390 protein-coding genes, 3 tRNA genes and 1 pseudogene (1 of these 394 only partly in view) are annotated in these 461,373 nt (G+C 49.3%); 199 read left to right on the top strand and 195 right to left on the bottom strand.

What is annotated here, in order from left to right; translation table 11 throughout:
* The 5 genes in view from AC5FX6_RS15250 to AC5FX6_RS15230 are tightly spaced (at most 29 nt apart) and all read left to right on the top strand, a layout consistent with a single transcriptional unit that may run on beyond the window.
* Positions 1–1,813: the final stretch of a CusA/CzcA family heavy metal efflux RND transporter gene (locus AC5FX6_RS15250; RefSeq protein ID WP_188501724.1), read on the top strand. 2,576 nt of this gene lie to the left of the window's left edge; 1,813 of the gene's 4,389 nt are visible here — the last part of the coding sequence; its start codon lies off the left edge, out of view; its stop codon occupies positions 1,811–1,813.
* 25 nt (positions 1,814–1,838) lie between these two features.
* Positions 1,839–3,023, top strand: coding sequence for an efflux RND transporter periplasmic adaptor subunit (locus AC5FX6_RS15245; protein WP_116541359.1), 1,185 nt, complete (start codon positions 1,839–1,841; stop codon positions 3,021–3,023).
* Positions 3,024–3,033: 10 nt separating this feature from the next.
* The gene (locus tag AC5FX6_RS15240) at positions 3,034–3,480 is read left to right on the top strand and encodes a Fur family transcriptional regulator (RefSeq protein ID WP_116541358.1); all 447 of its coding nucleotides are present in this window, start codon (positions 3,034–3,036) and stop codon (positions 3,478–3,480) included.
* Positions 3,481–3,509: 29 nt separating this feature from the next.
* A complete protein-coding gene (locus AC5FX6_RS15235) occupies positions 3,510–3,881 on the top strand; it encodes a DUF3703 domain-containing protein (RefSeq protein WP_116541357.1) in 372 nt (123 codons plus the stop codon).
* Between the two features lie 11 nt (positions 3,882–3,892).
* On the top strand, positions 3,893–5,905 hold the full coding sequence (locus AC5FX6_RS15230) for a heavy metal translocating P-type ATPase (RefSeq protein WP_116541356.1): 2,013 nt from the start codon (positions 3,893–3,895) through the stop codon (positions 5,903–5,905).
* 190 nt (positions 5,906–6,095) lie between these two features.
* Here AC5FX6_RS15230 and AC5FX6_RS15225 read toward each other — a convergent pair whose 3' ends face one another.
* The 6 genes from AC5FX6_RS15225 to AC5FX6_RS15200 all read right to left on the bottom strand — a co-directional run bounded on the left by AC5FX6_RS15225 (position 6,096) and on the right by AC5FX6_RS15200 (position 10,424).
* Positions 6,096–6,581 (bottom strand): hypothetical protein, encoded by a 486-nt coding sequence (locus AC5FX6_RS15225; RefSeq protein WP_116541355.1) that lies wholly within the window; start codon positions 6,579–6,581, stop codon positions 6,096–6,098.
* Positions 6,578–7,510 carry a relaxase/mobilization nuclease domain-containing protein gene (locus AC5FX6_RS15220; protein ID WP_230391942.1) on the bottom strand — a complete coding sequence of 311 codons (933 nt, stop codon included), beginning with the start codon at positions 7,508–7,510 and terminating at the stop codon, positions 6,578–6,580. The genes AC5FX6_RS15225 and AC5FX6_RS15220 overlap by 4 nt, the downstream gene beginning before the upstream one ends.
* Positions 7,500–7,895 carry a plasmid mobilization protein gene (locus tag AC5FX6_RS15215; RefSeq protein ID WP_116541353.1) on the bottom strand — a complete coding sequence of 132 codons (396 nt, stop codon included), beginning with the start codon at positions 7,893–7,895 and terminating at the stop codon, positions 7,500–7,502. Before AC5FX6_RS15215 ends, AC5FX6_RS15220 begins: the two co-directional genes overlap by 11 nt.
* 107 nt (positions 7,896–8,002) lie before the next feature.
* Positions 8,003–8,959, bottom strand: coding sequence for a DUF8464 domain-containing protein (locus AC5FX6_RS15210; RefSeq protein WP_196114293.1), 957 nt, complete (start codon positions 8,957–8,959; stop codon positions 8,003–8,005).
* A gap of 86 nt (positions 8,960–9,045) precedes the next feature.
* Positions 9,046–9,378: a helix-turn-helix domain-containing protein gene (locus AC5FX6_RS15205; protein WP_116541351.1), complete on the bottom strand. Its 333-nt coding sequence runs from the start codon at positions 9,376–9,378 to the stop codon at positions 9,046–9,048.
* 92 nt (positions 9,379–9,470) lie between these two features.
* Positions 9,471–10,424 (bottom strand): hypothetical protein, encoded by a 954-nt coding sequence (locus AC5FX6_RS15200; protein ID WP_116541350.1) that lies wholly within the window; start codon positions 10,422–10,424, stop codon positions 9,471–9,473.
* A gap of 633 nt (positions 10,425–11,057) precedes the next feature.
* Here AC5FX6_RS15200 and AC5FX6_RS15195 point away from each other — a divergent pair.
* Positions 11,058–12,665, top strand: coding sequence for a PDDEXK nuclease domain-containing protein (locus tag AC5FX6_RS15195; RefSeq protein WP_116541349.1), 1,608 nt, complete (start codon positions 11,058–11,060; stop codon positions 12,663–12,665).
* Positions 12,666–12,687: 22 nt separating this feature from the next.
* On the opposite strand, the gene AC5FX6_RS15190 is transcribed toward AC5FX6_RS15195, so the two are convergent.
* From AC5FX6_RS15190 to AC5FX6_RS15180, 3 genes are read right to left on the bottom strand one after another with little or no spacing between them, the layout of a single operon-like run.
* Entirely contained in the window at positions 12,688–13,173 is a 486-nt protein-coding gene (locus AC5FX6_RS15190; RefSeq protein WP_116541348.1) for a Mov34/MPN/PAD-1 family protein, read from the bottom strand.
* Positions 13,170–14,981, bottom strand: a complete 1,812-nt coding sequence (locus tag AC5FX6_RS15185; RefSeq protein ID WP_116541347.1) for a ThiF family adenylyltransferase — start codon at positions 14,979–14,981, stop codon at positions 13,170–13,172. Before AC5FX6_RS15185 ends, AC5FX6_RS15190 begins: the two co-directional genes overlap by 4 nt.
* Before the next feature lie 11 nt (positions 14,982–14,992).
* Positions 14,993–15,436 (bottom strand): YegP family protein, encoded by a 444-nt coding sequence (locus AC5FX6_RS15180; RefSeq protein ID WP_116541346.1) that lies wholly within the window; start codon positions 15,434–15,436, stop codon positions 14,993–14,995.
* 185 nt (positions 15,437–15,621) lie between these two features.
* Here AC5FX6_RS15180 and AC5FX6_RS15175 point away from each other — a divergent pair, with 185 nt between their 5' ends.
* Positions 15,622–16,629 carry a helix-turn-helix transcriptional regulator gene (locus tag AC5FX6_RS15175; protein ID WP_116541345.1) on the top strand — a complete coding sequence of 336 codons (1,008 nt, stop codon included), beginning with the start codon at positions 15,622–15,624 and terminating at the stop codon, positions 16,627–16,629.
* A 116-nt stretch (positions 16,630–16,745) separates the two neighbouring features.
* On the opposite strand, the gene AC5FX6_RS15170 is transcribed toward AC5FX6_RS15175, so the two are convergent.
* On the bottom strand, positions 16,746–17,216 hold the full coding sequence (locus tag AC5FX6_RS15170) for a JAB domain-containing protein (RefSeq protein WP_116541344.1): 471 nt from the start codon (positions 17,214–17,216) through the stop codon (positions 16,746–16,748).
* A gap of 641 nt (positions 17,217–17,857) precedes the next feature.
* Between AC5FX6_RS15170 and AC5FX6_RS15165 the strand changes: the two genes are divergently transcribed.
* Both AC5FX6_RS15165 and AC5FX6_RS15160 read left to right on the top strand, forming a co-directional pair.
* Positions 17,858–18,337 carry a MauE/DoxX family redox-associated membrane protein gene (locus AC5FX6_RS15165; RefSeq protein WP_196114294.1) on the top strand — a complete coding sequence of 160 codons (480 nt, stop codon included), beginning with the start codon at positions 17,858–17,860 and terminating at the stop codon, positions 18,335–18,337.
* A 143-nt stretch (positions 18,338–18,480) separates the two neighbouring features.
* Positions 18,481–18,777, top strand: a complete 297-nt coding sequence (locus AC5FX6_RS15160) for a hypothetical protein (protein WP_493597887.1) — start codon at positions 18,481–18,483, stop codon at positions 18,775–18,777.
* A 68-nt stretch (positions 18,778–18,845) separates the two neighbouring features.
* Here the strand turns inward: AC5FX6_RS15160 and AC5FX6_RS15155 are convergent, their stop codons facing one another.
* The 5 genes from AC5FX6_RS15155 to AC5FX6_RS15135 form a co-directional block, all read right to left on the bottom strand.
* Positions 18,846–20,201 (bottom strand): RagB/SusD family nutrient uptake outer membrane protein, encoded by a 1,356-nt coding sequence (locus AC5FX6_RS15155; protein ID WP_196114296.1) that lies wholly within the window; start codon positions 20,199–20,201, stop codon positions 18,846–18,848.
* 18 nt (positions 20,202–20,219) lie between these two features.
* Positions 20,220–23,411: a SusC/RagA family TonB-linked outer membrane protein gene (locus AC5FX6_RS15150; RefSeq protein ID WP_196114297.1), complete on the bottom strand. Its 3,192-nt coding sequence runs from the start codon at positions 23,409–23,411 to the stop codon at positions 20,220–20,222.
* Between the two features lie 29 nt (positions 23,412–23,440).
* Positions 23,441–24,751: a redoxin domain-containing protein gene (locus AC5FX6_RS15145; protein WP_196114298.1), complete on the bottom strand. Its 1,311-nt coding sequence runs from the start codon at positions 24,749–24,751 to the stop codon at positions 23,441–23,443.
* A gap of 249 nt (positions 24,752–25,000) precedes the next feature.
* Positions 25,001–25,177: a hypothetical protein gene (locus tag AC5FX6_RS15140; protein WP_493597886.1), complete on the bottom strand. Its 177-nt coding sequence runs from the start codon at positions 25,175–25,177 to the stop codon at positions 25,001–25,003.
* A 65-nt stretch (positions 25,178–25,242) separates the two neighbouring features.
* On the bottom strand, positions 25,243–25,611 hold the full coding sequence (locus tag AC5FX6_RS15135; RefSeq protein WP_196114299.1) for a hypothetical protein: 369 nt from the start codon (positions 25,609–25,611) through the stop codon (positions 25,243–25,245).
* Positions 25,612–26,192: 581 nt separating this feature from the next.
* On the opposite strand from AC5FX6_RS15135, the gene AC5FX6_RS15130 reads away from it, so the two are divergent.
* From AC5FX6_RS15130 to AC5FX6_RS15105, 6 genes are all read left to right on the top strand, one after another.
* Complete coding sequence (locus AC5FX6_RS15130) at positions 26,193–26,699, top strand: hypothetical protein (protein ID WP_196114300.1); 507 nt, start codon at positions 26,193–26,195, stop codon at positions 26,697–26,699.
* A gap of 51 nt (positions 26,700–26,750) precedes the next feature.
* Positions 26,751–27,395 (top strand): hypothetical protein, encoded by a 645-nt coding sequence (locus AC5FX6_RS15125; RefSeq protein WP_196114301.1) that lies wholly within the window; start codon positions 26,751–26,753, stop codon positions 27,393–27,395.
* 494 nt (positions 27,396–27,889) lie between these two features.
* Positions 27,890–28,300, top strand: a complete 411-nt coding sequence (locus AC5FX6_RS15120) for a hypothetical protein (RefSeq protein ID WP_196114302.1) — start codon at positions 27,890–27,892, stop codon at positions 28,298–28,300.
* 11 nt (positions 28,301–28,311) lie between these two features.
* Positions 28,312–28,836, top strand: a complete 525-nt coding sequence (locus AC5FX6_RS15115; protein WP_196114303.1) for a Riean_0653 family protein — start codon at positions 28,312–28,314, stop codon at positions 28,834–28,836.
* A 25-nt stretch (positions 28,837–28,861) separates the two neighbouring features.
* Positions 28,862–32,479 (top strand): DNRLRE domain-containing protein, encoded by a 3,618-nt coding sequence (locus AC5FX6_RS15110; RefSeq protein WP_196114304.1) that lies wholly within the window; start codon positions 28,862–28,864, stop codon positions 32,477–32,479.
* A gap of 1,035 nt (positions 32,480–33,514) precedes the next feature.
* On the top strand, positions 33,515–37,150 hold the full coding sequence (locus AC5FX6_RS15105; RefSeq protein WP_196114305.1) for an RHS repeat domain-containing protein: 3,636 nt from the start codon (positions 33,515–33,517) through the stop codon (positions 37,148–37,150).
* Positions 37,151–37,316: 166 nt separating this feature from the next.
* Here AC5FX6_RS15105 and AC5FX6_RS15100 read toward each other — a convergent pair whose 3' ends face one another.
* Positions 37,317–37,511, bottom strand: a complete 195-nt coding sequence (locus tag AC5FX6_RS15100; protein WP_196114306.1) for a hypothetical protein — start codon at positions 37,509–37,511, stop codon at positions 37,317–37,319.
* Positions 37,512–37,729: 218 nt separating this feature from the next.
* Between AC5FX6_RS15100 and AC5FX6_RS15095 the strand changes: the two genes are divergently transcribed.
* Both AC5FX6_RS15095 and AC5FX6_RS15090 read left to right on the top strand, forming a co-directional pair.
* A complete protein-coding gene (locus AC5FX6_RS15095; protein ID WP_196114307.1) occupies positions 37,730–43,861 on the top strand; it encodes a DUF6443 domain-containing protein in 6,132 nt (2,043 codons plus the stop codon).
* Between the two features lie 28 nt (positions 43,862–43,889).
* Positions 43,890–44,330 carry a hypothetical protein gene (locus AC5FX6_RS15090; protein WP_196114308.1) on the top strand — a complete coding sequence of 147 codons (441 nt, stop codon included), beginning with the start codon at positions 43,890–43,892 and terminating at the stop codon, positions 44,328–44,330.
* 684 nt (positions 44,331–45,014) lie between these two features.
* Here AC5FX6_RS15090 and AC5FX6_RS15085 read toward each other — a convergent pair.
* Positions 45,015–45,425: a helix-turn-helix domain-containing protein gene (locus AC5FX6_RS15085; protein WP_196114309.1), complete on the bottom strand. Its 411-nt coding sequence runs from the start codon at positions 45,423–45,425 to the stop codon at positions 45,015–45,017.
* Positions 45,426–45,980: 555 nt separating this feature from the next.
* Between AC5FX6_RS15085 and AC5FX6_RS15080 the strand changes: the two are divergent.
* A pseudogene (locus AC5FX6_RS15080) lies at positions 45,981–46,802 on the top strand (RHS repeat-associated core domain-containing protein); the annotation flags it as partial.
* Positions 46,803–47,314: 512 nt separating this feature from the next.
* Here AC5FX6_RS15080 and AC5FX6_RS15075 read toward each other — a convergent pair.
* Complete coding sequence (locus AC5FX6_RS15075) at positions 47,315–47,455, bottom strand: hypothetical protein (RefSeq protein WP_196114310.1); 141 nt, start codon at positions 47,453–47,455, stop codon at positions 47,315–47,317.
* A 76-nt stretch (positions 47,456–47,531) separates the two neighbouring features.
* Positions 47,532–47,744 (bottom strand): hypothetical protein, encoded by a 213-nt coding sequence (locus AC5FX6_RS15070; RefSeq protein ID WP_196114311.1) that lies wholly within the window; start codon positions 47,742–47,744, stop codon positions 47,532–47,534.
* 227 nt (positions 47,745–47,971) lie between these two features.
* On the opposite strand from AC5FX6_RS15070, the gene AC5FX6_RS15065 reads away from it, so the two are divergent.
* On the top strand, positions 47,972–49,141 hold the full coding sequence (locus AC5FX6_RS15065) for a hypothetical protein (RefSeq protein WP_196114312.1): 1,170 nt from the start codon (positions 47,972–47,974) through the stop codon (positions 49,139–49,141).
* Between the two features lie 259 nt (positions 49,142–49,400).
* Here the strand turns inward: AC5FX6_RS15065 and AC5FX6_RS15060 are convergent.
* Together AC5FX6_RS15060 and AC5FX6_RS15055 are read right to left on the bottom strand one after the other, a co-directional pair.
* Positions 49,401–49,474: transfer RNA gene (locus AC5FX6_RS15060), tRNA-Arg, on the bottom strand.
* Between the two features lie 67 nt (positions 49,475–49,541).
* A complete protein-coding gene (locus AC5FX6_RS15055) occupies positions 49,542–50,261 on the bottom strand; it encodes a TVP38/TMEM64 family protein (protein ID WP_493597885.1) in 720 nt (239 codons plus the stop codon).
* 186 nt (positions 50,262–50,447) lie between these two features.
* Here AC5FX6_RS15055 and AC5FX6_RS15050 point away from each other — a divergent pair, with 186 nt between their 5' ends.
* Together AC5FX6_RS15050 and AC5FX6_RS15045 are read left to right on the top strand one after the other, a co-directional pair.
* Entirely contained in the window at positions 50,448–51,587 is a 1,140-nt protein-coding gene (locus AC5FX6_RS15050; protein ID WP_493597884.1) for a cystathionine gamma-synthase, read from the top strand.
* A 73-nt stretch (positions 51,588–51,660) separates the two neighbouring features.
* Entirely contained in the window at positions 51,661–52,185 is a 525-nt protein-coding gene (locus AC5FX6_RS15045) for a DUF6141 family protein (RefSeq protein ID WP_493597883.1), read from the top strand.
* Between the two features lie 69 nt (positions 52,186–52,254).
* Here the strand turns inward: AC5FX6_RS15045 and AC5FX6_RS15040 are convergent, their stop codons facing one another.
* The 3 genes from AC5FX6_RS15040 to AC5FX6_RS15030 all read right to left on the bottom strand — a co-directional run bounded on the left by AC5FX6_RS15040 (position 52,255) and on the right by AC5FX6_RS15030 (position 54,171).
* On the bottom strand, positions 52,255–52,971 hold the full coding sequence (locus tag AC5FX6_RS15040; protein WP_493597882.1) for an OmpA family protein: 717 nt from the start codon (positions 52,969–52,971) through the stop codon (positions 52,255–52,257).
* Between the two features lie 338 nt (positions 52,972–53,309).
* A complete protein-coding gene (locus AC5FX6_RS15035) occupies positions 53,310–53,675 on the bottom strand; it encodes a SpoIIAA family protein (RefSeq protein WP_493597881.1) in 366 nt (121 codons plus the stop codon).
* A 103-nt stretch (positions 53,676–53,778) separates the two neighbouring features.
* The gene (locus AC5FX6_RS15030) at positions 53,779–54,171 is read right to left on the bottom strand and encodes a DUF5329 family protein (protein WP_493597880.1); all 393 of its coding nucleotides are present in this window, start codon (positions 54,169–54,171) and stop codon (positions 53,779–53,781) included.
* Positions 54,172–54,317: 146 nt separating this feature from the next.
* On the opposite strand from AC5FX6_RS15030, the gene AC5FX6_RS15025 reads away from it, so the two are divergent.
* Together AC5FX6_RS15025 and AC5FX6_RS15020 are read left to right on the top strand one after the other, a co-directional pair.
* A complete protein-coding gene (locus AC5FX6_RS15025) occupies positions 54,318–56,246 on the top strand; it encodes a hypothetical protein (protein WP_493597879.1) in 1,929 nt (642 codons plus the stop codon).
* Between the two features lie 41 nt (positions 56,247–56,287).
* A complete protein-coding gene (locus AC5FX6_RS15020; RefSeq protein ID WP_493597878.1) occupies positions 56,288–56,785 on the top strand; it encodes a DUF421 domain-containing protein in 498 nt (165 codons plus the stop codon).
* 59 nt (positions 56,786–56,844) lie between these two features.
* On the opposite strand, the gene trxA is transcribed toward AC5FX6_RS15020, so the two are convergent.
* Positions 56,845–57,171 (bottom strand): thioredoxin, encoded by a 327-nt coding sequence (trxA, locus tag AC5FX6_RS15015; protein ID WP_191184504.1) that lies wholly within the window; start codon positions 57,169–57,171, stop codon positions 56,845–56,847.
* A gap of 516 nt (positions 57,172–57,687) precedes the next feature.
* On the opposite strand from trxA, the gene AC5FX6_RS15010 reads away from it, so the two are divergent.
* Positions 57,688–58,692, top strand: coding sequence for a hypothetical protein (locus AC5FX6_RS15010; protein ID WP_493597877.1), 1,005 nt, complete (start codon positions 57,688–57,690; stop codon positions 58,690–58,692).
* Positions 58,693–58,764: 72 nt separating this feature from the next.
* Here the strand turns inward: AC5FX6_RS15010 and dnaE are convergent, their stop codons facing one another.
* The gene (gene dnaE / locus AC5FX6_RS15005; RefSeq protein ID WP_493597876.1) at positions 58,765–62,388 is read right to left on the bottom strand and encodes a DNA polymerase III subunit alpha; all 3,624 of its coding nucleotides are present in this window, start codon (positions 62,386–62,388) and stop codon (positions 58,765–58,767) included.
* 458 nt (positions 62,389–62,846) lie between these two features.
* Positions 62,847–63,932 carry a mechanosensitive ion channel family protein gene (locus AC5FX6_RS15000; protein ID WP_493597875.1) on the bottom strand — a complete coding sequence of 362 codons (1,086 nt, stop codon included), beginning with the start codon at positions 63,930–63,932 and terminating at the stop codon, positions 62,847–62,849.
* 230 nt (positions 63,933–64,162) lie between these two features.
* On the opposite strand from AC5FX6_RS15000, the gene AC5FX6_RS14995 reads away from it, so the two are divergent.
* Entirely contained in the window at positions 64,163–65,491 is a 1,329-nt protein-coding gene (locus AC5FX6_RS14995; RefSeq protein ID WP_493597874.1) for an MFS transporter, read from the top strand.
* Positions 65,492–65,566: 75 nt separating this feature from the next.
* Here the strand turns inward: AC5FX6_RS14995 and AC5FX6_RS14990 are convergent, their stop codons facing one another.
* The 4 genes from AC5FX6_RS14990 to AC5FX6_RS14975 form a co-directional block, all read right to left on the bottom strand.
* Entirely contained in the window at positions 65,567–68,134 is a 2,568-nt protein-coding gene (locus AC5FX6_RS14990; RefSeq protein ID WP_493597873.1) for a LysM peptidoglycan-binding domain-containing protein, read from the bottom strand.
* Positions 68,135–68,466: 332 nt separating this feature from the next.
* A complete protein-coding gene (locus AC5FX6_RS14985) occupies positions 68,467–69,111 on the bottom strand; it encodes an O-methyltransferase (RefSeq protein WP_493597872.1) in 645 nt (214 codons plus the stop codon).
* A gap of 119 nt (positions 69,112–69,230) precedes the next feature.
* Positions 69,231–70,469: a M16 family metallopeptidase gene (locus tag AC5FX6_RS14980; protein ID WP_493597871.1), complete on the bottom strand. Its 1,239-nt coding sequence runs from the start codon at positions 70,467–70,469 to the stop codon at positions 69,231–69,233.
* Positions 70,470–70,535: 66 nt separating this feature from the next.
* Entirely contained in the window at positions 70,536–71,288 is a 753-nt protein-coding gene (locus AC5FX6_RS14975; RefSeq protein ID WP_493597870.1) for a hypothetical protein, read from the bottom strand.
* A gap of 162 nt (positions 71,289–71,450) precedes the next feature.
* Here AC5FX6_RS14975 and AC5FX6_RS14970 point away from each other — a divergent pair, with 162 nt between their 5' ends.
* The 3 genes from AC5FX6_RS14970 to AC5FX6_RS14960 all read left to right on the top strand — a co-directional run bounded on the left by AC5FX6_RS14970 (position 71,451) and on the right by AC5FX6_RS14960 (position 75,767).
* Positions 71,451–72,449: a glycosyltransferase family 9 protein gene (locus tag AC5FX6_RS14970; protein ID WP_493597869.1), complete on the top strand. Its 999-nt coding sequence runs from the start codon at positions 71,451–71,453 to the stop codon at positions 72,447–72,449.
* Positions 72,450–72,637: 188 nt separating this feature from the next.
* Complete coding sequence (locus AC5FX6_RS14965) at positions 72,638–73,930, top strand: aminopeptidase P N-terminal domain-containing protein (protein WP_493597868.1); 1,293 nt, start codon at positions 72,638–72,640, stop codon at positions 73,928–73,930.
* Between the two features lie 382 nt (positions 73,931–74,312).
* Positions 74,313–75,767, top strand: a complete 1,455-nt coding sequence (locus AC5FX6_RS14960; RefSeq protein WP_493597867.1) for an OmpA family protein — start codon at positions 74,313–74,315, stop codon at positions 75,765–75,767.
* Positions 75,768–76,470: 703 nt separating this feature from the next.
* On the opposite strand, the gene AC5FX6_RS14955 is transcribed toward AC5FX6_RS14960, so the two are convergent.
* The 7 genes from AC5FX6_RS14955 to AC5FX6_RS14925 form a co-directional block, all read right to left on the bottom strand.
* Positions 76,471–77,394: an aspartate carbamoyltransferase catalytic subunit gene (locus AC5FX6_RS14955; RefSeq protein WP_493597866.1), complete on the bottom strand. Its 924-nt coding sequence runs from the start codon at positions 77,392–77,394 to the stop codon at positions 76,471–76,473.
* Positions 77,395–77,401: 7 nt separating this feature from the next.
* Positions 77,402–77,950: a bifunctional pyr operon transcriptional regulator/uracil phosphoribosyltransferase PyrR gene (gene pyrR, locus AC5FX6_RS14950; protein WP_493597865.1), complete on the bottom strand. Its 549-nt coding sequence runs from the start codon at positions 77,948–77,950 to the stop codon at positions 77,402–77,404.
* 141 nt (positions 77,951–78,091) lie between these two features.
* On the bottom strand, positions 78,092–79,570 hold the full coding sequence (locus AC5FX6_RS14945) for a hypothetical protein (protein WP_493597864.1): 1,479 nt from the start codon (positions 79,568–79,570) through the stop codon (positions 78,092–78,094).
* Positions 79,571–79,669: 99 nt separating this feature from the next.
* A complete protein-coding gene (locus AC5FX6_RS14940; protein ID WP_493597863.1) occupies positions 79,670–80,074 on the bottom strand; it encodes an EVE domain-containing protein in 405 nt (134 codons plus the stop codon).
* Between the two features lie 36 nt (positions 80,075–80,110).
* The gene (locus tag AC5FX6_RS14935) at positions 80,111–80,317 is read right to left on the bottom strand and encodes a hypothetical protein (protein WP_493597862.1); all 207 of its coding nucleotides are present in this window, start codon (positions 80,315–80,317) and stop codon (positions 80,111–80,113) included.
* Entirely contained in the window at positions 80,314–80,550 is a 237-nt protein-coding gene (locus tag AC5FX6_RS14930) for a hypothetical protein (protein WP_493597861.1), read from the bottom strand. Before AC5FX6_RS14930 ends, AC5FX6_RS14935 begins: the two co-directional genes overlap by 4 nt.
* 20 nt (positions 80,551–80,570) lie before the next feature.
* A complete protein-coding gene (locus AC5FX6_RS14925; RefSeq protein ID WP_493597860.1) occupies positions 80,571–80,969 on the bottom strand; it encodes a hypothetical protein in 399 nt (132 codons plus the stop codon).
* A 118-nt stretch (positions 80,970–81,087) separates the two neighbouring features.
* On the opposite strand from AC5FX6_RS14925, the gene polX reads away from it, so the two are divergent.
* A complete protein-coding gene (gene polX / locus AC5FX6_RS14920) occupies positions 81,088–82,833 on the top strand; it encodes a DNA polymerase/3'-5' exonuclease PolX (protein WP_493597859.1) in 1,746 nt (581 codons plus the stop codon).
* 3 nt (positions 82,834–82,836) lie between these two features.
* Entirely contained in the window at positions 82,837–83,823 is a 987-nt protein-coding gene (locus tag AC5FX6_RS14915; protein WP_493597858.1) for a glycosyltransferase family 9 protein, read from the top strand.
* A gap of 105 nt (positions 83,824–83,928) precedes the next feature.
* Here the strand turns inward: AC5FX6_RS14915 and AC5FX6_RS14910 are convergent, their stop codons facing one another.
* The 3 genes from AC5FX6_RS14910 to AC5FX6_RS14900 are packed head-to-tail and all read right to left on the bottom strand — an operon-like array spanning position 83,929 to position 87,744.
* Complete coding sequence (locus AC5FX6_RS14910) at positions 83,929–84,876, bottom strand: TraB/GumN family protein (RefSeq protein WP_493597857.1); 948 nt, start codon at positions 84,874–84,876, stop codon at positions 83,929–83,931.
* A 46-nt stretch (positions 84,877–84,922) separates the two neighbouring features.
* A complete protein-coding gene (locus tag AC5FX6_RS14905; protein ID WP_493597856.1) occupies positions 84,923–86,635 on the bottom strand; it encodes an IPT/TIG domain-containing protein in 1,713 nt (570 codons plus the stop codon).
* Complete coding sequence (locus AC5FX6_RS14900) at positions 86,632–87,744, bottom strand: hypothetical protein (protein ID WP_493597855.1); 1,113 nt, start codon at positions 87,742–87,744, stop codon at positions 86,632–86,634. Before AC5FX6_RS14900 ends, AC5FX6_RS14905 begins: the two co-directional genes overlap by 4 nt.
* A 106-nt stretch (positions 87,745–87,850) precedes the next feature.
* On the opposite strand from AC5FX6_RS14900, the gene AC5FX6_RS14895 reads away from it, so the two are divergent.
* The gene (locus AC5FX6_RS14895) at positions 87,851–88,267 is read left to right on the top strand and encodes a hypothetical protein (RefSeq protein ID WP_493597854.1); all 417 of its coding nucleotides are present in this window, start codon (positions 87,851–87,853) and stop codon (positions 88,265–88,267) included.
* A 126-nt stretch (positions 88,268–88,393) separates the two neighbouring features.
* Here the strand turns inward: AC5FX6_RS14895 and serS are convergent, their stop codons facing one another.
* Positions 88,394–89,668 carry a serine--tRNA ligase gene (gene serS / locus AC5FX6_RS14890; protein ID WP_493597853.1) on the bottom strand — a complete coding sequence of 425 codons (1,275 nt, stop codon included), beginning with the start codon at positions 89,666–89,668 and terminating at the stop codon, positions 88,394–88,396.
* A gap of 282 nt (positions 89,669–89,950) precedes the next feature.
* Here serS and rho point away from each other — a divergent pair, with 282 nt between their 5' ends.
* A complete protein-coding gene (rho, locus tag AC5FX6_RS14885) occupies positions 89,951–91,759 on the top strand; it encodes a transcription termination factor Rho (protein WP_493597852.1) in 1,809 nt (602 codons plus the stop codon).
* Positions 91,760–92,032: 273 nt separating this feature from the next.
* Here rho and AC5FX6_RS14880 read toward each other — a convergent pair whose 3' ends face one another.
* From AC5FX6_RS14880 to AC5FX6_RS14860, 5 genes are all read right to left on the bottom strand, one after another.
* A complete protein-coding gene (locus tag AC5FX6_RS14880) occupies positions 92,033–92,506 on the bottom strand; it encodes a hypothetical protein (protein ID WP_493597851.1) in 474 nt (157 codons plus the stop codon).
* A 67-nt stretch (positions 92,507–92,573) separates the two neighbouring features.
* Positions 92,574–93,479 carry a UbiA family prenyltransferase gene (locus AC5FX6_RS14875; protein WP_493597850.1) on the bottom strand — a complete coding sequence of 302 codons (906 nt, stop codon included), beginning with the start codon at positions 93,477–93,479 and terminating at the stop codon, positions 92,574–92,576.
* Between the two features lie 7 nt (positions 93,480–93,486).
* Positions 93,487–94,275 (bottom strand): class I SAM-dependent methyltransferase, encoded by a 789-nt coding sequence (locus AC5FX6_RS14870; protein WP_493597849.1) that lies wholly within the window; start codon positions 94,273–94,275, stop codon positions 93,487–93,489.
* A gap of 52 nt (positions 94,276–94,327) precedes the next feature.
* The gene (locus AC5FX6_RS14865) at positions 94,328–94,786 is read right to left on the bottom strand and encodes a YciI family protein (RefSeq protein WP_493597848.1); all 459 of its coding nucleotides are present in this window, start codon (positions 94,784–94,786) and stop codon (positions 94,328–94,330) included.
* A 24-nt stretch (positions 94,787–94,810) separates the two neighbouring features.
* The gene (locus AC5FX6_RS14860; protein WP_493597847.1) at positions 94,811–95,320 is read right to left on the bottom strand and encodes a hypothetical protein; all 510 of its coding nucleotides are present in this window, start codon (positions 95,318–95,320) and stop codon (positions 94,811–94,813) included.
* 184 nt (positions 95,321–95,504) lie between these two features.
* Between AC5FX6_RS14860 and AC5FX6_RS14855 the strand changes: the two genes are divergently transcribed.
* A complete protein-coding gene (locus AC5FX6_RS14855; RefSeq protein WP_493597846.1) occupies positions 95,505–97,847 on the top strand; it encodes a penicillin-binding protein 1A in 2,343 nt (780 codons plus the stop codon).
* A gap of 76 nt (positions 97,848–97,923) precedes the next feature.
* Here the strand turns inward: AC5FX6_RS14855 and AC5FX6_RS14850 are convergent, their stop codons facing one another.
* The 3 genes from AC5FX6_RS14850 to AC5FX6_RS14840 all read right to left on the bottom strand — a co-directional run bounded on the left by AC5FX6_RS14850 (position 97,924) and on the right by AC5FX6_RS14840 (position 100,027).
* Positions 97,924–98,841: a TIGR01777 family oxidoreductase gene (locus tag AC5FX6_RS14850; protein ID WP_493597845.1), complete on the bottom strand. Its 918-nt coding sequence runs from the start codon at positions 98,839–98,841 to the stop codon at positions 97,924–97,926.
* A gap of 120 nt (positions 98,842–98,961) precedes the next feature.
* The gene (folE, locus tag AC5FX6_RS14845) at positions 98,962–99,627 is read right to left on the bottom strand and encodes a GTP cyclohydrolase I FolE (protein ID WP_493597844.1); all 666 of its coding nucleotides are present in this window, start codon (positions 99,625–99,627) and stop codon (positions 98,962–98,964) included.
* Positions 99,620–100,027, bottom strand: coding sequence for a 6-pyruvoyl trahydropterin synthase family protein (locus tag AC5FX6_RS14840; protein WP_493597843.1), 408 nt, complete (start codon positions 100,025–100,027; stop codon positions 99,620–99,622). Before AC5FX6_RS14840 ends, folE begins: the two co-directional genes overlap by 8 nt.
* Positions 100,028–100,249: 222 nt before the next feature.
* Here AC5FX6_RS14840 and AC5FX6_RS14835 point away from each other — a divergent pair, with 222 nt between their 5' ends.
* Both AC5FX6_RS14835 and AC5FX6_RS14830 read left to right on the top strand, forming a co-directional pair.
* Positions 100,250–100,954, top strand: a complete 705-nt coding sequence (locus AC5FX6_RS14835; protein WP_493597842.1) for a DNA repair ATPase — start codon at positions 100,250–100,252, stop codon at positions 100,952–100,954.
* Positions 100,955–100,968: 14 nt separating this feature from the next.
* Entirely contained in the window at positions 100,969–102,423 is a 1,455-nt protein-coding gene (locus AC5FX6_RS14830; protein ID WP_493597841.1) for a hypothetical protein, read from the top strand.
* A 67-nt stretch (positions 102,424–102,490) separates the two neighbouring features.
* Here AC5FX6_RS14830 and AC5FX6_RS14825 read toward each other — a convergent pair whose 3' ends face one another.
* The 9 genes from AC5FX6_RS14825 to AC5FX6_RS14785 all read right to left on the bottom strand — a co-directional run bounded on the left by AC5FX6_RS14825 (position 102,491) and on the right by AC5FX6_RS14785 (position 111,324).
* Positions 102,491–103,123 carry an inorganic diphosphatase gene (locus tag AC5FX6_RS14825; protein WP_493597840.1) on the bottom strand — a complete coding sequence of 211 codons (633 nt, stop codon included), beginning with the start codon at positions 103,121–103,123 and terminating at the stop codon, positions 102,491–102,493.
* A gap of 111 nt (positions 103,124–103,234) precedes the next feature.
* Positions 103,235–103,588, bottom strand: coding sequence for a 50S ribosomal protein L19 (rplS, locus tag AC5FX6_RS14820; RefSeq protein WP_493597839.1), 354 nt, complete (start codon positions 103,586–103,588; stop codon positions 103,235–103,237).
* Positions 103,589–103,752: 164 nt separating this feature from the next.
* On the bottom strand, positions 103,753–104,430 hold the full coding sequence (gene trmD, locus AC5FX6_RS14815) for a tRNA (guanosine(37)-N1)-methyltransferase TrmD (RefSeq protein ID WP_493597838.1): 678 nt from the start codon (positions 104,428–104,430) through the stop codon (positions 103,753–103,755).
* A gap of 12 nt (positions 104,431–104,442) precedes the next feature.
* Positions 104,443–105,006, bottom strand: a complete 564-nt coding sequence (rimM, locus tag AC5FX6_RS14810) for a ribosome maturation factor RimM (RefSeq protein ID WP_493597837.1) — start codon at positions 105,004–105,006, stop codon at positions 104,443–104,445.
* A 12-nt stretch (positions 105,007–105,018) separates the two neighbouring features.
* On the bottom strand, positions 105,019–105,567 hold the full coding sequence (locus AC5FX6_RS14805; protein WP_493597836.1) for a 30S ribosomal protein S16: 549 nt from the start codon (positions 105,565–105,567) through the stop codon (positions 105,019–105,021).
* Between the two features lie 286 nt (positions 105,568–105,853).
* Positions 105,854–106,615 carry an acyl-CoA desaturase gene (locus tag AC5FX6_RS14800; protein ID WP_493597835.1) on the bottom strand — a complete coding sequence of 254 codons (762 nt, stop codon included), beginning with the start codon at positions 106,613–106,615 and terminating at the stop codon, positions 105,854–105,856.
* Between the two features lie 279 nt (positions 106,616–106,894).
* A complete protein-coding gene (locus tag AC5FX6_RS14795; RefSeq protein WP_493597834.1) occupies positions 106,895–107,578 on the bottom strand; it encodes an RluA family pseudouridine synthase in 684 nt (227 codons plus the stop codon).
* A gap of 143 nt (positions 107,579–107,721) precedes the next feature.
* Positions 107,722–108,540, bottom strand: coding sequence for a 3-methyl-2-oxobutanoate hydroxymethyltransferase (panB, locus tag AC5FX6_RS14790; protein ID WP_493597833.1), 819 nt, complete (start codon positions 108,538–108,540; stop codon positions 107,722–107,724).
* 84 nt (positions 108,541–108,624) lie between these two features.
* Positions 108,625–111,324, bottom strand: coding sequence for a putative LPS assembly protein LptD (locus AC5FX6_RS14785; RefSeq protein ID WP_493597832.1), 2,700 nt, complete (start codon positions 111,322–111,324; stop codon positions 108,625–108,627).
* Positions 111,325–111,410: 86 nt separating this feature from the next.
* On the opposite strand from AC5FX6_RS14785, the gene AC5FX6_RS14780 reads away from it, so the two are divergent.
* The 4 genes from AC5FX6_RS14780 (at position 111,411) to AC5FX6_RS14765 (ending at position 116,154) form a co-directional block, all read left to right on the top strand.
* Positions 111,411–112,193, top strand: coding sequence for an N-acetylmuramoyl-L-alanine amidase family protein (locus AC5FX6_RS14780; RefSeq protein ID WP_493597831.1), 783 nt, complete (start codon positions 111,411–111,413; stop codon positions 112,191–112,193).
* 22 nt (positions 112,194–112,215) lie between these two features.
* Positions 112,216–113,271 (top strand): MlaD family protein, encoded by a 1,056-nt coding sequence (locus AC5FX6_RS14775; RefSeq protein ID WP_493597830.1) that lies wholly within the window; start codon positions 112,216–112,218, stop codon positions 113,269–113,271.
* Between the two features lie 90 nt (positions 113,272–113,361).
* Complete coding sequence (locus tag AC5FX6_RS14770) at positions 113,362–114,990, top strand: acyl-CoA carboxylase subunit beta (protein WP_493597829.1); 1,629 nt, start codon at positions 113,362–113,364, stop codon at positions 114,988–114,990.
* Positions 114,991–115,305: 315 nt separating this feature from the next.
* Positions 115,306–116,154, top strand: coding sequence for a transglutaminase-like domain-containing protein (locus AC5FX6_RS14765; protein ID WP_493597828.1), 849 nt, complete (start codon positions 115,306–115,308; stop codon positions 116,152–116,154).
* A gap of 95 nt (positions 116,155–116,249) precedes the next feature.
* Here AC5FX6_RS14765 and AC5FX6_RS14760 read toward each other — a convergent pair whose 3' ends face one another.
* Both AC5FX6_RS14760 and AC5FX6_RS14755 read right to left on the bottom strand, forming a co-directional pair.
* A complete protein-coding gene (locus AC5FX6_RS14760; RefSeq protein ID WP_493597827.1) occupies positions 116,250–116,837 on the bottom strand; it encodes a thioredoxin family protein in 588 nt (195 codons plus the stop codon).
* Between the two features lie 28 nt (positions 116,838–116,865).
* Positions 116,866–117,507: a 4'-phosphopantetheinyl transferase superfamily protein gene (locus AC5FX6_RS14755; protein WP_493597826.1), complete on the bottom strand. Its 642-nt coding sequence runs from the start codon at positions 117,505–117,507 to the stop codon at positions 116,866–116,868.
* A gap of 85 nt (positions 117,508–117,592) precedes the next feature.
* Between AC5FX6_RS14755 and AC5FX6_RS14750 the strand changes: the two genes are divergently transcribed.
* Genes AC5FX6_RS14750 through folB form a run of 3 tightly spaced genes read left to right on the top strand, consistent with a single transcriptional unit; the run spans position 117,593 to position 119,869 of the window.
* The gene (locus AC5FX6_RS14750; RefSeq protein ID WP_493597825.1) at positions 117,593–118,561 is read left to right on the top strand and encodes a WD40 repeat domain-containing protein; all 969 of its coding nucleotides are present in this window, start codon (positions 117,593–117,595) and stop codon (positions 118,559–118,561) included.
* Entirely contained in the window at positions 118,521–119,507 is a 987-nt protein-coding gene (locus AC5FX6_RS14745) for a DivIVA domain-containing protein (protein ID WP_493597824.1), read from the top strand. Before AC5FX6_RS14750 ends, AC5FX6_RS14745 begins: the two co-directional genes overlap by 41 nt.
* A 5-nt stretch (positions 119,508–119,512) precedes the next feature.
* Positions 119,513–119,869, top strand: coding sequence for a dihydroneopterin aldolase (gene folB / locus AC5FX6_RS14740; RefSeq protein WP_493597823.1), 357 nt, complete (start codon positions 119,513–119,515; stop codon positions 119,867–119,869).
* Between the two features lie 87 nt (positions 119,870–119,956).
* On the opposite strand, the gene meaB is transcribed toward folB, so the two are convergent.
* From meaB to AC5FX6_RS14690, 10 genes are all read right to left on the bottom strand, one after another.
* The gene (meaB, locus tag AC5FX6_RS14735; protein WP_493597822.1) at positions 119,957–120,937 is read right to left on the bottom strand and encodes a methylmalonyl Co-A mutase-associated GTPase MeaB; all 981 of its coding nucleotides are present in this window, start codon (positions 120,935–120,937) and stop codon (positions 119,957–119,959) included.
* Positions 120,938–121,178: 241 nt separating this feature from the next.
* A complete protein-coding gene (locus tag AC5FX6_RS14730; RefSeq protein WP_493597821.1) occupies positions 121,179–122,330 on the bottom strand; it encodes a TolB-like translocation protein in 1,152 nt (383 codons plus the stop codon).
* Positions 122,331–122,407: 77 nt separating this feature from the next.
* Complete coding sequence (gene treF, locus AC5FX6_RS14725; protein ID WP_493597820.1) at positions 122,408–124,039, bottom strand: alpha,alpha-trehalase TreF; 1,632 nt, start codon at positions 124,037–124,039, stop codon at positions 122,408–122,410.
* Between the two features lie 260 nt (positions 124,040–124,299).
* On the bottom strand, positions 124,300–124,551 hold the full coding sequence (locus AC5FX6_RS14720) for a hypothetical protein (protein ID WP_493597819.1): 252 nt from the start codon (positions 124,549–124,551) through the stop codon (positions 124,300–124,302).
* 81 nt (positions 124,552–124,632) lie between these two features.
* Complete coding sequence (locus AC5FX6_RS14715; RefSeq protein ID WP_493597818.1) at positions 124,633–125,007, bottom strand: hypothetical protein; 375 nt, start codon at positions 125,005–125,007, stop codon at positions 124,633–124,635.
* A 139-nt stretch (positions 125,008–125,146) separates the two neighbouring features.
* Positions 125,147–125,554, bottom strand: a complete 408-nt coding sequence (locus AC5FX6_RS14710) for a hypothetical protein (protein WP_493597817.1) — start codon at positions 125,552–125,554, stop codon at positions 125,147–125,149.
* A 173-nt stretch (positions 125,555–125,727) separates the two neighbouring features.
* Complete coding sequence (gene scpA, locus AC5FX6_RS14705; RefSeq protein WP_493597816.1) at positions 125,728–127,872, bottom strand: methylmalonyl-CoA mutase; 2,145 nt, start codon at positions 127,870–127,872, stop codon at positions 125,728–125,730.
* A gap of 169 nt (positions 127,873–128,041) precedes the next feature.
* Positions 128,042–128,488: a YybH family protein gene (locus AC5FX6_RS14700; protein WP_493597815.1), complete on the bottom strand. Its 447-nt coding sequence runs from the start codon at positions 128,486–128,488 to the stop codon at positions 128,042–128,044.
* Positions 128,489–128,495: 7 nt separating this feature from the next.
* Positions 128,496–130,334 (bottom strand): methylmalonyl-CoA mutase family protein, encoded by a 1,839-nt coding sequence (locus AC5FX6_RS14695; protein WP_493597814.1) that lies wholly within the window; start codon positions 130,332–130,334, stop codon positions 128,496–128,498.
* A 46-nt stretch (positions 130,335–130,380) separates the two neighbouring features.
* Positions 130,381–130,803: a YkvA family protein gene (locus tag AC5FX6_RS14690; protein ID WP_493597813.1), complete on the bottom strand. Its 423-nt coding sequence runs from the start codon at positions 130,801–130,803 to the stop codon at positions 130,381–130,383.
* A 65-nt stretch (positions 130,804–130,868) separates the two neighbouring features.
* Here AC5FX6_RS14690 and AC5FX6_RS14685 point away from each other — a divergent pair, with 65 nt between their 5' ends.
* Positions 130,869–132,200 carry an amidohydrolase gene (locus AC5FX6_RS14685; RefSeq protein WP_493597812.1) on the top strand — a complete coding sequence of 444 codons (1,332 nt, stop codon included), beginning with the start codon at positions 130,869–130,871 and terminating at the stop codon, positions 132,198–132,200.
* Positions 132,201–132,265: 65 nt separating this feature from the next.
* Here the strand turns inward: AC5FX6_RS14685 and AC5FX6_RS14680 are convergent, their stop codons facing one another.
* Positions 132,266–133,672 (bottom strand): T9SS type A sorting domain-containing protein, encoded by a 1,407-nt coding sequence (locus AC5FX6_RS14680; RefSeq protein WP_493597811.1) that lies wholly within the window; start codon positions 133,670–133,672, stop codon positions 132,266–132,268.
* A 313-nt stretch (positions 133,673–133,985) separates the two neighbouring features.
* Between AC5FX6_RS14680 and AC5FX6_RS14675 the strand changes: the two genes are divergently transcribed.
* The 3 genes from AC5FX6_RS14675 to dnaA all read left to right on the top strand — a co-directional run bounded on the left by AC5FX6_RS14675 (position 133,986) and on the right by dnaA (position 137,222).
* Positions 133,986–134,741: a 5'-nucleotidase C-terminal domain-containing protein gene (locus AC5FX6_RS14675; RefSeq protein ID WP_493597810.1), complete on the top strand. Its 756-nt coding sequence runs from the start codon at positions 133,986–133,988 to the stop codon at positions 134,739–134,741.
* 13 nt (positions 134,742–134,754) lie between these two features.
* Positions 134,755–135,690: a bifunctional metallophosphatase/5'-nucleotidase gene (locus AC5FX6_RS14670; RefSeq protein ID WP_493597809.1), complete on the top strand. Its 936-nt coding sequence runs from the start codon at positions 134,755–134,757 to the stop codon at positions 135,688–135,690.
* A gap of 107 nt (positions 135,691–135,797) precedes the next feature.
* Positions 135,798–137,222, top strand: a complete 1,425-nt coding sequence (gene dnaA / locus AC5FX6_RS14665; protein WP_493597808.1) for a chromosomal replication initiator protein DnaA — start codon at positions 135,798–135,800, stop codon at positions 137,220–137,222.
* A 259-nt stretch (positions 137,223–137,481) separates the two neighbouring features.
* Here the strand turns inward: dnaA and AC5FX6_RS14660 are convergent, their stop codons facing one another.
* Together AC5FX6_RS14660 and AC5FX6_RS14655 are read right to left on the bottom strand one after the other, a co-directional pair.
* Positions 137,482–137,988 carry a hypothetical protein gene (locus AC5FX6_RS14660; protein WP_493597807.1) on the bottom strand — a complete coding sequence of 169 codons (507 nt, stop codon included), beginning with the start codon at positions 137,986–137,988 and terminating at the stop codon, positions 137,482–137,484.
* A 61-nt stretch (positions 137,989–138,049) separates the two neighbouring features.
* Positions 138,050–138,484: an OsmC family peroxiredoxin gene (locus AC5FX6_RS14655; RefSeq protein ID WP_493597806.1), complete on the bottom strand. Its 435-nt coding sequence runs from the start codon at positions 138,482–138,484 to the stop codon at positions 138,050–138,052.
* Between the two features lie 166 nt (positions 138,485–138,650).
* Here AC5FX6_RS14655 and AC5FX6_RS14650 point away from each other — a divergent pair, with 166 nt between their 5' ends.
* The 5 genes from AC5FX6_RS14650 (at position 138,651) to AC5FX6_RS14630 (ending at position 144,448) form a co-directional block, all read left to right on the top strand.
* A complete protein-coding gene (locus AC5FX6_RS14650) occupies positions 138,651–140,171 on the top strand; it encodes a GH3 auxin-responsive promoter family protein (protein WP_493597805.1) in 1,521 nt (506 codons plus the stop codon).
* Positions 140,168–141,328, top strand: coding sequence for a 1-deoxy-D-xylulose-5-phosphate reductoisomerase (locus tag AC5FX6_RS14645; protein ID WP_493597804.1), 1,161 nt, complete (start codon positions 140,168–140,170; stop codon positions 141,326–141,328). The genes AC5FX6_RS14650 and AC5FX6_RS14645 overlap by 4 nt, the downstream gene beginning before the upstream one ends.
* 62 nt (positions 141,329–141,390) lie before the next feature.
* A complete protein-coding gene (rseP, locus tag AC5FX6_RS14640; protein WP_493597803.1) occupies positions 141,391–142,704 on the top strand; it encodes an RIP metalloprotease RseP in 1,314 nt (437 codons plus the stop codon).
* 14 nt (positions 142,705–142,718) lie between these two features.
* Positions 142,719–143,951 (top strand): LysM peptidoglycan-binding domain-containing protein, encoded by a 1,233-nt coding sequence (locus AC5FX6_RS14635; RefSeq protein WP_493597802.1) that lies wholly within the window; start codon positions 142,719–142,721, stop codon positions 143,949–143,951.
* Positions 143,952–143,953: 2 nt separating this feature from the next.
* A complete protein-coding gene (locus AC5FX6_RS14630; protein WP_493597801.1) occupies positions 143,954–144,448 on the top strand; it encodes a DUF6702 family protein in 495 nt (164 codons plus the stop codon).
* On the opposite strand, the gene AC5FX6_RS14625 is transcribed toward AC5FX6_RS14630, so the two are convergent.
* On the bottom strand, positions 144,445–145,191 hold the full coding sequence (locus AC5FX6_RS14625; protein ID WP_493597800.1) for a DUF4184 family protein: 747 nt from the start codon (positions 145,189–145,191) through the stop codon (positions 144,445–144,447). The genes AC5FX6_RS14630 and AC5FX6_RS14625 overlap by 4 nt on opposite strands.
* A 22-nt stretch (positions 145,192–145,213) precedes the next feature.
* Positions 145,214–147,199 (bottom strand): OmpA family protein, encoded by a 1,986-nt coding sequence (locus tag AC5FX6_RS14620; protein ID WP_493597799.1) that lies wholly within the window; start codon positions 147,197–147,199, stop codon positions 145,214–145,216.
* Between the two features lie 226 nt (positions 147,200–147,425).
* Between AC5FX6_RS14620 and lon the strand changes: the two genes are divergently transcribed.
* The 26 genes from lon to prfB all read left to right on the top strand — a co-directional run bounded on the left by lon (position 147,426) and on the right by prfB (position 179,100).
* Positions 147,426–149,912, top strand: a complete 2,487-nt coding sequence (gene lon, locus AC5FX6_RS14615) for an endopeptidase La (protein ID WP_493597798.1) — start codon at positions 147,426–147,428, stop codon at positions 149,910–149,912.
* Between the two features lie 662 nt (positions 149,913–150,574).
* Entirely contained in the window at positions 150,575–151,624 is a 1,050-nt protein-coding gene (gene porQ, locus AC5FX6_RS14610) for a type IX secretion system protein PorQ (RefSeq protein WP_493597797.1), read from the top strand.
* A 55-nt stretch (positions 151,625–151,679) separates the two neighbouring features.
* The gene (gene hslU, locus AC5FX6_RS14605; RefSeq protein WP_493597796.1) at positions 151,680–153,074 is read left to right on the top strand and encodes an ATP-dependent protease ATPase subunit HslU; all 1,395 of its coding nucleotides are present in this window, start codon (positions 151,680–151,682) and stop codon (positions 153,072–153,074) included.
* A gap of 221 nt (positions 153,075–153,295) precedes the next feature.
* A complete protein-coding gene (locus AC5FX6_RS14600; protein WP_493597795.1) occupies positions 153,296–153,724 on the top strand; it encodes a hypothetical protein in 429 nt (142 codons plus the stop codon).
* A gap of 76 nt (positions 153,725–153,800) precedes the next feature.
* Positions 153,801–154,529: an SDR family NAD(P)-dependent oxidoreductase gene (locus AC5FX6_RS14595; RefSeq protein WP_493597794.1), complete on the top strand. Its 729-nt coding sequence runs from the start codon at positions 153,801–153,803 to the stop codon at positions 154,527–154,529.
* 290 nt (positions 154,530–154,819) lie between these two features.
* The gene (locus AC5FX6_RS14590; protein ID WP_493597793.1) at positions 154,820–155,239 is read left to right on the top strand and encodes an IS1/IS1595 family N-terminal zinc-binding domain-containing protein; all 420 of its coding nucleotides are present in this window, start codon (positions 154,820–154,822) and stop codon (positions 155,237–155,239) included.
* 120 nt (positions 155,240–155,359) lie between these two features.
* Positions 155,360–156,703, top strand: coding sequence for a hypothetical protein (locus tag AC5FX6_RS14585; protein ID WP_493597792.1), 1,344 nt, complete (start codon positions 155,360–155,362; stop codon positions 156,701–156,703).
* Between the two features lie 30 nt (positions 156,704–156,733).
* A complete protein-coding gene (locus AC5FX6_RS14580) occupies positions 156,734–156,997 on the top strand; it encodes a DUF4212 domain-containing protein (protein WP_188501824.1) in 264 nt (87 codons plus the stop codon).
* Between the two features lie 26 nt (positions 156,998–157,023).
* A complete protein-coding gene (locus AC5FX6_RS14575; protein WP_493597791.1) occupies positions 157,024–158,715 on the top strand; it encodes a sodium:solute symporter family protein in 1,692 nt (563 codons plus the stop codon).
* A 424-nt stretch (positions 158,716–159,139) separates the two neighbouring features.
* Complete coding sequence (locus AC5FX6_RS14570; protein ID WP_493597790.1) at positions 159,140–159,352, top strand: hypothetical protein; 213 nt, start codon at positions 159,140–159,142, stop codon at positions 159,350–159,352.
* 3 nt (positions 159,353–159,355) lie between these two features.
* Positions 159,356–162,082 (top strand): ATP-binding protein, encoded by a 2,727-nt coding sequence (locus tag AC5FX6_RS14565; RefSeq protein ID WP_493597789.1) that lies wholly within the window; start codon positions 159,356–159,358, stop codon positions 162,080–162,082.
* A gap of 4 nt (positions 162,083–162,086) precedes the next feature.
* On the top strand, positions 162,087–162,467 hold the full coding sequence (locus AC5FX6_RS14560) for a response regulator transcription factor (protein ID WP_493597788.1): 381 nt from the start codon (positions 162,087–162,089) through the stop codon (positions 162,465–162,467).
* A 22-nt stretch (positions 162,468–162,489) separates the two neighbouring features.
* Positions 162,490–164,415 carry a propionyl-CoA synthetase gene (locus AC5FX6_RS14555; RefSeq protein WP_493597787.1) on the top strand — a complete coding sequence of 642 codons (1,926 nt, stop codon included), beginning with the start codon at positions 162,490–162,492 and terminating at the stop codon, positions 164,413–164,415.
* A 337-nt stretch (positions 164,416–164,752) separates the two neighbouring features.
* Positions 164,753–166,651 (top strand): acetate--CoA ligase, encoded by a 1,899-nt coding sequence (gene acs / locus AC5FX6_RS14550; protein ID WP_493597786.1) that lies wholly within the window; start codon positions 164,753–164,755, stop codon positions 166,649–166,651.
* Between the two features lie 126 nt (positions 166,652–166,777).
* On the top strand, positions 166,778–168,715 hold the full coding sequence (locus AC5FX6_RS14545) for a DUF294 nucleotidyltransferase-like domain-containing protein (RefSeq protein ID WP_493597785.1): 1,938 nt from the start codon (positions 166,778–166,780) through the stop codon (positions 168,713–168,715).
* Positions 168,715–169,413, top strand: a complete 699-nt coding sequence (locus AC5FX6_RS14540) for a 3'-5' exonuclease (protein ID WP_493597784.1) — start codon at positions 168,715–168,717, stop codon at positions 169,411–169,413. Before AC5FX6_RS14545 ends, AC5FX6_RS14540 begins: the two co-directional genes overlap by 1 nt.
* A 123-nt stretch (positions 169,414–169,536) precedes the next feature.
* The gene (locus AC5FX6_RS14535; protein WP_493597783.1) at positions 169,537–170,358 is read left to right on the top strand and encodes a retropepsin-like aspartic protease; all 822 of its coding nucleotides are present in this window, start codon (positions 169,537–169,539) and stop codon (positions 170,356–170,358) included.
* A gap of 100 nt (positions 170,359–170,458) precedes the next feature.
* The gene (locus tag AC5FX6_RS14530; RefSeq protein ID WP_493597782.1) at positions 170,459–170,638 is read left to right on the top strand and encodes a hypothetical protein; all 180 of its coding nucleotides are present in this window, start codon (positions 170,459–170,461) and stop codon (positions 170,636–170,638) included.
* A 180-nt stretch (positions 170,639–170,818) separates the two neighbouring features.
* Positions 170,819–171,379 carry an NUDIX domain-containing protein gene (locus AC5FX6_RS14525; protein WP_493597781.1) on the top strand — a complete coding sequence of 187 codons (561 nt, stop codon included), beginning with the start codon at positions 170,819–170,821 and terminating at the stop codon, positions 171,377–171,379.
* A 69-nt stretch (positions 171,380–171,448) separates the two neighbouring features.
* Positions 171,449–172,222, top strand: coding sequence for a lysophospholipid acyltransferase family protein (locus AC5FX6_RS14520; protein WP_493597780.1), 774 nt, complete (start codon positions 171,449–171,451; stop codon positions 172,220–172,222).
* Positions 172,197–172,484: an Asp-tRNA(Asn)/Glu-tRNA(Gln) amidotransferase subunit GatC gene (gatC, locus tag AC5FX6_RS14515; RefSeq protein WP_493597779.1), complete on the top strand. Its 288-nt coding sequence runs from the start codon at positions 172,197–172,199 to the stop codon at positions 172,482–172,484. Before AC5FX6_RS14520 ends, gatC begins: the two co-directional genes overlap by 26 nt.
* Before the next feature lie 15 nt (positions 172,485–172,499).
* Positions 172,500–175,544 (top strand): tetratricopeptide repeat protein, encoded by a 3,045-nt coding sequence (locus AC5FX6_RS14510; RefSeq protein ID WP_493597778.1) that lies wholly within the window; start codon positions 172,500–172,502, stop codon positions 175,542–175,544.
* A gap of 10 nt (positions 175,545–175,554) precedes the next feature.
* The gene (locus tag AC5FX6_RS14505) at positions 175,555–176,277 is read left to right on the top strand and encodes an ABC transporter ATP-binding protein (protein ID WP_493597777.1); all 723 of its coding nucleotides are present in this window, start codon (positions 175,555–175,557) and stop codon (positions 176,275–176,277) included.
* A gap of 3 nt (positions 176,278–176,280) precedes the next feature.
* Entirely contained in the window at positions 176,281–176,832 is a 552-nt protein-coding gene (locus AC5FX6_RS14500; RefSeq protein WP_493597776.1) for a cob(I)yrinic acid a,c-diamide adenosyltransferase, read from the top strand.
* 32 nt (positions 176,833–176,864) lie between these two features.
* Positions 176,865–177,938, top strand: a complete 1,074-nt coding sequence (locus tag AC5FX6_RS14495; RefSeq protein WP_493597775.1) for a branched-chain amino acid aminotransferase — start codon at positions 176,865–176,867, stop codon at positions 177,936–177,938.
* Between the two features lie 84 nt (positions 177,939–178,022).
* A protein-coding gene (prfB, locus tag AC5FX6_RS14490) for a peptide chain release factor 2 (protein ID WP_493597774.1) occupies positions 178,023–179,100 on the top strand; the annotation gives its coding sequence in 2 pieces (ribosomal slippage) (positions 178,023–178,082 and positions 178,084–179,100; 1,077 coding nt in all).
* 80 nt (positions 179,101–179,180) lie between these two features.
* Here the strand turns inward: prfB and AC5FX6_RS14485 are convergent.
* Entirely contained in the window at positions 179,181–180,644 is a 1,464-nt protein-coding gene (locus AC5FX6_RS14485; RefSeq protein WP_493597773.1) for a SusD/RagB family nutrient-binding outer membrane lipoprotein, read from the bottom strand.
* 20 nt (positions 180,645–180,664) lie between these two features.
* Positions 180,665–183,859, bottom strand: a complete 3,195-nt coding sequence (locus AC5FX6_RS14480; RefSeq protein WP_493597772.1) for a SusC/RagA family TonB-linked outer membrane protein — start codon at positions 183,857–183,859, stop codon at positions 180,665–180,667.
* A gap of 1,035 nt (positions 183,860–184,894) precedes the next feature.
* Here AC5FX6_RS14480 and AC5FX6_RS14475 point away from each other — a divergent pair.
* The 3 genes from AC5FX6_RS14475 (at position 184,895) to rnhB (ending at position 190,331) form a co-directional block, all read left to right on the top strand.
* On the top strand, positions 184,895–188,020 hold the full coding sequence (locus tag AC5FX6_RS14475; protein ID WP_493597771.1) for a SusC/RagA family TonB-linked outer membrane protein: 3,126 nt from the start codon (positions 184,895–184,897) through the stop codon (positions 188,018–188,020).
* A gap of 18 nt (positions 188,021–188,038) precedes the next feature.
* Positions 188,039–189,619 (top strand): RagB/SusD family nutrient uptake outer membrane protein, encoded by a 1,581-nt coding sequence (locus AC5FX6_RS14470; protein WP_493597770.1) that lies wholly within the window; start codon positions 188,039–188,041, stop codon positions 189,617–189,619.
* Positions 189,620–189,713: 94 nt separating this feature from the next.
* Entirely contained in the window at positions 189,714–190,331 is a 618-nt protein-coding gene (gene rnhB, locus AC5FX6_RS14465) for a ribonuclease HII (protein ID WP_493597769.1), read from the top strand.
* Positions 190,332–190,334: 3 nt separating this feature from the next.
* On the opposite strand, the gene AC5FX6_RS14460 is transcribed toward rnhB, so the two are convergent.
* Together AC5FX6_RS14460 and AC5FX6_RS14455 are read right to left on the bottom strand one after the other, a co-directional pair.
* Positions 190,335–190,769 (bottom strand): response regulator, encoded by a 435-nt coding sequence (locus AC5FX6_RS14460; protein WP_493597768.1) that lies wholly within the window; start codon positions 190,767–190,769, stop codon positions 190,335–190,337.
* A 46-nt stretch (positions 190,770–190,815) separates the two neighbouring features.
* A complete protein-coding gene (locus AC5FX6_RS14455) occupies positions 190,816–192,285 on the bottom strand; it encodes a sensor histidine kinase (protein WP_493597767.1) in 1,470 nt (489 codons plus the stop codon).
* Positions 192,286–192,690: 405 nt separating this feature from the next.
* Between AC5FX6_RS14455 and gcvT the strand changes: the two genes are divergently transcribed.
* Together gcvT and AC5FX6_RS14445 are read left to right on the top strand one after the other, a co-directional pair.
* A complete protein-coding gene (gene gcvT, locus AC5FX6_RS14450; RefSeq protein ID WP_493597766.1) occupies positions 192,691–193,779 on the top strand; it encodes a glycine cleavage system aminomethyltransferase GcvT in 1,089 nt (362 codons plus the stop codon).
* A 10-nt stretch (positions 193,780–193,789) separates the two neighbouring features.
* Positions 193,790–194,518: a 2-phosphosulfolactate phosphatase gene (locus tag AC5FX6_RS14445; RefSeq protein WP_493597765.1), complete on the top strand. Its 729-nt coding sequence runs from the start codon at positions 193,790–193,792 to the stop codon at positions 194,516–194,518.
* Between the two features lie 161 nt (positions 194,519–194,679).
* Here AC5FX6_RS14445 and AC5FX6_RS14440 read toward each other — a convergent pair whose 3' ends face one another.
* From AC5FX6_RS14440 to AC5FX6_RS14425, 4 genes are all read right to left on the bottom strand, one after another.
* Positions 194,680–195,006, bottom strand: a complete 327-nt coding sequence (locus tag AC5FX6_RS14440) for a nucleotide pyrophosphohydrolase (protein ID WP_493597764.1) — start codon at positions 195,004–195,006, stop codon at positions 194,680–194,682.
* A 16-nt stretch (positions 195,007–195,022) separates the two neighbouring features.
* Positions 195,023–195,952: a hypothetical protein gene (locus AC5FX6_RS14435; RefSeq protein ID WP_493597763.1), complete on the bottom strand. Its 930-nt coding sequence runs from the start codon at positions 195,950–195,952 to the stop codon at positions 195,023–195,025.
* Between the two features lie 94 nt (positions 195,953–196,046).
* The gene (gene dtd / locus AC5FX6_RS14430) at positions 196,047–196,499 is read right to left on the bottom strand and encodes a D-aminoacyl-tRNA deacylase (RefSeq protein ID WP_493597762.1); all 453 of its coding nucleotides are present in this window, start codon (positions 196,497–196,499) and stop codon (positions 196,047–196,049) included.
* Positions 196,500–196,567: 68 nt separating this feature from the next.
* On the bottom strand, positions 196,568–197,218 hold the full coding sequence (locus AC5FX6_RS14425; protein WP_493597761.1) for a hypothetical protein: 651 nt from the start codon (positions 197,216–197,218) through the stop codon (positions 196,568–196,570).
* A 137-nt stretch (positions 197,219–197,355) separates the two neighbouring features.
* Here AC5FX6_RS14425 and AC5FX6_RS14420 point away from each other — a divergent pair, with 137 nt between their 5' ends.
* The gene (locus tag AC5FX6_RS14420; RefSeq protein WP_493597760.1) at positions 197,356–198,255 is read left to right on the top strand and encodes an ATP-grasp domain-containing protein; all 900 of its coding nucleotides are present in this window, start codon (positions 197,356–197,358) and stop codon (positions 198,253–198,255) included.
* A 7-nt stretch (positions 198,256–198,262) separates the two neighbouring features.
* Here the strand turns inward: AC5FX6_RS14420 and AC5FX6_RS14415 are convergent, their stop codons facing one another.
* A complete protein-coding gene (locus AC5FX6_RS14415; RefSeq protein WP_493597759.1) occupies positions 198,263–199,132 on the bottom strand; it encodes a universal stress protein in 870 nt (289 codons plus the stop codon).
* A gap of 173 nt (positions 199,133–199,305) precedes the next feature.
* On the opposite strand from AC5FX6_RS14415, the gene AC5FX6_RS14410 reads away from it, so the two are divergent.
* Positions 199,306–202,020: a hypothetical protein gene (locus AC5FX6_RS14410; RefSeq protein WP_493597758.1), complete on the top strand. Its 2,715-nt coding sequence runs from the start codon at positions 199,306–199,308 to the stop codon at positions 202,018–202,020.
* 557 nt (positions 202,021–202,577) lie between these two features.
* Here AC5FX6_RS14410 and corA read toward each other — a convergent pair.
* From corA to AC5FX6_RS14395, 3 genes are read right to left on the bottom strand one after another with little or no spacing between them, the layout of a single operon-like run.
* The gene (gene corA, locus AC5FX6_RS14405; protein ID WP_493597757.1) at positions 202,578–203,705 is read right to left on the bottom strand and encodes a magnesium/cobalt transporter CorA; all 1,128 of its coding nucleotides are present in this window, start codon (positions 203,703–203,705) and stop codon (positions 202,578–202,580) included.
* A gap of 41 nt (positions 203,706–203,746) precedes the next feature.
* Entirely contained in the window at positions 203,747–204,352 is a 606-nt protein-coding gene (locus tag AC5FX6_RS14400; protein ID WP_493597756.1) for an IMPACT family protein, read from the bottom strand.
* 4 nt (positions 204,353–204,356) lie between these two features.
* Positions 204,357–205,334, bottom strand: a complete 978-nt coding sequence (locus tag AC5FX6_RS14395; RefSeq protein WP_493597755.1) for a hypothetical protein — start codon at positions 205,332–205,334, stop codon at positions 204,357–204,359.
* Between the two features lie 68 nt (positions 205,335–205,402).
* Between AC5FX6_RS14395 and AC5FX6_RS14390 the strand changes: the two genes are divergently transcribed.
* From AC5FX6_RS14390 to AC5FX6_RS14375, 4 genes are all read left to right on the top strand, one after another.
* The gene (locus AC5FX6_RS14390; RefSeq protein WP_493597754.1) at positions 205,403–205,816 is read left to right on the top strand and encodes a sugar 3,4-ketoisomerase; all 414 of its coding nucleotides are present in this window, start codon (positions 205,403–205,405) and stop codon (positions 205,814–205,816) included.
* Between the two features lie 13 nt (positions 205,817–205,829).
* Entirely contained in the window at positions 205,830–206,951 is a 1,122-nt protein-coding gene (locus tag AC5FX6_RS14385) for a DegT/DnrJ/EryC1/StrS family aminotransferase (RefSeq protein ID WP_493597753.1), read from the top strand.
* Positions 206,944–207,912 (top strand): glycosyltransferase, encoded by a 969-nt coding sequence (locus tag AC5FX6_RS14380; protein WP_493597752.1) that lies wholly within the window; start codon positions 206,944–206,946, stop codon positions 207,910–207,912. Before AC5FX6_RS14385 ends, AC5FX6_RS14380 begins: the two co-directional genes overlap by 8 nt.
* Before the next feature lie 250 nt (positions 207,913–208,162).
* Positions 208,163–209,140 carry an acyl-ACP desaturase gene (locus AC5FX6_RS14375; RefSeq protein ID WP_493597751.1) on the top strand — a complete coding sequence of 326 codons (978 nt, stop codon included), beginning with the start codon at positions 208,163–208,165 and terminating at the stop codon, positions 209,138–209,140.
* A 76-nt stretch (positions 209,141–209,216) separates the two neighbouring features.
* Here AC5FX6_RS14375 and AC5FX6_RS14370 read toward each other — a convergent pair whose 3' ends face one another.
* On the bottom strand, positions 209,217–209,498 hold the full coding sequence (locus AC5FX6_RS14370) for a DUF427 domain-containing protein (RefSeq protein ID WP_493597750.1): 282 nt from the start codon (positions 209,496–209,498) through the stop codon (positions 209,217–209,219).
* A gap of 156 nt (positions 209,499–209,654) precedes the next feature.
* Between AC5FX6_RS14370 and AC5FX6_RS14365 the strand changes: the two genes are divergently transcribed.
* Positions 209,655–210,755, top strand: coding sequence for a vWA domain-containing protein (locus AC5FX6_RS14365; RefSeq protein ID WP_493597749.1), 1,101 nt, complete (start codon positions 209,655–209,657; stop codon positions 210,753–210,755).
* A 326-nt stretch (positions 210,756–211,081) separates the two neighbouring features.
* A complete protein-coding gene (locus AC5FX6_RS14360) occupies positions 211,082–212,602 on the top strand; it encodes a magnesium chelatase (protein ID WP_493597748.1) in 1,521 nt (506 codons plus the stop codon).
* Between the two features lie 124 nt (positions 212,603–212,726).
* On the opposite strand, the gene AC5FX6_RS14355 is transcribed toward AC5FX6_RS14360, so the two are convergent.
* From AC5FX6_RS14355 to AC5FX6_RS14310, 10 genes are all read right to left on the bottom strand, one after another.
* Complete coding sequence (locus AC5FX6_RS14355) at positions 212,727–213,017, bottom strand: hypothetical protein (protein ID WP_493597747.1); 291 nt, start codon at positions 213,015–213,017, stop codon at positions 212,727–212,729.
* Positions 213,018–213,050: 33 nt separating this feature from the next.
* Positions 213,051–213,566, bottom strand: a complete 516-nt coding sequence (locus AC5FX6_RS14350) for a hypothetical protein (RefSeq protein WP_493597746.1) — start codon at positions 213,564–213,566, stop codon at positions 213,051–213,053.
* A gap of 140 nt (positions 213,567–213,706) precedes the next feature.
* Positions 213,707–214,264 carry a GNAT family N-acetyltransferase gene (locus AC5FX6_RS14345; protein ID WP_493597745.1) on the bottom strand — a complete coding sequence of 186 codons (558 nt, stop codon included), beginning with the start codon at positions 214,262–214,264 and terminating at the stop codon, positions 213,707–213,709.
* A 47-nt stretch (positions 214,265–214,311) separates the two neighbouring features.
* Entirely contained in the window at positions 214,312–215,142 is an 831-nt protein-coding gene (locus AC5FX6_RS14340) for a CPBP family glutamic-type intramembrane protease (RefSeq protein ID WP_493597744.1), read from the bottom strand.
* Positions 215,143–215,236: 94 nt separating this feature from the next.
* Positions 215,237–216,427, bottom strand: a complete 1,191-nt coding sequence (locus AC5FX6_RS14335; RefSeq protein WP_493597743.1) for an NRAMP family divalent metal transporter — start codon at positions 216,425–216,427, stop codon at positions 215,237–215,239.
* Entirely contained in the window at positions 216,424–217,203 is a 780-nt protein-coding gene (gene pxpA / locus AC5FX6_RS14330; protein ID WP_493597742.1) for a 5-oxoprolinase subunit PxpA, read from the bottom strand. The genes AC5FX6_RS14335 and pxpA overlap by 4 nt, the downstream gene beginning before the upstream one ends.
* Entirely contained in the window at positions 217,200–218,207 is a 1,008-nt protein-coding gene (locus tag AC5FX6_RS14325; RefSeq protein ID WP_493597741.1) for a 5-oxoprolinase subunit C family protein, read from the bottom strand. Before AC5FX6_RS14325 ends, pxpA begins: the two co-directional genes overlap by 4 nt.
* A complete protein-coding gene (pxpB, locus tag AC5FX6_RS14320; protein WP_493597740.1) occupies positions 218,197–218,931 on the bottom strand; it encodes a 5-oxoprolinase subunit PxpB in 735 nt (244 codons plus the stop codon). The genes AC5FX6_RS14325 and pxpB overlap by 11 nt, the downstream gene beginning before the upstream one ends.
* A gap of 123 nt (positions 218,932–219,054) precedes the next feature.
* Entirely contained in the window at positions 219,055–220,368 is a 1,314-nt protein-coding gene (locus AC5FX6_RS14315; protein ID WP_493597739.1) for a dicarboxylate/amino acid:cation symporter, read from the bottom strand.
* A 270-nt stretch (positions 220,369–220,638) separates the two neighbouring features.
* The gene (locus AC5FX6_RS14310; protein ID WP_493597738.1) at positions 220,639–221,100 is read right to left on the bottom strand and encodes a peptidylprolyl isomerase; all 462 of its coding nucleotides are present in this window, start codon (positions 221,098–221,100) and stop codon (positions 220,639–220,641) included.
* A gap of 193 nt (positions 221,101–221,293) precedes the next feature.
* On the opposite strand from AC5FX6_RS14310, the gene AC5FX6_RS14305 reads away from it, so the two are divergent.
* Positions 221,294–221,923, top strand: a complete 630-nt coding sequence (locus AC5FX6_RS14305; RefSeq protein ID WP_493597737.1) for a fasciclin domain-containing protein — start codon at positions 221,294–221,296, stop codon at positions 221,921–221,923.
* Between the two features lies 1 nt (position 221,924).
* Here the strand turns inward: AC5FX6_RS14305 and AC5FX6_RS14300 are convergent, their stop codons facing one another.
* From AC5FX6_RS14300 to AC5FX6_RS14290, 3 genes are all read right to left on the bottom strand, one after another.
* Positions 221,925–222,626, bottom strand: a complete 702-nt coding sequence (locus AC5FX6_RS14300; protein ID WP_493597736.1) for an SDR family oxidoreductase — start codon at positions 222,624–222,626, stop codon at positions 221,925–221,927.
* Positions 222,627–222,696: 70 nt separating this feature from the next.
* Positions 222,697–223,620, bottom strand: coding sequence for a ribosome small subunit-dependent GTPase A (rsgA, locus tag AC5FX6_RS14295; protein WP_493597735.1), 924 nt, complete (start codon positions 223,618–223,620; stop codon positions 222,697–222,699).
* A gap of 5 nt (positions 223,621–223,625) precedes the next feature.
* The gene (locus AC5FX6_RS14290; RefSeq protein WP_493597734.1) at positions 223,626–224,867 is read right to left on the bottom strand and encodes a 3-deoxy-D-manno-octulosonic acid transferase; all 1,242 of its coding nucleotides are present in this window, start codon (positions 224,865–224,867) and stop codon (positions 223,626–223,628) included.
* A 280-nt stretch (positions 224,868–225,147) separates the two neighbouring features.
* On the opposite strand from AC5FX6_RS14290, the gene AC5FX6_RS14285 reads away from it, so the two are divergent.
* The 5 genes from AC5FX6_RS14285 to AC5FX6_RS14265 all read left to right on the top strand — a co-directional run bounded on the left by AC5FX6_RS14285 (position 225,148) and on the right by AC5FX6_RS14265 (position 228,693).
* Positions 225,148–226,026, top strand: coding sequence for a GIY-YIG nuclease family protein (locus tag AC5FX6_RS14285; protein ID WP_493597733.1), 879 nt, complete (start codon positions 225,148–225,150; stop codon positions 226,024–226,026).
* Positions 226,027–226,056: 30 nt separating this feature from the next.
* On the top strand, positions 226,057–226,539 hold the full coding sequence (locus tag AC5FX6_RS14280; RefSeq protein WP_493597732.1) for a GNAT family N-acetyltransferase: 483 nt from the start codon (positions 226,057–226,059) through the stop codon (positions 226,537–226,539).
* Positions 226,536–227,162 carry a class I SAM-dependent DNA methyltransferase gene (locus AC5FX6_RS14275; RefSeq protein WP_493597731.1) on the top strand — a complete coding sequence of 209 codons (627 nt, stop codon included), beginning with the start codon at positions 226,536–226,538 and terminating at the stop codon, positions 227,160–227,162. Before AC5FX6_RS14280 ends, AC5FX6_RS14275 begins: the two co-directional genes overlap by 4 nt.
* 116 nt (positions 227,163–227,278) lie before the next feature.
* Positions 227,279–227,905: an HAD family hydrolase gene (locus tag AC5FX6_RS14270; RefSeq protein WP_493597730.1), complete on the top strand. Its 627-nt coding sequence runs from the start codon at positions 227,279–227,281 to the stop codon at positions 227,903–227,905.
* A 173-nt stretch (positions 227,906–228,078) separates the two neighbouring features.
* Positions 228,079–228,693, top strand: coding sequence for a hypothetical protein (locus tag AC5FX6_RS14265; RefSeq protein ID WP_493597729.1), 615 nt, complete (start codon positions 228,079–228,081; stop codon positions 228,691–228,693).
* Between the two features lie 105 nt (positions 228,694–228,798).
* Here AC5FX6_RS14265 and AC5FX6_RS14260 read toward each other — a convergent pair whose 3' ends face one another.
* The 4 genes from AC5FX6_RS14260 to AC5FX6_RS14245 form a co-directional block, all read right to left on the bottom strand.
* On the bottom strand, positions 228,799–229,428 hold the full coding sequence (locus tag AC5FX6_RS14260) for a peroxiredoxin (protein WP_493597728.1): 630 nt from the start codon (positions 229,426–229,428) through the stop codon (positions 228,799–228,801).
* A gap of 31 nt (positions 229,429–229,459) precedes the next feature.
* Positions 229,460–229,924, bottom strand: a complete 465-nt coding sequence (locus AC5FX6_RS14255) for a Fur family transcriptional regulator (RefSeq protein WP_493597727.1) — start codon at positions 229,922–229,924, stop codon at positions 229,460–229,462.
* A 517-nt stretch (positions 229,925–230,441) separates the two neighbouring features.
* On the bottom strand, positions 230,442–231,215 hold the full coding sequence (locus tag AC5FX6_RS14250) for an enoyl-CoA hydratase-related protein (RefSeq protein ID WP_493597726.1): 774 nt from the start codon (positions 231,213–231,215) through the stop codon (positions 230,442–230,444).
* A gap of 112 nt (positions 231,216–231,327) precedes the next feature.
* A complete protein-coding gene (locus AC5FX6_RS14245; RefSeq protein WP_493597725.1) occupies positions 231,328–232,593 on the bottom strand; it encodes an aspartate kinase in 1,266 nt (421 codons plus the stop codon).
* Positions 232,594–232,685: 92 nt separating this feature from the next.
* On the opposite strand from AC5FX6_RS14245, the gene fbp reads away from it, so the two are divergent.
* Positions 232,686–233,711, top strand: a complete 1,026-nt coding sequence (gene fbp, locus AC5FX6_RS14240) for a class 1 fructose-bisphosphatase (RefSeq protein ID WP_493597724.1) — start codon at positions 232,686–232,688, stop codon at positions 233,709–233,711.
* Here fbp and AC5FX6_RS14235 read toward each other — a convergent pair.
* From AC5FX6_RS14235 to yihA, 4 genes are all read right to left on the bottom strand, one after another.
* Positions 233,708–234,016, bottom strand: coding sequence for a hypothetical protein (locus AC5FX6_RS14235; protein ID WP_493597723.1), 309 nt, complete (start codon positions 234,014–234,016; stop codon positions 233,708–233,710). The two genes, fbp and AC5FX6_RS14235, sit on opposite strands and share 4 nt — an antisense overlap.
* Positions 234,017–234,087: 71 nt before the next feature.
* The gene (locus tag AC5FX6_RS14230; RefSeq protein WP_493597722.1) at positions 234,088–234,567 is read right to left on the bottom strand and encodes a DUF5606 family protein; all 480 of its coding nucleotides are present in this window, start codon (positions 234,565–234,567) and stop codon (positions 234,088–234,090) included.
* A 21-nt stretch (positions 234,568–234,588) separates the two neighbouring features.
* Complete coding sequence (locus tag AC5FX6_RS14225) at positions 234,589–234,987, bottom strand: energy transducer TonB (protein WP_493597721.1); 399 nt, start codon at positions 234,985–234,987, stop codon at positions 234,589–234,591.
* A 72-nt stretch (positions 234,988–235,059) separates the two neighbouring features.
* Complete coding sequence (gene yihA / locus AC5FX6_RS14220; protein WP_493597720.1) at positions 235,060–235,662, bottom strand: ribosome biogenesis GTP-binding protein YihA/YsxC; 603 nt, start codon at positions 235,660–235,662, stop codon at positions 235,060–235,062.
* 516 nt (positions 235,663–236,178) lie between these two features.
* On the opposite strand from yihA, the gene AC5FX6_RS14215 reads away from it, so the two are divergent.
* The 5 genes from AC5FX6_RS14215 (at position 236,179) to AC5FX6_RS14195 (ending at position 240,821) form a co-directional block, all read left to right on the top strand.
* On the top strand, positions 236,179–238,185 hold the full coding sequence (locus AC5FX6_RS14215; RefSeq protein ID WP_493597719.1) for an OmpA family protein: 2,007 nt from the start codon (positions 236,179–236,181) through the stop codon (positions 238,183–238,185).
* Positions 238,186–238,323: 138 nt separating this feature from the next.
* The gene (gene ubiE / locus AC5FX6_RS14210) at positions 238,324–239,046 is read left to right on the top strand and encodes a bifunctional demethylmenaquinone methyltransferase/2-methoxy-6-polyprenyl-1,4-benzoquinol methylase UbiE (RefSeq protein ID WP_493597718.1); all 723 of its coding nucleotides are present in this window, start codon (positions 238,324–238,326) and stop codon (positions 239,044–239,046) included.
* Positions 239,047–239,063: 17 nt separating this feature from the next.
* A complete protein-coding gene (gene porT, locus AC5FX6_RS14205; protein WP_493597717.1) occupies positions 239,064–239,750 on the top strand; it encodes a type IX secretion/gliding motility protein PorT/SprT in 687 nt (228 codons plus the stop codon).
* A gap of 1 nt (position 239,751) precedes the next feature.
* On the top strand, positions 239,752–240,504 hold the full coding sequence (locus AC5FX6_RS14200) for an SDR family NAD(P)-dependent oxidoreductase (protein ID WP_493597716.1): 753 nt from the start codon (positions 239,752–239,754) through the stop codon (positions 240,502–240,504).
* A 98-nt stretch (positions 240,505–240,602) separates the two neighbouring features.
* Positions 240,603–240,821 (top strand): hypothetical protein, encoded by a 219-nt coding sequence (locus AC5FX6_RS14195; RefSeq protein ID WP_493597715.1) that lies wholly within the window; start codon positions 240,603–240,605, stop codon positions 240,819–240,821.
* 72 nt (positions 240,822–240,893) lie between these two features.
* On the opposite strand, the gene AC5FX6_RS14190 is transcribed toward AC5FX6_RS14195, so the two are convergent.
* The 4 genes from AC5FX6_RS14190 to typA all read right to left on the bottom strand — a co-directional run bounded on the left by AC5FX6_RS14190 (position 240,894) and on the right by typA (position 247,257).
* Positions 240,894–242,522: a hypothetical protein gene (locus tag AC5FX6_RS14190; RefSeq protein WP_493597714.1), complete on the bottom strand. Its 1,629-nt coding sequence runs from the start codon at positions 242,520–242,522 to the stop codon at positions 240,894–240,896.
* 39 nt (positions 242,523–242,561) lie between these two features.
* On the bottom strand, positions 242,562–244,160 hold the full coding sequence (locus AC5FX6_RS14185; RefSeq protein WP_493597713.1) for a hypothetical protein: 1,599 nt from the start codon (positions 244,158–244,160) through the stop codon (positions 242,562–242,564).
* A 563-nt stretch (positions 244,161–244,723) separates the two neighbouring features.
* Positions 244,724–245,257, bottom strand: a complete 534-nt coding sequence (locus AC5FX6_RS14180) for a hypothetical protein (protein WP_493597712.1) — start codon at positions 245,255–245,257, stop codon at positions 244,724–244,726.
* A gap of 188 nt (positions 245,258–245,445) precedes the next feature.
* Positions 245,446–247,257, bottom strand: a complete 1,812-nt coding sequence (typA, locus tag AC5FX6_RS14175) for a translational GTPase TypA (protein ID WP_493597711.1) — start codon at positions 247,255–247,257, stop codon at positions 245,446–245,448.
* 213 nt (positions 247,258–247,470) lie between these two features.
* Here typA and msrB point away from each other — a divergent pair, with 213 nt between their 5' ends.
* The 4 genes from msrB (at position 247,471) to AC5FX6_RS14155 (ending at position 249,769) form a co-directional block, all read left to right on the top strand.
* Positions 247,471–248,019: a peptide-methionine (R)-S-oxide reductase MsrB gene (gene msrB / locus AC5FX6_RS14170; protein ID WP_493597710.1), complete on the top strand. Its 549-nt coding sequence runs from the start codon at positions 247,471–247,473 to the stop codon at positions 248,017–248,019.
* 158 nt (positions 248,020–248,177) lie between these two features.
* Complete coding sequence (locus tag AC5FX6_RS14165) at positions 248,178–248,957, top strand: DUF3050 domain-containing protein (protein WP_493597709.1); 780 nt, start codon at positions 248,178–248,180, stop codon at positions 248,955–248,957.
* A 124-nt stretch (positions 248,958–249,081) separates the two neighbouring features.
* On the top strand, positions 249,082–249,345 hold the full coding sequence (locus AC5FX6_RS14160; protein ID WP_493597708.1) for a hypothetical protein: 264 nt from the start codon (positions 249,082–249,084) through the stop codon (positions 249,343–249,345).
* Positions 249,346–249,436: 91 nt separating this feature from the next.
* A complete protein-coding gene (locus AC5FX6_RS14155) occupies positions 249,437–249,769 on the top strand; it encodes a hypothetical protein (protein WP_493597707.1) in 333 nt (110 codons plus the stop codon).
* A gap of 43 nt (positions 249,770–249,812) precedes the next feature.
* Here the strand turns inward: AC5FX6_RS14155 and AC5FX6_RS14150 are convergent, their stop codons facing one another.
* Entirely contained in the window at positions 249,813–250,073 is a 261-nt protein-coding gene (locus AC5FX6_RS14150; RefSeq protein WP_493597706.1) for a hypothetical protein, read from the bottom strand.
* Positions 250,074–250,225: 152 nt separating this feature from the next.
* Here AC5FX6_RS14150 and metG point away from each other — a divergent pair, with 152 nt between their 5' ends.
* Positions 250,226–252,265 (top strand): methionine--tRNA ligase, encoded by a 2,040-nt coding sequence (gene metG, locus AC5FX6_RS14145; RefSeq protein ID WP_493597705.1) that lies wholly within the window; start codon positions 250,226–250,228, stop codon positions 252,263–252,265.
* A 94-nt stretch (positions 252,266–252,359) separates the two neighbouring features.
* On the opposite strand, the gene AC5FX6_RS14140 is transcribed toward metG, so the two are convergent.
* The 7 genes from AC5FX6_RS14140 to AC5FX6_RS14110 all read right to left on the bottom strand — a co-directional run bounded on the left by AC5FX6_RS14140 (position 252,360) and on the right by AC5FX6_RS14110 (position 257,988).
* Positions 252,360–252,803, bottom strand: a complete 444-nt coding sequence (locus tag AC5FX6_RS14140; protein WP_493597704.1) for an STAS/SEC14 domain-containing protein — start codon at positions 252,801–252,803, stop codon at positions 252,360–252,362.
* Between the two features lie 97 nt (positions 252,804–252,900).
* Positions 252,901–254,175, bottom strand: a complete 1,275-nt coding sequence (locus AC5FX6_RS14135; protein WP_493597703.1) for an MFS transporter — start codon at positions 254,173–254,175, stop codon at positions 252,901–252,903.
* Positions 254,176–254,219: 44 nt separating this feature from the next.
* Positions 254,220–254,519, bottom strand: coding sequence for a hypothetical protein (locus AC5FX6_RS14130; RefSeq protein WP_493597702.1), 300 nt, complete (start codon positions 254,517–254,519; stop codon positions 254,220–254,222).
* Between the two features lie 9 nt (positions 254,520–254,528).
* On the bottom strand, positions 254,529–255,092 hold the full coding sequence (pth, locus tag AC5FX6_RS14125) for an aminoacyl-tRNA hydrolase (RefSeq protein ID WP_493598329.1): 564 nt from the start codon (positions 255,090–255,092) through the stop codon (positions 254,529–254,531).
* Between the two features lie 255 nt (positions 255,093–255,347).
* Positions 255,348–255,935 (bottom strand): 50S ribosomal protein L25/general stress protein Ctc, encoded by a 588-nt coding sequence (locus AC5FX6_RS14120; protein WP_493597701.1) that lies wholly within the window; start codon positions 255,933–255,935, stop codon positions 255,348–255,350.
* A 139-nt stretch (positions 255,936–256,074) separates the two neighbouring features.
* Complete coding sequence (locus AC5FX6_RS14115) at positions 256,075–257,004, bottom strand: ribose-phosphate pyrophosphokinase (RefSeq protein ID WP_493597700.1); 930 nt, start codon at positions 257,002–257,004, stop codon at positions 256,075–256,077.
* Between the two features lie 414 nt (positions 257,005–257,418).
* Positions 257,419–257,988, bottom strand: coding sequence for a heme NO-binding domain-containing protein (locus AC5FX6_RS14110; RefSeq protein ID WP_493597699.1), 570 nt, complete (start codon positions 257,986–257,988; stop codon positions 257,419–257,421).
* A 267-nt stretch (positions 257,989–258,255) separates the two neighbouring features.
* On the opposite strand from AC5FX6_RS14110, the gene AC5FX6_RS14105 reads away from it, so the two are divergent.
* On the top strand, positions 258,256–259,353 hold the full coding sequence (locus AC5FX6_RS14105; RefSeq protein WP_493597698.1) for a sensor histidine kinase: 1,098 nt from the start codon (positions 258,256–258,258) through the stop codon (positions 259,351–259,353).
* Between the two features lie 102 nt (positions 259,354–259,455).
* Here the strand turns inward: AC5FX6_RS14105 and AC5FX6_RS14100 are convergent, their stop codons facing one another.
* Both AC5FX6_RS14100 and AC5FX6_RS14095 read right to left on the bottom strand, forming a co-directional pair.
* Complete coding sequence (locus tag AC5FX6_RS14100) at positions 259,456–260,547, bottom strand: PAS domain-containing sensor histidine kinase (protein WP_493597697.1); 1,092 nt, start codon at positions 260,545–260,547, stop codon at positions 259,456–259,458.
* Positions 260,548–260,982: 435 nt separating this feature from the next.
* Positions 260,983–261,055: transfer RNA gene (locus tag AC5FX6_RS14095), tRNA-Gln, on the bottom strand.
* Positions 261,056–261,639: 584 nt separating this feature from the next.
* Here AC5FX6_RS14095 and AC5FX6_RS14090 point away from each other — a divergent pair.
* Both AC5FX6_RS14090 and AC5FX6_RS14085 read left to right on the top strand, forming a co-directional pair.
* On the top strand, positions 261,640–261,876 hold the full coding sequence (locus AC5FX6_RS14090) for a hypothetical protein (protein ID WP_493597696.1): 237 nt from the start codon (positions 261,640–261,642) through the stop codon (positions 261,874–261,876).
* Between the two features lie 318 nt (positions 261,877–262,194).
* Entirely contained in the window at positions 262,195–262,734 is a 540-nt protein-coding gene (locus tag AC5FX6_RS14085; protein WP_493597695.1) for a hypothetical protein, read from the top strand.
* 161 nt (positions 262,735–262,895) lie between these two features.
* Here AC5FX6_RS14085 and AC5FX6_RS14080 read toward each other — a convergent pair whose 3' ends face one another.
* Entirely contained in the window at positions 262,896–265,406 is a 2,511-nt protein-coding gene (locus AC5FX6_RS14080) for a S9 family peptidase (RefSeq protein WP_493597694.1), read from the bottom strand.
* 231 nt (positions 265,407–265,637) lie between these two features.
* Here AC5FX6_RS14080 and AC5FX6_RS14075 point away from each other — a divergent pair, with 231 nt between their 5' ends.
* The 3 genes from AC5FX6_RS14075 (at position 265,638) to atpC (ending at position 268,200) form a co-directional block, all read left to right on the top strand.
* Positions 265,638–266,090, top strand: coding sequence for a hypothetical protein (locus AC5FX6_RS14075; protein ID WP_493597693.1), 453 nt, complete (start codon positions 265,638–265,640; stop codon positions 266,088–266,090).
* A 266-nt stretch (positions 266,091–266,356) separates the two neighbouring features.
* The gene (gene atpD / locus AC5FX6_RS14070) at positions 266,357–267,862 is read left to right on the top strand and encodes a F0F1 ATP synthase subunit beta (RefSeq protein WP_493597692.1); all 1,506 of its coding nucleotides are present in this window, start codon (positions 266,357–266,359) and stop codon (positions 267,860–267,862) included.
* 92 nt (positions 267,863–267,954) lie between these two features.
* Positions 267,955–268,200 (top strand): ATP synthase F1 subunit epsilon, encoded by a 246-nt coding sequence (gene atpC / locus AC5FX6_RS14065; RefSeq protein ID WP_493597691.1) that lies wholly within the window; start codon positions 267,955–267,957, stop codon positions 268,198–268,200.
* Positions 268,201–268,531: 331 nt separating this feature from the next.
* Here atpC and AC5FX6_RS14060 read toward each other — a convergent pair whose 3' ends face one another.
* Both AC5FX6_RS14060 and AC5FX6_RS14055 read right to left on the bottom strand, forming a co-directional pair.
* Positions 268,532–268,840 carry a hypothetical protein gene (locus AC5FX6_RS14060; protein ID WP_493597690.1) on the bottom strand — a complete coding sequence of 103 codons (309 nt, stop codon included), beginning with the start codon at positions 268,838–268,840 and terminating at the stop codon, positions 268,532–268,534.
* 92 nt (positions 268,841–268,932) lie between these two features.
* Positions 268,933–269,475 carry a hypothetical protein gene (locus AC5FX6_RS14055; protein ID WP_493597689.1) on the bottom strand — a complete coding sequence of 181 codons (543 nt, stop codon included), beginning with the start codon at positions 269,473–269,475 and terminating at the stop codon, positions 268,933–268,935.
* A 35-nt stretch (positions 269,476–269,510) separates the two neighbouring features.
* Here AC5FX6_RS14055 and AC5FX6_RS14050 point away from each other — a divergent pair, with 35 nt between their 5' ends.
* Positions 269,511–269,729: a hypothetical protein gene (locus AC5FX6_RS14050; protein WP_493597688.1), complete on the top strand. Its 219-nt coding sequence runs from the start codon at positions 269,511–269,513 to the stop codon at positions 269,727–269,729.
* Positions 269,730–270,046: 317 nt separating this feature from the next.
* Here the strand turns inward: AC5FX6_RS14050 and AC5FX6_RS14045 are convergent, their stop codons facing one another.
* Complete coding sequence (locus tag AC5FX6_RS14045; protein ID WP_493597687.1) at positions 270,047–271,114, bottom strand: 2Fe-2S iron-sulfur cluster-binding protein; 1,068 nt, start codon at positions 271,112–271,114, stop codon at positions 270,047–270,049.
* A gap of 146 nt (positions 271,115–271,260) precedes the next feature.
* On the opposite strand from AC5FX6_RS14045, the gene AC5FX6_RS14040 reads away from it, so the two are divergent.
* Together AC5FX6_RS14040 and ispE are read left to right on the top strand one after the other, a co-directional pair.
* Positions 271,261–272,394 (top strand): trans-sulfuration enzyme family protein, encoded by a 1,134-nt coding sequence (locus tag AC5FX6_RS14040; RefSeq protein ID WP_493597686.1) that lies wholly within the window; start codon positions 271,261–271,263, stop codon positions 272,392–272,394.
* A 105-nt stretch (positions 272,395–272,499) separates the two neighbouring features.
* Positions 272,500–273,306, top strand: a complete 807-nt coding sequence (ispE, locus tag AC5FX6_RS14035; protein WP_493597685.1) for a 4-(cytidine 5'-diphospho)-2-C-methyl-D-erythritol kinase — start codon at positions 272,500–272,502, stop codon at positions 273,304–273,306.
* Here ispE and AC5FX6_RS14030 read toward each other — a convergent pair.
* From AC5FX6_RS14030 to tgt, 3 genes are all read right to left on the bottom strand, one after another.
* A complete protein-coding gene (locus AC5FX6_RS14030) occupies positions 273,262–274,203 on the bottom strand; it encodes a DMT family transporter (RefSeq protein WP_493597684.1) in 942 nt (313 codons plus the stop codon). The genes ispE and AC5FX6_RS14030 overlap by 45 nt on opposite strands.
* Positions 274,203–275,279, bottom strand: coding sequence for an LptF/LptG family permease (locus AC5FX6_RS14025; RefSeq protein ID WP_493597683.1), 1,077 nt, complete (start codon positions 275,277–275,279; stop codon positions 274,203–274,205). The genes AC5FX6_RS14030 and AC5FX6_RS14025 overlap by 1 nt, the downstream gene beginning before the upstream one ends.
* 125 nt (positions 275,280–275,404) lie before the next feature.
* The gene (gene tgt / locus AC5FX6_RS14020) at positions 275,405–276,535 is read right to left on the bottom strand and encodes a tRNA guanosine(34) transglycosylase Tgt (RefSeq protein WP_493597682.1); all 1,131 of its coding nucleotides are present in this window, start codon (positions 276,533–276,535) and stop codon (positions 275,405–275,407) included.
* Between the two features lie 275 nt (positions 276,536–276,810).
* Between tgt and AC5FX6_RS14015 the strand changes: the two genes are divergently transcribed.
* The 4 genes from AC5FX6_RS14015 (at position 276,811) to rsmG (ending at position 279,661) form a co-directional block, all read left to right on the top strand.
* Positions 276,811–277,914, top strand: coding sequence for a glycosyltransferase (locus tag AC5FX6_RS14015; RefSeq protein WP_493597681.1), 1,104 nt, complete (start codon positions 276,811–276,813; stop codon positions 277,912–277,914).
* Positions 277,905–278,513 (top strand): RNA polymerase sigma factor, encoded by a 609-nt coding sequence (locus AC5FX6_RS14010; protein ID WP_007659731.1) that lies wholly within the window; start codon positions 277,905–277,907, stop codon positions 278,511–278,513. Before AC5FX6_RS14015 ends, AC5FX6_RS14010 begins: the two co-directional genes overlap by 10 nt.
* A 224-nt stretch (positions 278,514–278,737) precedes the next feature.
* Positions 278,738–278,950, top strand: coding sequence for a hypothetical protein (locus tag AC5FX6_RS14005; RefSeq protein ID WP_493597680.1), 213 nt, complete (start codon positions 278,738–278,740; stop codon positions 278,948–278,950).
* A 78-nt stretch (positions 278,951–279,028) separates the two neighbouring features.
* The gene (gene rsmG, locus AC5FX6_RS14000) at positions 279,029–279,661 is read left to right on the top strand and encodes a 16S rRNA (guanine(527)-N(7))-methyltransferase RsmG (protein ID WP_493597679.1); all 633 of its coding nucleotides are present in this window, start codon (positions 279,029–279,031) and stop codon (positions 279,659–279,661) included.
* 2 nt (positions 279,662–279,663) lie between these two features.
* Here rsmG and AC5FX6_RS13995 read toward each other — a convergent pair whose 3' ends face one another.
* The gene (locus tag AC5FX6_RS13995) at positions 279,664–280,617 is read right to left on the bottom strand and encodes a YheT family hydrolase (protein WP_493597678.1); all 954 of its coding nucleotides are present in this window, start codon (positions 280,615–280,617) and stop codon (positions 279,664–279,666) included.
* Between the two features lie 121 nt (positions 280,618–280,738).
* On the opposite strand from AC5FX6_RS13995, the gene AC5FX6_RS13990 reads away from it, so the two are divergent.
* Together AC5FX6_RS13990 and AC5FX6_RS13985 are read left to right on the top strand one after the other, a co-directional pair.
* Complete coding sequence (locus AC5FX6_RS13990) at positions 280,739–281,110, top strand: hypothetical protein (protein WP_493597677.1); 372 nt, start codon at positions 280,739–280,741, stop codon at positions 281,108–281,110.
* Positions 281,111–281,217: 107 nt separating this feature from the next.
* Positions 281,218–281,628 (top strand): hypothetical protein, encoded by a 411-nt coding sequence (locus AC5FX6_RS13985; protein ID WP_493597676.1) that lies wholly within the window; start codon positions 281,218–281,220, stop codon positions 281,626–281,628.
* A gap of 66 nt (positions 281,629–281,694) precedes the next feature.
* On the opposite strand, the gene AC5FX6_RS13980 is transcribed toward AC5FX6_RS13985, so the two are convergent.
* Genes AC5FX6_RS13980 through AC5FX6_RS13970 form a run of 3 tightly spaced genes read right to left on the bottom strand, consistent with a single transcriptional unit; the run spans position 281,695 to position 284,627 of the window.
* A complete protein-coding gene (locus AC5FX6_RS13980; RefSeq protein WP_493597675.1) occupies positions 281,695–282,771 on the bottom strand; it encodes a cytochrome-c peroxidase in 1,077 nt (358 codons plus the stop codon).
* Positions 282,772–283,518, bottom strand: a complete 747-nt coding sequence (locus AC5FX6_RS13975) for an MbnP family protein (protein WP_493597674.1) — start codon at positions 283,516–283,518, stop codon at positions 282,772–282,774.
* 5 nt (positions 283,519–283,523) lie between these two features.
* Positions 283,524–284,627: a cytochrome-c peroxidase gene (locus tag AC5FX6_RS13970; RefSeq protein WP_493597673.1), complete on the bottom strand. Its 1,104-nt coding sequence runs from the start codon at positions 284,625–284,627 to the stop codon at positions 283,524–283,526.
* A 194-nt stretch (positions 284,628–284,821) separates the two neighbouring features.
* Here AC5FX6_RS13970 and rpsT point away from each other — a divergent pair, with 194 nt between their 5' ends.
* On the top strand, positions 284,822–285,082 hold the full coding sequence (gene rpsT, locus AC5FX6_RS13965) for a 30S ribosomal protein S20 (RefSeq protein WP_007659742.1): 261 nt from the start codon (positions 284,822–284,824) through the stop codon (positions 285,080–285,082).
* A gap of 880 nt (positions 285,083–285,962) precedes the next feature.
* On the opposite strand, the gene pyk is transcribed toward rpsT, so the two are convergent.
* On the bottom strand, positions 285,963–287,390 hold the full coding sequence (pyk, locus tag AC5FX6_RS13960) for a pyruvate kinase (RefSeq protein WP_493597672.1): 1,428 nt from the start codon (positions 287,388–287,390) through the stop codon (positions 285,963–285,965).
* A gap of 3 nt (positions 287,391–287,393) precedes the next feature.
* Positions 287,394–287,825, bottom strand: coding sequence for an IPExxxVDY family protein (locus AC5FX6_RS13955; protein ID WP_493597671.1), 432 nt, complete (start codon positions 287,823–287,825; stop codon positions 287,394–287,396).
* Positions 287,826–287,984: 159 nt separating this feature from the next.
* On the opposite strand from AC5FX6_RS13955, the gene AC5FX6_RS13950 reads away from it, so the two are divergent.
* From AC5FX6_RS13950 to lgt, 5 genes are all read left to right on the top strand, one after another.
* Positions 287,985–288,221: an acyl carrier protein gene (locus tag AC5FX6_RS13950; protein WP_007659745.1), complete on the top strand. Its 237-nt coding sequence runs from the start codon at positions 287,985–287,987 to the stop codon at positions 288,219–288,221.
* A gap of 60 nt (positions 288,222–288,281) precedes the next feature.
* Positions 288,282–289,535, top strand: coding sequence for a beta-ketoacyl-ACP synthase II (gene fabF, locus AC5FX6_RS13945; RefSeq protein ID WP_493597670.1), 1,254 nt, complete (start codon positions 288,282–288,284; stop codon positions 289,533–289,535).
* A 66-nt stretch (positions 289,536–289,601) separates the two neighbouring features.
* The gene (rnc, locus tag AC5FX6_RS13940) at positions 289,602–290,279 is read left to right on the top strand and encodes a ribonuclease III (protein WP_493597669.1); all 678 of its coding nucleotides are present in this window, start codon (positions 289,602–289,604) and stop codon (positions 290,277–290,279) included.
* Between the two features lie 150 nt (positions 290,280–290,429).
* Entirely contained in the window at positions 290,430–292,310 is a 1,881-nt protein-coding gene (gene nadE, locus AC5FX6_RS13935) for an NAD(+) synthase (protein ID WP_493597668.1), read from the top strand.
* Positions 292,311–292,481: 171 nt separating this feature from the next.
* The gene (lgt, locus tag AC5FX6_RS13930) at positions 292,482–293,324 is read left to right on the top strand and encodes a prolipoprotein diacylglyceryl transferase (protein WP_493597667.1); all 843 of its coding nucleotides are present in this window, start codon (positions 292,482–292,484) and stop codon (positions 293,322–293,324) included.
* Positions 293,325–293,393: 69 nt separating this feature from the next.
* Here the strand turns inward: lgt and AC5FX6_RS13925 are convergent, their stop codons facing one another.
* Positions 293,394–294,248 (bottom strand): hypothetical protein, encoded by an 855-nt coding sequence (locus tag AC5FX6_RS13925; RefSeq protein ID WP_493597666.1) that lies wholly within the window; start codon positions 294,246–294,248, stop codon positions 293,394–293,396.
* 115 nt (positions 294,249–294,363) lie between these two features.
* On the opposite strand from AC5FX6_RS13925, the gene AC5FX6_RS13920 reads away from it, so the two are divergent.
* Positions 294,364–294,759: a VOC family protein gene (locus AC5FX6_RS13920; RefSeq protein WP_493597665.1), complete on the top strand. Its 396-nt coding sequence runs from the start codon at positions 294,364–294,366 to the stop codon at positions 294,757–294,759.
* Between the two features lie 55 nt (positions 294,760–294,814).
* Here the strand turns inward: AC5FX6_RS13920 and AC5FX6_RS13915 are convergent, their stop codons facing one another.
* The 5 genes from AC5FX6_RS13915 to cdd form a co-directional block, all read right to left on the bottom strand.
* A complete protein-coding gene (locus tag AC5FX6_RS13915) occupies positions 294,815–296,002 on the bottom strand; it encodes an acyltransferase family protein (RefSeq protein WP_493597664.1) in 1,188 nt (395 codons plus the stop codon).
* Between the two features lie 90 nt (positions 296,003–296,092).
* A complete protein-coding gene (locus AC5FX6_RS13910) occupies positions 296,093–297,241 on the bottom strand; it encodes a helix-turn-helix transcriptional regulator (RefSeq protein WP_493597663.1) in 1,149 nt (382 codons plus the stop codon).
* A gap of 167 nt (positions 297,242–297,408) precedes the next feature.
* On the bottom strand, positions 297,409–298,749 hold the full coding sequence (locus AC5FX6_RS13905; RefSeq protein WP_493597662.1) for a hypothetical protein: 1,341 nt from the start codon (positions 298,747–298,749) through the stop codon (positions 297,409–297,411).
* Positions 298,750–298,994: 245 nt separating this feature from the next.
* Positions 298,995–299,636, bottom strand: a complete 642-nt coding sequence (locus AC5FX6_RS13900) for an alpha/beta hydrolase (protein ID WP_493597661.1) — start codon at positions 299,634–299,636, stop codon at positions 298,995–298,997.
* Between the two features lie 3 nt (positions 299,637–299,639).
* A complete protein-coding gene (cdd, locus tag AC5FX6_RS13895; RefSeq protein WP_493597660.1) occupies positions 299,640–300,125 on the bottom strand; it encodes a cytidine deaminase in 486 nt (161 codons plus the stop codon).
* Positions 300,126–300,252: 127 nt separating this feature from the next.
* Between cdd and AC5FX6_RS13890 the strand changes: the two genes are divergently transcribed.
* Entirely contained in the window at positions 300,253–301,602 is a 1,350-nt protein-coding gene (locus tag AC5FX6_RS13890; RefSeq protein ID WP_493597659.1) for a saccharopine dehydrogenase family protein, read from the top strand.
* A gap of 21 nt (positions 301,603–301,623) precedes the next feature.
* On the opposite strand, the gene AC5FX6_RS13885 is transcribed toward AC5FX6_RS13890, so the two are convergent.
* The 5 genes from AC5FX6_RS13885 to aroQ form a co-directional block, all read right to left on the bottom strand.
* Positions 301,624–302,340, bottom strand: coding sequence for a tRNA1(Val) (adenine(37)-N6)-methyltransferase (locus AC5FX6_RS13885; protein WP_493597658.1), 717 nt, complete (start codon positions 302,338–302,340; stop codon positions 301,624–301,626).
* A gap of 431 nt (positions 302,341–302,771) precedes the next feature.
* On the bottom strand, positions 302,772–303,236 hold the full coding sequence (gene rnhA / locus AC5FX6_RS13880) for a ribonuclease HI (RefSeq protein ID WP_493597657.1): 465 nt from the start codon (positions 303,234–303,236) through the stop codon (positions 302,772–302,774).
* An 87-nt stretch (positions 303,237–303,323) separates the two neighbouring features.
* Positions 303,324–303,890: a MarC family protein gene (locus AC5FX6_RS13875; RefSeq protein ID WP_040574344.1), complete on the bottom strand. Its 567-nt coding sequence runs from the start codon at positions 303,888–303,890 to the stop codon at positions 303,324–303,326.
* A gap of 113 nt (positions 303,891–304,003) precedes the next feature.
* Complete coding sequence (locus AC5FX6_RS13870) at positions 304,004–305,065, bottom strand: aminotransferase class V-fold PLP-dependent enzyme (RefSeq protein WP_493597656.1); 1,062 nt, start codon at positions 305,063–305,065, stop codon at positions 304,004–304,006.
* Positions 305,066–305,146: 81 nt separating this feature from the next.
* Positions 305,147–305,599, bottom strand: coding sequence for a type II 3-dehydroquinate dehydratase (gene aroQ, locus AC5FX6_RS13865; RefSeq protein ID WP_493597655.1), 453 nt, complete (start codon positions 305,597–305,599; stop codon positions 305,147–305,149).
* Positions 305,600–305,726: 127 nt separating this feature from the next.
* On the opposite strand from aroQ, the gene xerD reads away from it, so the two are divergent.
* From xerD to lolA1, 7 genes are all read left to right on the top strand, one after another.
* A complete protein-coding gene (gene xerD, locus AC5FX6_RS13860; RefSeq protein ID WP_493597654.1) occupies positions 305,727–306,626 on the top strand; it encodes a site-specific tyrosine recombinase XerD in 900 nt (299 codons plus the stop codon).
* Positions 306,627–306,906: 280 nt separating this feature from the next.
* Complete coding sequence (locus AC5FX6_RS13855; RefSeq protein WP_493597653.1) at positions 306,907–308,556, top strand: beta-N-acetylhexosaminidase; 1,650 nt, start codon at positions 306,907–306,909, stop codon at positions 308,554–308,556.
* 137 nt (positions 308,557–308,693) lie between these two features.
* Entirely contained in the window at positions 308,694–309,668 is a 975-nt protein-coding gene (locus AC5FX6_RS13850; protein WP_493597652.1) for a YjgN family protein, read from the top strand.
* Between the two features lie 46 nt (positions 309,669–309,714).
* Positions 309,715–310,743 carry a M48 family metallopeptidase gene (locus tag AC5FX6_RS13845; RefSeq protein WP_493597651.1) on the top strand — a complete coding sequence of 343 codons (1,029 nt, stop codon included), beginning with the start codon at positions 309,715–309,717 and terminating at the stop codon, positions 310,741–310,743.
* A gap of 63 nt (positions 310,744–310,806) precedes the next feature.
* The gene (locus AC5FX6_RS13840; RefSeq protein WP_493597650.1) at positions 310,807–311,838 is read left to right on the top strand and encodes a quinone-dependent dihydroorotate dehydrogenase; all 1,032 of its coding nucleotides are present in this window, start codon (positions 310,807–310,809) and stop codon (positions 311,836–311,838) included.
* Positions 311,839–312,738: 900 nt separating this feature from the next.
* Positions 312,739–315,360, top strand: a complete 2,622-nt coding sequence (locus AC5FX6_RS13835; RefSeq protein ID WP_493597649.1) for an FtsK/SpoIIIE family DNA translocase — start codon at positions 312,739–312,741, stop codon at positions 315,358–315,360.
* Between the two features lie 32 nt (positions 315,361–315,392).
* Positions 315,393–316,037: an outer membrane lipoprotein periplasmic chaperone LolA1 gene (gene lolA1, locus AC5FX6_RS13830; protein ID WP_493597648.1), complete on the top strand. Its 645-nt coding sequence runs from the start codon at positions 315,393–315,395 to the stop codon at positions 316,035–316,037.
* Positions 316,038–316,103: 66 nt separating this feature from the next.
* Here the strand turns inward: lolA1 and AC5FX6_RS13825 are convergent, their stop codons facing one another.
* Entirely contained in the window at positions 316,104–316,502 is a 399-nt protein-coding gene (locus tag AC5FX6_RS13825; RefSeq protein WP_493597647.1) for a hypothetical protein, read from the bottom strand.
* A 179-nt stretch (positions 316,503–316,681) separates the two neighbouring features.
* On the opposite strand from AC5FX6_RS13825, the gene pyrF reads away from it, so the two are divergent.
* Positions 316,682–317,512, top strand: a complete 831-nt coding sequence (gene pyrF, locus AC5FX6_RS13820) for an orotidine-5'-phosphate decarboxylase (RefSeq protein ID WP_493597646.1) — start codon at positions 316,682–316,684, stop codon at positions 317,510–317,512.
* Between the two features lie 107 nt (positions 317,513–317,619).
* Complete coding sequence (locus tag AC5FX6_RS13815) at positions 317,620–318,252, top strand: pyridoxamine 5'-phosphate oxidase family protein (RefSeq protein ID WP_493597645.1); 633 nt, start codon at positions 317,620–317,622, stop codon at positions 318,250–318,252.
* 116 nt (positions 318,253–318,368) lie between these two features.
* On the opposite strand, the gene AC5FX6_RS13810 is transcribed toward AC5FX6_RS13815, so the two are convergent.
* Positions 318,369–320,012 (bottom strand): ABC-F family ATP-binding cassette domain-containing protein, encoded by a 1,644-nt coding sequence (locus tag AC5FX6_RS13810; protein WP_493597644.1) that lies wholly within the window; start codon positions 320,010–320,012, stop codon positions 318,369–318,371.
* Positions 320,013–320,072: 60 nt separating this feature from the next.
* On the bottom strand, positions 320,073–320,462 hold the full coding sequence (locus AC5FX6_RS13805; RefSeq protein ID WP_493597643.1) for a four helix bundle protein: 390 nt from the start codon (positions 320,460–320,462) through the stop codon (positions 320,073–320,075).
* 77 nt (positions 320,463–320,539) lie between these two features.
* On the opposite strand from AC5FX6_RS13805, the gene AC5FX6_RS13800 reads away from it, so the two are divergent.
* From AC5FX6_RS13800 to AC5FX6_RS13780, 5 genes are all read left to right on the top strand, one after another.
* Entirely contained in the window at positions 320,540–321,829 is a 1,290-nt protein-coding gene (locus AC5FX6_RS13800; RefSeq protein ID WP_493597642.1) for a DUF2851 family protein, read from the top strand.
* Positions 321,826–323,169, top strand: coding sequence for a hypothetical protein (locus AC5FX6_RS13795; protein WP_493597641.1), 1,344 nt, complete (start codon positions 321,826–321,828; stop codon positions 323,167–323,169). Before AC5FX6_RS13800 ends, AC5FX6_RS13795 begins: the two co-directional genes overlap by 4 nt.
* 40 nt (positions 323,170–323,209) lie before the next feature.
* Positions 323,210–323,845 (top strand): NeuD/PglB/VioB family sugar acetyltransferase, encoded by a 636-nt coding sequence (locus AC5FX6_RS13790; protein ID WP_493597640.1) that lies wholly within the window; start codon positions 323,210–323,212, stop codon positions 323,843–323,845.
* Between the two features lie 207 nt (positions 323,846–324,052).
* Positions 324,053–325,018, top strand: coding sequence for an oxygen-dependent tRNA uridine(34) hydroxylase TrhO (gene trhO / locus AC5FX6_RS13785; RefSeq protein ID WP_493597639.1), 966 nt, complete (start codon positions 324,053–324,055; stop codon positions 325,016–325,018).
* 75 nt (positions 325,019–325,093) lie between these two features.
* Entirely contained in the window at positions 325,094–325,948 is an 855-nt protein-coding gene (locus AC5FX6_RS13780) for a nucleoside phosphorylase (RefSeq protein ID WP_493597638.1), read from the top strand.
* Positions 325,949–326,079: 131 nt separating this feature from the next.
* Here AC5FX6_RS13780 and AC5FX6_RS13775 read toward each other — a convergent pair whose 3' ends face one another.
* Together AC5FX6_RS13775 and AC5FX6_RS13770 are read right to left on the bottom strand one after the other, a co-directional pair.
* Positions 326,080–326,379 (bottom strand): hypothetical protein, encoded by a 300-nt coding sequence (locus AC5FX6_RS13775; RefSeq protein ID WP_493597637.1) that lies wholly within the window; start codon positions 326,377–326,379, stop codon positions 326,080–326,082.
* Between the two features lie 99 nt (positions 326,380–326,478).
* The gene (locus AC5FX6_RS13770) at positions 326,479–327,489 is read right to left on the bottom strand and encodes an acyl-CoA reductase (protein WP_493597636.1); all 1,011 of its coding nucleotides are present in this window, start codon (positions 327,487–327,489) and stop codon (positions 326,479–326,481) included.
* A gap of 108 nt (positions 327,490–327,597) precedes the next feature.
* Here AC5FX6_RS13770 and AC5FX6_RS13765 point away from each other — a divergent pair, with 108 nt between their 5' ends.
* Positions 327,598–327,948 carry a 4Fe-4S dicluster domain-containing protein gene (locus AC5FX6_RS13765; protein WP_493597635.1) on the top strand — a complete coding sequence of 117 codons (351 nt, stop codon included), beginning with the start codon at positions 327,598–327,600 and terminating at the stop codon, positions 327,946–327,948.
* A gap of 77 nt (positions 327,949–328,025) precedes the next feature.
* A complete protein-coding gene (locus AC5FX6_RS13760; protein WP_493597634.1) occupies positions 328,026–328,598 on the top strand; it encodes a pentapeptide repeat-containing protein in 573 nt (190 codons plus the stop codon).
* Between the two features lie 12 nt (positions 328,599–328,610).
* Here AC5FX6_RS13760 and AC5FX6_RS13755 read toward each other — a convergent pair whose 3' ends face one another.
* Entirely contained in the window at positions 328,611–329,222 is a 612-nt protein-coding gene (locus AC5FX6_RS13755) for a hypothetical protein (protein WP_493597633.1), read from the bottom strand.
* Between the two features lie 289 nt (positions 329,223–329,511).
* On the opposite strand from AC5FX6_RS13755, the gene AC5FX6_RS13750 reads away from it, so the two are divergent.
* Complete coding sequence (locus AC5FX6_RS13750; protein WP_493597632.1) at positions 329,512–332,139, top strand: valine--tRNA ligase; 2,628 nt, start codon at positions 329,512–329,514, stop codon at positions 332,137–332,139.
* Between the two features lie 58 nt (positions 332,140–332,197).
* Here AC5FX6_RS13750 and AC5FX6_RS13745 read toward each other — a convergent pair whose 3' ends face one another.
* Both AC5FX6_RS13745 and AC5FX6_RS13740 read right to left on the bottom strand, forming a co-directional pair.
* On the bottom strand, positions 332,198–332,794 hold the full coding sequence (locus AC5FX6_RS13745) for a hypothetical protein (RefSeq protein ID WP_493597631.1): 597 nt from the start codon (positions 332,792–332,794) through the stop codon (positions 332,198–332,200).
* Between the two features lie 51 nt (positions 332,795–332,845).
* On the bottom strand, positions 332,846–333,361 hold the full coding sequence (locus AC5FX6_RS13740; RefSeq protein ID WP_493597630.1) for a hypothetical protein: 516 nt from the start codon (positions 333,359–333,361) through the stop codon (positions 332,846–332,848).
* Between the two features lie 255 nt (positions 333,362–333,616).
* Between AC5FX6_RS13740 and AC5FX6_RS13735 the strand changes: the two genes are divergently transcribed.
* Genes AC5FX6_RS13735 through AC5FX6_RS13725 form a run of 3 tightly spaced genes read left to right on the top strand, consistent with a single transcriptional unit; the run spans position 333,617 to position 335,803 of the window.
* Positions 333,617–334,954 carry a hypothetical protein gene (locus AC5FX6_RS13735; protein WP_493597629.1) on the top strand — a complete coding sequence of 446 codons (1,338 nt, stop codon included), beginning with the start codon at positions 333,617–333,619 and terminating at the stop codon, positions 334,952–334,954.
* Positions 334,955–334,962: 8 nt separating this feature from the next.
* Positions 334,963–335,256, top strand: a complete 294-nt coding sequence (locus AC5FX6_RS13730) for a hypothetical protein (protein WP_493597628.1) — start codon at positions 334,963–334,965, stop codon at positions 335,254–335,256.
* 22 nt (positions 335,257–335,278) lie between these two features.
* Entirely contained in the window at positions 335,279–335,803 is a 525-nt protein-coding gene (locus AC5FX6_RS13725) for a hypothetical protein (RefSeq protein ID WP_493597627.1), read from the top strand.
* A gap of 107 nt (positions 335,804–335,910) precedes the next feature.
* Here AC5FX6_RS13725 and AC5FX6_RS13720 read toward each other — a convergent pair whose 3' ends face one another.
* Positions 335,911–337,281 (bottom strand): dihydrolipoamide acetyltransferase family protein, encoded by a 1,371-nt coding sequence (locus AC5FX6_RS13720; RefSeq protein ID WP_493597626.1) that lies wholly within the window; start codon positions 337,279–337,281, stop codon positions 335,911–335,913.
* A 116-nt stretch (positions 337,282–337,397) separates the two neighbouring features.
* A complete protein-coding gene (locus AC5FX6_RS13715; RefSeq protein ID WP_493597625.1) occupies positions 337,398–338,657 on the bottom strand; it encodes a competence/damage-inducible protein A in 1,260 nt (419 codons plus the stop codon).
* A 146-nt stretch (positions 338,658–338,803) separates the two neighbouring features.
* On the opposite strand from AC5FX6_RS13715, the gene AC5FX6_RS13710 reads away from it, so the two are divergent.
* The 4 genes from AC5FX6_RS13710 (at position 338,804) to AC5FX6_RS13695 (ending at position 345,224) form a co-directional block, all read left to right on the top strand.
* Positions 338,804–339,532 (top strand): DUF4197 domain-containing protein, encoded by a 729-nt coding sequence (locus AC5FX6_RS13710; protein ID WP_493597624.1) that lies wholly within the window; start codon positions 338,804–338,806, stop codon positions 339,530–339,532.
* A 148-nt stretch (positions 339,533–339,680) separates the two neighbouring features.
* A complete protein-coding gene (locus AC5FX6_RS13705; protein ID WP_493597623.1) occupies positions 339,681–340,961 on the top strand; it encodes an erythromycin esterase family protein in 1,281 nt (426 codons plus the stop codon).
* A gap of 284 nt (positions 340,962–341,245) precedes the next feature.
* Positions 341,246–344,038, top strand: coding sequence for a triple tyrosine motif-containing protein (locus tag AC5FX6_RS13700; protein ID WP_493597622.1), 2,793 nt, complete (start codon positions 341,246–341,248; stop codon positions 344,036–344,038).
* A gap of 61 nt (positions 344,039–344,099) precedes the next feature.
* Positions 344,100–345,224, top strand: coding sequence for a redoxin domain-containing protein (locus AC5FX6_RS13695; RefSeq protein WP_493597621.1), 1,125 nt, complete (start codon positions 344,100–344,102; stop codon positions 345,222–345,224).
* A 153-nt stretch (positions 345,225–345,377) separates the two neighbouring features.
* On the opposite strand, the gene AC5FX6_RS13690 is transcribed toward AC5FX6_RS13695, so the two are convergent.
* From AC5FX6_RS13690 to AC5FX6_RS13630, 13 genes are all read right to left on the bottom strand, one after another.
* Positions 345,378–347,759, bottom strand: a complete 2,382-nt coding sequence (locus AC5FX6_RS13690) for a glycoside hydrolase family 3 N-terminal domain-containing protein (RefSeq protein WP_493597620.1) — start codon at positions 347,757–347,759, stop codon at positions 345,378–345,380.
* 216 nt (positions 347,760–347,975) lie between these two features.
* Positions 347,976–349,430 carry a glycoside hydrolase family 30 protein gene (locus AC5FX6_RS13685; RefSeq protein WP_493597619.1) on the bottom strand — a complete coding sequence of 485 codons (1,455 nt, stop codon included), beginning with the start codon at positions 349,428–349,430 and terminating at the stop codon, positions 347,976–347,978.
* A gap of 78 nt (positions 349,431–349,508) precedes the next feature.
* Positions 349,509–350,390: a glycoside hydrolase family 16 protein gene (locus AC5FX6_RS13680; RefSeq protein WP_493597618.1), complete on the bottom strand. Its 882-nt coding sequence runs from the start codon at positions 350,388–350,390 to the stop codon at positions 349,509–349,511.
* A 129-nt stretch (positions 350,391–350,519) separates the two neighbouring features.
* Positions 350,520–351,953 carry a PKD domain-containing protein gene (locus AC5FX6_RS13675; RefSeq protein WP_493597617.1) on the bottom strand — a complete coding sequence of 478 codons (1,434 nt, stop codon included), beginning with the start codon at positions 351,951–351,953 and terminating at the stop codon, positions 350,520–350,522.
* 28 nt (positions 351,954–351,981) lie between these two features.
* A complete protein-coding gene (locus tag AC5FX6_RS13670; protein WP_493597616.1) occupies positions 351,982–353,481 on the bottom strand; it encodes a RagB/SusD family nutrient uptake outer membrane protein in 1,500 nt (499 codons plus the stop codon).
* Between the two features lie 28 nt (positions 353,482–353,509).
* On the bottom strand, positions 353,510–356,683 hold the full coding sequence (locus AC5FX6_RS13665) for a SusC/RagA family TonB-linked outer membrane protein (protein ID WP_493597615.1): 3,174 nt from the start codon (positions 356,681–356,683) through the stop codon (positions 353,510–353,512).
* Between the two features lie 584 nt (positions 356,684–357,267).
* Positions 357,268–358,230, bottom strand: coding sequence for a calcium/sodium antiporter (locus tag AC5FX6_RS13660; RefSeq protein WP_493597614.1), 963 nt, complete (start codon positions 358,228–358,230; stop codon positions 357,268–357,270).
* Positions 358,231–358,316: 86 nt separating this feature from the next.
* Positions 358,317–359,024: a YebC/PmpR family DNA-binding transcriptional regulator gene (locus tag AC5FX6_RS13655; RefSeq protein WP_007655898.1), complete on the bottom strand. Its 708-nt coding sequence runs from the start codon at positions 359,022–359,024 to the stop codon at positions 358,317–358,319.
* Positions 359,025–359,141: 117 nt separating this feature from the next.
* On the bottom strand, positions 359,142–359,792 hold the full coding sequence (locus AC5FX6_RS13650; protein ID WP_493597613.1) for an ABC transporter ATP-binding protein: 651 nt from the start codon (positions 359,790–359,792) through the stop codon (positions 359,142–359,144).
* Entirely contained in the window at positions 359,782–360,573 is a 792-nt protein-coding gene (gene lpxA / locus AC5FX6_RS13645) for an acyl-ACP--UDP-N-acetylglucosamine O-acyltransferase (RefSeq protein WP_493597612.1), read from the bottom strand. The genes AC5FX6_RS13650 and lpxA overlap by 11 nt, the downstream gene beginning before the upstream one ends.
* Positions 360,570–361,964: a bifunctional UDP-3-O-[3-hydroxymyristoyl] N-acetylglucosamine deacetylase/3-hydroxyacyl-ACP dehydratase gene (locus tag AC5FX6_RS13640; protein ID WP_493597611.1), complete on the bottom strand. Its 1,395-nt coding sequence runs from the start codon at positions 361,962–361,964 to the stop codon at positions 360,570–360,572. Before AC5FX6_RS13640 ends, lpxA begins: the two co-directional genes overlap by 4 nt.
* A gap of 159 nt (positions 361,965–362,123) precedes the next feature.
* Entirely contained in the window at positions 362,124–363,146 is a 1,023-nt protein-coding gene (lpxD, locus tag AC5FX6_RS13635; protein WP_493597610.1) for a UDP-3-O-(3-hydroxymyristoyl)glucosamine N-acyltransferase, read from the bottom strand.
* Between the two features lie 140 nt (positions 363,147–363,286).
* Positions 363,287–364,519: an HD domain-containing protein gene (locus tag AC5FX6_RS13630; RefSeq protein WP_493597609.1), complete on the bottom strand. Its 1,233-nt coding sequence runs from the start codon at positions 364,517–364,519 to the stop codon at positions 363,287–363,289.
* 168 nt (positions 364,520–364,687) lie between these two features.
* Here AC5FX6_RS13630 and porX point away from each other — a divergent pair, with 168 nt between their 5' ends.
* The 3 genes from porX to AC5FX6_RS13615 are packed head-to-tail and all read left to right on the top strand — an operon-like array spanning position 364,688 to position 367,918.
* Positions 364,688–366,250 (top strand): T9SS response regulator signal transducer PorX, encoded by a 1,563-nt coding sequence (porX, locus tag AC5FX6_RS13625; protein WP_493597608.1) that lies wholly within the window; start codon positions 364,688–364,690, stop codon positions 366,248–366,250.
* Positions 366,243–366,689, top strand: a complete 447-nt coding sequence (tsaE, locus tag AC5FX6_RS13620) for a tRNA (adenosine(37)-N6)-threonylcarbamoyltransferase complex ATPase subunit type 1 TsaE (protein WP_493597607.1) — start codon at positions 366,243–366,245, stop codon at positions 366,687–366,689. The genes porX and tsaE overlap by 8 nt, the downstream gene beginning before the upstream one ends.
* Before the next feature lie 2 nt (positions 366,690–366,691).
* Positions 366,692–367,918, top strand: a complete 1,227-nt coding sequence (locus tag AC5FX6_RS13615; RefSeq protein ID WP_493597606.1) for an alanine dehydrogenase — start codon at positions 366,692–366,694, stop codon at positions 367,916–367,918.
* Positions 367,919–367,999: 81 nt separating this feature from the next.
* On the opposite strand, the gene AC5FX6_RS13610 is transcribed toward AC5FX6_RS13615, so the two are convergent.
* Positions 368,000–369,316: a M20/M25/M40 family metallo-hydrolase gene (locus tag AC5FX6_RS13610; protein WP_493597605.1), complete on the bottom strand. Its 1,317-nt coding sequence runs from the start codon at positions 369,314–369,316 to the stop codon at positions 368,000–368,002.
* A gap of 110 nt (positions 369,317–369,426) precedes the next feature.
* Between AC5FX6_RS13610 and AC5FX6_RS13605 the strand changes: the two genes are divergently transcribed.
* The gene (locus tag AC5FX6_RS13605; protein WP_493597604.1) at positions 369,427–370,530 is read left to right on the top strand and encodes an AI-2E family transporter; all 1,104 of its coding nucleotides are present in this window, start codon (positions 369,427–369,429) and stop codon (positions 370,528–370,530) included.
* Here AC5FX6_RS13605 and AC5FX6_RS13600 read toward each other — a convergent pair.
* A complete protein-coding gene (locus tag AC5FX6_RS13600) occupies positions 370,496–371,092 on the bottom strand; it encodes a GNAT family N-acetyltransferase (protein ID WP_493597603.1) in 597 nt (198 codons plus the stop codon). The genes AC5FX6_RS13605 and AC5FX6_RS13600 overlap by 35 nt on opposite strands.
* 133 nt (positions 371,093–371,225) lie before the next feature.
* On the opposite strand from AC5FX6_RS13600, the gene AC5FX6_RS13595 reads away from it, so the two are divergent.
* Positions 371,226–371,828, top strand: coding sequence for a porin family protein (locus tag AC5FX6_RS13595; RefSeq protein WP_493597602.1), 603 nt, complete (start codon positions 371,226–371,228; stop codon positions 371,826–371,828).
* Positions 371,829–371,985: 157 nt separating this feature from the next.
* Positions 371,986–372,423 carry a DUF3997 domain-containing protein gene (locus tag AC5FX6_RS13590; RefSeq protein ID WP_493597601.1) on the top strand — a complete coding sequence of 146 codons (438 nt, stop codon included), beginning with the start codon at positions 371,986–371,988 and terminating at the stop codon, positions 372,421–372,423.
* A gap of 137 nt (positions 372,424–372,560) precedes the next feature.
* Here the strand turns inward: AC5FX6_RS13590 and AC5FX6_RS13585 are convergent, their stop codons facing one another.
* On the bottom strand, positions 372,561–373,385 hold the full coding sequence (locus tag AC5FX6_RS13585; protein WP_493597600.1) for an NYN domain-containing protein: 825 nt from the start codon (positions 373,383–373,385) through the stop codon (positions 372,561–372,563).
* A 254-nt stretch (positions 373,386–373,639) separates the two neighbouring features.
* Between AC5FX6_RS13585 and AC5FX6_RS13580 the strand changes: the two genes are divergently transcribed.
* The 4 genes from AC5FX6_RS13580 (at position 373,640) to AC5FX6_RS13565 (ending at position 377,779) form a co-directional block, all read left to right on the top strand.
* Entirely contained in the window at positions 373,640–374,161 is a 522-nt protein-coding gene (locus AC5FX6_RS13580) for a GNAT family N-acetyltransferase (protein ID WP_493597599.1), read from the top strand.
* A gap of 95 nt (positions 374,162–374,256) precedes the next feature.
* Positions 374,257–375,204: a hypothetical protein gene (locus tag AC5FX6_RS13575; RefSeq protein WP_493597598.1), complete on the top strand. Its 948-nt coding sequence runs from the start codon at positions 374,257–374,259 to the stop codon at positions 375,202–375,204.
* A 46-nt stretch (positions 375,205–375,250) separates the two neighbouring features.
* Entirely contained in the window at positions 375,251–376,246 is a 996-nt protein-coding gene (locus AC5FX6_RS13570) for a DUF1028 domain-containing protein (RefSeq protein ID WP_493597597.1), read from the top strand.
* A 105-nt stretch (positions 376,247–376,351) separates the two neighbouring features.
* Positions 376,352–377,779 (top strand): M20/M25/M40 family metallo-hydrolase, encoded by a 1,428-nt coding sequence (locus AC5FX6_RS13565; RefSeq protein WP_493598328.1) that lies wholly within the window; start codon positions 376,352–376,354, stop codon positions 377,777–377,779.
* A gap of 221 nt (positions 377,780–378,000) precedes the next feature.
* Here AC5FX6_RS13565 and AC5FX6_RS13560 read toward each other — a convergent pair whose 3' ends face one another.
* The 3 genes from AC5FX6_RS13560 to AC5FX6_RS13550 form a co-directional block, all read right to left on the bottom strand.
* Positions 378,001–379,215 carry an S-adenosylmethionine:tRNA ribosyltransferase-isomerase gene (locus AC5FX6_RS13560; protein ID WP_493597596.1) on the bottom strand — a complete coding sequence of 405 codons (1,215 nt, stop codon included), beginning with the start codon at positions 379,213–379,215 and terminating at the stop codon, positions 378,001–378,003.
* Between the two features lie 235 nt (positions 379,216–379,450).
* Positions 379,451–379,843: a DUF2721 domain-containing protein gene (locus AC5FX6_RS13555; RefSeq protein ID WP_493597595.1), complete on the bottom strand. Its 393-nt coding sequence runs from the start codon at positions 379,841–379,843 to the stop codon at positions 379,451–379,453.
* A gap of 21 nt (positions 379,844–379,864) precedes the next feature.
* Positions 379,865–380,404: a hypothetical protein gene (locus tag AC5FX6_RS13550; protein WP_493597594.1), complete on the bottom strand. Its 540-nt coding sequence runs from the start codon at positions 380,402–380,404 to the stop codon at positions 379,865–379,867.
* Between the two features lie 1,033 nt (positions 380,405–381,437).
* On the opposite strand from AC5FX6_RS13550, the gene AC5FX6_RS13545 reads away from it, so the two are divergent.
* Both AC5FX6_RS13545 and AC5FX6_RS13540 read left to right on the top strand, forming a co-directional pair.
* A complete protein-coding gene (locus AC5FX6_RS13545) occupies positions 381,438–391,292 on the top strand; it encodes a T9SS type B sorting domain-containing protein (protein WP_493597593.1) in 9,855 nt (3,284 codons plus the stop codon).
* Positions 391,293–391,319: 27 nt separating this feature from the next.
* On the top strand, positions 391,320–392,273 hold the full coding sequence (locus AC5FX6_RS13540) for a PorP/SprF family type IX secretion system membrane protein (protein WP_493597592.1): 954 nt from the start codon (positions 391,320–391,322) through the stop codon (positions 392,271–392,273).
* Between the two features lie 75 nt (positions 392,274–392,348).
* Here AC5FX6_RS13540 and AC5FX6_RS13535 read toward each other — a convergent pair whose 3' ends face one another.
* Both AC5FX6_RS13535 and AC5FX6_RS13530 read right to left on the bottom strand, forming a co-directional pair.
* A complete protein-coding gene (locus AC5FX6_RS13535; RefSeq protein WP_493597591.1) occupies positions 392,349–394,934 on the bottom strand; it encodes a M14 family metallopeptidase in 2,586 nt (861 codons plus the stop codon).
* Positions 394,935–395,069: 135 nt separating this feature from the next.
* Positions 395,070–395,870: a PepSY domain-containing protein gene (locus AC5FX6_RS13530; RefSeq protein ID WP_493597590.1), complete on the bottom strand. Its 801-nt coding sequence runs from the start codon at positions 395,868–395,870 to the stop codon at positions 395,070–395,072.
* Between the two features lie 713 nt (positions 395,871–396,583).
* Between AC5FX6_RS13530 and AC5FX6_RS13525 the strand changes: the two genes are divergently transcribed.
* Positions 396,584–404,068, top strand: coding sequence for an Ig-like domain-containing protein (locus AC5FX6_RS13525; RefSeq protein WP_493597589.1), 7,485 nt, complete (start codon positions 396,584–396,586; stop codon positions 404,066–404,068).
* Between the two features lie 85 nt (positions 404,069–404,153).
* On the opposite strand, the gene AC5FX6_RS13520 is transcribed toward AC5FX6_RS13525, so the two are convergent.
* Positions 404,154–406,043 (bottom strand): CocE/NonD family hydrolase, encoded by a 1,890-nt coding sequence (locus AC5FX6_RS13520; protein ID WP_493597588.1) that lies wholly within the window; start codon positions 406,041–406,043, stop codon positions 404,154–404,156.
* 143 nt (positions 406,044–406,186) lie between these two features.
* Here AC5FX6_RS13520 and AC5FX6_RS13515 point away from each other — a divergent pair, with 143 nt between their 5' ends.
* On the top strand, positions 406,187–406,804 hold the full coding sequence (locus tag AC5FX6_RS13515; protein WP_493597587.1) for a hypothetical protein: 618 nt from the start codon (positions 406,187–406,189) through the stop codon (positions 406,802–406,804).
* A 5-nt stretch (positions 406,805–406,809) separates the two neighbouring features.
* Here the strand turns inward: AC5FX6_RS13515 and AC5FX6_RS13510 are convergent, their stop codons facing one another.
* Complete coding sequence (locus AC5FX6_RS13510) at positions 406,810–407,502, bottom strand: TIGR02117 family protein (RefSeq protein WP_493597586.1); 693 nt, start codon at positions 407,500–407,502, stop codon at positions 406,810–406,812.
* A gap of 222 nt (positions 407,503–407,724) precedes the next feature.
* Here AC5FX6_RS13510 and AC5FX6_RS13505 point away from each other — a divergent pair, with 222 nt between their 5' ends.
* The 4 genes from AC5FX6_RS13505 (at position 407,725) to AC5FX6_RS13490 (ending at position 412,735) form a co-directional block, all read left to right on the top strand.
* On the top strand, positions 407,725–410,271 hold the full coding sequence (locus tag AC5FX6_RS13505; protein WP_493597585.1) for a M14 metallopeptidase family protein: 2,547 nt from the start codon (positions 407,725–407,727) through the stop codon (positions 410,269–410,271).
* Between the two features lie 170 nt (positions 410,272–410,441).
* Positions 410,442–410,966, top strand: coding sequence for a DinB family protein (locus AC5FX6_RS13500; RefSeq protein ID WP_493597584.1), 525 nt, complete (start codon positions 410,442–410,444; stop codon positions 410,964–410,966).
* A 112-nt stretch (positions 410,967–411,078) separates the two neighbouring features.
* Positions 411,079–412,518: an SLC13 family permease gene (locus tag AC5FX6_RS13495; RefSeq protein WP_493597583.1), complete on the top strand. Its 1,440-nt coding sequence runs from the start codon at positions 411,079–411,081 to the stop codon at positions 412,516–412,518.
* A gap of 34 nt (positions 412,519–412,552) precedes the next feature.
* Positions 412,553–412,735 carry a hypothetical protein gene (locus AC5FX6_RS13490; RefSeq protein WP_493597582.1) on the top strand — a complete coding sequence of 61 codons (183 nt, stop codon included), beginning with the start codon at positions 412,553–412,555 and terminating at the stop codon, positions 412,733–412,735.
* A gap of 204 nt (positions 412,736–412,939) precedes the next feature.
* On the opposite strand, the gene priA is transcribed toward AC5FX6_RS13490, so the two are convergent.
* The 7 genes from priA to rpsF all read right to left on the bottom strand — a co-directional run bounded on the left by priA (position 412,940) and on the right by rpsF (position 419,998).
* The gene (gene priA / locus AC5FX6_RS13485; RefSeq protein ID WP_493597581.1) at positions 412,940–415,471 is read right to left on the bottom strand and encodes a replication restart helicase PriA; all 2,532 of its coding nucleotides are present in this window, start codon (positions 415,469–415,471) and stop codon (positions 412,940–412,942) included.
* A 117-nt stretch (positions 415,472–415,588) separates the two neighbouring features.
* Positions 415,589–417,655 (bottom strand): thioredoxin domain-containing protein, encoded by a 2,067-nt coding sequence (locus AC5FX6_RS13480; protein WP_493597580.1) that lies wholly within the window; start codon positions 417,653–417,655, stop codon positions 415,589–415,591.
* Positions 417,656–417,774: 119 nt separating this feature from the next.
* Entirely contained in the window at positions 417,775–418,755 is a 981-nt protein-coding gene (locus AC5FX6_RS13475; protein ID WP_493597579.1) for a GSCFA domain-containing protein, read from the bottom strand.
* Positions 418,742–418,903, bottom strand: a complete 162-nt coding sequence (locus AC5FX6_RS13470; RefSeq protein WP_493597578.1) for a hypothetical protein — start codon at positions 418,901–418,903, stop codon at positions 418,742–418,744. The genes AC5FX6_RS13475 and AC5FX6_RS13470 overlap by 14 nt, the downstream gene beginning before the upstream one ends.
* A 19-nt stretch (positions 418,904–418,922) precedes the next feature.
* Positions 418,923–419,366, bottom strand: coding sequence for a 50S ribosomal protein L9 (rplI, locus tag AC5FX6_RS13465; protein WP_493597577.1), 444 nt, complete (start codon positions 419,364–419,366; stop codon positions 418,923–418,925).
* Positions 419,367–419,378: 12 nt separating this feature from the next.
* The gene (rpsR, locus tag AC5FX6_RS13460) at positions 419,379–419,630 is read right to left on the bottom strand and encodes a 30S ribosomal protein S18 (protein ID WP_007652662.1); all 252 of its coding nucleotides are present in this window, start codon (positions 419,628–419,630) and stop codon (positions 419,379–419,381) included.
* On the bottom strand, positions 419,630–419,998 hold the full coding sequence (rpsF, locus tag AC5FX6_RS13455) for a 30S ribosomal protein S6 (protein WP_493597576.1): 369 nt from the start codon (positions 419,996–419,998) through the stop codon (positions 419,630–419,632). Before rpsF ends, rpsR begins: the two co-directional genes overlap by 1 nt.
* A 613-nt stretch (positions 419,999–420,611) precedes the next feature.
* On the opposite strand from rpsF, the gene AC5FX6_RS13450 reads away from it, so the two are divergent.
* The 18 genes from AC5FX6_RS13450 (at position 420,612) to AC5FX6_RS13365 (ending at position 444,462) form a co-directional block, all read left to right on the top strand.
* Positions 420,612–421,844 carry a c-type cytochrome gene (locus tag AC5FX6_RS13450; protein WP_493597575.1) on the top strand — a complete coding sequence of 411 codons (1,233 nt, stop codon included), beginning with the start codon at positions 420,612–420,614 and terminating at the stop codon, positions 421,842–421,844.
* Between the two features lie 38 nt (positions 421,845–421,882).
* Positions 421,883–424,885, top strand: a complete 3,003-nt coding sequence (locus AC5FX6_RS13445; protein ID WP_493597574.1) for a TAT-variant-translocated molybdopterin oxidoreductase — start codon at positions 421,883–421,885, stop codon at positions 424,883–424,885.
* Positions 424,886–424,905: 20 nt separating this feature from the next.
* Positions 424,906–426,333: an NrfD/PsrC family molybdoenzyme membrane anchor subunit gene (nrfD, locus tag AC5FX6_RS13440; RefSeq protein WP_493597573.1), complete on the top strand. Its 1,428-nt coding sequence runs from the start codon at positions 424,906–424,908 to the stop codon at positions 426,331–426,333.
* On the top strand, positions 426,326–426,850 hold the full coding sequence (locus AC5FX6_RS13435) for a DUF3341 domain-containing protein (RefSeq protein ID WP_493597572.1): 525 nt from the start codon (positions 426,326–426,328) through the stop codon (positions 426,848–426,850). Before nrfD ends, AC5FX6_RS13435 begins: the two co-directional genes overlap by 8 nt.
* On the top strand, positions 426,850–427,482 hold the full coding sequence (locus AC5FX6_RS13430) for a c-type cytochrome (protein ID WP_493597571.1): 633 nt from the start codon (positions 426,850–426,852) through the stop codon (positions 427,480–427,482). The genes AC5FX6_RS13435 and AC5FX6_RS13430 overlap by 1 nt, the downstream gene beginning before the upstream one ends.
* A 26-nt stretch (positions 427,483–427,508) precedes the next feature.
* A complete protein-coding gene (locus tag AC5FX6_RS13425) occupies positions 427,509–428,798 on the top strand; it encodes a quinol:cytochrome C oxidoreductase (protein WP_493597570.1) in 1,290 nt (429 codons plus the stop codon).
* 24 nt (positions 428,799–428,822) lie between these two features.
* Positions 428,823–429,887, top strand: coding sequence for a cytochrome c oxidase subunit II (locus tag AC5FX6_RS13420; RefSeq protein WP_493597569.1), 1,065 nt, complete (start codon positions 428,823–428,825; stop codon positions 429,885–429,887).
* An 18-nt stretch (positions 429,888–429,905) separates the two neighbouring features.
* The gene (locus tag AC5FX6_RS13415) at positions 429,906–431,732 is read left to right on the top strand and encodes a cytochrome c oxidase subunit I (protein WP_493597568.1); all 1,827 of its coding nucleotides are present in this window, start codon (positions 429,906–429,908) and stop codon (positions 431,730–431,732) included.
* Between the two features lie 5 nt (positions 431,733–431,737).
* Positions 431,738–432,814: a COX15/CtaA family protein gene (locus AC5FX6_RS13410; protein ID WP_493597567.1), complete on the top strand. Its 1,077-nt coding sequence runs from the start codon at positions 431,738–431,740 to the stop codon at positions 432,812–432,814.
* Entirely contained in the window at positions 432,814–433,710 is an 897-nt protein-coding gene (cyoE, locus tag AC5FX6_RS13405; protein ID WP_493597566.1) for a heme o synthase, read from the top strand. The genes AC5FX6_RS13410 and cyoE overlap by 1 nt, the downstream gene beginning before the upstream one ends.
* 3 nt (positions 433,711–433,713) lie before the next feature.
* Positions 433,714–434,304 carry a cytochrome c oxidase subunit 3 gene (locus AC5FX6_RS13400; protein WP_493597565.1) on the top strand — a complete coding sequence of 197 codons (591 nt, stop codon included), beginning with the start codon at positions 433,714–433,716 and terminating at the stop codon, positions 434,302–434,304.
* 24 nt (positions 434,305–434,328) lie between these two features.
* Positions 434,329–435,075, top strand: a complete 747-nt coding sequence (locus tag AC5FX6_RS13395) for a cytochrome c oxidase subunit 3 (RefSeq protein ID WP_493597564.1) — start codon at positions 434,329–434,331, stop codon at positions 435,073–435,075.
* A gap of 74 nt (positions 435,076–435,149) precedes the next feature.
* Entirely contained in the window at positions 435,150–435,497 is a 348-nt protein-coding gene (locus tag AC5FX6_RS13390; RefSeq protein WP_493597563.1) for a cytochrome C oxidase subunit IV family protein, read from the top strand.
* An 11-nt stretch (positions 435,498–435,508) separates the two neighbouring features.
* Positions 435,509–436,177 carry an SCO family protein gene (locus AC5FX6_RS13385; protein WP_493597562.1) on the top strand — a complete coding sequence of 223 codons (669 nt, stop codon included), beginning with the start codon at positions 435,509–435,511 and terminating at the stop codon, positions 436,175–436,177.
* Entirely contained in the window at positions 436,155–436,709 is a 555-nt protein-coding gene (locus AC5FX6_RS13380) for a DUF420 domain-containing protein (RefSeq protein WP_493597561.1), read from the top strand. The genes AC5FX6_RS13385 and AC5FX6_RS13380 overlap by 23 nt, the downstream gene beginning before the upstream one ends.
* A gap of 32 nt (positions 436,710–436,741) precedes the next feature.
* On the top strand, positions 436,742–437,011 hold the full coding sequence (locus tag AC5FX6_RS13375; RefSeq protein WP_493597560.1) for a hypothetical protein: 270 nt from the start codon (positions 436,742–436,744) through the stop codon (positions 437,009–437,011).
* A 318-nt stretch (positions 437,012–437,329) separates the two neighbouring features.
* Positions 437,330–440,983: a sensor histidine kinase gene (locus AC5FX6_RS13370; RefSeq protein ID WP_493597559.1), complete on the top strand. Its 3,654-nt coding sequence runs from the start codon at positions 437,330–437,332 to the stop codon at positions 440,981–440,983.
* Positions 440,980–444,462: a DUF8818 domain-containing protein gene (locus AC5FX6_RS13365; protein WP_493597558.1), complete on the top strand. Its 3,483-nt coding sequence runs from the start codon at positions 440,980–440,982 to the stop codon at positions 444,460–444,462. Before AC5FX6_RS13370 ends, AC5FX6_RS13365 begins: the two co-directional genes overlap by 4 nt.
* Here AC5FX6_RS13365 and AC5FX6_RS13360 read toward each other — a convergent pair.
* Both AC5FX6_RS13360 and AC5FX6_RS13355 read right to left on the bottom strand, forming a co-directional pair.
* On the bottom strand, positions 444,459–445,196 hold the full coding sequence (locus AC5FX6_RS13360; RefSeq protein ID WP_493597557.1) for a LytR/AlgR family response regulator transcription factor: 738 nt from the start codon (positions 445,194–445,196) through the stop codon (positions 444,459–444,461). The genes AC5FX6_RS13365 and AC5FX6_RS13360 overlap by 4 nt on opposite strands.
* A complete protein-coding gene (locus AC5FX6_RS13355) occupies positions 445,193–445,996 on the bottom strand; it encodes a sensor histidine kinase (protein ID WP_493597556.1) in 804 nt (267 codons plus the stop codon). Before AC5FX6_RS13355 ends, AC5FX6_RS13360 begins: the two co-directional genes overlap by 4 nt.
* 475 nt (positions 445,997–446,471) lie before the next feature.
* Between AC5FX6_RS13355 and AC5FX6_RS13350 the strand changes: the two genes are divergently transcribed.
* Positions 446,472–447,578 (top strand): hypothetical protein, encoded by a 1,107-nt coding sequence (locus tag AC5FX6_RS13350; protein ID WP_493597555.1) that lies wholly within the window; start codon positions 446,472–446,474, stop codon positions 447,576–447,578.
* An 84-nt stretch (positions 447,579–447,662) separates the two neighbouring features.
* Here AC5FX6_RS13350 and rfaD read toward each other — a convergent pair whose 3' ends face one another.
* On the bottom strand, positions 447,663–448,628 hold the full coding sequence (gene rfaD / locus AC5FX6_RS13345; RefSeq protein ID WP_493597554.1) for an ADP-glyceromanno-heptose 6-epimerase: 966 nt from the start codon (positions 448,626–448,628) through the stop codon (positions 447,663–447,665).
* 133 nt (positions 448,629–448,761) lie between these two features.
* Here rfaD and AC5FX6_RS13340 point away from each other — a divergent pair, with 133 nt between their 5' ends.
* From AC5FX6_RS13340 to lpxB, 4 genes are all read left to right on the top strand, one after another.
* Positions 448,762–449,634: an ABC transporter substrate-binding protein gene (locus AC5FX6_RS13340; RefSeq protein ID WP_493597553.1), complete on the top strand. Its 873-nt coding sequence runs from the start codon at positions 448,762–448,764 to the stop codon at positions 449,632–449,634.
* Positions 449,631–450,638, top strand: a complete 1,008-nt coding sequence (locus AC5FX6_RS13335; RefSeq protein WP_493597552.1) for a FecCD family ABC transporter permease — start codon at positions 449,631–449,633, stop codon at positions 450,636–450,638. Before AC5FX6_RS13340 ends, AC5FX6_RS13335 begins: the two co-directional genes overlap by 4 nt.
* Entirely contained in the window at positions 450,639–451,055 is a 417-nt protein-coding gene (locus AC5FX6_RS13330; protein WP_196114592.1) for a 6-pyruvoyl trahydropterin synthase family protein, read from the top strand.
* 84 nt (positions 451,056–451,139) lie between these two features.
* Positions 451,140–452,258, top strand: a complete 1,119-nt coding sequence (lpxB, locus tag AC5FX6_RS13325) for a lipid-A-disaccharide synthase (RefSeq protein ID WP_493597551.1) — start codon at positions 451,140–451,142, stop codon at positions 452,256–452,258.
* A 92-nt stretch (positions 452,259–452,350) separates the two neighbouring features.
* On the opposite strand, the gene clpX is transcribed toward lpxB, so the two are convergent.
* From clpX to AC5FX6_RS13305, 4 genes are all read right to left on the bottom strand, one after another.
* Positions 452,351–453,574, bottom strand: a complete 1,224-nt coding sequence (gene clpX / locus AC5FX6_RS13320; protein ID WP_493597550.1) for an ATP-dependent Clp protease ATP-binding subunit ClpX — start codon at positions 453,572–453,574, stop codon at positions 452,351–452,353.
* A 362-nt stretch (positions 453,575–453,936) separates the two neighbouring features.
* The gene (locus tag AC5FX6_RS13315; protein WP_493598327.1) at positions 453,937–454,635 is read right to left on the bottom strand and encodes a ClpP family protease; all 699 of its coding nucleotides are present in this window, start codon (positions 454,633–454,635) and stop codon (positions 453,937–453,939) included.
* 90 nt (positions 454,636–454,725) lie between these two features.
* Positions 454,726–456,045: a trigger factor gene (gene tig / locus AC5FX6_RS13310; RefSeq protein WP_493597549.1), complete on the bottom strand. Its 1,320-nt coding sequence runs from the start codon at positions 456,043–456,045 to the stop codon at positions 454,726–454,728.
* Between the two features lie 77 nt (positions 456,046–456,122).
* Positions 456,123–456,204, bottom strand: a tRNA-Leu gene (locus tag AC5FX6_RS13305).
* A gap of 297 nt (positions 456,205–456,501) precedes the next feature.
* Here AC5FX6_RS13305 and AC5FX6_RS13300 point away from each other — a divergent pair.
* The 4 genes from AC5FX6_RS13300 to AC5FX6_RS13285 are packed head-to-tail and all read left to right on the top strand — an operon-like array spanning position 456,502 to position 460,849.
* A complete protein-coding gene (locus AC5FX6_RS13300) occupies positions 456,502–458,697 on the top strand; it encodes a RelA/SpoT family protein (RefSeq protein ID WP_493597548.1) in 2,196 nt (731 codons plus the stop codon).
* 38 nt (positions 458,698–458,735) lie between these two features.
* On the top strand, positions 458,736–459,236 hold the full coding sequence (locus AC5FX6_RS13295; RefSeq protein ID WP_493597547.1) for a Fur family transcriptional regulator: 501 nt from the start codon (positions 458,736–458,738) through the stop codon (positions 459,234–459,236).
* On the top strand, positions 459,208–459,558 hold the full coding sequence (locus AC5FX6_RS13290; protein WP_493597546.1) for an STAS domain-containing protein: 351 nt from the start codon (positions 459,208–459,210) through the stop codon (positions 459,556–459,558). The genes AC5FX6_RS13295 and AC5FX6_RS13290 overlap by 29 nt, the downstream gene beginning before the upstream one ends.
* Positions 459,559–459,565: 7 nt before the next feature.
* Complete coding sequence (locus AC5FX6_RS13285; protein WP_493597545.1) at positions 459,566–460,849, top strand: adenylosuccinate synthase; 1,284 nt, start codon at positions 459,566–459,568, stop codon at positions 460,847–460,849.
* Positions 460,850–461,373 lie beyond the last annotated feature (524 nt).

The raw sequence follows: 461,373 nt of genomic DNA, 5'->3' as shown, positions 1-461,373 counted from the left end.
CGGGGGGCAGTTTGAGAATCTCCAGGAGGCAAACCGGCGTCTCTCTGTGGCTGTTCCGGCCGCATTGGCGCTGATATTCCTGCTGCTGTACTTCACCTTCGGCTCCGTGCGCCACTCGTTGCTCATCTTCACGGCCATTCCGCTGTCGGCCATCGGGGGCGTACTGGCCCTGTGGTTGCGGGGTATGCCCTTTAGCATATCGGCCGGTGTAGGCTTCATCGCCCTGTTCGGTGTTGCGGTGCTCAACGGCATTGTACTCATTGCCGAGTTCAACAGGCAGCGTAGGGAAGAAGGCGTACAAAGCCTGCGAGAGGTGGTGCTCAACGGCACCTCCGTACGTCTTCGGCCCGTGCTGATGACGGCTTCTGTGGCCTCTCTGGGCTTTCTGCCGATGGCGCTCTCCAACACAGCCGGGGCGGAGGTGCAGAAACCACTGGCTACCGTGGTGATAGGCGGACTAATCACCTCCACGATGCTGACGCTGGTGGTGCTGCCCGTGCTCTACATACTTATCGAAGGGTATGTCTCCAACAGAAAGAAGCGCAACGCGCGCGGCACCGGATTACCGGCAACCACTATAGTAACCATTGTTGCCTCGGTTGCCCTGCTTATGGGCATGGCGCAGCAGGCACAGGCGCAGCAGCATCCGGTAGAAGTGTACACGCTGGAAAAGGCCGTTGCCAAGGCAATCAGCCAGAACCCTTCTGTAGAGGCCGCCAGGATTGGCATAAAAAGGAGCCAGTCGCTTGAAGGGGCGGCCTGGGACATCAATAAGACGCAGCTGCAGTACTCCACCGGTAAGCTACAGTCTGGAGAGTATGACACGGAGGTTTCTGTGTTGCAGACGTTTGCCTTTCCGACTCTTTATGCCAGACAGGCAAAGCTTGCCGGGGAACTCACCCAGGCAAGCAGCATCGGACTGACGCAGCGGCAGCGGGAAATCGTCCGCGAGGTGAGGCTCAACTACTACGGAATAGTCTACGCACGCTCCCGCCTCAGCTTGCTCACCTATCAGGATAGTCTGTACACGGCTTTCCTCAGGGCCGCCCAGGTGAGGCTCCGGACCGGGGAAACCAACCTGCTGGAGCAGGTGACGGCCGAGACGCAGCTGTCTGAGGTGCGCAACAGCGGCTTTCAGGCAGAGGCTGACAGAGAGGTCTTTCAGCAGCGCCTGCAGGCATTGCTGGCAACCGACACGCTGATAGCCACCGCAGACACAACACTCAACCGCTTGCCTCTGCCAAGCATAACCGAGGAAATGCTGGAACAGAATCCGAGGCTCCTCCTGGCCCGGCAGCAGGTCGAGGTGCGGCAGGCGGAGACCAGGCTTGAGCGGGCCAGGCTACTGCCGGACCTGCAGTTAGGCTACACGAACCGAACCATTGCCGGGGGCCATGGGAAAAGGGGGATAGCGGAGTTCGAGCCGCCGCAGGAGGTGTCTTTCGGCGTGGCCATCCCACTGTGGGCAAAGCCACAGAGGAGCCGTATGGAGGCGGCTAAGTTACAGGCGGACGTAGCTCAGAAGGACCTAGAGGGTACTCGCAACGAGCTGCGGGCTGATGCAGCGGCCGCGCTTCAGCAGGCGCTCAAGCTGCAGGGCAGCCTGGATTACTATGAACGCACGGCACTGCCGCAGGCGCGGCTCATCATAGACCACGCCACCAAAGCCTACCGGGTAGGGGAAATCAACTACCAGGACTATATCCTGAGCCTAAGCAGGGCATTGAGCATCCAGGCGAACTATCTGGAAACACTCTACGCCTATGACAGGGCTGTCATAGAACTCCACTACATGACAGAAAACCAACAGTAACCAACAAAAGCAGAATCTATCCCATATGAAAAGGATTATCCATATATTTTACCTAACAGGTGCATTGCTCTTTTTATCCTGCGGCAGTGAGTCTGAACCGACGAAAGTGGCTACGGAGGAGCATGGCGAAGAGAACCCCAACGAGGCAGAGCTGACCGAGCAGCAGTACCAGGTGGCGGGCATAGCCTTGGGCAAGCCTGAGATGCGCAACCTGAGCAATACCCTGACGCTGACAGGCAAGCTGGACCTGCCGCCCCAGAACATGGCCGCTGTGAGCGCTCCCCTGGGCGGCTATGTGAAGAGCACGGTGTTGTTGGAAGGTATGCGTGTAAAGAGAGGGCAGTTGATTGCAAAGATTGAGAACCCAGAGTTTGTGACACTGCAGCAGGATTACCTGGATGCCAGAAGCCGCCTTGGGTTTTTGGAGCTGGAGTATGAAAGGCAGAAAGAGCTGTCCGCTGAGCAGGTCACCTCTGCCAAGACGTATCAGCGGACTGCTTCCGAGTACAAGTCTGTAAGGGCACAGGTCGAGGGGCTGGGGGAGCGGCTGCGCATCATTGGCGTCAACCCCGCTTCTTTGCGGGAAGGCAACATCAGCCGCATCCTCCCCATCCATGCCCCGATTGAGGGCTTCGTGACTTACATCAACGCCAGCGTTGGGCAGTTTGTGAACCCGACGGACGTACTGTTCCGCATCGCTGATACCGACCACCTGCACGTGGAGCTGACGGTGTTTGAGAAGGACGTGCCGACACTGAAAAAGGGGCAAAAGGTATTGTACTCCCTGCCCAATGAGACGGAGGCAAGGCACGAGGCCACCGTCTACCTGATTGGAAAAGAGATAAGCCCGGAGCGGACGGTGCAGGTGCACGCCCACATGGAGGAGGAAGACAAAGACCTCGTGCCGGGCATGTACGTGCAGGCGCGGGTGGCACTGAACGGCCAGGAAGTACTGGCTCTGCCCCAGGCGGCTGTGGTGCATGAGAATGGCAACAACTATATCTTCCTTTACACAGGCGATGAAAAAGAGGGCGAGACGGTGCTGAAGCGTTTCCGCATGGTGCCCGTGGAGCGAGGGACCGAGGAAGGAGGCTACGTGCAGGTGGCGCTTCCTGCCGGGATTGATACCGCTGCCGCCAATTTTGTAACCAAAGGTGCTTACTCTTTGCTTTCCAAGATGCGAAATGCGGAAGAAGAAGGCCATCATTAAACAATTCCCTATGCTGCAAAACTTAGAACGTATCCTGCAAGAGAAGGGCGTCCGCCCGACGGCCATGCGTCTGTTGGTGCTTGACTTCCTGCAAGGCCAGTCTTCGGCAGTGAGCCTGAATGACCTGGAGGCCCATTTCCTTCGCTCGGACCGGATTACCTTGTATCGTACTCTTAAAACTTTTGAGGATAAGGGGATTGTACATAGTATAGAGGACGGAACAGGTTCTACGAAGTATGCGCTTTGCGAAGAAGGCTGTGCATGTGCACCTGAGGACCTGCATGTTCATTTTTCCTGCAGCAAATGCCAGGAAACGTTTTGCCTCCCGATGTCCCGCATCCCGAAGATTCCGCTGCCTGACAACTTTACCATGGAGGAGGCTAGCCTGGTGGTGAAGGGCCTCTGCGGCAGTTGCGCCGCCAAAAATGCAATGCGATTGCAGGGGGATGAGGCGTAGCTTTACATAAATGAACAAAGGAGCACAATATGAAACTCAACTGGAACATGCCCGCCAAGCTCAGGCCCTTTTACCAACAGGAACTGACCGCTTACCATACCTGCTGGAGAGAGGGCAACCGTCTCGCTGCCTGGAGGCATTTAGAGAGAGCGCATATCCTGGGGCAGCCATACCCGCTGGAGCATACGGCCGTACACTGGAAGATGCTCAGATTCGGGTTCAAAACGAAGAATACGAAAGAGGTGATTGGACAGCTTCCCCGCCTGTTGGTAGGTGGGGTTAAGTCCTGGGCCGGAAAGATACCAGTGGGCAACACAGGCGGGTCCAATGTTCCGCCGCTCCGGCCAATGCCAATCCCGGATGACTTAAAGCGAATCATAGCACCTGCTGAAAACCATTAAGACATAAGAGAATGAATAAGAGCAAGACTACACCCAAAAACATAGAAGAGGATTTCAAACCACTGGAGATTACCTCGCCTAGAACTGCGGAGGCTCCCGGTCCAAATATCGGTGCGGACGGTAAGGCCAGGCAAGCTGGTGCTATGGAGCACGAGCACGCTGAAGAGGAGGCAAAGTCCTCCTACGTTCCTACGGCCATCAGCCTTGTGCTGCTGCTGGGAGGCATTCTGCTGGATAATCTCGACACATCCTGGTTCTCCGGGTATGTGCGGCTTATAACCTATGGCATAGCCTACGTGTTGGTTGGCTGGCGCGTGGTATGGCATGCGGTTAGGAGCCTTAGGAGCAGTTTCTTCAACGAGTTCTTCCTGATGAGCATGGCCACGCTGGGGGCCTTCTACATCGGGGAGTATGCCGAGGGCGTTGCCGTGATGCTGTTCTATGTGGTTGGGGAGCATTTTCAGGAGGCGGCCGTGCTGCGCTCCCGCCGTTCCATCAAGGCGCTCATCGACAACAGGCCCGACGAAGTGGGGCTGGTAACCGAGAGCGGCATCGTCACCGTGAGGGCGAAAGAGGTGCGGATGGGCGATGTGGTGCAGGTGAAGGCGGGTGAGAAAGTGGCGCTGGACGGAGAGCTGCTCACCGAGAAGTCCTCCTTCAATACAGCAGCACTGACAGGCGAGTCAAAACCTGACACGAAAAAGAAGGGAGAGACGGTACTGGCAGGCATGATTAACCTGGACCGCGTCATTGAACTGAGGGTAACCTCTGCGTATGAGAACAGCGCCCTTTCCAAAATACTCCAGCTGGTAGAGGAAGCAGGCAGCCGCAAGGCCAAGACGCAGCAGTTCATCACGAAGTTTGCCAAAGTATATACGCCGATTGTCTTCTTCCTCGCCATTGGCCTTGTCTTTATTCCCTACTTCTTTGTAGAGAGCTATGACTTCAACCAGTGGCTCTACCGGGCGCTGATTTTTCTGGTAATCTCCTGTCCCTGCGCCCTGGTTATCTCCATCCCGCTCGGCTACTTCGGCGGCATCGGGGCTGCCTCGCGCAACGGGCTCCTGTTCAAGGGGGCTAATTTCCTGGACCTGATGACACAGGTAGACACGGTGGTGATGGATAAGACGGGCACGTTGACCGAGGGTGTGTTCCAGGTGCAGCGCGTGGAGACGGTGCTACCTGACAATGAGTGGTTCCTGTCGGCTGTGGCTGCGCTGGAGAGCAAGTCCACACATCCTATCGCACAGGCCATCGTCTCGGAGGCGGGGCAGGCGCACCAGCAGCACGTGGTCAGTGAGGTGGAGGAAATCTCAGGCCACGGGCTAAAAGGGAGTGTCGACGGCAGGCTTCTACTGGTTGGTAATGCCAGGCTGCTGGATAAGTACAATGTGCAGTATGACTCTAGCCTCAAGGAAATCGTGGAAACGATTGTCATAGTGGCCGTGGACGGAACCTACGCAGGCTACATCACCATCGCTGACAAGACGAAGGAGGATGCTCCGCTTGCCGTAAGGAAAATGCGGGAGCTGGGGGTGAAACAGCTGGTGATGCTCTCCGGCGACAAAGACTCCATCGTTCAGAAAGTGGCAGCTGAACTGAAGTTGGACGCGGCCTACGGTGGACTGCTCCCGCAGGACAAGGTGACCCATGTGGAGAAACTGAAGGCTGAGGGCAGGACCGTTGCATTCGTGGGCGACGGTATCAACGATGCGCCCGTGATTACGCTGGCCGACGTGGGCATGGCCATGGGTGGCCTGGGTTCAGACGCGGCCATAGAGACGGCGGACGTGGTGATTCAGACAGACCACCCCTCCAAAATCGCCACCGCCATCAACATCGGCGAGAAGACCAAGCAGATTGTGTGGCAGAACATCGCGCTGGCTTTCGGGGTCAAAGCCATCGTGCTGATTCTCGGTGCCGGAGGGTTGGCGACCATGTGGGAGGCGGTCTTTGCCGATGTGGGGGTGGCGTTGCTAGCTATTCTGAATGCCGTGCGCATTCAGCGGATGCATTTTGACTGAACCGGGGATCCCGCTTGAGGCTGTAAAATAAATGTGTCAAAGGAAATTGAGTATTACCTTTAGCGCAGCAAAATGGAAGCAAAAGACAGTTTCGATCTTCTTCAGATCGAAACTGTCTCTGAATAAATTGGAGGATCGGCAAACACCCCTTCGGCAAAACGGCACCCTTGGCTATTGCCTTTGCGCAAGCTCATAACTGTAAATTCGGATCATGCAAATAAGTTGAATCTGCCCAGTGCGCCGCATCGGGGTAAGCCTGCCGGATTATCCTGTACTTCATGTTATTCTCCTGCAGTCTGCCGTTCTCCTGGTACAGGCTGAAGCACAGCCCTACGAAGATGGCAGTTGTCAACAAACACACCATGCCCCCGATCAAAAAGCCCCTGGACCTGTCCTCGAAATGGTGGTAATGCCGCACAGGCAACAACTTGGGCAGCTTGGTGATCTTTTCCTGAAGTGAAGCGATCAGGGCATAGATCTGCAGGGCCTGCACGCTCAGGTCATGCCGCTTGAGGAGCGCCTTCAGCTCCTCAAACTGGCTGCTGCAGTCAGGTGCCTGGGCATCCTGCGGGGGATGCGGCGCAGTCCCTTCCTCGAGCTTCTCCAGCCGCTTGTCCTGCAGGGCCAGCACGCGCTCCACGTCCAGGAGGCGCTCCTCCAGTTCTTCTGTTTTCATAAGCGGATTCTCTTTTTCTTTTTGCGTTTCCTTTTCCTGAAGGAATAGTCATTCGTGTCCGCTGCCTGCCCGGTGGTGGGAGCCAGCAGGCCCTCAATCGGGGTAGTAGCAGGATGGGGTGCCGCATCCCTGCCCGTGGTAATGCCAGGGAAGGATGCCCCTGTATGACCAAGTGCGCTGTGTTGCCCGGAGACCTGTGGCGTCAGCTGCGCCAGTCTACTGTGCTGTTCCAGCTGTTTGTTGATGGCCCGGTAGCTCAGGCTTCTGTCGATGCTGGAACCCTTGAAACTGAGCTCCCCCATACGGAAGCTGATTCCCTGCACCTGTTCCGTTCCCCTCTTGTATTTATAGTCGATCAAGATGCCCTTGCCCAGGAGCAAGTGTTCCAGCTCCTGCCAGGTCCTGGCCTTTGGCAGCGCCTGTCGGACCGCGTCATGCAGCTCGTATTTGGCCTTGTCGGCCCCTTTCAATCGCTGGCGGTTCACCTGCCCCTTGTCCGGGGCCAGGTAGTAGCCGTGCCTTTGGGTGATTTCCCGGCACACCCTGGCGTTGCGCCGGTGCTGGAACCTGTCCGAAATCGTTTTCCCTTCATAGTTGACCCGGTTGTAGACGATGTGCAGGTGGGGGTGCTCCCGGTCCCGGTGCAGGACAATGAGGTACTGCGTGTTCTGGATCTGCATCTGGGCCATGTACTCTTTTGCCCGCTCTGCCATCACCTGAGGACTCAGTTTTGACCTGTCATGCACGCTCCAGTTCAGGGCGATGTGCCCCACGGCCTTCTCCAGCCCGGGGTTGAGCTTGCGCTGCAGGTTGAAGTCGGCCGCCATCGAGGCGACAGTGTCCGTGCGGACGCCCTCCCAGTCCAGCACCTCCGCTCCTGCTTTCTGGACCACGTAGCGCACGCAGCCCGAGAAGCTCTTACCGGTCATCACCTTTCCGATCATCTCTGCCTATTTGCTGAAGTTTGTTATGAATGTCATTAAGGAGCTGGCGGCACCTGCCCTGCAGGGTCAGCAGCCCCTGGCGGTGGGCCAGCCGGACCAGCTGGTTGAGGTTGTTGGCCATACCCGAGAGCATGCGCAGCGAGGCCGCCTCCTCGGGCCGGAGGCGCGCCACGACTATTGCCTTCTTGGCCGCCGCCCGAAACCAGGCCGAGACGCTCAGGCCCGCCTCCCGCGCCTTACCTGAGATCAGGAGCCGCTCCGTGTCGGTCACCCGCACCACCAGGGTATGGCTGCGCTTCACCCGCTTGAGCGGGCGGCCGCCCTTCTTTCCCTCGTGGCTCTGCTGCCGCTGTGCTGTCTCTTTTTCCATGCTCTTGTTGCTTCACGTTGTAAGAAGAATCCCCTGCTGCGACCACCGGGAGCAGCGGTGCCGGCAGGAGTTTTTGTATGACAAAAACACAAACTTGCTCCCCACTTTCAGAGGCTCCTTCCCCTGGCCCCCTTCCGGTGTCCGAAGCCTGGCCGAAGCTTCTTGGGCTTCCCCCGCCTGGCCACCAGCAGCTCGTTCACATCCTTGTAGTTCTGGTAAAGGGAGGAGCGGTCCCGGCAGTTCAGCCCCGACCTGAGGAGCCGCTCCGTCACCTTCCTGCCCGCCTGATCATGATCCAGGAAAAGCAGCACTTGCCGGTGCCGGCCAAGCACGTCCAGACTTCTATTAACCAGTGCAAGGGAGTTGAGGACCAGAAAGCTGGAGCTGGTTGTGAGGCGGGGGCGAAGCTCGAGGAGGGAGAGGAAATCCATGAAGCCCTCCACCAGGCAGACGGTGCCCGCGCCGTTGTCCACGAATGTGATGTCCTTGGGGGAGGAGGAGCCCTTGAACCAGGCGTTGCGCAGCTCGTAGCCGCCCGAGCGATTTTGAAAGCCGATGGCTTCATAGCGCCTGGAGCCGATAGAGAAGCTGACCTCTTGGCAAAAGGGGCCTGCCGTATGAAGGCTGATGCCCCGCTGTAGCAGGTAGTTTGCCAGCGGACTGTTCTCCTCCAGCGGCTTTGCCGCCAGCACTTTGATACTATTGAAGGGCGCTGGCGAGAGAGGGGGAACTTCTCCCTCTGCTTGTTTCCCGGTTGATTGTATACCGTGGCTAGATGTTGCTGCTGAAGCAATAGTCTGCCCGGAGAGGAGCCGGATGACCTCCCGGATCGAGGCGGTGCGGTGGAGGCGCAGCGCCAGGTCGATGACCTTGCCGCCCTCCCCTGTGCCGTGGTCGTACCAGCGGTTCAGGCGCGTGTTGACCTTGAAGGAGGGCGTGCGCTCGGCCATCCGCACCGGGGAGATGTACCACCAGTCACAGCCCCTCCTGTAGGCAGGCTGGATGCCCTGGCTGGCCAGGTAATCCGTGATGGAGATTTCGCTGTTGATCTGCTGGATGTTCATCGGTTTTCCCTTCAGAGGCGAGAGTGGAAATGATCGGGGCGGGAAGCGCTTTTTCCCGTGGCAGGCATTCTTTTTCCTGGAAGGCGCTATTTTCTTTTTCTGCCGGCTGCAAGCTGGACCGCCTCCTCGCGGATCTCGGAGACAGTCTTCCTGCGGCCCTGTCGGACCCATTCCTCCAGCTCACTTCGGTGAAAATACAGGCGCTTGCCCCGCTTGCTGAAGGGCACCTCCCGGCAGCTGACCTTAGTGTAGAGCGTGGCCACGGAGAGGTGGAGGAGGGTGGCGGCCTCCTGGACGTTGAGGATGGCCGCTGCCTCCTGGTGGGGGCGTTGTTCGAGTAGCAGCCGCTCGATGCGGCCCATCTTCTCGTGCAGCAGGCTGACGGCGCGGGGGAGTTGGTCGAAGGTGAGGTTTTCCATGGCAGCGTTCTGTTTGGTTTGTGCTACAATGGTAATGACTATGTTTGCAAGGCTGCAAGTGGGTAGTCCTGCATCCTGCCTGTTTCCTACCGTTAGTTATAGTTTTTCTGTGTGCGGAGCACCGGGTAAACAGCATAAGTTCCGTCCGGTTGTTTCCGCACGTCTAGGATAGGGGACTGGCAGGGCTTGGCGTTGGAGGAGATGATGGCGGCTAGGTAGTTGGGCGGCAGGGTTCTTTGCTGTTTGCGGTAGACATAGGCAAAGTGGGCCGCTATCCACGACTCCAGTTCGCCTTTCAGGCAGCCCACGATCAGGTTGGCCTCATAGAGCTGCTTGAAGGCGTCGGCCAGCTGGTTGCCATTCCCGTGGAAGAGCAGGGGAGAGGCCGGGGAATGGTTTCCCTCGAGGAGGGCCAGCAGCTGCTGCTGATCCCCCGGGGTGAAGTAGCCCTTTAGGACTTCAAAGAGCCTCTCCCGCACCCCGTCCACAAACCGGGGATGGCCTGTGACAGGCCTGGCAGGAACGGTATTTTCCGTGGCTGCCTCCTGCGGGGTGGGAAGCAGCGCCTGCACGTGCCGGATGAGATGGGCCAGCAAAGATTCCCGCAGCTTGACCGACTCGCCCAGGTCATCCACCAGCTCCTCCCGGACCGCGATGCCGGCCTCGATGGGCTGCAGGTTGCGCAGGACAAACAGCTCCGGCAGGCTGAGCTGGTGGAGGTGGCCGGCCGGGTAGGCTCGCCCGTAGTCCGGGGCATGGTTGTGGAAGCTGACCCAGAAGGCCCTGAAGCGGTCTTCTATCCCGGTGATCTGCTCCAGGACGAGCTGCAGCTGCGGGTGGCGAAGGGGGAGCAGATCCAATGCCGCCATCTGGGCAAGGAGCCTGAGCTCGCTCTCGAAAACGGCCGCCTCGTCGTAGGGCGTCTCGTGCCTGATGTCGTAGGTGCTCACCTCTCGGAGGCCCAGAGGGCCTACAGCCTCTTTCCTATGGATAAGCCTAAGCTCAAAGGTCTGCAGGCGGGTCAGGAATTGCTTCAGGTGCTTCATGACGTGAGTTTTTTAGGTAATTTGGTACGGCATTATTCAGCCTCCTAAGAGGACTGCTGTTTCAACAATTAACTTATGGGAGACTCAGCTTAACCTCATTCTTACAAGTAAAGGCTCTCCCTGCAAGTATCGAATAATAAGAAATGGGCACCACGAATTTTGAAATTTAATATAAGCATTTAGAAATATATACACAAGGTATTGCCGCCTCTGGCTCCCTCCCTTTCTGGAGGCTAGCTTAGTCGACAGCGACCAGGCTAACGACCAAGCTGAAGAAGAACTTGCGAAGGGACTGGCACCAGAGCATATAAAGTTCCTACAGTATGCTTTGAAACCAGCTAAACGGAAAGACATTTTAGAGAGGACGTATTAGGCTTGGCAACTCATACGGACAACGTACGGCGCTATATCGACCCTTTGATAGCCGAGGGTTTGTTGGAACGAACTATTAAGAATCGACCCAGCGGTCCTTTACAGCAATATATTATAACAGAGAGGTGAAAGATGCTGAAGCATCAACAAAGGCAGTAGATTCCTTCTACTCCTAAAGAAACTGGAGCCGGGCCCTCTGTAGCTGCAAGAAATTTTGATAATATTTCTTGCAGCTATCTATGCATCGGTGTAATATTAAGCATGAAGGACATTGAACTTAGCGGTACTTACCGATCCTGGTTTGCTGAGCTGAAGAGTAAGATACAGACTGCGCAGCTTAAGGCGGCGGTAAGAGTTAACACGGAGCTTATTCTAGTATACTGGCAGCTTGGAGAGGCTATTGTGCAGAAGCAGCAGGAGGCCAGCTGGGGAGACACCCTGATTGAGCAGCTATCCAGCGATCTTAGCAGTGCGTTTCCAGAGATGAAAGGATTTTCCCGAACCAATCTCTTCTACATCAAGAAGTGGTACCTGTTCTACAGCCGTGAGCGAGGCTTAGTGTCCCAACTTGTCGGCCAATTTCGCGACATTCCTCATCTAGACGCTACACAGGAATTAGTCCCACAACTTGTGGGACTAATTCCTTGGGGGCATAATCGTGAAATCGTCACTAAGTGCTCTAGCGTCAAGGAAGCGCTCTTTTACGTCAGCGAGACAATCCGCCATGGCTGGTCACGCGCGATGTTGCTGCACCAGTTGGCGAGCAGGCTGTATCAGAGGCAGGGCCAGACCCTGAACAATTTCGCATTAACGCTTCCCAAGCCACAAGCCGATTTAGCCATCGAAACGCTCAAGAACCCCTATAACTTCGATTTCCTAACCCTGGGGCCGGAAGCACGTGAAAGGGATTTGGAGAATGCGCTGGCCAACCAGATAACCAAGTTTCTGCTGGAGCTAGGGCAAGGGTTTGCCTACATGGGCAGGCAATACCGCTTAAACATCGATGGAGATGATTTCTATCTGGACATACTGCTCTACCACACTAAGCTGCGCTGCCACGTTGTAGTGGAACTGAAGGTGACGGAGTTCCAGCCGGAGTTTGCAGGAAAGCTGAACTTCTACCTCAATGCGGTAGATGCGCAACTGCGGCAGCCGGCCGACAACCCAAGCATCGGCATCTTGCTTTGCAAAACCCCCAACAAGGTGGTGGTAGAATACTCTCTTAAGAATATGTCTGCCCCCCTAGGAGTGGCCGAATACCAGGTGCTGCAAGCAGTTCCGGAGGGCCTGAAGGGAGAGCTGCCAACCATAGAGGCCCTAGAGCAGGAGCTGGAGAAGGAGATACAAACTCCTGAAAGGCCATTGGATCAAAAGCTCAAGAAGCTAAAGGATTTGCTCAAATCAGTAGATAGAGAGGAGGTAAAGAAAGGCAAGGACAGGGAGTCTGTCGTTTCGCTGTTTGAAAAGGTGCTGCCGGAATTAGCTACCAGAATAACTAAAGGACTGAAAGAAGTAACGCCTCTGTTCAGTGACTTTTGGTTGATGAAGTCTATAAATCATACCTCCAAAGTCAACTATACCAAAGAGGAGCTGGAAGAGATCCTACAGCGTGAAAACGTTCATCAAATCGGGTTAGCAATACGCCTAGAGGGCTTCAAAAAGGCTGGTACAAAAGTATTCGGATTATCAAAAGACTTGGTATTCACACTAGAGGCTTATAAGTATGAGGTAGGGGCCGACAGGCATCATGCATGGCTGGAAAAGCTATATCATCAGGATTGGACGGACGAAGATCTTCAGAATCTGTCAGACAGATGGTGCGAGGAAGTGGTAGAACACATTACGCAGCGGCTTGAAAGCATACAGTAACGACAGCATTACCCTGCAAATTCTAGAATGCCGACAGAACAGTATGAGCTTTTTTTGCACGATGAAGATATACTTCTCCATGTAAACCTTCTAAAGGAGAACCACCAATAATCAGAAGCAAAGGCGTACAAGCACCATGTAGGCGTCCTAAAGCAAAATCCTGCATTTGCTTTAAATCGACAGCACTCGCCTGAGGAGAGGATGCAGGGTGACTGTGCCACTCGCCTACATAGTGCAATAGAGGGTCTTTCTTTTTGGCGGCTGCCAAGGCTTTGAATATACCCTCGGTTCCTCTCAAAAAAGAGGTGCGACCGTGCTTTGAGTCGACTGGAGCAGCGGTCGCGATGGAAATTGTTGCCATGCGAAGGTTACCATCGTAACGACCTATCAGGATACCACCCGTTTCTAAGGGATGATATCGGGAAATATCATCCTTGATAACAGCGAGTGCCTCATCTAGGAAGTGGGCACAGTATTTCCCGTCGGAGGAGCAGAATAAAGGGTTCATGCCAAAGATCCCCTGATCACTCTTTCAAGCTTTGGAACTTGCCATGAGTGACAATGTCCGACAGGCAATGAGACTTGTCTTTCATACACCTGCTCGATAAGTTCCACAGCTATACCAGCAAGTCCAGTAATTCTATTAAGGCGGGCAGGAGTCAATGGATGCCAGCACCCTACACCACGGGGCATATCTTCTTTTAAAGCAGCCAAGTGCTCTTCAACCCTGAAAGGTTCAAACCACTCATGAAAAGCATCGGCGTCGAAACTGGAAGCAGAATCCGAATAGAAAAACAAGCGCTGCGCATGAAGACCCAGCGAGAGGCTGATAATCGGCACCTGGCCCGCAATGCCAAGAAACGGCAGCTCCCGCAACACCGTGTCTGAGGCTGTAGCATCAATGACAAGTGTGGCAGCATTCACTGCTTCTTCCAAGGCCTTATCTTTTGAAGTAGCTGAAACCGCAAGCCCCACCACGCTGGCCGAGGGGTTAGCATGGTTCAAACCGTAGGCGACGGAAATAGCCTTGTTCCTGTTTAGCTGTGGCAGGTTCAACGGGTGCCGGACCAGATTGCCAGCCTCCAGTAAGTCTGGATCCACTATGGTCATGTCAGTAACCCCCATACGGACCAACTGCTCAGCCAAATGAGCGCCCAGAGCCCCTGCCCCTATCAAAAGCACATTCGCCTTACGTAAAGGGAGTGAAATCCTACCTCTGCTTTGCAAATCATTTGGATGCCAGTTTTCTGCTCTGCTCACCCATCGGACAGGCGAGGAGCTTCGAAGCGTATTTTCTACCAAAGAAATGCGAGCCTTGGCAGAAGCATTGGTTTTTGGCGACAAAACAAGGGCTTGCCAGTGATACCTGTAGGGTTCTTCTTTTACTTTGCTTGGAATCGGCATGCCTACAAAAAGAAGAAGCTCGTTGTGGGTCCTGAGCTTAGCCAAGGAAGGTCTAAGTAAATCGATAAGCGATTTTCCTTGACTGGCCACAGCGTCAGTAAGTTCCTTCATGGTCGCAGGCACTTGCCAGCGGTTAATTACTGGGACCTCATCCAGGCGAACCCACAAAGCATCTTGATGGCTAGGCAATTGATCAATAGCTGTTCCCCAAGAAGGTTCATATACTGTTTTGTCACCTCTATGGTCCTTGAACTCCTGCACTATGGCAACATGGTTCAAATAGGATACAGCCGCAGTGCCAGCGTAAAAAGGACTCTGCTTCCAGTGAGAAAAAGAAACCTCATCTTCATAATAAGCCAATGTAAATACCTTGTTCTTAGACTCAGTTGCTGTATACCTAAAGCCTGTGTCAAAGTCAGGTAGCTCAAAGTGATCCCCCGCGACTGCTAAGGTGTCTGTAGCAGCGCATTGCAGCCATTCCAGCGCCCTCGCCGCATGCCAAACCACACGGTGCACGGTTGAGGTGGGCTCAGTCTCCATCGCATTACGTGAAGCGGCAAACCCATGGGTTTCGCTTAGGCTACAGATATGTCCGTTGCGTACCGGCCACAGAGGGTGTACTCCTCCATTGTACTGCTGATGCTCAAAAGTCGCGGTTACTCCTTCCTGCCCGTTGGAAGGATGCACTTGTACTTTTCCCCAGGGGTCAACGCTGAAGTCAACGATGATTCCCCACTCTGTGAAACGGTAAACGTCCTTCGTCGGCTTTGTACCGAGCATCTCTAAGCGGATACGCAGTATCCAAGCATTGCTTGAGGGGATTGGCTCCCAGTCTCCCAGGAGCTCAATACCTCTCATTCCTGACATCAAGACACTGCTTTGGCCCAAAGCCAATTGGTCAAGCTCATTCATAAGGCAGAAGATTATGCGAATCGCCCTCCACCGGTAGACCCGCCTTGGCTTGGAGGAATATAACCGCCTCCACTGTTGCCGCTGCTGTTCTGTTTACCGATCTCGCGAAGCAAGGCCTTAACGTTTTGAATAGCCCGCGTTACATTGTACTCACTGGCATAGCCTTCCGAGCCGTCGGCCAGAACTTTGTTGTTCTTAGCCTGGAAGCGCCAGCGCCACTCACCTGCTTTGTCTTCGAAATACTCCCATTCCGGCCCGTGACCGGACTCTTCATCTCGGGACACTTTTCGCTCTGGGGCATTTGGCCCCAATGTTGTGAACAGGGCCGCTCCTTTCTCGCAGTCCTTACGGTCGTTGTAACCTTCTCCTGAGTCAGCCACAATTGCGCCGTTGTCATCCTTTAGGCGCCAGCGCCATTCAAGACTTTTGTCTTGATAAAAATTGAATCCTTTCATGTGTTGAGTTAAATGTTATAAAATATGGAATGTTAAAAGCTGATGATAGACTCTTTTTATCATTAATTTTCAGACGCCTATTTAATTTACTTTATTCTCTTTTGTTCTATACAAAGCTATAGCTCTTGAACGCAACCTATTTGCGTTCAAGTAAAAAAATGTAAATTGTTGAAAAATAATTTGGTATGCCGCAGAATAAGCAAGCATATGTGCGAATGAGGGTAATTGATGATTGCTTGAGAAGCAAGATCAGGAAGTATTGGTCAAAGACTGACTTAATTGAAAAAATTAGTAACACAAAAGACATTAAGATAAGCGAAAGAACCCTCGATTATGATATCTACTTGATGCGTAACTGTTCTCAGCTCAACTACAATGCTCCAATAGGGTACTCGAAGAAAGAAAACGGCTACTTTTACTCAGATTCTAACTTCTCCATAGCCAATCTGCCCTTAAACGAAATTGAGTTTAACGCACTTGCAACGGCTGCTGCAACACTAAACCAGTTTAAGCACATATCTGTCTTTCGGGAATTTGCCTCAACAGTAGATAAGGTAATCAACCTTGTACAGCACATAGAATATCAAAGGTCGGAAACCGGTTTGAAGTTCATGGACTTTGAGGAAGCTCCGTATTCTGTAGGCAATGAGCATTTAGACATACTTATTGATGCAACCAGGCATAAATACCCAGTTAGACTGATATATAAGAAATTTGATGCTGCCAGACCCAAACCACGTACAGTTAGTCCATATTTGCTCAAGGAGTACCGCAACAGGTGGTATTTAGTAGGATTACAACATGAGACAGGCAGCCTGAGAAAATTTGCATTAGACAGAATCTGTAGTCTTGAGCCTACTCGGGATACTGTGTTTATGGATAACTATGGGTTCAACCCTCAACTTCATTTTAAAAATGCCATTGGTATTTCTTTGGAAGAAGAAACAGTAGAGGACGTAACTCTATCTTTTACTCCACATGACGGGAATTACATAAAGACACAGTATCTTCATAGCTCTCAGGAAATTCTAATTGATGACAAAACAGAGCTAAGAGTAAGGCTAAAGGTGGTGATTAACTATGAGCTTATTTCTACTATTCTAAGTTTTGGAATGGCTGTTAAGGTTATTGAACCTGCAGTTTTGAAGCAAAAAGTAATCGATAACTTAAAGAGTTGTCTTCAACTTTATTAGAGACTACTCATTTTAGGATTTAGTAGTATTAATTATAACCACCCTTAATCACATAATCTAGGTATCAACTAATGCTTGTCTGAAGTGATGAATTTTCTTAATGTGATAAATGGACCCTACAAGAGCCCTTCATCTGCCATGGAATAATAGGTCTCGCTGGTGAGGATAATGTGATCCAGTACAACAATGTCGAGCAGTTCTCCGCCTTGCTTCATTTTCTTTGTCAATTGTAAGTCTGCCGCACTCGGCTTGGTGTTGCCGGAGGGGTGGTTGTGGCAGAGGATGATGGAGCTGGCGCAAGCTTTAAGCGCTGCAGCGAAGATAAGCTTCGGGTCAGCCACCGTGCCTGCCACGCCTCCGGTTGAAAGCTCGTAAATGCCCAGCACCCTGTTGGCCCTGTTGAGAAGCATTACCTTGAACTGCTCCACAAACTCTATCTTTCCTGTATCCCAGCTTTGGCGGAGCACCGCTGCGCTGTCAGTGGAACTGGTTACCTGTGGACGCTCGGATGGTTTTACTTTGGAGCGGTAAGTCAGCTTGATTTCTGCTACTCTGTTTAATCCGGATTTTTTAGTCAGCTTTTCCATAATCTTGTTCTTTTAAGTATGAGGAATTGATTATGGTGCCCTCACTGCCTCCGGGATCGGACTGAGGGCATAGGTGGAGCCTGTAAAAATGCGGAGGGCTCCTTTCAGGGATACCCATTTTTTCAGGACTACCTTGTCCCGTGTCCGGGCCGCAAGGCTACCTTTGCGCCGAAATGAATGACAGTGGACTTTTGCTTTGAAGTGTCCTAAGTAGTGTTCTTACAGGATTGTCTTTTATTTGGACTTCCTACTAAGGCAATTGCTTCTATTTGCAGGTTCTGAAAACTCATGTCTTGTTTTAAAAACAAATTAGTGAACTTGTTGAGTGTTTAAGTCGCTCAACAACTCCTAACTGTAGTTTGCCAAGTTTCTCCTTGACCTCCATAGCAAGGTAAATACTGATCAGCCCTCCTCTAACTCCAATCCAGATAGTTATGGGCGGGTGCTGGCACCAAGAAAGAGCCGCCATGCGAATCCGTCATCATTAACTCTCTTATCTACTCTACCTTCTCCTTTCAGGCCACCCAGTTACGAATGTAAGCGCATTTGGTTTCCTGAAAATAGCCTATTCTTCTGTTCTGGAACAGAATTTTCCAAGAAGTCTTCCTTTACCTTTATACTACACCAAAAGGGAAAGGGACATGAATAAAAAGCTGGCCATAGAGGGGATTACAGCACTGCTGATCCTGCTATTTCTTTATACTGCGCTGAGCAAACTGCTGAATCTGCATGCTTTCCGGGGGCAGCTGATGCTGCAGCCCTTCCCTGCAGGATGGGACACCTTGCTGCTGTGGGCACTGCCCTTGACAGAGCTACTGGTTTGTGTTTTGCTTTTCTTTCAGCGGACACGACTGCAGGGCCTCTACCTGGCAACGCTTCTGATGTTGGTTTTCACTCTGTACGTTGCCCTGGTTCTTACTCGCGCTTTCGGCTACATTCCCTGCAGCTGCGGGGGTGTGCTGGAGCGGATGGACTGGGAGACACACCTGGTCTTTAATATAGTTTTTCTGGCTTTGGCGATCACAGCGACAATACTTCATAAACGATCAGAACGGCAGGAGCCTGCTGTGCGGGCTGCGGCTGGGCTATCTAACGGAAAGGAGGGAAGCGGTAAAGAGTAAGCATGGAAACAGCGCAGCAGGGGAGCCCCGCTGCATGGGAAACGACAGTATAAATTTTCCGACTGGGCAAGGGCTCGGGAGCCAGTTGGAGCAGGTGATCGCCTGAACCTGCCAATCTCAGGCAACTTTAAATTTTTAATACCATGAAAAAGATGAATTTGAGTATGCTCGCCATTTTGCTGGGGACAGCGTTGGCGGTTGCGGGAGTCGAGGGGAACTCGCAGCCGGAAGCGCAACAGGAGCAGTGGTTCCTGCTGCAGATGGGAGGTGATCCCTCTGATCCGAATGACTACACTATAACAGGTGGATCACCGTCCAACTGCGTGGTGGGCGACCACCGCTGCGCTATTCTAGCGGAGGAGGATGCAACCAATCCAGGTAAGCCGACGCAGGATGGTGTAGATGACCCTGCAAGGGAAGTGTTCCGCAGCCAACAGTAGGCAAGGAAGCGCTTTTCTGATTTAAAAAAAGCCTGATGCGAATACGCACCAGGCTTTTTGGTGTGTGCTCAGTTCTGCTGAATGCCGCTTATTTCGATTACCCTCTGGGGAAGCGGAAAAACGTAGCGAGTATCCCCCGGGGGGAGCGTGTGTGTGCCTTCTGGCAGTTCTCGGGTCAGCGAAACGGCGTAGCGGCTATCCTTGTTGAGGCGGCGCAGGTCAGCCCAGCGCATGCTTCGGAAGGCCAGCTCTTTTCTGCGTTCCTCCAAGATGATGTCCAATGCCTGGGTGCCGTCAGTAGCTTCCAGGGGCGTGAAGGTACCGGCCTTCCAGCGTTTTTCCAGCAGGACATTAAGCGTGGCCATGGCTGGCCCCGCCTGACCCAGCCGGGCATGGCACTCGGCGCGGATCAGGTACAGCTCGTCGGTGGCGAGCCCGGTGAAGAGGAGAATGGACCCGGCGTAACTTCCCCGGAAACCGATGTTGCCGGGTTCATACTCGTGGTAGAAGACTTCCCGGCGCAGGTCATTCTCCCCATAGAGCGCGTACAGGTCCGGGTTCACTTTCCCCGCCGGGTAGTAAGTGCCGGAGAGCATAAACATGGTGCTGTGGAAAATCACCTCCTCGTTCATACCTGGGATCGGGTTCGCTGCGTTCAGGTCCAGCAGGTTGTAGTCCAGCAGTTTGTCATGCAAACTGAGGGCTCTGTCCGCATAGGAGAGGGCCTCGGGGTAACGCTCCATCTGCAAAAGGGTGCGGGCGAGCAGCGCGAAGGCGGACGGCTTGGAGGGCCGTGTCTTGTAAGCTGGCACTTTCGGCAGCAGTTCTGCGGCTGTTTGCAGGTCTGCCAGCACCTGGTCGTAACTTTCCTGCACGGATGCCCTACCAGCACGCTCGTTGATGTCAGGGGTCAGTTTGAGCACAATGCCCGGGTCTTGAGCTGCCGTAGCCTCATTGTAGGGCTTCGCATAGACCTGCAGCAGGTTGTAGAAGGCATTTGCCCGGTAGAAAAGCGCGCTCCCCCTGATCATGTTCCACTCGCTTTTTTGGTGAGGGGCGGGCTCCAGTTTTTCCGTGCCCTCCAGCACCAGGTTGGCGTACAGTACCGCGTTGTAAGACAGAGACCAGTCATTGCGGTCACTGTCATTGTAGACATCCCGCTCCCAGGCGTAGACGTTCTTGACCGTCAGACTGGAGAGGGCGTTCCAGTCCGCAGGCCTGATATATAAGTTGTCGGCGGCGACTTCGCCTGTAAAAGGAGTCTCCTGGTTCAGTACGTAGTTGTTGTCGAGCAGGCGCAGGAGGTTCTCAAGCCTATCAGTCGGGATCGCCAGCGACTTGTCAGGCTTTACGTCCAGGAAATGCTCGCAGGACGAAAGCGAAATCGCCAAGAGTAGGGTGAAAATGCATTTTATCTTTTTCATGGTATCGATCTTTTAGGATTAGAAGCCAACCCGGAAGCCCATGGATAGGGTCGGTGGCGGTGTCATGTAGTGGGCATGGTCTGGGTCAAGGCCGTGCTTGTTGGCGCGCCACAGGATTCCCAGGTCCCGCGCTACGGCGTAGAGCTGGACGTGCTGCACCATGCGCCAAGAATCAGACGGCTGCAGCACGTCTACCGTGAGGTTGATGTCCTGCAGCCGTATATGGTCCCCTTTCTCCACCAGGGCGGCGGAGTTGGCGTAAAAGGTGTCGCGGTTCACATTATTAGGGTAGACCATGGATGGAACCGAAGTGCGCTGCTCGTCTCCCGGCTGCTGCCAGCGGTGGGCAAAGTCCGGGTGGCTTACCCAGCCCTGGAATAGGTTGTTGTAGTGGATGGAGGGGCGCCTGAAGTAATACCCGAAGCGGTAGCTGATATTTCCGGACAGCGTGACGCCCTTGTAGCGGAAGGTGTTCAGGAAGGAGCCGAAAACAGGAGGCAGGGCTGGGCCATGGTAGACCAGTTCCTCCAGCTGCGTATGCCGGGTGATGGCCGTGTAGTCTTTGCTTAGTTCCCCCTCAACGAGGCCCTGCGGATCTCCTGTCTGCGGGTCCAGCCCCTGCCAGGCGTAGCTGTAGATGCTGTGCGGGGGGCGCCCCTCAACCGGCGTGACGGAGAGGCCGGAATTGATGAAAGTGCTGCCGCTAGCCGTGGTGTGCTCATAGCGGGTGACCTCGCTTCTGTTGTAGTTGAAGAGCAGGGTACTGCTCCAATTCAGGCCCCTATCCAGCACTTTTCCGGTCAGTGAGAGGTCCACGCCGTTGCCTTTCATGGAGGCGACGTTGCGGCGGATCCTGCTGCTTATCACACCGGCCGTCGGGTCCACGAGAGCATCACCGATCAGGTCCGTACCCTTCTTGATGTAATAGTCAAGCGTGCCGTGCAGGCGCTCGTTTTTCAGGCGGAAATCCAGGCCCATGTTCCAGGTGGCTGCTTTCTCCCAACGCAGGTCCGGGTTCGGGTAGGTGCGCACAACCGCGTAAGGGCCGCCGTTCAGGTTGCCCGAAACGGAGCTGATGGTGGCCAGGGCGGTCAGGTTGTTGTCCAGGTTGCCGTTGTAGCCAAAGGAAGTTCTGGCCTTTAGGTATTCTAGCCAGGGAAGGGAAAAGAAGTCCTCCCGGTGTGCGTTCCAGGCCAGTCCGGCTGACCAGAGGGGAACGCCGCGTTGGTTGCTGTTCACCCCAAAGAGGTTAGAGGCGTCCTTGCGGGCACTCGCGGTTGCGACATAGCGGCTGTCATAGGTGTACGTGGCATTGGCGTAGTAGGAGGTAAACCGCTGGTTTCGCTCTGAAAAACCGGTGTTGTTTTGAATGCGGCCCCTGGCGGCCGGGTTGAAAGAGAGGGGAAACTGTGTCATATTGTCAACAGGCACGGAGGTGCCCACGCGCTCATCATAGCCATAGGCCCGGAACTGCTGACCGGTGCTGCGCTGTGTCTGCCCTTCGGCACCGGCCATTGCCGACAATTCATGCTTGCCGGCTGATAGGTCGTACCGGAGCTGTCCCCGGCCGTTGTGGGACCGGAACTGGCCGTGCCAGGTGTCAATAATGCTGCCCCGGGGAACAGGGAAGCTCAGCGTTCCGTCCGGGTTCACCTGGGTGAAGCGGTTGATCAGGTTGCGCGTCCCGTATGCCTCGGATGTCTGCAGGTTGGTGTTCAGGTCCTGGTTATGGGCATACTGGTACTTCCCGATAAAAGTCAGGCCTTTGAACAGATCCACGTCCACCCCAACCGTCACGATGGCCTGCTGCTGCTCGATCGTGTGGTCAATTCCGTCAGCATCCCGCAGCGGCACATATTCCCAATTGAGCAGACCGCTGGATGCGGCAGAGGCGGCATAGTCCTGCCGGTAGTCCCTGGGCAGGACCACCGGGTTGCCCTGTTCGTCCGCCAGGCGGGCATAGGGGTAGAGCCTTTTGGACTGGTCCAGGCTGATGTCACTGAAGGCGGGACGCCCGAAGCGCCTGGTCCCCTGCGCCAGGTTGATGCCTGTGTGCAGCGTCAGTCGTTTGGTGGGGGTGTAGCTGTTGTCGGCGCGCAGGCTGATGCGGTGGTTGGGATCACCCAGTTGGCCGGTGGCGGCATCGTAACCGCCTGCCAGGTAATAGGACATGCGCTCACCGCCGCCGCTCAGGTTAAGGGCGTACTGCTGGTTTACCCCGGTATCGTAGAGATGGCGCTGGAAATCGTCCCGTACGTCGTGGGTGGCCAGGCCCTGCAGGGCTTCCTCCAACTGAGCGTCTGTGAGCTGGCCCTTTCGGTGCAGGATCATCAGCTCTACGGCAGGCGAGAGCAAAGTGCGGGCGGGACTGTTCTCCTGGCTGTTGTAGAAGCCTCTGCCGAAAAGAAAGCGTTCCACCCCGATGAAGTCAGCCGGGGCCATCATGGGCACCTGGCTGAAGTCCGGCTTCTGCAATACGCTGACGTTAGCATTGACGTTCACACGCATGGGCTGCTGGAGCCGTCCTTTTTTGGTGGTGATTACGATCACGCCGTTGCCGGCGCGGGCGCCCCAGATGGAAGCAGCTGCCGCGTCCTTGAGCACCGTAATACTCTCCACGTCGTTGGGATTGATGGCGATCAGGCTGCCTTCGTAGGGGAAGTTGTCCAGGATAATGAGCGGTTCGGCATTGCCGTAGATTGTGCTAATGCCCCGGATGTTGACTTTGGGGTTGTTGCGAACGCGCTCGTCGAAGTTAAGCCCGGAGGTGACGCCCTTGAGCCGGTCCAGGATGCCTGGGCTGACGGAGCGGTCGAGCAGCTCCCGCTCCACCTGCGTAAAGGAGCCCGTCACCCGCTCGGGAGCCAGGCGCTCATAGCCCGTGGAGACGAGCACTTCCCCGAGGGACTGGGAGTTTTCACGCAGGGCAATGGTCATTTCCCCATGTATAGGCGGTTTTAGCGGCACCTGCTGTGTGATATAACCCAGAAACGAAATCTCCAGGGTGTCGGCAGCCGGGGGAGGGGCTAGTGTAAAGTGCCCCTCGGGGTCAGTGGCGGTGGCGGTGTTAGTGCCCAGCAGGCGCACCGTGGCACCGGGGAGCGGGTGGTTGCCGGGAGAGGCGACCACACGCCCCTGCAGCCGCTCCTGCCCCAGAGCGGGGAGCGTAATGCAAAACAGCAGGAAAGCGATTAGTAGTTTTGGTTGCATACAGGATTGATTTTTAGGTTTGGAAATACTTATTGGATGATGAGCACCTGGAACGGACGCTTTTTCTTCTGCAGCTGGAGGCCATAAGCCGCCAGCCGGGTGTTCAGCCGGCTGATGTCCTGCAGGTCCCCTTCCGACAGCTGGAGATCGATAGGGTAGGTGATGCCTGTTCTGTCGAGCACCGGAAGGTCCGGAATATGCTTGTTGAGAAAAACCACCAGCCTGTTGACCGACTCGTTGCGCATGTACTTGTCCGGGTCGCTGACGTCGGTGAAGTTGTGGCCGGACTCACCCCCCGAAGACCGCGGCACTGCCGCTCGGCCCAGTAGGGTCAGCTCCCAGCAGTCGATGCGCTTTTTGCGGACGCTGGCCTGTAGGCCGAAGAGCCGCTCCAGGTCCTGCTGCATAAAGGTGTAGAGCTTGTCGGAGAGGGCGGCGGGCAGCAACATTTCGTAGCAGTAGTTCTTGTGCTGGCGCTCTTCCACCAGATTGTGCACCTGGTGGGCGCGGGCCTTGTCGCTGGCCAGGAAAATCTGCTTCTCCGAGAAGTAGGAGGGCAGGCCACAGGAAGCCCGGAGGAGTTGCGCTACGGAGGCATTCACGATCTGCAGGCGTAGGGTGGAGTCTGTCTTCACCTTGCCGGAGCCGCCGCCTAGCCCGGGCACATATGGAGTGAGAATGGAGCGGTAGCGGGGGAAAGGGGAGCCACCATTTCCCTCGTGGAAGAGCGGTTTGCTGTGGTCATGATCCATGACATCTTTCTTATGGTCCTTGAAGTGGCCTTCCTGCCCGCGCAGGAGGCGGCGTACCGTTGCGGGTGTTGCGTCGTACGGACCGGTCTGGGCAAGCAGCCTGCCCTCCGGGCTGATCCACACGAGATGGGGCACAGCATTGTAAGGGAAGAGCTCCTCCAGTTGCTGGTTGTTTAGCACGATCGGCAGCTTCATGCGCCGCCCGATAGGGTTGTTGGCGAGGAAGGCCTCCACCTCTTCCCGTTTCTGGGAGGTGACGGTGATCACCTGCAGGCTATCGCCAAAGGTCTGTTGCAGAGCCTCCAGCCTGGGGAGCGCCAGCAGGCTGGAACCGCATGTGGTGGCCCAGAACTGCAGCAGCACGACCCTGCCGCGGAAGTCGGAAAGGCTGGCTGTGCCGGATGGGTTGTGAAGCAGGGTGCTGAGGGTCACGTCGGGTACCTGCTCCCCTGTCTCCAGTTCGGCGGCAGCGTGCTCCTGTGCCTGTCCCCGAACGGTTTGGGAAAGCAGCAGCGCCATCAGGGCGAAAGCCAGGCAACACGCATGATGGATAGTTATTCTATTTAAAAACTGTTTTATTAACGGCATGTATTAGTGTTTAAAGGTTTAATTGATGTGTAAGGCCACAGGTGGCCACTGGGCTTTTCTCCGCCTAGTGGCCTGAGAGAAGGTAGCTGACAGGGAGCAGGAAGAGGAGAGGCGGGGGCGACCGGCGCGAGCGAGGGACGGTAGACTTCGCTCACGGGCGACTGCGGTTACTCACCTTAAAACTATTCTATAACCTATAGAGCAGCCGCCCCCTGCACAGCCGGACAGTGCCGGGCGCCCCGGCCTCCCCTAGTGTAGCATTGGATCGCGGCGGCAGCGGCAGAGTATGACCGCTGCCGAGGCAACAATTGATTCTGTAAGCTGGTCCGGGCGGTGTGTCTGCGGACCGCCAGCAACTGATCGGAGGGCAGCCTGCAGGAAAAGTATAGGCATAGGAAGCCCCGGAAGCCATTTTTGTGGTTTCATATAAGTGTAAATCAGGATGTAACAATTATTTAGCCGCTAGTGCGGGTGGATCTGTAGGAAACTTTCTAATCAGGCGGACAGACAAGCAGCATCCAGTTGGCAGACACGTTGGTGTGCAGGGATTCCAGAGCCTCGGCCAACGAGGCTTTTTCTGGACAGGTCGTTTTGTTGCTTAACTGCGGCGTGGAGCCGGTTTTCTCGGGCATGTCATGCAGTTGATATAGAGCTGAAACAAGCGTTTTAAGATCTTCATAAAAGGTAATCAGTTCGGTGTTATGAATACAGGAGGACTTGCTGTCCTTCAGGGCCAGGATAAACCACTTCCAGAGGCGTTGCTGCGCTTCGTGCTGCGGGTAGCGGGCGCAGAAGTCCAGCAGGGCCTGGTCGGGCTCGGAGAGTTTGAATTCAGGTAAGGTGTAGGGTATAGAGTTCATGATGGGAATGGGAAAAATTGGAAAATAGAGTTCCTGCCAGCCGCTTAGCAGCGCTGGTCATGCCGGGGAGGGAAAGGGAAGGTCTGCCTACAACACGTGCTAGCTGGTGTTAGAGAGGCAGCAACGGGAAGGAATCAGCTCACTCAGGTGGTGAAATGAGGAGCACCCAGCCGGAGGAAGGACTCCGGTGTGCACATACGCGCTGTATGGTGCTGTTGACTTTCTGATTCATTACTCTGGCTATAAAGTGCAGTTGAATAATGAATCCTGGAAGAGGGGAATCGCTAACAGAAATAAGCGATAGCAATGGAACCCACTCCGTATGATGCGGAAACCTGTAGGAGGGTTGTTGGCACATACAAGAGCGGGCCCATCACTATCGCAAAGATAGTAAATGGGCAACTACTCCTGCATCTTGCACCAACAGAAAGTTTCCTACATTTTCCGCGCAAGACTCAGAACCCAATTGCCTGGATTTCTAATCCTAGATGTTGTTCTAAAAGCTAAGATAGTATATAGATTTCATATATCAAAATATTTTGGAACCATAGTATAAAAATACCATCCTCTTTATTGTCTGGATGGGAAAAGAAATCAAAATCACTCCTACTGACCAGTATATTATTGATAAGGTTAGAGTACTTCGACTTGAGAAAGAAGTATCTCAAAAAAAGCTTTCAGAAATTATAAGTCCATCTGGTGACAATTCAGCTATTGGGAAAATTGAAAGTGTCTCTACAACCCATAAATATACCGATCATCAGCTCAATATAATCGCTAACTACTTTGGCTGTACAGTCTATGACTTCTACCCGGCTGAGATACTGGATGACACGCCCCAGGTGAAGACCAGAGTGCCAATCCCTAAAGGGCTGGGGCCAACGGGTATTATTAATGCTTTGCTTGAGGAGGGAAAGTTTTTCAGTGTGCCGCAGACAATCAGGAAGACTACCGATTACTGTAATGAATACTTCAAAGAAAGCAGGCCTGTGACGGACTACACTGCTATCTTAGAGAGAGCAGTTGAAAAAGGAAGCTTGAAGAAGGTGGAGCTCGAAAGTGGTAACGTGCGGTATCAGCAGGTATAACTATTTAAATTTGCCTTTTCAAAAACATCTTGAAATGTCGTAATTAGAGATGTGAAAAAAGAAAAGCCGACAGGAATCCTAACAATGCCTGTATCATCGATTGAGTTCGATAAAACCTACCGCGTGAGGCAGAAGCGGCTTGAAATGGGCTACACCGCCCGGGAGCTTTCGTTTCTGTTGGGCTATCACCCCCTATATGTTAGGAACGTGGAAGACCCAACTTCCACAAAAAAGTATAACGCCGCTGAGACCAACTACCTGCGGCAGATTTTTGAGTGCCCGCTGTCTGACCTGATGCCGGGTAAAATCGAGGAGCCGTTCTTCCATATCCAGGTAGAGCATGACCTTAATCCCGAGTCAAATAACAAGAGCTATACTATATCTTTTCTGAAAGAAGGAGGCAAGGAACATTTTCTAACCTTTGAGGAGGAACCTGCCAATTTTGAATTGCCGTTGAAAAGTGCGGCCACACAAGAGGAAGTGCAGCAGTTTGTAAATGCACTGTTTGCTAATAACTATTTTGATAAGCCCCGAACAAGGCTGGAGGTTTTCAAGCTGTGTCAGGAAAAATTCGGAGCTCCTTTGAGGCCTGCATTTGTTGCAGATGCATTAGGGTTTTATACTGGGAAACGGAAAGCGCCCAGATTGGTAAAGGGGAAGAATGAGAGTTCGAGGGATGTGTTTGTAAAAGAGTGACTTGGTAAGATCGCCTTCACAGCTCTTAAAATTATGAATACTTCCACCAGGTAATCAGTAGGGTTAACTTCTAAAAGAATGCGCTGTATTGGTTTGAATTCCAGAAAGCCTTCAATTGAGAGTTAATTACATGAGTTCTTGCGCTATCCTAAGTGCTGATATTCAAAGGGAGCAGAAAGCTAGTAATTTTAGGTTTTGGTCAAGTCAAAAGCATTGTTGGTGTAATATTTTCGCAGTCATAACAACGTTTTGCTACTTTAATGTGCAGAAGAGGGAACACTTATTATTTTGTTGAATTTATACTGAAGCAGTGGAAATAGACTAACGCTTTGAACGATTGTGGAGTAACTGTTAATCTCTTAACTGAAAAGAAACATACTTCCATTAATTGCTTATTCCATCAACACGAAGCAATGACTTGAATAAACAATAGAGATATGCATTGTTTTTAATGATTAACCCCTATTCGTATCTACTTAAACAAACTTTGTCTTATGAAAAGAATTCTTTTAGCATTTGGCCTTATATGTAGCTTGTCTTGTATCAAGGCTGTGGCGCAGGATACGCTTACTGTTGCCGTGCCCAAGAATATTGCACAAACCATTTTAGCGAAACTGGACCATGAAGTTGATTTGAACGAAGCACAGGAGAAAAAAGTATATGCCATTCTGCTGGAGCGTTCAGAGAAGTTCAGTCAAATCAAGCAAAGCAGCAAGTCAAATAAATACTCCAAATCTAACTTTCGACAAGTAAACGAGCAAGCTCATAGCAAGTTTAAGCAGGTGCTGACATCTGATCAACTTGAGAAGCTTAAGCGGTTACGAGATGAGACGCAGCTGCAAAGAAAAGCTCTCCGGGAGGAAGACATATATAAGTCTGTACAAGACATTGAGTTGGATTTTTAAACAGCAATAATATGAAGACATTAATTATAAAATTGTCCTTACTAGTGCTGTGCATCTCGCTTCTTGCCTGCAAAAAAGATAAAGAAGAAGTAATGCCAGACTATAGTATGACTGGTTCTAATACCTTTGCTGCATTTGTGAATGGTCAGCTATGGGTGCCGAAGGGACGACCGAGTACATTTCAGCCCAATCTACAACTGATTTATGATCCTAACTATAATGGAGGATCTTTTGATATTAGAGCTTACCGAGTTAATGAGAACTCAAATACCCACGAACTAATAGCAATGAATATTTCTCAGGTGGATCGTACAGGCCTCTACAATCTTGGAAACCGGCAGGAAGGGAGGGTTCTTTATGAATCAAATAAGTGCATTTATGAAGGAGATGAAGGGGAAGTAGAAGGTGTGCTGGAAATAACTAAGCTCGATCTGCAGAACGGCATTATTGCAGGTAAGTTTGAGTTCACGCTTATAAAAACAGATTGTGATACCGTCAGAGTTACTGAGGGCCGGTTCGATAAAAAAATCTTCTAAAACCAGGTACTAAATCCTTGATTTCATGAAAACACAACTACCCTTCTTTAGAGGGCTGGCATCGCTTTGCCTTTTGCTGACCCTTATGTCCCATAGTCTGCAGGCACAAAACACTGTAACTATAGGGGCAGGTACCGACTGGACTGATGTGATGCTCTACCGGAATGATCAGAACACAAGCATTGCAAACACCAACTACCATAACCAGGCCAGGAACCTAGCCAGTGCTTGGACCAGCAATGGCTTCCCAACCTATTGGCGCACGCTTTTTAGGTTCAACTTGAATAGTATTCCTCCGGGAGCAGTAATTCAGAATGCGACGCTTTATTTGTACAGTGATCCCACGGCAACCGGCAGTTCTGGAACAACTAATAACCAGTTGAGCGGCTCAAATGCAGTGTATTTTGAAAAGGTCAATTCTAACTGGGGCGAGACCAGTGTTACTTGGAATAATCAGCCTGCCACCACTACAAGCGGGCGTATCTGGCAGCAGCCTTCCACCTTCACAACCGAGAATATACAGGTAAACCTTACCTCTTTTGTGCAGGACTGGGTTAGTAGCCCCTCTACAAACTACGGCATGAGGATGGCTCTGGAGCATGAGCAGTACTTCCGTGGCAGGGCCTATGCAAGTGAAGACCACACCAATACAGCTATCCGACCTAAGCTGATTATCACCTATTCAACCTCTTCCAGTGATCCGGTTGCCGATGAAATAAATAATATTTTTGCCCTTCTGGATAAGACACAGGTGCCCACAGGCTTCTTGTCGGACTATGGCAGAGAGTTTCTTCCTCTGGATGTATTCAATGGTATACTGACAGATAGCAACAGGGTTAATATAGATGCCTGGAGGTGGAGTTATGCATCGTTGTATAGCTCCCGAATCTACGGTGCCAATTCACTTCCTACGCTTGCCACTGTAAATAACGCCATTAAGAATGTGCAAAGTAGCTCTGGGGCTATACCTGTCGTAATGGCGCATGCCAACTATGCATATATCAAACCAGATGCCTTTAGCAACAACCTGCTTAAAGTGGAAAATAATCAGCTCAGGGACGTGATGGGAAGAACGCAGAGCCCATATGCGGAAAGATCCTATTTCGCAGCTAGTCCCGTCCGCAACTCTGTTAGCAGTGGGACTGTTTCTCTGGTGTTCAAGCCGGAGATTTTCTACAATACCACGGGAAAAACCCCACAAACATTCTATATTGATTTCGCCGATGGGAGGGGATACGTAAATACGGCCTGGAATACACCTGTATCCGCAACCTATACCTCAGATGGTACGAGGCTAATTAAGATTAAAGTCTTATTCACCGATAATACTTTCTATGAGTGCTATTCGCAGATTGCAGTTTCAAACACCGGTGCATTGGCTTTCCGCTACCCAGGTGAGCCGCAACTCCCACCCCACACTATAAACGCACGACCTGGCATCCACGACGGCGGGCAGCTCTTCATATCATTAGGGCAAAATCATACTACCATCTCTAAACCTCTAATAGTTGTGGAAGGCTATGATGCTTCTGACATAGCACCAGATTTGATACCTACTAAAGAATACAATGATTTTATTTCTTCAATTAACACACCAATCTTTAGAGTTAACAATCAGCTTTATCATGAAAGTTTTAATAACCAACTTGACTTGGCGGGTTATGATTTAATTTTCCTGAACTTCAATAACAGCCTAGATGATATTACTCGAAATGCCGCGCTGTTCGAAGAGGTTGTTAATTGGGTTAATATGCAAAAAGGCAGTGGAGGAGAAGATAATGTTGTTTTAGGCATAAGCATGGGAGGCCTCGTTGCACGCTACGGCCTGGCTAAAATGACGAAGCAAGGAGGAGCTACCCGCACCAGATTACTGATAACGCATGATAGTCCGCACAGAGGAGCCAATGTGCCCCTAGGTTTCCAGCACTTGATTACTTCCATCCCTGATTTAAAAGTCTTGGCCGATGCAAATATTCAAGATCTTTCCCCAGCCGTAAAAGCAGGTTTTGACCTGCTATCAGCTCCCGCGTCCCAGCAGATGTTGATCCTTAGATCTGAAAATGGCAATACAATAGCTAATACATTCTTAGATAACATATATAGACCAATGGTTACTTTCAGTTCAGCAGATCTACAGCCATCTTATCGCTTCTTAGCGACAAGCCAGGGATCGGAGTGTGGCCAGCAACTCTTTACTCCCTATACAGAGTTAGGGAGGCTTGATTCTGAATTTTTCCTGTCACCACTACCGTGGCTTAGTAGGAAGGCCTTAAAGGCAGAGGCCGTGATCAATGCTTTGCCAGAGCAAGGAACTTCCAAAAGGATTACCTATCTAAAAATTGGGTATGAGTATCGACGATTTTGGTTCATAAAGTGGGAAAAGAACCTATTAAATATTAGTAAAAACGCACCATCCTATGCCCTGCCTTGGGATGGCGCACCGGGCGGTACGTTTACCTTGGACGATGAGGATGATAATCCTTACAGTGTATCAGGCCCAAACATAAAATTTGGCATTTTCTTTAAACTAAAGGTAAACGGCAACATAGCAGGCGAATTTACCTTTGTCCCTACTGCAAGCGCACTGGATGTAGAGCCGACTTCTCCGGCTGTACTTACGGCCAAATACAGCGGCGGGATTAGTGTAACGGCACAGTCGGCAGCTGATGATTTTATTGCACAAGATAGGCCTTTTGCTTCCGCTCCTTATAATATTTACCATACAACATTCACCAACAGGAATGCCGAGTGGATTTTTAACGAAATGCAAAGCAGTACGAACAACACCCTGAACTGTTCGAATGAATGCGGGCCGACCGTGACTATAAGCTCAAGCAGTAATTCTGTATGTGGGGGTACTGCTTACTTTTCCGTCCCAGATTATGGCAATGGTGTGGCCTATAGCTGGTCAGTGGGGCCAGGCCTGTCCATAGTCTCTGGCAACGGAACCCGTCAGATAGGAGTTACTTCAGCTGCAGGCAATTATAGCTCTGCCACGGTGTCAGTTAATGTCAATACCAAATGCGGCACCCTTTCCGCTTCAACAAACATAACTATAGGTTCAGGGTCAGCCTTTATTAGCAACCCATATGATTTAAGTTGTTACTGCCAAATATACGGGCCTCAGACAGGTAAGACATATCAATTCTTTGTGGATACAAACCAATATGGCGTTGATCCTAGTAATTATCGATGGACCATTACACCTCCTTTTGACTCTCCGGAGCCGTATCCGATGGAGTTTTCGGGCAGTTCAATTTACTTCGACGCCTATTATCCCGGCGAATACACTTTTGAATTGCAGCAATATACACCAGGTTGCGGATGGAGTGTTAAAGACACAAGATACTTCTACTTTAGTCAGGGGTATGGCATGTATGCTTACGCCTATCCTAACCCTACCTCGGATGAATTGAATGTGTCGCTGAGCAGCGCTTTCCCGGAAGAAGAGGATAATACAGATAGCACTTATGAAGTTCGCCTTTTGAATGCGCAGCAAAAGGAAGTGTATAATAAAAAGACGAAGGACAAACAATTAGTTATCCCTGTTCAGAAGCTCAAGAGTGGAACATACTACCTGCAGCTTAACTCTGGTACGAGGACTGTGGTAAACAGAATTGTCATAGGGCAAAATGTAAGGTAATGAGCCAAGGTGTTACCTTCTGGCATGAGGTTATGTCACAGGGTGGCTTACAGCACTAAATTATAAGCAAACATAACTTACATACGAGTATTGGTCTAACATGAATCATCCCGAACTTTGATTGAGGGATAGATAGAGCAGACTTCAGAGGTTGGCCAAAGCCAGGCGGATGCGGTAAAGCAGTGTGGGAGTTTCCTGCACCGCTTTCCTGTTCTGTGGCAGCCCAGGCGCTGCTCCTTTTGCTTTTCGAGCTCTTTGTCAAGCAGCGAGAGCAGCAGGCCCGAGGGGCGGCTGCGGTGTCGTACCAGCGCCTGGCACAGCCCCAGGAAAGTGGCCACCAGCCGGCGGTCCAGCAGCCGGCCGAGCAACAGAAGGAAAGGGTAAAGGAATTGCTCCAGGCGATGGCGAAAAACGGGCCAGCGGGAGAACTTCGGCCGCCGGTCCGGCGTTTTTAGAAGTAGAGCACATAAAAACCTCCTGTCTTTAGGTGATACATTATCTATATCCCTAAAACAGGAGGTTTTCCTTTTTCATCTCATCTCTAAACTCTGGGATGATTCATATTTAAATAAGGGCTATAATTATATGTGCCATTCTCTTTTTCGATGATCAAGAATCATTCCTACTCCATCTGTAGAGATTGGAGCACGTCAGTTAAATACTAGCACAAGCCTGCTATTGAGTAAAAGAAATTTAACCCAAAATATAGGATATTCAAAGAAGTTCTTTGGCTAAAAAAATTATAACATCTCTATTTGGTATAATATGTTGGGTTCTTTCTGCAATAGCTAGTTTTTTAAACATTTTCTTACTGTGCAGCTGTTTAGCAATACTATTACACAGCTAAAATTTCACTTTCTGTGCGCACGAATTGTATTGAATTACACTGTATAGTTAAAGGTAAATATAACTATATATAATACTACTCGTAAGCCCGCTGTATAAAAAGAAGATGAGTTTGACTTTGCTCCCCTATGCAATTATAGTTAGGGACTCTGCAAGTCAATTTGACGCCTAAAAAGAACGTTCAAGCCTATGAAATCTATTGTCGCCCTTTTAATAGTATCCTTCTGTTTACTTTTGTTTTCTAAGCCTGCAAATAGCCAGCATAGCTTTGAGCTGCCAATTCCTCCTACTCCAGAGGCGGCATCATTGGCTAAATTCTCCCAAGTACCTGTTTCGCACAGCACGGGCCTACCCCATATTTCTATACCGCTCTATGAAATTCAATTAAGAGGTTTTTCCTTGCCAATCTCGCTTAACTATCATGCCGGTGGTATCCGAGTCGACGAGATTGCTAGCAGTGCAGGTTTAGGCTGGGCACTGTCTGCAGGTGGCACTATCTCTAGTTCCGTGTTGGGTAAACCAGACTTTGGTTATAGAGGGTATGTGACGGGTGCCACTGAGTTTCCTGTAGATCGGGAACTACAACCTTATGAGGAGTTTGAGAACGGGGAGCAAGATTATAATCTCTGTAAGGAGCTTCTAGGAATGGCTACGCTATCACAAAACCCAAATCTGGCACATGATACACAGCCGGATTTGTTTTTCTACAGTATGGGTGGAAGGAGTGGAAAGTTCTTTTTCAGTCGTGATGGTAACGCACATACTGTACCATTCGAGCCCCTCAAAATAGAGGGAGGGGATCAAATATTCCGTATTACGGATGAGAATGGCAACATATTTACGTTTGCTGCAAAGGAAGTTGCTCAGACAACTTTCATTGCTTTTGGAGGTGTGCCAGGTACATCCACAGCGGGAGATTACACGCCGACAACCGTGACTTTTTTACTAAGCTCTGTAGTTACCCCGCAAGGAGACTCTCTGAAGCTTGAGTATGAAGGCTATGGCTACGAATATCGTAATATAGGTTCGCGTACCCGCCACCTCAGAAACCCAAGTAGTACCTGCCCTGAGATTCCAGAGTCCGGTACAGAGAGTTTGACTAATGTGTTTGGCGGACAGCGTATCAAGCGTATTACTAGCAGCATAGGGCATGTTGTGGAGTTTAGCTATGATTCATGCGGACGCGCGGATTTGGCCGGTCTGGCATCTCTTGCGAAACCAGGTGCGCTGACAGAAGTTTCGATCCGTGTGATGGGAGCTAAAGGTGTGAAAAAGTTTCGATTAGGTTATGAGTATTTCTATTCCGATCCGGGTATTGCTCTGATTACCAACAACTGCAATAAAGGGGAGGTAGATCCAGATGATCTTAGGCTCAAGCTGGTCTCGGTTGTTGAGGAAGGCAAACCAGCATACCGGGTGACATACAATGAGAGTGTGCGTCTCCCCAACCGGCTTTCTCCTGCACAGGATCATTGGGGATTTTATAACGGTTCGCAACATCTCCTGCCTAAAAATGAACAGGCTGGATTTATGGACGGAGGAACGAAGGAGCCTGATAAAGAGCTGATGGGTGCATTTCTGATCAAGGATCTCACTAATCCGACGGGAGGTAGAACAGAATTTACTTTTGAGCCTCACGACTACTTTGAGGTGGCGGGAATTGAGCGCCGGGACACTCTGTTAGGAGTGAGTTTTGAAAACGGATCACGTAGAGGGCCTGGGCAGGATAGTGCTTTTTATAAGGAAATCAGCTTTGAGGTGGGGTTATTGGGCAGCGTGGTTCATGACAGTGTTAATGTGCGCTTTCAGGAGATCAATTCTCTAACCGGAATCAACTACTATTTCAGGGCAACAATTACCGGGGTAGACAACGGGTTCAGCCAGCCCCTGTTGGGCGATGAGAATGGGATCGGGGAAAAGCAGTTCATGCTTGCACCAGGAGCATATAAGCTCATAATTGAGGCAATGGGGCTTGACGAGGAGGGGGCAGGACATGTAATGATTTTCTGGAAGGAACTGACTTATATTAACAAGCCTGCAGTCAACAGAATAGCAGGTGGACTTCGGATACGTAAAATAAAATACCTAAGTCCGGAAAGCACACCCCTTGAAAGGATGTTCCATTACAGGGAGCTGTCAGATACCACTAGGTCGAGTGGTAAAACCTTGCTTGCTCCTAGTTACCTCTATCAGTATTTCGTCAGCGACAGCTCGCCGATTGGTTCTGACGGGTACAAGCAAGATTGCATGTATCTGGCCCAGACGTCTAAGAGTATCCATCCCCTTTCGACGATGGCGGGAAGCAGTGTAGCCTACACAAGTGCTAGGGTGGAAAGCAGAAACGAAGATGAAATCTCCCTATCGAGCTATAAATACTCTTTTGCTTCGGACCATAACCCCCATGGGGGAGCCCCCCCATTCACGCCCGGCACCAGCATGGAATGGATGCGGGGTCTGCTTCTGGAAGAGACAGACTACATCCATAAGAAAGATTTAAATGCATTCTGGCCGGTGAAAAAAATCAAGCATCGATATCAGCGATATTACACGCCACCAAGTGCTTTAGGAGGTGAGAGTGGTAACTACACCCTGCCGGAAGGAGTGAACGAGTCGCATGCGTTGGGCCTGCAAATAATGGTAGTGCGCCCTGAGCGTGAGGATGTACGGGAGCATGGGCTTACGGTGCGCGGTGCAGTTTTTACCATTGAGAGCTTCAAGCATGTTTCTGTTTGGCAGTACAAATCTGAAACAGAGGAGATTTTTTACGATGCGGCTGATTCGACGCAGCAGATATCAGTTCTTACCCGTTATTACTATGATAGGCCGGGGCACAGCCAGCTCACGCGTATTAAGCGTAATGACAGCAGAGGTCGTCAAATATCCACTTCTCTGTCCTATCCGAGTGATTTCGAAATCGCTGTTCCATCCAGCGAGGCAGTTGAGGGGTTAAAGGCCATGATAGACAAACATATCCTGAATAAGTTTGTTGAGGAGCAGCAGTGGCTTGTTCAGGGGGAGGATTCCCTGTTGCTATCATCAAATTTGGCATTCTATAAGTTAAAATCTCAGGGCGTGGTCCAGGAACAGATAAAAACTTTGGTGACAGATAAACCGCTTTCTATTGCTGAATTCACTAGTGTGAAGGTAGATGGAGATGGTAATCTGGCTTATGATCAGAAGTATGACCAAGAGTGGTTCATTCGCTCCTATTCAGAAAATCTGAACCCTCTTGAAATTATCAGGAGGGAGATGCCTACTGCTTTGCTCTGGGATGAGGGGTATAACAAAGTGATGGCAAATGTGCAGCACGCTAAATTCTCTGATATCGCCTATACTAGTTTTGAGACCTCTAGTCAGGGGAATTGGGATTACGAAGGAACAATAGTAAATGATTCCTCCAGTCTGATAGGGGAGAAACACTACGTGCTCAATGACCGTCCCTTAACTAAAGGCTCCCTTAATCCAAACCTTACATATCAGCTCTCTTACTGGGTGAAAGGTACATCTCCGGCAAATGTTGCGGGTGGAACTGCACCAGTTGCAGGAAAGACTGTCAATGGATGGACTTATTTTGAGCATCATATTTCTGGGGTGCAGGAGGTGAGTGTAAGCGGAGTTGGCTACATTGACGAGTTGCGTCTGTATCCTTCAGGCTCGCAGATGATTTCCTACACTTATGACCTATTATTTGGCATATCCAGTATGACAGATCCCAATGGGCGAACAACCTTCTACGAGTACGACGGGATGGGCCGGCTCCGGGCGGTGAAAGACCATGAAGGGAACGTACTCAGAAGCCACGAGTACCACTATGTTGGACAGTAGGCCCATTCTGCCTTTGGTGAGGAGTTAGAAGACATCCTTTTCAATAAGGAAGATCTGACGATACGCTTTGAAGACAGCCTGGCGCCACCGTGTGTGGTCCGCGGCCGCCATTCCAACACAAAAAGTAGTTCAATCATTTTATTAAATAAAGGCAGCTCTTCAATCCCTACAGTATGGCGACTAGAGTCCAGGCCACACTTCTTAAATGACCAGATGAAAACATCTCTACAGAAAATATTTCATACTGCATCTTCATTTCAGTTTCAGCTGACAACCCCTCTGAGCCAGCACCTGTCAGCTGAGGGCAAACGACCACAATTGCCCGGGCGGCTGATAATTGCCATGCTGATACTTCTGCCATTTTTCAAATTTACAGGGGAGGCCTTGGCCCAGAACGGAGAGAGTCCCGGGACAAGACTGCAGTCGGAGCTAAAACAGCTGCGGAAGCGACACCTGGTGCCGGTAGAATCACGGAATTTCGGTGCGTATGCGCAGACGACCACCCTTGCCTGGGAGCAGGCGCTTAGGGCCTACGGGCAGGGGCGGGACTCGCTCCATCACCAGGCTGTTAACCGGCATGTGGCACGCCTGACGGCCGAGCGCCAGGACCTGGCCCAGCAGGCCGAACCCCTGGCGCTGCAGACGATGAACGTTGCCTCAACGGGCGAGGGGGCGGTGCCGGACGCGGTGGAGCGTCAGGCGCTGGAGGACCTTTTCAATAGCACCAACGGAGCGAACTGGAACGCCAACGCCAACTGGCTGGCTGGCGCGACGAGCGCCGACATGGCCACCTGGCACGGGGTGATGGTGCAGGGCGGGGACGTGGTGGGCCTGATGCTCAACGGCAACGGGCTGAGCGGTGCGCTGCCCGTCTCGCTGGGCAACCTGGCGGGGCTGCAGTACGTGTACCTGCACGACAATTCCCTGTCCGGAACGATTCCGGCGTCTGTTGGCAACCTGGCTACGCTCTACCACCTCTACCTGAGCAACAACAGCCTGACGGGCCCTATACCGTCCGAGCTGGGGGGGCTTCCCAACCTGACGGACCTGGGGCTCAACGGCAACTTGCTGGGCGGGAACATTCCTGCCTCGCTGAGCGGTCTTGCAAACCTGCAGTTCCTCTTCCTTAACAGCAATGCCCTGAGCGGGAGCATTCCCGCATCGCTGGGAGGGCTTTCCTCCCTGCGGCAGCTCTTCATGGGCGGCAATCCCCTGACAGGCGTTATCCCGGCCGAGCTGGGGAACCTAGGCCTGCTCCAGCAGCTGGGGCTTGAAGGCTGTGCCCTGAGTGGGGGCATTCCCGCCTCTCTGGGGGACCTGACCTCTCTGCAATACCTTTACCTAAATGACAACAGCCTTTCCGGGGCTATCCCTTCTGCACTGGGTAACCTCTCCGCACTTCGCCAACTCTACCTGCACAACAATGCTTTGAGCGGTGCTGTACCCCAGGAATTGGGGAACCTGGGATCTCTCTGGGAGCTGGGGCTGGACAACAACCAACTGGCCGGGGAGCTGCCGGCCTCGCTGGCATCGATGCCGAACCTTTATTTCCTGAGCCTGACGGGCAACGCGCTGACCGGGGTCCCCAATTTCAGTAACGGCCCGAACGCCCCCTCGCTCTATGTGGATGCCTACGGCAACCGGCTGGACTTCGGCTCGGTTGAGCCCAACCTGTCGGGGGTGAACACGAGCCCGCTGGCTTTCTTCGGATACAGTGCGCAGGCGCCGCTGGGGCAGCATGAGACCCGCGAACTGACAGCGGGGCAGCCCCTGGAGCTATTGGTGGAAACCGGCGGCACGCGCAACTTCTACCAGTGGCAGCGATTGGAGGGGGAGGCCTGGCAGGATATTGCCGGTGCGACGGCAAGCACCTACTCGGTTCCGGCATCCTCTGCTTCGGACGGCGGCGTGTACCGCTGCCGCGTCACCAATGCCTGGGCCACGGCCCTCACCCTCCACACCGCCGATATGACGGTGACGGTGGCTGCCGCCGGGGAGCCGCTTGCCTCCGCCCCAAGCGAGAACATGAACTACGTGCTCACCAACTCGGCCCAGGTCGGGGGGATGCTGACGCCGGAGGCGCTGGCGCAGGGCACCGTGCGCGAGGTGAGCCAGCAGATCGTCTACTTCGACGGGTTGGGGCGGGAGCTGCAGACAGTGCTCACCAGGGCCAGCCCGACCGGGCAGGACATCATCACACCGGTCCGCTATGACGCGCTGGGGAGGGTGGAGAAGACGTTCCTGCCCTACGCGACGGGCGGTGCGGCGGGCTCCTACCGCCCTGCGGCGGCCGATGAGCAGGCGGCCTTCTACGACCCCTCCAACTCCATGTACCCGGACGTGGCCAAAGACGCTGCGCCATTTGCCGTGCCCGTGTACGAGGCCTCGCCCCTGAACCGGGTGACCGAGCAGGGGGCGCCGGGGGCGGCCTGGCAGCCGGGCACGGGCCATACCATGAAACAGGCGCAGCGCGCCAACCTGGCGGGGGAGGTGCGCCGCTGGGACTACATCCCGGCGACGGGCAGTTTCGCAAGCCCGGGATTCTATCATGCCGGTACTCTCTACGTGACCGAGACCCGGGACGAGGAGGACGCCCTGGCGGTGGAGTACAGGGACCTGCAGGGGCGCGTGGTGCTCAAGCGCATGGAGACGGAGGTGGCGGCTGCCGGTGCGGACCTGGACTCGGTGGTCTGCGGGGAGGGCCCGGGGCGCCACTGGTCCTTTGACCAGGGCTCGCTGGCGGAGACGCAGACGGGACATTTGGCCACGGGCTCCGGCAGCGCGGCGGTGCCGGGCAGGCTGGCCGGGGGGCTGGGCTTTGACGGCACGGGCGGCCTGTCGGCTGACGGCTTTGCCTACGACTGGGCAGCCGACGCGAGCTTTACGGTTGAGCTGTGGGTGCGCCGGCAGGGGGCGCCCACAGACAACGAGGTGGTGCTGGGGCGCGACGATATGGAGTCGGGCGGCACGCTGCACTGGTGGATCGGGCTGGACCCGGCAGGCCGGGCGCGGCTGCAGCTGCGCGACAACCTCGGGGCGGGCGCCTTCCTAGGGGAGGCGGCCCAGAACCCGGTCATCACTGACGGGGCCTGGCACCACGTGGTGGCCGTGCGCGACGCCCTCTGGCTCAGGACAAAGCTCTATGTGGACGGGGTGCTGGTAGAGGAGGAAACCGTCTCCTCGCCCGAGGGCTTCGCCAGCCAGGCGGCGCTTAACATCGGCTGGCTCAATAGAAGCCACGGGTACCGCTTCCAGGGCGGGCTGGACGAGCTCTCCTTCTACGGCCGCGCCCTCAGCGCCCGGGAGGTGGCCGCCCGCCACGCCTCGGGCAGCTCGGAGCCCGCCTGCCTTTCGGTCGAGCCGGAACCGGGGCTGGCCGACACGCACTACGTCTATGACGCGCTGGGCAACCTGCGGCTGGTGATCCAGCCCGAGGGGATGCGCAGCCACCTGCCCCAGCCGGAAGGCGATGGTACCATTGCCCTTAATGAAAACTTTATAAAAGACTGGTGCTTCCGCTACGCCTATGACGGGCGCAGGAGAATGATCGAAAAGCAGGTGCCGGGTGCCGGGCCGGTGGAGCTGGTCTACAACAAGCGCGACGAGGCGGTCTTCTCCCGGGACTCCGTGCAGGCGGCGGCCGGAAAGTGGTCTTTCACCAAGTACGACGCGCTGGGTCGCCCGGTCTTGACGGGCGTGCTGGAAAAGCAGATCAACCGGCAGGCGCTGCAGGATGCGGTAGACAACGTAGGGCAGCAGTTTGAGACGCGGGGCAGCTCTATCGAGGGATACTCGCTCAACGAATCCTCCCCGTCTGGTGTGCTTGTCACGGCAGACGACCTGCTGACGGTCACCTATTACGACGACTATGCCCATGCGGCCTTTACCCAGGACTATTCATTCGATGATGCCGCCCTGTCTGACGTGACGGCGCATAACAAGCGGGTACTGGGGCAGGTGACGGGCACCCGCACCCGCGTGCTGGGCACGCCGCTCTGGCTCACGAGCGTGAACTACTATGATGACAAGTACCGGCTGGTGCAGGCGGTCTCGGACGGCTTTCTGGGCGGGACGAGGCAGCAGGCCTCCGAGCGCGTGACCACCCGCTACGACTTCGCGGGCAGGCCCCTGGTGACGCTGGCCTCCCACCAGTCGGGTACCCACATGGTGCGGGACACCATGGCCTACGACCACGCGGGGCGCCTGGCAGGCCAGTGGCAGTCGATCGACGGCCGGGACCCGGTGCTGCTGGCCGAGCGGGCCTACAACGAGCTGGGCCAGGAGACGGCGAAAAGGCTGCACCAAAACGCCGACGCTTCCTTTTTGCAGGAGGTGGACACGCGCTACAGCATCCGCGGCTGGCTTACTTCTATCAATGACCCGGGGCAGGTGAGCCAGCAGGGGGACCTGTTCGGCTTTGCGCTCAGCTACAACACGGGCATGGAGCTGGGGGCGCAGGGGCAGCACAACGGCAACATCGCCGAGATGCGCTGGGCCACGGCATCGGACGGGAAGCTGCGGGGATACGCCTACGCCTACGACCGCGCCGGGCGGTTAACAGCCGGGGCCTTCCGTGCCCGGGGGACGACAGGCTGGGATGAAGAGCAGGATCACTACTCGGTCGACGAGCTTTCCTATGACGCCAACGGCAACATCCAGCGCTTGGTGCGCCGCGGACTGACGGCGGGGAACCCTTACGAGCGGGAGGACCCTGCAAGGGCCTGGGGGGAGGTGGACCGGCTGCGCTACCACTACGCGGGCAACCGCTTGGTGGGTGTGGACGATGAGGCCACGGCCACGGGCCCTGCCGGGGACTTCCGCGACAACGGCAGCCTCTACGCTACCGCGGCCCCTGAGTACGTCTACGACGTTAATGGCAATATGACGCGCGACGGGAACAAGGGCATCACGGCCGTACGCTACAATCACCTCAACCTGCCCGACAGCGTGGCGCTCGGCACGAAGGGCTACATCCGCTACATCTATTCTGCCGCGGGGCAGAAGCTGCGCAAGGAGGTGCACGCGGCGGGCAAGGCCGTGGTGGCGACCGACTACTCAGGATTGTTCGTCCACCAGGGCGACACGCTCTTCGCCCACACTTCGGAGGGGCGGGCGCTGTACGAGCCGGCCACCGACCAGGTGTGGCGCTACGAGTACCATTTGAAGGACCATCTGGGCAACCTGCGCGTGAGCTTCGCCGAGGAGACCACGACCACCTCGCAGGCCACCATGGAGATGATGGCCGCCCCGCAGGAGGAGGAGCAGTTCGGGCACATCGCCGAGACGCGGCACCTGGACCGGGGCCGCTCGCGCTCGGGCTCGCACGCGGCGCTCCTGGGTGCTGGGCGCAACAGGCCGCTGGGCCCGAGCAGGCGCCTGAGCGTTAGGGCGGGCGACAAGGTGAAGGCCGAGGCCTTCGGTATGTACGAGGAGGAGGTAAAGGGCAACAAGGGCCTGAGCCTGGCCTCCTGGCTGCTGGGGGCGGCCACGGCCGGCGTGGGTACGGTGAGCGAGCTGGGCACAGGCCCAGGCAAGGCGCTGCCCTACATCGGGGCAGGCATCGCGTTGGCACCCCTTGTGCTACAGAAGGAGAAGGGAGCGCCAGTGGCCTATCTTCGCTATATTGCTTATGCCAAAGACTCTTCTTACGTAGACTCGGGCTACCAGCTGCTCACGCGGCAGGCCAACGGGGGCTGGGAGAGGCTGGAGCTGGAATACACAGCCCAGCAGGACGGCTTCGTGGAGGTGTTCCTGGCCAACGAGAGCTACGAGGCCACTTGGTTCGACGATATGTCCGTGAGCCAGACGAGTCCGATGCTCGTGCAGGAGAACCACTACGACCCCTGGGGACTCAACTTGGTGGGGATAGAGAAGCAGGGAAGTCCTGACCATCTCTTCCAGTACAACGGCAAGGAGAGGCAAACGGAGCTGGGGCTGAACTGGATGGACTACGGGGCCCGGATGTATGACGCCCAGATCGGCAGGTGGCATGTGGTAGATCCGCTGGCAGACCAGATGCGCAGGCACTCGCCTTATAACTTCGCTTTCAACAACCCAATTCGCTTTATCGACCCAGATGGGATGGCGCCAATATCAACTATTGTAAAGAAAAATGAAGATGGTAAATATACTGTGGTTGGTGGAGACGCAAATGATAATGATAGAGGAATTTATCTAGATGACGGTAATGGAGGTAAGGGCGAAAGAATAGGACAATCGAAAACTACACATTCTTTCTTCGATGAAAAAGATAGGCCCGTGGTTGGTGCTGTCCTTGATCCTAACTCTACAGCTGGTCAAGAATTCTTGAATAAACTTGAAGAAGATGATCCTTCATTGTTGAGTTATATGTTCAATGCTACTAATGGAGAAAAATATGATTTCAAAGATGAAGGTATAAAAGACAAAGGAGAGCAGACTGATTTACAATATAGATATCGAGGTAGTGTTGATAGTAATGGCGATTTTGGATCGGCTAGGGACTTTGGTAATATGGGAGCAGGACTAGTTGCAGCAAGAAGCGGTCTTTCTTGGAGGAATGCTAGAGGAGGCTTTGATTTATATCAAGGTTATAAATCTAATGGTATCTCAGTTATGAAGTTAAACTTTGGTGTACCAATTATTTATATCAAACCAGAGAGAGAAGCGACAACAACAATCAAGGCAGAACTGCTTGGATACCTATATGGTTGGCAAAAATACAGAAGATAGTTTACTTGTTTAAAAAATGATGATTAATATGATTCTTAGATTATCAATCTTATTCCTATCCCTTATGGTTGTGAGTTGTAAGAGTAAAACTTATAATGTTTACTCGCCAGATAAAGCTCAGTGTATTACTATAATAACTGAAAAACACGTGAGGTATATCATCAATGGATGTCATACAGCAGTACCTGATCAAAATTATGTTAAAATTGACCTTAAGGGCATTGATATGGAGGTTGGAGATGAAATCGTTGGGCGATGGAAAGAAGAAGGCTTTGATTGGTATGTAATGAACGATAATGCAGTTTTAATAGAAAATACGTTAGATACAACTAAATACAAGTTCCGGACCAAGTTTCCAGTAACTAGTGATGGTATTCCAACCCTGAAAGGATATACAGATAACAACAGTTTTGACCTTGGATTTAGAAGTGGTAAAATCGTTCATAGTAGGGGAGCTATAGTAGAATAACTATTTTGTATGTTTTTTTACTTTCCCATTATTCATCAAAAGGGTGAATTAATCTGCCACTTGACAGGCCTATGCTTGGAGAAGCGGGGTTCGTCCGTGTCCTCACTCGCGCTCCCTTCGGCACGCCATGGTCTACTCGCTGCGCTGCGTTCCACCATGGCTTTGCCTCTCGGTCGGCTCGCTGCGGTACTCCTCACGGCTGTTCCCTTTTTGTTGTTAGAGTTGTTTAGATCCCTGCGGGGCTAAGGCCAAAAACAAAACCCACAGCCCACGTTTTGCTCGCCTGCGGGTCAGCCGCCGCACAGCCAGCCGCCCTCGTTCCTCGGGCTCTTACTGGCTGGCTGAGGCTTCCGCTCGCAGCGGCTTCGCGCCTGGAATCTTACCCCCAACCCCCGGCATCAACCGGGGGCTTTTTGCTTATAGCCGATGCTATACCTTATGGGTAAAGTTATACCTATACCTTATAGTTGGTGCTATACCTGAGGGTGACCGACTGACCAGCCGCACAAAGGCCAAGGGGCTTTTCCGGCCCCTTCGACCCTAGGAGCCTTGCCACGTCCAGCCGTGCCGCTGGCCCGACTGAACGCGGCAAGGTTATACCTATACCTTCCCGTTCAGCTAAGGTATAAACACAAAGAAGCCCGACCTTTTGGGCCGGGCTCTATACCTTATACTTTGGTGCTATTACTCTTTGATCATCTTTTTCAGAAGCTCCACTTTTTCACGCTCGCTTTCCAACAGGCGCTCATACAGCTTTTTGTTTTCATCCATCACCTCCATAAATTTCTCTATGGGATTAAATGTGAATACAGGGTTGTAATTCACTAGACCGCTTGTGTTATGCAGCGTGCTTGAGATAATGTTGATAACAGCTTCATCGCTGAAGTTTTTGATAGCTTCAGCAGGAACGCCCAGTATCTTCGCCACTTTCTGAAGTATATCCTCCTCTACAGATTCGCTAGATTCTATTCTAGACACGGTTTGCTGGCTTACGCCCAATTCATGGGCTAAAGCTTCCTGTTTAATGCCGCGCAGTTCGCGAATGCGGCTGATCTTGCGGCCGATGTGATTGCTGGGTCTGGTAGTTGCTTCCATAGTACCAAATATAGCGTTTTCAGCGGAGTAAGAAAAACAGCGGGCAAGTAAAATACCACTACTTTGGGTACGGTACGCGCGGGTAAAACACCATCTTAGGACAAAGCAGCCAAGTATACCTGTAGCAGGCAGGTATAATTAGGTATAGCATTGTGAAAAATCACCTGTATACCTGAGCAAAAACCAGAAACGGCAGGTATAGCTACGACCCGAAAAGGAAAGTACGGAACGCCAGGGAACACCAGTTGGAACGCCAGAACGGGGGTGAAAGTGCGAATGAAGCCAGTTAGGCAGGTTTTTGCCGCTGGTGTTCCGTGTTCCCAATAATCATGATACCCCCCTTCTATACCTTGTCATAGAGCTAAATGTAAACTGGTGTTCGGAATACCAGTCAAGGTATAGGGCATAGGTATACCTTGTTCAGTAGGTATAGGAATGGATACAGAATTCACTATATTTATAGTATGGCTATAAGGGCCTGATGTTCTTTTACAAAAGTGTGCCATAAGGGAAATTGCACCATAGGGAAAAACTGGCGCAGGTGCACAGTTCTTCCAGTACAACGGAAAGGAGCGTCAGACCGAGCTGGGGCTCAACTGGATGGACTACGGGGCCAGGATGTACGATGCCCAGATCGGCAGGTGGCACGTGGTGGACCCGCTGGCGGAGCAGGGAAGAAGGTGGAGCCCATATAACTATACCTTCAATAACCCAATACGCTTTATCGACCCGGATGGAATGTGGCCAGGTCCAGGGGGCGAACTATTAGGGAGGCTTGTAAGCGCAACCAAAAGCTATGTATATAATAAGGCGACAGAAGTTGCGACTTCAATAGCCACAGCAACGGTTGAAAATACGAGAGAGTTCATCAGTGGCTTGGAAGTTTCTCCATATGTAGAAGCAGAAGGAAAGGTTACTTACGGTGCTAGAGTAGCAGGAGAAGTAAAGGGTTACGGAGCTGATATAAATGTAAAAAGTAGAGATCACTCGTCATTGACTCTCGAATTCGATAAAAATGGTGCAAGTGTAGAAAGCTTTCATAAAGAGGAAACCCCTACTTCAAGAACTACCTCTGGTGGCAAATTGGGTGTCCCGATTTCTGGCTTAGGAGTTGAGGGATCATACAAAAACGAACAAATTACAGATAATAAATCTGGACAAGTGAAAAGTAACGCCAACGAGTTTGGAGCTGCAGTAGCTCCAATACCAGGGGTTGCTGTTGAAGCAAAGATTTCAAGAGAGACTACTTCTTCAACACAAAAAAATACTCTAAAGGTAGGTGTTGGTCATGGTGCAACTGCTGCGTTTGGAGCAGGGTTAGAATATAATATAGGGTTTGGTGTAAAAATTACAAGAACAAAAAATATCGATGATTAGAATGTACATCCTAAGTAAAAATAATAGAGGTAAACAAATGTTTTTTTTAGCAATATCTATCCTCTTCATAGTAGTGCTTTTACTCTTATATATTTTAACAATGAATGTATATTACTTATACATGTGTCTTATATCTGGTTTGATTGCTATTGTAATCAATTGGATACTGTCAAGAGTGAATGATGTTCATGTCAGAAATAATAGATTATATATTGGTAACTTATATCATAGTACGAAAATAGTTGAGGCTTCCGATTTTGAGGCAGTAATAAATATAAAGCTTTTTATACCAGTAATCTACCCATTCTTTTCACCACCATACTATCAGATTAGGCTTAAAAATGGAGAAACATATATATTTTATGACTTGTCATACAAAGCTTTATCTTCTGTTTTTGCTAAAAACAATAAGCACAGCGAATTTTTGACAAGCTCAATACTTAAGCATTTAACAGCGTATGAGTGACTAGCAGAGACTTATAAAATTAAATTACGAGTTATTTACATTGATTTTAGATCACAAAGACATTTGCAGGGGAGCGGTGTTCGTCCGTGTCCTCTCTCACGCTTCCTTCGGCACGCCATGGTCTACTCGCTACGCTGCGTTCCACCATGGCTTTGCCTTTCGGTTGGCTCGTTGCGGTACTCCTCACGGCTGTTCCTTTTTTGTTGTTAGAGTTGATTAGATCCCTGCGGGGCTAAGGCCAAAAACAAAACCCACAGCCCACGTTATGCTCGCCTGCGGGTCAGCCGCCGCGCAGCCAGCCGCCCACCCTCACGGGTGTTCTCCTCCTGGATGGCTTTGGCTTCCGCTCGCAGCGGCTTCGCGCTTAGAATCTTACCCCCAACCCCCGGCATCAGCCGGGGGCTTTTTGCTTTATGGCTATACCTATACCTATACCTTATAGCTTGTGCTATACCTGAGGGCCAGCAGATAGCCATCCGCACAAAAGGCCCAGGAGCTTTTCCCGTCCCTTCGACTCTAGAAGCCTTGCCGTGTGAAAGACAACAGCATCTGCAGCCCTCTCTCGCTGTTGCAACTTGTAGTGTAGCATGATTTATTGATAAAATTAGACGTAATATCCTATCTTGTGGGTGCTTTATCTTTACAGTCTTAAGAGATCAGCACTTACTTACAGGCATTTTATTAAAGAAAACAAAGCCATTCTATGCACAACCTCCTTTCGCCCTTTTCCAGAGCCTGTCTTTTCTTACTGCCCTTCCTGTTGCTCACTTTCGCTTCGTTTGCCCAGCAAACCAAGCAGAGCCTACCGACTGGTGTGCCGGATGCTGGGGAGCTGCTGCGCGAGATGATTGCCTGGCAGGACAGCCTGCAGGCAATCGACTACGCACTGCAGGACTCCTCTCGCCTGCATGCTTCGCTTGACAGCCTGCGGCAGCTGGGTGAGGAGGGGGAGGCGCTGGCACGAAGAGTTGACAGCCTTTCGCAGGCCGTGACAGGGCAACCGGTACTGCCTGAAGAGCTGAAGGAGGTGCGTGCGAGACTGGAGCGCCAGCTGCAGGAGGGAAAAGAGGCACTGGCCGCCCAGCTTATGCCGGAGGAGCTCAAACAGGCCCTGCGCCAGCTTGAAGAGGCCGGGCAGAAGAGCGCCGCCGCCCGGTTGCCACAGCTTACCGCAATGGGGCAACTGCCCACCTCAGCAGACGAGCTGAAAGCAAAAGCCAGTCAGGCGGCGCTGAAGGCGGCGGGGGAGCCCTTTACCGAGTCCTTCGATAAGCTGGGGCAGGCTAAAGCAGACTTTGATAGGTACAAGGGACGGGTAAGCAAGGTGGAGAGCATGAAGGACATGCCAAAAGGAGTTCTAGGAACCAACCCGCTTAAAGGAAAGCCTTGGACGGAGCGGCTGGTGCTGGGCAGCCTCTGGCAGGCGGGCAAGCAGGAGCGCTTCTTCCTAGACCTGGGACCGACGGTGGCCTGGCGCTTCTCGGAGAGGCTCTCGGCGGGTGCGGGCGGACAGTACCGCCTGCACCTGAGCGTGCAGGAGAAGCCCTATGTGGGCGGCGCGGATCGGGTGGGGGGCTACAGCCTCTTTTCGGACTTCCAGATCAAAGGCGGCTTTTTTGCCCGGCTGCAGTACGAAAGCTTAAATGCGCCGGTGACGCACACGGATCCCTTCACGCAGGAGGAGACGCTTGGCAGGGAATGGGTGCCTGGGCTGTCGGCGGGGCTGGGCAAGGACTACACACTCTACAGAAAGCTCAGGGGCTACGCCCTCCTGCAGTACAACCTTCTGCACGAGCAGGGCCGCACGCCTTATCTGCACCCGCTGCAGGCACGGGTCGGCTTTTTCCTTTATGGTAGTGATATCTTCAGGTGATGTCACCCAATAGCAAGCACTTATAACTACATGGGCATTTTATCATGTGTAAGGCAACATGCTTGCTTAGTGTTGGTAAATCAAATCACATTTTATGTTAATGAAGTTTGTGAGGAATAATTTCTAATTTTTTTAAGCTAAATAGGAAGAGATATAAAGGGTGGAATAATTAGCTCTCAAACAGGAGATTTGTGTGCAAATTGTGTGCAAATAAAAAAAGCCACTTAACGATTTTATTCGTAAGTGGCTGATTTTCAAGTGGTCGCGAAGGGAGTCGAACCCCTAACCTTCTGATTCGTAGTCAGATGCTCTATCCAGTTGAGCTACGTGACCATTCCGTTATTGTGATGCAAAGTAAAGGCCTTTTTTCTTGCAATGCAAGCCCTAAAGCGAATTTTTCTCAACTTTTTGCCGTCGCTTTACGCAGCGCCCGCTTCAAGGCGTGATCGAAAATGAAGTAGAGTCCACCTATCGAAATGATAATCAGGGATATCATGAGCAGTTGGCTGCCTTTGTTGCTGCCGGGGTCCTGCAATAATTTTATAACATCGCTGGCTTGTGTACCTACCCAAAAGAAAAAAAGTGTGCGTGGCAGCATGCCGATCATACTAGCCAGGAAGAATTTTAGCTTGTCAACCTGCAGCAATGAGAGTACAAAGTTCATGAGCGCAAAGGGTAGCACCGGCGATATACGGGTCAGGAAGATCAGGCTCCAGCTTTGGTCGCGCAATTCCTGCATCAGGTACATCGTCTTCTCAAAGCGATTCAGAAAGGACATCATTTTGCCATGATCGATGAGACGGGCCAAGGTATAGCCGATGAGCGAAGCAATACCATACGACACGACCACGCCAGCAAAGCCAGGCCAACCCAGATAGAAGCCGCTCACCAGCGCCACAAAAGTAGTCGGAGTGAGGGCCAGCGACATGGTAATGGAGATCACGACAAAGTAAAGCAGCATCTGCGGCCAACTCAGGTCCTGCAACAGCGTCTCGTTCTGGTACAGGTATACTGCAGCCGATGAGCTTACAACCAAGGGTACAATTACCAGCAATAGCATGGAAATAAACGAAGGCGCGTTTTCCCGTATAAAAGTCCGCAACATGGACAGTTTCATCATAACAGGGGTTTTAGTCAAAGATAGAGCCTTATAGGCAAGAATTTGCTGAAGGTATACGCAGATTGTGGAATAGCCAATTAATTTTTATTGTACCGGAGCAGAAGCACGTAGCTGTTCGGGGCATTCAACTCTTGATGGGTAATCTTATTATCTTGCATCCAGTCATTTATTATTAAAATTGAATCTATGAAATTCGGAACAAAAGCTATACATGCCGGTGTGGAGCCGGACCCCACGACAGGCGCTATCATGACGCCCATCTACCAGACCTCTACCTATGTGCAGAAGTCACCGGGCGACCACAAGGGCTATGAATACGCACGCACGCACAACCCAACGCGCACTGCCCTGCAAAATGCTCTGGCAGAGTTGGAGAACGGTAAGCACGGCCTTTGCTTCGCTTCAGGTATGGCAGCGATCGATGCTATTATCAAAATGCTGAAGCCGGGTGACGAGGTGATCTCTACCAATGACCTGTACGGCGGCAGCTACCGGATCTTCACGAAGATTTTCGCAAACTACGGCATCAGGTTCCACTTCACTGACATGAGTGATCTGGGTAAGGTAGAGGCGCTGGTGAACGAGAATACCCGCATGATCTGGATAGAGACGCCCACCAATCCGCTGCTTAACATCATCGATATCACAGGCTGCGCTGCCATTGCCAAAAAGCACAACCTGCTGCTGGTAGCTGATAACACATTCGCTACGCCGTTTCTTCAGACGCCCCTTGACTTGGGGGCTGACATAGTCATGCACTCGCTTACCAAGTATATGGCGGGTCACTCTGACGTCGTAATGGGTGCCGTGATCGTGAAAGATGATGAGCTGCGCGAAAAGCTAGCCTTTATTCAGAATGCCTGCGGAGGCATACCTGGCCCGCAGGACTGTTTCCTGGTATTGCGTGGTCTCAAAACACTGCATGTGCGCATGGAGCGTCATTGCGAAAACGGCCGTGCCGTAGCACAGTACCTGAAAAATCATCCGAAGGTAGAAAAAGTCTTGTGGCCAGGCCTGCCGGATCATCCGGGTCATCATGTCGCCAAAGAGCAAATGAGATCCTACGGCGGTATGGTTTCATTTGCGCTGAAAGGTGACCGAATGGAAGATGCGATCGCAACCATGGAGCGATTTAAGTACTTCTCGCTAGCCGAATCACTGGGTGGTGTAGAGTCACTTTGCGGTCACCCGGCCTCTATGACGCACGCCAGTATACCTGCCGCCGAACGGTTGAAAGTTGGTCTGAGCGATTCATTGATTCGCCTGAGTGTAGGTATAGAAGACATCGAAGACCTGCTGGCTGATCTGGAGCAGGCCATCGGGTAACGATCTAACAATTGATAGGTATAGCCGGTCCGCTCATAAGTGGGGCGGCTATACCTATAAAGCATAGGTATAGATGGAAGAGCATAACATCTTGTTCCGTGAGAAACAGCGGTTTAAGCAGTTCTGGCTATGGTCACTCATCTTAGGTATAGCCGCCGTGTTTTGGGCTGGTTTTATTTACCAGGTAGTGCTGGGCGGCGCTTTCGGTAACAGACCGGTTACGGATATTCAATTAAGTTTGATGCTGGCACTCATCGGCTTCGGCCTTCCTTTCTTTTTCTATTGGATGAGCTTGACTACGGAGGTAAAGCCAGGAATGCTGCAGGTGCGCTTTCGGCCTTTTCACCTCAAACCAGTGCTTATACCTTTGCATACCGTGCGTGATTTCGAGAAGGTAATATATAATCCAATCAGTGAGTACGGTGGTTGGGGAATACGCTGGGGAGTTAAAGGAAAGGCCTACAGCACATCAGGCAGGGAAGGAGTGCTACTGCGTTTCTATAATAAGCAGCCGCTTCTGATCGGCTCTCAGCGGGCCAAAGAGTTGTTCCATGCCATAGAGCAAGCCAAAGCACTGGGCAAAGGTATAGCGGACTAAATCAGCAGGTAAAGAAAAGGCCGCTGTTCGATAGGAGCAGCGGCCTTTTCTATTTATGAGTTATAGTGATTACTTCATCGACTGGATGCCCAGTATCTTGTATATCTCAGTGAAGTCAGGTGTCAGAATGATCTCTGTACGACGATTCTTTGCTTTGGCAGTAGCGGAACGGCCTGTGTCAACTGGCTGGAAGTAAGCACGTCCGGCTGGTGTGATGCGGTCTGGTGACAAGCCACGCTGAGCCATTAAACGGGTGATCTCGGTGGCACGCAGTACGCTCAAGTCCCAGTTGTCAGCGATGTCCTTTGTACCTGGTCGTACCTCCACGTCATCGGTGTGGCCTTCTACCATCACACCTACACTCTGGTTTTTCTTCAGCACATCTACCAATTGATCGAGGGCCTGCTTACCGGTGTTGTTCACTTTAGTGCTGCCTGTCGCAAAAAGCAGTTTGTCAGACATAGACACGTATACCTTGCCGTCGCGGATGTTTACGCTCAGGTCACCCTGGTTGAAACCAGAAAGTGCACCGTTCACTTCATTGCGCAAATCATCCAGCACTTTCTTCTGGTCGTTCATGGCACGCTCCAGTTCAGCCAGTTTCTGCTCACGCTCTCGCAGGGTGCTGCTCAACTCTTTTTCCTTGTCGCGGCTAGCGGCTTGTTCGCGCTCGAGTGCCTCTTTGCTGGCTTTCAGCTCATCATACTTTTTAGAGGAAACGCAGGAAGACATCAGGGCGCCGCATAGCAGCAGTGATAAAGTTGCTTTTGTGAAATTAGATTTCATGTGTGTGTGATTGTTAATTGATTGTGTTGTTTGTGATTGGTTTTTACTGGCAACTATGGAACAAAACGAACAATGATGCTTCTAAGTATAATTCGATTTCATTTCCGTGCTCGACAGCTTCAATTCCAGAGCAAATATTATGCTAAAACTATATATTGTATGCCGTTTGAGTAAAAAAAATATTTTAGAGGGTAGAATACTATGGATCATATAAGGGACTGTGGTCGGTCTCAAAAATGGGATGAGTCGGTGAGTTGGTTGATGTATTGAAAGAGAATGATACAAAAAGAGAGGCAGTTAGAATTCTAACTGCCTCTCTTTTTTATAGATTGAATTTCTTATTCTTCGTCTCTTCTTACCCATTCCAGTGCTTTGTCGCGGTCAGTGGGTTCGAAGTATTTTACTTTGGCCGTAGTGAAGGGATTAGCCATCACGGTGAGCCAATCCAACCACTTTCGATTTCCGATCAGCGCCACTTTTTTGAAATCGGCTGCATGCCGGAAGTCAAACTTCAGGTCCTCCCACAACGCCTGCAACGAAATATCCTCAGCATCCTGAAGCTCTGCATACACCCGTATCTTGCCGTATTGCTTGATCTTCTCCTCCAATATGGGGAGCATCACCTCGTAGTCATAGCGGTCTATGCTTCCTGCCAGGCGGATCGCAACTAACTCATCTCGCGACTCTTCAAGTAACTGTAGCATTGGAATCAGGTTTGTCGTCATAAATACGTAACGACAGTGCCGGCGTTCCAGTATAGCATTCACTTTTTGCTATACTTATACCTGTTATTGTACTGTATCTGACCTACTGAACAGCCAGTGTACGGAGCTGTCGGAGCAATACATCGCGGGTTGTGCTTGTGCTGCCGTCAGCAAAACGGATGCTATATGGTGTGCCCGATGATGATTGCGAAGCCAGTTCCGTTATAAATCCTTCGGCCGTTTTCACTCTCGCGGCGTGTTTCTTCCACTTTGAGGAAAGATGCCCAGCGGCCTTTTCAGGTGAAAATTCACTGTTGTCGCGTATAAAAGTGGCCCCCTCGAGGGTTCGGATGTAGTCGATTAACTTCTGGACTTTCTGGTCCTCTGACATGGCGTCTGAGGCCTTGCTATATTCGTATGCATCTTGCGCTGCAGCTGGTTGCAACGCACTTTGAGATAATGTGATGGCAACTGCCATGAATAGTATTCTGAGCATGGTTTTTGTACTCCTTTATTTTAAAAAAAAATCGGAAATGATGCGGATATTTGCTCTCCGATAATGCACTTAATTTCAAGACTTAACGTTAGGTTCAGAAGCAAAAGTTATACCGCATCTGCCGCTGTAACGGCTATACGTATTTTATGAAGAAAATTTTCTCACTCTTTGCGCTGGCTCTTTTAATTGGTCAGCAAGCGTTCGCCCAACAAAATATCGAAACCAGGCTGGGCTATAGTTACAACGATAAATTTGAATTTTCGGACGAGTGGCAATACCTCTCAACCGATATTTACCTGTACAATGGCGGTCAATTTAACCGTGTGCTCAACGAGCTGGAGTCAGGTGTGAAGAAAAAGAGCAAGAAGAACTATGCTTATGAGTTGGAGTACCTTTTCATTACAGCACAGCTCAAAAACCTGAAGCTCTTCGGGAATGACCAGATCATATACCCGCTCTTCAATTTTCATATTAACACCGATAAGAAAGATTACCATACCCAGGTAAGCGACCACCTGGAGGTAGTGCGCATCATTGATAAAATGCCACTCACCTCGACTCAAAACAGCATTGACGCTGCTATTAACGCCAAAGCGGTAACGAATCAGGATGGTGATCAGGTGTTTAACCTGGTAGCCAGCCAACTGGTGAGCCTCTCGAACCTGACCAACCCATCCATGGCGGTGATGTCCCTGGTAGGCGAGTTCGGTAACCTGCTGAACGCTCGCGCCAAGAAGAAAGAGTATAAATTCAGCTCTACGATACGCCTGTATGAAGGGCAGGACTTTGATACACGCCTGCACTCGGTAAAGGTATATGTGTTCGTGCCTGGCAGTGTGAAAACAGTGACCTTGAAGCCGGCCAAACTCGGCGATTACCTCAGCAAAAACTCCACGAAGCTTGATCGCAAGCAGCTCGAAGACGCCATTGGGTATAAGGAGTATCCCTACATTGTGGTAGCCAACTACAAGTCGCTCTACAAAGTGGATGTGCTAACAGGAGATGAAGTGACCATGGATCTGATCGAGAAGCGCAAGCAGAAGATTCAGACGGCCTACGATACCAAGCTGATGAATGACGAGACCTATCGTCAGGAGAAGCTGTATGTAGAGTTTCTACGCATTTTCGCGGAGATGAAGCAGAACCTGAATGCCTATCGTCTTAACTACCGCAATAACTCTCCGGAGATCAATGCCAAAAACCTGTTCGGCATCATGCAGGAGTATAAGCGCATGAAAACTGCTTTTGAGGCACGTGAAAAGGAGTTTGACAAGAATTCTACCTATAAAAACATCTTTCGTTCGGAATACGAGTCTATTCTGGCCAACGCTGACTTATACCTGGATGCCGACCACAATCTGAAAAATGCGAAAGTGTTGGTGAACACGCTACAGGAACTGGAGAACAGCCCGAAGGCATGGGATACACCAGCCAAGCGGGAAGCCGCATTGGCCAGACTATCGTCTGTGGAGCTGCCGCGTGCCGATTACCTGTCAGCTTCAGTGGAAGGGGAGGCCATCGTGCGTCTGACCAAGAGGCTGGAGGACATGCAGTACCGCGAGGTATTTGAGAAGGAAGTGAAGAAGCTGGCTGAAGCGCAAGCATCTGACGAGACGCTCACGATACGGAACACGCTGCAGGACAAAGCTAACACGAGCAATTGCCTGAGCTGCCGTGATAAAGTGCGCGAAGCAGTGAACGACTATAACAAACGCTACGAAAACTCCAGGCTGAAAGAAGAGACCAAAGAGATGGGTAAGTTGCAGAGCGCCGCCGAGCAGCAGGTACTGCGTCACCTGCGCTGGCAGTTGTGCTTCGACAATAACCTGGAAGCTGTAGCCGTAGCGAGCTCTGACAAAGGCTTGGATCAGTATTACAATAAGCTGAGCGAAAAGAGCGGTTCATTTGCCGCTACGATCAAAGAATTGGACACCCTCGCCAAGAACGAACCTGCAAATCCTCGTCTGCAGCAGGTACAGGCTTATAACAAGCAACTAACCACCCTGATGAAGGAGGTGGAGCAGCACTATGCTATGCTCTGTGAGTTAGACAAAAAGCTCTGCGAGTGTCAGTAACCAACTGATAACATTCCCGCGATATTACGCGTTGGGAGTGTATGGTTGATTTTCTGGATACGCTTCTGGGTACAGATCCTGACTCACTCACATGGTGGCAGATGTCCATTCGGGCAGTTGTGGTTTTCATAGCCGCTCTGCTGATCATGCGAATTGGCAATAAACGCATTTTTGGTAAGCATACAGCGTTCGATATAGTGCTGGGTATCATCTATGGCTCTGTTCTGAGTCGTGCCATTACAGGGAACTCTCCCTTTTGGCCTACATTGGTCGCTGCCCTTACGCTTGTTCTGCTACACCGGTTTTTCGCGTTTCTAGCTTTTAACACTTCTGGTTTCTTTGGCCCCTTGATAAAAGGGAGTCCAGTGTGTTTGATCAAAGATGGGCAAGTAAAGGAAGACGAACTTAAGAAGCATAACCTGACCGAAAACGACTTGGAGGAAGCCTTGCGGGTAGGAGGTGTAACAGATGCAAAGGATGTGGCATACGGCTGCTTGGAGCGAAGTGGAGATATCAGCATAGTTAAAAAAGACTCATAAACACGAAAGCCTTTCCAGTCGTGGAAAGGCTTTCGTGTTTACATAATGTAAGTTGATGCTTAGGCCATCTGTGCGTCTAGCTTCTGAGCCAGTGCGCCCTTTGGAACAGCACCTACTTGCTTGTCAACTACCTGACCATTCTTGAAGATCAAGAGTGTAGGGATGCTGCGGATACCAAACTTAGCAGAAGTCTGTGGGTTGGCGTCTACGTCTACTTTACCGATCACGGCTTTGCCTTCGTACTCACCAGCCAGCTCTTCTACAATCGGGCCTACCATGCGGCACGGACCGCACCACTCTGCCCAAAAGTCTACCAATACTGGTTTATCTGAATTGATGATCTCATCAAAATTAGCGTCAGTAATTTCTAATGCTTTGTTAGCCATAACTTTAACGTTTTGTTGGTTAAATTCTGTGTTTTAAATATAGTAACATTTACTAGCTTCTCAAATTTGAGCCCAAACTTGGCTGGTCTGACAAGCTGTCCTGTTTCCGGGTTATCCCCGCTGCAAATTTAGAACTTATACATACGTCTTTTGCAAGTCGAGGGTATATTTATTTGTATAAACAAATGTTTCAGGATTTAGTTTCAGCAGGGTTGGGGCAGCTGATAGCAGTAGGGTTATTACAATCTAAACAGTAAGTCACTAAGCGAAAGATTACTTAGGACTATATCGTTGATTTTTTGAAAAAGGAATTAAGTGCCGTAAAATTTTTTAGCTAGTCGGCAGGCTGCTGCATCATGCGAAAAATGGATGTTACAACCTTCAGAATGGTATATCCAAGTATTAAGCAGCAATCTATAGCATGAAAATAGGATTAAAAATGTGGGTATAGGCAATCTGAAGGTATTCTGGATTTCGTAAGTGTGCTGAATTTCATGTACTTAAATATTTATCGCTATGAAGAAGATTTTTTCACTAAGCCTTTTGGCTGCGGCATTCCTAACCTTGACATCCTGTGACGACGACGATGATGTAACTATTGATGATCCCACCATGGCCCAGGCTTTTGTATCGAGTAATACAAGTGGTCTGGTCACGATGATGGATATCTCAGATATGGCAGGTATAACTGTGACTGAATTGCCTGTTAACTCTGCTGATGCTGATGGCATTTATTATTCAGGAGACCGGGATGAGCTTATGCAGGCTTCCAGAACGAATAATAGAATTGAAGCCTATAATAATGTTATGGGGGAGGGACAATCCATGAACCTATGGGCGAGCAGCTCGTCTGACTTTATGAATGCCCGCGGCCTTACCGTGAGCGGCAATCGAGTTGTAGTAGCGCAGGATGCCATGGATAATGACCCTATGAGCAAGAACCGCCTGCTGGTATACGAGCGCACAAGTTCAGGCTTTAATTTGATGAATACCTATGATGTGGATTTTAACCTTTGGGGTATCCGTGCCGATGGTGAAAACCTGTGGGCTATTGTAGATAACTCCAGCGATCTGGTTGTATTCAACAATTTCTTCTCCAATGCCGATGGTATGATCATGCCAACTAAACGCGTAACTGTAGAAGGTATAGTTAGAACACACGGCTTATGGTATTCCATGCGCGATAATGTGATGGTGCTGACCGATGTGGCTGATGCAGCCTCTGATACAGATGGAGCTATACACGTGATCAATAACTTCAGTTCGGTTTTCAACAGCACCAGCGATGGCGGCACTATTCCATTATCTAACCAGGTGCGCATTGCCGGGTCAAGCACGCTTTTGGGTAATCCTGTGGATGTAGCTTATGACGAAACCTCTAAAAGGATCTTTGTCGCGGAACGTGCGAACGGAGGTGGACAGGTATTGGTATACAACATGCCAACATCTAATGGAAACCCTGCCCCGGTTTATAGAGCCAATGTGGCAGGAGCTTCCTCTATATACATTCATGCTGAGTAAGCTATTGATTTATTTTAAAACAGAACGGGCTACCTGATTGGGTAGCCCGTTCTGTTTTAAGGTATATTTACTTTACAACAATTTACACTCACCCAATCCCAAGTCTTTCACCTGACCCAGAAACACCTTCGGGTCAATACGATACTTACGGGAGTAAGTCGGCAGCACCAGCTTTTCGTCCGGTACGTGCAGCGTGATCTCCAGTCGCTTCTGGCCCGGGCTGGTCGCGATGGCTTCTTCCAAAGCCTCGGCCAGATTCGGAGTCAGGAGTTGCAGGTTCACATTCACTTGCACGCCCTGCGCCATCTTATCCATCACGTCGCCCAAGAGTTGAATGTTGGTCGGCTTGAGCTCCCACTGATCCTCGGTGCGGTAGCGCAATTGTACCTTGCCCCGGATGAACAGGTATAGTCCCGTCTTCAGATATGGGGAGAACTTCACGTAGTCTTCCCCGAACAGCGCCATTTGCAGCGTGGTGTCGTAGTCTTCGATCGAGAACAAGGCAAAAGGATTACCGTTCTTGGCTGTCCTGATCACCACTTCCGACACCATACCGGCCACGTTGATATCTTTGTTTTTGTAGTTGGCAATGTCAGCCAGCGAAGAGGTGCAGTAGGAGTCAATTTCCATTTTGAACTGGTCGAGTGGGTGGCCCGAAATGTAGAAACCTACCACTTCTTTCTCGCGGCGCAGCATTTCGGCCTGCGTCCATACCTGTACCTCTGGGATCTTCGGTAGCGGCGAAGCCACGGCGGCACTGCCCCCAAATAGTGACTGTTGCGCTGCCTGTTGCTCTGCCTGGTAGTTGTTGCCGTAGCGAACCGCCTTCTCCAGCAAGCTGATGTTCTCGCCTTCCGGCACTTCCATCAGCTGGGCGCGGTGGTAGAGTCCCCACGAGTCGAACGCTCCCGCCAAGGCCATACTTTCAAAGGTCTTCTTGTTCACGGCACGCAGGTTAATGCGCTTTGCAAAGTCAAAAATATCCTGATACGGACCGTTCTTCTCTCTTTCAGAAATGATGGCGTCAACCGCAGCTTCACCGGTGCCTTTGATGGCAGCCAGACCGAAACGGATCTGCCCCTGTTCGTTCACGTTGAACTTGAGCAAAGATTCGTTCACGTCCGGACCCAACACGGCTACACCTTGCTTGCGGGCCTCCTCGATAAAGAACGTCACCTTCTTGATGTCGTTCATGTTGTTGGTGAGCACCGCCGCCATGTACTCGGCAGGGTAGTGGGCCTTGAGGTAACCAGTCTGGTAAGCTACCACTGAGTAAGCGGCAGAGTGAGAGCGGTTGAAGCCGTACTGGGCGAACTTCTCCATCACGTCGAACACCTCTGAAGCTTTCTTCGCCGGAATCTTGTGCATTTCCATAGCACCGGCAATAAACTTCTCACGCTCCTCAGCCATCTTCTTCATGTCCTTCTTACCCATCGCGCGGCGCAGCAAGTCGGCTCCACCGAGTGAGTAACCGGCCAGAATCTGGGCCGTCTGCATGATCTGCTCCTGGTATACCATGATCCCGTAAGAGTAATTCAGGATCGGCTCGAGCAGCTCGTGCGGGTATTCCACTTCCTCTTTGCCGTGCTTGCGGTTAATGAAGTTCGGGATGAACTGCATTGGGCCCGGACGGTAAAGGGCGTTCATGGCAATCAAATCTTCAATGTTGGTCGGCTGCAAGTCCTTGAGGTACATACGCATACCTTCCGACTCGAACTGGAACGTACCGATTGTGTCGCCGCGCTGGTACAGTTCGTAGGTCTTCTCGTCGTCTATCGGAATGTTGTCGATGTCGATTTCTACACCATGGTTCTTCTTGATCAGCTCCATGGCGTCTTTGATGATGGTCAGGGTTTTCAGACCCAGGAAGTCCATCTTCAGCATACCCGCACTCTCGATCACCTTACCATCGAACTGCGTCACGAGCAGGTCGGAGTCTTTGGAGGTCGAAACCGGTATGTAATTGGTAATGTCGTCCGGGGCGATGATCACACCCGCGGCGTGTATACCAGTGTTGCGCACCGAGCCTTCCAGCTTTTCAGCCAGCCTTAGCACGGCAGCACGTGCATCGTCGCCTTCGCGGATGGCGGCTAGCTCTAGGTTCTCCATAAAAGCCTTGGCCAATGTCGTGCCCGGAGTGTCGGGCACCATCTTGGCCAGTTCGTTTGCCTCGGCTAGCGGCAGGGAGGTCGAGCGGGCCACGTCTTTGATGGACGACTTAGCGGCCATCGTACCGAAGGTGATGATCTGGGCTACCTGCGTTTTGCCGTACTTGTCCACCACGTAGTCGATCACGCGCTGGCGGTTCACGTCATCAAAGTCAATATCAATATCGGGCATGGACACACGCTCCGGATTCAGGAATCGTTCGAAGAGGAGGTTATACTTGATCGGGTCGATGTTGGTGATACCAATACAGTAGGCCACCGCCGAACCGGCAGCCGATCCACGACCTGGCCCCACGAATACGCCCATGTCACGGCCACGGTTGATGAAGTCCTGCACGATGAGGAAGTAACCGGCAAAACCCATTGTCTTGATCACGTGCAGCTCGAAGTCGAGGCGCTCGGTCACTTCCGTCGTGATCTCAGAATAGCGTTTGGCAGCCCCCTCGTAAGTCAGGTGGCGCAGGAAATCGTCGGCGTCGGCGTGCTGCGGCGGTATAGGGAAGTTCGGCAACAGGATGTCACGCTTCAGAACGGGCGGCGTAATCTTGTCAACGATCTCGTTGGTATTGTCTACAGCCTCCGGTACATCCTGGAAGAGCTGGTTCATTTCAGCCTGCGTCTTAAAGTAGAACTGATCGTTCGGGAAACCAAAACGGGTCTTTGGACCGGCCTCGTCAATGCGCTGCAACATCTGGCGCACGCTCATTTGGTTACTATACTTGTTGCGCACATTCTCCACAGTATCATAAATCACCTTCTGATCGTCGCTCAGAAAACGATAATACTTGGTGGTAAAGTCGCCCACCGGCGTACTCTGATCTTCGCCTGTGTTCACACAAAGCAGGATGTCGTGCGCATTCCAGTCCTCCTGATCCACGTAGTGGGAGTCGTTGGTGCAAATCACTTTGCAATTATACTTCTTTGCCCACTTCAGTAGCACCTGGTTGATGTCCTCCTGACTCTTACCCGTGCCGTCGATGTTCATCAGGCCATGGCGCTGTATTTCGATGTAGTAGTCTTCACCGAACACATCGAGCCACCATTTGAATATCTCTTCTGCCTCTTCTTCGCTTTTCCACAAAATAGCCTGCGGCACCTCGGCACCAATGCAACAGCTGGTTGCGATCAGGCCTTTGCTATACTTGAGCAACAGTTCCTTGTCAATGCGCGGCCACTTGCTGTATACCCCCTCTATGTAGGAAAGCGAGCAAAGCTTTGCCAGATTCTGGTAGCCCTCCTGATCCTTGGCGAGCAAGAGCTGGTGATGGCGCACGTCTTTCTGTTCCTTGGTGAAGGTCTTCAGGTGACGATCGTTTACCAGGTAAAACTCGCAGCCCACGATCGGCTTCACATTATACTTGTTCGCCTCGTTCACAAAGTTGAAGGCGGCAAACATGTTTCCGTGATCCGTCATGGCAACGGCGGGCATGCCATCGGCCTGCGCCTTTTTCATGAGCGCGCTGATGCTGGCCTGACCGTCGAGCAGGGAGTATTGGGTATGGGTGTGTAAGTGCGAAAAAACAGGCAAGACTCTGGGAATTAAGAATTAGTAATTAAGAATAAGGAATGAATCTGTGCAAGGTTTAGCCTGTGCCGTGATCCATTTTCGGGATGTTAAAATTACGGAAAATTGGTCGGCTGCCCAAACCAAAAACAGCTCTGCAGCAAAACAAAAACGCGGCAGAAAAAGTCCCGCCGCGCTCTATTATATTCCCATTGTCTGTACCTCAAAATGTTAGCATAGTGCTTTTCCAAATTAGGCTTTGGAGGAAACTCACTGCTTGAGAGTAAGACTGTTTCATTCTCTCTTTTTGTCATGCTGTAAGGATCTTGGTAGCAAGTAGCATAGGCTTAACTCCATTCAACCAAGTTTCTTAACAGAATGACAGTAGATTTTGAGCTTGTTTTCCGAAAATGAAACGGTCCTACCCTCAAGGTGACAGTCTGCTAACAACTGTTATTTCTGAAAATCGAATTGTTCAAGTACTAAAACATCCGCTGCGCTTCGTTTTCAACCGTTTGCTTCTCGTTCACGACATACAGTTTCTGAGTAGGGTAGGCGAACTCAATACCGCGCTTTTCAAATTCCCTGAACAGCTGCATGTTGATGGCCTGTTGCGTGTCCATGTATTTGTTGAAATCGGAAGAGAGCACGTGGTAGACGATCACAAAATCAAGAGATGAGTCGCCGTAGGAGGAAAAATGCGCCCGATCAAATTCGGCCAGTTCCTGTGATGAGATGATCTCTTTGATGATCTCAGGTATAGCCTCCACTTTATCGGCGGGCGTTTCGTAGGTCACGCCAATGCCAAACTGGATGCGGCGGCGCTCCATGCGCTTGTAATTGTGAATGCGCGAACTGGTCAGGTCGGAGTTGGCGATGATCAACTGCTCTCCGGTCAGGCTTTTGATGCGTGTAGTCTTCACGCCGATATGCTCAATGGTGCCGCTCTTATCGCCGAGCGCAACAAAATCACCCACTTCGAAGGGCCTGTCCAGAAAGATCACGAAGTAGTTGAAAAGGTCACCCAGGATGTTCTGTGCCGCCAGAGCCACAGCGATACCGCCTATACCCAGGCCGGCGATAATGGCCGTGAGGTCATAGCCCATGTTGTCGAACAGGAAGCCAATACCGATGAACCACACCACCATGTTGATGATCAGACTGATGGCCCCGATCTCGTTGGCATTGCTGCGGTCATGGTGCTTTCTGTTGAAGTAAGACCTGACTAAGAGCACGAGTGTGGTGGTAATGAAACGGATCACCATAAAAGTTACGGCCACCGTGATCGCAATCTGGAGAATACCGGCTATTCTCGGAGTCAGGTTCAGTGAGGTTATACCTAAATAGACAACAATGAAATGCACGATCGGGACGCCGAAACGGGCGAAGCTCTGCACGGCATAATCATCGAAGTTGTTGTTGGTGTTCTCGGTCCACTTTCTGATGCGGATCAAAACGGAGCGCCTGAAGATGGTGATAAGCAGCGAGCCCAGCAGGATGATGGCAAAGGCTATCAGGTAAGCTTGGACGGTGTTGTGGAAATAGACTCTCTCTAAAAGGTCATTCATGTACTCGGGTAATTTTTGATGAAGCTTAAAGTTACAAAATATAAATAAAACATGTCGGCTGCGTTAGGGTTCGAACAGCCTGAACAGATGGTTGTGAATAAACAGATAACGAAAGTTTTAGACTTTATTGGGTATATAACCTGCCATTGACAGAATATGTTAAACTTTGGGCACGGGGCTAGCCGTAAGCAGGTAGGAATGCACGAACAGGTAAATGCGTAAAAACAGGTATGGCGGAGGCGATAGATTCAGGTAGACTAGGAGGCATGTTTCGGGCGCTGCGCTCACGCAACTACCGACTGTTCTTTACGGGGCAGGGCATTTCGCTGATCGGTACCTGGATGCAGCAGATTGCCATCAGCTGGCTGGTTTACCGCCTCACCGACTCGGTTTTCCTCCTGGGCGCTGTCACCTTTGCCAACCAGATACCCGCCTTTTTGCTCGGGCCCTTTGCCGGTGTGCTGGCCGACAAGTTCAACCGTCACCATGTGTTGCTGGTCACCCAGTTCCTTTCGATGCTACAGGCCGGTACCTTGGCCACTTTGGTGCTAACCGATACGGTGCAGGTATGGCATGTGCTGGTTTTGATGGCGATGCTCGGCACGATCAACGCCTTTGACATTGCCACACGGCAGGCTTTTGTGATACAGCTAGTCGAAAAACGTGAAGACATCAGCAACGCCATTGCGCTCAATTCCTCTATGTTCAACATGGCCCGCTTGGTTGGCCCGTCGATAGCCGGTTTGCTGATTGCCTGGGTGGGAGAGGGGATTTGTATCCTGATCAATGCGGTGAGTTATATTGCCGTGCTGGCCTCTTTGCTGATGCTGCGGCTGGAGCCTTTTGTGAAAGAAGTGCGGCAGGGCAATGTATGGGAGTCGCTGCGGGATGGCTTTTCTTATGCCTTCGGCTTCCCGCCTATACGTGCCCTGATCCTGATTGTGGGGTTGATCAGCTTGTTTGGGATGCCATTCAGTGTGATGCTGCCGGTTTTTGCCCGTGATATCCTGCAAGGCGGGGCCAATACATTGGGTTATCTGATGGGAGCTTCCGGTTTAGGGGCTCTGTGTGGGGCGCTTTTTCTGGCGCAGCGCAAGTCAGTGCTGGGCTTAGGTAAGGTGATCGTGTTTACCATGACCCTTTTTGGAACGGCACTGATGGCTTTTTCTTTCTCCACGATCCTCTGGCTCTCGCTTATATTAATGTTGTTCTCGGGTTTTGGTATGATCGTTACCATGGCCTCCTGTAATACTCTCTTGCAAACCTTGGTCGATGATGACAAGCGGGGACGTGTGATGAGCCTTTACGCGACAGCCTTTATGGGTATGGCTCCTTTGGGAAGTATGTTGGCCGGTTCAGTAGCAGAGCAGATTGGGGTGGCCTATACCTTGCTGGGTTGCGGCTTTCTGTGCGCCATCAGTGTTATACCTTTCGCATGGAACCTGAAACGCCTTCGCCTGATGGTGCAGCCCATCTACGAACGTCTAGGTATAGCGCCCGAAATTGCGACAGGCCTGCGCACCGCCTCGAAGCTCACCGCACCTCCGGGGAAGCGATAGCTATACCTATACCTTATAACCAAAAGAGCCAGCTATTGCAGCTGGCTCTTTTGGTTGAATGTTCTCTTCTGAATATTACTTTTTTCTGATTGTCAGCTTATCGCCGGGCTTCACGTTAAAGTCTGATTTGCCATTCCACTCCATGATGTCTTTGATGGTGACGCCATACTTGCGTGAGATCTGGTAAAGGCTCTCGCCCGACACCACCGTGTGCTGGGTAGTTTGTCCGCTAAAGGTAGCAGCAGGTTCTTCCTCCAGGTCTTCGTTCGTTACTTCCTGACCCGCAGGTGCTGTCACGCGTAGCTCCTGTCCAATGGAAAGGGCCGTGCTACGCAGATTGTTCCAGGCTTTCAGTTCATTGATAGTCACGTTGTATTTGCGGGAGAGCACATACAGTGACTCGCCGGCAGCAACAGTGTGAATCTCATTAGTAGCAGCAGCTTCAGCTGTTGAGCTTGGTTCAGTTGTCGCTTCAGCAGGCACTGTCAGTGGCTCTGCGATGACCAATTCCTGCCCAATCTTGATCGGTGTATCGCCCAGGCTGTTCCAGGTTGTAATATCGTTTACGGTAACCGCGTAAAGTCTTGAGATGCCATATAGCGTTTCGCCTTGTTTAACCACATGGCGAGCTGGCTTTGCATGCGGTGTAGGGTTTTGTTTGGCCACAGCATTGGCTGGAGCAGCTTGAGCGGACTCAGACTGAGCAGGTGCTGGTTTTGTTTTAACCGGCTGCGTTTTAGTAACGACAGTTTCAGTTACTGCTTGCTCTGTGGTGGCAGCTTCAACTGTTTTCACAACTTCCTCAGCTGTTACCTCTTCTTCAGCTCCAGAGAAACCAACAAATACCTCTTCGCTAAGGCCTGCAGCCCATTCGTTATTTTCTTCCTCCGTTTCTACAGCTTGCTCTTCCTGCACAATCACTTCCTGCTCCTTCGTTTCCTGCGTTTTTTTGCCAGGGTATAGGGCCGCATTGCCTGACATCTGCACAGGTGCTGGTGTTGTTGCCTTTTGCTCTGATTTTGGCCCAGCAGCTTTTGCTTCCTGCACAGGCGCTTTCATGACAGGTACAGGCACCGACTCACTGTTAGTGGTAGCTGCTACCTCAGTTGTCTCTTCTTCTTTGGCTATACCTTGATTTACTTCTTTAGCAGGTATAGCAGCCGTTTTTTCTTCTGCCTGTTTGGTAGTAGCAGTAGTTTGAGCTTCTTTTTGCTCAGGTTGTTCTATGGCCTGGCCTTTCAACTTGTTCCAGCTTCTTTTGAAGCGTGTCAGAAAATCATCTTGCTGAGCCGCTGGTTCAGAAGTGCTTGTCTTTGTTGATGCCGTCACTGTTTGTGGTGCTTTTTCCTGAACAGTCATCTTTTGCTTCTCAGCTCCCGAAACAGGTTTCACGTCATGCACCTCAATGGCTACTTTGGCCGGGCGACGCTTCTGTAACCAAAGCACACGCCCTGGTACTGGCACCTCGGCGCGTTTCATGCGGTTTTTGAACTGCAGGTAATCCATGCGGATGCCGTAAAGCTGGGCAATCTCCTGCATGGTCTCACCGTGCTGCACCACATGGTACTCTTTTTCCGCGTTCAGGCGTTTCGGCTCAATATAATACGTTTCGCCTTCTTCAAACTTGTCGAAGTCGCGCATGTCATTAAAGCGCAAGAGCTTACGGGTTGTAATACCGGCCTTCAGGGCCAGCTTGTCTTTTGTGTCTCCTTTGCCGGCTACAATGGCGCTCAGGTTGTTTCGCTTGATGATGCTACCGGCAACAGGTACGGCAGCTGTCTGGCGGATAGGTGCCGTACGAACTGGCTCTGTTGACGCCACTATACCTGGTTCGGTAGTATGGCGAACCGGAAGCATCACGTAATAGTCCTTGTCGGCAGGTATAGTGCCACCCAGCAGCCACTTGTTATACCTCTCCAGTTCAGATGGGTCCGTCTTATAGGCAAGCGCAATATCGGCCAGGCTCTGTCCGGGGGTGGCACGCAGCTCGCGCAGCGAGATCACCGGGGGTGCACTCTTGCCCACAAAACTGTCATAGGCAACTTTGTGCGCCAGAAAAGTAAGCAGGTAGGGATCGGACTTCTCTGTTATGTCCATCTTCTTGCTTCCCTTATCCGACTCCTTGGTATAGGCTTTGGCGCCAGAGTAACCATGGTAGTAAGAGAGCAGGGCGTTGAACCAGTTGTTGTAATAGTTGTTGCTGCGCTTAAAATAGCGGGCGGCGCCGCGACTGGCTTCCACTATGTGGCGACGTTCGTCTATCAGGTTGTCCATGCGCAGGTTGAAGTCCAGCGCAGCTTCCTTTTTGAACTGCCAGTAGCCTACTGCATTTGAGGTAGACACGGCATCGCCACGTAACCCGCTTTCCTGCAGGGCCAGGTATTTGAAGTCATCCGGAACGCCCTCTTCCTGAAAAGTGCGCTCAATCAGCGGGAAGTAGGCGTCCGCCAACTCCACCTTCATCTGAAAGTACTTAGGGCTGCTGTGCAGGGCATTCACTTTTTTCTGAATCTCCTCCTGCGCTTTGGGCGAAATGCGCAGGTGTATGTCACCAAAATATAAATTGTGAGGCACGGTGACAGTTTGTGCCATAGTCAGCAATGGCACAAGCAGCATCAGAAGCAAGGGTAGTAATCTTCTCATAAGCGTAATAGGGTAAAAAAAAGCGAAGCTATCCACAAAATAGCTACAGTATATGTTGAAACAGGTGTTGATAACTCGTTAAGGTATAGCGTGTTCGCTATATAGAGATACACTCGCAAAATTAACGCATTTTACCTCGCATTCTAAAGCTTAGAACGAAGTTATTTTGGAGAAATTTTTTATTGTGGATAAGTAGTCAGGCTTTACAAATAGAAGAGAACCGGGAAGGGATGGAAGCTGGCAGGTCTGGTAATCTTTTCTGTGCTATACCTCATGCGGGATGCTATACCCGAGGGCAAATAAAAAAGGTGATATTGCTACCACCTTCTCTATTATTTTTTGCGGGCAACCATAAGCCCATCCCGCACAGGCAGGAGTATATTCTCAACACGAGGATCGTCCTGCACCATTTTGTTGAAATCTAGCAGTGCTGCTGTGTCCTCATCCAGCTTTTTGCGATGCTTGGCCAGCACTTTGCCGCTCCAGAGCACATTGTCGGCGATGATGTAGCCGCCCGAGCGCACACGGTCAATCACCAGATCATAATAAGTGGCATAGTTATACTTGTCTGCATCTATAAAAACCAGGTCATAAGTCGCATTAATGGTCGGAATGATCTCCAGCGCATTGCCGATGTAGTATTTCACGCTCTCGCTCAGACCAGCTTCTTTGATATATCCACGCACCATGTCTTCAAGCTCTTCGTTGATGTCGATGGTATGCAATGTGCCGTCCTCCTGCAACCCTTCAGCGAGGCAAAGGGCAGAATAGCCGGTATAGGTGCCCACTTCCAGGATTTGCTTAGGCCGAATCATGTGGGAAAACATTGAAAGAAGACGCCCTTGCAGGTGACCAGACAGCATGCGGGGTTTCATCACATTCAGGTGCGTCTGGCGGTTTATCTTGCGCAGCAGCTCCGACTCAGGTGAGGTATGCTCTTCTGCGTATTGTTGCAACTCTTCGTCCAGGAATTCCATCTGTTTAATTGTTAAATGGTTGATGGTTAAATTGTTGTTTTCTCAATTAGTGAATTGATGACAGTCAGCCTCTGTGGAAGTCGCTTTTTTAACAATGTAGCCCTATAGCAATTTAGCCTTTAGTCTTTGCTAGGCACATAATTCAGGAAACTCAGCTTCTCTTCGCGGAGCACATCGTTGGCAATATCGATCAGGTCCTGGGCGGTGGTGTTTTTGATCTGGTCGAAGATCTCATTCAAAGTGTCGATATGCCCCTGATCGAGTATGCTCTTGCCCATCATCATCATCAAGCCCATATTGCTTTCTTCAGCCATGGCCAACTGCCCCATTAGCTGCTCTTTTGCGGTGTGCAACTGCAGCGAGCCCAGCTGTTTTTCGCGCAGCTTCTTAAGCTCTTTCAAAACAAGGGAAGTTGTGCGCTTCAGCTGTTTCTTTTCCGTTCCGAAGTAGATCGACAGCAGGCCCGTGTCGATGTAAGTAGCGTAGTTGGCGTCGATGGTATACACCAGCCCGTGCTTTTCGCGCACGGCCAGGTTCAGGCGCGAGTTCATGCCCGGACCACCCAGCAGGTTCACCAGCATAAAGAAAGGGATACGGCGCTCGTCGTTAAGGGCATAAGCCGGACAGCCGATCACGCAATGTGCCTGCGAGATCGGTTTCTCGTAAGTCACGGTCTTAGGTATGTACTGCCCAAAAGTTACCCGCTGGCGTGGCCTGCTGATACTCGGTATATCGGCCAGGTACTTCTCAGCCAGCTTCAGCACTTTCTCAAACGGCAGGTTGCTCACCGAGCAGAATACAAGGGCCTCGGTGCTTAGGTTGTCCTTGATGAAGCGCTGGAAATCGTCTTTCTTAAAACCAGCCACACTTTCTTTGGTGCCCAGTATGTTGTTGCCGAGCGGATGGCGGTCAAACACCACATTGTCAAACTCGTCGACAATGGCTTCTTCCGGTGTGTCCAGGTACATGGCCATCTCCTCGAGTATCACGCCGCGTTCTTTTTCGATTTCCTTTTCCGGAAATACAGAATGAAAAGTGATATCGGTGAGCAGTTCAAAAGACTTTTCGAAGTGCTTATCGAGCACGGAGCTGTAAAAGCAGAGCTTCTCTTTGGTGGTATAGGCGTTGAGTTCGCCGCCTACTGACTCCAGCCTGTTCAGGATATGAAAAGACTTGCGCTTGGCAGTGCCTTTGAAGGCCATATGCTCCCAGAAGTGGGCCAGGCCCAACTGGTCGTCCTGCTCATCGCGGCTGCCTATGTCCAGTATAAAGCCGCTGTGCGCAATTTTGGTGTGTAGTACTTGTTTGTGAACGATACGAATACCGTTCGGCAATGTATGAATATGATAATCAAGCATTCAGTTCGCAATTAGCCTGCAAAGATACGTAAAAAGTACCAAAATCGGCCGATTGACCTGCGAATGTTAGCGGTCGAGGCTGCGGCCGCCTACGTTGATCACGAAGCCCAGCGAAAATACAGAATAGCCAGCCGTAAGCGCCTTGCGGTTGCGCACACCAAAGTTACTGCCGCTGGTGTACTGAAGCTGCACATTGGGATTCAAGGTCATGCGGGTATAAAAGATGGGTTCCAAAAAGATGTTGTCTTCGTTAGGCTGTTCCACACCGTTGAGCAGGTGTTTGTTCATGTTGACATAACTCACACGCAGGGCTGTACCGTAGTTGAGTGGATATTCGTTCCCCAGAATGCGGAGTGACTTCTTCTTTTTAGAGGTAAAGTTTACCTGTGTGAAATACTTGCTGAAACCGGCTTCGCGACGGGTATACGTCATCACACCTTCTTTCTCCTCTTTCTCCGTACGGTCACTGCTGCCGCCTCCGATGCCGCCGTATACCTCCAGTATTCTGTTCTGGTTCGGTCCGAATGTGGTAAAATAGCCGGCACCCGCCTCTACCAGGTTGTGGCGGAAGTCACGTTTTTTGCGCTCCTGGTTCAGCATAGAGCCATTTAGCATGACCCCGATGTTGTCCGTGACAGCGTAAGCCGTGTTGAACGTGATATTGCCCTTCGGTGTGATGTGTCCTGCGGCACTCAGTTCGCCTTTCTCCGTGAACATGGGCACGTTGGGCACGTTGGGCATGTAAGTGGACACACAGCTTGTGGTCAGGATAAGGAGGGCAGATGCTAAAAGTGTAGTAGGTTGTAATAGTGCTTTCATACAGGTAAGCGTGGCTAAAAGAACTGCTAAACTAACGTTCCTGCGGCTAAGAAGAAAAATATTTTTGTTCTTTTCCGTGAAAGAGGACGTGAACCTATACCTGCTGCTTTGAAGCTTTCAAGTCTAGCCGCATTGCCGTAGCTTTGCGGCAGCTTAAACCTGATGAAAAAGATCCTGATCATACAGACTGCCTTTCTGGGCGATGTGGTGCTGGCAACCGGACTGGTTGAGAAGCTGCATGCCCACTATCCGGAAGCGCAGCTCGATTTTTTGCTGCGTAAAGGCAATGAGTCTTTGCTGAAAGGGCACCCGCTGCTGCGACAAGTCCTGATCTGGAACAAACAGGAAGGCAAGTATAAGAGCCTGCTGCAACTGCTCAAACAGATCCGGCAGGAGCGCTACGACCTGGTCGTGAACCTGCAGCGCTTCGGTGCCACAGGTATACTCACCGCGCTCTCTGGTGCTGGCGAGACAGTAGGCTTTGATAAGAATCCTTTCTCACGCTTTTTCTCGCGTCGCTATACCCACGACGTGAATTCCGGTACGCACGAGGTAGAGCGTAACCACCTGCTCATAGCCAGCCTCACCGACGGGCAGCCAGCCAAACCCAGGCTATACCCATCTCCTGATGATTTTGCCAAGGTACAGCCGCTCAAGCAAGAGCCCTTTATTTGTATGGCGCCCACCTCAGTCTGGTTTACGAAGCAGTACCCGCAGGAGCAGTGGGTAGAACTAATCGACCAGTTGGGTGACAGGTATAAGGTATACCTGCTCGGAGCGCCGGCTGACAAAATGCATTGTGAGGAGATCATCAGCAAGACAAGTAACCGGCGGGTAGAAAATCTGTGCGGGCAGCTCAACCTGTTGCAGTCGGCGGCGCTCATGCGCGATGCCGTGCTTAACTATGTGAATGACTCCGGGCCCATGCACCTGGCTTCAGCGCTGGATGCGCCCACCTGTGCCATCTTCTGCTCCACAGTGCCAAGCTTCGGCTTTGGACCGTTAGCCAGTTTCTCTGCCGTTGTAGAGAAAGAGGAGCCGCTTTACTGTCGCCCCTGTGGTTTGCATGGGTATAAATCCTGCCCGGAGGGACATTTTAAATGTGCAAAAGATATCCGAACAGGGCAGCTGCTGGAAGTGCTTGCATCATGCACCGCATAAAGGTGTTAGAACAGCGATTTCAGTATGATTATCGAAACAATGAGCCGGGTCCTACGACACCTGTTATATTAGGTTTTTTCTATAAAGGTGTTTGGACTTGCGATAAAAGTGCTACATTTGCAGTGCAAGTTCAGTCGGACCTATAAACCCGGCGAACAACAGTGCCAAGCTACTATACCTACAAAACTATGAAATACCAGCCCATCGACAAGGAGCTGTTCTGCCACAACAGGCGCAATTTTGTGCGGCAGCTCAAGCCTTCTTCTCTTGCTGTTTTTCATGCTAATGATGTGATGCCGACCAATGCGGATGGCACCATGGCGTTCCGCCAAAACAGCGACCTCTTCTATCTTTCGGGAGTAGACCAGGAGGAAAGCATCCTTTTGCTTTTTCCGGACGCTCGTGACGAGCGCATGAAGGAAGTGCTGTTTGTGCGTGAGTCAAACGAACACATCATGGTTTGGGAAGGGTATAAGCTTACCAAAGAGCAGGCCCGCGCAACCTCAGGTATAGCCACTGTGCTGTGGCTGAAGGATTTTAAGCAGATTTTCAACAGTCTGATGACTGAAGCCGAGCACGTATACCTGAACACCAACGAGCACCTGCGTGCCGTAGTGGAGGTGGAAACGCGCGATGCCCGCTTCATCAAGTGGTGCCAGCAGGTATACCCGTTGCACCGCTACGAGCGCAGCGCGCCGATCATGCACCAGCTGCGTGCGATCAAATCTGAGACAGAAGTAGCGCTCCTCCGCAAAGCATGCGATATCACGGAACTGGGTTTCCGTAGACTACTGGAGTTTGTTAAGCCGGGCGTGATGGAATACGAAGTGGAGGCAGAGATCTACCACGAGTTCCTGCGTAACCGCTCACGTGGTCCGGCCTATAGCCCCATCATCGCATCGGGTGAGAATGCCTGCATCCTGCATTACACCGACAATAGCCGGGAGTGCAAAGACGGTGATCTGCTGCTGATGGATTTTGGGGCGGAATATGGCAACTACGCTGCTGATATGACGCGTACCGTGCCTGTCAACGGCAAGTTTACTGAGCGTCAGCGTGAGGTATACGAGGCGGTACTGCGTGTGATGAAAGCCGCTACGCAGATGTTGGTGCCTGGCAACTCGCTTGATCAGTATCATGCCTTTGTAGGTACTGTCATGGAAAACGAACTGATTGGACTCGGTTTGCTCAAAGAAAGCGATGTGCGTAACCAGGACCCAGCTAATCCGCTATACAAGAAATATTTCATGCACGGCACTTCGCACCATTTAGGACTCGACGTGCACGATGTGGGCAGCAAGTACCGGCCTTTTGAGGAAGGAATGGTGTTCACTTGCGAACCAGGTATTTATATAAGAGAAGAAGGTATAGGCGTGAGGCTGGAGAACGATATTCTGGTAACCCGAAGCGGGCCAGTGGACCTGATGAAGAACATACCGCTGGAAGCTGATGATATTGAAAGGCTGATGCAAAAGCGCTAAGCGCATGGTAGGGGTCTACATATAACTACTTGCAGCCTTTTTTATTGTATTTACGTTAAAAAACAGATGCTTTGCATTTATTAATGTTGAGCACACAACCCTTAACTTATAAAGTGGGTTGAATTACAGAGATGTGTAGTTACAAAATACTGCGAAAGCAGTGCAAACAGCGCATCTGAGTAGATTTAGGATTTAAGCTGTTAAGGCCATTTTTTTATACATTAACAAAATGCTTTTGCTTATGGATAAAAACTACATCAATGCAACGACTACCCGCCTGACGTATCATAATATACGTTCTGTCTGTTTTTTTATAGAAATATAAAAAAACTTACCTGAAAATATGTACGTATTGTCATATCAAAATATACTTTTTAAAATTATGCGAAAAACTCTAACGAAACTATTTACAACTGCATTTGCGCTTGTATTCCTGCTGTCTGCCAACACAGCTGTGCTTGCGCAAAACGCTGATCAACGGACAAACCTCCAGCTTTACGGAAGTGCGCTCCAATATAAAGGTGATTTAGGAAACAACTGGTGGAAAAGTAAAATGGGCTGGGGAGGCGGCGTATCGCTGAACCAATACCTGAGCCCTTCTTTTGACGCCGGTCTGCACCTGAGCTACGGTAACACTGAGTTCAGCAGATTCGGATCCACCATGGATACCAAAATCGGCATGGCGATGCTCGGCCTGAGACTGAAAATGTATGGCAACATCCTGAAAGAGGATGCTTTCATCGGTCCATACTTGTCAGTTGGTGGTGGTGCTCACTTCGTAAGACCAGAAGGTGTTTCTCCAACTGGCAACTATGACAGTAACTTCACTGCAGCTGCTGCTTTTGGTGGTGCAGGTCTTCGTTTCAGATTCTCTGAAAACATCAGCCTGTTCCTGGAAACAAGAGCTCACTTCACTAGCAACGACGGCTACGACAATATCGAGTCAAACATCAACGACCGCTTCCTGCAGCATAATATCGGCCTAGGTATTAACCTAGGTAAAGCGAAAGATACTGACGGCGACGGTGTGCCTGACAGAAGAGACAAGTGCCCAGATACTCCAACTGGCGTACAGGTTGACAAAGACGGTTGCCCTATCGATACTGATGGCGACGGTGTTCCGGATTACCAGGATGAGTGTCCTACTGAAGCTGGTGTAGCTAACCTTGGTGGTTGCCCTGACCGTGATGGTGATGGTGTAGCTGACAAAAATGACCGTTGCCCAGATGAGCCAGGTACTGCTGCAACGCAAGGTTGCCCAGACAGCGATGGTGATGGTGTTCCGGATATCGATGACAAATGCCCAGATACGCCACGTGGTGTACAGGTAGGTGCCGATGGTTGCCCAGTTGACTCTGATGGTGACGGTGTTCCGGATAACGAAGACCTTTGCCCTAACTCTCCAGGTACTGCTGAAACGAAAGGTTGCCCTGAGCTGGATGCCCGTACTAAGAAGCTGATCGAAGAGAAAGTTCGCTTTGAGTTTGACCAGGCTCGCGTACAGGACGGTTACCGTCAGCTGCTTGACAGCATCGTAGTAGCACTTGAGAAATACCCTGACCACGTACTGCTGATCAAAGGTCACGCTGACCACATCGGTTCAGAAGAGTACAACCAGGCTCTGTCAGAGCAAAGAGCACAAGCTGTGAAGGATTACCTGATCCAGCGTGGTGTTCAAAACCCTGACCGTTTGGTAACAAGAGGTTACGGTGAAACACAGCCACTCGTGAAAGTAAATACCAGACTTTCTAAAGCCAGAACTGCTGCTGCCCGTGCTCAGAACCGACGTGTCGGTTTCGAGATGAACACGCCGGATATGCAACTGAATCTGGAGTAACATAACTAACCGTTAAGGTTAAACATTAAAAGGCCCCGCAGAGCAATCTGCGGGGCCTTTTTCGTTTGTCTGGATCAGGATTTAGATGATTATAAAGGATGAACAGGATTTTCGTGAATGATTATCATCCTCTTGCCCCCTTCGGAGGGGAACTTAGAGCTTCTGCTTTTCATTCTGTCATCCTGAAAGGATCTTGGTTGAAGCGAGATGAGGCATCTGCTATATTCTAGCCCCTCCTTATCCTTTTAGAGGGCTCCTACCCCCAGAAGGGGAGCTGGCTATTACCAGTTTTAATATATTAGCTTCGTCGTTTCTGCCACACACCGCTGGCGCGCATTGAAAGACTAACTTGCACGCAAGCTATAAAACAGACACTAGTGCCAGGTGCACTTTGTGACGCTCCACTGTTGGGGGTGAAGGGGTCCCCCTGTCGAGAGCGGTAAGCGAGTGGGGGTAGGAGTCCTCTATTTTTCATCAAGGAAAAAAGTGAGTGCCGGCCGCACAGGCGAAGCTATGGAACAGTTTAGTTAGTTAAACTAACACAGCAATTAAGCTAGGTATGGGTACATTGGGCCAGAGGCCCCACGATAGTAGACACGAGCAAGGACGCTCGCGCCATGATAGTTAGGAGGAAAAGAAAGTTATGCATTAGCCGAGCCCTCTCTACTTGTAGAGCACTTGCTAAAACCGACAACGAGAAAGTTTACTTCTTCGAAGCCAACAGGTATAGCACCGCCATACGAATAGCAACACCATTCTCTACCTGGTTGAGAATGATGGAATGATGCGAGTCAGCAGCATCGGAGCTTAGTTCGACACCACGGTTGATGGGACCAGGGTGCATGAGCACGATCTCTTTGTCGAGGCTGTCGAGCATCTTCTTATCGATGCCATAGTACAAGGTATACTCGCGCAGGGATGGGAAGTACTTCATCTGCTGGCGCTCTAGCTGGATGCGTAGCACATTCGCTACATCGCACCAGGCGAGGGCTTTGCGCACATCCAGTTCTACCAGCACACCGAGCTCTTTGATATACTTAGGCAGCAGCGTAACAGGGCCGCACACCATCACTTCAGCACCCAGTTTTTGCAGCGCAAAGATGTTGGAGAGGGCTACACGCGAGTGGAGAATATCGCCAATGATCACTACTTTTTTGCCCGCTACATCACCCAGCTTTTCACGAATGGAAAAAGAGTCGAGCAGGGCTTGGGTAGGGTGCTCGTGGGTACCGTCGCCTGCATTTACGATGTTGGCATCAATGTGACGGCTTAGGAAATGCGGTGCTCCCGGGCTGGAGTGGCGCATCACGATCATGTCCACTTTCATGGCCAAGATGTTGTTCACTGTGTCCAGCAAGGTTTCGCCTTTCTTTACAGAGCTTCCGCTTGACGAGAAGTTGATTACATCAGCAGAGAGCCTTTTTTCGGCCAGTTCAAAGGAAAGTCGGGTGCGGGTGGAGTTCTCGAAGAATACGTTGGCAATAGTGATGTCACGCAGCGAGGGCACTTTCTTGATGGGGCGGTTCAAAACATCTTTAAAGTTGTCAGCAGTCTCGAAAATGAGTTGAATGTCTTCTGCTGTGATGTCTTTGATGCCGAGTAGATGCCGGACGCTGAGCTCTTGCATGGGTGCTTTATTCTTCGTTTTTGGTCACTAACCAGATATTGTCTTCTTGGGTATCGGCCCCTTGCCACTCCACCAGTACACGCTGCGATTGTAGGGAGTTGACGCGTCGGCCCACATAGGTTGACTCAATGGGCAGATGCCGACTGTAAAGGCGGTCGATCAGCACCAGTAGCTCTACATTAGCCGGACGCCCGAAAGAGATCATGGCATCCATGGCGGCTCTCACAGAACGACCGGTATAAAGAACGTCATCTACTAAAATCACTTTCTTGCCTTCGATCAGGAAGTCAATGTGCGTGGCATTGGCAGCCAGGGGCGTTTCTCTTCTTCTGAAGTCGTCGCGATGGAAAGTAGTGTCGAGGTAACCAGTTGGAACAGTAGTGCCAAGTATAGCCTTTAGCGTGCTTTGAATGCGCTGCGCTACCTGGCGTCCGCGGGGCTGCAAACCGATGATCACAGAATCAGAAAAGTCGCCGTGGTTCTCTATGAGTTGGTGGCAAAGGCGCATCACCATAATCTCGAGCAATTGGTGGTTTACGATGAGTCTTTTCTGCATGGCTGGAGGTCTTGGTTGCAAATATAGGATGTTCGGTTGAATTGTTAAATTGGTAAGGGGTTAAATGGTTAAATTGTTGAATAGTTAGATAACTGAACTGTTCAGTAATTTAGGCATCTGACAATTTAGCCCTCAATAACATCAAAAACTGATCTTGTTGATATAAAACACGGTGCGGTTGGGGCCATTCGGAACACGTATGCGCTGAAAGCCAAATGCGGCAAAATGTGACCCATACCAGCGGATCAGCCCTGGCATATCTGTGCTGACGATCTTTTCTTCTTTTTCGTAAGGCAGGAGTTCAATAGAGGTTTCCTTGTCTGTATACTTGTTCTGCCTCATCTGGCGATAGATAATCTTATCCCGATCAGGATAGGCCATCACAACACTGCCATCCGGCAGGCTGGTGACCTCTACAGCATGTGTCAGATCGGGGGTAAGCACGTCGCGCAGCGGAAAGGCGTTGTCCCATAGCAGCACACCGTCCCGATCAAAACCAAGCGCAATAGCGTGCGTGCGCTTGTAGGCCTGGGCTACCCGCTCCAATCCTCTGATACGATTTTCAAAATAACCTCCACTATTGCGATACTGTGGAAAATAAATCTCTGCAGCCAGTACATACCCGTTTGAGGTTTTGATCAGATCATGCAATAGCATACGGTAGCGCTGCTGCGGTTCTTTGCCTTCGGCGATGCGGGCAAACTCACGCTTTCGGGTGCGCTCTTCGCGGCGGGGTTTCATATACTTGAAGAAGTTCTGAAGCTCAGGCAAAGCGTAAAACTCACCTTCAGCAATTTTGGAAACAACGGGAGAAGTGAAGAAGCCCTGTACAAAGCGCAGATCGCGTGTGCCGTACGTGCCAATGAGCATGCGGGAGAGCGTGTCGCCAGGGGTGACTTCAGCATTGAGCAGGCTTTTGTCCTGTGGCTGTAAAATAAAATAATTCTGCTGCAGCTTACCGCTGTGGTCAAAGCTCTTTACCTGTAAGCGAGACACCCGCCGGTTGGTTTCAGCCAGCACCACATCCACTCGCCCGTAGACATGGTCAGTGTGCAGGTCGGAGAAGGAAGACTCATCACCATACAAGGCCGGTAGCATCACAGGCTGTGGTTTCTCGGGGTTCAGGAATAGGAGGTTAGGCTTTGTGTCGTAACTGTTGCCCGTGATCAGGAAGTGATTGCCGCGCAGTACGTTGAGTTCGTAGATATACTCAGCTTTTTCGAGTTCTAGCTCGCTTTGGGTAACGGCACCACTCTCCAAGTGGAGGCGAACGAAGGTATAGAGCGTGGGCTTTGCGGCCTGAAAGATCAGGTAGGTATAGGGAGCTTCGGTATAGTGGCGTACAAACTCAAACTCAGGCTTCAGGTCCAGCTTGCTTTTCCAGACGGGCTCCAGTTGAGCGTTGTATTTTTCAAGCGCAAAGTCAGGCTCCTTCGCCCAGGAATCGGATTTGCGGCTATACACCAGCAGGCTACTGTCTGGGAGGGCCAGCACCTCTACGCGGCTCGTCTCAAGCTGGTAGGGCAGCTCGAGACGTACGGTTTGCTGAGGCTCCTGAGCCCAAAGCAGCACAGGTGCCAGCATAGCAAAGCAGAACAGCAAAGGGCGTAGGTATGGCATGTTACAATCTTGTGCTACCGGCTGGTAGTAGGTATAAGGCAGTTAATTGCTTTGTACTCAGTTTTGTAAAGTAACGTTGTGCCTGTGAACTGCTCCTGCCTAATTGCCCAGGGCGAGCAGCACGTCAAACTCCTCTGCTTTGAGCGGCATCACCGACAGGCGCGATTGACGCAGCAGGGCAATGTTCTCGAGTCGAGGGTCTTTTTTGATCTGATCCAGTGTTACCGCATCTTTGAAATCACGCACTGGCACCAGGTCAACCGCCATCCACTTCGGGTCGTCAGCAGAAGGATCAGGATAAGCGGGTTTATCCACTTTGGCCATGCCCACAATCGCTTTTTCAGACACACTGTGGTAAAACAGTACCAGGTCGCCGGGCTGCATCTGCTGTAGGTTATTGCGTGCCTGGTAATTGCGAACGCCATCCCAGCAGGCACGGCCTTCTTTTACAAATCTGGCCCAGGAGTAGGCCTCAGGTTCTGATTTTACTAACCAGTATTGCATGTGTTAAGGTATAGGTATGCTAAATTGATAATCAGTTTAAACAGCTTGCTGTCCCTTTCGGTCAGTGCGCTTCAGGTAGATAGTCAGTTCACCGATAAGCAGTCCGATCAGAAAGCCACCAGTGAAGCTGGCAAAAATGCGGGGTACATAATCGGTATAGACGATAACCGGTATAATGACCAGTAGAAATACCATGATCATTATTCTTGTTCTGGCGGGCAGGCTGGCTAAGGTATATTTCATGAGTTAACTTGAGCTTGGTTCTTACGATAATTGCGTCTTCTGAAGTATAGAGTCACTTCCCCTAATACGACAGCAAGCAGGAGCCCTCCCGCAAAACCTTTAGAAAAGTTTGCCAGCCCTTTTGGGTATCCTGCAAAAGTATCAGAATAGCTCATTGAAGCGGCTAGCAGCAGTAACAAGGTATAAGCGATCAGGCGAGCTTTAAGCGAAAGTTTTTCTATAGGTTTTCCCATGGTACGTTACTGTTCGAGTGCTAGTCCTGCACGTCAGGTGTTACTCTCACTTTCAGTATATTGTCCTTCAACGAGACTACTTCCATCGTATAGCGCTGCTCCGGGTGGCCGTTGCCTTGTATGTGCACGAGTACCGTGTTCTTGTCTTTGTATTCCCAGATACCGATATGCTCCTCAAGTCCATCGGCAGGGGCTATTACATACTGCTTGGCTACACCTTCACGCTCCAGAGCAAAACCAGTTCGGCCTCTGGACGGGGGAAAGTCATAAGTATTGGGGCGGTACACGAGCACATCGTCCTGATCTTCTTCGTAAGAGTGCAACCAGGTTTGGCCCAAAAGTTCGGCCTCTGCCTTTTTACGGCAGGTATTGGCCAGCAGCATAAGGCACAAAACGCATAACAGCGAAGCGTATTTCATATTTTTTGTTTTATGTGCTTCTATCAGAAACAGCTAAATATATAGCTAAGATAGGGATTTCCTGCTTTATATAGAAGCCCTGTAATATAAAAGGGGCCGGGATGGGGGTGGCAAAGGTATGGCGGCTTTTTCTATCTTTGTACTTATACACAACATTGCCTTGGAAAATAAGAAAATCATAAAGCTGTTTAAGCTGGCCGCCGAGCTCATGGAGCTGCACGACGAAAATCCCTTTAAGGTACGCTCGTATGTGAACGGTGTGGCCGCGCTGGAATTGGTGGAAGAGCCGCTGGCGCTCAAAAGCCAGGCCGAGCTGGAAGGTATAACAGGGGTGGGCAAAAGCATTGCCGCCCGCGTAATCGAGATAGCCGAAACCGGTTCTTTCACCGAGCTGGATCAGCTGCTATCCGTAACGCCTCCGGGTGTGGTGGAAATGCTGCGCATCAAAGGCATCGGCCCGAAAAAGGTGCGTAACCTCTGGAAAGAACTGGGAGCAGAGACCGTAGAGGAATTGCTGGATGCCTGCGAGCAGGATAAAGTGAGCAAACTCAAAGGCTTCGGCGCCAAGACGCAGGAAAACATCAAGCAGGCACTGCTGTTTACGCAGCAGAACCGGGGCAAATTACTGTATGCAGAGGCTGAGCCGGCTGCTCAGACTTTGCTGGAGCAGGTACAACAAGCTTTGCCAGATGCTGAGGTAGCCCTAGCTGGCGACGTACGCCGCTGCCTGGAGATTGTGGAGAAGCTGGAGCTCATCATAGGGACAGATAACCCAACGGAAGCAGAGGCGGTTCTCAACAGACTGGATGTACTGCAGCAGGATGAACTGATATCCGGTCCGCTGGTATGGCGCGGCAAGCACAGTGTAAGCGGATTGAATACAGAGATTCGACTTGCCAATCCGGCCAATTTCCAGGGTGAGCTTTTCATTCGCTCTGCTTCTCAGGAGCACTTGACCCAGGTGTTTGCCGCCAACAAAAACATGCTGACCGTAGCCCGCGAAAGCAACCACAGTTCAGAGGAGGATATTTATGCCTCTGCAGGTATGGCCTACATTGTGCCGGAGCTCCGCGAAGGTACCAATGAGCTACAACTGGCGATGGAAAACAAGTTGCCTGCGTTGCTGGAGTTAGGCGACCTGAAAGGTATCCTGCATAACCATAGTACCTACTCCGACGGCGCCCATACCCTGGAGCAAATGGCCACCTACTGCCGCGACATGGGTTACCAGTATTTAGGTATATCTGACCACAGCAAGACAGCCGCCTACGCCGGTGGCTTGCGCGAAGGCGATGTACTGCGCCAGCAAAAGGAAATTGACGAGCTGAACAAGAAACTGGCTCCTTTCAAGATATTCAAAGGTATAGAGTCGGATATTCTGGGCGATGGCTCCCTGGACTACGAAGAAGACATTCTGAAGTCATTTGACTTCATCGTGGCCAGCATTCACAGCAACCTCAACATGGACGAGCAGAAGGCGACCTCCCGTCTGATCACAGCCATCGAGAACCCTTATACCACCATGCTCGGTCACCCAACCGGCCGTCTGCTGCTGCGTCGCGAAGGTTACCCGATCAATCACAAAATGGTGATCGACGCCTGCGCCGCCAACAACGTGATCATCGAGATCAACTCCAACCCATGGCGCCTCGACATAGACTGGCGGTGGGTACAATATGCCCTGGAGAAGGGCGTGATGCTAAGCATTAACCCGGATGCGCACCACACCAGTGGCTATGACGACATGCGTTACGGTGTGCTGGTAGGCCGCAAAGGCGGACTGACTAAGGAAATGACCTTCAATGCGAAGTCAGCGGAGGAAGTAGAAGCTTATTTTAAAGCCCGGAAGGAGAAGATAAAGTAGCGAATGCCAAAGATCCTTATCCTCCGTTTTTCCTCTATTGGTGATATCGTGCTGACAACGCCGGTAGTGCGCTGCATTAAGCAGCAAGTGCCGGATGCAGAAGTGCACTATTGCACCAAACCAGCCTTTAGAGGTATACTGGAGCCTAACCCTTACATTGACAAGGTACATACGCTGGGCGGTAGCCTGAACGAATTGGTGCAGCAACTCAAAGCAGAGAACTTCGACTTTGTGGTGGACTTGCACAACAACCTGCGCACACGCATCATCAAAACCCGACTGGGCAGGCCCTCCAAAAGCTTCAATAAACTCAATTATGAGAAGTGGCTGATGGTGAACCTGAAAGTAAACCGCCTGCCTGACGTGCATATTGTAAACCGCTACCTGGCCGCCGCCGCGCCACTCGGTATACAGGATGACGGCAAGGGGCTCGACTACTTTATACCTGCTGCCGATGAAGTAGATGTCAATACTTTACCAGTTGGTTTCCAGAACGGGTATGTAGCCTTTGCCATTGGGGCGCAGCACAATACCAAGCGTTTGCCAGTGAAGCGCATCATCGAGCTTTGCCAGCTTATTGAGCAGCCGATTATACTTTTGGGCGGTAAGGAAGATAGTCCTGATGGTGAAGTAATTGAGGCTTATTTTAGGATACACAGCATTCCCAAGAGCATTTACAACGCCTGCGGGAAGTATAGTCTGGCGGGTTCGGCCTCACTTGTGCGACAGGCAAAGCAGGTGGTCAGTCACGACACAGGCCTGATGCACATTGCGGCAGCTTTTAAGAAGGATATCATCAGCGTGTGGGGCAACACCATACCTGAGTTTGGCATGTACCCTTTCCGGACCAGGTATAAGGTGCTTGAGGTAAACGGACTGCCCTGCCGGCCCTGCTCCAAAATAGGGTATAGCAAGTGCCCCAAAGGTCATTTCAAGTGTATGTACGATATTGATTTCAGCGCCATTGAGCGGCAGCCTTATAAAATGTAGCTTCTCAAGTATAAGTCAATAAGGTATAAAACGGCATCGCCCGCGCAGGTATAAACTTGCGCGGGCGATGCCGTTTTTCAGGTATAGCTATACCTGCCGGAGAGCTTACTGCAGTGGTTTTACAGTATAGCCAGCTCTCTGCAGCAACTGAAGCAAACCGTTTTCTCCCGGAAGGTGCAAGGCGCCCACTGCTATAAAAGTGGATTGCTCTTTCATGATAGCGGGCAGTTTGGTCATCCATGCCTTGTTTCGGTCATCTGTCATGTAGGCCATGTCGCCGCCACCAGTCAGTTCGTTGTATTCATGCGAAAGTGCCCACATACCTGCCAGGTCTTTGTTGAAGTACAGCTGCACAAGTTTATCAGACATCTCCATGGCTGTTTCTTTGTTTTTTACATAAGCCACAAGTTGCTCTGCCTGCTTATCTAACGGATGGTGGTTGTAAAGCAGGTCAAACTGCTGCTCCATGGTCTCGAGCGTGCTCACCTTCTTTTTGCTTTTCTTGTTGTAGCTGGCAAAGTACATATCCAGCGGTTGGCCTGTGTATTCTTTTAGCACTTCCATGCGCTGGTAGTCTTTCAAAGAAAGCATCAGAAGCAGAGTCATCGGCTTCATCTGGTCGGCCATACTCAACTCAAACCCGAACTGGGCCTTAATTTCCTCGTTAACCAATGCGTAATCCTCTTTGCTCAATAGGTTCGAGAGTTTGTTGTCCGGCATCACCATTTTGGCGCCAAGCTGCATCATCTTAGCTGAGTCCACCTCTGTTTCCACCACTGCACCCCGGCTTTCCATGAAGCGCTCCAATACTTCCGGCACTGTGTTCAGGTAGCTGGCGTTTAGCAGGTGGTAAGTGCCATACAGGTATGAGGGCTGCTTCAACCCATTGCCGCTGATCTCCCAAAGCAGTGATTTGGCAGAGGTTATAGGTTGTGCCTGCGTAGTTGCTTTGGCTGGTTTTGATTTTACTTTTTGGGCCTCGCTGAGTGCGGGAAAAAGAAGTAGGGCAATCAGCACCAGGTATAGACTGGCAATTTTGTTTTTACGGTTCATTCTTATTGATTTAATATAAAAGTAGTATCAGTTACAGAGGTATAATCTACCTGTTTTCATAGGAATATAAAGTAGAAGAGCAGCTGCCAAATGACCCCAAATATAACTTATCACCATAGGAAAAACCGGAGTACTGCTCGTTGCTCACGCAGCCAGGGTATACGGCTACTTTTTCCCATTTTTTCTGTTCCTCACTAAAGCGAAGCAAAGCTTTATCACCCTTCGCGCTGATTGCAAAGCCAGTTCCCTGGTGAGTGAAAACTCTAAAAGGTCCGTTTAAAGTGCTTTCCTCTGGCATAATTGCTACCTGTGACCAGCTATCCTGCTGTGCATTGTATAACCAGGTGGCGTTACCTACTACTGTATAGGCTTTACCGTTGATTACAAAGCCGGAGCCATTATTGTTATTCCGGAAAGGGCTGAGTGCCTTTACCTCTTCTGTTGCCGGATCATACCGCCAGAGTGTTGTGTTACTGTTGGTGTTGCGGCCTCCGAAGAAGTAGATATAGCCATCGTGAGTAAAGCTGCTGGCGTCGGAAACGCCGAAGGTCAGGCCTTTCTTTTGCAACCAGCTCTTGCTGCTGATGTTATACTCCCATACCGACATGAATAAGGTATAATACTGATGATTTCCCCCGATAAGGTACACTTTGTCACCAACCTTATGCATCGCAGAGCCATTACGAGCCTGTCCAGGAAAAGCGCCTTCATTGCGCCATACAGCGGTTCCTTCTTCGTAACTTATCAGGCGATCATAGGCAAAGAAGTAAGCTTTTCCTCCCGAAATGAAAGAAGGCATGTGAAATATGGTAGCTGGAACCGAAGAGGGCTTAACTGAAGCTTCCCTGAACCCTGACTCCAGCGTGTATGAGTGTGGCAAAACAGCAGTCTTATTGCCCCGGTTAACAGATACAGTCAGTGCTTGGCCATATAGGCTAGATGTGCCTATTGGTGCTTTCACTTTGATCTCTGTGTCAGCTACTGAGACTATAGTCGCAGATTTACCTCCGATATATACATAAGGTCCCCAGCCAGAGTAACTTAAGTTTTTGCCATAAATACTCAACTCATCGCCAGGCATTCCCTTATCAGGCGAGATATGGGTGATTTGAGGGCCTATAATCTCAAACTCCTCTGCAGCTGTCGTGTGCTCACCATGCGCGGTCACAGTGATTGGAAAATTACCTGAATAAGTCACCTTTGGGGTGATGATCGTAATGCTGTCGGGGTGAGCAGAGACGACATATGCCTGTGTATCCCCGATACTCACTTTCACTAAACTTCTATTATTGCTAAAGTTTTGACCATAAATAGTGACAGTACTGTTATCCTCCGCTGCTTTTGGGCTGAAGCTATGGATAACTGGTGCAGCGGTGTTCAGACTTTTGAATGCTAAGGCAGTTCCATAAGTCGTGTTCAGGCCATGTTTGGCATAGGCTTGTATCCTGTAGTTATACCCCTTTACAAGTCCATGCGTCAGTTTAGCCTCATACTCGCCTGTGACAGCAGTAGTACCCACTACATTCTTTATTACGCTCTTGTCATTGTTTATAGCAGTATACTCAAACCCATACTCGGTCACCGGCTCATTGCCAAGGCTTACGATTTCGCCCTTCACAAATACCCCGGTGCTATCAGGTGTAGCCTCGAGTGTCCTCAAAATAGGATAACTTTTTACCTCCGGAAACTCCTTTTCTTTGGCGCAACCATGCAGCAGCGCCAGCAGGAGTATAAAAGACAATAATTTCAGCTGCCTCATAGGTTAAGTCGGATTGTGGTAGAGAGATTGTTGATTGAGTAGTTTTCGGCAAATATATGGCCGGTACTTAGTCCAAAACTGACATAGTTTTTGGGTAAATAGAAGTACTGCAATCCCACACCGGCCATTACGCCAAAGTTTGCTTTTTGCAACCGGAATATATCTTCGAATTCATGCAGGCTGGTTGTATTGCTTTTGTGCTTTGCCTCCAAAAGTCTGTTGGACTGCTCTGCCGCATATAACAGTTCAGCTCCCGCCTCAGCATATAAAGAAACTTTGTTGCCATTTAAGTAATAGCGCGGTACAATGGATAGCTTTAAGAAGTCTAGAGTCAGTTTCATGTGCTGGTCCATAGAGGCATTGGTCAGTGTTGCCGCAAAATCCATTTTGCCGTAGCTCAGATTACTGATAACACTGAGATTTTTAACATCCCAAATAGGCGTCTCAACAAATGCCCCTGCTTCTGCATTTTCTGACGTCATGCTATACTCACCAAAACCATTTTCAGGAAAGGCATCCGTTTTAATCTGTATGGTAGAGCGGTTGAAACTGGCTATGCCACCATAACTGAACATAGACATTCTCGCGTCCCGGCCTCTGTTGATATTGCGGGTATAGTAGCGAAGCGACTGTTCAGATAGCCTAACACGTGGCAATTGCCTCTGCCAAAAAGGTGAATTGGCGGCATGCTCCTTCAAATTAGGCTGCAGGTTCTCCTTTGTGAGCTGGGTAAGGCTGTTCTTCTCAAAGTAGTACTGCTTCCCGTTCTCCCCGCGTATCGTGTATAGATTTAGGCCACCATCTGCGACGGTCTTCAGGAATACATGACGCGTCTCTCCAAAGTAGGTCACCTTTCGGGCTACAAACTTCGTGCTGTCATTATACCCGAATTCTGTCAAAGTCCCTGCATCATAAGTCTGGAGCGGGTTCTTTTTTGATTTTTGATACTCAACCTGAAAGGGCTTTCTCGAATCAAACCGTATGTAACCATCTGTATAAACAGAGTCACCCTGTACGATATAGCCTCGTGACTGCGCTTTGGAAGAGGACCAGCCCAGAAGAAGCGTAAAAAGCAGGGAGAAGGTAAAGCAACTAATTTTGCCGTTCATGAAATATGAAATAGGAAATCGAGGCGATTTTGAGATAAATTTGCGAGACTAAAAATAGGTATAATATTATATAGTTTTTTAGTTGAACAGATCAATTAATTGAGAGATGGCGAAATATAATTTAACATGGCAGGCATCTGATGCGCAGTTACTAGAGGCTTTGTTACTGGCAACAGGAGGTGAGGGAGGTGCTACGCTACAGGATGTTCTGCTGATGGGAGACGCTGTCGATGGCACTGTTTACTCATTAGTAGAAGTGACGGAGGGATTGGAAAAACTGACTGCTGTTGGTTGTATTGCGGTGCAAAAAAACAAGCTATACCTGTCCCCTGAGTTTCTGGAAGAGTACGAACAGGCAACACTGGACGATGGGCTGGAGGAGGAGTCTGCCAGGCCTCTGGAAAAGTTACTTCATCAGAAAGAGATTACAACTGAGGCAATAGAGCAGGTGCGAGCTAATGTGCTGAAGAAATATAAGATCAAAAACTACTATCAGCAGTACCTGGAGCAGTATGGGGGTTAATGTGCAAAGCCGAAAAGATTTGCCGTGTTGTCAATGGTGCAAAGGCTTATGTAAGCTTTAGCATAAACAGAAAAGCCGCTGAGTTTTCAGCGGCTTTTCTGTTTATGTTATCATTTCACCAGCCCTTTAGCTGATTTTCTCAAATCCCAGGTATGGGTGCAATACCTTCGGCATGTTGATGCCATCAGGTGTCTGGTTGTTTTCCAGAATGGCGGCTACGATGCGTGGCAGGGCCAGGGCACTACCGTTGAGCGTGTGCAGTAGCTGTGTTTTGCCCGACTCGGTTTTAGAGCGCAGCTTCAGACGGTTGGACTGATACGTTTCAAAGTTAGAGGCAGAGCTTACTTCGAGCCAGCGGTTCTGGGCAGTGGAGTATACTTCCATGTCGTAAGTGAGGGCAGAGGTAAAGCCCATGTCACCGCCACACAGACGCAGCACACGGTATGGAAGCTCTAGTTTCTGTAACAAACCCTGGATGTAGCTACTCATTTCCTCCAGCGCTTCATACGAATTTTCAGGGAGCGTAATCTGTACAATTTCCACCTTGTCAAACTGGTGCAGTCGGTTCAGGCCGCGCACATCAGCGCCCCACGATCCGGCCTCTCTTCTGAAGCACGGCGTATGGCCTGCATTCTTGATCGGCAACTGCTCAACTGGTACAATTACATCGCGGTACAGGTTCGTGATCGGCACTTCAGCCGTCGGGATCAGGTATAGGTTATCTTCCGTGGCATGGTACATCTGGCCGTCTTTGTCAGGCAACTGACCAGTACCGTAACCAGAAGCTTCATTTACCAAAATCGGTGGCTGCACTTCCATGTAGCCGGCATTCATAGCCTCGTCCAAAAAGAAGTTGATGAGTGCACGCTGTAAGCGGGCACCTTGCTTTTTGTACACCGGAAAACCAGCGCCTGAAATCTTGTTGCCAAGCTCGAAGTCGATGATGTCGTATTGCTGAATAAGCTCCCAATGAGGCAGGGCGCCTTCGTGTAATTTTGGAATTTCGCCGTGCTGCAGAACTACTTCGTTGTCTTCTGCTGTTCTACCTTCAGGAACACTTTCGTGCGGAAGGTTCGGCAGCTTGTATAGTGCTTGCTGTATTTGCTCTTCGATGGCAGATAGCTGCTCAGCCAGTGATTTGGTCTGCTGCTTTAATTCTGATGTCTCTGTTTTAAGGGCTTCTGCTTTTTCGCGGTCGCCGCTTTTCATTAGTATACCGATCTCTTTAGAGATCGTATTGGCACGGGCCTGCAGTTCATCGTGCTGGCTTTGTACCTGTCGGCGCTGCTGGTCCAGGGCTACAATAGCTTCCACTTCCTGAGCGGCATTTTTGTAGTTTTTCTTGGTCAGTCCAGCTATCACCAGCTCTGTCTGCTCTCTTAAAACGTTTAGCTGTAGCATAGTTTGGGTCTTTGTATAGCTGCAAAAATATACTTTTTTAGGTTGTAAGCGGCATTTACGAAATCTTTTAAGGAAAAACTGAAACATTTTCAACAAAAACTCCGCTAATATTTGTTAATTAATAAGCATTGCAATAACATTGCAGTGCAATTTATAGCAGGCCCTTTCCTGAGCCGCACAAAACTCTATCGCATTCATCCATTTTCCGAATTAATAAGTAAAGCTCTCGCTGCGTTCGCCCAGGCGTGCCAAGCAGGTTAATTTAACTACCATACCACATTTATGTACAAAATTGAAGAATTGAAAGATAGGCTTCTTTCAGAACTCAAGGAAATTGCAGAAGACCTGGGTGTCAAGAATTTCAAGAAACTCAGCAAGCAGGATCTGGTCTACAAAATCCTTGATCAGCAAGCCATAACCCCTCCCGACAAATTGCCGAAAAAAGTAAAATCCTCTCCTAGCACAGCCGCCGCCGGCGAACCCGAAGCTACTGAAAACACAATTACTATCAGTGAAGAGCAGCAGGCACCTGCAGCCGAAGCGACAACCGAAGCAAGACCTGCCCGCGAAGCAGCCCGCCGCGAACAAACCAGTCCGACTTTAGTACAACAGCCGGCACCCGCCAAAGACCATGGTCCGCAGCGTGAGCGCGTGACAACCCGCCGCGACAACCGTAACGAAGGTGGCAACCCGCGTGAGCAGCGCCAGGAGCAGCGTGTAGAACGCACAGATGCCCGCCCAGAGCGTCAGGAAAGAACCGAGCGTGCCGAGCGAACAGAGCAGCGTCCTGAGAGAGCCGAACGTTCTGATCGCAATGATAACCGGAATGAAAGAAATGATAACCGCTCTGAGCAGCGTGAGCAGCGTCCTGAAGTAGGAAATCGCAGCGATACGCGCAATGACCAGAACCGCGGCGGTGATAACTTCCCGCGCCGCCAGCAGAATGCGGCCGCCAGCAGCAATAACTTCCGTGAGTTTGACGGAATAATCCTAAATGAAGGTGTGCTGGAATTGATGCAGGATGGCTACGGCTTCCTTCGCTCCACACACTACAACTACCTGGCCTCGCCAGATGATATTTATGTATCACCTTCTCAGATCAAATTGTTCGGTCTGAAAACAGGAGATACTGTAAAAGGTCAGATCCGTCCGCCGAAAGAAGGAGAGAAGTACTTTGCCCTGCTGAAGGTAGACTCTGTAAACGGACGTACGACAGAGGAAATCCGTGACCGTATACCTTTCCAGCACCTGACGCCACTCTTCCCGGAGGAGCGTTTAAAACTGACTACCAAGCCAAGCCAGCTTTCTACCCGTATCCTCGATCTGTTTGCACCGATCGGTAAAGGCCAGCGTGGTATGATCGTGGCCCAGCCTAAAACCGGTAAGACTGTACTTTTGCAGGAAATTGCCAACGCCATCTCTGAAAATCACCCGGAAGTGTATCTGATGATCCTGTTGATCGACGAACGTCCGGAAGAAGTAACTGATATGGCCCGCAATGTAAAAGCGGAGGTTATTGCCTCTACTTTTGACGAAACAGCTGAGCGCCATGTAAAGGTGTCGAGCATTGTATTGGACAAGGCCAAGCGTATGGTAGAGTGCGGCCACGATGTGGTGATCCTGCTTGATTCTATTACGCGTCTTGCCCGAGCTTATAACACAGTCGTGCCTTCATCAGGTAAGATCTTGTCAGGTGGTGTGGATGCAAACGCACTGCACAAGCCGAAGCGTTTCTTCGGTGCTGCCCGTAACGTGGAAAACGGCGGTTCCCTGACCATCATCGCTACTGCCTTGATTGACACGGGTTCTAAGATGGACGAAGTGATCTTCGAAGAATTTAAAGGCACCGGTAACATGGAACTGCAGCTGGACCGCAAACTGGCCAACCGCAGAATTTACCCTGCTATCGACGTGCCAGCTTCAGGTACACGCCGCGAAGACCTGCTTATGGACCGCGACGAACTGAACCGTATCTGGATCCTGCGCAAGTTTATGTCCGATATGAATTCCGTAGAAGCCATGGAGTTCCTGAAAGACAGAATGGTAGGCACGAAGAGCAACGAAGAGTTCCTGATCTCAATGAACGGTTAAGGTATACCTTCCCAATAAAAATAAACCGGCCCCACCGCTTTGCAGCGGTGGGGCCGGTTTATTTTTGGTGAGTTAGCAATTGGGCGAATGTTTTATTTTTTTAATGGGTCCACGTGCCTTGGCCATAATGGAAGAAACCTTAATAAATTCCTTTTTCAGATCTCCGCACAGTGGCTGCTGAAGAGATGGCAGCTTGTTCTATTAGTTTAAGCCAGGAGAAAAACAGACGCTATAATTTGCATAGAATTAATCATCACCAATTCCTTTCTGCCCTTAACTCCAGAAAGGATAATCTGGTCTGGCGAATAGATATACAGTGTAGGTAAGCACCACACCATAGACGATGTGTGCAAAAATGAGTGTGATCAGGTAGGTACGGAGTGAGATAAGAGGAGGTCGGGGATGCACCAGAAAAAACAGATACCACATGAACATCGCCATCAGGCCATGAGCTAATCCAAAGAGTAATCCCCAGGAAACATTGATAAGTCCTACTTCGGAGTGCCACAACGCAATGTAGAACAGCGCAAAAATAATCCCAACCAGGTAATGAGCTACCGTGCCGTATACCTTGGTATTGGTAGCATCCGAGAGCGAACCATCAGGTTGCGTGCGATTCATAAGCATGGTGCCTAGTATCCGGATGACCTTCATAACACGGTGCGTCACGTAGGAGAGCAGGTATAGGAAGGCAGTCATGGCGGCGGTGGCGGCGATTCCACCTATTACAGCGTAAAGTAGTTTCATGGAGAGACGGTTTTTGCTCTTATACGAAATCAGGCTAGCTAGTTATAAGACGGCGGCCTGCATAGACTTATAAGATATAAACTGAACGCAACAGGAGTATCAGAAAGAAAGCCAGGCTGATGCATAGGGAGGAGATCTTATTCATGCGCATCGTATTTTCAAAGTTCACCTCTTCTGGGTTTCGCCAGGACCTGCGCACCCAGCTCAGGAAAAAGTAGGTAATAGGAGCAGTGCATAGCAGAAACGCCAACACGCTGAGCAGTTGACCTATAGACAGGTATAGCCCGACCAGAAGTGCAGCTCCCAGGCCCAGCGCTATACCTGCAAATACGAAGGTGCCCCGTATACCTAGCAGTAAACTCAAGGTTTTGTCACCTCGCTCACTGTCTTCCTGGTGCTGGTAAATCTGAGTAAGCGGATAGGAGCCGCAGAGAAAGAGCGTGCTGACCAGGGCAAACAGAATGTTCTGCTTTTGTAAAATTTGCTGGGTATCCAGATCAGCTCCCACCTGCACCATCAAAAAAGTAAATGCGCCCTGAAAGACCGTAACAACCAACGTGCTGATGATCGGGTATTTCTTCAGTCGGATGTCACGGTCGCTGTAAGCTTTAGAGACGAGCAGGTATAAGGCAACCAGCAAGGCAAAAAAGGGTGATACGATAAAGCTGAGCAACAAGGCCAGTACATCAAAAAGAACAACAAGGTGAAATAGCTCTTGGGTGACTTTGGGCGGTTGCCGGAGTCCGCCAATACTGCCTTCATCCCGATCGTGGTAGGAGTTATAGCCGTTGCTGGCCGGGTATACCAATACATGCAAAATGAAGAACACAGCAGCCGCCCGCCACAAGGTATAGCCATCCATTACGCTAAGCGCAAACCAGTACACCGGCATCAGGTATACCGAAAACGGAATCCGCATGAGGGTCAGGGCACTACTGTATTTTCCGATGACAGGTATAGCGATAGGTTTCATAGTTTAATTAATTCTCTGGATAGCCTAACAGGTATATAACCTGCTTGCCGGGTCCGGTTCCTACTATGCCCCTGCGCCAGGTATAGCCCGGCGGGGTATTAACACGGGCCAGTAATTTATCCAGCATCCGTGGGTTATAAAGTCTGAAGAGCGATACCAAGCCATCCCAGAGTATACCCAGCGGAATAATTGGTATGAGGTACGTGAATAGTAGTCTACTAAGTTTAAAAGGCCTGATAAAAGGTGTTACCACCAGGATGATGATCGGGAAGGTCAGTAGAAAAATAATGAGCTCGGCCCATGTCTTACTGCCCCCTTCAAAGATGCCAATGGGAGCCTGCTGATCTGCCGCGTTCTGCAAAATAGCCACTGCCTGCTGTGGTTTAAAGTGATGAAAAGAAGAGAAGATAGTGCGTACGCCTTTTATCTGTGGTGGTACCTGTGTGGCATCTATCGGAGAAGCGATAAAGTCGATAAGGCCGTCCGATTGACGGTGTAGGTACTCGTAAGCACCCAGGTTGGGGTACAGGTCAGATAAGGTGACGCGTACAGGCTCACCCATGCGTTGGCTTAAGGCTTCGCGTATACCTTCTATGCCGCCCCCGGCACCGGAGCAAATATCAGTGAAGTGTGTTTGGCCGCTGCGACGGAGCAGGTCCTCCAGCAAGGGTATAGCCGGGCCGTAAGCGCCGAGCTTTGAGATCATGAAGCGAAGGAAGTCGAGCATGCCCTGGCGGAAGATGTGCGGAAACCAGGGCTGGTCTTCTAGCTCAAATAGTTGCAGACGGAAGTTCAAGGGCAGCAGCGATTATTTAAGTCCGCATACTGCCCGATGCCTATAAAAGTTGCTATGGGAGCGTCGTGCCGCGCTGACTCATCCAGGGGTGGAGTTCCATGATCAGCTTTCCGGCTTTTACCGCAGGGTCTGCTTCAGTCAATGCCTTTGCCTCTTCCAGGGTAGCCACATCAAAAATGAAAATGCCACGCAGCTCCCCATTGTCCAGAAACGGGCCAGCCATCACCAGTTTGCCATCAGCAGCCATCTTACGGATATGCGCCATGTGCCCTCGTTGAATGCTGTTCACCTCGGCCGTATCGGTCGGCTGGTAAGGACCTTTTTTGAGCAGCGCCATGTAGTAGGTCTTCATCTGGCTCATATCCATCTCACCGGACTTTTTAGGGGCCTCCTGGGTTGTCGCAGCAGCTTTTTTTGGAGCAGGCTTCGCTTTTGATTGTGCCTGAGTAGCCAGTGTGCAGCCAAGGCAAAGCGCCAGGGCTATACCTGTGGTTTGTAGCAGTTTCTTCATAGAAGTAAAGGTATGCAAACTCAATTACTTTTTTGTTATTCCCGCTGCGCCGGCCCCGATACTGAAATTGTCTCCAGCATTGCCGAATAACTGCCAGTATTCTTCCTGCGGTTTGTCCAGGTCAGGAGTAAGTACCAGGCGGTCACCGTTCACAAAGGTCAGGGCTACACCGTATGCGTTTCTTATTTCTATACTCTCTACTGCCAATGCCTGACTGCTGATGACAAGTCCCTGCAGGCGCTGGTCGCGCAGGTTGGCGCCGGGCACTTTCCAGTCGAACTTGGGTGAGGGCAGGCCGGGTTCACGCTTGCGCATGAACACTTCGTTGTGCTTGATCGTTTCGCCGTTGGACAGCTCGAAAGTCCAGGGGCAGTTCACGGCCAAGGTATAGAGGCCAACATCCAGAATCAATCCCTGTGGTGTGGTATAGCTGGTTTTGCCGAAGTGAAAGTACTGTACCAGTTCGTTGCGGGTGGTCTTGGTTAGCGGCAGGCCCTTGATTCTGTCGAAGGCTTCCTGTAAGTGCTCTTGCATGGGTGGATAGGTAATGCTATGTGGCAAAGATAAGTAGGGCCAGCCAAAGTTGTAACAGCTTCTCTATATCGCTGACTAAGTTTTATGCGTTTCTAAGAAAGTATTTGTACACAAAAGGTATATTTGCAGTAGATTAGAAAGAAGCGTTCCGGAAAATACAGGCGATCTGCCCTGATGATATAACATGCTGCAAGAGCAAGAAAGAGAACAAGAAAAACGACCGGTCAAGAAGAGAGGATCCGTGTATGGCAGTGTGATTGGCTATACCTGGAAAGTGTTTCTGCTGGGGTTGATGGTGGTGGTTGGATACCTGGTGAGTGTGGAGTATAACTTCTTCTACCTCTTTGGCTCGTCCCCAAGTCTGGACAGGCTGGAAAACCCACGCAGCGACCAGGCCTCCGAACTCTATACCGCCGACGGCAACCTGATCGGGAAGTATTTCCGTGAAAACCGCAGCCCGGTGAGTTACAAACAGATGTCGCCAACGCTCATCAATGCGCTCATCGCCACAGAAGATGTCCGCTTCTATGAGCATGCGGGTATAGACCCGACTGCGATCTTTGGTGCGGTATACGACAACCTGCGTGGCGAAAGCCGTGGTGGCAGTACCATTACGCAACAGCTGGCCAAAAACCTGTACAAGACCCGTACCGACGACTCCAAAGGGGTGCTGGGGCATATTCCTGGCCTTAACATTGTCATCTCAAAAACGAAGGAGTGGCTCACAGCCATTAAGCTCGAGCAGCGCTATACTAAGGAAGAGATTCTGGCGATGTACCTGAATACGGTGGACTTCGGCAGCAATTCATTTGGTATACAGGTAGCCTCTAAAACCTTCTTCAACGCCTCACCGGACAGTCTGAAAACAGAGCAGGCGGCCGTGCTGGTAGGTTTGCTCAAAGCACCAACCTACTATAGTCCGCGCTTCAACCCTGAAAACGCTACCCGCCGCCGCAACACGGTGCTGGGCCAGATGGCCAAGTATAATTACCTGACAACTGCTGAGGCCGACTCGCTGAGTCAACTGCCGCTTGTGCTGGAGTATAAAGTAGAGAACCACTACGACGGGCCGGCAACTTACTTCCGCGGTGCAGTGGCTGATTTTATGAAGGAGTGGTGCAAGCAGAATGGCTACGACCTGTACCGGGACGGCCTGAAAGTATACACCACCATTGATTCGCGAATACAACAGCACGCCGAAGCAGCCATGGAGCAGCAGATGCGTACCCTGCAGCGTCGCTTTGATAATCACTGGAAGGGCCAGAACCCGTGGGTGGATGAGAAAAACCGCGAGATACCGAACTTTATTGAAGAAACGATCAAGCGCACCGATTACTACCGCCGCCTCAAGAAGAAACACGGCGACAATCAGGCAGCGATCAACAAAGAGCTGAACACGCCACGCGAGATGATGGTGTTTACGTGGGATAATGATGCGCGCGAAAAGAAAATGACCATGTCACCGCTTGACTCGCTGCGTTACTACAAGCGTTTCCTGCATGGCGGTATGATGACCATGGACCCTTTCTCCGGTGAGATCAAGGCTTGGGTAGGGGGTATCAACTTTAAGTATTTTAAGTACGACCACGTAAAGCAGGCGCGGCGTCAGCCGGGCTCTACCTTTAAGCCGTTCGTGTACGTGGCTGCTATCGATAATGGTTATTCGCCCTGCGATAAGATCGTGGATACGCGTGTCACCATCAATTATGTAGAAAAAGGAGAGAAGAAGAGCTGGTCGCCTACCAATGCAGACTGGGCCTATACCGGTGCTCCGATGACCTTACGCCGCGCCATGGGCAAATCGGTTAACTCGGTAACGGCGCAACTCACCGAACTGGTAGGCTGGGAAACAGTGGTAGACTATGCGCACAAGCTAGGAATCAGCAGTCCGCTTGACAAGGTGCCTTCCATCGGCTTAGGCCCAAGTGATGTGTCCATATACGATATGGTGGGAGCTTACAGCACTTTCCCGAATCATGGCTTCCATACCGCACCACGCTTCATTACCCGCATCGAAGACCGCGAAGGCAACCTGATCGAGCAGTTTGTACCGGAGCAGAAAAAAGTGCTGAGCGAGGAAACAGCCTTCCTGATGATGCACATGCTTAAGGGAGGTATAGAGGAGCCCGGCGGTACCTCACAGGCACTGTGGGAATACGACCTCTGGAAAGGGAATGAAATTGGAGGCAAAACCGGAACGACTTCCAACCACTCCGACGGTTGGTTTATGGGTGTAACCAAAGACCTGGTAACCGGTGTGTGGGTAGGTGGCGAAGACCGCAGTATTCACTTCCGTACTTCTAACCTGGGTGAAGGGTCTAAAACCGCTTTGCCAGTATATGGTCTCTTCATGGAGCGTCTCTACAAAGACAAAGACCTGGGCTTTACCATGGGACGCTTCCCGGGGCCGACCGTCAAGATCAGCAAAAAGTATAACTGTACCACCGTGCTGCCAAGAGCTGAGCCGGATTCTACGCAGCTTGATCTTGATCTGGATATTCTGGATTTGTCAGAATTCCTGCAGTAGCGTGTTGTTAAAAGCAGAAGCGCCCGCTAATCCGATTAGCGGGCGCTTCTGCTTTAGAACATAGTGCTTTTTATAATTAACTCTGATGCTTCTTATAAAACGAATCCAGTGCTTCGTCCAGGTAATTGTACTCGAAAGTAAAGCCGGTCTGGAGCACTTTGTTGGCGCTCACACGCTGACCACTCAGCACTACATCGCTCATCTCACCAAGCATTAAATTAAGCGCGAAAGAAGGCACCTTGGGCAATACCAATGGTTTGTGCATAGCCTCTGCCAGCGCTTCAGTAAACTCCTGATTAGTGACCGGATGAGGAGCCACAGCATTGTACACGCCAGTAAACTGCGTGTCTTCAATTGCCCGGATGTACAAGCGGCACAAGTCATCCATGTGGATCCAGGACATGTACTGCTTGCCGCTGCCGAGCGGTGCGCCTGCCATCAGCTTTATTGGGCGGGCCATTTGGGGAAGAGCACCGCCCTTTTCGCTTAACGCTATACCTGTACGGAAGATGACTGTGCGGATGCCTATATCTTTGATCTGCCAAACGGCTGCTTCCCAGGCTTTGCACACTTCAGCCATAAAATCCTCGCCATAGCTGCTTTCCTCTGACATCAGTTGATCACCTGAGTTTCCGTATATGCCGATAGCGGAAGCTGAAATAAAACCTTTGACATGATGCTCGTATTGGCGCAGGCCATCAAGCAGCAGCTGTGTGCTATCTACCCGGCTACGCAGGATTTCACGCTTGCGCTCCTTTGTCCATTTCTCATCAGCCAAACCAGCACCAGCCAGGTGGATGATATAGTCGGCATAGGTAATGGCATTCTCATCAATAGAGGAGCTCTTAATGTCCCAGCGGAAAGTCTTATAGTGAGAGAACTTGTCGGGATCTCGGGAAAGGTGCGCTACTTCATAACCCTGATCGATCAGCATCTCGGAAAGACGCGACCCGATTAGCCCTGAACCACCTGAAATGAGTATTTTCCCCGCCATACGTTATGATCGTCGTTATAAATTATATAGAAATATATCTATACGTGTAAGGACTAATTGAAAGTTGCTTTCACCGATCAAAACCGGTTGGTGGCGAAAAGGCCGACTAGGTGCTAAACCTTATTTCTTGCGGATGTGACTCAGGAACTCATTGCGATACTGGTCCTGCTCAAACAAACCAGAGTACTCCGCTGTGATCGTACTGCTGCTCACATCGTTTACGCCGCGGCTCATCACACAAAGGTGGTCTGCCTCGATCAGCACCGCTACGTTTTCGGTCTGCAGTGCCTGCTTCAGTTCGTCAGCGATCTGCATGGTCATACGCTCCTGTACCTGCGGACGACGGGCATAGTACTGCACGATACGGTTCAGCTTAGAAAGTCCGATCACGTGCTCGTTGGGCATGTATGCTACGTGGGCTCTTCCAATGATCGGCACAAAGTGATGCTCGCAGGAAGAGTAGACAGTAATATCGCGCTCCACCAGCATCTGGTTGTACTTGTACTTGTTCTCAAATCGGCGGATAACCGGTTTGTTCTCAGGGTGTAGGCCACTGAAAATTTCCTGCACATACATTTTGGCAACACGCAGTGGCGTGCCTTTCAGGCTATCGTCTGTCAGGTCGAGGCCCATGGTATGCATAATTTCACGGAAGTGCCTTTCAATGATCACGATCTTTTCGGCGTCAGAAAGGTCAAATGCGTCAGGGCGCAACGGCGTTTCCAGAGAGCTCATCATGTGATCATCCATCTCTTCCGCATCGTGGCCCAGGTCCTGGTTATCCATTATATTCAACAAAGTTTCGTTCAGTTTCATAAAGCGTTACCGCCAATTCATATTCCCGGCTTATTTTTTCCCGCAATCGCTCCCATATGACCATGGCAATGTTCTCGGCGGTTGGGTTCAGCTGTCTGAACTCCTCTGTGTCGAGATTGAGATTCTTATGGTCAAACTTGTCGATCACTTCCTCCTTCACCAGCGTACTAAGCTTTTTCATATCGTACACATAGCCCGTTTCTTCGTTTACTGAGCCCGTCAGCTTAACAATAAGTTCGTAGTTGTGACCGTGGAAGTTGGGGTTATTGCACAGCCCAAAAACCTCCGCGTTCTGCTCGGCGCTCCAGGCTGGGTTATGCAGGCGGTGAGCGGCATTAAAATGTTCTTTTCTGCAGATCGTTATTTTCATTGCGGTTCCAACAGGTGGGCCTATGTTATTGTTCGCGTACGTGAATAATTCATATGGGAGCTACCCGGGCTGTAAACTTACAAAGGTAAGCTTCGTGGCTCCTAAACCCAAACAGAACAGCGTCTAAATTAATCCGGCTTCTTATATCTGAAATATGCTATGGATTAGCTATTTTCGTAGGTATACGATTGTTCCTGTCAAATCATTATTTCTAAGTAGAGTATGCGAGTAAAAGGATTGTTGGTAGCAGCCATGCTGCTGGTATCATGTATGGCAAGTGCGCAGGTGTTGCGTGTAGAGGAAAACGAACAGGTAGTAAGCGGTATCAAGCGCAGCGGCCAGCAACTGAGTGTGCAGTTGGATCCTAAGTTTGTGGAGAAGGTGTGGAAAGACCACCTGTCACAGGAAGCCGGAAAGGTAAAGCACTCTAAGGGTGTCTATACGGTAGAAGAGGCGAAGCTAATGAGTGTTACAAAGGAGCCTGTACGCGTGATCTCCACAGTTGGCACACATGCCACTGGCAGCTACGTGTGGTGGTCACTCGATATGGGCACAACCCATCTAGACAAAGCCGCTACCCCTGAGGTTTACGCCGCTGCGGAGCAGTTCATGGAAAACTTCGGCAAAAAGCTCTATCAGGAAGATGTGCTACTGCAAATCAACGAAGCCGAAAATGTACTGCGCAGCACTAAGAAAGAACAGGATCGTGTGGTGAAACAGGCCAATGACCTGCAATTGAGTATAGAGAAAAACAAGAAACGCAAGCAAGACCTGGAGGCTGAACTGGTACGCAATGCCGACGAACTGCGTCAGCTAGAGCAGAACGTAGAACTGAACGTGAAACAGCAGGAAGCCAGCCGCCAGCAGGTGCAGGCTATGGAAAAAGCTGTAGAAGAAGTGAGAGCCAAATTGAGAGATATCAAGTAATAATTGAGCCTCTGATGAAATTCTTCCTGACAATTTTATTTTCACTTATCTGGACTCTTTCTTATTCCCAGGATTTAGCAGGATTTGTACAGGTAATAGCTAGAGATAGTTTAAAACTACACTTTAGCTCGACTGGTATCTTAACTAACATCCAATGTGCTGCGTTTTATCGTGTTGCTAAAATGCATCCAACATATTATGTTTTCCATGGGCCTTTTAAAGATTACTATGCATCTGGTGAACTAGCGGTTGACGGTACTTATAGTGCCAACGCTTTTCATGGAGTATACAGTGAGTATTATCAAAACGGACAGCTAAAAGAACGTGGAAACTTTGTGCACGGCGTAAAGACAGGTATATGGGAATATTGGTACGTGGATGGTCAGCTAAAGAAAGTGCTGGAGTTTCAGGGTACCACTCCGCTTGTCTTAAAAATGTATACCGCAAAAGGCAAAGCATTAATAGTTGACGGCAATGGGAAGTATGAGGAAGATAACCCTATAATCAGAGCAACAGTTAAGGGCAATATTGTTAATGGTAAACAAGATGGTAAGTGGAAGGTATTAAGCAATTATGGTAAAACTCTGGTTGGAGAAGAAGTTTTTGATAATGGACGTTTTATCGGAGGGGAAAGCATCGCAAAGATAGCGTCCTTTAGTAGGAAATATTATGATGCACCAAAGGTCACTGTCGATTATACAAAAGACAAAATGACAAGCTATAGTCGTTACACCAATTGCAGAAATTATGGCAAGGACTATACATACCATCTTAAAAGATATAATAGCAAGTATACCGATCTTCCTTTCCTCAATCACATCTATGAAAACTTCGATCCTGTAAGTGGAGTTGAGGGCTATATACTAGTTAGCTTCAAAATAGACAAAGGAGGGGATGTTGCAGATATAAAACTGCATTCAACCATCAATAATTCTGATGTTGAAGAAAAGTTGGTAAGGGTTCTGTCATCCGGTAAGCAGTGGCTTCCTGCGATGGTAAATGGGAGACCAATTGAAACAAGTGATATTTATGCTTTCTCTTTTTCGGGCAATGCCTACAGGATCCTAAATGATACCAGAAACGATTACTATCCTGTAGAAACCGGTGCAGTATTGCTAACGGAAGAGCAGACAGATGTCTCAGATCTAGTTCTTAAGCTAGTCAAAAGCGATATAAAAACTACTGAGAACTACAATGATGTAGCTGTCACAGTATCTTTCTCTATAGATGAGACTGGCAATATTGACTTTGATGATAGTACATTTGAAGGCATGCTACAGTCATCAGAAGCAGAAAAAAGCTTATATGGTATCTTGAAACATTCGCTTCAGTATGCCGGACTCTGGCAGCCCGCGACAGCCAATGGCATAAAAGTTAAACAGCATTTTTTGGGAGTGCTGAGAATAAATGGTAGTACGTCAATGTTCAGGATCTTTAGTAACAATTGGGTGCTAAACGACAATATGTAAGCATCTATGTCCCTAAAACAGAAAAGCCTCCTATTGCGGAGGCTTTTCTGTTTTTATAAGTAGTGTATTACAATTTCATCCACCGCTGGATTTCCTGTTCTGCAAACTGCTCGTTGCGCCAGCCCACAAACTTGCTTTTGGCGGTTGGGTTGTGGTATACAAACCATTGCTGCAGGATGGCCTTGACGGCAGGATAGTCAGCCGTGAGGCCATTGTAGTCAGATGTGTTGATCGTGCGTTCGCTTGGCCTCGCGGGTACCGCGATGATCTTATGGTCTAGCTCTCCGGCTGTTTCCAATTGCAGTACACCCACCGGTATTACTTCCATCACAGTGCCTGTTGCAACGCTGCCTGTCAGTACAACCACTTCCAGGGGCTTTTTCTGTGCGTTGATCTCGGTGGAAGGTATAAAGCCGAAATTAGCAGGATAGGGTAGGAAAGGAATGATACGATCCTGGCCGGCTTGCTGCTCTGCTTCAAAAGCTTTTGTCTGTCGATTGTAATGCAGTTTGGTGGCGCTTCCGGCTGGCACCTCGATCACGGCCTGCAGTTGTTTTTTTCCATTGTATGTGGGGAGTGCGATGTAGTCTGTCTGACAGGAAGCCAGCATCACCAGTGATAGCAGTAGGAAGGTATAGCGAAGGAGTGTTTGCATGGGCGTAGAAGACAGCAAAGGTATAGCTGCAAATATAGTAAGCATGAGTAAAGTAGGTATGGCCCAGCTTACATCAGGTATAAAAAAAAGGAGCCGTTTGCTTAGAAACGGCTCCTTTTACTAAAACTATGGAAAACTTATGAAAACAGGTTCTTATTATCTTCTTTCCTTGATTCTTGCAGCCTTACCCTGCAGACCTCTCAGGTAGTACAGTCTAGCTCTTCTAACACGGCCTTTTCTTACAAGCTCGATCTTCTCGATAGCAGGTGACAACAGAGGGAAAATACGCTCCAGGCCAATCTGGTTAGATACTTTTCTTACTGTGAAAGTCTCACCGTTTGTGTTCACGTTTTTGCGCTGAATCACAACGCCCTGGAACTGCTGAATACGCTCCTTGTTACCCTCACGGATTTTCACGTGGATGTTGATGGTATCGCCAGACTGGAAAGTCGGGAAAGAGGCGCGCTTGTCTGTAGATTCCTGCTCGATAAATTTTAGTAATTCGCTCATGGCTATGTTGTTAAAGCTAAATATCTTCTTCAAAATTCGGACTGCAAAGATATGTAATTATTTATTACATAAGAATTTTTGCAGAAAAAAAATGTAAGTTTTTGAAACTTACCACTCAAAAGCCTAATTGAAGCGCTTTTTGCGCCTTTTTAACCTCTGTTACTCTAGTCGTTCAGCAGGTCTGGCCTACGCTGACGGGTACGCTCAATTGCCTGCTCAAAACGCCACTGCTCTATTTTTGGTCCATCGCCTGAAAGCAGAATGTCCGGCACTGTCAGGCCTTTGTAATCTGCCGGGCGGGTATAGACCGGCGGCGCCAGCAATCCGTCCTGAAACGAATCAGTGAGGGCAGAGGACTCGTCGTTGAGTACACCCGGTATAATGCGGATAATAGCATCAGCCAGTACAGCCGCTCCTAACTCTCCACCTGACAGCACATAGTCACCAATACTGATCTCATGTGTCACGTAATGCTGCCGTACTCGCTCATCCACGCCTTTGTAGTGTCCGCACAGGATGATCAAATTACGCAAAAGCGAAAACTGATTTACTACTTGCTGGTTGAGCGTTTGTCCATCAGGGGTCATGTAGATGACAGCGTCATACTCCCGCTCTGCTTTTAAGTCTGACAGGATTTTATCAATCGGCTCAATCATCATCACCATGCCTGCTCCACCACCAAAGGCATAGTCGTCTATCTGACCATGTTTGTTGATGGCGTACTTACGGAGGTCATGGATGTGGATTTCTACCAGACCTTTTTGCTGAGCTCTTTTAACAATAGAATGGCTAAAAGGACTGTCCAGCAGGTCGGGCTGGCAACTGATGATGTCAAATCGCATGATAACAGGGGGTTACTCGTCGCGGTCGTCGGCGTCGTCAGGGGTGCCGGGCTGGGTGTATACCTCCAGCAGGCCTTCAGGCAGATTTACGTGCAGGACCTTAGCTTCGTGATCAGCGCGTACAAACACGTCATCCAGCACAGGTACAAGCATTTCCTGCCCGTTGTACTCCATGGCCATCAGCTGTTGCTGCGGCATGTCGTAGAAGTCTTTCACGGTGCCAAGCGGACCGTGGTTCTGGTCCACCACCTGGTAGCCGATCACTTCATGGAAATAGAACTGTCCCTCTTCCAACTCCGGGAGCTCGTCGAGTGGCAGGTATAGGCTGACATTGCGAAGCTTCTCGGCCTGTTCGATCGTTTTGATATCCTCAAAAGTGATAATAAAACGGCCTTTCTGCACGGGCTCCATCTTGTCAATAAAAAAAGGAATCAGCCTTCCTTGTTGTTCAAGAAAGACTGATTCCAATTCATCATAATCCTCGGGGTAGTCCACGTCAAAAAACGCAACGACTTGTCCCTTGATGCCATGGGTCTTGACGATGTGACCTAACAGGAAGCAGTCATCAATATGCATGGCGGCTATAATTTATGCTTGCTCTTCAGTAGACTCGCCTTCAGCAGCTGGTGCCTCAGGAGCTTCTTCAGTTTCAGCAGCAGGAGCATCAGCAGCAAGTTTAGCAGCTTCACGCTGACGGATAGCCTCTGCACGAGCCTCTTTCACTTTCGTTTCAGCATCAAGAGCAGCCTTACGCTTCGCATCTTTCTCAGATCCAAGGGTAGTACGCTTGCTTTCGATTTTAGCATCTTTCTCTTTCTTCCACTCTTCGAAACGAGCATCAGCTGTTTCTTGCGTGATAGCGCCTTTTACAACACCGATCTGCAGGTGCTTCTTGTACAGAATACCTCTGTAAGAAAGCATCGCCTTTACAGTGTCAGTTGGCTGAGCACCATTCATTAACCACTGGAATGCTTTCTCCTCGCTAAAGTCGATAGATGCAGGGTTAGTGTTTGGGTTGTAAGTACCCAGTTTCTCGATGAACTTACCATCACGTGGTGAGCGAGCATCAGCTACTACGATATCGTAGATAGCGGCTTTTTTGCGGCCTCTGCGGGCCAGTCTGATTTTAACAGCCATTTTTTATATAAAATTTAAAGTCGGCGAAACCCGTCCGCCAGTTTTTAGAACCGCAAAGGTAATGATTTTGTGCCGATTAATGCAAGATATTTAGGAATTGATTTCCAGTCATTAAATGCTTGACTATAGGTATGACATTCGTGACTACCTTCAGGTATAGCCCAAGCGTGCGTTTACACCGATCGCTAATTGTATATGTCAGGTTGCTCCGTGTCTCTATACCTGAATTGCCAGCAAAACAAAAAGCCCTCCGATTCGGGAGGGCTTCTCTAGTTATGTTGAAGTTTTAGGCGCCTACTTTCGTGCGGGCCGCCTTTACTTTTACCGGTTTCAGTTTGATGATGCTCAGCTTATCCAGCGTCCAGATCACAGGCCAGGTTGGGTCAACCTCCCACCACTTCACACCGAAGTTCACGCGATTAGGCAATTTGTGGTGATTGTTCTGGAACAGTTCGCCGCCTGTCAGGAAGTCGAAGAAAAGCGAGTTGCGTGATTTGTCGTTGTTATCGAAGTTCTGGTAGCCATACTTGTGACCGCTCCAGTTTACGATGGCGCCGTGCACCGGACCCATCAGGAAGTGGATCGGCAATAGCAGAAACATCCACCACTGCGTAGCGAAGGCAATGTAGAACATCACATAAAACACACCCCAGCCAATTCGTGAGAAATAGCTATCGCCTAGTTTCTCTAATGCTGGCCACAGCGGATAGTCGCCATCAAAACGACGCTCCGGCTCCACACGGTGGTTAAGCACGTCGTTGTAAATATTTTTGGTCTTCCACATCATCGTGAAAGCATTGTTAGAATAATGCGGTGAATGCGGGTCACGCTCCGTGTCAGAGAAGGCGTGGTGCATGCGGTGCAAAATAGCGTAGGCACGTGGCGACAGGAAAGAAGAGCCCTGTGCGATGTAAGTCAGAAGGTAAAAGGCCTTCTCCCAGAAGGGGTTCATGGTGAACATCTTATGTGCTGCATAGCGGTGCAAGAAGAATGTTTGCACAAACAGAGAGAGGTACCAGTGCAATACGAAGAAAATAAGTATGGCCATTAAGCAATTAGTATGTTAAAGTGATTATTAACTGGTTCAGGTATAGCGGAGACTGAAACAGCCACCAAGCCTTCGCAAAATTACGATGTGATTCTATAGAAATAATAAAAACCGGTATAAAAGTTCAGAAAGATGATAAATATCAGCTTTTCTGAACTAGAAAGGCCGAATGATAGAGGTGAGTTTGTGAGTACAGCAAATCAACATTCCTACAAAGTGATGAAAGGTATAAAGTGCCCGGTTACTGAATGTCCAAAGTGCGCTCAGATGGCTCATCATTTATTCTTCCGGTCTAAATGGTGCCCATACAGTAGCAGGGGGGAGAGGAGCTGTGACGCTAACCATGGTTTTGAGCGTAGGATGCTCAAATTGGAGACTGCGGGCGTGCAGCGCGATGCTTTTGTCCGGCAATGGTTTGCTGGCGCCATACCTCAGGTCACCGACAATAGGGCAGTTCATGGAAGCTAACTGCACCCTGATCTGGTGCGGCCGACCGGTAACAGGTTTTACTTCCAGGAGATAGTTCTTGTCGTGTTGCCCCACCAGCCGGTAGCTAAGTTCAGAGCGTAGGCCACTTTTGTTTTCGCGGGCGTAGGCTTTGGTTACGTTGCGGCTGCTATCCTTAATGAGCCAATGCACGAGGGTCTGCTCAAGTATAACAGGCCGGTTGAGGACCACGGCCCAGTAGGTTTTTACGGTTTTTTTGCTCCGGAAAAGTTCGTTCAGGCGGGTAAGGGCTTTAGAGGTTTTGGCAAGCAGCACCACACCACTCACTGGTCGGTCAAGGCGGTGCACCACGCCAATGTAGACGTTGCCCGGCTTGTTGTACTTCTCTTTGATATAAGCCTTCGCCAGGTCAGCGAGACATTCATCGCCGGTCTCATCGCCGTGTACCAGCAAGCCTGCCGGCTTGTTGACCACCAACACATGGTTATCCTCAAAAAGAACGTCTAAAGAAGCCATGGGCTTTAGTTAAAAGTTGGGAGTTGAAAGTTAAGAGTTGTAGCCGACTAAAGAAGCGAGTGAATCGGGCCGAAGACCATAAGCCAAGCTCAGCAAGGTGCATTAGCTCACTTTTTACTCTTAACTTTCAACGCTTACCTATATTAATAAGCTTCTTTCTCGTTAGGGAAATCTTTGCTCTTCACGTCTTTCACGTAGTTCTGCACAGCGTCGGTCATGATCGTGTGCAGGTCGGCATAGCGACGCAGGAAACGTGGCTTGAACTCTTTGTTGATGCCGAGCATGTCGTGCACTACCAGTACCTGACCGTCCACATGCGGGCCGGCGCCTATACCTATAATTGGAATCTCCAGTTTCTCTGCCACACGTTTGGCCAGCTCCGATGGAATTTTCTCCAGAACTATTGAGAAGCAGCCCAATTCCTGCAGCAGCAGTGCGTCATCAATGAGTTTTTGAGCTTCTGCCTCTTCCTTGGCCCGCACGGTGTAGGTGCCAAACTTATAGATAGACTGTGGTGTGAGGCCCAAATGCCCCATTACCGGTACGCCAGCGCTCAGAATGCGAATAATTGATTCTTTTATCTCAGCGCCGCCTTCCAGCTTGATGCCGTGTGCACCCGACTCCTTCATAATGCGGATAGTAGATCGCAGTGCCTCCGATGAGTTGCCCTGGTAAGAGCCGAACGGGAGGTCTACTACCACAAAAGCGCGATTCACACCCCGGATTACCGAAGAGGCATGGTAGATCATCTGGTCCAGCGTGATCGGGAGCGTTGTCTCGTGCCCTGCCATAACATTAGAGGCGGAGTCGCCAACCAGTAGCACATCCACACCGGCAGCGTCCAGGATGGTGGCCATCGAGTAATCGTAGGCTGTGAGCATGGAGATTTTCTCGCCGCGCTCTTTCATATTCTGCAGCTGGTGGGTGGTAACTTTTTTTACGTCGCTTTTATGAACAGACATAGGATGCTGATTTGAGTTTGATTCAAAATTATAAAAATCAAAACAAAAACAGCCACCCAATTTTCTGGAGTGGCTGTTCGAGGTTTATCTGAAGTTCATGCCTGATCTGTTTCTGGTCAGGCGCAGGTCACGCAGCAAGGCAGATCGGGCATTGATGGTCACGTTATAGCCGCGCATCAGGCCGAACGGCCGCCAACCGATGCTCATCTCCCAGCAATGCAGGTCGCGGTATATGTCGACACTGGCATTGGAGATGTTCTTGTTCGTAAAGTCATACCCTGCCATGTAGCCAAACTTCCACTTGTCGGTCAGGTTCAGGGTACCTTGCATACCGATGTTTTGCGTAAAGGTGCCTGGCGTCAGTGGTGTGCCTCCGGTATAGAAGATTGTGTAGTCCAGGTTCAATGTCCAAGGAATGTTGAAGTCCACATAGTCCGGCAAGAACTGATCATTCGGATTCAGCATGCCGGGCAGGTTGGTTGGTGGCGGCGTGTTTGTAGACCGTGCAGCAGGGTTGAAGTTGGCCCGCACACTCAGGTTGGCATTGGTCAGTCTGGCAAGTTTGAAACCAGGTCCCTCCAACATATAACGGTTTATAGAGCGGTTACCATCCGGACTGGCCTGATAAGGATTCAGGGTAGAGGTAAAGTTGACATCAAATACCTGGAACAGGCGTGTGTTCATGCTTATGTTAATGTTGGACAAGCGTAATGAGTCGGCAGCCAGGTTATAGGAACCGCCTATGTTCAGGTTGTCGATCAAACTCACTTTCTCTGTCTTCGTCGCCGTAGAATCGTTACGGGAGCGTACTTTCATCTCCACCCGGTTATTGATCTGCATACTCAGGCTGCTGGCAAGTCCTCCGGAAGGAACGTTGCCGTTAAAGCGAGGAAGCGTCTGGAAGATCGGCTGATTCGTCAAAGAGTCTACGCCTACCTGTGTAGTCTGCGAGAAACCAAAGCGTCTCTCGTCGCCAAAGTTAGGACGATAGCCATAGCTGATGCTCGGGATCATGGTATGGCGGATGGCCTCTACACGCTTGCTCTTCGGGAACTGCACAGTACCATATACAGTCGTGTTAAGGGAAGCACCGGCGCCATACTCATACACTCTGCCGAAGCTTGCCGTGTCGATGCGCACTGCCTGCCGCTCTTCGTCATAGGTATAAGTTAGTTTATTGTCGAACCATGATTCACGGTAACTTACATTAGGCGTCAGGTTGAAAAAGCGAAATACCTTGTAGTTACCTAAGCCAATGTTGAAGTTGTGATCGGCGCTCTTACGGCCGTTCTGCCACAGACGATCCAGGTTTTCGAAGTTGAGCGCAAAGGTAGTGTCTCTGGCTGTACCATCTACTACAGGCAACGTACCCAGTCTGCGGGCAGCCACCTGGTTAGACACCTCGTTACGGGCTCGTAAGTTGTAGCCGAAGGTAAAGTTTTCATACCACTTGCCAGTTGGCACATTATTCGAGAAAAGTTCATACAAACTCGTCTGGGTCATCGCAAAGTTAAGGTCAGGCAACGTAAAGCGCATGATAGTAGGCGCTGGTCTCCGGTTTTCGCCTTCTCCTATAAAGCCCCCGTTATTCTGTCCTTGGCTCAGCGTAGCCGTGTAGCTGAAAGGTGTATTCTGGATGTTTTTCTGATAGGTGACCGTTGAGTTAAAGGTCGGCGCCAGGTACTGGTTCGGACTATTGAAGTTTACCCGGTTGTGCTGGCTGCTACCAGCCCGTACGTTGGCCGTAAAGCGACCGCGGCCTGGCTTCTGCACCGGGCTGTGTGACCAGGTAACGAAAGCTGTACGCTGGCTGGGTGGCAGACCGGCCAGACTGTTGGTAGAGCGGTTAGCATCAGCTACATCAGCCTCGTCATTTTTAAAATAATCATAGCTGATATTGAAGTTGCCGCGATAAGAGTAACGCTTAATATAAGTGTTATCGACTGTCACCTTATAACCACCGAGCGAGTAGATGTCGCCGGTGATGCGGGTACCAATGTAATCATTCAGGGCCAGGTAGTAGCCACCGTTGCTCAAATAAAAGCCACGGGCCCGCGACTCACCGAAAGTTGGCATGATCACACCCGAAGAGCGTTTGTTCTTTGGCGTCGGGAAAAGGCCGAACAGAAAGCCGAGCGGTGTAGGTATGTCAGCAATTACGAGGTTAAACGGCCCCGACATGATCTTGTCGTTAGGGATAGCCTTAATCTTGCCGGCGCTGATGTAGAAGTGAGGGTGCTCCAGGTTACAGGTGGTATACTTGTTGTGCAAACCGAAAATCTCGTTTGCTTCATTTTTTTTCACGACCTCGGAATGTATATACCCTTCGCCTTGTTGCGTTACTACTTCAGAGATCCGGCCTCGTCGGGTTTTGTAGTTGTAAGCGATGCGCTTGGCCGCGTAACTCTCGGCTCCATCCTTAAACACCGGAGTACCAGTTTCCTGACCTGTTGAGTCAACGAGTGTAGTTGCCGTGAGGGTGTTCAGGTCGTAGTCGATCTGGATGTAAGCCGCCGAAAGCTCCATAGTGCCGTAGTCAATTTTGGCATCGCCATACAGGTGCACCACCTTTCGGTCTACCTCAAAGAGGATGGAATCTCTGGCAGAGTAATTGATTGTGGTCTCGATGTCGCCCTGTGGTGCGGGAACCACAAGCGAATCCTGAGGCGGCGAAATATTGACAGTGTCTTTTGGCGTAGCTGTACTGGTAGGCCGGCGCACCCGCTGACCCAACACAGGCTGGGCAGAAAGCACGGCGAGCTGCACCAGCAGTAAAAAAATCAAAATGTAGCGCAACTTCTTCAGACTTCCCTAAAGTTTTATTTATTTTGTACAAAGTTATTGTTTTTAACTTTTAACTAACGAGCGTTGTGAGAAATATTGTTACTATTTCAATTCTGGCCCTAAGTTTACTTCTATTATCTTCCAGCAAGCTCGAATACCGTAAGGCGTATAAGCTGCGTACGGTGGTAATCGATGCGGGTCATGGCGGCAAAGACATAGGCTGTAACGGCAAAGTTTCGCACGAGGCTGATGTAGCCTTGAAATTGGCGCTGCAAGTCGGTGCGCTAATTGAGAAGAACGTGCCTGATGTGAAAGTTGTTTACACCCGCAAGGACGATACGTTTGTAGAGTTGATCGACCGGGCCGGTATCGCCAACAAGAACAATGCGGACCTGTTTATCTCCATCCACCTGAATGCAGGGCCTCCTGCTGCTTTCGGTACGGAGACCTATACAATGGGGCTTCACACAACAAGCGGTAACCTGGCGGTGGCCAAGCGGGAGAACGCCGTAATTCTGCAAGAAGATGACTATAAAGAGAAGTACGGCGGCTTTGATCCGAACTCACCGCAAAGCCACATCATGTTTGCCCTGCACCAAAGCGCCTACATCGATAACAGTCTGCGATTTGCCCAAAAGATCGAAAATGAATTCAAACACCGGGTTGGTCGTAGCAGCCGCGGAGTGAAACAAGCGGGCTTTCTGGTGCTCTGGAAATCCTACATGCCAAGCGTGCTGATCGAGGCAGGCTTCCTCACCAACCCAGCCGAAGAAAAATTTCTTAACGATAAAACAGGCCAGACGTATATGGCATCAGGCATATACCGAGCCTTCAAAGAATACAAGCAAGAGCTGGAGGCCATGAACTAATGCATAAAGCAAACTCACCTGCGTGAAACTGTCGAAAGAAATTAAAGTTGCCCTGCTAGGTATAGCGGCAATCGTGATACTGTACTTCGGGTATGACTTCCTGAAAGGATCCACTATCTTCTCTAAATCCAACATCTACCATGTCGTATATGACAGCGTGGACGGCCTGACCACCTCCAATCCTGTATTCCTGAATGGTATACAGGTAGGACATGTAAAGGAAATGACCCTGCTGACTGATCAAGCTAACATGGTGCGCGTGGACATTGAGGTGCGGAAAGATCTTCAGATCGGAGACTCCACTGTTGCCAGCCTGGGAAATTCGGACTTACTGGGAAGCAAGGCCATAACCTTGTATCTGCGCAATAATAACAAAGCTTATAAAGGAGGAGAGCAGCTCATCGCATTCAAAGAAACCAGTATCACTGATATGCTTTCTTCTAAATCGGTGCCGGTCATCGATAAGGTAGATACCACACTAGCCCGTGTAAACAGGCTTCTTGATAGCGAGGCGAAAGGCAACCTGCAGTCCATACTGGCTAATTCCAATAAAACAACGGAGATGGTGAACGAGATATTGCGCGAAAATCAGCGTAATATCAACCAGATAACCGGTAATCTGAGCCAACTGACTTCTGCCCTGAAGCAGACACAGCAAAATATTGACCGCCTTACCCTGAACATGGCTGAGATTACAGATACGCTCAAGCGGGTGGAAATCAATAGACTGGTGCGTGATGCCAACTCAACTGTGAACGAGCTGGAAGCGACAATTGCCAAGCTCAACTCCAATGAGGGCTCACTGGGCCGCCTGATGAACGACGAAGAGCTGTACCGTAATATGAACCGCTCAACGGAGGCGCTCAATCTGCTGCTGCGCGACATTCAGGCATACCCGAAGCGCTATGTGCAGTTCTCGCTCATAGGCCGCAAAGACAGGTATAAAGTCGATGCGACTGGTCGTGTGATTACATTGGAAGAGGTAAAAGAGCTGCAGGATGAGAATCCGGACGAGTTCCGTCGCCCTGCGCCTGACTCTGTAAAAGTAGCGCCTGCCGATACCACAAAAAGGCAATAATGCATCTTATAAAAATTGTATATTTGTAAAATCCGCCCCTAAAGCGGATTTTTCATTGTAAGTAGTCCCCTTATTTATAATAACCCCTTCATGGATATCGAATTCAATAAGAACGAAGACTCTCTCAAACAGCTGAGTTTCCAGCTGAAAAGTAAACTGAAAAAAGTACACCTGGGCGGCGGCGAAAAGCGCATCGCAAAAGAGCATGCCAAAGGTAAAATGACAGCCCGTGAGCGTATCGAGTACCTGCTCGACGAAGGCACCGAGTTTCTGGAAGTAGCCGCTTTTGCAGGCGAAGGTATGTACCAGGAGGTAGGCGGTTGCCCGAGCGGTGGCGTAGTGACAGGTATAGGCTACATCAAAGGGCGCCAATGTGTGGTAGTAGCCAATGACGCGACCGTGAAAGCCGGAGCCTGGTTCCCGATCACAGCCAAGAAGAACCTGCGTGCGCAGGAGATCTCTATTGAGAACAAACTCCCGATCGTATACCTGGTAGATAGTGCCGGTGTGTTTCTGCCGATGCAAGACGAGATCTTCCCGGATAAAGAGCACTTTGGCCGCATGTTCCGTAACAACGCCGTGATGAGCTCTATGGGCATCGTGCAGATTGCCGCGATCATGGGCAGTTGTGTGGCCGGTGGTGCTTACCTGCCGATCATGAGCGACGAAGCCCTGATCGTGGAGGGCACCGGTTCTGTATTCCTGGCAGGCTCTTACCTGGTGAAATCTGCCATCGGTGAGGCCATCGACAACGAGACGCTGGGTGGTGCTACTACGCATAGCGAAATATCCGGCGTGACGGACTATAAGTGCAAGGACGACAAAGAGGCGCTGGACCATATCCGCACCATATTTGATAAATTGGGCGAGAACCCGAAAGCTGGCTTCAGCCGTGTAGAACCAGCTGCTCCAAAGCTGGACCAGAACGAGATTTACGGTCAGTTGCCAGCCGACCGCACTAAGCCTTACGACATGATGGACATCATCAACCGTTTGGTCGATAATTCTGAGTTTGAACCTTACAAAGACCTATACGGCCAGACGCTGATCTGCGGACTGGGCCGGATCGATGGCTGGGCAGTGGGCATTGTAGCCAACCAGCGCAAGATCGTGAAGAGCAAGAAAGGCGAAATGCAGATGGGCGGCGTGATCTACTCCGACTCAGCTGACAAAGCAGCTCGTTTTATCATGAATTGCAACCAGAAAAAAATTCCTTTAGTGTTCCTACACGATGTATCCGGTTTTATGGTGGGTAGCAAGTCGGAGCATGGTGGCATTATAAAAGACGGTGCCAAAATGGTCAGCGCTATGGCCAACTCGGTTGTACCGAAGTTTACGATCATACTGGGCAACAGCTACGGTGCCGGCAACTATGCCATGTGTGGCAAAGCCTACGACCCGCGCCTGATCTATGCCTGGCCATCTGCTCAACTTGCCGTAATGAGTGGCGCAGCGGCTGCCAATACCCTGCTGCAGATTCAAGTATCAGCTTTGAAAGCAAAAGGAGAGGAGATAACTCCAGAGGCAGAGAAGGAGCTACTAGAGCGCATCACAGCCAAGTATAACGAGGAACTTTCGCCATACTATGCGGCGGCCCGGCTGTGGATAGACGGTATCATTGACCCACTGGAGACCCGCAAAGTGATCTCGATGGGTATAGAAGCCGCGAACCACGCTCCGATCGAAAAGCCATACAATGTAGGTGTAATCCAGACCTGATTTGAACGCTGGCGGAAAGGTAAAACATTCCGCTAGCGGACTCTACCGTTTGAGGTTCTTTCATATTTAATTGGAAGCCCCAAACAGCTTTTGACGCCGGTTTCTCTTTGCTGTTAGTCTTTTTGAGTAAAAAAGCATCGACGGTGTACTGCAGGCTTACGTAGAAATAAGTTAACCATAACGTTTCGGACCGAGGCTTTTCCAAAAATCAGAGTGTGATTTTGACGAAAAACAAAGGTGTAAGTGCCCTTAAGCCATGTTTAAGAGTGGCCCCGGCACTGTTCAATTATTGATCATTATTCATTACGCATTATTTTGACGAAGAAGGAGATAAAGGCGCTGATCTCGCTGTTGGATGATATTGATTATGAGGTCGCGTCGCATGTAGAGCAGAAGATCGTGTCGCTGGGGGAGAGTATCATTCCGTTTTTGGAGGAGGAATGGGAGGAGACTCTTAATTCGGATCTGCAAAAAAGGATTGAAGATCTGATCCACAGTTTGCAGTTTGATGGCCTTTTGGAGCGAATCAAGGTTTGGAAGGAACACGGAGGACTCGACCTGATTGAGGGAATGTGGTTGGTGAATACTTACCTATACCCGGATGTGGAACTCGCTACTTTATCCAAAGCGCTGGACCAGTTATACTTCGATGCCTGGACAAACATGAAGGAGAACATGCATCCTTATGACCAGGTGAAGTCACTGAACAATTCGCTTTTCCGGGATAAGAAGTTCTCGGCTAACACCAAGAATTTTCATTCCCCATCGAACTCCATGATGCACCTGGCATTGGAGACAAGACGGGGAAATCCGCTGACGCTTTGTGTGATCTATATGACCATTGCGCAGCGCCTGGGTATGCCGGTATATGGCGTGAACCTGCCAAATCTGTTTATTCTGACTTACAAGCAGGGTGATGTACAGTTCTATATCAACGTGTATAACAAGGGCCTGATGCTCTCTAAGGCGGACATCGACAATTACATTGTGCAGCTCAACCTGAATCCGGTAGACATTTTCTATGAGCCGTGCTCCAACATTGAGATCGTGAAGAGAGCACTTCGCAACCTGGCATTTTCATTTGAGAAGACCAACGATCTGGAGAAAGCGACCGAAGTCACGAAACTGTTGACCGCTATTACTGACGACGATCCAGCGATATAAAGTTACTTTCAGGTATAATATAAAAGGCCGGCTCCTGTAAGAAGCCGGCCTTTGCCTTTTATCGAAATCAGGTATAGCTTCTGCTAGCTATCCAATTAGTAGCGTTTGATCATACAACCTGTCGCACGTTTATCGGCTGTGCTCACGCTTTTGTTAGCCAGCACATCATCAATAACGGATTTGAGGTAATGGTTGCGAGCGCCGCTCTCCACCTGCGGGCTGTCATCTATGGCGCCTTTGTACTTAAGCACAAATTCAACGCCCGTGTTATGCAGTACAAACACCTCTGGCGTTTTGGTGGCTCCAAACTTCTGACTGATACGCTGACCTTCATCGGCCAGGTATGGGAAGCTGTAATTCTTAGCGCTCAGGTCTTGCATGGTATCGCTGCCCTCGCCTACACCTACGCCTGGGTTAATGAATATGAACTGCACGCCACGAGCTGCATAAGCACTTGAGAGCGTTACTAAACGGTTTTCGTAAAGCTTGGCGTAAGGGCACTGGTTATCAGTAAACACAACGACCACGGTTTTGCTATTGGTAAAATCGTTGAGTGAAACAGCATTACCCTGCCCGTCTTTAAGCGAGAAGTTGGCTACTTTACTGCCTAACTGGTAGCTACCCTGCGCAAATACACTGGCTGTGACCAGGAAAGCTACCACAAAAGAAGCTAGATATTTCATGATTGTTTGTTTAAGGTGAGTATGGCTGTTATGAACGGTCAATACTGTAAGTTAATACGTGATCGTGCAGCACTTCGTGATGGATCTGATACAATTTAGAAAAATTATCGGTAATAACATGACCCTGCAATAAGTTGTTTTCATGGCCTTGGGCTGGTTCCACTAATAAGTTTTCTTTGAAAATAAGCTGCTTCTGACTGTACATCTTGTACAAGGTTTCCTTGGCGCTCCAGTACAAACAAGTCTGCTGCTCATCAGCTGCTGTAAAGACCTTTTCCTGCTCGGTCAAAAACTTGTCGGCTACACGCAACGCCTTTGCACTTACTAGTTCAATATCTATGCCAACATCATACCTTTCGGAAAGTATAACAGCGGCAAGTCGGGGGGAGTGCGTGATGGATAGGTGATAATTGGTACTTTCAAACATCGGCTTGCCCGTCGCATCGCGCAGTAGGGGCAGGGGTTCATCAGTAAAGCGCTGCAAAAGTTGGTATGCCAAAGTGCGGCTGGCCAGCCACTCCCGCAGGCGGCGTGGATGCGCCTGAACCAGACCCTCTTCCGGACTCAGGTGGGCTGGTAAGGTATGCAGGAGCTCTTCCGGGCGCTCTTCCAGAGACCATACACCCAACAGGGTATGGGGGTCAAGTTTGCGGGTTTGAAGCAGGGGCATAACGGTAATTTTTAGTCGGCAGGGAAGGTGTTCGCTGCAATTGTTGTAAATTTAGCTAAAATTAAGATTAACAAACCAAGTATAGATGGCCAGCAAAATACAAGTTGAAAAAGTTGCCACCCTGACCGGCCACCGGGACTGCGTGTATACCTTGGAAAGCGGAACTAACCCGGCTACGGTATACTCAGCGGGAAGCGACGGTATGGTGGCTTCCTGGGATCTCAACCAGCCCGAAAACGGCGAACTGGTAGCAAAGGTCACCACCTCGGTATATGCACTGCGCCTTATACCTGAGCGTGACCTACTGCTGATCGGGCAGAATATGGAGGGGCTGCAAGTGATCGATTTGAAAAGTAAAGCCATTCATAAATCGGTGGCCTTGCCCAAGGTACCCATCTTTGATATAGCTTATGTGCCGGAAACAGGGCAGGTATACGTGGCGCTTGGCAATGGAGGTATAGCCATTGTGGGAGCCGAAGACTTTGAACTGCGTAGTATGGTGCGCAAGTCGGACCAGAGTGTGCGCAGCCTTGCTTACAACAAAGCTACCAATGAACTGGCAGCTGGCTACAGTGACAACATGGTACGAATATTCGATGCAGCCAGCATGGAACTGAAGCACGAATTGGCCTCGCATACCAACTCTGTGTTTACGGTCGTTTACTCACCAGACGGCAAGCTGCTGCTCACGGCCGGGCGTGATGCGCACCTGCGGGTATGGCAAGTGCAGGAAAAATACAAGGAGCGTGGCTACGTGATCGCGCACATGTATACCGTCAATCATATAACCTACAGTCCCGACGGACGCTATTTTGCGACCTGCAGCATGGATAAATCCATAAAAGTGTGGGACGCCCAAACCTTTAAACTACTCAAGGTTATTGATAAAGTCCGGAATGCCAGCCACGGCACATCGGTCAACAAATTATTTTGGTCGGCTCATCAGAATCAGTTAGTTTCGTGTAGTGATGACCGCACCATTTCGGTATGGGATATAAAATTCAGTTTGGATCATGAAGATTACACCGTTAGAAATCAGACAAAAAACATTTGAGAAGGCATTCAGAGGGCTTGACAAGGACGAAGTAAATGCTTTTTTGCTGACCTTATCGCAGCAGTGGGAAAAACTGCTGGATGAGAACAAAGATCTGCGCAATAAGCTGGAGGCGGCTCACCGTGAGACGCAGAAGCTGCGTGAGGTAGAGTCTTCTTTGTACAAAACACTGAAAACCGCTGAAGATACGGGCAACTCCATCCTGGAGCAGGCCAACAAGTCTTCGGAGCTCAAGATCCGTGAGGCGCAGCTACAGGCTGATCAGCTCATGAACACAGCCCGTAACCAAGCCCGCATGGTGCTGGAGGAGAGCAAAAAGCAGGCGGAGCAGATGGTGAGCGAAATGCAGCAGGAGGTAAAAGCCCTAGAGCAGGACTACCAGCGCATGGAGAGCTACCTAGATACGATGGTGCGTGACCTGCGCAATCTGGCCAACGAAGCATTGGAGAAAGCCGAGAAGACAAAGGCTAAACCTAAAACCAATACTAACAGTATTCTTTCAAGAGCAGCCGAACTGCGGGTAGAACAGCCCGAGCTGCTGCAAAACTTGAAAGATATGGAAACTACGACAAACCGAACAATACAACTGCCAGAGGCTACGGCCACCGCAGTAACCGCTTCGCCAGTACTGGCAAGCAGCAACAATTATGACCCGCTGGGTGATCCCGCTCCGGACGTGACACAGCCGCACCCGGAAATTCCAAACCCGGTAACACCAGTGCCAGACGTGCCTGCTCCAGAGATCGAGCAGCCAAAGCCTGACTACCCTGGTACCGTGCCTGCGCCAGAGATCGAGCGTCCTATACCTGAAATTCAGCCAGTAAAACCTGACCAGCCAGAGATTCAGCCACCGATGACCGAGCCGTCACGTAATAGCCTGGCTGACTGGGCACAAACCCGTCAGCAGAAAACAGCTGGTTCTTTCTTCGACGAGATAGGCAAATAGATCGAATGGGACAGATTGCACTGGAAGGCATGGAGTTTTTTGCTTTCCACGGGTACTACGACGAAGAGCAGAAGATCGGCAACAAGTACGGCATAGACCTGATCATTGAGACAGACCTGCGCCGTGCTGCCGAAAGCGACGATCTGCATGAAACGGTAAATTACGAGGTGCTGTACGCACTGGCGCTGGAGGAAATGAAAGTTCCCGCCCGCCTGCTGGAGCACTTAGGCCACCGCATCATCGACAAGATATACGAGCGCTTCCCGTTTGTGCAGTCCGTCAAAGTGAACGTCTACAAGTTTAACCCCCCGCTGGGTGGTATATGCAAATGGGCGAAAGTCACTTTGGAAGAAGCGCGCTAAAGAGTTTACTTATTGATAGAAGAGCAGCCGGTGCAGTCATGTGCCGGCTGTTTTCGTTTATAATTTGTCAGTTTTTTTGCAGACGATTTACACCAGTCTCAACAACTCAGACGCCGCAGCGAAAGCAGACTTCTTGCCTTCCTTGACTTGCTCAGCTATACCTGGCAATTGATCTTTTACCTGTTGGTGCGCGTAGAAATTGTCTTCGAGCCCTTGTCGGATAGCCTCGTACATCCACTGCAGGTTCTGGTCGTGGCGCTTTCTTTCGAAGAAGCCATTCCTGACGGTTAGCGCTATATACTCGGTAATGGTTTGGTAAATAGTATCGAGACCGGTTTGCTCCATGGCGGAACATACCGATACTTTTGGCAGCCAACCAGAAGCAGCCATCGGGTAGAGGTGCAATGCATTCTGATACTCGGCACGGGCAGCCTTGGCTTTCATGGCGTTTTCGCCGTCAGCTTTTGTAATGGCAATGGCATCGGCCATTTCCATAATACCACGCTTTATACCTTGCAGTTCGTCGCCGGCGCCGGCCAGCATCAGCAGCAGGAAGAAGTCGACCATGGCATGCACGGCTGTCTCAGATTGACCTACACCTACGGTTTCCACAATGATGGCGTCAAAACCAGCGGCTTCACAGAGAATAATCGATTCGCGGGTGCTGCGGGTAACACCTCCCAGTGACTTACCGGCAGGAGAAGGACGGATGTAAGCCTGCGGATTGATGGAGAGCGATTCCATGCGTGTTTTGTCACCCAGTATACTGCCGCCTGTGCGCTGGCTGGTTGGGTCGATGGCCAGCACCGCCAGCTTTTTGCCTTGCTCCTGGATCAGGTAGTTTCCAAACGACTCAATGAAGGTGCTTTTGCCCACACCTGGTACGCCTGTTATGCCTATGCGTACCGATTGGCCGGCATGCGGCAGCACCTGGTTAATCACGTCCTGTGCCAACTCCAGGTCCGAGGCCAGCCGACTTTCCACCAGCGTGATGGCACGGCTCAACATCACCCTGTCACCGGCCAAAATGCCTGCTACATACTTATCAGCACTGAAACGTTTTGCCAAGGCGCTTAAGCTTTAGGTCTAAAATCGATTGTACTACAAATTTAGAATTTATGCGTTACCGAGCCAGTTTAATTATCGGAAACAACAAAGCCGGACATTGCTGCCCGGCTTTGTTTATGCACTAGCTATACCTGATGAAGCATAGCCCGGAAACTTTAACCATCGTTATAAAACACGCTGTCCGACATCAAACAGCCTTTCGGTAAGCTAAAGACTTTCTCGTGCAGATAAGTGCTCGCTTTTACCTCACGTTAGCAGACCTGCCAGTGCCAGACCGTATACCTTGTGGGAAATTCGGAAGGCCGAGGTCGCTCTTGCGTCCCCCTAAGTGGAGACCCATGTCCACGTAGCCGCTTTCTTTGCCGGGAGCATTGGGTTTGTTGATAACTCCTAAGTGAATGTTGTCCTGACGCGCTACGTACATCTTACCATCTGGGCCGAGTTGTATAGCGCCAATGCGCGGACTGCCAGAGCTACCTATCACCAAAGCTGATTTAGCGATGGCTGCTTCGTCACCCGCCTGCAAGTCGAATTGGATGATCTGCGCCTTACCGCCACCTTTGCCATTTGCGGTACCATACAGCTTGGTGCCATCCGGAGAGAAACACACGCCATAGGCTTCTTCATAGCCCTTTAGCAAAACAGGGTCGGATACTTCACCGGTACTGCGGTCAAAGCGGAGTACTTCGAAGTTGCTGTCGCTGTCCCACAGGGCTGCAGCCAGGCGGGTGCCATCGGGTGAAGGAACCAGGTAACCGATTGCTTTTCGGTGAGCACCACCATGCACAGTGCCGACATTTGTCATCACGGGTTCCATATTCACGCCATCAGCAGTCACTAAGTAGGCCATGTAAGCGTTGCTGTTCCAGCGGTGCGCGATCACCCACCAGTCGCGGTTGTTGCTGTGGCGTATGGCGGTAAGCTTCTCGGTAGCTGGGGCGATCATAAATACATTGCGGGCGGTAATGGCACCATTGCCCTCGTCTTTGTTCATGTTCACGACGCTGTAGCGCAAGCCATTGGACTGCGCCTGTATATCGGTCGTGAAAATGTAAAAGAGACTGTCGCTAGCGGGCTTTGGTATGATCAAAGCAGATTGTGTAGAGGACTTCATACCCATCAGGCCGTTGCCGTTTGGCATCACGCGGTGGTGCTTGTTCCAGACCGTAATGCCGTTGGTGTAAAATAGCAGGTTGCCCTCCTTATCGGAGATGGTGGCGCTGCCTTCTTCGGTATGCAGTCTGCTGTTAGCGACAGCCGTTACGCTGTCACCTCTAAACACCAGTCCGGCCCCTTTGCCAAAGTACCAGTTAGAAGTTTCGCCCTGCGCAAAAGCCGTGAAGGTGCTCAGCAACAGAGTGGTGGCTACAAGGATATGTCTAAACTGCATCATAAGCGATTTTATAGATATAACGCTCCTGTTGCAAACTGAGTGCCAGTTTCAGATTCTATTTATAGAGCAGGTATAGCTTAGCGGCTTTTCATCAAAGCAGGCTCGTGTTCCGCAATAGGACGCAGCTCAGGGTATAGCGATAACAGTTTAAGGAACACGCCGTTCGTCCATCCAAAGCCATCCTGATTAGGGTACTCGCCACCACCTGCTTCCAGGTCCAGGTTCTCGACGTTATACTTCTCTACCATCTTGCCAGTATTTTCGTGTACTTCGGTGCCGAGAGTAATCCAACGGGTAGCAATGGTGCGGGCTAAGTCTTCGTGGTTATAGTTGCGCAGCGCCTGTATACTCATCCATTGCAGCGGTGCCCAACCGTTTGGCGCATCCCACTGCTGATCCGTGTGAACGAGTGTGGTGGCCAGTCCACCAGGTTTCAGAAAGTCGCTTTGCAGACGCTCAGCCACGGCAGCTGCCTGACGGCGCTTGGCCATACAGAAGTATAACGGGAACACAGCGGCCAATGTCGGAACGTTGGTAGTAGTGCCCTGCACAAAATCATAATCATAGAAGAAACCGTCTGCCTCGTGCCACATGTGCTGCAGCACCGCTTTGCGGCGGGCCTTAGCTTTCTGACGGTATAGGCGGGCGCCGGCAGGGTCTCGCTCCAGTTCGGCCATCTCAGCCAGTGTCAGTTCCATGTGGAAGAGCAACGAGTTAAGATCTACGGGCAGAATGTCGGTGGTATGAATGGTGCTGAGGTTTCGGGCATCAGCGAACCAGCGGCTGCTAAAGTCCCAGCCTGACTCGGCGGCAGCTCTTATATGGCGGTATACCTCTTCGTGGTTTCGGCCAGACGCCTGGGCAATGTGCAGGTCTTCTTTGTAAGCCTCCGGACGTGGGGCGGGCTGATCGTCCCAGTAGCGGTTGAGCATGCTGCCATCCGGCAACAGCACGACCCTGCGATGTGCTGGGTTGGCAGGAGTCAGCTGCTCTGCACCGTCCATCCAAAATGCATATTCCTTGCGAAGTGCTGAGGCATACTTCACCAATACATCGCGGCCCAACTCCTGTGTGAGCAAATGAAGCATGAGCGCATAAAAGGGAGGCTGGGAGCGGCTGAGATAGTAACTTCGATTGCCGTTCGGTATGTGACCGGTCGTCTCGATCAGGTGTGTGAAGTTATCGACCATATGCTGGATCAATGCTTTTTCGCCGCTTACCTGCAGCCCCAGCATGGTGAAGAAACTATCCCAGTAGTAGATTTCCTGAAAGCGACCGCCTGGCACCACATAAGCGTGAGGGAGTGGCAATAGGGATCCTCCACCTTCGTCGGGCATGCGGGTAAGTACAGGCCAAAGCTGCCGTATATGCGCTGTTACAGAGAGACTGGTGTCTGTCGTAAAATTCGAGGAAGGCTGTGTAGGCAAGAGAAAATGCTCCAGCACAAACTCCTTCAGATTGAAGCCGGACTGCTTACGCTGCTCCCGATATGCCTGCAAAATATGCGCTGGCTCCTGCAGAGGCACACAATCAGCAAAGGTTTTGGAGTCCGGAAAAACAGGCTGTAACTGCACGTCACGGAAAAGCTCTTGCAAGTCGGTTTCCGGTCGGTACTGGGCCTGTACTGATAAAGGGGCGAAAATATAGGATAAAAGCAAAAGAATCAGGTTAAGTAATAGGTATGATTTTTTTGATTTGCCTTGCTTCATGGTCAGCGCGTTTTGTATGAATGTGTATTCATACGAATTAAGGAAGCGAGGGATCAAGTATACTATTATGCAATCTATTACACAAGCGATAAACACGTAAGATTTTTTATTTCCTGAATACCTGCATGAAAATCTTGAAATTGTTTGAGGATTCTGATCAGGTTGAAAGTATTACTATTATAATATAAAAAAACCGGGAGACTGCCTGAACAGCCTCCCGGTTTTTGTAGGATTATTATACTTGATTGAAATACAATTATTTACATGGTGGTGCCCCCTGTCGTGCTGCCACTCGTCGTTCCGGTGGTAGTAGTGCCAGCGGCATCCGTACCTGTGCCCCCGCTCGCGTTCTCCACTCGGTTATCTTCTAGCGAGTCGCTGTCGATATCCCGGGTCTCTATGGACTGGTTATCGGGGACAGACTGCTGGTTCTCGCTTCCGCAGGAAGTAAACAGTAAGGAAGCTCCGCAGAAACAAATGGTAGCGGTAATCGATTTCCAACACTTTTTCATAATCTATAATAAGGTATGGTATGTAAGAAAGGTACTACTAGCAAACTGTAATAAATGCCGCAAGAAGTACCGCCCTCAAAGTTAATAGCCAGTAGTTGAACCTGCAGTAGTACCGGCAGTAGTACCAGTGGTCGTACCTGTAGTTGTTCCAGTAGTTGTACCTGTGGTGGTTCCGGCTGTCGTACCAGCTGTAGTACCTGTGGTTGTGCCGGTAGTTGTCCCGGTTGTTGTAGTGCCAGTGGTGGTGCCAGTAGTCGTCCCGGTTGTGGTGGCCATGCCGGCAGTATCTTCAGGCATGACGTATCCGTTGCCCTGTATACCTGTTTCCTGTGTGTTGCCTTCCATGGTTTCAGGTGGCATTTCAGAGTTTTCCCCAGATTCTCCTCCACAAGAGGTAAGCATCAGGGCTGAGCACACAAAAAAAGAGGCAGCGGTCGTTTTCCAAATTGATTTCATAGCCTATTCTATTTTAAGTTACACATCCTATCTTCTACGGCTAAATCAAAAATGTGCTGTGTAACGAAAGCAGAATCACGATGCAATTTTTATTGCATGCACTGAATGGAATGGCAGGAAAATGTTGTCAGGGAATAATTTATCTTCGGAAAGGGTGGCGCACGAAGGAAACCTGGCCCATTGCGTCCTTTTCATAGCGGGCCAAGGTATAGGACTCAAATTGGGTGTCGAAGTTCTGCTGCCCGGGCTGCATCTGATTCGGTGCTGGCTGGTTGTTCAGGAAAAAGTATACCCGCGTGGTACCATACTTGGTATGCGGCATGTAATTACCGTATTGCTCCATCTCCTGCCATAGCGTGTCGGCTACTGTAACTGCATAGATCCTGACAATCGGCCCGGTATTGTTCTCGTTGCGGTAAAAAGCTACTTCTTTAAAATCTCCTTGCAAGTCATCAACGCTGGGCTGAGAAAAGGAGTCGTAGATGAAGTAAATGACCAGAACAGCGGTAATAGCGATTAAAAGGTATTTGGTTGATTTTGAAGACATGGTGGGATCAATTGAGTGATACAAAGGTACGGCTTAATATGGGCTATGGCAAAGTGCCAGTGTGCCGTATACCTATCAGAACAGGGAGTGTGTCTGACAGAACCTGATCTCAGAAATGAAAAAGCTGCAGCCAACCGAAGTCAACTGCAGCTTTCAACTCTTCATTAAATTCCCTATTCCACTACTCTTCTGATCAGCTGCTCCAGAATGTTTTGAGCGGCTACCGAGATGATGGTGCCAGGGCCAAACACACCGGCAGCGCCGGCTTTGAATAGGAAGTCGTAGTCCTGGGCAGGTATAACACCTCCCACGATCACCATGATGTCTTCACGGTCGAGTTTGCGAAGCTCCTCGATCAGTTGCGGTACCAGCGTTTTGTGACCAGCGGCCAGCGAGGATACGCCTACCACATGCACGTCGTTTTCGGCGGCCTGCATGGCTACTTCCGCCGGGGTCTGGAACAGTGGACCGATGTCCACGTCGAAGCCGAGGTCAGCGAAGGAAGTGGCGATTACCTTGGAGCCGCGGTCGTGACCGTCCTGTCCCATTTTAGCGACCATGATGCGCGGTCGGCGACCTTCCATTTCTTCGAACTGATCGGCTAGTACCTTAGCTCGCTCAAAGTTCTCGTCGTCGGAAAGTTCAGCGGAGTATATGCCTGAAATGGATCGTATCACTGCTTTGTGTCTTCCGTAAATTTTTTCGAGTGCGTCAGATATCTCACCCAGTGTAGCGCGGTGGCGGGCAGCGTTCACAGCTAGCTCCAGCAAGTTACCTTCACCGGACTCAGCAGCCAAAGTTAGGGCTTGAAGGGCTTCTTCCACAGCCTGATTGTCGCGGCTCTCTTTCACCTGTGCCAATCGACGAAGCTGGGATTCACGCACAGCCGTGTTGTCGATGTCCAGGATATCTATTTCCTGAATCTGGTCCGGGCGAAACTTGTTCACACCCACGATCACATCCTTTCCGGAGTCAATGCGGGCCTGCTTGCGGGCAGCGGCTTCCTCAATGCGCATTTTCGGCAAGCCGGTTTCAATGGCTTTTGCCATACCGCCGAGCTCTTCCACTTCCTGAATCAGTTCCCATGCTTTGTGCGCGATCTCGTGTGTGAGTGCTTCAACGTAATAAGAACCTCCCCACGGATCCACCACTTTCGTGATGTTGGTTTCCTGCTGCAAGTAGATCTGGGTGTTGCGGGCGATGCGGGCCGAGAAGTCAGTTGGCAGCGCGATGGCCTCGTCGAGTGCGTTGGTGTGCAAACTCTGGGTGCCACCCAAGGCAGCGGCCAGCGCTTCCACGCAGGTACGGGTCACGTTGTTGAAAGGGTCCTGCTCGGTTAAGCTCCAGCCAGAAGTCTGGCAGTGCGTGCGCAGCGCCAGTGATTTCGGGTTTTTCGGATTGAACTGCTGGATCAGCTTGGCCCACAGCATGCGGGCAGCGCGCATTTTGGCGATCTCCATGAAGTGGTTCATGCCAATGGCCCAAAAGAAGGAGAGGCGTGGTGCAAACACATCGATGTCCATACCTGCCTTCAGACCAGTTCGCACATACTCCAGGCCGTCGGCCAGGGTATAGGCCAGTTCAATGTCAGCGGTGGCGCCGGCTTCCTGCATGTGGTAACCCGAAATGGAGATCGAGTTGAAGCGCGGCATGTTCTGCGAGGTATACTCGAAGATGTCCGCGATGATCTTCATACTCGGCTCCGGCGGGTAGATGTAGGTGTTGCGCACCATGAACTCCTTCAGAATATCGTTTTGGATCGTGCCGCTCAGCTGTTCCGGCGTTACACCCTGCTCTTCGGCCGCCACAATGTAAAAGGCCATGATCGGTAGCACGGCCCCGTTCATGGTCATCGATACCGACATCTGGTCCAGTGGAATCTGGTCGAAAAGGATCTTCATATCCTCCACAGAGTCGATGGCCACACCGGCCTTACCCACATCGCCTACCACTCTAGGATGGTCGGAGTCATAGCCACGGTGCGTGGCCAGGTCAAAGGCTACAGAAAGGCCTTTTTGCCCACCTGCCAGGTTGCGGCGGTAAAAGGCGTTGGATTCTTCAGCGGTGGAAAAACCAGCGTACTGGCGGATCGTCCACGGTTTCTGTACATACATGGTGCTGTAGGGTCCGCGCAGGTATGGCGGCAGGCCGGCGGCAAAATCCAGGTGCTCGAATCGTTGCACGTCCTCGGCGGTATAGTAACTCTTGAGTGGAATCTGCTCCGCTGTTTTCCAGTCCTTCGGCTGCAACGGGTCCTTCGGACCATGCTCCGCCTTGGCGACCTTGTTGATATCTATGTTCGAAAAGTCAGGTTTCATTTTTTAGAATGAGTGATTTAGTGATTTTGCAAATGAGTGAATAGGTTTTCCGTCAATTCATTCGCTCATCAAAATCCATTTTTTAATTTATAGTCCAGAATGAGATCGTTAGTGAGGTATTTTCAAAATGAATTCACTCAATCACTCATTCACTAATGCGGTCCAGCTCCTAACTCGCGTGCTCGGAGGTGATAACCCAGCGGCCGTTGAGTTTCTTCCAGAGCTGTGACGAGACACCGCCCATCAGCTTTTTGCCCTGCAGGTCGATTTTCCAACGATACACATAATAAACGGCATCCGGGCCAACCTGCTCGATGTGCAAAGGTTCGTAGGTATACTCGCCCATTTTGCTGCGGTCGGTGAAGTCATTCTGAAACATCTCCAGCACTTCCTTCCAGCCTTTCTCGGTGCCGTTGCGGCTTATCCAAAGCATGTCCGGCGACTCCCAGTAAAAGTCCATGGCCTTTTCCAGTTCGCCCTTGTTCCAGGCGGCTACTTGTCCGTCAAGGGCCTTTTTTACTTCAGTGGTCGCGTCGTTCATGGTTGCTGTTTTGTTGTTATTGTGTGTGAATGCTGTTGTCATCAGTATCAGGATACCCGTTATCAGGTATAGCATGCTGCTTCTACTGCTTGCCGCCATTGTGCTCTTCTCTTTCCAGACGCTTCTGCACCAGTTCCAGGATGGTGGACATGTCACAATCTTCAAAGATGAACTCTTCATAACCATTGGCTACCAGCTCGTCTTTCATGTGCTGCGGATCGTCGGCCATGATGATGGTCGGCTTGGCTGCATGCTGGCTAATCTTGGGGCCAAACTCACGTGCATAAGTCGCCTCTGAGGTGGAAACGACTACAACCTCAGCGGCTGCGTGTAACAGTCGGTTTGCGGCAGTTTCCACGTCGTCGTACTGTTGAATATCCGTTTCAAAGCCAGCGCAGCTGAAGAACTCCTGCGCAAATGAGGCGTTGATATGGCGCTTGGCGGTCTGACCGATCACAGCAATTACAGCTTTCGGGCGACGCTTGCGCTTGCGCATGTGAAGCTCCGTGGCCATACGCATGACCTCAGTTGGGTAAGCGGCGCGAGTCGTGTCAAAATCAGCATGCTGGATCAGCTCCTCCGGATCAAAGTCGATCTTTTCTTTCGGGTTCGGATATTTGTTGGTGCCTACCAGCACCATGCGGCCCGTAGCAATATCGCGGAACTTCCGGCGATTTACTTCCGTGATGGAGCCCAGGATGAAACCGTTCTTATAAGCAGCCTCAAAACCACCCTGTGCTTCTACTTCTTTAAAAAGCTCCCATGCTTTGGTAGCCAGTTCGTTGGTCAGTGACTCAAGGTAGTAAGAGCCGGCAGCGGGGTCTACAGCCTTGTCCAGGTAGGACTCCTCTTTCAGGATGATCGATACGTTGCGGGCAATGCGCTCCGAGAATTCATCTGAATCCTTGAATGTGCTGTCGAAAGGCAGTACTGTGAGAGAATCAGCGCCCGAAAGCACTGCTGACATGGCCTCCGTAGTCACACGGAGCATGTTTACGTAAGGGTCGAGCGTGGTTTGGTACCAGCTTGAAGTCGTACTGTGCACCCGTAGCTTGGCTGCCAGTGCCGGCTCTGCCTGATAGGCTTCTACTACAGTTGCCCATAACAGACGCAGGGCACGCAGCTTGGCTATCTCGAAAAAGTAATTGGTACCGGCTCCCATGCAGAACTGCATGTTGCGCAACACTGACTCAAGCGACTCACCGGCTGTGGTGAGACGGTCGGTATAGGCAACTGCTGCGCTCAGGGTATAAGCGACCTCTTGTATAAGCGAAGCGCCAATGCCACTGAAATTGGTGCCGCAGACTGTCACGCCATAGAAGTCACTGCTGTCTTTGGTCAGCTCAAGCACCTGGGTGATGGCCTTGCTTTCCGCTTCAGTCAGTGCTCCCTTCCCTGTCATCGGGTCGTAGTTCAGGAAGCCCTTCAGGTTGCGGTGCGAGATATTTTGTGCTGCAAGCAAGGTATAGAGTTCTTTCAGGAAAGCTGCCGGATCGCCGCTCAGGGTATAGCTGACAGACTGTGTGGTCAGGTCGATGCATTCGGCCAGGTACGCGATGTCAAAAGCATGGGGATCATTAATGATAAAGTGAACGCCATCGGCACCTCTGCCCAGGGCGTCAGCCGCTTTGTCTATAGCAGCTTTGCCATTGCCTGATGCCTTTATTTTCTGGATGTTTTGCCAGTTGTTGTCGCTGCCGGCATTGCCACGCAGAAAAGGGAAATCGCCTGGTTTCTGCTGTGCAAAAGGCACATCCTTGATGTCTTCGTGGGTATAGTAGGGCTTAATGGTGATGCCTTCATAGGTCTGCCAGGTGAGGCTTTCGAGGGGTGTTTCGCGCAGGTCTTTCTGTGCGCGTTCCGCCCAATCGGTTGCCGTGACCGGCTTGAATTCTGAGAATAGCTTCTGCTCGTCAGTCATCGTGTAGGGGTGTTATTTCCTGTAAATATATACTTTCTCTATCAGCTTATGAAAAAGGGACAGTAGTATGGGTGTTAATTCCTATGACTTTAAGTACGTATGGCGCCAGCCACCGGTATAGCCAAATGCTCAAAAGCAACCAGACCGCTACGATAAAGGCGGCAATCAGGTAGTTGGGTTTACGCTCCAGCAGCTGGTCTTTTGCCTTTTGGCGATACTCCTGTACCACCTCGGCCGGTATCAGTTTAATGGAAAGCCAAATGCCAAGCGGGAGCAGCAGCAAGTCATCGAGGTAGCCGAGTACAGGTATAAAGTCCGGTATCAGGTCGATGGGGCTGAAGGCATAAGCCACTGTGATGATCAGCACTACCTTAGCATACAGAGAAACTCGCGGGTCGCGGTAGGCCAGGTATAAGGTATAGATATCCTCTTTGAGTTTTCGGACTGTAGATTTCCAGCGCTTCAGCATGGAATGTTGTACGGCTATTCCAAAAAATCAGTAGCTTTATAGGAAGCAAACCTTTGATCTTAAAAATGATACATCCTTATACCTTCATTCAAAAAATGCTGCCCCTCTGCCTGGGGCTGCTGGTAACTGTACCTACTCTTGCGCAGGACACCAAACTGCTGGCAAAAGCCAACACAATGGCTGATAAAATCGAACCTAAAGTAATTGAGTGGCGACGCGACTTCCATCAGTATCCGGAGTTGGGCAACCGAGAAACCAAAACTGCTGAGAAAATTGCCGCGCACCTGCGCAAACTAGGTATGGAAGTGCAGACAGGTGTGGCCCATACCGGTGTGGTGGGCATCCTGAAAGGCGGCAAACCCGGTCCGGTAGTGGCCTTGCGAGCCGACATCGACGGCCTACCGGTAACCGAACGGGTAGATCTGCCCTTTGCCTCTAAAGAACGCAGCACCTACAATGGCCAGGAAGTAGGCGTGATGCACGCCTGCGGGCACGACACGCACATCGCGATGCTGATGGGAGCCGCCGAGATACTGGCAGGTATGAAGAACGACCTGAAAGGCACGGTGAAGTTTATCTTTCAGCCAGCGGAGGAAGGATCTCCAATCGGCGAGGAGGGTGGCGCTGCGCTGATGGTCAAAGAAGGAGTGCTCGACAAAGGGCCGAAACCTGAAGTAATCTTTGGCCTGCATATCAACTCCCAGACCGAGGTGGGTACCATCAAGTATACCCCGGGAGGTACCATGGCGAGCGCCGACATCTTCCGCATCAAGGTAAAGGGCAAGCAATCGCATGGGGCTTACCCTTGGTCAGGTATAGACCCGATCGTAGTGTCCGCTCAAATCATCAACGGATTGCAGACTATCATCAGCCGCCAGACGCAATTGCCGGAAGGGGCAGCTGTGATCACGGTGGGAAGTATACATGGTGGTGTGCGTAACAACATTATACCGGAGGAAGTGTTGATGGAAGGCACTATCCGGGCGCTGGATGTGGAAATGCAAAAGAAGCTGCACGAGAAACTGAAGCTCACTGCCACCAAAATTGCCGAAAGCAGCGGCGCTACTGCCGAGGTAGAGATCATCCCACAAACCCCCGTTACCTATAACGACCTGGCTTTAACGGAACGCATGCTGCCCACGCTGCATACTGTGGCCGGCCGTGACAAAGTGGTGCTGGCCAAAGCCGTGACTGGCGCTGAGGATTTTGCTTTCTATCAGGAGAAGATTCCGGGTCTGTTTTTGTTCGTAGGCGGAATGTCAAGAGGCAAGAAGCCAGAGGAAGTAGCACCGCACCACACACCTGATTTCTTTATTGATGAAAGCGGCATGAAGCTAGGCGTAAAGATCCTGACCAGCCTGACCTTGAACTATATGGAAGGAAAGGGCAAGAAGTAAGTTTTGACAGGTATAAAAAAGCCTCCCTTATCAACTGATGAGGGAGGCTTTTTTTATACCTATACCTATTGCAGCACCAGCTTACCTGTTTCAATAGGGGAGAGCTGGCTGGTTAAGGTATAGGTATAGAGTCCTGAAGCTAATTTGGCTGGTCGGCTAAAGTCGTTTCTGCCTGGCCTCAAGCTATAGCTGGCAACCACCTTACCCGTCACGTCACGCACCAACAAGTGGAGGCCTGGCAAGTCCGGTGCCTCGAAAGTAAACTCGCCCCGTGCCGGGTTCGGGTATAGCTTCGGCCTTTCGGGAGGGAATTTGTCGCCGGAAGAGAGGGGACGCCGCTGCTCGCCCACGTAGAGGTAGGCAAAGGCCCAGGCAAATTCTATATTTCTTCCGTAATGGTATCCTGGTAATTTGAGTTCTGTTGAGCCTCGCAAGCCAATCAAGTATGGCTCTGTTCGCTCTAGTTCAGCAGTTGGGGTAAAAGTATAAGTAACCGCATAGCCATTTGTTGTGTCTCTGAATTGTAAGGCTGTATCTACTAGCTTGAGGGTGTCAATTTCTCCGACCCGTCTCGCCAGTAACAGAGGGCTACCACTGTCTGTAAGGTTTTGTAGATAAAACTCCAACTTGACTGGCTGTCCGGGCCACGCCTGTATAGACCCGTCTTCATTCACTGTTAAGCGATCCTTATTAATCAGACTAAGTTGAGGTTGATCTTGTCTTTCCCATACGAACAGCGTTAGCTCTACGATCGTAGACCCCATTTGTGCCCCGTCTCTGAACTCTGTAACACGGACATTAAGGACGTATTGTCCTTTTGATTCTGGATTCGGCCAATGTAGTTCCCCAAATTCGTTTATTGTTAAGCCTTCAGGTTGCTGGTAACCGGGTGCAGCGGCTACACCATTTGTAAGCAGCCTATATTTAGGAATCACCAAGTCGTACATCAGGTAATCGCCATCGGCATCATATGCCAGGAGGTTGTGTGTCCAAGGCTCTCCCGGGAATGCCTGTGCCACGCCCGTTCCGGCCAGTTTTACGCTGTTTAGGTTCGTCAGAGGCCTGCCTGCTTTCACATTGGTATAGATGTAAAAAGTAAGCTGATCAGTTGGAGGAGCCAGGTTGAGGATGCCTCCATTTCTGTTTTCTCCAACCCAGCTAACAGTATAATCTCCTGCTGCATCAAAGGTATGTGTCCAGCTAAAAACAGCTGTATAAAAGATTTTGCCATACATTTTGTATTCCGTCCTTTCAACTCTTACAGTCTTTCCATCCCCCATGTTCATCATTACATAGGGGTCATCAGCCGGTGACGCTCTATAATTAGTAGTCGTCATCTCAAAATTAAATTTGAGTGGATTTTGCGGATCAGCTTTATAGCTGATATAACCGCTATAATTATGGGTCGCTTGAGCCAGCTTAGGCACACAAAGTAGCAAGGTAAAGCAAAGGAGTACATGTATTTTCTTCATAGCCAAGTGATTAGAGGTGGAGGTTTATTATAATACGAATTACTGTCTTGATTTAGTATTATTCTTTTAATTATTTGACTATTTATCTTTTGCTCTATTCATATACCATTTTTCAGAAGATAAATAGATAAATGCCGGTCATTACGCTGGTATAGCTAAGAAAATTAGGCAACAAAAATATAGCCAAAAATTTATATAACTGGGTGACAGCGTGTAAGTTTTTAGTAAACACAAAAGAAGAAATATTCTAGTCCGGCATTTTGCCGGAGCACCGCAATGTTGATAACTTTGGGGATAATTACAGCAGTACCCCATGAAGCGCCCCTATTTAAATTACATCTCTGGATTGGCTCTGGCCCTGAGTTTGGTTGCCTGCCAGCGGCCCTTACAGCCTTCAGCCAATCTGGACGAGACAGACCTAGCCGTTGACAAGACCATCGCAGTTGATCCGGCTGTAGAGGCGCTGGTTGCCCCGTACCGCGAAGAAGTGACCGTGAAGATGTCAGAGGTGGTGGGGACGGCGCCCGTAGCTTTGGGCAAAGGCGACTACGAATCGCCGCTCGGCAACTTCGTGGTGGACCTGCAACTAAACCAAAGCGAACCGATCTATGGCAAGCCGATCGATCTGTCCATCACGACAGAGGGTGGCCTGCGAGTGCCGCTGCCACAAGGTAACATCACCACCGGCCATATTTTTGAGCTGATGCCTTTCGAGAATGAGATGGTCGTGCTCACACTAAGCGGCGAAGCCGTACAGCAGCTATTCAACGATGCCGCTGCCCGCAAGATCATTTACATTGGCAATGCGACCTATACCGTAGCCAACGGCAAAGCGCAAGACATCAAAATCAAAGGACAGCCCTTCGATCCGAACAAGAGTTATACTTTGCTTACATCGGACTACCTGGCTGGCGGCGGTGATAAACTTGATATGCTCAAGAACCCGATCAAGTACGAAAGGCTGGGACTCTTGCTGCGCGACGCAATCCATCAGCAAATACAGCAGCTCACGGCTGCGGGCAAGCAGGTAACGGCCCCAGCCGAAAAACGCGTGACCGTTATCCCATAAGCTATACCTGACCATGAAGAGAAGAGACTTTTTGAAGCACACGGCCCTTGGCGCGGCAGGTATAGGCATGCTAGGATTACCGTTTTCAGCAGAAGCGGCCCGCGATGGCATCAGGCTGACCATCCTGCATACCAACGACCAGCACTCCCGCATCGACCCTTTTCCGGACGATGGACGCAAGTATGGCGGCATGGGCGGTATGGCTCGCCGTGCCACCCTGATCGAGCGTATCCGTCAGCAGGAGTCGAATGTGCTGTTGCTTGACTCGGGCGACATCTGGCAAGGCACGCCTTACTTCAATTTTTTTGAGGGAGAGCTGGAGTATAAGCTGATGACTAAGATGGGCTACGATGCGGCCACCCTCGGCAATCACGACTTCGACCTTGGGCTGGAAGGACTGCAGAAACAACTGCCGCTGGCTGGTTTCCCTTTTCTAACGGCCAACTACGACTTCTCTAATACTATCCTGAAAGGCCGTTTTCAGCCTTACAAGGTGTTCGAAAAGCAAGGTATACGGGTAGGTATCTTTGGGCTGGGTATAGAGCTCGATGGTTTGGTGAGCAAGAACATGTACGGTGAGACCGTATACCTGGACCCCGTGGAGATAGCCCGCGAAATGGTGCAGGCCCTGCGCGAAAGAGAAAAGTGCGATTTGGTGATCTGTCTTTCACACCTCGGCTACAGCTATGACACCGACATGATAGACGACCGCAAGCTGGCCACGCAGGTCAGCGGCATCGACCTCATATTGGGTGGGCATACCCATACCTTCATGGAAAAACCAGAGGTGCTGCGCCACGAAAACGGCCATGAAACGATGATAAACCAAGTGGGCTGGTCCGGACTGTTTTTGGGCCGGATAGACTTCACATTCAGCAGAAAATCAAAGAGAAAAAAACTTATTAACACGGCTGTTCTGGCTGTGGATAACCCTGTATTAACTTCGTGAATAAATAATTTTTTGTTTAGAATAATTTAGTCAAATTTGTAACCCCCCCCGCCGTAAAGGAGAGGTTTGTTTCACCAAACGAATCTTAGTGTGTTTTGGAAAATTGGATGATAAAAGACTGTTCAACAGTATGGAGTAACTGTCTACAGGTAATTAAGGAAAATATTGGCGAGCAAAGCTTTAAAACTTGGTTCGAACCGATCAAGCCTTTGTCCCTGCGCGACAATGTACTGACCATACAAGTGCCTAGCCAATTCTTTTATGAGTGGCTGGAGGAGCACTATGTGGGGCTTCTTAAGAAAGTTATCTACCAAGAACTGGGTAGCGAGGGGCGCCTGGAGTATTCTATAATAGTGGACCGTGGCAACGAGTCTAACAAACCTCAGACGGTCAACATCCCAACCAAGAAAATTCCGCAGGCTGTCGTTAACTCTTACCGGCCGGAGCAGAACTTCATCAAGAGCCCGTTCGAGTCGAAGACGATCGACCGCAACTTCCTGAACTCGCAGCTGAACTCAGCTTATACCTTTGAGAATTACATTGAGGGTGACTGTAACCGCCTGGCGCGTTCGGCTGGTTATGCGGTGGCCAACAAGCCGGGTACGACATCGTTCAACCCGCTAATGGTATACGGTGGTGTGGGACTTGGCAAAACGCACTTGGTACAGGCCATCGGCAACCACATCAAAAACAGCAACCCGGATAAGTTTGTGCTATATGTGTCTTCCGAGAAATTCGTGAACCAGTTCATCGAGTCGCTCAAGACCAACAACGTGCAGGACTTCGCCAACTTCTACCTGCTGGTGGATATCCTGATCATTGACGACGTGCAGTTCCTGAGCGGCAAGGAGAAGACGCAGGAAATGTTCTTCCACATCTTCAACCACCTGCACCAGTCCGGCAAGCAAATCGTGATGACCTCTGACTGTCCGCCGCGCGACCTCAAAGGGCTTGAAGAGCGTCTGTTGTCCCGCTTCAAGTGGGGCCTCACCGCCGACCTGCAGAGCCCGGACTTCGAAACGCGTATGGCCATCATCCAGAAAAAGATGCAGGGCGACGGAATTGACATTCCAGATAACGTGGTAGAGTACCTGGCTTACAGCGTAGATACCAACGTGCGTGAACTCGAAGGCGTGTTGATCTCGTTGATCGCGCAGTCGTCGCTGAATAGAAAAGAAATTGACCTGGAGCTTGCCAAGCAGGCCCTGAAGCATATCATTGAGGATGTAGAGACCGAGGTAAACCTCGACTTCATCCAGAAAACAGTGGCGGAGTACTTCCAGGTAAGTCTGGACTCCCTGAAGGCCAAGACCCGTAAAAAAGAGATTGTGACGGCGCGTCAGGTGGCCATGTACTTCGCCAAGGAGTTCACCAGCCATTCACTCAAGTCAATTGGGTACCACTTCGGTGGCCGTGACCACAGTACGGTTATCCACTCAGTACAGACCGTTTCAGACTTGATCGATACCGACAAGAAATTCAAGGTGAGCATTCAGGAGCTTCAGAAGAAATTCAAATCGAAGGCAGGCTAAGCTATACCTGCAGCATAAAACAAAGAAGGCTATACCTGCAGGTATGGCCTTCTTTGTTTTAGTTTTAAATGACTTGATTAACCCTTATTGGTTTTACCGCTCATCCAAATTTTATAACCAGCACCAAGTACCGGCACAATCCCAAGCAGCTAAATCTACCTGCCTTGTAAGCACCAGGCAGAAAGCTCCAACAAACAGCAACGCTATGTTGCGATGAAACCGAGTTGCTGTCGATCTGTTTCTCGTAGGCATCTGAAACTTAGTTGTTAGATATAGCCGCTTCGCTTACTTCGAAGTTATGCACTGCTGCCAATTCGCGAATCCGGGATTTTATTTTCTCGATGTCACGTCTTTTGCGGATCTGCTTCAGGTCCAGGTATACCTTGTTACCGTCGCGCTGCGTAATACGCAGGGCCATTGGTGACATGTGTACCGCTTCAATATCAGGTATAGCCGTAATCATCTTGGTACGAAACACACCATTTTTCTGTACGATGTACTCCGGGGTAACCTCAATGTAGGACTGGATGCCAAATACAGAAGTATTCTGCAGGATCACGTAGCCCAGAAAAATTACTGCCAACCCAAAAAAGATGTAGTACAGGTAGTTCTGGTCGTTGGTAGGGTTTTCGCTTAAAAGCAGCATAGTGGCCCAGGCCAACCAGAAAAGGGTGAGCACGAGTTGCACCGTGAACGAAAGCTTAGCATTGCGCGAAGGGCTTAACTGTACTAAAAGCGACGATCTTGCATTACCGGCAGTAGGCATATAAGGATGTTATAGTGAAACAAACGAGCACAGTTCATGTGCAAGCTGCAATATAGTAATTTTATTTTTTTAGTCTGGCAGTCATTATCATCTCCGGTACGGCTCCCAATGCTTTCGATATCGGGCATTTTTCTTTGGCTTCCTGCGCCAGTTTCTGGAACTCGTCTTCCTCTATACCTGCGACACTCACCTCCGTGTCCAGCTCGATTTTCATGATCTGTGGTCCACCGTCTTTCTCGCCGAGGTGCACCGTAGCGGTCGTCTGCACTGACTCTGGTTCGTGGTTGGCCTTCTCGAGCAGTGAGCTCAGGAACATGGAGAAGCATCCCGCATGGGCAGCGCCAATCAATTCCTCCGGGTTAGTAGCCGAGGTGTCGTCACCAAAGCGGGAGGCGAAGGTATAGCTTGCTTTAAAATGTCCTCTGCCAGATGATACTTCTCCGCTGCCGTTTTTAAGGCCTTTGTTCCATTGGGCTTTTGCTGTGCTCTTTTTCATAAGTCTTACTGTTAGTGTTGTTTTTAGATAAATACAATACCTATAAACTACAGGATGGCGTTTTTTGTTGACCCTAAAAAAACGGATGTCACTAAAACATGGTGAACGGCTATGGCAAAGCCCGTTTATCTGGCTATATTTACCCCTTCCAAAAAAAGAAAACCATATGGGTGTGAAAGCATGGCTCAGTAAGCCGCTGGCGGCATACGTGCACAAAAAACACCAGTCCTGGATACAGAATCCGGTCGAAGCGCAGCAAGCTGTTTTTGAGAAGATCATCAAGAGCGCACAGCATACCGCTTTCGGCCGCGAGCACCATTTCTCAGAGATAAAGACTCACGCTGACTTTGTAGAGGCCGTACCTGTGCGCGACTACGAAGGACTTGCATCCTATTTCAACCGCGTAAAGGAAGGGGAGCGCGACATTCTGTGGCCCGGCAAGCCGATCTACCTGGCCAAAACTTCCGGCACTACCTCGGGTACCAAGTATATCCCGATCACCAAAGACTCTATACCTAACCACATCAACGGAGCGAAAGACGCGCTGCTGTCTTACATCCATGAAACAGGTAACTCGAAATTTTTGGACGGGAAGATGATCTTTCTTTCAGGGAGCCCGGTGCTGGACGAAGTAGGCGGGATCCATACCGGCCGTTTGTCGGGCATAGTGAATCATCACATACCCGGCTACCTGCGCACTAACCAACTGCCGAGCTACGAAACCAACTGCATTGAAGATTGGGAAACCAAGCTCGACCAGGTGATAGAGGAAACGATCGATCAGGATATGACCCTCATCTCAGGTATACCGCCCTGGGTACAGATGTATTTTGACAAACTGATACGGCAGACCGGGAAACCGATCAAGGATATTTTCCCGAATTTCTCACTATTTGTATACGGTGGCGTGAATTTTGAGCCTTACCGCAAGAAGCTGTTTGAATCGATTGGGCGCGAAGTAGATTCCGTCGAAACATTTCCGGCATCAGAGGGGTTTTTCGCTTACCAGAACGAGCAGCACGACAAAGGCCTTCTGTTGTTGCTCAATGCCGGTATCTTCTTTGAGTTTATACCTACAGAGGAGTACTTCAACGAAAAGCCAACCCGCCTGACAATAGGAGAAGTAGAACCGGGCGTGAACTATGCCCTGGTGATCAGCAGCAATGCGGGCCTTTGGGCGTATTCCATTGGTGATACGGTGAAGTTCACTTCTGTGAAGCCTTACAAACTGATTGTGAGTGGTCGCATCAAGCACTACATTTCGGCTTTTGGTGAGCACGTGATAGGCGAGGAGGTGGAGAAGGCCATGCAGCGCACCATGCAGAACTACCCAATGGTAGAGTTGGTGGAGTTTACGGTGGCCCCTTACGTGAGCCAGGATAAAGGACAGTCTTACCACGAGTGGCTGGTGGAGTTCTCTATCGCTCCTGCCAACCAGGAGGCGTTCGAGAAAGAGCTGAATGCGCAACTGCAGCAGCTGAACTCCTATTACGATGATCTGATCACAGGTCACATTCTGGCTGATTTGAAAATTAAAGCGCTTCCGCAAGGCACTTTCCGCCACTACATGAAGTCGCAGGGCAAGCTGGGAGGACAGAACAAAGTGCCGCGTCTGAGCAACGACCGTAAATTGGCTGAAGGCCTGATCGAGTCGGCAGACGCGCTTACTATTAACAAAAGCGAATGAAACGAATTGCCATCCTTGGCTCCACAGGTTCCATCGGCACACAGGCCCTGGAGGTGATCGGAGCCAATCCTGATAGTTTTGAATTGGAGGTTATTACCGCCAACAACAACGCCGATTTACTGATTGCCCAGGCGCTGGCCTTTAAGCCTAATGCCGTTGTGATCGCCAATGAAGCACTTTACGAACAAGTGCGTGATGCCCTGCAACACGAGGACATTAAGGTATACGCCGGAGCCAATGCCCTTTGCTCGGTAGTGGAAATGGGCACCGTGGATATGGTGCTGACTGCTATGGTAGGGTATGCCGGCCTGCAACCAACTATCCGTGCCATCAAGGCCGGCAAAGAGATCGCCCTTGCTAACAAAGAAACCCTGGTAGTGGCCGGACAATTGGTTACCGACCTCGCCCGTCAGCAAGGCGTGAACATTTACCCGGTAGACTCTGAGCACAGTGCCATTTTCCAGTGCCTGGCCGGCGAGTTTCATAATCCGATCGAGAAGATCATCCTGACCGCTTCGGGAGGGCCGTTCCGTGGACGCAAAGCTGACGAACTGCGCCAGGTGACCCGGGCACAGGCACTCAAGCACCCAAACTGGGAGATGGGTGCCAAAATCACCATCGACTCGGCTTCGCTGATGAATAAAGGTTTAGAGGTGATCGAGGCCAAATGGCTGTTTGGACTGAAGAATGACCAGATCGAGGTAGTAGTACATCCGCAGTCCATCATTCACTCCCTGGTACAGTTTGAGGACGGCTCTATCAAGGCGCAGCTCGGCCTGCCCGACATGAAACTGCCTATACAGTATGCGCTGGGCTATCCGAACCGACTTAAGAACGACTTTCCACGCTTCAACTTTATGGACTACCCACAACTGACTTTTGAGAAGCCGGACCTGGAGACATTCCGCAACCTGCAGCTGGCTTTTGATGCCATGGAGCGCGGCGGTAATATGCCTTGCATTCTCAATGCAGCCAACGAAATCGCCGTGGAAGCCTTCCTGCGTGAGGAGGTGGGCTTCCTCGAGATGTCCGATATCATCGAGAGTAGTATGGCAAAAGTTGCGTATATTGCGAATCCTTCTTACGAGGACTATGTTACAACAGACAGAGAGACACGTGCTTACGCGGCTGAATTGGTTGGCAAGCTAAGCCTTTAGGAGTCGCTATTAGGCGTGAATCTTTTTGTCATGATCATCGATTCTAAATTTATTTCTATTAAATGGATATTTTAATAATGGTGGGCCAGCTCATTTTGGGCCTGACAATACTAGTTGGATTGCACGAGCTGGGACACATGTTGGCTGCCAAATGGTTTGGCATGCGTGTAGAGAAGTATGCAATCGGATTTCCCCCTAAGATATTTAGTAAGAAGGTAGGTGAGACAGAGTACATGCTGGGTCTGATCCCGCTGGGTGGTTTCGTGAAGATATCAGGCATGGTAGACGAGTCACTCGATACGGAGGCGCTTCAAAAAGATCCTGAGCCCTGGGAGTTTCGTGCTAAGCCAGCCTGGCAGCGCCTGATCGTGATGATGGGTGGTATTATCGTGAACGTGATCACGGGTATCGTCATCTTCATCGCTTTGACTTTCTACTATGGCGAAACATACCTGCCAGCCAGCGAAGTGAAGTACGGTGTGCAGCCAAATCAGCTGGGACAGGAACTTGGATTCGAACCTGGCGATAAGATTGTGGCGTTGAATGGCCGTCCGTTGGAGAATTTCAATGATGTGTACTCCATGGATATGCTGCTGGACCGTGGCTCTTACTATACCGTAGAGCGCAATGGCAACCAGGTGGATATTCCTATCCCTTCCGATTTTATGGACCGCATGGCTGACAACAAGGAGCGCATGGTGTTCATTCAGCCGCGAGAGCCTTTTATGGTAGGGCAGGTAGAGCCGAACAGCAACGCTGACAAGGCTGGCCTGAAAGCAGGAGACTATATCAAATCTGTGAACGGCGAGAGCACGCTATTCTTTAGCGATTTCCAGGCGGCAATGCAGAAGTACGCAGGCAAGCCTGTGAGTATCAACGTAGAGCGCGGCAACGAGATCGTGACCCTAAAAGCCACAGTAAACGAAGACGGCACACTGGGCTTTTACCAGAAGCCACTGCTCGAGTATGCAACCCGCGACTTCAGCCTCGGTGAATCCATCCCACGCGGTACTAATCAGGCTTTCGGTGTGATCACGGCGAACCTGAAGGGTTTCGGTAAAATATTCAGAGGAGAAGTATCGGCTTCCAAGTCATTAAGCGGTCCGATTGGCATCGCTCAGATCTTTGGCGATACGTTCAACTGGTACAAGTTCTGGTCAATCACAGGTATGCTGTCGATGGTACTGGCCTTTATGAACTTCCTGCCGATTCCGGCGCTGGACGGCGGCCATGTTGTATTTTTAACATACGAAATGGTGAGCGGTCGCAAGCCGTCTGATAATTTTTTAGAGAACGCTCAAAAAGTGGGCATGGTAATTTTGTTGGGCTTAATGGCTTTTGCTATATTTAACGATGTATTCAAGATAATCTTCTAACCAAAGATTCCTTTATGAAAGCCATCGTGAAGTACGCCCTACTTGTAGCCATTCTTTTTGTTTTATTTGCATTTAATCAAGCCGGTGCTACACCAGTAGCATCGGCTTTTTCTATACCTCAACAGGCCACTGCCGCTGACACCGTATACCTGGTGCAGCAAGGCGATACCTATTACAGCCTTTCTCGTCGGTTCAGCATCCCGCTTGACTCTTTACAGAAGTGGAACGGTACGCAGCTGAACATGGGGCAGACGCTATACCTAACGCGTCGGGATGCCAAAGGCAGAGCAGTGGCTGGTAAACCGGCTGCTGCCGCGAGCCAACCAAACAGCACAGCCAAAGCATCAACAGCCGTAGCTAAGCAGCCAAGTGCTACACCGGCCAAACAACCTGCTTCTACAGCACAGACTTCTAAGCCAGCTACCAGCGCACCTGCACAGTCAGCAAGACCAACAAATACAGCTAATGCAACAGGCCCAGCCCGTACGCAGGCGAGTACTTCAGCTTCTGCTTCCAAGCTGCCTACACTGGAGAGCAAGGAGAAGCAGCGCATCCTGGTAGTGCCATTCGATCCATACCTGTACTTCTCTGATGCTGACGACGAGATCGCCCGACACTCCAAAATACCACGCCAGAACGTGCGCCATGTATTCAGAGGCAGACTCAATGCTATGCTTGCGCCGGAAGGTTATGAAACCATCAACTTGCTGGGCGGTGTGTACCGCGACAGTGTGAGCGAACTGAGCACACTGTATAAGTCACTGAGCTATGGCTACCAGGACAACAAGCAATCGCGCTATAACCACCAGCCTGCTGTAAAGGCCAAGGAGCGTGAAAATGCACTGGATTGGGTGAAGCGTCAGAAAGAGAAAGTAAACATCAAAGGAGGACAGCCAGCTACCGTACCAGTGGCGCAAGACGAGAGCAAACACTTCGGTGTAAAAGTGAAGGATCCGAAATTCTTCTCCCATTTTAATGGTCAGTATGGCATCGACTATTATGTGTTCATCAACCAGTTTGAAGTGAAAACCAATTACGAGAACTGCCTGGACCGCGCCAGTTGGAACTACGAGCGTGATTTCCTGGTTCATTACTCAATCTATGACAGCAAGGGAGAGCTCGTATCAGGCAACAAGGTGAAAGTGCCTTATCAGTCTAACATGAACGACGTGCAGCGCATTGTGAGCGACAACATGCCGAACATGGCCAAGCGTGTGCTAGCCGACCTTCCGCAAGCCCAGAAATAAGTATGTTCCGAATCATCCTGGTGGCACTCGTGCTCAGCTTTACGAGCCTCACTGCCCACGCTCATGACTACCATGCCAGCATCACCGATGCCCGGTACAATCCGCGTACGCAAAGTCTGGAGGTGGCCGTGAAGGTGTTTATGGATGACCTGGAAAATGCACTCTCCCGTAGAAACAAATCAACTATAACCTATAGTCAGGCCCCGCAGGTGCAGCAACTGGTGCAGGAGTACATTGGCGCAATGCTCTCTTTCGAACTGGAGAAAGGAAAACCGCTGCGCCATACCTTTGTAGGTGCAGAGCAGGAGGCAGATGTGGTATGGGTATACCTGGAAGTGCCCGTGAAGACGCAAAACCTGACCCACCTCTATGTACGCAACGTCGTGCTGCAGGAACTTTTCAACGACCAGATGAACATTGTGAACCTGGACTACAAAGGAAAGGTGAATAGCACACTTTTTCAGAAGAACGACGGCACCCGCAAGATGTCGTTCTAAGACCGCTGCCGGCGCCAGCTCAGATGCGCCATCATACTCATGACGATTGTTGCCATCATGCAGCCAGTCAAGAAAGAGACCACCACACCCATCATCGAACGCATAAACGTGCTGGCATAAAGTGCATAGCCCATAAAAGCGAAGCCTGCCACGGCTATACCTGTCCAGAACCAAAACTTTTGCTGCAGACTTACTCTGTCAGGTATAGCCACCGTCGGTTGGCGCCAGGTATACAGCAGGATCAGCAGGGAGCCTACCAAAGTGCTACTATGCTGTATGATGCGGCAAAGCATAATCTCAAAGCCCATCACATCCACCATACTTGTCAGCACAGGCCACTTGCCGGCAAAATACCCTGTCTCGTGTGTAAAGCTGTCCCAGAAAATATGCGTAGCTGCGCCGATGATAACTGATAGCGCAAAAATAAACCAACGTTTCTGCAGGTAAGAGAGCCAGTCGAGTGTTGGCACTGCAAGCGCACGGCTCTTTAACCAGTCGGGGAGATGCGCTACTGCAGGCTGGCGCACGATTAAATGAAAGAGAGTAGCAATAATCAGCGCAACTGGCAGGTTAAAATACAGCAAGCTTTCCAGGGTATGGCCACCGTGCTTGAAAAGCGGGAGTAGCAGGAAGTACTCAAAGTCCGGCGCTATACTGCCTGTGATCAGGCCAGTGGCTGAGAACCAGCGGCTATGTTTGAGAAGAGGCAATACGGCAGCGGGATGCGCGGCGGTGAATGGCATAAGGTATAAGAAACAAGGTAAACTACTTTCCTATACCTCGCCCTTGCAGTACTGGTTTTATCAAACGAAATTCTACACGGCGGTTGATGCGGCGGTCTTCTTCATTCTTTTCTTCGCGCAGGGGTTTGCTGCTGCCATAACCATAGGACTCAATACGGCCTTCCTCAATGCGTACCTTCTGCTGTATGTACTGCAGGATAGCATCTGCACGGTCTTTCGACAGGATCTGGTTAAACTCAGGATCACCGGCGCCGTCTGTGTGGCCAGCAATCTCCAGACGGAAACCTGGGTTCTCCACCAGAAAGTAAGCGACTTCGTCCAGAATGGGGTGCATCTCCGTCGTAATTATCGCTTCATTCGGCTCAAACTCGATGTTCTTGAACACGATCGGAATATTATGGTCGATCACCTTGGTCATGATCTGTAAGGATGTATCCTGCTGCAGGGCCAGTTCACGCTCAATCGTGAAGAAATCCGGACTCTGGATGATCATCATGTAGCGCGAGTTGTCAATCAGGTTAAAGGCGAAGCTTCCATCCGGACGGATGTACTTCGAGGAGATCTCAATGCCGTTGTCCAGGTCGATAATGGAGATGATGCCTGAAAGCGGTTTATTAGAAACTGAATCACGCAGGACGCCTTCCACTTTAGTCACAGCCAGTGGGTGTGCTTCCATGGGCAGCGGAAAGGAGTAGAGGTCCAGGTTCTTAATATCGCTCTCTTCGGAGCGGGCATAGTACAGGTTCTGCGACTGCGAATCGATGGTAAAGTAGTACTCACTGCCACGCCCATTCACGAGTGGGCCAATGTTGCGCGGCTCCTGCCACTTGCCGCCCACCAGGTACGTTTTGTAAATATCGAAATCACCGAAGTTGAATAGCTGCCCGCGCGAGCTGAAGTAGAGCACCTTGTACTTCGGATGATAGAAGGGACTCACCTCACTCTGGCGGGTGTTGATGATAGGGCCCATATTCTGAGCAGGTGCCCACTGTCCGTTCTTGAGTTTGTGTGTGAAGTAGATGTCAGATAGTCCAAAGCCACCCAGGCGGTCAGAGGCGAAGTAAAGCGTATCCTCGTTAGGCGACAGGGTAGGCTGTGAGTCCCAGGCAGGGCTGTTTACGTTAGGCCCAAGGTTCTCAATTTCGTGCCAGCTGCCATCGGGCTGAAGTTTAGCCATGTACAGGTCACAGTTGCCGTAGCCGTCCGGCGATTCGCAACGGGCAAAATACAGCGTCTTGCCATCCCGACTCAGCGTAGCAGAGCCTTCATTGTAAATGCTGTTGATGGGCTTCCCGAAAGACTGCGCCTCGGTCCAGAAGCCGTTGCTGTTATCGGCATAGTACAGGTCTTCGTTCGGCTTACTCACTATACCCTGAAAGGTACGCTTTGAGGTGAAGATGAGCTTGTTGTTATCAGCACTAAGAGTAGGACCGTAGTCTTCGTAAGGCGAATTGATGCTATTGCCCATGTTCAGGTATACCCCGCGTGGCGGCTGGTAGGTTGAGATGGACTTGCGGTACTCTACAAGCTCATAGTAGTAGCTCAATGGCACATAATAGTCCTTGGTGTTCTGTTCCAGCGAGTCGTAGTAGGATTGTACCTGGCGTATGTCACTGCGGTGGTGCTTGAGTACGAGACGGTATACCTCCATGGCCTGGGCCGCCATACCCTGTCGCTCATACAGCTGGCCGAGCCTCCAGAGCAGGTTTGTGTCTTTGTAAAAGTTCTGTATGCCAAAGCTGCGCACGTAGCGCTCAAGCAGTGGAAGGGCCTGCCCATACTGCTTGCGTCTCTCCAGTCGCTGTATCTCTGATAGCTTCTTGGAGTCTTTATAATAGGCGATTCTATTCAGGTTGGGGAAGTCCAGGTGCATTTCCTGGTTCGGGGCCTTCTTCTTGACCTTTACATCAGGCCCGTCCTGCAATGGGGTATGCTTTAACTGGCCCAGGCTGAGGAGCGGGGTCAGAAGCAGCAACAGAAAAAAAGCAGGGGCAATAAGTCGTTTCATCGGCACAGAGCGTGATACCTGAAACCAAAGATATTATTTTTTGTCCTATGTTCTGAAACGAATTATTAATATTCCCTTATATTTTGAGAAGAAGTGCCAGCACCGCCGCCAATGCGACAATTTGAACAACCAGGCGCACTTGGCACAGCTCTTGACAAATATACTCTCCACAGGCATAAAGCGGAATTTCCACTATCTTTATGTCAATATGGCACTGATACAACCTATGAATTATACACTGAAGAACTTTCTCAACCATCTTTTAATTGGAAACATGTCGATAGATGATAGCGACGATCTGATTCCGGTAATCACCACTGACCCTGACGAAGAAATGCTGCCGGAAGATATGCCGGGTGAACTGCCTTTGCTGGCCGTGCGCAACACAGTATTGTTTCCGGGTGTGGTATTGCCTATTACCGTTAGCCGCAAGAAATCAGTACGATTAGTGCGTAAGGCCCACAAAGGCGACAAGATCATCGGGGTGGTAGCGCAGCGCAACACCAACAGCGACGATCCCTCTGCAGAAGACCTGTACGACATCGGTACCATGGCCAAGATCCTGAAAATGCTGGTGTTGCCCGATGGCAATACTACGATTATCATACAGGGTCAGAGCCGTTTTAAAATAGAAGAGGTTACGCAAGAAGATCCTTACCTGTCGGCTAAGGTGAGCTACTGCAAAGACACCTTCCCGAACAAAAAGAGCAAAGAGGTAAAAGCCCTGGTGCACTCGCTGAAAGATGCGGCCGCCAAGATGCTTAAACTCAATCCAGAGATTCCGCAGGAGGCGCAAGTAGCTCTTGATAACATTGACAGCCCGAGTTTTCTGACGCACTTCCTATCAAGCAACCTGAACGTGGATGTGGCTCAGAAACAGAAACTTCTGGAGGTGAACGACGGCGTGGAGCGCGGTACGCAACTCCTCGAGATCATGCTGCGCGAAATCCAGTTGCTGGAGCTGAAGCAAGAGATCCACACCAAAGTACACACCGACATTGACCAACAGCAACGCGATTACTTTTTGCGTCAGCAGATCAAAGTGTTGCAGGATGAACTGGGTCAGGAGGGACCTGATCAAGAAATCGAGCGATTCAGGGAGCGCGCTACTAAAAAGAAATGGCCAGAGCCGGTTGCCAAGCATTTCCAGAAGGAGATGGAGCGCCTTGCCCGCCTCAACCCCCAGGCAGCGGAGTATCCGGTAGCGGTTAACTACCTGGAGTTCCTGTTGGATCTGCCTTGGGACGAAACCACCAAAGATAACTTCAACCTGAAGCGTACCAAGAAAATACTCGATGCCGACCATTACGGTCTGGAGAAAGTAAAGGAGCGCATCATTGAGTACCTCGCTGTGCTCAAACTGAAGAAAGACATGAAAGCTCCTATTCTGTGCTTGTACGGACCTCCGGGCGTGGGTAAAACCTCGTTGGGCCGTTCGATTGCCACAGCCTTGGGTCGTAAATATGTCAGAATGTCACTGGGAGGCGTACGTGACGAAGCAGAGATCCGCGGGCACCGCCGTACCTACGTGGGCGCTATGCCGGGCAAAATTATCAGCCAGATCAAAAAAGTAGGTTCTTCCAACCCGGTGATCATCCTCGACGAGATCGACAAGTTGGCCTCTGACTTCCGTGGTGACCCCTCTTCGGCTTTGCTGGAGGTGCTGGATCCAGAGCAGAACCATACCTTCATGGACAACTACCTGGACGTAGAATATGACCTGTCCAAGGTGCTGTTTATTGCCACGGCCAACTCACTGGATACCATTCAGCCTGCCCTGCGCGACCGTATGGAGATCATTGAGCTGACGGGCTATACCATGGAAGAGAAGACCGAGATCGCGAAGCGCCACCTGGTGCCGAAGCAGGTAAAAGATCACGGTCTGGAGGAAGTAGACGTGAAAATGTCGAAAGCTACGATCCAGAAGGTGATCGAAGACTATACCCGTGAATCGGGAGTAAGAAGCCTAGAGCGCAAAATCGGGCAGGTGATCCGTAATACGGCCAAGCAGAAGGCGATGGAAGAGGAGTTTGTACCGTCTATCAAGCCGGAAGACGTGGTGAAAATTCTGGGTCCGGAAACTTTTGATAAAGAAATTTACCAGGACATCGACACAGCGGGTGTAGTAACAGGTCTGGCCTGGACTTCAGTGGGTGGTGATATTCTGTTCATTGAAAGTATCCTGAGCAAAGGTAAGGGCAAGCTCACGCTATCGGGTCAGCTGGGTGATGTGATGAAGGAGTCAGCGATGACGGCGATCTCTTACCTGAAAGCCCATGCCGAGTTGCTGGACATCGACTACCGCCTGTTCGACCAATACGACCTGCACATTCACTTCCCGGAAGGTGCTGTGCCGAAAGACGGTCCGTCAGCAGGTATAGCCATCTTCACTTCTATTGCCTCCGTGTTTACGCAGCGCAAAGTGAAGTCACGTCTAGCCATGACGGGGGAGATCACGCTCCGTGGCAAGGTGCTACCGGTAGGAGGTATCAAAGAGAAGATATTGGCTGCCAAGCGTGCAGGTATAACGGATATTATCCTTTGCCAGAAAAACCGCAAAGACATCACAGAGATACCGGATCAGTATATCAAGGGATTGCATATCCACTATGTGGACCGTGTAGATGAGGTCGTGCAGATTGCTTTGCTGAAGCAGAAGGTGAAGCATCCATTGAAATTGGTGGTGACGGAGAATGGGAAGAGTGAGGAGTAAGTTTGGCGCGAGCGCACTCATTAAGCCATTTTGTAACTGGCGTAGCTGCAGCTGTTGCAGATATAGCAAATGATACTGTTTTATAGCTTGCCCTGGCCGGGCGGGCCCTACTTTTTGTCTTGACACAAAAATCGAGGGCCCCTACCCCCAGTAGGCAAAAAAGTCAAGACGCTCCAAACTCGCTGAACGCTCGAACAGTGGAGCGCCGCAAAGTGCACCTGGCTCAAGTGATCTACTTCGTAGCTAATGTGCAAGTTAGTCTTGCTATACCTGCCAGTGGTAAGTAGTTTAATTACAAGGCTTAAACTTGTGAATTGACAATGGCATAAGAGTCCCCCTTCGAAGGGGGCAGGGGGATGACAAGCGTGCACATAAACAACGCAGCTACACCTGTCAATTGGTAGTATCATGATCCCCTCTTGGGAGGGGCAGGGGTGGGTTAATCGTGCACATAACACTATAACTCCAACGCATACACCTTAGACTAGCAACTCCTGGCCCCCTCCTCGGACAAGTGAAAACGGGAGTACGAAGGTTGCATGGGCAGCTCTAAGGGCAAGGGGTGGTTGGAGCCTGTGCCTGCGAAAATCTTGCTAAACACTGGAAGTAGTGCCCCATTTTGAGATTCAGACGAACCACTCTACAAAACAGTCAATAACTAAGTGAAATTAAGCACCGTCATCTTCCTAACCCTCTTTCTGAGCATGCCGCTGATGGGGTGGGCGCAGGTGGGTGGGCAGCGCGGGTTTCTTTTTTTGCAGCTGCCAGGCAATGCCCGGGTGGCGGCATTAGGAGGCGTGAATGTGAGTGCGCCGGGGCATGATGTGAACATGGTAGCTTCCAACCCCGCTTTGCTGAACGAGGCGATGGACCGACAACTTTCCCTGACCTATGTTGGTTACTTAGCTGATATCAGGCAGAGCAACCTGGCTTATGCTTTCAACACTGAAAAGTATGGGCGTTGGGCTGCGAGTTTAAATTACCTGAACTATGGTGACTTCGTGCAGCGCGACCCGACAGGTATGGAAGAGGGTAGTTTCTCTGTGAACGATTATACCTTGAGCCTAAGCCATGCGCGGCAGGCGGAGGCTTTCACAGTAGGTGCTACTGCAAAGCTGGCTGTTTCCAGTATGTCGGGTGATAAAGCGGTGGGTTTGCTGGCTGATATTGGAGGTGCTTTTCAGCATCCTGAACACGACTTGAGTATTGGCATGGCTTTTAAGAACATTGGCTACCAGGTACGCACCTTTACTGGGGCAGACCGCCAATCGATGCCTTTTGATGCACAACTGGGTGCGAGTTACAAACCAGAGCACATGCCGGTGCGTTTGTCGCTGACCGCACACCACCTGTACAAGTTTGACGTTGTATACCTGGACCCCAACACTTCAACGCGGCTTGATGCCAATGGCAATGAAGTGGAAGAAGATAAAAAGCTAGGTGACCAGATAGCCAGGCATTTTGTGGTAGGCACGGAGTTTATCTTCAGCAACAACTTTCAGGTGCGGGCCGGGTATAACCATTTGCGGCGCAAAGAGCTTCGGCTCGACAGCAGCGCCGGTGGCGCTGGGTTCTCGGTGGGAGCCATGCTGCGGGTACGGGCTTTTGAACTGAATTATGGGAGTGCCTTTTTTCATCCGTCGGGCGGCACGCATTATGTCACGCTCAGCACCGACACAGGCACGTTCCTGAAACGGAAACGAAAAGAATAAGGCAGTCTATACTTTTTGTGTAGCTGTCGGGTTTATAAATTTTTAAGAATAAGAAATGTTAGATTCAATTGAGCATTTGACACCAGCCCAGATTGTAGAGGAGCTGGATAAATATATCATCGGGCAGAAAGACGCCAAACGCAACGTAGCCATCGCGCTGCGCAACCGCTGGCGCCGCATGAACGCCGACGAGAGCATTCGCCGCGAGATTGTGCCCAACAACATCCTGATGATTGGCGCGACAGGCGTGGGTAAAACCGAAATTGCCCGCCGCCTGGCCAAGATCGCCGATGCGCCCTTTACAAAAGTGGAGGCTTCTAAATTCACGGAAGTTGGCTACGTAGGCCGCGACGTGGAGAGCATGGTGCGTGACCTCGTGGAGCAGTCCGTGAACATGGTGAAGACCAAGAAGAAGGAAGAAGTGAAGCAGAAAGCTGCCGAGGCAGTAGAAGATATCATTCTGGACGCCCTGATTCCGCCGATTCAAGGAGGCCGTGCTACACCAAGTTTTTCTAGCACAACCGAGCCGAATGCCATGCCTGAGAACGACTACGAACTGAACGAGCGCACCCGCGAGAAATTCAGAGAGAAGATCCGCAATGGTGAGCTAGAAGACCGCAAGATCGAGATCCGCATTCAGCAGAGCGCCATGCCAGGTATAGGTGGAATGGCACCCGGTATGGATGAAGCATCAATGATGAACATCCAGGAGATGATCAGCGGCATGATGCCAAAGAAGACAAAAAAGCGCAAAGTAACGATCGCCGAAGCCCGCAAGATTTTGCTGGAAGAAGAAGCTTCTAAACTCATCGATATGGATGAGGTGAAAGAAGAGGCTATTTTTAAAGCGGAAAACGCCGGGGTCATCTTCATCGATGAAATTGACAAAGTGGCCAGCTCGAGCAGCAAAGGCAGTGGACCGGATGTGAGCCGCGAAGGCGTGCAGCGCGACCTCCTGCCGATAGTAGAAGGTTCGTCGGTGAGTACGAAGTACGGCATCATCAACACTGACCACATCCTGTTCATTGCAGCAGGTGCTTTCCATGTAGCCAAGCCATCTGACCTTATACCTGAGTTGCAAGGCCGCTTCCCGATCAGAGTGGAGCTGCAGAGCCTTACCAAGGATGACTTCTATCAGATACTGAAATTCCCGAAGAATGCCCTGACCAAGCAGTACGAAGCGCTTCTGAAAGCAGAAGACGTAGAACTAAGCTTTGCAGACGAAGCCTTGGATGAAATCGCCAACATTGCTTTTGAGGTAAACTCTGAAGTGGAAAATATAGGTGCCCGTCGTCTGCACACGGTGATGAGCCGCCTGCTCAACGACATCCTCTTCGATGTGCCAGATAAGATTGGCCCGAACGCCCACATCATGATCAACCGGGAGATGGTGCTGGAAAGACTGTCTGATATGGTGAAAAACCGTGACTTGAGTCAGTATATACTTTAAGTTAGAAAGGTATAAAGTCAGAAAAGTAAGAAGTTAGCAGGGTTTGTTATGTAGGGATAGGTCGCGACCTGTCCGAATCGTGCACAAGAGCTTTTCCTTTGACTCTTAAATTAAAGCTGGCTTAACGCTCGTGTAAATAAAAGCTGGTGTTTCTGTGAAGGCAGAGGCACCAGCTTTTTAGTTTAAAGTGAATTTGCTATTTTCAATAAAGCACTTTTTATATGAATAGAGCGCAGCTTTCTCAGTTAATGGCTGCATTGACACTATTTTTGGTGTTAGGGGCCGTATTGTCATATTTTCTCTTGTTAGACATGTCCACTCCGAAGCATGAAAAGGAGTCAAGGCAATTTAGAGGAACTGTGCAAAGCTGTGAATCGGCTGCTTTAAAAGCAGAAGTAGATCATAAGAGGGGAGAATTCATGATGTATTTTAATAGTGGACTCGAAACACAAACAGATAAATTTCCTTACACATTTTATAAGCGGCTTGAGGAGGACTACAACATTGAGGTGATCTATACAGGTGATTTGGGATACCCTTATTTTAAGTGTTACAATCTCAAAATGGACAGCCTGTTATCCGAGAAAATCGGCCAAAAGACAATAGAAAACCTTTACAGGAAAATGCACAGGGAGCAGTATCCGAATTAAAGTATCCCCATCCACACCCTTTCCGTAATTTGAAGAGTCACTCTTAACTCCTAAATTCTCAAACTCCTAAACTCCCATGAACTACTACTTCATCACCGGAACGAGCAAAGGTATAGGCAAGGCCATTGCTGAGGAATTGTTAAAGGACGAAAACAACTTTGTGGTTGGCGTTTGTCGCAACAGCACGATACAGCATAAGAACTACCGCCATCAGCCGCTGGATTTCTCAGATATACCTGCCGTAGAGCATAACCTGCACAAGGTATTTATACCTTATAAAGATGCGGAGCGACTTGTGCTGATCAATAATGCGGGTGTGCTGGGTGATATAGGATATGTGGGGGAAGGGATGCCGAATGAGCGTTTTGAGTTCGTGTTTGATATTAACGTGATCGTGCCTGCCATGCTCATGAACAGTTTTCTGCAGGTATACCAACCGGTGCGGGTGCCCAAAGTGATCGTGAATGTGAGCTCAGGTGCTGGGAAGTATCCAATAGATGGATGGGCCAGTTACTGCGCTTCCAAAGCGGCAATTGATATGCTCTCACAAACGATACAGCAGGAGCAAAACGTGCGGGCTTCTGACGTGCGCGTATATTCCCTTTCGCCAGGTGTCGTAGATACCGCCATGCAGGAGCACATACGAGAAAGCAATGTAGAGAAATTCAGCAATGTGCAGCGGTTTAGAGATTACAAAGAGCAAGGTGAGCTGGCCTCGCCGGAAGAAGTGGGCCGCAAGATTGTTTGGTTCCTGAATAATACCGATCAGTTTAAAGATGTACTGGTATCAGTGCGAGATATGTAAGTATACCATCTCCAATATTTGATAAGCAAGTGAAGTAATAGACTGGAAAAATAAAATCAAGAAGAGCTCTACCTCCAAGGTAGAGCTCTTCTTTTAAGGTTATAGATAGGTATAGCTTCCTATACTTAGAAAGAAACAGGTATAGCTAGGTATAATGATAAGTCAGAGATTCCGTAGCGGGTAACATGCTGATAATTAAAAATATATACTTTATGTTGAATTTTGCTAATTTGATATAGTTATGCTAAATTAGTATACTTGATTGACGAGTCACTATACCTGAGTCTGTTATGAAGAATCCCATCTGTCCGCGCTGCAGTTCTTTGGAAGTTGTAAAGAGTGGTATTGTCAACGAAAGGCAGCGTTATCGTTGCAAAAAGTGCGGGTACTACTTCACGGTAAACAAGCTAGGCAATGGGATTGACAACTATTATGTGACCAAAGCGCTCCAGCTTTACATCGAAGGCATCAGCTACCGCGAGATCGAGCGCATCTTAGGTATAAGCCACGTTTCCATCATGAACTGGGTGCGTAAGTATAAGGTCAAAGCCCCGGAGCAAACCGAATACCATCCCACCTATAAGATACTGAACCACGCCGAACTGGTGGAGCACATGAAGAACAGCGCCAACATAAAAGGCGCAGGCATGATGATCACCGAGCTTGGAGACAAGTACATGATGATCAAATGGAAGCGATTTAAGGATTGATGTATAGCAACTTACCAAAAATATACATCCCTTTACCCTTTTTCATAAATCTTACTTAAAATAGATGAAAGAATTCGGGGAAACAGCTGACCTCTCTTCACCTTAACATTTAGTATTCCAATGAAAAAACTGTTACTATATGTAGCGGCAGGGCTAGTGCTTTGCTGCGCCGGGAGGAGTGCGTCTGCACAAGGCTCCACAGAGTATGGCGCGGGTATCAAACTGCCGATCAATGAAGACGGCACCAAGTATATCCGCTTTATTACGTGGCACCAGGTATGGGTGCGCTACAACGAGCACAACTCCGGTACCATCCGCAATGGCGAGCCAGTGGATAATACGTTGGACTTCGGCTTGCGCCGTTCCCGTTTCCTGACCTACTCTCAAATCTCGCCGCGCTTCCTGGTACTCCTACACTTTGGTATTAACAACCAAAATGCTGTAAGTGGCGGTGTCAACCCGGTGCTGGACGGTAAAAAACCACAGATATTCATTCACGACGCCTGGACGGAATATAAAGTGTTTGGCAATCAACTCTCCATCGGAGCGGGCCTGCACTACTGGAATGGCGTATCACGCAGCTCGAACGCAAGTACGCTCAACTTCATGGCTATTGATGCGCCTATTTTCAACTGGGCTACCATCGACGCAGCTGATCAGTTTGCCCGTATGCTCGGCGTTTACGCCAAAGGTAAGCTGGGTAAACTTGATTACCGTATGGCTGTAAACGATCCCTTCCTGACCAATACAGCAGAGGCGATCGGACCGAATGCCAATTACAATCCGCAGAACAACAACAAGGTATACCAGGGCTATTTCAATTGGCAGTTTCTGGACCAGGAGTCTAACCTATTGCCGTTCATGGTAGGCACTTACCTGGGCACTAAGCGTGTGTTCAACATCGGTGCCGGCTTCATGCATAACAAAGACGGTATGTGGCGAGAAGAGACTACTCCTCTGGGCACCGCTAATGTCGTGAAAGAAGACATCAGCCTGTTTGGTGTGGATGCCTTCCTGGATCTGCCGCTCAACACGGAGCAGAACACGGCGCTTACTGCTTATGGGGTGTATTACAACTACGACTTCGGCCGGAACAACGTGCGCAGTATCGGCATCATGAACCCGGCTCAGGGTGGTGGTGCCCTGCGTGGCAATGCCTTCCCGACCATCGGAACGGGCGACATCCTGTACGGCCAGGTAGGCTACCTCTTGCCAAAGGACCTGATCACCGAGAAAGTAAGGCTGCAACCTTATACTGCTTATAGCTATGGTAGCCTGGATGGTGTGGTTGATGCTGGAAACAGCAAAGTGCCAGTGAAAGTGCTTGACCTGGGCACTAACCTATTGCTCGAAGGGCATCACTCCAAACTGACACTCAACTACCGCAGACGCCCGGATTTCACGAACCCAAGCAACCTGCGTTACCGCCCCGAAATCACGCTGCAGGCTATGATCTATTTGTAACAGAACCTTAAAAAACTAATCGCTATACCCATGGAAAATAACAAGAACAGAATGCAGGAGTACTGGCAGCGCAACGTGCGCATCCTCCTGACACTATTGGGCCTTTGGTTTACTGTGTCCTATGTCTTCGGCATTTTGCTCGTCGATGAGCTCAACCAGTTCCGACTGGGCGGCTTTAAGCTGGGCTTCTGGTTTGCGCAACAGGGCTCCATTTATGTGTTTGTGATCATCATCTTCATCTATGTGTGGCTGATGAACAAGCTCGACCGCGAATTTGATGTGCACGAAGATTAATCTCCCAACTAAAACACCTTAAGACAATGGATATCTTAACCTGGACATACATTATAGTGGGCCTGACCTTCGCCCTGTACATTGGTATCGCGATTTGGTCACGAGCCGGTTCTACCAAAGAATTTTACGTGGCGGGCGGTGGCGTTTCGCCTTTGGCTAACGGCATGGCGACCGCTGCTGACTGGATGTCGGCTGCCTCGTTCATCTCCATGGCCGGCCTTATCTCGTTCATGGGCTACGATGGCTCGGTATACCTGATGGGCTGGACCGGCGGCTACGTGTTGCTGGCACTCTTGCTGGCTCCCTACCTGCGCAAGTTCGGCAAGTTCACGGTGCCTGACTTTGTGGGCGACCGCTACTACTCCAAAACGGCCCGCCTGGTGGCCGTAGTTTGTGCTATTTTCGTGTCGTTTACCTACGTGGCCGGCCAGATGCGCGGCGTGGGTATCGTGTTTTCCCGCTTCCTGGAAGTGCAGATTGAAACTGGCGTTATCATCGGTATGATTATCGTGTTGTTCTACGCTGTGTTGGGCGGCATGAAAGGTATTACCTATACCCAGGTGGCCCAGTACTGCGTGCTGATTTTCGCATACATGGTACCGGCTATTTTCATCTCGATGATGCTGACCGGTAATCCAATTCCGCAGCTTGGTTTGGGCGGTACGCTGGCCGATGGTACTTACCTGCTGGATAAACTCGATGGGTTGCTTCCGGAACTTGGTTTCACAGCTTATACCGACGGCAGCAAAGCGACGATTGACGTGTTCTTTATCACAGCGGCCCTGATGGTGGGTACAGCTGGTCTGCCACACGTGATTGTGCGTTTCTTCACGGTGCCTAAAGTAAAAGATGCCCGTAAGTCAGCGGGTTATGCGCTGGTGTTCATTGCTATCCTTTACACAGCTGCTCCTGCAGTAGGCGCATTCGGTATGTACAACATGCTGCAAACGACCAGCAACCAGCCAATTGCGAGCATGCCACAGTGGGTGAACAACTGGGAGAAAACAGGCCTGATTGGTGTGGACGATAAGAATGGCGACGGTCGCATCCAGTATGTGAAAGACCCAGCCGTAAACGAACTCAAAATAGACAAAGACATTATGGTACTCGCCAACCCGGAGATTGCTCAGCTTCCGAACTGGGTGATTGCGCTGGTAGCAGCGGGTGGTCTGGCAGCGGCGCTTTCCACAGCAGCCGGTCTGTTGCTCGTGATTTCTACATCCATCGCCCACGACTTGCTTAAGAAGTCCGTAATGACAGGTATATCTGAGAAGCAGGAGCTGATTGCAGCCCGTATCGCGGCAACATTTGCAGTTGTAATCGCAGGTTATTTCGGTATCAACCCGCCGGGCTTTGTGGCCGAGGTAGTGGCCTTTGCCTTCGGTCTGGCAGCAGCGTCGTTCTTCCCGGTCATCATCATGGGTATCTTCTCGAAACGCATGAACAAGCAAGGCGCCATCTGGGGTATGATTTCCGGTCTGTTGTTTACCATCAGCTACATCTCCTACTTCAAGTTTATCAACCCGGCTGCAAACCTGCCAGAAAACTGGTTTATGGAAATCTCTCCGGAAGGCATCGGCACGGTAGGTATGATGATTAACTTCCTTGTTTCGTTCATCGTGTCCCGCTTCACGCCAGCCCCACCAGCCCACATTCAGGAACTGATTGAGGATATCCGCATCCCACGCGGTGCCGGCGAGGCGGTGGCCGGGCATTAAGGTTGAATTGTTGATTGTAGAATGTTAAATTGTTGAATGGTTGATTAGGTGAATTTCGCCAATCAGCCATTCGGCAGTTTGCAAGCGAGGTGGGGAATTGGTTCGCAGCGAGTGGTCATCCCCCTACCCCGTCAAAGGGGGACTTTCTCCTCAAGCATAATTCCCCTCTTGAGAGGGGTAGGGATATATTATAGCAAAAGCTTAACCTCCTTGTTACCAAGATCCTTTCAGGATGACAGAAAGAAAAGTAGTAGCTTAATAGTCCCCCTTTGAAGGGGGCAGGGGGATGACAATCGTGCACAAGCGGCCAGAGTCCGCCAAATAACGCACACTCGCCAGAGGCGAGCGAAGGCATTAGCAACTTTCTAACCTTTTAACTTTCTAACTTAAAACAACTCTCAAACTCCTAAACTCCCAAACTCCCATGCGTGACCGCTCTAAAGGCAGACGACTCTTTTTCATCAGTGCCCTGTTCATGGTGCTGTTGAATTTTCCGTTGCTTTCCATTTTCAATTCGGGAGCGACGGTAAGCGGTGTGCCGGTGCTATACCTATACCTGACGGTGGTGTGGTTGCTATGCATAGTTGCGATTGCGTTTTTCATTAATCGCCAGAATCCCAGAAAGGAGCGAAAATAACCCATGAACTACTGGCTCGTCATCGGTGTGTCGTTTTGCTACCTGGCTTTGCTCTTCGGGCTGGCTTCGTGGGCGGAAAGGCGTTCGGCTGCGGGCAGGAGTTTCGTGGGCAATCCCTACATCTATGCGCTCTCCATGGCCGTGTACTGCACCGCCTGGACCTATTATGGTTCGGTGGGAAGAGCCGCCACAACGGGCTTGGGCTACTTGGCCATTTACATCGGTCCGACGCTGATGGCGCCGCTCTGGTGGGTGGTGCTGCGCAAGATTATCCGCATCTGCAAGGTGCAGCGCATCACAACCATCGCCGATTTTATTTCATCGCGCTACGGCAAGAATATCACGCTGGGTAGCATTGTGACCATCATCTGTGTGCTTGGTATTATCCCGTACATTTCCATTCAGCTTAAAGCCATTGCCAGTAGTTTGGATATGCTCACCGGAGCCAATGAAGTGGGTCGCAGTCCGCTGTTTGGCGACACATCTTTCTTCATTGCGCTGGGCTTGGGTTTGTTTACTATCGTGTATGGCACACGGCATGTGGAAGCTACGGAGCGCCACGAAGGGATGGTGACGGCCATTGCCTTTGAGTCGCTGTTCAAGCTAGTCATTTTTATCGTGGCGGGTGTTTTCGTGACCTACGGGGTGTTCAATGGCTTCGGCGATATTCTGCAACAGGCTGCACAACTTCCCGACTTCGGGCGACTGATGACCTTTGATAACGAGACTGGTTTTTCGCAGTGGTTCTGGATGGTGGTGCTGTCGATGCTCGCAATTCTGTTTTTGCCACGCCAGTTTCAGGTGGCCGTGGTGGAGAACGTGAACGAACAGCACCTGAACAAGGCGATGTGGCTCTTCCCGCTATACCTGTTCGCCATTAACATCTTCGTGCTGCCCATTGCTTTTGGCGGCGACCTGCTATTCAACGGTGCCAAAGTAGATGCCGATATGTTTGTGCTGGCTATCCCTTTGAGCGAAGGCAAATCGCTACTCGCCTTGTTTGTATACCTGGGCGGCTTTTCAGCGGCGACGAGTATGGTCATTGTAGCCACTATTGCCTTGAGCGTGATGGTAAGCAATAACCTGGTCATGCCGCTATTGGTCGGTATACCTGCCATCAAAAACAACTACCAGAACCAGCTCACGAAAATCTTGCTTTTTAGTCGGCGGTTGGGCATTCTGGTGATTCTCTTGCTGGCCTACCTGTACTATAAGGGTGTGGCTGAATACTACTCTTTAGTGGAAGTAGGGCTAGTTTCCTTTGCAGCAGTGGCCCAGTTTGCGCCGGCTATCATTGGCGGTATTTTCTGGAAGGAGGGCACCAAAAACGGAGCGCTGGCAGGTATAGTGGTCGGGTCGGTGCTCTGGTTCTATACCTTGGTAGTGCCTTCGATGATAGGTGCAGGTATACTGCCAACTTCTATCCTGACGGAAGGGCCGCTAGGTATAGCGTGGCTCAAACCGTTCGAGCTGTTTGGCCTGCAGGGAATGGACTACATTTCGCACGCCATGTTCTGGAGCATGTTCCTGAATGTAGGCTTGTACATCGGCGTGTCGCTTTTAAGCAAACAAACGTCGCAGGAGCGCAACCAGGCCGAAGTGTTCTTGGACATCTTCAAATACTCCACCGTGTTTGAAAGCTCCATTGTCTGGAAAGGCACGGCCTACATTCCGGATATCAAATCTTTGCTGGTAAACTTCTTGGGACAGAAAAAAGCGGAAGTCGCCATGAAAGCCTACAAGCGAAAATACCCCGAGCCCGAAGACGAGTCCGGCAAGGCCGACCCCAAACTGGTGACCTATGCCGAGAAACTCTTATCGGGTGTCATCGGGTCTTCTTCGGCCCGCATTATGGTGTCGTCGGTGGTGAAGGAAGAGGAAATCAGCATTGACGAAGTACTCAACATTCTAAAAGAGTCGCAGCAACTGATTTCCATTAACAACGAACTCCGCCGCAAGTCGATGGAGCTGCGCCGGGCCACCGAGCAACTTCGCAGCGCCAATGAACGACTGAAGCAACTGGATGAACTCAAAGACGAATTCCTGTCGACTGTCACGCACGAGCTGCGCACGCCGCTGACTTCCATTCGGGCGCTCTCCGAAATACTGTACGACAACCCCGAAATGGACCGCGACGACCAGGAGCATTTCCTGCAGACCATTGTGAAGGAATCGGAAAGACTGACAAGGCTGATTACGCAGGTGCTGGATTTGGAGCGCTTCGAGTCGGGCAAGCAAAAGCTCAACCTGGGGTCTGTGCAGGTAGAGGAAGTTGTGCGCGAATCTGTGGACGCGCTTGGGCAACTGGTGCAGGAAAGGCACATCGACCTGGTGGTGGATGTGCAGCACAACCTGCCGGCTATCAGCGGCGACAAAGACCGCCTGATACAGGTGCTGGTCAACCTGATTTCCAATGCCATCAAGTTTTGCAATCCGGAGAACGGCCGCATTATCGTGTCGGGCTATTACATCGACGGCGACATTAAAGTAAATGTGGTGGACAACGGCAAGGGTATTGACCCTGAGTTTCACAAACAGATATTTGACAAATTCTACCAGGCACAGAACCAGAACATCCGCAAGCCAGAAGGAAGCGGTCTGGGACTGGCCATCAGCAAAAAGATAATTGAATCGCACCAGGGGCGCATTTGGGTAGAAAGTGAATTAGGGAAAGGAGCCAAATTTTCGTTTGTGCTACCGGTGAAAGTAAATGTGCCTGCAAACGTATAAAACTATGAGTACCAAAGTGAAATTGAAGGTGTTGGTCGTGGATGATGAGCCGAGCATCCTGATGCCGCTGGAGTTCCTGATGCGCAAGAGCGGCTATCAGGTATACATTGCCCGCAACGGTACCGAGGCCATGGAAAGCGTGGACAAAGAGCAGCCCGACGTGATACTGCTCGACATCATGATGCCCGATGTGGACGGCTACGAGGTATGCCGGCACATTCGCGGTCAGGAAAATATGAGCGGGGCCAAGGTGATTTTTATGAGCGCCAAGACCAAGGATGCTGACATTAAAAAAGGCTATGACGTAGGGGCGGACCTGTACATTCCAAAGCCCTTTTCGACGCGCTTCCTGATGGAAAAAATCAAGGAGCTGACGCAAGGTTAATTGCAACAAAAGAATTGGAGATATGGAAACAGCAACCCAAACTTACCACTCGTACGCCGAGGCCTACGAAAAAAGCATACAGGACCCGGAAAGTTTCTGGGGTGAGCAGGCGCGTCAGATTGCGTGGTTCGAAGAACCCAAGCAAATCCTGACTACTGACGAGAACGGTTTCTACCGCTGGTTCGCGGGCGGCAAGCTCAACACGGCTTATCTCGCGCTGGACTACCACGTAGAGCATGGTCGCGCCGACCAGACTGCCCTGATTTACGACTCGCCCGTGACCAATACCATCCGCAAATATACCTACCGCGAGTTCCGTGACCTGGTGGCCCGATTTGCCGGAGCGCTGCGTAGTTTGGGGGTGAGTAAAGGCGATACTGTGGTCATTTACATGCCCGTTATACCGGAGGCCGTGGTCGCCATGCTGGCCTGCGCCCGACTGGGAGCCATCCATTCGGTGGTGTTCGGGGGCTTTGCGCCGCACGAGCTCACGGTGCGCATCGACGATGCCCGTCCGAAGGTGGTCATTTCCGCTTCCTGCGGTATTGAGTTCGACAAGCACATCCCGTACAAGCCGCTACTCGACAAAGCCCTGAACGACAGCAAGCACAAGCCCGAGCATACCATTATTTTGCAGCGCCCCTATGTGGAGGCCGACATGCAGCCGGGCCGCGACCTAGATTATATGGATGTGCTACAAAAAGCCCAGCCAGCCGATTGCGTGCCCGTTGACGCCCACGACCCGCTCTACATTCTCTATACCTCCGGCACCACCGGCAAACCCAAAGGCATTGTGCGTGACAACGGTGGCCATGCCGTAGCGCTCAAGTTTAGCATGAAAGCAGTTTATGGCGTGGACCCGGGCGATGTGTTCTGGGCCGCTTCCGACGTGGGTTGGGCTGTGGGGCACTCGTATCTGGTATATGCTCCGCTGATTCATGGCTGCACCACGGTGCTCTTCGAAGGCAAACCAGTTCGCACCCCGGATGCCGGAACATTCTGGCGCATCATCATGCAACACGACGTGAAGGTGCTTTTCACAGCCCCGACCGCCATCCGTGCTATCAAAAAAGAAGACCCTGACGGGATAGAGAAAATCAAGTACGACCTACCGTCGCTCAAATATTTGTTCCTTGCCGGTGAACGCTGCGACCCTGCCACCTACTACTGGGCCAAGGATTTACTGCGCGTGCCGGTGATTGACCACTGGTGGCAAACGGAGTCCGGTTGGCCGATGGTCGCCAACATGGTGGGCTATGGCATTAAGCCAGCCAAACCGGGCTCTGCGGGTTTGCCGGTTTGCGGGTATAAAGTAGAAATTCTGGGCGAAGAAGGGCAGGAGCTTATACCTGCACAGGAGGGCTACGTGGCCGTAAAGCTGCCTTTGCCGCCGGGCTGTCTGCCAACGCTTTGGGAAGACAACGAGCGCTTCTATAAGTCCTATCTTGAACGATTCCCGGGCTATTACATGACCGGCGATGGGGGCTATATGGATGAAGAAGGCTATATTTATATCATGGGCCGCATTGACGATGTGATTAACGTGTCGGGTCACCGTCTCTCAACCGGAGAGATGGAAGAGATGGTCGCTTCGCACCCCGCCGTGGCTGAATGCGCCGTGGTAGGTATAGCCGACGACCTGCGCGGCCAACGCCCCATCGGTTTGGTCGTGCTGAAAGATGGACAGACGATAAATGAACAGCAAATCGAGCAAGAGCTAATCGCCCTGATTCGGGAGAAAATCGGAGCCGTAGCTTACTTCCGAAACGCCTTGATTGTGAAACGCCTTCCCAAGACTCGCTCAGGCAAGATTCTTCGCAAAATTCTGCGCAACATCGCCGACGGCGTACACTACGCTATACCTTCCACCATCGACGACCCGGCAATACTGACCGAGATTCACGAGGATTTGAAGGAGCGGAAAATTGGGAATGCTTTTTTGGAGTGAGTTTTAAAATATGGGGTGAACATCGTTACCAAGTTCTCCCAAAACAGGAAGGGGATTAGTTAGCAGACAGTGGTCATCCCCCTGCCCCCTTCAAAGGGGGACTTTCGTGCAAGAGTAACTAAATTCAAGAAATTGATGGATAGAGAATTGGATAACAATGTAAAGTGCGACAAAGCCTATACCTGCCAAATAGCACTATCCAAAAGTCCCCCTTTGAAGGGGGCAGGGGGATGACGATCATTCCCAATTTATACCAGTAGGGACAGGTCGCGACCTGTCCGAATCGTGCACGAGTAACAACCGAAATAAACCGTAAACACCATAACAAACCGATATCATGCCTAACATTCAAATCAAAACTTATCAGGAATACGAAGAGGCCTATAAGCGCAGTGTGGAAGACCCGGAAGGGTTCTGGTCCGATATAGCAAGCACGTTTACGTGGCGCAAAAAGTGGAACACCACACTGGAGTGGAACTTTGATGAACCCGATGTAAAGTGGTTCAAGGGCGGCAGGCTGAACATCACCGAAAACTGTCTCGACCGTCACCTGAAAACGCGCGGCAACAAGCTCGCCCTGATTTGGGAGCCGAACGACCCGAAGGAAAGATACATCCGCTATACCTACCGCGAACTCCACGAGAAGGTATGCCAGTTTGCCAACGTGCTCAAAAAGAATGGAGCCAAAAAAGGCGACCGCATCTGTATCTACATGCCGATGATTCCGGAGTTGGCCTTTGCCGTGCTGGCCTGTGCCCGTATTGGTGCAGTGCACTCGGTCGTGTTTGCTGGATTCTCCGCTGTGGCTATGGCCGACCGCATCAACGATGCGCAATGTAGCATGGTGCTCACCTCTGACGGTCTGAACCGCGGTGCCAAACAGATTCCGGTGAAACGTGTGGTAGACGAGGCTTTGGAGCGTTGCGACTCGGTGCAGAAAGTGATTGTGGTCGAGCGACTGGGTTGGGCCGTGAACATGGTCGAAGGCCGCGATGTGTGGTTCCACGACGAAGTGAAAGGCGTGAGCAAAGATTGCCCTGCCGAAGAAATGGACGCGGAAGATATGCTTTTCATCCTGTATACTTCCGGCTCAACGGGCAAACCCAAAGGCGTGGTGCATACCTGCGGCGGCTACATGGTGTATGCCCAGTACAGTTTCAGTAACGTGTTCCAGGTACAGGAAAACGACATTTACTGGTGTACGGCCGACATCGGCTGGATTACAGGCCATACCTATTTGCTTTATGGTCCGCTTCTGTCGGGCTCCACTTCATTGATGTTCGAAGGCGTACCGACCTACCCGGACATGGGCCGTTTCTGGCAGGTAGTCGATAAGTTTGGTGTGAACATTTTCTACACGGCCCCTACTGCCATTCGTTCCCTGATGGGCGGCGATATTGACGATGTGCTGTCCTACAGCCTTGACTCGCTCAAAGTATTGGGCTCGGTAGGCGAACCGATTAACGAAGAGGCCTGGCACTGGTACCACACACACGTGGGTAAGGAACGCTGTCCGCTGGTGGATACGTGGTGGCAAACCGAAACAGGCGGTATCATGATTTCGACCATCGCCAACATTACCCCAATGAAGCCAAGCCATGCAGGCTTGCCGCTGCCAGGTATACAGCCCATACTGGTCGATGCCGAAGGCAAGGAGATTACTGACAACGAAGTGGAAGGCTACCTGTGCATGAAGTTCCCGTGGCCAAGCATCATTCGTACCACCTACGGCGACCACGAGCGTGCCCGTCTGAGCTACTTCTCCACTTACAAAGGCCTGTACTTTACAGGCGATGGTGCCAAGCGCGACAAAGACGGCCTGTACCGTATCATCGGTCGCGTGGATGACGTGATAAACGTATCCGGTCACCGTTTCGGAACCGCCGAAATCGAAGAAGCCATCAACCACAATTCGCATGTGGTGGAATCAGCCGTAGTAGGTTATCCGCACGATGTGAAAGGGCAGGGCATCTATGCTTTCGTTATCTGCAAAGACGTGCCGGAGCGTGAGGATTACCTGCGTGCCGAAATCATTGAGACAGTGGTGGAGAAGATTGGTAAAATCGCCAAGCCGGACAAGATTCAGATTGTGAGTGGTCTTCCAAAGACCCGTTCTGGGAAGATCATGCGCCGCATCCTGCGCAAGGTCGCTGAAGGCGACACGTCCAACCTAGGCGATACTTCAACCCTGCTCGATCCGGATGTAGTGGAGGAAATTAAGGCAGGTGCCTTATAAGATTTTAGATTGATAAGTTTAGTTGATTGCGTAAAGTCCTGCGGCATTTGCTGCAGGACTTTTGCGTTATGAAGTATTGCAATCCACTTCCCAAAACCGTACCTTCAAGAGGTATAACCCGAAGCTATGAAGCCCTCCAACGTCATACAGGAACGCGTCCACGAGTTTCTGAATACTTACCCACCCTTCAACCTGATTGAGCCGGAAAAACTACGGCAACTAGCCAGGCAGGTGCGGGTGCTATACCTGGAGCCGGAACAGGTTTTGTTCACACAGGACGATCCCGCGCACGAGCATTTTTATGTTGTGCGGCAAGGTTCTGTCAGGCTGGAGCAAAAAACGGAGGGTGGCAACCCGAAGCTGCTAGATGTGTGCGACGAAGGGGATGTATTTGGGGTACGGGCACTGATCGCGAAGAAGAATTATTCCTCTACCGCTACCTCTGCCGAAGAATCATTGGTATACGCTATACCTATCATGGCTTTCGAGCCCATCCTCACCGAAAACCCGCAGGTGGCGCTCTATTTTGCGGCGGGCTTCGCGGCGGGGCAACCTGTGCGGAACCCCACCTTGCGCGATGCCCAGAAAGCACGACTTGGCTTGAGCATTATCGCCCCTTCCTCGTTGCCGTTGCACCTGGAGGACGCACTCAAAATTGACACCAGCAAAAACATTGTGGCTTGTCCGCCTGACACCTCTATTCGGTTAGCTGCCCAGATGATGAGTGATAAGGACTCCAGCTTTATGATGGTAATCGACGCCGAATCCCGTCCTTTGGGTATCTTAACAGACACCGACCTGCGCCGTCAGGTAGTAGCCGGGCACGTGGCCATTGATGATCCGGTGGAGGTCATCATGTCAGCCCCCGTGATCACCACCGTACCTAATCCGCCCATGGCGGATGCGCTGATCAACATGATTCGCAACAAGGTAAAGCACCTCTGTGTGACCACCGATGGTACCGTGCATTCCAAAGCCTTGGGAGTGCTCACCGAGCATGATTTGTTGCTGGCGCAGGGAAATAATCCGGCAGTGCTGATATCTGAGATTCGCCAGACCCACGACATTGCTTCTCTGCCTGGCATCCGCGACAGGGCCGAAGAACTGCTGTTGAAGTATCTGGAACAGGAGGTGAGCATTTCCTTCATCGCCAACATCATCACCGAAATAAACGACGCCATTATTGTGCGGGCGCTGCAACATGCCGAGAAAGAATTGGGCGAGCCGCCGCTGCATTATTGCTGGCTTTCGCTGGGTAGCGAAGGCCGTGAAGAGCAACTCCTGCGCACTGATCAGGACAATGCCCTGGTGTTTGAAGACAAAAATGCGGCACTTGAGAAGGAGCACCAGGCTTACTTCCTGAAATTGGGTGCTATCGTGCGGGATATTCTGGAGGAGTGCGGTTTCGAGAAGTGTCCTGCTGACATGATGGCCAGCAATCCGAAGTGGTGCCAACCGCTGCATACCTGGAAGCAGTATTTCTACAACTGGATACACGAGCCAACCGAGGAGGCGCTGATGCATACCTCTATTTTCTACGATTACCGCCCCGTGTACGGTGACTTCAGTTTAAGTCATCAACTGACAGATTACATCTACGACAACATACAGCAGGAGCGGATTTTTCTGCCTTTTCTGGCCAAGCACGCTTTGCAGAGTCCGCCGCCGTTAAGCTTTTTCCGCAACTTTATAGTGGAGCGGGGAGGGGAGCACAAAGACCAGTTCGATATCAAACTGCGGGCCATGACACCACTTGTGGATGCTGCCCGGGTACTCACTTTAGACAATCGCATTGCTGGGGAAAATAACACGTTTAAGCGTTTCGAAAAACTGGCCGAACTGGAACCCCAAAATGCAGAGCTGTACCGGGAGGCGGCTATGGCTTATGAGATCATGATGCGGTTTCGGGCACTCAACGGACTGCGCAACAAAAACACCGGACGCTACCTCAACCCCAACCAACTCAACAAACTGGAGCGTCAGACGTTGCGCAGCACCTTCAAACCGATCAGCGACATACAGGAACTTCTGCAGGTACGCTTCCAATTAAACTACCTCGGCTAATGGAGTGGCTGAAAGAGCTTATACACCAACTTCAACCAGTCGATAAGAACGCCCCGGCTTTCTGGCACAGGTATAGCGCTGCCCTAAAAGAGCAAGCACCGGGGGGCACCCCGCTTACCGAAGCCGAGTTTGTGGTGTTCGATACCGAAACAACCGGGCTTGACCGCCGCACCGACAAAGTACTTTCCATTGGGGCTATAAAGGTGCGTGGTTTGCAGGTGCTCGTGTCAGATACCTTTGAGTGTTTGGTGCAGCAGGAGGGAGCGCCGTCTACCAAAAGCGCTGAAGTGCATGGGTTGCTTTCCAAAGAGCTCGACACAGGTATAACGGAGCAGGAAGCCGTAGAGGGCTTTGTCGACTTTATCGGAAACGCCATCCTCGTTGGGCAGCATGTGGCCTTTGACATCGGCATGGTCAACCAGATGCTGAAACGGCAGGGTATAAAAGGCAAGCTCCGTAACCGCTCCGTCGATACGGCTCATCTGGCTATCCGGCTGGAGCGCGGCCATGCCGACAGCCATACCTTAAAAAACGCCGAATACAGTCTCGACGCCCTCTGCGAAAGGTATAACCTGCCCACTGACGACCGCCACACCGCCTCCGGCGACGCTTTTGCTACGGCTCTGCTGCTACTCAAACTGCTCTCAATGGCTAAAAAGCGGGGTATAGCGACTTTGGGAGAGCTAGTAAAGAGCTAGAGGAAATAATTGGGATGTGATTTTTCTGGTATCGCAGAGCTATTCCTTTCATACTGTTCCTTGTTTGTTCAGCTAAAATCCATTACTGACGTACATGCTTAGATGGTCAATCATACTTTCAAAATGAAAACACTTTTCCTGACTTTGGCCCTGTGCGCAGCCTTTGTCGGTGAGTCTTTAGCACAGAACACCATTCAGCTGAAAGACTATTTCAGAGATCTGAAACAGGTAGAGGTTACCATAGCGGGACAACCTTATAATTTTTTGTTTGATACAGGAGGTGGCCAGACTTTTATATCCCCTGAAGTGGCTGAGAAAATCGGAAAGAAGCCTTACGGTAGTGCAACTGCCTTCCGCATGAATGGGGAGATGTTTCGGTACCAGAACCTTGATTCTATTGAGATCAGAATTGATAATGTTCCTCTTTTTCATGCGACCGTTGGCGTGTGGGATCTGATGAGCATCCTGCCAGAAGGTCTTCCGAAAGTAGACGGAGTTATCTCATTAAAATCATTTCAGGATAAGATAGTAACCTTAGACCTGAGGGCCAACAGGCTCCTTGTTGAGACGCCGGCAGCTCTTAGAAAGCAACAAGGCAGACTAACGCTGTTGCCGAGCCGTTTCGCCAATGGGTTAGACGGCGGCGAACTGAATGTATTTCTGGGTATACCCCACCAAGGGCGCTCCTACTGGTTTCTTCTAGATACCGGCAATATTAGTGAGGTACTGCTTTCGCACCCGACTGCCTCCGGATGGGGTCTCCAAAGCGATACAACTGTCCAGCGCACAGCCCTGAATCCGATTGCAATCCAGTTGGGTAGGCGAAAGCTGGTGAGCAAGGCGGCCGCCGAGAACATCATTTACGATGGGGCGCTGAACTACGACGTGATTCGTCAAACCAAAATGACCATCAACTTCCCGGCCAGGCAGGTATGGATGCACTAAAGCGGCGGCGTTCCCCAATGTCAGTGCGTCGGTAGCGTTTATTGTTTGACCGGAGCAACATGGATATCGATTTAACCAATACTAAAATAACCCTGATACTATGAAAAGATACCTTTTAACCTTTGCATTGGGCTTTTTCCTGTTAGCCAGCTGCAACACCACACCTGATACCGAGGAAACCACTATAACCAAACCTGAACCAGACACGGCACCCGCTGATACAGCTGGCGTGGAAAAGGACAATACCAGGGTAGATGAAGTAGAGGGTTATCGCCCCTAAGAGGAATGCATTCTATACCTTATCTTTGCCCGGAATTCGAATGTAGACAACCTTAACATATTTCTAGAAAAGCTCTTAATGCCGAGGGGGCAGTGGCTGAAAGCCGCACCACGATCGGAGTGGGGCCGCTCCTGTTGGGAGCATAAGTAGGAATAGGAATGATCGCCAAAAGAAAATAACATGTTGGTAGACGAACAACACAATCCCTGGACCACCCTGTCCAGCAAAGATATTTACCAGAACCCCTGGATAAAAGTGCGTGAGGACCAGGTGCTCAACCCCAAAGGTGGTCAGGGCATTTACGGTGTGGTTAGCTTCAAGAACAAAGCAATCGGCATCATACCCGTTGACGACGAAGGCTATACCTACCTGGTGGGTCAGTACCGCTATGCGCTCAACGAGTACAGTTGGGAAATTCCGATGGGAGGCGGCTTGATCGAAAACGACATACTCGAGTCTGCCAAGCGCGAACTGCAGGAGGAAACCGGCTTCACGGCTGAGAAATGGACGAACATTGCCCGCCTGCATACCTCCAATTCTGTAACGGACGAAGAGGGCTTTGTTTTCCTGGCGCAGGAACTAAAGGCCGGCGAAACTTCTTTTGAAGAGACGGAGGAGCTTCATATCCGGAAGGTGGCTTTCGAGGAGGCCGTACGCATGGTCATGGACAACGAAATTACTGATGCCATCAGTGTGGCAGGTATACTCAAAGCAGCTATACTTCTGCAGCAGGAGAAGTAGGCATTTTTGTGGCTAACTAGGTGAAGCGCTCCGATTGTTAACTGGTGGAATATTCTTACATTTGAAGGCATGAAAGCGCTTAAATACCTGTCCCATCGCCTCTATACAACCTGGTGTGTCACCTGGTTTGTGATGCCTTTTGTGGTCACGTATCCGTTTCAGGCTGTGCTGATTCGCAAGCAGCGCTGGTATCCGCACGTGCATGGCATTAACCGCTTTTGGTCCTCATCGGCACTGCGCATGTTTCTGGCACCGTTGCGGGTAGAGTGGCGAATGCGCTTTGAGCGCAACAAACAGTATATTTTTACGCCGAACCACAGTTCATACCTCGATATTCCGCTTTTACTGCATGCCATTCCGGGTTTTATTAACTTTGTGGGGAAGAGCTCGCTTACCAAGGTGCCGCTTTGGGGAAAGGTATACGAAAAGCTATATATTGCCGTAGACCGCAAGAGTGCGATCAGTAGTGCCAAAAGCTATATACAGTCGGTGCGCACGCTGGAGCAGGGCCGCAATCTGGTGATCTTTCCGGAGGGCACCATACCACCTACGGCAGGAGAGGAGTTGCTGGCATTCAAAGACGGTCCTTTTCGCCTGGCCATTGAGAAGCAATTGCCTGTTGTGCCGGTTACCATGCCTTACAACCACAAGTTTCTGCCTGACCTGGACGGAAAGCTGAAAGTGCGTTGGCACCCGCTCAAGATCGTGATCCATGAGCCGATTGAAACCAAAGGTATGACCTTGCAGGACCTGCCTGCCCTGAAGGAGCAAGCATTTAATATCATTCAAGAAGAACTTAAGAAACATAACAAGATAGATGTCAACCGATATACAAACCATTAGAAAGATCGCGCACCTGGCCCGACTGGAGTTCAATGAAGAGAAGGAGCAGGAAATGCTGCAGGACCTGAACAAGATCCTGAACTGGGTGGATCAGCTTCGCGAACTTGACACGGACAGTGTGGAGCCGCTCATTCACATGTCAGAAGAAGTAAATGTGATGCGCGAAGACCTGGCCGAGAATACTGTGTCGCATGATCAAGCATTGAAAAACGCTCCTAAGAAAGACTCCGATTATTTCAGAGTGCCGAAAGTGCTCGAATAGTCTGACGGTTTGTCTATGAATAAAATCAAGTTTTGGAACAGCTGGGACGCCGACACAAGGTTTCCCTACCTGTTTTTGCTGATTGTAGCTGTGCTGGCGCTCATGCTGGGGGTATACCATTACTTCACTGGCGAGAGCAACATCATGGCCTGGGATAAGCTGCCCGAGTTGCAGGTGGTCAAGGTGCCGGTGCACGAGTTTTCGCGTCTGCTGGAGCCTTTCACGCTGTATGTCGATGGCTACCTGCTCACCGAGCAGTACGATGTGGGAATGCCTGTCATCAATACGTTTGCTGCGGTAGCCCTCGTACTACTACTAGCCCTCTGCCTGGCTTTCTATACAGCGGCTATCACCACCATGAAGCGCATCCCTTACTTTGCAGGTATGCTGTTGCTCATGATGTTGCTGGCCTCGTTCAACTTAGACCTGTTGGGTGTGATTGGCAGCAATACCGGTCAGGGCACGTTGCTGATCTCTATCGTACTTTTTGCCTTGGCAAGCTATGCCTTTCAGGCTTTTTACCAACAGGTATCTTTCACCGTTAGGGTCATGGTAATGATCGCACTGGTGAGTGTTCTGGGCTCTTTTATCTACATGGAGTCCGATTTCCCACCCCTGCTGACCACACTGCACCTTGCTAACTATAGCTCTTTGGCGCTCATGGTGGCCTCCCTGATTTTTATGATCTGGGTCGGTTACGAGAACATCAATGCCCTGCTCTGGATCAATACACAGGCCGATAAGCCTGAGCGTCGTTTCAGCATCTGGCAGTTTGCGCTGGTCAGCGTGCTATACCTGGTGAATCTGGTTCTGCTATACCTGCGCCATGTTGGTTATGTAAAAGGTGACTTCTTTTATATCAATGCATTCGTTATCCTGCTTTTCTCGGCGATAGCCGGTTTTTGGGGCATGCGTCAGCGCGAAGCACTCTATGGCAGGCTATTCCCCTTCAAACCAACAGGTGCCATTATTTACCTGGTGTTTGCGATCATTACCTTCCTGAGCATCGGTTATGCACATGCCACTGCCAACGACTCCGCCGTATTGGTTTTTCATAACCTGATCGTTTACACACACCTGGCTTTCGGTGCATTCTTCTTCCTGTATGTGATGGTAAACTTCGGGGGACTAATCAAACAGCGACTGGCCGTTTACAAGGTAGTATACCAGCCTAAGAGGCTGCCTATCTATACTATCTATACTATGGGAGCTATTCTGCTGGCCATACTGGTGATGCGAACCCAGTTCAGAGTGTATTTCAATGCCTATGCCGGTTACTATAGTTACCTAGGCGATTTGTACCAGAGTTCTGACAACACCATTCTGGCGGAGCGCTTTTACAAGGAGAGTGATCTGTTCGATGTGAATAACGTGAAGGCTAACTTCAGCTTGTCAGCCATGTACCGCGTCCAGAACGAGCGCAACAAGGAAATTCTGAGCCTGCAGGAGGCACTGGAACGACGCCCTAACCCGAAGCTCTACATCCGACTGGCCAACCTGTATGACCGCAAGCAGTATTTCTTCGAAAAACTGTATGTGCTGCAGCAGGGAGCTGTGGCTTTTCCAAAGAGTGGAGAGATCTATAATAACCTGGCCCTGCTTTACGCTCAGACCAGTGTGCATGACAGTGTGACCTACTACTTCGATCTGGCCCAGAAATATGCTTCAAACGGAGACCTGGTACGCAGCAACCGTCTTGCTTACTATACCCGTCAAGCAATGCCCGAGGAGGCAAAGGAACTGGTAGCCGAGATCCGTTCTACCAAGTACAAGCCACTGCGGAGCAATATGGCCGCCCTCAACCAATTGCTGGGCAATACTTCTGACATCAAGGACGATGATTTTGTGCCAGACTCGCTGGAACGAGTAGAAGACCTGACACTTTTCTATAACAAAACCATCACCAGCGTTAACAAAGGTGATACTTCCCTGTTGAAGCCTATCAACCGCTACCTGGCCTCACAGGAGAACAGGCTCTTCATGGAAGACCTGCTATACCTGAAAGGCCTGGTGCACCACTATGATGGCAGGCCAAAAGAGGCTCGCAGCGTGGTAGAGAACCTGGCACTGGCTGCAGGAGAGCGGAGCGGGTATTATTACAATGCCCTGGGGTATTGGATGATGGAAGAAGAGAACTATGGCGCCGCCGCTTACTATTTTAAAGAAGCAAAGGACAGGGGTTTTGCGCAGGCGTTTCTGTCACATGCGTATGCCCTGGCTCTCAACCATCAGACCGAACAGGCTGTAGAGGCGCTTCGTGAAGTAGGGTTTACAGAAATTGAGTCGGCGGTTGCAGTAGCACAGTCGCTGGAAGAGACGCTTGAACAGTCGCCATCTACGATCATTTCCCAGGCGCCGGACCATGACAAGGTACAGTACCTAATCGCTTACCTGCCTGATCTGTTGCCTGAGGATGTAGAGCGTATCGTGAAGAGTGTGCAGGAAAAAGACCTGCGCCGCGAGGCCCTGGTAGCCAAGGTGGATTACTACATGGAGAGAAGAGCTTGGAAACTGGCCAATGAAGCTATAAAAGAGGCCGCCTCCGAACTTCGGCCAGAAGGGGAGCTCCGCTCCAAGCTCAACCTGCAGCAAATGCAGGTATGGCTCAACACCAAAAATCACGATGTGCTGGTAAAGCGGATGGATAACCTATACCTGACTCCGAAAGACAAACGACACAAACTGTATTTCCGGGCTAAAATAGCAGAGATCAAGGGACGCGATCGCGAAGCGGCCGAGCGATACAGCCAGGCGATCAAGATGCTGCTTTTCGATGAGCAGGTAGTAGAAGATGCCGCCGTGTTCTTTGCCAGGTATAGCCCGACCGAAATGCAGGCCTATGACATCCTGCTGGACGGTATCACCTACAATCCATACTCGGCCAGGCTCTACAAAGCCTATGCGCTGGAGAGTGTAAACAGGGGGCTTGTCAGCTATGCAGACCAGGCGCTTGTTTCGTTACGCAGCTTGCTTCCTGCTTCAGAATATAGTACTTTTAAAGAGAAATTTGATAAACAGCGCCAAGCTAAAGCAGCAGAGGCAGATCAGTGGCAACTCTAAAACAGGTTCTATGAGCACCATCATCGAGACTCACGATATTTCGAAGGTATACCGCATGGGTAGTGAGACCATTCATGCACTCAAGTCTGTGTCTATCAAGATAGAGCGAGGAGAATATGTGGCGTTTATGGGGCCGTCCGGTTCCGGAAAGTCCACGCTCATGAACATCATCGGCTGTCTGGATACCCCTACCGGAGGGCAGTATGTGCTGAACGGGAATGATGTGAGTAACATGACCGATAATGAGTTAGCGGAAGTGCGTAACAAGGAGATCGGTTTCGTATTCCAGACCTTCAACCTGCTGCCACGACAGAGTTCTCTTGAAAACGTAGCCCTGCCGCTGATTTACGCTGGGTATAACAAGACATCACGCGAGGAAAAAGCGCAGAAAGCGCTGGAGAGTGTAGGCCTTGGCAACCGTGGTAAACACAAACCTAACGAACTGTCAGGTGGTCAGCGCCAACGTGTGGCCATTGCCCGAGCACTCATCAACGACCCGAGTATCATCCTGGCTGACGAACCGACCGGTAACCTCGATACCAAGACCTCTTACGAGATCATGGAGCTGTTCGAGAACCTGCATGCCAAAGGCAACACCATCATCATGGTGACACACGAAGAGGATATTGCCAAATATGCTCACCGGATAGTGCGCCTTCGCGACGGACTTATCGAATCAGACGAGATCAACCACGATGTGACGACGCATGCAGATTTAAACGCAGCGCAATAGCTCATGAAAATATACACAAAGACAGGCGACAAAGGTACCACTTCCCTTATAGGAGGAACCCGCGTAGCTAAGTCGCACCTACGCATAGAAGCGTACGGCACCGTAGACGAACTTAACTCCTATATCGGTCTGGTGCGCGACCAGGAGGTAAACAAAGGCAGGGCTGACATCCTGAAAGAAATACAGGACCGCCTCTTCACGATTGGCTCCACGCTGGCCACCGATCCTGACAAGAACACCAAAATGGTGACCCCCGACCTTCATGCCGAAGACGTAACCCTACTGGAACAGCAAATCGACGAGATGACAGCTGAAGTGCCACCGCTGCGTGCCTTTGTGCTGCCGGGCGGTCATCAGTCCGTTTCATTTGGCCACCTGGCCCGATGCGTATGCCGCCGCGCCGAGCGTCTGGCCATCCGCCTGCAGGAAGAGTCGCCGGTAGACGATTTGGTGATCATGTACCTGAACCGTTTGTCCGATTATCTGTTCGCTCTTTGCCGAAAAATGACGTATGAGTTACAGGCTGAGGAAATCGCCTGGAAGCCACGCGTCTGATTCATTGTTCAACTAATAATCCCCCTTTATTTATGTCAGTTGATACCCTAACTATAGCCACTCAGTGCGTCCCGCAGAGCCGCATTGCTGAGCTGGACTTCAATAATATTGAATTCGGGAAGATATTTGCCGACCATATGCTGGTAGCCGACTACAAAGACGGTGCCTGGCAAACCCCTGAAATCAAGCCTTACGGCAATATGGCGCTCAGCCCGGCAACCTCAGCACTCCACTACGGACAGGCGATCTTTGAAGGGATGAAGGCCTATAAGAACGCTGACGGTGATATCCTGCTGTTCAGACCGCTCGATAACTTCAAGCGACTGAACATTTCCGGAGACCGCATGTGCATACCTGAGCTGCCTGAGGAGATCTTCATGCAGGGGCTGGAGCAGTTGCTTCGCCTGGATGCTGCCTGGGTGCCGCCAACTGCTGGTTGCGCGCTTTACATCCGTCCGTTCATCTTCGCCACCGACGAGTTCATTGGCGTGCGTCCATCTTCAAGTTACCGCTTTATGGTGTTCAGCTGCCCGGTGGGCGCCTACTATGGTCAGCCGCTACGCGTTGCCATTGAACCAAACTATGTGCGCTCAGCAGAAGGTGGTGCGGGTTATGCCAAAGCTGCCGGTAACTACGGCGCTGCTCTGTACCCGGCCCGCAAAATGCAGGAGCAAGGCTATCACCAGCTCATCTGGACTGACTCACGCGAACACAAGTATATCGAGGAGTCCGGCACCATGAACGTGATGTTTGTGATTGACGGCAAGATCGTAACCCCAGCTGTCAGCACGACCATCCTGTCAGGCATCACCCGCGACAGCGTACTGCAGATCGCACGCGACAAAGGTATACCTATAGAGGAGCGCAAAGTGGCTGTCAGCGAGATTGTAGAAGCCCACAAAGCCGGCAAGCTACAGGAAGCATTCGGTACGGGAACAGCCGCTACGATTGCCCAGATCGCCACTATACATTACAACGGGGAGGACATGGACCTGCCTGCAATCGAAGGTCGCGAGATATCCAATGGCATTGCGGCAGAGCTGGATCGCATCAAAACCGGCCAGGCTCCTGACACGCATAACTGGATCTACAAGATTAGCTTATAATCATCAGACAAAAGTAAATGCTGGACTGGAAGCTGCATCGGCTTTTGGTCCAGCATTTTAGCGTTTTAAATAAAAATAGGAAACATGACTTCAGAACAATTGAAGGAATTAAAGGCTCGTGTCGAAGCCTTGAGGAGGTATCTTTGACTACGATAACAAGAAACAACAGATAGCCGAGACAGAAAGGCAAACACTGGCACCTGACTTTTGGGATGACCCGAAAGCAGCCGAAAAAGTACTCAAAGAAGTTAAATCGCTGAAGGTATGGACGGACCACTACGAGGAAGTGGAGAAGTCAGTCTCCGACCTGGAAGTACTCTTCGATTTCTACAAAGAAGGCGATGTATCCGACGAAGATATAAAAGCGGAGGCAAAGAAGACAGAAGGCGATATCGAAGGGCTGGAGTTCAAGCGAATGCTCAGTGGCGAGGAAGACCAGCTAAGCGCCATCTTGGAGATCAACCCGGGCGCAGGCGGTACGGAGAGCCAGGACTGGGCCGAGATGTTGATGCGCATGTACATCATGTGGGCCGAGTCGCACAACTTTAGCGTGAAGCAGGTCAACTATAACCCGGGAGAAGGGGCAGGTATAAAATCAGCCACGCTGGAGATTACCGGAGACTTCGCCTATGGATACCTCAAATCCGAGATCGGCGTGCACCGCCTGGTACGCATTTCCCCATTTGATTCGGGTGGTCGTCGCCATACCTCATTTGCTTCCATATTTGCTTATCCGGTAGTGGATGACACCATCAACATCGAAGTGAATCCGAGTGATATTGAGTGGGATACTTTCCGCTCAGGTGGGGCTGGAGGCCAGAATGTGAACAAGGTGGAGACGGCAGTGCGTTTGAAGCACAAGCCAACTGGCATTGTGATCGAGTGCCAGATTGAGCGTTCGCAATTGATGAACAAAGAGCATGCCCTGCGTATGCTCCGCTCTAGGCTCTACCAGATCGAGATCGAGAAGCGCAACGAAGAGCGTGACAGGATTGAGAGTACCAAAAAGCGCATTGACTTTGGTTCCCAGATACGTAACTACGTACTGCATCCGTACAAACTCGTGAAGGACATCCGCACGGGTGTAGAGCGGTCAGATGTGCAGAATGTACTGGACGGTGACTTGGACGAGTACATCAAGGCGTACTTGATGCAAGCTTAAGATTAGATTATACCTGATAGTATACAAAAGAGGCTCCTATGTTGGAGCCTCTTTTGTTAATACTGAAATAGTGCTTTATGTTAATCCTCTGTTCCATCATCCCACCACACACCTTCGTTGAATATCTGAGAGCCCCTTACGTTTGGTACGTTAGCCTCGTTCGTGTCCAGTTCGTTCTGTGCATAAGGGAAGCGCAATGGCGGAGGTGAGATCGGGTGCTGGGCTATAAAGGCAGGCAAGTCCGTTCTTCTCCAGTCGTTGTAAGCCTCGATGGATTGGAAGTAGAAAAAAGCGATCCATTTCTGGCGGATGATGCTTTCCAGTGAAACAGTCGAAGCATTTGCCGCGATGTAAGCCTCTATAGCAGGGGCCGGGGCATTAATCTGCCTAACCATAGCGGCACGGATTCCCTCCTGGAAAGCTACCAGTGCCTCTGCCGTATTTCCCAATCTTAAGTGTGCCTCTGCCTCAATAAACTTCAGCTCATCATAAGTCATGATAGGCATTGTGGAAGTCGCACTCAACACGTAAGGGCCGGGAGAAGGAGTGTTATTCGGGTTTTTTACATCCGAGAAGTTGCGGTTTGCCTGATCGTTTGTCTGCGTGCCGTTTGGCGCGCCTGTGATCTCACCCGTATTAGGAGCAGGAGCGACCATGGCTTGCAAGCGAGGGTCATTCAAACTCATCAACGTTTGCACAAATGATTCGCTCACGGCGTGGTGACTTCTGTCATTGGCCTCCTGCCACCACGGGTGTTCCCCAATAGCCGCAGCTGTATACCTGCTGAAAGTGAAATTCTGGCTAGCGTTTTCGAAACCCTGAGCCGCAGCCGCAAGCGCGGCTTGCGCAGAACCAGTTGGATCGATGTTACTCAATCTGTTATGGAACCTTGCTTTCAAGGAGTAGGCCGCCCGAGTCCAGTTGGTCACGTTACCAGAGTAGATCAGGTCCTGTCCTGCTGGGGTGGGAGCCCCGCTTGCCAGATCAACAATCGCTTCATCAAGCAGGTTCTGAATCTCGGTGTAGATTTGCTGCTGCGAATCATAAGTGGGAGTGCGGTTCTCCACACCCTGGCCTGCTTCAGAATAAGGTACGCTGCCCCATATGTCTGTGGCTACGGACATGGTGTATGCCTTGAGTACTTTGGCTATACCTACGTGCACCAGGTTGCCCTCCTCTGCACCACCCGGTGAGCCTCGCTCAATAATAATGTTCAGGTCTGGTAGCACCCCGGCGTAAATGTTATTCCACATGTTGTTGACCAGCGTGTTGTTCTCCAGGCCGGAGCGGCGATCAGCCTCTTGCAGCTGAGCGTGCACGCCCGCAGTGTGCTGCACAAAGACAGAGGAGTACCAAGCCAAGTCAGCGCCTGTCACCGCTGTTGGGACGTTTACTGTAACCTGTGGCATGAGTAGGTTTACCGAAACCTCCTCTGGGCTGTTGGGGTTCGTGTCGATCTCATCCAGTGTGTCATCACTGCAAGAGCCGCCTACAAGGACTAACCCGACAGCGATAAGATAACTTATATATCTATGCTTTTTCATGATCGTATGATTTCTGTCTGTTAAAATGTTAGTCTCAAACCGGCGCCAAAACTTCTAGCCTGCGGTAGCGTCACATACTCCAATCCCTGGAAGTTGCTGCCCCCGCCCACACTCGTCTCAGGGTCAAAGTTAGGGTAGTCGGTAATCAGGAAGAGGTTACGACCGGTCAGTACTACAGAAGCGTTTTTAATGAAGGTCCGTTCGGTAAGCGTTTCAGGGAGTGAGAAACTCAGCGCTACCTCCCGCAGCCTGACAAATGAGGTGGAGTATACGTTGGACTCGTCAATGGCATCCAGTGTGCTCTGCCAGTAAGTTTGACCCCGGACGATGTTAATGTCATTCGGCCCCTCTACAACCAGGTTGCCGTTTTCATCCTGGAAGCCTTTTACGCCAGGGTATACGAAGTCACTTTCGCGGTCTTCAGTCAGTTCAGCCATGCCGTACAGCTTCAGGAGTCTGGTGTTACCGGCGTACATGTTGCCGCCTTTTCGCCAGTCTACCTGCGCCGTCAGGCTGATGCCTCTGAACGTGAAACCGTTGGTGAACGACATCTCGAAGTCAGGCTGTACGTTGCCGATATTCTTGGCCTCGCCTCCAAGCAGTGGCATGCCATACCTAGGGTTAGGATTGCCAGCTATGGTTTGGCGGCTGTCCACCACCACATTGCCGTTATCATCCCTTATAAAAGAGGATCCGAATATAATGGGGTATAGTGCTCCGGCCTCAGCCCGAACGTTTGGTGTCACAAAGCCCCCAAGGAAGATACTCTCCACACCCTCTGCCAATTCAACCACCCGGTTTCTGTAGCGGGTATAGTTGGTAGTGAAGGTCCATTCAAAGTTGTCGGTTCGGAAAGGGATTACCGTGGCAATCAATTCATGGCCTTTCGTTTCCAAGCGACCGGCATTCCTGAACTCAGATGTAAAGCCCGAAGAGGCCGCAACCGGCACACTGAAAATCTGGTCTTCTGTTGTTTGCACATAATAGGTATAGTCCAGTGTGAAGCGGTTGTCAAATAACCTGAAGTCACCGCCAAACTCAATTGTTCTGGTGTTTTGAGGTCTCAAGTCTTCTGTTCTGAACACGGCGCTACGGGTATAGCCGATGGTGTTGTTGAAAGGGAACTGAATACCTTCGTTCAGGAAGCCACCAACGTTTAGCGCACCACCCGGAATGAAAATGTTTCGGGTGATATATGCTTGGTCTGGCGCCTGGCCAGCCTCTGCATAGGATGCTCTCAGTTTACCGAAATTCAGGATGTTATTGTCTATACCGAAGGCATCTGTAAAGGCAAAGCCTACACCCACCGATGGGTAGAAGAACGTACGGTTGCCTCGGGCCAGGTTAGAAACGTAGTCCTGTCGGGCAGAGGCGTTCAGGAAGAGGTAATCCCGGAAGCCCACCTCCGCATTGGCGTAAAAGCCGGCCACTCTTCGTCGGGTGATGGTCTCTGCAGCGTTCTGTACCACTGTGTTGCTTATGTTGCGGAAACCACCCTGGGCGATACCCCGGCCTACTGTGGAGATAAGTCGGTTACGGATATCGTAGATTTCATTTCCCAATAGCAAATTGGCGGTTAGATCTTCTCCGAACTCTCTATTAAGGATCACTGACAGGTTGGAGTTGATCTGGTTCTGGTTGAAGGCATAGTCGTTGATCTGCCCCCCTGATGGTGTGGCGCCTCTACCGCCTGTAAAACCTGAGCCAAGCTCATATACCTCTTTCCCGTCAGTGATGAAGAAGTCGCCGCCCAGTCTGTAGTTTACTTGCAGCCATTCGAGTGCCTGGTAATTAATATTGGCCGTGCTGATAACCCGGCGAGTATCTTCGTAGAACTGGTTGTTGGCAAGAGACCAGCGGGGATTATCTATCTGTCCGCGATAGTTAATTTGTCTGTAGGGGTTGAGTGGGTCTGCAAAAGGCAGTCCCCACAGGTCGAAGTTCCGAGGTGCGGCGTACAGTGTGAAAAGCGGGTTGGACAAGTTGGAGCCGCCTGGCACCTTGTCGATATGCACGTCAGAATAGTTAGCAGATGCGCCAAGTGTCACTTTGGGGTGCACCTTGAACTCGCCGGCTATTTTGCCAGTGAAGCGCTCCATGCCCGTGGTCGGGATAATGCCTTCCTGGTCGGTATAGCCCAAGGTCACGGCATAGTTACCGATCTGCCCGCTGTTGGCCAATGAAATGCTGTTAGTGGCCGTATGACCTGTCTGGAAGAACGGATCCATGTTGTCAAATACTCTATTGCCCGATACGGTCTCACCTCTGGCGTCAACCACATCGCCCAGTGTGCTAATTCTCGGTCCCCACGAGAGGGAGGTTGTGCGATCATACGCACCACCTGAGCCTTGGGAGTAAGTGCTTTGCAGGTCAGGTAGTCGAGACACCCGGTCGATCTGGTAATCAGTTGAGAAAGTGATTGTGGCTCTATCTTGTGCATCAAGGCCCCTTCCTTTTTTGGTAGTGATGAGTACAACCCCGTTCGCGGCGCGAACACCATAGAGTGCTGCGGCGGCACCCCCTTTAAGCACAGAGATCGACTCGATGTCGTTCGGGTTAATGTCAAGTGCACGTGCCGATGCGTCTGTTCCGCTTACACCCCCAACACCTATACCTGTGCCCCCGGCCTGTTGTATGGCATCGCTTTCAATTGGCATACCGTCCACCACATACAGGGGCTGGTTGTTGCCTACAAGAGAGCGGGCTCCCCGGATGGTGATTTGTGAAGACGAGCCTGGCATACCACTGGATTGGCGCACCACTACGCCAGCTACTTTACCCTGCAGTGCGTTCGTGACATTGGGGTGGTTAGCGCGCGTGACGGCTTCCCCATCTACCTGTTGCACGGAGTAGCTGAGTGCTCTTTCCTCTCTTTCTATACCGAATGCTGTGACCACAACCTCACCCAATTGGCGGGTATCCACGCTCAAGGCTACATTGATTGTACTTTGATTATCGATATTGCGTGTAACGGTGGCGTAACCAATGAAGCGGAATGCGAGTGTGTTTGAGCCCTCAGGCACGTTGATGGTGTATTCGCCGTTGGCTCCGGTAGCGGTGCCGACGCTGGTACCTTGTACCAGCACAGCGACACCGGGCAGTCCTTGCCCTGTTTCCTGGTCTGTCACGGTACCCGTGACCGTTCTAGTCTGTGCCATGGCTTGTTGAAAAAGCGTGAGCACCAGAATAAAACTTACTAGTAGTAGTTTGTTCATGTCCCAAAGAGTTTTGGTTTCACTTAGATGTGTAGCATCAGGTTGGCAAAAGTGCCACGAGTTTGGGCACTTACTAGAGAGGTAGTCTTAGAAGAGTCTTATATAATTTGACCCTAAATGATTACACTAAAAGTTTGAACATTAAATATAATGATGTATCTATTATTTAATGTTATAGTTCAATTTAGTGATCTTAACATTATACGTGTCAAATCTTAATTAGCACTTGATTTATAGTATTTTAACTAAAATTGATTTTAAAGAATAATATTTATGATATGTATATATTTATATAAATAAGTTTGCTGACTTTAGATATAAGCACTACTGATAGGGATATAAAAATGGGAAAAGGTGATCGATCGGGTCAAACCCGTTAAGCGTGAGAGTCCTCAATTTTGCAGTACCGGACCAGTTATTTCATCAATCAATTTATTGGTACTGCAGTGGATCAAATGGAGTACTGTGCGATTTGGATTGGAGCGTGATTAAGCCTTCATGTTTGAGACTAGCTGGTAATGGCGTATTTCAACTCGATTCTTAGGTAAATGGCTTTTATAAGGGTATGTGTTATAACATTGAATAAGAATAACTTACGAGAATGGTTGGTGGCTATATATAAATTGGTTTGGTGTTATGTCAAGGTGGTAATTACAGGTGTAAGAGAGTAGTATTCTGAAATACAGTATATTGAGTGATGTTTATATAGCGCTTATCTCTGTGCGATTTTGTAATAACACAAGATGAAGGGTTAAAGCGCTGAAAAAGACGAAGATAAGTGCGCAGATTTTTGAATAGCAGTTTTGTATATATTGGAAAATTATTCTTAGTTTGGAGCAATCAAATAGTGTAAAAATTTTGCTTGAGTGATAAACAAGCTTGTTTAATTTCTGTTTAGCTGCTGGGCATTAATACCATTATTCAGCTATTTTAACCACTTAAGTGAAGCACTTATGTACACTAGCATTTTGGTTATGCTTCTTTTAATTCTTAAACCTTAACTACTATTTATCTTTCACCTCAATTAACAGACCAATGAAAAAACTACTACTATTGAGTTTTGCGCTGGTATTCGTCGTGCTTCAACAGGCACTGGCGCAGGGCAGAACTGTTACGGGTACTGTGACAGACCAGGCGACAGGCGAAGGCCTTCCCGGTGTTGCAGTGCTTGTTAAGGGCACTAGCTCCGGTACGGCTACCGGTGCTGACGGTACTTATTCTATTAATGTGCCGGCTGACGGCAACACGCTTGTATTCCGATTCCTCGGTTACAGAACTGTAGAGCGTCCAATCGGAACATCCGCATCTATTAACGTAACACTTGAAATTGACCAGAGACAACTGGATGAAGTTGTAGTTGTTGGTTATGGTACACAGCAGAAAAAAGACGTAACCAGCTCTATTGCGCAGGTTAAAGGTGAGACGATTGCCAACCTGGCAACGCCATCTTTTGACCAGCAGCTGGCCGGTCGTGCTTCTGGTGTACAGATCACGCAGCCATCTGGTATCCTGGGTGCTCCTCCAAAGATCAACATCCGTGGTGTAAACTCTATCTCTTCCAACACACAGCCACTTATCGTAATTGACGGTGTGCCTGCTACGTCTGGTAACCTGGGTGGATTTACACCATCTAACGCACTTGCTGACATCAACCCGAACGATATCGAGTCATTCGAAATCCTGAAGGATGGTGCTGCGACAGCGGTTTACGGTTCGCGTGCCTCTAACGGTGTAATCCTTATTACTACTAAGCGTGGTAAGTCTGGTCAGGCCAAGTTCTCTTATGATGGCTGGGCAGGTTCTGCTAAGGCAATCGAACTGCACGACCTGCTGAACGCACGTGAGTTCGTTGAAATCACAAACGAAAAATATGCAAACCTAGGTCAGACTTCCCCAGCTGCATTAGGTGATGCTGATACTGACTGGAATGACGAAGTATTCCGTACTGCTTTCCAGCACAGCCATGCATTCTCTGCCAGCGGCGGTACTGACAAAACAACTTACTATTTCTCTTTGGGTTACTCTAACCAGGAAGGTATTGGCGTTGCTAACAGCCTGGAGCGTTATTCAATCCGTACTAACTTGCAGACTAAAGTAACTAGTTTCCTTGACTTCGGTTTGCAGGCTGGTTTGACCAATCAGATCAACTCTGGTCCATTAACAGGTTCTAACAGCTTGTCTGGTAACATCTTCAGTGTGATCCGTATGCACCCTAACGTGCCAGTGTTTAACCCTGCTCACCCAACTGGATACAATATCGACTTCCAGGAGCCTAGAGCCCTTGGTCGTGGACCGAACGCTGGTATCATTGCGAACGGTATTCCAAACATCCGTTTCGTACTGGATAACAATAAGCGTAGAGCAACTACTTACCGTGGTCTGGGTAACGTATTCCTGGATTTTAAACTAATTGACAACCTGCGTTTCAGAACGCAATTGGGTGCTGACTTGACCCTGGTTGACGACTTCCTGTACAATGACCCACGTCATGGTGATGGTATCGGTTCTAGCGGTCTGGTTTCTCAGGCTTACTCTCCGATCAAAGCATGGAACTGGCAGAACATCCTGAGCTACAATAAGTCGTTCAACGAAGTTCACAACTTGGATATTACTGCAGTTCAGGAATACAACAAGACAAGAACTAGCTTCTTCCAGGCTCAGGGTACTGGCCTTTCTGACCGTTTCTTCAGCGAGAACCTTGTAAGTGGTGCGTTTGCTAACCAGTTTGCCTTTGGTGGTATCGGCGAAAACGGTCTTGCTTCTTACTTAGGTCGTTTCAACTACAACTATGCGAGCAAGTACTATATTGGTGCTTCTATGCGTGCTGACGGTCTTTCTAAGTTATCAGAAGACAACCGTTGGGGTTACTTCCCTGGCGTATCTGCTGCATGGAGAATCTCTGAAGAAGATTTCTTCAAGAACTCTTCAGCACTTAGCGTAATCTCTGACCTGAGACTGCGTGGTAGCTTTGCAGAAGTTGGTAACATCGGTATCCCAGGTAACTACCCTTACCTAGGTTCATTCGGAGCTGCTCAGTACGGTACTTTCAACGGTATCTCTTTCAGCAACACGGGTAACCCTGACTTGCGTTGGGAAGCACAGAAAATCACTGACTTCGGCATTGATCTGGGCTTATTCGATGGCCGTCTGAACCTGGAACTGGCTTACTGGATGAAAAATAACTCCGATATTGTTCTTCAGGCTCCAACACCTCCATCACTGGGTGTGCCTAACAACTATATCACCCGTAACATCGGTCGCGTTGACAACAATGGTATCGAATTCTCGATCTCTGGTACAGTGATTGACAAATCTAACTTCAGCTGGAACTCTAACTTCAACTTCTCTACTCAGAACAACGAAGTGAAAGGATTGGTTGACGGTCAGGATATCGTGTATGAGTACACCATCCACCGTGAAGGCGAGTCTATCAACTCTATCTATGGCTACCAGTACGAAGGTGTGAACAGTGCGAACGGTAACCCAATCTACCGCAAAGGCGATGGCTCACTGGTACAAGGTAACATTGGTGGCAACGGTGGTTCTGCCGGTGTGTATTACGGATACGACCCAGCTAACCCAAGCACACTAGGAGCACAATCTTCGCTTTCTAATGCTGACAAAGTAATTTTGGGCAACACGCTTCCTAAGTGGTTCGGTGGTTTTGATAACAACTTCAAACTTGGAAACTTCGATGCAAACGTATTTGTTCGTTTCTCAGGTGGTAACAAGATCATGAACCGTACACGTCAGGACCTTTTGACAATGGCGTTTGAGAACAACGGTCGTGAGATCCTTGGCAGATGGCAGTCTCCAGAGAACCCAGGTGATGGACAGACTCCAAAACTGGCTGCTGGTGCAAACTATGGTAACTTTATCAACACAAACGGTGAGTCTTCTTCTCGTTTTGTTGAGAGCGGCGACTTCCTGAAAGTAAGCAACCTGTCACTTGGCTACACACTGCCTAAGACTTTGTCTGATCGTATCAGCGTGGATCGTCTGAGAGTTTATGCTCAGGTACAAAACGCTTTCGTGATCACTGACTACTCAGGTCTTGACCCAGAAACTTATACTAACCTGAACAACAACAACCTTGGTGTTGACTGGAACGGTCAGCCACAGCAGCGTGTGTTCACAGTTGGCTTAAACCTTGGCTTCTAATTTTTTAATTCCCTTAAAATGAAAAATAGATCATTTATCAAAAATAAACTGAAGTTAGCGTTGCTTGCCCCTGCGGTGTGCTTCTCCCTGATGCTGACTTCATGCGAAAAGGATGTTGTTGACCTCGAACCTTTCGACAGACTTACCGAAGCAAGTGCATTTACAACTCCTGAGCGTGTAGAACTTGCTGTAAATGGTGTATATGACGCCGCTCAAAGTGGTTTCTATGCTGGTGGTGCTGTGCGTGGTTATCCGTTTGGTGCTGCGCACGTAGAGCAAGGCGATAACCGTGGTGAGGACATGCTGAACCTGGAGGCGTTTTACGCCATCACGTATGGCTCTACTTACAATGCAGCTTCTGCGAATAACGTGTACCACTTCGAGACCCTGTATGCTGTTATTAACAAGGCTAATATTGTAATCGAAGGTGTTGAGAAAGCAGTAGCAGATGGTTTGATCACAGCGGAAGTAGGTAATGCTTACATCGGTGAGGCCCGTTACCTGCGTGCACTTTCAAACCACGAGTTATTAGTACACTTCGCTCGTCCTTACAATCATACGGCTGATGCTTCTCACCCAGGTGTTCCGATCAGAACAATTCCGGTGAATACGCCAGCCCGTGTAGAGGAAGCAAGACAGCAAGGTCGTGACTCTGTAAGAGATGGTTATGCTGCTATACTGGCTGACCTCGACTATGCTGAGACCAGCCTGCCTGAAACACGTGCAGCCGGTGCTAAAATCTCAAGAGCTACAAAAGGTGCTGCTATCGCGATGAAAACTCGTGTTAAACTGCACATGCGCGATTGGCAAGGCGTAGTAACAGAAGGCAACAAGTTGATTACTGGTACTACGACTTTCACAAGTCCTATCGGTGGTTATGCTTTGACAGCTTCTCCTGACGCTCCTTGGGCTAACAACTCAAGCAACACTGAGTCAATTTTCTCATTCATGAACACGGCAAATGACAACGCCAGTGTGAACGGTTCATTGGGTCAGATGTACAACGCCCTTCCTGGCGCCCGTGCACTTGTTGCGATCAGCCCACTTATCTGGAACGCTTCTTTCTGGCCAGCAAATGATGCCCGTCGCGCTATTACCACTACTACCACGCGTGCTATCTTCACCAGAAAGTATAGAGATGCCGCTACACAGTCTGACTGGTCACCAATCATTCGCTATGCTGAGGTACTGTTAAACGTAGCTGAAGCGGAGTCAAGATTAGGTAACAACGACAGAGCACTTGCGCTTCTGAATGCCGTTCGTGGTCGTTCTACTGATCAGACTTACTCTGGTCTGACTGGCAATGCCCTGACACAGGCGATCGTGAACGAGCGTCGTATAGAGTTCCTGGCAGAAGGCATGCGTTGGAAAGACATCCACCGTCTGGCAAAAGAAGGTGTATTCGGTCCTGCTGGTATACCTGCGAAGGTGGCTTCTTCATCTAACCACACAGCACAATATAGTGCAGGAAGCGGTACATTCCCAGCAACCACTATACCGTTCATCCCTTACGATGACTTCCGTTTTATCTGGCCTTTCCCAGTGTCTGAAGTTGCATCTAACCCTGTGTTAGCTGCTCAGCAAAACCCTGGATACTAAGCCTTACGGATAGTATAGATTTAAAAAGCCCTGTCAGCGTAAGCTGGCAGGGCTTTTTGTTTTATTTTTGTTTCTCAAAACCATTCCTTAATCCATGACACTTCTACCCAACTACAGTGGCCATACCCTGGAAGCAGGTATAGACGAAGCCGGCCGTGGCTGCCTGGCGGGACCTGTGGTGGCAGCTGCCGTTATTTTACCTCCGGACTATAGCCATGCCTTGCTGAATGACTCAAAGCAACTCAGTCATAAACAGCGGGTGCAGTTACGGGTTGATATCGTGCGTGATGCGGTAGCATGGGCCATAGGAGAGGCAAGCCCTGAGGAGATAGACCGGGTCAACATACTGCAAGCTACCTACCTGGCCATGCACCGGGCTGTAGCAGGACTGAATGTAGAGCCTGCGTATCTTATAGTAGATGGCAACAGATTTAAGGTATACGGCACAGTGCCTCATACCTCCGTAGTGAAGGGAGACGGTAAATATTTGTCTATTGCGGCGGCCTCTGTGCTAGCCAAAACACATCGAGACGAACTTATGTGCGAGCTGGCAAGGGAATACAATACTTATGGCTGGGAGCGTAATGCAGGCTATCCCACGAAAGAGCACCGAAGCAGCATTGCGCAGTTTGGAGCCACGCAGCACCATCGGCAGTCTTTCAGGTTACTTTCGGAAGAACAGCTGCTGCTATTCCCCCCAACAGATAAGTGATGCCTATTTCAGCTTAATGAGGTCGAGGAAGAGGGTGAAGTTGTCGAGTGAAGACGGGCTGGCCTCAAAGTTCTCGAAGCTCATAGGTTTCACGATATAGCCTGAAACATTCAGCTTCTGGGCTGCCATACGATCCGTTTCTTCGTTTGATGTGGTCATGATGAAAACCGGAATGTGACTGAACTCCGGTTCGCGACGCAACTCGGCCAAAAACTCTAAGCCATTCATGCGCGGCATATTAATGTCAAGTAGAATGACGCTGGGAGCAGGTGAAATCTTAGGTACACCGCTTCCGCGTAGCATATCAAGCGCCTCTCGGCCATTGCGGGCTACATGGATCGGGTAAGTAATGCCAATTTTCTTAAGTTCGCGTTCCACATTCATAATATCCAGGTAGTCATCTTCAACTAAAAGGATATTAACGTCTTTATTTATCATAGGGCTTGTCAAAATTCAATGATCAAAATTAGTATAATTATTTCAATTATGCCTGATTTTTAGGCCAGGTAAAATTGAAGGTTGCCCCTTGTCCGGGGCTGGAAGCGACCCAAATGTTGCCTCCATGGCGCTCTACGATCTTTTTTACAATAGCCAGGCCAACACCTGTACTTTCTACTGCATCGCGCTCCTGCAGGGTCTGGAAAATCACAAATATGCGCTCATGATACTCGGGATCTATACCTGGCCCGTCATCAGAAACTGAGAAGGTATAAAAGTTCTCCGACTCCTGGCAAGAGATGTCTATACGGCCGTCTTCGCGGTTATGGTACTTAATGGCATTGGATATCAGGTTAAGGAAAACCTGGTGCAAATGCACCCGCTCCGCATAAACCTGTGGCATCTGAGAACCTATGTTGATCGTGAAGCCTTTAGGCGGTGAGGCCATATCGGTTACCTCGACCAGTAGCTGCTCCACGTCCACCATTTCCTGCACGTAGCTGTTTCGGTCAACGCGGGCAAGGGCCAGTATACCATTGATCAGGTTTTCCATACGATGCACGCGTACACGCATCATCAGCAGGTACTCTTTGATGTTATCGGGCAGGTTCTGCCCCATGTCTTCTTCCACCCACCGCGATGCTACTTCTATTCCTCTCAGTGGGGCTTTTAAGTCGTGTGACACCACATAGGCAAACTGGTCCAGCTCTTTGTTCTTCCGATCCAGCTCTGTGAACGTTTCGTCAATCGTGGCTGACATCCTATTGAGGGAGTGTGACAGCTGGCTGAGTTCATCCTTTGAATCGTCTACGATCTGGGTCTGGTATTCCCCTTTCGATATTTTCTCGGCCAGTGTCACCATTTTCATGATGCGGTTGGAGATGATGCGGGTAATGTACCACGCCCAGCCAAGGCCTAAGAGCACAGAGAGTATCGTTAGAACGGTGGATACTTGCCTTGTAGTATTGATACTTGTGTTCAGTCGGTTATTTCTTTCTCCCCGAAGCGTATACTCGTGGGAGTTGAATATGCGGAAGTCACTTCGGATGGTATCCATTAGTACCTTTTCGCCTAGTACCAGGGTATCCAGTTTCTTATCGAAGGCCCGCGAGGACATTTCCAGTGTGTCACTTCTTTTCATTTCAATCAGCGGTTCCGCGTAATCACTGATCCAGCTATCATGGGTGCTGATGATCTTGTCTAGTTTTTGCTGCTGGCTCTCAGAGGCAGTATAGTTCCTTACGTCTTCCCGCAACCTGGGGAGAATGCTTTTAGCCTCGTGGTATGGCTCCAGGAACACTTCGTTTCCATTGAGCAGATAGCCGCGCAAACCTGCCTCCATGTCAATGATGTTACGCTGCAATGAAGCAGAGTTACGAACCACTATCTGGGAGCGTGTTACCCAGCGCATGTTATCGATCACATCCTCTGATAGTCTGAAGTTTACGATGGCAACAGTCGTGAAAAGCAGGGATATCAGGACAAACCCGATAAACAGCTTGATGGATAGCTTCATGTAGTATTATCTGATTAGCGCCGGGCTGAGCTTTAGGTTGGACAAATGGTGTCCTGCTAAATTAGTAAAAATGGGACTAAGCAAAATAAGGTGCCTGACAAAACGCAGACTGAACAGCGAATTGGGCAGATGACAGCCGGGCGCACTTATCCTGTGTGCTAAGCTGAAATGAATAGTAAATGGCATGATCCTTTTGGCTAAAAAAGTGACGAATTGATTTACGTGCTGACCTGGCCAAGGTTATCAACAAAAGGCGTCAAGTTATGCACAGGGACAGATACAGAGGCTCCTGATTGATCAAAAATAGTGTTTAGGCTATATAAACCCAGTTCCTATATAAAATTTCGGAAGCGGTTTTATTTTACTTAATTTTGAGCATCCACTTTATTAGCAATCAAATCTGATATGGAACTGAAGAAAATAGCTTTGAATGATGTGCACGAGTCGCTAGGTGCGAAAATGGTGCCTTTTGCAGGGTATAACATGCCGGTGCGCTACTCGTCTGATCTGGATGAGCACAACACAGTGCGCAATGCGGTAGGTATATTCGATGTGTCGCACATGGGCGAATTTATGGTGAAAGGCCCAGAGGCGCTCGACCTGATACAGCGTGTTACCTCAAACGATGCTTCTAAACTGACGCCAGGTAAAATCCAGTATTCCTGCTTCCCGAACGAGGACGGCGGCATTGTGGACGACCTGCTGGTATACTGCCTGGCCGAAAACGAATACATGCTGGTGGTGAACGCCTCTAACATTGAGAAGGACTGGGCCTGGGTAAATAAATACAACACCAAGGGTGCTGAACTGCAGAACATTTCCGATGAAATGTCACTGTTCGCTGTGCAGGGGCCAAAGACGGTAGAGGCCTTACAGTCGCTTACTTCAGTGGACCTGGGTAGCATGGTATACTATACCTTCGAGAAAGGTGAATTCGCCGGTGTGCCTGATGTTATACTCTCTGCTACAGGCTATACCGGTTCTGGTGGATTTGAGATTTATGTAAAGAATGAGGATGCCGAGAAGGTGTTCCATGCAATCATGGAAGCCGGCAAAGACCAAGGTATAAAGCCGATCGGTTTGGGTGCCCGTGACACGCTGCGCCTGGAGATGGGCTTCTGCCTTTACGGCAATGATATCAACGACAGCACTTCGCCATTAGAGGCTGGTCTGGGCTGGATCACCAAGTTCGACAAGGAGTTCACAAACTCCGAGAATCTGAAAGAGCAGAAAGCAGCCGGCGTAAGCAAAAAGCTGGTTGGTTTTGAGATGCTGGAGAAAGCTATACCTAGAGCACACTACGAAATAGTGAATGCCGAAGGCGAGCAGATCGGTGAAGTAACTTCAGGTACGATGTCGCCATCATTGGGCAAAGGCATCGGCATGGGCTATGTTCAGACCGAGTTTAGCAAGCCAGGCACAGAAGTATTTGTGCGTGTACGCAACAAGGACATGAAAGGTCAGGTAGTAAAGCTGCCGTTTGTAAAGAAATAACAACTCAACAATGCCGAGTATAGATGTGTGTTACAGCCCGGAGCTGTTGCACTTGTATGAACTGGAAGGGAAGACAGTGGTGGCTGTGGATATTCTGCGTGCTACCTCTACGATGGTGACGGCCTTTGCGCATGGTGCCACCGATATTATACCTGTGATGCAACTCGAAGAGTGCCGTGAATATGCCAAGCAGGGTTGCCTGACGGCTGCAGAGCGGAACGGCATTAAAGCCGAGGGCTTTGATTTGGGTAATTCACCTTTTGCCTACATGAACGGTCAGGTAAAGGACCGCACGGTGGCCATTACAACTACGAATGGTACCCGCGCTATTCGCATGTCCGAAGCGGCACAGGAGATTATAGTAGGGGCTTTCCTGAACCTGGAGGCTGTGGCGCAGCACTTGCGCGAACTGCAACTGGATGTGATCGTGGTGTGCGCCGGCTGGAAAGGTAAGTTTAACCTGGAAGACACATTGTACGCCGGAGCACTGGCTGAGCGCCTGCAGGGGGAGTTTGAGTTTGAGAATGACGCTACTCTGGCCTCGCTATACCTGTACCATGCCGCTAAGGACGATATGGTTACCTTTCTGCGTCAGTCCTCCCATGTGCGCCGCCTCGAAAATCTCGAGATCCACAAAGACATTGAGTTCTGCCTCCAGCACGACACCTACAACGTGCTGCCGGTATGGAAAGGGGATAGGCTGGTAAACCTGAAGGAGTTTAAGAGTTTGGGAGTTTAGGAGTTAGAGATTTAGAGAATTGGGGGAATCAGAGGGCTTATTCTTTCGCTTTTAAAGCAATAGCAACGATAACCACTGAATAGAACAGGGCCAGTCTTTAAAGACTGGCCCTGTTCTATTTTAAACATCACTCTTAATTCTTCCTTCTTAAACTCCTAAACTTACTTCAGTTTCTCGTTCTGCTTATGCCGGTCGCCGTCGCGTGAGGTTTTCTTCTCGAGGTTTTTGCGGAGGGCTTCGGTTAAGTCTATACCTGTTTGGTTGGCGATGCAGATGAGCACAAAGAGCACGTCGGCCAGTTCATCGGAGAGTTGCTTGCCTTCGTCACTTTTCTTAAACGACTGCTCACCATACTGCCGGGACATGATGCGGGCTACTTCGCCTACCTCCTCTGTCAGGATAGCCATATTGGTCAGTTCATTGAAATAGCGAACACCGTTTTCTTTGATCCAGTTATCAACGATGGTCTGTGCTTCGGCAATGGTCATGGGTATGTAGCTTTGGTTATTTGCCAAATTTAATCACAAAATCCACATAAGGCACACCAATGGGGATAGCACTGGCAATGTCGCTGTTGTTAAGGAAGGCTAGGTCTACGGTAAGGCGCTCACCCATAAACCTGAGACCATAGGAAAGCACGCCGTAATACCCATTGGTTGGCACTAACCAGTTTTCGGTCACTAAGCCTATGCGTCGGCTCAACCGTTTCATGCCACTGAGTGTGATAACTGGTTTACTGGAAAGTTCTCCGTCCACAAATCCATAGCCCAAACCCAGTGTAGCGTTGTCGTCGGTATTGCCATAGGTTACGATGCCGTAGCCTATACCCAAGCCTGAGAAATCTTCTTCTACACCGATCACATTGGCATAAAGCAAGCCGCCCCCAGCCCGCCATTTACTGTTGATCTCAAAAGTGGCCTTAGGCGTGAGATAGAAAGCCGGTGTGCCCGAGAAAGTAGAGATCAGCTCAAAGCCACCACCCATGGTAATGTTATCGGTGATGCCGACATTGAACGAGTTAAGGACCAGGTAAGTGTTTTGATAGTAGGCTTCGCCTTTTTTAAGGCTAAAGGCAGATGGGGAGAACAGGTAGCGGGTCGCATTGGGGTTTTCGAACCAGTACTCGCCGTTACGCATACGGCTGTCGTCTATGATCTTGGTGCTTTTGATCTGAGTGTGCGGGATCACTACCTCGCCGGCGCTATCAGTTTGCAAGCGTATACCTCCTTCCGTCTGCCCCAGAAAGATACCCTGAATGACAGAGCCGTCGCGGGTTTCCACTATCCAGCGCTTACCTATCGGACTTTGAGTGAGTGTCGTCGTATCGGTCTGGGCCTGTGTGCTGATTGCGGATCCTGTGATCAGGAAGGTGCACAGCAGAAGCCGGCCAATGAGTTGGGGCAGCCAGGCTGCCGGTTGAAGTGTGGCTTTCATATGAACCGTCCGGTAAGGTATAGCTGATTTAGGTAGAAATATATCGATTATTCCTTTTGCTTTATCAGCTTAGCTCACAATTCTTTGGAGCGGTCTATTCCCGGTTTTTGGAGTCGATGGTTATAGTAACCGGGCCATCGTTGAGCAGGGCAACCTTCATGTCGGCCCCAAACTCACCGGTCTGTACTTTTTTACCCAGCGTTTCTTCCAGAAGCGTGACAAAACGCTCATACAGAGGTATAGCGACGGCAGGAGGGGCTGCATTGATGTAGGAAGGGCGATTGCCTTTTTTGGTGAGGGCGAAGAGTGTAAATTGGCTGATCACGAGCAGGTCGCCCTGTACATCCTGTACGCTCAGGTTCATCTTATCATCAGCATCACTGAAAATGCGGAGCTGCGCCACCTTATTGGCGGTCCATTTCAGGTCTTCCTCTGTATCGTCGCCGGTAAAGCCTGCCAACAGCAACAGGCCGAGACCGATCTCGCCTTTTACCTGATGGTCGATGGTGACAGAAGCTTGGGTGACGCGTTGGATGACGATGCGCATGGGCTATACCTTTGGTTCAACTGCAAAGGTAGGATTTCTGGTTTACTTATACCTTGGGAGGTTTCTGCTTAATCAACGTAGCCTTCATACCTGATCCGGTTGACTTTACCGTTTTTCAGGAAAAAGCGCAGCGAGATGGGAGCACCCTCCACAGAAGTTGCCACGATCTCAGAATTGGTTTGCAGAATGCGCACGTCAAAGTTCTTGAGCTTGGTCATCAGCTCCGGTTGGCCCATCCCCACCTTCATATTATTGCGCAGGGCAATACCCGCATTGCGGATATCGGCCACTTGCAGCAGCAGCTCACCGGTTTGGGTAGGGGCATAGAGCTCTATTACCGATTCACCGAAGCGAATGGTGTAGATCGTGTCCGTGATGGCCGGGCGGTGGATATTCTCTATTGGGTCAGCATCGAGTGTGAAGTCAGTGCTGATGCGGGCAAAGTAGGCGTCCAGCTTTTTGCTCTGGCGGTAATCAGCCAGAAAAGGGTTGCCCAGGAAATCAATGGTAGACGGCGGACCGCTTGGCTGACGGTGGGCCAGCATGGTATCAGGCTCTATGTGCTGCCGGTTACGCTCCTGCGGTTCTTCGGCATGCTCTTCCTGCGTACCCTCCGGGTTGCAGGCAGCGGCTGTGGTACTGATCAGCAACAGCAGGACCATCAGGCGTACAGAGAAACTGTACCTGTGTTGTAGGCTGAAGCTGAAAAGATGTAACATGGTGTCGATTAAAAAGCGGGCAAGAAAATTATACTTTACATACGAGAACTTACGTTCTTAAAGTTTTCACTAAAATGAAATTTATTCTGTAGCTTCTGCAGGCTAGAAAGTATAATTTTGCGCAAATATCACTATTTATGTCATTACTACAAATAGCTTTGGTCACTTGCCGGAGCCTAGGTAGCTATACTACCAATGCCGATAGCGAAGATGAGCGTGTAAGCCGTTTTTTAGCCGAAAAAGGCCATAAAATTTCTTTTCAGGTATGGGATGATGAGCAGGTAGACTGGACCGCTTTTGACGCCATTATCATCAAATCGCCCTGGGACTACTTCGATAAAATAAGCGCCTTCTATACCTGGCTTGACAAGCTGGAAGCGCTGGGTTGTCGCGTGCTCAATCCTGTAAAAACGCTGCGGTGGAACGCTGACAAACAGTACTTTAAAGAAATGCAGGCACACGGTGTTAAGATTGTGCCTACTGTGTGGCTGGAGCAGGGCAGTCGCTTTGACGCCGAGGCAGTGTTTCAGGTGATCGGACGCGACAAGATCATTGTGAAGCCGCGGGTAAGCGGGGCTGCCAAGAATACCATGGCCATCAGCAGGGCAGAGGCAGGCGAGTATACAGCCCGCATCAACGACCTGCTGCAGGAGGAGCCGTTCCTGGCACAGCCTTTCCTGGAGGAGATCAAGACACAGGGGGAGTGGTCCTTTCTTTTCTTCAACGGCAGGTGTAGCCATACTGTGCTCAAGACAGCCAAGTCGGGCGACTTCCGGGTGCAGCACTTCTTCGGAGGAAGCGTGCATACCCCAACGCCTCCTGCTACTATGCTGCAAACCGCCACAGACATTGTGGAACAGTTCGCACAGGACTGCTTATACGCCCGCGTTGATGGTGTGGAGCTTGATGGTGAACTGGTACTGATGGAGCTGGAGCTGATTGAGCCTTTCCTGTTCCTAAGCACAAGTGAAGGAGCCATGGAGCGCTACTACCAGTCTTTTATGACTTTGATGGAGCAGACCACTACTAGGGTATAGCCTATACCTAGCTGTGGAAAACCAATACAGGGAGCGGCGCGTGCAAGACCATCTTCTTCGCCAGGCTAGGGTTAAAGAGCGAGTCGAATGTGCCGCGTTCGCGGGTGGTCAGGGCCAATAGGTCTACATTTTCGCTGCGGGCAAAGTCCTGCAGGGCCTGCGCCACATCTTCGCCTTCGAGCAAGGCATAACGGATGTTGTGTTCGGAGGCGCCCTGCTGAAGTTTTAGCTGAAGCTCCAGCAACTTTTCACGGTCCTCTTCGGGATCATCCGAAATGTGCACGCAGTAGATCATGGGATTTAAGTGACCAAACAACTGCCGGATGCGATCCATATCGGCTGCATCCGTTTTGCCAAAATCAGTAGCGTACAGAATACGGCTAGGTATAGCACCGTCAAATTGGTTTGGTACTGTCAGTACAGGTACACGGGTTTCCTCAATCACCTTCGTCGATACGGTACCAAACACAGCCCGCCCGATGCTTGATTCCCCTTTGGTGCTCATGATGACCAGGGCAGGGCGAAAACGCTCCGTATGCTCCGGTATTTCCTCTTCAGGGAGACCATGAACCAGACTCCGTTCGATATGCAGGCTGCTACCCATGTGGCTGGCCTTCTGCTTTAGCTCTTCATACAGTTCTTCAAGCTGCTCCAGTGCGTCAGTCTCGTTACGGTGCAGTACACGCTCGGCTATTTGCTCCGAGGGAGTCAGTTTGGCCGCACTGGCAGGTATAGGATCAGCATCAGCCAGGTAGTCCTGAAAGCAGTGGAGTAGCAGGAGCTTGGCTCCGGGTATGCCGGCTGCAAGCTGTAGCGCATAGTGGCTGGCCTTGGCCGAACCTTCCGAAAAATCAACAGGGGTGAGTATCCGAAACATGTTTTGGAGGTATGGGTTGGCCCATATATACGAGCAATGCTCTGACAAGTATAGACAGCAGGGGCAAATAGCCGGTAAACCAGGATATTTTGGGTATGAAATGGGACAGGAGCAGAGAGGGTCGGGTGTTTTCTAATTTTTTCGGTTAATTTGTAACCTCATACACCTTCACTATGCCGCAACGCATTGTCTTATACTTCATCGCATTTGTAGTGCTGGCCTCTCTGGTCTATTATGGCTTTAGCAGGTGGCAAGACTCCCGACTGAAGGTGGACCTTTGGACACTGGTGCCTGAAACAGCTGCTTTTGTAGTAGAGACCAACAACCACAGCGACCTGAAAGCGCATCTGGAGGAGACCGCTCTCTGGGAAACTTTCTCCATGCTTCCGGTGGCACAGCGCTTCCACGAGAACATGGCCATGCTCGACAGTGTGGCCCCTGGCAACCAACGCCTCGACCGCTTTCTGGACAAGAAGAGCATAATCACCTCGATCCATGTACTGGGCAAAACCGATGTGGAGTTTGTGTATTACATACCGGTGGTGTCAGTGGGGGAGCACCGCTTTCTGCGTACCCTCACCGAGAACATTGTCAAAAGCCCGACCTTTACAGAGCAGAGTCGCGAATACCAGGGCATGCTCATCACCGATGTTACGAACACGCAACTGGGAACCGGTTTTACCTATTTCTCTTATCACAACAACATCATCCTGAGTGCCTCGCCGGTATTGGTTGAGGAGATCGTACGGCGCATCAATCGTGGAAAGCTGACTTCCATAGCAGCTGACTACAAAAAGGTGAACTACCTGAGCCAGGACGATGTGTATGCCAATGTATTTGTAAACTACCGCGCCCTGCCTGACCTGTTGGGGCTTTTTGTGCAGGAAGACCTGATGCCGCAGGTACGCTACCTGAGTAGTTTTTGCCGGAATGCCATGCTTGAGCTCAAGCTTGACCGGAACAAGCTTTTCCTGAACGGCTTCTCTAACCCAGAAACACTCAAAGGCTCTTTTCAAGCGCAACTGCACCCATCCAAACCCCGCCCACTCGATATTAAATTGCTGTTGCCGACCCGCACGGCTATGCTGATGCACTTCGGTGTAGGAGAGGTGGCGCGTCTGCGGGATAGTAAAGCGCCTCAGGACGCGTACAGTCCCGCCATTGATAGCCTGGCCCGCTCATACAGCCAGGAAGTAGCACTCGCTTACATGGAGTCCTACAACATGAACACAAGTCCCGATAAAATGGTATTTGCCCGCATGGAAAGCAGTGGCAAAACCGGGGCTCGGCTACAGGCCCTGGCAGAACAGCTAAGCAAAACGCAAAACGAGAGAATCTACACGGAAAAGTACGGCAACTATACCTTGCAGCTGCTCGATCTGGAAGAGTTGCCGGCTCGTCTGTTTGGCAGTTTGTTCACCGGATTTGAGCAGAGCTACATACTGCAGCTTGACAATTACATGATCTTCTCGCCGGATATTGCCAGCCTGCGTGCTCTCATCGACGACATCAATGCAGGAGAGGTATGGGGACGCTCGGTGGCCCAAAAGTCCTTTCTGGAGGAAACGCTGCAAGAGGGAAACTTCAGCCTATACCTGAACACTGTGAATGCCTGGTATATTCTGAATCGCTATGTGCAGGAAGAAAACCGGGAGGACCTGTTGCAGAACTCGAGTCTGATCAGGCGCTTTAACCAGGTGAGCGTACAGTTTGCCCGCGCCGAAAATCAGTACTATACCAGTGTCCTTTTCAGGAGACAGGAGCGCAGCAATGATGGTGGCCAGGAAGGCTTTGAAGAAGAGCTGACCATTCCTTTCGCCAGCAGAATCATATCGCCGCCTTACCCGATTCAGAACGCCATAGACCGCAGCCGTGAAGTGGTCGTGCAGGACTCCATGCAGGTGCTGCACAATATTACCGCCACAGGAGCCCGTGGCTGGACCGACTCCCTGCAAACTCCGGTGCGGGGCACTTTGCAGCAAGTGGAGCTCGGCAACGACAAACGACTGCGCTACGTGTTCGCAACGGCTACCCGCATACAGGCCATCGACAACCTGGGTCGCGATCTGGAGCATTTTCCGTTCAACGTAAGCGACACCATGCGCCTGCAGCGTCTGGCTGTGTTTGACTTCGAGAAAAACCGTGACTATCGCTTTTTGGTGGATGATGCCCTGGGCAACCTCTATATGTTCGACACACGCGGCAACATGATACCAGGCTGGCAACCACGCCGCATGGACTACCGCCTGGCCGCTACCCCTCAGCATGTACGGGTCGGCGGACGCGATGTCATACTGGTGCTGCTCGAAAACGGCTACGTATACGCGCTCAATACCAAAGGCGAAACTTATCCAGGTTTCCCATTCAGCTTGCGGGTGCCCATTACTTCGGAAGGTGTGATACGGGCGGGCGCCGACTTACGTCGCTCAGTTGTTACCGTCGTGACCCGCTATGGCGAGGTAGTGGAGTTTAACCTGCAGGGGCAGATCGTGAAGCGGGAACAGCTGCCACGCCCGAGCAAAAGTGCCATGTTTGACTTGGTGCCCGATGTGAGCGGTCGTTCCTTCATTATTGTGCGCCAGGACCAGGGCAAAGTAGCCGCTTTCGACCAGGACCTGAAGGAACTGTTTGAGAAGCGCTACGTGACCTCAGCTCCCAAGATCGTGCAGTACTTCAACTTTGGAGGTGGCAACCAGGTATACGCCATCACCGAAACCGGCCCGCAGAAGACTTACCTGTATGGTCCGGATGCCGGGCTGATCGGGGGCAGATCATTAGAGAGCAATCAAGCCGTGAGCATTCATTACAATGAGGTAGGTAACAACTATACTGTGTATAAGGTGCATCGCAACGAATTGCAAAAGCTGAAATTCAAACTGCCTAATTAGAACTGCTCAATCCTCCCTACTGTTCTACTAAGTAGTTTCATTCTACTTTTTTCTGTCATCCTGTAAGGGTCTTGGTAGCCAAGGGGATAGGGCTGTTACTCAAGGATCAGCTTTTAGAAATCGCATGTATGGATTCTCACTTTTGATAAGTTCTATCTTCTTTTCGCGACTCCAGCTCTTCAACTCCTATTGCATGTTGTACATAGGTATAGCGTTCATAGTAGAGTAACTTGTAACAGAAGTAGCGGCCAGCAAAAGCCTCAGCCTTGCCTCTGTTTTCCTATGCAGTTCAAGGCGATACACCAGATCATTTGTCCAGATCATTTGTCATACTCACATAAAGCACCGTTTTGCTCAGGTTGGTTGTGATGTAGACAAAGTAATTGTGGCTTTTCATAACTAAGGCTTAACCTCCCAGGGGTAGGTCCCTTTTTTTCTACCAAGTTTCTTTCAGAATGACAAAATACTTTGGGTTCATTTTAAAAATGTGTCTCTCCTGCCTAAGGTATAAATAACGCAGAACGTAACTAGTTTAAGAACATGATGTAACAAAAACTCTAGAAACTCTTAAACCAGCCTTTCTTATAAAACATGTATAGCTGCACCAAGACCAGTGTCGTCATCAGTATCATCAGGATCGGGTAGCTATAGGGCTGGTAGAGTTCCGGCATACTCAGTCGGAATACCTCACCTGTGTCGGGGTCTTCACGCGAGAAGTTCATACCGTACACCCCGGCAATAAAGCTCAGCGGGATAAAGATACTCGAGATGATAGTGAGCACTTTCATGATCTCGTTCATGCGGTTGCTCACAGTAGACATATAGAGCTCCACTAAACTGGTCGACATCTCCTTGTGGCTGTCAATCAGGTCGATCAACTGGATGGTGTGGTCGTAGGCATCGCGGAAGTATACCTTCAGGTTATCAGGTATAATATCCTCGTCCATGCGCAGCAGTTCGTTCATCTTGTCACGCTCCGGCCAGGCAATGCGACGCAGCTTGATCAGTTCATTCTTGAGGTCCAGAATCTCGCGCAAGGTCTGCTTCGATGGCTTGTCGAGAATCTTTTGCTCCAGTTCTTCAATGTAAGTGCCGATGGCCCCCATTACCGGGAAGTAGTAATCGAGTACCACGTCCAGGATGGCATACACCACATACATGGGTGGGCGCTGCCGGATGATGCCTTTGCCTACCCGGATGCGCTCACGGAGCGGGTCCAGGCAGTCCTCGTAGTCACTCTGCAGGGTGAGGACATAGTTGGGACCCGAGAAGACAGACAGCTGCACATCGTCCAGGGTATGGTGCTCTTCCTTCCAGCGAAGCATGCGGGTGATGATAAAAAGACGGTCATCCAGTTCATCTACTTTGGGGCGCTGGTAATCGTTGATCACGTCCTCCATCTGTAGCGAGTGTATACTGAAGTCCTGCTTGAGTAGCTCCAGCATGGTCAGGTCAGCGTAGCCCCGTATGTCAATCCAGTGGGTCGCCTCGGGCTGCGACTTTACCTGCTGCACCAGTTCGGCATAAGAGAAGAATTCCTGTTCTTTGAATAGTTGTTCGTTGAATGACATCAGGAAGTAGCGTGGGGCATGCGCCTCAGCAGATATAAAGAGGGAACCCGGGCTGATGCCGAGTTTGCGATCAAGGATTTTATGTCGCGAGCGGTGTCGTTTCTTTTTAGCCATGGTGTGCCAGGGTGTAATGCAACTGTACAAGTTAGTAAAAATTAGAGCAATTCTGCCTCGACCGTAACTCCCTCAATCCCCTCAAATTTTCCTTTCACTTCTTCCTCCAGTTTCTTTCGGACTTCCAAAGTCATGCGGCAGTCGAGTTCGAATTGCTGGTCTTTGACGCCAAGTTCGTATTCTTTTACCAGGCTCATCACGTCGTTCATCTGTGGGTAGGCGAAGTGCACTTGCAGGAAAGCAGTTTCATGTTTTTCGATGATCGTAGCGTTAGTGAGGGCTTCGGCAGTGGCGGTCTTGTAAGCGGTGATCAGGCCGCTGACGCCGAGTTTGGTGCCGCCGAAGTAACGTACCACTACTACCAGCACATTGCTCAGGTCGAAGGAGCGGATCTGGCCCAGGATGGGGTCGCCGGCGGAATGGTTGGGCTCGCCGTCATCGTTGGCACGGTAGCGACTCTTATCGGCGCCCAGGCTGTAAGCGTAGCAGTGATGGCGGGCATCGTAGTACTGCTTGCGCAGATCAGCGAGCACTTCTTTTACCTCTTCCTCAGTATAGACCGGGTAGGCCAGGGCGATGAACTTACTCCCTTTTTCTTTGTAAAGGCCTTCAGAAGGGGCTTCGATGGTGCGGTAGGTGTCTTCCATATACTTAAAACAAATTCGAGGCGATTTCCTGATACGAAAGCAGTACGAGGGCCAACACAGCCAGCCCGAGGCCAGCAAGATTTATTTTGCTTAGCTTCTCACGAAACAAGACCACTGCGCCCAGAGCACCCGCCATGATAATGCCTATGTTATTGACCGGATAGAGAAAGGCTCCGTCGTTGCCAAAAGCGGATAGCGCTTTGATCAGGAAAAAGATAGAGAAATAATTGGGAATGCCCAGCACTATACCTGCCCAGATGCTTTTCAACCGAAAAAAAGTGCGGCCACTCATGAGCATGTACAGCAGTACCACAAAACCGAGCACTGCGGATGCGGTAAAGGTCAGCATCGTAAACTGACTAGCTTCATGGGCCTGAAGGTGATACTCGTTCACGTAATTGATAAGCGAGTCGGCAAAACCACCGCACAGGAAAATAATGAACGGGAGCACAAAGGTGAGCGAACGAGCCCCGGGTTTGTCGCCCTCGGAGCCAGGGCGTACCGAGGAAAGCACAATGGCGACTAAGGCCAGCGCCATACCCAGGTAATTCACGGCTGTATATTCTTTCAGGCTGGTCTGCAATACCAGCAGACTAAATAGCACAGGTATAACCAGCGAGATCTTGGTGGCCACGGAGGCTGCCGTCACGCCTACTTTATGGGTGGTAAGTGCGATCAGGTAGAAAGCGATTATAAAGACAGCGCCCAGCACCAGAGCATGCGGCGCCCAAGACTTCTGAAACACGCCCGTCTGCAGCACATCGGCCCCTCCCGGAAAGGCCAGCCCTACCACGATGCAGACTATGTAATTGACCACAATAGCCTGAAACGTATGCACATTGAAGCGTTGGTAAAGCTTGAAGATAAACACGAGCGAAACGCCCGACAGCACACTCAGGATCAGGTATAGCATAGGTATAGCAGCAAGGTCCTGTAACAGGACCTGATTTGCAAAAGTAACAGAAGCGTGAGCAAGCGCCAAGCCATGCCCCTTTTATAGGCACATTAACCGAAATTGTTTTAATTTGTGGCAGCACTAAATTTTTCCTTTTGTCTGCCACGCCATACCTGATCCACTTTACCGAAACCGGTAGTCAAGCCATTGGCTTTATCGCCTCTACACAGCTGACCCAAAACATCCCCTTTGCGATCAAGCGGGTGTTTTGGACATACGGTACTCCAGCGGGTGTGCTGCGCGGACAGCATGCCAACAAAGCCACCGAGGAAGTGCTGGTTGCCGCTAATGGAAGCATCACTGTGGAAACAGACAATGGGAAAAGCAAGCAAACTTTCGTACTGGACAATCCTGCCGTGGGGCTATACATACCAGCCATGTGTTGGACCGATCTGCACTTTGCGCCAAGCACCATTGCTGTCTGCATGACCTCTACTGATTTCGAAGAGTCTGACTATATTCGTGACTATGCCACTTTTCAGCGCCTGGTAGCACACCTGGCCCTGTAACAAGTCTATGCCCATGCCCACCATCCAGATCCCGTATTTTGCTTTCCGTGATTTCCCTGCAGGTATAAACCGGCTGGTGGAAGAAGCGCTGCTTGGTGCTGTCCGTGGTCAACAGTATATCTTGGGAGAGGAAGTGAGTGCTTTCGAATGCGAATTTGCCGATTATGTGCAGGCTGGGATGGCCATTGGGCTGGGCAATGGCTACGATGCGCTGGTAGTAGCTTTGAAAGCCACAGGTATAGGAGCAGGCGACGAAGTGATCGTGCCGGCCAATACGTTTATCGCGACCGTGAATGCCGTGGTACAGGTAGGTGCTATACCTGTGCTAGCCGAGCCGGACCGCTATACCTACAACCTGACTGCTACAGAGGCAGCTGCGCACATGACTCCCCGTACTAAAGCCATTATACCTGTGCACCTGTATGGGCAGGCTTGCGAGATGGCAGGTTTCCTGGAACTGGCGGAGCAGCATAACCTGAGTATCATAGAAGACTTTGCCCAGGCACAAGGAGCCAGCTACAAAGGCCGTTCGGTAGGTAGTTTTGGCCATATCAGCGCCACCAGTTTTTACCCGACCAAAAACCTGGGTGCGTTGGGTGATGGGGGCGCTGTCGTTACCTCAGATTCTAAATTGGCGAACTACGCCCGCATGTACCGCAACTATGGACAGCAGCAGAAATACCATAACCAGATCGTCGGCATCAATTCCCGCCTTGATACACTGCAGGCAGCGGCGCTCCGCATCAAGCTGCAGCACCTCGATGCGCTGAACAGCGAGCGTCAGCGACTGGCGCAGGTGTACCTGACCAGGCTGCAAGGTATGGGCGACCTGGTGTTGCCTGTCACAGCACCGGACTGCACCCACGTATACCACATCTTCAACATCCGCACAAAGCACCGCGACGCCTTGCAGCTATACCTGTTAGCGCAAGGTATACAGACCGCTATCCACTATCCGGTGCCCGTTCATTTGCAGGAAGCCTATACCTATTTAGGATATCAAGAGGGAAGCTTTCCGGTAGCAGAAGAGTTGGCCGAAACAAGTCTGAGTCTGCCGCTTTTTCCGGGGATGACAGCGGCTGAACAGGAAGCAGTGATCTCTTGGATACACACTTTTTTTGAGCGCCATGGCTGATCCTGCTTCACTTCCGCTGGTGTCGGTTATCTGCCTTTGCTACAACCACGAGCATTTTCTTGCTGAGGCGCTGGACTCGGTACTGGCACAGACTTATCCGAATCTGGAGATCATCATCATGGATGACTGCAGCACGGATAATAGTGTGAGCATCATTCAGAAGTACATCCGGCAATACCCGCAGCTCACCTTCATGAGTACGGGCACTAACCAAGGCAATACCAGGGCCTTCAACTTGGCCTGGCAGGCTTCTAAAGGTGCTTATATCATTGACTTCGCTACTGATGACGTGCTCCTGCCTGATCGGGTGGCACAGCAAGTCGAGGCGTTCGAAAAACTGGATCATACTTATGGTGTCATCTACTCGGATGCAGCATACATCGATGATAATGGCCAGCATGTTCGGTATCACTGCCAGCGTAACCAGGCGGGGGAGGTTGTTTCCTTTGCACCTTCCGGCGACATCTTTCACCATCTGCTGGGTCGCTACTTCGTTTGTCCGCCTACTATGATGATGAAACGTCAAGTTTTTGAGGACCTGCAGGGCTACGACGAGTCACTGGCTTATGAGGACTTTGACTTCTGGGTGCGCTCCTCCCGCAGGTATAAATACTTCTTTCTCGATGCCGTTACGACCAGGCGCCGTCTGCATGCCAACTCCCTTTCGCAGCAGTGGTACAAACCGGGCGACAGACAGCTGGCCTCCACCGTGATCGTTTGCCAGAAAGCCATGAAACTGGTGCAAAGTCCTGAAGACAGCAGCGCCCTGACCCGCCGCCTGCAATATGAAGCCCGACATGCCTTCCTGACCGGCCACTACCAGCAGGCCGAGGAGTTCCTGAGCCTGCTCCGACAGCACGCTGGCCTCGGGCCGGTATACCATACCTTGCACTTCCTGAATAAACTTAAAGTAGATCTACGCTTCCTTAGAGTGCTGTACCAGAAGATTTTAAATCGCTGAAATTGCACTCTGTCAGGGACTTACTACACATTGAAGGTAAACATGTAAACTGTTTTCTATTTCTGCGTAAGTATTAGTTATCCCAGGCGTGTTTGATGAGTTGCGCATTTGAGAAATGACAGGATGAAGTTTAAACACGCTTCTAAATCCGAACTCCTTTTTTAGCAGTGAGTTAACTTAATATTAACCTGCGGATGACTATTTTAGCATAAATGCCTATATTTGAAATTCAATCGCCTAAAACAACACCATGATTACAGCCATTGCCTCCCGTGTAGAAGTCATGAAATGGATGGAAAGCTTTGTCCAGGAAAAGATGACAGAGTTTCTCAAATCTGTTGAAGACAGTTGGCAGCCTGCTGACTTGCTGCCTGACGCCCGTATGGAGAATTTCTTTGAAGAGATTAAAAACCTACAGGAGCGTGCCCGTGACCTGAGTTATGACCTGCTTGCTGTTCTGGTAGGTGATACGATCACAGAAGAAGCACTCCCGACTTACGAAAGTTGGTTGATGTCGATTAAGGATGTGCCAAGCAACGAGGACAGCCCATGGATGAAGTGGAACCGTGCCTGGACAGCCGAGGAGAACCGTCACGGTGATCTGCTGAACAAATACCTATACCTGACCGGTCGTATCAACATGCGTGAAATGGAGGCTTCTACGCAGTACCTGATTGCCGATGGCTTCGACCTGCAGACTGACAATGACCCGTATCGCGCCTTCGTGTATACCTCATTCCAGGAAACAGCTACCAACCTGTCGCACCGCCGCGTGGCCCAGATCGCCAAGAAGCAGGGCGACGGTATGTTGGCAAAACTTTGCGGTTATGTGGCTTCTGACGAAGCACGTCACGCCAAAGCATATAAGGCTTTTGTAGGCAAAATATTTGAGGCCGATCCGAATGAAATGATGCTGGCTTTTGAAGATATGATGCGCAAAAAGATCGTAATGCCAGCCCACTACATGCGTGAGCTTGGTGTGGACATGGGCAAGACATTCGGTCACTTTACCGATGCTGCGCAGCGCATTAACGTATACACGGCCCTCGACTACACAGACATTCTGAAAGACCTTGTGAAAGAGTGGAAACTGGAATCAGTGACTGGCTTGAATGATGCCGGCGAACGTGCCCGCGATTATTTGACAGCTCTGCCAGACCGCCTCAGAAGAGTAGCGGAGCGCATGCGAGCACCACAACTAGACTATAAATTCCGCTGGATCGACTAATCCGGTGTTATCAACCCATAAAAAGAGCGGGGCCTGTCATTAATCTGACAGGCCCCGCTCTTTTTATGAGTAATCGTTAATCTTTAAGTTCAATAGCATCTGTAAAGGCAATGTAGCTTCGGATCTCTTCCGCCTTTTTATCGGGATCCGGGTAGTACCAGGCTGCATCCAGCTCGACTTCCCCGTTTACTTTTACATGATAGAAAGAAGCCTCGCCCATACCTTCCTGTGTGGTGTGCGTCCTGCTTTCTTCCAGGTATTGGGGGTTTACTTTGTTTGGTGGAAAATAATGCTTGCCGCCCACCTTGACGGTACGGTCGCTATCTGCTATTACGATATTGTTGAATATTGCTTTCATAGTAATTTGGTTTGGTTAGTATCTGTATATATGGTACTCCCGCATGCGGCTTATTGTTACCATACCTGTGCTTGTGCGATATTGTACGTATAAGAACCGGTGCGCAAGAACATTCGCCTGTGCAGCGTTGTTAGGTTATAAATCAGGAGAGAGCATATGAGTATAGGATATAGATTTGCAGAGTACATTCCGCCGCAGGACGATAAGCAGGGTTTCGAGTCGCTGCTGAAGATCTTTCTGCAGCTGGTGATGATTACCTCCGGCGATGTGGCCGAAGCGCTGTCATGGCTTAGCTCGCTGGACAAGCAGTATGGCCTCACCGGCGATGAGTATGGTATAGGCGATTTCATTGAAGACCTGAAGAAGAACGGGTACATCGACGAGAATCCGCAGGAAGAGGGGGTGCTGAAACTGACCGCCAAGAGCGAACAAAACATCCGGAAAAGTGCGCTGGAGGAAATCTTTGGGAAACTAAAGAAAGGCGGCAAAGGCAGCCATGCGACTCCGCAGACAGGTATAGGCGATGAGGCCAGCACGGACCGCCGCGAGTACCGGTTCGGGGATGCGATCGAGCAGATCTCCATGACTGACTCGATCCGCAATGCCCAGATCAACCACGGCCTCTCAGACTTCCGGCTCACAGAGCAGGACCTCGAGATAATGGAGACAGAGCACAAAACGCAATCGGCCACGGTGCTGATGATTGACATCTCGCACTCCATGATCCTGTACGGTGAAGACCGCATCACACCAGCCAAAAAAGTAGCTATGGCACTTGCTGAACTGGTAAAGCAGAAGTACCCGAAAGACACCCTGGATGTGATCGTGTTTGGCAACGACGCCTGGCAGATCGAAATAAAAGACCTGCCATATCTGGAAGTGGGTCCCTACCACACCAACACGGTGGCGGGGCTTGAACTGGCGATGGATATCCTGCGGAAGCGCAAGACGCCCAATAAGCAGATCTTTATGATTACGGACGGTAAACCGACCTGCTTGAAAGAGGGGGTGCACTATTACAAAAACAGCTTTGGGCTGGACCGCAAGGTGGTCAATAAAACCTTGAACCTGGCAGCGGCTTGCCGACGCATCAAGATTCCGATCACCACTTTTATGATCGCTTCGGACCCATACCTGCAACAATTCGTAGACGAGTTTACCAAAGTGAACAACGGCCAGGCCTACTACAGCTCGCTGAAAGGTTTAGGACACCTGGTGTTCCGTGACTACGGGCGTAACCGCAAGAAGAGCTTTTAAGATTTGATACAGACCTCACAGCGTCTTCCAGACCTGTGAGTGTCTATTAGCTACGAAGCGACTTCAGCTACAAGACTGTTACGATTGCTTTTTCTTCAGTGAATAGGCATACAAAAACAGAAGAATCAAGGCACCCAATACAGTGTAATAAACAGCAGTGCTTAACTCAAAATACAGTCTGGATATGATGGCGATTAGAACAAGCAAAAGCCCAATCATTTCCAGCATTTTATAAAGAGGAATCTTTCTCATAAAAACAAGATACGATTTATCGGGTTAGAGTCCTTAAAAAGTAAACATTTCAACAGTCATTCAACCAAAAAAGAATGCAATACAAAGACATACCAGCAGAGAACTTACTTAAGATCAAAACCCTAGGCCAGCTTCGTGGTGCAGGGTACGAGCCACAGACTGTAAAGCAGGAGCTGCGTCGTAACCTGATCAGCAAGCTGCAGCGCAAAGAAGAAGTGTTCCCGGGCATTTGGGGCTATGAAGAAACCGTGGTGCCGGACCTGCAGCGGGCTATCCTGTCGATGCACCACATCAACTTACTCGGTTTACGCGGACAGGCCAAAACACGCATTGCCCGCCTGATGGTGGATTTGCTAGACGAGTACATACCTGTTGTGCAGGGCTCCGAGCTGAATGACGACCCCTTGCAGCCGCTTTCGCGCTTTGCCAAAGACCTGGTGCACGAGCATGGCGATGATACGCCCATCAGCTGGCTGCACCGCTCCGACAGGTATACCGAGAAGCTGGCAACCCCTGACGTGTCAGTAGCTGACCTGATCGGCGATGCGGACCCCATCAAAGCGGCTACGTTGAAACTGCCTTACTCTGATGAACGGGTGATCCATTTCGGCCTGATTCCGCGTTCGCACCGGTGCATTTTCGTGATCAATGAGTTACCCGATTTGCAGGCCCGTATTCAGGTATCCCTGTTCAATATTTTGCAGGAAGGCGACATCCAGATCCGGGGTTTTAAGGTGCGCCTGCCGCTCGATATCCAGTTTGTGTTCACAGCCAACCCCGAGGACTATACTAACCGAGGCTCGATTGTAACCCCACTGAAAGACCGTATTGACTCGCAGATCATCACGCATTATCCGAAATCCATCGAGATCGGCAAGAAGATCACAAAGCAGGAAGCGCATATTAAAGATGAGCAAGAGCAACTGGTGACTACCAACGACATCATCAGTGACCTGATAGAGCAGGTAGCCTTTGAAGCCCGTGAGAGTGAGTATGTCGATGCCAAGAGCGGCGTGTCGGCACGTCTGACTATCTCAGCTTTTGAGAGCTTACTGAGTGCTGCCGAGCGACGGGCTTTATTGAACGGCGAAAGCAAAACCTATGTGCGCTTGTCGGATTTTCTGAACACCATACCTGCCGTGACGGGTAAAGTGGAGCTCGTGTACGAAGGAGAGCAGGAAGGCGCAGGACATGTGGCGCAGGTGCTGATGGGTAAAGCCATCCGTACGCAATTCCTCCATTACTTCCCTGACCCTGACAAGGCCAAAAAATCAAAAGAAGGAAATCCGTACAAGAAAATTACTGATTGGTTTGGCGACGGCAATACGGTTGATATACTGAATGACGCGCCTGCCACGGAATACAAGAAAGCCCTTCAAGCTATACCTGGCCTAAGCGAACTGGTAGAAAAGCACCGCTCAGAAGCAAAAGGCGAAGAGAAGCTGTTCATGATGGAATTTGCCTTGCACGGCCTGGCAGAGCACAGCCAGCTCAGCAAAAACCGACTCAGCACCGGCCTGCAGTTTAAGGACCTGCTCAGCGGTATGTTCACCATGCCGAGCTTTGGTGAAGAAGAAGACGAGGATGACTTTTAAGAGTTAGATAGGTATACAGTTCGGAAGTTAATAAAGTGAAAGCCAGAAGCGGTGCAAGTGCTGCTTCTGGCTTTTTCATTGCTGGTATTGAAGGCAATAATCTAAACTTTCAGAGGAGAAGGACCTATACCTGAAGTAAGGCAGTGACGATGCTGTCCCATTCTTGCTGAAGCGAGGTATCAGGGCGTTTTCTGCCAGCGCGACTGTACCAGTAATCCGCATTCCAGGTGTCGCCTTCTTTGCGGTGCAGGTAAGCGTGAATCCAGGCAGCAGTTTTATCAGGCAGGTCTTGGATCAGGATGTGCGCTTTGTCCCAGTCACCCTTTGCCTCATGCCACATCGCCTGCAGGTATACCGAGGCCTCCGGGGGAGGCGTGGGAACAGAGAGGCTGTCTTTGAAGGCGGCGAGGTTCATATGATAGTTTCGCTGTATGAAGAGCCAACAACTTTAGAAATGTAAGCTAGATGCAATCTGGTCAAATAGCGGTTTGAATGCTTCAAAATTAGGAGAAATGGTCACCATCGTTAAAATCAGTATCATGCCATCCTTATTTGTAAGGAGTACATAGTTGTGCATATCCTCTCTGCTGTATTTATTCTGATGTGTTTCTATCAGGAATTTATACTTTCTTTCATTAATCACTGTATCACCTTGCTCAAGAATCCTAAATCCTTCGACAGTCCCGATGCTTTTTAGGAATTCAGTGTAGGTATTATCCAGGCCCGTTTCATTGCGGTGTAAGATATTGATGTTGAAATTCTCCCTTGGCACATCTTCTTCGCTCTGTTTCTGCCTGAATGCCATTAAGGCCAGGGATTGGTCAGCGGGTACACCGTACTTCCAGCCAATCGGAATTCCAATCCGATAATTTTGAACGGTATCCTGAATAATGGTGAGTTCCTGACCGAAACTGATAGTCTTTACAGATACTAGAATAAAAAAGGTGAGTAAAAAGTGTTTCATATTTAGGGTATTGGTTCTAGGTGACGGTTTATCCGTATGATAAGCTGAGGATGGGGGTGGTTTCTTTCTGGAATCACTAAGCTGATAAGGTATAAACAGCATTAAAGCCCACTTAATTATTGAAGCTGTTAATAGTTAGATTACTTTCTAAATTGAAGGTGCTCCATTTCATTTCCAGCAAGAATTTTTTCAGCAACGATTTCAAATCCTAATTTCAAGTACAGTTGTCTGGCCTTCAGATTCTTTTTGTCTACAAGCAATCCCAGTGTTTCTTCTCTTTGGTTGACATATTCATCGATCAAAAACTGGAACACTTTAGAGCCGATCCCTTTTCCTTGTTGATTTGGATCGACGCCTACACAATCGATATAATATTCACCAGCCTGTGTTTCTTCTTCAAGATGATAATCCCTGTTAAACATTTCTTTTAATGTAAGTGCTACAGGTTTTCTGAGCTCCGGTAATCTTGCGCCATCATAAACAATAGCGGCGGCGACAATTTCGCTTTCAGATTCCACTACCCAGCAGTTTTCATAAGAGTATTGGTTGCCTTTTTCCTGAATTAAGTAATTCAAAAATTGCAGAGCTTTTGCAGAGGAGTTTTCTCCTATGAGAACATAAACAATGTCGTTCATTGCTAACATAATGTAAGAAGCAATGGCATTGTAATCTTCAGGTTTAGCTTTTCTGATTAACATAGTAGGTCCTGGTATCAAAATGTTAGTATCTATTATTGGGCTTACTCCTATACTACTATCAACTCCTTTCCAGCCACATCCTTTCGCTTCCAAGCCATTACAATTACCAACACGATCAACAGCCTTATTAAAGTAAAGATCAATTCCCCGGTCATATCCAGGTTAGTTGGATACGCCATATTCGCCATCAGATGGAGCAAAATAGCCCCAAGTATACTGCGGTTGGTGTGGTTATATACCCAGGTGAATACAAAAGAAAGCATGATTAGCTGGAAAGACCAGGACCAGAACTGATAGCCAAAGCCTTTGGCGTGCTGTGAAGTGCCTTCGATGAAAAATAACGGCAAGTGCCAGAGTATCCAAAAGATACCTAATATCAGACTGCCTACTATAGCGCCATACTTTTCCTGCAGCGGGTCCAGTACGTAGCCGCGCCAGCCCAGTTCTTCTGAAACAGGACCGGCAAATACGATGATCAGCATGAAAGTGAGTATAGCAGATGGTGTATCAAGGCCGCTGAATAAACTCACTAACGGCGGCTGTACACCACCAAAAAAGGAATAAATATAGTAGCCCAAGAGATAGATAGCCGGAAAAATTAGCAGGATGATGAAGTACCAGGCCCATCCAATCCGCTTAAAATTGAAGACGCGGTTCCAGAAATCTTGTTTCTCTGCTGCATTACCGTAGCGCTGCACCAGGTAAATCGCTGCAAAAGAGGGTCCGAAGGCACCGAGGATGATGATAGGCAGCAGCAGATTGCCAGGAACCGGTAATGCCAGGATAGAACCCCAGATTAACCAGGAAAAGATAAAACTCAAAGCAAAAAAGCCCCAGATACCGGCAATGGCAGGTTTTGGTGAGGAAAGACTATCCATGGTAGAAGTTTAAGGTGAGAAAACTTACTACAATATAGCGAATTGTAAATACTTTTTGATGGCTCAAGTGTTCGTTCTTATCGAACTATAGTCCTTAGCCAAACAAAGCCGGCAGCTGCTTCACCAAGGTATAGCCACCCATCCAGGCCATCACCAGCACCACCAAAATACCAAAAATGGTCAGCCACAGTGGGTGCTTATACCTGCCGATGATTTTGGTTTTATGGGCGGCAATCAAAATGGTGCCGAGGGTGATGGGGAGGATCAGTCCATTGAGAGCGCCGGCCAGAATGAGCAGGTGCACCGGGCGACCAATAGTGACAAATATAGCAGTGGAGACAACGATAAAGCCGATGATGAACCAGTTCTCGTAACGCTCAATGCTCTTGTGAAAGGACTTGATAAAGGAAACGGAGGTATAGGCCGATCCGATAACGGAGGTGATCGCCGCTGACACCATCACAATACCAAAAAGCTTATACCCAACGTTACCGGCAGCCAATTGAAACACAGAGGCTGGTGGATTGCTTTCGTCCAGCGTCAGCCCTTTGCTCACCACACCGAGCGCTGCCAGGAACAGAAAAATGCGGATAATGGAAGCGACTGTTATACCTGACACGGCACTGGTATTTACTTCTGAAAGGGCAGCCTCTCCCTTCACGCCGGCATCGAGCAAGCGATGGCCGCCCGCAAAGGTAATGTAGCCACCGACCGTACCGCCTACCAACGTGATGATCGCGATCAAGTCGATCTCGTCAGGTATAAAGGTTTTGACAGCAGCCTCAGCAAGGGGAGGAGAGGAAGTGATGGCCACGTATACGATCAGCAGAATCATAAGCAGGCCCATGATCTGGGCAAAGCGGTCCATCACCTTTTTGGCTTCTCGTACCAGGAAGATGCCGATGGCAATTGCTGCGGCAATAATGGCTCCCAGTTCCGGAGAAATTCCGAAGAGCACGTTGAAGCCCAGCCCGGCACCGCCCACATTGCCGATGTTGAAAGCGAAGCCACCAAGCACAATGAGCACCGCTATAAACAGACCAAGGCCCGGTAACAGCATATTGGCAATATCCTGCGCCCGCTTTTCCGACACGGCTATTACACGCCACACATTGAGCTGCACTCCGATATCGAGGATGATGGAGGCCAGAATCACAAAGCCAAAACTTGCTGCTAGCGACTGCGTGAAAACGGTGGTCTGGGTGAGGAATCCGGGGCCGACGGCGGAAGTCGCCATCAGGAAGGCAGCACCGAGCAGGACGCTCCAGTTACGTTTCTGCTTCATGGGCGCTGCACGGTTGGACTAGCAAGCGCTATACCTTCGCGCTGCAAGGCTTCGTGTATATGGCGGGCAAACTCCAGCGCATGTGGACCGTCGCCGTGTATGCAAACTGAATCAGCCTGTATACCTATATCAGCCCCTTGCTGCGACTGTACTTTTCCTTCCCGAACCATGCGCAGCACCTGGCTGATAGCTTTGTCTGAGTCAGTGATCAGCGCGTCCGGCTGGCGGCGGGAGGTGAGGGTGCCATCCTGCTGGTAGGTGCGGTCAGCAAATACCTCGTTGGCAGCGCCCAGGTGCAGCCAGTTGGCAGCTCTGATCAATTCACTTCCGGCCAGGCCGTAAAGCAACGCCTCGGGTTTCACTTTGTACACGGCTTCAGCAATGGCCTCAGCCAGTTGGGTGTCGGTAGCAGCCATGTTATAAAGGGCACCGTGCGGTTTCACGTGGTGCAGGGTACCGCCTTCAGCCTGCACAAAAGCCTGGAGCGCTCCTATCTGATAGATCACCATGTCGTATACCTCCTCTGCTGAAACGGCCAGGTTGCGCCTTCCAAAGCCCACCAGGTCGGGTAGGCCGGGGTGAGCGCCGATGGCTACATTGTGCTGCAGGCATAGCTGCACCGTCTTGCGCATCACGCCAGGGTCACCGGCATGGAAACCACAGGCAATGTTAGCGGACGTGACATACGGGAGGATCTGTTCGTCGTTGCCCATCTGGTAGGCGCCAAAGCTTTCGCCCAGGTCGCAGTTCAGGTCAACGGTAAGGGGTGTGTTCATTTGTTGTGCTTAAGGTGGATGGCGTGTGCCAACTGTACCAGGTTCTGTTCCTGCCGCATGTAAAGCTGCTGGGCTTCTTCCAGCGATACTTCCTCAAACGAGATGGTCTGACCCGGCATGACCTGTGCTAATATAGGCAAATCAACGCTAACCACCTGCAGGATGCGCGGGTAACCTCCTGTGGTCTGATGATCTGCCATCAGCACGATCGGCTTGCCGTCCGGAGGCACCTGCACAGTGCCAAAAGTAACGGCGCTGGAGATGAGCTCCGTCGCTTCGTTCAGGTATAGCGATACACCCTGCAATCGGTAGCCCATCCGATCCGATTGACTTGAGACCTGGAAACGCTCCACCCAGATCTGCTCCTGGCTGGTATCAGAAAAGAGCTCAAATTCAGGACCCTTGATGGCACGGATGGTCGGGTTCGGTTTGTAAGCAGGATAGAACTGAGGATCGGGTGTCCAGCTGGCGGCTGTGTAATCGTGGCCGCCCGTAGTGCCGGTTGCTTGCGAGAACAGAGCTATACCTGCTGAAGTGGGAGGGTGGCAAGGGATAAAGTCTCCTGCCTGCAGCGCACGGCCCTGGTAGCCGCCTATACCTGCCTGCAGGTAAGTGGCATAGCTACGCATCACCTGCGGCATATCAAACCCGCCTGACACGGCCAGGTAAGCCCTGCAGCCAGCCAAGGGTGCTCCGAAAGATAGTATGCTGCCGCTCTTCACAAAAAATGGACGCCACATGCGCACCGTCTCTCCATTGAGCTGAGCAGATAGGTCAGCACCGGTCAGGGCGATCAGTTGATCTTCTGTGAAAAGGATCGTGGGTCCGGTTAGGGTTATTTCCAGCACAGCCTCTTCCGCGGAGTTTCCTGCCAGCATGTTCGCTACCCGGTAGGCAAAGGTATCCATGGCGCCACTTGTGATGATGCCTTCTTTCTGATGCCCATACCTGCCTTTGTCCTGCAAGGTGGTGAGCATACCTGGTTTCATGATCTCAAGACCCATGCGCCTGTTCGTTTCGCTGCCAGTAATCTTCTTCTGAAATAGCCACAAACCTCACCTGGTCGCCAGCTTGCAGCAAGCTCGGCTGCTCCCGGTTTGGGTCAAAAAGGCGTAGTGGTGTGCGGCCGATCAGTTGCCAGCCGCCTGGTGTCTCGATGGGGTAGATGCCCGTCTGACCACCTGCTATACCTACCGATCCGGCAGGGATGCGGGGTCTGGGGTTTTGCTTGCGGGGTGTGGCCAGCTTTTTCGCCATGCCGCCCAAGTATGGGAAGCCGGGCGCAAAACCGATCATGTATACCTGGTACTTACCGCGTGTATGGCTGGCAATCACTTCCTGCGGCGTAAGCTTGGTATGGCGGGCCACATACTCCAGGTCAGGCCCGAAGGAGCCATTGTAGCACACCGGGATTTCCACCACCCGAGGCGCCGCAGCTTTATCGCTTTCGCGGGCCACTTTAAGCATATGCTGCAGTTGCTCGGTTACGTGGGTATAAGGGTTGTGAAAGCCCTGCTTACTTGCCTGCCAGGGGTCATAGTAAACGGTGACGGTATTGAAAGCGGGCACCTGCTCTACAAACCCAGTGAAGGGATGGCGCTCCAGGTAGCTGCTGAAGGTGCGCACTTTGGTATGCGTCGCTTCGTCGATGCTGTCGCCAAACTGTACCGTGATGGCACTGTCGCCAAGCGGGTATAGCCGGAATAGCTGCATGTCTTTTTGCTTCATACCTGTGCTGATTAGTGTGCCTTTGTATACCTGTTGGAGTAAGGTATAGTTAACCAAGGTACATAAAAAAACACAAGACCGCAGGGTAGCAGTCTTGTGTTTAAAGCAGATGTTCTGAATTTGTTAGTCGTGCAAGCCGACGTCTTCCAGTGAAGGAGGGTGCAACTGACCTTCTGTTTGGGCGATCACCATGGCTACTGTTGCATCGCCGGTTACGTTCACGGTGGTACGGAGCATATCCAGAATACGGTCAGGGGCCAGGATCAGGGCGATACCCTCAATTGGGATGCCTGCCTGCTGCAGCACGATCACGAGCATCACCACACCGGCACCAGGCACAGCGGCAGCACCAATGGAGGCCAGCGTCGCTGTCATCACGATGCCCAGCTGCGTCATCAGGTCCAGATCCATACCGTAGGCCTGCGCTATGAACACAGCAGCCACCGACTGGTAAAGACTGGTACCGTCCATGTTGATGGTAGCACCCAGTGGTAATACAAAGCTGGTGATCTCACGGTTGATGCCCAGTCGCTCTTCACAACGCTCCATGGTAACAGGCAGCGTGGCCGCACTGGAAGATGTAGAAAGCGCCAGCATCTGCGCTGGAAAAATGCCTTTAAAGAAGTCTGTGTATTTTGTTTTGCCGATGGTCACGACAAGTATTGGGTATACTACGAGCATCATGATGGCAAGGCCTACAATCACCACCAGGCCATAATACCCCAGTACCAGCAGGAGTTCCACAGCCGCGCCCGGATCATCTCCGGCAAAATCCACTACCAGTCCCGCCAGGAGGGCAAAAACGCCATATGGAGCCGCCATCATGATGATGTCTACCATCTTGAGTATAACCAGGTTGACACCGTCGAAGAAGGCGTTGATAGGAGCTGACTTATCTTTGGGGATCATGATAAGCGCGATGCCGAAGAGCAGTGCAAAGAAGATCACCTGCAGCATGCTGCTGTTGTTGGTCATCGCCCCGAAAATATTGTCCGGCACAATATCGACCAGCGCCTGCAAAGGGCCCTGTTGCTCTACAGCGGCTGCGTCGGAGGAGCGCTGCTCGGTGGTAGCGGCAAACTGCGATTTAAACTCTTCCCGCTTTTCAGGTGAGAAAGCCTTTCCTGGCTCCACCAGGTTTACAATGACCAAACCCAGCACTACCGCCACGATGGTGGTCATGATGTACATGCCGATGGTCTTGGTGCCAATGCGCGAGAGCTTGCTTACATCACTCAAACTGGCCACCCCCGTTATCAGCGACACGAGTACCAATGGCACCGCGATCAGCTTAAGCAGGTTGATAAAGATGGTACCAAATGGTTTGATAAAGTCGGCAGTAAACTCGATTAGGCCGAAGGAACTGGCAGAGACTCCCCATGCTACCCCGAGGGCCATACCAATAAGAATCTGCCAATGCAGGGCTAACTTCTTCATAAACAGGTTGGTGGCCGGCACTTTGAAGGAGCCCGCCCGTGTTTGGTGTAAGGTTCAGATTAAAGAATGTGGGCAAAGTTTCAGGTATAGCGCTGCCGGAGAGCCCGCTAAGTATGCCCGCGTCAGGTAAAATTAAACAAAATCCTTCAGAAACGGCCGGAATATCTCAATTCCGAAATTTAATGGCTGCACAGTGCCGGTACAGCTGTTTATAAAACAAAAGACCGCAACGTGTGCGGTCTTTTGAGGAATGAAGATGTGTGGGTGAGCTTATGCTTCCTCGTTCACTACGATCTTCTCAATTCTGTCATTGGCTCTGATCTGGTCGATCACGTCCACGCCTTCTACCACCTTGCCGAAGCAGGTATGGTTGCGGTCAAGGTGCGCCGTGTTTTTGCGGCTGTGCACAATAAAGAACTGTGAGCCACCAGTGTTGCGGCCAGCATGCGCCATGCTCAGCACGCCGCGGTCGTGGTACTGGTTCTCGCCGGTCAGTTCGCAATCGATCTTATAGCCAGGGCCACCTGTGCCCGGTACGCCTTTAGCACCTTCGCGTGAGTTCGGGCAGCCGCCCTGTATCACGAAGTCAGGAATAACGCGGTGAAAAGTCAGACCATCGTAGAAGCCATCTTTGGCAAGCTTTATAAAGTTTTCTACCGTCTTAGGAGCATCTTTTTCATAAAACTCTACTTTCATGACGCCTTTAGCGGTATGGATTTCTGCGGTTCTCATAATTCTATTTGTTTGAAATAATGTAATACTAATAAGTACAAAAGTACGGAAAATATTAATTGACAGCCAGGCACCGACTCTCCGATTTGGCTGAACAGGCTACTGGCCCGGTATTTGCCAAAACTTGTAGCGCTCTAAAACAGTAATTGTACTATAGCGCGACACCTGATTTTGATTAAAACCTGAGGCTACTATGAAAGCAATTCCCTACCTACTATCCCTGTTTGGGCTGGCCTTACTGCTGCTCACCGGCTGTGATCAGCCTAAGGATACCCAAACCGGAAACGAAGCTGCCCTGCAGGAAGGGCCAGATGCCCTGCAAACAAACGGACCCGTTGAACCACAAGCCAGTACGGCTCGCCAGATTCCAGGTAGTGCGGAGGCAGCCCGTGTATCTGAGCGCAGCCTGTTGGACAATGTAGCAGCCAACAGCGACCTGGATACTTTTAACACGCTGCTGCGTAAGGCTGGTGTTGCAAAAAGCCTGAGCGGCACTGGTCCCTATACCGTTTTTGCACCTACCGAAGCAGCCTTTCTTGCGCTGCCTGACAGCTTACGTAATAACCTGAATAGCACAGAGCACCGCGAATTACTGCAACAGTTGCTCAACAATCACATTATAGCAGGCAAGCTAACCACCAACGATCTGCAGGATGGTGCCATTCTGAAAACTGCAGAAGGGCGCCAGCTAAAAGTGAAAAAACAAAAAGGGAATGTGCGCATCGGAGATGCGCTGATTGAAGAGTCCGACGGCATGAGCAGCAACGGCGTGCTGCATACGATAGACAAAGTGCTGGTGCCCGTGGAAGAAAAAGCGCTCTAACCTAGAAGGGGTTTGTCGCCCATACTGCCATCTCAGGTATAAAGCCCCGGTCATCGAGTTCCAGCGCTCCTTTAATCGCCCGCGCAATCTCACGGCCGCGCAGTTTGTTTGATTGGCTTTCACGCTCTTCCCGATCCTCCCGTCCAAAAGCAGTAGTGACCTCGCTTGGATTCAGTAGCATGACGCGCACATTATGCTTGCGCAGTTCCATTTGCCAGCATTGGGTCATGCCACGCAAAGCAAACTTGGAAGAGGCGTATACCGTGCCGCCTTCATAGCCTTTGGTAGCGGCCGTGGAGCCGATGTTGATGATGTTGCCGTAGTTTTGTTTCTTAAAGATCTCAGCAGCCCGCTTGCCCATCATCGCTGCCCCAAACACATTCACGCTGTAAATCTGCTGAAAGTCCTCCAGCTGCACGTCCTCGAGCTTCTTGGAAACACCAATACCAGCATTGTTGATCAATGCATCCAATCTCCCATACTCAGTCAGGAAGGTTTTAAAGGTTCTTTTCACATCCTCCGGATTAGCCGCATCAGCTGTGATTGGCATAGCGCCTAATTCCCGTGCTGCTTTGTGAGTCCGTTTCTCGTCACGACCGGTGATGGCTACGTTTGCGCCATGCTCGATAAGTAGTTTGGCGGTGGCGTAACCGATGCCGAGTGTTCCGCCTGTAATGAGGATATTCGCGTTTTCGATTTTCATAACAGTACAGGTAAGGTTAGGCTTTCTGTAACGTTATGGCGGGTGGATGGTTAAATAAGTTCGGTGTGAATTATTTCCTGTTGTCGTCGCCTTGCAGCATGCTGAGGTAGCTCTCGTATCTGGTCAGGGCGATCTCGTTTTTGCGGACGGCTTCTACTACCGCGCAGCCTGGTTCGTTGAAATGGGTGCAGTTGTTGAAGCGGCATTGGTTGAGGCGCTCGCGCATTTCTGGGAAAAAGTGACCAAGCTCTTGCTTAGGAATGTCGACGATGCCGAGCTCTTTGATGCCTGGCGTGTCGATGATGAAGGTTTCAGGGTCGATTTCGAACATCTCAGCGAAAGTGGTTGTGTGCACACCTTTGTCGGAGAAGCCGGAGATTTCGGAGGTTTTCAGGTCAAGGTCAGGCACGATCAGGTTGATAAGCGTGGACTTACCGACACCGGAGTGGCCTGAGAAAAGTGAAGTTTTGCCATGCAGCAGCTCCTTAAGTTCGTCTATACCCTCGTTGGTATGCGCTGAAACGGCTATGACCTTGTAGCCAACACGTTCATAAAGATAATCGATCTGCCGTTGGTATTCCTGCATATCCTCGTCGTAGAGGTCGGTTTTGTTATACACGATCACGGTAGGTATGCCGTAGGCTTCAGCTGTTACCAGAAAGCGGTCAATGAATCCAAAGGAAGTGCGCGGTGACACCAGCGTGGCGATGAGCAAGGCCTGGTCGAGGTTGGCCGCGATGATGTGGGCATGCTCAGCCTTGTGCGTTGATTTCCGGATAATGTAGTTTTCGCGGTCTTCGATCTTGTGGATCACGGCGGTGTCTTCACCTGTGGTCTCCACATCGAACTCCACGCGGTCGCCTACGGCTAGCGGATTGCTTACCTTCATGCCTTTGAGCTTGAACTTGCCGCGTAGACGCGCCCTGTGCAGCTTGCCCTCCGCATCACGCACCAAATACCACGACCCCGTCGATTTTACTACAACTCCTTTCATTCGTTTTATTTCAACAGCTGGCGCACATCAGCTATGATTTTAGCCGTGGCACCCGCCTGTTCGTGTACGTAAGTTTTTTCTTTGTCGGTTATACCTTGGCGCATGCCCGGTGTAGTATGCACCCGCTCAAACGCTTGTAGTAACTCCTCAGCATTGTTTACCGGAAAGGCACAGCCCAAAGCCACCAAATCCTTTGCCTCCTGAAACTTGTCGAACTTGGGCCCGAAGAACAGTGGCAGTCCAAATACGGCAGCCTCCAGGGTGTTGTGCAGCCCTTTGCCAAAAGCCCCGCCAATGTAAGCATAAGTGCCATAGCTATAGAGCGACGAAAGCATGCCGATGTTGTCAATCACCAGCACGTTATAGCTGCCTGCGTCCGCTTCTGTAGCCTGCGAAAAGCGCACAGTGCCCTCTCCGAGTTGTTGCATCAGCTGACTGATGCTGCTTTCATGAATCTCGTGCGGGGCAATGATGAACTGTATATCGTGGCGGTATTTCTGAATCAGTGGCAACAGCACATCGATATCGGCAGGCCAGCTACTGCCCACCATAAACACTTCCTTGCCCTGCGCGAAAGCCTCCACCACAGGTATAGTCTTCACGCTGGCAGCGGTCTGCAGCACGCGGTCGAAGCGGGTGTCGCCGGCAATGCTGGCTTTGGCTATATCGATGCCTTGCAGGAGTTTCAGCGATGCTTCGTTTTGAGTATAGATGTGCGTGAAGCGCTGCAGCATCCTGCGGTTGAAGCCACCATAGGATTTAAAGAAAATCTGATCATTGCGGAAGATGGCCGAAATGGAAAGCATAGGTATAGCCCGTTCCTGCATGGCCTGCAGGTAATAGTGCCAGAACTCGTACTTCACAAAGACCGCTAGCTTTGGCTGCACAATATCCAGAAAGCGTTTAGCGTTGCTGTGACTGTCGAGCGGCAGGTAAAAGATGTAGTCGGCAACCGCGTAGTTTTTGCGGACCTCGTAACCCGAAGGGGAGAAGAAGGTGAGCACTACTTTATACCTTGGAAACGCCTCTTTGAAAGCCTCGATCACCGGCCGCCCTTGCTCAAACTCCCCCAGCGACGCGCAATGAAACCAGACCACCGGCGCTGTGTTGCCCTGCAGTTGCTGCGCCATCCGCTCAAACTGCCCCGCACGCCCCTCCTGCATCAGCTTCGCCTTCTGGTGAAAAGGCGCTGCCAGCGAGATAGCCGCTTTGTAAGCTTCCAGTCCGATGTCGTAGAGTAGTTTCAAGTATAATTTCTGGCTATGACCTCACAGTGTCTCAAAGACCTGTGAGTGTCTTGGTGTTTCAAAGCAAAGGCCCTCTCCAGACACTCACAGGTTTTATAAACGCTGTGAGGTCGGGGAATTGCCTTCAAGGTGCAAATATAGGGTATTCTAAAGCGATAGTGGTAAAGGAGCTTTAGTTTGTGAATGAGGAGGTAGAATGCTTATTGGGATGTATTATATTTGGTAGGCTGAATGTATATAATTATGATTAGCTTCAATTTTGCATTAACTATAAAGTTGAATGGGTAAGAAATTAACAGTTTACATGATTGATGGAACCGCTTATGGTCCGAGGCTTGGTGAAATTGGAAACTGGGTTGGAAAAGCTGTTTACAGTCCGAGGGCTTCCATCAATAAAATCATGAATCGTTTCGAGTTTGATAATCCAGGAATATATTGTCTAAAAGGTGATCCAACAGATGAAGCTTTTGGAGAGAAAATCTATATTGGAGAAGCAGAAAATATTAGAGCGAGACTAAAACAACACTTAAGTGATCCTAACAAAGATTTTAAAGAGCTGATATTTTTCGTGAGTAAAGACGAACTTCTTACCAAAACTCAAATTAGATACTTAGAATCACGGCTTATCCAACTTGCCATAGGAGCAAAAACAGCTCAAATCGATAACGGGAATTCTCCAAGCTTACCAACTCTTCATGAAGCAGACATTTCTGACATGGAGTATTTTCTTGAACAGATTAAGCTTATACTTCCTGTAATGGGGTTTAATTTCTTAATTTCTTCTACAGTTAACCAAAATGCATTTACTGAGTCAGATACAAATAGCAGAGTTCATCAGGCTTATTTTATAAAAACGAGGACTTTTAATGCGACAATGACAGAAACCGACCAAGGTTATATTATTGCCAAGGGAAGCGAAGCTAAAAAGTCACTGTCCAACTCATATACAGAAACATACAGAAATATGAGAAGAAAGCTTTTAGAAACTAACATAATGGTAGAAAGCGGCGATAGATTAATTTTTGCTGAGGATGCAGTTTTTAGCAGTCCCAGTGCCGCCTCGAATATGATCTTAGGGAGAAACTCTAACGGATTTACAGAGTGGGTTAATAAGGATGGGTTGACATTTAAAGAAGTTCAGGAAAGAATTAATAACTAATTAAGCTTCTGCTTTACTTAATCTAATTTTATGCCGCTTACCATCCGCCCCATCCAACCCTCCGACAACGAACCACTGGCGACCTTAATCCGAAAGGTCTTCCGCGAGTTCAAAATTGACAAGCCCGGCACGGTATATACCGACCCGACTACCGACGCACTGTACGAGCTGTTTCAGCAGCCTGCCAGCGCCTACTTTGTGGCCGAGGAGAATGGCGTCATTATAGGAGGGTGCGGCGTATACCCAACTGAAGGCCTGCCAGAAGGATGTGCGGAACTGGTTAAATTTTACCTGGCTGCAGAGGCGAGGGGAAAGGGCGTCGGCAACCAATTGATGCAACAAAGCATTGAGGCTGCCCGGGCGCTTGGTTACAAACAACTATACCTGGAGTCGTTCCCCGAACTGGCTAAAGCCGTATCAATGTATGAGAGAGCAGGCTTTAAGCCCTTGCCACATGCGATGGGTAACTCGGGCCATTACGCCTGCAATATTTGGATGCTGAAAGATCTATGACAGTTGAACAAGCCTATAACAGTTGGGCCGCACAATACGACACGAACAAAAACAGAACCCGCGACCTGGAAGCCGGTGCCTTACGGTCTACCCTGGCTAATGTACCCTTTGAGTCTTGCCTGGAGATAGGTTGTGGCACTGGCAAAAACACAGAATGGCTAGTGCGCAGGGCAATGCACGTCACGGCGGTGGATTTGTCTGCAGCTATGCTGGGGCGTGCCCGAAAGAAAGTAAACTCAAACAAAGTAGCGTTCGTGCAAGCAGACATCACCAAACCGTGGCATTTTGCCTCGCAGGTATACGACCTTGCTATCTTCAGTTTGGTGTTGGAGCATATACAGCAGCTGGATTTTATTTTTGAACAAACGGCAGCAGCCTTGCACCACGGAGGGTATGTATACATTGGCGAGTTGCATCCTTTTAAGCAATACAGTGGCACTAAGGCTCGGTTTGATACTGAAGCAGGAAGGCAGGAGGTCGAGTGCTATACCCATCACATATCAGAGTTTGTGCAGGCTGCCAGGCAGCACGGTCTGAAGTTGATGGACCTTAATGAATTTTTCGATGACAACGACAAAACGGGTATCCCCCGGATTCTGACCCTGCTTTTACAGAAGGTATAGCCCGTGCTCATTGGTTAGGCTCGAGTGCATGACGACACCCCTTCACTTCTTTAGCCCAAACCTTATGTTTTCCGTAAACTCCATACCTGCCTCAGCAGGTATAGACTCATCTTACTATGACGGAAAACAAGCAAAACGAAATAAAAGTCGTGGTATTCGACCTGAACGGCACTTTCTATAACAAAAGCTCCAAAGAAGAGTTCTTTAAGTTCATCAGCAAGAAGAAGCCGCACAAACTGGCCTATTATTTCCAGATGATTTATTATAAGGTGCTGCTCAAACTGCATCAGATTCGCATGACTGAGTTCAAAGAGAACTTCTTCAATTACCTCGACAACATCCCTCCCAACCAGGTAGAACAATACGCCCGTGAGTTCTGGCAAGAAGAGTTTCCCGGCGAGTTCAATGAAGAGATAAAAGCCAAACTGGACAGGTATAAGCAGGAGGGGGTACAAATCATCTGCGCCACCGGAGCATTGGAGGTATACGTGAAGCCATTATTCGAGCTATACCCAGTGGATCTGTTTTTTGGGACACAAACCAGGTATGACGGTGAAACCTATATAGTGGAGGGTAAAGCCTGCAAAGACGAAGAAAAGATCAAGCGCCTGGACAAACACTTCAATGGAAATCCTTATAGGATCATTGAGGCCTTTTCAGATAGTAAGGAAGATATCCTGGATCACGCTGAGAAAGCTTGGCTTGTGAAAGATGATGGAAAGTTGGAACCCTATAAGAAGTGAGCCAACAATCACCCGATTTATAAAGCACCTGCAGTAAGCAGGTGTTTTTTTTGTGTCTTAAAAGGATGTTATAACCTTGGTTTTATTATGAAAAAAAATATTTAGCCCGCTTAGTATCAGGGATTTAATTTAAATATAAATTCCGCTATTATTCAAACTCACCTTTTCATTTCATGAAAAAAATCTTCCTTCTAACCTGTTTGGGCATGGGTTGCCTGTATCAGGTTCATGCGCAGGATCTGCCGCTAGTCGCGGTTGCACCTGCGGCACTTTCACCGGAATCCACTTTCAAACCTGTGCGCTTTCTGCTAGGCGGTGCGCTGGAGTTAGGTGGAGATGATGTAGCTACAGTTTATTTTACAAATGGACAATCACAGACGATGAATGCCGGGCAGGGCGGCTCACTGGCTGTTGGCGCTGAATTTGGGTTTAAAGCATTGGAGCAGTTCCGTGTTCGTGCTACAGTGGGCTACAAGTATGTAACCACACAGGCTGATAACGCACATATCAGGATGACGCGTGTTCCCCTGCATTTAACCGCCAATTGGATGGCGACTGACAAAATCAGACTAGGAGCCGGCCTTGTTACACACCGGGCCATTAACCTGAACGCCGATGGTATCGGCGATGACGTAAAGTTTAATGCGGCAACTGGTCCTATTGTAGAGTTTGCTTATAGAGGCGTAGGATTGTCATATACTATTATGGAGTATAAAGACGAGCTTAACAATGTATACTCGGCCAATGCCATTGGCCTAACGGTTAGTGGCGTGCTGCCAAGACGCTAGCAAAGGATTCACCAACCACAATCTGGTAGCCAGATAAATAGATGAAGATAAAACAAAAAGCCCCGGCTACTGCCGGGGCTTTTCTATTATCAAGCTTAATTAAGCTTAGTGCTTTGCAAGGTAGTTAGATACGCCTTCTTTTGTAGCGCTCATGGCTTCTTTGCCTTCAGACCAGTTGGCTGGGCAAACTTCACCTTTCTGCTCGAAATACTGCAAGGCGTCTACCATACGCAGGGCCTCGTCGATAGAACGGCCAAGCGGAAGGTCGTTTACAACCTGGTGACGAACTACACCTTCTTTGTCGATCAGGAACAGACCACGGTAAGCAACAGGCTCACCAACAAAGATAGCTTCGCCCTCTTCGTTGTAGTCGTAGTGACCAGCCAGTACGTCAAAGTTCTGAGCGATCGTCTTGGCAGCGTCAGCTACCAGCGGGTACTCAACACCCTCGATACCACCTTGGTTACGTGGTGTGTTCAACCATGCGAAGTGAGAAAAATGCGTGTCGGTAGAGCAACCTACTACGGCTACGTTCTTACGGTCAAACTCTTCCATTCTGTCCTGGAACGCGATGATCTCGGTCGGGCAAACGAAAGTGAAGTCCATAGGGTAGAAATAGAAGATTACGTGCTTCTTGCCAACGTACTGGTCAAGAGAGAAGTCTTCTACGAATTCGCCATTAACTACTGCTGTAGCTTTGAAAGAAGGTGCTTTTTTACCTACTAATACTGCCATTTTGTGTGTTTTTATTGGGTTTTGAAAAAATCTATTTAGGTACTCGTGTTATGCTAATCTTTTTGTCGGGCTCCACCTTACAGCCTGTCAGCTGCACCGAGAAACCTTTGATCTCGAAGTTCTCCAGCTTGCGCTCGCTGAAGAATTTGAGCAGCAATTGCTCCAACTCTTCGTCCTCGAAGTCAACGATCTCTTTGGTCTTGCTGCAGTAGATGTGGCTATGCGTCATCGTGTTTGAATCGTAACGCTTACTGCCACCCTCTGACACAACCCGCCGAAGCAAGCCAGTCTCCGAAAAAGTGTCCAGCGTTTTGTAGACCGTACCGAGTGAAATGGTCGGATTAGCCGGTCGTAGCCGCTGAAAAATATCCTCTGCCGTTGGGTGTGACCCGTGCAACTCCGCCACCGCTTCGAGCACAACAATACGCTGGTGCGTGGCCTTCAGGCCGCACGTTGTCAGGCTTTGTCGTATTTCGTCTCGGGTCAGGTGTTGCATACTGCAGATAAGAATGATTCTTAACTAGGAATAGTTCCGCAAAGGTATAGCTTCTCTCTAAGAATTAAAAGTGAAGCGCTAAAAGTTGTTCGTGAATAGGGGAACTTTGAAAGTGAAGGGAGTTTAGGAGATAGAGAGTTGAGGAATTGGAAAGTTGAAACAGCAGTGACATAACTCAGTAACGTTGGCGCTACGAAGTATTACCGTTTGCCTATGGGGAAAAGGGCGACCTGCCAGAAGTGTACACTTGCCATACCTGACTATGCCCTCGCTCGCGTGCCGTGAGTGTGAGCTACAAGGCGGACTCTGGTCGTTTGCATTTGTACCTCTGGCACAGGTGGCGGGACGACGCCGAATTATTCACACTCACGGGACGCGATCGAGGGTGCTAATAATACTTGTCGTTTCGAATGCAATGAGAAATCTGAAATAATGTAACACTCTATCCAGATTTCTCATTGCATTCGAAATGACAAGAAGAGTTTAACTCTCAAACGCTTAAACTCCCAAACTCCAACTATCTTCCCTTAAAATCCGGCTTGCGCTTCTCCACAAATGCATTCATGCCTTCGGTTTGGTCTTCGGAGGCGAAGCAGAGGTAGAAGTTCTTGCGCTCGAAGTGCAGGCCTTCATCAAGGTTAGTCTCGAAAGAGCGATTAACGGATTCTTTGGCAAGTTTGGCCGCTACTGGCGACATCTGGGCTACTTCGCCAGCCAGTTTAAAGGCTTCCTCCAGGTATAGCTCCACGGGTACCACGCGGTTGATCAGGCCATGTTTCTCAGCTTCGTCGGCGCTCATGAACTTGCCGGTCAGCACCATTTCCATGGCTTTGGCCTTGCCAATGGCTTTGGTCAGGCGCTGCGTACCGCCAGCACCCGGCATCACACCGATCTTGATCTCCGGCTGACCAAACTGTGCTGTTTCAGAAGCCACGATCATGTCGCAGGTCATGGCTAGTTCGCAGCCGCCGCCCAGCGCGAAACCCGATACGGCCGCTATGATGGGTTTCTTGGTTTTACGAATCTGATCCCAGGTAGAGAACTGGTCGATGTTCAGCATGTCGATAGCCGACTTACCAGCCATTTGCTTGATGTCAGCACCCGCGGCGAAGGCACGCTCGTTGCCCGTGATGATGATGGCACGCACGTCGTCGTTGTCGTCCAGTTCCTTCAAGGCGTCCCGCATTTCACCCATCAGCTGCAGGTTCAGGGCATTGAGTTCTTTGGGGCGGTTAAGCTGGATAAGGGCCACGTGCGGACGGGCCTGTGGAGTAACCAATATAAATTCCATAGTTTAGTCGTTTTAGTTTCGGACTAAGTTACGGCTTTTGAAGAAATCAGGAAAAGGGACTTTGTGATATCGGGCGATAACTGGCGTGGGATAGAAGGGGGTTAGGTGGAGGTCATCTGCACACCACCTGAAACGTCGTGCGGGTTCTTTGCTCCAGTAGCAATTCTTTATCTTTGGTGATCTCCTGTATACTGGCGTTGTCGTAGTTCTTGATCGTGAAAAGCTGAAGCCCGGTATTGTAATGGATCGTGAACTGATCTCTTAAAGTGTCCAGTAGCTTCTGGAGACGCTCTTCATTATAATCAGTACAGATCGAAAACGAGATGGCCGAGTTCTGCATCAGGTTGATCTTAAGCCGCAACTCCGATAGTGCATTGAAGATAGTGCCCAGGTTTTTTTCACTGATAAATGTAAAGTCCTTGGCGCTGAACGACACAAGACATTGGTTATCTTTTACAATAAAAGCCGGACCCAACTTCTCATAACGGCAGTCGCAGATCTTGGTACCTTCAGCCGTTGGGTCCAGAAACGACTTCACATAAAGCGGAATCGATTTGTTCGCCAGCGGCTTGATGGTTTTAGGGTGGATAACGGAGGCACCGTAGTAAGCCATCTCCACTGTCTCCTGATAGTCCAACTCACGGTAGCGTACGGTATTGGCAAAGCGCTTAGGATCGGCGTTGAGCAGACCTGCTACATCCTTCCAGATGTAGAGGCCATCGGCATCAAGGCAGTAGGCAAAAATAGCACCGCTGAAGTCAGAGCCCTCCCGGCCCAGGGTTGTCGTGAGGCCGTTGTTGGTACCACCCAGAAAGCCTTGCGTCACAATGAGTTGCTGTGCCAGTATACTTGGCAAGTCACGTTTGATCACTCTTTCTGTCCAGGCCCAGTCTACGCGGGCTTCGCGCCAGGTATTGTCTGTTTGTATATATTTTCGGCTGTCCACCCAGGTGTTGGTCATACCTTGCTGCTGAATAAAATAATGCACTATAACAGAAGATATTAGCTCCCCAAAGCTTACGACCTGGTCATAACCTTTGTCGTAACTGGCAGATGATTGGGTTTTACTATCCTGCAGTAGTTGCTGCAATTGCGTAAACAGATGTTCGAGGCGCTCGTATACAGGGTGTTCCCCGTTCGGAAAAAGCTCATGAACAATAGATAGATGGTACTGCCGGCTCTGATGTAGAGCCTCCCTGAAGTCATGCCCTGTAGTGGCCAGGTTGTATACCTGTTCCAGGGCATTAGTCGTTTTGCCCATGGCAGATACGACCAGGAGCAGTTCTTTTTCGCCGCCCTGGGCGGACACGATTTGAGCCAGATTTTGCAGTGCGCTGGCATCTTTTACAGAAGCGCCACCAAACTTAAATACTTTCATCAATTGAGACTATTACTGCGTAAATGTAAGTATCCTTCGGTTATGTTTCAAAATATCATATTTTTGTAGCTATATATTTAAATTTCACCATAATGAACGACAAACTAGCGCTTCCTGTCGGTACCACCCTTGACAGGTTTATCATGCGGAAACAGGAAGATTTCCATTTTGCTACTGGAGAGTTATCGCAATTGCTGCGCGATATAGCCTTAGCCGCCAAAATCGTAAACCGAGAAATCAACCGTGCCGGGCTGATTGACGTGACCGGAGCCTACGGTCAGCAAAACGTGCAGGGGGAAGATCAACAGAAACTTGATGTGATCGCCAACATCCGCTTTATACGTGCCCTTCGTAACGGCGGTGAGGTATGTACGATCATCTCAGAAGAGGAAGACGAGATCATTCATACAGGTAATAACAAAGGCAAATATATTGTCGCCATTGACCCGCTCGACGGCTCATCCAACATCGACGTAAACGTTTCGATCGGTACGATCTTCTCTATTTATCGTCGCTTATCTGAAGTAGGACAGGAGGGAACCCTGGAAGACTGTATGCAGAATGGTACGCACCAGGTAGCTGCCGGCTATGTGGTCTATGGCTCCTCCACGATGCTGGTTTATACGACTGGCCACGGTGTGAATGGTTTTACTTATGAGCCGTCGCTGGGTGAGTTCTTCTTATCGCACCCGAACATGACTACACCGAAGACCGGTACTATATACTCCTGCAACGAGGGCGGCTATAACAGCTTCCCGGAGGGTGTTAAAAACTATCTGAGCTATTGTAAAGAGAATGGATATTCTGGACGCTACATCGGTTCGCTGGTGTCTGATTTCCACCGTAACCTGATCAAGGGCGGCGTATACATCTACCCAGCGACAGCAAAAGCTCCAAATGGCAAACTGCGCCTTTTATACGAGTGCAACTCCTTGGCTTTCATTGCAGAGCAGGCAGGAGGCAAGGCTTCGGACGGTACACGCCGCATCATGGAAATAGAACCAACAGAATTGCACGAGCGCTCTCCACTGATCATCGGATCTGCTGAAATGGTAGACAAAGTAGAGGAGTTTATGAAGGCTTCTGTAAAATCAGCAGAAACTGTTCAGGCAAATTAATTCTGACTATATCGGAAGCGGATCTGCGCTTTAAGCAGTTCGCGCTCCACAATTAAACAGGCTATGTTCTCGGACACCTCTTCTTCGGAGGCCGCGAGCATAGCCTGTTTTACTTTGCGCTCCTCCACATCGATGCGGTAAAGGATGTGCAGGAGCTGGTTCAGGTTATGGCGAAGCAGGTATAGCACCATGCGTGCCACCTCCTTAAGCAGTTCTCTCTTCTCGAAAGGAAGAGATTGTTCTGATTCGAAAACCCGCTGTAACTGGCGGGCAGCGCTCTCAAGAAGGGCAGGAGAGTAAGTCATAACTGTAATCTGTCAGGTATAGCGATAAAAAAAGCCCTCCTATCCGGAGGGCTTTTCTATAGGGTAGGATATTACTTCTTAGCTTTCTTTGCCTTTGATTCGGCCTTTTCTTCAGTACCTTCCTCTGCTTTTTCTTCTGAGGCAGTTTCTTCGTCTGCTGTGAAGCCAAGGTGCTTGTTTACGATGCTGTACCAGGTGGCCAGCTTTCGCATGTCAGACACGTACACGCGGTCTTCGTCGTAGTCAGGTAGTACGTCGGCCATAAAGCTTTTCAGCTCCTCGTCAGATGGCTTTTCGCCAAAAGGCAGCTCACCATTGTATTTCTGGTTGATGCGGTCCATCACGTCAGCAAGTGGAACGGTTGCTTCCTCGTCGTTGGTATAGATCGAAATCTCGTCCAGCAGCGACATGCGGTGACGGGCCTGGGCTACCATGCGGGTAGGGTTTTCAGAAAGGCTCTCAACGATTACGCCATTGCGCGTAGGCTTTACTATGCGGTATAGGCCGCTCATGCCGGCAATGGCTGCAACTTGTCTTAAATCAATAGGCATAATCAGGTATAAAACTGTTGGTTATAGTTTAAACATTATAGGCACGCTGGCCACCATGCCGAAGCCTGGCCCAGGTGCGTTGAATTTCAGCATTTTTGCAATGCGCATGGCTTCCTCGCCAGTGCCTGCGCCTGCATTTTTCAGGACTCTGAAGCCTGTGGTGGAGCCGTCTTCATTCAGCGTGAAGCTGACGATGCACTCACCCTGTACCCGGTTGCGACGGGCAAGAGCAGGATACTGTATCTGCTTATCGATGAACTGATACATGGCCTCCTGACCACCTTTATAGTACTCCGCCACAGGTATAGACTTGGACGGAATCCAAACCTCCTTCTCTGTCGCCGTGTCAGCTGATTGCGCAGCAGCGGCAAAGGTCATGAAGGCAAATAAAAGAAACAAAATTGAGATTTTACTTTTCATAAGGGTAACAATTTATTTAGAGTTGGTGCGCACCTGGCAGACTTTCTTCCTAAACCGCATACCCTGTGCCTTTTAGTTCTGCACTTGTGCGTTTACCTCTTCTATAAAGTTGAGGAGTTCGTCACGGCCTGTTCTCTTTTCTGCAGAGGTCTTGAACATGCGGGGAAGCTCGTCCCAGGTTTCCTGCATCTTACGGGCGTAGGCGGCTATGGTTGAGTCTGTCTTAGTGGCTGACTGCTTGTCAGTTTTGGTGAACACTATTACAAAAGGAACGCCAAGTTTGCCTAAATAGTCTATAAAGTCCAGATCCACCTGCATGGGGTCGTGGCGCGAGTCAATGAGTACGAACACGCAAGTCAGGTTTTCACGCTTCTGCAGGTAATAGTTGATCATCTTGCGCCACTGCTCCCGCGACTCTCTGCTCACTTTGGCGTAGCCGTAACCCGGTAAGTCGACCAGGTACCACTGGTCGTTGATCAGGAAATGGTTGATGAGCTGTGTTTTGCCCGGGGACTGGGATGTTTTGGCCAATCCCTTTTGCTCCGTTAGCATATTGATAAGTGAGGACTTGCCCACATTGGAGCGGCCGATGAAAGCGTACTCTGGTTTTGTGGGCTCCGGACAGAGGTCAACCCGTGTATTACTAATTAAGAATTTTGCTTCTTTGATAACCATGCTGTTGCTAACTTAACTCGGCGGGCCTGTAGTCGGCCTGCTGATTTGGCAATTATAATTTACGATGCGCGCAGTGCCTGGGATAAGAGGCGCTTTGCGGATTTGTCAAAATTACTATTATTTTAGTTAACATGCTGTGAGGACAGAGCACATAGCAAATGGAGAAAGAGCAAGTAACATGGGCTAATGGCAATCAAATCCTGAAATCGTTTTACTAAATAATCCAGAAACGTATATAGTTTATATGTATATTTTAATATATTTGCTGTCTGTTCTTGAATTGGGGTACTGTGTCAGTATATAAAAATAGATATTAGTGTATCTATTATGACGGTAGTAGCGTAAGGGGGAAGTTGTTGGGAAGTGGAGAAAGGGAATAGTAAAACACCATAAGATAAAGGTAATAAGCCGCCGGTATACCTCAATGGGCAGGCAGACAAAGCTTTATCGCGTTCTTCAAGAAAAAATGAACACATTTTTCCATACAAACAATAAGTATAACAAACCCTTTACAGCATGAATAATTTAGCCAAATTATTTTCACGGCTTTCATTAGCGCTGGCGGTTACCTGTGTGAGTGCTTACACAGTAGACGCACAGAGCAACAGAAAGCTGGTACGGACTGGAAACAAATTTTTTGACCGTGAAAACTACCGAGCTGCCTTGCCTTATTATGAGCAAGTGCTGGCCAATGATCCCAACAATGCTGAAGCCCTTTATTTTGCGGGTATCAGCTATATGACTTTCGATAAGGAGAAGGCCGCTGAGTATATCAACAAAGCACAGTCTATTAAACCTAATGTAGACCGTGACATTGAGTACTGGCTGGGCCGTATCAACCACATCAACTACCGTTTTGACGATGCCATCAAGCACTACCAGGCTTACATCCCGAATGTACGCAAGCGTGACGACTGGCGCCGCGAGGAGGTAGCTATGCTGATCCAGCAGAGCCGCAATGCTCAGAAGGAAGTAGCAAATCCGAAGGACATCTTTGTGAAGAACCTGGGTGGCGTAGTGAACTCTGAGTACTCAGAGCATAGCCCGGTTATCTCTTCTGACGACAACTATCTGCTGTTCACATCCCGCAGTGCTGGTAACAACCAGAGTGGTTCTAAAGCCGCTGACGGTGAGTATTTCGAGGATATTTATGAGTCGCGCCGTATTCAGGGTGACGAGTGGGAGCAACCACGCTCTATCGCTGGTAACCTGAAGAGCTCAGGCCATGATGCTTCTATCCAGCTGTTCGACAACGACACTAAGATGCTGCTTTACCGTTCTGTAAACAACGGTGACATTATGTACGCTGAGCGTAAGGCGGACGGAACATGGGGCGAAGCCAAGAGCATTGGTTCTAACATCAACACAGCCGACTTCGAGTCTGATGCTTTCATCACACCAGATAACCAGCGCCTGTACTTCTCTACCAGCCACTACTCTGAAGATGGTGACCTGGACATTTACGTATCACAGCGCCAGAAGAACGGTGAGTGGGGCAAGCCACGCAGCGTAGGTGCTGCCATCAACACGAAGTTTGACGACGACAGCCCGTACATGGCCGCTGACGGCTCGCTTTACTTTGCTTCACGCGGTCACAACACCATGGGTGGTTATGACATCTTTGTAGCTAAGTACGACTCAGTGGCCAAGCGTTTCGCTCGTCCTGAGAACCTGGGTTACCCGGTTAACACACCAGATGATGACACGTACTACCGCCTGAGCCCAGATGGTAGCTATGCTTACCTGTCTTCTTACCGCATCGGTGGTTACGGTGAAAAAGATATCTACACGATCAACTACATCCGTGCCGCTCGTGTGACTGGCCGTGTGTATGCCTCTAACGACAGCCTGGCTATACCTGGTCTGGAGCTGGTATTCAACGGTCAGCAGGCTGACAAGCGTCCAATCTCTTACCGTGACGTAACCAAGCAGGAAGACGGCCTGTATGACCTGCGTGTTCTGTCTGGCCGTACGTACCAGGTAGAGATCACAAAAGACGGTCAGGTGTTGACAACAGAGTCTTTTGAAATGCCGATGGTGCTGAACGATACGACTACAGTCGAGCAGAACTTCTACATTGACTTCGGTGATGATCCAACTCGCGTATCCACTGCACCAGCGCTGGCTGACAGAGGTACTTCAGATAAGACTGCGACAATGGAGTTCAAAAACATCTATTACGATACTGACAAGTATGAACTACGTGCTGAGTCTATCCGTGAACTGGATGCTGTGGCAGCTTACATGAAAGCTAACCCGAACGTGAACGTAAGCATCGAAGGTCACACTGATTCACGCGCCAGCGAGCAGTACAACATGACACTTGGTGAGAACCGTGCTAATGCTGCATACGATTACCTGGTACAGCAAGGCATCTCTCCACGCAGACTGGTTACAGTAAGCTACGGCGAGCGTCGTCCGGTTGCTACTAACAACTCTGCATCTAACATGCAGCTGAACAGAAGAACAGAGTTCAAGATCATCCAGCGCAAGGACACACAGCAAGAAGTGCCTGTGAACTAAGCTGAGCGATCATGCTGAATAAATAAAAAAACAGGCTGGGCTCACGCTCAGCCTGTTTTTTTATAATAATGGAACATATACTGTGCATAATAGTTACAGGTACAGTATTTTTGTCCTTTTATTACATAAGCATAACCCATGGCGGTAGTACCCTACAAAGACCAGAATAACGATAAGAAGTCGCAGGTTGCTCAGATGTTTGACAACATTGCGGGCAAATATGATTTTCTGAATCACTTCCTGAGTGCAGGCATCGATATTATATGGCGTAAAAAGGCGGTAAGCCTGCTCAAAGCCGAAAAGCCAAAGCAGATGCTGGACATTGCCACTGGCACAGCCGATTTTGCGATCGAAGCACTGAGTCTCAACCCTGATAAGATCATGGGGGTTGATATATCGGAAGGCATGCTGGCTGTAGGGCGTGAAAAACTAAAACGCAAAGGCCTAACCAATAAGATCGAGCTGCAGTACGGTGACTCCGAAAACCTGCCGTTTGAGGATAACAGCTTTGATGCGATCACAGTGGCTTTTGGGGTGCGTAACTTCGAAAACCTAAAACAGGGTTTATCGGAAATGAGACGTGTGCTCAAGCCGGGTGGCACAGCTGTGGTGCTGGAATTCTCCAAACCGCAAAGCTTCCCGATGAAGCAGATGTATCAATTTTATTTTAAGAACATACTACCAACGGTAGGTAAATTCGTTTCTAAGGACCGTGCCGCCTATACCTACCTGCCCGAGTCAGTGCAGGCGTTCCCAGACGGCAAGGACTTCCTGAACATCTTTGAAGAAGTTGGCTTTAAACAAACAAAATGGCATTCACTCACATTTGGAATCAGCTCCATCTACACCGGCAAAAAATAAGCTTTGCGGTATTTTTCTTGATCTTCCTGGCAAGTGCCACGCAGGTACAAGCCCAAAACCAGAAAGTAAAAGGCGAAAATAAACCTGGCTACGACGAAAAGCGCATTCACTACGGGTTCTACCTGGGCATGACTTATTCGAAGTACTACATTGAGCACTCACAGGCCTATGTGGATCAGGTAACTACTGGCACTCAGGTGAACACCATGAACAGCCTGGGCTTCTATCCTGGACTGGTGCTGAACGTGCGCCTGTTCGAATACCTGGATGCCCGCTTTGTTCCTGGGGTAGGCTTCTATGGTCGCAGCATTGATTTTGAAAGAGGCAGTCAGGCAGGTGAAGAGGGCGGAAACTTCGACAACACCACTTTTGCCTCACCGGTGATCGAGCTGCCGCTGTTGCTTAAGTATAGAGCAAAGCGTCGTGGCAACTTCAGGATGTACATGGTAGGCGGAATGAAGGCAAGCCGTGTGCTGGGCAATACTACCCATACACAAAACGGCAACCTGCTGCAAATTAACCGCAACGACCTGTCAGTGGAGTATGGCGTAGGGCTGGATATTTTCTATCCTTACTTTAAGTTTGCGCCTGAGGTACGCTTCTCCCACGGTCTGATGAACCAGAAAAGCAACGCCGGCGAGTATAGTCCTCTGATCGACAGAATGACTACCCGTAACGTATCGTTAATCTTCCACTTCGAATAGTATGGCAGGCATTGCACTTGTAACAGGAGCTACATCAGGTATAGGTCGCGCGACAGCATTTGCGCTGGCCAAAGCAGGTTATCGGATCATTGCGGCTGGTCGCAGAACGGAGCGTCTGCAAGAGCTGCAGCAGCAGATTACGGATGTACCGGTGCATACGCTGCAATTTGATGTGCGTGACCGTGAGGCCGTGCAAGCCGCCATTAGCAGCTTGCCTGACGAATGGAAAGGTATAGACGTGTTGGTGAACAACGCCGGCAACGCACATGGGCTGGCACCAGTGCAGAGCGGCAACATCGCTGACTGGGATGCCATGCTGGATATTAATGTCAAGGGGCTTCTTTACGTGACCCATGCCGTGCTGCCACTTATGCTCAACCGCAAGAAAGGCCACATCATTAACATTGGTTCTATTGCGGGCAAGGAGGTATATGCCAATGGCAATGTATACTGTGCTTCTAAGTTTGCCGTGGATGCGATCTCCAAGGGGATGCGTATTGATCTGGTGCAGGAAGGTATAAAGGTATCAGAGGTGAATCCGGGCTTGGTTGAGACAGAATTCTCGGAAGTGCGCTTCAAAGGGGACAAAGATCGCGCAGCCAGTGTGTACCAGGGCTATGAGCCACTGCGTGCGGACGATGTAGCCGACTTAATTACCTTTGTGGTAACGCGTCCTGCCCATGTTAACATAGCCGAAGTAATGATTCTGCCGACTGCCCAAGCATCATCCACTGTGCTGAATAAACAGCTGTAGGCTGATCATACTCACAACCCACCCTTTAAGCTGGCCGTACTTACAAGGGTATCGTCCGTAATAATTGCGGACTTGAGATGATCCAAAAAATTAATAATATGGCTACTAACAAGAATAATTCAGAAGAGAACAAGAACAGACAGAAACCAGAAAAAGGCGCAAGCTCACAGCCAATGCCTGAAAACTATTCGAACGAGGCGAATCATAAAGGTGCTACAGACTTAGGCACGGATGGTACAAAAGCCACCGCCAGCCAACAGCAGGGACAAGGCTCCTGGAATGCAAAAGACTCGAACGATCAAGGCAAAAGCAAATAGTCTGGAATAAAATAAAAAAGAGGGAGCCGGCTGATAAAGCCGGCTCCCTCTTTTTGTACCTGTTGATATCTTCTAATCCAGGTAGTAACGCAACAGCCATCCCTCTGCGTCAAACTGGTTAGCCTGGGGGTTCTGCTCTGTCTTTTGGCGGGTGCCCTTGCTTAGGTCGTAGGAGTTGCGGTATTCAGTGTCCTCTATCCAAATACGGCGGGCCATCGATTTAGGACCTGTTACGGTATAGCTGTCTTCGCCTGCGCCGCCCCATACCTTGATCTTGATTTTCGGTCGACTTTCTCCTTTTACTATAAATTCGTCATTGCCGTTGAGTCCATATAAGTGTATCTCTTTTGTGTCGGAAGCATGAAACACCCGATCAAAAAGCTGCCTTCTTTCTTCAGCATCCTTATTGATCTTGTATACCTGTACCCGCACTTCGTTTACTGATAGTACTTCTACCTCAAATCGCTCGTGCTTATCAGACCCTACTACAATCGCTTCGCGCATTAAACTCTTGTAATACTTTTGGACAGACTTACCCAGCTTGTCACGGCGTGACTTTAGCTGTGTCATAATTGGGGAAGCCGTGAGTTGGTAAATATTGTCCGGCATTTGTCGGAATGACTGTTCAATTACCTCATCGGTAAGCGCAGTGCTTACACTGTCGGCTACTTCTACCCAGTCCTGATAGGTGAGCCCGGCAAGTATGGTTTCGTCCAGGTTGCGTCCGCTTTTGTTCAGGTCATCCAGATTCGATAAGTTGTCGCTATAGGTCTGGAAGTGTTTCTTAAGGCCCGTGCGCATGAAAATCCAGGGGATGATAGCGTCATTCAGCTTATAGAATACATTATCACGGTCGCGGGGTACAGCTTGGTATACCTTCACTTTGTCATTTTTGTACTGGGCCCAACGCCAGTTGTCTTCATGGCGGCTCCAGTCCCCTATGAGCATGTCGAAGAGGCGGGCACGCAGATAGTAGCGGGCATCAATATCGCTGTTGTTTTCAAAAAAACGGTCTTTCAGCATAGCCCGCGTGCTTCGAATCTTTTCAGAGCTTCCCATACCTGGCTCGTCTGATAAGTCATCGTTTGGCCTGATCTCAAGTAGCGCGACCATGCCGCCGAAGTCCTGAAGGTGCTCACCCAAGCGTGGATCGTGTGGTACGTAGACGAGCTCTGGTTTGGTATGATGTATCCCGATGGCTTCGGCCATAGGAGGCAACACCAGGGCGGCATAGGGGTGCGTGGCAGAAGTAGCGTCGCGTATGATGTTAGCAGCATAGCTTTGCTGCCACTTCTTGGGTAGAGCTGTTGCGGGGTCTTTGTCAACAGAGCGCAGCACGTATTCTTTGCCGTCGGCATCTTCCAGGCGCAGGTTCATGGTTTGCCGGCTGCCGCCCTTCTGCTTGGGTTTCAGGCCGCCCTTCTCAGTACCCAGGTCCAGCACCCTAAACTCGACTGGCGTAGTCCATGCCGTGCGATAGTGCTTGCCATAGAAGAACGTATGCAGGCGACCACGACCATAGTGCTCACCTACCGCCACTGTGATGGTACTATCCCGGTCAGCAGGTACAGCGGTGGCAGGTTGAGCAGGAGCAGGTACCTGTTGCAAACTGTGTGTGTATTTGGTGCCGATACAGCCTGTGGTCAACAGGCCTAACAGGCAGGCAAGGGTAGTAGTGAGGTAGTGGCGGTTGAGGTGCATGGTAAAGGGTGTCGGTTGGTACTTCAGGTGGTGGACTGGTTAGTGGCCCTCCCTGTCAAAAGCGTGTACTTTTACGTCATTAGTGGTCTTGTCGACAGTTTCGGGACCAAACTCGATTTCGTTGCCCCGCTTGGTGTCATACACAATGGTTTTGCGACGCCAGCTTTTCACACGTGAGCTATCTTTAATCTCGTCCTCACCGCGGCCACCCACAATCACGACGCGTATACCTTTGTTTACTTCTCCGCTTACTTCAAACTCATCGTCTTCGGCAAGTCCGTGCAAAGTGATCTGCTTGGTTTCGCTACGCTTGAACACACGGTGGTATACCTGTTTGTCGTCAGACAGTCGGGTCACTGTGACAGCTGTTTCTTCATCGTTCAGGCGTTTTACTTCAAATCGTTCTTCTTTGTCAGTGCCAATTACCAAAGGGTTTTTAGCCAGGTGCAAGTAAAATTCCTGTGCAGCTTGAGGTAGCAAGTCGCGACGGCTTTTTAAGATACGAATAGTTTCCTCGCCTGCCCGGGCGTATACCTTAGGCGGAAACTTTTGGATGGCTCGCTCAATCACGTCATCTGTCAGGGCTGCCTGCAGTTCAGTTGCTATCTCCTGGTAATCCTGGGCAGTTAGTTCTGTCAAGGCACGGCTGTCAATGAAGCTGGCGTTCATCATCAGCGCATACACGTCCTTATACTTAGGTCCGAAGGTTTCAAACTTCCGAATGGCCCATTTGCGACTAAATAGCCAGGTGATCACCCCATCGTCGAACTTGAAGAAGGCATTGTCGCGGTCTTTAGGTATGGCGCGGTAGTGCTTGTTGTTGCCATCATCGTGCACGGCCCACTCCCATTGTCCTTCATGCCGGTCCCAGTCATTGATGAACAGGTCGAAGAGGCGGGCACGCGCAAAGGCACGCTGGTCAATGAAGTGGTCATCGTCACCGAATCGCTTTTTAAGCATCTTTTTGGAGCCTGCAATGTCAGTGGCATCGCCAAGCATGGGCGTAATGCTGCGGTCATCATTGTATTTCTCCTCGATCATGAACACACGATCCTTAAACTCATCACTGTATTCGCCAAAGGTTGTGTCGGAGGGAAGGACGTAGACCAGTTCTGGTTTAGAATGCGGTATACCTGCCGCCTCTGCCATAGTAGGCAGGACGATGGCAGCGAAAGGGTTTATGGCCGATGTTTGATCACGGAGTACGTCAGCAACAAAGGTGTTGCGCCAAAACTTGGGCAAAATGCCGGCCGGGTCCTTATCAAGAGAGCGGAGCGCATAGGTAAAACCATTATCGTCGGCCAGGGTAAGGCTTGTAGTTTGCATACCGCCTCCGAGTTTCTCAACAGAGAGTCCGCCCTTCGTTTTTTTCATGTCGAAAACGCTGACTGTAATAGGTGTTGCCCATAATTCCCGGTAGTGCTTCCCCCAGAAGAAATTATGAAATCCGGTACGCTTGTAATGCTGACCAGCCATTACGGTCACACTGTCTACGTCAGCAGGCGAAGCGGTTTTCAATTGTTGATAGCGGTCTTGATCAACGACTGGAGTTTTGGCAAAGAAATTCTTGCGGGCGCATCCCGAAGAAAATATAATAATGCACGCGAGTGACAAAACGTGCAGGTAGTAGCTTTTCATGCAGAGTATGTTATCAAATTTGTCTGCCTATCTAACGTAAATCAGCGCTAATGTTTACAGGCAAACGAATGATATATGGTACAAACCAGATTTTAGCACAAAAGCATGCTATCCTAATAGCATGCTTTTGTGGAATATCAGTCTTTAGACTCCCTTTCTGCAAGCTTTGTTGCCAGCTCCAATCTTGTGTTTTTTACTGCTTAGAAATTATCAAGTGTATAGTTCACTGCTATACTAATCTCTAGTTTACTGAGACTAGCCTCTGCCAGGGTAGCAAATGTGTGTAACTAAGATGCTGGTGAAGACAAAGGCCCACTTTTCATTATTTTAATACTATATCCAGATGGTATCAGCTGATTTGTAAGCCTTTCTGACAGATCAGAGAACTATCCAGTAGGTAGGTGATTTTCCTTGTTTTCAGAGTCGTATTTGGACTCTTCCAACGGGAAGTCCTTATGTCATCGCCAGGCCACCATCAACAAAGCGAGTAGCAAAAAGACAGTAATGTTCTTTGATTCAATTAGTATCCGGAGATGTGTTGATAATGGGGGAGCGGCTTTGCATCAAAAGCTATACCCTGCCGAAACTCCGAAGTTTTGTGCCAAGAAACCTGTGCTACTGATCACAGGCGTCCAGTTCAGCCGGAACATAACACCTGTATTCAACGGTTGATACCGATAACCAAGATTCAAATACCCATTCGTTCCCCAGCCATTTTCGTTAATGATCTTTGGTTTTGTGGGGCTGTAAAGATCGGTTCTTGCATAATGTGGCGTGAGACCTATACCTGCTTCAAGTGCGTTTTTGTTTTTGCCGACCAGATAATTAAGCCCCAAAGGAAATGCAATGACACCATTTGCTTCACTTCCGGCATCCCCATCAGAGGTGCCCGTAAAGATACCTCCCACACCTAAGCGAAAACCTAGTCCATCCTGCACTCCTCTTTTGAACCGCATGTCGTAGTTGAGAGAGGCGTGCAGCCCCTGCCCGAAGCCCTCTATATAAATAGTCCGCTTATGGCTTTCGGATTCTTTTACCTGGGCATTTGTCACAAATGGGCAGCTTGCCAGTAGGAACAGAAGCAGTAGTGTTTTCATCAATATAGATTCAGGTAAGGTGTGCATGCATTCACTAGAGGCTTGATTATATACCGCTCACTTGGAGTGAAGTTAATAATCTAACTTTGATCAAGATAGCTTATCCCTAGCACTTTACAAATCCCGCAAACAAAAAGCCCCGACCAGGTATACCGGTCGGGGCTTTTATTAGTTAGGGCAGGCTATACCTACGCTACTTCTTCTTTCTTGCTCATGCGGTTACGCTCGTTCTCGTCGAGGTAGATCTTACGCATACGCAGGCTCTTTGGCGTCACCTCCAGGTATTCATCCTTCTGGATGTATTCCATGGCTTCTTCCAATGAGAAGTTCTTAGCCGGAGCGATCTTGGTGTTGTCGTCAGAACCGGAAGCACGCATGTTCGTCAGCTTCTTGCCCTTCTGGATGTTCACCGTGATATCGTTCTGGCGGTTGTGCTCACCAATTACTTGACCCATGTATACATCTACACCCGGATCAACGAAGAACACACCACGGTCCTGCAGCTTGTCGATAGAGTAAGCTGTGCCCGGGCCTGTTTCCATCGAAATGATAGAACCGTTGTTACGGCCAGGTATAGCGCCTTTGTAAGGCTCGTAGCTCTGGAAGCGGTGGTTCATGATCGCCTCACCAGCAGTCGCAGTCAGTACGTTGTTACGCAGACCAATCAGACCACGGGCAGGTATGATGAACTCCAAGTGCTGCAGATCGCCTTTTGGCTCCATGATCGTCAGTTCGCCTTTACGCATCGACACCAGTTCGATTACTTTACCAGCAGTCTCTTCCGGAACATCTACTACCAAAAGCTCAATTGGCTCGTGGCGTACGCCGTCAATTTCTTTATAGATTACCTGTGGCTGGCCTACCTGCAGTTCGTAACCTTCACGACGCATCGTTTCGATCAGAACTGACAAGTGAAGGATACCGCGACCAAATACCAGGAAAGTATCTTCACGATCAGTTTCCTTTACACGCAGTGCCAGGTTTTTCTCAGTTTCTTTGAACAGGCGGTCACGCAGGTGGCGCGATGTCACGAACTTACCTTCCTTACCGAAGAAAGGAGAGTTGTTGATCGTGAACAGCATGTTCATGGTTGGCTCGTCGATAGAGATGCGGGCCAGTGCTTCCGGGTTCTCAGCATCAGCGATAGTGTCACCGATGTCGAATCCTTCTATACCTGTCACAGCGCAGATTTCGCCGGCAGATACTTCCTGCACAGACTTTCTGCCAAGACCTTCAAAAATCTGAAGTTCTTTGATACGGCCTTTCTTCGCAGAACCATCAGCTTTCATGAGGCTGATTGGCATACCTTCTTTAAGCGTACCACGGTGCACACGACCGATAGCGATACGACCTACGAAAGAAGAGTAGTCAAGTGAGGTGATCTGCATCTGCGGCGTACCTTCACGGAAAGGAGCAGGAGGGATCACCTCGATGATGGCATCCAGCAGTGGCGTGATGTTATCAGTTGGCTGTGTCCAGTCAGTGCTCATCCAACCGTTTTTAGAAGAACCGTAAAGCGTCGTGAAGTCCAGCTGGTCTTCAGTTGCCTCCAGGTTGAACATCAGGTCGAATACTTGCTCGTGCACTTCATCAGGACGGCAGTTTTCTTTGTCTACTTTGTTTACTACCACAATCGGCTTCAAGCCAAGCTGGATAGCTTTGCTCAGTACGAAACGTGTCTGTGGCATGGCACCTTCAAAGGCATCTACCAGCAGAAGCACACCGTCAGCCATTTTCAGTACACGCTCTACCTCGCCACCGAAGTCGGCGTGACCAGGCGTGTCAATGATATTGATCTTAACGTCTTTGTAACGAACCGACACGTTCTTGGAAACGATCGTGATACCGCGCTCGCGCTCCAGGTCATTGTTGTCCAGAATGAGGTCGTCAAAGTGCTGGTGGTCAGCGAATAGCTTTGAAGCGTGGATAATTTTGTCCACGAGCGTTGTCTTGCCGTGGTCTACGTGTGCGATGATCGCGATATTTCGAATATTTTGCATTGAATTGATTTTTCGAGGTGCAAAGGTATAAAAAAGCCTTCGCATATTTAGTATTCCGCTCGAAATAAACAGGTTAGGGAATTATTAAATCTTCTCTCTCAGCACGATGACTAAGGTTATGGAGCAAACATTATGTGTGCTGGCTTTGTTCAATCAGGTATAAAATAATCAAAAGAGGCCTGTTTTTTGCTTCATAACTTCGTAAACAACTGTATGAAAATGTTTTATATCTATACCTTACTGCTGCTCCTGAGCCTTCCCGCTTGCGGCCAGCAGGATGAGCCTGTCACGCATGCTGAAGGCGTCATCGCAGCATCAGAGAATGTAAATGCCACCCAAAATGGCAGTACTAAAAAGTCAAAACAAACCTACGAGATAAATAAAACCGAGGCGGAGTGGAAAAAGCAGCTTAGCCCGCAACAGTATTATGTGCTTCGTCAGAAAGGGACTGAACGGGCCTTCAGCGGCAAGTATAATGACCATAAGGAAAAGGGTGTCTATACCTGCGCCGCTTGCGGCAATGAGGTTTTCACCTCTGATACCAAGTTCGACTCCGGCACCGGCTGGCCGAGTTTCTTCAGGCCGATCTCGTCTAAGAACGTGCGTGAAGTAGCTGACCGCAGCATGGGCATGGTGCGCACTGAAGTGGTATGCGGTCGTTGCGGCGGGCACTTGGGTCACGTGTTTGATGATGGCCCAAAGCCTACTGGCCTGCGTTACTGCCTCAACTCGGCGGCACTCGGGTTTAAAGCAGCTAAATAAGTGTGGAATAGCCGATGGTGGGTGTGCCATTTCAGTTATATCTTTGGCATCGTTTCCCGATCAGGTCGTGGAGGCGGTAAAATTCTTTTATTTTAAATCTTCTTAACCGCCTGAACAGAATAGCAATGCGACTTCTGTTTATTGGCATTGTTTTTAACATGAATCACCGAATCGAAGCCTTACAACAGGCACTGACAAAACATCGGAAAACCCTGCTCAAGCATAATGTTTACCAGTCGCTGGAGACGCTGGAGGACCTGAAGCTGTTTATGGAGCATCATGTATTTGCTGTCTGGGATTTTATGAGCCTGCTTAAGGCGCTTCAGGCCGATCTGACCTCTGTCACACTGCCTTGGATGCCTAAGGGGAGCCCCACAACTCGCCGGTTGATCAACGAAATTGTGCTGGAGGAGGAAACAGACGTAGACCAGGAGGGCAAACCTGTCAGTCACTTTGAGCTATACTTACGTGCCATGGCAGAGGTTGGTGCGGACCAGACCCGCATCGATGAGATGCTGAAGAGCGTACTTGAAGGCAAGAGCGTGAACCTGGCATTAGATCAGTCCGGTGTGCACAGTTCGGTGAAGGACTTTGTGCGTAACACCTTCCATATCATCGGTTCAGGTAAAACGCATGCTATTGCCGCCGCCTTTACCTTTGGCCGGGAAGACCTAATTCCGGATATGTTCCGTAACCTGATTGCTGATCTGAACGAGCGCTTCCCAGGCAAGCTGGATACTTTTATTTACTACCTCGACCGCCACGTGCAGCTGGATGAGGAAGTACACACGCCGCTGGCCTTGCAAATGGTAAGCGAACTCTGTGGCGATGACGACGAGAAGTGGCAGGAGGCTCTGGAAGTGTCGATTGACTGCATCCAAAGCCGCATCCGTCTCTGGGACGGCATCCGACAGCTTCTTCCGGCAACAGCGGAATAAGTTAGAAGCCCAGGAGTTTATTAGAAAGTGGCTTGTACATCTGTAGCGTTCTAAACTTGTAAACTTTTTAACTTCTGCACTCCTACCGCCGTATTTTCTATCCAACACTAACGAGAAAACAGAGATGAACGAACTACACTCCGAAGCGGATAATATAGAAAATGTGGCGCAATGCATTATGGGCGCCTTTAGAGAGTATAATATTGAAGCAGGCAGCGTACTGTCTTATCAGGAGCTATACCCATACCTGCAGGAACGCTATCCCAAGTACAAAGATGTGCAGAAAGAAGCGGAGCACCACCTAGCCAAACTGGCTTGGGTAACACCTGCACCTGAAGGTCTGATGCTCACACAGGTTGGACAGGAAAACCTGCAGGATAATAAGTAAGCAGACGTTCTTTTATACTTTTTCACCCGTATACATAGTATAAGCCGTTTGAACGGACGGTCTTATTTTACTATATTAAGAATGAAACGAGATGAAAAGGTATGTAAGTTGGATAGGGGGGATCGTGCTGCTGGGAGCAACGGGCTGCACTTCGCTCTCGGAAGGAGGGGGTGGTACTTTACCGCCTGACCCTAATCACACACAGCGTGTAAGGGTAAGCGAGGGCGATACGGTGCGCAGACAGATGTATGAGCAGGCGAGTGATATTAACCGCAAGCGGAACATTGAAGAGTATGACCGGAATGCACCAGTCAACTTGCCTCCGGAAGTGCGCCCGCAGCAATTGCCCCATGCTCCTGTGGATTCTACACGTCACCGTATCCTACGAATTCTTCCCACCAGACCTCCGGTTGGCAATAACTAAAGCATAAACAAGAAGCGCTGCCCATTCAGGCAGCGCTTCTTGTTTATTTTTTCTTTTTGTCCTTATTTTTATCCTTGTCCTTGTTGCGCAGGTCGCTCACATCTTCCACTTCATCTTCTTCGTCTGCCAGATGCAGTTCGTCGGGTTCCAGGTCTACATACACTTCGTGGTCGGGCGGAGTCGTCTCTGATTCGCGGTCGGCTCCTTTGGGTGATGGTTTGTCGCTAACCTTATTTCGATCCTTGTCCTCGCCTAACTGTCCGCTGTCGCTCTTCTTCTCGTGAAAATTATCTTTGTTCTTCATATACGTTGCATGATTGGGTTCCTGATCGTTGGTTTACCATTTACGGAAAAGCCGGCTCCTGGTCAGTTTATACCTGTCATTTTTTTTGGAATGGGCTTGGGTTGGCTAATCAATCCAACGGGTATTTGTATATTTGCGTTTTTACAAAGACTATGGCTGAAAACTACAAACGATATACAGTAACGGCAGCGCTGCCTTACGCCAACGGTCCGGTGCACATTGGTCACCTGGCTGGCGTATACCTGCCTGCCGATATTTATGTGCGCTATCTGCGCTCGCAGGGCAGAGACGTGAAATTCATTTGCGGATCTGATGAGCATGGCGTGCCGATCACGATTCGTGCCAAGAAGGAAGGGATCACACCACAGCAGGCGGTAGACAAGTACCATGAATTGATCAAGAAGTCTTTCGAGGACTTCAACGTGTCCTTCGACATCTACTCCCGTACCTCTTCCCAGACGCATCACGAGACGGCTTCCGGCTTTTTTGAGAAGCTCTACAACGATGGTAAGTTCATTGAGCAGACCACGCAGCAGTACTACGACGAAAAAGCACAGCAATTTCTGGCTGACCGCTACATCGTGGGAACCTGTCCGAAATGCGGCAATGAGAATGCCTACGGCGACCAGTGTGAAGCCTGCGGCACTTCCCTGAATGCCACTGACCTGATCAATCCGAAAAGCACGCTGAGCGGTGCTGTACCGGTAATGCGTGAGACCAAGCACTGGTACCTGCCGCTGAACGAGTACGAGCCCTGGCTGCGCGAGTGGATCGTCGAAGGCCACAAAGGCGACTGGAAGCCGAACGTGTACGGCCAGTGCAAAAGCTGGATCGACCAGGGGCTGCAACCGCGTGCCGTTACCCGCGACCTCGACTGGGGTGTGCCGGTGCCGGTAGCAGGCGCAGAAGGTAAAGTACTCTATGTGTGGTTTGATGCGCCGATCGGTTACATCTCCGCTACCAAAGACCTCACACCGGACTGGGAAACCTACTGGAAAGATCCGGAGTCGAAGCTGGTGCACTTTATCGGCAAAGACAACATTGTATTCCACTGCATCATCTTCCCGAGCATGCTCAAAGCGCACGGCGACTACGTGCTGCCAGACAATGTGCCGGCCAACGAGTTCCTGAACCTGGAGGGTGATAAGATCTCCACCTCCCGCAACTGGGCGGTGTGGCTGCACGAGTACCTGGAGGAGTTTCCGGGCAAAGGCGACGTGTTGCGCTATACCTTGTGCGCCAACGCACCGGAGAGCAAGGATAACGATTTCACGTGGAAAGACTACCAGGCCCGCAACAACAACGAACTGTTAGCCATTCTGGGCAACTTTATCAACCGCGCTGTGGTGCTGACCCAAAAGTACTACAACGGCGAAGTACCGGCCCGTGGCGAGCTGCAGGATTATGACAAAGAAGTACTCGGTGTGCTGGAAGGTATGCCGATGGTGATCGCCACTTACATTGAGCGTTACCGCTTCCGCGATGCCTTGAGCGAACTCATGAACCTGGCCCGTTTGGGTAACAAATACCTGGCTGACACGGAGCCCTGGAAGCTGATCAAAACGGACGAGGAGCGTGTGAAGACCATCATGAATATTGCGCTGCAGATCTCGGCCAGCCTGAGCATTTTGATGGAGCCATTCCTTCCGACTTCAGCTCAGAAACTGGCGACTATGCTCAACAAGCCGGTGGGTACCTGGGCAGAGGCAGGAGCCGCTGACTTGCTGCCTACTGGTCATATAATAGGTATGCCTGAACTGATGTTCGAGAAGATTGAAGATTCCGCAGTAGAGGCGCAGGTTCAGAAGCTACTTGACACAAAGAAAGCCAATGAAGCTGCTAATGCGGTGGTGGAGCCAGCCAAGGAGAACATTACCTTTGAGGACTTCACCAAGATCGACATCCGCATCGGTACCATCATCGAAGCCGAAAAAGTAGCCAAAACCAAAAAGCTGCTGAAGTTGAAGATCGATACAGGTATAGACCAGCGCACCGTAGTGAGCGGCATCGCAGAGTTCTTTAATCCAGAGGATATCATCGGGCAACAGATAAGCATCCTGGTGAATTTGGCCCCTCGCGAGATCAAAGGGATTACCAGCCAGGGTATGATCCTGATGGCGGAGAATGCTGATGGTTCGCTTGCCTTTGTGCAACCGAGCAAAGAAGTGAAAAACGGCGGTACAGTAAGCTAAGCTATACCTGCCAACCAAATTAAAAGCCCTTGCCTGTTTCGATAGGCAAGGGCTTTTTTGTAATCGCGCTCTTGTGTAAGATTATTCGTGGCGATTAGTTATCCGATAAATCTTCATTTTTTATTAACTTTTGCTGTGCCGCCGCCAACCAGTTTTTGGCCTCTTCAAAATCACCAAAAATGCGCATATGAAAAGCATCGCCGATCTTGGCGCTCATCATTTCAGCTGATAAAGCAGCAAAGGATTCCGGGCTGACCACGTGGGCAAAATGTGTGAGTCCGGCCTGCATAGCGCGGGGTGTCCAGTCATTGGCTATCCAGTCGGTGGCGTGGTCCCAGGGGCCTACCACGAGCCGGTTATCGTTCAGTAGATAAGCGCAGTTACTGCCAGAGATCTCATCAAGGCAGCGATTGGCTCCTAGCACAATACTGTCGAGTGTCTGATAGCCTAACCAGTTATTGTGAACGTAATTAGCCTTTTCCACATACTCAACGGTAAGGAAAACTTTGCCAAAAGCGTTGCTGATCTCTTTTTTCATGATGTGTTCTAAACCGATAGAAGTCTAGCCTGGAGTAAAGATAGACCAATCTAAATGAAGTTGGAGCATGAAGGCTCCGAAACTAAGCAGAAAAGGTTTAGCCAACCATCACACCCGCCTCACCCGAAGCCACAATTGGTTTTTTGCGAAGCCGCTCCTGCTCCATGTATTGCACCACAAAATAAAAGCCAACGGCTGTTACAACGGCCAGTCCGCCTACACTCCACCAGAGCATGTCGAAACCGTATTTTGAGGCAATGGTGGTTCCCATATAAGGTGCTACCACATGCGCTGCTGCATAAGAGATGGTATACAAGCCCATGTAAGCGCCCCGGTTGCTCTCTGTGGAGCGCTCCACGGTGATAGTCGCCATAAAAGGCATGGCCAGAATCTCGGACAAACTCAGCAGCAGCATGGCCAGGTACAGTGTGCTCACCTCCATGTTCAGGTTCAGGAGAATAAATGAGAATCCGAGCATCAGCATACCTGTCACAATCAGCACAGACTTGCGCACTTTGTCACCGATCAGGTATACCGCGATCATTTCCAGCAGAAACACGATCAACCCATTGAAGGCCAGTAAGCTTCCTATACCTGTTTCAGAAAGTTGGTATACCTGGCGGTAGTAAAGCGGCAGGGTCGTTATGAACTGAAAAAAGATGGCCGCAAAACTACAGCAGAGCACTGTAAATAGCAGGAATGGCACATCCCGATAGGGAGAGCGGTCGGCAGGTATAGACAGTTCTCTCTGGGCTGCTTTTTTCTGCTTTGGCTGTGGGCGTTGGCCCTGCTGATTTCTAAAATAGAAGAAGAAAAAGATACCAGCTGAAATACAGGTAATGCCATCCGCGATGAACAACCAGCGGTAAGAGACAGCCGCCAGGAAACCGCCTAATGCCGGACCAATAGAAAAGCCCAGATTAAGTGCCATTCGGTTAAGCGAGAAGGCACGGGTCACATTCTCGGGTCGGGCATAATAGGAGATAGACACTGAATTTGCGGGGCGCAGCGTATCGTTCACGAGGCTGAGGATGAAGACCCCGGCCGCCATGTACTCAAACTGTCGCAGATTCAGCAACAGGAAGTATAAACTCCCCCCAACGGTCAGGCTCAGGAACTGCACCTTAAAATGCCCTACCCGGTCCGTTAGCCAGCCACCCAGAAAAGAACCACATACTGAACCAAGCCCATAAATACTCAGGATCATACCTGCCTCTTTAAGGGAGTAATCTAACACCTCCGTCAGGTATACCGCCAGGAAAGGCGTTACCATGGCGCCGCTGCGGTTGATGAACATCACCAGCGACAACATCCAGGCCGGGCGGGAGAGTCCGCCGAAGGCATTGCGGTATAAGAGGAAGAGGCGTTTCATCTTTGGTTTCAGATGGTATGATTCAATTTATTTGCAGTACTACACTAAAGCATCGCAATGATCAGTAACAAGTTATAGCCGAGGTTAAACAACACAATCAAGGTGACTACTCCTCCAAAGCAACCGCTCTCCAGTTTGCCATCCTCTTTTTTCTGGCTCCGGAAATAAAACAACGCCAATATTCCGGAAAGAAAAATTAAGAGAGCAGATACTACCGGGAACAAGCGTTGCACATACTCTACTTCTGTATAGGCTAACCCAAAGTTTGCAATGTTGAGCATACCTACTGGTATACCTGTCCAGAAGTAGAAATCTGTTTTACGGCTGAGCAGGAAGTTAACCATGTAGCTGGCTTACTTGGTATTGTACTGGTTCATGGTGCGCTCCAGGCCAATGCTGCCAAAAGCGATCACAGACTCCGCTGCTTTCTCAATAATTCCAGGCAAGTCGATTTTCTCGTCATCACTAAAGGTGCTCAGCACATAGTCTACCTGCTTGCCTTTGTGGAAGGTATCACCTACGCCAAAGCGCAGGCGTGGGTAGTTGTTATGGCCAAGCGTCTGCTCAATGTGCTTCAGTCCATTGTGCCCGCCGGCGCTGCCTTTGGCGCGTATGCGCAATTTCCCGAAGGGCAGGGCAATGTCATCAGTAATAACCATCATTTGGACTGGTGTCAGCTTCAGGCTGCTCAGCCAGTGACTTACAGCCTTGCCGCTCAGGTTCATGTAGGTAGTGGGTTTCACCAGCACATAGGTGCGGCCCTTGCTTTTGATCTCGGTCACAAAGGAGTGGCGACCAGTATCGAACTTCGCGTCAAATTTCTGTGCCAGGTAGTCCAGCACCATAAAACCAATGTTGTGACGCGTCTCTGCGTACTCTGCGCCAATGTTGCCAAGGCCTACGATCAGGTATTTCATACTTGTGTCTTCCGTACTGGCTGCTGCCTGTTGCTCAAGGCCCAGCCATTGTTTTAGCTTTAGTATAGTGGAATTGCTCAAGGTTGGATAGTTAGATGGCTGGATTGTTAGATGGCTGCGTCACAAAATGGGCTTTCCTATTTGACCAACAATTTAAACAATAAACCATTCAGCCATTTAATTTCCAGCTGAAACAAAAAATCCTGCCCCGCTCGGAGCGGGACAGGATCTTGAATGCTTTTGAAGCAACAGTAATTATTTCTTACCGCCGCGAGCTTCTTCAGCCTGTGCGCTCTTAAGAGCACGTGGAATTGTAACAGTAGCTACTGGAGCAAGCGAGTTAGTCAGGATCTCGTAATCACCTTTCTTGATCTTGCTTACTTTGATAGACTTGCCAAGCTCCAGATCAGAGATGTTTACCTCTACATAGTCTGGCAGGTTAGCAGGAAGTGCTTTGATTTTCAGCTTGCGCAGTTTAGTTACAAGCTTACCACCGGCCAATACGCCTGGTGAAACACCAACAAACTTAACTGGAACCTCAATCTTCACTTCTTTATTTTCGTCTAGCTGCAGGAAGTCAACGTGCAGCAGCATTTCATTCACTGGGTGAAACTGTACGTCCTGAAGGATAGCTCTGTAGTGTGTACCTTCGATATTCAGGTCTACTTCGTATACTTCTGGAGAATAAACCAAGTCTCTGAACAGGATAGCCGGTGCATAGAAATGTACTTGCTCAGCGCCGCCATATAATACACCTGGTACATAAGACTCATTACGCAGTTCTTTTATCTGCGCTTTGCCGAGATTTGCTCTTTTAAACCCTATAATCTCTAAAGTTTTCATAAAAATGAATTTGTTAAAATTTCAGGCCACAAAGGTAGACCTTTTATTTGAATTGTTGAAGGCTAAATTGTGTAATTGTTGAAATTTATTTCTTCAAGAGAATCAACAGATTAACCGTTCAGCCATTTAACAATTTGCCTTATATAAACAGTGAGCTGATTGACTCGTGCGTTACCACGTTGTTGATAGCTCTTGCAAACATCTCGGAGAAGGTAAGCACTTTAATTTTAGAGCAGTCCTGCTTTAGTGGAATGGTGTCCGAAACAACCAGTTCCTCTAGTACAGAGTTTTCAATACGCTCATAAGCAGGGCCTGATAGAACAGGGTGCGTGGCGATAGCTCGCACAGACTTGGCGCCCTTTTCTCTCAAAAGCTCAGCTGCTTTTGTGATCGTGCCTGCCGTGTCTACCATGTCATCCACCAGTACCACGTCCATACCTTCTACGTCACCGATCACCTGCATAGAGGCGATCTCATTAGCACGTTTGCGGTGTTTGTCGCAGACAACCATTTCAGCGCCGAAGTTCTTGGCAAAAGCTCTGGTTCTAACCACACCCCCAACGTCAGGAGACGCAAAGATCAGGTCGTTGCCGAGGTTCAGGCTGCGCAGGTAAGGCACGAAGATAGCAGAACCGTCGAGGTGATCTACCGGAATGTCGAAGAAGCCCTGGATCTGGCCGGCGTGCAGGTCGCACGTCATGAGGCGGTCAGCGCCTACCGACTGGATCGCATTGGCCAGTACTTTTGAGCCAATAGAAACGCGCGGCTTGTCTTTTCTGTCTTGGCGGGCGTAGCCGTAGTATGGCATCACCACGATTACTTTGTGGGCTGAGGCACGCTTGGCAGCATCTACGAGCAGCATTAGCTCCATCAGGTTGTCTGCCGGCGGAAACGTGGACTGCACGATGAATACCTCTGCTCCGCGAACTGATTCATTGAAGTGTACACCTATTTCACCATCGCTGAAGCGTGAAATGGTTAAGTCGCCGAGCGTAGTGCCGTAAGCAGCTGCGATCTTTTCGGCTAAGTACTTGGAAGCGGAACCAGCGAAAATTTTTACCTGTGGCATAATAATGCTAAGTGTTTGAAGGGTTTGGTTTAGGTTATTATGCCTGCAAAGCTACAAAATTCCGCAAATATGCTACTTGATATTTCTGATTTTTAATTAGTTAGGGGGAGGTAATAGCGCAAGGAGGGCAGCCCACATGGCAGCGGGTTGCCTTTCTGTAGCTGCCTGAGGACAACTCACTTCAAAAGCAACTCACCCAGAAGAGGTTGCATCAGTTTGCGATATGTTCTTAACGTTTCCTCAACCGCGCATTACTCGCAGTTGATTCATTTCATTTAATGCAGTGGGGTTATACTAAATGTTTTGCGACTGACCAACCGTATACCTGGCCTATGCTCAATGCAGATGCAAATGTAAGGCAAGGCGGGAAAGAAGCAAATAGTTAGGGCATGTCTTAAGCACAGAAATTATGGCCTAAATGAACTCCACCCTAATCTGAACTCTCTCTGCCAGCAGATCTGTGGTAGGCACTACATTTATGCTTTCTTCTTCCTGAAAGTATTTCGCCAGCCCTTTGATAATGCCGATTGCGAAGCCGGCCATTTTACGCCTGGAGTAGTAATCTAAAATCAGGATGTTCCTGCCCACCTTGGTGACATGAAGTGGCGGTGGGTTAGTTTGGCCGTTTTCCTTCCTAATGCCCCCGTGCATGTGAGAACCAATGTGCTGCAGCATGTCATAAGTCTTCCAGGCGGGGTTGACAAACCGCTTGAATACGAGTAACAGGTCAGGAACAAGGAACTTCCCGAATTTCTCCTGAAATTCAGGATAGGGCACATCCTCCAGGCGTGCACCCTCAATCATAATAGAGACTATTTCTGAAATAGGATAAACCTCATTGATCTGATATGGGGTTTCCAGCCGGTTTAATCCCTGGCTTTGTATAATCCTGATCCAAGTACTGTAATCGTGTCTGTTCTCAATGTAGCGTTTGAGAAAGATGAAGATGGAACCATGCATGGTATCCGTGAGTAATCCCTGCATTGACAGAAATTTAATTTGTTATTTATCTCTAACTCCGCAATGTACGCAAGATTGCCTTATATGTATCTTTTCAGCGTCTTTATATTAAGATATGATAACAAAAATCTGTTTTCTGTTTGTTGGGAATAATCGCCGTTTCTGTTTATCGCGGCAGGATTTTACTATTTACAAAGGTACATAGCAGGTATAACTACTTATGCAGATTGCGAAATGCCTCAACTATTTAACTACCTTTAAGAAATACAATCTTAAAAGGAGTCTTAACTAATGGGAGAATCATCTAAAAAGACAGATGAACTGGAAAAGCTTATCGAGTTAAACGATGAATTGGAGAACTACTTCAATAACACGATCATTCCACAGCTGTTTGTCGATGCCGGTATGATCCTGCGCAAGTTCACTCCTGCTGCCATGACACATTTTAAGCTCTCAGTTGATGATCTTGGCAAGCACATAGATGATGTGTCAAATAATATCCGATTCCCAACTATTATTGAAAATATCACTGAGGTGATCGAGAGTAGTGAGGATCTAGAAAAGGAAATCCAGACAACTGATAAAAGGTGGTATCAGATGAATATTCTTCCCTACATTATCAGGAAGGAGAACAGGACAAATGGTGTCATCATCACCTTTATCGATATCAACGACCGCATCCAGATCCTGAACGGTTACGAGAAACTGAACAGGAACTACGAGAATATCATCCACTCTATCTCCCACGACATCAAGGGGCCCTTATCCAATATAGAGGGTTTGATCAGAGTACTGAAGGAAACACCGGAGAGTGCAGCCGAGCACAGGCTGATCATTCAAATGCTGGACGAATCTGTGGGCAACTTACGCAGAACAGTGGAAGACCTTGCGAATATCGACAACGATACGAATTTTGCGAAACAGCCTGAGCGGGTAAACTTTGGGAATGTGATCGAGGACGCCAAGCTTGCCCTTCGGGATAAGATTGCAGAAACTAATGCGAAGATTATTATCAAGGTAAAGGAAGCAGAGGTCAATTTCTCCCGAAAAAACGTGCGAAGCATTGTCTATAACCTGCTCTCAAATGCCATCAAGTATAAGAAACCAGTCAGCGAACCGAAGATCACGATTAAAACGGATAGGTCTGATGACGGGGAATACATCGTGTTGAAGGTAAGCGACAATGGTCTAGGTATAGCAGCAGACAAGCAACAGTCTATTTTTGACCGCTACACCCGACTGCACGATACAGTGGAGGGCACGGGTGTGGGCCTGTTTATCGTCAAGCGAATGGTTGAGGATATGGGTGGCAGGATTGAGGTGGAAAGTAAAGAGAGTGAAGGAACAACCTTTAGTGTTTATTTCAGATCGATGGAATACGCTTCCTGACAAGAAGAAGATCAGCCTAAGCCCTCACATGTTGACTTCTTGTAGAAGTCATAAAGAGAATGCGGATTTGATTGAACTGGTTAAGGCTGTACTGCTTGCGTGCTATTCTTTTGGGATTTGAATGATAAAGGTGGTGCCGACATTTTCCTGGCTTTCATAGGTGATCATGCCACCATGCAATTCAATGATCGTTTTGATAATGGACATGCCCAAGCCAACACTTCTCTCACCTCTGATTCCTGTTCTTCTGGCCTTGGTAAACCTGTCAAACAGAAAAGGACGCATTTGCTCAGGTATACCGATGCCGTTGTCGCTTACCGAGATAAGCACCTTGTCCTCTTTTTCTTCTACAGACACCGTAATGATGCCATTGTCTTCCGTGAACTTGATGGCATTCGATACCAGATTATTCATCACCTGTAAGAACTTCATGTTGTCCACAACGATGAAAGTCGGTTTGTCGGGTGAGCTGAGTCTGAACTCTTTGTCAATCAGCTTGGACTGCTCTTTGTAGTTGTCCATCATGATTTTCATCTTCTCGCAGATGTCCACCCGCTCCTTGTGCAGCACGACCTGAGAAGACTCCAGAAACTCATTATCTACAAAGTCACGGATCATGTCAGAACCCCGCATAGAATCTGCCTTGATAAACTCAATCAGCTGAAGTGTCTCTGAGTTTTGCTGGTCTACCTGCTCTTCTATGGCCGTAATGGCTGCCTGAATATTAGCGAAAGGAGCGGCCAGATCATGGGAGAGGATCTCTAAGGTGGAGTTCTTTTTGTTGTTGTACTTCAGGAGATTGTGCATGTACTCCTTTATCTTCGTGATGTCTTCGGCAAACCCGCCTATCAGGTTGCTGCCTGTTTTGTACTGCACCATACAGGCGGATATGCATACCCACCTGACACTTTCATCTGGCGTGACAAGCCTGCATTCTGCTTTTACTTTTGCCTGTCCCTGCAGTAGTTTCTCATACTCCTTATGTGCATACTCTCTATCGTCTGGGTAAATAATGGAGAGGAAGGCCGATGGGTTAGCTAGTAAGTCTGATTCTGATTTCCCGAAAAGCTGCTCACAGCCGGGGCCTACATAGTTGAAGGAATTGCCCTCAGTATCATACAGGAAATATACCTTCTCAAAACAGTGGGCAACATGTTCTATAAAGGAAATATCAGGCTTGTCGTCGTCTTTCATTTATGTGGCTAAGCAGTTCTTAAACTGAGTTATACATCTATTGATCAGATCATCTATATACTGTGATTATGAAAGCTTGGTGACACTTGGATCAGTGAACGTCATGTTAAATCACAGATTTTCCTTAAACCTGTATGCTCTGTGATCTAACAATCTGAAGAGCCTTGAGTTTCGAGGGCTTGCACAATTTTTGCTGTGTCAGTAATAAACTTAACCGGATAAGAAGAATGATTTGGCATTTTGAAGTGCTACTGACAGTGCTTCGGGCGGATACTGTTTGGAGCACAATGATGCAATCTACGAGACTGCCTTGCCAACAGAGAGTAATTTCGGGTAAGCAGATGTTTATACCTGATATAGGAAGGAGAAAAGTTGCGAAGGCTGTTTTATGCAAAAACAAAAAAGCCCTTAGAAGATCTCTAAGGGCTTTTTAAGTTGTCCGACCAGGTTTCGAACCTGGACTCTTCTGAACCAAAATCAGACGTGTTGCCAGTTACACCATCGGACAAGCTACCTACTAGATTACAGAGTGGAAGCCCCTTCGTCGTTCAGTGATGCAAAGATAGGCAGGCTATTTTAAACTGCAAACATTTGGCTCAAATTTTTTTGAAAACTATCGCCCAAAATCTGCACTAGCGCCGTTTCATCGTGCTTTTTAGCAGTGTCAATGCCGCACCGAAGCTTGTGCGTAAAGGAAATAAAAAGGCCAATTCCGCTACTTAATAGAGTGAAATTCACGGTCTTAATATGCTGCTGTTTTATAGAATTAGCTCGTGTTATCTTCAAATTATAGATTGTGAAACCCAGTTCGAACCCGGTGAAAAAATATTTGTCCTCTGATAAAATTTTTATCGCTCTTGTGATCAATTATCGTTTTGATGGGTCTTTTTGAACAGTTGCGGTAAGAAAGAACACTATTGGATACTTTTCCGCAAAATCTGTCGAATAGTTTTAATTATCCTCATTGGAGTAGGGTGAAGTTTGCTTTAAAGGCTCCAGATGATGATGTGGATAAATTTACCTGTTTTTATACCCTGCAAATGTCACCTACAGACAAGTCCTGCGTAAAGAACCTTGCTAAATCTTCCAATTATGTATTCTTCTAACATGACCGTCAACACTGACATCATCACCACTACCTGCGGACGTGAGCTTGACTTAAGCCGTACGGAACTAGTAATTGAGCGCTCCAACAGCCTTTTTAGCTACAACATCCACAAAATGGACACCGGTGAGTATGTGATAGCTGAGAAGTTTTATGCAAACCCTTTTAACAACCGCTACATCTTGCTGAATGACGAGCAGATTGAAATGTTGAAACATTTGTAGGACTTCTCTCGAATACGAGGAAGTGATTTTAATTTAAATACTAGATTACGCTTACAATTATGTTTAAATTTTTAGCCTTCCGTTTGTTCCGAGCCATCTGGGCTCAGATTCTGTAAGATTTACAAACCCTATAATAAGATATAAAAGTCTCCGCTAGTTGCAGCTTCATTTGAACTGCACCCAGCGGAGATTTCTTTTTGTATGCTACCTGTAAAATTTATAAAATTTTCTACTAAATAATAGCCTTTCTTATTGGTAATGACACGTTTAAGTGCTATGTTCACAGTTGAATAATGTCATATATCTTTAGACATCGCTATGAAACAGGTCTATCTTTTACCCATCTTATTATGTGCTGCCATTGGTGCGGAGCCCATGCATGGCGCTACGCCCACTCATGAGCAGTCAAATCTGTCCTCGTTTCTTGCTTCGGAGCTTTTGGTTACCCCCCAGGATACCATTGTGAAGGGGCAGGACTCCACGAAGGTGGCTTATGTCCGGGAAGATGATCCGAAAATGAAGAAGAAGGCCCCCGCTGTGAAAAAGTCGAGAGTCTCCTTTAAGCGGGATGTGCAACGAGCGTCTCTGTCAAAGCAAAGCACCGAGGGGAATATGATCGATGTAATTGTGATGCAGTCAGGCCGTGTCGTGCGTAATTTGGAGGACCTTCAGTTGTTTGGCAGCAGCGGCAACCATCTGGCCACACAGAATTTTGTCGGATTCGAGAACATGGTCCTGCCTTTTGAGGGGACAGTGCGATTTAAAGCCTCCAACCAAATGGGGACGGCGACTTATGACCGGGAAGTACGCTTTACAGTGATGGAAGAGGGGCGTTGGGTGCTGAGGATTGATCTTTAGCAGCGCTAATGCCCGAATACTGAAATGGGTGATATTTCAATGACTGATTGTGACAGAGGCAAATAGCATTGCCAGCTACACTTTCTGAAACTCATAAAACCGAAACAGCCGCAGTGAGATTTCTCTCGCTGCGGCTGTTTCGGTTTTACTAAAGCTATACCTTATTCTTCGACAGGGGCAGCGACAGAGCCGTTCCGGCGCTTATTTCCCACGTTTTCAACCTCACGGTTGATTTCCTTAATATCTACCGGCTGAGAGAAGTCGCCTAACAGGTGCTTAGTGAAGTAGTCACCCATCATCCAGAAGAAATACTCGGTCATATCGCCGAAGCCGTGGCGCTGGCCTGGTAGTAGTACAAAGTCAAAACGCTTGTTCGCTTTGATCAGAGCATTGGCCATGCGGATGGTACCGGCTGGGTGCACGTTGTTGTCTACGTCGCCCGTCGCCAACATCAGATGCCCTTTCAGGTTAGCTGCCAGGTCTGGGTTTTTCTCGATGGCATACACGAAGGTGGTATCACCTTTAGGCGTAACCACTTCTTTCACGCCATGGTGCTTCTCGCTCCACCAACGGTTGTAGATGTTGTTTTCGTGGTTACCGGCTCCCGATACAGCCACCTTGAAGAAGTCAGGGTACACGAGCATGGCCGCTGTTGACATAAAGCCGCCACCTGAGTGACCGGTTATACCTACGCGGTCGATGTCGATGAAGCGGTGGCGGTCTCCTAACTGCTCAATAGCGGCTTTCTTATCGGCCAGACCGTAGTCACGCAGATTACCGTAGCCGAAGGTATGGTACCACTTCGAGCGGGCAGGGTGACCACCTCGGTTACCTACTGTAACTACTACAAAACCAAGCTGCGCCAGACGGTCGATGCGGTCCATGCTGCGGCCGAACGACTTGTTCACTGCCTCTGTCTGCGGCCCCGGATATACGTAGGCGATGATCGGGTAGGTCTTGGTCGAGTCAAAGTCAAACGGCTTGTACATTACGCCATAGATATCGGTAATGCCATCATCTGCCTTTACCATGAACGGCTCCGGAAATTTATAGCCGGTCGTCATCAGGCGGCTCAGGTCAGCTTTCTCCAGATCCATTACCTTACGGCCTTTCGTGTCGTAGAGCACCGATACCGGTACCGTGTTCACACGGGATGCCGTATTTACGAAGTAGGTGTTATTATCGTTCAGGCTGATGTTATTGTCAAAATTGCCTTTGTTAAGTAGCGTCAAGCCGCTGCCGTCGAAGTTAACGCGGTAGAGGTGCACCAGGTATGGGTCTTCCCCGTTTTCACGTCCATTGGCAGTGAAGTAGAGTACGCGGTTTTTCTCGTCTATACCTACCAGGTCTTCCGCATGGAAAGAACCACTTGTAATGCGGTTTTTCAGATTGCCTTTGCCATCATAAAGATAGAAGTGTCCCCAGCCATCGCGCTCAGACCAGTGGATGATCTCGCTGCCACCCTTTACCAGGCCAATGCGGTTCATGTCGATGTAAGTATTGAAGCGCTCCTCGATCACAGGGGTAACTTTGCCTGAAGCGATGTCCAATTCGCACACATCGATTTTTTTGAGGTCACGGCTGGTACGGGTAAAGTACAGCTTGTCTTTGGTGCCGTGCCACATAGTCGGGCGGTGCTCGTCGTCACGCTGCTTTTGCAGGGCTGGTGCCGACCAAAGCGAAACCTCCTGGTCTTTGAAAGCTGCCGTGTTGATTCTGCGTTGCGTTTTGTTGGCGAAGTCAAAAAGCATCAGCTCTCTTTTGGGAGCTTCTTTCTCGCCTGGCATCTGGTACTTGTAGGTTTCCAGTGCAGGACGTCCCTGAGCGGTATGGTGTAGTACCCACAGGTCTTTCACCTTGCGCTCATCTGTACGCACCATGGCAAACTGCTTAGAGTCTGGTGACCACAGGATGAAGGCCGGCTTGCGGTTCTTTTTGTTCTTCTCGCGCTCCACATTAGTCTCGCCACGGGAGTCACCGTAGGTATAATACTCTACCCCATCTTTAGTAAGCTGATGCTCTACAATAGTGGAGTCTTTTTCGTTCTTCAGCGCCTTTTCATAGTTGGCTCTGTCCATCCAGTAGAGGTTGTGCTCTTTGGCGTATACCACTACCTGTTGGTCAGGGGAGATAGAAGCCCAACGAGCCTTAGCCTTTGGTTTTTCAAAGTCTTTCAGCTCTACTACTTGGCCGGTTGCCAGATTATAGCGGAAGTAAAATGTCTTTTTCTCGAGTGAGTCAGCAGCTTTTTTGTCCAGGCGGTCTTTCTTTACCTGGTCGATCGAGCTCTTGATCTCAAATTGTACGCTCTTCTCGTCTTCTGTGAACTTCAGGTTCTGGATAGGCAGGTGCTGCGCATCAAAGGGGTCCTGCACGATCATGGTCACAGCGGAGGCTACTTTGGCGTTGTCAAAGAGCTGCTTTTTAGACTTAGTGGCAGGGTCTACGATGTACCAGTTCTTGCCATTGCTGGTTTCGTACTCATACCAGAAGCGATCGGAGTTCTTGAGCCAGTGCGGGTCGAGGTTGGTGGTGAAGATAAGTTTTTCCAGCTTTTTGGGTGAGAATCGGGAAGCCAGCTGGTAATTCCCCTTGGTCGGCGTGCCGGGCTGTTGTGCCTGTACACTGATGCTCGCTATCAGCAGCATAGCGAGAAGGTAAATTTTCTTCATGAAAAGGTTAGTTTGGTTGAATAGATCAGATGAACAGGTATAAGCCGCTCGGTAGGTATAGACTCTCAAAAGGAATGATAGTTTAAACGGCTTAGCCAGAAATTAAGAAGAATATCTATATACTGGCTACAAGATAAAGGGAAATTAAATTAGACGTATGGTTTGTCAGGTTTCAGGATGCAACCATCGGCTGTCATTCAGGGTCAACTACTTAAAGCACAGCCATAACTTATGAAAAAGATTTTGTTTGTAATAACAATAGTTTGCCTTCTGGTGTCCTGTTCAAAAGAGGATCTAAGCACTGTTAATGCACATCTGGGAAAGGAGATAAGGCTTAAAGAGGGGCAAGCGGCACTTTATAACAATAGTGGGACAGAGGCTGCCCCCACTGTGCGTTTGAAAGTCGAAGATGTGAGCGATAGCCGCTGCCCGAGCGATGTAGTTTGTGTTACCTATGGTAAAGTGGATGTGAGGCTAATACTGGGAACAGGTAACGGCATAGGACAAACCGTAACGATGTGCCTGGGGGATTGTGCCGGTGGAAGCCGGTCTGAAGATGCAGCGGAAGTGATGGTAGGGGCCATGCCTTATAAAATAAGGCTTCTTAACGTGAGTCCGCTGCCCAGTCTGAGGGACAGTTCCAATGAAAATAAGGAAGTACAGCTGGTGTTAGAGCGGAGGTAGGTTATTTATTTTAAGGGAGGCTTGGGACTGGCGAGACAAACAAGTCATCACTTTCTTTAAGGCACATTGTTGCGAGCGGGGGCAGCAATGTGCCTTTTGTTATACCTACACCCGCCTCAATTCCAGAGATACTGGGAATAAGGTCTATACTTTGATATTGAGCAAGTTAAAACTTTTTGGAGTCTTATGTGGAATTGTCCCTTTTATACCTTAGTTTTGCGCCTTGAAATAACTCCGTTATACAGTTAATCAATATAAAAAGTCAAATGGCGAATATTGGCAGAATTACCCAGGTTATCGGTCCGGTTGTGGACGTTAACTTTGCGGGTGAAAACGCAAAATTACCTAACATCCTCGATGCGCTTGAGGTAATCAAGGAAAACGGCCAGCGCATTGTGCTGGAAGTGCAGCAGCACCTGGGTGAAGATCGTGTACGTACCATTGCGATGGACTCTACTGAAGGCCTTACGCGCGGTGCACAGGTAAATGACCTGGGCGGCCCGATTACAATGCCTACTGGCGATTCTATTAACGGTCGTCTGTTCAACGTAATCGGCGAAGCGATCGATGGTATTCCACAGCCTGTTTCTACTACGCGTCTGCCAATTCACCGCGCTGCGCCTCGTTTTGAAGAACTGGCAACATCTTCCGAAATTCTTTATACTGGTATCAAGGTAATTGACCTGTTGGCCCCTTATGTAAAAGGTGGTAAAATTGGTTTGTTCGGTGGTGCCGGTGTAGGCAAGACAGTACTTATCATGGAGCTGGTAAACAACATTGCAAAGGCTTACTCTGGTCTTTCTGTGTTTGCTGGTGTTGGTGAGCGTACACGTGAAGGAAATGACTTGCTTCGCGAATTCCTGGAGTCAGACATTATCCGTTACGGTGCAGAGTTCAAGCACTCCATGGAAGCTGGCGGATGGGACCTGTCTAAAGTGGACATGGCTGAGCTGGAGAAATCTCAGGCAACGCTCGTGTTCGGTCAGATGAACGAGCCTCCTGGGGCACGTGCACGTGTGGCCCTGTCAGGTCTTACAATCGCTGAAAACTTCCGTGATGGTGACGGTACTGGTGCTGGTCGTGACATCCTGTTCTTTATTGACAACATCTTCCGCTTTACGCAGGCAGGTTCTGAAGTATCAGCCCTTCTTGGTCGTATGCCATCAGCGGTAGGTTACCAGCCAACGCTGGCAACAGAGATGGGTGCCATGCAGGAGCGTATCACGTCAACTAAGCGTGGTTCCATTACATCTGTACAGGCCGTTTACGTACCTGCGGATGACTTGACTGACCCTGCTCCAGCGACAACGTTCGCTCACTTGGACGCCACTACAGTACTTTCCCGTAAGATTGCCGAGCTTGGTATCTACCCTGCGGTGGATCCACTGGACTCTACTTCACGTATCCTTTCTGCTGACGTACTTGGTGAAGACCATTACGGTACAGCACAGCGCGTGAAAGAGATCCTGCAGCGTTACAAAGAACTTCAGGATATCATCGCCATCCTTGGTATGGACGAACTTTCTGAAGAAGATAAGCAGGTTGTACACAGAGCGCGCCGTGTGCAGCGTTTCCTGTCTCAGCCGTTCCACGTTGCCGAGCAGTTCACTGGCCTAGCCGGTGTTCTTGTAGACATTAAAGACACCATCCGTGGCTTCAACGAGATCATGGACGGTAAGTACGATCACCTTCCTGAGGCTGCCTTCAACCTGGTTGGTTCCATTGAAGACGCCGTAGCCAAAGGTGAGAAAATGATGGCTGAAGCAAAATAGATTTCTTAGTTAAAAGTTAAGAGTTGAAAGGTAAGAGTTGGTTTTCCAGCAATGACTTTGAACTCTTAACTCTAAACTCTTAACTAGAAAAGATGTATTTAGAGATAATCACACCAGATAAGAAGGTTTTTGCCGGTGAAGTTGAGTCCGCGCAGTTTCCGGGCGCAAACGGTTCGTTTGAAGTGCTGGACTCGCACGCTCCCCTTATCAGCACCCTCGAAAATGGCAGAATCCGTATCACTACCGCACAAGGACAAACGTTCTATACTGTGGATGGTGGTGTGGTAGAAGTGCTGAACAACAAAATCATCGTACTGGCTGAGTCAGCCACTGCATAGTACAGCATTAGCTAAAACATAAAAAATCCCCTTCTGTTCGGAAAGAGCAGAAGGGGATTTTTGTTTTACCCGGTGTGGTTAAAAGAAGGTTGATCCCGGGTACAGGTATACGATTTCACAAGGGGCTATACCGGAATGTGAAGTGAATAGATATTGGGCTAATTGCTGATATTGGTTGGAGCTTCAGTTTTGACGCGTTTGTATGTCAGGCCAGGTCCGTCGCATATATTCCAGGAGTTGTGCAGTTCTTTATCAGACACTATGGCTAATGTCTCCTTGAGGTCATTGCTACATGTGCCGATGATAGAGTTTGGTGTCGCGTATGTAAGAACTAAATAGGTCCTGTCATCTGAATCAAATTTCTCGGTTTTAAATGTACCGGAGGCCTCTGTTGTAGTGCCATCCTGTTGACGGTATTCTTGAAAGCTCCGTCAGCGTAGAGCAAGTAATACTCCTGCCACGACATACTAGCGCCAGTCAATGGTTTAACATTTGCAATACTACCTGACATGCTAACGAGCTGCCACTTCTGGGGATATTGATCAAGACCAAATTGATCCGACTTTGTCATCAGTTCGTCTTCTTTTGCACAAGAAAAGAAGATACAAGCTATAAATGTGATGAGCAGGAAGTTTTTCATGATATACGGGGCTTAGCGGTTCAAACATATGACCCTCAAAAGCTGATAACCGTTGCATTGCCCTTAAGCAAAGTTTTCGGGAGTTAGTCGATTTAAAATGCAGTGCCTATACCCAGGTATAAAGTTTCAGGATAGCCTATTCCAGCCCGGAACAGAAATCTGCCGGTAGGCTTCTGGAAGCGATATCCCACTGCCCCGGTGGGCCGGATGTCAACATAGTCTGACTTCGAGGGCCGAGGCTCTGCAAGGTAGTCGCTTATGGCTTTAGCATTATCATAGGCACTTCTGTCGACCATGCGGGCGAATCCGAAGTTTAGTTCGAGGTGGCTGTTCTTTTTACCTGTCAGTGTACCAAGCAGCAACGACTGGTATGGGCCTCCAGACGACCAGACGCCCCAACCTCCAAAACCAGCCTTAGCCCATAAACCAAGAATAGAGCCTTCCTTGCTGGTTAACAGCATCCGTTCGTAGCTCAGGTTGTAGGCTCCCATCAGCCCGACAGTTCCGACTGTCGCAAGTAGGGCGTTCTTTCTGAATTTTGCGTTGTCAGCTGTAGTGCCTTGTTCCTGAGCGTAGGTATGTGAGCAAAAGAGGCAAAGCGCTGTAAGAGCTATTAATATCCTGTTCCTGGTCATGGAGAGAGCGATTATTAGCTTAAGGCTAAGGCTTCATGATTGGCATCGGAAAGACAATCGTAGAGTCTGGTTTTAGGGCCAGTATGGGAAACCGTAAGTTAGAGTCAGGTTCCATAATAGGCATTTGGGATATTCGCTCAGCGGCCACTTTCCCGTTAGCGCTTGTTGCAGGCATCTTCGGAAACAGGCTATACCTGCTGCCTGGTTTCCCAAGTGAATTTAATTTATCAGAAGAAGAGTTCTTCCCCAGGTAGTCTAACTTCAACGTGTTCTTGAGTGGCTTTAATCGCAGTTGGGGTCGATCAAGGTCCTGTGCTTGGACTGAAAAAGACAGTAATGTCAGTCCAGCAATGGTAAAAATTGTTTTCATCATTTGAGCAGTTGAATAAGGCTTTTGAAAATACCAACCTGAGTAACTTCGTATTATAGATCTATAAAAGTCGGTACTTTACTATTAATCGTTGAGAAGAAGCTTAGAGGACTAAGCCTCTCTAAATATAGCCAAATCTTAATTCTATTATAAAATAAACTGCACTTTTTATAAGATATTGTAGAGCATCGCAAAGTTGATTTACAAAATTTCCAACTCCACATCGCCGCCAACCGGGAAACCTACGCAGGTGAGCGTTAACCCTTTATCTATATCACGCTCCGTGAGTACCTCGTTGTATGACATCCATACCTTGCCTTGAAGCACCTTCGCCAGGCAACTGCCACACTTGCCCGTTTCGCAGCTATAAGGCATGGGGATGCCTGCCTGGCGGGCACTTTGTAGTATGTTGTTGGGGTAGCGAGAAGTAAGTTGGTGTGTGTTGCCGCCAATATGCAAAGTGACGTTATGGGCAGCCGTGTCAGGTGGCATGAGTTTGGCGGGCTTGCGGATATCCGTGTTGAATATCTCTTTGCGGATGTTGCTCTCCGGTACACCGAACTGGCGCAACGCAAACGACATCAGGCGCATGTAATTATCCGGGCCGCAGATATAAAATAGTTGCTCTGAATGCGGTGCTCTGGAGAGTGAGCTTATAAAACGCTGGAGCAGGTCTTTGTGCAGTCGTGCCCGGCTTAGGTCGGGGGAGTTGCTGAACAGAAACTCAGCATGAAACCTGTCCGGAAAATTAGCTGCCAATTGCTGCAGGGGTTCTAAGAACATGGCTTTCTCCGGAAAACTATTGCTGTAAAGCAGCACAGCCGATAATTCCGGGCGGGCATGCAGCAGCGTCTTGAGTAGTGAATAAATGGGTGTGATGCCACTACCAGCTGCCAGAAAGAATAGCTGTTTATAAGTTGTGCCTTCATCCGGCAAGGTAAAGAGACCAGCCGCCCCGGTCGAAATCAACTTATCGCCGACACGGGCATTGTCGATGAGCATACGAGAGAACAGGCCGTTCTCAATGCGCTTTACACCAATGGTAAGCGGCTCCTGCAGCACTGGGGAGGAGGTGATGGAGTAGGAACGACGGACTTCACCGTGTGAGCTGTGGTGCACCAGAGTGATGTATTGGCCGGCTTTGTAGTTGAGGGGCTTACCATTCTCAGGCTCCAGCACAAATGTCTTCACGCTGGGTGCCTCCTCCTGTATGTGGCGGATGATCAGGCTGCGGTAGTGTCTGTTATCGTCAGGTATAGGGTGTGTCATTTTTTGTTTTCGAAACTTATTGGCTATACGGGTCCAACAGCCTTGGGTGAAAGTAAAAGCTTTGTCTTGCCTCAAAAATAAACAGGTTTGCCGGTCTATTTCCAAATCATGCCTATCTTTAACGAAGAAATACGCTATACCTGACCATGGCACAAATCCATCCGAAAACTACGCCCATCTACCAGACTTCGGTCTTCACCTTCGAAGACCTGAATGACCTGGAACTATACTTTGAGCAGCCGGACCAAAAGTACATGTATACCCGCTACGGCAATCCCAACTCTGATGAGTTGGCCGAGGAGGTAAACAAACTGGAAGAAGGGGCAGGGGCTGTGGCCACCTCGTCAGGTATGTCGGCTATCCTGACGGCTGTGCTTACCTATTGCCAGTCAGGCGACCACCTGCTGTGCGCTGAGGAAATCTACGGCGGTTCGGCAGCCTTGCTGTCGCAGGAACTAACCCGCATGGGGATAGCAGTTAGCTACGTACCGAGCCAGGAGCTCTATACCCTGGATGGGCATGTAAAGGAAAATACAAAGCTGTTATTGGCAGAGACCATGAGCAATCCGCTGCTACAGGTGGTGGATCTCCAGCGACTCTCAGCCGAAACCAAGCGTGTAGGTATAAAACTGCTTGTAGACAATACTTTCGCCACACCGGTCATCACCAAGCCGCTACACCTCGGTGCTGACATGGTGATTCATAGCGTGACCAAGTACCTGTCGGGACACAGCGACGTGACGGCGGGTACTGTGGTAGCAGCCAAAGCAGAGGATATGGAGCGCAGCAGGCAAATCATGCGGGTATACGGCCTTAACCTGAGCCCATTTGAAAGCTGGCTGGCTGCCCGTGGTCTGAAAACGCTACAGGTGCGCATGAAGCAGCACTGCTTCAATGCGATGGCAGTAGCTGAGTTTTTGTGCCGCCACCCCAAAGTGAAGCAGGTATGGTACCCGGGGCTGCCGCAACACCCACAACATAATCTGTCTAAAGCTCAGGGGTGCGGTATGTTTGGAGGGATGCTTTCTTTCCGTCTCGAAGATGATTTGGAAACAGTTAACAGCTTCATGAAGGCGCTGCAGCATATTCCGTTTGCCCCATCGCTGGCAGGTGTGAGCAGCTCCATATCCCACCCGCTCCGTACTTCACACCGCAGCCTTAACCCAGAGCAACAGCAGAAGCTGGGCATCACGCTTGGGGTTATTCGTCTGTCGGTAGGTATAGAGGAAACCGTAGAATTGCTGGCTGACCTGGCGCAGGCACTGGAGAAAACAAAATAAGTTTGGGAGTTTAAGAATAAGAAAATTTGGGAGGAAGTATACCTAAACCTGGAGTGACAGGTATAGGCATTGGCTGGACCGCCTCACAAGATCAATTTCATACCTATGCTGGATTTTCCGAATGCTAAAATAAACCTGGGCTTGCTGGTGACGGAGAAGCGACCGGACGGATTTCATAATCTGGAGTCGTGTTTCTACCCGGTGCAATGGTGCGATGCCCTGGAGATTGTGCAGGCAGACGAACTGGCGTTCACCATGAGCGGACTGCCAGTGCCTGGTAACCCTGACAGTAACCTATGCCTAAAGGCCTATAAACTGCTGCAGCAGGACTTTCAGCTACCACCGGTGCACATGCACTTGCACAAGGTCATTCCGATGGGAGCGGGTCTTGGAGGCGGTTCTTCAGATGCTGCTTTCACGCTAAAGCAACTCAACACACTTTTCGAACTTAACCTGACTCCTGAAAACCTGGAGGATTACGCTCGCCAGCTTGGGAGTGACTGTGCCTTTTTTATCCGGAACGAGCCTGTAGTGGCAGTGGAGAAAGGGGATATGTTTAAGCCGACATCCGTAAACCTAAGTGGCTATACCTGTGTGCTGGTATACCCTGGGCTACACATTACTACTGCCGAAGCTTATGGCAATATCGTCCCCCAAAAGCCGAGCTGCGGTATAGAGATGTACCTGAAGCAGGATGTGGAGGTATGGAAAGAAGTGCTCAAAAATGATTTTGAAGAAGCGCTTTTCCCAAGCTATCCGGAGCTGGCAGGTATAAAGTCACAACTCTATAACGCAGGTGCCGACTATGCTTCTATGACGGGCTCAGGATCGACGGTATACGGCCTTTTTAAAAAGGAACCAGCCGAGCTAGTCTTTCCCGGCCACTACCTTCTCTGGAAAGGCTTGCTTTAACTTTTTGCGGCGCTCGGTGTAGGTATCCAGTACCGGGTGAATGAACACACTGAGCAGGATGATGGTAGCTCCAATATAGAAATTGGAAGTCATCTGCTCATTCTCGTTGAAAATAAGCCACGCCAGCAGGATGCCATAAATCGGCTCCATGTTCACAGTCAGGTTCACGGTATAAGCCGATATCTTTTGCATCAATCTCACTGAGGCGGTATAGGCATATACTGTACATACCACTGCCAATAGTAACAGGTATACCCAGTCCATACCGTTCATGGTAAAGTTTAGCGTACCTGTCTCCGTAAACAAGTCAGCATATATCGGGAAGAACAGCGCCGTACCGATACAGGCCCCTGTCATTTCGTAAGCGGTGATGGTCGTGGATGGATGCTTCTTGGCCAGGCGAGCGTTGATGATTGTGAAGATCGCCCCCAGCAGTGCAGAACCCACCGCCATACCAATGCCCAGCATGTTGTCAAATTCTGTTTCGGCCTGAAAAATAATGTAGAGGCCCATCAGGATGATAAGTCCCAGCAGGATTTCGTGAATTTTGAGTTTTTTGCTCGTGAAGGCAGGTTCCAGTAGGGCTGTCCACAAGCTACAGGTGGCCATACCTACCAGGCAAAGTGAAACGGAGGAGATACGTGCAGAGGCAAAAAACAGGATCCAATGCGCGGAGATCATCAGCCCAACTCCCATGATAATGAATAGGTTCTTGCGCCCCAGCCAGAACTGCGTCTTGCGACGGTAAATGATAGCGCCCAGTGCCAGTGCGGCAATCAGCGTGCGGAGAAACACCAGCTCTACTGCCGGAATGGTGATCAGTTTGCCAAGTATGGCTGTGAAGCCCCATAACAATACAATGAAATGGAGCTCAATAAAATCCTTAAGACGCGGCATTAGCGTGGAATATAACGATAGAGTAGAAAGCCTATACCTGTAAAAATAACACTCGGCACCCAGGCCGCATACATAGGTTCCAGGTCACCGACCTGCGCCAGGCTGCGGCTTGTGATCACAAAAATAATGAACACGAAGGCCAGGAAGAAGCCCAGCGCAATCTGCATACCGACGCCACCGCGTGCCTTGCGGGCACTCACGATCACCCCGATCACAGTCAGGATAATGATGGCAAAAGGATAGCTGTAGCGCTCGTATTTCTCGATCAGGTAGGTTTCAATATCATCAGCACCACGGTTGATCTTTTCATCGATAAAACGGTTCAGTTCCGGTAAGGTCATGGTCTGCTCCAGCTTGTAGGTGCTCTCGAAGTCTTTGGGCAGCATGTTGAGTGTCGTGTCCAGGGCGCCGCCGTGGTAGATGCTCTCGTTCTCACCGTCGAAGGTGCGCAAGGTATAGCGGTCCACTCGCCACTTCTGGATCTCCGGATTCCACTGTACGCTGCTGGCCGTTAGCTTTTTGCTCAGGTTAGTGCCTTTTATCTCCTCAATGGCAAAGTTGTACCCCACGTGCGCTGTGTTGTTGTAGCTCTCCATGTACACGTAAGTGTCAGGCGCTATTTTGAGGTGAATGTTGCGACTGTCGTAGGTAAAGGGGCTCTTCACGTACTTCACCTGAAAGGCCACACTCTCTTTATTTGAGTTCGGGATCACCCAGCCAATCAGACCAAAGATAACAGCACCAATAATAGTAGCCCCTATCAGGTAAGGCACCAGGAAACGCTTGAAGCTCACACCACCGCTCAGGATAGCCACGATCTCTGTGTGCGAGGCCATCTTAGAGGTTACAAACACCGTCGCGATGAACACCGTGATCGGGCTCAGCATGTTCGCATAGAACGGAATCAGGTGGATGTAATAATCGAAGATGATCTCTGAAATGGGCACATTGTGCTTGATGAAGTCGTCGTTCTTCTCCGTGAAGTCAATCACCAGAATCACCGAGACCATAATCAGCACCGTGAACACATACGTGGTCAGGAACTTCTTCAGGATGTATTTGTCAATTAGCTTCAAGACGTTGTCTTAAGTTAGAAAATTAAAAAGTTAAAAAGTTAGAAGGTGGTGGAATCGACGTTAGAATGTAAAAGCCTTTTTGCTGTAATCAACTTTTTAACTTTCTAACTTCCCAATCTTCTAATTTAAAGCCTTACCATTAGTTTCTTCACCATCACGTCTTTCCAGTCACGGAAAGTGCCGGCGATGATGTGCTGGCGTGCCTGCTTCACCAACCAGAGGTAGAACGTCAGGTTGTGCACGCTGGCGATCTGCCCGGCCAGGTATTCACCACTGTGAACCAGGTGGCGCAGGTAAGCCTTGCTGTAGAACGTGCTGACATAGCCGCCTAGTTCCGCATCAATCGGGCTGTGGTCGGTGGCCCACTTCTGGTTGCGTATGTTGATGATGCCCTGCGTGGTGAACAGCATGCCGTTTCGGGCATTGCGGGTTGGCAGTACGCAGTCAAACATATCCACACCCAAGGCAATATTTTCAAGTATGTTGGCCGGTGTGCCTACACCCATCAGGTAGCGGGGCTTGTCGGCCGGCAGGATGTCACACACGATCTCAGTCATCTCGTACATCATCTCGGCAGGTTCGCCTACTGACAGACCGCCAATGGCATTACCTTCGCGGCCAAAGCTGGCGATGGTCTCAGCGGACTGCACACGCAAGTCCTTGTAGGTGCTGCCCTGCACGATCGGGAAGAGCGTCTGGTCATAGCCGTACTTCGGCTCGGTGCTGTCAAAACGGTCGACGCAGCGCTGCAACCAGCGGTGTGTACGCTCCATTGAGTTCTTGGCGTAGGTATAGTCGCAAGGGTAGGGCGTACACTCGTCAAAGGCCATGATGATATCGGCGCCAATGGTGCGCTGCGTGTCCATTACGTTCTCGGGAGTGAAATCCAGTGCCGAGCCATCGATATGGGACTTGAACTTTACACCTTCCTCTTTGATCTTGCGCGTACCGGCCAGCGAAAACACCTGGTAGCCGCCGCTGTCGGTCAGGATAGGACGGTCCCAGCCATTGAACTTGTGCAAGCCACCGGCCTGCTCGAGTATGTTCAGGCCAGGTCGCAGGTATAGATGGTAGGTATTACCCAGAATAATCTCGGCCTTGATGTCCTCTTTGAGTTCGCGCTGGTGAACCGCTTTCACGGTGCCTGCCGTACCTACGGGCATGAAAATCGGGGTTTCGATGGCACCATGGGCTGTTTGCACTACGCCGGCACGGGCTTTTGACTGTATATCTTTCGCTACTAATGAAAACTCCATGGTCTTTGATTGTCAGCGCTGTATGCTACAAGAAGCACGCCAACTAGTTCAGCGGCACGGATGCCGCTCGTTATTGCTAAAGGGTTATCGAAATAATCTGCAAAGATACAAAGCGTGAGAGCACAAACATAAACAATTATTAAATCGCGCAAATGTTCCTAAATGGCTTAATTATACCTATTTTTGATTGGTTAAACCGGTGGTAGCGGTATGTGCGGTCTGGTGTGTTGGGCTATCAACAATTTAACCATTAACAATTCAACGATTAGCAAGATTTGATTCCACTTATACTCCTGGCAGTGCTGGCTTTTTGCGTGCTGGTGCAGCTATACTATGCTTTGTTCTACTTCCTGCCCCTGAGCAGGTATACCGACCCGGAGCCGGACATCCAGCGGCCTGTGTCGGTGATCGTGGCGGCTCATAATGAGCAGGACAATCTGTTTGAGCTCCTGCCCATGCTGCTCGACCAGCAGTACCCTGAGTTTGAGGTTATTCTGGTGAACGACCGCTCTGACGACGACACCGAGTTTTATGTGTATGAACTGGAGAGACAGTTCGATAATTTCAGGGTAGTAACGATCAAAAAAACACCGGAGTATTTAAATCCGAAGAAATACGCCTTAGCATTGGGTATACGCGCCGCTAGGTACGAACACATGCTGTTCACAGACGCCGACTGCCGCCCTTGCAGCGAACACTGGATAGAGAAAATGCAAAGTGGCTATCAGGCTGGTGCTGATTTGGTTATAGGTTATTCTCCTTACAAAAAGTTAAGTGGTTTTTTGAATCATCTTATCCGATATGAAACCTTACTGACCGCAATTCAGTATCTGTCTCATGCAAACAAAGGACACGCTTACATGGGCGTCGGCCGAAACTTATCGTATACTAAGTCATGTTTCTTTAGAAACAAGGGGTTTGCATCTCATATCAAGACTACTGGCGGCGACGATGATCTTTTTGTCAGAGATGCCGTCAACAATAGTAAAGCAAGCATTGTTATCAGCAAGGAAGGGCAAACAATCAGTATTCCCAAAAAGACGTTTCGGGAATGGCTGATACAAAAGAGAAGGCACATGGCCGCCGGCAGGCAGTACAATGCGGCAGACAGAGGAAGGATAGGGGCTTTTATTTCATCCAATATTCTTTTTTACACGCTAGTAATTATTCTTCTTGTTCTAAATAGCCATTTGACTATATTGGCTGCGCTCATCGGGATTCGCTATCTGATAGTGTTCCCGATCTATGTAAGCGTAGCTCGCAGACTTGACGAAGAGGTATCTTTGCCGTTGTTGCCGCTGCTCGATATTGCCTATTTTTTTAGTTACCTGCTCCTTGGGGTATCCGTAGTATTGAACAAACGAATCAGATGGAAGTAAACAAACAATTCTCCGCAAAAGCGAAACACGATTTCAAACTGATACAGGCGGCTGTTGAAGAAAACGATGAGAAAGCTTATGCTGAGTTGATGAGCATCTATAAAAAGCCGGTATATCACGTGGTACTCAAAATGGTTCGCAACGCCGACGATGCGGAGGACCTGACCATAGAGGCTTTTGCCAAAGCTTTTCGCAACCTGCATAAGTTTAACCCGGAGTATGCCTTCAGTACCTGGCTGTTCCGTATCGCCACCAACAACTGCATCGACTTTATCCGTAAGAACCGCATCAAGACGATGAGCATCGACTCAGCGATCAAGATCGACAATGGCGATGAGATCACGATCGACTTCAAAGACAAAAACCTCAACCCGCAGGAAGAGGCGATCAAAAACCAGAAAATCGAGATCATGCAGTACGTGGTAGCCAAGCTGCCCGAAAAGTACCAGCGCCTCGTAACACTGCGCTACTTCAACGAACTGTCATACGAAGAGATCGCTACCGAACTGAACGCCCCACTTGGCACTGTAAAAGCCCAACTGCACCGCGCCCGCGAGTTGCTCTATGACATGGTGAAGAACAAGAAGCACTTGATTTAATCGTTTATCGCTAATTGCTTTTTAGACAATCATTTTGTGATCCGGCAATCAGCAATGAATAATTAAAGATAAAAATATTGATTACGTTTTTAGAGCCCCTGTTGCTTTGTGCGGCGGGGGCTCTATTTTTGGGCTGATTTCCGGACTTATTTCATACTTTTGCAGTGCCTCTGGCTACAGCAGGGCACTACCAGAAGATCAGCTATACCTTGCCATAACAGACGATGCGAAACCTAAGCGAAGCCATGCTGGAACGAATGGGCCGCCTTCATCTATACCTGCGATACAGGGGAAGGGGTGAGCAAGAGCTACATCGCAAGTACGAAGGCCAGTACCGCAACGCCGGGCTTGTGTTGCTCTTTGATCTCTTCATGGCCTTGGCCGTAGTGGTAGTAGTAGCCGTATTGGCAGGTATAGTATACCTACTGACAAGTTAGAAAGAGAATGAGACGTATAATTAACTCTGTGCTTTCAAACTCTTAAAATCTCAAATTCCTAAACTCTTAAACTCAACCATGTCCATTTCCATCCGCACACTTTTGTCAGGTTATTTTCCGGAGCTTACCGAGGACCAGCTCGAAAAATATGAGCGCATGGCCGAGCTGTATCGTGAGTGGAACGAGAAGATCAATGTGATCTCACGCAAAGACATGGAGCACATCGGGGAGCACCACATTCTGCACTCACTCGGTATAGCCAAGGTGATCCAGTTTCCGGCGCAGGCCCATGTGCTGGACGTAGGTACGGGTGGCGGACTACCGGGGCTGCCATTGGCGGTGATGTTTCCGGAGGTGAAGTTTCACCTGGTAGACTCGATCGGGAAAAAGATACATGTGGTGCAGGAGATTGCCCGTGAGTTGCATCTTCATAACGTGACGGCTTCCCATACCCGCGCCGAGCAGGTGCGTGAGAAGTTCGACTTCGTGGTAAGCCGTGCCGTCACTCGTTTGGCTAATTTCTATCCTTGGGTAATGAACAGCTTCAAGAAAGAGTCTATACCTAACAAAGGCATCTATTACCTCAAAGGTGGCGACCTGCAGGAAGAGATAGCCGAATCAGGTTTGATTACGCAGGTATACGACCTGAGGGATTATTTCACAGAGGAGTTCTTTGAGACCAAAAAGGTTGTTGTAGTGCCCATGCCGTAAGCCTATTCTCCATCCAGTAAGAACTTCACTGCTCTGGCCTCTGAGTAGTAAATATCATTCCTGAAATCTTCCGCAAAACCTACATGGCCGCCTCCTTCAGGTGTCTCCAGGTATAGGTATGGGTTTTCATCTGCCTCTTCGAAAGGGAAACAGGATTTGGTTAAGAACGGATCGTTTTGGGCATTTACCAGTAACGTTGGCACCTGTATGCTTTTCAGAAACTGCTTGCTGCTGGAGCGCTTGTAGTAATCCTCTGCATTTTTGAAGCCATGGAGCGGAGCCGTGTACTTGTCATCAAACTCCGGAAAGGACCAGAACAGACTGTAATTGCTTAGGTCCAAAGCATCCGGGTACATTTCCTTTTTCTGTTCCAACTTCTGGCCCAAGGATTTTAGAAAACGCTGGGTATAGATCTTGGAGATACGCTTTGCTGAGCTTTTGAGGTCGATGGGCACTGAAAAAACCGATGCCCGCTTTACCTCAGAAGGCACCTGTGCCGGATCTTCGCCCAGGTACTTTAGACTGATATTACCGCCAGCGCTAAAACCGATCAGGTATACGGTTTCATAATTGCCCACATTTAAGGCGTGGCGCACCACAAAGTCGAGGTCATCGGAAGCACCCAGGTGGTAGGAGCGAAGGAGCTTATTCGGCTCGCCACTGCAGCTGCGGTAGTTCCAGGCCAGCGCATCCACTCCGCGTTCGTTCAGCGCTTTTACCATGCCCATGATGTAAGGTCGGTGCGAGTCGCCTTCCAATCCATGCGAGAGCACAGCCAGCGACCGGGACTTAACCTGTGACCAGTCCGCGTCTATAAAATCATCATCAGGGGTGATAAGCCGTTCGCGGTGGTATGTCACTCCTTCCACTTGCCTGAACAAACTGGGCACAATTGTCTGGATGTGTCCGTTGAAGAGGTAGAATGGGGGTTTATGCTGTGACGGTAAAATTGGCATTGGGTATAAGGGTATTTTGTAATCTGTACGAAAACGCTAAAATTACAGTCTTTCTATATGTAGCGCCATATAAGTGGCACACTTTTACGTATTCTTTACTATAAGACCAACAGAACATAAGATGATGAAGTTTAATAAAAATATAAAATCATGGCTACTGGTCTGCCTGATGGCGGGCTTTGTAATGGCTTGTTCTTCCGATACGCGGCACAGTGCCAATCGGGATGTAGAGGAGTTTTCGGCCTGGGTGGATGAAAACAGTACACGCGCTGAAACTGCTACTGAGGAAGAGTGGAATGAAATGGAAGCGGAGTATAATCGCAGGGCCACTGAAATAGAAAAGCGAAGCGCCGACTGGGACGATCAAACCAAAGCGGAATGGGAAAAGGTGCAAACCCAATGGCAGGAAACCGTAGGCCGATCCGAGACACGCTTCAGAGCCTCAGAGGTTGAACCAGAGTTTGATACCGAGCGTAAAGAAGCCGTACAATAGGTTACTATATATAGAAATGCTATACAGTTATATGCATTGCTTTGAATATTCATATTCTGCAGTTTGTTTAATGCGTATAAACCACTATAAACAACGATAATTATCAAATGAATATAAAATCAAATCTCAAAACACTAGGTATAGCGCTAACAGTTAGTGCATTTACCTTTGCTTGTAACTCTGAAACTCGTACTGAAACGAATAACGAGATTGACGAGGCACAGGTGGAAATGAACGAAACCGGTGTAGAAGCTGAACGTGAGTATGATGAATTCGCCTTGTGGGTGAATGATCAGTCTTCTCGTGCTGAAACAGCTTCTGAGGAGGAATGGCGTGAGATGAGAACCGAGTATAACAGACGTGAAGCTGAGCTTGACGCCAGAAGTGAAACTTGGGATGATGAAGCCAAGAGAGAATGGCAGGAAGTAAAAGACAGCTGGAAGCGTACCGAAGACAAAGTACAGAAGCGCCTTGGTGACGTGGATGTTGATGTAGACGTAGAAAGAAGAAATAACTAAACGGATTTTTGGTTAAAGAGCAAGCCTGAGGCTGCAGCGTGAGCTGTGGACTCAGGCTTTTCCCATTCATAGGGAGCTCCACGGGTTGCCCAGCACCTTGTTGCTAATCAGTGTGGAGTCGGTAAGCGTGTGCAGAAAGGCAATGATCTGTTGCTGCTCTTCAGAGCTAAGGGCTATACCTGGTGTACCGTTCTGCATCAGTAGAGGAGCCAGGGTAGGGGATAACTTCATACCTGAGCCGTAGTGCTGCAATACTTCCTGCAGTGTGTTAAAGCGCCCATCGTGCATGTAAGGAGCTGTGAGCGCCACATTGCGGAGTGTCGGTGTCTTATACCTGCCGATATCCTGCGCTGCACCTGTTATGCGCCCTCTGCCAAAAGCCAGTTGCTCATGATCTTCCGGGAAATCACTGTCCAGGCCGTTGTTGTGGTAGCGGTTGTCAGTGAAGAAATCAGTAGCATGGCAGCTGCCGCAGTGCTCCCGAAACAAGACCATCCCCTGCATCTCCAGTGAATTAAGCTTACCGCCAGGTTCTTTGCGCACATACCTGTCATAGCGGGAGTTTGCGGATATAAGTATGCGCTGAAACTGAGCCAGTGCCCGCAACACCAGCGGACTGGTAATAGAATCGGTCCCAAAAGCCTTGTCGAATTGTAAAGGATACTGCTTGTGCTGTTGCAGGTATAGCAAAAGCGATTTCAGGTCCTGCCCCATTTCATCGGTGTGGGTAAGTGGCCCAATACTGACCGCTTCCAGGTTTTTAGCGCCACCATCCCAGAACAGCCCTTCCATCCAGGCCAGGTTAACCAACGACGGGGCATGCCGGAGTAGCGGTTTCCCTGTCACACCAGCACTCGATAGCGCCAGTCCATCTGTAAAGGCTTTCTCCTGCTGGTGACAACTGGCGCACGAAACCTGTCCGTTGGCTGACAAACCGGGATCATAAAAAAGCATACGACCCAGCGCTATACCTTCTGAAGTGAGTGGGTTGTGGGAGGGCGCAGGTATAGCTGTAGCCAGATTGGCGGGCACTTCAGGTATAAGCGAGTGAGGGACGGCTTGGTCAACGGCACGGGGCTCGCAGCCCGTCATTGTCAGTGCCGAGGTAAAGCAAACCAGAAACAGCCATCCCAATTTTTTCATCTATTCACTGATGGCGACTTTTATAAAACCATTTCTGTAGTTCTCCACAATCTTGCGGGCATTCTCGCCCCCCATCGCTGTGTTGAGCTCGTCAAAATCTATGAGATTAGGGTTTTGGAACAGCTCGTTCACATCCGCCTGCAATACAATGCTGCCTTCAGTTTTCTGACGCAGATCCAAGGTTTGGGGTAAGTCCATGTTAAAGATTATATAATTACTGTCCTCCCCGATATGAAAGACTAATCCGCCTGCTTTCGTATCCCCGGTGTACAAGCCCTCCAGCGACAGAAATTTATAGCCGGTGTTCCAGTCCCACACCATGTCGTTACTCGGGTCCAGGTCGCCAAACTGGTCAATGGAATGATTACGAGCCTCATCTACTCCAATCGCAAACTCAAGTTTGGTATACCTAGCTGCTGGTACCTTATCGAGCGCAAAGCTTAGCTTTCCGTCGAGCGTAATCAGGTGGTAGCTGTCAGGCTCTATGTATACTGTGCTGCCATCCTGACTGATGAGCTTTACATTGCTCAGGTAGAAACGCAGCTTTTGGACGATGTAGGTATCGCCAGTAGGGCTTTGGTAAGCCTGGTCGCGCTGCAAGGCCCGCCCGCCCACCAAAGGCTTTACAAATACTTCCACTGTGGCTGTAGCGGGATCTTTCTCTTTGTCATCGGAGCAGGCGCTGAAGGCCAGTGTGATCGGAAGTGCGATGGAAAAGAGGAAAGCGGATCTTAGGCGTAAGGTCATGGCACTTATTTGAAAGGGTTTGAGAATCTCTTGTCCTTGATAAACGTGGTATCGGTGAGTGTATGAAGAAAAAGGATGATCTTTCGTTTCTCTTCGGCTGTCAGGCCCAAGCTGGTGCCGTTAGGAGTATTGGATGCCTCCAGGATCAGTGGGTCAAGGTTTGGGGTATCGAAACTAACGTGTTCGTTGTAATGGTCCATCACTTCCTCCAGGGACTTGAAACGACCATCATGCATATAAGGCGCAGTGAGTGCAATGTTACGCAGCGAAGGTGACTTAAACCTGCCCTTATCACTTGCTCTACCCGTGATATCACCCAGTCCAATGTCCTGCGGATCAGCATCGAGTCCATTGTTGTGAAAAGTTCGTGTCGTCAGCAGTACACCTCCATGGCAGTCACCACAGTTACCACCCCGTGTATTGGTGCTAGGGTCGGGGTGCGTCATAAACAGTACCATGCCTTCCACTTCATCAGGTGTAAACACTTCTTTGTTCTGAAGGTATCGGTCGTAGCGGGAATTGCCAGAAATAAGCGTGCGCTGGAACTGAGCCAGGGCTTTGAGAATATTCTCCTTTGTAATCGTAGAGGAGCCGAAAGCTTTTTCGAACAACGGTGGGTATAGGTCCGTCTGCTGCAGCTTGGAGACTGCCTCTGGCAAAGGCTGATGCATCTCCAAAGGATCTTCGAGTGGCTTGATGGCCTGCTGCTCCAAGGTAGTGGCGCTACCATCCCAGTTGAATTGACTAAACCAGAGCATATTGGCCAGCGACATGGAGCTGCGTTTTGCCTGCGCCCCATTCACGCCGGCACTGAAAGCCTTGCCGTCAGTAAAAGACAGTTGCTGCTGGTGACAGCTCCCACAGGAGATCGTGTTGTTGCGTGACAGCTTCGCTTCGTAGAAGAGGTGCCGTCCGAGCTCCACGCCCTCCACAGTCATCGGGTTGTCAGGTGGGATGACAAAGTTTTTGGGTAACGTAGCAGGTATAGCCAATTCGTAGGGGCTGGGTTTGCCTGGTGTTGGCGTAGTCTGCCCGTCTTCTTTGTCTCGGGAGCAGGAGAAAAAAAGAGGTAAAAAAGCAGCCAACAGAAAGAAACGCAGGGGTGCCATGGTTTTCAGGCGAATAAAGTGTAATTTTGAGACATCTTAAATTAAGTATTTGTGCCGAAATATTCCCGGTACTGCAATAAATACCTTACCAGACTTTTTTTATAGCAAGGAGGTTTTGGAATTTAATTTCTAAGATTATATCTTTGCAAACTCATTTAGGATACGCAACGAAATTTTAATTAGTATAAAATAACATGGCTAATCACAAGTCGGCATTAAAGAGAATCAGATCTAACGACGCGAAACGTCTTCGTAACAGATATCAGGCGAAAACTACTCGTACTTTCATCAAAAGGCTGAAAGGCACTACTGACCAGGCCGAGGCGCAAGAACTGTACAAGACAGTTTCTTCTATGCTTGACCGTCTGGCAAAGAAAAACATCATCCACAAAAACAAAGCGGCTAACAACAAGTCAAAACTGGCTAAGTTCGTTAACGGCCTGGCTGCAGCCTAAGTTTTTGCTGGAATACCAGTCTCTAAGCCTTACACCTCCGTGTAAGGCTTTTTGTGTTTTCTAAGAACGCTGTTTGAAGGTTAGTTCTTGCCTGCATTTAGCGTTTTTTAGTGAGTGTGTTTTCGTCTTTTGAAAAGAAGGGGGGATAGGGTATACCTGCTGCTCTCGTTAGGATACTGCTTCACTGAATGGATAGAAATGACTGGTTACTGTTTGTTATCCCATATGGCTTTACCTGTAAGAAGTAAAAGGCGCTAGTTCTGACTTAGCTCCGTTCGGGGGGGAGCTGCATTATTATGATCTTCTATCTCTTTCTTTGTCGAGGGCCCTTACCCCAGGCGGGGAGCCTGATACTGCTGTTTGACAGGGATATGTCATGTAGTGAGGTTTTGTAACACTGGCAAGCACTGAAAAGGTTACTTGCCCCTTGAGCAATGAAACAGATCACCTCAGCCAAGTGCACTTTGCGGCGCTCCACTGTTGGGGGTGAAGGGGTCCCCCTATCAAGAGCGTTCAGCGAGTGGGGGTAGGGGCCCTCGATTTGGAGCGTCTTGATTTTTTTGCTTACTGGGGGTAGGGGCCCTCGATTTTTGTGTCAAGACAAAAAGTAAGGCCCGCCCGGCCAGGGCAAGCTATAGAACAAAACAAGTTGCTATACCTGCAACTGCTTAGGTTATACCTGACACTGGGCCAGAGGCCCCACCATAGTAGACACGAGCGAGGACGCTCGCGCCATATCTTGATAGTGGCATCGCGTCACATAGCCCCGCTGGTCAGGCGAGAACTATTCTAGATAAACAACCCCCATTCCCTAAAAACAAAAAATCCTGAAGTCGATGATGATCAACCCCAGGATTCTAACTATTAAATATTCTTGCTTCTAAGCAATACTCAACTTAATCATGTTGGTACGCTTCTGCTCATATATCGGCATACTCGCTGTGTTGATGAACACATCGCCCTTGTTGAGGTAACCGGCCTTCAAGAGCATCTGCTTGATATCCTCGATAGTGGCGTCAGTAGACTCGAACTTATCGTAGTAGAAGCCGCGTACGCCCCAAACCAGGTTGAGGGTAGTCAGCAAGCGCTCGTTCTCTGTGAAAATAAAGATGTCGGCTCTTGTGCGGTACTTAGCCAGCTGGAAAGCTGTGTAACCTGACTTGGTCATACCGATCACGGCGCGGGCGTTCGTGTCACGGGCCAGGTTACAGGCGTTGGCTACCAGGCTATCGTTGAAGAATGTACCAGAGTGCGGATTCAGAATGTAGGTCTTGTTGAAGATCTCGGCCTGGCGCTCCACCTCGCTGATAGTTAAGTTCATGGAGCGAATCGTTTCCACCGGGTAAGCACCTACGGCAGTTTCAGCACTTAACATCAGCGTATCGGCACCGTCAATTACAGCATTCGCTACGTCGTTTGTTTCAGCGCGGGTAGGCTTCGGGTTCACGATCATGCTTTCCATCATCTGGGTTGCGATGATCACCGGCTTGGCCGACTTGTTACACTTCTCCACGATCATCTTCTGAAGCATTGGTACACGCTCCATGCCTGTTTCCACGCCCAGGTCACCACGGGCTACCATGAGAGCGTCAGATTCAGCAATGATCTCGTCGATGTTTTTGATCGCCTCAGGCTTTTCAATTTTAGCGATCACGCGGGTGTCTTTTCCGCGTTCCTTGATGATACGCTTGATCTCCAGTATATCCTCCACGCGGCGCACAAAAGACAAAGCCACCCATTCCAGGTCATGGTCAAGTCCGAAATGTAAGTCACGCAAATCTTTCTCCGTCAGGGAAGGAGCCGATACAGAAGAGTCCGGTAGGTTGATGCCTTTGCGGGGTTTTACCACACCGCCGTATTTTACATCGGCCTCCACTACACAATTCTTATCCGTGGTAACCACTTTAAGCTCTAGCTTACCGTCATCCAACAGGATGGTATCGCCTGGATTCACGTCTTTCGCTAGTTCTGTGTAACTGGTACCCAAGTGATCGTGATTACTTACTGAGCCATCGCAGCGAAGCACGACGCGTTGTCCTTCTTTTATCTCTACGCCACCGTTCTCAACCTCGCCTATGCGGATCTTAGGGCCCTGCAAGTCCTGCACGATGCAGATATTGGTGTTGAAGCGGCGGTTAATTTCGCGGATATGCTCTATTACCTGTAAATGTTCTTCATGCTCACCGTGCGAAAAGTTAAGTCGGAATGCATCTACGCCTTCCTGCACGAGCGACAACAGGCGTTCAAAGGTATTGCTGGCAGGGCCAACAGTGGCCAGTACTTTTGTCTTGTTGAAGAGTATCTTCATAAATCAGAATAATAAATGTTCCTTGTACTTAAGTGTAAGCGGGTCAAATTGTTTCGTGTATTGGATAACAGGGAGGTTGTGAAGCCTCCTGAGCAGTTCCTGCGGGTGAAGGTACTGCTGCAGTGCGCCTGATATCTGCAAGATGTAATCATACTCTTTCACATCAGGCAGCATAAAAGGCTTTTTGATCGAAAGTGTTCCCAACGCTTTGTTGCGGAACAGGCGTACGGTACTATGCGTGTCATTGTGCTCAAAGTGAGAGATATACAGCTTCTGCCGGTCAGGCATTTCGTAGCACAAATCCCGCTGGCGGGTGAGATTGAGTCCCAGAAGACCGTTTAGTGACCAGGCCATCTTGTAGTCGCGGCATGAGGCAACTACGCCGAAAAGGGCGAAGCTGAAATCATACTCGATGTCCAGGTGCAGTGTTTTCATGGGATAACAAACAGCGTAATTGCAAATTTAGAAACATGGAAGTGTAAAACGACCTTTAAGGCAAAAACTTTTATCACATTATGAATACCACAATTTTTTTTGACATTGTCTGCCTAATTACATTTCTTTGCACAGTGTTTTAATAAACTATAAGAAAAAATGTCAGAAATCGCAGAAAAAGTAAAGGCTATCATCATCGATAAGCTTGGTGTAGAAGAGTCAGAGGTTACTCCAGAGGCTAGCTTCACTAACGACCTTGGCGCCGACTCACTGGATACAGTAGAGCTTATTATGGAGTTCGAGAAAGAATTCAACGTATCTATTCCAGATGACCAGGCGGAAAACATCGCTACTGTAGGTCAGGCTATCAGCTACCTGGAAGAGCACGCAAAGTAATATACCCCATTACCTTATTGTATTAAGTAATTTTTACTATCTATCCTCTACTAACAGCTTATGGAGCTTAAGAGAGTTGTAGTTACAGGGCTTGGCGCACTCACCCCACTTGGAAACAACGTTACAGAGTACTGGAACGGGCTAGCCAATGGTGTGAGTGGAGCTGCGCCTATTACACGCTTTGATGCGAGTAAGTTTAAGACCCAGTTTGCCTGTGAAGTAAAAGGATATGTTCCTGAGAATTACTTCGACCGTAAGGAAGCGCGTAAGATGGACCTGTTCTCTCAGTTCGCCATGGTGGTGGCTGACGAGGCGGTTCAGGACGCGAACCTGGTGGAAGGAAACTTTGACCCTGATCGCGTAGGTGTGATCTGGGGTTCTGGTATCGGCGGTCTGCGCACTTTCCAGGAGGAGTGCGTGAACTTTGCCAACGGTGACGGTACGCCGCGATTCAACCCATTCTTCATCCCGAAGATGATCGCTGACATCAGTGCCGGCCACATTTCTATTAAGTACGGCTTCCGTGGACCTAACTTCGTAACGGTTTCTGCCTGCGCGTCTGCTACCAATGCGATCATCGACTCTTTCAACTATATCCGTCTGGGTATGGCTGATGTAGTGGTGACCGGTGGTTCAGAAGCTGCTGTAACCGAAGCAGGTATAGGAGGCTTTAACGCCCTGAAAGCCCTTTCAGAGCGCAATGACTCTCCAGAGACTGCCTCCCGTCCATTTGACCAAGACCGCGACGGTTTTGTGTTAGGTGAAGGTGCAGGCGCTCTTATACTGGAAGAGTATGAACATGCTAAAGCCCGTGGTGCAAAGATCTACGCCGAGGTAATTGGTGGCGGTATGTCCGCAGACGCTTATCACATTACAGCGCCGCATCCGGATGGATTGGGTGCACTCAATGTAATGAAGAACGTGCTGCGTGATGCCAACATCAAACCAGAAGAGGTAGATTATATCAACGTACACGGTACTTCTACACCGCTTGGCGATGTGAGCGAAGTAAAAGCGATCCAGACGGTGTTTGGTGACCATGCCTACAAACTCAACATCAGTTCTACCAAGTCCATGACAGGTCACCTGCTGGGTGCGGCCGGTGCGATAGAGGCTATTGCCGCTATCATGGCGATCAAAAACAGCCTGGTGCCGCCAACCATCAATCACTTCACTGATGATGAAAGCTTTGACTCCGGTCTTAACTTTACCTTCAACAAAGCGCAGGAGCGCGAAGTGAAAGTAGCCTTGAGCAATACGTTCGGCTTCGGTGGACACAATACTTCCGTTTTATTCCGTCAATTTATCGACTAGGTGTTTGGTCCTATAAAACCGGTACGGCGCTTCTATCATAGCCTATTTACAAAGGATAAAGAGTTAGTGCGCGCCATCTCCGGGATTATTGGCACTACACCCGATAACATACGCCTGTACAAACTGGCGCTCACACACACGTCCTTTGCACGTCAGAACCTGGCAAGCAAGCATGACACCAATGAGCGTCTGGAGTTTTTGGGTGATGCGGTACTTGGCACCGTAGTAGCGGAACTGCTTTTTAAGAAATTTCCCTACGAAGATGAAGGCTTTATGACAGAGATGCGCTCACGGATCGTAAACCGTGAGTCACTCAATCATATTGCCATTAAGATCGGCCTGAACCTGCTGGTGAAGGTCGATACCTCCAGCGGACAAACCTCCCGACATAAGTCAGTACACGGCAATGCCCTGGAAGCACTAGTAGGTGCGATTTACCTGGATAAAGGATACAGCACTACCCGCCAGTTTATACTGGGTAAACTCATCAAGCCGCATGTGGACCTGCACAAGCTGGTGAATACCACCTCCAACTTCAAGAGCAAACTCATTGAGTGGGCGCAAAGCCAAAACGCTGATGTCCGGTTTGAGATCGTAAATCGCAAGAACCAAGGCAATACAACGGAGTTTACCTGCGAGATCTACCTGGATGACAAACCTGTGGCCGTTGGCGTAGGTCTCTCCAAGAAAAAGGCTGACCAGGCTGCTGCCGAAAAGGCACTGGATGTACTCAACATCAGCTAGGCTATTAGCGGACACTCCCCCTGATTCTACTCTTCTTTTCACTCATTTGCTTTTAAAAGCATCAGGCTATACCTGTTCAGGGTATAAGCGTTCTTTATTTGGCTACCAAAGCTTAACTTGCTTCCATATTGTTGCGTTAGAGAACACACTATGGAAGAAACAAGACTGATACTGGCAGGGGCTGCCCTAAATCAGACCCCTCTCGACTGGGAAGCCAACCTACTGAATATCCGATCTGCAATCATTGAAGCCAGCACCCGGAATGTTGATATCCTGTTGCTGCCTGAGCTTTGTATCACCGGCTACGGCTGTGAGGATATGTTCCTGCACCCCTGGTTTGCTGATGAGACCTTCGAAAGGCTGTTGCAAGTAAAAGAGTGGTGCGATAATATCACCGTATGCTTGGGCGTGCATGTGATTATCGGGCAGGATGTATTCAATACGGCCTGTGTCATCAAAAACAAAGAGATTGTCGGTTTCACAGCCAAGCAGTTTCTTGCCCGTGACGGTATACACTACGAACCACGTTGGTTCACACCGTGGCCAGCCAATGTAGTAGAAGAGTTTGAAATAAAGGGAAAGCGCTACCCGATTGGCGACATTGTGTACGAAGAGAAAGGCGTGAAATATGCCTTCGAAATATGCGAGGATGCGTGGAGACCCAACCGCCCTGCCGAGCGTCACATGCAGAAGGGCGTGCAGCTGATTCTTAACCCAAGCGCCAGCCACTTTGCCCTGAGCAAAACGGACCTCCGCCACCGGCTTGTGGTGGAAGCCTCCAAAAAATATCAATGCGCTTACCTGTACGCCAACCTGCTTGGAAACGAATCAGGCCGTGTGATCTTTGATGGTGAGGTGCTGATAGCACAAAATGGTAAACTGATTCGCCGTAACGAGCTGTTGTGTTTCAAAGACGTTGACCTGGAGTGCGCAGAGGTATGCTTTGGGCCTAACCCTGAGATAACTGAAACGATTGAATATCTGCCACCCATCGACGAAAATGCCGAACTGATCGCCGCCTTGAGCCTGGCACTGTTCGACTATATGCGTAAGAGTCGCAGCCGTGGCTTTGTGTTGTCGCTGAGCGGCGGGGCTGACTCTTCCTGCTGCGCTGTGGCTGTAGCTGAAATGGTACGCCGGGGTGTAGACAGCTTGGGCGTGACCGGTTTTGTGACCAAAGCCCGCATGTTCTCACTCAAGGATGCCGAGCACTTCGAAGCTTTGCCGCAGGATCAGGTGGTAAGAGAACTGGTAGGCCGCATACTGACTTGTGCTTACCAGGGCACCGTCAATTCCTCTGACGCTACCTATACCTCTGCCAAAGAGCTGGCTGAGTCTATCGGGGCGGTGTTCCATGACTGGACCATTGATGAGGAGGTGAGGGGCTATACCTCTAAGATTGAAGGTGCCCTGAAGCGGGAGCTGACCTGGGAGCAGGACGATGTCACCTTGCAGAACATACAGGCGCGGGTACGTGCTCCTGCCATCTGGATGCTGGCCAATATTAAGAATGCCCTGCTTCTGGCTACTTCTAACAGAAGCGAAGCCGCAGTAGGATATGCGACTATGGATGGCGACACAGCAGGCAGTATCTCTCCGATTGCAGGTATAGACAAAGCCTTTATCCGTCAGTTCCTGATCTGGATGCAGGAGGAACTCGGTTACCTCGGACTGGACTATGTGAACAACCTGCAGCCGACGGCCGAACTTCGCCCATCATCTGAAAACCAGACGGACGAGAAGGACCTGATGCCCTACGAGATCCTGAACATGATCGAGCGCCTGGCGTGGTATGACCGTTTGTCACCGCAGCAGGTGATTGATCAGTTGGAGAAGGAGAACGTGGCGCCTGTGAAGTCGCTGAAGGAGTATGTGCACAAGTTCTATACTTTGTGGTCTCGCAATCAGTGGAAACGGGAGCGCTACGCCCCGGGCTTCCACCTTGACGACTACAACCTGGATCCCCGCAGCTGGTTGCGTTACCCGATCCTGAGTGGCGGATTTCGTGAAGAGCTCAACAATCTGAAATAGAAGCAGTAAGCTGAATTATGGAAAGGCATCAACCTATACCTGTGGAAGCAGGCAAGGTGATGCCTTTTCCTATTACTCCTTATCTGTGGATAAATATACCCGTAGCCTGCCTGGCGCTGGTTTTTTAGCAAAGCTAAATATCGTAACTTTGGCAGAACCATACCTCTGTATATGAGCATTCTGAACTATATCACATGGGATGTAAGTCCTTCCATCTTCTCAATCGGTTCTTTTGAAGTACGCTGGTACGGACTCCTGTTCGCACTTGGTTTTGTGTTCGGGCAACGTATTCTGACCAAGATTTATGTAGCTGAAGGCCGCACAGAAGGCGATGTGGATGTGATCACCCTGTACATGATCGTTGGCACTGTGATAGGTGCACGTCTGGGGCATACCCTTTTTTACCAGCCGGAATATTACCTGAGCAACCCGATCGAGATCTTGAAGATTTGGGAAGGCGGCCTTGCCAGTCACGGCGCTACCATCGGTATTTTATTTGCTCTGTGGTTATTCAGCCGCAAACATCAGTTTGATTACATGTGGGTGCTGGACCGGATTGTGATCGTTGTCGCGCTAGGCGGTGCATTGATCCGTCTGGGTAATTTGATGAATTCCGAGATATTCGGCCGCCCAACCGACTTACCATGGGGCTTTATATTCGTGCGCCAGTCAGAATACTCGCATGTTCCACGCCATCCTACACAGATATACGAATCGCTTGGTGTATTTTTGCTGTTTGTACTGTTGTATTGGCTCTGGAAAAAGTATAAAGAGGCATTACCGAAAGGTTTGCTGTTTGGCATTTTCGTGACCTTCCTGTTCCTGACCCGCTTCCTGGTAGAGTTCATAAAAGAGGATCAGGTCGCCAAAGAAGCAGCGATGACTCTCAACATCGGACAGATATTAAGTATTCCGTTGATCATCATAGGTCTGTTTATCCTGTTCAGGGTGTGGCAAAACCCGAAGCCGGCCTTGCCTGGCGGCAGACCTGCAACAGCACCTACCAGAAAATAACACCTGTATAAAAACAGCGAGGCCCGTAGCACACACTACGGGCCTCGCTGTTTTTATACAGGTATAGGTTTAGTTTAAGCTATACCTGAACAAGCCACCATCTTCACTGGTGATGACTAGAGTATCTTCATTTTCAAAAGCTACTGCCTCGGTTTGTCTGGCTTCTTTGATGCTCACTTTCTGGTAGTCGCCTTTGTAAAAAGCAGCCGGATCGCTCACGTTCCGGAAGATGTGCAAACCACCTTCACTAACGAGCGCCACTGTCCTGCCATCAGCACTGCTGGCTGCACCTGTCACAGGCACACCAAGCTTATGGCTGCCCAGGAGTTTAGCTGTATACTGGCCACCGCTGTCGGGGAGTTCGTATACCTTGGCTGTTTCTTTTCTGCCTCTGTCCTTTGATACCAGGTATAGTTTCCCACCATGCCAGAATAGAGCTTCCACGTCATAGTTCATGTCCTTTTTGGATGGAGGAAAATCTTTCTGATCCTCGTAAGTGAAACGAATCGCCTCCACCTGATCAGGTCGGTCGAGCTGTAGCTTGTATATGGCCAGTTCCTTCCGCTTATTATTGTTGTTGCCTGTATCTGCAATGTAGATATTGCCTTCATCGTCACGAGCCAAATCCTCCCAGTCCACATTAGGCAAATTCAACTTAATGGTCTCGACGAGCTGGCCTTTCTGATCAACCACATAGAGATGCGGCTTGTTGCCCGCGTCATTGTGGGTGATATAGGCATTTCGCTCAGGTATAAATTCAACACCGGAGCTTTCACTTACAGGAGATGGAAGTTTGGCCAGTCTATCCAGTTTACCGGTAGTGGCTGTCACATTTGTGGCTGTATTGTCTGATCGACCTAAGAAGTAAAACAGAGCGACCATAACAGGTATAAAAAAGGCAAGTATTTTCAAAATGAGCTTCATAGGGTTTTTAAAAGTTGAGGAGCGCTTTGGTATAACGGAAAGCAAAAGTCTTGTGGTTGCGTACAAATTGGAAATACCTGCTTTTAAGATGGATTCATGCTGATCAATGAACGTGATGGAAATAAAAAAGATAAAAGAAACCTGCCTTTATGTAGCTGATCTGGAGCGCAGCCGCCAGTTTTATAATGGAAAGCTGGGGCTGGCTGTGATCGGAGAAGTGAAAGACCGGCATATATTTTTCAGAGCCGGGGCGTCGGTCTTACTATGCTTTCTGCCGGGGGCTTCCAAAAAAGGAGGCAATCTGCCACCGCACTTCGGCTCTGGACAGCTGCACCTGGCCTTTGAGGTAAGCCAGAATGACTATGAAAGCTGGAAAGAAAAAGTTAAAGCTGCAGGTATACCCATTGAGCAGGAGTATGACTGGGGACGTGGCTACCTCTCTTTCTATTTCCGTGACCCCGACCAGCACCTGTTGGAAGTTGTCATGGAAGGAATGTGGGAGAAGGACTAACCTCACACTTTTCAGCATGTCATTAATACAACCTGTGAATCCCGCTTCTTAAATTTTAATTGCTAACAAGGGGCTGCTTCTCTTTTACTTCAATGGCCTGCATGCTTGCGTAATTTTTAGTTTTCTGCTTCTGGATTGGCTTCATCCCAAAGGGGACACGGAGCCAATTGACCGGCATGATCAGGTATTTGATCAGCAGGAAGCAGATACCAAATGTACCCAGGCTGATTACGGAAAATTTAAGGCTGATGCTCCAGTCTGCTTGCAGTAGGTAATATCCCAATGCCACGATCACAGTCTGGTGCAGAATATAGAAGGGGTATACCATCTCATTGGCCTGCGCCAGGTACTTATTTCTAATGTTGAGATGCTGCATCGCAAAGCCCAGTAGCACCATCAACCAGAACCATCGGTTGCTTTGCTTCAGCACATAATAAATCCCCAGTTCCACTCCATTTAAGTCAACATCTTTGAACCAGTAGAAAGTATACAGCAGGGTAAGGGTTGCAATGGCGAGCATTAAACTGTACCAGCGCACTTCTCTCACTTTCTCCTGCAATAGGGGAAGCTTCATCAGCAGAAAACCGATCAGGAAAACAGTGATGTAGAGAAAGTGATTAGCCCAGTCATCTATAAGGGCATTCGTGGCAGGAAAGCGCTCGTTTAACAGGACACCACCTATACCTAACCAAAGCGCAGGGAGCACCAGCAACATCCAGCCTTTTATACCTGCAGCACGCATACTAGCACCACGCAGGTATACAAATAGCGGTAAGAACAGCAGACTGTAGCAGAAGATGTAGGTCAGGTACCAGAGGTGGTGCCAGCTGAAATTGCCCTCCGGATAGGGCTCAAACTCGAATATAGAAGGATAAAAACGAAGGTAATCGGTAGCCGAGCCCTGTACCAAACGTTCGAAATATACCTGGGGCGGCACAACTAAGAGCATTCCTACGACCAAAGGAAGCAGAATGCGTTTCAGCCTGTCCTTGGCAAAAGTGCCGGCACTGCGGAACCCCAGCGCAAAGTATACACCCACACCCGACACGAGGAAAATAAGCGACATGCGCCACTGACTCATAAAGATCATGGGCACTTCGAGCGTTTCGCTGAGCACCGGGTTTTTGACGTGCCAGTCCCAACTGACAAAGTACATACCGGTATGATAAAAGATGAGTAGCGAGAAGGCCAGTACCCGTAGCCAGTCGAATTCGTAACGTCTGATTTTAATCTGGTTTTCCATAGCGTTTTGTTTTGATGCAAACATCGCCAAAGAGGACTGAACCCGAAGAATCTGCCGATAAGTACGAGGTGCTAACTTATAGGGAAGTACTTAAACTGAACCGGAAACGGCGTTTTTTCGGTATTGGCCGGGTGTCTGGCCAGTATACTTCTTAAAGACACTGCTAAAAGCAGACTTTGATAAATAGCCTACCTGCTCGGCCACTTCCTCCACTTTGAGGTGTTGCTGGGCCGGGTCGCTCAAAATAGCTTTCGCCTCCTGTATGCGCAGCTCAGCCAGGTATTCAAAGAAGCTCTTGCCCAGGCGCTCGTTCAGGCTTTGCGAAAGGTAATGGGGAGAGGTATGCAGATGCTTGGCCAGAGTCGGGAGTGAGGCCGAGGGTTGGGTATAGAATTTTTCCTGTTCAGCCGTTCTAAGTTTCCGGATTAGGTCCTGCTTGGCCTCCTCACTAAGGGCAGACTTTTCATATTTGACCTGTACCACTGGCTGGAAGAAAGCCGAATCGGTAATGATCTTGTAGCTGGCAAAGAAGAGTTGCAGTACCAGGAAGGAAGCCAGGAAGTGATCGCCTAAGTCACGCTCGAAACTTAGCTTAATAAGCACGACCAGCACCAGCGTCGCAACAAAGAAGAAGAGGAGGAACTTTGCCCAGGTATAGAAGTATGGGCTCGAAGACTCAGCGGTACGTTGTTTACGCAAAAGCAAAAAGCAAAGAATGATGTAGATGAGGATGTGAAGCATGGTGAGCTCATTTACATACCTTGTCCAATGCAATGGATCCCAGAAGAGCTTAATAGTAACCGGCAGACGCTCCAACGATGGGAAATAGGCTCCTATGTAGGCGTTGTATTTGACCTCTTCCGGCTGTATGTAAAAAAGGATGTGGTAAAGAAAGTATACCAAAAACGGAATGAAGTGCAGCCACTGCTTCCGCGTCCAGTTATTACCGTTCAGGCTCCGGAAAAGCAGGTAGGTGAGGGGGCCGACGGCAAAATTTGCGGGCTCTGAGAAATCGACGAGCGGGAGCACCCGGAACATAAGGCCACTATAGCACAGGAACACCTCCAGCACCATGCAGGCAAACGTAAAGACCAGCGCTGCCAGCAGCAGGTGGTGATAAGGTTGCCGGTGCGGGCGTCTGGCCAAAAACAGCAGACCCATGAAAAAGCCCTGAACCACACCCACCAGTAGGATGGCTGCAAACCAGTCGAATCGGAAGAATAGCTCTGTTTGTGGCATCGATAGTAAGGGCTATCTATTGAAAATTCATAAACTAAAGCTAAAACTAAATTTCAACTTAAGGTGAGGTATACCTTAAAATTCTATGGCGGTATTTTAAGAGGAGTGCTAAAAAAAGAAAAGCCCCTGCTGTAGGCAGGGGCTTTTGCAATGCTTAGTAATTCGGATTACTGAAGACGTGCCTGTATCTCTTCGATCAAGCCATCGTAGCGCTTCAGCAGACGACCCCAGTCTTTGAAGTCTTCATCGTCTTTCACACTGATGTTGCGCGATGTGTTGTTCTCACGCTCGTGCCGCTGGCTAACAATCTTCACCACATAAGTAAGGTCATTAGAGTTACCGCCGCTGCTTACGATCACGCGGGTGCGGATCATGTTGGCACCGTTGAAGTTCTGTACCTGCCAGGCACTGGTCAGATAGCCTGTGTTGTAGTCTACAGTCTCCAGTACATCAAAGCGCTTGGTAATGATCGAGCTCAGGATTCTCCAGGCATCTGCCGGGTCTACATTTTTGCTTACAGGTATAGTAATGCGCACGTTGGCCATGTCCGATGAAATAGACGAGGTATACGCTTCGTCAACAGCCAGTTCTACAAACTCAGTTGCCTCTGGTGCCTGCATGTTTTCCTGGTTGCAGTAGTTTTTGATGTAGCGCAGGAAGCCGTCTTTTGTCACACGAACTTCAACGCAACCGTTTTTAGGCACTTTCAGGTCATATTTACCTACGCCTACTACTTTGCCGGCCACTTCGATGTTGGCATCAGCAGGAGAAGACGTTATTTTTACAAGACGATCCTCAAGCAGCGCACGAGTGCGAAGCGGAGGGAGTGGATCAGTTGCTGGCTTGTTGCAGAATACCTGTACCACTTCAGCGAAACCATCTTTCGTCACAGTTACGGTAACGCATGTGCCAAATGGTACGCTTACGTCTGTGTTGCCACGGCCGCTTACTACACCGTTTAATGCTACAGAGGCATCAGCCGGTATCACTTCCAGGCGAACCTGACGGTCTTTCAGCTCAAAAAAGTCTTTTACAGGAGGAGCTTCGCGGTCTTTCTGGTTGTAGTATACCTTGGTCTGTGGGGCAAAACCAGGTTTTCTAACTTCTACGTTCAGGAACTTGTCTTTCTCCACGATTAGGTTGATACGCTTTGAGCCAGCCAGGCGGCCGTCAACGTAGATCTCCGCATCGTAAGGCTCCACGCTAATGTCGATCAGGCGATTTGCCAGCTCAACTTTTTGCTCTTTGTCCCACTTCATGGTGCGGGGAAACTCACGAATCACAGGTTCATAACCCTCTTTCACGATGGCAATACGGTTACGGGAGTCTTTGTTTAGCTTCAACTCGATGCTTCCGACACCCAGCTCAGTTACACGGGTATTGTCCGCATCGTTTAGCAAATAGAATTTGGCATCCGGAAAGTTTGAGGCAACGTTGATCTTGCTCTGCGCAAAAGTAGAAAGCGTCAGCAAGCATAGGATGAAGGATAAGTAGAGATTTCTCCTCATAGGACTAAAATAAAGTGAGTAAAAAATATAAAATAGGTTGGTTGATTACGACAATATCACCACAAATTTAAATCAAATTTATTTAAATTTATATATAACAATTTGTGCATCAATAAAAATACCCAAAAGTGGGTACTAGATTATTGCTATTAAAAAGTATACACGCGATGTTGTCGCAAAGGCAATTCAGCACAAATAAGAAGTGATTATTGCACTGTTAAGTTGTGATTTCAGGGAAGTGTGTCTTATGTTCTGAGTTTAGAAAGCAGATCGGGTGCAATGGTATGACCGCCTTCGAAGGTATGGACTTGCGGTGCGATACCCAGCCGATTCATGATTTCCTGTTGATGCTGTAGCTTGTCAGGAGTGATAAACTCGTCCTGCGTGCCATATACCACATCCACTGGTATACCTTGGAAAGCCGCTTTGCCTGACTCAAAGTCAATATCCTCCGGAAAGGAAGCGGCCCAAAGCACGAGATGCTGACAAGGTACTTGCCCGGTTGCTAACCAGCGACAAACAGTTGCCCCTCCCTGCGAAAAGCCCAGCACATGCACCCGCACATCGGTTGGTACTTGCTGTAGAAGCTTCTGGAGAAGTAAATCCAGATAGGCTGCCTGGTCTTCTATTTCAGAAAGGCGATCTTCTTTGGTCATCCACGTGGCGCCCACTCTGCCCGAGAAGCCATCCAGGTAAAAGCGGGAAAGTCCTTCTGGTGCCACTACTACTGTAGCGCCATCATCCAGCACAGTGAAATGCCGCAGAAAGTAACGGGCCAGCTGACCATAGCCATGACACACCACCCACAGGTCGCGCGTCTGTTCTGAAGGCGTTCCCAAGGTATAGTAACGTGCTGTGCGCGGTACTGTCAGCTGGTGCGCGTGCATAACTTATAAATGTTCCTTGTTGAATTGGAAGGGCAGGAGGTCGGATACACTGCGGAGGCGGTAGAATTTACTGTCCGGTCCTTGGAGGAGCACAGGTATAGCTTCGCCTTGCTTGTGTTCGTACTCGGCCATTACCTGACGACAGGCACCACAAGGCATAGCCGGCAGAAAATGTTGTTCGCTTCGTCTGCGGGCCGTCACAGCGATCATCTTGATCTTGGTGTTCGGGTGATGGGCGCTCATAGCGAACAGAGCGGTACGCTCAGCACACAGGCCGGAAGGGTAGGCGGCGTTCTCCTGATTGCTGCCCTTGAACATGGTGCCATCCTCGAGTACCAAAGCGGCGCCTACGAGAAAATTAGAATAAGGGGCGTAAGCATCGTTAGCGGCTTGTTGGGCCAGCTCCATTGCGTCGCGCTCCTGTTGGGTTAGTTCTTCTGCCGAGTCCAGTACGTCGATGCAGATATGTATATTCAGCTCACTTGCCATTTAAGACCTTCTAGGTATAAAAATTAGAAAAGGGCTATAAATTTAACGCATTATTCTGATAAAACAATGCAAAAGGTTGGCCTTGCAGGTGGTTATTGCTAAATTCAAACTTATCGATACGAACGCTATGAAAAAAATACTCCTGCTGGGGGCAGGTCGCTCCGCATCTTCGCTCATCCAATACCTGTTACAAAACGCACCTTCCGAGAATTGGCACATTACCATCGGCGACATCAATGTGGACCATTTGCAGAGCAAAATCGCACAACTGGACTGTGCTGAAGCGATCGTTTTTAATGTGCACGACGATAAGCAACGGGCCACTGAAGTAAGCAAGGCCGATCTGGTGATCTCGCTTTTGCCGGCGATCTTTCACATAGAGGTGGCGCGGGAGTGTATGAAGCAGGAGAAGCACCTGATCACCGCTTCGTACGTTTCGCCCGAGTTCAGGGAGCTGCATGAAGAAGCCAAACAGAAGAACCTGACCATCATAATGGAGTCGGGCCTCGATCCGGGCATAGACCACATGTCAGCCATGGCAGTCATTCAGCGTGTGCAGGGTATGGGCGGCCGTATCACGTCGTTTAAGTCCTACACAGGCGGACTGGTGGCACCGGAGTCGGACAATAACCCCTGGAACTACAAGTTTAGCTGGAACCCACGCAACGTGGTGCTGGCAGGACAGGGGACGGCCAAATACATCAAGAACGGAGAATATAAGTACATACCCTACCACCAGCTTTTCAGGCGCACCGACGAACTGTACGTGGAAGGCTACGGCCACTTTGACGGCTATGCCAACCGCGACTCGCTCAGTTATCGGGAGCATTACGGCCTGCAGGATATCCCGACCATGCTGCGTGGCACGCTGCGCCGCATTGGCTATTGCGCCGCCTGGGATGTGTTTGTGCAACTGGGCCTCACCGACGACAGCTATGATCTGGAAGGAGTGGACAGCATGACGCACTGCAGCTATTTGGGAGCCTTCCTACCGCCAGCTGCCTCCACCGACGAAACGCTGCAGCAGCGCCTGTGCCGCTACCTGGGTATAGCTGCCGAAGGCGAGATTATGGAGAAGCTGGAGTGGCTCGGTCTGTTTGAAGATACACCACTCGACATGCAAGTTGCCACACCTGCGCAGGTACTCGAAAAGATACTGGTTGGCAAATGGAAGCTGGAGCCCGGTGACAAAGACATGATCGTGATGCAGCATTTGTTTGAGTACGAACTGAACGGCGAGCAGCACGAACTTACTTCCTCGCTGGTGGTACTGGGCGATGATGCCGTGCAAACTGCTATGGCGAAGACCGTAGGCCTGCCAGTAGGTATACTGGCAAAGCTCCTGCTACATGGCAAGATCAACCGAAGCGGTGTACTTATACCGATCTACCCGGATGTGTACGAACCCGTACTTGAAGAACTCAAAGGGTATGGGATTGACTTTGTAGAGGAAGAGAAGGTAAAGGCAGTCCATTAACAGGTATAGCCTCCGGCAATCTTAGAAGATCAGGTAATAGTCCCGCAGTAGCGCTGTGAAGTCAGCGGTATAAGTGGTGCCGTCTTCCTCGCGGATATCGAGTGCCTTCGTGGTTGCCCGTTCTGTCGGCTGGAAGGTATAGGTCTGGATATGCCGAATGCACTTGCCCTTGGTGCGGGTATATACCTCCAGTGTGTCGGTTAGGTATAGCTTGTGCGCTTTGGCAATTGCTGCAAAGTGACTGGCCTCAGCTGGCGGCAAGAGCAGGTATAGCTTGCCGTGTTCAGTGAGGTGTTTTTGAGCAAAAGTCAGGATGTCTTCAAAAAGCAGATCACCGGTATGTTTGGCGGTGTTTTTAGCGGCATTGTCAGATTTAAGGGAAGCCAGAAAAAACGGCGGGTTCGACAGAATAACATCATATTGCTGCGTACAGGTTGTCGCAAAATCCTGTAGAGGCATTGCATGCAGTTTCAGTCGCTCCCGCCAAGCACTTTCCTGAAAGTTCTGCAAGGCCTGTACCTGCGCCTCTGGATTGATCTCTACCGCTTCCACCACCGCCTCCGAGCGCTGCGCCACCATCAGTGCCAGCAAACCCGTACCAGTCCCGATATCCAGCAACCGCTTCGCCTGACTTACTTCTACAGAAGCCCCAAACACACAAGAATCCGTGCATACCTTCATCGCACACTGGTCCTGGTTTATGCGGAATTGCTTGAATTGAAAGTAGGTGTTAGGCAAGAGAATTAGGAATTAGGAATGGTGGCAAAGGTATAGAGTTTCTTCTTTGTCTGAATCAGGATTCACCCACCTCTACCCTTCCCAAGAGGTGGAATCTCTGTAATTACTAATGCAAGTTATAAGCATTAAGGGAAATTACCACTGGCAAGTATAGCAAGACTAACTTGCACCTGAACGATGAAACAGATCACACTTGCCAGGTGCACTTTGTGGCGCTCCACTGTTGGGGGTGAAGGGGTCCCCCTGTCGAGAGCGGTCAGCGAGTTTGGAGAGTCTTGATTTTTTTGCTTACTGGGGGTAGGGGCCCTCTATTTTTTCATCAAGGAAAAAAGTGAGTGCCCGCTGCACAGGCGAAGCTATAAAACAATAAAGGATGGCAAGAGCAAAAGCTATAGCTACAACACTTAGAACCAGCGAACGCAAATAAACAATTACTTCGAATTAAACTGCCCTGACTCAAACCCTTCGTCGATCAACAATTTTGGCGACAGCGCACTGGCAACCGCCAATTCGTCGCAACGCTCATTTTCAGGGTGGCCGGCGTGTCCTCTGATCCAAACGAAACGCACATTATGCTTGGCGTATACTCGCAGGAAACGAGCCCAAAGGTCACCGTTGGCTTTGCCGGCGAAGCCTTTCTTCTGCCAGCCAAAGACCCAGCGTTTTTCCACAGCGTCCACCACGTACTTGGAGTCAGAGTAGACCGTGACAGGTATACCGGGCTTAGTAATCGCCTCAAGCCCCACAATCACGGCCAGCAACTCCATGCGGTTGTTGGTGGTTTTGCGGAAACCGGCAGTCAGTTCTTTCTCGTGGTTTTTCCAGCGCAAGATAGTGCCATACCCTCCCGGACCCGGATTCCCTCGTGATGCACCGTCTGTAAAAAGCTCGATCATGTTTTGATTTTTGAGTTAGTGATGAGTGAATGATTGATTAAGTATGAATTTTTATTCAGTCAGTCAATCATGCACTCCATCAACCATTTATATAGGTAGATTCGTTTTGAACAGCTTGATAGCGATAGCCAGTAGGATTACGCCAAAAACCTTACGGAGCACATTAGCGCCAGCTTTGCCGAGTTTGCGCTCCAGCCATGCTGAGGCTTTCAGAACGATGTAGACAAACATCAGGTTTAGCACAATGCCCACCAGCACGTTTGGCAGGGAGTAGGCAGCCCGCAAAGAAAGCAGTGTCGTCATGGTGCCGGCTCCCACAATCAGAGGGAAAGCCAATGGTACAATTGAACCGCTTTTTACTTCAGGATCAGAATGGAACAGGTCTTTGCCCAAGATCATCTCCAAGCCAATCAGGAAGATAATGATGGCGCCCGCCATCGCAAAGGATTCGAAATCGATGCCGAACAGTTTCAGGATACCATCGCCCACAAACAGGAACACGATCATCAGTATGCCAGAGATGATAGTGGCCTTCTCTGACTCGATCTTGCCTTCCCGCTTGCGCAGGTCTATGATGATAGGGATAGAACCGAGGATGTCGATTACTGCGAACAGGATTAGTGTTACAGATGCGATTTCCTTGAAACTGAACAGCTCATTAAGCATGGTATAGTTGGTTGTTAAAATGTTAGGGCCAATAACTTGCGGGTATAGGTATACCTGCACTTATAAGCGCAATCCGTTAACAAGCCGCAAAGGTAGGATTCTTAGGCGTAATAATGCAGGAAAAAGCGCTTTAGCTCTTCGTACTCTTCGTTGCCAATGGCAGGGAAGTTAGCTACCCGGAACGTGTTGCGCTGCCATGGCCCGTAGCCGTTGCCTAACCGGATATTGTGATGCAAAGCACGTTTCTTGACGTCCTCTACCAGCCGTTCGTTTGCCTCCAGCACCAATACCGTTTTGGAACGCACCTCCTCATTTTCGATCAGCAACTTGAAGTCGGTAAATTGCCCGAAGAACTCATACAGCTCGTTAGCGCGGTCAATCAGGTCGATGTCGATTTGCTTGATAAAAGGCCTGTCCTCGAGCATACGCTTAAGCAGGTAGATGTTAAGCGTGTTCGGCGTATGCACAGTCTGGTAGTTCAGCATCTTTTCGTAGAGCGACACCAGGCTGTTATAATGATTGCGCTCGTTCATTTGCTTGGCCCGGAAGATGGCTCGTGGCGAGCAAACCAGCAAACCTAATCCTGGCGGCAGTCCAAAGCACTTCTGCACGGACGCAAACCAGATGTCAGCTTTGATATACTTCAGGTTAAGGCCCGCCATAGACGAGGTGGCATCCACAGCCGTAAGCGTGTCCCGGAAGCGGTTGTGCAGGTTCAGGATAGAAGCAGGGGTGACTTGAGTGCCGTTAGAAGTTTCGTTTTGCGTAAAGCAGATCAGTTCGGTATCAGTACTGATGTCGAGCTCTTCCACTGGCATGGCTTCGTTAATGTCGAAGCGAACACCTTCGGCATCGGGACGAAGCTTTTTGGCATACTCATACCACTTTTCCCCAAAGGAGCCGTTGTAGATATGAAAGCTCTTCTTTTTCGTAAGGCTCTGAATCAGGATTTCCCAGCACTCAGTAGCCGAAGAGGTAAAAAATATAGAGTAATCCTGCGGAATGTTCAGGCGCCGCTTGAGCGAGCCGACCACCGTGCGCGATAGTTGTACAAACTGTTCTCCGCGATGCGGAGCCCCCAAAATACCCTCGTCATACGCATCTGTCAGGTAGCTGCGCACTTCCGGATAAATCTTAGACGGTCCTGGATAGAAATTCAACATAGAGGGTAATATAAAGAATTATAGTATGGCTACTATAGCAAAAAGCAAATATTTAGTGAACGGGATTCCAGTGTTGTGACGCTATTTTTTGGCGCCAAACCCGATTTGCTTTGGCTTCATACGCTCAAAATACTGTAGTGCCATGCGATAGCTCTCCAAACCAAAACCCGTGATCACACCTTTGCAAAATGCCGCAAACATACTTTTATGACGGAAGGCGTCGCGGGCGTATACATTGGAGATATGCACTTCTATTACTGGGGTTTCGATCGCCTTGATGGCATCAGAAAGGGCCACCGAAGTATGGGTATAGGCGCCACCGTTGAACACAATGCCTTTGTAGCTGAAACCTACTTCGTGCAGCTTGTCGATCAGCACCCCCTCTGTGTTAGACTGGAAATAGGATAACTCCATGTCCGGGAAAGCGGTTTTTAGTTCTTCAAAATAGGATTCGAAGGACTCCGTGCCGTAGACAGACTTCTCGCGGACGCCTAAAAGATTGAGGTTGGGGCCGTTCAGGATCAGAATTTTCATAGTTTTAGGGTCTCGTTGTGATTTCATATCAATTAAGCGGTTGCAATTTAAGGATTAACTATCTTTGCTTTGTTTTTTTTGACAAAAGAAAGTTTTGTCAGCTCCTCTTTTGCCTTAATACTAACTTATGAAGTGGTCCATCTGCATTACCCAGTTTGAACAGTACCTACGCCTCGAAAAGTCGCTTTCCGGTCACTCCGTGGAAGCATACCAGCGTGACATCCGGAAACTAACGGATTTTCTGGAAATCAAAGGTTTGCAGGTACAGCCCGAGCAGATGACACCGCCTATATTACGGGAATTTCTGGAGTGGGTGGCAGGTCTGGGCATGACGCCACACTCCCAAGCACGCACGTTGTCAGGTATACGGGCCTTCTACAAGTTCCTGATCATGGAAGACATGCTCACCGCCGACCCAACCGAAACCATCGAGGCACCTAAACTGAGCCGAAAGCTGCCCGACACGCTGCACTTCCACGAGATCGAACAATTGCTGGCCGCCATCGACCTGTCTACACCAGAGGGAACACGCAACCGCGCCATGCTGGAGACCCTTTATAGCTCCGGACTGCGTGTGTCAGAGTTGCTGGAACTGAAATTGAGCAATCTCTATGAAGACATGGGCTTCCTAAAAGTAGCTGGTAAAGGCGATAAAGAGCGACTGGTTCCAATTGGACGTGATGCACTCAAGCACATCCAACTCTACCGGGAAGGTGTGCGCTGCCACCTCAACATTAAGAAAGGGCATGAAGACTTTGTATTCCTGAACCGACGTGGCGCCAAACTGACGCGTGTGATGGTGTTTACAATCATAAAAGACCTCGCTGCCAAAGCAGGTATACAGAAGACGGTGAGTCCCCATACCTTCCGACATTCCTTTGCCACACACCTGATTGAGGGTGGTGCCGACCTGCGTGCCGTGCAGGAAATGCTGGGCCACGAGTCCATCACCACTACCGAGATCTACACTCACCTTGATCGCGACTACCTCAAGCAGGTGATCAAGGACTACCACCCGAGGAGCTAGGCAGTTAAAGAGTTGAGGAGGTTTTGGCATGTCAGGGAAGGTCGCGGACTATCCGAATCGTGCACTGGAATCATGTGCCAGACATCAATACTCGACGGGCGGTGCAGTTTAGCTCGAATAACCGAACGGAGTCTGCCTATGAGTTTATACCTGCAGGACGCTTCCGCTAAGGAATATAGAATTTAATAGCCCCATGTTATGGTTGGGGAGATCCTATCAAACCCATTAAACCAATCGTTTCTCTAGAAGTCAATAAGCAACACAATTTTACAACACCCGCATGCTAGCCATTTTCATCCGAATTTTCACCCTTTTACTGCTTTCCCTAGCTATACCTTTCCTCACCGCCGCCCAGTCCGTTGACGACATTACGCCTATACCTGTAGAGGTAATCAAGGAGGCTAGAGGGCATGTGACCATCGACAGGAAAGCCCAGATCGTGTTTGACAAGCAGTTCGGAGCACAGGCTGATTTTCTGAAAGAAATGCTGGCTGCCCAAACCGGACTGAACCTACCGGTATACCCAAACACACCGGCCAAGCCCAAGGCCAGTCACCACATCCGACTGGTTTTCGATAACAAATCAATCGACAAAGCTGAGATGTATACCTTGAAGGTGTCTGGCAAAGATGTGACCATACGTGCCAAGGACACAGGCGGTATGGTGTATGGTATCCAGACCTTGCTGCAGTTATTTCCGCTCAAAAATGTGAAGGAAGTGAGAATACCGAATGTGCAAATAAAAGACTATCCGCGCTTTGCGTATCGGGGCATGCACCTGGACGTGGTGCGGCACATGTTCCCGCTGGAGTTCATCAAGAAGTACATCGACTACCTCTCTTTTCATAAATTCAACACCTTTCACTGGCACTTGACCGACGATCAGGGCTGGCGCATCGAGATCGAGTCTTACCCGAAACTGAACTCGGTAGGATCATGGCGTAAGGAAACCCTGATCGGGCACTTCAAGGATGAACCGGCCAGGTATGACGGCACCCGTTACGGGGGCTACTATACCAAAGACGAAGTACTGGAGGTGATCAACTATGCATCCGTTAGGGGAATCAATATTATACCTGAGATCGACATACCCGGTCACAGTCGTGCTACGATTGCCGCTTACCCGGAACTGAGTACCCGGCCTGATACTACCTGGAATGTAGCCACCACCTGGGGTATGTATAACCGTCAGAACAATGTGCTGCAACCAAACCCAGCAACGTTCCAGTTTCTGGAGACAGTATTTCAGGAAGTGGCCGACCTATTCCCTTATGAGTACTTCCACCTGGGCGGCGACGAAACCAGCAAGAAATGGTGGAAAGCCGACCCGGTGTCGCAGCAATTCATCAAAGACCATAACCTGAAAGACGAGAAAGGCCTGCAAACTTATTTTGTAGAGCAGGTGGCCAGCTACCTGGCAGCTAAAGGCAAGAAGGTGATTGGCTGGCACGAAATATTGGAAGGCGACCTGGATACATCAACCCTGATCATGAACTGGGGAGGGGAGAAGGAAGGTATAACTGCCGCTACTCGCGGACACCAGGTTATTATGTCGCCGGGCAAGCCATTATACTTTGACCACTACCAGTCCAAAGACCCGAACGACAGCCTGGCCATACATGGCTACAATCCAGTAGATGCCGTGTACGCTTTTGAGCCGGTACCGAATGCGTTACGTGAACAGAAGCTGGACCATTTCATCATTGGGGCACAGGGTAATGTGTGGACGGAGTACATCGGTAGTCCGGCCAAAGTAGAATACATGGTTTTCCCACGCATGACAGCACTGAGCGAAGTGCTTTGGTCACCGCAAGAGAAAAAAGATTTTACTGATTTCAAGCGAAGACTTAAAACAGCCATTATCCCGCGCTATACCTTCTGGAAGGCGAAATACTTCCCCAACTTTGAGAAGTGGACGGCTGATAAATAAGCTTTAAAATTTTCGATTGAATATCAGCAGGATGTATAGTAGGTAATTGATATTTATTATATTTAAAAGCTGTAATAACACAGGCTGTGTTTTGTGCATGGTCTGTGTTATTTTTTTCAACCTATTTCCAAGCTTTTATGACAACAACTTTACTCGAAAAAGAAAAACAAACCACCCATTTCTACTTTGCCGGCAAAGGCTCTGAATACTTCGCTATCGAAATCGTAAACATCTTACTCACTATTGTGACCCTCGGGCTTTACTACCCTTGGGCAAAGGCCAAGTCGATGCATTACCTATACCGCAAAACCGAATTGGCAGGCACTCCATTCGTTTTCCATGGTACTGGCAAAGAAATGTTTATCGGCTTTATCAAGGGAGTAGGCATATTTATAGCGCTGTATACTTTGCTGTTCATGGCCTCATTAGTAGAGCCGGCTTTCCTGAAAGTGTTATTTATTTTCGGATTTCTAATGGGTTTCCTGGTGCTAATACCTGTGGCCTTGCACGGTATGATACGTTACCGCACGTCACGCACGAGCTGGCGTGGCATCCACATGGGTTACCGTGGGGAGCTATCTGATATGATATCGACTTATCTTGTTGGCTTTTTCCTGACAATATTCACATTCGGCATCTACGGTGCATGGTTTGTGGTGAAGCTGCGCAAGCAGATGATCGACAATGTGCGCTTTGGCAATGTGAGCCTGCGTTACGTAGGGGACGGTGCCGATCTGTTCCTGATCAACATCAAAGGATACTTCTTTTCTATTTTCACGTTAGGTATCTACTTTTTCTGGTACACCAGAAATCTCCTGCACTTTTATGTGAATAATATTGTGGTGCTGCAGGAAGACGGTACTTACAGTCGCCTGCAGTGTGATGTTTCGGGTTGGGATGTGTTGAAACTGACAGTTGGCAATATCCTGATCGTGGTGTTTACGCTCGGACTAGGTATACCGCTTACAACCACCCGTACCTTATCGCTTATCATGAACAATACCGTAATGTACGGTCACTTCGATGCCGACGCACTGGTGCAGACCGAGGAAGCCTACGATTCGGCCACCTACGAAAGCATGACGGATATGATGGATATCGGTGTCATCTAGCATGGCATTTGAAGGGAAATACTATAACGGGCAAAGCTCTAAAGGTATGCCCGCCCATATATCACTGCTGGAGGACGGGCTGCGTATCGACTATTGTGCGGATGAAGTATGCGGTTCCGTGCACTGGGAACTGGCAGGTATACACCAGTCAGAATTCAATGATGCAACCACCTTGCTGCGATATGGAAAATTTCCGCAGCAGAGTATTTCCGTTGTAGACAAAGATTTTAAGGAGGCGCTCCAGCACCATTATCATGGGGCGACCTTTCTTAAGTCTAGCTATAACAGCGTGCTGAGTCTTGGCTTGTCAGGTATAGCCATCATGGCCCTGAGTCTGCTGGGGCTGTTAGTGGCTTTTATCATCTGGGGAGTACCAGCCCTTGCCGACCGTGCGGCCACGCATTTTCCGCAAAGCTATGAACGTCAACTCGGACAACAGCTCTATACAAAGATGCTGCAGGGGTACGAGGTAGACGACGAAAAGACAGCTGCTCTGAACAAGTACCTGGACGAGTTAGAGACTGACCTTGATTATCCGATCACAGCTGCTGTTGTGAAGAGCGACGATGTGAACGCCTTTGCCATACCTGGTGGCTATATGGTGGTGTATGAAGGTATACTCGATAAAATGGAGCACCATGAGGAGTTGGCCGCTTTGATGGGGCACGAACTGGCGCATATCCAAAACCGACATTCGTTACGCGCCTTGACGCGAAGCTTGTCCTACTACATGCTGGCATCGATTCTGTTCGGGGATGTGAGTGGTGTGGCAGCCGTACTGGTGGACAATGCCTCGGCACTGCGCAATTTGGAGTATAGCCGCAGCCTCGAGCTGGAAGCTGACCGTGAAGGATTGGAACTACTGCGCCGCAATGAGCTAAACCCACACGGCGTTTTGCTATTGATGGAGCGCCTGCAGATGGGCAGCGAATCTGAAATGCTGGCTTTCCTGAGCACACACCCTAATACTGAAGATCGTAGGAAGGTGTTAAAAGAACTGATAGGAGAGGGTAGTCAGTCTTACATGAAGCATCCGGAACTGGAGCGGCACTGGGAGCAGCTGAAAATAAGATAAACAGGCTGTTTTCAGGAGAATAATTATCTTTGCGGGCAGCAAACCACACTCAAACCCGCTGCCGTGTATAAGAGCCTCCTTCGTCCGCTTCTTTTTAAACTCGATCCCGAGAAAGTACACTACCTCACCACCGACGCATTAAGAACTGCCTTTAGTCTGCCATTCACCAAGAGTATCAGTCGTGGAATGTTCAGGATCGAGGACAAGCGACTGGAGCGTGAACTCTTCGGTTTGAAATTCCCTAACCCGGTAGGTTTGGCAGCAGGCTTTGACAAAGATGCCAAACTAGTGGATGAGCTGGCTGAGTTGGGTTTCGGTTTCATCGAGATCGGTACGCTCACCCCAAAACCACAGGAGGGCAACCCGAAGCCGCGTCTTTTCCGTCTGCCGGAAGATCAGGCCATCATCAACCGCATGGGTTTTAATAACGAAGGCGTGGAAGCGGCCGTGGAGCGACTGCGGGAGCGGAAGAGCAACATCATCGTTGGCGGCAACATCGGTAAGAACAAGATTACTCCAAACGAGGAGGCGCTAAATGATTACCTCTACTGCTTCAAGGCGTTGTATGATGTGGTGGATTACTTTGTGGTAAATGTAAGTTCGCCGAATACCCCGGACCTACGTGCGCTGCAAGAAAAAGAACCGCTGCAGCAACTGCTAATGGCCTTGCAGGAGCTTAACAATTCCATGCCGAAGGCCAAACCCCTCCTTTTGAAGATTGCCCCCGATCTCAACGAGGCTCAGTTAAATGATATAATCGAGATTGCCATAACGGCTAAGCTAAGTGGTATTATTGCCACGAACACAACCATCAGCCGCGAGGGACTGCATACCTCTTCTGCCCAGGTTTCAGAAATCGGAGCAGGCGGACTGAGCGGCAAACCGCTGACCAAACACGCTACTGAGATCATCCGCTACCTACGCCAGCACCTGCCACAGGAGATCAAGATCATTGGCGTAGGCGGGATTATGACGGCGGAGGATGCGCAGGAGAAACTGGATGCCGGTGCTGATCTGGTGCAGTTGTATACCGGGTTTATCTATGAAGGTCCTGCGCTGGTTGCGGGGATTAATAAGAAGTTGTTGGGTAAGTAAGGGTTGGTTATAGCGCATTCGGCTGATTTGTAACTGGTGAAGTGACGGCTGTTTTTTTGCAACTTGCCTTATTTCATAGCTTCGCCTGTGCGGCGGGCACCTACTTTTTTCCTTGATGAAAAAATCGAGGGCCCCTACCCCCCGTAGGCAAAAAAATCAAGACGCTTTTAAACTCGCTGACCGCTCAAACACAAAATCGTCGTTTTATGCACTTGGCTCAAGTGATCTGTTTTATTGCTTAAGGGGCAAGTTAGTCTTGCTATATCTGCCAGCGGTATGTGACAATCACTAAAAGGCTTTTGTCTATCAAGCAGCAGTACCTAGTTCCCCTCTTGAGAGTAAGGCCTTTCCATTTTGCTTTTTTGTCATCCCGTAGGGATCTTAGTCGCAAATAGCATTGGCTTATCACCCATACTACCAAGTTTCTTAACAGGATGACAATGATTTTTGAACAAGTTTTTTAGAATGCACCGTCCCTACTATTGAGAGGGGCAGAGGTGGGTTAATCAGTTCCGAAATTCCCTGCCTTAAACAAGAAATGAGCTAAGAGTGGTTTGACCCGGTCCCCTTTGAGGGGTGCTAGGGATGACAATTGTTGATAATCTTACTTTGGGGGTAGCGGCCTTCTATCTAAGAGAGGGGCAGGAGGATAATCGTGCACAGGAATCCTGAAAATCCTTAAATCCTGCAAATCCTGATTCAGACAAATACCCTAACACAATTCTGACAGGCCTACCTAGCCCTGCAAGACCCCCACCTTCTATCTTCCAAACTTTCTAACATTTTAACTCCTTATCTCCCCAACTCAACTTTTTAGCACATTTCCTGAAAAGCCTTCGGATTTGCTGAGCGGCGTGTGCCGAAAAAATGTAAATTTGAAATCTTAATTAGTCGAAGGGTATGGCAAAGAACACTTACAGAAACGATGCGGTGAGCACGGGAAGGGCGAGGAATGAGGTGCGTGGACGTAATGAACCACGCGGCAGCGCCTCCACCAGTGAAAAGCCCAAGCAGAAGAAAGCTAAAAAACCATTTTTTAAGATGCCGTCTTTCAGGCTAAACCTGAAAGCGCCCGCTTTTTTGTCGGATCGCCGCTTTAAGCTGTTCATCGGCTTTTCATTGCTGCTGATCTCTTTCTTCATGACCATCGCATTTGTGTCCTACCTGTTCACAGGGGCAGCTGACCAGAGTGTGGTGGAGTCTGTGCAAGGCACTGGCTTGAAGGAGTCAGGACAGGAAGCGGAGAACTGGCTGGGTCTGTTCGGTGCCTGGGTGTCCCACTACTTTATTTATGAATTACTAGGCGTTGGTGCCTTTTTCCTGATACCGATCGCTTTCTTTGCTGGTAGCCGCATTGTGTTCCGCTGGAAAACTATTTCCATGTCGTATGTGCTCGGGCTGTGTACATTTAGTATGCTATGGCTGAGCCTGACCTTGGGGTATATAGTGCTTACAACAGGTACGGTAAGTGAATACGGTTTCATGGGCGGAGGTATAGGTATAGAAACGGCCATTTGGCTAAGTAGCCTGATTGGTTGGGGTAGTGGTTTGCTGCTGGGCTTCCTACTCCTGATTTTCCTTGTTTTCTTCTTTAACATCACCAGCATCAACTGGGGCAAACCAGCTGCTGATGACGAAGAGGGTGAAGTGGCGATCGACAGAGGAAGTGCTTCGTCGCTGCGTGATGTGGTGCATGGCTCTGCCCGTAACATCAACCACAACGCCGACCCGACTGCTTCTTTGGATGCCGAGGAAGAAGAGGAGATAGAATTCGATGAAGAGGAGGAGGAAGCAATCAACCGTGCTCTCGAAATGGAACTGAGCTCGCTCAAGCCAGAGCCACCAAAACCTGCTGCACCCGCACCAGCTCCTTCGCTGGAATTGGATATTGAAACCGAACTGGAAGAAGAACTGGCTTATGACGAGTTTGACACGGCTGAGGGCGAAGAGGAAGAGCTACTGGATCTGCAGATAGAAAAGACGCCGGAAGAAGAAGCAGCCGATGTACTGGCGACCGAAAACTACGACCCAACGTTGGACTTGGCCCGTTACCAGTACCCGACCATCGACCTGCTCAACGACTACGGTACGAGCAAAATACAGGTAACCAAAGAAGAGCTCGAAGCCAACAAAGACAAGATTGTAGCCACACTGGGCCATTACAACATCGGCATCGCCAGCATCAAAGCGACCATTGGGCCGACTGTTACGCTCTATGAAATCGTGCCGGATGCCGGGGTGCGTATCTCCAAAATCAAGAACCTGGAAGACGATATTGCCCTGAGCTTAGCGGCATTAGGTATACGTATCATCGCGCCTATACCTGGTAAGGGCACCATCGGTATAGAAGTGCCGAACACCAAGAAGGAGATGGTGTCGATCAAGTCGATCCTGTCGACCGAGAAGTTTATGAAAAGTGAGATGGACCTGCCGATCGCTTTCGGTAAGACCATCACGAATGAAGTATTCATCACGGACTTGGCCAAAATGCCGCACTTGCTGATGGCGGGTGCCACAGGTCAGGGTAAGTCGGTTGGTCTAAACGCCATCCTGACCTCGCTGCTTTATAAGCGCCACCCATCGCAGCTCAAGTTCGTGCTCGTTGACCCGAAAAAGGTGGAACTCTCCCTGTTTAACAAGATAGAGCGTCACTTCCTGGCCAAGCTGCCGGACACAGAGGAGGCGATCATTACCGATACCAAAAAGGTAGTGAACACGCTAAATTCTCTCTGTATGGAGATGGATATGCGCTATGACCTGTTGAAAGATGCTGGCTGCCGTAACCTGAAAGAATACAATAAGAAGTTTGTGGAGCGTAAGCTGAACCCGAAAAAGGGACACAAGTTTATGCCGTACATCGTGCTGGTGATTGACGAGTTGGCGGACCTGATGATGACGGCCGGTAAGGAAGTAGAAACGCCGATTGCCCGTCTCGCACAGCTGGCCCGAGCCATTGGTATACACTTGGTCGTAGCTACGCAGCGACCGTCTGTGAACGTCATCACAGGTATCATCAAGGCCAACTTCCCGGCTCGTATTTCCTTTAAAGTAACCTCCAAGATCGACTCACGCACCATCCTGGATGCCGGTGGAGCTGACCAGCTAATCGGCCAGGGTGACATGCTCTTCTCGATCGGTTCGGATATGATCCGTATTCAGTGCGCCTTTGTGGACACGCCGGAAGTGGACCGTATTTGTGACTTCATTGGCGGACAGCAGGGGTATAGTGATGCCTACCTGTTGCCAGAGTTTGTGGGTGACGAAAGCGGCTCTGAAAAAGCGGACTTCGACTCAAGTTCTAAAGACCCGATGTTCGAAGAAGCCGCCCGCATTATCGTGCAGCACCAGCAGGGCAGTACCTCTCTGTTACAGCGTCGTCTCAAGCTTGGCTACAACCGCGCCGGCCGCCTGATCGACCAGTTGGAAGCTGCAGGTATAGTAGGACCGTTTGAGGGAAGCAAGGCCCGCGAGGTTTTAATTCCGGACGAGTACAGTTTGGAACAGTTATTGAATACGCTGTAGGAAAGAATAAAACACGACACTCAAATAACATCATGAAAAGAGTATTATCCCTTTTGCTGGCAGTATTTATGTTTGTGAACCTGGCGAATGCGCAGCAGGACCCAAAAGCAGGCAAGATACTGGACCAAATGAGCCAGAAGTACAGAAGTATGAAAGCTTTCAAAGCTACTTTTGCACAGACACTGGAGAATCCTTCTGCCAAAGTAAAAGAAACAATGGAAGGAGATATTTTAGTAAGCGGTCCGAAATACAGACTGGCTGTGAGCGGACAGGAGATCATCAGTGATGGTAAACTGATGTGGACCTACCTGAAAGAGGTGAATGAAGTGACCATCACGGAAACTGACGCCGAAGCAGAGGCCATGGCACCAAGCAAGATTTTCGACATGTATAAGAAAGGTTACAAATACGCCTACGCCGGTACAGAAAAGCAAGGCGCTGAGACTTTTGACGTGATCGAACTGGCGCCGGAAGACCGGAGCAACCCGATCTTCAAAGTGCGCTTGTACATCAACCAAAAAGACAAATCGCTGAAGAGCTGGCAGATGTTCCGTAACAACGGCAACCGCTATACCTATACCATTAAGAATTTCCAGGCTAATCCTGCCTTGGCTTCCGACGCCTTTAGCTTCAACAAAGCCAAGTACAAAGGTGTGCAGGTGGTGGACTTAAGATAACCCGCCCAATTTATGATAAAAGGAAAGAGCTGCTCTGTTTAGGGCAGCTCTTTTTTTGTAATTGGTTTAAGAGTCCCCGACGTCTATCGTTGCAACTATATACCCTACTTGAGGGGTGGAACGGAACCTCAAGGTATAGATGCCTGCCTCGGTCGGTCGGAAGGTATAAGGAGCCGTGCGGATAGGCAGATCGTTTGTGCAGACATTCCCTCTGTACTTCGCAACCACCCTTATGACTGTTTCTTTGCCAGAAGAACTGACATTAAAAGAACCGAACTGACCACAACCACCGCTAACCTGAAAGTGAACATCAACAGTCACGGTTTCTCCTACTTGTGCGGTTGCAGGGGCCTCTACACGGACAATGGGAGCAGGGCGCTCCTGTACCGGAGGTTCGGAGTCCTCTTTGGAGCAGCCGGTGGCAGTCAGGAGAATTAATGCGAGGGTGCACAGGTATCGGATCATGGTTTTAAGTTTTAAGGTGCTGCTTACTATCTCGATCCCATTTGTGCTGATAGGGTTGCACGACCTGGCAGATTTGGCGTAACAGGATCAATTAGTGGCCTGTGCAGGTATAAAAAATTTGTAGCTGCCCTTAAATAAACTAGCTTTGCTATACCTGAACTTTAGCTCCTATACCTATCATGACCAGAGAAAAGCTGTTTGAGCAGATCCTCCAGAAAAAATCATACCTGTGCATTGGCCTCGATACCGATCCTAAACGCCTGCCTGAGCACCTGCTCGACCATGAAGATCCGGTGTTTGAGTTTAACCGCCAGATCGTGGAAGCCACTGCTGACCTGTGTGTAGCCTATAAGCCGAACATTGCCTTTTATGAAGCACAGGGTCCGAAGGGTTGGGTAAGTCTGGAGAAAACACTGGAAGTGATACCAGAGGAGATCTTCACAATAGCTGATGCCAAACGTGGCGATATCGGAAACACTTCGGAGCTGTACGCCAGAGCATTCTTTGAGACCATGAACTTCAACGCCGTGACGGTTGCGCCTTATATGGGCTCCGATTCGGTGAAGCCATTTTTGGTGCAGCCGGGCCGCTGGGTGATTTTGCTGGCGCTAACATCTAACCCGGGCAGTAAGGACTTTCAGATGCTCAAACTGTCAGATGGTAATGAAGAGTATCTTTTTGAGCAGGTATTGCGAGAGAGTGCCAACTGGGCCAGCGTAGGCCAAATGATGTATGTCGTGGGCGCTACGCAAGGCGAGTACATTGAGCGAGTGCGGGCAATCGTACCAAACCACTTCCTGCTGGTACCCGGTGTGGGCGCGCAAGGTGGTAGCCTCGAAGAAATTTCCCGCCTCGGTATGAACCAGCAGTGCGGCTTGTTAGTCAATTCTTCCCGCGCCATCATCTACGCCTCCTCCGGCCGTGATTTTGCTGACCGTGCTAGAGAAGCTGCTCTGGAAGTGCAGAAGGAAATGGAGCAGTACCTGGAGCAGTATGTAACACATTTGTAGAATTACAGAATCAGGTTCTTATGAAATAACATAAACGCCATACCTCAGCTATGCAGGTATGGCGTTTATGTTTTATATTGTGGTAGGTATAGACAAAAAGCAATAGCATGAACAAGCAGTTTTCAGAGATTATCAGCACGTTAGAAGATTTGCAGGCTTTGCAGGGTACACCGAGCGAGTTGGTTAACAACAAGTCGATAGACTACCTGGATGCACATTGCCGTGACTTTATCTCGAAGGCCTCTATGCTGTTTGTGAGCACAAGTGACGCCGCCGGTAACTGCGATGTGTCCCCTCGGGGCGATGCGGCCGGCTTTGTGCTGGCGCTGGACGAAAAGCGGCTTGTTATACCTGAGCGACCCGGCAATAAACGATGCGACACGCTGCGTAATATTCTGGAGAACCCAAAGGTCGGGCTGATCTTCATTATTCCAGGATTAGAGGAAACGCTTCGTATAAATGGTAAGGCCTGCGTGATCAAAGATGAAGCCATTATGGCGGAGCTTGCGGCACAAGGCAAAGTACCGGTTGTAGGTATAGGGGTGGAAGTAAAAGAGTGTTACATCCACTGTGCGAAAGCGTTTAAGCGATCAAGTCTTTGGAAGCCCGAGCAATGGCCCGCGCAGGAGACTCTGCCCCGTCCTGCCGCTATCCTGGCCGATCATATCCGGAAGCCTGACTATAGCGAAGAGCACATCAAAACAGTACTGAAAGAAAGCTACGAGCAGCGCCTGTACTAGACCTTTTAGCTAGGCTGCTGCTGTAAGATTGCAACCTATGTCTCCTGGAGCTGTAACTCTATATGTTTCAGGTATAGCTATGTCAATAAAAAAGGCCCCTGATATGGGGCCTTTTGTTATTTTGCTACGGTGCGTTCTATCTCCCGCAGGTTCTCCATTTTCTTGTTTCTGAGGAAGCCATTGATGTCTTCGAAGTGCTCACGTACCCGCTTGTTTCCAAACTCAAACACTTTGTCAGCTAGCCCATCAAGGAAGTCGCGGTCGTGTGATACGAGTATGATGGTACCGTCGAATGCCTTGAGGGCGTCTTTTAGGATATCCTTCGTTTTGATGTCAAGGTGGTTGGTCGGTTCGTCGAGAATGAGCAGGTTAACCGGCTGCAATAAGAGCTTGATCATGGCCAATCGGGTCTTCTCACCGCCCGACAGCACTTTCACTTTCTTCTCGATGGTATCGCCGCTAAACATGAAAGCACCTAAGAGATCCTTCACACGGGTGCGGGCATCGCCTACGGCAATCTCGTCGATAGTCTGGAAAACGGTTAGTTCGCCGTCGAGCAGGGCGGCCTGGTTCTGGGCAAAGTAACCGATCATGCAGTTGTGACCGAGTTGCAGCTTGCCTTCAAAGTCGATCTCGCCCATAATGGCTTTCACCAGCGTAGACTTACCCTCACCGTTCTTGCCCACAAAAGCTACTTTCTCACCACGGTTGATGGTCATGGAAGCATCTCTGAAGACGGTGTAGTCACCGTACTTTTTGGTCAGCTCCTCCACAATCACAGGGTAATTACCTGAGCGTGGCGCTGGTGGGAACTTCACATTCAAAGCAGAGGTATCCACTTCGTCCACTTCCACGATCTCCATCTTCTCGAGCATCTTCACACGCGACTGCACCTGCAGGGTCTTCGAGTAAGTGCCTTTAAAGCGGTCAATAAAAGTCTGGATATCAGCGATCTCTTTCTGCTGATCCTCGAACTGCTTCTGCTGTTGCTCGCGGCGCTCTTTGCGCAGCTGCAGGTATTGGCTATAAGTAACTTTGTAGTCGTAGATGCGGCCCATCGTCACTTCGATGGTGCGGTTGGTGATGTTATCCACAAAGGTTTTATCGTGCGAGATCACGATCACGGCCTTGGCATTGTTCACCAGGAAGTCCTCGAGCCACTGGATGGACTCAATGTCGAGGTGGTTGGTCGGTTCGTCGAGAAGGATCAGGTCCGGCTTCTGAAGCAGGATCTTGGCCAGTTCGATGCGCATGCGCCAGCCACCGCTGAACTCGTTGGTAGAGCGCGTAAAGTCCTCACGGGAAAAACCGAGACCTTTTAGTGTTTGCTCTACCTCGGCGTCAAAGTTGATCTCTTCAATGGAGTAATATTTTTCACCCAGCTCTGATACCTGCTCGATGATCTTGTAATAGTCATCGGAGTCGTAATCGGTGCGGGTTTCGAGTTGGGCGTTGAGCTCGTCCATCTGCTTTTTCATGTCAAGCACCTTGGCAAATGCCTTGGAAGCTTCTTCGAACACGGTGCAGTTGTCATCAGTGAGCAGGTGCTGCGGCAGGTAGGCGATCACGGCATCCTTGGGAGCCGACACCTTGCCACGGGTAGGCTTGCTGGCCCCCGCTATAATTTTGAGAAGGGTAGATTTTCCTGCCCCGTTTTTTCCCATGAGGGCGATGCGGTCGTTTTCGTTGATGTTGAAAGAAACATTGCTGAAAAGGGCCGCGCCATTGAACTCCACGCTTACCGCGTCAACTGAAATCATAATCGTTTAATTTTAAGGGGGCAAAGATAGTAAAGTTTGGGAGTTTAAGGGTTTGAGAGTTTAGGAGTTGATGCGTTTATAGGATGATTTTCTTATTGTGACTAGGATAGCGGTCAGTTCATTGGCCTCTTGCTTCAATGACGCAAGACGGCTTGCTGTTACAATTTCTGATTCTTCCAACAGTTCCAACCAGAAAAGTGATTCGTCGGCTTCTTCAAGCGCTATACCTATCTTAGCTACAAACTCGGCATTGGAACGCGCACGGCATGCTGCGCGGTAGTTAGCAGCAACCGATGTAGCTGACCGTAGCAACTGTTTACCTAGAATGTAGGCATCGGCCTGCTTAGGCAGTGCCCTGAATAGACGTATACATCGCAATGCAAATTCCTTTGTCCGCTTTTTAAAGTTTTCCCCAAAAGCAAAATTGCTTTCCCTCGCTAAACTCTCCATTCTAAAACCCTCATTCATAACTATCAAACTCCTAAACTCTCAAACTCGTAAACTTGTCCAACTCACAACCACCAGCTATGAAGGAAGAGTTCCTGCACTACATCTGGCAGCATCAGTATTTCGACAAGACCGATCTGTTAACAGTAGAGGGGGAGCCGGTGCAAGTGCTGCGGGTAGGGATGTATAACACTGATGCGGGTCCTGATTTCAAGGAGGCGATCATCCGGGTAGGGGAGGTGGAGTGGTCAGGCAGCGTAGAAATTCACCTGCGTGGCTCCGACTGGCGACGGCATCAGCACCAGCTCGACTTCAAGTACAACCAGGTGGTGCTGCATGTGGTGTGGGAGGCAGACGAGGCAGTGAAACGTACCGATGGCACTTTTATACCTACGCTCGAACTGAAAAGCCGCGTGAACACAGCCCTGCTGCAAACTTATGAGCAGCTACGACGGGCACCCTATGCTATACCTTGCGCCGGCTTTTGGCCACAGGTGCCGGATATCACAAAAACCATGATGCTGGGCCGTGCCCTTACTGAGCGACTGGAGCTAAAAGGGGAAGAGGTATTGCAGGTATACCAGCAGCTCGGCAATGACTGGGAAGCCACTGCTTTTCAGGTGCTTTGCAAGGCCTTTGGTTTTAAGATCAATCAGGATCCTTTTGAAAGATTGGCACGGGCGCTACCGGTTCAGGTGGTGCGCAAGCATCAGCATAATTTGTTTCAATTGGAGGCGTTGCTGTTCGGGCAGGCTGGTTTTTTGGAAGATCCTAAAGACGAATACAGCAACACTTTAGCTAAAGAATATACCTATCTCAGCCGAAAATATAGCCTGCAGGAACTGGCTATGCCCCGCCATCACTGGAACTTCCTGCGCATGCGACCTGCTAATTTCCCGACCGTGCGACTGGCACAACTGGCTGCCTTGCTTCACAAGCACAAAAGTCTGTTTTCCACGATCATCCGAACTGAGGGAGTCAGTAACTACGATGCGCTGTGGCAAGCGCCGGTATCGGCTTATTGGCAAAAACATTATACCTTTGGAGCGGAGTCAAAGGCGGTGCAGGTGCAACTGGGCAAATCGAGTGCGCAGAATCTGACAATCAATGTGGCAGCACCCCTGTTGGCAGCCTATGCCGTGCATACCGATCAATTGGAGCACCTCGACAAAGCGGTGGATTTGCTTGAAAAGGTGAAAGAAGCCAGCAACCGTATCACACGGCAGTATGAGGAGCTGGGCTGGAAAGCCGCTTCAGCCGCCGATAACCAGGCCGCCCTCGGACTCTACAAACGCTACTGCCAGCCAGTCAACTGCCTGCGCTGCGCCATTGGCAACAAGATTATGAAGCAAAATCTACCAACTACGTGAGTATATTAATTTACGGCCTGAACCTGCTGGTGCTGGCTGGGCTAATTTGGTGGCTCTGGAAACAGAACTGGAACACCGGACTGCGTCCTTACTTTTTCCCGACGCTACTGCTTAAGCTTGCCTGCGGGCTGCTGATCGGGGTATTGAGTTTTTATGTGTTCGACAAAGGCGATACGCAGCTCTATTACAAGCGTGCCCTCTTGATGACCGACCTGGCGCACGAGCAAGGTATAGGCAGTTATTTGCATTATCTCTTTTCCAACGACCCAGGTGGCACACCGCTGGAGGGGTTACAAAAGCCGTTTTATGAAAGTGCCTGGAACATGCCCCGTCTGCTGAGTGTGCCCATGCTGCTGACGAATGACAATTACTACCTCAGTTCGTTGTACCTGTCGCTGTTCAGCTTTGCCGGACTTTGGTTCTTTGTGAATGCACTGGCCCGCTATTTCCCAACAACGACTATACCTGCCGTCGTGGCCTTTCTGGTATTCCCTTCAGTGGTTTACTGGTCCTCAGGTGTACTTAAAGAAAGTGTGCTGATGGGAGGGATGGGGCTGTTGCTGGGTAGTAGCTTATACCTGATGTTTGGAAAGCTGAAGCGCAAACCATTGCTATACCTGTTGCTGGCAGTGCTGGGGCTATACCTGATCTGGCTCGTGAAATACTTTGTGGCGGTGGCCCTTGCGCTGATGGTGGCTTTAGCGCTGCTCCTGAGGCTGATTTTCTATAACCCGAAACTGGCACACATCCACTGGCTTATAAAGGGACTAGCCTTGCTGGTGCTGTTCTCAGGTATAGCCTGGCTCGGTACGCAGCTAAATCCGAATCTGAATCTGGAAGGCCTTCCGGATGTGGTTTATGGCAATTACCAAGTCAGCCTGCTGGCCTCGCAGGGCAAACCCCGCATTGATTTTCCGTTTTTGGAGCCTACCTACCTGAGTTTTGCGCTGCACTCACAATTGGCATTTATCGGCATGTTGTTCCGGCCATTCATCTGGGAGGTATACAACGTGCGCACGTTTGCAGCGGCTCTGGAAAATACTTTGTTGCTGGTGCTTGCCTTTGGTTTTGTCCGCGACCTGTTTGAGTCGGGACGTGTGAAATGGCGCTATGGCTACCTGCTCACGGCAGTACTCGTTTATGTATTTGTGATGGGCGTTCTGCTGGCATACAGTATGCCGAACCTGGGTACGCTCAACAGATATAGAGTGGTCGTGCTGCCCTTTGTGGTATACCTGTTGTTGCTTTGCAAAACCAACGGCAATTTGCTGCGCTACCTTTTGCCTGTTCGTCAGCGTGAGCAGGAAGAAGACGAGCCTGCACAAATCGCTGCAGATTAGCACTAATCTTTGTACCTTTGCACCTTATTTGAAATAGGCTATGCAAAATCCTGTAATTATACTTGGTGCCCAGAAACTGGGTACAGCAGCTCTCGATATATTCAACAGCAACAACGTGGTGGTGTATTGCTTCCTCGATGACAGCAAGGACCTGCAGCAGCAGGAACTGAACAATGTGTCGGTGATGAGCAGCACGGAGGACAGTGAATTCCTGAAACTGATCGGCAAAAAATGCGACGTATTTGTAGCCGTGGAGGATTCCGCCGCCCGCAAAGGTCTCATCAAGATGCTGAAAGACGAGTACAAAGTGGTACCTGTGAATGCGATTCATAAGTTCAGCGCTGTATCGGAATTTGCCTGGTTGGGCCACGGCAACATGATCGGGGCGGGTGCCATCGTGAATAACAATACCAAGATCGGCAACTACAACGTGATCGAATCCCGTGCGCTGGTTGATACCAAAGCTGAGATTGGTGACAACGTGCAGATCGGTGCAGGTGCTGTCATCAATTCCGAAGTGATAATAGAAGACGGTGCCTTCATTGGTACAGGCGCTGTGATCGTGTCTGGTGTAAAAATCGGGAAGAACGCCCGCGTAGGTGCAGGCTCTGTAGTGGTAGCCAACGTACCTGCCAAAGCCACCGTGTTCGGCAACCCGGCTGCTCCGGTTAAGTAAACTTTTCTGCCTGCATTTGCTGTTTCAAAACTGACATAGGTCATTTTTAGGTATAGCAGCAGGTTTTACCTTTGCTTTTAAATTTTTGAATGAGTGAATTCGTGATTGAGTAATTAGGAAGTATAATCCTGTTAATCTTTAAATCCTGAAAATCCTGATTCAGACAATCAATAATTAATTTTAACACTTAGCTGAAACTAAGCAGTTATGAACAAGCCATACAGCATACTACTGTACTACTGCTACACACCGATAGCAGATCCGGAGGCATTCCGGGAGGAGCACCATTTACTTTGCCTCGAGCTGAATCTGCTCGGCCGTATCATCATTTCCAAAGAGGGCCTCAATGGCACCGTGTCGGGTCTGAAAGAAGACTGCGAGAAGTACATGGAGATCGTGAAAGCCGATCCTCGCTTCGTTAAAGTCGACTTTAAAGTAGACGAATCAGACAAGCACGCCTTCGCAAAACTGCATGTGCGCACCAAGGCTGAGATCGTGCACTCTGGCCTGCTACACATCGATCCGAACGTTCGCACCGGTATACACCTGGAGCCTAAGGAGTTTAAGGAGATGAAAGACCGCGACGATGTGGTGGTGATGGACATGCGCTCAGACTATGAGTACAGTGTAGGTCGCTTCAAAAACGCCGTGACTTTGGACATCGAGAACTTCCGTGAGTTTCCGGAGAGGATCGATGCCTTGAAAGAAGAGTTGAAAGGCAAGAAAATACTGACCTACTGCACAGGCGGTATCAAGTGCGAAAAAGCCAGTGCCTTCCTGTTGGAGCAGGGTTTTGAAGACGTGTACCAATTGCATGGCGGTATCATCAAATACGGCAAAGAAGCCGGTGGAGAGGATTTCGAAGGCAAATGCTATGTTTTCGATAACCGTGTAGCTGTGGATGTGAACTCTGTGAATCCAACAGTAATTTCGAAGTGCCACGTGTGTGGTACTGTGGAAGACCGCATGGTGAATTGCGCCAACCCGGTATGCAACCTGCATGTGCCGATCTGTGAGAAGTGTGGCTGGGAACTGGAAGGTGCCTGCTCAACAGAGTGCAAGGAACACCCTGAAAAGCGTCCATACGACGGCACAGGCTATTACCAGAAGAACCTGAATGGCTATAATCCGCTCAAAGGATTCAACCGTCGCAAGACTTCTATCGTATCTTAATAAGTATTCTCTAAAGCTCAGAAAAGCGTGCGCCCTATAGCCACGCTTTTCTTTGTTTCTAACATGACCTAATTTATGGCAATTCCAGAATCAGAACTGATTATCAATAAGAACGGCACGATCTACCACCTCAACCTCCAGCCGGAGCATATTTCAGATACCATCATCACAGTTGGTGACCCGGACCGCGTGCCTATGGTGAGTAAGTATTTTGATGAGATAGAGGTGCAGATCACTAAACGTGAGTTTGTGACCCACACGGGCTACTATAAAGGCAAGCGCCTGACAGTGATCTCAACAGGTATGGGCACTGACAACATCGATATCCTGATGAATGAACTGGATGCCTTGGTGAACATCGATTTTCAGTCTCGTGAGCCGAACGAAGAGAAGATCTCCCTGAAGATCGTACGCATTGGCACCTCTGGTTCACTGCAATCGGATATTCCCCTGGGTAGCCACCTGGCCTCACACCATGCTATAGGTTTGGATTCGCTGATGGAGTTTTACCCACTGGAGCAGAACGAAAACGAGCAAAGCATTACCAAAGCGCTGCAGGAGCAATTGGGTGTGGGTTTCCGTCCATACTGCGTAAACGGCTCCAAAAGCCTGATCGATAAGATTGCGTACGATATGATTCCAGGAAACACGCTGACCTGTCCAGGTTTCTATGCGCCACAAGGACGTGTGCTACGTGGCGGCCTGCGCAATCCTGATTTACTCAAGGTATACCAGGACTTCCGCGTATGCGACTTCCGTATTACTAACTTCGAAATGGAAACGGCAGGCTATTATGCCCTGGGCCGCTTATTGGGCCACGAAATGCTGTCGCTCAACGCTATTGTTGCGAACCGTATATCGCAGGAGTTTGCGGCTAATGCCGAAGAGGTGATCGATAACCTGATTGTCAAAGTGCTGGATAGGATTTAGCCCAGCTAGGTATAGCAATAGAAACAAAACAGCTCGCAACGGAGTCTTATCTTCGTATGCGGGCTGTTATGCTTTTAATTGATTTTGATTACAGATAAAGCGGTAAGTCAGGTGAGTAAGTTTTTGTGCCATTAGCTGTTCTCAATCTTAAGGATGGATTTCAGCGGCAGAAACGTTCCTGATTTCAATAGCACAAACTTGTCGTCGTAGCACCAAACGGTAGTTTCCACTTTCTTTACATCGCCATCCTCCGTGCAGAAAGTGATAATCGCTTTGTTGCGGTAGGCGTTGCCTAGTATGGTAGCGCGATTTGCCTCGTAGTTGCGTATACTGCGGGCAGTAGGGTCTTTCAGCACATCTTCAGTGCTAAAGTGGAGCATCGGAATTCGCTCCTTTTCAATCAGACTGGCTGTTTTGTCGGTCCTCTTCATAGTCGTAAAAATTAAGTGTTGGCAGGTGTATAATCACAAAACATGCCACACCAATATTTTGGTTCTAGGAAGGAGCCTGATTTTGAAGCCTTGGTATACCTACAGCTTCTGCAAAAATGCCATCGTATCCACTCCATCGGCATAGTCCCATGGCATTGGGCATTGGGCGTCGCCGAAAGGAATGCTGCCCTCAAGCCAGCCATGCGCGGATACCACGCATTGTGTCTTTTCCTTTACGGCAGCCAGTTTGTGGCGCAGGTCGGGCAGGGAGGTGAAGGTCTCGTAAAAGAGTACTGAAATAGGAGATACCAGTTGTTCGCTTGGCTGCACCAATAGAAAGCCATTGTCAAAATGGTGTACACGGTTCACCAGCAGGATCGACTTGTTGTAGTCGTAGTTGTTCTGGTATTTGTGGTGGTCCAGAATGGTTTTGTGGTGCTCGTTAGCCTCATACAGCTTGTCGAAGGTATAGCCCTCGGGCACGTATACCTTGGAGACGTTGCGGCAACCCAACCCGTAATACTGAAAAATATCGTTGCCCAGGGCACGCAGATCTTCTTCCTCTTCGTGGCCAGTCAGCACGCCAATGCTGGTGCGGTTCTTCCGGATGATGTGCGGACGCTTGGCAAAGTAGTACTCGAAATAGCGGGCTGTATTGTCTGAGCCGGTAGCGATGATGGCATCGGCTTGCTTGAGCATGTCCACAAACTCAAACTGATTGGCAAAGGCAGGTTCTATACCTACCAGCATGCTGGCGAGGCGGCGCATCAGCACATCGTCGTCGGAGCTTAGCTTGGCCAGCAGAAAGTGACCGCTCAGCAGCACCGACATAAAATCATGGAAACCAACCATCGGGATATTACCCGCCATGACTACGCCAACCTTTTTAGGTGTAACCTGTTTGAGGTGGTAAGGGTAAAGCCATTCACGGAGGTATTGCTCATTGAGCAGGGTGATAACACCCTGAAGAGCGGCAGAAACGCTGGCCTCGTCGAACCAGGGGTTTTTAGCTTGTGCAACAAAAGACAGGGCTTTGCGCTCATCGGGCGTCATGTCCTGCAGTTGCTTCCCCAACTTCACGAAAGCTTCGATTCTGTTCTCTAATGTCATGGCAAACCGCTGTGTTAAAATTTATTTGATACGGATACTTAATGTTCCTAATTTTGTTCGATAAATAAAGCGATACAAAAGTACTAAAAATATACAGGAGATACGATTATGGCGATAATGATCACTGATGAATGTATAAACTGTGGCGCCTGCGAACCAGAATGTCCGAACACTGCCATTTACGAAGGCGGAGCGGAATGGACCTGGGGCGGTGGCACGGAGCTTAAAGAAGTAGAGATCGACGGTGGCGAGATCATCCCTGGCGATGCGTCACAGCCTCCTATTTCGGACGAGTTCTATTACATTGTATCAGATAAGTGTACTGAGTGCATGGGCTTCCACGAGGAACCTCAGTGTGCCGCTGTCTGCCCGGTTGACTGCTGCGTCGACGACCCAGACTACCGTGAGACAGAGGAAGAGCTATTGGCGAAAAAAGACTGGCTGCACCAGGCCAGCTAGGTATAGCCAACACCAAAAGCGCAAAAAACCTGTCTTTCACGGCAGGTTTTTTTATTTCATCTTTATAAGCTATACCTATGGAAGAGCAACTGCATCAGGATAAAACATTCGAAAAAATCACCTACCCAGGCAAAGCCATCAAAGGGCGTGAGTTTGAGGACTGCGTGTTCAAAAACTGCGATTTCTCTAACAGTGATTTCTCCAACAATCGCTTTACTGACTGCCAGTTTATAAGCTGTAACCTGGCCATGCTGAAACTGAACAACTCAACGCTGAACAACGTGACGTTCAAAGAGTGCAAGCTCACAGGTATAAACTTCAGCGAATGCGAGGACTTTCTGTTTACGGTGGAGTTTGAAAGCTGCCTGATGGACTATACGTCTTTCCTGAGGCGCAAAATGCCTAAGACGCACTTTATTAACTCGTCACTTAAAAGTGCTGTATTTGAGCAGGCGAACCTCACGAAGGCAAAGTTCGACAATACCGATCTGGCTGGAGCTGTGTTCGAAAGAACTAACCTAAGCGAAGCCGATCTGGTCACGGCATTCAATTACATCATCGATCCGGAAGTCAATATCATCAAGAAAGCCAGGTTTTCGCAAAGCGGCTTAGCAGGCTTGCTGGCCAGGTATGATATCCGGGTCGAGTAAGGTATAGCAAAGCTACCACTGCACAGGTTTGGACGTTACGGTATCCTCTCGGCCACTTTCGTAGGCAATACGCACCGTGAAAGTGCGTCTAGCTGCTTCGGCAGGCTTGCCTGGCAACACCAGGTATCCCAAACCCATCTCCATGCCCTCGTGAAATTGCAGGGTGTTCATGTTGGTAATGGCTTGGGATAGAGAGATGATTTGCTGGTTAGGGTAATTGTAAACCGATACTAAATCTTTGATAGATTCTCCAACTGGAGTTTCATGGAAAGGTTGGTCACTGTATATCTCAACTGATGCAATTTTATCCTGCAAAGAGGTGAAAACAGGACCCTCGCAACTTAGGGCTAGGGCCGAGGCGTGTAGCGAGACAGATGCAGGCTGATACGCTAATAGATAGTAAAAGTCCATCTGGAGCAAAAGGCTATCGCCCTGGTACATCTCATCAGACATTATATAAGGCGAACCGGTATAACCTGTGCTTGGAACATGCATGTAGTCGCCTTTGAGCAAGGTAATACGGTTTAATTCAGTCTTATAAGGTCCAGTAGGTGGTTCAGGACAGCAGGCAAAAGGTATAATGCCAGTAAGTATAAGCAGCAGGAATACCATTTTTCGAGTCATAGTACACGAAAGGTTTAAGGCGGATGAATTTCAGTCAAGCTAATGAATAATCAGATGTAAAGTGCTGAATAGTAGATTATGTTATTGTGAAGAGAAGAAGCAATTCAGCCTAAAGCGAAAAACTGAAGATGTAGCAGTGGCCGACATGTAGCGAAATCCTATACCTGATTTTTGTCTGAACAGTCATTTCCTTTTTCAGTACACAACTATCAGCAATTAGCAATCAACAATTAACGTAAAATCCCTAATTTTGCCTTTTAGCGCAAAAAGCAGAAATAAACAGTCTAAGATGTCGATTTCAACAAAATATAACCCCAGAGAAGTAGAAGAGAAGTGGTACAGCAGCTGGATGCAGCGCGGTTTCTTCCGTTCTACCCCTAACCCGAAAAAGGAACCTTACACCATCGTGATTCCGCCGCCAAACGTAACGGGCGTGCTGCACATGGGCCACATGCTCAACAACACGATTCAGGATGTGCTGATTCGCCGTGCGCGCATGAAGGGCAAGGAGGCTTGCTGGGTGCCGGGTACTGACCACGCTTCCATTGCTACAGAAGCGAAAGTAGTGGCTATGCTCAAGGAAAAAGGCATCAATAAGGCAGACCTAACCCGCGAGGAGTTCCTGGAGTATGCCTGGGAGTGGAAAGAGAAATACGGCGGCATTATTCTGGAGCAGCTCAAGAAGTTGGGCGCTTCCTGCGACTGGGACCGTACCCGTTTCACGATGGAAGACGACCTGAGTGCAGCTGTTATCGAAGTGTTTGTGGACCTGTACCGCAAAGGCCAGATCTACCGCGGCGTACGCATGGTAAACTGGGATCCGCAGGGAAAGACAGCTCTATCGGACGAAGAAGTTGTTCCAAAAGACACCATGGCCAAAATGTATCACCTGAACTACGAAGTTGTAGGTGCTGCAGAGCCGACTTATATCACGGTAGCGACTTCGCGTCCGGAGACCATCATGGCCGACGTGGCCGTGGCTGTGAACCCGAACGACGAGCGTTATACTCACCTGCACGGCAAGTCAGTGCGCATCCCGTTGCTGGGCAAGGAAATTCCGGTAATTCTGGATGAGTACGTGTCGATTGATTTTGGTACTGGTGCTCTGAAAGTAACACCAGCGCACGACCTGAACGACTACGAACTGGGCCAGAAACACCAGTTGCCGACCATCGACATCCTGAACGACGACGGTACCCTGAACGAGAAAGCGCAGCTTTATGTAGGGCAGGACCGTTTCGCGGCTCGTCGCAACATCGTAAAGGACCTACAGGAAGTTGGTTTGCTGGTGAAGATCGAGGAGTATGCGAGCGTACTGCAAACTTCGGAACGCACCGGTGCCGTAATTGAGCCACGTTTGTCGATGCAGTGGTGGTGCAAAATGGATAAAATGGCAAAGCCGGCGCTCGAAGCCGTGATGAACGACGAGATCCGTCTGCACCCGCCAAAGTTCAAGAACATGTACCGCTCCTGGATGGAGAACGTGCACGACTGGTGTATTTCGCGCCAGCTGTGGTGGGGACAGCAGATACCTGCTTATTACCTGCCAGATGGCTCTTTTGTAGTAGCTACCAGCGCTGAAGAAGCCTTGAACCTGGCACGTAAGCAAAGCGGTAATGATAACCTGCAGTTGAGCGACCTGCGCCAAGACGAAGATGTACTGGATACGTGGTTCTCTTCCTGGTTGTGGCCGATCTCGGTATTCGACGGTTTTAAAGACCCGGATAATAAAGATATCCTGTACTATTATCCGACCAATGACCTGGTGACTGCCCCTGAGATCCTGTTTTTCTGGGTAGCGCGTATGATCATGGCCGGTTTCGAGTTCCGCAATGAGTCACCGTTCCGCAACGTATACCTGACCGGTATTGTGCGCGATACGCAAGGACGTAAGATGTCGAAGCAATTAGGTAACTCACCAGACCCGCTCGATCTGATCGACCAGTACGGTGCCGACGGCGTGCGTGCCGGTATGTTGTTCAGCTCACCTGCTGGTAACGACTTGCTGTTCGACGAGAAACTGGTAGAGCAAGGCCGTAACTTCAGCAATAAGATCTGGAATGCTTTCCGCCTGATCAAAGGATGGGAAGTAGACGAGAGCCTGCCATGCCCGAACGAAACGGCCATGCAGTGGTTTGACTCCCGCTTCAACGAGGCTTTTGTACAGTTAGAGGATCACTTCAGCAAGTTCCGTATTTCAGATGCGTTGCTTACAGTGTATAAACTGGTATGGGACGACTTCTGCTCGAGCTACCTCGAAATGATCAAACCTGCTTACCAGCAGCCGATCGACAAACAGACACTGGATACCACGATCGTATACCTGGAGAAGGTGCTGAAAGTGCTGCATCCGTTCATGCCTTTCATCACGGAGGAGATCTGGCAGGACCTGAAAGAGCGTAAGGACAAGGAGTTCCTGATCATAGCGGCCTGGCCGAAGCAGGACAAGTTTGATAAGCAGCTGACGGAGAAAATGGAAAGCGTGCTTAAGATCGTAGCCGCCATCCGTAACATCCGCAACTCCAAAAACATATCACCGAACAAGTCGCTTGATCTGGCGATCAAGGTGATGAACCAGGACGGATATGACAACTTCATCAGTATCATCCGCAAGCTGGCGAACATCAATGAAATCTCGCTAGTGCAGGAGAATGTAGAAGGCGCTATCAGTTTCGTAGAGGCCGGCGACGAGTTCTTCATCCCGATGGAGGGCAATATTGACGTGGAAGCTGAACGGAAGCGTTTGCAGAAGGAGCTGGAGTACACCAGAGGCTTCTTGAACTCAGTGGTGAAGAAGCTAAGCAATGAGCGCTTTGTGAGCGGTGCCCCTGAAACGGTGATTGCTAACGAACGCAAGAAGCAAGCAGATGCTGAAGCCAAGATTCACGCGATAGAGCAGAGTTTAGCTTCGCTTTAAGGTATAAACTTTATTAATGGCAGCGGCCGTTCTTGTGAGGGAACGGCCGCTGCTGTTTTTACTCCTTACTCAACTGCACCACCAACTGATCAAGCTCATCTTTCACTTTCGGCATGATATCACTCAGGCCTTGCTTTTTCTTCGGATACATAAGTTCCACGTGGCGGTCATCGATTTTATACTCGAGTAAGCCTTGCTCATCCTCAGTGAGGTAGTAGAGTTTGATCAGCGCATCTGTAGTAGAAACAGCGTATGTGCGAAACTTGAAATTGTTTTGGATGCGCTGCTGGGTGGGGGCTCTGTCTTCTAGGTAGCGTTGCGTTACGACTGTATCAAGTGCCATGGTGGTTTCAATCTGGTGTATGGCCTTGATATTGCCCTCGCTGAAGCGCCAGGTCTGTATATGGTGCTTGCCTTGTTGTCTTGCGCTGTATTTGCTTTGCGATAGGTTGATGCTGGCCATGACATAAAACAGCTCCAGATCGCTTTCGACAGTCCGCATGGAGGGGCTCAGCGTAGCATTATCGCTGATGAAGACAGAAGTGTTGGCAAGAATCCTGGCGTCTTTGTTTAGATCCTGGCCTAACTGCAGGTTACTGCCCTGGCTGAGGATGAAAGCGAAGAGTACAGGAAACAGGAAAGAAAGTGGCGTCATAGTGCTTTGGGTTTATACCTGTTTTCCTATACTCAAATATCGTGCAGAAGGCTACAAACTTGAGCTGTCCACCACACGCCATGTGATGTTCCCATTGTTCACTTCATAACGCAATATCATATAACCTCCGATATGGCCGTCTTCATAATAGGCCATGGCGTAGCGGTCGTTCAGGATGCGGCTGTCACGGATGGTCATAGTGCCGCCCACCACACCCTCGGTAGGTATAAGTTGGCGCTGTTTACGGCTCAGGTCGTTCAGCAGGTCCACCTCTGGGTTGCGCAGACCTTTTTTACGGAGCTTTTGAATGTCGCTTTCACTCAGGCTACCCATCTCATCCACAAACTCCACACCGCCTGGAGGTAATACGCTCATCGTATCGGGCGGGAGCATCATGTCTTCGAGCGAGTCGGCTTCAGCTTCTTCCTGCTCCAGTTGCTGACCGGTCTCAGCCAATTTATTATCAGCTATACGCAACCGGCTTTCGGCATCATTTTTCTTCCAGTAGAAATAAACGGCTGCAAACAGGAATACGGCAGCCAGAATCCAGGCAATGGCAATTCTCATAGTTTTAATATGTTACTTTTTGTGATTAAAATATTAATATAATTTAGATCAAATTTAAAAAAAAACGAGTATCTATTTGATAGATTATAATAAAAATTAAAAAAATTATAGTTACTTATCTGTTAATATATTCTTATTCTATATTTAATAGGTTACATATATTGCATAGGCATTCATTTAAGTGGATATATTAATGTGTTTTGAATTTTATATTTAATCTAAATAAGAGAAGTGTATGAAACAACTTCATTTTTAATGATATTTATATTATATGGATGTCATAAAGATGATATTGATACCCTCGAACTTAAAACAGACTCGACTCAAGCAGTAGATAATGATCATCTGAACGCTTTAAAAGAAGCATTTAAGGAAAAAGGTTATAATGATTTTTTAACCGAAAAATTTTTTAGTGGTGATAGTATTTTGCATTGGGAAGCTCATTGGGCTGGTTATTCTTATCGAATAGATTCAGTAGTAACTACTTATGTACCACTAACTCCAAAATTAGATGAAAATCAAAAAGACATTATTAAAAAAGAGATAAAAGTTCAAGGTTTTAGAAAGTTTATCGTATTTGTTGAAAGCAGTAAGAGTACTGAATATTTTATAGTTACTTATATTTCTGAAAACCCAGAACATAGTCAAAAACAATTTAATTTCAATAGTTTTACTGGAACTGTTCTAGTTAATAATTTAAAATATAATAAAGTATCACTTCTAAAGTATAAAGGTGGTAAAATTTATAGAAAAGGCGATAAGGGTGCGAATGGTGAAATAATGGCAACTGCTTGTACTACATCGCAAGTATGTAGTTGGGGTGGGAGTTGTGATAGTGCTTTAACAATTACCTACACTTCTGGAAATGTAGAAGGTGGTGGATGTTCTTATCCAAGTGGTGTCAGTGGATGTGGCAATAATACAGAATGGTATTTGTCATACTCTTATTTTGATACAGACTGTTCATCAGGTACTTACAATCCAGGTGTTCCTTCAGGTGGAGGTGAAGGACCTGGAGGATCTAGCGGTGGAGATCCCGGCGGACCTTCTAACCCAGGAGATGGTGAAATGACTCCAGCCCCTGAAACATTTACACCTGCAGAGGTACCAGAATTAGATCCAGAAGATTTAAATTGCAATCAACTATCTAATTTTCATAATGATCCTACACGAGACTTGAATGATTTCGTGAATCAAAACTTTGGTCTTACACGTGATCAAATAATATCTCAGAGAGGAGATTTAAGTATAACTTTGTGGCATTCTCAGCCTGGAGGACCTAACATTCGCTACATTACTGATCCACTAGTGCCTGGTGCCGTAATTGACTTGAGACATATGCTAGTTATTGGTTATTACGGAGCGGTAGTTGGGAATAGTGTAGAGATGTTGCAGTGGGTAGCTTTGAATGAGAGCGGAATGGATCATCAAGACTATTACTCAAATCAGTTAGGCTACGATTTTTATAATCAATATGGTACTGACATCAAACATAATCCTAGTGGTTTCTTGGATTATTTAATCACATTTCTTTATTCTGGGAACCGTTCAGCTTTAAATAACCCATCCAGAGTAAAATCAAGATGTCCCTAATATTTAAGATGATGAAGAAAGTAATAATAGTTTCCTTGTTAATATTAGTAGTGACTTTGTTGTTATATGTAACTTTTGGGAAAGGCCCAAGAAATTATCGTTTATTTAAAAAAGTGGAGATTGGGATGAGTAAATCAGATGTAGTAGAGCATATGGGCCAACCAGGGCATATTGTAATTAACGAGCAAAATCAAACTTACATTTACTTGTATCAACCCCCTCTGATTTATGTCTCTGACCAAATTGAAATTGTATTTGATGAATCAGACGATAGGGTTATAAAGCTATCCGATCCACAATAGTTATTAAAAGTAGTAAGTACCAATGAAAAAAATAATTCTATCAATTCTAGTAATCATTTGTATAGGTTTGTATAGCTGCGATGCTCAAAGCCAGACGAATTCGATTTTGCCAGATTTAATAGCACCATCAGCAGTGGCTATTAGGATTAATAAGGAAACAAATCCCATATTTAAATTAACTGATAGCCCTACAATATTAACTTCGGTTTTAGGAAAACCTAAAAGTATTGACAATGTAAACTCTGAGCAAGACACTAAGATTTACAAAGAGTATATATACGATAATGCAAGCTTTTATTTTGATGCTGACAAATTAACAAGCATTCATATAAAGACAAGCTCATTTATCCTGAGTCTTAATGGTCTACATCATATAAGGGTAGGGGATAATATCAGTGGCCTGCAAGATATTTTCCCGAACTCCTATCATCTGAAAGAAGACGGCCAGCTATTTGTAAATTTCAAAACAAGCAATGGGACAGCAACAGATGAGGCAATTCTTTTTGAGTATGACTCAACTGGTGTAATCACTAATATTATTATTTAGCTTATAACTGCTAAACCTTATCCCTACAAAAAAGCCTGCCCCAATTTCTGGAGGCAGGCTTTCTGTTTATATGGGAAGTCTTTTATCAAAAGACCTCTAATTCAAAATTAGATCGTCTGGTTCACGTCGAAGTTCTCCAGATAATCTGCCACACGCCGCACGAACATGCCACCCAGTGAGCCGTCCACTACGCGGTGGTCGTAGGAGTGCGACAGGAACATGAAGTGACGGATGCCGATCAGGTCGCCTTCAGGTGTCTCAATCACGGCCGGCTTCTTTTTGATGGCGCCAACGGCCATAATCGCTACTTGCGGCTGCATGATGATCGGTGTACCCATCACGTTGCCAAATGAACCTACGTTCGACACGGTATAAGTACCGCCAGACAGGTCGTCCGGAGTCAGCTTGTTTATGCGGCCACGGTTGGCCAGGTCGTTCACCTTCTTGGTCAGGCCGTTCAGGTTCAGCTGGTCGGCGTTTTTGATGTTCGGCACGATCAGGTTACCGCTTGGCAGGGCCACGGCCATACCAATGTTGATGTCTTTATGACGGATGATGTTGCCACCGTCCACGGACACGTTGATCATCGGGAAATCCTTGATGGCTTTGGCAATCGCGTCGATGAAGATTGGCGTGAACGTCAGGTTTTCACCTTCACGTTTCTTATAGTCGTTTTTCCACTTGTTTCTCCAGTTCACGATGTTAGTCACATCGGCTTCCACAAACGAAGTCACGTGCGGCGATACGCGCTTGCTATCCACCATGCGGTCGGCAATCATTTTGCGCATGCGGTCCATCTCAATGATCTCCACGTTTCCGCTGTAAGAGGCGGCTGGTTTAGAAGCGGCTGGTGCAGCTTGCGCCTGTGGCTGAGCAGCTGGAGCGGCCTGTGGTTGCGGTGCTGCGGCTGGAGCCTGTGCCTGCGGCTGGGCTTGCGGAGCGGCGGCTTGCTGTGGTGCGTTTTTGCGGCTCTCTACGTAAGTCAGGATGTCTTTCTTTGACACACGACCTTCTTTGCCAGTACCCGGTACGTACTCCAGTTCCTGCATCGAGATGCCTTCTTCGCGGGCAATGTTGAGCACAAGCGGCGAGTAGAAACGGCCAGAAGCTGGCTGGTCGAGTTTGGCTACGGCAGCGTCAGAAGAAGCGGCTGCAGGCTGCGCATTTGCCTGAGCGGCTGGTGCAGCAGCTGGTACTTCAGCAGCGGCCGGAGCAGCAGGAGCGGCAGTGTCTTCGCCGTTGGTAGAGATGATGGCGATCGGGGCGCCCACGGCTACCACGTCACCTTCCTGTACCAGTATCTCCTTCAGTACGCCGCCTTGGATGGCAGGTACTTCCGTGTCCACTTTGTCTGTAGCTACTTCCAGCACCGATTCGTCTTGCTCGATGGAGTCACCCACGTTTTTAAGCCATTTCAGAACGGTACCTTCCATGATACTCTCGCCCATTTTGGGCATAACCATTTCTACAAGTGCCATATTTTGTTTATTCGTTGTTCTATTAAGGGACAGTTTTTTGGGCCTCAAGACACAGAAAAGCAAAGCCACGCTATACCTGGCGACCCGAATTTGCAAACAAAGTTAATGATTTTAGCCTATTCCTCAACCGCTATATTCAAACTTTGGCGTACGAGGTTGAGCACGGCCAAGGCAGTATACTCAATATTGAGCTGTCGGTTTTTGTTGTACTGCAAAAGTTTTGCGCGGCTGCCGTGCTGGTCGGCATAAGCAATCCAGATGGTGCCAACGGGCTTTTCGGCTGTGCCACCGTCGGGGCCGGCAATGCCGCTGGTAGCTACGCCGATGTCGGTGTTGAGCATCTTGCGTACGTTCTGGGCCATCTCCAGCACCGTGGCTTCGCTCACAGCGCCGTGTTGTTGCAGGGTTTCGGACTTTACGCTCAGCACCTGCATTTTTACGCTATTGTCGTAGGCCACCACACCGCCCATGAAATAGGCCGAGCTGCCCGGCACGCTCGTGATGCGGTGCGCCAGATAACCACCCGTGCAACTTTCGGCGGCTGCGATGGTCAGGCCCCTTTCTTTCAGCAAAGTTCCAAGGGCTTCTTCCAACGGCACTTCGCCATAGGCAAAGATGTGTTTGGGTACGAGTGCCGAGAGCTTGCTGACTTCTGTTTCCAGTTCTGTTTCCAATTGTTCGGCATTGTCGCTGGTGCCGGTCAGGCGCAGGCGCACGCCCCCGAGGTGGGGCAGGTAGGCCAGCCGGATGTGCGCAGGCAGGCTCGTTTCCCAATCTTCCAGCTTCTCGGCCAGCATCGACTCGGGTATACCTACCGTCTGAATCACTCTGTGGATAATGTGCGGGGTTTTGAAGTAAGCCTTTAACTGTGGGAGCACTGTGTCTTCCATCATGCGCTTCATCTCAAACGGCACCCCCGGCATCGACACGAACACTTTCCCTTCATCCTCAAACCACATACCCGGCGCGGTGCCCAGCACGTTGCGCACCGGTGTGCAGGAAGCTGGCAGAAAAGCTTGTTGCCGGTTCAACTCTGTCAGGGCATAGCCCCGGCTTTTGAACAGCTCAGTCACATCGGCCAGCGATTGCTCATCCAGTTTGAGCTCGGTATGGAAGTAGTCAGCCAGCACGTTTTTGGTGAGGTCGTCTTTGGTAGGGCCAAGGCCACCGGTGATCAGAATGATGTCGGCACGGCTGCGGGCATCATCCAGCGCCTGTACGATGTGGCTTGTTTCATCCGAAATCGAGGTGATCTGCTTTACCCGTATACCTATTTTGGTGAGCTCCGTTCCCATCCAGGCAGAGTTGGTGTCCACTATCTGCCCATACAGGATCTCGTCGCCTACCGTAATGATTTCTGCATATACCGCTTTCATAAAATTAATTTTGGTCTGATTTGTGCGTTGCCAAGTAAAACTCATTCAAGTTAAAGATGTTCGGGCGATTTGACGCAGGACAAGTATTATTTTCCGTAATTTTAGCCAATGCGCAGGTATAGCCTGACAAACAAAAAGAACAACCCATGAAAAAATTACTCTACACCTCACTCGTAGCCCTCACCCTGGGTGCCTCAGCCTGTACGGTGGCCGATATTCAACGAACCGTAGATGGCGTGATGGCCGGAACCGGAGGTGCCGTTACCCGCGAAGAAGTAGCTTCCGGTCTGAAACAGGCGCTGGAAGTGGGCATTACCAAAGGCTCGAACCAAGCCTCTCAGACAGACGGCTATTATAAGAACTCCCTGATCCGTATACCTTTCCCACCGGATGTGCAAAAGGTGGAAAACACGCTCCGTCAGGTAGGCCTGGGCAAAGAAGTGGATCGCTTCGTGATGACCTTGAACCGTGGAGCTGAAGACGCGGCAAAGAGTGCTGTGCCGATCTTTGTGAATGCTATCAAGCAGATGAGCATTGCCGATGCATGGGGAATCCTGAAAGGTGACAAAGACGCCGCCACGCAGTACCTGAAGCGCACAACTTCCACGCAGTTGCAAAATGCCTTTATGCCGGTTATCCAGCAATCACTGGAGAAGACAAATGCAACCCGCTACTATACCGACCTGGTGACCCAGTACAACCAAATTCCACTAGTGCAGAAGGTAAACCCGAACCTGGACGAGTATGCCACACAGAAAGCCATGGACGGTTTATTTCTACTGATTGCACAGGAAGAGGCGAACATCCGCGAAAACCCGATCGCACGCACAACTGAGTTGCTGCGTAGGGTATTTGCCAAAGAAAATCAGTCCTAAGCTATACCTGTTATAGTACTTCAGAAAGCCCGCTGTATCGTTTGATACAGCGGGCTTTCTTTTTTGCAAAACATTAAAACCGGATTGAAAGTACAATACACAAAATTTTAAGAGTGAGTTAGATACGCGCATAATCCCCCTGACAGGTATGGAAAACAAACGCTTTAAATACAGCCCTATCACCAAAGAGAGGGACCTTGATGAGCTAATAGAAGAAATTGGCGACGCCCGGGTGGTGATGCTGGGTGAGGCATCGCACGGCACTTCTGAATACTATACCTGGCGTACGGCTATTTCAAAGCGGCTCATCGAAGACAAAGGCTTCAATTTCATAGCCGTGGAAGGGGATTGGCCGGAATGTTATACCGTGAATCGCTTTGTAAAGGGCTACCAGAACTCAGGGCGCAAGATAGCCGATGTACTCGGCGTATACCGTCGCTGGCCTACCTGGATGTGGGCGAACTGGGAAGTGGCCGCGCTGGTGGAGTGGATCCGCGACTTCAACCACATGCGCGATGCGCAGCATAAGATAGGCTTTTATGGGCTGGACGTTTACAGTTTGTGGGAGTCCTTAGATCAGGTGCTTAAATATATGGAGCAACACGATGGCAAAGCTGCAGAAGCTGCGCGAGCCGCTGTGCAATGCTTCGAGCCCTTCCACCGCGATCCGCAGACCTATGCACAGGCCACAGCTTTTGTGCCGACGGACTGCGAAAACGAGGTGATTCAGATGCTGGAGCAAGTGGCAAAGCGCGTCGTATACCCGGATGACCCGGAGCACGAGTTCAACACAACCCAAAATGCGCTGGTGGCCGTGAATGCCGAAAAGTACTACCGCGCCATGATCCGGGGAGGAGTTGGCTCCTGGAACGTGCGTGACTCACATATGATGGAAACGCTGGACCGTTTACTGGAATTTAACGGACCGGATGCCAAAGCCATTGTTTGGGAGCATAACACGCACATTGGAGATGCCCAATACACCGATATGGCCGATGATGGCATGTTTAACATCGGACAGCTGGCCCGCGAAAGGTATGGTCGTGATCAGGTAAAATTAGTGGGCTTCGGAACATACCAGGGTAACGTGATTGCCAGCCGGTCATGGGGAGCGCCTATGCAAAAGATGGATGTGCCGCCTGCCAAGGAAGGTAGTTGGGAACATATGCTGCACGAAATGAGCACTGACGATAAGATCATCCTTTCCAAAGATCTGCGGGAAGTGCCTGAACTGCAGCACCGCATCCCGCACCGTGCCATCGGAGTGGTCTATGACCCTAAAGTGGAACATCTGGGCAACTATGTGCCTACTCTTATACCTGAACGCTACGATGCTTTCCTGTACTTTGACGAAACAGAAGGCGTACACCCGCTGCACATGAAGGTAAGAGGCGCCAAAGAGCCGGAGCTATATCCGTGGAACTATTAGAAGTTTGAAAGCTTAGGAGTTTGAAAGTTAAAGAAGTTAGGAAGACATAAGCTTTTTGTGTTTGATTGGCCTTCTGCCGTGGCTTGATTTGAAATTTGCTTTGAATTGTTGATATTCAAAGTCTCAAATGACACAGCCTGATTGTGAAAAGTTTTTCTTTCGTCTTACTTCTCTTTCTATTTCTATGTCCTGCTTTATCTGCACAGGTAAAGGGGGAAGGCGTGCCCTATATCAAAAATTATTCTCTTAAAGAATACCAGGCTTCCCCTCAAAACTGGGCCGTCGTGCAAGACCATCGGGGGATCATGTACTTCGGCAATAACTATGGCGTGCTGGAGTTTGACGGTAACCACTGGCGTAAACTCGGTCTCCCTAACCGCTCCACCGTGCATTCGCTGGCTGTAAATAAGGAAGGACGTGTCTATGTGGGTGGTCAGGATGAGTTCGGCTACCTACAACCCGACGAATCAGGTATGATGGCCTATGTATCGCTTAAGCCCCTCATAAACGACGATGACAAGACCTTTGCCGATGTTTGGAATATTTTTACCAAAGACGGTGAGGTGTTTTTCTGTACGGTATCGGGCGTTTACCACTTCGACGGCGACAGTGTACAGGTATACAAAACACCGTACGACCCAACTGGTTTTCCATTTTTTGTACAGGGCAGGCTGTTGGTGCCTGTAATAGGGCAGGGGATTTATGAACTCAAGGATGAGCGACTAGTGCGCATTCAGGGCAGTGAAAAAATCTCTGAACATAACATCGCCTCTATCCTGCCATACCCTGGCGGAAAGGCCTTGATTATAACAGAGGAGCGGGGCATTTTTATTTATGATGGGTATAATGGCTTCAGTCCTAGCAACTGGCCTGTAGAGGATTTCCTGATCAAAAACAAAGTGAACACGGCCACCGCCTTAACGGAAGGCTATGCCATTGGTACCATCCTGGATGGACTGGTGGTGATCGACATGGACGGTCGGCCTACCCAGCACCTCAACAGCAGCAAGGGCTTGCAAAACAGCACCGTGCGCAGCATCTATCAGGATCACAAAGAAAATCTCTGGCTGGCCCTGAACTACGGCATCGACTACGTGGAGGTCAACTCGCCCTTTAAGGTTTTCAATAACAGGTTAGGTTTGCCGGGTACAGGTTATGCCTCCCTGTTGAATCAATCCACGCTATACCTGGGCACCAGTGACGGCTTGTTCTATAAACCTATTGCTAAGGACGAAAATCCGCTAAGCCCTTTGCCTTTGAAGCGGGTGGAGAATACAGAAGGGCAGGTATATAACCTGCAGCAGATCGGCGGAAAAATCATTCTCTCGCACCACAACGGCCCTTTCGAGATCGTCGACAACAAAGCGGTCAGACTGTCGGAGCACCGGGGAGCATGGCTGTTCCTGCCCCTGAAGTCGCGACCAGGCTACTACCTCTGTGGCACTTACCATGGGCTGATGCTGTACAGGATGATCGATGGCAAACTCGTTTTCCAGAATAAAATCAGCGGATTTGAGGAGTCTTCCAGAGTAATGGAGGAGGACAGCGATGGCAACATCTGGGTGGCGCACGGCTACATCGGTTTATTCAAAATCAAGTTGTCCAATGACCTGGCAAAAGTAGAGCAGGTGGCTTTTTATGGTGAGAAAAACGGCTTGCCTTCCAACTTAGGCATCAATGTGTACAAGATTAACGGCAAGCTGGTCTTTACAGGGCTGCAAGGGGTTTATGTATTCAACAGCAGGACCGATCGCTTTGAGGTATACGATGAATTGAATAAGCTCTTCAGCCGGAATGTACAGGTTAGAAAGCTGGTTGAAGACAAAGAAGGCAATATCTGGTTTTCGGCAGGGGACGAGATGGGCCTGATCAGAAAGCTGAGCAACGGAAGTTACGAGGTAATCAAAAACGTGTTTAATAAGCTGGAAGGAAAGCTGGTAGGCGGCTTTGAGCACATTGCCTACTACAACAATCAGAATGTGCTGATAGGTATAGACGAAGGCTTTGTGCAGTACCAGCCAAACTTTCTGCAGAAGAACAGCTTGCAGGAGAAGTTCTATACCTTGATTCGTCAGGTGGAAGTCCGGAAACAGGCCAGTGATTCGCTGATCTACGGTGGCTCGTTTGTGAATAATGGCCTGGTTGAAAACGTGCAGCCCGGACACAGCATCCCCACCTTGCCGTATGCGCTGAACTCCCTCAAGTTCGCCTTCGGAGCGATACTCTATGACGGTATTGAGGATGTGCAATACCGTTACTACCTGGAGGGCTTTGATGAAGACTGGTCGCCCTGGGGCAGCACTTTGCAAAAGGAGTATACCAATCTTCGGGAGGGGACCTATACCTTCCGGGTAAAGGCCCGAAACGTGTACAACCAGGAAAGTGAGGAAGCAAGCTACGAATTCACGATATCTCCGCCGTGGTACAGGTCGGTTTGGGCCTATGCTTTGTATGTGCTATTGGGTCTACTGCTGGCATACCTGGTCTGGAATATAATGGACCGCCGTGTGCACCAGGCAAAAATAAAGCTGCAACAAGAACAAGAGAAGGCGCTAAGACTGAAAGAGGCGCAGCATATGGAAGAGGTGCTGAAAGCTGAGAAAGAGATTATCCGACTCAACAATGAAAAGCTGGAAAGCGAGCTCAACCACAAGACCCAGGAACTGACCTCATCAGCCCTGCACGTGATGCACAATGTAGAGGCGGTGCACAAAGTGAAGGAGCAGTTGCAACGGCTAATGGACGAGGTAGGCGAAAAGGAGACCCGCCTACAACTGCGCAAAATTCTGCGGGCTGTGGAGGAGGAGATCAAGATCGAAAATAACTGGGAGCAGTTCGAAACCCATTTTAATCAAGTGCACCAGGACTTCCTCAAACGCCTGAGTCATGACTACCCGGAGCTGACTCACAAAGATTTGAAGATGTGCGCCTATTTGCGTCTCAACCTATCCAGCAAGGATATCGCTGCGTTGCTCAAGCTTTCGTTAAGGGGAGTAGAAACGAGCAGGTATAGAATCCGAAAGAAGATGAACCTCGAGCAGGAGGAGAACCTGGCGGATGTGATATTGAGGTATTAACTGGAGGGCAAGAAAAGTAATACCTGCAATGTGAATTTGAAAACTAATCCAAACGACCTATATGAAACAAATTTACATTTTGACCCTGAGTGTCTTTTTGCTGGGAGTCAGCTGCACCGAGATTAAAATAAATTCCTCCTCCATACCTGCTGATGGATTTGTAATTAAAGGCATTGCCAAAGGCCTTGCTGACAGCACCATGCTCTATCTAGAGGATGCTGATAATACGAGCCTTAATAGGTCGCTGGATTCTGCCATGGTGCTGGACGAAAAGTTTGAGCTAGCTGGTAAAATTGAAGTGCCAGTGTTGCATACGCTGCTAAAAACTAAGGATTTAAGTAATTATACCTTTTTCTGGTTAGAGAATAAAGAAATTATCTTCGAAGGAGAAAAGGGCAAGTTCAAACAAGCGGTCATTACAGGTTCTGAAACAGAGTCTGAAGACAAAATATTCTACTCCAATCTTCTGCCTATAAGAAAAAGCCAGGACAGTGTAAGGGTTTTGTTGGAAAACAAAACATCAACAAAGGAAGAGAAAGCAGATTTGAGACGTGTATTGCAAGAGCTGGATGAAGCGGAAAGACAGCGTTACATTAGTTACGTGCAGAGTAAGCCAAATAGTATCATCAGCGCTTACATACTAAGTGTATACAGTTCAACTTGGGGAAAAGCGAAAACCGATGAGCTTTTCAATGGCTTTTCGGAAGTAAACAAGCGTTCTAAGTACGGTAAAGCAATAGCAGACTACCTGCGGCTTAACAAAAATCCGAAGATAGGAGAACCGTTTGCAGACTTTTCGCAGCAGGCGCTTGATGGTACTACCGTTCAACTCTCAGACCTGAAGGGGAAGCTTGTCTTGCTTGAGTTCTGGGCATCTTGGTGCGGGCCATGCCGTGCTGAGAATCCAAACCTTGTTAAAACCTATTATAGTTATAAAGACAAAGGATTCGAAATTCTGGCAGTTTCGTTGGACGCAAACAAAACCCATTGGCAAAAGGCCATTGAGAAAGACAAATTACCATGGATACATGTAAGCGAACTGAACGGAGACAAAAACACAGCAGCTCTGATTTACGGCATAAATGGAATTCCTGATAACTTCCTCATTGGTAAGGATGGCATAATTGTAGGCAGAAACTTAAGAGGTGAGGAGCTAAATGAACGTTTAGCAGAAATTTTGGACTGAGGCCACATAATGCCATAGATTATAAGTGTTCTGTTTTGGCTGATTAAGCTCGTTTAGTGCATAAATCTCTATTCTGTAAAAAGCAAGCGCCCGGCATCACCGGGCGCTTGCTTTTTAATCAATATGCTCACTATAGTTAATCTACTATCACTACTACTTCGATACTCTGGCATCAGCATCCAGCAGGGTAAATTTCTTCACCTGGTTGCCAATGCGTATTTCAAATTCGCCGGCTTCGGTTACCTTCTTGCCCTCGCGGTTGGTATAGCTCAGGTCATCCGCAGTCAGGGTAAATGTGAGGGTTCTGCTTTCCTGCGGCTTCAAATTTATTTTCTCAAAGCGACGCAGGCGTTTCACGTCTGGAGTTATACCTGAAGCGTACAGGTCGGAGGTATAGAGGTGCACGGACTCTTTTCCTTCTCTGGCGCCTGTATTGGTTACTTTGATGCTCACCACAATTGGCTCGTCCATCTTAATGCTTTCTTTCACCGTCAGGTTTTCGTAGGCAAACGTGGTATAGCTCAGGCCATGGCCAAACTCGTACTGCGGATTGTAGTCGGCTTCATAGTTGTATACCCCTTCAGCTTTGCGTTGCTCTGCAGACGGCTTGTGTATGAATGGCACAAGCGCATTCGGGTAACGTGGGTAGTTGTAAGGCAGCTTACCCGACGGGTTCACATCGCCAAACAGCACATCGGCCAGGGCATCGCCTCCGAAGTTGCCAGGCTGGTAAATCTGTACGATAGCCTGCATTTGCTGCTCAAATTTGCTGATCACACGCGGACGACCTTCGTTCAGCACCAGAATGACCGGCTTGCCTGTCTGAGCCATTTTCTTAGCCAATTCTGTCTGTAAATCGGAAATGTAGATATCGTTGATGTTGCCTGGAGTTTCGGTAGATGTGTTTTCACCGAGGCAAAGGATGATCACATCAGCCTTTTTAGCGGCAGCCACAGCCTGCTCCATTTTGTCGGCGTATTCCTCGTAGTAAAAGCCATCCATTTTGTAGCTCACACCAGGCACAAAGTTGACATTAGCAGCACCAATCTCATTTTGCAGCGACTCTACAATGGTATTATACTTGCCCGCAAATTCCTCTACTTTCTCGCCCTGCCAGGAATAGGTCCAGGCACCGTTCAGGGTGCGCATGCTGTTGGCGTTCGGCCCGGTTACCAGCACTTTCATGTTCTTGCGAAGTGGCAACACGTTTTTGTCGTTTTTGAGCAAGGTGATCGACTCGGCGGCCATTTGGTAAGCAGCCTGCTCAAATTCTTTACTGCCAAATTTCGGGTAGTCTTTCGGATTGGTGGTTGGTTTCTCGAACAGGTTCAGGTTATGCTTCACGCGCAAAATGCGCCGTATGGCATCGTCTATACGTTCCTGCTTTACTTTGCCTTCCTTTACCAGTTCTACCAAACCTTCGCAGAACGGCTCATACTGATACGCGATCATCGACATATCCACACCCGCGTTGATGGCCATTGCGATGGCATCCTTCATGGTAGGGGCTACCTTATCGCGGGTATGCAGGTATTCTATATCACCCCAGTCCGTCACTACCAGGCCTTTAAACCCGAGCTCCTCTTTTAATAGTTTGGTGAGGATGTCAGGGTTGGAGTGCACTGGCACGCCATTGATGATGCCGGAATTGATCATGATGGTTTGAGAACCCGCCTCGATCGCCGCTTTAAAAGGAGGTAAGTGGTACTCACGCAGTGCTTCCTCCGGTATATAAGTAGGAGTTCGGTCTTTGCCGGATGTCGGTACCTGATAACCCAGGAAGTGCTTCATGCACGAAGCCACGTGCTCCGGATGACCAATATTATTGTCTTCTCCTTCGTAGCCATTGATCATCTCAAGGCCAAGTTCAGAAATCAGATAAGGATCTTCACCGAAGGTCTCAAACTGACGGGAGAAACGCGGGTCAGGGCCTATGTCCAGCACAGGGGAGAAGTTCCAGGGAATGGAGCTGGCGCGGGTTTCGTAGGCCGTGATCTCGGCGCCACGTCGCACAAGGTCACGGTTGCGGCTGGCTGCCTGTCCAATCTGTTGCGGGAACATGGTGCCACCGGCCGTGTAAGTTGCCCCATGAATCTGGTCCACACCATAGATCACAGGTATCTTCATACGGGTCTGGTTCATGGCCATGTCCTGTATCTGACTGATGACCGCATACCACTGCTCTGGGGTGCGGGCGCGGTTATTGGCTGTATTCAGGATAGAGCCGATTTTGTAATCAACCAGCGCCTTGCGCAACTCCACCATATCAAGCTCAAACGGCTCGAAACTACTATACCTGTTCTCCCCTTTACCCACCACGTCGAGCGTAATTTGAGCCATCTGACCGACTTTCTCCTCGAGCGTCATCTTGCTGAGCATGTCCTCTATTTTGCGGTCGACCTCGGAGAGTGGTGGCGCTGCCTGCACACTTGTCACCGTGGTGTCAGCAGGCTCAGCGACTGGTTTTGGAGTCTGGCAGTTAGCTAGCAGCAGGCAAGCCGCAAAAGCTGTCAGGGTTGTATTCTTTAATTTCATGCTGTATCAGTTTTGTAAACTTAATGTTAGACCTTGCTTTAGGGCGAGGTAGCTGTTAGTCAATTGGATTTGTTTCTTCTGGCTTCAGCCTGAGCAGTAATTCGACCTGCCTGGTAAAGCTGGATTGGTTCTTGACTCCTTGCGGGAATGAACAAAAATGGTTGGTCTTCCCGGTGCTGGCGGGTTTCCATTTTCGGACTGTTTTGGTTCGTTGCTTTACCATACATAAGTGCCTACTGCCCCTTTTGCGAGGCTGGTGGTAACAGATTTTCCATTAAACTGTATGTTGAAAGTTGCAGTGGTCTGGCCATCATTCAGCACAATCAGTACTTTATCACCGGTTGGAGTCCTGAAAGCCACATTAGGCAAGCCGTCCGTCATTGTAGAGCCTACTCGCACAGAGCCATCCCGCACAAACTTAGCGGCATGCGCTACCACGTAGTAGGCAGGATTGCGGGTTATACCTTTGTCAATGGTGATGGCGCCCAGACATTCAGTGCAGCCCCCTTTGGTATGCGGGTCCTGGTTGGCATCGGCTGCCAGGTTCCACTCCAGCACCGTTTTGCACCAGTTGCGGGTAGCACCGATGATCAGATTTTTGGTATGCCAATGCAAGTCCCCAGCTAGGTTGCCTGGTGCACCCACCCATTGTTCTGTGAAGTACAGATTTTTGTCAGGATGCGCTTCGTGTACCTGGCTCAGCGCATCAATGGTGCCTCCGTATAGGTGAAAGGCTGATCCGTCAATGTACTGTTTGGCTTCCGGGTCGTTGAGGATGCTGATCGGATAGTCTACACGGTCGGCATTGTGATCGTAGATGATGATCTTGGTATCGAGTCCAGCAGCCCTGAAAGCTGGACCGAGGCTTTGCTTTATAAACTGGGCCTGTTCAGGAGCCTGCATCAACAGACTCGGATTATTGCCGGGATGAAGCGGCTCGTTTTGTAGCGTGATCGCATCTATGCGAATACCTTCAGCCGCCATATCCTGCACATATCGCACAAAATACCTGGCATAGGCATCATAAAACTCAGGTTTCAAACTGCCGCCAATGGAGCTGTTATTGGTTTTCATCCAGGTAGGAGGGGACCAGGGCGAGCCCATCAGTTTGATATCCGGGTTGATGGCTAATATTTCCTTCAGCACAGGTATAAGATCGGCACGGTCAGGACCCAGGTCAAACTTTGCCATGGCAGGATCTGTCTGTCCGGCAGGCAGATCGTTATAAGAAAAAACAAAGCTACTCAGGTCAGAGGCTCCAATGCTGAGGCGCAGGTAGTTTACCCCAATACCATTGCCCTCTGTCGAGAAAAGCTCTTGCAGCAAATTGGCCCTATCGGTGGCGGACATCCGGTTCAGCAACATGGCGCTACCTCCTGTCAAGGTATAGCCAAAGCCATCCATGGTCTGGAAAGTCGCCGTGGTGTCTACCTCAATAGTAGGGTGCTGACTAGTGGCTGTTCCAAAACGAAGCGCTGCCGTCTGTTGCTTAAAGAGCACTGCATTAGCAGGGTCTGTCAACCAAAAGTCCACTTTGCCCGATCGGGTTTTCTCTGCTAACTCTCCTTCCTGATCGGCCTGTGACACTTCCTTTTTGCAGGAGAGCAACAGGGGCAAAACCAGTAAGAGCAGACAGGTCTTTCCAAATCTCATGGCGGCAAAGTGTTTCATGGGCAGTCTGGTTTTCTTAGTTTCTCAGGTATAGGTGAGGTTTCATAAGGCAACTGGTAGGTATAGCTGCTTCGCAGTTTACTTCTGTATCATCTTGTATACCCGCACGTAGTCAACTTCCATCGTCTGCGGATACACACTCGGATCCACACCCTGTGCTCCACCCCAGTTACCGCCCACGGCAATGTTCAACAGTAGGTGAAAGCGCTTGTCAAAAGGCCAGAAGTCGGAACCCTTGCCCTCGTTGATGAACTCAAAGACAGGAATATTGTCAATATAGCCTCTGATGGCATAAGGTGTCCAGTCCACGCGGTACAGGTGGAAAGCCGTGCTGGCAGTTTCTATGATCTTGCTTTTTCCTTTTTGGGTGTTTTTGCTGTGATTGTATGCCTCGGTATGCACAGTGATGTGCACATTGTTTTGGTCGTAGCCCACATGCTCCATCACGTCAATCTCCCCAGACTTTGGCCATCCGCCGTAAGCCCAGTCGGTTGGAAGCATCCAAATGGCTGGCCATGTGCCTCGGCCGGTCGGTAACTTGGCTCTGAACTCGAATCGGCCATACAAGAAGTCACCTTTGTTTTTTGTAACCAGCCTCGCAGAGGAGTACTCCCTGTTATCCGTGGTTTCTTTTCTGGCCGTGATCTTCAGCGTACCATCTGAAACATTCGCATTACTGATGTTGTCGGTATAATACTGCAGTTCGTTGTTGCCCCAGCCTGTGCCGCCAATGTCATAGCCCCATTTATCTGTATTTGGCTTACCATTGTAGTCAAATTCATCAGCCCAGACAGGCGAGCTTTCAAACTGCCAGTTGAGATCTTCTGGTGCTTTGGGCTTAGAAATGAAGGGCTGCGGCTCCTCCTTGCTAGAGGAGCAGGAGCACATCGTAAAAGAAAGGCAGTACGCTATGACTGCAAATATTATATGCATTGGTTTGATGGTGTAAGTGTAAAGCATGTGCTTTGTTCCCTATTGGAGTGATGTGGCGGGTGAGATAGTCTACAGAGTGAGTGGAGAGCAGTGAAAAAGGCAGCCAGGCCAACAGCGGAACCCGGCTGCTTTTAAGCATCACTACTACTACTACTACTATTCTAATTTAAAGTCATCGATAAAGAATATGCCAGGTATAAAGTGGCCTTCGCCGCCGATCTGGATCACGATTCTGTTCAGGTCTTTTCTGCTAGTGTAGGGCGAGAAGTCAAAGGTCAGTTCCACCCACTTATCCAACTGTGTTACTTCTTTCTTAATCTCTACCTGGTTTTCCCATGGCTGAGCAGCAGTGCCGTCCTGCAGTTTTACTGAAACCTGCTTCAGCATCGTTTTGATCGCCCAGTCATAGCCAGCCATGGTTGTGAAGTCGTTGTAGCTCGGCATGAACACTTTCAGCTTGAACACATTGCGGGTAGACAGATCGAAGTTGTAGCCATAGTCAGCAAACAGGTTAGCAAATGCGAAAGCTTCACCTTCCTGCTTCACGTACATGGCAACCTTAGGCGACGTGTTGATCGGGAGAGGGGCAGGGTTGTCGTAGCTCTCATTGAACATGAGATTGTCCTTCTTCCAGACCATGTTGCCGTTTCCGTCAAAGCTGTCGAACATGTTTTCCATTTTGACCTCGCGTGGTTCTACCGGGTGTTCAAATCCTTTCGGCACCAGGCGCAGCCACCAGGCATTGGCAGCGTTTGCATTATCTGCTGCTTTCAGGTATAGCTCGTTTTCTGAAAGCGAAAGAATTTCGTAACGCGATACACCTGTGTAGTAGCCAATGAAACCATTGTTGGAAAGTACCAGATACTTTTTGGCACCTTCTTCAGCAATGCTCCATGTCATGTTGGTCGGCGGAGTGTACGACAAGGTATAATCTGCACCCTGCGTAGCACCACCCAGTCCTGCTGCGTTTGCGCCGTTCACAAAGGTGTTTCCGTTATTTTTGTAGGTATAGGCGAAGCCGTTCAGGTTAAAGGTCATTTCGTCGTCATACAGACCTTCGGAGGCTTTGTCGTTAGGCGGTGCTGACCACCACTCTGGAGTTGCCGCCGCAATAGGTCCCACGCCCATGTGGCCTGCTTTATGACGATCGATTACCCAGGTTTTGCCAGTGGCGTTGGAAGCGCCCCCGCCTGTTAGCGTGTTATAGTCCTCTCTGTCCAGCATTGTCACATTCGTTTGGGCGATGTTGACGGTCTGCGTGTTGGAGGCGTGGCCACCGTTGGTGATCACGGTAAGCTTTACAGTGTAACTGCCTTCTACAGGATAGGCACCGCTCACCTGATTTCCCTCCGCAGAGTTCCCGTTACCGAAATCCCAGATAGCTTTGAAAGTGCCAGGTGTGGTGTTTGTGAACGTGATGATGTTAGGGTTGTCGGCTGTTGGAGTAGCCGTAAACTGTACCATCTCTGATTTTGGTGCTGGAGACAGCCCACCGTCTATTTCATCCGGGGTACAGCCTGTGTGGCTCACCGCCGTCAGCGCTATTGCCAGGTAAAAGCAAAGGCCTTTTATGATTTTATTATATCTCATGATCTTTTTCAGTTTTAGTATCTGCCTGTTATCTATACTCAGGGTTCTGAACCAGCTTGGTATTGATCAATTCGTTCTGCGGAATCGGGAGCACCTCATGCTTGCCTTCCACAAAGCCCATGGAGCCTAATACAGCGGCAGCTCTGCCGGTACGCACCAGGTCATAGAAGCGGTGACCTTCTGTTGCCAGTTCTAGTCTGCGCTCGCGGTAGATGTTTTCCAGGGTAGGAGCGACAGGAGCCAAACCTACACGGGCACGAACGGCATTGAGCAGTTCTCCGGCTCTGGTGCTGTTACCACCGCCCTGTACGAGTGCTTCCGCCTCCATCAGGTAAGTGTCCGCCAGACGGATCTCGATGTAGTTGTTCGGGTAGTTCAGGATGATATCGCCACCGCCTGTGCTTAGCCATTCTTTCGTAGGAGCGTATTTCTTCACGAAGTAACCAGTGTCATCAAAGCCAGGCTCGTAGGTGGCATCCGGTATGCTCTTGATATCAAGTACCGTGTGCTCGTAGCGTGGGTCACCGGTCAGGGCAGTTACCAAGTCTCTGGTAAGTGGGTTAAAGCCCCAGCCAGCTTCGTACGTTGGTCCTGAGTAGCCTCTTGGGCCAAACATCAGCACAGCGATATTGCCATCGAAATTTGGCCAGCTACCCCATCCAGCATTGCCAAGCGAAGTGTGCACGATCTCGAAAATATTCTCGCTGTTGAATTTATTGCCCGGGCTGAAGATGGCGCCGTAATCTTCCAGCAATCTGTAGCCATACATGCTCGTGCCACCCGGAGTACCATTTACGTCGGCCAGTTGTGTTGCTGCATCTGTCCATTTTTTCTGATAGAGGAATACTTTGCCTAACAGGGCTTTGCCTGCACCCTGCGTTACGCGTCCGCCTTCAGTAGAGGCAGGCACCGTAGTAGGCAGGTTAGGTATAGCCTCTCTCAGGTCTTTCTCTATTTGAGCGTATACCTGCTCTGGCGTGGCCTGTACCTGGTTAAAGAGCTCTGCGGTTTCGAGCGGAGCCGTGAACAGGGGCACATTCTTGAAAAGTCGTACCAGGTCGAAGTAGTAGTAAGCGCGCAGGAACTTCGCCTCCGCGATAAACCTTGCTGACATGGCCTCCGACATACCTGGCACGCCGGCCTCTACTTTGGAGAGGATCGTGTTGGCGCGTGATACGCCTCTGAAGTTTCTGTTCCAATACTCTTCCTGAGGTCCTATTGCCGGATTCAGGTTGAATCTGTTCCAGACCTGCCAGGTGTTCATGTCAGAAGGGCCGCCGCCGCCGGCGTGGGCGTCGTCTGAGGCGGCGTTCACTGCTCCAAAGTTATGGTAGGTGTTGCTTGCCTGCCAACCCAGCGGATCGTAAGCTGCCACCAGACCCGCATATGCCTCTTCAGGGTTTTTGTAGTAGTTAGACTCCAGAATGGTGCCTTTTGGATCTACATCCAGGAACTCGTCTTTGCAAGAGCTTATTAGTGGCAGGCCTAAAACGATGCATGCCATGTAGGTAAGATATCTCTTTTTCATATCGCTACGATTCTAAAAATCTGTCAGATTAAAAACCAATGTTAATACCAGCCATCAAGGTGCGAGCCTGTGGGTAGAAGGCGCGGTCAACACCCATGATGTTGCCACCAATTTCCGGATCGTAACCCGTGTAGTTGGTGAAGGTGAGCAGGTTGTTGGCGCTCACATAGAATCGGGCCTTCTGCAGCGATATTTTATCGGTTAGGCTGCTTGGCAAGGTATAGCCAATCTGGAAGGTCTTGATTCGGAAGTAATCGCCGTCCTCCAGGTAGAAGTCCGATGGGTTGGAGAAGTTGTTATTCGGATCGCTGGTGGACAGTCTTGGGTAATCGTTTGAGGTGCCTTCACCTGTCCAGCGGCCCAGTGCTCTTGTCTGCCAGTTGGCGTTCGCTACATCCAGTCTGCGCAAGCCCTGGAAGATCTTGTTGCCTGTCACGCCTTGTCCGAACACCATCAGGTCGAAGTTTTTCCAGGAAGCGTTGAACGTTAAACCAAATGTCCAGTCAGGCAGCGGCTTACCCAGCACCATGCGGTCAGCTTCGTTGATCACGCCATCGTCGTTTGCATCGACCCAACGGAAGTCGCCTGGTCTGGCATTAGGCTGTATCACCTGTCCGGCTGAGTTTACATAGCTGGCTACCTCTTCTTCGTTCTGGAAGATGCCGTTTGTCTTGTAGCCGTAGAAAGTGCCGTAAGGCTGACCCACAATCATGCGATTCAGACGGCCATTGAAGGTATGGATAGAAGCAGCGCCGTCTTCAGTGAACTCTTTGCCGCCTTCCAGCGAAAGAATCTTATTCTGCACATAAGAAGCATTACCTGTCAGGCCGAAATTGAAGTCACCTACCTGACGGTTATAACCCAACTCCAGTTCTATACCTCGGTTCTGCATGTCGGCGATATTAGCCACTGGGAAGCCTGTTGAGCCAACGTAGCCTGGTATTTCCAAAGGACGCAAGATTCCAGAGGTCTTCTTGTTGTACCAGTCGAATGTGAGGTTAATGGCGTTGAAGAGTGTGGTTTCAAAACCGATGTTTGTCTGGGCGGTTTCTTCCCAACGCAGGTCAGGGTTAGCCGGAGCATTCGGGCTGTAACCGATGGTATAGCCGTCAGGCCCAAAGGTATAGTTTCTGCCGGCGCCTACCGTAGACACGAAGGCAAAATTGCCAGTGTTGTCGTTACCTACTACACCGTATGAACCGCGTACTTTGAAGAAGTCCACAACCGGATTAGTTGGCCAGAAGGTCTCGTTAGAGGCAACCCAACCCAGGGAAATAGATGGGAAGTACCCATACTTGTTGTTATCACCGAATCTGGAAGAGCCGTCCCGTCTGATAATACCTGTGAGGAGGTATCTTTCCTTATAGTCATAAGTCACACGGCTGAACAGCGAGCTGATAGTATGCGCAATGTTGTCGTAACCATAAGCCGTGATGTTGGCAGTGGGTACCTGCAGGTTAAAGGATGCATCGCCAAAGTTAGTGGCAGGTATAGCATTGTATGACACACCCAAGCCGTCTACCTCTCCGTCTTTGTAGGCACCCTGGCCCAACATGATCGAGAAGTTATGGCCGCTGATAGCTCTTGCATAAGAGATGGTATTCTCAACATTGTAGTCCAGCACCATGTTCCGGTCGCGACTTCTGGCAGTCTGAGGGCTGGCAGTTGATGCATTGAGGTAATAGATAGGTCTGAAACTCTCACCACCCCAATAGGCCAGTTTTCCGCCTAGTGTAGAGCGCACACGCAAGCCCGTGATCGGCTCCACTTCCACGAAAGCATTACCTACTATGTTATCTGACCAGCCGTAGTTGCCCAGTTGCGTCTGTATATAGGCCAGCGGGTTTGTCATTTCCTGCTGCACAGTAGTAGAGATGCCGTAAGGGAAGCCCTGTGCGTTTCTCACAACAGGTTGTCTGTTATAAACACTTTCCGGATTGTTCAGGATGTTAGGATCTGTAATGAGCACCGGTGTAGTAGGATCGAGGTTAATGGCCGAACTCAACGGACCTCCAAACTCAGAGTTCGTGTTAAGGCCGCCTCTGCTTTTGATGTGGGAGTAACCCAGTGTCTGCCCGATTGTCAGCCATTTGGCCACCTTGTGAGTAGAATTAAGGCGGACGTTATGGCGCTCATAGTTCGAAATGGCTGAAGTAACTATACCTTCCTGGTCCAGATAGCCATACGATGCATAGAAAGTAGACTTGTCGTTGCCACCGCTCAAAGCAAAGTCATGGTTCTGAATAATGGCATTGTCGTTGAAAACGGTTGATTGCCAGTCTGTGCCTTCGCCTAATGCTTGCGGATCAGCATATGGTAACATGAACGGTTGACCAGGCTGCCAGCCATTGGCGTAAGCTTCGTTGCGCAGTGTAGCGTACTCAGTAGCGTTCAGCAGGTCCAGCTTTCTGACAGGAGCCTGAGTGCCCACATAAGCGTTATAATTAACTCTCATGCTGCCCTGACGACCTTTCTTGGTGGTTACCAGAATAACGCCTGCCGCACCACGTGTACCGTAAATCGCAGCAGAGGCCGCATCTTTCAGCAGTTCGATAGACTCTATATCAGACTGATTCAGGTAGTCTATGCCTCCGCTCACTACTACGCCGTCTACTACATAAAGTGGCTCGTTGCTGTTCAGGGTAGTAATACCCCTCACTCGAACCGTGGAGGCTGCACCTGGCGCTCCAGAGTTGGATGCTATCGTTACACCTGATGTTCTGCCCTGCAAGGCTTGCTCTACACGTGTGATCTGCTGGTTTTCGAGGTCGGAGGAGCGAACACTCGATATAGCGCCTGTTACGACGCTCTTCTTTTGTACACCATAACCAATCACCACGACTTCCTCCAGCGCCTTCGCATCTGTCTGCAGCACTATGTTGATGGTAGTGCGGTCATTTATGGGTACTTGCTGCTGCAAAAAGCCAATGTAAGAAACAACCAATACACCTCCCTCGTCGGGTACCGTGATAGAGAAGTTGCCATTTGCGTCCGTGACAGCGCCTGTACTTGTCCCTTTTAGAGAAACACTGGCCCCGATCAGTGGCTCACCAGTATCAGAAGTCACTTTGCCTGTAATTGTCTTGGCGTAGAACTTCTCTTTGTTCAGCCTTACCGTACCTGCCTTCTCAGCAAATGCAGAGTAGGGGATGCAGGTAGCCATGGTAAGACAAACCACAGATGTGTATAGATATTTTCTCATAAATTATTTGGTTAAATAATTAAACTCAATTTATATAGGTGAGAAATCGGTAATGACATTATTAAGGTATGGCAAAGCATGGACGAACAGGCAAGACGTACCTAGTTTGAAATTTGAACAGATAGTCGGAATTCCCGAAACAGAAGGCTTTACCACTTCAGTTACTTTGTGTTATAAGTTTAATTATGTTATTGATTAACCCATAAAAAGTAGGCACTACATGGTTACTTTTTGACTACGTCAAAACTACGTCACTATTATTATGTGTTTGTAAAGTATTGATTTTTAGCGAATAAACTATCTTTGTGTACTATTGCTAATTTGCGTTGACTTAGGAGTGAAGCTGATCTGGTGATTTTAAATTCGTAAAAAAAGAGGGATTTCGTAGGAGGGATTTGTCAAATCTGAGGAAGTCGGCAGGTTTTTTTGTGAAATTGAAAATCAACCGAAGTGCTGTTATAGGGATAGATTAACACGGGAATTGTATTTTTTTGCAAAACTGAAGGCGGCCTGCTACTAATAGCAGGCCGCCTTCAGATATAAATTTTCTGATTCCTGAATACTCACAACCCCTAAAAGGGTATCTATCCCCGCTGTATCAAAAACACAATATAGGCAATATAAATGGCCAAAAAGAGTATACCGTTCCACCGGTCAATCGTGTTCTTTTTGCCAATAGGGATCACCACCACTAGCAGCGTGCTGGCGAAGATCATCACCATAATGTCGGAGTTACTTACCACATTGAAGGGGAGGGGGTTGATCACGGCACTTATACCTAAGATCCAAAGCAGGTTGAAGATGTTAGAACCGATCACATTACCAATGGCGATGTCAATGTTCTTGCGGAAAGCGGCCATGGCAGAAGTGACAAGCTCCGGAAGAGAGGTGCCAATGGCCACAATGGTCAGACCGATGAAAGACTCGCTTAAACCAAATGACTGTGCAATGGATACAGCGCCGTCCACGACCCACTTGCCACCCAAGAATAGACCGACGCCACCTAGTACCATGTACATCACGGACTTCGGGATACTCATCATCGGTTCGTCGTCTTCTTCAATCACTTCGTCTTTGTTGGTCTTGGCGATGTTGTAGATGTAGGCCATAAACAGTACAAAGAAGAAAAGAAGGATGCCACCATCTACCCGGCTGATGAAAAGTGACGTTTTATCCCCAAAGAGCACTGCATTAGCCAAAAAGCCTACCAACAAGGTTGCAATCAGGGAAAAGGGAATCTCGGTGAGAATGGTATTACGCTTGATCGGGAGCGGACAAATAATGGCTGTTATACCGATGATCAACAACAGGTTGGCTACGTTGCTACCAAACACATTGCCTATTGCCAGTTCCGACTGCCCCTGCATACTCGACATAATATTGATGATCAGCTCAGGAAGCGACGTACCAAATGATACGACAGTCAAACCAACCACCATATCAGAAATATTAAAACGCTTGGCAACCGAAGAAGCTCCCGAAACAAGCATATCGGCACCTTTGATCAAAAACACAAAACCAAGTATAAAGAGTATGTATAGTAGCATAGGCAGGTAAGGGAATGTCAAAAAAAGAAAGGCTGTCTATACAACGACAGACAGCCTTCCACTATACTTTAAAGCGCGGCGAGGGGTTATGCCATGTTGTGGTAAACGGCCTGTACGTCGTCGTCCTCTTCGATCTTCTCTACCAGGTTTTCAATCTCCTCGGCTTGCTCGTCTGTCAGCTCCATGCGGGTGTTCGGCACACGCTGCAATTCGGCGCTGATCACGTTCAGTCCTTTCTCTTCCAGGGCTTTCTGCATCGCACCGAAGTCCGTGAAAGCAGTCTCCACGATGATCTCACCTTCGTGCTCGTAGATGTCTTCGGCACCAGCATCAATTAGCTCCAGTTCCAGTTCCTCAATATCAAGGCCCTCAGCGGCAATCTTAAAAATACCTTTGCGGGTGAAGATAAAATCCAGGGAACCGGTTTTGCCGACAGCACCGCCTGCACGTGAAAAGTAAACACGCATGTTGGCAATGGTACGGTTGAGGTTGTCTGTCGCGGTCTCTACCAGAATGGCGATACCGTGCGGACCGTAGCCCTCGTATACTACTTCTTCGTAGTCTTTCTCTTCTTTGGAAGAGGCACGCTTGATGGCCGCTTCTACACGGTCTTTCGGCATGTTCACGCCTTTGGCGTTGTTAATAGCCGTACGCAGGCGGGAGTTGGTTTCCGGGTTAGGGCCAGCCTCCTTTACTGCCATCACAATCTCTTTGCCGAGGCGCGTAAAGGCCTTCGACATCTTGTCCCAACGCTTAAATTTACGGGCTTTTCTAAATTCAAATGCTCTTCCCATAGTATCTGGTTACGTATATCTATTACAAATTTAGGGAGCTTACCTGTAAATTGGTAGAGCTGCCCGAAAAACCTTGCACTAATTGCCAGCCCGGCTATACCTGTACCTGCCGCCGAATCACTGTTTTGCTGATTTTGGCTGCTTGGGCTGTACGTGATAGTCTGTGATGTAAAGGTGCTGGTCGCAAAAACTGTACTCGTGCTTAATGTTCGACCCGACAATGATCAAACGACCTGCTTTATTGGCTGCTACATGCTCCTGGTACCAGCTCACGCCTTCCTGATCAAGGTTGGTGGTCGGTTCGTCGAGCACCAGCAGTTTCGTGTCTGAGTAAATGGCCAGTCCCAGTTTCAGGCGCTGTTTCATACCTGACGAGAAATCCTTCACATACTTGTTGCGTGATTTCTGCAAGCCCATACGCTCTACCAGTTCTTCATGCGAAAGGTTGTTGCGCAGCGGCTTAAAACGGGTATGGAAGGTAATCATTTCGAGAAGTGTGAACTCCTCTACCAACTCAAGATAGGGTGCTGTAAGCGAGAGTTCGCGATAAGCTTTGTCCGGAGTAACGGCTTTGGCATCTATCTGATAGGTGATCTCTCCCTCAGAATGCAGGTTATGACCTGCTATAACAGTAAGAAGAGTGGATTTGCCGGACCCATTATGCCCCAATATGGCATATGAGGTGCCTGACTCCAAGGTATAGGTCAGGTTCCGGAAAATCCACTCGTAATTGTATCGTTTACCTAAGTTGCTTAGGTTAATTTGCATCTTTTGCGAAATAGCTCTTAATGATACCGCGACCGGAGTTGCGCACAAAATTCACAATCTCGTCACGCTCACGGCTTGGGGCAAGCTCCAGCTCGATCTTGTCCAGGGCCTCGGTCGTGTTATAGCCGCTCATGAACAGAATACGGTAGATTTGCTGTACCTCGTTGATCTGCTCACTGTTAAAGCCTCTGCGGCGCAGGCCAATAGAGTTAATGCCAGCATAGGTAAGCGGCTCACGTGCTGCCTTTACGTAAGGAGGCACGTCTTTGCGCACCAGCGATCCGCCTGAGATCATGGCATGCGCCCCAATCTTCACGAACTGATGCACGGCACTGGATCCGCCGATGATAGCGTAATCACCCATTTCCACGTGGCCTGCCATCTGCACCGCATTCACAACGATACAGTTGTTGCCTACCACGCAATCGTGTGCGATGTGTGCGTATGACATGATCAGGCAGTTGCTCCCAACCACAGTCTTCATCTTGTCGATGGTGCCGCGGCTAATGGTCACACACTCTCTGATCACGGTATTGTCACCAATGATGGCTGTTGTCTCTTCGCCGGCAAACTTCAAATCCTGTGGCACAGAAGAGATAACGGCACCTGGGTATATTTTGCAGTTTTTGCCAATGCGGGCGCCTTCCATGATGGTCACGTTGGGGCCAATCCAAGTGCCTTCTCCGATCTCCACGTTTTTGTAGATGGTCGAAAAGGGCTCTACGACCACATTCTGGGCGATTTTAGCCTCTGGGTGGATGTATGCTAACGGCTGATTCATGCGTTTTTCTTTACTATACTTGCCGACATCTCTGCCTCCATTACCAGTTGGCCGCCCACGAAGGCCTGACCAGACATCTTGGCAATACCCCGCTTTACAGGGGCAAGCAATTCACATTTAAATATTATAGTATCGCCCGGTATCACCTTGCGCTTAAAGCGGCAACGGTCTATACCCAGGAAATAAGTCCAGTAGTCTTCTGGATTCTCTACTGTGTTGAGCACCAGGATACCACCGGTCTGCGCCATCGCTTCGATCTGGATCACGCCAGGCAGCACTGGGTTGCCCGGGAAGTGACCCTGGAAGAATGGCTCGTTCATGGTCACGTTCTTAACGCCCGTTACCGTGGTTTCGTCTAAGTGTATGATTTTATCGATGAGCAGGAAGGGGTAACGGTGCGGCAAAGTAGCTGCAATCTGATTGATGTCCATTACCGGTGGCTTCTTTGGATCGTAGGTTGGTACGGTCTTAATAGAAGCTTCCTGTATCAGTTTCTTAACACGTTTGGCAAAAGCAATGTTTGCTGCGTGGCCCGGCCGTGCCGCCAGGATTTGTCCTTTAATAGGGCGGCCGATCAGGGCGAGGTCACCCATCAGGTCCAGTAGCTTGTGACGGGCCATCTCGTTTTTGAAGCGGAGCGCTGTGTTGTTCAGGATGCCCTCTTCCTCTACGGTTACTTTTTTCTTGCCCAGCAAATCAGCTAGGTAAGACAGTTCACCGTCTTCTACCACGCGGTCTACGATCACGATGGCATTGTCCAGGTCACCACCTTTAATGAGGTTTTGCTTGTAAAGCGCCTCCAGTTCGTGCAGGAAACAGAACGTGCGGCAAGGCGCGATCTCCTCTTCAAACTGGTTCATGTCTGTAATAGAAGCATGCTGGCTACCCAGTACAGGCGAATTATAATCCACCATCACCGTCAGGCGGTAATCATCTAGCGGTAAAGCAGCAATCTCAACACCACGGCTATCATCTTTGTAGCTGATGCCTTCTGTGATCTCGAAGTAGTTACGCAGGGCGTTCTGCTCCTGTACACCTACTGTCAGAAGCGCTTTTACGAATTCGATCGAAGAACCGTCCATGATCGGAGGTTCCGGGCCGTCAAGTTCAATCAGCACGTTATCAATCTGCAGGCCCACCAGCGCTGCCAGCGTATGCTCCACCGTGTTCACGCGGGCACCATTCTGTTCGATAGTCGTACCGCGCGAAAGGTCCACCACATTGTCTACGTCCACATTCACGATCGGCTGACCCTCCAGGTCGATGCGCTGAAACTTGTAGCCATGGTTTGCAGAAGCCGGCTTAAAGGTCATGTTAGACACAACGCCCGTATGCAATCCAATGCCTGATACGGTTACCGGAGCCTTGATGGTGTGCTGTTTATAATTCATTAATGTATGGTTATTTACCTCTGGCGATGCTTTTCCTATTGTAGCACCCAGAGTATGAGCGGACTTACGGTATGGTTGAGCATTGCGACTGCAAACTTAAGATTTTATATACTGCCTGCCAATTTTAATTGCGGAGAGAGGCAGTGGAAATCCAAAAACTTAGTTTTTATCTTTCAGCTCGTCGAGCGCACGCTGCAGTTCCGGCAATTTGCGGAAAACAGTCATGGCTTTAAGGTTTTGCTTGTAGTCAAATGCTGGGGAGCCTTGAATGATCGTGCCGGACTCTTTCACGGACTTGGAAACACCCGATTGTGCACCGATCGTGGTTTTATCGGCTATATTGATGTGGCCTACGATACCTACCTGACCGGCAATAACGCATTGGTTGCCAACTTTAGTAGAACCAGAAATGCCTGTCTGTGAGGCTATGACAGTATGCTGGCCCACTTCCACATTATGTGCTATCTGTACGAGGTTATCAATCTTAGTGCCTTTACGGATGATCGTGGAGCCCATAGTAGCGCAGTCGATGGTGGTGTTGGCGCCGATGTTCACATCGTCCTCCAGTACCACGTTTCCGATCTGAGGCACATTCTTGTAAGTGCCATCAGACTGCGGGGCGAAGCCGAAGCCGTCGCTGCCCAGCACTACACCAGCATGCAGCGTGCAATTTGCACCTACTATGGTGTTTGCATACAGTTTCACACCAGCAAAGATGGTAGTGTTGTCGCCAATGGTCACATTGTCGCCGATGTAAACCTGCGGGTAAATGCGCACGTTCTGGCCGATTTTGCAGTTGTTACCAATATAGGAAAAGGCACCGCGGTAGTGGCCATCGCCTATTTCACTGCCAGCACCTATAAAGCAGGGCTCCTCTACGCCAACCTTAGCGGCGAGCACGGCCTGGTGGTAATAAGCCAATAGGGTTGAAAAACTAGAGTAAGGATCAGCTACACGGATCAAAGAGGCGGATACAGGCTTTTTCAGCTCCAATTTATCCGACACGATCACTGCGCTTGCTCCGGTTGTATAAAGATATGGTTCATATTTAAGATTAGACAAAAAAGCGAGAGCGCCAGTGTTGGCCTCTTCAATTTTGGCTAATGTGCTGACCTTTACTGTATTGTCTCCTTCAACTTCTCCCTTCAAAAGGTCTGCAATCTGTTGAATAGTGAATTCCATCTTGTAAAATTAGAGCAAAAAATAAATTGTGCTAAGCATTGGGGGCGCAAACTTAACAAAAACTTTACGCTGCACCGCCATATTCTGCCGCAGATTACAAAGAGGACAAGCAAATCCTGTGCAAATCCTACATCCTATTTTTAAAGAGCCGCTACCTCTTTGGGGTAACAAACAAAGTATTTCTCCACTTTGTTGCTCAGTGCCTGTATGTTAGGCAGGTCAGAGGCATCTGCCACATTTACCACATAGCCGGTTTTGGTAAGCACGTCTATGGATTGCCCCTCGGCCATATAAGCACTGTTGCTGATGCGACCCGAAATCATGAGATATTTCACCTCATCAGGATGTACCTGAAAACGTTCCTGCACCAATTCGCTTATACCTAGCATCATCTCTTCGTCAATCGGTTTGCTGGAGATGTATACCTTGAACAGCTTACGGTTCAGTATACTTTTGGAAAGATAGGAGATAACAGGGTCGGAGTGCAAAGCCCATTCTTTTATACCGCTCCATATGTCATGGTCGTCCAATGCAACGAAGCGCTCCAGAATGGTGTTATCTCTCTGAAAGTCCTCCATCGTCAGGTTGGAGGATAGAAAATACTTCAGGCAGGGGCTGGTTGGTACGTCTATACCTTGCTGCAGAAGTTCACGGGCACGCTGTACGGTGCGCAACACCATATGCTCGGCGCTGATCACGGTTTTGTGCAGGTATACCTGCCAGTACATCAGGCGGCGGCTCACCAGAAAGTTTTCGATGCTGTATATCGCTTTCTCTTCTACCACCAGCTTGTCGTTGGCCACGTCCAGCATTTTGATCAATCGGTCGGCGCCTATCTTTCCCTCGTATACACCTGTATAGAAGCTATCGCGGTTGAGGTAGTCGAGGCGGTCAACGTCCAGCTGGCTTGAAACCAACTGGTGGAAGAAGCGACGCTCGTAAGTATCTGTGAAGATGCTGATGGCGAGGCTCAGTCTGCCGCCAAACTCTTCGTTAAGTAAGTGCATGATGTGCAGCGAAAGATGCTCATGATGCACTTCCTGAAAAATAGCTGTTTCCAGGGCATGAGAGAAAGGCCCATGGCCCACATCATGCAGCAGAATGGCGATAAGGGAAGCCTCAAACTCGGCGTCGGAAATTTCGTTGTTCTTGCCGCGCAGCGTGTTCAGGGCCAGGTTCATGAGGTGCATGGCCCCCAATGCGTGGTGAAAGCGGGTATGCAGGGCACCCGGGTATACCATCTCGGTCAGTCCCAGCTGCTTGATCCGGCGCAGTCGCTGAAAGTAGGGATGATCAATGATGTCGAACAGCAATTCAGACGGCACCGTGATAAAACCGTATACTGGGTCGTTTAATATTTTTTTCTTATTCACAAAAACCGAGCTTTTTAATTGTTAAATTGCTAATCGTTAAATGGTTGCTCTGCCACCAGCCAGATAAGCCCGCAGAGGTAACCGCAATCTGCAAACCAATGTTTGCGTTGAGGTATAGTAACCAACTAACAACTAAGCCATTTAGAACAGCGCGCAACAAATAAAACTATGCAAAGATATACGATTTTATGGGCCGATGACGAAATCGACCTACTCAAGCCACACATTCTTTTCCTGGAGGAAAGAGGCTACGACATTACTCCCGTAAACAGTGGAACAGACGCCATCGAGAAGGTGCAGGAGCAAACTTACGATGTGGTGTTCCTCGATGAGAACATGCCTGGCATCAGCGGACTCGAGACCCTGAACGAGATTAAAACCATCCGTCCGGCCATGCCCGTGATCATGATTACCAAGAGTGAGGAAGAACATATCATGGAAGAGGCCATCGGCTCCAAAATATCCGATTACCTGATCAAGCCGCTCAATCCCAACCAAATATTGCTTTCTGTAAAAAAGACGCTGGAAAACAAGCGTCTCGTGTCAGAGAAAACAAACATGAGCTACCAGCGCGACTTCCGCCAGCTGGGTATGGCCTTTGGTGAACGCCTGAGCCCAGGCGAGTGGACTGACATTTACAAAAAACTGGTGTACTGGGAGCTTGAGATCGACGAGACCGAGAATAAAAGTATGGCCGACGTGATCAACATGCAGAAGGACGAGGCAAACTCCAACTTCGCCAAGTTTATCATGGACAATTACGAAGACTGGATCAATGGCGACTCAGACGATGCGCCGCTGATGTCACACCGCTTGTTCAGAGAGCGGGTGATCCCGATGATGAAGGAGTCAGATAAGCCGGTCTACTTCGTGCTGATTGACAACCTGCGCTATGACCAGTGGAAGGTACTGGAGCCGCTCATTTCCGAATACTTCACGGTAGACACAGAGGAGATGTTTTACTCTATTCTGCCTACCACCACGGCCTATGCCCGTAATGCGATCTTCTCAGGTATGATGCCAACGGATATCATCAAGAAATATCCGAAACTTTGGGTAAGTGACGATGAGGAAGAAGGTAAGAACCTGCATGAGCAGGATTTCCTGGAAATTCAACTGCAGCAAAACCGCATTACTGACAAACACAGCTACCACAAGATCACTAACCCGGCTGCGGGCAAAGACCTGAACGGCAAGTTCAACAACCTGGACAACAACAAACTGAACGTGATCGTGTACAACTTTGTGGATATGCTCTCGCATGCTCGCACAGACAGTAACATGGTACGCGAGTTAGCACCAGACGAGTCAGCTTATCGCTCTATCACACGTTCCTGGTTCATCCACTCGCCATTGTTCGAGATGTTGAAACTGATCGCTGACCGCAAAGCGCGTCTGATCATCACAACAGACCACGGTACCATACGCGTGAAGCGGCCATTCAAGATCATCGGCGACCGTCAAACGAACACCAATTTGAGGTATAAGCACGGTAAGAACCTCGGTTACACCGACAAAGATGTGTTCACGGTGCGCAAGCCTGAACGATTTTTCTTGCCAAAGGCCAACGTTTCCACTACGTTTGTATTCGCGATCGAAGATTACTTCTTCGCCTATCCGAACAACTATAATTACTACGTGAACTACTACAAAGACACCTTCCAGCACGGAGGGGTGTCGCTGGAAGAGTGCATTATACCGTTTATCACGCTGACGCCTAAGAATGTATAACACAGGAGTTGAGAAGACAAGTATGAAGATGTCGTCGTTGGCTGACCTGCCGGCGGCGGCTTCTGTGCTTTTGGAGGAGGCCCGTGAGGAGCCCATTATTTTGTTTGAAGGCCCCATGGGAGCCGGAAAAACGACCTTGATAAAAGAGCTCTGCCGCCAGATGGGCGTGAAAGAGAACGTGAGTAGCCCGACTTTTGCGCTGGTAAATGAGTATGAAGGGGCTGAGGGGAACCTAATTTACCATTTTGACTTTTATAGGATAAATGAGGAGCGTGAGGCGCTCGGCATTGGGGCGCTGGAGTATTTTGACTCTGGCCGTACCTGCCTGATCGAGTGGCCGTCCATGATCCCGAACCTGTTGCCGGAGCATTACCTGTTGGTAAAGCTGCAACCCACTGCCGAAGGCGAGGAACGCACTATGACCATAAACCGTGTATGAGCATGACGGAGAGATTCGCCGTTGAATTAGGAAAGCTGGCTGCCAGCCAGGCTCTTTATCCAAAGGAGTCGATGCTGGCTGTGGAAGAGCGATACAAGAGCCTGTTTATCGGGCTGCCCAAAGAGTCATCGTTTCAGGAAAACCGCATTGGCCTCACCCCGGATGCCGTAAAACAGCTAACCGACCAAGGCCATGAAATATGGGTCGAAACCGGCGCTGGCGGTCCGTCTAAGTACTCTGACAATGACTATTCTGAGGCAGGAGCTCGTATTGTCTATTCTACCAAGGAGGTATACGATGCAGGTATTATCCTTAAAATCGCACCGCCCACTTATGACGAAATCGAGTACTTGCGCCCCGGCCAGACACTGATTTCCGCCCTGCACTTTGGAAACCTGACCTCTGACTACGTCAACGCCCTTCTCCGCAAAAAGATAAACGCCATTTCATTCGAGCTAATCCGGGACAAGTCGGAATCAAAACCCGTGGTGCGAGCCATGAGCGAGATTGCCGGCAGTTCGGTGATGCTCATCGCAGCGGAGTACCTGAGCAGCAGCAATGATGGCAAAGGCGTGATCCTGGGTGGTATAACTGGCGTGGCACCCTCCAAAGTGGTGATTATGGGAGCTGGCACTGTGGCCGAATACGCCGCCCGCGCCGCCTTAGGGCTTGGTGCTGAAGTAAAAGTTTTCGATAATCACATCTATAAACTGCGCCGTCTGAAACACAACATTGGGCAGCAGATTTTCACTTCTACACTAGACAAAACCATACTGTACAACGAGCTCAAAAATGCCGATGTAGTAATTGGTGCTTTGGTGGCGGAGGAAGGACGCATGGCTTGTATGGTAGAGGAGGGGGTAGTAGGGCAGATGAACCCGGGCTCCATCATCATCGACGTATGCATCGACCAAGGAGGTTGTTTTGAGACATCAGAACTCACCTCTCACAGCCGTCCGATTTACCGCAAATATGACATCATTCATTACTGTGTGCCTAACATTGCCTCACGTGTACCTCGCACGGCTTCTACGGCGCTCAGTAACATCTTTACACCGATTTTCACAGAGATATCCAAGTTTGGAGGCATCAACGAGGTGTTGTTCATGAATGAGCACTACCGTAGCGGCGTCTACATATACAAAGGCAGCCTGACTAATTCGCAAATCGCCAAGAAATTTGGAATGCGCTACAAGGAGTTGGGTTTGATGATTGCGGTGAGAAATTAAGGTATAGCAGCTTTAGGTATAAATGAAAACAGGTCCCTTCTAGGTATAGGCGGGACCTGTTTTCATTCTGTGCTACTTCGTCTACTTCACCAACGCCTTGTCAACACGCATCGGGGTATCCTCACCTGTCACAACTCCCTGCGCGGCAAGCGCGATCGCACGGATCATGCTTGTGAAATGTGGCATATCCAACAGCTCGAACTCGTCTTTAACGGTGTGGTAGGTCTTGTCCTTGTCAATTTGCACCGACGAGATAGTGTGTGCTGGTACTCCCAGTCGAGCCAAGGTCGCATTGTCAGAGCGGTAGAAGAGGTTTTGCTCCGGGTATGGGTCAGGGTGGATGCTATAGGTAGTGCCTTCCAGACGCTTCTGCATCATTTTGCCTAAATCAGATTTCTCGTAACCCGTTAGGTAGGCGCTATTGGGGCCGAACTTCGACGGCTTGCCCACCATCTCGATGTTGAACATAGCCACAATCTGGTCAGGGTTTAGTTGTTCGGAGAAGTAGCGGGAGCCGTGTCCACCGATTTCTTCGGCTGTGAAAGCGGCGAAGATCAGGGTGCGCTCAGGCTGTGGCTGTTCTTTGTAGTAGCGGGCCAGCATCATCATGGCAGTAGTGCCGGAAGCATCGTCGTCGGCGCCGTTAGCAATGCTGTCACCGTCCATGGCGTGGTGGAAACCGATGTGGTCGTAGTGACCGGAGAATACGACAAATTCATCTTTACGCTTACCCTCGATCATGCCAACTACATTAGACAGCGATAGCTTTTCAACCTGATTGGCAAACTTCACTTCATATTTCTTTGGCGCAGCCTGATCGGTGAGCACGTATACCTTGCTGGCGCCGGTACCTATCTCTTTTTTCACGCCACCTCTCGAAAAATAACCTCTGTAAGAGCCAAAAGCTTCGGCATGGCTCGGGTGAATCAGAACGATCGCGTCCTGCTCTTGCGAATTTGCTTTCATGAAAGCGTTTCTGAAATTCTCCCCTTCAGCTATCGTGATGATGTTGATCTTATTTTTTTGTTTCCAGTCGAGTTTCTCGTGCGCGGTGTTAACGAATAAGTGCTCTGGCGCAATTTTCTTCTTACCCAAGCTTACTTCCGTCACGCTAGGAGTGAGCCGATGCACATAGAAAGTCTGGCGATAGGAGGGCGCCTGACTTGAGCTGTTGCCATTGAGTGGCACAAGTCCTGCCGCATGAAATTCTGTTTCGATAAAATCAGCAGCTTTCTCTATACCTGCCGAAAAGGAGGCGCGCCCCTGCATGTCGTCGTGGCTCAAGGTCTGAAGCAAACGGGTGGCCTCCTGTTGGCTGATAACCGAGAGGTCCTGCGCTGAGAGGGATGCGCTGAACAGGAGGGAAAAGGCAGTAGCAAATAGCTTTTGGCGTGTCATAGGTATAGCAGTGTATACGATTAGGAATTTGATGTAAAATTGGAAATATTGTCGAGGTAATCGTTGCCCTAAAGTGCATCAGCACAAACAGCAACCCAATATAGCGAAATATGGAAAAGAGCTCCAAAGTTAACTGGCTAAAGTTGCTGCAATACATCTTGCTGGTAGCTGCCTTGCTTTACTTTGGGCGTACGCTTTTCATTCCGCTTAGCTTCTCCCTCCTGATCAGCTTTATTCTATATCCAATCGTGAGGTGGCTTGAAAACCGTGGCTGGAAGCGTTGGAGCGCGATTTTGCTTTGTCTCCTGACCATGCTCTTACTCGTAGGAGCATTGAGTTGGCTATTGGTGCGGCAGATGGTCAGTTTCGGGCAGGAGTGGCCAGTGCTGCAGGAAAAGCTGTTGCAGGCATGGCAGCAATTTGGCCTATACCTGGAGCATCAGCTGGGTGTAGATGATGTGCAGCGAAGCAGTTGGATGGAAGGGCTCGTAAAAGATGCGACCTCCACCGTGTTGAATATGGTGCAAGGGGTGCTTTATGCTTCGGTAACCACAGTGGTACTTTTTCTGTTGATCCCGCTTTATGCTGCGCTTATTCTGTATAACCGCGAGCAATTGGCCGCTGCTCTCTATGCAATGTTTTCCAGGACGGAGCACAGCAAGATTCGCAGTATCCTCCACGAGACCATCACAACCTACTATAACTTTATCAAAGGCATGATTATCGTCTATGCCGTGGTTGGACTGCTGAATAGTGTTGGGCTCCTGCTGCTAGGTATACCGCATGCCGTTTTCTTTGGTATTGTGGCTTCTATTCTCACCTTTATACCTTATGTGGGCATCACGATCGGGGCGATCCTGCCCATGGCGGTGGCTTGGATTACGTATGACTCGGTATGGTACCCGATTGGGGTAATTATTGTGTTTTCAGTGGTGCAGTATCTGGAGGCGAATCTGATTTTTCCGCTGGCCGTGAGTTTTAGGCTGCAGGTGAATATGTTGTTTACTTTACTGGCCATTGTGGCGGGCGGTATACTATGGGGAGCTTCCGGTATGATTCTGTTTGTGCCTTTTGTAGCTATCCTAAAACTGATTGCCGATAAGCATGAAGAATTGCGTCCGGTTTCGCTCCTGCTCGGAACAGGTATAAGGCCTGCAAAATCTGCATCAAAGCCCAAAATCAAGATTGACCGTTTCCGGCGAGATCAGCACTAGAAGTGTTTCCCTCCCATTCGCGTTTGAGCAAGCTGTATACTTCCAGGTCGATGAACTGTCCCCGCAGCCATTCGCCATCGCGCTCTATCCCTTCCAGCTTAAAACCCAGCCGCTTCGGAATGCGATTGCTCTTGTTATTGCCAACACCCACTTTGATCTGTATCCGGTTCATGCGCATCTTCTCAAAAGCATTTGCAACCAATGCAGCGCAACTGCGGAACATGATGCCCTTCTTTTGAAATTCTTCTCCCAGCCAATAACCGATCTCCAGTTTACTGTTCACTCTGTCGATAGTCTTGTAGCCGATAATGCCCGCCGCCTTCCCCTGGAACCGGATGACATAAACCTGGTCTTGCATATTGCCGGGTGCGGTGACTGTTTGAAGGAAAAGCGTAGTATCACTAGCAGAGAAACTGTTGTCAATGAAAGGCAGCCATTCGCGCAGGTATAGCCGGCCGCTGTCAATTAGCTGATAGAGGGCAGAAGCGTCACTTACCTGGGCCTCACGTAGCTCTAAGTCAGGCGCTACAGTCAATGTTTGTAATGTGGAAGCAGATCTCATAGTATAGAGCTGGGAAATGCTAGTGTAGGGTTCAAAGTAATAGTATTCTAAACATGCAGACCAAAAAATCAGTTAAATAGGTAGGGTTTGGCACTGCCACACTTTATTGAACGCATATATTCTACACAAGACTATGAAAAATAAGCTACTACTTCTGTTTTTTTTAAGCATCTTTTTTACTGCCTCAGCACAAGACTCTAAAATAGATCTGGGTGCCAAGTTTGGTTTTAATGTATCCAATATTAGCAATGATCCTACTTTAGTAGAAGAATCAGCTGGAGTAGGTACGGAGTTTGGAGCCTTTGCTAGAATTGGAGACCGCTTTTTCGTGCAGCCGGGCGTTGATTTTGTGAATAACAAAGTGACCATACAGCGTACAATACAGCCACGCTCCGGCGAGCGGGATGAAGTGCGCTTCCGTTATTTCCGTGCTCCGGTACTGGTTGGTCTGGAAAGCGCCTATACCAACCGCAGGAGAGGGGGCTCTACCACTTTCCGGGTAATGGCCGGTCCTTCTTTTGCTTACAACATCGGCGTAAGCGATAATAACCTGGATGTGCGCCGTCGCAATGTGCGCAATGCCCAGTTTGCACTGCACGGTGGTGTGGGTATCAAGCTGCTCCGCTTCGTCGAATTGGACCTGATGTATAATCACGGACTTACTAGTGTGTTCAACGACAATAGCGCCGATGGTAAATTCAGGAATTTTTCACTGACCGTGGGCTTTAGTATTTAAAATTACACTCAAATAATACCTGATCCGCGTGAGAGATCGGCACCTCAATAGGGAAGGCTGGTTTCTTACGCGGATTATTTATTGTGAGGTATTTTGGACAATCATTTACTATCTTGGAGTGCTATCAATTTGTGAGATTTGATTTGGATCCATACCTGTGAAAATATTTTTATACAGCTTCCTATTGTTGATTATCATAGTTACAAATTCGTGTTCGCAAGGTAGTGCTGTGGATTTGGGTAATGGTTATAGGTTTGACTATGATCCAGTCATAAGTGGCGATGATGCTATTTTTGGGCCAGATGAAAATATCTATACCGTTGAGGGGCATGTGACAGCCTTTAATTTTGACTCAGTTTTTATTATCGTTGAGCAAAAACCGAGACATGTCATTTTAAAAGATGTATACCTTAATTCTAATTTGACCTACCTTGAAGAGGAGAAAATTTTTAAGCAGAGCACATTGCGACATTTCTGGATAGTTGACAAAATCAAGGATAGTAGGTATGGCCCGTTCACAGAGCAAGAATATTTACAAAAAAGGGGGGAACTAGGTATAACCCTGGAGCTAAAGCAAGTGCTAGCCGATAGGTAAAGTATTCAACGTTGCAGTATCATATTCTCTATTGCACAGAGATGAACAAGAAGTATAAGTTTCCAAAAACAAAAAAAGCCTGAAAGAGCAAATGTTAGTTCTTTCAGGCTTTTGTATGTTTAAGTGAAGCTGATTGCTTAGTTACGCTCGTTTCGCTCTTCCCTAACGGATGCCGTCTCTTTTTCTTTACTTGGTTTGCGTCTTCTGGCAGCGCTTCGGCGCTTCACGTATACCGCTGATGAGCCTTTGTCATCTTCTTTGCGAATCGTGAATAAATCTTTGTGCGCTTTGATCAGCATAATCAGCTGGCTATACCCAAACGTACGTGGGTCAAAAGCAGGGTCCAGGGTACGAAGGCTTGTGCCTATACCGCCCAAATGTGCCCAGCCATCTTCTCCTACAGCCATTGTAAAGGCCTCTTTCAGCATCGGAACTGGATTTGGTCGCGGATTGTCCTGCCCGTTTGGCGTAGTCTTGTCTGCCGCGGCGATTTGTTTGTCGTCAATGTCGTCGGTCAGGTTCTCGGTATAGATAAAGATGTTACAGGCGTTCACAAAAGGCTTCGGCGTCTTACGTTGCCCAATACCCATCACAAAAATGCCAGCCTCCCGGATGCGGGTCGCCAGTCGGGTATAGTCGCTGTCCGAGGATACAATACAGAAACCATCTACCAGATGGCTGTGCAACAGGTCCATCGCATCGATAATCATGGCACTGTCTGTTGCGTTTTTGCCGACGGTATAGCGGAACTGTTGAATGGGTTGTATGGCGTGGTTGTTCAGGCATTCTTTCCACCCGTTCATCTGCGGGGTAGTCCAGTCACCGTAAATGCGGCGAATGGTGGTTTGCCCGTATTTGCCGGCCTCGGCCAGTATTTTGACGATCAGGGTCGGTTGCGCATTGTCGCCATCTATTAGCATGGCCATGCGTTGTTGTTTTTTCTCGTTGAAGGGTTTGCTCATATATTGATTTGCGCCGGGTATAATAGCCCATCGCGCTGAATTTGGTATGTTATACTTCTGAAATGAAGATGGGTTGTTAGAAGGTAGGGAATTCCCTATATAAGAAGAGAATGAGTATATTGTGATGTAATTTAAGGATTTTAAAATCAAAAGGATAGCATATAGATCTGCTTTTAATTTAGGTTGGGGTAACTTATATTATTAATTACTGGGTTAGCGTGTAATTACGCATAAAAGAAATAAGATTTTATGACATGCACATTATTATAGAGACAGAACGGCTTCTATTAAGGGAGATTTTGCCTTCTGATGAGCAAGGTATGTTTGAACTTGATTCTGATCCGGAAGTGCAGCGATATCTAGGAAACAAACCTATTGGAAACATTCAGGAAGCCAGGCATATGATTGATTTTATAAAACGGCAATACCTGGAGAATGGAATTGGTCGGTGGGCTGTTATTGAAAAAGAGACGAACAGTTTCGTTGGCTGGGCAGGATTGAAACTAGTACGTGAAACAACCAACAAGCACATTGATTTTTATGATTTGGGTTATAGGTTGATTAGGAAATATTGGGGTAAAGGGTATGCGACAGAAGCTGCCAATGCCTCCTTAAAGTATGGCTTTGAACAACTGGAACTGGAACAAGTATATGCAATCTGCGATGTGGATAATACCGCATCCAGACAGGTTTTGGAAAAGGTAGGGCTTAAACTAATTGAGACTTTTGATTTGAATGGTGCATCCCATTATTGGTTCCAGATCTCAAAGCCCTAAACACAATGTACAGACTAACCCTACTATTACTGTGTTTAACAGCTTTTTCCTGCAACAAAAAATTAGCTAACCCAGAGCAATTAGTGTTTGATAGGATGGCGTATGTCTATAGTCTCAAACCAGATATCGCAAAGGCTATCTGGCCGGGCTTTGATGAAAAGCAGTATGATGTTCCATTGATCTACTATACTGACTCCTCCTCTTTCATAGCCAATCCCACCAGCAGATTTTTAAACATTCATAATCCAGCACTGGTTTTCCAGAACAGCAATATCAAGGTGTACAAAACAGTATCCCGACTTGACAGTACGCCCTTTCACATGGCCGTGAACTTTACATTTGGTGATTCCAGTGCGTATGACAATTATGCGCCCTTCATGCATTGCAGCAGTTTGGAAGAGACAGGCAAAGTAGTACAGGATGTAACTTCCACTGAAACTTGGGTTACGATGGTAGTGCATGAGTATTTCCATGGGTTTCAATTCCAGCACAAAGACTATCTTCAATATTTTGCTGATAGCATTGCCACATTTCAGAAAGGTAAATTAAAGGAGCTATACAAAGAACATGCTTGGTTCAAAGAAAAAGTCGACAGCGAAAACAGGCTCTTGCTGCAGGCTTTGGAAACCGATGACCGTGAAGAAATCAAAAAGCTGGTTTCCACCTTTTTTGAAGTGAGAAAACAGCGTAGAGATGATACTTACCGGAAGCTTAACCTCGATATGAGGGCTCCGGAGAAAACATACGAGACGATGGAGGGTACGGCAAGGTATGTAGAACAAAAGCTTTACGAACAATTTTCCCAAAAGCTCCCTGATGCTGAATTACAAAAATCAGATACGGCCTATCATGCTTACATTGCTTTCAAAGATTACAAATTAGCGAAAGATGAATGGCTATACCTGACTCCAAAGTCTGGCGTGTATTTTTACGTGACTGGTTTCAACATCACCAGGCTTCTCGATAAACTGAATGTAGCGTATAAAGACAGACTGTTTAAAGAGACTGAATTGTCATTGGAAGATAAACTTAGGTCAATCTAAAGATGATCTTCACTATAACCCAACCCACTAAACCCCAGTACTCACCATGAAAAAACTATTCTCCATACTAACCCTCCTTCTTGCCGTGACACATTTTTCAGCACAGGCGCAGGTGTTTAAAAGTGAAGAACCCCTAGCCCATACCTATTCGATTGTAGCCCGCGACGCGAAAACCGGCGAGATGGCCGTCGGTGTGCAAAGCCACTGGTTTTCAGTGGGTACCGCCGTGCCTTGGGTTGAAGCCGGTGTGGGCGTGGTAGCTACCCAATCTTTTGTGAACAAGTCGTTTGGCTTGCGCGGATTACAGCTATTGAAAGAAGGTAAGTCGCCGCAGGAAGCGCTGGATATTCTACTGGCTGATGATGAAGGCCGTGAAGTGCGACAGGTATCCATCCTTGATGCGCAGGGCCGTGTGGCAACACATACCGGCAAACAGTGCATTCGCTATGCAGGGCACACGGTGGGTACGAACTTCTCGGTGCAGGCCAACATGATGCTAACCGACAAGGTATGGCCGGCCATGGCGAAAGCCTTTGAGACGAGCGCTGGCAAGCCCTTGGCTGAGCGGGTGCTGCTGGCCATGCAGGCAGCTGAGCGGGAAGGAGGCGATATACGCGGCAAACAGTCAGCAGCGCTGGTGGTGGTACGAGGCGAAGCCACAGGTCAGCCCTGGGACGACAAAACCATCGACCTGCGCGTGGATGATCACGAGAAGCCGCTGGACGAACTCGAGCGACTGCTCAAGGTATACCGTGCCTACGAACACATGAATAACGGCGACCTCGCAGTGGAAAAAGGACAGATGGACAAGGCCATGGAAGAGTATGGCAAAGCCGAAACCATGTTCCCGAACAACCTCGAAATGAAGTACTGGCATGCCATCACACTGGCCAACAACGGTGACATCAACGGGGCAACCAAACTCCTGAAAGAGGTATACAAAAAAGACAAAAACTGGAAAGAACTGACTGAGCGACTGCCTGAAGTAGGACTGCTTACCCTGAGCCCGCAGAATCTGCAGAAGGTGCTGCAGGTGAAGTAGGTATAGCGGGAAATACGGCGATTGTTGTCTATACTTCAAATAGATTGCTTATATTAAAGCCGCAAACTAATCTAAACAAACCTATCACGCATTATTCACCTGATGATGTTACTTAAACACAAATTACGCGCTTTTGTGGCTGGAGCTGCTATGCTGGCTACCGTGCCGACCATGGCGCAGCAAAACACCTACAAGGCCGACTCTACTACGATCCGCAAGTTCTATGACGACGCCCTCACCAGCTACGAGAGCTACGAGAACCTGCGCTACCTCACTAAAAACATTGGTGCCCGTCTGAGCGGATCACCTCAAGCTGCCGCTGCCGTGGAGTGGAGCCGGCAAGTAATGGAGAAGATGGGGCTTGACCGCGTATACCTGCAGGAAGTAATGGTGCCTTATTGGGTGCGTGGCGACAAAGAAATAGGCCGAATCCTGAGTGGCAGAAATGGCAGTCAGGAAGTGAACATTCTGGCGCTGGGTAGCTCAGTAGGCACCGGCACACAAGGCTTGAGTGCACAAGTTGTGGAAGTTCAAAACTTCGAAGAACTCGAGAAACTGGGCAAGAAAAAGGTGAAAGGAAAGATCGTTTTCTTTAACCGTCCATTCGACAACAAGCACATACAAACAGGCAGCGCTTATGGCGGTGCTGTAGATCAACGTGGAGGCGGTGCAGTGACAGCTGCGAAACTTGGTGCTGTAGGCGTTTTGGTGCGCTCCATGACTAATGATATCCAAGAGGTGGCCCATACCGGCAACATGCGTTACGAAGAAGGTGTGGAGAAAATCCCGGCTGCTGCTATCAGCACGAAAGGGGCTGATGAGTTAAGCGCCATGCTGAAAAACGACGCTGACCTGAAGTTCTACATGCGCATGACCTGCGAAACCCGTCCGGATGTACTGTCTTACAACGTGATCGGGGAGATCAAAGGCTCTGAAAAGCCAGACGAGATCATCGTAGTGGGCGGTCACCTGGATTCTTGGGATGTAGGCGAAGGCGCTCATGATGACGGCACCGGCTGTGTACAGTCCATCGAGGTGCTGCGTCTGTTCAAGGAGCAAGGTATACGCCCGAAGCGCACGATCCGTGCTGTGATGTTCATGAACGAAGAGAACGGGCTGCGTGGCGGTCGCAAGTATGCCGAGGAGGCCAAAGCGAAAGGCGAGAAGCACGTAGCAGCCCTCGAGTCTGACTCAGGTGGTTTTACCCCACGTGGTTTTGGATTTGATGCCGACGACCAGCAATATGCCAAGATCTTGACCTGGAAGCCACTGCTGGCACCTTACGGTCTGCACGAACTCAATCGTGGCGGAGGTGGTGCTGACATTGGTCCTCTAAAAGGACAGAATAATGTGGTACTGATTGGTCTTCGTCCAGATTCACAGCGCTACTTTGACTATCACCATACCCACATCGATACTTTCGAAACCGTGAACCGTCGCGAGATGCAGCTGGGTGCGGCAGGTATGGCAGCGCTTGTATACCTGATCTCAGAACACGGCTTGACCGGAACTACTGCCAAAGCTGGCAAATAGGTAGCCCCTTTGAAATTGAAAAGCCTGCCTCGATTTAATCGGGGCAGGCTTTTTTTATATAGCTCGGGGGCGCCATTAATGCCTACACCTGGTCTGATAGTAGCGGCATATCCTGTTGAATTCTATACCTGTATTATACCTGTCGTAAATAAAGCTATACCTTGCTTCGTAGCTGACAAGACACTCACAGGTGCCGCGCACGCTGTGAGGTCATGGTGGTATTACGGCAGCAGCAAGGAGCTGTCGCCGTAGCTTAAAAACCGGTAATCATTGTCCAGCGCATGGCGGTATACCTGTTTCCAGTCTTCGCCGATAAGGGCGGCTACCAGCAGCAAGAGTGTGCTTTCAGGCTGGTGGAAATTGGTTACCAAGCCGCTGCAGATCCGGAAGGTATAGCCAGGTGCGATGATGATCTGCGTGGTGGCATGTAAGTGCTCGGTCTGCTGGCTAGCCATGTAATCCAGCAGAGCCTGCATAGCATCAGAAGCGGCAGGAGGTGTGCTGGTTTCGTAAGGGAGCCATTGCGTTACGTGCAGTTCCTCTGGCTTAAGCGCCGGTTGCTGCATTAGCAAAGTGCCTAGCCAATAGAGACTCTCCAGACTCCGCATCGAAGTGGTACCCACAGGTATAAGCGGCTGTCCGAGATGGTGCAGTAACTGCTCTACCACTTGCTTTGACACCATCAGTTGCTCGGCATGCATTTCGTGGGCTTCCATTGTGTCGGCCTTCACAGGTTTGAAAGTGCCGGCGCCCACATGTAGCGTCAGGTACGTGCTCTCTATACCTTTGGCCTGTAGCTGCGTCATCACCTTATCTGTGAAATGCAAACCGGCAGTGGGGGCAGCAACAGCGCCTTCGTGGTGAGCATAGATGGTTTGGTAACGGGTGCGGTCTTCAGGTGTGAGCTCGCGGTTCAGGTAGGGAGGGAGCGGCAAACGGCCACAACGCTCAAGTACTTCCGCAAAAGTCAATTCAGCCGGTGTCCACGTGAAACGTATCAAAAAGTGGCCTTCCTGTTGTGCTTCGCGCTCGGCCGTGACTACGCCTCCTTCAAAGCTGATCTGCAACGGCCCTTCTTTCCAGCGCTTGTTGTTGCCGACCAGGCATTTCCATGTGCAACTGCTGGTTTGCTGCATGGCCAACTGTACCTCGCGGTGTGGTTTTACCGGCTCCAGGCAAAATATCTCCACCGCACCGCCGGTCGGCTTATGAAAGATCAAGCGGGCCTGCACGACCTTGGTGTTGTTGAACACCAGCAAACTGCCAGTTGGCAACAGCGACGGCAGGTCGGTGAACGTATGGTCAGCAATACTATGGTTCTTATAATAGAGGAGCTTGGATTGATCGCGCTCCGGCAGTGGGAACTTGGCGATGCGTTCATCTGGCAGCTCGTACACAAAATCCTTAATGGCCAGATTTTTCGGGTTGGCGTTCATTTGAATGATTAAGAGTGTATAGTGATGCGTTGCAAGTTGACTGTGCGGACTGTCCTCACTTTGAACTACAAACGTCAGCTAAATAAGCACAAAGGTAAGCAATGATGGGTAAAACTATACCTGCTTGTCCGTTTGGAGTTTCCGGATGGCTCAGGTAAGTGTAGTTCAGCAGGTATAGATCCGGGTTTTGAAATGTATCAGCCGCTGTTAGAAACTAAAATTTAGCAGGTAGGGCTTACTTTGATGAGCTCTCCTCCAGATCATCCAGCTCTAGCTCCAGTGCCTTTACTGATATCTGAATTTCGCGAAGAGCCAGTGCCAATGAGATCATGAGCAGCAGCAGGCTTAAGCCGAAAGTATACTTGCCTACAGTGCTATATCCTGCAAATAGAATGAACATACAGCCAAACATACTCGCGATACCGAATGCCTGCATGTTGCGGATGAGTACCAAACGAATACGCAGGTTCTCAATTTGTCCATATACCAGGTGGCTGTGCGTGGAAGCATAACGGCTTTTTAGGCTCCGGATGAGGTTGGCCAGCGCCATGAAACGGTTGGTATATGCCAGCAACAAAAGCGAAATGGCCGGAAACAGCAGGGCAGGGGTAGTCAAGGTGATCTCCATAGACCCAGGGCAGCAAAAATGTTACTGGATGCTTTTCAGGAAATCGTCGTCGAGCGGCTCCTCATCCTCGTCATCATGTTTGATGTTGTCGAAATCAATTTCCTGCAATGCCTCCAGGCCTTCAATAATCAGATCATCGATTTCCTCTTTTGAAGTAGCATCCAGTGTCTGCTCAAACAAGGCAAGTAAGTGCTCCCGCTGCTCGTTCACAAAAATCTCGTGATACAGGTTGTCAAACAGGCCGATCTTCTTCTGTATAGTCTTGTCGATCTCGCGGGTACTTTTAGCCTTAACGGCTTCAAGCAAAAGCTGAAGTACTTCTTTGGCTCCTTCGTTGTCGGCCATGCGGGCATACGCCTTGATCAGGGCTATAGCCACCCCGAGTCGCAATCGCTCAAACCGAAAGCCTACTTCATCTGTCGCATTACCACCTTTCAGACGCGAGTTCCTGAGCGCCTGCTCCAACTGCTGGTATACGGCAGAAGCCGACCCCTCAAACACTTGGGGAGTTTCGGGGGCATAGGCGGTTTCGAGTAATAGCTCAAAGCTCTTGGCGCTCATAGTGTAATCTATCTTAGGTGAGAGATGTGCAAAGGTAATGGTTTGTGATAGGTTTTGCTAAAAACTAAGTTGTTTGAACTGATCTATAACAATTCATGAACTGTGAAAATATAAAGAATTCATGCATGTATCTCTATAGCCATATATTTCAGCAGAAACTTCGATAAAGTAAAGTTACCTTTTGTTTGTTTATTCCTTTCTGTTAATTAAAATTTGCATAGTTTTGAGTTAATATTAATCTATAGTTTAATCCGGCTCAGGTGCAGATAGATCATAGTTAATCAAATCAGGTGAAATTGAGCACACTATAGCCAAAATAAACAAATTAACTCATTGTGCTATTTTTTGTCGCCATATTTGACTTAGTCACTTTGTGTTTTTAATTAATTTCATTCTTGTAAAATTCAATAATGGTAAAGTTATATTCATTGCTTGATATTTGGTCTGTAGCAATGTGTTACTTTATAGTGTTTGCCTTTTTAAAAATATTAAAACCCCTGGTATCAATTGAGAATCTAAACCCGCTTATATGGAAATAAACTCTACTCGAAAAATCACCCATTTTCTTGCGATTTTACTTTTAGGGATGTTACAGCTAGTAACATCCCCTGATGTGTTTGCGCAAAGAACTACTCCTATTATTGATGTAGACTTATCAGGGGATCCGAATGCCACTTGGGATTCTAGAGAAGATACACAAAATGTAGATAGGTTTGGGCAGCTGTGCGGAGCGAGACAACAGGAGAATTGTATCCAGTTTCGGGTTAAGTTGCACCCTAACTCAGGCGGCTTAGCACTTGCTGTTGTAGAGGGGCCAAGACCTGACGGTTCTATGACGTATCGCTTGAATAATGGGAGTGATGCTTGTAATGGGCGTACAGCTACCATCGGACAGCCTATATGTGCTGAAGGAGTCGGGCCACATATCATTACACTATGTATGCCGGGTCAGGCGGGACATCAGTATAAGTTGATATCGACAGCCGCATTTATCCCCATAGATGATGCTTCAGTAACTTTAGGCTGCTCTGCCGTGCTTAACGCCCCAGCTTCTTTTCTACCAGGTACCGTTACTTGGAGAGATAAATCCGGGCAAGGGTATGAAAAATTTTTAAGTGACCGTACGGCTAACAATCCAACTGTTACGCCTGATGCAACAGCCCCGGCTTATGTGGATTACATTATAAGCGGTAATTCAAATGCTTCAGAGTGTACTAATATTCCTTATTTTGATGAAGTTAGGGTATTCTTTCACCCTGAGCCGGTTGTCTCTATCGGTCCTGATCCAGCTATTATTTGTCCTGGTGGGAGCGGTGTGCAACTTACCGGAACTGTAACCGGTGGCGACCAGGCTACCGGTTTCGACTACTTCTGGTATGGTCCAAGTGGAAGCGTAGTTGGGAATGACATATCTTACACAGCCACTTCGGTTGGCACGTATAAGTTTGCGGCAGTACCGAAAAAGTCATTTAACTGTAAAGAGTTTTCAGCTAGTGTAAATGTCGTAACAAACCTGACAGCCAATGCCGGTGAAGATCAACTGGCCTGTGCATCCGGTACCGTGCAGTTGTCAGGTGCAATAACTGCAGCATCAGGTGGTACTTGGACTACAAGCGGATCAGGTACTTTCTCTAGTCCCACAAACCTTAACGCGGTTTATACTCCTTCAACAGATGATATTCGCGGAGGTTCTGTTCGACTCACGCTTACCTCAACTGGCAACGGTAACTGTTCGCCGGTAAGCGATGAGGTGCTGATCACTTTTTATAATATGGCAGTGGTCCTCGATGGTACACCTGTGATATGTAACGGCACACTGGGAACCATAACAGCTAATGTAACAGGCGCTCAAGGTGCGATGCGCTACCTGTGGAGCAACGGAGCTACCACTGCTTCGATCAACGGCTTGTCAGCCGGCAACTACACAGTTACTGTCACTGATGAAAAAGGCTGCGCCGTTTCACAGTCGCTCACGATTACCGAGGTAACCGGTCCATCTGATTTTGCGGCAACGCCTGCAAACCCAACTTGTGGTGCGAACAATGGCAGCATCATCGTAACGGGGGTAACCGAAGGTTCAGGTACGTATACTTACAGCAAAGACGGCACAAACTTCCAGCCTTCAAATACTTTCAGCGGACTTGCCCCGGGTGCCCATACCATTACCGTAAAAGATTCGAATGGCTGTACGGTTGCTAGATCCTTTACACTTGTTGATGTGCCTGGGCCAACAGCTGTAACAGCCTCTTCAACTCCTGCCAGCTGCCTTAATAACGACGGCTCTATCACAGCAGGTGAGGTGACTGGCGGCACAGGTACTAAAACTTACTCCATCAACGGCACAAACTTCCAGGAAGGCACTACCTTCACGGGGCTCGCCTCTGGCGACTATACGTTGACAGCGAAGGATGCCAATGGCTGTATCATAACAACTTCGGTGACAGTGGCGCAGGCTTCCATCACCAACTTTACGGCGACACCGGCTTCATCTACCTGCGGCAACCCGAACGGATCTGTTACGATTTCCGGTGTGGCAGGAGGTGTAGGAACGCTAACTTATAGCAAGGATGGCCAGAACTACCAGACTGATGCTACGCTGACCGGCATAGCTGCCGGCACACATACCGTTTGGGTACAAGATTCGAAAGGCTGTGTATTCAGTAAGTCAGTAACGGTACAGAACATACCTGGACCAACCAACTTCACGGCTACGCCAACTTCTTCTACCTGCGGTAACAGCAACGGACAGATCGTGGTGAGCAATGTTGTATCCAGCGGAAACAGAACCTTCAACTACTCCATCAATGGAGGTGCTTACCAGCCATCAGCTACCTTTACTGGCCTGGCTGCCGGCAGTTATACCATTGCAGTGCGGGATGGCAATGGCTGTACCTTCTCTAAGTCTGTGACGGTTACAAATGAAGCTGGTCCTACAGCTGTAGTAGCCACTGCGCAACCAGCGAGCTGCCGCAATAACGACGGCTCCATTACGGCCGGAACTGTAACAGGTGGCACAGGCACTAAAACGTACTCTATCAACGGCACCACTTTCCAGGAGGGCACTACCTTTACTGGTCTGGCCTCCGGTGACTATACCCTGACAGCAAAAGATGCCAATGGCTGTACCGTGACTACCTCTGTGAGAGTAGAGCAGGTAATGCCTACTGACTTCACTGTAACGCCAACTGCAGCAACCTGTGGCAATCCGAACGGTACTGTCGTAGTGAGCAACATTGTAGGCGGCGTGGCTCCATATAAGTATAGCAGAAACGGCACCACTTTCCAGGACGAGTCAACACTGACCGGTTTTGCGGAAGGGACTTACACCATTACTGTGCAGGATGCCCGTGGTTGTACTTTCTCAAAATCAGTGAGCATCAGCAATGTGCCTGGTCCATCTGATTTCGCATTCACAACCTCATCTTCCACTTGCGGCGGCAGAAATGGCAGCATTACTGTTGGAACGATAACGGGCGGCACTGGTACGATGACCTATGCCATCAATGGCGGTAGCTTCCAGGGCTCCAATGTTTTCACAGGTCTGTTGGCAGGTAGATATACCATATCGGTAAAAGACACCAACGGCTGTACGTTCGCAAAAGAAGTAACAGTGGGCGATGTGGCTGGTCCGAGCAATTTTGCTGCAACTGTAGACAATACTACCTGCGGTGCCACAAATGGCCAGATCACAGTAACCGGTGTGACGGGCGGTACAGGTACTTATTCCTACAGCCGCGACGGTGTGAACTTCCAGGCTTCAGCAGTTTTCTCTAACCTGGCAGTGGGCAACCACACCATCACCGTGAAAGATGAAAATGACTGTAGATTCTCCAGAACTTTCACGCTGACGAATGTAGCCGGCCCGACGGCAGTTACAGCCACAGCGCAAGCGGCCAGTTGCCAGAACAACGACGGTACTATTACAGTAGGAACCGTAACAGGTGGTACAGGCACCATGTCTTACTCCATCAACGGCACTACGTTTCAGGCTGGAAAAGTATTTACAGGACTTGCAGCAGGTCCATATACCGTAACAGCGAAAGATGCCAATGGCTGTACCATCACCAGATCGGTAACGGTAGGCACCAACGTTCCAACCACTTTCGCCTTTACAACCAATCCATCTACCTGCGGCAATAGCAACGGTACGATCACAGTGGGTGCGGTGACCGGTGGCACAGGCCCATACCAGTACAGCAAAGACGGTCAGAACTTCAGCACCAACGCTACACTGACTGGTTTCTCTGCAACTACGCATACCGTTTGGGTACGTGACAACAAAGGCTGTGTAGTGTCGCGCCAGATTTCGGTTAGCAATGTAGCCGGGCCATCTGACATAGCGGCTACGGCTACTTCATCAAGCTGCGGTAATCCGAATGGTATGCTCACTGTTACCGGTGTGACCGGCGGAACAGAAGACTATACCTATAGTATAGACGGCACAAACTTCCAGAGCGAAGCTACCTTCACCGGACTGATGGCAGGTTCGCATACCATCACGGTGAAAGACGCCTACGGCTGTACCTTTGCCAGTTCATTTACGGTAACGGATGTGGCTGGGCCAGAATTCACAGCAGTTGCGCAGTCATCTAAGTGCGGCGCCAGCAACGGTAGCATAGCAGTGAGTGATGTGAGCGGAGGAACTGCTCCGTTCTCCTACAGCATAAACGGTGGCGCTTTCCAGAGTGGTACCAGCTTTACAGGACTGGCAGCGGGCACTTACACCATTGCGGTGAAAGACGACAACGGCTGTACAGCTACCCAGGAGATCGAAGTAACGGATATCGCCGGACCATCTGACCTCACGCTTGCCTCAAAAGCCTCTACCTGCGGTAGCGCCAATGGCACCATTACAGTTAACAATGTGGCAGGCGGTACAGCTTCTTTTCAGTACAGCCTCAACGGCGGCGCCTTCCAAAGAGGCGTTACTTTCAGCAATGTGCTGGCAGGTACGCACCGCATTACCGTACGCGACGCTAACAACTGTACGTTTACCAAGGAGATTGTAGTCACAGATATTGCCGGACCATCTAATCTGACAGCCACTGTGGAAGCAGCTACCTGCGGTTCAAGCAACGGAACCATTACCGTGACAAACATTACGGGCGGCGAATCAGGCTATACCTACAGCAAAGACGGGGTGAACTTCCAGACGGAAGTGACTCTGACAGGCTTTGCGGCGGGTACGCACACCATCACGGTAAAAGACGCCAACGGCTGTACTTTTGCGAAGTCAGTTACGGTGACCAACATCGGAGGCCCTACGGCAGTAGCAGGTTCGGCTACACCAGCAAGCTGTAACGACAACGACGGTACGATCACAGCCGGTGCAGTAACAGGTGGCACAGCTCCTTATACCTACAGCATCGACGGTACTACTTTCCAGTCTGGTACCAGCTTTACAGGTCTTGCGGCAGGTACCTATACCCTGACGGCAAAGGATGCCAGTGGCTGTACTGTAACAAGAACGGTGAATGTCGGTACCAACGTGCCTACCAACTTTGCCCACACCACAGTGCCATCTACCTGCGGTCGCAGCGACGGTAGCATTACAGTAGGCACGGTTACAGGCGGCACAGGAACCTATACCTATAGCGTCAACAATGGAAGCTTCCAGTCAGGCACTACCTTCACCGGCTTGGCAGCCGGATCGCACCGCATCACGGTACGCGACGCAAAAGGCTGTGAGTTCACCAAGTCGGTAACGCTGGAGAATGTGGAAGGTCCTCAGTTCAGCGCCTCGACAACAGCCACTACCTGCGGCGCTAACAATGGTAGCATCACGGTAGGAACAGTAACCGGAGGCATAGCTCCATATACCTACAGCATCGACGGCACTAACTACCAGACCACTACCCAATTCGCGAATGTGCTGGCCGGAGAGTACGCGGTTTCAGTGAAGGACGCCAATGGTTGTATCGGTACGGTAACGGTAGAAGTGCAAGACATCGCCGGACCGTCTGACTTCACGCTAGCTGGTGCTTCTTCCACTTGCGGAAACAGCAATGCGACTATCAGCATCAGCGATGTGGTGGGTGGCACAGCCCCTTATACCTACAGCAAGGACGGATCTAACTTCCAGACTTCAGCCAACTTCGGTTCGCTGGCCGCAGGGGAGTATACGATCACAGTAAAAGACGCCAACGGTTGCCTGATCGCTAAGACGATTGACATAACAGACATCCCGGGACCAAGCGAACTCACACTGGCTAGCACAGCCTCTACCTGCGGCAGCGCCAACGGTGTGGTAATTGTGAATGGCGTGACAGGCGGAACAGCTCCTTATACCTACGCGATAAACGGTACAAACTTCCAGGCGGGGACTCGCTTCGAGTCCGTGCTGGCTGGTAGATATACTGTGACCGTGAAGGACGCCAATGGCTGTACTTTGAGCAGAGAGATTACGGTGACAGATATCGCCGGTCCATCTGATTTGGCTGCCACTGCCAAGGCCTCTACTTGCGGCGCGAGCAACGGCGAACTGACCATTACAGGTACAACTGGTGGAACAGCTCCTTATCAATACAGCAAGGATGGTGTGAACTTCCAGTCCGAGACAACGCTCATTGGTTTTACGGCTGGCACGCACACCATCACAGTTCGCGATGCCAACGGCTGTACCTTCGAAAAGGCGTTCACGGTAACTGATATTGCTGGTCCAACCGCTGTAGCGGCTACGTCAGGTGCGGCAAGCTGCGCCGACAACGACGGCTCGATCACAGCAGGTGCGGTAACAGGCGGAACAGCCCCTTACCAGTACAGCATCAACGGCACAACTTTCCAGACAGGCACTACTTTCTCAGGCCTCGCCTCCGGAAGTTATAACTTGACGGTGCGTGACGCCAACGGCTGTACCGTAACCAGAGCCGTGCGAGTGAACACTAACATCCCAACCAATTTTGCTAGCACCACTATCGCAGCTACCTGTGGGAATGCTAATGGTACGATCACAGTGGGTGCAGTAGAAGGTGGTACAGCTCCTTATACCTACAGCAAAGATGGTGTTAACTTCCAGGCCTCAGCAACCTTTATCACTATGCTGCCAGGCAACCATACCATAACAGTAAAGGATGCGAAAGGATGTACAGTGGCAAGAACTATAACACTGAACAATGTACCCGGTCCATCTGACATGACTGCTGTAGTGAAAGCCTCTACCTGCGGTAGCCCGAATGGTGAGATTACAGTCAGCGCAGTAACAGGTGGCACTCTTCCTTATACCTATAAGATAGACGGCACAGCTTACCAGGAGTCCAATACATTTACTTCTGTAGCGGCGGGTGAGTATACCGTTTCCGTGAGAGATGCCAATGGGTGTTATTTCTTTGTAACGGTAGTTGTTGAGAACATCCCTGGCCCGTCTGACTTTGTAGCTTCGGCCCAGTCTTCAAGCTGCGGTCGTGCGAACGGTTCTATTACCGTGACTTCAGTGGAAATGGGCACAGCGCCTTATACCTACAGCAAAGACGGCACTAACTTCCAGACTTCAGCTACCCTGACGGGTCTGTTGGCTGGTGAGCATACTATCACGGTAAAAGACGCGAATGGCTGTGTAATTTCGAAAGTAGTGACAATAGAAGATATGGCCGGTCCAAGTGATATGATCCTGGCCAGCACTTCCTCTACCTGCGGCAGCGCGAACGGCACGATCAACGTGACAGGCGTAACCGGCGTGGCAGGGGGCTATACCTACTCCATCGATGGCAATAATTTCCAGCAAGGCACTACTTTCGGGGCTGTGCCGGCAGGTACTTATACCGTGATTGTGAAAGACGCCAATGGTTGTACTTTCAGCAAGCAGATTGTAGTAGCTAACATTGCCGGTCCATCTGACCTGACAGCTTCTGCTCAAGCGTCTACTTGCGGCGCAGCGAATGGTGAGCTGACAATCGCGACTGTTTCAGGTGGAACAGCTCCTTACTCTTACTCCATTGACGGTACGAACTTCCAGGCCGCGGCGACCTTCACCGGACTGCTTGCCGGAAGCCATACCATCATAGTAAAAGACGCCAACGGTTGTATAGTTGAAAAAGCCTTCACGGTAACTGATATCGCTGGTCCTTCTGCGGTAGCAACGAGTTCTCAGGCTGCAACCTGCGCCGACAACGACGGCCGTATTACGGCTGGCACGGTAACAGGTGGCACGGCTCCATACCAGTACAGCCTGAACGGTGGTGCATTCCAGTCCGGAACAGCTTTCACAGCATTGGCTTCCGGAGAGTATACCCTGACAGTGAGAGACGCCAACGGTTGCGAAACGACTACTACAGTGAAAGTTGAGAAAGATGGTCCGAGCAGCTTTGTTGCAACTACCAGCAACTCAACTTGCGGCAACGATAACGGCAGCATCCGAATCACTTCCGTGGACGGTGGTGTGGCGCCTTATACCTACAGCCTGAACGGCGGTGCTTTCCAAAGCGCAGCCAGCTTCTCGGGACTTGTGGCAGGAGTTCATACCATTACTGTAAAAGACGCCAACGACTGCACGCACACTGAGATTATCACCATCAATAATGTAGCCGGCCCATCTGACCTTACTGCTTCAGCCCAGAACACAACCTGCGGCAACAGCAACGGACAGATCAATATCGGTACCATAACAGGTGGCACATCTCCTTATACTTATAGCATCAACGGCACAAACTTCCAGACTTCCTCAAGCTTCACAGGTTTGGCTGCTGGCGAGTATCTGGTGACGGTGAAGGATGCCAATGGCTGTACCTTCGCAAAAGCCGCGACAGTAACCAACACCGACGGACCAGAAGGTTTTGCCACCACAACCAAAGCCTCTACTTGCGGTGCCAGCAATGGCAGCGTAACGATTGGTGCAGTAACGGGAGGACGCTCTCCTTATACCTATAGCAAGGACGGTTCTAACTTCCAGACTTCAGCTGAACTGACAGGTATGGCAGCAGGCAACCACACGGTGTACATCAAAGACGCCAACGGCTGTACCTTCAGCAAAGCGGTAGTGATCGAGAACATTGCCGGTCCGACTGGCTTTGAGCTTGCCTCTACAACAGCCACCTGCGGCGAAGCCAATGGCAGCATCACAGCAAGTGGTGTAGCAGGTGGCAAAGCACCTTATACCTACAGCCTGAATGGTGGTGCCTTCCAGAGCGAATCAGCTTTTGCGGAGGTAGCGGCCGGTGAGCACACCATCACGGTGCGCGATGCCAATGGCTGTACAATTGAGAAGAAGGTAGAAGTTGTCAACGTAGCTGGTCCTTCGGCTCTGACCGCAACCGCAACGGCTGCCTCTTGTGGTGCGAACGATGGTGCTATCACAGTAAGCCAAGTTACAGGCGGTGTAGCTCCTTATACCTACTCCATCAACGGCACAACTTTCCAGGCCGCTACTGCCTTCGCAGCACTGGCTCCGGGTGAGTACGAAGTGACGGTGAGAGATGCTAACGGCTGTAGCGCAGTTACGACTGTGACAGTTACTGAGAAAGGTCCGAAAGTAGCGACACTTACAGCAGGCAAAGCTTCTTGCGGTGAGACCAATGGCTCTATCACAGTAACGGCAGTAGACGGTGGCACGGCCCCTTATACCTACAGCCTGAACGGTGGTGCATTCCAGGCTTCGGCTACATTCAGCAATCTGACGGCTGGTGCTTATACCATCACGATCAAAGACGCAGAAGGCTGTGCGATCACAGCAGAGCAGGCAGTAACGTCAAGCGGTGGAGTGGAAAGCTTCACGGCAACAGGCACCAATGCCAGCTGCGGTCAGCGCAACGGTCGCATCACGATCAGCGAGATCGTAGGCGGCTCGGCTCCTTATACCTACAGCATCGATGGAACCAACTTTGCGGCAGAGCCTAACTTTACCGGCTTAGCTGAAGGTGAGTACCAAGTAACGGTGAAGGATGCCAGCGGCTGTACACAAGTACAAACCGTGACCTTGCAGAACAGCCCCGTACTGAAAGATGTGAAGTTCAGCGTATCGGCTGCTGCATGTGGCAATGCCGCCGGCGAAGTGAAAATAACGGAAGTGGTAGGCGGCACAGCGCCTTATACCTACTCACTCGACGGTACCAACTTCTCTGCTTCAACTACCCTGGCGAACATAGCGGCGGGTAGCTATACTCTGATCGTTAAAGATGCCAGAGGCTGTACCTTCTCTGTTCCGGTAACAGTGGCTGGGCTATCCAGTAAGGTGGCGAATGTGAGTCACATCAGCTGCTACGGCGACAAGAACGGCACCATCCTGATCGAGGCCACTGGGGGCGATGCTAACACCGAGTACAGTATCGACAATGGCAAGACCTTCCAGAAAACTCCAGAGTTTACAGGATTGGCGAAGGGTACTTACCAGGTGATCACCCGCTTCTCTTCGACATGTACCATCACATTGGGTGCAGTAGAGATCAAGGAGCCAGCCGCCCTGCAAGTAGAGATGGCCGTGACGGATGGTATGCCAGGTAAGCCTAACTCAGGCAGTGCCAAAGTAAGTGTGGTAAGCGGAGGCACGGCACCCTATGTTTACTCGCTCAACGGTGATGTGTTTGTAAACGAGTCAGAGTTCCAGAACCTGCGCGGTGGTAAGCACTTCCTGAAAGTACGCGATGCCAACGGCTGTATCACAGAGGTTGAGTTTGACGTGACAATCCTTGGTGAACTTGATATCCCGAATGGTTTCACACCTAACGGTGACGGCATCAACGACACTTGGGTGATTCGTAACCTGCCGGAGACTTTCCCTAACTGCAGAGTAACAGTTTACAACCGTTGGGGTAGCCCGGTATTTGAATCGAAAGGATACGGCAAAGAGTGGGATGGTACGCACAACGGCAAACGACTGCCTGACGGTACTTACTACGCCATCATCGAGTTCGGTGACGATACGCCGGCAGTTAAGACATCAGTGACCATCATGCGTTAAGTTTCGCCATTTTAGAAAGAGACCGTTATGAAAAATAAGATATTAATACTCTGCTTTTTGTTGATTGCCTTAACCGCATCGGCCCAGCAGAAAGCCCTTTACTCACAGTACATGACCAATTACTTCATTCTCAACCCGGCAGTGGCCGGGTTTGAGAAGGATGTAAGCGTTAAGATGGGCTACCGCAATCAGTGGGTTGGCTTTGAAGGCGCACCTAAAACCTTTTACCTGAGTGGTGAAGGTGCTTTGTTCAACAAGTACCTGAAGCGCAGCCGCAAGACGCAGGGCTTCCATGGAGCAGGCGGTACGGTGTACACCGACCAGACAGGCCCAACGACCCGCACAGGTGCTTTAGCTTCCTATGCGTACCATGTGCCGCTGAACCGAAGCATCTACCTGTCATCTGGCTTCTCTGCCGGCTTCCAGCAGTTCCGATTCGACCCTGCCAAAGTGCGTCTGGCCGATGGCTCCAACGAGCGTGACCCTGTAACCAACCATGGCCGCGTGGACGCCTTTATGCCTGACCTGACACTCGGTACCTTTATGCACTCAAAAGACTTCTACTTCGGCGTATCCCTGTTTCAGGTACTTGGCAACAAGATTCATGAAATAGATGGGGGAGAGGAAGTAAGCCGTCTTTCGCGCCACTTATTTGTATCGGGTGGGTATAATTTTGATGTGCACGACAAGATCATGCTGATGCCCTCCGCGTTGCTGAAGTACGTGCAGGGTGCTCCAGTGCAAGCTGACTTTAACCTGAAAGCTGCTTACCACATGAGCAAGCGCCGCCAGAAATCAGTGTACGACGATCAGGTATGGGGCGGCATATCGTACCGTACGCAGGATGCCATTGTAGGCTTGGTAGGTGTGCAGTTTCAGGAGCAATTCCAGTTGAGTTATACCTACGACATCACTGTATCGCGCATGCGCCACCAAAGTGCAGGCTCTCACGAAATCGTGTTAGGCTACCGCTTCAAATAAGACACAAGTCCATTGTTCATAAAACAGAAAGGCCAGCGCATTTGCGCTGGCCTTTCTGTTTTATGGTGGGTTGCTTTAATGCGCTGCTTCCTCGGCACGGGCAGAGCTTCCGCTAATGATCTGGCCGAAGAAAATACTGTTGAGGAACAGCTTATTGGTACCAAACCAGAAAGCCCGGAAATTCGGATTGTCCGTCATCCCGATCACTTTACCGGCGCCCAAAGCCGATACTGAAATAGCGGCACTGTTGCCGAGCTGCTTCAAATTCGGTTTAGAGATATAACCGCTCAGCAGTGGATTAGCTGTGTATACCGCTGGGTTGGCGTAAGGGCTCTTACTTGGTTCCATGAACAAGCGGTTGTCACGGAACACAGGCAGTTTGCTGTTATAATAGCCATATCCTAGCGGATGGGTCAGATCGAGGTTCGTCTCAAATATGGCACCGCCTATCACCTGTGCGCCGGTTGTATTGCTCATAGTAGCGTATGGCAGTCGCTCGGTGTTGTTGTTCTCACCCTGCTTGAAGGTGAAGTTGCCGATCTTGTTGTCTGCAAGCCAACGTGTGGCATTGCCCATACCTATCAGCGTGCCGCCCTGCTGTACCCAGGTGCGAAGTCTCGTTTTACCGATATCCGAAATGGTGCCGTAAGAGCCATCTGCCATAATCATTACATTGTAGCGACTCAGGTCAGCGCGGTTTACTGACTCGGCATTGATCAGACTAGTGACGATATCAAAACGGTGGTCAAGCAAATGCCAGGCCTCACCGGCATCGTTGCTGTTCACGCCGTCGCCGATCAGCATAGCTACCTTAGGCTGCTGTAAGGTATAGATGCCCGGGCTACCCAAGTTAATGCCCTCAGTGAATCCGGTGCTGATAGCATGTACCATGATCCCGTTGTCTTTAGCGATCTGCGTCATCAACTCGTGGATGCGCTCTGCACTGACTGGCTGACCTGTCACTGGTATCAGGATGGTGCCGTAGTCAAACTGCTTTCCATTCGCACCTGTAAATCGATCCGTTGCGACTCTGGCCTGCAAGCCGTAGTTAAAAAGTGTATTGAGCGCTTTGGGAGCATAATAGCCGTGCCATTCAAAGGCGTAAGCATAGGCACTGTTACCACCTACTACCTGCCCTGTCGGGAAGTCAACGGTGGCAAGGTTTTGACCTAGTTGGTTGCTCTTGAATTGACGGGAGGTCAGGTTAGCGTGCTCCAGGTTGAAGGCAAGTGGCAGCGTCCAGGCTGATACGTCATAAAAAAGACTGTCCTGAAACGAGGTGCGGCGCTCAAACATACCTTCGATCAGCTTGTATTGCGGCTGATTTGTCGGCACGATGTAGCTGTTCTCAGGAGTATAGGTCACATTGTTTACCTTGATATTTTCCTTCGGGCGGTAAATGTCGATCTGATGCTGGTGGATGATCTCCGCCAGGTGATAAGCACGGGCAGGGTCTTTTTCGGCACTAAACACATAAGCACCAACCGGTGCTTTAGCAGATTCCTTCAGCGCATCACGGTAAAAGTCACGCTGATGTGTCAGCAACTCTTCGCGCATGTTCTGCACGGCTTGCAACGTAGAAAGGGTAGTCGTAAACTGGTTGCGAATGGTGAAAGGGAAGGTCAGCACGCCGTTTACGCTTTCCTGTGCATGACCTCTGGAACTGGCCTGCTCAAACAAGATACCGATGGCACCATTTACATCCGGGTAGGTAGAGCCTTTGCCATAATAGAAGTCATCGAAGCTCTCTTCAGTATAGTAGAACGAACCAATCTTATCGAGTGCCTTGGCGTGGAAGCCAGCAATTTTCTTGGTCAGGTCATAATTGCGGGCAGGCGTAAGGGGGTGATTGCGGCTCGGTATACCTGGCTGGAAGAAGAAAGTAGAGTTAGTACCCATCTCGTGGTGGTCTGTCAGTACGTTCGGTTTCCACTCGTGAAACTTGGCCAGTCTGCCTCTCGACTCCGGATGTTGCAACGGCAGCCAGTCGCGGTTCAGGTCAAACCAGTAGTGATTGGTACGGCCACGTGGCCAGGCTTCAGCAAACTCTTCGCTGTTCGGGTCAGTCACCAGGTTTTTGCTGCGGTGCGTATTCACCCAGCTGGCAAAGCGGTTCAATCCGTCTGGGTTAATGGAAGGGTCGATCAGGATCACAGTCTCGCTTAGCAGCTTGTCAATTTCAGGACCTTGTGCTGCAGCCAGGTGGTACACGGCCAGCAAGGAGGCATTGCTGCCGCTCGGTTCGTTACCGTGTACGCTATAGCCCATCCACACTACACCCGGCATATTCTTGATGTCAAGTTTGCCGGATGTATTGGGGTCAGTCAACTGTCGGTGCTGCTCCTTGATGCGTCGGATGTTCTTATGATTTTCGGGTGATGTGATGGTGAGCAGGTATAGCGGACGGTTTTCGTGCGTACGGGCATACTCCTCAATCGTGATACGGTCAGACAGCTGTGCCATTTGTCGCATGTACATAGCGAGCTGGTCATGGCTTACATGCCATTCGCCCACGTTGTAGCCCAGTATGTCTTTGGGTGTCGGGAATTCTTTGTTATAAGTCACATCCTGTGGGAGGTAGTAGGAGAGGTCTGCCTGCGCCATAGTCCACTGGCTCAGGAAGACCAGTGCCGCCGTGGCGAGCGCATAAATGTTTTTCATTAGTAGGTTGTTTTAAGGGTGATCGTGAAATAAGGTTAGTTATGCAATTTCCCCTTTTGCTTCGCCTTTTCCAAAAATAAAAGCCCTGCGGGTGAGGCAGGGCTTTTATAGCAGCTTATTGAATGTCAGCACTACTTAACCGACAACAGGGCGTCTGTGCTCTTTCGGTTTAGGAGACTTTTTGGGTCGAGTACCACCGCTCACAAAGTAAAGCGCAAAGCCCGACAGTATCGTGATGATGCCGGCGATAGAAAACACACGCAACAAGACATTGCCAAAATTGTCGCGCCCCTGATAATCCATAGTGTGGAGCATCCAAAGGAAATCGAATACACGCCATTTGTTATTACGGAACTTCGTGACTACGCCCTGATCAGCTGCTACATAAACTGTGGTATTGGTAGGGTGCTCCATGGTAAGGGCCCAGGCTGGCAATGGGCCACTGCGGTACTCATGATGCCCGCTCATGTTCTCGTCTGTCAAATACTCCACTTTGGTGACATCCACCGGATCAATGAAACTGTTGTGTGCAATCTGTACCGCTTCCTGCTCGGTGAGCGGCGGGCGCAATTCTCCCGTAGCGGCTATCGCCAACTGTGTCAAAGTAGTGGTATGCGCATGGTCGCTTTCATGTAGTGTCGAATCAGGATGGTAGCCAATCTGGTAATGTGGTTCGCCTAAAATGTCAATTAGCTTAACGGATGTAATGGTCGAACCTGCGGAGAAGTACTGAAGCACTTCCGCTGGCGATACAAGCTCCATACCAGGACTAAAGGTTGTCGCATGCTGTTTACGCTGATGATCGCCGTGAATCTCATCGATATCGCTAAAGCTGAAGTAGATGCCGCCGATGGTCCACATCACAAACTGTATACCTGTGATTAAGCCCAGGTAACGGTGTGCTTTGCGGATGCGGAGATGGGTTTTTCTTTTCATAAAGCATGTCAAGCCAGCTTTCAATATACAGCGTGATCGTATTTCCTGCAAGTGGATCTTATGCAAGATGCAGTTATTTGCCTTTTAGATTAGATCTATCTCTAAAGACATGCTAGTATGTACATTCAGCAATTTTTGTTCTTAAAAACAGTGCAATTCCAAGCGCCTCGCAATCTATATATAAGTATTCATATTTAGTGGTATTAAGTGATTTAACAAACATCTACGCGAACTCAATTGGAGAATACGATTTAACACATGGTGCACAACAGTACAATTTATTAAACTATTATCTTATTTTATTAAATTATATTTATTTAAAATATTAGAATTTATACCTTAAGTATGAAACTTTTATATTTAATCAAGGTATCATAGGCTAAGTACGTCACCCTAAATAGTATAGCCTGTGAGTAATTTAGCCGAAAAGTTGCCAGGACCGGACCTGTATGTTACGGTCTGCCCTAGCGAGTCAGCATTACCTGGCTCAGCTACACATCTTATCTCCCCACCAAAGTGACAATGCCTGGCTATCTGTGCCTGCTGGGTCAGTAAAAGCCTCTCCTATATAAGGTAACTCTTCTAAAAGAGTCCTGCGCCTCCCTCCGAAGCTCGATTTGAGCCTTCGCATGATCTCTATTGCCTTTTGTAAACAGAAAACAAGCACCGAAACCCTAATAGTGTGCTCTTCACTCACCTTAACCTTTGAGTATATGAGAAAGAATTTTACACAATTGATTACGAAAGTAAATTCAATGAAATGGCAACCTCAGATAGTAGGGTTGCTTTTGCTGTTTATGATGCTGGCATCGCATGTGGCGGTGGGGCAGACGGTAATTCCAAGATCAGCTTGTGTTGGTGAGGTAGTTACTTTGACAGCTACTAATGTAAATCAGAATACCGTACAAAATTGGCAGTCTAGTTCCTCTATTAACGGGCCATTTGCGGACATAACTGGAGCAACAAATCTAAATTATACTTTTACTGTTTCTGCCACAGATAATGGCAAGTATTATAGATTTAGGGCTGCAAATAATGGTGGCAATCAAGTATCCATTAGTGATTACATATTGCTTACAGTTGATGCTATACCTAACGCTCCTACCACCACAACAACTCCCCGCTGTGGTACAGGCACAGTCCAACTATCAGCATCAGGGGCTCCAAGTAATGGTAGCTACAGATGGTATACCGTCGCAACAGGTGGTACAGCAATAACCGGAGCAACTGGAGCTACTTATACTACGCCAAGCATATCAACAACTAGATCTTATTGGGTAAGCTCTGTTAGCCCAGCTGGCTGTGAGAGTGCGACTAGGACAGAAGTTGTTGCTACCGTCAATCCTATACCTGATACTCCAAGTGTTAGTCCTAATGCACGATGCGGAACAGGCTCTGTGACGCTCGGTGCAACAGTAGGGAACAATGGCACAATTGTGCGTTGGTATACAGCTACAAGCGGCGGTACACCAATTGGAACAGGTCCAACTTTTGATACCCCTTCAATTAGCTCAACAACTACTTACTTTGTTTCCAGCTATAACGAGGCCACAACTTGTGAAAGCTCACGGGTACCAGTTATTGCCACTGTCAATGCAAACCCAACAGTTTTACATACAGATTTTGCCCCTATATGCGTTCAGGCATCTGCTAGAAGCCTAACTGGTGGCTCCCCTGCAGGTGGTACATATTCAGGTATAGGAGTCGAGAATGGAGTGTTCGACCCAGCCGTTGCGGGAGTTGGTACACATACTATCACTTATAGTTACACCGACGGAAATACTTGCACAAATTCTATTTCTAAAACCATCACAGTTACAGCTGCTCCAGTCGTGACATTGGAGACATTTGCTCCACTGTGCGAAAATAGCGAATCAATTGCTTTAACAGGAGGAGAACCAATTGGTGGAGTTTACAGAGTAAATGGTGTGGTTGCCACTCAGTTCAACCCCGCTGCTGCAGGTGATGGTGAGCATACCATAACTTATACAGTTACTCAGAATGGCTGCTCTGTAACAGCAACCCAGACCATTGTTGTTAATCCGGCGCCAAGTGTAAGTCTGTTGCCTCTTTCAGCAGTATGTATAGATGCAGCTGCGTTTGAACTTACAGGAGGCAGAGTAGGAGGGGCAGTTCCGACTACAGGCATATGGAGTTACAGCGGTAACGGTGTTACGGAAGGAACTTTCAGCCCTGCTACGGCTGGAGCTGGAACACATCAAATTACCTATACTTATACAACACCAGCTGGCTGTACCAATTCAGCCACGCAAAGTATAGTTGTGCATGCATTGCCAAACGTGACGTTTGCAAGCATTCCTGATGTTTGCGTAAGTGCAGCTCCGTTTACGTTAGATGAAGGCTCACCAGCGGGAGGTACTTATACAGGCACTGGCGTAGCGAATGGCGTATTTAGCCCGGCCACTGCCGGAGTAGGCACGCATACCATTACGTATACCTACACGAACGCAAATAACTGTACTTCCACTGCGACAAGAACCATCAGAGTAAAGGCACTTCCTACTGTTTCAGTTACCAACAGCTTGGCAATTTGTGCAGGAGGCTCCGCTACACTAACTGCAAGCGGCGCAACTACCTATCGATGGGAGCCAGCAACAGGCCTTAGCGCAACAACCGGAGCAACTGTAACGGCGGCCCCTTCGCAAACCACTACTTATACTGTCTATGGTACGACAGATGGTTGTGAGTCTGAAGCGAGAACTGTAACGGTTACCGTTAATCCGCTGCCAGTAGCTACAATTACTGTAGAAGGACCAACTGAGTTTTGTGCAGGCACAGCTGTAAATTTGATAGCTCCATCAGGAAATTTTGACTATGCCTGGTACGATGAAGAAGATAATTTACTAGGAAGCTCCAGAACATACAGTGCTAGTGAATCAGGTATCTATAGGGTTAAATTAACAGATAAAGTCACTCTTTGCGAAGCTATTTCTGTAGGGACAGAACTTAGAAGAGGAACACTTGAGTTCGCTATATTTAGCTATTCTGGTGCGACCACTTTATGTCAAGGAGCTACGAAAGTGCTCAGTGCAATCTCGCCTCCGTCTGGTCAGACATATGAATACCGCTGGATTAAAAATGGAGGAACATCATCAGAAGAAGTAGTTTCTACTGACAGGGTGTTTACTGCGACATCCACAGGTGTCTATCAAGTTGAAATTACAGAAACTAGCATAGGAGATGATTGCGTAAGGCTATCCAACCCATTAACCCTGACCTTCAATCCCCTGCCTGTGGCTAACGCGGGGACAGACCAAACTCTTTGTGCTGTAACAGGTGGTACTGTATTTCCTCTAGCTGGCACAGCAACTAATGGCACAGGTGTATGGACGGTCGTAAATGGAAGCCAAACCGGCGGCGCCACTGCCAGTATTACGAACGCTGATTCACCAAATGCTACAGTGACTGTATCTGGTACAGGCTCTCTACGAATGCGATACACAGTTACTAGCAATACAAGCCCTGCCTGCGGAACAGTTAGCGATGAAGTAACGCTTACTGTAAACCGGCTACCAGTAGCTACTGCAGGGGCGGACCAATCTAAGTGCGCGACTGGAAACAGTACAAGTTTCACGCTGGCTGGCTCTGTAACTAACGGAACAGGCGTGTGGAGTGTCGTAAGCGGTAATGCAAGTATTACCAATACAAGTTCGATGACCTCCACTGTTACTGTAACTGGTACAGGTTCGGCTGTACTGCGACTCACAGCGACCAGCAACACAGATCCAACCTGTGGTGAGGATACAGACGAAGTTACACTTACAGTCAATCCATTGCCCACAGCAAACGCAGGAAATGACCAGGCTAAGTGTGCGACAGGAAATAGCACGACCTTTACTCTGGCGGGAACAATTGCCAATGGTACAGGTGCATGGAGCTTTGTAAGTGGAGCTAATATTGCTACCATTTCAGATGCCAATTCCCTGACTCCGACTGTAACAGTTACAAGCCCTGGTACAATTGTTTTAAGACTAACGACAACGAGTACTGCAAATCCAGTTTGTACAGCTGCCACCGATGATGTTAGTCTGGTGGTGTATGCTACGCCAACAGCTACAGTTACTCCGGCTAGCACAACTCCTGTATGTGGAGGAAATGTAACGCTCACTGCTACATCTACTCCATCAAACGGAACTTATACTTATCAATGGTATGACCAGAGTGGGGCTATCCCAACTCAAACTAGCAGTACTTATACAGCAACAGCTTCCGGTAGCTATTATGTCATCATCACTAATCCACAGAATGGAGGCTGTCCGAGTGTTGCCTCTAATACAGTGAATGTCACAGTTAACCCTGTTCCTGCTGCACCGACTAACGTGGCAACAAGTGCCGCTGCAGTTTGTGGTTCGGGTTCTGTAACATTGAGTGCAACAGCAGGTACTAATGCCAACTCGGTACGTTGGTATAGTGCCAGCACCGGAGGGACCTTACTGGAAACCGGCCTTTCCGTTGCACGAACCGTTAGCGCCACAACAACTTTCTATGCAGCCAGCTATAACAGCACAACTGGCTGTGAGAGCAGCACTAGAGTACCGGTGACAGTGACAGTCAATCCTATACCTGCAGCGCCAAGTAATGTAGCAGTAAACCCAACATCGGTATGTGGTTCTGGTTCGGTAACGCTAAGTGCAACAACTGGTACAAATGGGACTACGGTTCGATGGTATAGTGCATCTACTGGCGGTACACTTTTAGCAACAGGAACAACCTATGCTACGCAAGTAAACGCTACCACCACTTTCTATGCTGCCAGTTTTAATGCAACAACAGGTTGTGAAAGTAGCACGAGAGTTGGCGTACAAGTTACAAGCAACACGCCTATTGCGGCGCCATCCATTACGAACCTTACGGCAAACAGAACTTACTACTCAGGAGATGCTTCATTTATACTGACAGGAAGCAATCCTGGTACTGGTAATAAGGGAGTCTTCTCTGGGCCTGGGGTTACGCTGGAAGGGAACAACTACAGATTTACACCTTGTAATGCTTTACTTGCAGGGCAAAATGAAAGGCAGATCAATATTACATATACAGTGAGTAGTAATTCAACGAGCTGCGAAAATTCTGTAACTGTTCCGATAACAGTGAAGCGATCTACTTATACGACCATCGTGACTGCTGATCCCTTCCCTACTTGTAAAGGGCAGATTACAACTTATACTGCCAAGGTATACAGGGATGCAGAAGTTGTTTATCCTTACTTAGTTAACAGTCAAGGTGTACCTGTGAAAAGCGATATGGTAACTCCTCTTGGGAACAGAGAATACCCTATACCTAACCCTGCCTATTTTGATGACTTTGCAAGTATGCCAGAAATACTTCGGATTAATGCTTACAGGTATTACCAGCCAAAGATTATAAGTGGAACATTGATGCCAGCGGGAGATTTCTCTTATTCATGGACCAAGAATATGGAGGGTACGCAGTTCTCTGGCAGCTCTTCAATAAATAATGCGGGCTTGTCCTCTCTTGACTACTATGCTGTTTATGTGACTGGTGGAGGAAGTGATTGTGCCATAGGTTCAAGTGCAAAGATTTCAAACAGGGTATACACCGCAGCAGTAGTAGCTTACGAAGTTGGCATCACAAGCAACAATAATATCATCTGCCAAGGCGGCTCTGTAACAGTAAGCGCAAACCTGGATCGTTCGTTTAGTTTCTGGAATGATATATCGCTCACATTAACCTTGATGCATAGTAGAAATGGTGTTGCAACCCCACTAGAAGTCAGACCTTACAGCTCGTCAGACGGCTTCACGGTGAATTTCAACACTAGTGGTGCCGCGGTTGGTGGTTTGCAGGACGGTGACTTGTTGTACATTGATTTCAGCTCTGTCATTGACAGGGAAAGTGGGGTACGAAGCAAATGCTCTCAGGACTTCATGACGAACCAGATACGTGTCACTGTGGTAGCTCCATCACAGGCGATGACAGGCGGTGGTGCTCGTTGCGTTAGCGGCGCTGGCATACCAATTGGTTTGGCAAGTTCTCAGACAGGAGTGATCTACCAATTAAGGCGCAATGGTGCAAATGTAGGTAGTCCGGTTACAGGAACAGGCAATGCCATCACCTTCGGGAACTTCAATGAAGCAGGTACCTACTCTGTACAAGCTTTTGCAGGTACTGCAGCGTGTGTGAACTTTGGTGCAACAGTTATCAATGTAACGCCGCTCCCACAGGTACAAACACTTACAGTGCCAGGTAATGGATCATATTGTGCCGGGGGAACTGGTGTGCCAATCACTTTAGGAAGCTCCCAGAGTGGAATTAGTTACCAGCTAGTAAGAACTGCTGGGGCTACAACCGGTAATGTGGGTAATCCAATCTTAGGTAATGATGGCCAACAGATTATTTTCCCAGCTCAAACTATAGCCGGTACATACACGGTGGTAGCTACGACAGTTGCTTCACCTGGTACAACAGCGGCTTGTAGCCAGACTATGAATAATGTAACAGTAGTTGTTAATCCACTGCCAGTTGCTCAAACCCTCACAGGTGGTGGCAGCTACTGTGCAGGTAGTGGTGGAATGCCTATTGGCTTACAAAGCTCTCAGTCAGGTGTAACCTATAATCTAAGGAACAGTGCTGGTAACAATATAGCTAGCGTTGCAGGTACTGGAAGCGCTGTTTCATTTGGCAACTACCCAGCAGGTACTTATTCTGTTGAAGCAGTTAACTCAGCTACTTCTTGTTCACAGGTTATGTCTGGTACTATACAAGTAGTAGAAAATCCGCTTCCAAGTGTGTTTAATGTGACGGGTGGCGGACGCTTCTGTGCAGACGGTGCGGGTGTACCAATTGGCTTGGGAAGCTCTCAAACGGGTGTAAGCTATCAGCTTATAAGAACGGTTAATGGTACTCCTCAAAATGTAGGGAATCCGGTAAGTGGAACAGGTGGAAACATTAACTTCGGCCTTCAAACGTTGGCAGGGGTCTATAGTGTAGTCGCGACATCCAATTCAACGCCACCTTGCCCGATACCGATGAACGGTACAGCCACAATCACTATTGATGAGTTACCGTTAGTGATTGAAGCACTAAGTGGAGATTACTGTGAAGGCACTGCTGGTGCTGAGATTAGACTGCCTTCATCTCAAGTGGGTGTGAGCTATCAATTAGTGAAGTTGCCTAACACAAACGTAGGAGACGCAAAGATTGGAAACGGAGAGGCCATTAGTTTTGAAAAGCAACTTGCTGGTGATTATAAGATTATTGCGACCAATACTAGCACATCTTGTAGTCGGGAAATTGCAGTGCCTAGGATTGTTGAGAATCCAACGCTTTATGCCTTAGGTAATATTCTGATTTTTGACGAAAACGGAATAGAACTAGCTGATCCTTCAAAAATGGAGATGGGTAAAAGATACACATTCAGAGTAGAGTCAAACATCTTAGAAGCAAAAGATGCAGATGAAGCTTCCATTAAGTGGTACATGGGAGATGGTGTAAATGAAGATAAGTGGGTTCTAATGCAAGAAGGTGGTATCACGTTTACAATGACAGAGCCAATGGGAGCTCTACAAGTATCCATTCGATGTGATATACCAACTAATCCTGGGACTTGCTACGATATAAATGCACTGTTAAGTATTGACACTACGCCTATCATCCCTCTCCCAGTAGAACTCCTCTACTTCAACGCTACCAAGCGCGGCACCGATGTAGTGCTCGACTGGGCCACAGCTTCAGAACTCGACAACAAAGGATTTGAAGTACAGGTGTCGAGTGATGCCAAGAACTTCAGAGCGCTGGGATTTGTGGAGTCGAAGGTGAATACGACCAGCTTGAAGCAACTTTATACCTTCGTGGATAAAGAAAACGGCAAGCAGGGCGTGCGCTACTACCGACTGAAGCAAGTGGACATGGATGGTAAGTTTGAAATCTTCAATATCAAGGCAATACACTTCGATGAAGTATCGATGAACAAGGTGAAGGCTTATCCTAACCCATTCCATTCAGAAGTGGAGTTGAGTATTGATGCGGAACTGGATGGCGAACTGTTGATCACGGTCACTACTGCCACAGGCCAGCAACTGCTGCAGCGCTCTGTGAAGGTGGCGAAAGGTACCAACATTGAGAAGCTCATACTGGATCCGAATCTGCCGCGAGGTGTGTACATCATCTCAACCCGCATGGGTGAGTTCAGCAATCATTTCAAATTACTCAAACAATAGACTATTAGGGTTTAATAATAAAGCCCCGGGTATTTTACCCGGGGCTTTTTGCTTGATACCTATTTATCTGAGAAGGATATACCTGTTAGAGCACTCTTACTTTCAAACTTGTAGGCTGCTGTGGTGAGTGGTATACTTTGTGGGTGGCTTTTATGAAGTCTTCTTCATTGGCCTCAAAGATGTTGTCCACATACTTCTGTGGGTTGCGGTCTACCAGCGGGAACCAAGAGCTTTGGATCTGTACCATAATGCGGTGACCTTTCCTGAAGGTATAAAGCACGTCCTGCAATTCCACATTCACAGCCGCCACTTGGTTAGGCACAAAAGGCTCTGGCTTTTCAAAGCTATTGCGGAAGCGACCACGGAATACCTCACTGCGCACCATCTGCTGATAGCCGCCCATCGGCTTGCCTAGCTGGTGAGTATACGCTGCAGCTGTGTCCGGGTATACATCGATCAGCTTCACCACCCAGTCAGCATCAGTACCGGTGGTGGCTACTTTCAGTTGTGCCAGTATCTCACCTGCCAGTGTCATGTCTTCAGTCAGCACGTCCGTTTGGAAAGTCAGTACGTCAGGTCTGCGGCTGGCAAAGCGCTGGTCATCGGTCATATACTCGCGGGTCATACCGGTGGCGATGGCCTCTGTAAAAGGCACGGGCTTAGCAGGGTCGCTGATGTATTCGCTGGCCTCTGTTGAGCCTGCTTTTGGCGCTTCAAAGCTCATCTTACCGTTGGCGTGCAGGTATAGCGTTTTCTCCTGTACTGCTTTTGGAGGCCATGTCTCGAACTCACGCCACTGGTTAGTACCGCCTTCAAACATGATGGCTTCTGGTAGCTTGACCGGGTTTTTGGCATCGTCTTTCAGGTAGTGGGCGAAGAATTTAGCTTCTACGTTTTGCTGATACCAAGGGGAGTTGGCTTGTCCGAAATGCACGTTGCCAATGCTACTGCCATCGCCACGAGCCCAGCCGCCATGCACCCATGGGCCCATCACCAGCATGTTGGTGAGTTTCGGGTTGTTCTTTTCGATGTGTTGGTAGATCTTCAACGGACCGTACAGGTCTTCGGCATCATACCAGCCACCCACGGTCATCACAGCTGTGCCTTTCAGGTTTTTGAGATGCGGCAGAATATTACGGTCCTGCCAGAATTTGTCGTAGTTCGGGTGAGCAGCCATCTCGTTCCAAAAAGCCACCTGATCTTTGTAGTATACCTCGTTGGCATTTTTCAGCGGACCCATGCGCATGAAGAACTCATAGCCATCAGGGGTGCCGTGATCGAAGCGTGGGTTGCGGTTCGGCGTTGGCTCCGGACGGGGAAGTCCAAAACTGGCCAGGAAGTTGAAAGCGTGCGGCAGGAAGAAAGCCCCGTTGTGGTGAAAATCATCCCAGAACCAGTCGGCAATAGGTGCCTGTGGCGAAACCGCTTTGAGGGCCGGGTGGTTGCTCATCAGGCCGGCAGCAGCGTAAAAGCCGGGGTAGGAGATGCCCCACTGTCCGACACGCTTGTTGCTATTTTTTAGGTTTTTCACCAGCCAGTCTACGGTGTCGTAAGTGTCGGTGCTTTCATCAATATCCTTTTTGCCTTTTTTGTCCGCCACATGCGGCGTCATGTTCACGAATGTGCCTTCTGACATATAGGCACCGCGCACATCCTGGTATACAAAAATGTAGCCTTCCCGCAACATCGTAGGACTGGGACCTAGGGACGTTTTGTATCCTTCACCATAAGGGCCAACCGAATAGGGTGTTCGGTTCAGCATGATAGGATGCTTTTTACTTTGGTTCTTTGGAGAGTAAACCACAGTGAATAGCTTTTTGCCGTCGCGCATCGGCACCTGGTACTCCTGTTTGATGTAATGCTCGCGAATAAAGAGGGAGTCCTGGTTGATCTTTTGTGCCAACGCTTCACCAGCATAAAGCCAGATGGCAAGCAGTACGACAACCGAACGAATAAGAGGGTGTATCTTACGCATTGAAAGAAGTTTAGGATTAATAACAAATTAGCCACCTAAATATAGGAATCTCAGCGTATAATTAAGTACATCCCACTCATATTGAGGTATAACCTGTGCCAATTGAAACAGGACCGGGGAAGAAACACTAAATTATCGTTGCTATGGAAAATGATTTACATCCAACCGACTACGAAAAGGACAGACCTCCAAAGAGGCCATACCGGGAAAACAGTTTACAAGGTATGATTCGCAAGCCTGTCTTTTATGTGCCGCTACTGCTTCTTGCTGCTTTTCTGATTACCCTGTTAATTCTGAATACGTCGAAGAATAACCAGATCAGAGACGCTCAGGAAAAGGCGGCGCAGGATCGGGAGGCAGTGGTAGCAGCCGCTAACCAACGCATCAACGACAATACGGCTTACCTGCTGCGAACGCTGATGATGCCTTTCGCCTGGTCGGTGCGCACAGCCTTGCTATCTGGCAATGTGGAGCAGGTGGACCAATATCTTTACCAATTTGTGCAGGAGCCTAACTTTGAGTTGCTGCTGGTAGCCGATGCCAATGGGAAAATTATCAGCACCACGAATCAGAAATACAAGGGAGAGGCATTTGAAAGCCATTTCAGTCCGGACCTGCTCAAAACAGAAGACGTCACACTGGACACCTCTGACTCAACCAGCATTAAAGTAAGTACGCCCATCATGGGGCTCAACTCTAAACTGGGAACCTTGTATGCGGTCTATAATCCAGAAGAACCACTGGCAGTTGACAGGAGGTAAAGCGCTTAATTTCGGACCTGTCGCATCACTGAAAAAGAGAAAGGTGCCCAGAAAGCAGCTCGGTGGTCCATGGCTTTGAGGCCACCGTTCACCCAGCCGTTGCAGGTTTTGAAAAGATGAAACTTGCCATGTGCTTCATAGAAGTTATCCCGACTGTGGTAACCCATTCCTTCGATCAATAGGAATTCGCCATTGGGTTGCTGTTGAAAGCTGTCCAGAATATACTGTACCAAAGCCTGGTACTGCGCCGGAGTGATCATCACAGGTTGCTGGTATTGGTTTTGGCGGAGCGGTTTGGCAATGTACTCCACGTGCATGGCGGTGCGGGTAGGCCAAAAGAGGGAGGTGATGGCTGTCGTGATCGTAAGGTCTTTCCATTCGGGCGTTTCCATATAAAATTGCCGGTCACCCCAGCCAAAGCCTACGTGCGTAAATGAGCTGTCGGCGCCTGCATAGTCGCGTACATGCAACCTGTCACGCCAGTCGATGATGTCGGTCTTGACAGGCAGCACCAGGTCCGTATGCACCCCATTGTCAGTCACAAAGACCTCTATACCTTGTGTTGTCTGGGCATAACTGCTGTTGACAGGTATACTGCCCAGCGTTAACCCAGCCAGTACGTACAGTACGGTCATCAAAGCCAGTCCTGCCAAAAATGCCAATAGGCCTTTGCCGGTTTTTCGCCAAAACAGATACATAGCTATAGGTACGCACATAAGCAGTTTGGTGTCAGGTATAGAAAATAAACCGTAGCCCGCCTGCTAAAATTCCACCATGCTGAGCCCCTCTGCTCTCAGATCATTGTATAGACAGTCTTTGCAGGTATAAAATTGTCAAATTCAGCTTTTTTGCGCAGATTGTGACTTTATTTCCTATACCACAAATATCCTTCTTTAAAGAGATACATCATGCAAAACACAATGAAGCGACTATTCGCTTTTGCCCTCGTGTTGCTGAGTTTGCAATCGGCTATGGCGCAGCAGCAAGCCTTGCAAACACCCGCGCAGTTTCTGGGCTATACCTTGGGCGAAGAGTTTACAACGCATGCCCGCATAACAGACTACGTGCAATACCTGGCACAGCAGGCTCCAAACCGCATCAGAGTGCAGGAGTACGGCAAAACCTACGAAGGCAGACCACTGCTACTAGCCTATGTAGCCAGCGACGAGAACCTGCCACGCCTGGAGCAGATTCGTGAAAATAACCTGCGGCAGGCAGGTATAGCCAACGGACAGGTACAAGGCAAGCAGCCGGCTATCCTTTGGATGAGCTACAACATCCACGGCAATGAGTCGGTAAGCAGTGAGGCAGTGCTGCAGGTGCTGTACGATCTGGTAGACCCAAACAATCAGCAAACCAAGAAGTGGCTGGAAAACACCGTAGTGATCCTGGACCCTTGCGTGAACCCGGACGGGCGTGAGCGCTACGTGCAGTGGTACAAGCAAACCCAGAACCAGGGTGGCAATGCCTCGCCTTATGCCTGGGAGCACTACGAGCCATGGCCAGGCGGCAGACCCAACCACTATTACTTTGACCTGAACCGCGACTGGGCCTGGCAGACACAGATCGAGTCGAAGCAGCGCATGACTCAATATAACCAGTGGCTACCGCAGGTGCACGCCGACTTCCACGAAATGGGCCCGGAGTCACCTTACTATTTCTCGCCAGCCGCCAAGCCGCTGCACGAGAGCATCACCCCATGGCAGCGTGACTTTCAGTACACGATCGGTGACTACAACCGTCAGTACTTCGACAAGAACAACTGGCTCTACTTCACCCGCGAAAACTTTGATCTGTTTTACCCAAGCTACGGTGACACCTGGCCAACTTTTAATGGCGCCATTGGCATGACGTATGAGCAGGGTGGATCCGGGCGTGCGGGTTTAGCTTACAAAAAGCAGGACGGCGACACCCTCACCTTGACCGACCGTATCGCCCATCACCACATCGCCAGCCTGGCCACTTTGCAGGCAACAGCCGAAAAAGCAGACCAACTGACGCAGGAGTTCCGCAAGTACTACGACAATAACCTGAAGAAGCCAGGAGGCGATTACAAGACCTTCGTGTTCCGGGCCGATGATCGAAGCGCCGGTAACCTTAAGGCACTGACTGACTACCTCGATCAGCAGCAGATCAGATATGGCTACGCTGGCAAGAGCAGCTCAGCTAAAGGATACAACTACGCGACAGGCAAAGAAGAAAGCGTACGGGTGAATCAGAGCGATCTTGTCGTGAGCATGTATCAGCCAAAATCAACTTTGGTAAAGGTGCTGTTCGAACCAAGTTCTAATCTTGAGGATTCACTGACCTATGATATCACTTCCTGGGCTATGCCTTACGCTTTTGGATTGCAGGCTTATGCTTTGAAGAGCCGCCTGGAGCCGAGCAACCAAAAGCCAGCCAAAGCCACCAATGCGATCGCAGTAGAGCGGCCATTTGCTTACCTGGCCCGCTGGAACAGTCTGCAGGACGTAAAGTTCCTGACCGAGCTGATGGCGCAGAAAGTAAAGGTACGCATGTCGGAGAAGCCGTTTGAGATGGAAAAGCGCCAGTACGATGCAGGTACGCTGATCATCACCCGTACGGGCAACGAAGGTATGGGCGATAAACTGGACGCCGTGGTACGCACTACGGCAGAGAAGCATGGCGTAACGCTGCAGGCAGCTACGACGGGCTTCGTGAGCAGTGGAGCTGACTTCGGATCAGGCAGTGTGCGCTTCCTCAAAATGCCGAAGGTGGCCGTTATGTCCGGTGAGGGCGTGTCGCCTTATGCTTTTGGTGAGATCTGGCATTACTTCGAGCAGCAGATAGGCTACCCGGTTACGGTACTAGGTACAGGCTATTTTGGCAATGTGCCGCTGCACGAGTTTGATGTGCTGATTTTGCCTGCAGGTTCCTATAGCCGCGTGCTGAATGAGCAAACATTGGAGCAGGTGAAGAACTGGATACGTGGCGGCGGTAAGCTAATTGCTATGGAAAGTGCCGCAGGATTCCTAGCGGGCAAAAAAGACTTCAATCTGCAAAAGAAGAATGGAGGAGAAGCCGCTGAGAAAGAGAAAGCCAAAGAAACGAAAGAGGACCCATACCGTCTGCTACGTGCTTACGGCGACCGTGAGCGCGATGCTATCTCAGAGGATGTGCAAGGCAGTGTGTTCCGCGTAAATCTCGATAAAACGCATCCGCTTGCTTTTGGCTACGGTGACACTTACTATGCGCTGGTGCGTACCTCCGACACCTTCAGCTTCATGAAAGACGCCTGGAACGTAGGTGTGCTCAAAAAGGACAACTATGCCACCGGATTTGTGGGAGCTAAGGCAAAAGAGCGTTTGAAAGATGCCCTGATCCTTGGTACGCAGCCGATGGGCAGGGGACAGGTGGTATACCTGGCCGACAACCCGTTGTTCCGCGGTTTCTGGCACAATGGCAAGTTACTCTTCGGCAATGCCGTGTTCCTGGTAGGGCAATAATCATTTAACTGGTTAAACAGTCAGTATCAAAGTAGTCATAATTTTACAAAAGCATCGGCCTGGCTTACTAAAGTCAGGCCGATGCTTTTTATCGCTGACGCATATAAGGATACGCGTATAATTTGTACCTTCACGTATACCTATAACCCTACTACCAAAACCCCAAAACTATGGACAGAATGATCAGTGCGCCCAATCCAGCTGAGTACGACGAGTTTTTCAACAGCTACATTGGCAATGCTAATACCGACGACCTGTTGTCTGCTTTGTCTGCAAGCGAAGAGTATATCGTTAACTTCATGCTCTCACTCAAAGAGCAACAGTTGAACTACCGTTACCAGCCCGGTAAGTGGTCTATCAAAGAGATGCTGGTGCACATGGCTGATACCGAGCGCATATTTGCCTACCGTGCCCTCTGCTTCGCCCGCCATGATAAAACGGAGCTGCCAGGCTTCGACGAAAATGCCTATGCGGAACATAGCAAAGCGGATGCAAGACAGATAACGTCTATTCTGGCGGAATATGCGGCTGTTAGACAGGCCACTATTGAGCTGTTTAAAGGCTTTGACGACGAAATGCTGAACCAAACAGGTATAGCCAGTGGACGAAGCGTATCTGTCAGAGCGCTGGGTTTTGCCATATTGGGTCACGAGATCCATCACCTCAACATCATCAAGCAACGCTACCTTATCTAGGTATAGAGTCAATTCCGAGTGCTGTAAACCAGTAGCAGAGCACTAAAAACAAGTCTTACATTATACCTGTACTCCGGTTCTCAGCATCGGATTTATAGCTATATTTATATCCATGACTTTATCCAGAAGAAACATAGGCTTGCTACTGGCGCCCTTGTTGGCTATCATGATGTGGTGGCTGACCGACGGACTGGAACCTCAGGCCCGCAAGGTGGCGACCATCATGATTTTTTGCCTGGTCTTCTGGATGACGGAGGTGATCCCATTATCGATGACGGCCTTCCTGGGTGTGATCATGGCCATCCTGACAGGTATAGCGGATATCAGTACTGCTTTCCAAAACCTGGGGCATCCTATTATTCTGCTCTTTATTGGTAGCTTTCTGCTGGCCCGCTCTATGACCCGGCACGGTCTTGATAAGCGCCTGGCTCTTTTCATCTTGTCACGGCCAGTCTTTCAGAAGAGCCTGTTTAGTATGTTTCTGGGTTTCTCGCTGGTGTCTTACGTGCTGTCGATGTGGGTGAGCAACTCTGTGACGGTGGCTATGCTGTTGCCGCTTACCATCGGGGTGCTGCAACTCATCCAGGAACCTGAATCGCGTAAAAGTCCTGCCCCTTTCTTCCTGCTGGGTATAGCCTACAGTGCTTCGATTGGAGGTGTGAGCACGATCATCGGTTCGCCGCCTAACCTGATCGGGGTAAACTACCTGGCCAAAGAAGGCATCAGCATTGATTTCCTGCAGTGGATGATGATGGCCCTGCCTATCTCACTGAGCATGTATGCGATTATGTTGCTGTATGTTCGCTGGTTTCTGAAGAAGTTTCGCTTCAGCGCGGCAGGTATACGGGCATATGTGGAAGCGCAGAGCCTAACGCAACCGCCTATTTCCAAAGGAGAGCAGATCACGATGGGGGTGTTCACACTGGCTGTAATTCTCTGGTTAAGTCCAGGTGTGTTCAATCTGCTGGGAATGGAAGCCGCTTACACCTTTATGAGCACCTATTTCGCTGAAAGCACCGTGGCAGTTTTAGCTGCGCTGCTACTCTTTTTGATTCCACCCGGGCAGGAGAATGGGGGAGAGGGCACGCTCACAGCCGCTGACCTGGTGCGCATCGACTGGGATACAATCCTGCTATTCGGCGGCGGTATGGCGCTGGGGCAACTGGTAGTGAGTTCCGGCCTGGCCGATGTGATTGGAGCCAGTATTACCACATTCGTTAATCCGGAGCAGCTGATCATACTGATTCTTGTACTGGTGGGTGGTGTGCTGATGCTGACCGAGGTGAGTTCCAATACCGCTATTGCCATTACCTTTGTGCCGATCATTATCGGTATTCTCAACCAACTGCAACTGCCGGAGCTATACCCTGTGCTTGGCGTTGTGGTGGCTTGTAGCATGGCCTTTATGTTGCCCGTGGCTACACCGCCCAATGCTATCGTGTACGGAAGTAAACAAGTACCCATCAGTACGATGGCACGCACAGGTTTGCTGCTAAATCTGGCAGGCACGATCGTGATCACGGCCTGGGTGAAATTCTATATGTCCTTCTGATTTTATACCTTGTACCTGCACCCAAAAGAAGCTTATGCCTAACCAACGATTATTCAGAATTTTACTCGCCATTGCCTGCTTTGTGTTTGCAGGGGTTAAAGGCTGGCAGATCATGCAGGGAGAGTACGAATGGATGGATATCTTTTTCCTAATTGCTTTTCTCGGGTTCGGGATCATGTATGTGGTGTTGCTGAACAGAAACAAACCACAGCAGTAGGAGGGGATATAAAGAGAAAAACCTGAAAGTTAAAAAATGTCTTGGTAGGCATTCTCAACTTTCAGGCTTTCAACTTTTAGCCAAAGGTACTCTTTATACGCCCCGGTTTTTGCCAAGGTTGCAGCTGCTTTTAAAAAATAAAATATTTTTTTGAGCGGTTCGTTAGCGTCCTTTCCTTCTATCCCAGCGTCTCAGGTCCAGTTATTAGGCCGGATCCACATCGGCTACGACACGCACTCCTTTAAAGTCTGGTAGCAGGTATAGCTGCTGTATCACTTTGGCAATAGCTTGCTTGGCTGCCCGTAAGTTGACGTTCTCACGTGGAAGTTTCACATGGATCTCATTCAAGAACAGGTTCCGGATCTTGAAAATGTAAGGCACTTCAGGCCCGAGAACTAATTGGCTACTCAGCTGATCCGTCAGGTCCTTGGCGAGCACAATCGCAGCGTTTTCCGATACTTTCTCGTCAACATGCTTCACGGTGATGCGGATCATGCGTGCGAATGGCGGATAGCCAAAACGCATACGTTCCTCTATCTCGTGCTCGTAGAGCGAGGTATAGTCGTTGCTGTGTACCTTGCGGAAGATCGGCTGCAACGGGTCACGTGTTTGGATCAATACGGTACCCGGCTTGCCCTTGCGGCCTGCCCGTCCGCTTACCTGCACAAACAGCTGATAGGCCCGCTCGTGCGCCCGGAAATCAGGGAAGTGAATGATGCTGTCGGCGTTGAGTATACCTACCAGACTCACATTTTCAAAATCCAGGCCTTTAGTGACCATCTGCGTGCCAATCAGCACATTGGTTTTGCCACTCTCGAAGTCGGAGATGATCTGCTGGTAGCTGTTTTTCTTCTTGGTCGTGTCCAGGTCCATGCGTTGCACCTCGGCATTGGGCAGCATCAGTTTCAAGTCATCTTCAACCTTCTCCGTTCCGAAACCCATCGCTTTGAGGGTCGTGGCTCCGCAAGCCGGACAGTCGTGCGGCATGCGTTCGTGGTAGCCACAGTAGTGACAACGCAGCTCGTTGTTATACTTGTGGTAGGAGAGGCTCACAGCACAGTGCTGGCACTTGGGTATCCATGAGCATTCGTCGCAGCTAACGAAAGGCGCATAGCCCCGACGGTTCTGGAACAGGATAACCTGCTCCTGCTTTGCCAGTCGCTCCTCAATGGCGGTAACCAGCTTGCCTGAGAAGTGGCTGTGCATGTTTTTGCGTTGCTGCTCTTCGCGTACGTTGATCAATTCGATTGTGGGCAGCTGCGCCTCGCCGAAGCGTTTGCTCATCGTCACCAGTCCCCAGCGGCCTGTCTTGCAGTTGTAGTAGGTCTCGATGGAAGGCGTGGCGGATCCAAGCAGGGTTTTAGCGCCCTGCAAATGTCCCATCATCAGGGCTGTTTCACGGGCGTTATACCGGGGAGCGGGGTCATACTGCTTGTAGCTGGGCTCGTGCTCTTCGTCGACTATGATCAGCGATAGGTTATGGAAAGGCAGGAAAACCGCCGAGCGCACACCCACCACCATCTGGAAACGGCCAGATAACACGCCTTGCCATACCTCAGCCCGCTCATTGTCAGAAAACTTAGAGTGGTAAATGCCCAGTTTATCACCGAACACCTTTATCAGGCGGGTTACGATCTGGGCGGTCAGCGCGATTTCGGGGAGCAGGTAGAGCACTTGTCCGCCGGCCTCCAGCGCATGCTTGATCAGATCGATGTATACCTCCGTCTTACCACTGCCGGTCACACCATGCAGGAGCACCGTGTCTTTCTCTTTGAAAAGACCCAGAATCTCGTCTTTGGCCTGCTCCTGATGCTCTGACAGCTTCATGGGCTGGAGTGGCACCGTGTTATCAATGGGGAAGCGGGAAATGATCTGGTCAAACTGCTCGAACACGCCTTTCTTGATCAGGGAGTCGATGGATGACTTTGAAAGGTGCGGGTTGTTGGCCAGCGCACTCTTCTCTATACCTGCCGCATTGAGATGGATGTTCTGGTGCACCGGCACTTTTTGCAAGTAGTTGAGCAGAATGTCGAGTTGCTTGGGTTTGGTGGCCAGCTGGTTGAAAAGCTCTTCCAGCATGCCTTCCTCCTGCACAAAATGCTCTGTCAACCGGATCTTCTTAACCACTTTAGGTGAGAAACGGTCACTCACCTGCTCAAATATGATGATCGCCTCTTTCTGGATCAGCGACTTGATGTACTTGTGGTAGTTCTTGATCTGCAGCAGATTACCCACTTCCGTAAAAGTAAGAGCAGGATTTTGCTGCAAGGCATAGATGATCTTGACTTCTTGCGAAGCCAGCGGTGTATCGTCTTCTTCAGGATTAAAATGCGGGTGCAGCTGTATGCGCGACTCGCTGCTAAGCTTCAGCGCCGATGGCAACGCCGCATTGATCACTTCCCCGATGGTGCACATGTAGTAGTCAGCAATCCAGCGGAAAAGTTTGAGCTGAGGCGTTGTGACGATCGGTTTGTCGTCCAGCACGTCCAAGATGTACTTGGCCTGGTAGTCAGTGGGTGCGTTTTCGTGGATGTCGGCTACAATGCAGCTAAGCACACGCTTGCCACCAAACTGTACAATGACCCGGGCGCCTACCAGCACTTCGTCGTTCATGTCGAAGGGAATACGGTAGGTATAAAGTTTCGGCAACGGCAGTGGCAAAATCACGTCGGCAAAAAGGGTGACGCGGTCCACGGCCGGTTCCGGCGGGTAATTGAAATTGAGTAACTCTGACAAGGGCGCAGGTATAGGTTATACATGCAAATGTCGCAAAAAAGCATGGAATTCCCGAAGGCTTTCAACAAGGGATGGCTATACCTGCTCCATTCCTTTCAGCAAGAGAAGAAGCTATACCTACAGCGATGGGAATTTCGGATTCACTCCATTTCCCTTTTGTAACTGCTCCAGGGCCTCGGCGGCGGTGTACACCGGTAGCTGGCATGTTTTGTTATAGCACACGTAAACCGTTGTTTTGCCTTCGATGGCAAAGCGATCTTTTAGCAAGGGAAGCTCGCTTTGCTTTTGAGTGCCGGCCAGCAACATGTTAGGTATGTAAAACGAACTTAGCTCTGACCGCATCTCTGGTGCCAGGTGCCCTACAATGGCTATTTCCGCAGTAGGCTGCAGTTTATGGAAATACAGACTAGCCCAGTTACCCATATGTCCCGGCTCTTTCACCACAAGCTCCTTAACTTTAGACAGCATCATATCAGAAAGCTCCTGATAGTGCTCCTCGTCAAAGTAAAGCCCCAGCAGATATAGGTTTGTGGCCATGACGGAGTTTGAAGACGGGATCACATTGTCGAGCAACTCTTTCTTGCGTGCCACCAGTTTTTCTGCGTTCTGATCTGTGAAGAAGAACAACTGCTCCTGCTCATCAAAGAAGTTGGTCAGGGTATAGTCCGTCAGCTGCTTTGCCTCCTGCAGGTATTTTTCATTGAAGGTGATTTCGTATACCCGGATCAATGCGCGGATCAACAGCGCATAGTCTTCCAGGAAACCATCAATGGATGCAGTGCCTTTTTTGTAGTTATGATACAGCTTATTGCCTTGCTTCAGATGCTGGAGTAAGAAATCGGCATTGCGCACAGCCAGATGGAGAAAGTGCTTGTTGCCGAAGGTATAGTAAGCGTCGGCCAGGCCTTTCAACATGATGGCATTCCAGGAGCAGAGGATTTTGTCATCCAGACCGGGTCGGATACGCTGGGAACGGACTTCCATCAGCTTCTCTTTCCAGGTCTTCACCATTTCCTCCAATACCTCCAATTCCAGTTCGTTTTCTTTGGCAAAGTGCTCGTCACTGATGCGCCGGTGCAGGATGTTCTGTCCGTGCTCAAAATTGCCAGTGGTGGTCACATGGTAATATTTCGAAAAGATCGGCTCTTCTTCTTTCAACAGGTCCTGCAGTTCTTTGCGTGTAAAAACGTAGAACTTGCCCTCAACGCCCTCGCTGTCTGCATCGAGTGAGGAATAAAACCCGCCTTCTTCGCTCATCAGTTCACGCTCCGCAAAAGCTATTGTTTCATACACGACATCTTTGTACAGCGGTTCTTTGGTGAGGAGAAAGGCCTCCGAATAGAGGCTAATCAGCTGTCCGTTGTCATAAAGCATTTTCTCGAAGTGGGGCGCCAGCCATTTCTCATCGACTGAATAGCGTGCGAATCCACCACCGATCTGGTCGTAAATACCGCCGTAAGCCATTTCGCGCAAGGTCAGGTTCAGATGCATCATGGCTGCGGTATTCTCAGTATGATAATAATAACGGAGCAGGAATAGATAATTAGCAGGCATCGGAAACTTGGGCGCACTGCCCAGTCCACCATGCTTCTTGTCAAATTGCTTTGCCAGGTTGCTGTATATTTCCTCAAACTCTGCCTCACTCGGCTGATCCTTGGCTGGCGTTAGACCGAATCTTTTCAGTTCGCTCAGGTTAAGATGCTGCACAAACTGCTCAGCAGTCTTATCTAGCCCCTCCCTGTCTTTTTTATAAGCTTCGGAAATGTTGAGCAACAGGTTGACCCACTGCTGTGGTGTGAAGTAGGTGCCGCCATAAAACGGCTTCGCCTCTGAGTTCAGGAAGACATTGAGCGGCCAGCCTCCCTGCAGACCCATGGCCTGTAAAGCATCCATGTGCACAGCATCCACATCCGGGCGTTCTTCCCGATCCACTTTGATGCACACAAAGTGCTTGTTCATCACATCTGCGATCTTCTCGTCCTCAAAGGATTGGTGCTCCATCACATGGCACCAATGGCAGGCCGCATAGCCAATGCTTACCAGAATGGGCTTGTCCTCTTGTTTTGCTTTTTGCAACGCCTCGGTGCCCCATGGATACCAATCCACCGGGTTGTAGGCATGCTGCAGCAGGTAAGGGCTGCTTTCACTGATCAGTCTGTTGGGTTTGTCTTTTCTTTGGGCCATCGTCATCGTTTTGCAGGCTTTTGGCATTCTATACCTACGGGCAAGGCTGTCAAAAGTATGCTGATGACAAGGTGTTTAGCAGCTAGTTGGAAAGGTGACGCAGCTTTTATACCGGGGAATTAACTAATGAGCTGTTCCTTCAATGCTTTTTCTTCCTCCATGGTGTCAAGTTTATACTTGGTGGATAGTTGATGTAACTGCCTGATTGTCGCTTTCAGGAAATGCTGATGAGCCTCCGAAGTAGGATGAAAGGGGCGGTGAGCGATTGCACGCCGTATCTTCTCCCATTCCTTCAGAAAGTCTCTGAATTCTGAGTTTAAGTAGGCGCCCACAAATTTCTCCCAGATGTAATCTTCAGCTATCTCAGTGGGGTGCACCATATCGCGACCATAAAAGCGGTAATCGCGCAGGTCGTCCAACATGATCTCGTAAGCGGGGAAGTAGCGTACCTGCTTGTGTTTGGAAACGACCTCGTGGCAGAGTAGCCTCAATATGGATTTGCTGACGCTATTGACTTCGATTGTCTCTTTAATGTGACGTACGGGGCTGACGGTGAGCAATACCTGTAGTTCGGGATTGAATTGGCGGAGGTTTTCCAGGGTTTGATCAAAATCACTTAGAAGTAAGCCAAGCGGCAGGAGCTCGCGACTGAACTGCCGAGCGGGTAGTTTATGACAATTGGCCACAACTTCACCGGAGCTCTGCAAGCGATAGCCAACTGCTGTCCCCAAGGTAATGATCAAGAGGCTGGCTTGCTTCAAAGCCTGACGCATTCGGAACAGCTGCTCCTCAATACGCTCTAGCAAGTCTTCGCGTGAACTGGAAGAGAGGGAAGAATGCAGGTCATAAGCGTACCAGATACCATGTTGCTGCACAAGATTGTCAGCAATCGAATGGGAACCACTCACTGAAGCTCTTAAAAGCTTATTAACAGACAGTGGGTTGAAAATTGTACCGAAAGGATTGACCAACACCTGTGCCTTGTTCTCCTGCAGCTTTCCGCCTATCACTTCAGCAAAACAAGAGCCCATCGTTACGATCCCACTTGATAAGCTGATATCAAGACCACTGGCAGGCACATGTATTTCAGTTCGGAACATAGGTATAGGTATAGGTATAGGTATAGGTATAGGTATAGGTATAGGTATAGGTATAGGTATAGGTATAGGTATAGGTATAGGTATAGCGCAAATTAGCTGGAAGTGGGAAATAAAAAAAGCGCCCTGCTGTTGGGCAGGGCGCTTTCAATGCTTACAAGTGGCTAAGATTACTCAGCTACTACGTTAAAGCGAATCTGGTGCTTCACTTCTTTGTGCAGGTTCAGTGTAGCAGTATACTCACCAGCTGTTTTAACATCCTGATCGAAAGAAATGCGCTTGCGATCTACATCGTAACCCTTTGTCTTAAGAGCATCAGCAAGCTGAGTAGTTGTGATAGAACCGAAGATTTTACCAGTCTCACCAACTTTAGTAGGGATTTCCAAAGTGATATCGCCGATGCTGTTAGCAAGCTCCTGCGCGTCGTTCTGGATTTTCTCTACTTTGTGAGCAGCCTGACGCATGTTCTCTTCAAGTACTTTCTTATTCGTTTTGTCAGCCAAAACTGCAAGACCCTGTGGGATCAGGTAGTTACGGCCATATCCTGGCTTTACTGAAACGATATCGTTTTTGTAACCAAGGTGCTTAACGTCATCTTTAAGTATTACTTCCATGTTCGTACCTCCTTATTTTAAAGAATCAGTTACATAAGGTAAAATAGCCAGGTGGCGTGCACGGGCAACAGCCTGAGACACTTTACGCTGGAACTTCAGGCTAGTACCTGTCAATCTTCTTGGAAGAATCTTGCCCTGCTCGTTCACGAACTTAAGCAGGAAGTTACCGTCTTTGTAGTCAATGTACTTGATACCGCTTTTTTTGAAGCGGCAGTATTTCTGACGGTTTTCTTGTTTGTGTACTCTTTCGTTTACTAGGCTCATTATGCTTTAACCTCCTCTTTTTTAGCCTGTGATTTAAACTCGCCTTTTCTTCTGCGCTCGTTGTAAGCAATAGCATGCTTATCAAGGGCAGTAGTTAAGAAGCGAACAACTTTTTCGTCGCGGCGATAAGCCAGCTCAAGCACATCAATTACATTAGATGGAGCCTTAAACTCGATGAGGTGGTAGAAACCAGTAGATTTCTTCTGGATTGGGTAAGCAAGCTTACGTAGACCCCAGTTCTCTTCGTGGATAATTTCGGCGCTATTTTCCTTAAGCACCTGTCTGAACTTCTCGACCGTTTCCTGCATCTGCGTCTCGTTCAACAGAGGCGTCAGAATGAAGACCGTTTCGTAATTTTTTAATTCCATTTGGTTATGAGAATTTTTTTGTTTTAGGGTGCAAATATACGGCAATGATTCTGTATTACAAAAACTTGCACTAAAATAAATGCTTGTGAAGAGGCAATCAAAATTACAGAGAGTAGGAGAGAGGCTGTATACTTCCTGTCAATAACATCGGACAACCATGCTTGTGGCAAAAAGGTGAAGCCGACAGATTAGGCTACTCCTATATATAATAGAGTGTAAAAAGCGTCAAAAGTGATAGAGAAGTGGAAGTTTGACGAACAAAAAGATAACAGCAACAAAATCAGGTATTTATAAGTTCAAGGGTGGGTGCTCTATTATGAGAGCTAAAACCAAGAAAAAACAGGATAATTTAGCACAAGTGGAAGTATGTAAAACTTGTGTTATTTAGAATAATTTTAAATAAAAAAGCTGATTCTGTTAAAATAATGCAGAAAATGCCCTGAGGATGATTGCACTTAATAGGAGATTGTGTATAGGGGTAAAAATAAACATATAATATTTGATTAATGGGTTTCAGGTAGTAGATTTGTGCCCGTAAAGTAAATTCACCATTATACTAAACACAAGCGTCCTGGCTATGATTAGCTGTATACAAAGAGCAAAAACCAAATTCTTGATTGCCTTCTTGTTTGCCTTGGCGGCCTCTTTTGGAGTGTCGACCACTGGGTATGCGCAAGGCGCAAGTCTGCCTGTAGATGATGCAGGTATTGTAAGTGCAGGCGAGTCCCTGTATAAGAACAACTGCGTGGTTTGCCACTCTGTGGGAAGCGATGTAGTCGTTGGTCCTGGTTTGAAAGGTGTAAATGAGCGCAGAACGCAGCCTTGGTTGATCAGCTGGATTAAAAATTCGCAAGCTTTGATCGCCTCTGGTGATAAAGACGCTATTGCGATTTACAACCAGTTCAACAAGCAGGCGATGCCTTCCTTCAATTTCTCTGATGAAGAAATTGTATCGATGCTGACCTACATCAAATCTGCGGAGACTGCCGCTGCCGAGGCTCCTGTTGCTGGCGATGCTGCAGCTGCTGCACCAGGTGAAAATGTTGGTACAGAGGCGATTGGTGCCATAGGTGGTTATCTGGATATCGTACTGGTAGTTCTGATTGTTGTTTTGATCGTGCTGGTTGTGACGTTGCTATTGATCACATCAGTGTTGAAAAACTACTTGAATAAGAATAAGCAGCTTGATGAGTATGATGCTGAGATCGTAAACCAGCGTTTTGACTTTTCTAAAATATACAAGTCTAAAGCCGTTCGCACCCTGGTAGTGCTGATCTTCGTGATCGTGCTGCTTGATCTGGCGCTTGAAAAGGCAATGGGTATTGGTATACAGCAGGGCTACGCTCCTTCACAGCCAATTGCCTTCTCTCACAAACTGCACGCTGGTGAGCACCAAATTGACTGTAACTACTGCCATACGACAGTTTACGAAAGCAAGAGTGCCAGTATTCCTTCAGCTAACATCTGTATGAACTGCCATAGCCAGATCAAAACAGAGTCGCCTGAAATTCAGAAGATTTACAAAGCCATTGAGCGTAACAAGCCGATTGAATGGGTGCGTATCCACAACCTGCCTGACCTGGCTTATTTCAACCACGCCCAGCACACGCAGGTAGGTGGTGTAGAGTGCCAGACTTGCCACGGTCCTATCCAGGAAATGGAAGTAGTGTATCAGTACTCACCGCTGACTATGGGCTGGTGTATAGACTGTCACCGCGAAACTCCTCTTAACACAGAAGGAAATGCATATTATGACAACCTGGTGAAGTTACACGAAGCAAGCACGAAGAGTGCCTTCACAGTGTCATCAAACGGTGGTGCAGAGTGTTCTAAGTGCCACTACTAATTAGTTAAATTAAAGGATTCGAGTTTTCTAGATATAATATGCAAGACAGAATAAAATACTGGAAAGGAATAGAGGAGCTTGAGAATACTCCTGAATTCGCGAAAAACGCTCATAATGAGTTTCCAGAATTCCTGCCGATAAACGAAGCCAACGGCGAGGGTGAGTCAACCGGAATGACCGCACCACGCAGAGACTTCCTGAAACTGTTAGGTTTCGGTCTGGCTGCCGCTACACTGGCTTCATGCGAAGCTCCTGTAAGAAAGGCAATACCATACCTGAACAAGCCAGTTGACGTTGAGCCTGGAGTGGCAAACTGGTATGCCTCTACTTATTTTAACAATGGTGACTACAACAGCGTGTTGGTGAAAACACGTGAAGGTCGTCCTATTAAAGTAGAGCCAAACCCTAGCTCATCGCTTACACCATTGGGTACAAGCCCTAAAGCACAGGGTTCTGTGTTGAGCTTGTATGACAATAACAGACTACGTACTCCACTTATCAAAGGCAAAGAAGCCAAATGGGAGCAGGTAGATAGCCAAATCCGTTCTGCCCTTTCTAATGTAAACGGCAAAGTAGCGTTGGTGTCATCTACTGTAATCAGTCCATCTACCAAGCAGTTGATCAACGAGTTTGGTGCTGGTCTAGGTAACTTCGAACACGTAACGTATGACCCGAACTCTGCTTCAGCCCTAATAGGTGCTAACGGTGGTGTTGTGCCTGGTTATGATTTCAGCAAGGCCAACATTATTGTAAGCATTAGCGCTGACTTCCTGGGAACATGGGTTGCACCAATTCCTTTTGCAAAGCAGTACATCCAGAACAGAAAGATCACTGCTCAGAATTCGAACATGTCACGCCACTACCAGTTCGAGACTATCATGTCTTTGACAGGTGCTAATGCAGACGTGCGTGTTCCGATCAAGCCTTCTGAAGAACTTGCTATCGTAACAGCTCTTTATAATGGCCTTTCAGGTCAGGGAGTAAGTGCTCCAGCGAACGTTGACAAGAAAGCCTTAGAGAATGCTATCAGAGACCTGCGAGCTAATAATGGTCGTGCTTTGGTAGTTTCTGGCTCTAACGATCCAGCTATACAAACACTTGTAACAGCGATCAACAAGTCTATTGGTGCAGAAGGCACTACGATCGATACCGCTTCTCCATATTTTGTGAAGCAGGGTAACGATGCGCAGATGCTTCGACTGATTGAAGAAATGAACAATGGCAGTGTAGGAGCAGTTTTCTTCTACAATGCAAACCCAGTATATGATCACCCACTTGCTGACCGCGTAAAGACTGGTTTAGCGAAAGTAGGGCTGAAAGTTTCTTTTGCTGATAGAGTAGAGGAGACAGCAGCGCTGGCTGATTTCGTGACGCCAGACAACCACTACCTGGAGTCATGGAATGACTTCGAGCCGAAGAAAGGCTTCCTGAGTCTGGCACAGCCAGTAATCAGCCCAATCTTCATGACTCGTCAGATGCAGGATAGCTTACTGGCCTGGAGTGGCAATAAAACGACTTACTACGACTATATCCGCAACAACTGGCGTAAAGGTGCTGCCGGCACTGATGCCCAGTGGGAGAAAGCCGTACACGATGGCGTACTGGAAAATGGTACCAGCATGCTGGCCATTAATACAGGTGCCGCAAGTACTATGACAGCTGCTGATGCTGCAGGAAGAGCTCCAAGAGCCGTTGCCGGCGGTAGAATAGAGGCTGTCGTGTATGAAAAAGTAGGTATCGGTACAGGATCAGAGTCCAACAACCCATGGTTGCAGGAAATGGCCGATCCAATCACAAAGGCGACTTGGGATAACTACATCACAATGCCACGCAAGATGGCAGAGGAGATGGGTGTTATACAAGGCAATGTAGTGAAAGTAACCTATGCTAATGGTAAGTCATTAGAGCTTCCAGCTCTTATTCAGCCAGGACAAGCACAAGGTACTATTGGTATAGCAATGGGCTACGGACGTGAAGTAGACGCAATGCCTACTGCAAAAGGACGTGGTGCCAATGCCTTCCCTGTAGCGACTGTAGTTGATAATGGTATCCTGTTTGTAGGTGCTGTGCAGCTTGAGAAAACTGGCTCAACAATAGAGATCGCTCAAATGCAAACGCACCATACGATCATGGATCGTCTGGTAGTTCAGGAGAATACACTGGCTAATTATAAGAGCAATCCGAAAGAGGTAACCACGTATGTGCGCATTGCAACACACGAAGGTCCTGCTAAGCCAGCCGCTATCTCACTTTGGGAAGATTACGAGTACAAAAACCACCACTGGGGTATGGTCATTGACCTGAACTCTTGTATTGGTTGTGGTGCATGTACAGTAAGCTGCCAGGCTGAGAACAACATCCCAGTTGTGGGTAAGCAAGAAGTTCTGAACCGTCGCGAAATGCACTGGATGCGTATCGACCGTTACTACAGCGCGGTGGAGCACGAGGCGAAGGATTACAAGACAATGGAAGATCCGGCTGAGAATCCAAGTGTAATCTTCCAGCCAATGATGTGCCAGCACTGTAACCATGCGCCATGCGAAACTGTTTGCCCGGTGGCTGCTACCATGCACAGCTCTGAAGGTATCAACCAAATGGCTTATAACCGTTGTGTAGGTACTCGTTACTGCGCTAACAACTGCCCTTACAAAGTTCGTCGCTTCAACTGGTTCGCTTACGCTAACAACGATAAGTTTGACTTCAACATGAACAACGACCTGGGTAAGATGGTGTTGAATCCAGATGTTACAGTTCGTTCACGTGGTGTAATGGAGAAATGCTCATTCTGCGTACAGCGTATTCAGTTAGGCAAACTAGAAGCCAAGCGTGAGAGCAGAAGACCAGTAGATGGTGAGATCGTGAGTGCCTGCGCGCAGTCATGCCCAACTGAAGCCATCATCTTCGGTGATATGCTGGATCCTGAAAGCCGTATTTCTAAGACTCTTGCCCGTGAGAAGGGTGAGCGTGCCTTCCACGTACTGGAAGAACTGAACGTACAGCCGAACGTGACATACCTGACAAAAATTAGAAACTTAGCTTAATTTATAAATTAGATAGCGCTATGCAGCACGTATCTCCGATAAGAGAGCCTCTGGTAACGGGGGGTAAAACATACCACGATATCACCGAAGATGTCTGCAGACAGGTGGAGGCCAAGCCCAACGCACGTTGGGCCGCTGCCCTTGCTGTAGCTCTCGTAGGCCTTGCTATTTTTATCTACTCTACTTACCGCACCCTTTGGTACGGTATCGGCGAGTGGGGACTTAATAAGACTGTAGGTTGGGCATGGGACATCACCAACTTCGTATGGTGGGTAGGTATCGGTCACGCCGGTACGCTGATCTCAGCGATCCTTCTCCTGTTCCGTCAGAAATGGAGAACTTCCATTAACCGCGCAGCGGAAGCGATGACGATCTTCGCCGTAATTTGCGCTGCGATGTTCCCGGTTCTGCACATGGGCCGTCCTTGGTTGGCTTACTGGGTACTTCCTTTGCCAAACACATTCGGTTCACTTTGGGTTAACTTTAACTCACCGCTCCTTTGGGACGTATTTGCAATCTCGACTTACTTCTCTGTTTCGCTTGTTTTCTGGTACATCGGTCTTATTCCTGACTTTGCTACTATCCGCGACAGAGCAACCGGTCCAATCGCACGCAGAGCATATGCTTTCCTTTCATTTGGCTGGACTGGTTCAGCCAAAGCATGGTCTCGTTACGAGACAGTGTCCTTGATCTTGGCAGGCCTTGCAACACCACTGGTACTTTCTGTACACACGATCGTATCCATGGACTTTGCAACTTCAGTGATTCCAGGCTGGCACACGACAATCTTCCCTCCATACTTCGTAGCAGGTGCGATCTTCTCTGGTTTCGCCATGGTACTGACGCTGATGATCATCACGCGTAAAGTATTCAAACTGGAAGACTACATTACTTTGGAGCACGTGGAGTCCATGAACAAGGTAATTATCCTGACAGGTTCTATCGTAGGTGTTGCTTATATTACTGAATTCTTCATTGCCTGGTACTCAGGTGTAGAATACGAACAATATGCCTTCATCAACCGTGCTACTGGTCCTTACTGGTGGGCATACTGGGCTATGATGACGTGTAACGTAATTACACCGCAGCTATTCTGGTTCAGAAGTATCAGAAGAAGCCTGACAGCCACTTTTATCATCACCATCTTTGTGAACATCGGTATGTGGTTCGAACGTTTCGTGATTATCGTAACTTCGTTGCACAGAGACTTCCTTCCATCTTCTTGGGCGATGTTCTCACCAACTATCATCGATATTGGTATCTATGTAGGAACAATTGGTTTGTTCTTTACACTCTTCCTATTGTTTGCCAAGTTTTTCCCTGTAGTGAACATGGCGGAGGTGAAATCTATTCTGAAATCATCCTCAGAAGTGAAGCACCATCCACATAAGACAATGCACGGTACAGATAAGGATTCGCACACTAATACACATCATAGCAATGACTAAAAAATTCGTTCTAGGTATCTACGATGATGAGGATGTCCTGCTTCAGGCCATCGAGAACGTACGGGCTGCCGGTACTAACATTTACGAAGTATTTTCACCGTATCCAGTTCACGGTATAGATGATGTATTGGGTATCAAGCGTTCAAGACTTCCGATTGTGGCATTCTTTTGCGGTATGTTCGGTACTTCTTTCGCCCTCTGGATGCAGATCTGGATGCTGGGTTTTGACTGGCCAATGATTATTGGTGGTAAGCCACACATATCATTACCAGCGTTCATTCCTGTGACGTTCGAACTTACCGTACTTTGCGCCGCATTTGGTATGGTAATCACTTTCTTTATTGTAACAAAGCTCAAGCCATCCTTTAAGGTGAACGTTTTTGACAAGCGCTCTACAGACGATAAATTCGTAATGGCGATCGAAGTAAAAGAAGGAAAGACTGACATGACTGCCCTTAATGATCTGCTTCGTTCTAATGGTGCTATCGAAGTTAATGAGAAGGAGGTAATTAAATAATGAAAGGTCTACTAAATCTAGGCATTAAAGCCTCTGCCGTATTATTCTCAGGAGCCATGCTGGTGGCCTGTAGCAATGAAAAGGATCCAGGCCTGGAGTACGCTCCAGACATGTATCACTCCGTTCCGCTTGATCCTTATTCACAAGTAAAGGAAAACCTGTATAACCCTGGTGGCTTGAACATGCGTGAACCAGCAATGGGCTCCGTAGCTCGTGGTAAAATGGGTTATAACATGTACCTATCGAAGGATGAAGCTGAAGTAGCAGGTGTAGAGCTTAAGAACCCGCTAGAGTACAACGAACAGCATCTTGCAGAAGGTCAGGTATTGTATACGCGTTTTTGCGCACCATGCCATGGCGATCAGGGTGATGGACAGGGTCTTGTAGGACAGAAGTTCAAAGGTGTACCTTCTTATTCAGCAGGTCGCGTTGCAGAACTGCCTGCAGGTCACATCTACCATGTAATTACAAATGGTCGTGGTCGTATGATGCCACACGGTTCGCAGGTTAATCCAACCGAGCGTTGGAAAATCGTGATGTACGTGCAGCAGTTACAGGGAGGCGAAGCGCCTGCTCCAGCAACTGAAGAGGCAGAGAATACGGAAGAAACAGGTACTACACCTACTAACTAAGTCTAAGGCATAATATCAAAAGGATAATGACAGAAGAAAGACTCATCATTTCCAGAAAAACGAATAACAAGTTTTTCTTAATGATAGCTATAGGTGTTGTATTGCTTATAGCCGGTATAATCATAGCTGCTCTTGGTGGCGGTGATCATCACGCCGAAGGGCATGGTGAAGTAGCTGCAGCTGGCCACGAGGCAGCTCATTGGTCCAAAAGGCTCTACATGAACCTTTGGTTAAATAACGTATACTTTACTGGTATTGCGCTAGTGGGTGTATTCTTCGTAGCTGTACAGTATGTGGCTTATGCAGGATGGTCTGTGCTAATTAAGCGTATACCTGAAGCAATGGGCTACTACCTGCCAATCGGAGGTGCCGTTATGTTGATCACATTCCTATTGGGTGGTCATGACATCTTCCATTGGACACATGATTATCTTTATAACCAATTCCTGGAAGACGGTGTAACGCCTAACCCACAGTATGACCCAATCATCGCAGGTAAAGAGCCATTCCTAAACTTCTGGTTCTTTGTGATCAGAATGGTAGTATACTTCGTGCTTTGGATCTTGTTCTTCAATTGGCTGAGAAGAAACTCAATCAGCGAGGACCTGCATGGAGGTACGGATTTCTATCATAAGAGCATCAGAATTTCAGCGATGTTCCTGGTAGTTTTCGGTGTAACTTCATCTCTGTCTGCTTGGGACTGGGTACTTTCAATTGATACACATTGGTTCTCTACGATGTTCGGTTGGTATGTATTCGCCAGCTGGTGGGTATCTGGCCTGGCAGTAATTACTCTTACAGTAATTATACTGAAGCAGAATGGCTACCTGAAACTGGTAAATGCTAACCACATCCACGATCTTGGAAAGTTTGTATTTGCATTCTCCATCTTCTGGACTTACATCTGGTTCTCTCAGTTCATGCTGATCTGGTATGCAAACATTCCAGAGGAATCAATTTATTTCATCGAGCGCCTTGGTGGAAACGGTGGACATTTCAAGTGGATATTCTTTACTAATCTTTTGATAAACTTTGCATTCCCTTTCCTTGTTTTGATGACAAGAGATGCAAAACGTCAAATGATTATGTTGAAAATCGTGACAATCGCGATCCTTGCTGGCCACTGGCTGGACTTCTACTTGATGATGATGCCTGGCACAATGCGTACAGATGCAGGTATCGGATTTATTGAGATTGGCACTACACTAATCTTCCTGGGTGTATTCCTGATTACTTTCACAAAAGGTTTGACAAAAGCCTCACTCGTGCCAGTAAATCACCCTTTCCTGGAGGAGAGTGTTCACCATCATGTTTAGAGATCATACTAAAAGCGTTATATAATGATTACGTTCGCCATAGGTTTATCCATAGTCCTGTTAATAGTTATCCTGTTCCTTTTATTCAGGATCGGGACACTAGCCTCCATTTTTAGAGGATCGACACAGCGTGCTGTCGGAACTACCAAAACAAGTAATAAAGTAAACAGCGTATTGCTGCTCCTCTTCCTGATCGGTGGAGGTGCGGCTTTTGCCTGGTCATTTGCCGATTCATGGGAAACAATGAACCAGCCGCTTGCCTCAGTGCACGGCGAATGGACAGACAGTCTGTTCTGGACAACCATGATTGTCATCGGTATCGTGTTTGTGATCACGCAGATTCTTCTTTTCTGGTACTCTTATAAATACCAGCATAAAGATGACAAGCGTGCATACTACTACCCACACAATAACAAACTGGAGATCGTTTGGACAATGATCCCTGCTGTAGTAATGGCTCTATTAGTATTTGCTGGTTGGAAGACTTGGGCAAACATCACAAGTGCTGCACCAGCAGATGCTGTGATTGTAGAGGTTATGGGTAAGCAGTTTAGCTGGCTTGTTCGTTACCCAGGTGCTGATGGTAAATTGGGAGAAGCTAGTGTGAATTTCATTGATGCTACAAATGAAATGGGTGTAAACTTCAGCGATCCGAATGCAATGGATGACTTTATGCCACGTGAAATCCACGTGCCTAAAGGTAAGCCGGTGCTATTGAAGATTCGTTCAAGAGACGTTATTCACAGTGTTTTCCTACCGCATTTCCGTGTTAAAATGGATGCTGTACCAGGTATGCCAACCAAGTTCTGGTTTGTGCCTACTAAAACCACAGCAGAAATGCGCTCTGAAACTGGTAATCCTGATTTCAATTATGAATTAGCCTGTACTGAAATTTGCGGCCGTGGTCACTTTGCAATGCGTTTTATCCTAGTGGTTGACGAGCCTGAAGAATATGAGGAGTGGTTAGCAGCTCCTTCTCAGGCACCATTCATTGAGCAGAATCCACAGCTTCTTACAAAGTTCACACAAGATACTAAAGATCAGGTGGTGCTTGAGAAGAGTGCAGAAGAAGTAAAAACAGAGTTGTAGTAATAAATTTAATCAACAATGTCGAGTACAGATATCTCTCTAAATAAAGATGTACATCACGCTCATGACGAGCATGATCATCATCATGATCAAAACTTCTTTGAGAAGTACATCTTCAGCCAGGATCACAAAGTAATTGCAAAGCAGTTTCTATTTGCAGGTATTTTCTGGGGCTTTATTGGTGGCTTCCTTTCGATTATCTTCCGTCTACAACTTGGATGGCCAGAGGCTACATTCACTTTCCTAGAGCCTATCCTGGGTGGATGGATCGTAAATGGTAAACTCGATCCAGAGTTTTATCTGGCGCTGGTAACGATGCACGGTACTATCATGGTATTCTTTGTGCTAACAGCTGGCTTAAGTGGTACCTTCAGTAACTTCCTGATTCCATTGCAGATTGGTGCACGTGATATGGCATCTGGATTCATGAACATGCTTTCTTTCTGGATCTTCTTCCTGGCAAGCGTGGTTATGTTCTGGTCGCTGTTCCTGGAAACCGGTCCTGCTGGTGGTGGTTGGACGGTATATCCTCCACTAAGTGCACTACCACAGGCGATATCAGGTTCAAAAGGTGGTATGACCATGTGGTTGATCAGTATGGCACTGTTCATTGTATCTCAGTTGCTTGGTGGTGTTAACTACATCACTACAGTAATTAACCTGAGAACAAAAGGCATGTCGATGACGAAGTTGCCTTTGACAATCTGGGCCTTCTTCCTGACAGCTATTCTGGGACTTCTTTCTTTCCCAGTACTTTTCTCAGCTGCTTTGCTGTTGATTTTTGACCGTAGCTTCGGTACCAGCTTCTACCTTTCTGATATTTATATCGCTGGAGAAGCTCTTGCACACTCAGGCGGTAGTGCCATCCTGTTCCAGCACTTGTTCTGGTTCCTTGGTCACCCAGAAGTATACATCGTAATCCTTCCAACTTTCGGTATTGTATCAGAAGTTATCGCGACAAACTCTCGTAAGCCAATCTTCGGTTACAGAGCCATGATTGGTTCACTCCTAGGTATTTCACTACTGTCCTTCGTAGTATGGGCGCACCATATGTTCGTGACAGGTATGAACCCTTTCCTGGGATCAGTCTTCATGTTCTTAACTCTGATCATTGCGGTTCCATCTGCGGTAAAAGTGTTCAACTGGTTGGCAACACTGTGGAGAGGTAATATTCGTTTCACGACTGCTATGATGTTTGCGATTGCATTCGTATCGCTCTTCATCTCTGGTGGTTTGACCGGTATTATTCTGGGTAACTCGGCGCTTGATATTCAGTTACACGATACCTACTTTGTAATTGCTCACTTCCACCTTGTAATGGGTGCTGCTGCTTTCTTCGGTATGTTCTGTGGTATCTACCACTGGTATCCTAAGATGTTTGGTCGCATGATGGACGAGAAGCTAGGCTTCATTCACTTCTGGCTTACATTCTTGTCTGCATACCTGGTGTTCATGCCAATGCACTACATCGGTATTGCTGGCTTCCCAAGAAGATACTACTCATGGACAGGTTTTGATGCATTCAACACATTTACTGACCTGAATAGCTTTATCAGTATCGCAGCTATATTAGGATTTACTGCACAGTTGATCTTCTTATTTAACTTCATCTACAGTATTTTCAAAGGTCGTCGTGCTACAGCTAACCCATGGCACTCTAACACACTTGAGTGGACCACTCCAGTTAACCCAGGACACGGCAACTGGCCAGGTGAGATCCCAACTGTTTACAGATGGCCTTACGATTACAGTAAACCAGGTGCAACTGAAGATTACATTCCTCAGAACGTACCATTCTCTCAGACGCAGTCTTCAAACCTGCCGTACGAGAGAGACTTAGAATAGCATAAATGATAGATAAATCTTTTCCATACAAAAGGTTTAGAAATATTGGAGTACTTACAGTATTAGCTGTATACTTTCTAATATTAGTTGGAGGAATCGTGCGGAGCACGGGCTCAGGAATGGGATGTCCGGACTGGCCCAAGTGTTTTGGCAGTTGGGTTCCTCCAACTGATGTTAGCCAATTACCAGATGATTATCTGGAAGTCTACAAGGAACAGCGTGTAGAGAAGAATAAGAAACTAGCCGGGTTTCTGGATAAGATAGGAGTTGATAAAGTAGCTACAGAATTGAGAGAACACCCTTTGCAACACATTGAAACAGATTTTAATGTGACGAAGACGTGGATAGAATATATCAATCGTCTGGTAGGGGTGGTGATAGGGATTCTGATTTTCCTCACAGTAGTTTATGCCGTGCCTTATCTTAAAACAGATAAGTCTGTTTTCTTTTTATCCCTGATCAGTTTTGTGCTGGTAGGTTTTCAGGGTTGGTTAGGTTCTATAGTAGTTTCTACCAACTTACTCCCTGTGACCATTACAGTGCATATGGCGCTGGCTCTTGTGATTGTTGCCTTACTGCAGTATGCTGTTATAAGATCGCAGGCTGCTTTTATAGCTAAACGATTTGAGCCCTCCAAACAGGTGTTTTTCATTATTGGACTCGTGGCATTTGCTACTTTCGTTCAGATTTTGATCGGGACACAGGTGCGTGAGGAAGTTGATATCGTGGCATTTGAAATGAATGGTAGTAACAGAGATTTGTGGGTAGATCAGCTCGGATTGAGCTTTTATATTCATCGCTCTTTTTCTATTCTGTTACTGGTACTACATCTTTATATGGCTTACCTGATATATAAGCTTAAAGATCGCCAGTTGAATATGATGACAAACTGGATGCTAGCGCTGCTTGCCGCTGAGATCGTGTTTGGAATAGTGATGGCTTACTTCGCTATACCGGCTGTCTTGCAACCATTGCACTTAACAATAGCTACTTTGCTATTTGGTGTTCAGTTTCTAATATTGATTGTTTATTACTACGCCTCAAAGAAGGCGGTTGAAAAACCGGTAGTGGTTCTTAACTAATGATTACAGATAGATCAGAATCGGTACTGTCCCTAGCCAATATGGCACAAAAATCATCAGCCTATTTTAAGCTTCTGAAGTTTAGATTAAGTTTAACAGTAGCTTTTTCAAGTGCGATAGGTTATATACTTGGGCATCCGGGTGGAAGTTGGATTCAGATAGCATTAGTGATGCTTGGTGGTTTAATGGTAACAGGCGCAGCCAATATCGTTAACCAGATTCTTGAGAAAGATCTTGACAAGTTAATGGAACGCACTGCCAACAGGCCGCTTCCAACTAATACCCTGAGTGTAAAAGAAGCTGCGATCTTCGGTGTTCTGATTGGAGTTGGTGGTCTGGTCATATTAGCTTCCTTCTTCAACACCCTGACAGCAGCTATTGCTTTGCTGTCCCTTGTTCTTTACGGTTTTATTTATACCCCGCTAAAACGTATTAGCCCTATCAATGTATTTGTTGGAGCTATACCTGGTGCGTTGCCTCCCCTGATTGGTTGGGTTGCTGCAACAGGAGTGATGAGTGTTGAGGCTTGGATTCTGTTCGGAATACAGTTCATCTGGCAGTTCCCACATTTTTGGGCGATTGCTTGGGTACTTGATGATGATTATAAAAAGGCTGGTTTCAAGATGCTTCCGATGGAAGGGGGCAAGAACATGAAAACGGCATTTCAGATCATGATCTATACCCTGGTGCTGATTCCGCTTAGCTTGTTGCCTTTACAATTCGGAATGACCGGTACTACTTCGGCTTTGATCGCTGTGGTTTGTGGAGTATGTTTTCTGGCGCAGACATTTCATTTGATGCGGACTTGCACTAAAAAAGCAGCAATGAATATTATGTTTGTGTCTATTTTGTATTTGCCTATCGTGCAGATAGCTTTCGTTTTAGATAAAATTTAGGATATGGATATGGTTGCCAAATCATTGGGAGAGGAGAACAACACAGGAGGAATACATCCATTAAAATTTACACTGTGGTTGCTTATTATTAGTATAATTATGATGTTTGCAGCCTTTACGAGCGCCTATTTAGTGCGTCGTGCTGAAGGCAACTGGCTAGAATTCGATCTGCCAAACATCTTACTGATTAATACGGTGATCATTGCCTTGAGCAGTGTCACAATGCAGCTGGCTGCTAATGCTGCAGCAAATGATAACATAAGTAGATTACGCCTTATGCTCTATCTGACGTTCGGTCTCGGAATAGCATTCCTGATCGGTCAGTGGAATGGCTGGGCTGAATTGGTAAGTAACAATGTGTACTTCGGAGGAGAAACTAGTAACCCTTCAGGTTCATTCATGTATGTATTAACAGGTGTACACGGTTTTCACCTGGTAACCGGCCTTATTTATGTGGCCGTGGTAATAATGTCAAGTTTACGTTATAAGGTTCACTCCAAAAGCATGCTGCGCATACAGTTATGCACCATTTACTGGCACTTTTTGGGTGGTCTTTGGCTATACTTGTATATATTTTTGAGATTAAATCACTAAACACGTTTTTTTCAATATTAAACTATGTCTACATCAACTACGCTGGAAGCACCTAAGACAGGTACATGGGATGGTGGAAATGAACCACTAAAAGCGAGCTATGGAAAACTCATGATGTGGTTTTTCCTGCTGTCAGATGCCTTTACTTTTGGTGCACTCCTGATTGTTTATGGTCTGTCACGTCACAGTCATCTTCCTTATACCGGAGCGCCGGAAGATTTCCAGTTCTCTACAGAATGGTGGCCAATACCAGAGAAAGTATTTAATGCCTTCCCAGGTTTTCATGGAGTAGATCTTCCTTTGGCTTTCGTAGCCTTGATGACGATGATCCTGATCCTTAGTTCTGTGACTATGGTACTGGCTGTAGAGGCCGGTCACCGCATGGATAAGAACGACGTTCAGAAATGGCTGATGTGGACTATCCTGTTTGGTAGCATTTTCCTAGGTTGCCAGGCGTGGGAGTGGGCTCACTTTATCACTGGTACTGACGAAGGTATGCTGCTGGCAGACGGTACCCGCATATTTGGGGCTAACCTGACCATGAACCAGTATGGACCTCCTTTGTTTGCCGACTTGTTCTTCTTCATCACAGGTTTCCACGGCACCCACGTATTTTCAGGTGTTGTACTACTGGTTATGATCTTCATTAACACTGTGAACGGCGTATACCACAAGCGAGGCCATTATGAAATGGTAGAGAAAGTAGGCCTTTACTGGCACTTTGTAGACCTTGTATGGGTATTCGTATTTACTTTCTTCTATCTGATCTAATTTATTAATTATAACCATCAAAGCTGCAGCTCCCGCCCAAAGCGGGGCTGCCTTTCTAAAAAATAAAGCATACTATGGCAGCTCATTCGGATCACTCCAACGATTATCAGCAGACTGGTGAAATACCTAAAGCGCAGACAAAAGTTATCTGGAAGACATTCTTCATTCTTGTAGCGCTTACTGCAGTCGAGTTCCTTTTTGCGTTTACAATGGATGCAGGTACGCTTCGTAACGCAATCTTTATTATTCTGACTATTTTCAAAGCCTTCTACATTGTAGCAGAGTTCATGCACTTGAAGCATGAAGCAAAAGCTTTGATTTGGTCTATTCTTATTCCAATGGCACTTGTCATCTGGCTGATGGTAGCCCTTATTTCTGAAGGAAGCTACTACTTTGATTCTATTAGAAACTACTTCAATTAAGTACACATATTATGAGTAACTCAAAGGCACTAATATTAGGCATCCTATTATTAGTGCCTCTTCTTATTTTTATATTTATAGGTAGTTTCGGTGAGCATCATTACACGCTCCGTACCTATTTCCCTCAGGTAAACGCCACAGGAGAAGTCTTGCGTGATGCCGAAGGGGATACGCTCTTCAACAAAGTCCCTGCTTTTCAGTTAACCTCACAGCAAGGTCAGACCATTTCTCAAAAAGATCTGGATGGAAACATCTATGTAGCTGACTTCTTTTTTGCCACCTGTCCGGATATATGCAAAGCGATGTCATCGCAAATGGTGCGTGTGCAGGAAGCTTTTCAGGATGAACCGCAGGTTAAGCTTGTCTCTTTCACAGTGAATCCGGAGTATGATACGCCTGAGGTGCTTAGTGAATATGGTGAACGGTATGGGGCGAATCCTGATAAATGGTATTTCCTTACCGGTGATCGTGATGATATCTATACCTTGGCCCAGAAAGGGTTTTACCTGCCAGTAATGAAGGTGGAGGGACAACAGGATTTTATTCACAGCGAAAAGTTTATGCTAGTAGATAAAAACCAGTATGTGCGAGGTATATATGACGGTACTGACAGAGAAGATGTGGATCGTCTGATACTGGAAATTAAAGTTCTTTTAGATGAATACAGTAAATCAAAATAGTCCTGCGACCGGCAGTGACAAGAAGTTTTTAATACTGATTGCCATTTTATCAGTGGCTATACCTGTGGTAGTGGCCATGCTATTCTTTATGCCGAAAGAAGGCTCTAAGACAGTGGATGTATCTTTCCTGCCTACGCTGCATGCCATACTTAACTCGATGACTGCTATTGCATTGATTATCGGTTATTATAACATCCGTAAAGGGAATACCAGAGTGCATCGTAACGCTATGGCAACAGCTTTTGGCCTTTCAGCTATTTTCCTGGTATCTTATGTGACTTATCATTTTCTGGGAGAACGCACTATCTATGGGGGAGAAGGTTTTCTAAAACTGTTTTATTACTTCATTCTCCTAACACACATTGTACTGGCCGTTGTGATAGTACCGCTTGTGCTACTTTCGATGTACTTTGCTTTATCAGAGCAATTCGTACGCCACCGTCGCATTTCTAAATGGACTTTCCCGATCTGGTTGTATGTAGCCGTTACAGGAGTGCTTGTCTATATTTTGATTTCGCCGTATTATAGTTAGAACCAGGAACACTAAAAGCTTGTTAAATAGTCATGAAGCGTCAATTGTTTAGAATATTTATCGCGGGCCTGATGATGCTCTCTCTGAGTTTAGTATCTACAGATGCCTATAGCCAGTGTGCCATGTGTCGTGCTACTGTTGAATCGAATGTAGGCACCGGCAGCACGGATTCCGACTCACAGGTGGGTTCAGGTTTAAATACTGGAATCCTATACCTGATGCTTATACCTTATGTACTAGTTGGTACAGTAGGGGTTCTATGGTACAAGAGCAATCAAAAGAAGAAAGCAAAGATAGCGTAAGGGTCTACTTCTGTTGAGGAATAGATCAATTCGGAAAATGTATTTCTAAAAAAATAAACCACATGTAGGATTAACCATCCTTTATGTGGTTTATTTTTTTAGATACTTCCTTATTTTGGTGTGAAATTTGAGCCGGGTGAATACCGGAATAGCTGATAATTCCGGAATTAAACATGATCTGGTGCTGTTACTTTCATTTTAGCTGCCTATAGGTCATGCTCTTATAACACGAATTGCTTAAATTCGTGGATAATCCATGCTGCTTTGAACCGGAATATTGCGCCAATAATCTTATTTGCCCTTGCTGTGCTGTGCTTTATGGCGACAGCTTTTTTGCATTATAAGGTTCCTCCTTCTTGGCTGCAAGCTGATCGGGAACAAACTCAACAGCATATCACCGAGCGGGTTCAAGCTTTACTGGATGATGCACATCAGGAGGTACAACAGCTTAGCGATCAGCTTCACAAAGAGCAGGTGAGTTTTTCTAAGCTGCTTTCCAAGACGCATTACCCCACTTTTGTTTACAAATATGGCCGACTGGTTTTCTGGTCTGATCACACAGTCATACCAGATTTGGATCTGCCACCTACGGCCCGTCAAACCTCCACGATTCGCAATAGTTACGGCACATTTGTAGTGATGCCACATCAGGTGGATGATTATCAGATTTTTACCTATATCCCCCTGCAGATTGATTATGGAATAACCAATGACTTCCTGTCATCCGGATTACAGAAGAGTATTTTCGGCAAAGCAGATGTGCGACTGGTGCTCGAGAACCCGGGACAGTTGCCGCAGGTGAAGACCAAATACGGGGAGTTTCTATTCGCAGTAGATTTTGGAGCTGAGCGTATTGATGCAGGCTATGATGACTTGCAATTGATATTGCTCACATTGGGAGCTGTCCTGTTTGTCTGGTTTAGCATAACATTAAGCAGGTTCTTTTTGAAGCGACAGCGCTATACGCAAGGTATAGTTGTACTACTGATGTTACTGGTTGGCTTCCGGTTTGCACTTTTGTTTCTAAACCTCCCGTTTCTCATTGTTGAAACCGAACTGTTTGACCCACGACTCTATGCGGCGTCTTTTTGGTCTCCGTCGGTAGGTGACTTGGCTCTAAATGTGTTGCTCTTGGTGACAGTTGCCTGGGCCGCCTACTACCTGTTTCATAAGAATGAAACGCTTACTTTAATCAAAGCTTATTCACCAGAGAAGAGCAAACTAGTACTTGGAATTGCCATGCTAGGCTTCTTTGTGCTTTTAGCCATTCTATTCCGTTTCTATTACGGTATTTACCACAATTCCCCATTAGCGCTCGACATTAACCAATCCATAAAGCTAGAGCGGTACAAGATCGTCATGTTTAGCCTGATGTTCTTACATACGGTGGCTCTTGGTTTGTTTAGCTACATGCTGGCTTCTGTTGCGAATGTATTGCTTCGTAAGTCGACAGGTTGGTGGCCTTATAAGATCTTGCTAGGTATAGCGGTACTGCTCGTTTTGCTGGCGCTCGTGCTGGACATGCGCTGGGTCCCTGTCATTTTAATTGGGGTAGGTTTCTGGATTATCGTACTGCTGGCCGCACAACACCGACAGGCAATCAGCTTGCCCTACCGTACCTATCTCTTCTTCTTCCTGATTATAGCTATGAGCGGATTGACAGGAGCGGCTTCTCTTTATACACATTTCCAAAGTGAGTTACTGGCGTATAAGCAGAAGTTCGCATTTGACCTGATGCAGGGCAATGATGTGCTGGCTGAGTACCTGCTCGAAGAAGATGTAGCCGTACGGGTATCTGAAGATGTGTTGATACAGTCCAAAATGAAAGGGCCGTATGTGGATGCCTTTTTTATAAAGCGAAAGATTTCCCGCCAGTTCCTGCCCGATTATTTCGATAAGTATGAAGCCAACATCCTGCTGTTTGACAGCGAAGGCCGGACACTGGAGAGTGCTGATACAACAGCTGCTACACTGGAAGAACTAAGACAGAAATATGCGACTGCTCAGAACCGCACAGAGTATGAGAACCTATACCTGGTGAACGATCCGGCTCGTCCGCATACCCGTTTTTATCTGAAGCTAATTGAAGTGCCGTTGGGCACACAGTTGTATGGCACGATCGTACTTCAACTGAGTTTAAAAGAATTGCTGCCGAATAGTCTGGTGCCTGAACTCCTGGCCGGACAGCAGCACCAGCAGCCTTTCAGAGCAGACATATTAAGCTATGGTATCTATGAAAACGGTCGGCTAACTTACAGCGAAGGCGAGTTTGATTATGCTACTAATTTTGACAGGAGCCAGCTGAAAAAGAGTGAACTGTATAAACAAGGCGCTACAGAAGAAGGCTTTCACCATTTAGGTGTCAGGACGGATGAAGGCCCTAGTGTGATTATCACCACAAGCAAGTATGGCGCCCGGGAAGTGCTTTCTAATTTCTCTTTTCTGTTCCTATACTTTACCGGTTGCCTGGTTGTACTCGCTTTGCTTTACATACTGCTGAATAGGGAGAGATTACGTGAGTTTAAGCCTAACTTCAGTACCAAAATCCAGCTTTTCCTGAATTTCGGTATTCTGCTCCCGTTGATGCTGGTAAGCATCGTGACAGCCAGTTTGGTAACGGCTTCTTACAAAAAGGACTTGCTGTCCTCTTATGAAAAAAAGGGGGAGGCCATACAGGACCATTTGAGCAGACCGACTACACTGGAAGTGCTGCCTGACCGGAACCGGTTGCTACGACGCGTTGCTTCCATTGCAGCGCTATCAGAAGCTGATGTCAGTCTGTATGACCGGAATGGACGACTACTCGTGACAAGTCAACCACTCATTTTTGAATCTGGTTTGCTTTCTAAGCTGATGAACCCGCATGCATTTGCCGCCATTTCGGAGCGACAGGCACTGCGTGTCCTGCTTGATGAGCATGCAGGCAATCTGAGTTTCAATGCGCTATACCTGCCATTGCGTCCTGACAATGATCCAGATAAACTGTTGGGTTTTATCGGTATACCTTTCTTCGACTCTGAGCGTCAACTCGATCTGAAGCTAATCGAACTGATCACTACTACGATGAACATTTTCACTGTGATGTTCATCATGTTTATCATTCTGACCTTCTTTGCTTCCAGAGCCCTGACAGTGCCGCTGCGCATGCTGGCCGACAAGCTGAAGCACACTTCCCTGACAGGTAAGAACGAGATGCTGGCTTACGAAGGGGCTGATGAGATCGGGATGCTGGTGAACGAATATAACCGCATGCTACTCACACTGGAGCAGAACAAAGTGGAGTTGGCAATGCGCGAAAAAGAAGCAGCCTGGCGGGAGATGGCAAGGCAAGTGGCGCACGAGATCAAAAATCCGCTTACTCCTATGAAGCTTTCTTTGCAATACCTACAGAAGGCGATTGCGGACAAGAATCCGAATACGGAGCAAATGATCAACAAGATCTCGCATACCTTGATCACACAGATTAACATCCTCAGCGATATCGCCACTTCCTTCTCTAACTTCACTTCGATGCCGGAGCCCAAGGCTGAACTGATGGACCTGGGAGCTGCCTTGCACAAAGCCGCTGACCTGCACACCAATCCGGCTTCGGTGAAGACAAAGTTACGTATACCTGAAGAGCCGGTGATGGTCATGGCCGACGAGGCGCTGATGGTGCGAACTTTCAACAATTTGCTGCTGAATGCGATACAGGCAGTGCCTGGCGAGAAAAAGCCAGTGATCAGGATCGATCTGAAAGTAGAGCCAGATAACACGGCACTCATAGCCATAGCCGATAACGGGAGTGGAATACCTGCCGACATTCAGCAGAAAGTATTTATACCTAACTTCAGTACAAAGTACACGGGCTCAGGTATAGGCTTAGCCGTAGCCAAAAAAGGAATTGAAAACGCAGGAGGTCGCATTTGGTTTGTGACAGAAGAGGGAGAGGGGACGACGTTTTACATTTCTTTACCGTTGGCCACCGCATGATTCGAGGGTTGATCACCGGTATTCTGCTATTGCTGCTGAGCCTGCCTGCGCTGGCCCAGGCACCTGTGAACAACCGTCACTGCAAGTGGCTATACCTGACTGACTACCCCCAGCAACTCGATACACTAACAATCGACGTCAATACCATCACATTTGTAGGGCCTCGCAAAGACCAGATCAAATACGAATATAACTACTATACCCACGAGTTTAAGTTAACCGAGTTTCCGGCGCCTACTTACCAGATCATAGATACGCTGGGAAGCATGGTGCCTATACCTGATTCGGTACTGGTTTGCTACAGAACTTTGCCATTGAGTTTGGCCAAACCCGCTTTTCGCCGCGACATCATGAAGCTGGACCGTAGTCAGTCGCCACGGGATTTCTACAAAGAGGACTTTGCCCAGCGGGAAGAAATCTTTAAAACTCCCGGACTTAACAAAACAGGTAGTATCTCACGCGGTATTTCCTTTGGTAACACGCAGAACGTGTTTGTAAACTCGGCACTCAATCTGCAGCTTGACGGCAAACTGACTGATGATATCAGTATTACAGCGGCCATCACCGATCAGAATATACCTTTTCAACCGGAGGGGAATACGCAACAGCTAAACGAGTTTGACCGGGTTTACATCACCCTGAAGCACAAGCAATGGCAGCTATCGGCTGGGGATGTAGTGCTGCGCAGTAAGCCGTCTTACTTCATGCAGTTTTATAAAAATGTGCAGGGAGGTGCTTTCGAAACTACCTTTGGCAAATCACCTGATAAACTGGGTACTACCACGGTGGCAGCTTCTGTGTCGAAAGGCAAGTTTGCTTCGCAGACCGTAGAGGCGCTCGAAGGGGTGCAGGGACCTTACCGGTTGCGCGGGCCGAACAACGAACGCTTCATCATTGTACTCGCTAATTCAGAGCGCGTGTTCCTGGACGGCCGGCTGCTGACCCGTGGCTTCGACTTTGATTATGTGATAGACTACAACCAGGCGGAAATCACCTTTACAACACGCCATGTGATCACTAAGAATTCCCGTATTCGGGTAGACTTCGAGTACTCCGATCTGAACTACAGCCGTAGCATCTACCATGCGAGTCACTACCAGCAACTGGGCAAAGTGCAGGTATACGCGAACTATTACAACGAAGCAGACAATCCGAACAACCTGCTGCACCTCGACCTGCGTGACGACGAAAAACGCCTGCTAGCAGGTATAGGCGATAGCTTGAATATGGCCGTTACTTCGGGCGCAACACAGGTGCCTTTTGACCCGGCACAGGTACTTTATGCCTTGCGAGATACCATGGTGAATGGTATGCCTCAGCAGGTATATGTTTTCTCCAGCAACCCGGATTCTGCCCTGTATAATGTACGGTTTTCGGACGTCGGGGCTAACCAGGGCAATTATGTGGCTGCCAACAATGCGGTGAACGGCAGGGTATACCGCTGGGTGATGCCGGTCAATGGTGTGCCGCAGGGAAATTATGCTCCTGTGCGCATTCTGCCCACGCCCCGCAAAAAACAGCTGATCACGCTGGGTGGTAACTATGAGTTGCAGAAGGGGGTTAACTTCTTTCTGGAAGGGGCTGCTTCACAAAATGACCTGAACCGCTTCTCCCGCCTCGATGCCATGGACGACAACGGTGCCGCCATGCGGGTGGGCTATGCTGTACAGGACCGGCAGCTTTCTTTCCTGGGCAAATACCGTTTGAATAGTACGCTCAACTACGAGTATACTGACGTGAATTTTGAGCCAATTGACAGGTATAGACCTATTGAGTTTGACCGTGACTGGAGTCTTGACAATCCGAATCAGAAAGCAGAAGACCATATTTTCAACTTTTCGGTAGGGGCAGTTCAGGATCCGCAAAACCTGGTGAACTACCGCATTAGCCGTCGCTACCGGCAGCAGCAGGTTGACGGTACGCAGCACCAGCTGGACCTAAACCGTGAGTTTGGCAAACTGGAACTGCGCAACAGTTTCTTCATGCTGCATAGCGACCAGGCTACCCGGGAATCGGAATGGTATAGGGGGGATGTGGGTGCCAGGTATAGGCTGGGTAAAATCGAGCCCGGCTACCTATACCGCTTCGACAAAAACACACTCACGGCCATCGGCAGCGATTCAGTGACAGGCTCCGCCATGTATTTCGATGAGCATCTGTTTTTTGTGGAGTGCCCTGACACGGCCAAAACCCGATTTCGGGTAGATTATAGCTACCGCACCGACCTACGGCCGACGGCAATAGGGGAGATGGGGGCGCCGGAAGTAGGACAGACCTACAATGCCATGCTCCAGCGCAGGTATGGCCGCGACAGCGACATTGCCCTGCAAGCGACTTACCGCAACCTGAAACTTGAGCAGGGACAGGACGAAGAGACTGTACAGTCACGCATCGACTGGAACACTTCTTTTCTGGATGGCAGTTTCCGTTCTGAGATGAGCTATTCGGTGGGTACAGGACGTGAGTTGAAGCGTATCTTCGTGTTCAGAGAGACTATGCCGGGGCAGGGCACACACTACCTCCGGGAAGGTGGAAACCCCAACGACCTCAACGATTACCTGGAGGCCCAGACAGTGGACCAGCGTCGTTTCATTAAAGTATTTCTGCCAACGGATGAGTATATCAATGCCTACACCAACCGCTTCACTTATCGCCTGAACAGCAACGTGCCCCGTAGTTGGCGCAGCGCCGAAGGCTTCAAAGGCTTTATGGCTAAGTTCTCAGCCCTCAGCTTTGTAAGCATCGACAAGAAGACGACAGATGATGAGGTGATGAACCGATTCAATCCATTCAGTGAAAACTTTGAAGATGAGTTTTTGATTTCACTGATAAAGTCGCTTCGTAACACGCTATACTTTAATCGCAGCAACCCAAAGTATGGCTTGGAGTATACCGTGCAGCAAAATCAGCAGAAGTCGTTGCTGGCAAACGGTACCGAAACCCGCAGTGTGGGTAATCACCAACTGATTGCCCGTCTGAACCTGAACGAAGTGCTGAGCTCAAAAGTCAGCCTCGCCCAGAACGTGCGTGATAACCGCTCTAATTTCCTGACCTCAAAGAACTTCAGTATTGTGTCGCAGGAACTTACGCCGGAACTGGCTTACCAGCCTAATGCCAAGCTGCGATTTACGGGCACTTACCAATTGGCTCTTCGTGAAGACAAACTATCTCCAGCCGATGCCGAGCAGCAGGCTACTTTTCACGAACTGGGCTTGGAAACAAAGTTGAGTCAAGTAAGTAAGCGTACCGTTTCAGGCCTTGTTCGTTGGGTGAATATCGAATTTGACGGTGATATGAATTCCTATGTGGGGTATGAAATACTCAACGCCCTGCGTCCCGGCAATAACCTCACCTGGTCCTTTAATGTGCAGCAGCGCCTGAGCAATGGTCTCAATATCTCGCTTAACTATGATGGTCGCAAAGCCAATAGCGTGGGGGCAGTGCATACCGGTCGCACACAGGTTTCTGTGCTATTCTAATTTACCCGCTTGCTTTTCAGGAGCTTGGCATTGATCATATCTAGCAATACAGTACGGTAGCTTGAACCCATAGGCACTATGCTACCATTATTCAGCACGATCTGATTTCCTTCTACTGTCTTGACTTTGGGCAGGTGCACGATGAAGGACTTATGTACCCTGGCGAAATCGGCAGCGGGCAGGTGTTCTTCCACTTCTTTCATGCTCAGATAAGTAGTCAGCTTCTCAGTAGCAGTCTGGATGCGCACATAGTTTTGCATGGCTTCCACATAACTTATCTCTTCAAAATTCACGCGCACAAACTTTCCCTTTACATCGGTTTTGATGAAAAAGTAGCCGTCATGCTGCTCTACAGCAGGTATAGCTTGCTTTGGTTGCAGGCTTTCCTTTACTTTCGAAACGGCCTTAAGAAAGCGCTCATACGAAATAGGCTTGAGCAAAAAATCGATCGCATTCTTTTCAAATGCCTGGTAAGCGTAGTCCGGATAGGCAGTAGTGAAAACTACGGTGGTGTGACTGTTGATCAGCCCGGCCAGGTCTACACCGGAGAGCTGCGGCATGTCTACATCCAGAAAAGTGATGTCAGCTATCAACTGTCCTGAAGCGATGGCATCAAGGGCTAGCAATGGGTTTTCTTCAGCCCCTATCAACTGAAGGCCGGGTGTGTTCTGTATATACCTGGATAGCACCTCAAGCGCATGGCGCTCATCGTCTACTACATAGCATGTGATCATGTCAATTTTATTTTAAGGTGCACAGCGTGACGTTGTTCGTCTTCGTCTATGGTCAGGTTATACTCATGTTCATCATAATACTCACTCAGACGGGTCTTGGCATTCTGTATGCCAATGCCATACCCACGACCGCCATGGTGCTTGCGCTTTTTGTTGCTGGTGCTGAAGTGCAACTGGTCCTCATAATGTGATACCGAAATGCAGGCTGCCTGGCTTGGGTCGGTAAGGTCCCCGTGCTTAAAGGTATTCTCTACAAAAGTGAGCAGAAGCAGTGGCGGAATTTTGCCCTGCAGCCTGCCACTGCACTTCATTTGCAGATGGAGCGGGTAGCTAAAGCGCAACTGGTTCAAGGCAATGTATTTTTCGATGTGCTCTACCTCGTGTTGTAGATCAGTTTTTCCGTCTTCGTGTACCCGTTGCAAAGCGTAGTGCATCACTTCTGAAAGCAACAGTACGCCTTCTGAAGCCTTCGGCGACACATCCTGCACGGAATTGTAAATAAAGTTGAGCGTGTTAAAAAGCAGGTGGGGGCTGATCTGAGCTTGCAGTAGGGCGTTTTGAGACCGAATTAACCCTTTTTCAAGTTCAGCTTTTTCCCGCTCAGCTTGCAGACGCTCAAACTCCATCTGATTGATGCGTTTCTGGTTTTTGATAGTCTGACGTAAAAACCAGTAAGCTGTGCTGAAACTCAGGAAATAAAAGCAACGCCAGGTAGCACGAAGATACCATATCTTGTCAGGATTAAATTCCCGGGGAATATCACGAAATGGATTGACCAGCTTTTCTATGCCAAATTGCATGAGGAGATAGGCACCTATAATAGCAGGAACTAAAGCCAGTAATAGCAGAAGCCTATTGTACCTAAGGGTATTGCGCAATACAACATGTGCGAAAAAATAAAACAGACCAATATTCAGGCAATACCAGATCACCCACTCCCACAAGGCAGTTGTGTTGGGATTGATGAGTGTAACGAGTGAAACTTCATAAAAAATGAAGACAGCCCAAGCTAGCAAATGGTATAATAGGAATCGATATGAGGAGCTTTTAAGCATCCTTAAAACAACGCATTACTTTGTTAACACGCAACACGATTCGTCTACAGCAAATGTCTGTTCGTGTAATATTCTTTGCTTATTATATAGTTATTTCTATCTTTAGTATAGGTTGGTTGAATTAGAATAGTGTAGGTCTATATGGGATAACCTGTAGACCTACCTACACCTGCCTTTGACCTACAGTAATTACAGTTCCTAAGAATACCTTCTACTTTCAATGAAACAGCTTGTCACTAACAAGTACCTCTTGCCTTTACTCTGCTTACCCTTTCTGTTTTCTTCCTGTAAAAAAGAGCTGGAAGAGGTCGATCCCGTTATTGCCTGGGAGGTGCACGATCAGTTTCTGTACAACAATCGGTACATCGCCAACATTCATGGTACAAATGACAAACTTCATGTACTAGGAGTGAACATGCTCTCGACTATGTCACTGGTAGGGGCACAGGAACAAGTAATTCATTATCCGCATTATTTCAAAAATGTATCGCACCACAAGCACCCAATAAGCTCCAGAATATTTGGCGGCACTGAGGGGAATTACCTGTATCTCAAATGTATAAATAACCCGCTGAGACCTGAAGGAATTCTTGTTATAGACGTAGCCAAAATTGATCCGCAGTTTAGGGGATTTAGTTTGGCGGCGATGAATCTGAATGAAAGTTTTGCCATTTCAGATAATCATGCAGCGTTGGTGCCTTATACCTACCTTAATGAGGAAACTGGAAGACACAGCCTGCGGTATCTTTTAGTGAGATCAGCAGTTGAGGAGAACTATTTTGGTGACGACGAAATTGTGCTTGAAAAAACGCTCATTCTGACACCAGCTGAAGTAGGGGGGAAAGTGCTGCACATGCGATCGCACGGCAATAACTTTTACGTGGGGACGGATTGGGGCTTTTATAAGATTACGGAAGAAGGCGGGCTTGACTTTCAAATGCCAGCAGAAGTAGGGATCACCACATTTGAGCACAAGGGCAGTATCTATAGCATCGTTAGTAATTGGAAAACGCGAACAGTCAGTTTAATGCGATCGATATCTGACCAGACTTGGTCGTTGGATGCTCAGCTAACTGATGCACCGGGCAGGCTTTCATACTATGCCATCAGCGATGACACCTTGTTGGCCAGTTATTACAGCCAGATCTTCACAATTGAGTTAGGTATAGACAAACTGATTATAAAAGAGCTAGACAATACTGGTCTGGAAGGGCATTATATCACCTCTATCGCTAAGGCAGGAAATAAGGTATACATCGGCACGCAGTCTGGTTTGTTCAGCAAAGCGACAGAACATTTACTGACTTATAAAGAGGAAAAGAAGTAATAGAAGAAGTCATTTAAAAGCAAGGCCCCGCCTATGAAATCATAAGCGGGGCCTTGCTATACCTGCTAGTTTATGGCGTAGCTATTAATAGTATCTCCCCTCCATCAGGTAATTCTGCACATAGTCTCTCACACCTTCTTCCAAGGTATAGAACTCCCGATCGTAACCAATAGAGCGCAGTTTACTCATGTTTGCTTCTGTGAAATACTGATAGTTGTCGCGCAAGTTCTCCGGCGTATCCATAAAGTCGATGTTAGGTTCTACACCCATGGCGTCGAATGTGTTGAGGGCTAGCGCCATAAAAGTGCGGGCCTTACCGGACCCCAAATTATAAATGCCGGAGTTTTTGCGATGCTGCATCAGGAACATGCATACCTCCACTACATCCTTCACATATACAAAGTCACGCATCTGCTCACCATCGGCAAAGTCCGGGTGGTGGGAGCGGAAAAGCTTCATACTGCCTTTTTCCTTGATCTGGTTGTAGGCATGAAAAATAACGGAAGCCATCTTGCCTTTGTGGTACTCGTTAGGTCCGTAAACATTGAAGAACTTCAGACCTGCCCAGAAGAAAGGCTTTGCCGTCTGCTCCAGTGCCCATTTGTCGAAGTCATTTTTGGAGTCACCGTAGGGGTTAAGCGGCTGCAGCAGTGGGATGGTCGCTTCTTCATCGTCATAACCCAAAGTGCCGGAGCCGTAAGTAGCCGCAGAGGAAGCGTATACCAACGGAATCTGATACTCGCAGCAGGCGTTCCATACCTGCTTGGAGTAGTTCAGGTTGAGCAGGTCAAACACATCCTTGTTGAACTCGGTGGTATCGGTGCGTGCTCCCAGGTGGAAAATGAACTCTACCTCTTCGTAGTTTTTCTCGAGCCACTCCATGAAACCGTCGCGGTCTACAAACTCTTTTATTTTTTTACCTTTTAGGTTCCCTTCTTTTTTGGCGACAGAGAAGTTGTCTACCACCACGATATCATTAAAATTAGCTGCGTTGAGCCTGCTCACAAGGCAACTCGCAATAAAGCCGGCAGCACCAGTTACAACGATCATAATTCAGATTTATAGGCTGTAAAGTTATATTGCGTTAAATTTACGAAAATAAACGGAGCCGAAGCGCACACTGCCCTGTTGCTCCTTCAATCAGAAACCGATCTATACCTTGTATCCATACCTGAACAAGTTTTTGGCAGTATGCCTGCTCCTATTTTGCTGTGCTTGCAGCGCCGAAAAAAAAGAAAAGGCAGGGGAGGAGCTGGTGCTGCAGGATGACCTGGGACGTGAGATAAAATTAGAGAGACAACCGGAACGCGTGATGGCCTTTGCTTCCTCCATGACGGAGATGCTCTTTGCCATTTGCGATACCGCTTCTATAGTTGGACGCACACCCCAGTGCGACTATCCGGCGGAGGTATACAGCAAGCCTGTCGTCAACAATTATCCGGTTGATTTAGAGCAGGTGCTGGCCCTTAAGCCTGATCTGATCTTTACAGTAGAAGGTATAACTCCCCTGGATATGGCAGCCCGACTGGAGGAACTAGGTATACCAGTGTATTACCAGAAATACCGGAGCGTAGAGGATATCCTGAAGGGTATAGAGGATATCGGCCGCATCATGGGCCGTGAGCAACGGGCAAATCATCTGGCAGACTCACTTCGGCAACAAGTGCAGGAGATTGAGCGCAAGTATAGCGGACAGCAGAACCAGCAACGGGTGCTGACCATTACCTGGAGTGACCCTATTTATGTGTATGGACAGAACACGATCCTGACAGACCAGTTGCGGATACTTGGAGCCCAGAATGCGTTGCAGCAGGTTTTTGATCAGCCTTATCCGGCTCTGACCCGAGAGTACATTCTCAAACTGAACCCGGATGTGTTATTGGGCGGAAGCACAGAGCGACTGGAGCGGGAGTTCTTCAGTCTATACCCGGAGCTGCGCAAGATTGCCGCTTACCAGAATAAACGCATCTATGCGCCCACAGGTAATTTGATCGAGCGGCCGAGCCCCCGGGTAGTAGAGTCGATCCGTGAACTTGAAAGTTTCTTATACCCATGAGCAGGGTCTTATACTTTGCAGGGGCTATTCTGCTGATTCTGGTAGCGCTGGTGCTCGGGCTGCAGGTGGGTACATTTGAGGTAGACCTGGCTACCATCTGGTCTGCCTTCTTCCAGTATGATCCTGATAATACCACCCACTTTGCCATTACGCATCTTCGTCTGCCCAGGCTCTTGCTGGCGCTGGTAGTAGGGGCTTCACTGGCTTTTTGCGGCTATCTCATGCAAGCCATGGTCAACAATGGGCTGGCTGACCCATACCTCTTGGGGACAGCTTCGGGTGCCTCTTTGGGTGCGGTGATCGTGTTCTTTGGCTTTATTGAAATATCCATCGGAGGTTTTTACATGCCGCCTGTATTTGCCCTAATGGGAGCCTTCGTTGTGACGCTGGTGGTAGTGGTACTAGGATACCGAAAGCGACAGCTTATACCTGCGCAGTTGCTGTTGGCAGGTATAGCCATTAGCTCACTGGTGACAGCTATAGTAGGCCTGCTTACTTTTCTGTCTGACTCCGAAGGCAAACTCAAGTCTGTGATATTCTGGTCGATGGGAAGCTTTGAGAGAGCCAGCTGGTCTTTGTTGCCATACCCGGCTACAGCACTGCTTGTAGCGCTTTTACTCTTTGCTTTCCTGCAGAAGCAGCTCAACATTCTGTTGCTCGGTGCTGACCGGGCACAGGCTTTGGGGGTGAACGTAGCGCAAACCCGTTGGGCCATTCTAGGTACTGTTTCAATAGTAACAGGCTTTGCTGTGGCTACTTCCGGGCCGATTGGATTTGTAGGGCTGATCATTCCGCACGTTACCCGTGGACTGATGGGCGCGACCGGCAGAAGCAATCTGCTTTTCTGTGCTTTTGTGGGTGGTTTGTTCATGCTCCTCTGCGATCTTTTGTCCCGTATTTTATATCCGCCGGCCGGCCTGCCAATTGGAATCATTACATCGTTCTTTGGTGTTCCTTTCTTCGTATATTTGCTGTCCCAAAAGAATTATAAGTTTAGCAGTTAAATGATTTACGTAAGCAGATTAGAGCATTTCAATGCAGCCCACAAGCTGCACAACCCGAACTGGTCGTTGGCAAAGAATAAGGAGGTTTTCGGGCCGTGTGCGAATACCAATTGGCATGGGCACAATTATGAGCTGATCGTGACCGTAAAAGGAAAGCCGGACCCGGACACTGGTTTCGTGATTGACCTTAAAAAGCTGAGCACGCTTATCCGCAAGCATATTATCGAGAAGGTAGACCATAAGAACCTGAACCTCGATGTGGCTTTCATGGAAGACAAGCTGGCCAGCACAGAGAACCTGGTAGTGGAATTCTGGAAAATTCTGGAGCCCAAAATCGCCGAAATTTCTCAGGCCAAGCTACATAGCCTCAAATTATATGAAACTCCACGCAACTACGTAGAGTATTTTGGCGAATAAGCAATCATAGCCTTTTGGCTATACCTATTCGATTGCTTTCTTCGTTTCTGCCTTGTCAGGCAGCCCCAAACGCATACACATTAGATGAAATATTACATTATAGCCGGCGAACGCTCAGGCGATCTGCACGCTTCTAACCTTATTAAGCAGCTACGGAAACAAGACCCGGAGGCTGACATAAGAGGGTGGGGAGGCGATATGATGCAGGAAGCTGGCATGCACCTGGTCAAACACTACCAGGAAATGGCCTTTATGGGCTTTGCAGAGGCTGCCACTAATTTCTTTAAAATTCTAGGCTTTTTACGCGAGTGCAAAGAGGATATCACGGCCTTTAAACCGGATGTGATTATCCTGGTTGACTATGCTGGCTTTAACATGCGCATTGCCAAGTTTGCGAAAGAGCACGGCATTAAAGTTTTCTATTACATCTCCCCCAAGATCTGGGCCTGGAACCAGGGACGTGTACACAAGATCAAGCGCCTCGTGGACCGCATGTTCGTTATCATGCCGTTTGAGGAGGAATTCTACGGCCGTTTTGATTATAAAGTAGACTACATCGGTAATCCGGTAGCTGACTCAGTAAATGATCATGTGGTGTCGTCTGATTTCAGAGTCCGGAACCATATTCAGAATAACAAGCCCATCATAGCATTACTGCCTGGTAGCCGTAAGCAGGAGATCGAAAACATGTTGGAGGTCATGCTCAGTGTGCTGCCTTCCTTCCGCGACTATCAGTTTATCGTAGCCGGCGTTTCCAATTTCTCCAAGGAGTATTACGAGCAGTACAACAAAGACCCGAATATCAAGATCATTTACGATCAGACCTATGACCTGCTAGCACATGCGAAGGCTGCGCTTGTGACGTCTGGCACAGCCACCCTCGAAACCGCCCTATTTGATGTACCACAGGTGGTTTGCTACAAGACCAGCACTATTTCCTATGCCATTGGCAAGCGTGTTATCAAAGTGCCTTATATTTCACTCGTCAACCTGATTGCTGACAGACCAATAGTGACAGAGCTTATTCAGGATGACTTTACGGCCAAAAAGATCGTAGCCGAGCTGAAAAGCATTTTATTTGATAAGTATGCGATCCAGAAACAGAAAGATGGGTATGCGCTTGTTAAGCAGAAAATAGGGGAGCACCGCACCGCTGAGCGTGCCGCTGAACTGATGGTGGGTTACATGAAAGAGAAAGTATAAAAGACAACAGCACACTCAGTTGTGCTATACCTAAAAAAGAGAAGGCCTCAGCTGTATTCAGCTGAGGCCTTCTCTTTTTATCTTGCTATACCTTAGGCAACACGTAGTTGCTTCAAGGGGGATTTGTCAAACTTGTCGCGGGCATACTCACCCGTAATCACTAGTTCTTTGGCGCCTTCTTCAGACGGCAGCTCAAACATGGCATCTGTCATAATACCTTCGCAAATAGAACGCAAACCACGGGCGCCGAGCTTATATTCTGCTGCTTTCTCTACAATGTAGTCTAGTGCATCGTCATCAAAACTGAGGCTGATATTCTCCATCTCGAACAAACGCTTGTACTGCTTCACGATGGAGTTCTTAGGCTCAAGCAGAATCAGACGAAGCGTGTCTTTATCAAGCGGGTTCAGGTGCGTGAGCACTGGCAGACGACCGATCAACTCAGGTATAAGTCCGAAGTTTTTCAGGTCCTGCGCCGTCAGGTATCTTAGAAAGTTCTCTTTTTCTTCTGATTCGTCCTGCTTTGATTTAGAGAAGCCAATCGGACGAGTGTTGAGACGGTTCTTGATCAGACGGTCTATACCTACAAAGGCACCTCCGCAAATGAACAGAATGTTCTCCGTGTTCACCGTGATCATTTTCTGCTCTGGATGCTTACGACCTCCTTGCGGTGGAACGTTTACTACTGTACCCTCAAGCAGTTTCAGCAAAGCCTGCTGCACACCTTCGCCACTCACGTCACGCGTAATAGATGGGTTATCGCTCTTGCGGGCAATCTTGTCGATCTCGTCAATGTATACAATGCCACGCTCTGCAGATTCCACATTATAGTCAGCTGCCTGCAGCAAGCGTGTCAGAATGCTCTCTACGTCTTCGCCCACATAGCCAGCCTCTGTTAATACTGTAGCATCAGCTATACAGAAAGGCACTTGCAGAATACCAGCCATCATACGGGCCAGGTATGTTTTACCTGTGCCTGTTTCACCTACCATGATGATGTTTGACTTCTCGATCACGACATCATCTTCATTGGTGCGCTGCATCAAACGCTTGTAGTGGTTGTATACCGCTACTGACATCACCTTTTTCGCCTCGTCCTGGCCTACCACAAACTGATCAAGGTACTCCTTCATCTGTCTTGGCTTCATCAGGTTAAACTTCGGCGTGCGGCTGTTGGCGCGTATCTTATTCTCCTCGTTCAGGATTTGCTGTGCTTGTCCGATACAACGGTCGCAGATATGCGCGTTGATGCCGGATATCATCACAGATACGTCTTTTTTGTTCTTGCCACAAAATGAGCAGGTAATTTCAGCCATAAAAAAGTTTGTTCAGAAGATTTTATTGGCCCTCGCGGGTGTAATACAGAAGCAAAGGTACAAAATTGAAATCTTACTAAGCTAGTATATTAATCGCTAAAATGTTGATATGGTTATAAAAAGTAACCATAAATTCAAAAATTGCTATTACTGTATTTTGATCTAATGTATTGTAAACCAATTATTTGTATACGTAAACTGTCCACAAATGCCTGTTGATAAATATTTGCGATTAGTTTAACTTTCAAGGATCGTATGATAATGGTGCAATTCTTTCTTGCTAAATAAAATAGCAAAACCCATACCTGAGTAAAGTATGGGTTTTGCTATAAAATCAGAATGAAATATTGACTCTGAAAGGCTTAGTCTTTCTTACGGTGCAATACCTCATCGATCAGGCCGTACTCTTTAGCTTCCTCGGCTCTCATCCAGTAGTCACGGTCAGAGTTATCGTACACTTCCTGATAAGATTTGCCAGAGTGCTCAGCCAGGATCTCGTAAAGCTCTTTCTTAAGCTTCATGATCTCCCGTGCCGTGATCTCGATGTCAGAAGCCTGACCCTGCGCACCACCCATCGGCTGGTGAATCATCACGCGGGCGTGTGGCAAAGCAGAACGTTTGTTCTTAGCACCACCTGCCAGCAATACGGCACCCATTGAAGCAGCCAGACCTGTACAGATCGTCGCTACATCCGGGTTTACATATTGCATGGTGTCATAAATGCCAAGGCCAGCGTATACCGAGCCACCCGGGCTGTTAATGTACAGCAGGATGTCTTTCTTGGCATCAGCTGACTCCAGGAACAACAGCTGTGCTGTAATGATGTTGGCGATAAAATCGTCAACCTGTGTGCCCAGGAAAATGATACGGTCCATGATCAGGCGCGAGAACACGTCGATCTCACGGAAGTTCGTCGGGCGTTCTTCAATTACAGAGCGCGTCATACTCTCAATGGTATGCATAGCCCGTCCTTCTACATGGTTAATATATTGATCTACGCCCAGGCCGCTCATGCCCTGGCCCTTTACGGCAAATTTCCGGAACTCGTCTTTGTTAAACATCATCTTGTTTAGATTTACGGTTTGGTCAAAAATAAAAAAGTCCTTTAAATAATAAAGGACTTTTTAGGTTAAATATTATAAATCGTCTTATTACGACAGGTTCTTGAAGTCCTCAGTAGAGATTGTCTTCTCTACAACAGTCATCTTTTCTTTTAGTTTAGCGAGCACCTTCTCGGCCAGCAGTTGCTCGTACTCATTAATGTAGTTACGGCCATTGTCCTGCTGCAGATACTGGTTCGCATAGTTATTCATGCTCTCTACCAGTTCCTCTGGAACTTCTGGCATGTTGAACTGAGCCAACATCTTCTCTTTCGTGCTGCTTACCACTTCTTCGTTGGTTACTTTCAGCTCGTTCTCTTCAACTACCTTGTTCTTGATCATCGACCACTTCAGCTCCTTCAGGTACTTATCGAAGTTCTCCTCGATTTGCTCCGTAGTCAGACGGCCTTCGTTAGTCACTTGCAGCCAACGCTTGAAGAACTCATTAGGAAGTTCTACCTCTACGTTGTCTACTAATGTATCAATGATATTGCGATATAACAGGTTGTCAGCTTCACGGTCGTAGTTCTCCTTGATCGTTTCACGGATCTTGGCGTCGAACTCTTCTTCCGTCTTCACTTCGTCCTTACCGAACAGCTTGTCAAATAGCTCCTGGTTCAGTTCAGCAGCCTCAGTGCGGTTGATTTTCTCTACAGTGAATTCGAAATCACCGTTCAGGTCAGCTACTACGTCTTTGCTCATGCCAGTTACGTGAGCCAGTGCGCTGTTGTCATCACCAAATGCCTTGCGGATATCGAAACGGATCACGTCACCAGCTTTCACGCCCATGAACTGATCTTTGCCTTCTACTACACGGTTTGTAGGGATAAGCGTTTTAGACTCGAACTCTCCATCAACCTGCTTCAGGTCACCGTAGATAAAGTCACCTTCTGCTGAAGTTTCTGGATTTGTTGTGTTACCAAACTGGCGCTTCAGGTTCTCGTAAGCCTCGTCTACAGTTGTCTGGTCCAGCTCTACAGTGTAACCCTCTACGCTTTTATCAAGCGGAAGGTTAAAGTCAGGCAGCAGGCCAACAGCGTACGTGAATTCGAACTCTTTCTGGTTGTCCCAGTCAATGTTGTCCTGGCTTGGCTCCGGAAGCGGCTCGCCCAGCAGTTTTACATCGTTATCCTTGATATACTTAGTGATCTCCTCCTGAAGAAGTTTGTTGATAGACTCAACCAGTATGCTCTTGCCATACATCTTCTTGATAAGGCCGGCAGGCACTTTACCAGGTCTGAAGCCTTTGATCTGGGCTTTCTTGCTGAATTCTTTTACTTGCTGATCAACCTGTGGAGCATAGTCTGACTCAGCCAGAACTACCTTGAGTTGCGCGTTAGTGCCGTCGGTTTGATTTAATGTAATATTCAAGGCTTACAAAAATTTTAATGATGATACATCTAGTAAAAACAAACCCCCAACATGGGCTGTTGAGGGTTTCGTTTGTGTGCGGATGGAGGGACTCGAACCCCCATGCCTCGCAGCGCTAGATCCTAAGTCTAGTGCGTCTACCAATTTCGCCACATCCGCATGTGTGCTTGTTTGTAATGATGGTGCAAATTTACGAACGCTAACTTTAAATGCAAGAGCCACACTCAAAAAAAGTGATTATTTTTTCTGCTTTTTACTCAGCTGAACTGCTGCCAAGAGCTTAGTCGTTCAGCATCAATAAATTGCATGATTCACTTCGCATTGTGTGTATCAAAGCGGATATTCGTGTATATTTGAAACTTAAAACGCCACTGCCTCACTTATACTTATAGATAGTAGCATAAGTATGGCTGCAGGCCCGCCCGGCCTGAGCACCCTATACTTTCTAGCTTTAGCATGAACATGATCGATCCAGAAGCAGAACGCAAAGAGATCCTTAGACACTACCGCAGATTACTTCGGCACGCCAAGCCTTTCCTGAAGGACAATGATGCCAAGATTATCAAGAAGGCATTCAATACTTCTGTTGAAGCGCACAAAGACATGCGCCGTAAATCCGGTGAACCGTATATCCTGCACCCGCTGGCAGTGGCACAGATTGCTGTAGAGGAAATCGGGCTCGGGACTACTTCTATTGTGGCAGCCCTGCTACACGATGTGGTAGAGGATACCGCGATGGAAGTTGATGAGATCGAGCGTGAGTTTGGCTCTAGCGTAGCCCGCATCATTGAGGGACTGACCAAGATCTCTGGTGTCTTCGATTATGGTACCTCACAGCAGGCTGAGAACTTCCGGAAGATGCTGCTTACGCTGTCTGATGACGTACGGGTGATCCTGATCAAACTGGCCGACCGCTTGCACAATATGCGTACGCTCGACAGCATGCCGCGTCACAAGCAGCTCAAGATCGCATCAGAGACCATGTACCTGTATGCGCCACTGGCCCACCGCCTGGGCCTGTATGCTATCAAGTCAGAACTGGAAGATCTATACCTGAAGTACACCGATACCGATACTTATAAAGATATCTCGACTAAGATTCGGCAGACCCGCACCGCCCGAGGTAAATTTATCAAGGACTTTATCACGCCTATAGAAGAGGAGCTGCGTCGCCATGGCTTCAAGTTTAATATCAAAGGCAGACCCAAGTCGATCTACTCGATCCTGAAAAAGATCAAGAAGCAGAACATCACTTTTGAAGAGATATACGATTTGTTTGCGATACGCATTACGCTGGATGTGCCGTTGGAGCATGAGAAGGCAGCGTGTTGGCAGGTATACTCTATTATAACAGACTTCTACCAGCCGAATCCGGACCGCCTGCGTGACTGGGTGAATACTCCAAAAGCCAATGGCTATGAATCCTTGCACACGACTGTGATGAGTAAGTCAGGTCAGTGGGTTGAGGTGCAGATTCGCACTAAGCGTATGGACGAGATTGCGGAACGCGGGTATGCTGCGCATTGGAAGTACAAGAGCGATGGTAGCGGCGGTGAATCTGGCTTGGAACTCTGGATCAATAAGGTGCGCGATATGCTGGAAAACAACACCGCCAACGCACTGGAGTTTATGGACGAGTTCCGCAAGAACCTGTTTGTAGAAGAAGTATTTGTCTTTACCCCAAAAGGCGAACTGCTCATACTACCAGATCGGGCTACGGCGCTGGACTTTGCTTTCGAGATTCACTCCCAGATCGGCTTACACTGCTTAGGAGCGAAAGTGAACCAAAAACTGGTACCGCTCAGCTTCAGGTTGCGCAATGGTGACCAGGTAGAGATCCTGACCTCACAGAAGCAAAAGCCGAACGAAGAGTGGCTCGATTATGTGGTGACATCCAAGGCACGCTCCCGCATAAAAGAGTACCTGCGCGAAGACCGTAAAAACAAATCGGAACAAGGCAAGGTTATGTTAGAGCGTCGCCTGACCTACCTGAAGGTACCCGAAACGCAGGCAAACCTGAATAAGCTATTGGCATTCTTTAATGTGCCATCCGTACAGGATTTGTATTACCGTGTTGCTACAGGGCATATCGATATAAAACACATCAAGGAGGTCATCTTTACTGCCCAGGCGGAACGAGGTGCTTCTATGCTGGAGCCTAAGTCATTTGACCGGGAAGTGCAGAAGATACGTGGCGTGACATCCGACATGCTCGTGATTGGTGAGAACACCTCTAACATGAACTACAAGGTGGCGTCGTGCTGTAATCCTATACCTGGTGATGAGGTGTTCGGCTTCGAGTCAGAGGAAGACGGTATTGAGATCCATCGCACTAACTGTAAGAAAGGCATAGAGCTGATGTCCAACTATGGCAATCGTATTATCAAAGCAAAGTGGACTGATCAGAAAGAGCTGGCCTTCCTGGCAGGTATACGCATCAAAGGGACAGACCGCGTTGGACTGGTGAATGACCTGACCCGCATTATCTCCAATAGCCTCCGGGTAAACATGCGTTCCATCACGATTGATTCGCATGATGGAATCTTTGAGGGGAACATTATGGTTTTTGTGAATGATACCGGTCACTTGGACAAACTAATCCAGCGGATGGGTAAGGTGACAGGTGTACTCACAGTCGAGCGATTCGACTAAGCTCCCTATACCTATTATATATATAAGAGAGAAAAGACATGGTGACAGACCAGCAAAATCGAATAGAGCAAGTAAAGAAAATATTCACAGCTTATCTGGAAAGCAAAGGGCTTCGCAAAACGCCGGAGCGCTACGCTATTCTGGAAGAGATATATTCCCGTTCGGGACACTTTGATGTGGAGTCGCTCTACATCAGCATGAAAAACAAAAACTACCGGGTGAGCCGGGCGACTGTGTACAACACGCTGGATCTGTTGGTAGAGAATGACCTAGTCAGCAAGCACCAGTTTGGACGCAATCTGGCTCAGTACGAAAAATCGTACGGCTACCGACAGCACGACCACGTGATCTGTACAGAATGCCATAAGGTGGTAGAGTTTTGTGACCCTCGTATCCATAATATACAGACCATGGTGGGGGACCTTTTAAATTTTCATATCTTGCATCATTCCCTCAATCTTTATGGGGTATGCGGCGACTGCCGCGCCAAGAAAGCAACCGAACAACAGCATGAAGTATCAGACAGAGCTAAAGGATGATGTCCTGTTCATTAGACTGGAGGGAGACCTGATCGCGGGTCCTGACACCCAGCATCTGATGGCCGTTGCCGAAGAGCAAGTGGAAAACAAAGTAATGTTGTGCGCTGTGGACCTTTCCAATGTCCGGTTCATGGACAGTAGTGGAATGGGCGTGCTCGTTTCGCTTCTTACTAAGTTTCGCAATAGGGGAGGAGAACTGGTTTTGATAAAGCCATCAGACCATATTCGCAAACTTTTGATCGTTACGAAGCTCAATGCGATTTTTACCATCGCAGAAAATGATAACTTCGCAGCGCAATTCTTAAAGGAATCAATTTACTAACTCATCAATGGCAGTTGACATACTAATAGGTCTGCAGTGGGGAGACGAAGGCAAAGGCAAAATCGTTGACGTACTAGCTCCTACTTATGACATTGTGGCCCGTTTCCAGGGAGGCCCTAATGCAGGACACACACTCGAGTTCGAAGGCACCAAGCACGTCCTTCATCAAATCCCCTCAGGTATTTTTCACTCGCATATTCAGAACATCATTGGTAATGGGGTGGTACTCGACCCAATCGTGTTTCGCATCGAGATGCAGAAGCTACAGGACCGTGGTGTAGATGCAACTCAGAATCTGTTCATATCTAAAAAGGCATCGCTTATACTGCCGTCTCACAAAATACTTGATAGAGTTTCAGAAGAAGCGCTTGGTTCAGGTAAGATTGGCTCAACGCTGAAAGGTATAGGACCGACTTACCAGGACAAGATTGGTCGGGTTGGCTTACGCATCGGTGATATACTGGCAGATGATTTCCAGGACCGGTATAATAAACTGGTAGATCGTCACCGCAAAACGGTAGAGTTCTATGGTCAGACCCTGGACCTCGGAGAGCAGGAGCAAGCCTTCTTCGACGCAGTAGACTATTTGCGAACACTTCAATTGGTAGATAGTGAGTACATGATCAATGATGCGCTGAAAAATGGCAAGCGTGTGCTGGCTGAAGGGGCACAAGGATCACTACTTGATGTGGACTTCGGTACATATCCGTTTGTAACCTCTTCAACTACACTGGTTGCCGGTGCCTGTACTGGTCTCGGCGTGGCACCACGGCATATAGGGGAGGTATATGGCATCTTCAAAGCATACTGCACACGCGTAGGTAGCGGACCGTTTCCTACTGAGTTGCTCGATGAAGTAGGTGAGCAAATTAGAAAAGCTGGTAATGAATTTGGATCCACCACTGGACGTCCGCGTCGTTGTGGCTGGGTAGACCTTCCAAGTCTCAAATATTCCATTATGCTTAATGGTGTGACACAGCTGAATATGATGAAAGCTGATGTACTGACCGAGTTTGATACGATCAAAGTATGTACACACTATAAGTTAGCGTCAGGAGAAATAACGGATCAATTGCCGCACTCACTGGATACTGGAGACATAGAGCCTATTTATGAAGAATTGCCAGGCTGGAAAGTTGATCTGAATCAGATTGATACAGTGGAAGCACTTCCAGAGGCGTTTAATAACTACATGACGTTCTTGGAACAGCATTTGGATGTGCCGATCACAATTGCATCAGTAGGTCCTGATAGAAAAAGCACCTTAAGAAGAGATAAAGCTGTTATATAATAAGGCTTACATAGATAAACGATCAAGAGGGCTTCATTCCGAAAGGAGTGAAGCCCTCTTGATCGTTTATAGAGAAAGTAAAATGCAGAAACTAAATGCCGAAAGGGTAGCTCAATATATAAGTCTGGAAAAAGGGATGACTTAAAAAGTAGAATAGGGAGGGAACTTCAGGAAGCACAAAAGATGTTAACCCAAAGCCGCCAGTAGTAAAGACTATAATAGTGAGAGGTAATTAAGGTGAAAGCAATCACAAATGCCTTGAATTAAGGAGTAAAACAAATTAAACAATAGGAGGGCGCAAAAACCGGCAAGAAAGTTTAAAACTATTCGGTTTGCCGGTCAGGCACTTAGCGGGAACCGCGGGTATGCAGCAGGGAAAGTTGAGATTGCCCCCTTGCGGGTCCGGATTTTTTGTGGACCTTTGCACTCCCCACCCGGCACAACGGGTCGGGGGAACAGAGAGTGAGAGGGCGGCCGGCAGGGCGGCCATCAGCTGGCAAGCCGAAGGGCGGGACGCTGAAAAG

The sequence above is a fragment of the Pontibacter sp. LHS2 genome, assembly GCF_058932845.1.
Note: the sequence above shows the minus strand (reverse complement) of the source record. Positions and strands in the feature narration are given on the sequence as shown.

Coding starts and splice junctions, on each gene's coding strand:
- AC5FX6_RS15245 (WP_116541359.1), top strand. CDS start 1,839: ATGAAAAGGATTATCCATATATTTTACCTAACAGGTGCATTGCTCTTT.
- AC5FX6_RS15240 (WP_116541358.1), top strand. CDS start 3,034: ATGCTGCAAAACTTAGAACGTATCCTGCAAGAGAAGGGCGTCCGCCCG.
- AC5FX6_RS15235 (WP_116541357.1), top strand. CDS start 3,510: ATGAAACTCAACTGGAACATGCCCGCCAAGCTCAGGCCCTTTTACCAA.
- AC5FX6_RS15230 (WP_116541356.1), top strand. CDS start 3,893: ATGAATAAGAGCAAGACTACACCCAAAAACATAGAAGAGGATTTCAAA.
- AC5FX6_RS15225 (WP_116541355.1), bottom strand. CDS start 6,581: ATGAAAACAGAAGAACTGGAGGAGCGCCTCCTGGACGTGGAGCGCGTG.
- AC5FX6_RS15220 (WP_230391942.1), bottom strand. CDS start 7,510: ATGACCGGTAAGAGCTTCTCGGGCTGCGTGCGCTACGTGGTCCAGAAA.
- AC5FX6_RS15215 (WP_116541353.1), bottom strand. CDS start 7,895: ATGGAAAAAGAGACAGCACAGCGGCAGCAGAGCCACGAGGGAAAGAAG.
- AC5FX6_RS15210 (WP_196114293.1), bottom strand. CDS start 8,959: ATGAACATCCAGCAGATCAACAGCGAAATCTCCATCACGGATTACCTG.
- AC5FX6_RS15205 (WP_116541351.1), bottom strand. CDS start 9,378: ATGGAAAACCTCACCTTCGACCAACTCCCCCGCGCCGTCAGCCTGCTG.
- AC5FX6_RS15200 (WP_116541350.1), bottom strand. CDS start 10,424: ATGAAGCACCTGAAGCAATTCCTGACCCGCCTGCAGACCTTTGAGCTT.
- AC5FX6_RS15195 (WP_116541349.1), top strand. CDS start 11,058: ATGAAGGACATTGAACTTAGCGGTACTTACCGATCCTGGTTTGCTGAG.
- AC5FX6_RS15190 (WP_116541348.1), bottom strand. CDS start 13,173: ATGAACCCTTTATTCTGCTCCTCCGACGGGAAATACTGTGCCCACTTC.
- AC5FX6_RS15185 (WP_116541347.1), bottom strand. CDS start 14,981: ATGAATGAGCTTGACCAATTGGCTTTGGGCCAAAGCAGTGTCTTGATG.
- AC5FX6_RS15180 (WP_116541346.1), bottom strand. CDS start 15,436: ATGAAAGGATTCAATTTTTATCAAGACAAAAGTCTTGAATGGCGCTGG.
- AC5FX6_RS15175 (WP_116541345.1), top strand. CDS start 15,622: ATGCCGCAGAATAAGCAAGCATATGTGCGAATGAGGGTAATTGATGAT.
- AC5FX6_RS15170 (WP_116541344.1), bottom strand. CDS start 17,216: ATGGAAAAGCTGACTAAAAAATCCGGATTAAACAGAGTAGCAGAAATC.
- AC5FX6_RS15165 (WP_196114294.1), top strand. CDS start 17,858: ATGAATAAAAAGCTGGCCATAGAGGGGATTACAGCACTGCTGATCCTG.
- AC5FX6_RS15160 (WP_493597887.1), top strand. CDS start 18,481: ATGAAAAAGATGAATTTGAGTATGCTCGCCATTTTGCTGGGGACAGCG.
- AC5FX6_RS15155 (WP_196114296.1), bottom strand. CDS start 20,201: ATGAAAAAGATAAAATGCATTTTCACCCTACTCTTGGCGATTTCGCTT.
- AC5FX6_RS15150 (WP_196114297.1), bottom strand. CDS start 23,411: ATGCAACCAAAACTACTAATCGCTTTCCTGCTGTTTTGCATTACGCTC.
- AC5FX6_RS15145 (WP_196114298.1), bottom strand. CDS start 24,751: ATGCCGTTAATAAAACAGTTTTTAAATAGAATAACTATCCATCATGCG.
- AC5FX6_RS15140 (WP_493597886.1), bottom strand. CDS start 25,177: ATGAAACCACAAAAATGGCTTCCGGGGCTTCCTATGCCTATACTTTTC.
- AC5FX6_RS15135 (WP_196114299.1), bottom strand. CDS start 25,611: ATGAACTCTATACCCTACACCTTACCTGAATTCAAACTCTCCGAGCCC.
- AC5FX6_RS15130 (WP_196114300.1), top strand. CDS start 26,193: ATGGGAAAAGAAATCAAAATCACTCCTACTGACCAGTATATTATTGAT.
- AC5FX6_RS15120 (WP_196114302.1), top strand. CDS start 27,890: ATGAAAAGAATTCTTTTAGCATTTGGCCTTATATGTAGCTTGTCTTGT.
- AC5FX6_RS15115 (WP_196114303.1), top strand. CDS start 28,312: ATGAAGACATTAATTATAAAATTGTCCTTACTAGTGCTGTGCATCTCG.
- AC5FX6_RS15110 (WP_196114304.1), top strand. CDS start 28,862: ATGAAAACACAACTACCCTTCTTTAGAGGGCTGGCATCGCTTTGCCTT.
- AC5FX6_RS15105 (WP_196114305.1), top strand. CDS start 33,515: ATGAAATCTATTGTCGCCCTTTTAATAGTATCCTTCTGTTTACTTTTG.
- AC5FX6_RS15100 (WP_196114306.1), bottom strand. CDS start 37,511: ATGGCAGAAGTATCAGCATGGCAATTATCAGCCGCCCGGGCAATTGTG.
- AC5FX6_RS15090 (WP_196114308.1), top strand. CDS start 43,890: ATGATTCTTAGATTATCAATCTTATTCCTATCCCTTATGGTTGTGAGT.
- AC5FX6_RS15085 (WP_196114309.1), bottom strand. CDS start 45,425: ATGGAAGCAACTACCAGACCCAGCAATCACATCGGCCGCAAGATCAGC.
- AC5FX6_RS15070 (WP_196114311.1), bottom strand. CDS start 47,744: ATGGCTATCTGCTGGCCCTCAGGTATAGCACAAGCTATAAGGTATAGG.
- AC5FX6_RS15065 (WP_196114312.1), top strand. CDS start 47,972: ATGCACAACCTCCTTTCGCCCTTTTCCAGAGCCTGTCTTTTCTTACTG.
- AC5FX6_RS15055 (WP_493597885.1), bottom strand. CDS start 50,261: ATGATGAAACTGTCCATGTTGCGGACTTTTATACGGGAAAACGCGCCT.
- AC5FX6_RS15050 (WP_493597884.1), top strand. CDS start 50,448: ATGAAATTCGGAACAAAAGCTATACATGCCGGTGTGGAGCCGGACCCC.
- AC5FX6_RS15045 (WP_493597883.1), top strand. CDS start 51,661: ATGGAAGAGCATAACATCTTGTTCCGTGAGAAACAGCGGTTTAAGCAG.
- AC5FX6_RS15040 (WP_493597882.1), bottom strand. CDS start 52,971: ATGAAATCTAATTTCACAAAAGCAACTTTATCACTGCTGCTATGCGGC.
- AC5FX6_RS15035 (WP_493597881.1), bottom strand. CDS start 53,675: ATGCTACAGTTACTTGAAGAGTCGCGAGATGAGTTAGTTGCGATCCGC.
- AC5FX6_RS15030 (WP_493597880.1), bottom strand. CDS start 54,171: ATGCTCAGAATACTATTCATGGCAGTTGCCATCACATTATCTCAAAGT.
- AC5FX6_RS15025 (WP_493597879.1), top strand. CDS start 54,318: ATGAAGAAAATTTTCTCACTCTTTGCGCTGGCTCTTTTAATTGGTCAG.
- AC5FX6_RS15020 (WP_493597878.1), top strand. CDS start 56,288: ATGGTTGATTTTCTGGATACGCTTCTGGGTACAGATCCTGACTCACTC.
- trxA (WP_191184504.1), bottom strand. CDS start 57,171: ATGGCTAACAAAGCATTAGAAATTACTGACGCTAATTTTGATGAGATC.
- AC5FX6_RS15010 (WP_493597877.1), top strand. CDS start 57,688: ATGAAGAAGATTTTTTCACTAAGCCTTTTGGCTGCGGCATTCCTAACC.
- AC5FX6_RS15000 (WP_493597875.1), bottom strand. CDS start 63,932: ATGAATGACCTTTTAGAGAGAGTCTATTTCCACAACACCGTCCAAGCT.
- AC5FX6_RS14995 (WP_493597874.1), top strand. CDS start 64,163: ATGGCGGAGGCGATAGATTCAGGTAGACTAGGAGGCATGTTTCGGGCG.
- AC5FX6_RS14990 (WP_493597873.1), bottom strand. CDS start 68,134: ATGAGAAGATTACTACCCTTGCTTCTGATGCTGCTTGTGCCATTGCTG.
- AC5FX6_RS14985 (WP_493597872.1), bottom strand. CDS start 69,111: ATGGAATTCCTGGACGAAGAGTTGCAACAATACGCAGAAGAGCATACC.
- AC5FX6_RS14980 (WP_493597871.1), bottom strand. CDS start 70,469: ATGCTTGATTATCATATTCATACATTGCCGAACGGTATTCGTATCGTT.
- AC5FX6_RS14975 (WP_493597870.1), bottom strand. CDS start 71,288: ATGAAAGCACTATTACAACCTACTACACTTTTAGCATCTGCCCTCCTT.
- AC5FX6_RS14970 (WP_493597869.1), top strand. CDS start 71,451: ATGAAAAAGATCCTGATCATACAGACTGCCTTTCTGGGCGATGTGGTG.
- AC5FX6_RS14965 (WP_493597868.1), top strand. CDS start 72,638: ATGAAATACCAGCCCATCGACAAGGAGCTGTTCTGCCACAACAGGCGC.
- AC5FX6_RS14960 (WP_493597867.1), top strand. CDS start 74,313: ATGCGAAAAACTCTAACGAAACTATTTACAACTGCATTTGCGCTTGTA.
- AC5FX6_RS14955 (WP_493597866.1), bottom strand. CDS start 77,394: ATGCAAGAGCTCAGCGTCCGGCATCTACTCGGCATCAAAGACATCACA.
- pyrR (WP_493597865.1), bottom strand. CDS start 77,950: ATGCAGAAAAGACTCATCGTAAACCACCAATTGCTCGAGATTATGGTG.
- AC5FX6_RS14945 (WP_493597864.1), bottom strand. CDS start 79,570: ATGCCATACCTACGCCCTTTGCTGTTCTGCTTTGCTATGCTGGCACCT.
- AC5FX6_RS14940 (WP_493597863.1), bottom strand. CDS start 80,074: ATGCAATACTGGTTAGTAAAATCAGAACCTGAGGCCTACTCCTGGGCC.
- AC5FX6_RS14935 (WP_493597862.1), bottom strand. CDS start 80,317: ATGAAATATACCTTAGCCAGCCTGCCCGCCAGAACAAGAATAATGATC.
- AC5FX6_RS14930 (WP_493597861.1), bottom strand. CDS start 80,550: ATGGGAAAACCTATAGAAAAACTTTCGCTTAAAGCTCGCCTGATCGCT.
- AC5FX6_RS14925 (WP_493597860.1), bottom strand. CDS start 80,969: ATGAAATACGCTTCGCTGTTATGCGTTTTGTGCCTTATGCTGCTGGCC.
- polX (WP_493597859.1), top strand. CDS start 81,088: ATGGCGGCTTTTTCTATCTTTGTACTTATACACAACATTGCCTTGGAA.
- AC5FX6_RS14915 (WP_493597858.1), top strand. CDS start 82,837: ATGCCAAAGATCCTTATCCTCCGTTTTTCCTCTATTGGTGATATCGTG.
- AC5FX6_RS14910 (WP_493597857.1), bottom strand. CDS start 84,876: ATGAACCGTAAAAACAAAATTGCCAGTCTATACCTGGTGCTGATTGCC.
- AC5FX6_RS14905 (WP_493597856.1), bottom strand. CDS start 86,635: ATGAGGCAGCTGAAATTATTGTCTTTTATACTCCTGCTGGCGCTGCTG.
- AC5FX6_RS14900 (WP_493597855.1), bottom strand. CDS start 87,744: ATGAACGGCAAAATTAGTTGCTTTACCTTCTCCCTGCTTTTTACGCTT.
- AC5FX6_RS14895 (WP_493597854.1), top strand. CDS start 87,851: ATGGCGAAATATAATTTAACATGGCAGGCATCTGATGCGCAGTTACTA.
- serS (WP_493597853.1), bottom strand. CDS start 89,668: ATGCTACAGCTAAACGTTTTAAGAGAGCAGACAGAGCTGGTGATAGCT.
- rho (WP_493597852.1), top strand. CDS start 89,951: ATGTACAAAATTGAAGAATTGAAAGATAGGCTTCTTTCAGAACTCAAG.
- AC5FX6_RS14880 (WP_493597851.1), bottom strand. CDS start 92,506: ATGAAACTACTTTACGCTGTAATAGGTGGAATCGCCGCCACCGCCGCC.
- AC5FX6_RS14875 (WP_493597850.1), bottom strand. CDS start 93,479: ATGAAACCTATCGCTATACCTGTCATCGGAAAATACAGTAGTGCCCTG.
- AC5FX6_RS14865 (WP_493597848.1), bottom strand. CDS start 94,786: ATGAAGAAACTGCTACAAACCACAGGTATAGCCCTGGCGCTTTGCCTT.
- AC5FX6_RS14860 (WP_493597847.1), bottom strand. CDS start 95,320: ATGCAAGAGCACTTACAGGAAGCCTTCGACAGAATCAAGGGCCTGCCG.
- AC5FX6_RS14855 (WP_493597846.1), top strand. CDS start 95,505: ATGCTGCAAGAGCAAGAAAGAGAACAAGAAAAACGACCGGTCAAGAAG.
- AC5FX6_RS14850 (WP_493597845.1), bottom strand. CDS start 98,841: ATGGCGGGGAAAATACTCATTTCAGGTGGTTCAGGGCTAATCGGGTCG.
- folE (WP_493597844.1), bottom strand. CDS start 99,627: ATGGATAACCAGGACCTGGGCCACGATGCGGAAGAGATGGATGATCAC.
- AC5FX6_RS14840 (WP_493597843.1), bottom strand. CDS start 100,027: ATGAAAATAACGATCTGCAGAAAAGAACATTTTAATGCCGCTCACCGC.
- AC5FX6_RS14835 (WP_493597842.1), top strand. CDS start 100,250: ATGCGAGTAAAAGGATTGTTGGTAGCAGCCATGCTGCTGGTATCATGT.
- AC5FX6_RS14830 (WP_493597841.1), top strand. CDS start 100,969: ATGAAATTCTTCCTGACAATTTTATTTTCACTTATCTGGACTCTTTCT.
- AC5FX6_RS14825 (WP_493597840.1), bottom strand. CDS start 103,123: ATGCTTACTATATTTGCAGCTATACCTTTGCTGTCTTCTACGCCCATG.
- rplS (WP_493597839.1), bottom strand. CDS start 103,588: ATGAGCGAATTACTAAAATTTATCGAGCAGGAATCTACAGACAAGCGC.
- trmD (WP_493597838.1), bottom strand. CDS start 104,430: ATGCGATTTGACATCATCAGTTGCCAGCCCGACCTGCTGGACAGTCCT.
- rimM (WP_493597837.1), bottom strand. CDS start 105,006: ATGCATATTGATGACTGCTTCCTGTTAGGTCACATCGTCAAGACCCAT.
- AC5FX6_RS14805 (WP_493597836.1), bottom strand. CDS start 105,567: ATGGCTGTTAAAATCAGACTGGCCCGCAGAGGCCGCAAAAAAGCCGCT.
- AC5FX6_RS14800 (WP_493597835.1), bottom strand. CDS start 106,615: ATGGCCATACTTATTTTCTTCGTATTGCACTGGTACCTCTCTCTGTTT.
- AC5FX6_RS14795 (WP_493597834.1), bottom strand. CDS start 107,578: ATGGCTTCTTTAGACGTTCTTTTTGAGGATAACCATGTGTTGGTGGTC.
- panB (WP_493597833.1), bottom strand. CDS start 108,540: ATGTCTGTTCATAAAAGCGACGTAAAAAAAGTTACCACCCACCAGCTG.
- AC5FX6_RS14770 (WP_493597829.1), top strand. CDS start 113,362: ATGGATATCGAATTCAATAAGAACGAAGACTCTCTCAAACAGCTGAGT.
- AC5FX6_RS14760 (WP_493597827.1), bottom strand. CDS start 116,837: ATGAAATATCTAGCTTCTTTTGTGGTAGCTTTCCTGGTCACAGCCAGT.
- AC5FX6_RS14755 (WP_493597826.1), bottom strand. CDS start 117,507: ATGCCCCTGCTTCAAACCCGCAAACTTGACCCCCATACCCTGTTGGGT.
- AC5FX6_RS14750 (WP_493597825.1), top strand. CDS start 117,593: ATGGCCAGCAAAATACAAGTTGAAAAAGTTGCCACCCTGACCGGCCAC.
- AC5FX6_RS14745 (WP_493597824.1), top strand. CDS start 118,521: ATGAAGATTACACCGTTAGAAATCAGACAAAAAACATTTGAGAAGGCA.
- folB (WP_493597823.1), top strand. CDS start 119,513: ATGGGACAGATTGCACTGGAAGGCATGGAGTTTTTTGCTTTCCACGGG.
- AC5FX6_RS14730 (WP_493597821.1), bottom strand. CDS start 122,330: ATGATGCAGTTTAGACATATCCTTGTAGCCACCACTCTGTTGCTGAGC.
- treF (WP_493597820.1), bottom strand. CDS start 124,039: ATGAAGCAAGGCAAATCAAAAAAATCATACCTATTACTTAACCTGATT.
- AC5FX6_RS14720 (WP_493597819.1), bottom strand. CDS start 124,551: ATGAAAAAGTGTTGGAAATCGATTACCGCTACCATTTGTTTCTGCGGA.
- AC5FX6_RS14715 (WP_493597818.1), bottom strand. CDS start 125,007: ATGAAATCAATTTGGAAAACGACCGCTGCCTCTTTTTTTGTGTGCTCA.
- AC5FX6_RS14710 (WP_493597817.1), bottom strand. CDS start 125,554: ATGTCTTCAAAATCAACCAAATACCTTTTAATCGCTATTACCGCTGTT.
- scpA (WP_493597816.1), bottom strand. CDS start 127,872: ATGAAACCTGACTTTTCGAACATAGATATCAACAAGGTCGCCAAGGCG.
- AC5FX6_RS14700 (WP_493597815.1), bottom strand. CDS start 128,488: ATGCTATACCTGATAACGGGTATCCTGATACTGATGACAACAGCATTC.
- AC5FX6_RS14695 (WP_493597814.1), bottom strand. CDS start 130,334: ATGACTGACGAGCAGAAGCTATTCTCAGAATTCAAGCCGGTCACGGCA.
- AC5FX6_RS14690 (WP_493597813.1), bottom strand. CDS start 130,803: ATGCTGAAGCGCTGGAAATCTACAGTCCGAAAACTCAAAGAGGATATC.
- AC5FX6_RS14685 (WP_493597812.1), top strand. CDS start 130,869: ATGATACATCCTTATACCTTCATTCAAAAAATGCTGCCCCTCTGCCTG.
- AC5FX6_RS14680 (WP_493597811.1), bottom strand. CDS start 133,672: ATGAAGAAAATACATGTACTCCTTTGCTTTACCTTGCTACTTTGTGTG.
- AC5FX6_RS14675 (WP_493597810.1), top strand. CDS start 133,986: ATGAAGCGCCCCTATTTAAATTACATCTCTGGATTGGCTCTGGCCCTG.
- AC5FX6_RS14670 (WP_493597809.1), top strand. CDS start 134,755: ATGAAGAGAAGAGACTTTTTGAAGCACACGGCCCTTGGCGCGGCAGGT.
- dnaA (WP_493597808.1), top strand. CDS start 135,798: ATGATAAAAGACTGTTCAACAGTATGGAGTAACTGTCTACAGGTAATT.
- AC5FX6_RS14660 (WP_493597807.1), bottom strand. CDS start 137,988: ATGCCTACTGCCGGTAATGCAAGATCGTCGCTTTTAGTACAGTTAAGC.
- AC5FX6_RS14655 (WP_493597806.1), bottom strand. CDS start 138,484: ATGAAAAAGAGCACAGCAAAAGCCCAATGGAACAAAGGCCTTAAAAAC.
- AC5FX6_RS14650 (WP_493597805.1), top strand. CDS start 138,651: ATGGGTGTGAAAGCATGGCTCAGTAAGCCGCTGGCGGCATACGTGCAC.
- AC5FX6_RS14645 (WP_493597804.1), top strand. CDS start 140,168: ATGAAACGAATTGCCATCCTTGGCTCCACAGGTTCCATCGGCACACAG.
- rseP (WP_493597803.1), top strand. CDS start 141,391: ATGGATATTTTAATAATGGTGGGCCAGCTCATTTTGGGCCTGACAATA.
- AC5FX6_RS14635 (WP_493597802.1), top strand. CDS start 142,719: ATGAAAGCCATCGTGAAGTACGCCCTACTTGTAGCCATTCTTTTTGTT.
- AC5FX6_RS14630 (WP_493597801.1), top strand. CDS start 143,954: ATGTTCCGAATCATCCTGGTGGCACTCGTGCTCAGCTTTACGAGCCTC.
- AC5FX6_RS14625 (WP_493597800.1), bottom strand. CDS start 145,191: ATGCCATTCACCGCCGCGCATCCCGCTGCCGTATTGCCTCTTCTCAAA.
- AC5FX6_RS14620 (WP_493597799.1), bottom strand. CDS start 147,199: ATGAAACGACTTATTGCCCCTGCTTTTTTTCTGTTGCTGCTTCTGACC.
- lon (WP_493597798.1), top strand. CDS start 147,426: ATGAATTATACACTGAAGAACTTTCTCAACCATCTTTTAATTGGAAAC.
- hslU (WP_493597796.1), top strand. CDS start 151,680: ATGTTAGATTCAATTGAGCATTTGACACCAGCCCAGATTGTAGAGGAG.
- AC5FX6_RS14600 (WP_493597795.1), top strand. CDS start 153,296: ATGAATAGAGCGCAGCTTTCTCAGTTAATGGCTGCATTGACACTATTT.
- AC5FX6_RS14595 (WP_493597794.1), top strand. CDS start 153,801: ATGAACTACTACTTCATCACCGGAACGAGCAAAGGTATAGGCAAGGCC.
- AC5FX6_RS14590 (WP_493597793.1), top strand. CDS start 154,820: ATGAAGAATCCCATCTGTCCGCGCTGCAGTTCTTTGGAAGTTGTAAAG.
- AC5FX6_RS14585 (WP_493597792.1), top strand. CDS start 155,360: ATGAAAAAACTGTTACTATATGTAGCGGCAGGGCTAGTGCTTTGCTGC.
- AC5FX6_RS14580 (WP_188501824.1), top strand. CDS start 156,734: ATGGAAAATAACAAGAACAGAATGCAGGAGTACTGGCAGCGCAACGTG.
- AC5FX6_RS14575 (WP_493597791.1), top strand. CDS start 157,024: ATGGATATCTTAACCTGGACATACATTATAGTGGGCCTGACCTTCGCC.
- AC5FX6_RS14570 (WP_493597790.1), top strand. CDS start 159,140: ATGCGTGACCGCTCTAAAGGCAGACGACTCTTTTTCATCAGTGCCCTG.
- AC5FX6_RS14565 (WP_493597789.1), top strand. CDS start 159,356: ATGAACTACTGGCTCGTCATCGGTGTGTCGTTTTGCTACCTGGCTTTG.
- AC5FX6_RS14560 (WP_493597788.1), top strand. CDS start 162,087: ATGAGTACCAAAGTGAAATTGAAGGTGTTGGTCGTGGATGATGAGCCG.
- AC5FX6_RS14555 (WP_493597787.1), top strand. CDS start 162,490: ATGGAAACAGCAACCCAAACTTACCACTCGTACGCCGAGGCCTACGAA.
- acs (WP_493597786.1), top strand. CDS start 164,753: ATGCCTAACATTCAAATCAAAACTTATCAGGAATACGAAGAGGCCTAT.
- AC5FX6_RS14545 (WP_493597785.1), top strand. CDS start 166,778: ATGAAGCCCTCCAACGTCATACAGGAACGCGTCCACGAGTTTCTGAAT.
- AC5FX6_RS14540 (WP_493597784.1), top strand. CDS start 168,715: ATGGAGTGGCTGAAAGAGCTTATACACCAACTTCAACCAGTCGATAAG.
- AC5FX6_RS14535 (WP_493597783.1), top strand. CDS start 169,537: ATGAAAACACTTTTCCTGACTTTGGCCCTGTGCGCAGCCTTTGTCGGT.
- AC5FX6_RS14530 (WP_493597782.1), top strand. CDS start 170,459: ATGAAAAGATACCTTTTAACCTTTGCATTGGGCTTTTTCCTGTTAGCC.
- AC5FX6_RS14525 (WP_493597781.1), top strand. CDS start 170,819: ATGTTGGTAGACGAACAACACAATCCCTGGACCACCCTGTCCAGCAAA.
- AC5FX6_RS14520 (WP_493597780.1), top strand. CDS start 171,449: ATGAAAGCGCTTAAATACCTGTCCCATCGCCTCTATACAACCTGGTGT.
- gatC (WP_493597779.1), top strand. CDS start 172,197: ATGTCAACCGATATACAAACCATTAGAAAGATCGCGCACCTGGCCCGA.
- AC5FX6_RS14510 (WP_493597778.1), top strand. CDS start 172,500: ATGAATAAAATCAAGTTTTGGAACAGCTGGGACGCCGACACAAGGTTT.
- AC5FX6_RS14505 (WP_493597777.1), top strand. CDS start 175,555: ATGAGCACCATCATCGAGACTCACGATATTTCGAAGGTATACCGCATG.
- AC5FX6_RS14500 (WP_493597776.1), top strand. CDS start 176,281: ATGAAAATATACACAAAGACAGGCGACAAAGGTACCACTTCCCTTATA.
- AC5FX6_RS14495 (WP_493597775.1), top strand. CDS start 176,865: ATGTCAGTTGATACCCTAACTATAGCCACTCAGTGCGTCCCGCAGAGC.
- AC5FX6_RS14485 (WP_493597773.1), bottom strand. CDS start 180,644: ATGAAAAAGCATAGATATATAAGTTATCTTATCGCTGTCGGGTTAGTC.
- AC5FX6_RS14480 (WP_493597772.1), bottom strand. CDS start 183,859: ATGAACAAACTACTACTAGTAAGTTTTATTCTGGTGCTCACGCTTTTT.
- AC5FX6_RS14475 (WP_493597771.1), top strand. CDS start 184,895: ATGAAAAAACTACTACTATTGAGTTTTGCGCTGGTATTCGTCGTGCTT.
- AC5FX6_RS14470 (WP_493597770.1), top strand. CDS start 188,039: ATGAAAAATAGATCATTTATCAAAAATAAACTGAAGTTAGCGTTGCTT.
- rnhB (WP_493597769.1), top strand. CDS start 189,714: ATGACACTTCTACCCAACTACAGTGGCCATACCCTGGAAGCAGGTATA.
- AC5FX6_RS14460 (WP_493597768.1), bottom strand. CDS start 190,769: ATGATAAATAAAGACGTTAATATCCTTTTAGTTGAAGATGACTACCTG.
- AC5FX6_RS14455 (WP_493597767.1), bottom strand. CDS start 192,285: ATGAAGCTATCCATCAAGCTGTTTATCGGGTTTGTCCTGATATCCCTG.
- gcvT (WP_493597766.1), top strand. CDS start 192,691: ATGGAACTGAAGAAAATAGCTTTGAATGATGTGCACGAGTCGCTAGGT.
- AC5FX6_RS14445 (WP_493597765.1), top strand. CDS start 193,790: ATGCCGAGTATAGATGTGTGTTACAGCCCGGAGCTGTTGCACTTGTAT.
- AC5FX6_RS14440 (WP_493597764.1), bottom strand. CDS start 195,006: ATGACCATTGCCGAAGCACAGACCATCGTTGATAACTGGATCAAAGAA.
- AC5FX6_RS14435 (WP_493597763.1), bottom strand. CDS start 195,952: ATGAAAGCCACACTTCAACCGGCAGCCTGGCTGCCCCAACTCATTGGC.
- dtd (WP_493597762.1), bottom strand. CDS start 196,499: ATGCGCATCGTCATCCAACGCGTCACCCAAGCTTCTGTCACCATCGAC.
- AC5FX6_RS14425 (WP_493597761.1), bottom strand. CDS start 197,218: ATGTTACATCTTTTCAGCTTCAGCCTACAACACAGGTACAGTTTCTCT.
- AC5FX6_RS14420 (WP_493597760.1), top strand. CDS start 197,356: ATGTCATTACTACAAATAGCTTTGGTCACTTGCCGGAGCCTAGGTAGC.
- AC5FX6_RS14415 (WP_493597759.1), bottom strand. CDS start 199,132: ATGTTTCGGATACTCACCCCTGTTGATTTTTCGGAAGGTTCGGCCAAG.
- AC5FX6_RS14410 (WP_493597758.1), top strand. CDS start 199,306: ATGCCGCAACGCATTGTCTTATACTTCATCGCATTTGTAGTGCTGGCC.
- corA (WP_493597757.1), bottom strand. CDS start 203,705: ATGGCTAAAAAGAAACGACACCGCTCGCGACATAAAATCCTTGATCGC.
- AC5FX6_RS14400 (WP_493597756.1), bottom strand. CDS start 204,352: ATGGAAGACACCTACCGCACCATCGAAGCCCCTTCTGAAGGCCTTTAC.
- AC5FX6_RS14385 (WP_493597753.1), top strand. CDS start 205,830: ATGCCCACCATCCAGATCCCGTATTTTGCTTTCCGTGATTTCCCTGCA.
- AC5FX6_RS14380 (WP_493597752.1), top strand. CDS start 206,944: ATGGCTGATCCTGCTTCACTTCCGCTGGTGTCGGTTATCTGCCTTTGC.
- AC5FX6_RS14375 (WP_493597751.1), top strand. CDS start 208,163: ATGATTACAGCCATTGCCTCCCGTGTAGAAGTCATGAAATGGATGGAA.
- AC5FX6_RS14370 (WP_493597750.1), bottom strand. CDS start 209,498: ATGAAAGCAATATTCAACAATATCGTAATAGCAGATAGCGACCGTACC.
- AC5FX6_RS14365 (WP_493597749.1), top strand. CDS start 209,655: ATGAGTATAGGATATAGATTTGCAGAGTACATTCCGCCGCAGGACGAT.
- AC5FX6_RS14360 (WP_493597748.1), top strand. CDS start 211,082: ATGCAATACAAAGACATACCAGCAGAGAACTTACTTAAGATCAAAACC.
- AC5FX6_RS14355 (WP_493597747.1), bottom strand. CDS start 213,017: ATGAACCTCGCCGCCTTCAAAGACAGCCTCTCTGTTCCCACGCCTCCC.
- AC5FX6_RS14350 (WP_493597746.1), bottom strand. CDS start 213,566: ATGAAACACTTTTTACTCACCTTTTTTATTCTAGTATCTGTAAAGACT.
- AC5FX6_RS14345 (WP_493597745.1), bottom strand. CDS start 214,264: ATGTTAATCAGAAAAGCTAAACCTGAAGATTACAATGCCATTGCTTCT.
- AC5FX6_RS14340 (WP_493597744.1), bottom strand. CDS start 215,142: ATGGATAGTCTTTCCTCACCAAAACCTGCCATTGCCGGTATCTGGGGC.
- AC5FX6_RS14335 (WP_493597743.1), bottom strand. CDS start 216,427: ATGAAGCAGAAACGTAACTGGAGCGTCCTGCTCGGTGCTGCCTTCCTG.
- pxpA (WP_493597742.1), bottom strand. CDS start 217,203: ATGAACACACCCCTTACCGTTGACCTGAACTGCGACCTGGGCGAAAGC.
- AC5FX6_RS14325 (WP_493597741.1), bottom strand. CDS start 218,207: ATGGGTCTTGAGATCATGAAACCAGGTATGCTCACCACCTTGCAGGAC.
- pxpB (WP_493597740.1), bottom strand. CDS start 218,931: ATGAAGCAAAAAGACATGCAGCTATTCCGGCTATACCCGCTTGGCGAC.
- AC5FX6_RS14315 (WP_493597739.1), bottom strand. CDS start 220,368: ATGAAGAAGTTAGCCCTGCATTGGCAGATTCTTATTGGTATGGCCCTC.
- AC5FX6_RS14310 (WP_493597738.1), bottom strand. CDS start 221,100: ATGAGAACCGCAGAAATCCATACCGCTAAAGGCGTCATGAAAGTAGAG.
- AC5FX6_RS14305 (WP_493597737.1), top strand. CDS start 221,294: ATGAAAGCAATTCCCTACCTACTATCCCTGTTTGGGCTGGCCTTACTG.
- AC5FX6_RS14300 (WP_493597736.1), bottom strand. CDS start 222,626: ATGAAAATCGAAAACGCGAATATCCTCATTACAGGCGGAACACTCGGC.
- rsgA (WP_493597735.1), bottom strand. CDS start 223,620: ATGAAAGGAGTTGTAGTAAAATCGACGGGGTCGTGGTATTTGGTGCGT.
- AC5FX6_RS14285 (WP_493597733.1), top strand. CDS start 225,148: ATGGGTAAGAAATTAACAGTTTACATGATTGATGGAACCGCTTATGGT.
- AC5FX6_RS14280 (WP_493597732.1), top strand. CDS start 226,057: ATGCCGCTTACCATCCGCCCCATCCAACCCTCCGACAACGAACCACTG.
- AC5FX6_RS14275 (WP_493597731.1), top strand. CDS start 226,536: ATGACAGTTGAACAAGCCTATAACAGTTGGGCCGCACAATACGACACG.
- AC5FX6_RS14270 (WP_493597730.1), top strand. CDS start 227,279: ATGACGGAAAACAAGCAAAACGAAATAAAAGTCGTGGTATTCGACCTG.
- AC5FX6_RS14265 (WP_493597729.1), top strand. CDS start 228,079: ATGAAAAAAATCTTCCTTCTAACCTGTTTGGGCATGGGTTGCCTGTAT.
- AC5FX6_RS14260 (WP_493597728.1), bottom strand. CDS start 229,428: ATGGCAGTATTAGTAGGTAAAAAAGCACCTTCTTTCAAAGCTACAGCA.
- AC5FX6_RS14255 (WP_493597727.1), bottom strand. CDS start 229,924: ATGCAACACCTGACCCGAGACGAAATACGACAAAGCCTGACAACGTGC.
- AC5FX6_RS14250 (WP_493597726.1), bottom strand. CDS start 231,215: ATGGAATTTATATTGGTTACTCCACAGGCCCGTCCGCACGTGGCCCTT.
- AC5FX6_RS14245 (WP_493597725.1), bottom strand. CDS start 232,593: ATGAAAGTATTTAAGTTTGGTGGCGCTTCTGTAAAAGATGCCAGCGCA.
- fbp (WP_493597724.1), top strand. CDS start 232,686: ATGAACGACAAACTAGCGCTTCCTGTCGGTACCACCCTTGACAGGTTT.
- AC5FX6_RS14235 (WP_493597723.1), bottom strand. CDS start 234,016: ATGACTTACTCTCCTGCCCTTCTTGAGAGCGCTGCCCGCCAGTTACAG.
- AC5FX6_RS14230 (WP_493597722.1), bottom strand. CDS start 234,567: ATGCCTATTGATTTAAGACAAGTTGCAGCCATTGCCGGCATGAGCGGC.
- AC5FX6_RS14225 (WP_493597721.1), bottom strand. CDS start 234,987: ATGAAAAGTAAAATCTCAATTTTGTTTCTTTTATTTGCCTTCATGACC.
- yihA (WP_493597720.1), bottom strand. CDS start 235,662: ATGGTTATCAAAGAAGCAAAATTCTTAATTAGTAATACACGGGTTGAC.
- AC5FX6_RS14215 (WP_493597719.1), top strand. CDS start 236,179: ATGAATAATTTAGCCAAATTATTTTCACGGCTTTCATTAGCGCTGGCG.
- ubiE (WP_493597718.1), top strand. CDS start 238,324: ATGGCGGTAGTACCCTACAAAGACCAGAATAACGATAAGAAGTCGCAG.
- AC5FX6_RS14200 (WP_493597716.1), top strand. CDS start 239,752: ATGGCAGGCATTGCACTTGTAACAGGAGCTACATCAGGTATAGGTCGC.
- AC5FX6_RS14195 (WP_493597715.1), top strand. CDS start 240,603: ATGGCTACTAACAAGAATAATTCAGAAGAGAACAAGAACAGACAGAAA.
- AC5FX6_RS14190 (WP_493597714.1), bottom strand. CDS start 242,522: ATGCACCTCAACCGCCACTACCTCACTACTACCCTTGCCTGCCTGTTA.
- AC5FX6_RS14185 (WP_493597713.1), bottom strand. CDS start 244,160: ATGAAAAGCTACTACCTGCACGTTTTGTCACTCGCGTGCATTATTATA.
- AC5FX6_RS14180 (WP_493597712.1), bottom strand. CDS start 245,257: ATGAAAACACTACTGCTTCTGTTCCTACTGGCAAGCTGCCCATTTGTG.
- typA (WP_493597711.1), bottom strand. CDS start 247,257: ATGCAAAATATTCGAAATATCGCGATCATCGCACACGTAGACCACGGC.
- msrB (WP_493597710.1), top strand. CDS start 247,471: ATGAAAATGTTTTATATCTATACCTTACTGCTGCTCCTGAGCCTTCCC.
- AC5FX6_RS14165 (WP_493597709.1), top strand. CDS start 248,178: ATGAATCACCGAATCGAAGCCTTACAACAGGCACTGACAAAACATCGG.
- AC5FX6_RS14160 (WP_493597708.1), top strand. CDS start 249,082: ATGAACGAACTACACTCCGAAGCGGATAATATAGAAAATGTGGCGCAA.
- AC5FX6_RS14155 (WP_493597707.1), top strand. CDS start 249,437: ATGAAAAGGTATGTAAGTTGGATAGGGGGGATCGTGCTGCTGGGAGCA.
- AC5FX6_RS14150 (WP_493597706.1), bottom strand. CDS start 250,073: ATGAAGAACAAAGATAATTTTCACGAGAAGAAGAGCGACAGCGGACAG.
- metG (WP_493597705.1), top strand. CDS start 250,226: ATGGCTGAAAACTACAAACGATATACAGTAACGGCAGCGCTGCCTTAC.
- AC5FX6_RS14140 (WP_493597704.1), bottom strand. CDS start 252,803: ATGAAAAAAGAGATCAGCAACGCTTTTGGCAAAGTTTTCCTTACCGTT.
- AC5FX6_RS14135 (WP_493597703.1), bottom strand. CDS start 254,175: ATGAAACGCCTCTTCCTCTTATACCGCAATGCCTTCGGCGGACTCTCC.
- AC5FX6_RS14130 (WP_493597702.1), bottom strand. CDS start 254,519: ATGGTTAACTTCCTGCTCAGCCGTAAAACAGATTTCTACTTCTGGACA.
- pth (WP_493598329.1), bottom strand. CDS start 255,092: ATGAAATACCTGATCGTAGGCCTTGGCAACATTGGCGCAGAGTACGCA.
- AC5FX6_RS14120 (WP_493597701.1), bottom strand. CDS start 255,935: ATGAAAACTTTAGAGATTATAGGGTTTAAAAGAGCAAATCTCGGCAAA.
- AC5FX6_RS14115 (WP_493597700.1), bottom strand. CDS start 257,004: ATGCCACAGGTAAAAATTTTCGCTGGTTCCGCTTCCAAGTACTTAGCC.
- AC5FX6_RS14110 (WP_493597699.1), bottom strand. CDS start 257,988: ATGCAGGGATTACTCACGGATACCATGCATGGTTCCATCTTCATCTTT.
- AC5FX6_RS14105 (WP_493597698.1), top strand. CDS start 258,256: ATGGGAGAATCATCTAAAAAGACAGATGAACTGGAAAAGCTTATCGAG.
- AC5FX6_RS14100 (WP_493597697.1), bottom strand. CDS start 260,547: ATGAAAGACGACGACAAGCCTGATATTTCCTTTATAGAACATGTTGCC.
- AC5FX6_RS14090 (WP_493597696.1), top strand. CDS start 261,640: ATGTATTCTTCTAACATGACCGTCAACACTGACATCATCACCACTACC.
- AC5FX6_RS14085 (WP_493597695.1), top strand. CDS start 262,195: ATGAAACAGGTCTATCTTTTACCCATCTTATTATGTGCTGCCATTGGT.
- AC5FX6_RS14080 (WP_493597694.1), bottom strand. CDS start 265,406: ATGAAGAAAATTTACCTTCTCGCTATGCTGCTGATAGCGAGCATCAGT.
- AC5FX6_RS14075 (WP_493597693.1), top strand. CDS start 265,638: ATGAAAAAGATTTTGTTTGTAATAACAATAGTTTGCCTTCTGGTGTCC.
- atpD (WP_493597692.1), top strand. CDS start 266,357: ATGGCGAATATTGGCAGAATTACCCAGGTTATCGGTCCGGTTGTGGAC.
- atpC (WP_493597691.1), top strand. CDS start 267,955: ATGTATTTAGAGATAATCACACCAGATAAGAAGGTTTTTGCCGGTGAA.
- AC5FX6_RS14060 (WP_493597690.1), bottom strand. CDS start 268,840: ATGAAAAACTTCCTGCTCATCACATTTATAGCTTGTATCTTCTTTTCT.
- AC5FX6_RS14055 (WP_493597689.1), bottom strand. CDS start 269,475: ATGACCAGGAACAGGATATTAATAGCTCTTACAGCGCTTTGCCTCTTT.
- AC5FX6_RS14050 (WP_493597688.1), top strand. CDS start 269,511: ATGATTGGCATCGGAAAGACAATCGTAGAGTCTGGTTTTAGGGCCAGT.
- AC5FX6_RS14045 (WP_493597687.1), bottom strand. CDS start 271,114: ATGACACACCCTATACCTGACGATAACAGACACTACCGCAGCCTGATC.
- AC5FX6_RS14040 (WP_493597686.1), top strand. CDS start 271,261: ATGGCACAAATCCATCCGAAAACTACGCCCATCTACCAGACTTCGGTC.
- ispE (WP_493597685.1), top strand. CDS start 272,500: ATGCTGGATTTTCCGAATGCTAAAATAAACCTGGGCTTGCTGGTGACG.
- AC5FX6_RS14030 (WP_493597684.1), bottom strand. CDS start 274,203: ATGCCGCGTCTTAAGGATTTTATTGAGCTCCATTTCATTGTATTGTTA.
- tgt (WP_493597682.1), bottom strand. CDS start 276,535: ATGGAGTTTTCATTAGTAGCGAAAGATATACAGTCAAAAGCCCGTGCC.
- AC5FX6_RS14010 (WP_007659731.1), top strand. CDS start 277,905: ATGGAAGTAAACAAACAATTCTCCGCAAAAGCGAAACACGATTTCAAA.
- AC5FX6_RS14005 (WP_493597680.1), top strand. CDS start 278,738: ATGCGAAACCTAAGCGAAGCCATGCTGGAACGAATGGGCCGCCTTCAT.
- rsmG (WP_493597679.1), top strand. CDS start 279,029: ATGTCCATTTCCATCCGCACACTTTTGTCAGGTTATTTTCCGGAGCTT.
- AC5FX6_RS13995 (WP_493597678.1), bottom strand. CDS start 280,617: ATGCCAATTTTACCGTCACAGCATAAACCCCCATTCTACCTCTTCAAC.
- AC5FX6_RS13990 (WP_493597677.1), top strand. CDS start 280,739: ATGATGAAGTTTAATAAAAATATAAAATCATGGCTACTGGTCTGCCTG.
- AC5FX6_RS13985 (WP_493597676.1), top strand. CDS start 281,218: ATGAATATAAAATCAAATCTCAAAACACTAGGTATAGCGCTAACAGTT.
- AC5FX6_RS13980 (WP_493597675.1), bottom strand. CDS start 282,771: ATGAAAAAATTGGGATGGCTGTTTCTGGTTTGCTTTACCTCGGCACTG.
- AC5FX6_RS13975 (WP_493597674.1), bottom strand. CDS start 283,518: ATGACCTTACGCCTAAGATCCGCTTTCCTCTTTTCCATCGCACTTCCG.
- AC5FX6_RS13970 (WP_493597673.1), bottom strand. CDS start 284,627: ATGGCACCCCTGCGTTTCTTTCTGTTGGCTGCTTTTTTACCTCTTTTT.
- rpsT (WP_007659742.1), top strand. CDS start 284,822: ATGGCTAATCACAAGTCGGCATTAAAGAGAATCAGATCTAACGACGCG.
- pyk (WP_493597672.1), bottom strand. CDS start 287,390: ATGAAGATACTCTTCAACAAGACAAAAGTACTGGCCACTGTTGGCCCT.
- AC5FX6_RS13955 (WP_493597671.1), bottom strand. CDS start 287,825: ATGAAAACACTGCACCTGGACATCGAGTATGATTTCAGCTTCGCCCTT.
- AC5FX6_RS13950 (WP_007659745.1), top strand. CDS start 287,985: ATGTCAGAAATCGCAGAAAAAGTAAAGGCTATCATCATCGATAAGCTT.
- fabF (WP_493597670.1), top strand. CDS start 288,282: ATGGAGCTTAAGAGAGTTGTAGTTACAGGGCTTGGCGCACTCACCCCA.
- nadE (WP_493597668.1), top strand. CDS start 290,430: ATGGAAGAAACAAGACTGATACTGGCAGGGGCTGCCCTAAATCAGACC.
- lgt (WP_493597667.1), top strand. CDS start 292,482: ATGAGCATTCTGAACTATATCACATGGGATGTAAGTCCTTCCATCTTC.
- AC5FX6_RS13925 (WP_493597666.1), bottom strand. CDS start 294,248: ATGAAGCTCATTTTGAAAATACTTGCCTTTTTTATACCTGTTATGGTC.
- AC5FX6_RS13920 (WP_493597665.1), top strand. CDS start 294,364: ATGGAAATAAAAAAGATAAAAGAAACCTGCCTTTATGTAGCTGATCTG.
- AC5FX6_RS13915 (WP_493597664.1), bottom strand. CDS start 296,002: ATGGAAAACCAGATTAAAATCAGACGTTACGAATTCGACTGGCTACGG.
- AC5FX6_RS13910 (WP_493597663.1), bottom strand. CDS start 297,241: ATGCCACAAACAGAGCTATTCTTCCGATTCGACTGGTTTGCAGCCATC.
- AC5FX6_RS13905 (WP_493597662.1), bottom strand. CDS start 298,749: ATGAGGAGAAATCTCTACTTATCCTTCATCCTATGCTTGCTGACGCTT.
- AC5FX6_RS13900 (WP_493597661.1), bottom strand. CDS start 299,636: ATGCACGCGCACCAGCTGACAGTACCGCGCACAGCACGTTACTATACC.
- cdd (WP_493597660.1), bottom strand. CDS start 300,125: ATGGCAAGTGAGCTGAATATACATATCTGCATCGACGTACTGGACTCG.
- AC5FX6_RS13890 (WP_493597659.1), top strand. CDS start 300,253: ATGAAAAAAATACTCCTGCTGGGGGCAGGTCGCTCCGCATCTTCGCTC.
- rnhA (WP_493597657.1), bottom strand. CDS start 303,236: ATGATCGAGCTTTTTACAGACGGTGCATCACGAGGGAATCCGGGTCCG.
- AC5FX6_RS13870 (WP_493597656.1), bottom strand. CDS start 305,065: ATGTTGAATTTCTATCCAGGACCGTCTAAGATTTATCCGGAAGTGCGC.
- aroQ (WP_493597655.1), bottom strand. CDS start 305,599: ATGAAAATTCTGATCCTGAACGGCCCCAACCTCAATCTTTTAGGCGTC.
- xerD (WP_493597654.1), top strand. CDS start 305,727: ATGAAGTGGTCCATCTGCATTACCCAGTTTGAACAGTACCTACGCCTC.
- AC5FX6_RS13855 (WP_493597653.1), top strand. CDS start 306,907: ATGCTAGCCATTTTCATCCGAATTTTCACCCTTTTACTGCTTTCCCTA.
- AC5FX6_RS13850 (WP_493597652.1), top strand. CDS start 308,694: ATGACAACAACTTTACTCGAAAAAGAAAAACAAACCACCCATTTCTAC.
- AC5FX6_RS13845 (WP_493597651.1), top strand. CDS start 309,715: ATGCCCGCCCATATATCACTGCTGGAGGACGGGCTGCGTATCGACTAT.
- AC5FX6_RS13835 (WP_493597649.1), top strand. CDS start 312,739: ATGGCAAAGAACACTTACAGAAACGATGCGGTGAGCACGGGAAGGGCG.
- lolA1 (WP_493597648.1), top strand. CDS start 315,393: ATGAAAAGAGTATTATCCCTTTTGCTGGCAGTATTTATGTTTGTGAAC.
- AC5FX6_RS13825 (WP_493597647.1), bottom strand. CDS start 316,502: ATGATCCGATACCTGTGCACCCTCGCATTAATTCTCCTGACTGCCACC.
- pyrF (WP_493597646.1), top strand. CDS start 316,682: ATGACCAGAGAAAAGCTGTTTGAGCAGATCCTCCAGAAAAAATCATAC.
- AC5FX6_RS13815 (WP_493597645.1), top strand. CDS start 317,620: ATGAACAAGCAGTTTTCAGAGATTATCAGCACGTTAGAAGATTTGCAG.
- AC5FX6_RS13810 (WP_493597644.1), bottom strand. CDS start 320,012: ATGATTTCAGTTGACGCGGTAAGCGTGGAGTTCAATGGCGCGGCCCTT.
- AC5FX6_RS13805 (WP_493597643.1), bottom strand. CDS start 320,462: ATGGAGAGTTTAGCGAGGGAAAGCAATTTTGCTTTTGGGGAAAACTTT.
- AC5FX6_RS13800 (WP_493597642.1), top strand. CDS start 320,540: ATGAAGGAAGAGTTCCTGCACTACATCTGGCAGCATCAGTATTTCGAC.
- AC5FX6_RS13790 (WP_493597640.1), top strand. CDS start 323,210: ATGCAAAATCCTGTAATTATACTTGGTGCCCAGAAACTGGGTACAGCA.
- trhO (WP_493597639.1), top strand. CDS start 324,053: ATGAACAAGCCATACAGCATACTACTGTACTACTGCTACACACCGATA.
- AC5FX6_RS13780 (WP_493597638.1), top strand. CDS start 325,094: ATGGCAATTCCAGAATCAGAACTGATTATCAATAAGAACGGCACGATC.
- AC5FX6_RS13775 (WP_493597637.1), bottom strand. CDS start 326,379: ATGAAGAGGACCGACAAAACAGCCAGTCTGATTGAAAAGGAGCGAATT.
- AC5FX6_RS13770 (WP_493597636.1), bottom strand. CDS start 327,489: ATGACATTAGAGAACAGAATCGAAGCTTTCGTGAAGTTGGGGAAGCAA.
- AC5FX6_RS13765 (WP_493597635.1), top strand. CDS start 327,598: ATGGCGATAATGATCACTGATGAATGTATAAACTGTGGCGCCTGCGAA.
- AC5FX6_RS13760 (WP_493597634.1), top strand. CDS start 328,026: ATGGAAGAGCAACTGCATCAGGATAAAACATTCGAAAAAATCACCTAC.
- AC5FX6_RS13755 (WP_493597633.1), bottom strand. CDS start 329,222: ATGACTCGAAAAATGGTATTCCTGCTGCTTATACTTACTGGCATTATA.
- AC5FX6_RS13750 (WP_493597632.1), top strand. CDS start 329,512: ATGTCGATTTCAACAAAATATAACCCCAGAGAAGTAGAAGAGAAGTGG.
- AC5FX6_RS13745 (WP_493597631.1), bottom strand. CDS start 332,794: ATGACGCCACTTTCTTTCCTGTTTCCTGTACTCTTCGCTTTCATCCTC.
- AC5FX6_RS13740 (WP_493597630.1), bottom strand. CDS start 333,361: ATGAGAATTGCCATTGCCTGGATTCTGGCTGCCGTATTCCTGTTTGCA.
- AC5FX6_RS13735 (WP_493597629.1), top strand. CDS start 333,617: ATGATATTTATATTATATGGATGTCATAAAGATGATATTGATACCCTC.
- AC5FX6_RS13730 (WP_493597628.1), top strand. CDS start 334,963: ATGATGAAGAAAGTAATAATAGTTTCCTTGTTAATATTAGTAGTGACT.
- AC5FX6_RS13725 (WP_493597627.1), top strand. CDS start 335,279: ATGAAAAAAATAATTCTATCAATTCTAGTAATCATTTGTATAGGTTTG.
- AC5FX6_RS13720 (WP_493597626.1), bottom strand. CDS start 337,281: ATGGCACTTGTAGAAATGGTTATGCCCAAAATGGGCGAGAGTATCATG.
- AC5FX6_RS13715 (WP_493597625.1), bottom strand. CDS start 338,657: ATGAAAGCGGTATATGCAGAAATCATTACGGTAGGCGACGAGATCCTG.
- AC5FX6_RS13710 (WP_493597624.1), top strand. CDS start 338,804: ATGAAAAAATTACTCTACACCTCACTCGTAGCCCTCACCCTGGGTGCC.
- AC5FX6_RS13705 (WP_493597623.1), top strand. CDS start 339,681: ATGGAAAACAAACGCTTTAAATACAGCCCTATCACCAAAGAGAGGGAC.
- AC5FX6_RS13695 (WP_493597621.1), top strand. CDS start 344,100: ATGAAACAAATTTACATTTTGACCCTGAGTGTCTTTTTGCTGGGAGTC.
- AC5FX6_RS13690 (WP_493597620.1), bottom strand. CDS start 347,759: ATGAAATTAAAGAATACAACCCTGACAGCTTTTGCGGCTTGCCTGCTG.
- AC5FX6_RS13685 (WP_493597619.1), bottom strand. CDS start 349,430: ATGAAACACTTTGCCGCCATGAGATTTGGAAAGACCTGTCTGCTCTTA.
- AC5FX6_RS13680 (WP_493597618.1), bottom strand. CDS start 350,390: ATGCTTTACACTTACACCATCAAACCAATGCATATAATATTTGCAGTC.
- AC5FX6_RS13675 (WP_493597617.1), bottom strand. CDS start 351,953: ATGAGATATAATAAAATCATAAAAGGCCTTTGCTTTTACCTGGCAATA.
- AC5FX6_RS13670 (WP_493597616.1), bottom strand. CDS start 353,481: ATGAAAAAGAGATATCTTACCTACATGGCATGCATCGTTTTAGGCCTG.
- AC5FX6_RS13665 (WP_493597615.1), bottom strand. CDS start 356,683: ATGAGAAAATATCTATACACATCTGTGGTTTGTCTTACCATGGCTACC.
- AC5FX6_RS13660 (WP_493597614.1), bottom strand. CDS start 358,230: ATGCTACTATACATACTCTTTATACTTGGTTTTGTGTTTTTGATCAAA.
- AC5FX6_RS13655 (WP_007655898.1), bottom strand. CDS start 359,024: ATGGGAAGAGCATTTGAATTTAGAAAAGCCCGTAAATTTAAGCGTTGG.
- AC5FX6_RS13650 (WP_493597613.1), bottom strand. CDS start 359,792: ATGCAAATTAACCTAAGCAACTTAGGTAAACGATACAATTACGAGTGG.
- lpxA (WP_493597612.1), bottom strand. CDS start 360,573: ATGAATCAGCCGTTAGCATACATCCACCCAGAGGCTAAAATCGCCCAG.
- AC5FX6_RS13640 (WP_493597611.1), bottom strand. CDS start 361,964: ATGAATTATAAACAGCACACCATCAAGGCTCCGGTAACCGTATCAGGC.
- lpxD (WP_493597610.1), bottom strand. CDS start 363,146: ATGGAATTCACTATTCAACAGATTGCAGACCTTTTGAAGGGAGAAGTT.
- porX (WP_493597608.1), top strand. CDS start 364,688: ATGCAAAGATATACGATTTTATGGGCCGATGACGAAATCGACCTACTC.
- tsaE (WP_493597607.1), top strand. CDS start 366,243: ATGTATAACACAGGAGTTGAGAAGACAAGTATGAAGATGTCGTCGTTG.
- AC5FX6_RS13615 (WP_493597606.1), top strand. CDS start 366,692: ATGACGGAGAGATTCGCCGTTGAATTAGGAAAGCTGGCTGCCAGCCAG.
- AC5FX6_RS13610 (WP_493597605.1), bottom strand. CDS start 369,316: ATGACACGCCAAAAGCTATTTGCTACTGCCTTTTCCCTCCTGTTCAGC.
- AC5FX6_RS13605 (WP_493597604.1), top strand. CDS start 369,427: ATGGAAAAGAGCTCCAAAGTTAACTGGCTAAAGTTGCTGCAATACATC.
- AC5FX6_RS13600 (WP_493597603.1), bottom strand. CDS start 371,092: ATGAGATCTGCTTCCACATTACAAACATTGACTGTAGCGCCTGACTTA.
- AC5FX6_RS13595 (WP_493597602.1), top strand. CDS start 371,226: ATGAAAAATAAGCTACTACTTCTGTTTTTTTTAAGCATCTTTTTTACT.
- AC5FX6_RS13585 (WP_493597600.1), bottom strand. CDS start 373,385: ATGAGCAAACCCTTCAACGAGAAAAAACAACAACGCATGGCCATGCTA.
- AC5FX6_RS13580 (WP_493597599.1), top strand. CDS start 373,640: ATGCACATTATTATAGAGACAGAACGGCTTCTATTAAGGGAGATTTTG.
- AC5FX6_RS13575 (WP_493597598.1), top strand. CDS start 374,257: ATGGCGTATGTCTATAGTCTCAAACCAGATATCGCAAAGGCTATCTGG.
- AC5FX6_RS13570 (WP_493597597.1), top strand. CDS start 375,251: ATGAAAAAACTATTCTCCATACTAACCCTCCTTCTTGCCGTGACACAT.
- AC5FX6_RS13565 (WP_493598328.1), top strand. CDS start 376,352: ATGTTACTTAAACACAAATTACGCGCTTTTGTGGCTGGAGCTGCTATG.
- AC5FX6_RS13560 (WP_493597596.1), bottom strand. CDS start 379,215: ATGAACGCCAACCCGAAAAATCTGGCCATTAAGGATTTTGTGTACGAG.
- AC5FX6_RS13555 (WP_493597595.1), bottom strand. CDS start 379,843: ATGGAGATCACCTTGACTACCCCTGCCCTGCTGTTTCCGGCCATTTCG.
- AC5FX6_RS13550 (WP_493597594.1), bottom strand. CDS start 380,404: ATGAGCGCCAAGAGCTTTGAGCTATTACTCGAAACCGCCTATGCCCCC.
- AC5FX6_RS13540 (WP_493597592.1), top strand. CDS start 391,320: ATGAAAAATAAGATATTAATACTCTGCTTTTTGTTGATTGCCTTAACC.
- AC5FX6_RS13535 (WP_493597591.1), bottom strand. CDS start 394,934: ATGAAAAACATTTATGCGCTCGCCACGGCGGCACTGGTCTTCCTGAGC.
- AC5FX6_RS13530 (WP_493597590.1), bottom strand. CDS start 395,870: ATGAAAAGAAAAACCCATCTCCGCATCCGCAAAGCACACCGTTACCTG.
- AC5FX6_RS13525 (WP_493597589.1), top strand. CDS start 396,584: ATGAGAAAGAATTTTACACAATTGATTACGAAAGTAAATTCAATGAAA.
- AC5FX6_RS13520 (WP_493597588.1), bottom strand. CDS start 406,043: ATGCGTAAGATACACCCTCTTATTCGTTCGGTTGTCGTACTGCTTGCC.
- AC5FX6_RS13515 (WP_493597587.1), top strand. CDS start 406,187: ATGGAAAATGATTTACATCCAACCGACTACGAAAAGGACAGACCTCCA.
- AC5FX6_RS13510 (WP_493597586.1), bottom strand. CDS start 407,502: ATGTATCTGTTTTGGCGAAAAACCGGCAAAGGCCTATTGGCATTTTTG.
- AC5FX6_RS13505 (WP_493597585.1), top strand. CDS start 407,725: ATGAAGCGACTATTCGCTTTTGCCCTCGTGTTGCTGAGTTTGCAATCG.
- AC5FX6_RS13500 (WP_493597584.1), top strand. CDS start 410,442: ATGGACAGAATGATCAGTGCGCCCAATCCAGCTGAGTACGACGAGTTT.
- AC5FX6_RS13495 (WP_493597583.1), top strand. CDS start 411,079: ATGACTTTATCCAGAAGAAACATAGGCTTGCTACTGGCGCCCTTGTTG.
- AC5FX6_RS13490 (WP_493597582.1), top strand. CDS start 412,553: ATGCCTAACCAACGATTATTCAGAATTTTACTCGCCATTGCCTGCTTT.
- AC5FX6_RS13480 (WP_493597580.1), bottom strand. CDS start 417,655: ATGGCCCAAAGAAAAGACAAACCCAACAGACTGATCAGTGAAAGCAGC.
- AC5FX6_RS13475 (WP_493597579.1), bottom strand. CDS start 418,755: ATGTTCCGAACTGAAATACATGTGCCTGCCAGTGGTCTTGATATCAGC.
- rplI (WP_493597577.1), bottom strand. CDS start 419,366: ATGGAAGTAATACTTAAAGATGACGTTAAGCACCTTGGTTACAAAAAC.
- rpsR (WP_007652662.1), bottom strand. CDS start 419,630: ATGAGCCTAGTAAACGAAAGAGTACACAAACAAGAAAACCGTCAGAAA.
- rpsF (WP_493597576.1), bottom strand. CDS start 419,998: ATGGAATTAAAAAATTACGAAACGGTCTTCATTCTGACGCCTCTGTTG.
- AC5FX6_RS13445 (WP_493597574.1), top strand. CDS start 421,883: ATGCAAGACAGAATAAAATACTGGAAAGGAATAGAGGAGCTTGAGAAT.
- nrfD (WP_493597573.1), top strand. CDS start 424,906: ATGCAGCACGTATCTCCGATAAGAGAGCCTCTGGTAACGGGGGGTAAA.
- AC5FX6_RS13435 (WP_493597572.1), top strand. CDS start 426,326: ATGACTAAAAAATTCGTTCTAGGTATCTACGATGATGAGGATGTCCTG.
- AC5FX6_RS13430 (WP_493597571.1), top strand. CDS start 426,850: ATGAAAGGTCTACTAAATCTAGGCATTAAAGCCTCTGCCGTATTATTC.
- AC5FX6_RS13425 (WP_493597570.1), top strand. CDS start 427,509: ATGACAGAAGAAAGACTCATCATTTCCAGAAAAACGAATAACAAGTTT.
- AC5FX6_RS13420 (WP_493597569.1), top strand. CDS start 428,823: ATGATTACGTTCGCCATAGGTTTATCCATAGTCCTGTTAATAGTTATC.
- AC5FX6_RS13415 (WP_493597568.1), top strand. CDS start 429,906: ATGTCGAGTACAGATATCTCTCTAAATAAAGATGTACATCACGCTCAT.
- AC5FX6_RS13410 (WP_493597567.1), top strand. CDS start 431,738: ATGATAGATAAATCTTTTCCATACAAAAGGTTTAGAAATATTGGAGTA.
- cyoE (WP_493597566.1), top strand. CDS start 432,814: ATGATTACAGATAGATCAGAATCGGTACTGTCCCTAGCCAATATGGCA.
- AC5FX6_RS13400 (WP_493597565.1), top strand. CDS start 433,714: ATGGATATGGTTGCCAAATCATTGGGAGAGGAGAACAACACAGGAGGA.
- AC5FX6_RS13395 (WP_493597564.1), top strand. CDS start 434,329: ATGTCTACATCAACTACGCTGGAAGCACCTAAGACAGGTACATGGGAT.
- AC5FX6_RS13390 (WP_493597563.1), top strand. CDS start 435,150: ATGGCAGCTCATTCGGATCACTCCAACGATTATCAGCAGACTGGTGAA.
- AC5FX6_RS13385 (WP_493597562.1), top strand. CDS start 435,509: ATGAGTAACTCAAAGGCACTAATATTAGGCATCCTATTATTAGTGCCT.
- AC5FX6_RS13380 (WP_493597561.1), top strand. CDS start 436,155: ATGAATACAGTAAATCAAAATAGTCCTGCGACCGGCAGTGACAAGAAG.
- AC5FX6_RS13375 (WP_493597560.1), top strand. CDS start 436,742: ATGAAGCGTCAATTGTTTAGAATATTTATCGCGGGCCTGATGATGCTC.
- AC5FX6_RS13370 (WP_493597559.1), top strand. CDS start 437,330: ATGGCGACAGCTTTTTTGCATTATAAGGTTCCTCCTTCTTGGCTGCAA.
- AC5FX6_RS13365 (WP_493597558.1), top strand. CDS start 440,980: ATGATTCGAGGGTTGATCACCGGTATTCTGCTATTGCTGCTGAGCCTG.
- AC5FX6_RS13360 (WP_493597557.1), bottom strand. CDS start 445,196: ATGATCACATGCTATGTAGTAGACGATGAGCGCCATGCGCTTGAGGTG.
- AC5FX6_RS13355 (WP_493597556.1), bottom strand. CDS start 445,996: ATGCAATTTGGCATAGAAAAGCTGGTCAATCCATTTCGTGATATTCCC.
- AC5FX6_RS13350 (WP_493597555.1), top strand. CDS start 446,472: ATGAAACAGCTTGTCACTAACAAGTACCTCTTGCCTTTACTCTGCTTA.
- rfaD (WP_493597554.1), bottom strand. CDS start 448,628: ATGATCGTTGTAACTGGTGCTGCCGGCTTTATTGCGAGTTGCCTTGTG.
- AC5FX6_RS13335 (WP_493597552.1), top strand. CDS start 449,631: ATGAGCAGGGTCTTATACTTTGCAGGGGCTATTCTGCTGATTCTGGTA.
- AC5FX6_RS13330 (WP_196114592.1), top strand. CDS start 450,639: ATGATTTACGTAAGCAGATTAGAGCATTTCAATGCAGCCCACAAGCTG.
- lpxB (WP_493597551.1), top strand. CDS start 451,140: ATGAAATATTACATTATAGCCGGCGAACGCTCAGGCGATCTGCACGCT.
- clpX (WP_493597550.1), bottom strand. CDS start 453,574: ATGGCTGAAATTACCTGCTCATTTTGTGGCAAGAACAAAAAAGACGTA.
- AC5FX6_RS13315 (WP_493598327.1), bottom strand. CDS start 454,635: ATGTTTAACAAAGACGAGTTCCGGAAATTTGCCGTAAAGGGCCAGGGC.
- AC5FX6_RS13300 (WP_493597548.1), top strand. CDS start 456,502: ATGAACATGATCGATCCAGAAGCAGAACGCAAAGAGATCCTTAGACAC.
- AC5FX6_RS13295 (WP_493597547.1), top strand. CDS start 458,736: ATGGTGACAGACCAGCAAAATCGAATAGAGCAAGTAAAGAAAATATTC.
- AC5FX6_RS13290 (WP_493597546.1), top strand. CDS start 459,208: ATGAAGTATCAGACAGAGCTAAAGGATGATGTCCTGTTCATTAGACTG.
- AC5FX6_RS13285 (WP_493597545.1), top strand. CDS start 459,566: ATGGCAGTTGACATACTAATAGGTCTGCAGTGGGGAGACGAAGGCAAA.